The organism is Porphyrobacter sp. LM 6, from assembly GCF_001720465.1.
Classification (GTDB): domain Bacteria; phylum Pseudomonadota; class Alphaproteobacteria; order Sphingomonadales; family Sphingomonadaceae; genus Erythrobacter.
In genome coordinates this window covers 1,580,251-2,030,618 of sequence record NZ_CP017113.1, presented here as the reverse complement: position 1 = coordinate 2,030,618, position 450,368 = coordinate 1,580,251, and the positions used below count along the sequence as shown (strand labels likewise).

The 450,368-nt window shown below is 64.4% G+C and carries 439 protein-coding genes, 14 tRNA genes, 2 other RNA genes and 9 pseudogenes (2 of these 464 only partly in view); 199 read left to right on the top strand and 265 right to left on the bottom strand.

Translation table 11 applies throughout. The annotated features are described in order from the left end of the window. A protein-coding gene (gene gyrA, locus BG023_RS09730; RefSeq protein WP_069310272.1) for a DNA gyrase subunit A crosses the window boundary here: on the bottom strand, positions 1-986 show its start. It extends 1,792 nt beyond the left edge of the window; only the first 986 of its 2,778 coding nucleotides appear in the window; its start codon is at positions 984-986; the stop codon falls past the left edge of the window. Positions 987-1,320: 334 nt separating this feature from the next. On the opposite strand from gyrA, the gene BG023_RS09725 reads away from it, so the two are divergent. From BG023_RS09725 to BG023_RS09715, 3 genes are all read left to right on the top strand, one after another. Next, positions 1,321-2,685 (top strand): hypothetical protein, encoded by a 1,365-nt coding sequence (locus tag BG023_RS09725; protein WP_150122849.1) that lies wholly within the window; start codon positions 1,321-1,323, stop codon positions 2,683-2,685. A gap of 138 nt (positions 2,686-2,823) precedes the next feature. After that, positions 2,824-3,786, top strand: coding sequence for a lipoyl synthase (gene lipA, locus BG023_RS09720; protein WP_069310270.1), 963 nt, complete (start codon positions 2,824-2,826; stop codon positions 3,784-3,786). Then, entirely contained in the window at positions 3,786-4,247 is a 462-nt protein-coding gene (locus BG023_RS09715; RefSeq protein WP_069310269.1) for a type II toxin-antitoxin system RatA family toxin, read from the top strand. Before lipA ends, BG023_RS09715 begins: the two co-directional genes overlap by 1 nt. Here BG023_RS09715 and BG023_RS09710 read toward each other — a convergent pair. From BG023_RS09710 to BG023_RS09700, 3 genes are read right to left on the bottom strand one after another with little or no spacing between them, the layout of a single operon-like run. Then, a complete protein-coding gene (locus BG023_RS09710) occupies positions 4,208-4,720 on the bottom strand; it encodes a CinA family protein (protein WP_069310268.1) in 513 nt (170 codons plus the stop codon). The two genes, BG023_RS09715 and BG023_RS09710, sit on opposite strands and share 40 nt — an antisense overlap. An 8-nt stretch (positions 4,721-4,728) precedes the next feature. Further along, entirely contained in the window at positions 4,729-5,298 is a 570-nt protein-coding gene (locus BG023_RS09705; RefSeq protein ID WP_069310267.1) for a hypothetical protein, read from the bottom strand. An 11-nt stretch (positions 5,299-5,309) separates the two neighbouring features. Continuing rightward, positions 5,310-6,470 carry a bifunctional 2-C-methyl-D-erythritol 4-phosphate cytidylyltransferase/2-C-methyl-D-erythritol 2,4-cyclodiphosphate synthase gene (locus BG023_RS09700; protein WP_069310266.1) on the bottom strand — a complete coding sequence of 387 codons (1,161 nt, stop codon included), beginning with the start codon at positions 6,468-6,470 and terminating at the stop codon, positions 5,310-5,312. A 78-nt stretch (positions 6,471-6,548) separates the two neighbouring features. On the opposite strand from BG023_RS09700, the gene dusB reads away from it, so the two are divergent. The 7 genes from dusB (at position 6,549) to hflX (ending at position 15,927) form a co-directional block, all read left to right on the top strand. Beyond that, a complete protein-coding gene (dusB, locus tag BG023_RS09695; RefSeq protein WP_069310265.1) occupies positions 6,549-7,565 on the top strand; it encodes a tRNA dihydrouridine synthase DusB in 1,017 nt (338 codons plus the stop codon). A 3-nt stretch (positions 7,566-7,568) separates the two neighbouring features. Beyond that, on the top strand, positions 7,569-8,684 hold the full coding sequence (locus BG023_RS09690; RefSeq protein ID WP_083234643.1) for a two-component system sensor histidine kinase NtrB: 1,116 nt from the start codon (positions 7,569-7,571) through the stop codon (positions 8,682-8,684). Between the two features lie 3 nt (positions 8,685-8,687). Continuing rightward, a complete protein-coding gene (locus BG023_RS09685) occupies positions 8,688-10,133 on the top strand; it encodes a sigma 54-interacting transcriptional regulator (RefSeq protein ID WP_069310264.1) in 1,446 nt (481 codons plus the stop codon). Between the two features lie 75 nt (positions 10,134-10,208). Next, the gene (locus tag BG023_RS09680) at positions 10,209-12,434 is read left to right on the top strand and encodes an ATP-binding protein (protein WP_069310263.1); all 2,226 of its coding nucleotides are present in this window, start codon (positions 10,209-10,211) and stop codon (positions 12,432-12,434) included. 46 nt (positions 12,435-12,480) lie between these two features. Then, complete coding sequence (gene ntrX / locus BG023_RS09675; RefSeq protein WP_069310262.1) at positions 12,481-13,863, top strand: nitrogen assimilation response regulator NtrX; 1,383 nt, start codon at positions 12,481-12,483, stop codon at positions 13,861-13,863. A 160-nt stretch (positions 13,864-14,023) separates the two neighbouring features. Then, complete coding sequence (gene hfq / locus BG023_RS09670; RefSeq protein WP_069310261.1) at positions 14,024-14,605, top strand: RNA chaperone Hfq; 582 nt, start codon at positions 14,024-14,026, stop codon at positions 14,603-14,605. 50 nt (positions 14,606-14,655) lie between these two features. Next, entirely contained in the window at positions 14,656-15,927 is a 1,272-nt protein-coding gene (hflX, locus tag BG023_RS09665; RefSeq protein ID WP_233992981.1) for a GTPase HflX, read from the top strand. Between the two features lie 6 nt (positions 15,928-15,933). On the opposite strand, the gene mazG is transcribed toward hflX, so the two are convergent. From mazG to BG023_RS09620, 9 genes are read right to left on the bottom strand one after another with little or no spacing between them, the layout of a single operon-like run. Continuing rightward, the gene (gene mazG, locus BG023_RS09660; protein WP_069310259.1) at positions 15,934-16,701 is read right to left on the bottom strand and encodes a nucleoside triphosphate pyrophosphohydrolase; all 768 of its coding nucleotides are present in this window, start codon (positions 16,699-16,701) and stop codon (positions 15,934-15,936) included. Positions 16,702-16,746: 45 nt separating this feature from the next. Continuing rightward, complete coding sequence (locus tag BG023_RS09655; protein ID WP_069310258.1) at positions 16,747-16,944, bottom strand: hypothetical protein; 198 nt, start codon at positions 16,942-16,944, stop codon at positions 16,747-16,749. Continuing rightward, positions 16,941-17,723, bottom strand: coding sequence for an MBL fold metallo-hydrolase (locus tag BG023_RS09650; protein ID WP_069310257.1), 783 nt, complete (start codon positions 17,721-17,723; stop codon positions 16,941-16,943). The genes BG023_RS09655 and BG023_RS09650 overlap by 4 nt, the downstream gene beginning before the upstream one ends. Then, positions 17,720-18,496, bottom strand: coding sequence for a TatD family hydrolase (locus BG023_RS09645; RefSeq protein ID WP_069310256.1), 777 nt, complete (start codon positions 18,494-18,496; stop codon positions 17,720-17,722). Before BG023_RS09645 ends, BG023_RS09650 begins: the two co-directional genes overlap by 4 nt. After that, on the bottom strand, positions 18,496-20,061 hold the full coding sequence (metG, locus tag BG023_RS09640) for a methionine--tRNA ligase (RefSeq protein WP_069310255.1): 1,566 nt from the start codon (positions 20,059-20,061) through the stop codon (positions 18,496-18,498). Before metG ends, BG023_RS09645 begins: the two co-directional genes overlap by 1 nt. Continuing rightward, positions 20,054-21,010, bottom strand: coding sequence for a DNA polymerase III subunit delta' (locus tag BG023_RS09635; RefSeq protein WP_069310254.1), 957 nt, complete (start codon positions 21,008-21,010; stop codon positions 20,054-20,056). The genes metG and BG023_RS09635 overlap by 8 nt, the downstream gene beginning before the upstream one ends. Beyond that, positions 21,007-21,663: a dTMP kinase gene (gene tmk, locus BG023_RS09630; RefSeq protein ID WP_233992980.1), complete on the bottom strand. Its 657-nt coding sequence runs from the start codon at positions 21,661-21,663 to the stop codon at positions 21,007-21,009. Before tmk ends, BG023_RS09635 begins: the two co-directional genes overlap by 4 nt. Continuing rightward, entirely contained in the window at positions 21,660-22,871 is a 1,212-nt protein-coding gene (locus tag BG023_RS09625; RefSeq protein WP_233992979.1) for a D-alanyl-D-alanine carboxypeptidase family protein, read from the bottom strand. Before BG023_RS09625 ends, tmk begins: the two co-directional genes overlap by 4 nt. A gap of 32 nt (positions 22,872-22,903) precedes the next feature. Then, positions 22,904-23,935, bottom strand: a complete 1,032-nt coding sequence (locus tag BG023_RS09620; protein WP_069310252.1) for a lytic murein transglycosylase — start codon at positions 23,933-23,935, stop codon at positions 22,904-22,906. Positions 23,936-24,081: 146 nt separating this feature from the next. Here BG023_RS09620 and BG023_RS09615 point away from each other — a divergent pair. Continuing rightward, positions 24,082-24,171, top strand: a tRNA-Ser gene (locus BG023_RS09615). Positions 24,172-24,308: 137 nt separating this feature from the next. Here BG023_RS09615 and BG023_RS09610 read toward each other — a convergent pair. The 5 genes from BG023_RS09610 to BG023_RS09590 are packed head-to-tail and all read right to left on the bottom strand — an operon-like array spanning position 24,309 to position 29,060. Next, the gene (locus BG023_RS09610) at positions 24,309-24,920 is read right to left on the bottom strand and encodes a hypothetical protein (protein ID WP_150122848.1); all 612 of its coding nucleotides are present in this window, start codon (positions 24,918-24,920) and stop codon (positions 24,309-24,311) included. A 35-nt stretch (positions 24,921-24,955) separates the two neighbouring features. Continuing rightward, positions 24,956-25,810, bottom strand: coding sequence for a class I SAM-dependent methyltransferase (locus tag BG023_RS09605; protein WP_069310250.1), 855 nt, complete (start codon positions 25,808-25,810; stop codon positions 24,956-24,958). A gap of 10 nt (positions 25,811-25,820) precedes the next feature. Further along, entirely contained in the window at positions 25,821-27,230 is a 1,410-nt protein-coding gene (lpdA, locus tag BG023_RS09600; protein WP_069311247.1) for a dihydrolipoyl dehydrogenase, read from the bottom strand. 26 nt (positions 27,231-27,256) lie between these two features. After that, complete coding sequence (locus tag BG023_RS09595) at positions 27,257-27,631, bottom strand: acyl-CoA thioesterase (RefSeq protein WP_069310249.1); 375 nt, start codon at positions 27,629-27,631, stop codon at positions 27,257-27,259. A gap of 4 nt (positions 27,632-27,635) precedes the next feature. Then, on the bottom strand, positions 27,636-29,060 hold the full coding sequence (locus tag BG023_RS09590) for a 2-oxo acid dehydrogenase subunit E2 (protein WP_069310248.1): 1,425 nt from the start codon (positions 29,058-29,060) through the stop codon (positions 27,636-27,638). Positions 29,061-29,209: 149 nt separating this feature from the next. Between BG023_RS09590 and BG023_RS09585 the strand changes: the two genes are divergently transcribed. Beyond that, the gene (locus BG023_RS09585) at positions 29,210-29,662 is read left to right on the top strand and encodes a universal stress protein (protein WP_069310247.1); all 453 of its coding nucleotides are present in this window, start codon (positions 29,210-29,212) and stop codon (positions 29,660-29,662) included. A 4-nt stretch (positions 29,663-29,666) separates the two neighbouring features. Here the strand turns inward: BG023_RS09585 and rnr are convergent, their stop codons facing one another. The 9 genes from rnr to radA all read right to left on the bottom strand — a co-directional run bounded on the left by rnr (position 29,667) and on the right by radA (position 40,864). Then, positions 29,667-31,976 (bottom strand): ribonuclease R, encoded by a 2,310-nt coding sequence (gene rnr, locus BG023_RS09580; protein ID WP_069310246.1) that lies wholly within the window; start codon positions 31,974-31,976, stop codon positions 29,667-29,669. A gap of 114 nt (positions 31,977-32,090) precedes the next feature. After that, the gene (locus tag BG023_RS09575) at positions 32,091-33,467 is read right to left on the bottom strand and encodes a M20/M25/M40 family metallo-hydrolase (RefSeq protein ID WP_069310245.1); all 1,377 of its coding nucleotides are present in this window, start codon (positions 33,465-33,467) and stop codon (positions 32,091-32,093) included. Positions 33,468-33,504: 37 nt separating this feature from the next. After that, entirely contained in the window at positions 33,505-35,049 is a 1,545-nt protein-coding gene (gene proS / locus BG023_RS09570; protein WP_069310244.1) for a proline--tRNA ligase, read from the bottom strand. Between the two features lie 53 nt (positions 35,050-35,102). Beyond that, positions 35,103-35,681 carry a polyhydroxyalkanoate synthesis repressor PhaR gene (phaR, locus tag BG023_RS09565; RefSeq protein WP_069310243.1) on the bottom strand — a complete coding sequence of 193 codons (579 nt, stop codon included), beginning with the start codon at positions 35,679-35,681 and terminating at the stop codon, positions 35,103-35,105. 83 nt (positions 35,682-35,764) lie between these two features. Next, a complete protein-coding gene (gene alr / locus BG023_RS09560; RefSeq protein WP_069310242.1) occupies positions 35,765-36,805 on the bottom strand; it encodes an alanine racemase in 1,041 nt (346 codons plus the stop codon). Next, complete coding sequence (locus BG023_RS09555; RefSeq protein WP_069310241.1) at positions 36,805-38,433, bottom strand: MFS transporter; 1,629 nt, start codon at positions 38,431-38,433, stop codon at positions 36,805-36,807. The genes alr and BG023_RS09555 overlap by 1 nt, the downstream gene beginning before the upstream one ends. A 59-nt stretch (positions 38,434-38,492) precedes the next feature. Further along, on the bottom strand, positions 38,493-38,933 hold the full coding sequence (locus BG023_RS09550) for an iron-sulfur cluster assembly scaffold protein (protein ID WP_069310240.1): 441 nt from the start codon (positions 38,931-38,933) through the stop codon (positions 38,493-38,495). Positions 38,934-38,939: 6 nt separating this feature from the next. Then, positions 38,940-39,485, bottom strand: a complete 546-nt coding sequence (locus BG023_RS09545; RefSeq protein WP_069310239.1) for a CvpA family protein — start codon at positions 39,483-39,485, stop codon at positions 38,940-38,942. Positions 39,486-39,496: 11 nt separating this feature from the next. Beyond that, positions 39,497-40,864 carry a DNA repair protein RadA gene (gene radA / locus BG023_RS09540; protein WP_069310238.1) on the bottom strand — a complete coding sequence of 456 codons (1,368 nt, stop codon included), beginning with the start codon at positions 40,862-40,864 and terminating at the stop codon, positions 39,497-39,499. Positions 40,865-40,937: 73 nt separating this feature from the next. Between radA and BG023_RS09535 the strand changes: the two genes are divergently transcribed. Further along, positions 40,938-43,253 (top strand): patatin-like protein, encoded by a 2,316-nt coding sequence (locus tag BG023_RS09535; RefSeq protein WP_069310237.1) that lies wholly within the window; start codon positions 40,938-40,940, stop codon positions 43,251-43,253. A gap of 10 nt (positions 43,254-43,263) precedes the next feature. Here BG023_RS09535 and dnaJ read toward each other — a convergent pair whose 3' ends face one another. Together dnaJ and dnaK are read right to left on the bottom strand one after the other, a co-directional pair. Next, positions 43,264-44,418, bottom strand: coding sequence for a molecular chaperone DnaJ (dnaJ, locus tag BG023_RS09530; protein ID WP_069310236.1), 1,155 nt, complete (start codon positions 44,416-44,418; stop codon positions 43,264-43,266). 90 nt (positions 44,419-44,508) lie between these two features. After that, positions 44,509-46,431, bottom strand: coding sequence for a molecular chaperone DnaK (dnaK, locus tag BG023_RS09525; RefSeq protein ID WP_069310235.1), 1,923 nt, complete (start codon positions 46,429-46,431; stop codon positions 44,509-44,511). A 218-nt stretch (positions 46,432-46,649) separates the two neighbouring features. Here dnaK and BG023_RS09520 point away from each other — a divergent pair, with 218 nt between their 5' ends. The 3 genes from BG023_RS09520 to BG023_RS09510 all read left to right on the top strand — a co-directional run bounded on the left by BG023_RS09520 (position 46,650) and on the right by BG023_RS09510 (position 48,195). Further along, the gene (locus BG023_RS09520) at positions 46,650-47,108 is read left to right on the top strand and encodes a copper chaperone PCu(A)C (protein WP_190315749.1); all 459 of its coding nucleotides are present in this window, start codon (positions 46,650-46,652) and stop codon (positions 47,106-47,108) included. 95 nt (positions 47,109-47,203) lie between these two features. Beyond that, positions 47,204-47,626 (top strand): vgr related protein, encoded by a 423-nt coding sequence (locus tag BG023_RS09515; protein WP_233992978.1) that lies wholly within the window; start codon positions 47,204-47,206, stop codon positions 47,624-47,626. Next, positions 47,623-48,195, top strand: a complete 573-nt coding sequence (locus tag BG023_RS09510) for a hypothetical protein (RefSeq protein ID WP_069310232.1) — start codon at positions 47,623-47,625, stop codon at positions 48,193-48,195. The genes BG023_RS09515 and BG023_RS09510 overlap by 4 nt, the downstream gene beginning before the upstream one ends. 4 nt (positions 48,196-48,199) lie before the next feature. On the opposite strand, the gene BG023_RS09505 is transcribed toward BG023_RS09510, so the two are convergent. Together BG023_RS09505 and hrcA are read right to left on the bottom strand one after the other, a co-directional pair. After that, positions 48,200-48,781, bottom strand: a complete 582-nt coding sequence (locus BG023_RS09505; RefSeq protein WP_442956764.1) for a nucleotide exchange factor GrpE — start codon at positions 48,779-48,781, stop codon at positions 48,200-48,202. Then, positions 48,782-49,825: a heat-inducible transcriptional repressor HrcA gene (gene hrcA / locus BG023_RS09500; protein ID WP_069310231.1), complete on the bottom strand. Its 1,044-nt coding sequence runs from the start codon at positions 49,823-49,825 to the stop codon at positions 48,782-48,784. Positions 49,826-49,934: 109 nt separating this feature from the next. Between hrcA and rph the strand changes: the two genes are divergently transcribed. Both rph and rdgB read left to right on the top strand, forming a co-directional pair. Beyond that, positions 49,935-50,648 carry a ribonuclease PH gene (gene rph / locus BG023_RS09495; protein WP_069310230.1) on the top strand — a complete coding sequence of 238 codons (714 nt, stop codon included), beginning with the start codon at positions 49,935-49,937 and terminating at the stop codon, positions 50,646-50,648. Next, positions 50,645-51,271, top strand: a complete 627-nt coding sequence (rdgB, locus tag BG023_RS09490; protein ID WP_069310229.1) for an RdgB/HAM1 family non-canonical purine NTP pyrophosphatase — start codon at positions 50,645-50,647, stop codon at positions 51,269-51,271. The genes rph and rdgB overlap by 4 nt, the downstream gene beginning before the upstream one ends. A 4-nt stretch (positions 51,272-51,275) precedes the next feature. Here rdgB and BG023_RS09485 read toward each other — a convergent pair whose 3' ends face one another. Beyond that, the gene (locus tag BG023_RS09485; protein WP_069310228.1) at positions 51,276-51,836 is read right to left on the bottom strand and encodes a CAP domain-containing protein; all 561 of its coding nucleotides are present in this window, start codon (positions 51,834-51,836) and stop codon (positions 51,276-51,278) included. Positions 51,837-51,883: 47 nt separating this feature from the next. Between BG023_RS09485 and hemW the strand changes: the two genes are divergently transcribed. Together hemW and BG023_RS09475 are read left to right on the top strand one after the other, a co-directional pair. After that, positions 51,884-53,035: a radical SAM family heme chaperone HemW gene (gene hemW, locus BG023_RS09480; protein WP_069310227.1), complete on the top strand. Its 1,152-nt coding sequence runs from the start codon at positions 51,884-51,886 to the stop codon at positions 53,033-53,035. After that, complete coding sequence (locus BG023_RS09475; RefSeq protein ID WP_069310226.1) at positions 53,032-53,922, top strand: tyrosine recombinase XerC; 891 nt, start codon at positions 53,032-53,034, stop codon at positions 53,920-53,922. The genes hemW and BG023_RS09475 overlap by 4 nt, the downstream gene beginning before the upstream one ends. Here BG023_RS09475 and BG023_RS09470 read toward each other — a convergent pair whose 3' ends face one another. Genes BG023_RS09470 through rsmI form a run of 4 tightly spaced genes read right to left on the bottom strand, consistent with a single transcriptional unit; the run spans position 53,923 to position 56,784 of the window. Beyond that, positions 53,923-54,543 (bottom strand): DedA family protein, encoded by a 621-nt coding sequence (locus BG023_RS09470; protein ID WP_069310225.1) that lies wholly within the window; start codon positions 54,541-54,543, stop codon positions 53,923-53,925. A gap of 7 nt (positions 54,544-54,550) precedes the next feature. Then, positions 54,551-55,531 carry a glutathione synthase gene (gene gshB / locus BG023_RS09465; protein ID WP_069310224.1) on the bottom strand — a complete coding sequence of 327 codons (981 nt, stop codon included), beginning with the start codon at positions 55,529-55,531 and terminating at the stop codon, positions 54,551-54,553. Positions 55,532-55,552: 21 nt separating this feature from the next. After that, positions 55,553-55,930, bottom strand: a complete 378-nt coding sequence (locus BG023_RS09460) for a YraN family protein (RefSeq protein ID WP_069310223.1) — start codon at positions 55,928-55,930, stop codon at positions 55,553-55,555. After that, on the bottom strand, positions 55,927-56,784 hold the full coding sequence (rsmI, locus tag BG023_RS09455; RefSeq protein ID WP_069310222.1) for a 16S rRNA (cytidine(1402)-2'-O)-methyltransferase: 858 nt from the start codon (positions 56,782-56,784) through the stop codon (positions 55,927-55,929). Before rsmI ends, BG023_RS09460 begins: the two co-directional genes overlap by 4 nt. 41 nt (positions 56,785-56,825) lie before the next feature. On the opposite strand from rsmI, the gene BG023_RS09450 reads away from it, so the two are divergent. From BG023_RS09450 to BG023_RS09435, 4 genes are all read left to right on the top strand, one after another. Beyond that, the gene (locus BG023_RS09450) at positions 56,826-58,025 is read left to right on the top strand and encodes a penicillin-binding protein activator (RefSeq protein WP_069310221.1); all 1,200 of its coding nucleotides are present in this window, start codon (positions 56,826-56,828) and stop codon (positions 58,023-58,025) included. A gap of 56 nt (positions 58,026-58,081) precedes the next feature. Next, positions 58,082-60,082, top strand: a complete 2,001-nt coding sequence (parE, locus tag BG023_RS09445) for a DNA topoisomerase IV subunit B (RefSeq protein ID WP_069310220.1) — start codon at positions 58,082-58,084, stop codon at positions 60,080-60,082. Between the two features lie 115 nt (positions 60,083-60,197). After that, a complete protein-coding gene (locus BG023_RS09440; protein WP_150122846.1) occupies positions 60,198-61,016 on the top strand; it encodes a hypothetical protein in 819 nt (272 codons plus the stop codon). Positions 61,017-61,132: 116 nt separating this feature from the next. Next, positions 61,133-61,990: an AAA family ATPase gene (locus BG023_RS09435; protein ID WP_069310218.1), complete on the top strand. Its 858-nt coding sequence runs from the start codon at positions 61,133-61,135 to the stop codon at positions 61,988-61,990. Positions 61,991-62,113: 123 nt separating this feature from the next. Here the strand turns inward: BG023_RS09435 and BG023_RS09430 are convergent, their stop codons facing one another. Then, positions 62,114-63,514: a methyl-accepting chemotaxis protein gene (locus BG023_RS09430; RefSeq protein ID WP_069310217.1), complete on the bottom strand. Its 1,401-nt coding sequence runs from the start codon at positions 63,512-63,514 to the stop codon at positions 62,114-62,116. A 133-nt stretch (positions 63,515-63,647) separates the two neighbouring features. Between BG023_RS09430 and BG023_RS09425 the strand changes: the two genes are divergently transcribed. Next, positions 63,648-64,832: a vWA domain-containing protein gene (locus BG023_RS09425; RefSeq protein WP_069310216.1), complete on the top strand. Its 1,185-nt coding sequence runs from the start codon at positions 63,648-63,650 to the stop codon at positions 64,830-64,832. Then, positions 64,833-65,681, top strand: coding sequence for a DUF817 domain-containing protein (locus BG023_RS09420; protein ID WP_069310215.1), 849 nt, complete (start codon positions 64,833-64,835; stop codon positions 65,679-65,681). On the opposite strand, the gene BG023_RS09415 is transcribed toward BG023_RS09420, so the two are convergent. Both BG023_RS09415 and BG023_RS09410 read right to left on the bottom strand, forming a co-directional pair. Next, a complete protein-coding gene (locus BG023_RS09415) occupies positions 65,678-66,970 on the bottom strand; it encodes a spinster family MFS transporter (protein WP_083234639.1) in 1,293 nt (430 codons plus the stop codon). The genes BG023_RS09420 and BG023_RS09415 overlap by 4 nt on opposite strands. 70 nt (positions 66,971-67,040) lie before the next feature. Beyond that, on the bottom strand, positions 67,041-68,240 hold the full coding sequence (locus BG023_RS09410; RefSeq protein WP_069310213.1) for an exo-beta-N-acetylmuramidase NamZ family protein: 1,200 nt from the start codon (positions 68,238-68,240) through the stop codon (positions 67,041-67,043). A 71-nt stretch (positions 68,241-68,311) separates the two neighbouring features. Between BG023_RS09410 and BG023_RS09405 the strand changes: the two genes are divergently transcribed. Next, positions 68,312-68,794, top strand: coding sequence for a TspO/MBR family protein (locus BG023_RS09405; protein ID WP_069310212.1), 483 nt, complete (start codon positions 68,312-68,314; stop codon positions 68,792-68,794). Here the strand turns inward: BG023_RS09405 and BG023_RS09400 are convergent. After that, positions 68,791-69,306 carry a hypothetical protein gene (locus BG023_RS09400; RefSeq protein WP_069310211.1) on the bottom strand — a complete coding sequence of 172 codons (516 nt, stop codon included), beginning with the start codon at positions 69,304-69,306 and terminating at the stop codon, positions 68,791-68,793. The two genes, BG023_RS09405 and BG023_RS09400, sit on opposite strands and share 4 nt — an antisense overlap. Before the next feature lie 77 nt (positions 69,307-69,383). On the opposite strand from BG023_RS09400, the gene tyrS reads away from it, so the two are divergent. The 5 genes from tyrS (at position 69,384) to BG023_RS09375 (ending at position 74,908) form a co-directional block, all read left to right on the top strand. Further along, entirely contained in the window at positions 69,384-70,613 is a 1,230-nt protein-coding gene (gene tyrS, locus BG023_RS09395) for a tyrosine--tRNA ligase (protein WP_069310210.1), read from the top strand. 90 nt (positions 70,614-70,703) lie between these two features. Continuing rightward, positions 70,704-71,042, top strand: a complete 339-nt coding sequence (locus tag BG023_RS09390; protein ID WP_190315840.1) for a PilZ domain-containing protein — start codon at positions 70,704-70,706, stop codon at positions 71,040-71,042. A 79-nt stretch (positions 71,043-71,121) separates the two neighbouring features. Further along, positions 71,122-72,390 (top strand): MFS transporter, encoded by a 1,269-nt coding sequence (locus BG023_RS09385; RefSeq protein WP_069310208.1) that lies wholly within the window; start codon positions 71,122-71,124, stop codon positions 72,388-72,390. After that, positions 72,387-73,307, top strand: a complete 921-nt coding sequence (cysK, locus tag BG023_RS09380) for a cysteine synthase A (RefSeq protein ID WP_069310207.1) — start codon at positions 72,387-72,389, stop codon at positions 73,305-73,307. The genes BG023_RS09385 and cysK overlap by 4 nt, the downstream gene beginning before the upstream one ends. 98 nt (positions 73,308-73,405) lie before the next feature. Then, complete coding sequence (locus BG023_RS09375) at positions 73,406-74,908, top strand: M20/M25/M40 family metallo-hydrolase (protein WP_069311245.1); 1,503 nt, start codon at positions 73,406-73,408, stop codon at positions 74,906-74,908. Positions 74,909-74,911: 3 nt separating this feature from the next. Here the strand turns inward: BG023_RS09375 and BG023_RS09370 are convergent, their stop codons facing one another. The 5 genes from BG023_RS09370 to BG023_RS09350 form a co-directional block, all read right to left on the bottom strand. Next, positions 74,912-75,814 carry an alpha/beta hydrolase gene (locus BG023_RS09370; RefSeq protein ID WP_150122845.1) on the bottom strand — a complete coding sequence of 301 codons (903 nt, stop codon included), beginning with the start codon at positions 75,812-75,814 and terminating at the stop codon, positions 74,912-74,914. 94 nt (positions 75,815-75,908) lie between these two features. Continuing rightward, positions 75,909-77,714: an acyl-CoA dehydrogenase C-terminal domain-containing protein gene (locus BG023_RS09365; protein WP_069310205.1), complete on the bottom strand. Its 1,806-nt coding sequence runs from the start codon at positions 77,712-77,714 to the stop codon at positions 75,909-75,911. 54 nt (positions 77,715-77,768) lie between these two features. After that, entirely contained in the window at positions 77,769-78,230 is a 462-nt protein-coding gene (locus tag BG023_RS09360) for a MerR family transcriptional regulator (protein ID WP_069310204.1), read from the bottom strand. 31 nt (positions 78,231-78,261) lie between these two features. Continuing rightward, entirely contained in the window at positions 78,262-78,660 is a 399-nt protein-coding gene (gene hisI, locus BG023_RS09355) for a phosphoribosyl-AMP cyclohydrolase (protein ID WP_069310203.1), read from the bottom strand. 390 nt (positions 78,661-79,050) lie between these two features. Beyond that, positions 79,051-79,857 carry a ComF family protein gene (locus BG023_RS09350; protein ID WP_233992977.1) on the bottom strand — a complete coding sequence of 269 codons (807 nt, stop codon included), beginning with the start codon at positions 79,855-79,857 and terminating at the stop codon, positions 79,051-79,053. On the opposite strand from BG023_RS09350, the gene BG023_RS09345 reads away from it, so the two are divergent. Further along, positions 79,856-80,578: a methyltransferase domain-containing protein gene (locus BG023_RS09345; RefSeq protein ID WP_233992976.1), complete on the top strand. Its 723-nt coding sequence runs from the start codon at positions 79,856-79,858 to the stop codon at positions 80,576-80,578. The genes BG023_RS09350 and BG023_RS09345 overlap by 2 nt on opposite strands. On the opposite strand, the gene ppdK is transcribed toward BG023_RS09345, so the two are convergent. From ppdK to BG023_RS09330, 3 genes are read right to left on the bottom strand one after another with little or no spacing between them, the layout of a single operon-like run. Further along, on the bottom strand, positions 80,575-83,247 hold the full coding sequence (gene ppdK / locus BG023_RS09340; RefSeq protein ID WP_069310200.1) for a pyruvate, phosphate dikinase: 2,673 nt from the start codon (positions 83,245-83,247) through the stop codon (positions 80,575-80,577). The genes BG023_RS09345 and ppdK overlap by 4 nt on opposite strands. Before the next feature lie 36 nt (positions 83,248-83,283). Further along, complete coding sequence (gene glyS / locus BG023_RS09335) at positions 83,284-85,449, bottom strand: glycine--tRNA ligase subunit beta (RefSeq protein WP_069310199.1); 2,166 nt, start codon at positions 85,447-85,449, stop codon at positions 83,284-83,286. After that, complete coding sequence (locus tag BG023_RS09330) at positions 85,449-86,378, bottom strand: glycine--tRNA ligase subunit alpha (RefSeq protein WP_069310198.1); 930 nt, start codon at positions 86,376-86,378, stop codon at positions 85,449-85,451. Before BG023_RS09330 ends, glyS begins: the two co-directional genes overlap by 1 nt. Positions 86,379-86,547: 169 nt before the next feature. On the opposite strand from BG023_RS09330, the gene BG023_RS09325 reads away from it, so the two are divergent. From BG023_RS09325 to ychF, 11 genes are all read left to right on the top strand, one after another. Then, entirely contained in the window at positions 86,548-86,934 is a 387-nt protein-coding gene (locus BG023_RS09325; protein WP_069310197.1) for a hypothetical protein, read from the top strand. Continuing rightward, entirely contained in the window at positions 86,931-87,131 is a 201-nt protein-coding gene (locus BG023_RS09320) for a helix-turn-helix transcriptional regulator (protein WP_069310196.1), read from the top strand. The genes BG023_RS09325 and BG023_RS09320 overlap by 4 nt, the downstream gene beginning before the upstream one ends. After that, positions 87,128-87,580, top strand: a complete 453-nt coding sequence (locus BG023_RS09315) for a hypothetical protein (protein WP_069310195.1) — start codon at positions 87,128-87,130, stop codon at positions 87,578-87,580. Before BG023_RS09320 ends, BG023_RS09315 begins: the two co-directional genes overlap by 4 nt. A 76-nt stretch (positions 87,581-87,656) precedes the next feature. Then, the gene (locus BG023_RS09310; protein ID WP_069310194.1) at positions 87,657-88,565 is read left to right on the top strand and encodes a TraB/GumN family protein; all 909 of its coding nucleotides are present in this window, start codon (positions 87,657-87,659) and stop codon (positions 88,563-88,565) included. An 89-nt stretch (positions 88,566-88,654) separates the two neighbouring features. Then, positions 88,655-89,506 carry a TraB/GumN family protein gene (locus BG023_RS09305; protein WP_190315748.1) on the top strand — a complete coding sequence of 284 codons (852 nt, stop codon included), beginning with the start codon at positions 88,655-88,657 and terminating at the stop codon, positions 89,504-89,506. A 116-nt stretch (positions 89,507-89,622) separates the two neighbouring features. Further along, entirely contained in the window at positions 89,623-90,225 is a 603-nt protein-coding gene (locus BG023_RS09300; protein ID WP_069310192.1) for a 50S ribosomal protein L25/general stress protein Ctc, read from the top strand. Between the two features lie 93 nt (positions 90,226-90,318). Next, entirely contained in the window at positions 90,319-90,888 is a 570-nt protein-coding gene (gene pth, locus BG023_RS09295; protein WP_069310191.1) for an aminoacyl-tRNA hydrolase, read from the top strand. A gap of 5 nt (positions 90,889-90,893) precedes the next feature. Then, entirely contained in the window at positions 90,894-91,316 is a 423-nt protein-coding gene (locus BG023_RS09290; RefSeq protein ID WP_069310190.1) for a DUF1330 domain-containing protein, read from the top strand. A 6-nt stretch (positions 91,317-91,322) separates the two neighbouring features. After that, the gene (locus BG023_RS09285) at positions 91,323-91,829 is read left to right on the top strand and encodes an AAA family ATPase (RefSeq protein ID WP_069310189.1); all 507 of its coding nucleotides are present in this window, start codon (positions 91,323-91,325) and stop codon (positions 91,827-91,829) included. Between the two features lie 26 nt (positions 91,830-91,855). Next, the gene (locus tag BG023_RS09280) at positions 91,856-92,851 is read left to right on the top strand and encodes an SDR family oxidoreductase (protein ID WP_069310188.1); all 996 of its coding nucleotides are present in this window, start codon (positions 91,856-91,858) and stop codon (positions 92,849-92,851) included. 68 nt (positions 92,852-92,919) lie between these two features. Next, a complete protein-coding gene (gene ychF / locus BG023_RS09275) occupies positions 92,920-94,020 on the top strand; it encodes a redox-regulated ATPase YchF (RefSeq protein ID WP_069310187.1) in 1,101 nt (366 codons plus the stop codon). 660 nt (positions 94,021-94,680) lie between these two features. Here ychF and mutL read toward each other — a convergent pair. Further along, positions 94,681-96,531 carry a DNA mismatch repair endonuclease MutL gene (gene mutL, locus BG023_RS09265; protein WP_069310185.1) on the bottom strand — a complete coding sequence of 617 codons (1,851 nt, stop codon included), beginning with the start codon at positions 96,529-96,531 and terminating at the stop codon, positions 94,681-94,683. A gap of 202 nt (positions 96,532-96,733) precedes the next feature. Here mutL and BG023_RS09260 point away from each other — a divergent pair, with 202 nt between their 5' ends. The 6 genes from BG023_RS09260 (at position 96,734) to BG023_RS09235 (ending at position 102,809) form a co-directional block, all read left to right on the top strand. Then, a complete protein-coding gene (locus BG023_RS09260; RefSeq protein ID WP_069310184.1) occupies positions 96,734-97,777 on the top strand; it encodes a rod shape-determining protein in 1,044 nt (347 codons plus the stop codon). 35 nt (positions 97,778-97,812) lie between these two features. Then, the gene (mreC, locus tag BG023_RS09255) at positions 97,813-98,763 is read left to right on the top strand and encodes a rod shape-determining protein MreC (RefSeq protein ID WP_069310183.1); all 951 of its coding nucleotides are present in this window, start codon (positions 97,813-97,815) and stop codon (positions 98,761-98,763) included. After that, complete coding sequence (locus tag BG023_RS09250) at positions 98,763-99,317, top strand: rod shape-determining protein MreD (protein WP_069310182.1); 555 nt, start codon at positions 98,763-98,765, stop codon at positions 99,315-99,317. The genes mreC and BG023_RS09250 overlap by 1 nt, the downstream gene beginning before the upstream one ends. After that, positions 99,317-101,482 (top strand): penicillin-binding protein 2, encoded by a 2,166-nt coding sequence (gene mrdA, locus BG023_RS09245; protein WP_069310181.1) that lies wholly within the window; start codon positions 99,317-99,319, stop codon positions 101,480-101,482. The genes BG023_RS09250 and mrdA overlap by 1 nt, the downstream gene beginning before the upstream one ends. Positions 101,483-101,538: 56 nt before the next feature. After that, the gene (gene rodA / locus BG023_RS09240; RefSeq protein ID WP_233992975.1) at positions 101,539-102,612 is read left to right on the top strand and encodes a rod shape-determining protein RodA; all 1,074 of its coding nucleotides are present in this window, start codon (positions 101,539-101,541) and stop codon (positions 102,610-102,612) included. Between the two features lie 121 nt (positions 102,613-102,733). Further along, positions 102,734-102,809: transfer RNA gene (locus BG023_RS09235), tRNA-Lys, on the top strand. 16 nt (positions 102,810-102,825) lie between these two features. On the opposite strand, the gene BG023_RS09230 is transcribed toward BG023_RS09235, so the two are convergent. Further along, on the bottom strand, positions 102,826-104,178 hold the full coding sequence (locus BG023_RS09230; RefSeq protein ID WP_069310179.1) for an aromatic ring-hydroxylating oxygenase subunit alpha: 1,353 nt from the start codon (positions 104,176-104,178) through the stop codon (positions 102,826-102,828). A gap of 97 nt (positions 104,179-104,275) precedes the next feature. Continuing rightward, entirely contained in the window at positions 104,276-104,647 is a 372-nt protein-coding gene (locus tag BG023_RS14750) for a hypothetical protein (RefSeq protein WP_150122844.1), read from the bottom strand. Here BG023_RS14750 and BG023_RS14745 point away from each other — a divergent pair. The 5 genes from BG023_RS14745 to BG023_RS09205 all read left to right on the top strand — a co-directional run bounded on the left by BG023_RS14745 (position 104,640) and on the right by BG023_RS09205 (position 107,637). Further along, positions 104,640-104,951 (top strand): hypothetical protein, encoded by a 312-nt coding sequence (locus tag BG023_RS14745; RefSeq protein WP_150122843.1) that lies wholly within the window; start codon positions 104,640-104,642, stop codon positions 104,949-104,951. The two genes, BG023_RS14750 and BG023_RS14745, sit on opposite strands and share 8 nt — an antisense overlap. Beyond that, positions 104,948-106,195, top strand: coding sequence for a 3,4-dihydroxy-2-butanone-4-phosphate synthase (gene ribB / locus BG023_RS09220; RefSeq protein WP_069310177.1), 1,248 nt, complete (start codon positions 104,948-104,950; stop codon positions 106,193-106,195). The genes BG023_RS14745 and ribB overlap by 4 nt, the downstream gene beginning before the upstream one ends. A gap of 5 nt (positions 106,196-106,200) precedes the next feature. Then, complete coding sequence (gene ribH, locus BG023_RS09215; RefSeq protein ID WP_069310176.1) at positions 106,201-106,620, top strand: 6,7-dimethyl-8-ribityllumazine synthase; 420 nt, start codon at positions 106,201-106,203, stop codon at positions 106,618-106,620. 140 nt (positions 106,621-106,760) lie between these two features. Beyond that, a complete protein-coding gene (locus tag BG023_RS09210; RefSeq protein WP_069310175.1) occupies positions 106,761-106,958 on the top strand; it encodes a hypothetical protein in 198 nt (65 codons plus the stop codon). A gap of 148 nt (positions 106,959-107,106) precedes the next feature. Beyond that, positions 107,107-107,637 carry a MarR family winged helix-turn-helix transcriptional regulator gene (locus BG023_RS09205; RefSeq protein ID WP_083234637.1) on the top strand — a complete coding sequence of 177 codons (531 nt, stop codon included), beginning with the start codon at positions 107,107-107,109 and terminating at the stop codon, positions 107,635-107,637. Between the two features lie 12 nt (positions 107,638-107,649). Here the strand turns inward: BG023_RS09205 and eno are convergent, their stop codons facing one another. Continuing rightward, positions 107,650-108,936: a phosphopyruvate hydratase gene (eno, locus tag BG023_RS09200; protein ID WP_069310174.1), complete on the bottom strand. Its 1,287-nt coding sequence runs from the start codon at positions 108,934-108,936 to the stop codon at positions 107,650-107,652. 158 nt (positions 108,937-109,094) lie between these two features. Between eno and BG023_RS09195 the strand changes: the two genes are divergently transcribed. From BG023_RS09195 to BG023_RS15080, 6 genes are all read left to right on the top strand, one after another. After that, complete coding sequence (locus tag BG023_RS09195) at positions 109,095-109,739, top strand: hypothetical protein (protein WP_069310173.1); 645 nt, start codon at positions 109,095-109,097, stop codon at positions 109,737-109,739. 36 nt (positions 109,740-109,775) lie between these two features. After that, a complete protein-coding gene (locus tag BG023_RS09190) occupies positions 109,776-110,219 on the top strand; it encodes a phage holin family protein (protein WP_233992974.1) in 444 nt (147 codons plus the stop codon). Beyond that, the gene (locus BG023_RS09185) at positions 110,216-110,584 is read left to right on the top strand and encodes a hypothetical protein (RefSeq protein ID WP_069310172.1); all 369 of its coding nucleotides are present in this window, start codon (positions 110,216-110,218) and stop codon (positions 110,582-110,584) included. Before BG023_RS09190 ends, BG023_RS09185 begins: the two co-directional genes overlap by 4 nt. Then, entirely contained in the window at positions 110,581-111,105 is a 525-nt protein-coding gene (locus tag BG023_RS09180; protein ID WP_069310171.1) for a hypothetical protein, read from the top strand. The genes BG023_RS09185 and BG023_RS09180 overlap by 4 nt, the downstream gene beginning before the upstream one ends. Before the next feature lie 83 nt (positions 111,106-111,188). Beyond that, on the top strand, positions 111,189-111,419 hold the full coding sequence (locus BG023_RS09175) for a DUF4170 domain-containing protein (protein ID WP_069310170.1): 231 nt from the start codon (positions 111,189-111,191) through the stop codon (positions 111,417-111,419). A 126-nt stretch (positions 111,420-111,545) separates the two neighbouring features. After that, the gene (locus BG023_RS15080; RefSeq protein WP_257784895.1) at positions 111,546-111,908 is read left to right on the top strand and encodes a GNAT family N-acetyltransferase; all 363 of its coding nucleotides are present in this window, start codon (positions 111,546-111,548) and stop codon (positions 111,906-111,908) included. A 100-nt stretch (positions 111,909-112,008) separates the two neighbouring features. On the opposite strand, the gene BG023_RS09165 is transcribed toward BG023_RS15080, so the two are convergent. The 5 genes from BG023_RS09165 to carA all read right to left on the bottom strand — a co-directional run bounded on the left by BG023_RS09165 (position 112,009) and on the right by carA (position 117,783). After that, on the bottom strand, positions 112,009-112,296 hold the full coding sequence (locus BG023_RS09165) for a hypothetical protein (protein ID WP_069310169.1): 288 nt from the start codon (positions 112,294-112,296) through the stop codon (positions 112,009-112,011). Between the two features lie 8 nt (positions 112,297-112,304). Further along, entirely contained in the window at positions 112,305-112,781 is a 477-nt protein-coding gene (greA, locus tag BG023_RS09160; protein WP_069310168.1) for a transcription elongation factor GreA, read from the bottom strand. 113 nt (positions 112,782-112,894) lie between these two features. Then, the gene (gene carB, locus BG023_RS09155; RefSeq protein ID WP_069310167.1) at positions 112,895-116,221 is read right to left on the bottom strand and encodes a carbamoyl-phosphate synthase large subunit; all 3,327 of its coding nucleotides are present in this window, start codon (positions 116,219-116,221) and stop codon (positions 112,895-112,897) included. Next, on the bottom strand, positions 116,222-116,578 hold the full coding sequence (locus BG023_RS09150) for a hypothetical protein (RefSeq protein ID WP_069310166.1): 357 nt from the start codon (positions 116,576-116,578) through the stop codon (positions 116,222-116,224). Further along, on the bottom strand, positions 116,575-117,783 hold the full coding sequence (gene carA / locus BG023_RS09145; RefSeq protein ID WP_069310165.1) for a glutamine-hydrolyzing carbamoyl-phosphate synthase small subunit: 1,209 nt from the start codon (positions 117,781-117,783) through the stop codon (positions 116,575-116,577). Before carA ends, BG023_RS09150 begins: the two co-directional genes overlap by 4 nt. A 140-nt stretch (positions 117,784-117,923) precedes the next feature. Here carA and BG023_RS09140 point away from each other — a divergent pair, with 140 nt between their 5' ends. The 11 genes from BG023_RS09140 to rpsD all read left to right on the top strand — a co-directional run bounded on the left by BG023_RS09140 (position 117,924) and on the right by rpsD (position 127,037). After that, positions 117,924-118,376: a GatB/YqeY domain-containing protein gene (locus BG023_RS09140; RefSeq protein WP_069310164.1), complete on the top strand. Its 453-nt coding sequence runs from the start codon at positions 117,924-117,926 to the stop codon at positions 118,374-118,376. A 173-nt stretch (positions 118,377-118,549) separates the two neighbouring features. Further along, positions 118,550-119,959 carry a DNA primase gene (dnaG, locus tag BG023_RS09135; protein ID WP_335673832.1) on the top strand — a complete coding sequence of 470 codons (1,410 nt, stop codon included), beginning with the start codon at positions 118,550-118,552 and terminating at the stop codon, positions 119,957-119,959. Next, positions 119,953-120,414, top strand: coding sequence for a hypothetical protein (locus BG023_RS15185; protein WP_335673831.1), 462 nt, complete (start codon positions 119,953-119,955; stop codon positions 120,412-120,414). Before dnaG ends, BG023_RS15185 begins: the two co-directional genes overlap by 7 nt. A 76-nt stretch (positions 120,415-120,490) precedes the next feature. Further along, complete coding sequence (gene rpoD, locus BG023_RS09130; protein WP_069310163.1) at positions 120,491-122,527, top strand: RNA polymerase sigma factor RpoD; 2,037 nt, start codon at positions 120,491-120,493, stop codon at positions 122,525-122,527. Between the two features lie 108 nt (positions 122,528-122,635). Further along, entirely contained in the window at positions 122,636-123,115 is a 480-nt protein-coding gene (locus BG023_RS09125; protein WP_069310162.1) for an RpiB/LacA/LacB family sugar-phosphate isomerase, read from the top strand. Further along, complete coding sequence (gene glyA / locus BG023_RS09120) at positions 123,112-124,437, top strand: serine hydroxymethyltransferase (protein WP_069310161.1); 1,326 nt, start codon at positions 123,112-123,114, stop codon at positions 124,435-124,437. Before BG023_RS09125 ends, glyA begins: the two co-directional genes overlap by 4 nt. Before the next feature lie 13 nt (positions 124,438-124,450). Then, positions 124,451-124,672, top strand: coding sequence for a hypothetical protein (locus tag BG023_RS09115; protein WP_069310160.1), 222 nt, complete (start codon positions 124,451-124,453; stop codon positions 124,670-124,672). An 8-nt stretch (positions 124,673-124,680) separates the two neighbouring features. Further along, entirely contained in the window at positions 124,681-125,142 is a 462-nt protein-coding gene (gene nrdR / locus BG023_RS09110) for a transcriptional regulator NrdR (RefSeq protein ID WP_069310159.1), read from the top strand. A gap of 1 nt (position 125,143) precedes the next feature. Further along, positions 125,144-125,893, top strand: coding sequence for an RNA methyltransferase (locus BG023_RS09105; RefSeq protein ID WP_069310158.1), 750 nt, complete (start codon positions 125,144-125,146; stop codon positions 125,891-125,893). A gap of 84 nt (positions 125,894-125,977) precedes the next feature. Next, on the top strand, positions 125,978-126,241 hold the full coding sequence (locus BG023_RS09100) for a hypothetical protein (protein WP_083234636.1): 264 nt from the start codon (positions 125,978-125,980) through the stop codon (positions 126,239-126,241). Positions 126,242-126,422: 181 nt separating this feature from the next. Further along, complete coding sequence (gene rpsD / locus BG023_RS09095) at positions 126,423-127,037, top strand: 30S ribosomal protein S4 (protein ID WP_069310157.1); 615 nt, start codon at positions 126,423-126,425, stop codon at positions 127,035-127,037. Positions 127,038-127,115: 78 nt separating this feature from the next. On the opposite strand, the gene BG023_RS09090 is transcribed toward rpsD, so the two are convergent. The 12 genes from BG023_RS09090 to BG023_RS09035 all read right to left on the bottom strand — a co-directional run bounded on the left by BG023_RS09090 (position 127,116) and on the right by BG023_RS09035 (position 137,254). After that, a complete protein-coding gene (locus tag BG023_RS09090; RefSeq protein WP_069310156.1) occupies positions 127,116-127,427 on the bottom strand; it encodes a chorismate mutase in 312 nt (103 codons plus the stop codon). 41 nt (positions 127,428-127,468) lie between these two features. Beyond that, positions 127,469-129,487 carry an alpha/beta hydrolase family protein gene (locus BG023_RS09085; RefSeq protein WP_069310155.1) on the bottom strand — a complete coding sequence of 673 codons (2,019 nt, stop codon included), beginning with the start codon at positions 129,485-129,487 and terminating at the stop codon, positions 127,469-127,471. A gap of 49 nt (positions 129,488-129,536) precedes the next feature. Then, positions 129,537-130,673, bottom strand: coding sequence for a tRNA guanosine(34) transglycosylase Tgt (gene tgt, locus BG023_RS09080; RefSeq protein ID WP_069310154.1), 1,137 nt, complete (start codon positions 130,671-130,673; stop codon positions 129,537-129,539). A 110-nt stretch (positions 130,674-130,783) separates the two neighbouring features. After that, on the bottom strand, positions 130,784-131,311 hold the full coding sequence (locus BG023_RS09075; protein WP_083234635.1) for an outer membrane beta-barrel protein: 528 nt from the start codon (positions 131,309-131,311) through the stop codon (positions 130,784-130,786). 162 nt (positions 131,312-131,473) lie between these two features. Next, positions 131,474-132,241, bottom strand: a complete 768-nt coding sequence (locus BG023_RS09070) for an ABC transporter permease (protein ID WP_069310152.1) — start codon at positions 132,239-132,241, stop codon at positions 131,474-131,476. Beyond that, on the bottom strand, positions 132,241-133,182 hold the full coding sequence (locus tag BG023_RS09065; RefSeq protein WP_069310151.1) for an ABC transporter ATP-binding protein: 942 nt from the start codon (positions 133,180-133,182) through the stop codon (positions 132,241-132,243). Before BG023_RS09065 ends, BG023_RS09070 begins: the two co-directional genes overlap by 1 nt. Before the next feature lie 9 nt (positions 133,183-133,191). After that, positions 133,192-134,229, bottom strand: a complete 1,038-nt coding sequence (gene queA / locus BG023_RS09060; protein ID WP_069310150.1) for a tRNA preQ1(34) S-adenosylmethionine ribosyltransferase-isomerase QueA — start codon at positions 134,227-134,229, stop codon at positions 133,192-133,194. Between the two features lie 42 nt (positions 134,230-134,271). After that, a complete protein-coding gene (locus BG023_RS09055) occupies positions 134,272-135,003 on the bottom strand; it encodes a peptidylprolyl isomerase (RefSeq protein WP_069310149.1) in 732 nt (243 codons plus the stop codon). 86 nt (positions 135,004-135,089) lie between these two features. Further along, positions 135,090-135,602, bottom strand: coding sequence for a pantetheine-phosphate adenylyltransferase (gene coaD / locus BG023_RS09050; protein ID WP_069310148.1), 513 nt, complete (start codon positions 135,600-135,602; stop codon positions 135,090-135,092). Further along, a complete protein-coding gene (locus BG023_RS09045; protein ID WP_150122841.1) occupies positions 135,599-135,949 on the bottom strand; it encodes a hypothetical protein in 351 nt (116 codons plus the stop codon). Before BG023_RS09045 ends, coaD begins: the two co-directional genes overlap by 4 nt. Positions 135,950-136,068: 119 nt before the next feature. Beyond that, positions 136,069-136,980: a polyprenyl synthetase family protein gene (locus BG023_RS09040; RefSeq protein ID WP_069311240.1), complete on the bottom strand. Its 912-nt coding sequence runs from the start codon at positions 136,978-136,980 to the stop codon at positions 136,069-136,071. A gap of 4 nt (positions 136,981-136,984) precedes the next feature. Next, positions 136,985-137,254, bottom strand: coding sequence for an exodeoxyribonuclease VII small subunit (locus tag BG023_RS09035; protein ID WP_069311241.1), 270 nt, complete (start codon positions 137,252-137,254; stop codon positions 136,985-136,987). A gap of 85 nt (positions 137,255-137,339) precedes the next feature. On the opposite strand from BG023_RS09035, the gene BG023_RS09030 reads away from it, so the two are divergent. The 4 genes from BG023_RS09030 to BG023_RS09015 are packed head-to-tail and all read left to right on the top strand — an operon-like array spanning position 137,340 to position 141,120. Next, the gene (locus tag BG023_RS09030; protein WP_069310146.1) at positions 137,340-137,747 is read left to right on the top strand and encodes a DUF2177 family protein; all 408 of its coding nucleotides are present in this window, start codon (positions 137,340-137,342) and stop codon (positions 137,745-137,747) included. 18 nt (positions 137,748-137,765) lie between these two features. After that, entirely contained in the window at positions 137,766-138,440 is a 675-nt protein-coding gene (locus tag BG023_RS09025; protein WP_069310145.1) for a hypothetical protein, read from the top strand. A 29-nt stretch (positions 138,441-138,469) separates the two neighbouring features. After that, positions 138,470-140,710 carry a phosphoribosylformylglycinamidine synthase subunit PurL gene (purL, locus tag BG023_RS09020; RefSeq protein ID WP_069310144.1) on the top strand — a complete coding sequence of 747 codons (2,241 nt, stop codon included), beginning with the start codon at positions 138,470-138,472 and terminating at the stop codon, positions 140,708-140,710. Positions 140,711-140,712: 2 nt separating this feature from the next. Next, positions 140,713-141,120 carry a DUF3052 family protein gene (locus BG023_RS09015; protein WP_069310143.1) on the top strand — a complete coding sequence of 136 codons (408 nt, stop codon included), beginning with the start codon at positions 140,713-140,715 and terminating at the stop codon, positions 141,118-141,120. Between the two features lie 3 nt (positions 141,121-141,123). Here BG023_RS09015 and BG023_RS09010 read toward each other — a convergent pair whose 3' ends face one another. From BG023_RS09010 to serB, 3 genes are all read right to left on the bottom strand, one after another. After that, positions 141,124-141,927, bottom strand: a complete 804-nt coding sequence (locus BG023_RS09010; protein WP_069310142.1) for a Coq4 family protein — start codon at positions 141,925-141,927, stop codon at positions 141,124-141,126. Between the two features lie 13 nt (positions 141,928-141,940). Beyond that, entirely contained in the window at positions 141,941-142,780 is an 840-nt protein-coding gene (locus tag BG023_RS09005) for a Coq4 family protein (RefSeq protein ID WP_083234634.1), read from the bottom strand. Positions 142,781-142,897: 117 nt separating this feature from the next. After that, positions 142,898-143,779, bottom strand: coding sequence for a phosphoserine phosphatase SerB (gene serB / locus BG023_RS09000; protein WP_069310140.1), 882 nt, complete (start codon positions 143,777-143,779; stop codon positions 142,898-142,900). Between serB and miaA the strand changes: the two genes are divergently transcribed. From miaA to BG023_RS08945, 11 genes are all read left to right on the top strand, one after another. Beyond that, a complete protein-coding gene (gene miaA, locus BG023_RS08995; protein ID WP_069310139.1) occupies positions 143,772-144,728 on the top strand; it encodes a tRNA (adenosine(37)-N6)-dimethylallyltransferase MiaA in 957 nt (318 codons plus the stop codon). The two genes, serB and miaA, sit on opposite strands and share 8 nt — an antisense overlap. A gap of 130 nt (positions 144,729-144,858) precedes the next feature. After that, the gene (gene ilvB, locus BG023_RS08990; protein ID WP_233992971.1) at positions 144,859-146,673 is read left to right on the top strand and encodes a biosynthetic-type acetolactate synthase large subunit; all 1,815 of its coding nucleotides are present in this window, start codon (positions 144,859-144,861) and stop codon (positions 146,671-146,673) included. Between the two features lie 16 nt (positions 146,674-146,689). Continuing rightward, a complete protein-coding gene (ilvN, locus tag BG023_RS08985) occupies positions 146,690-147,205 on the top strand; it encodes an acetolactate synthase small subunit (RefSeq protein WP_069310138.1) in 516 nt (171 codons plus the stop codon). A 38-nt stretch (positions 147,206-147,243) separates the two neighbouring features. Next, positions 147,244-148,263: a ketol-acid reductoisomerase gene (gene ilvC / locus BG023_RS08980; RefSeq protein ID WP_069310137.1), complete on the top strand. Its 1,020-nt coding sequence runs from the start codon at positions 147,244-147,246 to the stop codon at positions 148,261-148,263. A 71-nt stretch (positions 148,264-148,334) separates the two neighbouring features. Beyond that, on the top strand, positions 148,335-148,985 hold the full coding sequence (locus BG023_RS08975; protein WP_069310136.1) for a YceI family protein: 651 nt from the start codon (positions 148,335-148,337) through the stop codon (positions 148,983-148,985). 46 nt (positions 148,986-149,031) lie between these two features. Further along, entirely contained in the window at positions 149,032-150,180 is a 1,149-nt protein-coding gene (locus BG023_RS08970; protein ID WP_069310135.1) for an alpha-hydroxy acid oxidase, read from the top strand. A gap of 102 nt (positions 150,181-150,282) precedes the next feature. Then, positions 150,283-150,741: a hypothetical protein gene (locus tag BG023_RS08965; protein ID WP_069310134.1), complete on the top strand. Its 459-nt coding sequence runs from the start codon at positions 150,283-150,285 to the stop codon at positions 150,739-150,741. 198 nt (positions 150,742-150,939) lie between these two features. Then, positions 150,940-152,619: a 2-isopropylmalate synthase gene (leuA, locus tag BG023_RS08960; RefSeq protein ID WP_069310133.1), complete on the top strand. Its 1,680-nt coding sequence runs from the start codon at positions 150,940-150,942 to the stop codon at positions 152,617-152,619. 86 nt (positions 152,620-152,705) lie between these two features. Next, positions 152,706-153,488: a DUF2189 domain-containing protein gene (locus BG023_RS08955; RefSeq protein ID WP_069310132.1), complete on the top strand. Its 783-nt coding sequence runs from the start codon at positions 152,706-152,708 to the stop codon at positions 153,486-153,488. Between the two features lie 60 nt (positions 153,489-153,548). Next, positions 153,549-154,592 carry an amidohydrolase family protein gene (locus BG023_RS08950; RefSeq protein ID WP_069310131.1) on the top strand — a complete coding sequence of 348 codons (1,044 nt, stop codon included), beginning with the start codon at positions 153,549-153,551 and terminating at the stop codon, positions 154,590-154,592. An 87-nt stretch (positions 154,593-154,679) separates the two neighbouring features. Beyond that, positions 154,680-155,684 carry an NAD(P)H-dependent flavin oxidoreductase gene (locus BG023_RS08945; RefSeq protein WP_069310130.1) on the top strand — a complete coding sequence of 335 codons (1,005 nt, stop codon included), beginning with the start codon at positions 154,680-154,682 and terminating at the stop codon, positions 155,682-155,684. A gap of 3 nt (positions 155,685-155,687) precedes the next feature. Here the strand turns inward: BG023_RS08945 and BG023_RS08940 are convergent, their stop codons facing one another. The 3 genes from BG023_RS08940 to BG023_RS08930 all read right to left on the bottom strand — a co-directional run bounded on the left by BG023_RS08940 (position 155,688) and on the right by BG023_RS08930 (position 157,603). After that, positions 155,688-156,170, bottom strand: coding sequence for an AHH domain-containing protein (locus tag BG023_RS08940; protein ID WP_083234633.1), 483 nt, complete (start codon positions 156,168-156,170; stop codon positions 155,688-155,690). 36 nt (positions 156,171-156,206) lie between these two features. Next, positions 156,207-156,947: a hypothetical protein gene (locus BG023_RS08935; RefSeq protein ID WP_069310129.1), complete on the bottom strand. Its 741-nt coding sequence runs from the start codon at positions 156,945-156,947 to the stop codon at positions 156,207-156,209. 158 nt (positions 156,948-157,105) lie between these two features. Then, the gene (locus BG023_RS08930) at positions 157,106-157,603 is read right to left on the bottom strand and encodes a flavodoxin family protein (protein ID WP_069310128.1); all 498 of its coding nucleotides are present in this window, start codon (positions 157,601-157,603) and stop codon (positions 157,106-157,108) included. Between the two features lie 97 nt (positions 157,604-157,700). Between BG023_RS08930 and recJ the strand changes: the two genes are divergently transcribed. From recJ to phoB, 8 genes are all read left to right on the top strand, one after another. After that, positions 157,701-159,494, top strand: a complete 1,794-nt coding sequence (recJ, locus tag BG023_RS08925) for a single-stranded-DNA-specific exonuclease RecJ (RefSeq protein WP_069310127.1) — start codon at positions 157,701-157,703, stop codon at positions 159,492-159,494. A gap of 92 nt (positions 159,495-159,586) precedes the next feature. Then, positions 159,587-159,661, top strand: a tRNA-Glu gene (locus BG023_RS08920). A 54-nt stretch (positions 159,662-159,715) separates the two neighbouring features. Further along, entirely contained in the window at positions 159,716-161,032 is a 1,317-nt protein-coding gene (locus tag BG023_RS08915; RefSeq protein ID WP_069310126.1) for a sensor histidine kinase, read from the top strand. A 121-nt stretch (positions 161,033-161,153) separates the two neighbouring features. Beyond that, positions 161,154-162,539, top strand: coding sequence for a phosphate ABC transporter permease subunit PstC (gene pstC, locus BG023_RS08910; RefSeq protein ID WP_069310125.1), 1,386 nt, complete (start codon positions 161,154-161,156; stop codon positions 162,537-162,539). Next, entirely contained in the window at positions 162,536-163,807 is a 1,272-nt protein-coding gene (pstA, locus tag BG023_RS08905) for a phosphate ABC transporter permease PstA (protein WP_069310124.1), read from the top strand. Before pstC ends, pstA begins: the two co-directional genes overlap by 4 nt. A 17-nt stretch (positions 163,808-163,824) precedes the next feature. Further along, complete coding sequence (pstB, locus tag BG023_RS08900) at positions 163,825-164,592, top strand: phosphate ABC transporter ATP-binding protein PstB (RefSeq protein WP_069311237.1); 768 nt, start codon at positions 163,825-163,827, stop codon at positions 164,590-164,592. Beyond that, positions 164,592-165,260, top strand: coding sequence for a phosphate signaling complex protein PhoU (gene phoU / locus BG023_RS08895; protein WP_190315746.1), 669 nt, complete (start codon positions 164,592-164,594; stop codon positions 165,258-165,260). The genes pstB and phoU overlap by 1 nt, the downstream gene beginning before the upstream one ends. 272 nt (positions 165,261-165,532) lie before the next feature. Continuing rightward, on the top strand, positions 165,533-166,222 hold the full coding sequence (phoB, locus tag BG023_RS08890) for a phosphate regulon transcriptional regulator PhoB (protein ID WP_069310122.1): 690 nt from the start codon (positions 165,533-165,535) through the stop codon (positions 166,220-166,222). Here the strand turns inward: phoB and BG023_RS08885 are convergent. The 7 genes and pseudogenes from BG023_RS08885 to BG023_RS08860 all read right to left on the bottom strand — a co-directional run bounded on the left by BG023_RS08885 (position 166,219) and on the right by BG023_RS08860 (position 176,879). After that, positions 166,219-169,653: an error-prone DNA polymerase gene (locus tag BG023_RS08885; RefSeq protein WP_069311236.1), complete on the bottom strand. Its 3,435-nt coding sequence runs from the start codon at positions 169,651-169,653 to the stop codon at positions 166,219-166,221. The two genes, phoB and BG023_RS08885, sit on opposite strands and share 4 nt — an antisense overlap. 1 nt (position 169,654) lies before the next feature. Next, positions 169,655-171,114: pseudogene (locus BG023_RS14555) on the bottom strand (UdgX family uracil-DNA binding protein). A 94-nt stretch (positions 171,115-171,208) separates the two neighbouring features. Continuing rightward, positions 171,209-172,447 (bottom strand): putative DNA modification/repair radical SAM protein, encoded by a 1,239-nt coding sequence (locus BG023_RS08880; protein ID WP_069311235.1) that lies wholly within the window; start codon positions 172,445-172,447, stop codon positions 171,209-171,211. A gap of 110 nt (positions 172,448-172,557) precedes the next feature. Next, positions 172,558-172,857 carry a PilZ domain-containing protein gene (locus BG023_RS08875; RefSeq protein WP_233992969.1) on the bottom strand — a complete coding sequence of 100 codons (300 nt, stop codon included), beginning with the start codon at positions 172,855-172,857 and terminating at the stop codon, positions 172,558-172,560. A gap of 56 nt (positions 172,858-172,913) precedes the next feature. After that, positions 172,914-174,548: a DNA polymerase Y family protein gene (locus BG023_RS08870; RefSeq protein WP_233992968.1), complete on the bottom strand. Its 1,635-nt coding sequence runs from the start codon at positions 174,546-174,548 to the stop codon at positions 172,914-172,916. Further along, the gene (locus BG023_RS08865) at positions 174,430-175,200 is read right to left on the bottom strand and encodes a recA-like protein (RefSeq protein ID WP_233992967.1); all 771 of its coding nucleotides are present in this window, start codon (positions 175,198-175,200) and stop codon (positions 174,430-174,432) included. Before BG023_RS08865 ends, BG023_RS08870 begins: the two co-directional genes overlap by 119 nt. A gap of 101 nt (positions 175,201-175,301) precedes the next feature. Further along, positions 175,302-176,879: an amino acid permease gene (locus BG023_RS08860; RefSeq protein WP_069310120.1), complete on the bottom strand. Its 1,578-nt coding sequence runs from the start codon at positions 176,877-176,879 to the stop codon at positions 175,302-175,304. A 193-nt stretch (positions 176,880-177,072) separates the two neighbouring features. Between BG023_RS08860 and panB the strand changes: the two genes are divergently transcribed. Together panB and BG023_RS08850 are read left to right on the top strand one after the other, a co-directional pair. Continuing rightward, entirely contained in the window at positions 177,073-177,948 is an 876-nt protein-coding gene (gene panB, locus BG023_RS08855) for a 3-methyl-2-oxobutanoate hydroxymethyltransferase (RefSeq protein WP_069310119.1), read from the top strand. 40 nt (positions 177,949-177,988) lie between these two features. Further along, positions 177,989-179,056 carry a DUF475 domain-containing protein gene (locus tag BG023_RS08850; RefSeq protein WP_190315745.1) on the top strand — a complete coding sequence of 356 codons (1,068 nt, stop codon included), beginning with the start codon at positions 177,989-177,991 and terminating at the stop codon, positions 179,054-179,056. On the opposite strand, the gene BG023_RS08845 is transcribed toward BG023_RS08850, so the two are convergent. Genes BG023_RS08845 through BG023_RS08825 form a run of 5 tightly spaced genes read right to left on the bottom strand, consistent with a single transcriptional unit; the run spans position 179,034 to position 186,323 of the window. Further along, on the bottom strand, positions 179,034-180,008 hold the full coding sequence (locus BG023_RS08845) for a bile acid:sodium symporter family protein (RefSeq protein ID WP_069310118.1): 975 nt from the start codon (positions 180,006-180,008) through the stop codon (positions 179,034-179,036). The two genes, BG023_RS08850 and BG023_RS08845, sit on opposite strands and share 23 nt — an antisense overlap. Before the next feature lie 43 nt (positions 180,009-180,051). After that, positions 180,052-181,467: a tetratricopeptide repeat protein gene (locus BG023_RS08840; RefSeq protein ID WP_150122839.1), complete on the bottom strand. Its 1,416-nt coding sequence runs from the start codon at positions 181,465-181,467 to the stop codon at positions 180,052-180,054. After that, entirely contained in the window at positions 181,451-182,815 is a 1,365-nt protein-coding gene (prsR, locus tag BG023_RS08835) for a PEP-CTERM-box response regulator transcription factor (RefSeq protein WP_069310116.1), read from the bottom strand. The genes BG023_RS08840 and prsR overlap by 17 nt, the downstream gene beginning before the upstream one ends. Then, the gene (prsK, locus tag BG023_RS08830; protein WP_083234631.1) at positions 182,815-184,959 is read right to left on the bottom strand and encodes an XrtA/PEP-CTERM system histidine kinase PrsK; all 2,145 of its coding nucleotides are present in this window, start codon (positions 184,957-184,959) and stop codon (positions 182,815-182,817) included. Before prsK ends, prsR begins: the two co-directional genes overlap by 1 nt. Next, positions 184,938-186,323: a TIGR03013 family XrtA/PEP-CTERM system glycosyltransferase gene (locus BG023_RS08825; RefSeq protein WP_069311230.1), complete on the bottom strand. Its 1,386-nt coding sequence runs from the start codon at positions 186,321-186,323 to the stop codon at positions 184,938-184,940. The genes prsK and BG023_RS08825 overlap by 22 nt, the downstream gene beginning before the upstream one ends. A gap of 190 nt (positions 186,324-186,513) precedes the next feature. On the opposite strand from BG023_RS08825, the gene BG023_RS08820 reads away from it, so the two are divergent. After that, entirely contained in the window at positions 186,514-187,002 is a 489-nt protein-coding gene (locus BG023_RS08820; protein WP_083234630.1) for a nuclear transport factor 2 family protein, read from the top strand. Between the two features lie 10 nt (positions 187,003-187,012). Here the strand turns inward: BG023_RS08820 and BG023_RS08815 are convergent, their stop codons facing one another. Continuing rightward, the gene (locus BG023_RS08815) at positions 187,013-188,386 is read right to left on the bottom strand and encodes a helix-turn-helix domain-containing protein (protein ID WP_069310115.1); all 1,374 of its coding nucleotides are present in this window, start codon (positions 188,384-188,386) and stop codon (positions 187,013-187,015) included. A gap of 179 nt (positions 188,387-188,565) precedes the next feature. Here BG023_RS08815 and BG023_RS08810 point away from each other — a divergent pair, with 179 nt between their 5' ends. After that, positions 188,566-190,164, top strand: coding sequence for an isocitrate lyase (locus tag BG023_RS08810; protein ID WP_069310114.1), 1,599 nt, complete (start codon positions 188,566-188,568; stop codon positions 190,162-190,164). 155 nt (positions 190,165-190,319) lie between these two features. Continuing rightward, a complete protein-coding gene (locus BG023_RS08805; RefSeq protein WP_069310113.1) occupies positions 190,320-190,505 on the top strand; it encodes a hypothetical protein in 186 nt (61 codons plus the stop codon). Between the two features lie 98 nt (positions 190,506-190,603). Here the strand turns inward: BG023_RS08805 and BG023_RS08800 are convergent. The 3 genes from BG023_RS08800 to efp form a co-directional block, all read right to left on the bottom strand. Then, a tRNA-Leu gene (locus BG023_RS08800) sits at positions 190,604-190,688 on the bottom strand. Positions 190,689-190,849: 161 nt separating this feature from the next. Further along, positions 190,850-191,668: an inositol monophosphatase family protein gene (locus tag BG023_RS08795; RefSeq protein WP_069310112.1), complete on the bottom strand. Its 819-nt coding sequence runs from the start codon at positions 191,666-191,668 to the stop codon at positions 190,850-190,852. Positions 191,669-191,682: 14 nt separating this feature from the next. After that, complete coding sequence (efp, locus tag BG023_RS08790; protein ID WP_069310111.1) at positions 191,683-192,246, bottom strand: elongation factor P; 564 nt, start codon at positions 192,244-192,246, stop codon at positions 191,683-191,685. A gap of 186 nt (positions 192,247-192,432) precedes the next feature. Between efp and BG023_RS08785 the strand changes: the two genes are divergently transcribed. After that, a complete protein-coding gene (locus BG023_RS08785; protein WP_150122838.1) occupies positions 192,433-192,849 on the top strand; it encodes an elongation factor P in 417 nt (138 codons plus the stop codon). A 16-nt stretch (positions 192,850-192,865) separates the two neighbouring features. Then, the gene (locus BG023_RS08780) at positions 192,866-193,591 is read left to right on the top strand and encodes a haloacid dehalogenase type II (protein ID WP_069310109.1); all 726 of its coding nucleotides are present in this window, start codon (positions 192,866-192,868) and stop codon (positions 193,589-193,591) included. An 8-nt stretch (positions 193,592-193,599) separates the two neighbouring features. Here BG023_RS08780 and thiE read toward each other — a convergent pair whose 3' ends face one another. The 7 genes from thiE to tkt all read right to left on the bottom strand — a co-directional run bounded on the left by thiE (position 193,600) and on the right by tkt (position 200,527). Beyond that, complete coding sequence (gene thiE / locus BG023_RS08775) at positions 193,600-194,238, bottom strand: thiamine phosphate synthase (RefSeq protein WP_069310108.1); 639 nt, start codon at positions 194,236-194,238, stop codon at positions 193,600-193,602. Positions 194,239-194,277: 39 nt separating this feature from the next. Next, a complete protein-coding gene (locus BG023_RS08770; RefSeq protein ID WP_069310107.1) occupies positions 194,278-195,162 on the bottom strand; it encodes a fructose bisphosphate aldolase in 885 nt (294 codons plus the stop codon). 142 nt (positions 195,163-195,304) lie between these two features. Then, entirely contained in the window at positions 195,305-195,757 is a 453-nt protein-coding gene (locus BG023_RS08765; protein WP_069310106.1) for a PaaI family thioesterase, read from the bottom strand. Positions 195,758-195,759: 2 nt separating this feature from the next. After that, positions 195,760-196,185, bottom strand: coding sequence for a YybH family protein (locus BG023_RS08760; RefSeq protein ID WP_069310105.1), 426 nt, complete (start codon positions 196,183-196,185; stop codon positions 195,760-195,762). Between the two features lies 1 nt (position 196,186). Further along, positions 196,187-197,392: a phosphoglycerate kinase gene (locus tag BG023_RS08755; protein WP_069310104.1), complete on the bottom strand. Its 1,206-nt coding sequence runs from the start codon at positions 197,390-197,392 to the stop codon at positions 196,187-196,189. A 114-nt stretch (positions 197,393-197,506) separates the two neighbouring features. After that, the gene (gene gap, locus BG023_RS08750) at positions 197,507-198,514 is read right to left on the bottom strand and encodes a type I glyceraldehyde-3-phosphate dehydrogenase (protein ID WP_069310103.1); all 1,008 of its coding nucleotides are present in this window, start codon (positions 198,512-198,514) and stop codon (positions 197,507-197,509) included. Positions 198,515-198,529: 15 nt separating this feature from the next. Next, the gene (tkt, locus tag BG023_RS08745; protein ID WP_069311228.1) at positions 198,530-200,527 is read right to left on the bottom strand and encodes a transketolase; all 1,998 of its coding nucleotides are present in this window, start codon (positions 200,525-200,527) and stop codon (positions 198,530-198,532) included. Positions 200,528-200,786: 259 nt separating this feature from the next. Here tkt and BG023_RS08740 point away from each other — a divergent pair, with 259 nt between their 5' ends. From BG023_RS08740 to BG023_RS08720, 5 genes are all read left to right on the top strand, one after another. Further along, complete coding sequence (locus tag BG023_RS08740; RefSeq protein WP_069310102.1) at positions 200,787-201,002, top strand: hypothetical protein; 216 nt, start codon at positions 200,787-200,789, stop codon at positions 201,000-201,002. A gap of 6 nt (positions 201,003-201,008) precedes the next feature. Further along, positions 201,009-201,467: a cell division protein ZapA gene (locus tag BG023_RS08735; protein ID WP_069310101.1), complete on the top strand. Its 459-nt coding sequence runs from the start codon at positions 201,009-201,011 to the stop codon at positions 201,465-201,467. A gap of 10 nt (positions 201,468-201,477) precedes the next feature. Continuing rightward, a non-coding RNA gene (gene ssrS, locus BG023_RS08730) (6S RNA) lies at positions 201,478-201,651 on the top strand. Positions 201,652-201,849: 198 nt separating this feature from the next. Beyond that, positions 201,850-202,422: a 5-formyltetrahydrofolate cyclo-ligase gene (locus BG023_RS08725; RefSeq protein WP_150122837.1), complete on the top strand. Its 573-nt coding sequence runs from the start codon at positions 201,850-201,852 to the stop codon at positions 202,420-202,422. After that, a complete protein-coding gene (locus BG023_RS08720; RefSeq protein WP_069310099.1) occupies positions 202,422-202,646 on the top strand; it encodes a DUF2842 domain-containing protein in 225 nt (74 codons plus the stop codon). The genes BG023_RS08725 and BG023_RS08720 overlap by 1 nt, the downstream gene beginning before the upstream one ends. Before the next feature lie 66 nt (positions 202,647-202,712). On the opposite strand, the gene BG023_RS08715 is transcribed toward BG023_RS08720, so the two are convergent. From BG023_RS08715 to thyA, 5 genes are all read right to left on the bottom strand, one after another. Continuing rightward, positions 202,713-202,789: transfer RNA gene (locus tag BG023_RS08715), tRNA-Asp, on the bottom strand. A gap of 117 nt (positions 202,790-202,906) precedes the next feature. Beyond that, complete coding sequence (locus BG023_RS08710; RefSeq protein WP_069310098.1) at positions 202,907-204,178, bottom strand: dihydrolipoamide acetyltransferase family protein; 1,272 nt, start codon at positions 204,176-204,178, stop codon at positions 202,907-202,909. Between the two features lie 7 nt (positions 204,179-204,185). Beyond that, positions 204,186-205,241: an alpha-ketoacid dehydrogenase subunit beta gene (locus tag BG023_RS08705; protein ID WP_069310097.1), complete on the bottom strand. Its 1,056-nt coding sequence runs from the start codon at positions 205,239-205,241 to the stop codon at positions 204,186-204,188. Further along, positions 205,238-206,533, bottom strand: a complete 1,296-nt coding sequence (locus BG023_RS08700) for a 3-methyl-2-oxobutanoate dehydrogenase (2-methylpropanoyl-transferring) subunit alpha (RefSeq protein WP_069310096.1) — start codon at positions 206,531-206,533, stop codon at positions 205,238-205,240. The genes BG023_RS08705 and BG023_RS08700 overlap by 4 nt, the downstream gene beginning before the upstream one ends. 113 nt (positions 206,534-206,646) lie before the next feature. After that, positions 206,647-207,627: a thymidylate synthase gene (gene thyA, locus BG023_RS08695; protein ID WP_069310095.1), complete on the bottom strand. Its 981-nt coding sequence runs from the start codon at positions 207,625-207,627 to the stop codon at positions 206,647-206,649. A gap of 111 nt (positions 207,628-207,738) precedes the next feature. Between thyA and BG023_RS08690 the strand changes: the two genes are divergently transcribed. Both BG023_RS08690 and BG023_RS14550 read left to right on the top strand, forming a co-directional pair. Then, a tRNA-Pro gene (locus tag BG023_RS08690) sits at positions 207,739-207,815 on the top strand. 345 nt (positions 207,816-208,160) lie between these two features. Continuing rightward, a complete protein-coding gene (locus tag BG023_RS14550) occupies positions 208,161-208,589 on the top strand; it encodes a helix-turn-helix domain-containing protein (protein ID WP_083234628.1) in 429 nt (142 codons plus the stop codon). 224 nt (positions 208,590-208,813) lie between these two features. Here BG023_RS14550 and BG023_RS08685 read toward each other — a convergent pair whose 3' ends face one another. The 3 genes from BG023_RS08685 to BG023_RS08675 are packed head-to-tail and all read right to left on the bottom strand — an operon-like array spanning position 208,814 to position 212,239. Further along, a complete protein-coding gene (locus BG023_RS08685) occupies positions 208,814-209,773 on the bottom strand; it encodes a plasmid partitioning protein RepB C-terminal domain-containing protein (protein WP_069310094.1) in 960 nt (319 codons plus the stop codon). Continuing rightward, positions 209,766-210,665, bottom strand: coding sequence for a plasmid partitioning protein RepB C-terminal domain-containing protein (locus BG023_RS08680; RefSeq protein ID WP_069310093.1), 900 nt, complete (start codon positions 210,663-210,665; stop codon positions 209,766-209,768). The genes BG023_RS08685 and BG023_RS08680 overlap by 8 nt, the downstream gene beginning before the upstream one ends. Next, a complete protein-coding gene (locus tag BG023_RS08675; RefSeq protein ID WP_083234627.1) occupies positions 210,665-212,239 on the bottom strand; it encodes a recombinase family protein in 1,575 nt (524 codons plus the stop codon). The genes BG023_RS08680 and BG023_RS08675 overlap by 1 nt, the downstream gene beginning before the upstream one ends. A 120-nt stretch (positions 212,240-212,359) precedes the next feature. On the opposite strand from BG023_RS08675, the gene BG023_RS14740 reads away from it, so the two are divergent. From BG023_RS14740 to BG023_RS14540, 3 genes are all read left to right on the top strand, one after another. Further along, the gene (locus BG023_RS14740) at positions 212,360-212,980 is read left to right on the top strand and encodes a hypothetical protein (RefSeq protein ID WP_069310091.1); all 621 of its coding nucleotides are present in this window, start codon (positions 212,360-212,362) and stop codon (positions 212,978-212,980) included. 63 nt (positions 212,981-213,043) lie between these two features. After that, entirely contained in the window at positions 213,044-213,385 is a 342-nt protein-coding gene (locus BG023_RS08665) for a type II toxin-antitoxin system RelE/ParE family toxin (protein WP_069310090.1), read from the top strand. Further along, on the top strand, positions 213,382-213,669 hold the full coding sequence (locus tag BG023_RS14540; protein ID WP_083234626.1) for a helix-turn-helix domain-containing protein: 288 nt from the start codon (positions 213,382-213,384) through the stop codon (positions 213,667-213,669). The genes BG023_RS08665 and BG023_RS14540 overlap by 4 nt, the downstream gene beginning before the upstream one ends. A gap of 444 nt (positions 213,670-214,113) precedes the next feature. Here BG023_RS14540 and BG023_RS08660 read toward each other — a convergent pair whose 3' ends face one another. Next, the gene (locus tag BG023_RS08660; protein WP_083234625.1) at positions 214,114-216,480 is read right to left on the bottom strand and encodes an EAL domain-containing protein; all 2,367 of its coding nucleotides are present in this window, start codon (positions 216,478-216,480) and stop codon (positions 214,114-214,116) included. Positions 216,481-216,596: 116 nt separating this feature from the next. Beyond that, positions 216,597-217,052: a DUF3429 domain-containing protein gene (locus BG023_RS08655; RefSeq protein ID WP_069310088.1), complete on the bottom strand. Its 456-nt coding sequence runs from the start codon at positions 217,050-217,052 to the stop codon at positions 216,597-216,599. Between the two features lie 78 nt (positions 217,053-217,130). Here BG023_RS08655 and BG023_RS08650 point away from each other — a divergent pair, with 78 nt between their 5' ends. From BG023_RS08650 to BG023_RS08640, 3 genes are all read left to right on the top strand, one after another. Next, a complete protein-coding gene (locus tag BG023_RS08650) occupies positions 217,131-217,904 on the top strand; it encodes an SDR family NAD(P)-dependent oxidoreductase (RefSeq protein WP_069310087.1) in 774 nt (257 codons plus the stop codon). Positions 217,905-217,972: 68 nt separating this feature from the next. Further along, positions 217,973-219,358 (top strand): ABC1 kinase family protein, encoded by a 1,386-nt coding sequence (locus BG023_RS08645; RefSeq protein ID WP_233992965.1) that lies wholly within the window; start codon positions 217,973-217,975, stop codon positions 219,356-219,358. Positions 219,359-219,503: 145 nt separating this feature from the next. Further along, on the top strand, positions 219,504-220,004 hold the full coding sequence (locus BG023_RS08640; RefSeq protein ID WP_069310086.1) for a low molecular weight protein-tyrosine-phosphatase: 501 nt from the start codon (positions 219,504-219,506) through the stop codon (positions 220,002-220,004). Here BG023_RS08640 and recG read toward each other — a convergent pair. Beyond that, positions 220,001-222,076, bottom strand: coding sequence for an ATP-dependent DNA helicase RecG (gene recG / locus BG023_RS08635; protein WP_069310085.1), 2,076 nt, complete (start codon positions 222,074-222,076; stop codon positions 220,001-220,003). The genes BG023_RS08640 and recG overlap by 4 nt on opposite strands. 55 nt (positions 222,077-222,131) lie before the next feature. Between recG and BG023_RS08630 the strand changes: the two genes are divergently transcribed. Together BG023_RS08630 and mfd are read left to right on the top strand one after the other, a co-directional pair. Then, positions 222,132-222,410, top strand: a complete 279-nt coding sequence (locus BG023_RS08630; protein ID WP_069311226.1) for an FAD assembly factor SdhE — start codon at positions 222,132-222,134, stop codon at positions 222,408-222,410. A 169-nt stretch (positions 222,411-222,579) separates the two neighbouring features. Next, positions 222,580-226,080 (top strand): transcription-repair coupling factor, encoded by a 3,501-nt coding sequence (gene mfd / locus BG023_RS08625; RefSeq protein WP_069310084.1) that lies wholly within the window; start codon positions 222,580-222,582, stop codon positions 226,078-226,080. A gap of 5 nt (positions 226,081-226,085) precedes the next feature. Here the strand turns inward: mfd and BG023_RS08620 are convergent, their stop codons facing one another. Beyond that, a complete protein-coding gene (locus tag BG023_RS08620; protein ID WP_233992964.1) occupies positions 226,086-226,934 on the bottom strand; it encodes an EAL domain-containing protein in 849 nt (282 codons plus the stop codon). Positions 226,935-227,062: 128 nt separating this feature from the next. Here BG023_RS08620 and BG023_RS08615 point away from each other — a divergent pair, with 128 nt between their 5' ends. Next, a complete protein-coding gene (locus BG023_RS08615) occupies positions 227,063-227,872 on the top strand; it encodes an NAD kinase (RefSeq protein WP_233992963.1) in 810 nt (269 codons plus the stop codon). Positions 227,873-227,963: 91 nt separating this feature from the next. Beyond that, positions 227,964-228,038: transfer RNA gene (locus BG023_RS08610), tRNA-Asn, on the top strand. A 136-nt stretch (positions 228,039-228,174) separates the two neighbouring features. On the opposite strand, the gene BG023_RS14735 is transcribed toward BG023_RS08610, so the two are convergent. The 13 genes from BG023_RS14735 to BG023_RS08545 all read right to left on the bottom strand — a co-directional run bounded on the left by BG023_RS14735 (position 228,175) and on the right by BG023_RS08545 (position 241,615). Next, positions 228,175-228,435 carry a hypothetical protein gene (locus BG023_RS14735; protein ID WP_150122836.1) on the bottom strand — a complete coding sequence of 87 codons (261 nt, stop codon included), beginning with the start codon at positions 228,433-228,435 and terminating at the stop codon, positions 228,175-228,177. Positions 228,436-228,710: 275 nt separating this feature from the next. Next, entirely contained in the window at positions 228,711-229,010 is a 300-nt protein-coding gene (locus BG023_RS08600) for a hypothetical protein (protein ID WP_069310081.1), read from the bottom strand. A gap of 2 nt (positions 229,011-229,012) precedes the next feature. After that, positions 229,013-229,252: a hypothetical protein gene (locus BG023_RS08595; protein WP_069310080.1), complete on the bottom strand. Its 240-nt coding sequence runs from the start codon at positions 229,250-229,252 to the stop codon at positions 229,013-229,015. A gap of 4 nt (positions 229,253-229,256) precedes the next feature. Continuing rightward, a complete protein-coding gene (locus tag BG023_RS08590) occupies positions 229,257-231,422 on the bottom strand; it encodes a hypothetical protein (RefSeq protein WP_069310079.1) in 2,166 nt (721 codons plus the stop codon). Between the two features lie 3 nt (positions 231,423-231,425). Continuing rightward, on the bottom strand, positions 231,426-231,728 hold the full coding sequence (locus BG023_RS08585) for a hypothetical protein (RefSeq protein WP_069310078.1): 303 nt from the start codon (positions 231,726-231,728) through the stop codon (positions 231,426-231,428). Positions 231,729-231,866: 138 nt separating this feature from the next. Next, complete coding sequence (locus BG023_RS08580) at positions 231,867-233,210, bottom strand: phage major capsid protein (protein WP_083234624.1); 1,344 nt, start codon at positions 233,208-233,210, stop codon at positions 231,867-231,869. 739 nt (positions 233,211-233,949) lie between these two features. Next, positions 233,950-235,206, bottom strand: a complete 1,257-nt coding sequence (locus BG023_RS08575) for an AAA family ATPase (RefSeq protein ID WP_190315744.1) — start codon at positions 235,204-235,206, stop codon at positions 233,950-233,952. 335 nt (positions 235,207-235,541) lie between these two features. Next, the gene (locus tag BG023_RS08570) at positions 235,542-235,730 is read right to left on the bottom strand and encodes a helix-turn-helix transcriptional regulator (protein WP_069310075.1); all 189 of its coding nucleotides are present in this window, start codon (positions 235,728-235,730) and stop codon (positions 235,542-235,544) included. Positions 235,731-235,798: 68 nt separating this feature from the next. Next, a complete protein-coding gene (locus BG023_RS08565; RefSeq protein WP_069310074.1) occupies positions 235,799-236,308 on the bottom strand; it encodes a hypothetical protein in 510 nt (169 codons plus the stop codon). After that, on the bottom strand, positions 236,298-237,464 hold the full coding sequence (locus BG023_RS08560) for a tyrosine-type recombinase/integrase (protein WP_069310073.1): 1,167 nt from the start codon (positions 237,462-237,464) through the stop codon (positions 236,298-236,300). Before BG023_RS08560 ends, BG023_RS08565 begins: the two co-directional genes overlap by 11 nt. Before the next feature lie 202 nt (positions 237,465-237,666). Continuing rightward, complete coding sequence (locus BG023_RS08555) at positions 237,667-238,422, bottom strand: sulfite exporter TauE/SafE family protein (protein WP_069311224.1); 756 nt, start codon at positions 238,420-238,422, stop codon at positions 237,667-237,669. Between the two features lie 29 nt (positions 238,423-238,451). Continuing rightward, the gene (secA, locus tag BG023_RS08550) at positions 238,452-241,220 is read right to left on the bottom strand and encodes a preprotein translocase subunit SecA (protein ID WP_069310072.1); all 2,769 of its coding nucleotides are present in this window, start codon (positions 241,218-241,220) and stop codon (positions 238,452-238,454) included. Positions 241,221-241,339: 119 nt separating this feature from the next. After that, on the bottom strand, positions 241,340-241,615 hold the full coding sequence (locus BG023_RS08545; protein ID WP_069310071.1) for a hypothetical protein: 276 nt from the start codon (positions 241,613-241,615) through the stop codon (positions 241,340-241,342). Positions 241,616-241,703: 88 nt separating this feature from the next. Here BG023_RS08545 and argJ point away from each other — a divergent pair, with 88 nt between their 5' ends. Both argJ and BG023_RS08535 read left to right on the top strand, forming a co-directional pair. Next, on the top strand, positions 241,704-242,930 hold the full coding sequence (gene argJ, locus BG023_RS08540) for a bifunctional glutamate N-acetyltransferase/amino-acid acetyltransferase ArgJ (RefSeq protein ID WP_069310070.1): 1,227 nt from the start codon (positions 241,704-241,706) through the stop codon (positions 242,928-242,930). Beyond that, a complete protein-coding gene (locus BG023_RS08535; RefSeq protein WP_233992962.1) occupies positions 242,927-243,721 on the top strand; it encodes an inositol monophosphatase family protein in 795 nt (264 codons plus the stop codon). The genes argJ and BG023_RS08535 overlap by 4 nt, the downstream gene beginning before the upstream one ends. A gap of 3 nt (positions 243,722-243,724) precedes the next feature. On the opposite strand, the gene trxA is transcribed toward BG023_RS08535, so the two are convergent. The 8 genes from trxA to ahcY all read right to left on the bottom strand — a co-directional run bounded on the left by trxA (position 243,725) and on the right by ahcY (position 256,753). Next, on the bottom strand, positions 243,725-244,045 hold the full coding sequence (gene trxA / locus BG023_RS08530; RefSeq protein WP_069311222.1) for a thioredoxin: 321 nt from the start codon (positions 244,043-244,045) through the stop codon (positions 243,725-243,727). Positions 244,046-244,118: 73 nt separating this feature from the next. Next, positions 244,119-247,676 (bottom strand): double-strand break repair helicase AddA, encoded by a 3,558-nt coding sequence (gene addA / locus BG023_RS08525; protein ID WP_069310069.1) that lies wholly within the window; start codon positions 247,674-247,676, stop codon positions 244,119-244,121. After that, on the bottom strand, positions 247,673-250,711 hold the full coding sequence (gene addB / locus BG023_RS08520) for a double-strand break repair protein AddB (RefSeq protein WP_069310068.1): 3,039 nt from the start codon (positions 250,709-250,711) through the stop codon (positions 247,673-247,675). The genes addA and addB overlap by 4 nt, the downstream gene beginning before the upstream one ends. Further along, positions 250,704-251,426 carry a nucleotidyltransferase family protein gene (locus BG023_RS08515; protein ID WP_069310067.1) on the bottom strand — a complete coding sequence of 241 codons (723 nt, stop codon included), beginning with the start codon at positions 251,424-251,426 and terminating at the stop codon, positions 250,704-250,706. The genes addB and BG023_RS08515 overlap by 8 nt, the downstream gene beginning before the upstream one ends. Beyond that, on the bottom strand, positions 251,423-252,409 hold the full coding sequence (locus BG023_RS08510) for an aminoglycoside phosphotransferase family protein (RefSeq protein WP_069310066.1): 987 nt from the start codon (positions 252,407-252,409) through the stop codon (positions 251,423-251,425). The genes BG023_RS08515 and BG023_RS08510 overlap by 4 nt, the downstream gene beginning before the upstream one ends. Then, complete coding sequence (tsaE, locus tag BG023_RS08505) at positions 252,406-252,864, bottom strand: tRNA (adenosine(37)-N6)-threonylcarbamoyltransferase complex ATPase subunit type 1 TsaE (RefSeq protein ID WP_069310065.1); 459 nt, start codon at positions 252,862-252,864, stop codon at positions 252,406-252,408. The genes BG023_RS08510 and tsaE overlap by 4 nt, the downstream gene beginning before the upstream one ends. 2 nt (positions 252,865-252,866) lie before the next feature. Next, a complete protein-coding gene (locus BG023_RS08500) occupies positions 252,867-255,227 on the bottom strand; it encodes a PAS domain-containing sensor histidine kinase (protein ID WP_069310064.1) in 2,361 nt (786 codons plus the stop codon). A 101-nt stretch (positions 255,228-255,328) separates the two neighbouring features. After that, complete coding sequence (gene ahcY / locus BG023_RS08495) at positions 255,329-256,753, bottom strand: adenosylhomocysteinase (protein WP_069310063.1); 1,425 nt, start codon at positions 256,751-256,753, stop codon at positions 255,329-255,331. Positions 256,754-256,930: 177 nt separating this feature from the next. Between ahcY and BG023_RS08490 the strand changes: the two genes are divergently transcribed. Then, positions 256,931-257,410 (top strand): peroxiredoxin, encoded by a 480-nt coding sequence (locus BG023_RS08490; protein ID WP_069310062.1) that lies wholly within the window; start codon positions 256,931-256,933, stop codon positions 257,408-257,410. A gap of 59 nt (positions 257,411-257,469) precedes the next feature. Here the strand turns inward: BG023_RS08490 and BG023_RS08485 are convergent, their stop codons facing one another. From BG023_RS08485 to folE, 4 genes are all read right to left on the bottom strand, one after another. Then, the gene (locus BG023_RS08485) at positions 257,470-258,162 is read right to left on the bottom strand and encodes a cytochrome b/b6 domain-containing protein (protein ID WP_069310061.1); all 693 of its coding nucleotides are present in this window, start codon (positions 258,160-258,162) and stop codon (positions 257,470-257,472) included. Next, on the bottom strand, positions 258,163-258,669 hold the full coding sequence (locus tag BG023_RS08480) for a c-type cytochrome (protein WP_190315743.1): 507 nt from the start codon (positions 258,667-258,669) through the stop codon (positions 258,163-258,165). It abuts the gene before it with no gap. Between the two features lie 135 nt (positions 258,670-258,804). Continuing rightward, a complete protein-coding gene (locus tag BG023_RS08475) occupies positions 258,805-259,254 on the bottom strand; it encodes a hypothetical protein (RefSeq protein WP_083234621.1) in 450 nt (149 codons plus the stop codon). Positions 259,255-259,401: 147 nt separating this feature from the next. Further along, a complete protein-coding gene (gene folE / locus BG023_RS08470; protein WP_069311219.1) occupies positions 259,402-260,028 on the bottom strand; it encodes a GTP cyclohydrolase I FolE in 627 nt (208 codons plus the stop codon). A 195-nt stretch (positions 260,029-260,223) separates the two neighbouring features. On the opposite strand from folE, the gene BG023_RS08465 reads away from it, so the two are divergent. After that, positions 260,224-260,613, top strand: coding sequence for a metallopeptidase family protein (locus BG023_RS08465; protein WP_150122834.1), 390 nt, complete (start codon positions 260,224-260,226; stop codon positions 260,611-260,613). A 53-nt stretch (positions 260,614-260,666) separates the two neighbouring features. Here BG023_RS08465 and BG023_RS08460 read toward each other — a convergent pair. Together BG023_RS08460 and BG023_RS08455 are read right to left on the bottom strand one after the other, a co-directional pair. Beyond that, positions 260,667-260,743, bottom strand: a tRNA-Arg gene (locus tag BG023_RS08460). Between the two features lie 60 nt (positions 260,744-260,803). Further along, the gene (locus tag BG023_RS08455) at positions 260,804-261,199 is read right to left on the bottom strand and encodes a (deoxy)nucleoside triphosphate pyrophosphohydrolase (RefSeq protein ID WP_233992961.1); all 396 of its coding nucleotides are present in this window, start codon (positions 261,197-261,199) and stop codon (positions 260,804-260,806) included. A 114-nt stretch (positions 261,200-261,313) separates the two neighbouring features. On the opposite strand from BG023_RS08455, the gene BG023_RS08450 reads away from it, so the two are divergent. Together BG023_RS08450 and BG023_RS08445 are read left to right on the top strand one after the other, a co-directional pair. Continuing rightward, the gene (locus tag BG023_RS08450) at positions 261,314-261,496 is read left to right on the top strand and encodes a Flp family type IVb pilin (RefSeq protein ID WP_069310058.1); all 183 of its coding nucleotides are present in this window, start codon (positions 261,314-261,316) and stop codon (positions 261,494-261,496) included. 113 nt (positions 261,497-261,609) lie between these two features. Further along, positions 261,610-261,789: a Flp family type IVb pilin gene (locus tag BG023_RS08445; RefSeq protein ID WP_069310057.1), complete on the top strand. Its 180-nt coding sequence runs from the start codon at positions 261,610-261,612 to the stop codon at positions 261,787-261,789. Between the two features lie 82 nt (positions 261,790-261,871). Here the strand turns inward: BG023_RS08445 and BG023_RS08440 are convergent, their stop codons facing one another. From BG023_RS08440 to BG023_RS08420, 5 genes are all read right to left on the bottom strand, one after another. After that, entirely contained in the window at positions 261,872-263,341 is a 1,470-nt protein-coding gene (locus BG023_RS08440; protein ID WP_069310056.1) for a M48 family metalloprotease, read from the bottom strand. 85 nt (positions 263,342-263,426) lie between these two features. Next, entirely contained in the window at positions 263,427-264,371 is a 945-nt protein-coding gene (locus BG023_RS08435) for an acetyl-CoA carboxylase carboxyltransferase subunit alpha (RefSeq protein ID WP_069310055.1), read from the bottom strand. 9 nt (positions 264,372-264,380) lie between these two features. Further along, positions 264,381-265,280 carry a tyrosine recombinase gene (locus BG023_RS08430; protein WP_069310054.1) on the bottom strand — a complete coding sequence of 300 codons (900 nt, stop codon included), beginning with the start codon at positions 265,278-265,280 and terminating at the stop codon, positions 264,381-264,383. Continuing rightward, positions 265,280-267,190 carry a hypothetical protein gene (locus BG023_RS08425; protein ID WP_083234620.1) on the bottom strand — a complete coding sequence of 637 codons (1,911 nt, stop codon included), beginning with the start codon at positions 267,188-267,190 and terminating at the stop codon, positions 265,280-265,282. The genes BG023_RS08430 and BG023_RS08425 overlap by 1 nt, the downstream gene beginning before the upstream one ends. After that, on the bottom strand, positions 267,187-267,381 hold the full coding sequence (locus BG023_RS08420) for a hypothetical protein (protein ID WP_069310053.1): 195 nt from the start codon (positions 267,379-267,381) through the stop codon (positions 267,187-267,189). The genes BG023_RS08425 and BG023_RS08420 overlap by 4 nt, the downstream gene beginning before the upstream one ends. 38 nt (positions 267,382-267,419) lie before the next feature. On the opposite strand from BG023_RS08420, the gene BG023_RS08415 reads away from it, so the two are divergent. From BG023_RS08415 to BG023_RS08400, 4 genes are read left to right on the top strand one after another with little or no spacing between them, the layout of a single operon-like run. Then, positions 267,420-267,986 (top strand): shikimate kinase, encoded by a 567-nt coding sequence (locus tag BG023_RS08415; protein WP_069310052.1) that lies wholly within the window; start codon positions 267,420-267,422, stop codon positions 267,984-267,986. Next, a complete protein-coding gene (gene aroB, locus BG023_RS08410; RefSeq protein WP_069310051.1) occupies positions 267,977-269,095 on the top strand; it encodes a 3-dehydroquinate synthase in 1,119 nt (372 codons plus the stop codon). The genes BG023_RS08415 and aroB overlap by 10 nt, the downstream gene beginning before the upstream one ends. Next, positions 269,092-269,862, top strand: coding sequence for a cyclase family protein (locus BG023_RS08405; RefSeq protein ID WP_069310050.1), 771 nt, complete (start codon positions 269,092-269,094; stop codon positions 269,860-269,862). The genes aroB and BG023_RS08405 overlap by 4 nt, the downstream gene beginning before the upstream one ends. Positions 269,863-269,864: 2 nt before the next feature. Then, entirely contained in the window at positions 269,865-270,323 is a 459-nt protein-coding gene (locus BG023_RS08400) for a GNAT family N-acetyltransferase (RefSeq protein WP_069310049.1), read from the top strand. A 7-nt stretch (positions 270,324-270,330) separates the two neighbouring features. Here the strand turns inward: BG023_RS08400 and BG023_RS08395 are convergent, their stop codons facing one another. The 10 genes from BG023_RS08395 to BG023_RS08350 all read right to left on the bottom strand — a co-directional run bounded on the left by BG023_RS08395 (position 270,331) and on the right by BG023_RS08350 (position 280,447). Then, positions 270,331-270,612 (bottom strand): hypothetical protein, encoded by a 282-nt coding sequence (locus BG023_RS08395; RefSeq protein ID WP_069310048.1) that lies wholly within the window; start codon positions 270,610-270,612, stop codon positions 270,331-270,333. Positions 270,613-270,863: 251 nt separating this feature from the next. Further along, on the bottom strand, positions 270,864-272,918 hold the full coding sequence (locus BG023_RS08390; protein WP_069310047.1) for an acetyl-CoA carboxylase biotin carboxylase subunit: 2,055 nt from the start codon (positions 272,916-272,918) through the stop codon (positions 270,864-270,866). Positions 272,919-273,006: 88 nt separating this feature from the next. After that, on the bottom strand, positions 273,007-273,474 hold the full coding sequence (locus BG023_RS08385; RefSeq protein ID WP_150122833.1) for a hypothetical protein: 468 nt from the start codon (positions 273,472-273,474) through the stop codon (positions 273,007-273,009). Between the two features lie 178 nt (positions 273,475-273,652). Next, positions 273,653-274,096: a hypothetical protein gene (locus BG023_RS08380; RefSeq protein WP_069310045.1), complete on the bottom strand. Its 444-nt coding sequence runs from the start codon at positions 274,094-274,096 to the stop codon at positions 273,653-273,655. Then, positions 274,093-274,947 (bottom strand): alpha/beta hydrolase, encoded by an 855-nt coding sequence (locus BG023_RS08375; RefSeq protein WP_233992960.1) that lies wholly within the window; start codon positions 274,945-274,947, stop codon positions 274,093-274,095. Before BG023_RS08375 ends, BG023_RS08380 begins: the two co-directional genes overlap by 4 nt. Then, complete coding sequence (gene scpA, locus BG023_RS08370) at positions 274,944-277,193, bottom strand: methylmalonyl-CoA mutase (protein ID WP_069310043.1); 2,250 nt, start codon at positions 277,191-277,193, stop codon at positions 274,944-274,946. Before scpA ends, BG023_RS08375 begins: the two co-directional genes overlap by 4 nt. 106 nt (positions 277,194-277,299) lie before the next feature. Next, positions 277,300-278,085 (bottom strand): enoyl-CoA hydratase-related protein, encoded by a 786-nt coding sequence (locus BG023_RS08365; RefSeq protein ID WP_069310042.1) that lies wholly within the window; start codon positions 278,083-278,085, stop codon positions 277,300-277,302. A gap of 112 nt (positions 278,086-278,197) precedes the next feature. After that, a complete protein-coding gene (gene mce, locus BG023_RS08360) occupies positions 278,198-278,650 on the bottom strand; it encodes a methylmalonyl-CoA epimerase (protein WP_069310041.1) in 453 nt (150 codons plus the stop codon). Continuing rightward, complete coding sequence (locus tag BG023_RS08355; protein ID WP_069310040.1) at positions 278,647-278,880, bottom strand: hypothetical protein; 234 nt, start codon at positions 278,878-278,880, stop codon at positions 278,647-278,649. The genes mce and BG023_RS08355 overlap by 4 nt, the downstream gene beginning before the upstream one ends. A gap of 34 nt (positions 278,881-278,914) precedes the next feature. Next, the gene (locus BG023_RS08350; protein WP_069310039.1) at positions 278,915-280,447 is read right to left on the bottom strand and encodes an acyl-CoA carboxylase subunit beta; all 1,533 of its coding nucleotides are present in this window, start codon (positions 280,445-280,447) and stop codon (positions 278,915-278,917) included. 98 nt (positions 280,448-280,545) lie between these two features. Here BG023_RS08350 and BG023_RS08345 point away from each other — a divergent pair, with 98 nt between their 5' ends. Continuing rightward, the gene (locus tag BG023_RS08345) at positions 280,546-281,649 is read left to right on the top strand and encodes an NAD(P)/FAD-dependent oxidoreductase (RefSeq protein ID WP_069311217.1); all 1,104 of its coding nucleotides are present in this window, start codon (positions 280,546-280,548) and stop codon (positions 281,647-281,649) included. Here the strand turns inward: BG023_RS08345 and BG023_RS08340 are convergent. The 4 genes from BG023_RS08340 to pgi form a co-directional block, all read right to left on the bottom strand. Then, positions 281,646-282,368: an SDR family oxidoreductase gene (locus tag BG023_RS08340; RefSeq protein ID WP_069310038.1), complete on the bottom strand. Its 723-nt coding sequence runs from the start codon at positions 282,366-282,368 to the stop codon at positions 281,646-281,648. The two genes, BG023_RS08345 and BG023_RS08340, sit on opposite strands and share 4 nt — an antisense overlap. A gap of 11 nt (positions 282,369-282,379) precedes the next feature. After that, the gene (gene gorA, locus BG023_RS08335; protein WP_069310037.1) at positions 282,380-283,741 is read right to left on the bottom strand and encodes a glutathione-disulfide reductase; all 1,362 of its coding nucleotides are present in this window, start codon (positions 283,739-283,741) and stop codon (positions 282,380-282,382) included. A 115-nt stretch (positions 283,742-283,856) separates the two neighbouring features. Beyond that, positions 283,857-285,428, bottom strand: coding sequence for a DEAD/DEAH box helicase (locus tag BG023_RS08330; protein ID WP_069310036.1), 1,572 nt, complete (start codon positions 285,426-285,428; stop codon positions 283,857-283,859). 223 nt (positions 285,429-285,651) lie between these two features. Continuing rightward, the gene (gene pgi / locus BG023_RS08325) at positions 285,652-287,202 is read right to left on the bottom strand and encodes a glucose-6-phosphate isomerase (RefSeq protein WP_069310035.1); all 1,551 of its coding nucleotides are present in this window, start codon (positions 287,200-287,202) and stop codon (positions 285,652-285,654) included. 49 nt (positions 287,203-287,251) lie between these two features. Between pgi and lepB the strand changes: the two genes are divergently transcribed. The 3 genes from lepB to era all read left to right on the top strand — a co-directional run bounded on the left by lepB (position 287,252) and on the right by era (position 289,835). Then, entirely contained in the window at positions 287,252-288,088 is an 837-nt protein-coding gene (gene lepB, locus BG023_RS08320) for a signal peptidase I (RefSeq protein WP_069310034.1), read from the top strand. Further along, positions 288,085-288,771: a ribonuclease III gene (gene rnc / locus BG023_RS08315; protein ID WP_069310033.1), complete on the top strand. Its 687-nt coding sequence runs from the start codon at positions 288,085-288,087 to the stop codon at positions 288,769-288,771. The genes lepB and rnc overlap by 4 nt, the downstream gene beginning before the upstream one ends. A 146-nt stretch (positions 288,772-288,917) precedes the next feature. Continuing rightward, positions 288,918-289,835, top strand: a complete 918-nt coding sequence (gene era / locus BG023_RS08310; RefSeq protein ID WP_069311216.1) for a GTPase Era — start codon at positions 288,918-288,920, stop codon at positions 289,833-289,835. 15 nt (positions 289,836-289,850) lie between these two features. On the opposite strand, the gene BG023_RS08305 is transcribed toward era, so the two are convergent. Continuing rightward, positions 289,851-290,195: a diacylglycerol kinase gene (locus BG023_RS08305; protein ID WP_069310032.1), complete on the bottom strand. Its 345-nt coding sequence runs from the start codon at positions 290,193-290,195 to the stop codon at positions 289,851-289,853. Further along, the gene (locus BG023_RS08300) at positions 290,192-291,175 is read right to left on the bottom strand and encodes a fatty acid desaturase (RefSeq protein WP_083234618.1); all 984 of its coding nucleotides are present in this window, start codon (positions 291,173-291,175) and stop codon (positions 290,192-290,194) included. The genes BG023_RS08305 and BG023_RS08300 overlap by 4 nt, the downstream gene beginning before the upstream one ends. Positions 291,176-291,305: 130 nt before the next feature. On the opposite strand from BG023_RS08300, the gene BG023_RS08295 reads away from it, so the two are divergent. Both BG023_RS08295 and BG023_RS08290 read left to right on the top strand, forming a co-directional pair. Then, positions 291,306-292,163, top strand: a complete 858-nt coding sequence (locus BG023_RS08295) for a class I SAM-dependent methyltransferase (RefSeq protein WP_069310030.1) — start codon at positions 291,306-291,308, stop codon at positions 292,161-292,163. A 236-nt stretch (positions 292,164-292,399) separates the two neighbouring features. After that, positions 292,400-293,092, top strand: coding sequence for a hypothetical protein (locus tag BG023_RS08290; RefSeq protein WP_069310029.1), 693 nt, complete (start codon positions 292,400-292,402; stop codon positions 293,090-293,092). Positions 293,093-293,128: 36 nt separating this feature from the next. Here the strand turns inward: BG023_RS08290 and BG023_RS15180 are convergent, their stop codons facing one another. From BG023_RS15180 to plsY, 6 genes are all read right to left on the bottom strand, one after another. After that, positions 293,129-293,785 carry a response regulator gene (locus BG023_RS15180; protein WP_335673828.1) on the bottom strand — a complete coding sequence of 219 codons (657 nt, stop codon included), beginning with the start codon at positions 293,783-293,785 and terminating at the stop codon, positions 293,129-293,131. A 2-nt stretch (positions 293,786-293,787) separates the two neighbouring features. Further along, complete coding sequence (locus BG023_RS14890; protein ID WP_233992958.1) at positions 293,788-294,090, bottom strand: hypothetical protein; 303 nt, start codon at positions 294,088-294,090, stop codon at positions 293,788-293,790. A 119-nt stretch (positions 294,091-294,209) separates the two neighbouring features. After that, a complete protein-coding gene (gene topA / locus BG023_RS08275; protein WP_069310028.1) occupies positions 294,210-296,777 on the bottom strand; it encodes a type I DNA topoisomerase in 2,568 nt (855 codons plus the stop codon). Positions 296,778-296,914: 137 nt separating this feature from the next. After that, a complete protein-coding gene (locus BG023_RS08270) occupies positions 296,915-297,595 on the bottom strand; it encodes a hypothetical protein (protein WP_190315740.1) in 681 nt (226 codons plus the stop codon). Between the two features lie 29 nt (positions 297,596-297,624). Then, positions 297,625-298,737: a DNA-processing protein DprA gene (gene dprA, locus BG023_RS08265; protein WP_442956763.1), complete on the bottom strand. Its 1,113-nt coding sequence runs from the start codon at positions 298,735-298,737 to the stop codon at positions 297,625-297,627. 40 nt (positions 298,738-298,777) lie between these two features. Then, a complete protein-coding gene (gene plsY / locus BG023_RS08260; protein ID WP_069310025.1) occupies positions 298,778-299,362 on the bottom strand; it encodes a glycerol-3-phosphate 1-O-acyltransferase PlsY in 585 nt (194 codons plus the stop codon). A gap of 110 nt (positions 299,363-299,472) precedes the next feature. Between plsY and murI the strand changes: the two genes are divergently transcribed. From murI to BG023_RS08235, 5 genes are all read left to right on the top strand, one after another. Continuing rightward, positions 299,473-300,267 (top strand): glutamate racemase, encoded by a 795-nt coding sequence (murI, locus tag BG023_RS08255; RefSeq protein ID WP_069310024.1) that lies wholly within the window; start codon positions 299,473-299,475, stop codon positions 300,265-300,267. 174 nt (positions 300,268-300,441) lie between these two features. Next, on the top strand, positions 300,442-301,662 hold the full coding sequence (gene hemA / locus BG023_RS08250) for a 5-aminolevulinate synthase (protein WP_069310023.1): 1,221 nt from the start codon (positions 300,442-300,444) through the stop codon (positions 301,660-301,662). A gap of 84 nt (positions 301,663-301,746) precedes the next feature. After that, positions 301,747-302,751 carry a hypothetical protein gene (locus tag BG023_RS14885; RefSeq protein WP_190315739.1) on the top strand — a complete coding sequence of 335 codons (1,005 nt, stop codon included), beginning with the start codon at positions 301,747-301,749 and terminating at the stop codon, positions 302,749-302,751. Between the two features lie 59 nt (positions 302,752-302,810). Continuing rightward, on the top strand, positions 302,811-303,503 hold the full coding sequence (locus BG023_RS08240) for a nitroreductase (RefSeq protein ID WP_069310021.1): 693 nt from the start codon (positions 302,811-302,813) through the stop codon (positions 303,501-303,503). A 79-nt stretch (positions 303,504-303,582) separates the two neighbouring features. After that, a complete protein-coding gene (locus BG023_RS08235) occupies positions 303,583-305,364 on the top strand; it encodes a tetratricopeptide repeat protein (RefSeq protein WP_069310020.1) in 1,782 nt (593 codons plus the stop codon). Between the two features lie 42 nt (positions 305,365-305,406). Here BG023_RS08235 and BG023_RS08230 read toward each other — a convergent pair whose 3' ends face one another. The 3 genes from BG023_RS08230 to BG023_RS08220 all read right to left on the bottom strand — a co-directional run bounded on the left by BG023_RS08230 (position 305,407) and on the right by BG023_RS08220 (position 307,770). Then, complete coding sequence (locus BG023_RS08230) at positions 305,407-305,730, bottom strand: YnfA family protein (RefSeq protein WP_069310019.1); 324 nt, start codon at positions 305,728-305,730, stop codon at positions 305,407-305,409. Between the two features lie 55 nt (positions 305,731-305,785). Continuing rightward, the gene (locus BG023_RS08225; protein ID WP_069310018.1) at positions 305,786-306,988 is read right to left on the bottom strand and encodes a type III PLP-dependent enzyme; all 1,203 of its coding nucleotides are present in this window, start codon (positions 306,986-306,988) and stop codon (positions 305,786-305,788) included. Between the two features lie 224 nt (positions 306,989-307,212). Continuing rightward, a complete protein-coding gene (locus BG023_RS08220; protein ID WP_150122832.1) occupies positions 307,213-307,770 on the bottom strand; it encodes a LemA family protein in 558 nt (185 codons plus the stop codon). Between the two features lie 69 nt (positions 307,771-307,839). Between BG023_RS08220 and BG023_RS08215 the strand changes: the two genes are divergently transcribed. After that, entirely contained in the window at positions 307,840-308,823 is a 984-nt protein-coding gene (locus BG023_RS08215) for a DUF3137 domain-containing protein (RefSeq protein WP_069310016.1), read from the top strand. 3 nt (positions 308,824-308,826) lie between these two features. On the opposite strand, the gene BG023_RS08210 is transcribed toward BG023_RS08215, so the two are convergent. Genes BG023_RS08210 through BG023_RS08195 form a run of 4 tightly spaced genes read right to left on the bottom strand, consistent with a single transcriptional unit; the run spans position 308,827 to position 312,751 of the window. Further along, complete coding sequence (locus BG023_RS08210; protein WP_150122831.1) at positions 308,827-309,348, bottom strand: YbjN domain-containing protein; 522 nt, start codon at positions 309,346-309,348, stop codon at positions 308,827-308,829. Positions 309,349-309,377: 29 nt separating this feature from the next. Next, the gene (locus BG023_RS08205) at positions 309,378-310,571 is read right to left on the bottom strand and encodes a carboxynorspermidine decarboxylase (protein WP_069310014.1); all 1,194 of its coding nucleotides are present in this window, start codon (positions 310,569-310,571) and stop codon (positions 309,378-309,380) included. Positions 310,572-310,580: 9 nt separating this feature from the next. Further along, positions 310,581-311,525: a peptidyl-alpha-hydroxyglycine alpha-amidating lyase family protein gene (locus BG023_RS08200; protein WP_069310013.1), complete on the bottom strand. Its 945-nt coding sequence runs from the start codon at positions 311,523-311,525 to the stop codon at positions 310,581-310,583. Then, positions 311,525-312,751, bottom strand: coding sequence for a saccharopine dehydrogenase family protein (locus tag BG023_RS08195; RefSeq protein ID WP_069310012.1), 1,227 nt, complete (start codon positions 312,749-312,751; stop codon positions 311,525-311,527). Before BG023_RS08195 ends, BG023_RS08200 begins: the two co-directional genes overlap by 1 nt. A 143-nt stretch (positions 312,752-312,894) precedes the next feature. Here BG023_RS08195 and BG023_RS08190 point away from each other — a divergent pair, with 143 nt between their 5' ends. The 3 genes from BG023_RS08190 to BG023_RS08180 all read left to right on the top strand — a co-directional run bounded on the left by BG023_RS08190 (position 312,895) and on the right by BG023_RS08180 (position 314,801). Beyond that, entirely contained in the window at positions 312,895-313,833 is a 939-nt protein-coding gene (locus tag BG023_RS08190) for a threonine ammonia-lyase (protein ID WP_442956762.1), read from the top strand. A 68-nt stretch (positions 313,834-313,901) separates the two neighbouring features. Beyond that, positions 313,902-314,357: an MAPEG family protein gene (locus BG023_RS08185; RefSeq protein ID WP_069310011.1), complete on the top strand. Its 456-nt coding sequence runs from the start codon at positions 313,902-313,904 to the stop codon at positions 314,355-314,357. Positions 314,358-314,369: 12 nt separating this feature from the next. After that, the gene (locus BG023_RS08180; RefSeq protein ID WP_069310010.1) at positions 314,370-314,801 is read left to right on the top strand and encodes an MAPEG family protein; all 432 of its coding nucleotides are present in this window, start codon (positions 314,370-314,372) and stop codon (positions 314,799-314,801) included. Positions 314,802-314,822: 21 nt separating this feature from the next. On the opposite strand, the gene trxB is transcribed toward BG023_RS08180, so the two are convergent. Beyond that, positions 314,823-315,794 carry a thioredoxin-disulfide reductase gene (gene trxB, locus BG023_RS08175; RefSeq protein ID WP_069310009.1) on the bottom strand — a complete coding sequence of 324 codons (972 nt, stop codon included), beginning with the start codon at positions 315,792-315,794 and terminating at the stop codon, positions 314,823-314,825. Between the two features lie 56 nt (positions 315,795-315,850). Beyond that, positions 315,851-316,663: a tyrosine-protein phosphatase gene (locus tag BG023_RS08170; protein WP_069310008.1), complete on the bottom strand. Its 813-nt coding sequence runs from the start codon at positions 316,661-316,663 to the stop codon at positions 315,851-315,853. Positions 316,664-316,816: 153 nt separating this feature from the next. On the opposite strand from BG023_RS08170, the gene BG023_RS08165 reads away from it, so the two are divergent. Further along, the gene (locus tag BG023_RS08165) at positions 316,817-317,278 is read left to right on the top strand and encodes a response regulator (protein ID WP_069310007.1); all 462 of its coding nucleotides are present in this window, start codon (positions 316,817-316,819) and stop codon (positions 317,276-317,278) included. On the opposite strand, the gene BG023_RS08160 is transcribed toward BG023_RS08165, so the two are convergent. From BG023_RS08160 to BG023_RS08145, 4 genes are all read right to left on the bottom strand, one after another. Next, a complete protein-coding gene (locus BG023_RS08160; protein WP_069310006.1) occupies positions 317,275-318,933 on the bottom strand; it encodes an acyl-CoA dehydrogenase family protein in 1,659 nt (552 codons plus the stop codon). The genes BG023_RS08165 and BG023_RS08160 overlap by 4 nt on opposite strands. A 12-nt stretch (positions 318,934-318,945) precedes the next feature. After that, on the bottom strand, positions 318,946-320,112 hold the full coding sequence (locus BG023_RS08155) for an acyl-CoA dehydrogenase family protein (protein ID WP_069310005.1): 1,167 nt from the start codon (positions 320,110-320,112) through the stop codon (positions 318,946-318,948). A gap of 102 nt (positions 320,113-320,214) precedes the next feature. Then, positions 320,215-321,345 carry a DUF3500 domain-containing protein gene (locus tag BG023_RS08150; RefSeq protein ID WP_069310004.1) on the bottom strand — a complete coding sequence of 377 codons (1,131 nt, stop codon included), beginning with the start codon at positions 321,343-321,345 and terminating at the stop codon, positions 320,215-320,217. A 348-nt stretch (positions 321,346-321,693) separates the two neighbouring features. Then, positions 321,694-322,410: a glutaredoxin family protein gene (locus BG023_RS08145; protein WP_069311213.1), complete on the bottom strand. Its 717-nt coding sequence runs from the start codon at positions 322,408-322,410 to the stop codon at positions 321,694-321,696. A 109-nt stretch (positions 322,411-322,519) separates the two neighbouring features. Between BG023_RS08145 and BG023_RS08140 the strand changes: the two genes are divergently transcribed. Further along, positions 322,520-322,906 (top strand): MerR family transcriptional regulator, encoded by a 387-nt coding sequence (locus BG023_RS08140; protein WP_069310003.1) that lies wholly within the window; start codon positions 322,520-322,522, stop codon positions 322,904-322,906. A 393-nt stretch (positions 322,907-323,299) separates the two neighbouring features. On the opposite strand, the gene BG023_RS14715 is transcribed toward BG023_RS08140, so the two are convergent. The 9 genes from BG023_RS14715 to BG023_RS08100 form a co-directional block, all read right to left on the bottom strand. Continuing rightward, positions 323,300-323,941: a GNAT family N-acetyltransferase gene (locus BG023_RS14715; protein WP_150122829.1), complete on the bottom strand. Its 642-nt coding sequence runs from the start codon at positions 323,939-323,941 to the stop codon at positions 323,300-323,302. 184 nt (positions 323,942-324,125) lie between these two features. Further along, the gene (locus BG023_RS08135) at positions 324,126-324,593 is read right to left on the bottom strand and encodes a YybH family protein (RefSeq protein WP_069310002.1); all 468 of its coding nucleotides are present in this window, start codon (positions 324,591-324,593) and stop codon (positions 324,126-324,128) included. A 74-nt stretch (positions 324,594-324,667) separates the two neighbouring features. Further along, positions 324,668-325,345 carry a CopD family protein gene (locus BG023_RS08130; protein ID WP_190315738.1) on the bottom strand — a complete coding sequence of 226 codons (678 nt, stop codon included), beginning with the start codon at positions 325,343-325,345 and terminating at the stop codon, positions 324,668-324,670. A 256-nt stretch (positions 325,346-325,601) separates the two neighbouring features. Further along, on the bottom strand, positions 325,602-326,033 hold the full coding sequence (locus tag BG023_RS08125; protein ID WP_233992957.1) for a copper resistance protein CopC: 432 nt from the start codon (positions 326,031-326,033) through the stop codon (positions 325,602-325,604). Continuing rightward, entirely contained in the window at positions 326,008-326,919 is a 912-nt protein-coding gene (locus tag BG023_RS08120; RefSeq protein WP_442956761.1) for a copper resistance protein B, read from the bottom strand. Before BG023_RS08120 ends, BG023_RS08125 begins: the two co-directional genes overlap by 26 nt. A 173-nt stretch (positions 326,920-327,092) precedes the next feature. Then, a complete protein-coding gene (locus BG023_RS08115; RefSeq protein WP_083234614.1) occupies positions 327,093-328,970 on the bottom strand; it encodes a copper resistance system multicopper oxidase in 1,878 nt (625 codons plus the stop codon). A gap of 245 nt (positions 328,971-329,215) precedes the next feature. Further along, positions 329,216-329,782, bottom strand: coding sequence for an RNA polymerase sigma factor (locus BG023_RS14525; RefSeq protein WP_083234613.1), 567 nt, complete (start codon positions 329,780-329,782; stop codon positions 329,216-329,218). Then, positions 329,779-330,219: a periplasmic heavy metal sensor gene (locus tag BG023_RS08105; protein ID WP_069309998.1), complete on the bottom strand. Its 441-nt coding sequence runs from the start codon at positions 330,217-330,219 to the stop codon at positions 329,779-329,781. Before BG023_RS08105 ends, BG023_RS14525 begins: the two co-directional genes overlap by 4 nt. Then, positions 330,216-330,494 carry a hypothetical protein gene (locus tag BG023_RS08100; RefSeq protein ID WP_066530750.1) on the bottom strand — a complete coding sequence of 93 codons (279 nt, stop codon included), beginning with the start codon at positions 330,492-330,494 and terminating at the stop codon, positions 330,216-330,218. Before BG023_RS08100 ends, BG023_RS08105 begins: the two co-directional genes overlap by 4 nt. Before the next feature lie 176 nt (positions 330,495-330,670). Here BG023_RS08100 and BG023_RS08095 point away from each other — a divergent pair, with 176 nt between their 5' ends. The 3 genes from BG023_RS08095 (at position 330,671) to BG023_RS08085 (ending at position 334,253) form a co-directional block, all read left to right on the top strand. Continuing rightward, a complete protein-coding gene (locus BG023_RS08095; protein ID WP_069309997.1) occupies positions 330,671-331,345 on the top strand; it encodes a class I SAM-dependent methyltransferase in 675 nt (224 codons plus the stop codon). Then, positions 331,345-331,776 (top strand): DUF411 domain-containing protein, encoded by a 432-nt coding sequence (locus BG023_RS08090; protein WP_069309996.1) that lies wholly within the window; start codon positions 331,345-331,347, stop codon positions 331,774-331,776. The genes BG023_RS08095 and BG023_RS08090 overlap by 1 nt, the downstream gene beginning before the upstream one ends. 125 nt (positions 331,777-331,901) lie before the next feature. Next, on the top strand, positions 331,902-334,253 hold the full coding sequence (locus BG023_RS08085) for a heavy metal translocating P-type ATPase (protein ID WP_150122828.1): 2,352 nt from the start codon (positions 331,902-331,904) through the stop codon (positions 334,251-334,253). Positions 334,254-334,449: 196 nt separating this feature from the next. On the opposite strand, the pseudogene BG023_RS15075 reads toward BG023_RS08085, so the two are convergent. Then, a pseudogene (locus BG023_RS15075) lies at positions 334,450-334,500 on the bottom strand (hypothetical protein); the annotation flags it as partial. Between the two features lie 24 nt (positions 334,501-334,524). Between BG023_RS15075 and BG023_RS14880 the strand changes: the two are divergent. The 6 genes from BG023_RS14880 to BG023_RS08060 all read left to right on the top strand — a co-directional run bounded on the left by BG023_RS14880 (position 334,525) and on the right by BG023_RS08060 (position 339,130). After that, the gene (locus BG023_RS14880; RefSeq protein WP_190315737.1) at positions 334,525-334,698 is read left to right on the top strand and encodes a hypothetical protein; all 174 of its coding nucleotides are present in this window, start codon (positions 334,525-334,527) and stop codon (positions 334,696-334,698) included. A gap of 401 nt (positions 334,699-335,099) precedes the next feature. Beyond that, positions 335,100-335,450 (top strand): hypothetical protein, encoded by a 351-nt coding sequence (locus tag BG023_RS08080; protein WP_066525641.1) that lies wholly within the window; start codon positions 335,100-335,102, stop codon positions 335,448-335,450. Positions 335,451-335,572: 122 nt separating this feature from the next. Then, complete coding sequence (locus BG023_RS08075) at positions 335,573-336,031, top strand: heavy metal-responsive transcriptional regulator (protein ID WP_069309995.1); 459 nt, start codon at positions 335,573-335,575, stop codon at positions 336,029-336,031. Between the two features lie 86 nt (positions 336,032-336,117). Next, positions 336,118-336,459, top strand: coding sequence for a hypothetical protein (locus BG023_RS14710; protein ID WP_150122827.1), 342 nt, complete (start codon positions 336,118-336,120; stop codon positions 336,457-336,459). Positions 336,460-336,485: 26 nt separating this feature from the next. Further along, positions 336,486-338,402: a 2Fe-2S iron-sulfur cluster-binding protein gene (locus tag BG023_RS08065; RefSeq protein WP_083234611.1), complete on the top strand. Its 1,917-nt coding sequence runs from the start codon at positions 336,486-336,488 to the stop codon at positions 338,400-338,402. Beyond that, complete coding sequence (locus BG023_RS08060) at positions 338,402-339,130, top strand: hypothetical protein (protein ID WP_069309993.1); 729 nt, start codon at positions 338,402-338,404, stop codon at positions 339,128-339,130. Before BG023_RS08065 ends, BG023_RS08060 begins: the two co-directional genes overlap by 1 nt. Here the strand turns inward: BG023_RS08060 and BG023_RS14875 are convergent. Further along, complete coding sequence (locus BG023_RS14875; RefSeq protein ID WP_190315736.1) at positions 339,106-339,669, bottom strand: hypothetical protein; 564 nt, start codon at positions 339,667-339,669, stop codon at positions 339,106-339,108. The two genes, BG023_RS08060 and BG023_RS14875, sit on opposite strands and share 25 nt — an antisense overlap. A gap of 1,034 nt (positions 339,670-340,703) precedes the next feature. Between BG023_RS14875 and BG023_RS14510 the strand changes: the two are divergent. Beyond that, positions 340,704-341,264, top strand: a pseudogene (locus BG023_RS14510) (efflux RND transporter permease subunit); the annotation flags it as partial. Here the strand turns inward: BG023_RS14510 and BG023_RS08045 are convergent. The 4 genes and pseudogenes from BG023_RS08045 to BG023_RS08030 all read right to left on the bottom strand — a co-directional run. After that, a pseudogene (locus tag BG023_RS08045) lies at positions 341,263-343,854 on the bottom strand (Tn3 family transposase); the annotation flags it as partial. The pseudogenes BG023_RS14510 and BG023_RS08045 sit on opposite strands and share 2 nt — an antisense overlap. A 91-nt stretch (positions 343,855-343,945) precedes the next feature. Continuing rightward, entirely contained in the window at positions 343,946-345,322 is a 1,377-nt protein-coding gene (gene merA, locus BG023_RS08040) for a mercury(II) reductase (protein WP_021222959.1), read from the bottom strand. A gap of 79 nt (positions 345,323-345,401) precedes the next feature. After that, positions 345,402-345,707, bottom strand: a complete 306-nt coding sequence (locus BG023_RS14505) for a heavy-metal-associated domain-containing protein (protein ID WP_017503487.1) — start codon at positions 345,705-345,707, stop codon at positions 345,402-345,404. Between the two features lie 36 nt (positions 345,708-345,743). Beyond that, complete coding sequence (locus tag BG023_RS08030; RefSeq protein ID WP_014072602.1) at positions 345,744-346,139, bottom strand: mercuric transporter MerT family protein; 396 nt, start codon at positions 346,137-346,139, stop codon at positions 345,744-345,746. A gap of 76 nt (positions 346,140-346,215) precedes the next feature. Here BG023_RS08030 and BG023_RS08025 point away from each other — a divergent pair, with 76 nt between their 5' ends. From BG023_RS08025 to BG023_RS08015, 3 genes and pseudogenes are all read left to right on the top strand, one after another. Continuing rightward, positions 346,216-346,638, top strand: coding sequence for a MerR family transcriptional regulator (locus BG023_RS08025; RefSeq protein WP_062348314.1), 423 nt, complete (start codon positions 346,216-346,218; stop codon positions 346,636-346,638). Between the two features lie 170 nt (positions 346,639-346,808). After that, on the top strand, positions 346,809-347,369 hold the full coding sequence (locus BG023_RS08020; protein ID WP_004213255.1) for a recombinase family protein: 561 nt from the start codon (positions 346,809-346,811) through the stop codon (positions 347,367-347,369). A 64-nt stretch (positions 347,370-347,433) separates the two neighbouring features. Beyond that, positions 347,434-348,228 (top strand): annotated as a pseudogene (locus BG023_RS08015) (HAD-IC family P-type ATPase); the annotation flags it as partial. Here the strand turns inward: BG023_RS08015 and BG023_RS15070 are convergent. The 7 genes and pseudogenes from BG023_RS15070 to aspS all read right to left on the bottom strand — a co-directional run. Continuing rightward, positions 348,216-348,359: pseudogene (locus BG023_RS15070) on the bottom strand (Arm DNA-binding domain-containing protein); the annotation flags it as partial. The pseudogenes BG023_RS08015 and BG023_RS15070 overlap by 13 nt on opposite strands. A 177-nt stretch (positions 348,360-348,536) precedes the next feature. Next, a tRNA-Met gene (locus BG023_RS08010) sits at positions 348,537-348,613 on the bottom strand. Positions 348,614-348,728: 115 nt separating this feature from the next. Then, entirely contained in the window at positions 348,729-349,259 is a 531-nt protein-coding gene (locus tag BG023_RS08005) for a 2'-5' RNA ligase family protein (RefSeq protein WP_069309989.1), read from the bottom strand. A 6-nt stretch (positions 349,260-349,265) separates the two neighbouring features. Further along, the gene (gene mltG, locus BG023_RS08000; protein WP_069311208.1) at positions 349,266-350,222 is read right to left on the bottom strand and encodes an endolytic transglycosylase MltG; all 957 of its coding nucleotides are present in this window, start codon (positions 350,220-350,222) and stop codon (positions 349,266-349,268) included. 13 nt (positions 350,223-350,235) lie between these two features. Continuing rightward, the gene (gene fabF, locus BG023_RS07995; protein ID WP_069309988.1) at positions 350,236-351,495 is read right to left on the bottom strand and encodes a beta-ketoacyl-ACP synthase II; all 1,260 of its coding nucleotides are present in this window, start codon (positions 351,493-351,495) and stop codon (positions 350,236-350,238) included. A 135-nt stretch (positions 351,496-351,630) separates the two neighbouring features. After that, positions 351,631-351,867, bottom strand: a complete 237-nt coding sequence (locus BG023_RS07990; RefSeq protein WP_017666217.1) for an acyl carrier protein — start codon at positions 351,865-351,867, stop codon at positions 351,631-351,633. Between the two features lie 124 nt (positions 351,868-351,991). After that, entirely contained in the window at positions 351,992-353,788 is a 1,797-nt protein-coding gene (gene aspS, locus BG023_RS07985; protein WP_069309987.1) for an aspartate--tRNA ligase, read from the bottom strand. A gap of 160 nt (positions 353,789-353,948) precedes the next feature. On the opposite strand from aspS, the gene BG023_RS07980 reads away from it, so the two are divergent. The 4 genes from BG023_RS07980 (at position 353,949) to BG023_RS07965 (ending at position 358,300) form a co-directional block, all read left to right on the top strand. Continuing rightward, positions 353,949-354,908, top strand: a complete 960-nt coding sequence (locus tag BG023_RS07980; RefSeq protein WP_069309986.1) for a hypothetical protein — start codon at positions 353,949-353,951, stop codon at positions 354,906-354,908. 204 nt (positions 354,909-355,112) lie between these two features. Next, positions 355,113-356,336, top strand: coding sequence for a ribonuclease D (gene rnd / locus BG023_RS07975; protein ID WP_069309985.1), 1,224 nt, complete (start codon positions 355,113-355,115; stop codon positions 356,334-356,336). A 10-nt stretch (positions 356,337-356,346) separates the two neighbouring features. Continuing rightward, on the top strand, positions 356,347-357,243 hold the full coding sequence (locus tag BG023_RS07970) for a hydrogen peroxide-inducible genes activator (RefSeq protein ID WP_069309984.1): 897 nt from the start codon (positions 356,347-356,349) through the stop codon (positions 357,241-357,243). 40 nt (positions 357,244-357,283) lie between these two features. Then, positions 357,284-358,300 carry an SRPBCC family protein gene (locus BG023_RS07965; protein ID WP_069309983.1) on the top strand — a complete coding sequence of 339 codons (1,017 nt, stop codon included), beginning with the start codon at positions 357,284-357,286 and terminating at the stop codon, positions 358,298-358,300. Positions 358,301-358,441: 141 nt separating this feature from the next. Here BG023_RS07965 and BG023_RS07960 read toward each other — a convergent pair whose 3' ends face one another. Together BG023_RS07960 and pgsA are read right to left on the bottom strand one after the other, a co-directional pair. Then, on the bottom strand, positions 358,442-358,942 hold the full coding sequence (locus BG023_RS07960) for a hypothetical protein (protein WP_150122825.1): 501 nt from the start codon (positions 358,940-358,942) through the stop codon (positions 358,442-358,444). 289 nt (positions 358,943-359,231) lie between these two features. After that, positions 359,232-359,840: a CDP-diacylglycerol--glycerol-3-phosphate 3-phosphatidyltransferase gene (pgsA, locus tag BG023_RS07955; protein ID WP_069311207.1), complete on the bottom strand. Its 609-nt coding sequence runs from the start codon at positions 359,838-359,840 to the stop codon at positions 359,232-359,234. Positions 359,841-359,990: 150 nt separating this feature from the next. Here pgsA and BG023_RS07950 point away from each other — a divergent pair, with 150 nt between their 5' ends. Further along, positions 359,991-361,307, top strand: coding sequence for an MFS transporter (locus tag BG023_RS07950; protein ID WP_069309981.1), 1,317 nt, complete (start codon positions 359,991-359,993; stop codon positions 361,305-361,307). On the opposite strand, the gene BG023_RS07945 is transcribed toward BG023_RS07950, so the two are convergent. After that, positions 361,304-361,495 (bottom strand): hypothetical protein, encoded by a 192-nt coding sequence (locus BG023_RS07945; RefSeq protein WP_069309980.1) that lies wholly within the window; start codon positions 361,493-361,495, stop codon positions 361,304-361,306. The genes BG023_RS07950 and BG023_RS07945 overlap by 4 nt on opposite strands. A gap of 179 nt (positions 361,496-361,674) precedes the next feature. Here BG023_RS07945 and BG023_RS07940 point away from each other — a divergent pair, with 179 nt between their 5' ends. After that, positions 361,675-363,366: a thiamine pyrophosphate-binding protein gene (locus BG023_RS07940; protein WP_069309979.1), complete on the top strand. Its 1,692-nt coding sequence runs from the start codon at positions 361,675-361,677 to the stop codon at positions 363,364-363,366. Positions 363,367-363,471: 105 nt separating this feature from the next. Here BG023_RS07940 and BG023_RS07935 read toward each other — a convergent pair whose 3' ends face one another. Next, on the bottom strand, positions 363,472-363,879 hold the full coding sequence (locus BG023_RS07935) for an EVE domain-containing protein (RefSeq protein WP_069309978.1): 408 nt from the start codon (positions 363,877-363,879) through the stop codon (positions 363,472-363,474). A gap of 151 nt (positions 363,880-364,030) precedes the next feature. On the opposite strand from BG023_RS07935, the gene BG023_RS07930 reads away from it, so the two are divergent. The 5 genes from BG023_RS07930 to BG023_RS07910 all read left to right on the top strand — a co-directional run bounded on the left by BG023_RS07930 (position 364,031) and on the right by BG023_RS07910 (position 369,343). After that, entirely contained in the window at positions 364,031-365,710 is a 1,680-nt protein-coding gene (locus BG023_RS07930; protein ID WP_233992955.1) for a putative bifunctional diguanylate cyclase/phosphodiesterase, read from the top strand. A gap of 90 nt (positions 365,711-365,800) precedes the next feature. Continuing rightward, entirely contained in the window at positions 365,801-366,601 is an 801-nt protein-coding gene (gene dapF / locus BG023_RS07925) for a diaminopimelate epimerase (RefSeq protein WP_069311206.1), read from the top strand. Continuing rightward, positions 366,598-367,773: a MiaB/RimO family radical SAM methylthiotransferase gene (locus BG023_RS07920; protein ID WP_083234609.1), complete on the top strand. Its 1,176-nt coding sequence runs from the start codon at positions 366,598-366,600 to the stop codon at positions 367,771-367,773. The genes dapF and BG023_RS07920 overlap by 4 nt, the downstream gene beginning before the upstream one ends. Continuing rightward, positions 367,770-368,693 (top strand): signal recognition particle-docking protein FtsY, encoded by a 924-nt coding sequence (gene ftsY, locus BG023_RS07915; RefSeq protein WP_069309976.1) that lies wholly within the window; start codon positions 367,770-367,772, stop codon positions 368,691-368,693. The genes BG023_RS07920 and ftsY overlap by 4 nt, the downstream gene beginning before the upstream one ends. Next, the gene (locus BG023_RS07910; protein WP_069309975.1) at positions 368,693-369,343 is read left to right on the top strand and encodes an inner membrane-spanning protein YciB; all 651 of its coding nucleotides are present in this window, start codon (positions 368,693-368,695) and stop codon (positions 369,341-369,343) included. The genes ftsY and BG023_RS07910 overlap by 1 nt, the downstream gene beginning before the upstream one ends. On the opposite strand, the gene BG023_RS07905 is transcribed toward BG023_RS07910, so the two are convergent. The 10 genes from BG023_RS07905 to BG023_RS07865 all read right to left on the bottom strand — a co-directional run bounded on the left by BG023_RS07905 (position 369,340) and on the right by BG023_RS07865 (position 377,701). Next, positions 369,340-371,289, bottom strand: coding sequence for a potassium transporter Kup (locus BG023_RS07905; protein WP_069309974.1), 1,950 nt, complete (start codon positions 371,287-371,289; stop codon positions 369,340-369,342). The genes BG023_RS07910 and BG023_RS07905 overlap by 4 nt on opposite strands. Before the next feature lie 126 nt (positions 371,290-371,415). Beyond that, complete coding sequence (locus BG023_RS07900) at positions 371,416-372,063, bottom strand: tetratricopeptide repeat protein (protein WP_069309973.1); 648 nt, start codon at positions 372,061-372,063, stop codon at positions 371,416-371,418. Next, positions 372,060-372,500, bottom strand: coding sequence for a cytochrome c-type biogenesis protein (locus BG023_RS07895; RefSeq protein WP_069309972.1), 441 nt, complete (start codon positions 372,498-372,500; stop codon positions 372,060-372,062). The genes BG023_RS07900 and BG023_RS07895 overlap by 4 nt, the downstream gene beginning before the upstream one ends. Beyond that, positions 372,497-373,024 (bottom strand): DsbE family thiol:disulfide interchange protein, encoded by a 528-nt coding sequence (locus BG023_RS07890; protein WP_069309971.1) that lies wholly within the window; start codon positions 373,022-373,024, stop codon positions 372,497-372,499. Before BG023_RS07890 ends, BG023_RS07895 begins: the two co-directional genes overlap by 4 nt. 6 nt (positions 373,025-373,030) lie before the next feature. Further along, positions 373,031-375,013 carry a heme lyase CcmF/NrfE family subunit gene (locus BG023_RS07885; protein WP_069309970.1) on the bottom strand — a complete coding sequence of 661 codons (1,983 nt, stop codon included), beginning with the start codon at positions 375,011-375,013 and terminating at the stop codon, positions 373,031-373,033. Continuing rightward, a complete protein-coding gene (gene ccmE / locus BG023_RS07880; protein ID WP_069309969.1) occupies positions 375,010-375,474 on the bottom strand; it encodes a cytochrome c maturation protein CcmE in 465 nt (154 codons plus the stop codon). The genes BG023_RS07885 and ccmE overlap by 4 nt, the downstream gene beginning before the upstream one ends. 14 nt (positions 375,475-375,488) lie before the next feature. Further along, the gene (gene ccmD, locus BG023_RS14705; protein ID WP_150122824.1) at positions 375,489-375,629 is read right to left on the bottom strand and encodes a heme exporter protein CcmD; all 141 of its coding nucleotides are present in this window, start codon (positions 375,627-375,629) and stop codon (positions 375,489-375,491) included. After that, positions 375,629-376,387 (bottom strand): heme ABC transporter permease CcmC, encoded by a 759-nt coding sequence (gene ccmC, locus BG023_RS07875; protein ID WP_069309968.1) that lies wholly within the window; start codon positions 376,385-376,387, stop codon positions 375,629-375,631. Before ccmC ends, ccmD begins: the two co-directional genes overlap by 1 nt. A gap of 98 nt (positions 376,388-376,485) precedes the next feature. Next, a complete protein-coding gene (locus tag BG023_RS07870; protein ID WP_069311205.1) occupies positions 376,486-377,553 on the bottom strand; it encodes a Glu/Leu/Phe/Val family dehydrogenase in 1,068 nt (355 codons plus the stop codon). 71 nt (positions 377,554-377,624) lie between these two features. Continuing rightward, positions 377,625-377,701 (bottom strand) — tRNA-His (locus BG023_RS07865). Between the two features lie 235 nt (positions 377,702-377,936). On the opposite strand from BG023_RS07865, the gene BG023_RS07860 reads away from it, so the two are divergent. Together BG023_RS07860 and BG023_RS07855 are read left to right on the top strand one after the other, a co-directional pair. Then, positions 377,937-378,572: a prolyl hydroxylase family protein gene (locus BG023_RS07860; protein ID WP_069309967.1), complete on the top strand. Its 636-nt coding sequence runs from the start codon at positions 377,937-377,939 to the stop codon at positions 378,570-378,572. Beyond that, complete coding sequence (locus tag BG023_RS07855) at positions 378,572-378,889, top strand: TraR/DksA family transcriptional regulator (RefSeq protein ID WP_069311204.1); 318 nt, start codon at positions 378,572-378,574, stop codon at positions 378,887-378,889. The genes BG023_RS07860 and BG023_RS07855 overlap by 1 nt, the downstream gene beginning before the upstream one ends. Before the next feature lie 79 nt (positions 378,890-378,968). Here the strand turns inward: BG023_RS07855 and rpmE are convergent, their stop codons facing one another. The 11 genes from rpmE to pyrH form a co-directional block, all read right to left on the bottom strand. Then, positions 378,969-379,193 (bottom strand): 50S ribosomal protein L31, encoded by a 225-nt coding sequence (gene rpmE, locus BG023_RS07850; protein ID WP_069309966.1) that lies wholly within the window; start codon positions 379,191-379,193, stop codon positions 378,969-378,971. Positions 379,194-379,298: 105 nt separating this feature from the next. Then, complete coding sequence (locus tag BG023_RS07845; protein WP_069311203.1) at positions 379,299-379,889, bottom strand: hypothetical protein; 591 nt, start codon at positions 379,887-379,889, stop codon at positions 379,299-379,301. An 18-nt stretch (positions 379,890-379,907) separates the two neighbouring features. After that, positions 379,908-380,387 carry a 3-hydroxyacyl-ACP dehydratase FabZ gene (gene fabZ / locus BG023_RS07840; RefSeq protein WP_069309965.1) on the bottom strand — a complete coding sequence of 160 codons (480 nt, stop codon included), beginning with the start codon at positions 380,385-380,387 and terminating at the stop codon, positions 379,908-379,910. Between the two features lie 19 nt (positions 380,388-380,406). After that, on the bottom strand, positions 380,407-381,093 hold the full coding sequence (locus tag BG023_RS07835) for an OmpH family outer membrane protein (protein WP_069309964.1): 687 nt from the start codon (positions 381,091-381,093) through the stop codon (positions 380,407-380,409). Then, a complete protein-coding gene (gene bamA / locus BG023_RS07830) occupies positions 381,093-383,885 on the bottom strand; it encodes an outer membrane protein assembly factor BamA (RefSeq protein WP_083234607.1) in 2,793 nt (930 codons plus the stop codon). The genes BG023_RS07835 and bamA overlap by 1 nt, the downstream gene beginning before the upstream one ends. 233 nt (positions 383,886-384,118) lie before the next feature. After that, the gene (rseP, locus tag BG023_RS07825) at positions 384,119-385,216 is read right to left on the bottom strand and encodes an RIP metalloprotease RseP (protein WP_069309963.1); all 1,098 of its coding nucleotides are present in this window, start codon (positions 385,214-385,216) and stop codon (positions 384,119-384,121) included. Positions 385,217-385,232: 16 nt separating this feature from the next. After that, complete coding sequence (dxr, locus tag BG023_RS07820; RefSeq protein WP_069309962.1) at positions 385,233-386,399, bottom strand: 1-deoxy-D-xylulose-5-phosphate reductoisomerase; 1,167 nt, start codon at positions 386,397-386,399, stop codon at positions 385,233-385,235. 7 nt (positions 386,400-386,406) lie between these two features. Further along, a complete protein-coding gene (locus tag BG023_RS07815; RefSeq protein ID WP_069309961.1) occupies positions 386,407-387,159 on the bottom strand; it encodes a phosphatidate cytidylyltransferase in 753 nt (250 codons plus the stop codon). Further along, on the bottom strand, positions 387,146-387,787 hold the full coding sequence (uppS, locus tag BG023_RS07810) for a polyprenyl diphosphate synthase (protein WP_069309960.1): 642 nt from the start codon (positions 387,785-387,787) through the stop codon (positions 387,146-387,148). The genes BG023_RS07815 and uppS overlap by 14 nt, the downstream gene beginning before the upstream one ends. 65 nt (positions 387,788-387,852) lie before the next feature. Continuing rightward, entirely contained in the window at positions 387,853-388,410 is a 558-nt protein-coding gene (frr, locus tag BG023_RS07805) for a ribosome recycling factor (RefSeq protein WP_069309959.1), read from the bottom strand. 26 nt (positions 388,411-388,436) lie between these two features. After that, the gene (pyrH, locus tag BG023_RS07800) at positions 388,437-389,156 is read right to left on the bottom strand and encodes a UMP kinase (RefSeq protein ID WP_069309958.1); all 720 of its coding nucleotides are present in this window, start codon (positions 389,154-389,156) and stop codon (positions 388,437-388,439) included. Between the two features lie 116 nt (positions 389,157-389,272). Here pyrH and BG023_RS07795 point away from each other — a divergent pair, with 116 nt between their 5' ends. Then, on the top strand, positions 389,273-390,340 hold the full coding sequence (locus BG023_RS07795; RefSeq protein ID WP_069309957.1) for an MBL fold metallo-hydrolase: 1,068 nt from the start codon (positions 389,273-389,275) through the stop codon (positions 390,338-390,340). A gap of 54 nt (positions 390,341-390,394) precedes the next feature. Here BG023_RS07795 and BG023_RS07790 read toward each other — a convergent pair whose 3' ends face one another. The 3 genes from BG023_RS07790 to rpsB all read right to left on the bottom strand — a co-directional run bounded on the left by BG023_RS07790 (position 390,395) and on the right by rpsB (position 393,271). Beyond that, positions 390,395-391,318 (bottom strand): alpha/beta hydrolase, encoded by a 924-nt coding sequence (locus tag BG023_RS07790; protein WP_083234772.1) that lies wholly within the window; start codon positions 391,316-391,318, stop codon positions 390,395-390,397. 113 nt (positions 391,319-391,431) lie between these two features. Further along, positions 391,432-392,358, bottom strand: coding sequence for a translation elongation factor Ts (gene tsf, locus BG023_RS07785; RefSeq protein ID WP_069309956.1), 927 nt, complete (start codon positions 392,356-392,358; stop codon positions 391,432-391,434). A 130-nt stretch (positions 392,359-392,488) separates the two neighbouring features. Beyond that, positions 392,489-393,271, bottom strand: coding sequence for a 30S ribosomal protein S2 (rpsB, locus tag BG023_RS07780; RefSeq protein WP_069309955.1), 783 nt, complete (start codon positions 393,269-393,271; stop codon positions 392,489-392,491). A gap of 294 nt (positions 393,272-393,565) precedes the next feature. Between rpsB and BG023_RS07775 the strand changes: the two genes are divergently transcribed. Then, complete coding sequence (locus BG023_RS07775) at positions 393,566-393,823, top strand: hypothetical protein (RefSeq protein ID WP_069309954.1); 258 nt, start codon at positions 393,566-393,568, stop codon at positions 393,821-393,823. Here BG023_RS07775 and pssA read toward each other — a convergent pair. The 4 genes from pssA to BG023_RS07755 all read right to left on the bottom strand — a co-directional run bounded on the left by pssA (position 393,756) and on the right by BG023_RS07755 (position 397,544). Continuing rightward, a complete protein-coding gene (gene pssA, locus BG023_RS07770; RefSeq protein WP_069311200.1) occupies positions 393,756-394,526 on the bottom strand; it encodes a CDP-diacylglycerol--serine O-phosphatidyltransferase in 771 nt (256 codons plus the stop codon). The genes BG023_RS07775 and pssA overlap by 68 nt on opposite strands. Before the next feature lie 140 nt (positions 394,527-394,666). Further along, complete coding sequence (locus BG023_RS07765) at positions 394,667-395,419, bottom strand: phosphatidylserine decarboxylase (RefSeq protein ID WP_069309953.1); 753 nt, start codon at positions 395,417-395,419, stop codon at positions 394,667-394,669. Positions 395,420-395,467: 48 nt separating this feature from the next. After that, positions 395,468-396,601 carry a beta-ketoacyl-ACP synthase III gene (locus tag BG023_RS07760; RefSeq protein ID WP_069309952.1) on the bottom strand — a complete coding sequence of 378 codons (1,134 nt, stop codon included), beginning with the start codon at positions 396,599-396,601 and terminating at the stop codon, positions 395,468-395,470. A gap of 28 nt (positions 396,602-396,629) precedes the next feature. Continuing rightward, entirely contained in the window at positions 396,630-397,544 is a 915-nt protein-coding gene (locus tag BG023_RS07755; protein WP_069309951.1) for a LysR family transcriptional regulator, read from the bottom strand. Positions 397,545-397,669: 125 nt separating this feature from the next. On the opposite strand from BG023_RS07755, the gene BG023_RS07750 reads away from it, so the two are divergent. The 3 genes from BG023_RS07750 to BG023_RS14700 all read left to right on the top strand — a co-directional run bounded on the left by BG023_RS07750 (position 397,670) and on the right by BG023_RS14700 (position 403,155). After that, positions 397,670-399,229 carry a proton-conducting transporter transmembrane domain-containing protein gene (locus BG023_RS07750; RefSeq protein WP_069309950.1) on the top strand — a complete coding sequence of 520 codons (1,560 nt, stop codon included), beginning with the start codon at positions 397,670-397,672 and terminating at the stop codon, positions 399,227-399,229. A gap of 31 nt (positions 399,230-399,260) precedes the next feature. Then, positions 399,261-401,636, top strand: a complete 2,376-nt coding sequence (locus BG023_RS07745) for a YbcC family protein (RefSeq protein ID WP_069311199.1) — start codon at positions 399,261-399,263, stop codon at positions 401,634-401,636. 1,030 nt (positions 401,637-402,666) lie between these two features. After that, positions 402,667-403,155 (top strand): surface-adhesin E family protein, encoded by a 489-nt coding sequence (locus BG023_RS14700; protein WP_150122823.1) that lies wholly within the window; start codon positions 402,667-402,669, stop codon positions 403,153-403,155. A gap of 20 nt (positions 403,156-403,175) precedes the next feature. Here BG023_RS14700 and BG023_RS07735 read toward each other — a convergent pair whose 3' ends face one another. The 6 genes from BG023_RS07735 to BG023_RS07710 all read right to left on the bottom strand — a co-directional run bounded on the left by BG023_RS07735 (position 403,176) and on the right by BG023_RS07710 (position 407,445). After that, entirely contained in the window at positions 403,176-403,766 is a 591-nt protein-coding gene (locus BG023_RS07735) for a hypothetical protein (RefSeq protein ID WP_069309948.1), read from the bottom strand. 293 nt (positions 403,767-404,059) lie between these two features. Next, the gene (locus BG023_RS07730) at positions 404,060-404,290 is read right to left on the bottom strand and encodes a hypothetical protein (RefSeq protein WP_069309947.1); all 231 of its coding nucleotides are present in this window, start codon (positions 404,288-404,290) and stop codon (positions 404,060-404,062) included. A gap of 533 nt (positions 404,291-404,823) precedes the next feature. Then, the gene (locus BG023_RS07725) at positions 404,824-405,015 is read right to left on the bottom strand and encodes a helix-turn-helix domain-containing protein (RefSeq protein ID WP_069309946.1); all 192 of its coding nucleotides are present in this window, start codon (positions 405,013-405,015) and stop codon (positions 404,824-404,826) included. 123 nt (positions 405,016-405,138) lie between these two features. Beyond that, positions 405,139-405,861 carry a hypothetical protein gene (locus tag BG023_RS14695; RefSeq protein WP_150122822.1) on the bottom strand — a complete coding sequence of 241 codons (723 nt, stop codon included), beginning with the start codon at positions 405,859-405,861 and terminating at the stop codon, positions 405,139-405,141. Between the two features lie 89 nt (positions 405,862-405,950). Then, the gene (locus BG023_RS07715; protein ID WP_069309944.1) at positions 405,951-407,159 is read right to left on the bottom strand and encodes a tyrosine-type recombinase/integrase; all 1,209 of its coding nucleotides are present in this window, start codon (positions 407,157-407,159) and stop codon (positions 405,951-405,953) included. Positions 407,160-407,359: 200 nt separating this feature from the next. Then, positions 407,360-407,445 (bottom strand) — tRNA-Tyr (locus BG023_RS07710). 173 nt (positions 407,446-407,618) lie between these two features. On the opposite strand from BG023_RS07710, the gene rlmB reads away from it, so the two are divergent. Together rlmB and BG023_RS07700 are read left to right on the top strand one after the other, a co-directional pair. After that, positions 407,619-408,410: a 23S rRNA (guanosine(2251)-2'-O)-methyltransferase RlmB gene (gene rlmB / locus BG023_RS07705; protein ID WP_069309943.1), complete on the top strand. Its 792-nt coding sequence runs from the start codon at positions 407,619-407,621 to the stop codon at positions 408,408-408,410. A gap of 25 nt (positions 408,411-408,435) precedes the next feature. Beyond that, positions 408,436-409,347, top strand: coding sequence for a hypothetical protein (locus BG023_RS07700; RefSeq protein ID WP_069309942.1), 912 nt, complete (start codon positions 408,436-408,438; stop codon positions 409,345-409,347). A gap of 97 nt (positions 409,348-409,444) precedes the next feature. Here the strand turns inward: BG023_RS07700 and BG023_RS07695 are convergent, their stop codons facing one another. From BG023_RS07695 to BG023_RS07680, 4 genes are all read right to left on the bottom strand, one after another. Beyond that, on the bottom strand, positions 409,445-409,717 hold the full coding sequence (locus tag BG023_RS07695; RefSeq protein WP_069309941.1) for an HU family DNA-binding protein: 273 nt from the start codon (positions 409,715-409,717) through the stop codon (positions 409,445-409,447). 228 nt (positions 409,718-409,945) lie between these two features. Then, a complete protein-coding gene (gene lon, locus BG023_RS07690) occupies positions 409,946-412,354 on the bottom strand; it encodes an endopeptidase La (protein WP_069309940.1) in 2,409 nt (802 codons plus the stop codon). Between the two features lie 118 nt (positions 412,355-412,472). Beyond that, on the bottom strand, positions 412,473-412,814 hold the full coding sequence (locus BG023_RS07685; RefSeq protein ID WP_069309939.1) for a YbaB/EbfC family nucleoid-associated protein: 342 nt from the start codon (positions 412,812-412,814) through the stop codon (positions 412,473-412,475). Between the two features lie 13 nt (positions 412,815-412,827). After that, entirely contained in the window at positions 412,828-414,606 is a 1,779-nt protein-coding gene (locus tag BG023_RS07680) for a DNA polymerase III subunit gamma/tau (protein WP_069309938.1), read from the bottom strand. A 123-nt stretch (positions 414,607-414,729) separates the two neighbouring features. Between BG023_RS07680 and BG023_RS07675 the strand changes: the two genes are divergently transcribed. Continuing rightward, positions 414,730-415,215 carry a DUF4188 domain-containing protein gene (locus BG023_RS07675; RefSeq protein WP_069309937.1) on the top strand — a complete coding sequence of 162 codons (486 nt, stop codon included), beginning with the start codon at positions 414,730-414,732 and terminating at the stop codon, positions 415,213-415,215. A 1-nt stretch (position 415,216) separates the two neighbouring features. On the opposite strand, the gene ffs is transcribed toward BG023_RS07675, so the two are convergent. The 4 genes from ffs to BG023_RS07655 all read right to left on the bottom strand — a co-directional run bounded on the left by ffs (position 415,217) and on the right by BG023_RS07655 (position 419,107). Beyond that, positions 415,217-415,311: signal recognition particle sRNA small type (gene ffs / locus BG023_RS07670), an RNA gene on the bottom strand. 35 nt (positions 415,312-415,346) lie between these two features. Further along, positions 415,347-415,625 carry an ETC complex I subunit gene (locus BG023_RS07665; RefSeq protein ID WP_069309936.1) on the bottom strand — a complete coding sequence of 93 codons (279 nt, stop codon included), beginning with the start codon at positions 415,623-415,625 and terminating at the stop codon, positions 415,347-415,349. Positions 415,626-415,640: 15 nt separating this feature from the next. After that, positions 415,641-418,076 carry an ATP-dependent helicase HrpB gene (gene hrpB, locus BG023_RS07660; protein ID WP_069309935.1) on the bottom strand — a complete coding sequence of 812 codons (2,436 nt, stop codon included), beginning with the start codon at positions 418,074-418,076 and terminating at the stop codon, positions 415,641-415,643. Positions 418,077-418,096: 20 nt separating this feature from the next. Continuing rightward, the gene (locus BG023_RS07655; RefSeq protein ID WP_069309934.1) at positions 418,097-419,107 is read right to left on the bottom strand and encodes a polyprenyl synthetase family protein; all 1,011 of its coding nucleotides are present in this window, start codon (positions 419,105-419,107) and stop codon (positions 418,097-418,099) included. 68 nt (positions 419,108-419,175) lie between these two features. On the opposite strand from BG023_RS07655, the gene BG023_RS07650 reads away from it, so the two are divergent. Beyond that, positions 419,176-419,484 carry a chorismate mutase gene (locus tag BG023_RS07650; protein ID WP_069309933.1) on the top strand — a complete coding sequence of 103 codons (309 nt, stop codon included), beginning with the start codon at positions 419,176-419,178 and terminating at the stop codon, positions 419,482-419,484. Between the two features lie 74 nt (positions 419,485-419,558). Here BG023_RS07650 and BG023_RS07645 read toward each other — a convergent pair whose 3' ends face one another. The 7 genes from BG023_RS07645 to BG023_RS07615 form a co-directional block, all read right to left on the bottom strand. Further along, a complete protein-coding gene (locus tag BG023_RS07645; protein ID WP_069309932.1) occupies positions 419,559-420,116 on the bottom strand; it encodes a hypothetical protein in 558 nt (185 codons plus the stop codon). A 122-nt stretch (positions 420,117-420,238) separates the two neighbouring features. Then, positions 420,239-421,183, bottom strand: a complete 945-nt coding sequence (locus BG023_RS07640) for a hypothetical protein (protein ID WP_069309931.1) — start codon at positions 421,181-421,183, stop codon at positions 420,239-420,241. After that, on the bottom strand, positions 421,180-421,803 hold the full coding sequence (locus tag BG023_RS07635; protein ID WP_190315735.1) for a sigma-70 family RNA polymerase sigma factor: 624 nt from the start codon (positions 421,801-421,803) through the stop codon (positions 421,180-421,182). Before BG023_RS07635 ends, BG023_RS07640 begins: the two co-directional genes overlap by 4 nt. A gap of 90 nt (positions 421,804-421,893) precedes the next feature. After that, positions 421,894-423,408: a sensor histidine kinase gene (locus BG023_RS07630; protein WP_069309930.1), complete on the bottom strand. Its 1,515-nt coding sequence runs from the start codon at positions 423,406-423,408 to the stop codon at positions 421,894-421,896. After that, a complete protein-coding gene (locus tag BG023_RS07625) occupies positions 423,359-424,036 on the bottom strand; it encodes a response regulator transcription factor (RefSeq protein WP_069309929.1) in 678 nt (225 codons plus the stop codon). The genes BG023_RS07630 and BG023_RS07625 overlap by 50 nt, the downstream gene beginning before the upstream one ends. 122 nt (positions 424,037-424,158) lie before the next feature. After that, positions 424,159-424,416 carry a PepSY domain-containing protein gene (locus BG023_RS07620; protein WP_335673827.1) on the bottom strand — a complete coding sequence of 86 codons (258 nt, stop codon included), beginning with the start codon at positions 424,414-424,416 and terminating at the stop codon, positions 424,159-424,161. 108 nt (positions 424,417-424,524) lie between these two features. Beyond that, entirely contained in the window at positions 424,525-425,262 is a 738-nt protein-coding gene (locus BG023_RS07615; RefSeq protein WP_069309927.1) for an SIMPL domain-containing protein, read from the bottom strand. A 135-nt stretch (positions 425,263-425,397) separates the two neighbouring features. Between BG023_RS07615 and BG023_RS07610 the strand changes: the two are divergent. Next, positions 425,398-426,909: pseudogene (locus BG023_RS07610) on the top strand (ABC-F family ATP-binding cassette domain-containing protein); the annotation flags it as partial. Positions 426,910-427,008: 99 nt separating this feature from the next. Then, a pseudogene (locus tag BG023_RS15210) lies at positions 427,009-427,241 on the top strand (ABC transporter C-terminal domain-containing protein); the annotation flags it as partial. A 21-nt stretch (positions 427,242-427,262) separates the two neighbouring features. On the opposite strand, the gene BG023_RS07605 reads toward BG023_RS15210, so the two are convergent. After that, positions 427,263-427,742, bottom strand: coding sequence for a DUF6456 domain-containing protein (locus BG023_RS07605; protein WP_069309926.1), 480 nt, complete (start codon positions 427,740-427,742; stop codon positions 427,263-427,265). Positions 427,743-427,838: 96 nt separating this feature from the next. Between BG023_RS07605 and BG023_RS07600 the strand changes: the two genes are divergently transcribed. Together BG023_RS07600 and BG023_RS07595 are read left to right on the top strand one after the other, a co-directional pair. Then, positions 427,839-428,417 (top strand): helix-turn-helix domain-containing protein, encoded by a 579-nt coding sequence (locus BG023_RS07600; protein WP_069309925.1) that lies wholly within the window; start codon positions 427,839-427,841, stop codon positions 428,415-428,417. 25 nt (positions 428,418-428,442) lie between these two features. Continuing rightward, positions 428,443-429,624, top strand: coding sequence for a glycosyltransferase (locus BG023_RS07595; RefSeq protein WP_069309924.1), 1,182 nt, complete (start codon positions 428,443-428,445; stop codon positions 429,622-429,624). 11 nt (positions 429,625-429,635) lie between these two features. Here the strand turns inward: BG023_RS07595 and secF are convergent, their stop codons facing one another. The 3 genes from secF to yajC are packed head-to-tail and all read right to left on the bottom strand — an operon-like array spanning position 429,636 to position 432,608. Next, the gene (secF, locus tag BG023_RS07590; protein ID WP_069309923.1) at positions 429,636-430,613 is read right to left on the bottom strand and encodes a protein translocase subunit SecF; all 978 of its coding nucleotides are present in this window, start codon (positions 430,611-430,613) and stop codon (positions 429,636-429,638) included. Between the two features lie 13 nt (positions 430,614-430,626). Further along, positions 430,627-432,225, bottom strand: coding sequence for a protein translocase subunit SecD (gene secD / locus BG023_RS07585; protein ID WP_069309922.1), 1,599 nt, complete (start codon positions 432,223-432,225; stop codon positions 430,627-430,629). 56 nt (positions 432,226-432,281) lie between these two features. Beyond that, positions 432,282-432,608 carry a preprotein translocase subunit YajC gene (yajC, locus tag BG023_RS07580; RefSeq protein WP_069309921.1) on the bottom strand — a complete coding sequence of 109 codons (327 nt, stop codon included), beginning with the start codon at positions 432,606-432,608 and terminating at the stop codon, positions 432,282-432,284. A 198-nt stretch (positions 432,609-432,806) separates the two neighbouring features. On the opposite strand from yajC, the gene BG023_RS07575 reads away from it, so the two are divergent. Both BG023_RS07575 and BG023_RS07570 read left to right on the top strand, forming a co-directional pair. Continuing rightward, a tRNA-Pro gene (locus BG023_RS07575) sits at positions 432,807-432,883 on the top strand. Between the two features lie 99 nt (positions 432,884-432,982). Then, positions 432,983-434,005 (top strand): XdhC family protein, encoded by a 1,023-nt coding sequence (locus BG023_RS07570; protein ID WP_233992954.1) that lies wholly within the window; start codon positions 432,983-432,985, stop codon positions 434,003-434,005. Between the two features lie 26 nt (positions 434,006-434,031). Here BG023_RS07570 and BG023_RS15065 read toward each other — a convergent pair. From BG023_RS15065 to BG023_RS07560, 3 genes and pseudogenes are all read right to left on the bottom strand, one after another. Further along, positions 434,032-434,517: pseudogene (locus BG023_RS15065) on the bottom strand (nucleotidyltransferase family protein); the annotation flags it as partial. Next, a complete protein-coding gene (locus BG023_RS07565) occupies positions 434,514-436,778 on the bottom strand; it encodes a xanthine dehydrogenase family protein molybdopterin-binding subunit (protein WP_083234602.1) in 2,265 nt (754 codons plus the stop codon). The gene BG023_RS07565 and the pseudogene BG023_RS15065, both read right to left, overlap by 4 nt. After that, positions 436,778-437,260, bottom strand: a complete 483-nt coding sequence (locus BG023_RS07560; RefSeq protein ID WP_269465918.1) for a (2Fe-2S)-binding protein — start codon at positions 437,258-437,260, stop codon at positions 436,778-436,780. Before BG023_RS07560 ends, BG023_RS07565 begins: the two co-directional genes overlap by 1 nt. Positions 437,261-437,392: 132 nt before the next feature. Here BG023_RS07560 and BG023_RS07555 point away from each other — a divergent pair, with 132 nt between their 5' ends. Both BG023_RS07555 and BG023_RS07550 read left to right on the top strand, forming a co-directional pair. Then, positions 437,393-438,295, top strand: a complete 903-nt coding sequence (locus BG023_RS07555) for an HpcH/HpaI aldolase/citrate lyase family protein (protein ID WP_069309920.1) — start codon at positions 437,393-437,395, stop codon at positions 438,293-438,295. A gap of 69 nt (positions 438,296-438,364) precedes the next feature. Then, positions 438,365-438,778 (top strand): holin family protein, encoded by a 414-nt coding sequence (locus BG023_RS07550; RefSeq protein WP_069309919.1) that lies wholly within the window; start codon positions 438,365-438,367, stop codon positions 438,776-438,778. A gap of 8 nt (positions 438,779-438,786) precedes the next feature. Here BG023_RS07550 and BG023_RS07545 read toward each other — a convergent pair whose 3' ends face one another. After that, a complete protein-coding gene (locus BG023_RS07545; RefSeq protein WP_069309918.1) occupies positions 438,787-439,140 on the bottom strand; it encodes a hypothetical protein in 354 nt (117 codons plus the stop codon). Between the two features lie 89 nt (positions 439,141-439,229). Here BG023_RS07545 and BG023_RS07540 point away from each other — a divergent pair, with 89 nt between their 5' ends. The 5 genes from BG023_RS07540 (at position 439,230) to BG023_RS07520 (ending at position 443,531) form a co-directional block, all read left to right on the top strand. After that, complete coding sequence (locus BG023_RS07540; RefSeq protein ID WP_069309917.1) at positions 439,230-439,670, top strand: type II 3-dehydroquinate dehydratase; 441 nt, start codon at positions 439,230-439,232, stop codon at positions 439,668-439,670. Between the two features lie 119 nt (positions 439,671-439,789). After that, complete coding sequence (accB, locus tag BG023_RS07535) at positions 439,790-440,302, top strand: acetyl-CoA carboxylase biotin carboxyl carrier protein (protein ID WP_069309916.1); 513 nt, start codon at positions 439,790-439,792, stop codon at positions 440,300-440,302. 4 nt (positions 440,303-440,306) lie between these two features. After that, positions 440,307-441,659, top strand: a complete 1,353-nt coding sequence (gene accC / locus BG023_RS07530; RefSeq protein WP_069309915.1) for an acetyl-CoA carboxylase biotin carboxylase subunit — start codon at positions 440,307-440,309, stop codon at positions 441,657-441,659. A 46-nt stretch (positions 441,660-441,705) separates the two neighbouring features. Further along, the gene (locus tag BG023_RS07525) at positions 441,706-442,029 is read left to right on the top strand and encodes a hypothetical protein (protein WP_150122821.1); all 324 of its coding nucleotides are present in this window, start codon (positions 441,706-441,708) and stop codon (positions 442,027-442,029) included. A gap of 191 nt (positions 442,030-442,220) precedes the next feature. Then, a complete protein-coding gene (locus BG023_RS07520; RefSeq protein WP_069309913.1) occupies positions 442,221-443,531 on the top strand; it encodes an NAD(P)/FAD-dependent oxidoreductase in 1,311 nt (436 codons plus the stop codon). Here the strand turns inward: BG023_RS07520 and BG023_RS07515 are convergent. The 3 genes from BG023_RS07515 to BG023_RS07505 are packed head-to-tail and all read right to left on the bottom strand — an operon-like array spanning position 443,528 to position 444,757. Then, positions 443,528-443,854 carry a hypothetical protein gene (locus BG023_RS07515; protein WP_069309912.1) on the bottom strand — a complete coding sequence of 109 codons (327 nt, stop codon included), beginning with the start codon at positions 443,852-443,854 and terminating at the stop codon, positions 443,528-443,530. The two genes, BG023_RS07520 and BG023_RS07515, sit on opposite strands and share 4 nt — an antisense overlap. Positions 443,855-443,888: 34 nt before the next feature. After that, positions 443,889-444,278 (bottom strand): hypothetical protein, encoded by a 390-nt coding sequence (locus BG023_RS07510; RefSeq protein ID WP_069309911.1) that lies wholly within the window; start codon positions 444,276-444,278, stop codon positions 443,889-443,891. A gap of 17 nt (positions 444,279-444,295) precedes the next feature. After that, positions 444,296-444,757 (bottom strand): Lrp/AsnC family transcriptional regulator, encoded by a 462-nt coding sequence (locus BG023_RS07505; protein ID WP_067405649.1) that lies wholly within the window; start codon positions 444,755-444,757, stop codon positions 444,296-444,298. Positions 444,758-445,029: 272 nt separating this feature from the next. Here BG023_RS07505 and BG023_RS07500 point away from each other — a divergent pair, with 272 nt between their 5' ends. The 5 genes from BG023_RS07500 (at position 445,030) to BG023_RS07480 (ending at position 448,869) form a co-directional block, all read left to right on the top strand. After that, entirely contained in the window at positions 445,030-446,766 is a 1,737-nt protein-coding gene (locus tag BG023_RS07500) for a histidine kinase dimerization/phospho-acceptor domain-containing protein (RefSeq protein ID WP_069309910.1), read from the top strand. After that, entirely contained in the window at positions 446,763-447,791 is a 1,029-nt protein-coding gene (locus BG023_RS07495; protein ID WP_069309909.1) for a polysaccharide deacetylase family protein, read from the top strand. The genes BG023_RS07500 and BG023_RS07495 overlap by 4 nt, the downstream gene beginning before the upstream one ends. Before the next feature lie 40 nt (positions 447,792-447,831). Further along, a tRNA-Ile gene (locus BG023_RS07490) sits at positions 447,832-447,904 on the top strand. A 27-nt stretch (positions 447,905-447,931) separates the two neighbouring features. Continuing rightward, a tRNA-Pro gene (locus tag BG023_RS07485) sits at positions 447,932-448,008 on the top strand. 393 nt (positions 448,009-448,401) lie between these two features. After that, a complete protein-coding gene (locus BG023_RS07480) occupies positions 448,402-448,869 on the top strand; it encodes a PilZ domain-containing protein (protein WP_069309908.1) in 468 nt (155 codons plus the stop codon). Positions 448,870-448,887: 18 nt separating this feature from the next. On the opposite strand, the gene BG023_RS07475 is transcribed toward BG023_RS07480, so the two are convergent. Beyond that, the gene (locus BG023_RS07475) at positions 448,888-449,748 is read right to left on the bottom strand and encodes a sulfotransferase family protein (protein ID WP_069309907.1); all 861 of its coding nucleotides are present in this window, start codon (positions 449,746-449,748) and stop codon (positions 448,888-448,890) included. A gap of 67 nt (positions 449,749-449,815) precedes the next feature. After that, positions 449,816-450,368, bottom strand: partial view of a hypothetical protein gene (locus BG023_RS07470; protein ID WP_150122820.1) — the 3' portion only. Its footprint extends 1,007 nt past the window's final position; the window shows 553 of its 1,560 coding nt (coding positions 1,008-1,560); its start codon lies beyond the right edge, outside the window; its stop codon occupies positions 449,816-449,818.

Below are 450,368 nucleotides of genomic sequence, written 5' to 3'. Positions count from 1 at the left end.
TGGTTGAGCACCACATCGGGTGTGGCATCGCGCTTCAGGTCGATCACCACCCGCACGCCTTCGCGCGAGGATTCGTCGCGGATGTCGGAAATGCCCTCGATCCGCTTTTCCTTGGCAGCCTCGGCGATCTTCTCGACAAGGTTGGATTTGCCGACCTGATAGGGGATCGAGGTGAAGACGATGCTCTGCCGGTCATTGCGGCCAGTCTCGATCTCGTGACGGCACCGCATCAACACGGAACCGCGTCCGGTGGTGTAGGCCGAACGCGCGCCATGCGTGCCGAGAATCAGCGGCGCCGTGGGGAAATCGGGGCCGGGAATGAACTGGATCAGCTCTTCCGAGGTGATGTGCGGATTGTCGATGAAGGCCAGGCAGCCATCGATCACTTCGCCAAGGTTGTGGGGCGGCACGTTGGTCGCCATACCCACCGCGATCCCGCCTGCGCCGTTGACCAGGAGGTTCGGGAAGCGCGCCGGCAGCACCGTCGGCTCCTTGCGGCTGCCGTCGTAGTTTTCGGTGAAATCGACGGTATCCTTGTCGAGATCGTCGAGCAGGCTGTTGGCGACGCGCGCCAGACGCGCTTCGGTGTAGCGCATCGAGGCCGGCGGATCGGGGTCCATCGAGCCGAAGTTGCCCTGACCATCGATCAGCGGCACACGCATCGACCACGGCTGCGTCATGCGCGCCAGTGCGTCATAGATCGCCGCGTCGCCGTGAGGGTGATAGTTACCCATCACGTCACCGACGATCTTGGCGCTCTTGCGGTAGGGCTTGCCGGCGACAAAGCCGCCTTCCTGGCTGGCGAACAGGATGCGGCGGTGCACCGGCTTGAGACCATCGCGCACATCGGGCAGCGCGCGGCTGACGATCACGCTCATCGCATAGTCGAGATAGCTCGACTTCATTTCATCGACGATGTCGATACGGTCAAACCCGCCCATCGGGGCAGGGGCGGGGGAATCGATGATGTCGGTGTCGTCGCTCAAGGCTATGGCCGTTTCTGCTGAAGTTCTTCTGGTATTGCTCGGTCGCCGCCAACGTTGCGGCGGTGGCCCTCGTAAAAAGGGCCAAAGTCCAATCCCTATCTAGGCGCTGGGGGGGCTTTCGCCACCTTCGGGCGCGAACACAGGGCGAACAGCGCACGTTTTTCCACATTTGCCGCATCGCCCGCAGGGGGATCGGGTGTCATTCAATGGCCGTTCAGCCCGTGACCTCTAGCGGGAATTGCAAATCTGCCGCGAGCCGTCCAAAGGCATCGGGAGATATGCGGGCAGGACCACCGCCGGATCGGCGCGATGTTGCCCTAAATTGGAGGATGCATTGATCACTTTGTCTTCGCCCCGCCGCCGTTCCGCCGGTCTTGCCCGTCAGTTCGCGCTCGCCGTAGCGCTCGCCAGCGGCACCGCCGTTCTGGCCGTTCCCGGCTTTGCCGATGCGGCCCACGCCCAGAAGCGCGACAAAAAGAAGAAGGACGAAGAGCAGGCCGCCGCCAAGCCGGTCTATTCGAAGGAATTCGTGACTGCCTATCAGGCTGCCGAAGCCGCATTGAAGGCGCCCGGCGCTGACCCGGCTGCGCTCAAGTCGCAGGTGCTCGCGCTGCTTCCGCTCGCCGTTTCGCCGGACGAGCAGCTGGCGCTGGGCGGCATGCTGTTCAACACCGGGATCAACGCCAAGGACAGCGCGCTGCAGTTCCAGGGCGTCGAAATGATGCTCGCCAGTGGCAAGATCAAGCCGGAGGAACTCGGTCGCTATAACACCGTCGCGTTCCAGCTCGCCGCAAGCGTCAATCAGTACGACAAGGCCCGCAGCTACCTGCAACGGGCGATTGATCTCAATTACAGCACCCCGACGGTCACCACTTCCGACCTTCAGATGAATATGGCCGAGCTGTACTTCAGCGAAAATCGCCATGTCGAAGGGTTGAAGTTCCTCAGTGATGCCATTGCCGCCCGCAAGACACAGGGCTTGCCCATTGATCAGAAGTGGTATCGCCGCGGGGTTTCGGTGGCCTATACCAACGAAGTGGTCCCGCAGGTCTACGACTTCGTCAGCGGTTGGGTGATCGACAATCCGACGCCCGATAACTGGCGCGATGCGGTCAACTTGACCCGCAATCTCAACGACTTCGAACCGCAGCCGCTGCTTGATCTGCTGCGTTTGGGTGACAAGGTCGGGGCGCTGCGCGAGAAGAACGATTACATCTTCTACGTCGAAACCGCCGATGCGCGTCGCCTGCCGCAGGAAGTGAAGAACATCGTCGAAGAAGCCTATGCCAAGGGCATCATCCCCAAGGGCAGTGACAGCTATGTCGATGATCAGCTCCGGATTGCCGCTGGCCGTATCGCCGCAGACCGTGCCGAGCTTCCGAGGCTTGAGAAGGATGCCATGGCACCGACTGCCCTGCTGCGTACCGTGGTCGCTGCCGGCGATGCCTTCCTCAGCTATGGCCAGTATGACAAGGCGGTCGCCTTGTATCAGAAGGGTCTGACTATGGCAGGTGTCGACCGCGACCTTGCGCTTACCCGGTTGGGCATTTCGCAGATCGGCGTTGGCGATTTTGCCGGCGCACGCGAAACGCTGGCGCAAGTCGGCGGTGTGCGCAAGCCGATCGCCATGCTGTGGAGCGCCTATGCGGCCCAGCAGGCAGCCGCCGCGGCTCCTACTCCGGCAGCGCCTGCTGCCTGATTGCAGTCTAGCCTGACGACATGATGCGAGCGCCGGGCGGGTTGCCGTCCGGCGCTCCTTTTTTTGCTATGGGCGATGCCGGAATTGCATGCGCCCGTGCGCTTGCGGGACGGGTGCCATGCGCCTAAATGGCTCCCCATGAACGACCTCGCCAGCACACCGCAGCCGGAACAACCGTCTGCAGAGCGTCCCGCCCGCCAGCGCAAGCCTGACTGGATCCGCGTGCGCGCGCCGGTAAGCGAGGGGTACAACGAAACCCGCCGCCTGATGCGCGAGCTCAACCTCCACACCGTGTGCGAGGAAGCGGCCTGCCCGAACATCGGCGAATGCTGGACCAAGAAGCACGCCACGGTGATGATCCTCGGCGATGTCTGCACGCGGGCCTGCGCCTTCTGCAACGTCAAGACCGGGATGCCCAAGGCGGTTGATCCGTTCGAGCCCGAAAACACCGCCATTGCTGCGGCCAAGATGGGCCTTGAACACATCGTTATCACCTCGGTTGACCGCGACGATCTGCCTGACGGCGGGGCCTCGCAATTCGTGAAGGTGATCGAAGCGCTGCGCCGGACCACGCCGAACACCACCATCGAAATCCTGACTCCCGATTTCCGCGGCAAGATGCGCCGCGCGGTGGAGATGATCTGCGAAGCGGGGCCGGACGTGTACAACCACAATCTCGAAACCGTGCCGCGGCTCTATCCGACGATCCGCCCCGGCGCTCGCTATTACGCCTCGCTGCGGCTGCTGGAAGAAGTGAAGTCGCATAATCCGCTGATCTTCACCAAGTCGGGGATCATGCTGGGGCTTGGCGAGCAGCGGCTCGAGGTGCACCAGGTGATGGACGACATGCGATCCGCCGAAGTCGACTTCATCACCATGGGCCAGTATCTTCAGCCGACGCCCAAGCACGCCACTGTCGAGGAATTCGTGACTCCGAAGGCCTTCGCTGCCTATGGCGCGATTGCGCGGGCCAAGGGCTTCCTGCAAGTTGCATCGAGCCCGCTGACCCGCTCCAGCTATCACGCGGGTGACGATTTCGCGAAGATGCGCGCGGCGCGCGAGGAGAAGCTTGCGCGGGCCGGAGCCAAGGCTCAGGCCTGATGCCCGGCATCCGTGAAACGCGGCGCTTGCCCTACAGCGCCGAGCAGATGTTCGATCTGGTCGCCGATGTCGGACGGTATGGCGAGTTCCTGCCATGGGTGATCGCAACCCGGGTGCGGAGCAATTCCGAGACTGAAATGGTCGCCGACATGGTGGTGGGCTTCAAGGCGATCCGCGAAAGCTTCACGTCACGCGTGAAGAAGGATCGCCCGCGCGAGATCGACGTGCACTATCTCGACGGGCCGCTCAGCGACCTCGATAATGTCTGGACCTTCCGCGCGATCGACGATCACACCTGCGAAATCGATTTCCTCGTCGATTTCACCTTCAAGAACCGTCTGTTCGAGAAGATTGCGGGGCAGTATTTCGACAAGGCCTTCCGCAAGATGGTCGAGGCCTTCGAAGCCCGCGCTGCTCAGCTTTATGGGAGCAGCAACTCGAGCGCGCACAGCGTCGCCTGACGCCGGATTTCGGCGCGACCATCAGGTCTATCGCCGTCGCCGAATACCTTGAGCTCGCCTTCGGGTTCGCCCACGGTGTTGCGCAGGACCCGCGCGAACACCACCGTGCCGACCGGCTTGTTCGGTGTTCCGCCACCGGGGCCGGCCACGCCGCTGATCGCCACGGCAACATCGGCTTTCGAACGATCAAGCGCGCCCTTGGCCATGGCCCATGCACAGGCGATCGACACCGCACCGAAGGCTTCGATTATATCGCCCGGCACACCGAGCATCTCCATCTTGGCCTCGTTCGAATAGGTCACGTAGCCGCGATCAAGCACGGCGGAGGAGCCCGGCACGTCGGTCAGGGCTGCGGATACGAGACCGCCGGTGCAGCTTTCGGCAAGCGCAACCTTGCGCCCGGCGGAAATGTTTTCCGCAATCACCTTTGCCGCCAGCGCGGCGATATCGTCGGGCAGTAGGGAGAGGGGCATGGGAAGGCCTATTTCGCCTTCGGCTTTGGCGCTGACGGACTGCTGCCGCAGATCGGAGGATTCTTCAGATCCGCCAGTTCGGCGACAAAGGCGAACAGCCCGCCAATATTTTCCGCCGGCAGAGGTGCCACCAACTCAAGCCCGCGCTCGATCTTGCCGCAGGAATCGCCCTTGATTTCCTTGGCGATCATCTGGCCGACCAGACCGTCCACAAAGGGGCGCAGCGAATCTTCAGGCAGGGCGGTGATCATCGCCGCCATGGCATCCTCGCCGCCTTCTTCGCCCTTGGCCTTGTCGGCCATGAACACCTTGAGCAGGCGGAACGCGCCCGGCCATGCCTTGTCCTGACCATCGCGGAACTTGGCAATGAATTGATCGCCGCCGGTGGCCATGAAACCATCGCGCGAAAGGCGGTTGGCGCAGGAGGTGCGCGCAGCGTCAAAGGCAATCGGCATGACGTAGACCATGGCGTCGCCGAAATCCGCCGAGTTGACGCAGGCCTGCTGCTGGGCCTGGGCCGTCTGTGCCGTGGCAAGGGCGGCCAGAGCGAGGGCAGGGGCGACATTCCGGTGGTTCATTGAGGTGCTCCTCATACGGTTTGGGTGACAAGTACGATGGCCTGGGCGGCGATGCCTTCGCCGCGACCGGTAAAGCCGAGTCTTTCGGTGGTCGTGGCCTTGATGCTGACTGCGGCTTCGCTGACGCCCATGATCGAGGCCACGGAGGAACGCATCGCAGGGCGGTGCGGGCCGATCTTGGGTGCTTCGCAGATCAACGTCAGATCGACATTGCCGACGGCATAGCCTTCAGCCGCGGCAAGCGCGACCGCGTGCGCGAGAAACTGCGCCGACCGCGCACCGCGCCATTGCGGGTCGCTTGGCGGGAAGTGGGTGCCGATATCCCCTGCGCCGATCGCGCCGAGCACAGCGTCGGTAATGGCGTGGAGCGCCACATCGGCATCGGAATGGCCCGAGAGCCCCTTGTCATGCGGGATCTGCACCCCGCACAGCCACAGTTCCTCGCCAGTTTCGAGCCTGTGCACGTCATATCCTTGGCCGATGCGGAAGGCTGGGGCGGCAGTGCTGTCCACGAAATCCTCCGCAAAGGTGATCTTTTTCAGGCGTTCGTCACCATCCACCAGAGCAACTGAACCGGAGCTTGCCAAGAGCACCTGGGCATCGTCGCCAGCGGTGGTGGGGCCTGCCCAGGCGCGGTGTGCGGCGAGGATCGCGGAGAAGCGAAAGGCCTGCGGGGTCTGCACACGGCGCAGCGCTTCGCGCTCGGCTTTGCCGGTCATCAGCCCGTCAGCGCCCGCGAGCGCGAGGCTATCGACCACCGGCAGGGTAGGGATCGCCCCATCTTGAGCTGTCAGAGCTTCGATCAGCCCGGCGACCACCGCGCGCGGAAGATCGGGCCGGGCGGCATCGTGGATCAACACGCGTGCCGGGGCGGCAGCGACCAGCGCTTCGAGTCCGCACCGCACCGAATCCTGCCGGGTCGCACCGCCGGTGACGAAGGTCACGTCCGCAATCCCCGCCAGCGCCGCTTCGGCATCCGCACGCGCATCGGCGGCGATCACGATGACGAGCGGGTGTGCCCCGGCCGCCTGCAGCGCCTCGACCGAATGGCGGATCAGCGCCTTGCCGCGCCAGGTGCGGAACTGCTTGGGCGTCTCGCCGCCGACGCGAAGGCCCTTGCCTGCGGCAACCACGATGGCAGCAAAGGGGGGAAGGGGAGGCTCGGTCGCCATAACGCTGGCTCGCTTAAGGTCTGGACGGGCTTTCGGCAATCCACTATGCGCCTGCCCAATTATTAGGCACTCCGCAACATGACCACGCTTCCCACCCCGCCGGCAATGAAGCCGATTGCCATCGGCCCTGTCGTGGTAGCCGAGCCTGTGGTGCTGGCGCCCATGACCGGCGTTACCGATATGCCGTTCCGCACGCTGGTGCGCCGCTATGGCTCGGGCCTCAATGTCACCGAGATGGTCGCCAGCGAAGCCGCGATCCGCGAGACCCGCGTCAGCACACAGAAGACCGCATGGGACCGGATCGAGGAGCCGGTGTCGATGCAACTGGTCGGCTGCGATCCTGCGAGCATGGCCGAGGCGGCGAAGATCCAGGAAGGCAACGGCGCGGCGATTATCGACATCAATTTCGGTTGTCCGGTGAGGAAGGTCGTCGGTCAGTTCGCGGGCTCCGCGCTGATGCGCGAAGTGCCGCTCGCTGTGCGCCTGATGGAAGCCACGGTGAAGGCGGTGAAGGTGCCCGTCACCGTCAAGATGCGCATGGGCTGGTGTCACGACAGCCTCAACGCTCCCGAACTCTCCCGCATCGCCGAAGACCTCGGCGTCAAGATGATCACCGTCCACGGCCGTACCCGCAACCAGATGTACAAGGGCAGCGCCGATTGGGCCTTCGTCCGAAAGGTCAAGGAGGCGGTGAACATCCCCGTCATCGTCAACGGCGATATCTGTTCGATCGAAGATGCCGCCATGGCGCTCGAGCAATCGGGCGCGGACGGAGTGATGATCGGGCGCGGGGCCTACGGCAAGCCGTGGCTGCTTGGGCAGGTGATGCACTGGTGGCGAACGGGCGAAGCGCGCCCGACGCCTGGGCTCGGTGAGCAATATGGCCTAGTGGTCGAACACTACCACCGCATGCTCGACCATTATGGTCGCGACACCGGAGTCAAAATGGCGCGCAAGCATCTGGGTTGGTACACCAAGGGCCTCCACGGCTCGGCAGAGTTCCGCAATCAGGTCAACTTTATCGACGATGCCGATCAGGTGCTCGGCGAGATCGAGCGGTTCTACACACCCTTCCTGTTGCAGCAGGCGGCCTGAAGCGTGGCCAGCCAGACCGTTCCGGACGCTGATCCTCAGGCAACGGCGAACGGCGTGCGGCCCGATGCCAAAGCCCAGATAGCGGGACTGATCTTCGCGATGGTGCTGATCGATGCCGAAGGGCGCATCGCTGAAGTCAATCATGCGGCCGAAGATATGCTTGGCACCAGTGCCAACCGCCTGCTTGGCAAGAGGCTGGTGGAGCGTATCGGTCCGCTCGATCCGCGGGTCGAAGCACGGCTTTCGGGCGGCGAAGATGGCCTGGTTGCACGCGATCTGGCGATCGGTGTCGGCGGCGCCGAGATCCGCATCAATCTTACCGCCTCGCCGCTTGGCGGGTTTCCGGGCTGGCGGGTGGTGACGTTGTCGCAGATCGGGCACGATGATTCCGCGAGTCCCTCGGGCGGTGACGCAATGCTGGGAGCGCCCGCCATACTGGCGCACGAAATCAAGAACCCTCTCGCGGCCATTCGCGGTGCAGGGCAGCTTGTCGAACGCAAGCTGCCCCCTGCCGACCGAAAGCTGGCGCGGATGATCACTGACGAGGTTGACCGGATTGCCCGGCTGATTGATCGGATGCAGCAACTCGGCAGCACCCGCACTGGCCCGGTCGACGCCTGCAATCCGCACGAAGCAATTCGCGCCGCCGTAGCGACAATGCGCGCGGTCGATGCCGAGCGGGGCGAGGTTGAAATCCGCGAAGAGTTCGATCCCTCTCTGCCGCCGGTGCTGGCCAACCGCGATGCGCTCGAACAGGTGCTCATCAACCTGATCTCGAACGCGCGGGATGCGGCGTGTCGCGACGGCGCGCGCGGCACGGTCACCGTGCAGACCCGCTTTGCCAGCGGTATGGCATTCAGCGCGATCCGCAACGGGCGCGCGGTGGCTTTGCCGATTGAAATTACGGTCAGCGACAACGGGGCCGGGATCGATCCGGCGCTGCGCGATCATGTGTTCGAACCCTTTGTGTCCTCCAAGCCTTCGGGTCAGGGTCTGGGGCTTCCGCTGGTCCGCAAGCTGGTGCGCGACATGCACGGCAACGTCAGCCATGAACGCGACGCCCGTGCCGGTCTTACCCACTTCCGCCTGCACCTCCCGCAGGCACAGAGCGAAAGCTGATCCATGCCTTTGTCCGCCATCGATCCCGTGCTGCTGGTCGAAGATGACGTCGCGATCGCGACCGTCATCATCGCCGCGCTCGAGGATGAGGGCTTGGCGATCACCCATTGCACGAGCATTGCGGAACGGGATCGCTTGCTCGTTCAAGGCACATTCTCGGTCATGCTGACCGATGTCGTGTTGGAGGATGGCGACGGGCTCGCCTCGCTTGGCGCCGTTCGCGAACAGGCGGCGGCCATGCCGGTGATTGTGCTTTCCGCCCAGAACACGCTCGATACCGCCGTCCGCGCAAGCGAGAGCGATGTTTTCGAATACTTCCCCAAACCCTTCGATCTGGATGAGCTGGTGCAGGCGGTGCGGCAAGCGGCCGGATCGCGGACACCCGCTGAAAATCCCGCCGAGGACACGACGGGCGCAGGCGAGGGAGAGCGGATGCCGCTCGTCGGGCGCAGTCCGGCGATGCAGGGGGTCTACCGCATGATCACGCGCGTGCTGCGCAATGATTTGACGGTTCTGATCACCGGTGAAAGCGGCACCGGCAAGGAACTGGTCGCCGAGGCGATCCACGAGCTCGGCCATCGCCGCACCGGGCCATTCGTGGCGGTCAACACCGCCGCCATTCCCGCAGACCTCGTCGAAAGCGAGCTGTTCGGCCACGAGAAAGGTGCGTTCACCGGCGCCATCGCGCAGGCGATCGGGAAGTTCGAACAGGCCAACGGCGGCACCCTGTTTCTCGATGAAATCGGCGACATGCCGGCCGAGGCACAGACCCGGTTGCTCCGCGCACTTCAGTCCGGCCGCATCCGCCGTGTCGGTGGGCGACAGGAAATCGCGGTGAATGTCCGTATTGTCGCGGCCACCAATCGCGATCTTGCACCGATGATCGCCGCGGGCACGTTCCGCGAGGACCTGTTCTACCGCCTTAATGTGGTGCCGATCATGCTGCCCCCCTTGCGCGAACGACGCGAGGATATTGCCGCACTGGCGCAACACTTCCTGATCCTGGCGGCCGAAGACGGGTTGCCCCGCCGCCAACTTTCGCCGGAGGCGATCGAGCGGCTTGAGGCGCGCAACTGGCGTGGCAATGTTCGCGAACTGCGCAACGTCGTCTACCGCCTCGCGCTGATGGCGCGTGAAGACCGGATCGATGGGGATAGCGTGCTCGATATCATCGGCCCCGATCTTTCAGCTGGGGCTGTTGCGGCGGGGAATGGCGAGGGTGGATTTGCCGCTGCGCTGGCGGGATGGCTCGCAGCCGAAACCCCGCCCTCCGGCGCTGTCTATCACCGGGCGTTGGCGGCGTTTGAAAAGCCACTTATCGAGTATGCTCTTGGGCGCACGGGCGGCAATCAGCTGCGCGCGGCACAACTGCTCGGGATCAACCGCAACACGTTGCGCAAGCGTATCGGTGAGCTGGGCCTTGAGCCTGATCGGTTCAGCCCGCACTGATCCTGTCTCTTTCGGGGCACAGATCATCAGTTAGGTCTTGCAAATCTGCCACACCATTGTTGTAACTTCGCAACGATGGATCGTCTGGATTCAAGCACAATCGGATTGGTGCCGAGGCAACCACCGCGCTGGTGGAGACGATTCCTCTTGGCTGCAAGGCGCGCCAATATCTTCCTCTGGCTCGAGATCGTGGCGGTGGTGACGCTGCTGGGTTCGATAACAGCCACTTACTTTGCCTTCAATCGAACCGACGCTCAGGCTGATCTCCTGCCGACGGGGCAGGTTTCGGTGCTGCTTATGGCAACGCTTGTGCCGGCGATGGCGCTTCTGGTGCTGATTGGTCGCCGCCTTGCGCTGCGCCGTGCGGCGGGCAGTACGGCGCGTCTGCACGTACGGCTCGTGTTTTTCTTCTCGATGGTGGCTGCTCTCCCGACGCTGCTGGTCGCAGGCTTTGCTGCCTTTCTGTTCCAGACCGGGGTGGATTTCTGGTTTTCCGACGATTCCCGCGGTTTGATGGAAAACGCCAATGCGCTGGCGCAGAATTATTACGATGCCAACCAGCGCGATGTGCAGCAGGAAACGCTGGCGATGGCGAGCGACATGCGGTTCATCCTCGAACGGGTTGCGATCACCGATGGGGATTTCCCAGACTTCTATGCCCTGCAAGCGCAGGGACGGAAGATTTCCGAAAGCGCTATCCTTCAGCGGATGCCCGATGGCACGATGCGCACTGCGGCGATCCTCAATCTGACCAAGGACAACTCTCCTCTCGATTTCGCCCGCAAGGCGCTGCCGCAGCTCGAGAAGGGCGAGTTCGTGGTAGTCATCGGCAGTCCCGAGCGGATCGAGGCGCTGGCCCCCATCGATCCGGGCGGCGGCATCTACCTCTATAATGCCCGCACGACCGAAGAGAGGATGTTCAATTCGTGGTCGCGCGCGCAGTCGATCGTGACAGCCTATGGCCGCCTGACGGGCAGCGCGCGCACGCTCCAGTTGCGCTTCAACATCGCGCTTGTGGCGGTCAGCCTGCTGCTGGTGGGGCTTGCGATCTGGTTTGCGCTGCGGTTTGCAGACCGGCAGGTCGAGCCGCTCACCAGCCTGGTCGGCGCGGCGCGCAAGGTGGGGCAGGGGAATTTCGCGTTGCGACTTGAGGGGCGCACAGGGGCTGACGAAATCGGCCTTCTTAACCGCGCTTTCAACCGCATGACCGCGCAGTTGGAAAAGCAGACGCAGGCGCTCGTCAACGCCAACCGCCAGATCGACGATCGCCGCGCTTTTACCGAAGCGGTGCTCGAATCCGTCACCGCCGGGGTCATATCGGTCGATGCGGATACGCGGGTCACGCTCATGAACTCCTCGGCGCAGGCGTTGCTGGCACCCGGCGGGGATGAAAGCATGACCGGCCAATCACTCGAAGTGATTGCGCCCGAACTCTCCAGATTGATTGCCGAAGGCAAGGAGCGCGCAGTTGTCACCCACGCCAAGGGCACCGAATTCCTGACCCTCGCAGTCAAGGTGGCCCCCGGCACAAGTGGGCACGTGATCACCTTTGAAGATATCACACGCCAGCTCCTCGATCAGCGGCAGGCGGCATGGTCGGACGTGGCGCGGCGCATCGCGCACGAAATCAAGAACCCGCTGACCCCGATCCAGCTGGCCACCGAACGCCTGAAGCGGCGGTATCGCACGCAGGTCGAAGATGCCGACCGCGAGCTGTTCGACGAATTGACCAGCACCATCGTGCGACAGGTCGGCGATCTGCGGACGATGGTCGACGAGTTTTCATCTTTTGCGCGACTGCCCAAGCCGGTGTTCCGCGACGAGGACGCGCTCGATCTGGTTCGTCAGGCGGTGTTCCTCCAGGAAGTGGCGCACTCGGGCATCGCGTTCAGCGTATCCTCTGCCGAACTCATCAATCGCGAAGTCCGCTGCGACCGTCATCAATTTGGCCAAGCCATGACCAACGTTCTCAAGAACGCGGTGGAGGCGGTCGAGGCGCGCGCGATTGAAGGCAAGGGCGCCTTTGCGGGCGAGATCGCGGTCGCCATGCGCGATGCCGGTGATGCGATCATCGTCACCATCGAAGATAACGGCATCGGCCTGCCCGCCAACCCTGAGCGCCTGACCCAGCCCTATGTCACGACCCGCGAAAAGGGCACCGGTCTTGGTCTCGCGATCGTGAACAAGATTGTCGACGAACATGGTGGCGACATGAGCTTTGCGAGCACCGCCAGCGGTGGCACCCGCGTGACCTTGCGGTTTGCTCGCGACCCCAAACCGATCGAGGGTGGAGCCGTCTGATGCTTCACCTGTCTACCCTTGGTTTTCAACCCGAAGGACTGTGCTGATGGCGCTGGAAATCCTGATTGTCGATGATGAGCGCGACATTCGCGAACTGGTGGCCGGCGTGCTGGGCGACGAAGGCTATGCCTGTCGCACCGCAGCTGACAGCACCGAGGCGCTGGCCAAAATCGACGAACGCCGGCCGAGCCTCGTGCTGCTCGACGTGTGGCTCCACGGCAGCCAGATGGACGGCCTCGAATTGCTCGATGCGATCAAGGCGCGAGAGCCGAACCTGCCGGTGATCATCTTCTCCGGCCACGGCAACATCGATACGGCCGTGGCTGCGGTCGGACGCGGCGCGATGGACTTCATCGAAAAGCCGTTCGAAGCCGAGCGGCTGCTGCTGCTTGTCGAGCGCGCGACCGAGACCGAGCGACTGCGGCGCGAAAACAGTCGCCTGCGCGAAGGCAGCTGGGGCAGCGCCGAGTTCACCGGTAACTCGCCCGCGATCAATAACGTCCGCGCGACGCTCAAGCGGGTGGCGAGCACTGGTAGCCGCGTGTTGATCTCCGGCCCGCCGGGTGCAGGCAAGGAAGTCGCGGCGCGGTTGCTCCATGCCTGGAGCGCGCGGGCCAATGGTACCTTCGTGCTGGTGAACTCGGCCCGGATTACGCCCGAACGTTTCGAACAGGAGCTATTCGGCGAGGAATCGGGCGGCAAACAGGTTCGGCCCGGTCTGCTGGAAATGGCCGATGGCGGGACGCTGTATCTCGACGAGATCGCCGACATGCCGCTCTCGACGCAGGCGCGCATCCTGCGCGTGCTGACCGACCAGAGCTTCGTCCGCGTTGGCGGCACGCGGCAGATTGGCGTTGATGTCCGCGTGGTATCTTCGACCACCCGCGATCTGACCGTCGAAATGGCCGAAAAACGGTTTCGGGAAGATCTGTTCTACCGGCTCAATGTGGTGCCGGTGACGCTTCCTTCGCTGGCCCAGCGGCGTGAGGATATTCCGGCGCTCGCCGAGCATTTCTTCGCGCGCTATTCGAACGATCAGGGGCTGTCGCCTCCGGACATCTCCAGCGAGGCGATGGCGGCGCTTCAGGCCTACGATTGGCCCGGCAATGTGCGGCAGCTCCGCAACGTGGTCGAACGCACGATCATCATGACCCCGCGGGAGAAGTTGAGCGTGGTCGAGCCCGACATGCTGCCGCCTGAAATCACCGGCGGACAGATCGGTATCGCCGGCGAGAGCCTCTCGGCGATCATGGGTGTGCCGCTGCGTGAGGCGCGTGAAAGCTTCGAGCGGGAGTATCTCGCGATCCAGATCCGCCGTTTCTCCGGCAACATCTCCAAGACGGCGAGCTTTATCGGGATGGAGCGATCAGCGCTCCATCGCAAGCTCAAGCTGCTGGGCATGGCCGACCGCCGCGACGACGAGGCATAATCACGGCCTACATGGCCGTTGGAACAAGGTGCGATTTCAAGCCTTGTCCTCTCGCGGTGCCAGCGCCATTATAGGCACTGCTCGGTTGCGGCGTTGATAAAGCGCTGCATCCGATCAATGCGGACCGCAAGGGCGGCCGCCAAGAACAGGAGCCATAACGATGTCCAACGGCCGAACGCTCTCTCCTCGTCCGGTTTCCCGTCCAGCAGCGCCGAGCGAGCCTCGGGGCGGTGCCAGCGGTGGCGGTGCCACGCGCCAGGCCAATCTTCAGGACGCCTTCCTCAATCTGCTGCGCAAGAACAAGATCCCGGTGACCATGTTCCTGGTCAAGGGCGTTAAGTTGCAGGGGATCGTCACCTGGTTCGACAATTTCTCGATCCTGCTACGGCGCGATGGCCAATCGCAGCTGGTCTACAAGCACGCGATCAGCACGATCATGCCCGCGCAATCGCTCGACCCGACGGTGTTTGGCGTTCCGGGCGGTCGCAAGCAGAAGATGCTCCAGGACGTGTTCCTCAGCCGCGTGGCCGAAGCCGAAGTGCAGGTGACGATGTTCCTCGTGAACGGCGTCATGCTCCAGGGCCGGATCGCCGCCTATGACCTGTTCTGTATGCTGCTCGAGCGCGATGGCGCGGTGCAGCTCGCTTACAAGCACGCCGTCTCGACCATCCAGCCCGCCGGGCCGGTTGATCTCAGCGTCGATGATGACGACGACGGTGATGATGACGGGGCAGACGACTGAGCTTCGATAGCGATCTTCAGGACGAGGTAACCCGCGGTGCGCGGGCGCTGGTGCTGTGCCCGGATATCCGCGTACTGCGCTACGATCTCGATGCCGCCGAGCGCCTCGCCGAAGCCGAAGGCTTGGCATTGGCGATCGGCGTTGTGGTCGCGCATGAAGCGGTCCTTCCGATCCGAAAGATGCAGCCCAACACGCTGTTCGGTTCGGGGCAGGTGCAGAATATCGCCGTGTGGTGCGAGCAATATGAGGCTGAACTCGTCATCGTCGATGGCGCGCTCACCCCGATCCAGCAGCGCAATCTGGAAGACCGGCTCAAGCGCAAGGTGATTGATCGCACCGGGCTGATCCTCGAAATTTTCGGGGAGCGTGCGGCGACGGCTGAGGGTCGCTTGCAGGTCGAACTCGCGCACCTCGATTACCAGCAAAGCCGGCTCGTGCGCAGCTGGACTCACCTCGAACGCCAGCGCGGCGGCTTCGGCTTCCTTGGCGGCCCGGGCGAAACCCAGATCGAGGCTGACCGGCGGATGATCCGCCAGCGCATGGGCCGGCTTCGCAAGGAGCTGGAACAGGTCCGCAAGACCCGCGCGCTGCACCGCGATCGCCGCGGCCGTGCGCCGTGGCCGGTGGTGGCGCTGGTCGGCTATACCAATGCCGGCAAATCGACGCTGTTCAACCGCCTGACCGGCGCACAGGTGATGGCCGAGGATCTGCTGTTCGCCACGCTCGATCCAACGATGCGCGCGATCAGTCTGCCGGGGGTGGAAAAGGCGATCCTGTCGGACACGGTGGGCTTCATTTCCGATCTTCCCACCCAGTTGGTCGCCGCCTTCCGAGCGACGCTTGAAGAGGTCACCGCTGCCGATGTGATCTGTCACGTGCGCGACATGGCGAATCCCAGCCATTCAGCGCAGAAAAAGCAGGTTATTGAAGTCCTTGGCGATCTCGGCGTGGTCGATGCGGATACGGCAACGAGCAGCATTCCTATCCTCGAAGTCTGGAACAAATGCGATCTTCTCGATGATGAACAGCGCAAGGAACTGCATGAGGCTGCCGCAGGGCAGGGGGCTGTCATCCTTTCGGCCGCAACAGGCGAGGGCGTGGATGCGCTCGAGGCCGAGCTGGCGCGGCTGCTGACCGGTGCAGCGCGTGCTGTGACCTTCATCGTTTCGGTGGCCGACGGACGCCGCCTCGCCTGGCTCCATGCGCATGGCGATGTGATGTCCGATGAAGATGGCGGCGAGGGCGAGGACGGCCCGCAGCGGCGATTGACCGTCCGGCTCAACCCCAAAGAGCTGGGCCAGTTCGCCAGCCTGTCGGCCTGAGCGACTCTACTCGGCGCGTTTGACCTGCTGCCAGAGTTCTTCCTGCGCCTCGAGCGAGAGGGTGGGGAAAGCGTCACCGGCCAACTGCTCCATGCCTCGAAAGCGGCGTTCGAATTTGGCATTGGCAGCGCGCAGGGCGTCTTCGGCGCTGATGCCATAGGCGCGCACAAAGTTGACGACGGCAAACAGCAGATCACCCGCTTCTTCGAACCGCGCTTGGTCGGAAGGTGCGGTCTTCAGTTCCGCAATTTCCTCGGCGATCTTGGCTTCGGAGCCTGACGGATCGGGCCAGTCGAAGCCGGTCCGGGCCGCGCGCTTCTGGAGTTTCTGGGCACGCATCAATGCTGGGAGTGCGATGGCGACACCGTCGAGTGCGCTGGTATCACCCTTTGACGCGCGTTCGTCGGCTTTCAGATCCTCCCAGCGCGCTTCATCCATTCCGCCGCCGGCGTCGGTAAAAATGTGCGGATGCCGGGCTTCCATCTTGTCGCTGATGGCGTTGGCAACGTCGCCGAATGCGAACAGTCGGGCTTCTTCGGCCATGCGGGCGTGGAAGACGACCTGGAGCAGCAGATCGCCGAGTTCATCCTTGAGATCAGCCATGTCGCCGCGCGCGATCGCGTCGGCGACTTCGTAGGCTTCCTCGATCGTGTATGGTGCGATCGTGGCGAAATTCTGCGCGAGATCCCACTCGCATCCTGCATCAGGGTCGCGCAGCCGCGCCATGATCGCGAGCAGGCGGTTGAGGGGGGCATCCGGTGGAGTGTCAGGCATGGTGCCGGCTGATCTTTCAGTTTGATAATATATATTATGTAAAATCTACATCAGTGCGCTCGCGGTCCCGCGCGCAACCAGAAACCACTCCACCAGCACGTAGACGCCGCCAAAAATCAAGATCCAGGCGAGCCCCATCGTCACGATCTTCCGCCAACCCAGCCGATAGGAAGCCAGCCCGACGCAAGCGAGCATCAGCCACGCAGCACTTGAAATGACTGGAAGCAGATAATCCGGGTTCATGCGACCAGCTCCAGACCGTCATATCCAACGATCACGAAATCCGGAACCTCGGCGCACAGCGTCCGGTAATCCATGCTCTTGTCGAGATGGCTCAAAACCACACGACCAGCCTTGCAGCGCTCGCCAAGTTCGATCGCCATGGCCAGATGCGCATGGGTCGGATGCGGTTCGCGGCGCAGGCAGTCGCTCACAAGGATATCGACCTTGTAGAACAAGTCGATCATTTCAACAGATATCGCACTGAAATCAGTTGCATAGCCGATGCTTTTGCCATCTGCTTCGAACCGATACGCCGTAGTTTCCCCCGGTCCATGCGCCATCTGGCACCAATCAACCCCGAACCCGGCAATCATCCGCAAGCGATCAAGCGTATCGATCGTGCAGATCGTCGGGTAACCCTCCTGACCGGCGAAGACATAGCCGAACCGCTGCCGCAGCCGCCGCACCGTTTCGGTTGAGGCGAAAGACGGGATTGGCCCCGCGCGGCCATAGCGCAACACCCTGAGATCATCGATACCGTGGCAGTGGTCTGCGTGATCATGCGTCCAGAAAACAGCGTCGATATGAGCGATACGGTTCGCCAGCAACTGCGCACGGCAATCCGACGAAGTATCGACCAGAAGCCGCTTGCCTTCGTCACTCTCGACAAGGATCGAGACCCGTGTGCGGCGGTTGCGCGGCTCGTCGGGGTCGCAATCACCCCAGTCGCCGGTGCCGTCAGGCCCGCCCAGCCGCGGCACCCCGGTCGAGGTACCAGAGCCGAGCATCACCAGCTTCACAGGCGCGCCTTACTGAAAAGATTGAAGAAATTGGCGGTGGTGACCTGCTTCAGATGTTCCACATCCTTTCCGCGCAGCTCCGCGACAAATGATGCCGTGTCAGCAACATAGGCCGGTTCGCACACTCTTCCGCGATGGGGTACCGGCGCGAGAAAGGGACTGTCGGTCTCGACCAGCAGTTTGTCCTCCGGGATGATCTTCGCGACTTCCTGCAAGTCCTTTGCGTTTTTGAAGGTGACGATGCCTGAAAGCGAGATCGTCAGCCCCAACGCCAGCACCTTCTGGGCGAAGTCGGCCGAGGCGGTGAAGCAGTGGATCAGCGCGGGGAAGGCCCCCTTCCCCATTTCGTCGGCGAGGATCGCGTAGGTATCCTCCTCGGCATCGCGGGTGTGAATGATGAGCGGCAACTGCGTCTCGCGTGCGACATCAATATGCATGCGAAACAGCGACTTCTGCGCCTCTCTGTCCGACTTGTCGTAATAGTAGTCGAGCCCGGTTTCGCCGATGGCAACAACCTTTGGATGGCGTGTCGCTTCCAGCAATGCCGCGCGGCCCAGATCCTGATGCGCATCGGCCTCGTGCGGGTGGATGCCGACGCTGGCGAACACATCGGGCTCGCGCGCGGCGGTGCCGACGACCTGATCCCACTCGCTCTGCCGGGTCGAGATATTGAGGAACGCCCCCACCCCCGCCGCCCGCGCGCGCTCCAGCACGCCCTCGCGGTCCTCGACGAGACCTTTGTATTCCAAGTGGCAGTGGCTATCGACCAGCATCAGGATGCAGGCTCCTCAGCAGGAAGCTCAAGGCGCGGGAACAGCGGGGTTGGCGGGACGACGGTAAAACCGCTCGCGACGAGGCGATTGAACCATTCGCGATCATCAAGTGCCGCATAGCCACGTTCAGCCTCGGGAATTCCGAGCTGATCGAGCAGCGAAGCCGCTTTTTCCGGCACCACGGGCTGGACCGCAATAGCGAGATCGCGAAGCGCCATGAACAGCGTCTGGAGCACAGCCTTCATACGCTCAGGGTCAGTCTTCTTGAGCGTCCACGGAGCCTGCTCGTCAACATACTGATTGCAGGCATAGACCGCGCGCATCCAGGCTTCGATCCCGGTCGAGAAGGACAGGGCATTGAATTCGCGCGGGAGTTCCACCGAGCAGGCGAGTTTGACCGTAGCATGGAGCTCGTCATCAGCACTGTTGGCCTCAAACGCCTCCAGCTTCCCGTCCATGTTCTTGGCAATCATCGATAGCGTGCGCTGGGCGAGATTGCCGAAGCTGTTCGCAAGTTCGGCATTTGCTCGCAAAACAATTGCTTCGGGTGAATAGCTGCCATCCTGCCCAAAGGCGACTTCACGCATCAGGAAGTACCGCAGGGCATCGACCCCGAACCGCTCTGCCAGTTCGAGCGGATCGGTGACATTGCCGAGCGACTTCGATTCCTTCTGCCCGCGATTGAGTAGGAAGCCGTGGCCGAAGACGTGCTTGGGCGCGGGCAGACCGGCGCTTTCGAGGAAGGCGGGCCAGTAGACCGTGTGGAAGCGCACGATATCCTTGCCGATCAGGTGCAGGCTGGCGGGCCAGAACTCGCCCATGTCGTCGGGATATCCAAGCCCGGTAAGATAGTTGGTGAGCGCATCGACCCACACATACATGACATGGCCGTCGCTTCCCGGAACCTTCACGCCCCAGTTGAAGCTGGTGCGGCTGACCGACAAATCGCGCAGGCCCTGCTCTACAAAGGCGATCATCTCGTTGCGGCGGCTTGCCGGCTCGAGGAAACCGGGCTTCTTCAGCAGATCAAGCAGATAGTCCTGATACTTTGAAAGCCGGAAGAACCAGCTTTCCTCAATCGTCCATTCGACCGGCGTACCCTGCGGAGAAAGTTTCTCCCCACCCTCGCCTTCAACCAGCTCGCTCTCGTCGTAATAGGCCTCGTCGCGAACCGAGTACCAGCCTTCGTAGCGATCCAGGTAGAGATCGCCAGCAGCCTCCATCGCCTGCCAGATCGCTTGGCTGGCACGGTGGTGATCGGGTTCCGAAGTGCGGATGAAGCGATCATAGGATACGTTAAGCGCATCGCACATATCGCGGAAATAGCCCGACATTTCGTCAGCCAGTTCAGCAGGTGTGCGGCCTTGTTCCTCGGCCTTGCGGGCCATTTTGAGACCATGCTCGTCGGTGCCGGTCTGGAAACGCACCTTGCGGCCGATCAGCCGCTGGAAGCGCGCGATCACGTCGGCCGCGATAGCTTCGTAAGCGTGGCCGATATGCGGCCGCCCGTTAGGGTAGCTGATCGCGGTGGTGATGTAGAACGGAGAGGTATCGGGGTCAGCCATGGGCCGTTTCGCTAGCGGGCGCGGCGGCGACAAGCAAGCCGCCGATCTCGAACGGCAGCAGCCCGGCATCGAAATTGGCGGTCGGGGCTTCCGCTGCAAGACCGACCAGCGCGGCGTGAGTATCGATCAGGCGTTCGCGGTGTGCAGGGTCCGGTGACTGGCGCGCAGCCCGCGCGACCAGCCCTTGCGCGAGATCAAGCACTGCCTGCACCCGCTCGCGGCTTGCGCGCGGCCCGATGAGTCGGGCGAGATCGCCGCGCCGCGCCAATCCGTTGTCGCCGCGGGTGATGAGTGCGGTGATGGCCTCGGCAACAGGGGCAAGCTCTTCCTCGGCAAACCGCAAGGCGACACCGAACGAGCCGTCCGCAGCTGCGATGGCCTGCGGGTCAGGGCGCAGACCGGCGGTTTCGAGCATCGCGGCAAGCTGGCTGTCGCTCAGCACCGGAAAGCGCAAAGTCCGGCAGCGCGACCGGATGGTCGGCAGCAGGCGCGCCGGGCGGTGAGTCACGAGCAGGAAGAAGGTGCCGACGGGCGGCTCCTCAAGGCTCTTGAGCAGGGCGTTGGCGGCGGCCTTCTCCATGTCGTCAGCCGGATCGATGATGATCGCGCGGCGGCTGCCCAGTGTCGGCCGGGTGACAAGACGCTTCTGCATCGCGCGGATCTGCTTGATCCGGATCGAACGCGCGCGCTCGAAGGGCTTTCCCTCGGCAGCGGCGCGTTCGGCCTTGTCGTCCTTGGGCCCGTAGGTGAGGACAATGATGTCAGGGTGCTCGCCCGCGGGCTGCGGCACACCGGGTTCGGCCACCAACTCGCGCGCGGCGGCAAGGGCAAAGTCGCGCTTCCCCAGCCCCGCCTTGCCCGCAAGCAGCCAGCCGTGGTGCATCCGCTCGCCGCCGAGCGCATCACGCCATTGGCGCCACGCCTCGCCGTGGTTGGGCCAGGTGGTCATACCACCCGGCTCGCCAAGAGCGGCTCAAGGGCCGCCAGCACCCGCGCGTGAACCGTTTGCGGGTCGCCCACGGCATCGATCCGGGCGAACCCTTGCGGGTCGCGCGTCGCCAGATCACGGAAGGCTGCGGCAACGGCGCGGTGATATTCCACCGGACGCCCCCCGATGGCATCGCTCGCATCCCCGTCGCGCGCGGCGAGCCGGGCGGCAAGCGTTGCCTCGTCCGCTTCGAGCAGGATCACCAGATCAGGGCGCAGACCAGCGCTGCCGAAGGCGTGAAGCGCGAGGATCGCCGCATCGCCCAAGCCACCGGCGCCGCCCTGATAGGCGCGGCTCGAATCGACGAAGCGGTCGCAGATCACCCAGTCACCACGCTCGAGCGCGGGGCGGATGAGGTGCGCGACATGATCCGCGCGCGAGGCGGCGAACAACAGGGCCTCGGCTTCGGACGTCCAGCCGGTTTCGCCGGGCGGGTCGAGCAGCAAGCGGCGGATTGCCTCTGCGCCGGGGGTGCCGCCGGGTTCGCGGGTGGTGATAACGCCGATACCGCGCGCGCGCAGAGCCTCGGCCAGCAGGCGGCCTTGGGTGGACTTGCCCGTCCCTTCCCCGCCCTCGAAGGCGATGAAGACCCCGCGCCGGGGCAGCCCGCTCACGAGAAAACTCCGGCGATGGCGTTGACGATCCGGTCGATCGGCCCAGCCTCGCCGACCGCTTCTGCAGTGTAGAGCGGGATATGCGCCGTCGTCACACCCGGCCCTGTCACTTCAAGAACAGCGACCTGACGTCCGGCAGGCAAAGGAGCGCGCAAGGGGCCATCGTAGCGCACATTGGCCTTGAGCTTGGCATTGCTCCCGCGCGGCAGATTGATGGTCACCGCGCCGCGGGCAACGAGCGGGACATGGCGCGCATCGCCGTTTTGCACACGCGCCCCGGCAATAACGGTCTCCGGATCGAACAGGCGCCGCCGGTCGAAGGCACCAAAGCCCCACTCGACATAGTCGCGCGCCAGCCGTGCACGCAGCCTTCCGGTGTCGACGCCTGCGAGCACAAGAACCAGCCGCTGACCCTGCCTCTGTGCCGTGCCGAGATAGGAATATCCCGATTCATTGGTGAAGCCGGTCTTGATACCATCCGCCCCCGGCACCACCCCGATCATCGGATCATGGTTCGATTGGATGATGCCTTTGTAATCGAAGCCTTCCCGCCCGATGTAATAGCCGAACCGGTCAGGATGCCGAGCGATCATCGCCTGTGCCAGCTTCACCAGATCGTTGGCGGTGGTGAAGGTGCGGCCTTCATCGGGCCAGCCGTTGGGAGTGCCGAAATAGCTTCCCGTCATGCCAAGACCGCGGGCAGTGCTGTTCATCTTCGCGGTCCATCCGGCGATCGATCCCGCCTGTCCCGCCGCCAGCACTGCGGCGCCATCATTGGCGGAGACATTGGCGATGCCGAGCAGCAGGTCATCGACCCGCACGCGCTCGCCCCGGTCGAGGAACATGGTCGAACCCTTGCGCCGCCAGTCGCGCGCCACTTCGGGAGTCATGACGAAAACTTGTGCGGGATCGAGCTTGCCCTGCTCAATGAGTTCGAAAGCTAGGTAGAGCGACATCACCTTGGTGACCGAGGCGGGCATGAACCGCCGGTCGGGATTGCGCGCGTGGAGCACCTGACCGCTCGACAGGTCGACGAGCAAGGCGACCGGCGCCTCCTCCGGCTTGGGGATGCCTGCCAAGACGAAGCCCGGGGGAAGCGGGCGTGCGGCTCCTGAAACCGAAAACGCCAGCGCCAGCCCTGCCAGCGCCGCTACCAGAAATCGAAATGAGCGAACCACCATCAGCATCACAGCCGCGGCTATAGCCACGTCGCCTTTTCTTGGCGAGGCGCGCACCGGCCTCAGTTCACGATTTCGTCAGCCAGCAGGCCCACGCTCATCGCGTAGTAGCTTGAGCAATTATATTCGAGGATGACGCGGTAATTGCCGGTGAGCAGCCACGCGGGCGTGCCCGGCCCGTCGGGCTGGAACAGCGAGACCATCGTGTCGTCGGGGAGGCCCCGCTGCGCCGCCACCCCTTGCGCGCGCCACTCCGCAACGGTCATCCAGCGGCTCAGCCGTTCGTGTACCCGCGGACAGACCGGCGAGACGAGCTTGGTGCGATAGGCGGTGATGTCAAACGCTGCCGGAACGCTTGCTCTCACACCCCATGGTTCGGCGCTGCGCCATCCGGCATCGCGGAAATAATTGGCGATGGAGGCGAAAGTATCCGCCCGGTTGCCGAAGATATCCGCCCGGCCATCGCCGTCACCATCGCGTGCCAGCCGCAGGTAGACGCTCGGGAGAAATTGCGGATTGCCCATCGCTCCGGCATAGCTCCCGACTAGCTGCGAGCGATCATAGCCCTTGTCAGCAATCTTCATTAGCGCGACGAACTCGCCTGCAAACAGCTCGCGCCGACGGCCTTCCCACGCCAGCGTCGCAAGGCTGCGCGCGAGATCGAAGTCGCCCTTCACCTGGCCGTAGCTGGTTTCGTGCCCGAAGATCGCGACGATGATTGGCCCTGGCACCCCGTATTGGCGTTCGATCCGGGCGAGGATATCGCGGTTGGCGCTGTAGACCGCACGGCCGCCGCCGATCCGCGCGGCATCGACATGGGTGCCGATATAGCCCGACATCGGCGGGTAGCCGCGCGAGGTTGCGGTGCCGGGCTGGTTCTGATCGAGGCGGATGACGCGGTCGTTGGGGGTTAGTCCGGCGGTCATGCGGGCGATGGTATCCTCGCTCACCCCCTCGGCCCGCGCACGTGCCTTGAGCAGTTCGAGATAGGCATCAAAGGGCAGCCCATCGCGGCTCACCGCCTGCGCGCTCGCGGGAACCGGAGTAGGCGGCGCGCCAAGCATGGCAACCGCCGCAAGCAAGAGTACAGCCATGGAGCGAACACGGGGAATCATCAGTGCAGGGATGTCATACCTTGCCTGAATCCCCAACAACCGAACCGCCGTTCTCCCCTTCGCATCGGACAGAACGTGAAGGGTGGTGACAATACCGCCGTTCGGCGCTAGCCGGTGGCGGCATAGGACAGGTGGCCGAGTGGTTTAAGGCAGCGGTCTTGAAAACCGCCGTAGGTGCAAGCCTACCGTGGGTTCGAATCCCACCCTGTCCGCCAGTTTTGCTGGGCTAAAGGCCGGCGAAGATGGCGGAATGCGGTGAGGTGGACGAGCCCTTGTTCGACCCGGAGCCGCGTAGCGGTGGAGGGCGGCCGGAGCGTAGCGCAGGCCAATCCCACCCTGTCCGCCACTTTACCTATGCCCGCTCGGGCCGCTCAACCTTCACCATCGCGCCGACGATGATGCAGCCTGATTCCGGATAGGTTTTTTTCGCCTCGAGCGACGCGTTGGTGATCGTGAAGGTCTCGACATCGACCCGTTCGCCGCAGGTGTCGATGGTGCTGAGTGTGTAGTTCCCCGGCGGCAGATCATAGAAGATGAAGCGCCCGGTGCCCGCTTCGCGGCGCTTGGGCCAGGATCGCCCGTCGGCCGAGACCAGTTCGGCATCGTAATACCAGCCCTTGTAGGCAAACTTGCCGGTGATTTGGTAGCGCGGCGCCGCGCTATCGGGTGTGGTCTGACATGCTGCCGTGGCAAGCGCGAGTGAGGCGCCCGCGACGGCGATCATGCGTCGCGCGGTAGTTTTGCCGGACGACCTGAGCGCGATCGTTCCGTCGCCCGCAATCTGAGCCCTGACACATACCTCATCTTCGCCATCCAGCAGTCGCTCCGCTTCTTCCAAGGTCAGCGCTGAAAGATCATGGATGATCTTGTCGCAAGAGGCGCAGTGCCGGTTGCATCCGCGCGGGGCCATGGCCTCCCATCGCTCGTCGCATGGCTTGGGAAACTCGACTTCCAAATCCAGCATGATCACGCCCCCGAGTGCGGAGGGAGCCTAACAGATCACGTCCGTGCCGTCACCAGCCATGCTTTGCAGGCGAGCATCACGCCTTCCTCGGGGCGATAGTGACGTTTAAACATGGCGAGCAGATCGGTGCGGGCCGCATCGCGAACCTGTGGCCCCTGCTGCTTCAGCACCTGCCCGACGGCCATCGAGGCGAGCACGAAATCGGTTGCCTCCAGCGGGGTTGCGCCTGGTCCGCCCACAGGCGGCACGCCCGCGTAAGGCGCAACCTCCATATCGCAGAAGCCCGCACCAGCCAGAACCTCTTCGAGATAGGTGAGATCCTCGAAGGCAAACGGGCCGGGCGCACGCGGAATGGCGGGCGGGATTTCGACGTGGCGGCGCACCACGCCCATCACTTCCATCATCCAATGATTGTCGCGCGGGTGCGCCCAAACTGCCAGATCAATCCGCGCGCCAGGCTTCAGCATCGCCTTGAGGTTGGCGAAGGCCGGAACCGGTTCGGGAAAGAACATCGATCCGAAGCGCGAAAACAGCCGGTCGAACGGCGCCTCGTCCAGCGTGGCGGTCGCCGCGTCCGCGCAGACGAAGCGCGCGTTGCTGCCCGCCGCTGCTGCACGGGCCTGAGCTCGCGCGATCAGCATTGGCGCAATATCTAGACCAAGCGCCGCACCGTCCGGCCCCACTGCCTCGGCGATCGCCAGTGTCGTCGCGCCGCCGCCGCAGCCCAGATCGAGCACTCGTTCGCCCGGCTGATAGCCCACCCGCTCCAAGAGCGCATTGCCGATCGGGGCAATCATCCCTTCGAACTGGTCAAGACTGGCGAGCCAGCGCTCTCCCATTTCGCCCGCCCAGTCCTCACCCTTCAGCGTTTCAGTCGGGCCTTGCGTCATCGATTGCCCCTCAGAAGTGCAGCGCGCGGCCGTAGGCGGAGAGCACGCTTTCGTGCATCATCTCGCTCAAGGTCGGGTGCGGGAAGACGGTCTGCATCAGCTCGGCCTCGGTGGTCTCGAGCGTCTTGCCGACGGTGTAGCCCTGGATCAGCTCGGTCACTTCCGCGCCGACCATGTGCGCCCCGAGCAGTTCGCCGGTCTTGGCGTCGAACACCGTCTTGATGAATCCTTCCGCCTCGCCCAGCGCGATCGCCTTGCCGTTGCCGATGAAGGGGAAGTTGCCGACCTTGACCGCGTAACCGGCCTGCTTGGCCTTGGCTTCGGTCAAGCCGACGGAGGCGATCTGCGGGTGGCAATAGGTGCAGCCCGGAATGTTGCTGCGGTTCAAGGGGTGCGGGTGAACATCCTTGTTGCCCAGCTCCTTGGCGATGGCTTCGGCGGCAGTAACACCCTCATGGCTCGCCTTGTGCGCCAGCCACGGACCTGGAGTACAGTCGCCGATCGCCCACAGCCCCTTGGACTTGGTGCGGCCATAGGGATCGATCTGGATAAAGCCGCGATCCATATCGGCCAGCCCTTCGAGCCCGATGTTCTCGGTGTTGGGCACGATGCCGATGGCGACGATCACATGGGTGAATTCGCTGCTCGCAGCCTTGCCGCTCTTGTCCTTGATGGTCGCGGTAATGCCCTTGTCGGTCACCTTGATCGCCTCGACCCCGGCGCCGGTCATGATGGTGATGCCCTGCTTCTTGAGCGATTTTTCGAGGAAGGCCGAAACCTCCTCGTCCTCGACCGGCACGATCCGGTCGAGCATTTCGACCACGGTCACTTCGCTGCCGAGGTCATTGTAGAAGCTCGCGAACTCGATGCCGATGGCGCCGGAGCCGATTACCAGCAGCTTGGCCGGGAGTTCCGCCGGGGTCATGGCGTGGCGATAGGTCCACACGCGCTTGCCGTCTGCCGGAGCAAAGGGCAGGTCGCGCGCGCGGGCACCGGTGGCGACGATGATGTGTTTGGCGGTGAGCTGCTCTTCGCCCTTTTCGCCCTTCACGGTCAGACTGGTGGGCCCGGTCAGCGTGCCCTGCCCCATGTGCACCGCGATCTTGTTCTTCTTCATCAGGTGCGTGACGCCCTGGTTGAGCTGCTTGGCCACGCCCCGGCTACGCTTGACGATGGCCGCGAGGTCCGCCTCGATCCCCTTGGCGACGAGGCCGTAATCGCCTGCGTGCTGCATGTAATGGAATATCTCGGCCGAACGCAGCATCGCCTTGGTCGGGATGCAGCCCCAGTTGAGGCAGATGCCACCAAGGTTCTCGCGCTCGACAATCGCGGTCTTGAGCCCGAGCTGCGCGCAGCGGATCGCCGCGACATAGCCGCCGGGGCCGGAGCCGAGCACGATCACGTCATATTCAGTAGCCATCATTTGATCCCGTCATTCGATGTCAGTTACTTGATCCCTTGAACCGCCCGCGGGCGGCCATCCTCGCCGATCAGAACAAATTTGAAGGTGCCGCGTGCCACCGTGATGGTCGCCTCGCCGTTCCGTTCGCGCGCAATCGCTTCGGCCGCGATGGTGAGCGAGGTGGTGCCGGTAGCGATCACGTCACAATAGACGGAAAGCTCGTCCCCCACCGCCATTGCGCCCGGAAAGGCGAAGTCCGTGGCGGAAACGACCACCGCCTTGCTTTGCCCCACGCGGCTCGCAAGGCTGCCCGCGCCAAGCGCCATCTGCGCCATCAGCCACCCGCCGAACACCCCGCCATAGGGGTTGGTATCGGCGGGCATCGCGGTGGCCCTGATCGTCAGTTCGCCCGCGGGCATGGGATTAAACCACCAGCCCCATCGGGTTCTCGACCAGCTGCTGGAACGCCTGCATCAGCTGCGCGCCGTCAGCCCCGTCGATTGCGCGGTGATCGAAGCTGCCGGTGGCGCTCATCACCGTGGCGACCGACAGCGCGCCGTCGACCACATAGGGGCGCTGCTCACCCGCGCCGATCGCGAGGATCATCGCCTGTGGCGGGTTGATCACCGCGTCGAACTGCTTGGTGCCGAACATCCCGAGGTTCGAGAGCGAGGCGGTGCCGCCCTGATATTCGTGCGGCATCAGCTTGCCATCGCGCGCCTTGTTGGCGAGCTCCTTCATTTCGGTGCTGATCTGCGCCAGACCCTTGCGGCCCGCATCGCGGATCACCGGAGTGATCAGGCCCGAAGGTGCTGCCACGGCGACCGAAATATCCTGCCGCGAATACTCGAACAGAGCATCGCCCTGGAAGCTGACATTGCACTTGGGTACGCGCTGGAGCGCGCGGGCCAGCGCCTTGATCAGCAGATCATTGACGGACAGCTTGACCCCGTCCGCCTCGAGACTCTTGTTCAGTTCGCCGCGCAGCTTGAGCAGTGGATCGAGGCGCACGTCGACGGTGAGGTAAATGTGCGGGATAGTCTGTTTGGCTTCGGTCAGGCGGCGGGCAATGACCTTGCGGACGTTGTTGAGCTTCTGCACCTCGTAAGGCGCATCGAGATCGCCGCCGAGGGTCGGCACTGCGACTGGCGCGGGCTGCGCGGCCGGTGCCGGGGCTGCCGGGGCAGCAGCAGCGGGTGCAGCACTTGCCGCCGCACCGGGGGTGAAGCTTTCGACGTCTTCCTTGACGATCCGGCCATTGGGGCCGGTGCCCTTGACCAGAGCGAGATCGATGCCCTTGTCCGCCGCGATCCGTTTGGCGAGCGGCGAGGCAATAATGCGCTCGCCCGACGTCGCCACCGGAGCGGGCGCTGGTGCCGCTGCAGGTGCAGCCGCAGGAGCAGGCGTGGCCGCGCCGCCGCCTGCCGCAATCGCGGCCTCGACGTCTTCCTTGGTGATCTTCCCCTTGGGGCCGGTTCCGGTGATGCTGCCCAGCGCAATCCCGTTCTGTTCGGCGAGCTTGCGCGCGGTCGGGGTCGCAGCGGGGCCATCTTCGGCTGCCGCCGGTGCCGGAGCAGGTGTGGCAGGCGCCGGAGCCGCCTCTTCGCCTTCGATTGCAAGCCGCGCGATCACCGCGCCAACCTTCACGCCCTCGGTCCCGGCTTCGATCAGGATTTCGGCGATCACGCCTTCATCGACCGCCTCGAATTCCATCGTCGCCTTGTCGGTTTCGATTTCAGCCATCACGTCGCCCGAGGATACCGTATCCCCGACTTTCACCAGCCACTTTGCGAGCGTGCCTTCTTCCATGGTGGGCGACAACGCCGGCATCCTGATGTCCAAGGCCATGATCCGCAGAAACTCCCGTGTTCGATCCTCTGGGGGTTCTCTGGCCAATTCCCTAGCGTCGGGCAAGGCCCAGAATGGCGGTTGAGTGCCGGGGCTTGCCAATCCATACGAATGCATTGATATCCTCGCCCCCAACGGGGCTGACACATATGCGCACTTTTCTGGTCATTATCGACGAGAGCGAGGAGGCTACGGCCGCCCTGCGCTATGCTGCGCGGCGCGCAGTTGCAGTGGGCGGTGCGGTGCATCTGCTGGCGCTGGTGCCGCAGCAGAACTTCTCGGCCTTTGGCGCGGTGCAAGCGACCATCGAGGCCGAAGCCCGCGACCGGGCCGAGATGCTCGCGCATGGCGTTGCCGGTAACCTGCTTGCCGAAAGCGGGATCATGCCGACCATCTCGGTCAAGATCGGTCAGGGCCAGAAGATCGTGACCGATTTCCTTGCCGAGCACAGTGAAGTCGCCGCGCTGGTGCTGGGCGCTGCCAAGGGCGGCGCGCCGGGCCCGCTGGTGACCCATTTCTCGGCCGCAGCGGGAACACTCCCCTGCCCGCTCTACGTCATCCCGTTCGATTACGATGAGGCCGCAAGCGACCACCAGGCTTGAGCCGCTACTTCTTGCGTCCCTGATGGCGGATATTGCCCGGACGACCGCGCTTGCCCACCATGAACTTGCCGGCCGTTTTCGGAGGCCCACCCGGCCCCTTGCGCCGTTCTTGCGGCCTTGCGCCGCGTGTTTCGATGCGGCCCATATCCGCATCCGGCAACACGAATTTGAGCGCGCCGGTTAGCGGATTGGCTTCGGCGAGCTTGAGCTTCAGCCTGTCGCCGCTGGCATAGGTCGTCCCGCTGTGCGAACCGACCAGCGCCTGCGCGGCTTCATCATGGCGGAAGTATTCGCCGCCCAGCGTCGAGATCGGCACCAGCCCATCCCCGCCGAGCCCGACGATGGTGGCGAAAAAGCCGAAGGCCTGCACCCCGGTGATGCGGGTATCGAACACCTCGCCCACCCGCGCCGACAGCCATGCCGCGACATAGCGGTCGATGGTATCGCGCTCGGCTTCCATCGCGCGGCGCTCGGTCTGGCTGATCGCGTCTGAGACCTGCTGGAGCGAGGCGCGGTCGCGGTCCGAAAGGCCGCTGGTCGCGGGGATCGAACCCGGTGGGGCGGGCTGCTCCAGCTTGTAGGCATCGACCAGCGCGCGGTGCACCAGAAGATCGGAATAGCGGCGGATCGGCGAGGTGAAGTGCGCGTAAGACCCGAGGCTCAGCCCGAAATGCCCGGCATTGGCAGGCCCGTAATAGGCCTGCGTCTGGCTCCGGAGCACCGCTTCCATCACCAACGCTTTTTCGGCCTCGTCGCTGATGTCCTTGAGCATCCGGTTGAACAGGCCGGGAGTGACGACCTGCCCCAGCGCCAGCTTCTTGCCCATCGTCGCGAGATAATCGCGCAGCGCGATCAGCTTCTCGCGGCTCGGCGGTTCGTGAATGCGATAGACGACCGGCGCAGTCTTGGCTTCTAGTGCCTTGGCCGCAGCGACGTTGGCGGCGATCATGAAATCCTCGACCACGCGGTGGGCATCGAGCCGTTCGCGGATCGCGATCGAGGCGATGCGTCCCTGCTCGTCGAGCACCACGCGGCGCTCGGGGAGTTCAAGCTCGAGCGGATCGCGGGCATGGCGTGCGGCGGCGAGCGCCTTCCACGCGGCCCAAAGGTTGGCGAGAAACGCGGGCGGGTTGCCATCGTCCACGGCCTTCTGCGCATCCTCGTAAGCGATGTTGTGCGCGATCCGAACCAGTGCGCGGGTGAAGCGGAAGCTGGTGACCTTGCCCTCTGCGCTGATGTGCAGGTGACACGCCATCGCCGCGCGGTCCTCGCCTTCCTTCAAAGAGCAGACATCGGCCGAGAGCACCTCGGGCAGCATCGGCACGACGCGGTCAGGGAAATAGACCGAATTGCCGCGTTTCCTCGCCTCGCGGTCGAGCGCCGAGCCGGGGCGGACGTAGAAGGACACATCGGCAATCGCGACCACCGCGTTGAAGCCGCCCTGCCCGTCGGGCTCGGCCCAGATCGCATCGTCATGGTCGCGCGCGTCAGCCGGGTCGATCGCGACAATCGGCAGGTGCCTGAGGTCTTCGCGCGCCTTTTCCGAAAGCTTGAGCTTGGCCGCACGCGGGGCTTCCTCCAGCACCTCTTCGGGGAAGATGTGCGGGATGCCGTGCTTGGCAATCGCGATGAGGCTGAAGCTACGCGGGGCGAGCGGATCGCCCACCACCTCCACCACCTTCACCCCTGCGCGTTCCGAACGGCCCACGCGTTCGGCAATCACCAGCTGGCCTTCTTCGGCCTCGCCGCGATCGGCGATGGGAGTGGACTGGCGCACGCGCTTGTCGACCGGCGCGAGCCAGGCCTTGCCGGTCTTGTCGATCTCGACGATGCCCATCAGCCCTTCGGTTCGCGAGGGCAGTTTCTTCATCACATGGGCGATGAGGCCCCGCTCGGTCTCCTCGGTGCGGGCGAGCACGCGGTCACCGCGCCGCAGCGCCGGCGGGCGCTTGGCAGATTTAGCACCTCTGGGCATTTTCGGCTCGCGGATGACCAGACGGGGTGGCTTGCCGGGGGCTTCGGGATCCCAATTGTCGGGCTCGGCAATCAGATCGCCCTCGTCCACATCGACGATCCTGAGCGTCGTCACCTTCGGCACCCCGCCCATGCGGTGAAAGGCGCTTTTCGAACCGTCGATCAACCCCTCCTCGGCCATGTCTTTGAGCAGGGCCTTGAGCTTGATCTTTTCCTGCCCCTTCAGCCCGAAGGCCTTGGCGATCTCGCGCTTGCCCGCGGGAATGTCGGAGGACTGGATGAAGTCGAGCACCTGCTGGCGCGTCGGCATCCCTTGGGGGAGTTTGGGGGGCTTGGGCATGAGCTATCCCCTACCCGTTCGCCCTGAACTTGTCGAAGGGCTGCACTTCACTTTCTGCCGTCGAAGCAAAGAAAAGGAGCGCTTCGACAGACTCAGCCCGAACGGAGGTGAGGGCTATTCCTTCCCCACCGGCGCAAACGCGCCGCCCGGAACCGCGCTTGAGACCGGCGAGCAATAGTCGCCCGCACAGGCCGTAACGCCGAACATCCAGTCGTCGCCGCGCAGCGGGGCCGCAAGGTCGAAATCGACGCCAGCGGGTGAGGCATTGGGAACGGGGATCGGCTCGAACACGGCTTCGCTGTCGCCCCGGGTAGCCGAACGCCAGAACGTTTCGTCTGTCCGCCGCGCAACGATAAGATAGCTGTCCGCTCCGGGTACCGAACGCCACTTAAGTCCCGTATCGACCCTCACGGCCGCATCGGCGGCAAGCGCCGGCGGCATCGGTGCCCGCGCCAGTGCATCGAGCGCGCGCACATTCAGCTTGGTGACCCCGGCGAGGTAGGCGAAGTCCATCTCGTCGATCGTATCGCCATAGAACACACCATTGTCGGTGCGGATGTCCTGGTGCTGGTGATCGTAATCCTCGACCCCGACGGTGAAGCGGATCGCGGGAAAGCCCTTTTGCAGGAACGGCACCTGATCGCCGCCGCGTCCCATGCGGTCGGTGCGCCAGATCTGGCGAACCTGCATTTCGCCCGGGTGCTTCTCGGCCAGCCCCGCCACCCAGCGCGAAAGGTTTCGCGAAGGCGTATCGTTCTCGCCGCCGAACCGCGTCGCCGCAGCGCGCAGCACCTCTGTCAGGTCAGCACGCGGGCCTTCGGAGAAGACGCGCACCACCTTGGGCTCGCAATAGCCGTCCTTGCCGCAGGAATTGCCGACGATGTCGTTATTGAGCACCGCCTTGACGGTGTAGCCCTGCGCCGCCGCCCAATCGGCAAGGATGCGGCCGCCGTAAAGGCCCTGTTCCTCGCCCGAGAGCAGCGCGTAGATGATCGTGGTGGGATACTTGCTGCCCGACAACACCCGCGCGGCTTCGAGCACCAATGCAGTCCCCGAAGCATCGTCATTCGCGCCCGGCGCATCGCTGGTGAAATCGAGCGGATCGGACACGCGGCTGTCGATGTGGCCCTGAACGATCACGACTTCGTTGGGTCGTTCGCTGCCGCGCTGGATCGCAACGGCGTTGCGGACGAGCGTGGCGGTGGGAATGCGGCGGCCATCGACCGGAATGACCTCTCCCACGGGCAGCACCTCAAGGCACCCGCCGCACTTCGCGCCGATCCGGCGGAACTCGTCCAAGCCCCAGTTTACCGCCGCGCCGATCCCGCGCTTGGGATCATCCTGCGATGACAGCGTGTGCCGCGTGCCGAAGCTGACGAGCTTTTCGACGTCGCCCTTGAGGCGCTTTTCGGAGACCTGTTCGGCCGGGTGGTTCTGGGCAGCGAGCGGAGCAGCCGCGAGTGCGGCAAGGAGAGCGAGGTGTTTGAGCATGTGCCCTGTCTGCCCTCCTCGCCCCTTGCGCGCAAGCCTAGTAAGCGCGGGCGATAAGGATCCGTTCGCTGGCCGGTTCGCCGGTGAAGATGCAGGTGCAGCTCGCCGCATCGCTGCCGCGCGGCACGTTGCGGATGGTGAGCTTCACCGCCTTCAGCTTTTCGACCACGGCTTCGAGTGCACCGCCGGTCGGCTTGGCCCACTCGACCTCGACCCAGCCCGGATACTTGCCGCCCTTCTCGAAGTGGTCGACCACGGCCTGCCAATCGCTCACCCCGCGGGTGATGTTGGCATCACGGCGAGCGCGGGCCTCTTCGTAGAGTGTTGACTGGATCGTTTCGAGCAGCGCGCCCGCTCCGTTCACAAACTCGGCATAGGCCGGATAGCTGAAGGCGGGCTTGCCGTTGGCGGTGTTCCACAGCCGGTCACGGCGAAGGACGGCGATCTTGCCTTCGGCCATATCGCGCGGGCCGACCTCGATGATGACGGGCGCGCCCTTGCGCACCCAGTCCCAGCGCTTAGCCGCGGCCTTGCCGGGCTTGGTATCAAGCAGCACGCGCACCTTTTCACCCAGCGCGATCTGGCTGGCGAGCGCGGCGCGCACGGTATCGCAATAAGCGAGAAGATCTGCATCCTCGGGCGCATCGCGCAGCATCGGGATGATGACGATCTGGTGCGGGGCAATCGCGGGCGGCACGCGCAGTCCGTCGTCATCGCCGTGGGTCATGATCACGCCGCCGATCAGACGCGTTGACACACCCCAGCTGGTCGTGTGGCAATATTGCTGGCCACCTTCGCGGTCCTGATACTGGATGCCCGCCGCATGGGCGAAGTTGGTGCCGAGGTAGTGCGAGGTGCCGGCCTGCAGCGCCTTGCCGTCCTGCATCATCGCCTCGATCGACCAGGTCTCGACCGCACCGGGGAAGCGCTCGTTTTCGGGCTTTTCGCCCGCGATCACGGGCAGCGCCAGGTCATCCTCGGCGCAGGCGCGATACATCTCGAGCGCGCGGTGGGTTTCCGCCAGCGCATCCTCGCGATTTTCGTGCGCGGTATGGCCTTCCTGCCAGAGGAATTCGCTGGTCCGCAGGAACATCCGCGTGCGCATTTCCCAACGCACGACGTTAGCCCACTGGTTGGTGAGCAGCGGCAGATCGCGCCAGCTCTGCACCCAGCGCGCCATGGCATCGCCGATGATCGTTTCCGAGGTCGGGCGCACCACGAGCGGTTCTTCGAGCTTGGCTTCGGGATCGGGGATCAACCCGCCCTTGCCATCCGAAATCAGCCGATGGTGCGTGACGACCGCCATTTCCTTGGCAAAGCCTTCGACGTGCTCCGCCTCACGGGTGAAGTTGGCGAGCGGAATGAACAGCGGAAAGTAGCAGTTCTGCACGCCCGCTGCCTTGATCCGGTCATCCATCAAGCGCTGGATGCGTTCCCAGATGCCATAGCCCCACGGCTTGATCACCATGCAGCCGCGCACGCCCGATTCCTCGGCGAGGTCGGCGGCGCTGATGACTTCCTGGTACCACTTGGCGAAATCGTCTTCGCGCTTCACGTCGAGCGCGTGGCGGATCTGGGACACGGATTAGACTCTCTGGTTCGGGTTACGCGTAGTCGCGGGCCGCGCCCTTCGGGCTATTTGCCGAGTTCGTCCAGCTTCTTTTGCATCGCCGCCATCTGCTCGCGCAGCGCGGCGATTTCATCCTTGCTGTCGGTTGCGGGTGCGGCAGGCTTGCTCTTGGGCTTGGCCATGGCGGGCATGAATGCGCCCGCGGCGGCACGCATCACCGCCATGTTGGTTTCATGGATGGCGGCCAGCGGGGTTGCCGAAATGCCCTTTTCGAACAGTTCGCGGATCTTCGTCTGGTTCTCGCGGAAGTTCGCCATGCTCGCTTCGAGATAGGACGGCATCAACGCCTGCATCGAATTGCCATACATCCCGATCAGCTGGCGAAGGAAGCTGACGGGGAGCATCTGCTGCCCGCCATTGGCTTCTTCGTCCATGATGATCTGGGTCAGGATCGAATGGGTGATATCGTCGCCGGTCTTGGCGTCGAGCACCTGAAACTCGACATTCTCGCGCACCATCTTGGCGAGATCTTCGAGCGTGATGTAGCTTGATGAAGCGGTGTTGTAGAGCCGCCGGTTGGCGTATTTCTTGATAATGATTGCGTCGCCCGGTTCGCCCGATGCTGCTTTTGCTCTACCCGCCATGTTGTGTGTTACCTGTCAGCTGATCCCTGACTTAGCTCTTAGCACCTGCACAAGCTGCAATGCAATATCGCGCCAGCGAAGGCTTAGCTTCGGCGCAGGCGCGGCCCGATGGTGGTGATCATTTCATAAGGTGAAACAGCACTTTGCTGCGCAGCATCGGCAATGTCCCACGGCACGTCGATCCAATCCCCCTCACCCAAATCAGGCGCGGCAGTGAGATCGACGACAATCATGTCCATCGACACCTTGCCGAGGATGGGGAGCGCGCGGCCCTGGTGGCTGAAGGCATTGCCCGGCCCGCGGCAGCGCAGGAAGCCGTCGGCATAGCCCATCGAGACCGTACCAACCTTCATCGGTGCGGGCGCCACGAAGGCAGCATTGTAACCTACGCCGTCACCCGCCGCGAGGGTGCGGGTCTGGATGATCGCGGCAGACACCTTGCCGACCGGTTTGATCACCCCGGCCAGTTCGGCGCGCGGCACGCCGCCATAGAGCGCGAGGCCCGGTCGGGTGAGATCGAGCGCGTACTCCGCCCCGAGCGCAATCCCCGCGCTATTCGCAAGGCTCAAGCGCCGGTGCGCGATCACCGGAGCAACCGCGCGCAAGGCAGCAAGCTGGCGAGGGTTCGTGGGCACATCCTCGTCCGCGCTGGCGAGGTGGCTCATCAGGATATCGATATCGAGGGCAGCAATGCGCGGATCGCCCGCCTCGCTCGCGGCAATGCCGAGCCGGTTGATCCCGGTATCGACCATCAGGTGGCACCGCCCACCGCCGCTCGCCGTCCAGCGGGCCGCCTGTTCAAGCGAATTGATCACCGGAACCGCGCCGCTCGCGCGGGCATAGGCGCAATCGGCATTGGTGATCGGTCCGTGGAGCACAGCAACCTGTTCGGGCGCTACGTGGCGTAAGACCGCCGCAGCTTCGCCCCAATGCGCGACGAAGAAGGTGTCGCAACCCGCATCGCGCAGCACCGGCACACAATTATCGACGCCGAGTCCATAGCAATCGGCCTTCACCGCCGCCGCCGCGCGAGCCTTACCCGACATCGCGTCGAGCGCGCGCCAGTTGGCGGCAAGCGCATCGGCGTCGATGGACAATCGCAGGCTGGCCGGCGGGGCAGACATCAATCGGCAAAGTCCTTGGGCGGACCGCCGGGCAGGCCCCACCACGCGACCACCAAGCCGAAGGCGACAATGCCCCACGTATACCACAGCCCCGCATAGATATCCCCGGTGCGCGCCACGATCACACCGGCGATCAGCGGCAGGAACCCGCCGAGATAGCCCGCGCCGATGTGATAGGGGATCGACATCGAGGAGTAGCGGATACGCGGCGGGAACATCTCGCACAGCAGTGCCGCAACCGAGCCATAGGTCAGCGCGGTCAGAATGCCGAGGCCGAGCAAGGCGGCCACGATTCCGAGCAGGTTCGGCAGCGAGGGGCGCTGCTTGGCGAAATCGAAACCGAACTCGCCGAGTGCTGCGTGGAGGCCGGCCTTGCGCGCCGCCCCATCGGCAAGCCAGGCCGGGTCGATTGCCACCGGCTTGCCCCCTGCCGTCAGGCCCAGTGTTTCGCCAGGGGCGATCGTGTAAGGCACGCCCGATGCGGTGAGCGTTTCGAGCACCTTGCCGCAATCGGTCTGGTCGCGCTTGAACAGCTCGGCAAAGGGGTCAGTGCGGCATTCCTGCCCGCTCACCACGATTGGCGAACGCTCGGCGGCGGCGGCGATGCCGGGGTTGGCGAAGTTGCCCATCACCCAGAATAGCGGAAACAGCAGCACCAACGTCAGCAGCGAGCCGATCATGATTGGCTTCTTGCGCCCGATCCGGTCAGACCATTTGCCGACCATGACATAGAGGCCCATGATGATGATGCCCGACACCAGCAGCACCAGCTCAACGATCTGGTCATCGACATTCATCGGCCCGCGCAGGAAGCTCATCGAAGAGAAGAACGCGGTGTACCAGATCGTCGTGAGGATCCCCGAAATCCCGAACAGCGCGACAAAGATGCGCTTGAGATTGCCGGGATAGGTGAAGCTTTCAACAAACGGATTGCCCGCGGTTTCGCCCGCGGCCTTCATCGCCTGGAACACCGGGCTTTCCGACAGTTTCAGGCGCATCCACAGCGAGATCGCCAGGAGCAGCACCGAAAGCAGGAACGGCACGCGCCAGCCCCACGCCTCGAAGGCATCGGCCGGGATCAGGAAGCGGCAGGCCAGCACAACGAGGATCGACAGCACGAAACCGCCCGCCACGCTCGCCTGGATAAAGCCGGTGTAGAAGCCGCGCTTTTCGGGCGGTGCGTGTTCGGCAACATAGATCGCCGCGCCGCCATACTCGCCGCCGAGTGCCAGCCCCTGGAGCACGCGGAGCAGAATGACGATGATCGGCGCTGCCATGCCGATGGTGTCGACAGTCGGGATCAGACCGACCCCGGCGGTGGCGATCCCCATCAGCGTCACAGTGACAAGGAAGGTGTACTTGCGCCCGAGCTTGTCGCCCAGAAAACCGAACAGCACAGCGCCGATCGGGCGGAAGGCGAAGCCCACCGCGAAGGTCGACCATACCAGCAGCAGGCCCAGCGTTTCGTTATCGGTGGCGTAGAACGCATCCTTGAGGATGTAGGCGAGCGTGCCGTAGATGAAGAAATCGTACCATTCGAAGATCGTGCCCGCGCTTGATGCGCCGATCACCAACCGGATTTCCTTCTCGCTCGGCTCGCGGTCCGCAAGCGCCTGCGCTTCTGCCATGTTGCTCTATCCCCTTGTCGCGCCCGCTTCATCTGGCGAGCGGCGCATCTCTTGTGTCCCTAGCCCGCCTGCACGCCGCTTGAAAGCGCCGAGCATGCCGCAGTCCACGGCAAGAGCAGCGCGCCATGCCGGCCCGGATGCGCGCGCGCCGGAAGCAGTGCGTTTAGCCCCGGCCAGTCGGGCAGATCGCCCTCGCCTTCCAGCCACGCTGCCAGCCCCGCAGCCGTATCGGCAATCCGCCCCGCGTCGCAGCCGATTGCAGCGCGGGCGAGCAAGGCAGCAGAGGCCTGCCCGATCGCGCAGGCGCTCACCTGCATGCCGACCCGTGCGACATTCCCCCGTTCGGAAAGGGCCAGCCCCAAGGCGATGACACTGCCACAGCTGCGCGAACGTGCTTCAGCGGTAAGCGGGAGGTCATCTGCGAGCGGATATTGCGCCAGCTCGGTCGCAAGGCTGAGCAAGGCCGGCGAATAGAGCTTCGCCGAAGAAGCAGCGGGCATGGGCTGTCAGCTCGCCGCCCGTGCGGCGGCAGCCTCCTGCGCTTCGGATTCGGTGCGCAGCTGTTCACGCCGGACCGCGATCATCGGGATCAGCTTGCTCGAAAAGGCATCGGCTGCGGCATAGGTGCGCGCGGTTGTGATCCACTCCGGACGGCCCTTGTAGCCCCACGTATCGTCAAACCCGATGGCCATCAGCGAGAATGCGAAGACCGCAATCAGTGCGCCCTTGATCCCGCCGAAGCCGAAGCCGAGCACACGGTCGATCGGCCCGAGGATCGCGCCATCCGATGCTTCGCTGATATTGCCCGCAATCAGCTTCATTGCCGCATAGGGAACGAGCAGCAGCAACACGAAAGCAAAGGTCGCCGTCACCATGCCGCCGCGATAGACGAAGCCCAGCGCCTCGGTCAGGTTCGGGTGGAGAAAATGCAGCGCGAGCGCCGCCACCACCCATGAAGCCAGCGACAGCACCTCCTGCACGAGACCGCGCATGAAACCGCCGACAGCCGCCACGCCGACGATGATGAGAACGATGATGTCGAGACCAGCCATGGGAGGCAGGATTATGCGCTGCCCATCACCTGGTCAACGAGGTTTGCAAGCGCCTCTAGCCCGCGATACCGCGTGCCCGGTGCCGCCTCGGCCGCCCCTGCCGGGCCATAGCAGCGGTCAAACCCCAGCTTGGCTGCCTCTTTCAAGCGGAGCGGGGCGTGGGCAACGGGGCGGATTTCCCCCGCCAGACTAACCTCGCCAAACCATGCCGCCTTGTCGGGCAGGGGGCGATCGGCGAGCGCCGAAACCAGCGCCGCGGCCACCGCCAGATCGGCCGCCGGATCGGTCAGGCGATATCCCCCGGCAATGTTGAGATAGACTTCGGCCGAGGAGAAATTGAGCCCGCAACGCGATTCGAGCACCGCGAGCAGCATCGCCAAGCGCCCGCTATCCCAACCCACCACCGCACGGCGCGGGGTTGCACCCGATTGCAGCCGCACGATCAGCGCCTGGATCTCGACCAGCACCGGTCGGGTGCCTTCAAGCGCCGGGAACACCGCACTACCGGCCAGCGGCGCCTCGCGGCCCGACAGGAACAAGAGCGAGGGATTGGCGACTTCCGCCAGCCCTTCGGAGGCCATCGCAAACACCCCGATCTCGTCCACCGCACCGAAGCGGTTCTTGAGCGCGCGCAGGATGCGATACTGATGGCTGCGCTCGCCCTCGAAGCTCATCACGACATCGACCATGTGTTCGAGCACACGCGGCCCCGCGATCGTGCCGTCCTTGGTGACATGGCCGACCAGCACCAGCGCGCAGCCGCTTTCCTTGGCGTAACGGATCAGTTCAAGCGCACAGCCGCGCACCTGGCTGACGGTTCCGGGTGCGCCTTCGATCGTGTCGGAATGCATCGTCTGGATCGAATCGATGACCAGCAACGCTGGGGGATCGCCCTGCCCCAACGTCGTCAGGATATCGCGCACCGAGGTTTCGGAGGCGAGCCGGATCGGCGCATCGGCCACCCCCATGCGCGAGGCGCGCAGCCGCACTTGCCCGGCGGCCTCCTCACCGCTGACATAGACCACATCATTACCCCCGCGCGCGATGGTTGCTGCGGTCTGGAGCAGTAAGGTCGATTTGCCGATCCCCGGGTCTCCGCCCAGCAGCACGGCGCTTCCCGGTACCAAGCCGCCGCCCAGTGCACGGTCGAATTCGGCAAGGCCGGTCGACTTCCTTACCGGCAGCTGTGTCGGGGCATTGAGCGGCTCGAACGCGACCGCGCGCCCGCCACTCGAAAGATCATGCTTCTGCGAAAAAACCGTCGCCGGAATATCCTCGATCAGCGTGTTCCACTGCCCGCAATCGGCGCATTGCCCCTGCCAGCGGTACGACACCGACCCGCATTCCTGACACACATAACGCCGCTTTGCTTTTGCCATAGCTGCGTGCCATATCGAGAACAGAAGACGAACGCAATTGCATTGCCGCGGCTTTGCGCCATAGTGGCAACCGATGCGCCAGAAGGAATTGCGCCTTGCACTGGTATGTTACGGCGGGGTCAGCCTTGCGGTCTACATGCACGGCATCACCAAGGAGGTGTGGCACCTGGCGCGGGCCAGTCGTGCGTTCCACCATCCTGCCAGCGTGCCGCTTGACGGGGTGGCGGCCATCTATCGCGATTTCCTTGCGCAGATTGAACGCGATCATGCGCTCCGCCTGCGGGTGCTGCCCGACATTCTAACGGGGGCGAGCGCCGGCGGTATCAACGCGGTGTTTCTGGCGCAGGCCGTCCATTCGGGCCACAGCCTTGAGCCGTTGACGAAGCTCTGGCTCGAAAATGCCGATGTCAGCCGCCTCACCGATCCCGATGCCGAGCCGATGTGGCGCTTTGCCAAGTTCTGGGCGCAGCCGATCGCCGAGTGGTTCCTGCGCCGCCCCGGCAACGCAGTGAGCGCAACCGTCTCGCCCGAAACCCGGGCCGAGGTTCGCAGCAAGGTTTCGCGTTTTGTACGCGGCCGTTGGTTCAGCCCGCCGTTCTCCGGCTCGCGCTTTTCCGAGATGCTGTTCGAGGCACTGGAACAGATGGCCGCCGATGGCGACGGCGCGCCGCTCTTGCCGCCCGGCTACCCGGTCGATCTGGCGGTCACGGCCACCGACTTCTGGGGCCATCCTGAGACCCTGCGGCTCAATTCCCCACCCCAGGTCGCCGAGACCGAACACCGCCTGCCGATCTGCTTCCGCGCCCGCGTGGGAGAGGGCGTTGCCGGCGGACTTGCCGATCCGCTCGAACTGGTGCTGGCAGCGCGTGCCACGGCGAGTTTTCCCGGCGCTTTCCCGCCATTGATGCTGGCGGAGATTGATGGGTTGGCGGCGCGTGCGGGCCACCACTGGGCGACGCGCGGCGCCTTCCTGTCGCGCATCATGCCGGCGCATCTGGAGCGCGGCACACTCGACGAGGTCGCGCTGATCGACGGATCGGTGCTGGTCAACGCGCCCTTCGGTGCTGCGCTCAAGGCGCTCTACGGTCGCCCCGGCCAGCGCGAAGTGGACCGGCGGTTTGTCTATCTCGACCCCCGGCCCGAAAACAGCGGCATGACGCCGGGCGCACGGACCCGGAATGTCGGCTTCTTCGGGGCGATCTTTGGCTCGCTCTCCACGATTCCGCGCGAGCAGCCGATCCGCGACGATCTGGAACGCATCGATCAGCAATCGCGCGATGCCGAAAGGGTGAAGCGGCTGATCCTTGAGCTGCAACCCGACATCGATCGCGCTGTCGGCAAGCTGTTCGGCTACACCTTCCTGCTCGACCGCCCCACGCCGAAACGGCTTGCGGCGTGGCGCGCCAAAGCCCAGCAGGCGGCGGCAGAACGCGCTGGCTATGCCTTCGGAGCCTACGCGCTCACCAAGTTCGAGGCGATCCTCGGCCAGCTTGCCCAATTGACATTGAAGGCGGCAGGGCAAGCACAGGCTGACCCCGCGCCGTTGGCGTCCGCTTTCCGCAGCGAGTTGGAAAGGCGCGGCCTCGACCAGCTTACCGATCTGCACGGCGGAGCGAACATCGGCGCAATCGCGTTCTTCCGCGCCCATGACACAGGCTTTCGCATCCGCCGTCTACAACTGCTCGCCCGCAAGCTGTCACGCGACTGGGAGATCGAGGCCGACGTGTCCGAGGATGCGCTCGATCGTGGACGCGACCGGATCTACACCATCCTCGCGCGCTATTACCGCGCCGACGAGGACGTTCTGCAATCGCCGCAGTTCAAGGAATTGTCGGCACGTGCGCTTCAATCGCCCGGCGCGGTGCTCGATTTCCTTGCCAGCGAACGGCTCCTGCCCGCAACCGATCTGGCGGCGGAAGAAATGCTGATCGATGCGCTGGAGGATATGCCCAAGACGCTCAAGCGGCGGATGCTGCTGACCTATCTCGGCTTTCCGTTCTACGATGTTGCCACCTTCCCGCTCTCGCGGCGCGACGGGCTGGACGAGTTCAACCCCGTCAGGATCGACCGCATCTCGCCCGCCGACGCGCGATCGATCCGTGAAGGTGGGACCGATGCGACATTGCGCGGGATCGAGTTCTACAATTTCGGTGCGTTTTTCAGCCGTGATTACCGCGAGAACGATTACTTGTGGGGACGGCTGCACGGGGCGGAACGGATGATCGACCTTGTGGCCTCGACAGTGCCTGTGGCGGTCGCGCCCGAAACGATCAGGCGGACCAAGCGCGAGGTGTTCCTCGCGGTGCTGGAGGAAGAGGAAATCGCGGGGCGCTGCCAGCGCGGACTGCTCGATACCATTCGCGCCGAAGTGCACGAACGGCTCGGCTAGCCGCGCCTGTTCAGCTGCCGAAAGCGTCCTTCAGCTTGGCAAAGAAGCTGCGGCTTTCGGGGCATTCGTCGCCCGTTTCGGTCGCGCGGAATTCCTCGAGGATTTCGCGCTGCTTCTTGGTCAGCTTGGTCGGGGTTTCGACCGCGATCTCGACAACCAGATCGCCGCGTCCCCGCCCTTGCAGCACCGGCATACCCGCACCACGGATCCGCAGCTGCTTGCCCGACTGGATTCCGGCCGGAATGTCGAGCCGGTTGGTCGACCCGTCGAGATCGGGAATCTCCACGCAGCCGCCGAGCGCTGCCGTGGTGAAGCTCACAGGAACGCGGGTGGCGAGCGTGGTGCCTTCGCGTTCGAACACCGGATGGGCTTCGACATGGAGGAAGATGTAGAGATCGCCCGGCGGAGCGCCGCGCTGGCCAGCCTCGCCCTTGCCCTGGAGGCGGATGCGGGTGCCGGTATCGACGCCTGCGGGAATATCGACCTTGAGCGTCTGCGGACGATCCACCCGCCCTTCGCCGCGGCAGGAACGGCAGGGGTTCTCGATTACGGTCCCGCGCCCGCTACAGGTCGGGCAAGGCCGTTCGATCACGAACAGGCCCTGCTTCGCGCGCACCGAACCCATGCCGTTGCACAGGTTGCAGGTGCGCTCGGAAGTGCCCGGCGTGGCGCCTGAGCCTTCGCAAGTATCGCAGGCCTGGCTGACCTCGATCTCGATCTCTGTCGACTTGCCGTGGAAGGCATCTTCGAGGCTGACCTGCATGTCATAACGCAGATCGGCCCCGCGCCGGGTTTGCTGACGTTGTCCGCCCCCGCCGCCGAACGCGCTGCCGAAGATCGTCTCGAAAATATCGCCGATATCGCCGAAGTCGCCCCGGCCACCGCCAAAGCCGCCGCCGAATGGACCGCCGCCTCCACCGCCGTTCATGCCCTGCGTGAAGGCCTGATGCCCGTAGCGATCATAGGCCGCGCGCTTCTGCGGGTCCTTGAGGCAGTCATAGGCCTCGTTGATCGCCTTGAACTTCGCCTCGCACGTGGCATCGCCCGGATTGCGGTCCGGGTGGAACTTCATCGCGAGCTTGCGATAGGCGCTCTTGAGCGTCGCGCCATCGGCGTCGCGCGCGACTTCGAGGGTCTGGTAGTAATCGATCTGGGTGCTGGACATGGGTGCGACCTATTCCCCGTAACCAGTTGCCGCCGACGCGCCGGACGGTAGGCCCGGGAGCATCGACGGCGAACTGGGTGGCATCGGGGCTTAGCCCTTCTTGTCTTCGTCAACCTCGGAGAATTCGGCATCGACGACGTCTTCGTCGGCCGCAGCTTCACCGGCAGCTTCACCTTCACCCTCGGGGCCGGCGGCCTGCTGGGCTTCGTAGATCTGCTGGCCCATCTTCATTGCCGACTGGGTCAGGGCCTGCGCCTTGGCGTTGATGTCATCGGCATCGCCGCCTTCGAGCGCGGTCTTGACCGCAGCGATGGCTTCCTCGACCTCGGTCTTGGTGGCCGCATCGATCTTGGCGCCGTGCTCTTCGAGCTGCTTTTCGGTCGCGTGGACAAGGCTGTCAGCCTGGTTGCGCGCTTCCGCGGCCGCCCGGCGCTTCTTGTCTTCCTCAGCGAACTTTTCGGCATCCTTGACCATCTGGTCGATGTCGGCATCCGACAGACCGCCCGATGCCTGGATCTTGATCGTCTGCTCCTTGCCGGTGCCCTTGTCCTTGGCCGCGACCGAGACGATGCCGTTGGCGTCGATGTCGAAGGTCACTTCGATCTGCGGCACGCCGCGCGGTGCGGGCGGGATCCCGATCAGGTCGAAATTGCCGAGCAGCTTGTTGTCCGCCGCCATTTCGCGCTCGCCCTGATAGACCTTGATCGTCACCGCGTTCTGGTTGTCCTCGGCGGTCGAGTAAGTCTGGGTCTTCTTGGTCGGAATGGTGGTGTTGCGGTCGATCATGCGGGTGAACACGCCGCCCAGCGTCTCGATACCGAGCGACAGCGGGGTCACGTCGAGCAGCAGCACGTCCTTGACGTCGCCCTGCAGCACGCCCGCCTGAATGGCAGCGCCCATCGCCACGACTTCGTCCGGGTTCACGCCGGTGTGCGGCTTGGCCCCGAAGAACTGCTCCACAACTTCGCGCACGCGCGGCATGCGGGTCATCCCGCCGACGAGGATCACTTCGTCGACCTGATCCTTCGTGATGCCGGCATCAGCCAGCGCCTTCTTGCACGGATCGAGCGTGCGCTGGATCAGACCGTCGACCATCTTTTCGAGGTCGGCGCGGGTGATCGTTTCCACGAGGTGCAGCGGGGTAGTGCTGCCGCCTTCCATACGCGCGGTGATGAAGGGCAGGTTGATTTCGGTCGAGGCCGCGCTCGACAGCTCGATCTTGGCCTTCTCAGCCGCTTCCTTCAGGCGCTGGAGCGCAAGCTTGTCGGTCTTGAGGTCCATCGCTTCCTTCTTCTTGAAGGAATCCGCGAGGAACTCGACAATCGCGTTGTCGAAGTCTTCACCCCCGAGGAATGTATCGCCGTTGGTCGACTTCACTTCGAACACGCCGTCGCCGATTTCGAGGATCGACACGTCGAAGGTGCCGCCGCCAAGGTCATAGACGGCGATGGTCTTGCCATCGTCCTTGTCCATCCCGTAGGCGAGCGCGGCCGCGGTCGGCTCGTTGATGATGCGCAGCACTTCAAGGCCGGCGATTTGCCCTGCATCCTTGGTTGCCTGACGCTGGGCGTCGTTGAAGTAGGCCGGCACGGTGATGACGGCCTGCGTCACGGTTTCACCGAGATAGCTCTCGGCGGTTTCCTTCATCTTCTGAAGGATGAACGCGGAAACCTGCGACGGGCTGTAATCTTCGCCGCCGGCATTGACCCACGCGTCACCGTTCTTGCCCTTGGTGATCTTGTAGGGGACCAGCTCCATGTCCTTCTTGGTCAGCGGATCATCGAAGCGGCGGCCGATCAGGCGCTTGATCGCAAAGAGGGTGTTGTCGGGGTTGGTGACCGCCTGACGCTTGGCCGGCTGGCCGATCAGGCGCTGGCCATCCTTGGTGAAGGCCACGATCGAAGGGGTCGTGCGCGCGCCTTCCGAATTCTCGATCACCTTGGGCTTGCCGCCGTCCATGACAGCAACGCAGGAGTTGGTGGTGCCGAGGTCGATACCGATTACTTTACCCATTGTTTCCCCATCCATAAGGACAATTGTTGGACACCGCTGCCGTCGGCTTCCCGGGACCCGGCAAAGCACTTTGGCGGCTCGTTTACCGGGCGGATATAGGTGCGGTTTTGCTTGGCACAAGGGACGCGCATCCCTAGTTTTCGGGACCATTCCACAAGGAGACAATTTCAGTGCAACTGATAATGCGGGCAACTTCCGGACTTGTAGCCGCCCTTGGCATGGTCGGCCTTGCCGCCTGCGACGCCCCTGCCACCACGCCCGCCCCAAGCCCCAAAGCGGTCGAGGCCGCCCCACCCGCCACCAAAGGCGCGACGATCAGCAACGCGCGGCTTGTACTCGCACCGGTCCGCGGCAACCCGGCCGCGCTCTACTTCGATCTGTCCTACGCAGGATCGCCTGCCGTAACGCTCGACGATGTCGACGTTGAAGGCGCCGGGATGGCGATGATCCACCAGATGATCGACAAGGGCGGCGCAATGTCGATGGGCGATGCCGGCATCATCACTCTCAAGGATGGCGACAGCATCAGCTTTGCGCCGGGCGGACTGCACGTGATGGTAATGGAACCTGCCGAGAGCTGGCAGCCCGGCGGCACGGCCAAGGTGACGCTGATGTTCTCGGGCGGCATGACCGCCGCCGTCGAAGTGCCGGTGCGCGCCGCAGGGGATGAACGCTGACGCAGCCTGTCATCGAAGCCGCAGCACAGGTCGCGACCTGTCCGGTAGGAGCGGCCCGTCCGCTCACGCCGGGAGAGGTCGCGCTGGCACGCTCGGTGTTCGGCGATGCGATCAGCTATACCAAGGTCACGATCCGGCGGCGCAAGTTCTTCCCGCTCCACCCGCGCGGGGTGACGATGGCGCCGATGGGGCACCTGCACTTCCACCCCACCGCACCGCATTACTGCGACGATTTCGCCGCCGCCGAGCTGTCACAGCAGGCGCATTTCATCCATGAAATGACCCACGTGTGGCAGGCCCAGCGCCTCGGGCGCTGGTATCTCGTCCTGCGCCGCCATCCATGGTGCCGCTACGACTACGCGATCAAGCCTGGCTGGACGCTGGAGCAGTACGGCATCGAGCAGCAGGCCGAGATCGTGCGGCACGCGTTTCTGCTGCGGCACGGGGCAAGTGTCCCAGGGGTGGCGAACCGCGCCACCTATGACGCGCTGGTTGATTTTCCGGGAGCCTCGGGGTGAGCGAGTTTGAATTTGTCTTCGTGCTCTACAGCCTTGTGCTGGGACTTTCGCTGGTGGAACTGCTGACCGGATTGGGTCGCACGCTTGAATTCAAGCTCGCGCGCGATGCCGCAGACCGCGCATTCAGGATTGGCTGGCTGACCCCGCTGCTCGCCGTGTTCGTGATTCTCGACCTGCTGAGCTTCTGGATGTTCGCTTGGCTGGTGCGCGATGTGGTCGCGGCCGACCGCTTCACGATCCTCGGCGTGGTGGTCTTCGCGAGCGCCTATTTCCTCGCGAGCCGGCTGGTGTTTCCCTCGGAGCCCGAGAATTTCGTCGATCTCGACACCCATTACCACCGCGTCCACCGCGTGGTCTTTGCGATGCTGATCGTGATGCTGGCGGTGCAATGGCTCTACGTGGCGACAGTGCCGGCCTTGGCGGGCCAGATGACCTCACCGCTCTCGATCGGGATGACGGCGCTGCTGCTGGCGCTGATGATCGGTGCGGCGGTGACGCGCAATCGCAAGGCCGGCATCCTGCTGCTGGCCTTGCTGATTGCGCGCTATCTTGCGATTTATCTCGTCTGACGGATCAATCCGGCGCCTTCGCCACCGCCACCATTGCGGCGCGCAGCAGGCGGTCCTTGATCATCCAGCCCGATTGCATCTCAGAGACGACCGTGCCCGGTTCGTGATCGGCGCTGGGCACTTCGATCATCGCCTGATGCTGGTTGGGATCGAGCGGCAGGCCGACCGCCGCGATGCGGGTGATGCCGTGGCTGGCGAAGACCTTCTCGATCTCGCGCTGGGTGGCTTCGAGGCCGATCACGAGACCCTTCATGCTTTCATCGGCGCGCAAGGCTTCGGGGATCGCCTCGATCGCACGTGAGAGATTGTCGGCCACCGACAGGATATCGCGGGCAAAGCCGGTCGCGGCATAGGCGCGCGCCTCGTCCTTCTCGCGCTCCAGACGACGGCGCACGTTCTGCGTTTCGGCCTGCGCGTAGAGAACTTCCTGCTTGGCGTTTTCCAGATCCTGCCGGAGCGATTCGAGCGCCTCGCTCAGATCATCCTCGCTGCCTTCGCGCAGCTCTTCGGGTACACCCTTCAATTCGTCTTCGGCCGCCTGATCGAGCGGCTTGTCATTCCCAGTCATGTCGTCTTGGCTTTCCATTCAAGCGATAAGCTTGCCCAGCGAACGGGCGGTCAAATCCACCATGGGGACAACCCGCGCGTAATTCAACCGCGTGGGGCCGATCACACCCAGCACGCCGACCACCCTGCCCTCGCGATCGCGATAGGGCGAGGCGATGACGGAGGAGCCGGAGAGCGCAAACAACCGGTTTTCCGAACCGATGAAAATGCGGGTCGCCTCGGCCTCGCGCGCCGAATCGAGCAGGGATGCGACCGATTGCTTGTTCTCCAGATCCTCGAGCAGCATCCGCACCCGCTCGATATCGCCGAGCGCCGCTTCATCGAGCAGGTTCGCCGCCCCGCGCACGATCAGCACCGGACGTGACGCGGCATCCTCGCTCCAGACCGCCAGTCCGCGCTCGACCAGATCGCGCGAGGCATCGTCGAGCTGTGACTTGCCCGTGGAAATCTCCCTCCGCATCGCCTGTGCAGCTTCGGCCAGCGTCCGGCCTGCGAGCCGCGCAGTAATGTAGTTCGATGCGCGGTCGAGCGCGCCGGGATTAAGTGCGCCGCCAATGGTCAGCACGCGGTTCTCGACACCCCCGTCCTCTCCCACCAGAACAGCGAGCGCGCGGCCCTGCCCGAGATCGACGAGGTTGAACTGGGCAAGCCGTTGCTCGCGTGGGGCGACCAGCACCATGCCTGCCGCGCCCGACAGATCGGAAAGGATCGCCGAGGCCTGCTTCAATGCCGCCTCGACCGGCCCGGCCTCGGCCAGACGCGCCTCGATCGCGGCCTGTTCCTGCGCGGTGGGCTCGGCCACGCGCATCATCCCGTCGACGAAAATCCTGAGGCCCGCATCGGTTGGGAGCCGTCCAGCGCTGGTATGCGGCGCAGCGAGAAGGCCTGCGCTTTCCAGATCGGCCAGCACCGAACGGATCGAGGCGGGCGACAGGTTCAGCGTGCCATCCGCCGCCAGCGTCTTGGAGCCGACCGGCTGCCCGCTCTCGATATATTCCTCGACCACCCTGCGAAAAATCTCGCGGGCGCGGGCGGTCAATTCGGTCACGGGGAGCGTGGTCATGGGGACAAGCTAGGAAAACTCGGGCGCAAACTCAATTTCCGTTCGACCTGTGCTTGCCCGAGGGCTGCACTTTCCTTAGCGCCTTTCCCATTGCACAAAGGAAACACCCATGCGCCCTTCAGGACGCGCGCCCGATGAAATGCGCGCCATCACGATCGAGACCGGTTTTACCAAGCATGCCGAAGGCTCGTGCCTGATCGGGTTCGGCGATACCAAGGTGCTGTGCACAGCGAGCGTCGAGAAGGGTGTGCCGCCGTGGCTGCGCGGTAAGGGCGAAGGCTGGGTGACGGGTGAATATTCGATGCTCCCCCGCGCCACCCACACCCGCGGGGCACGCGAGGCCGCCAAGGGCAAGCAATCGGGACGGACGCAGGAAATCCAGCGCCTTATCGGTCGTTCTTTGCGCGCCGTGGTAGATCTCCAGAAGCTCGGCGAGCGGCAGATCACTCTGGATTGTGACGTCATTCAGGCCGATGGCGGCACGCGCACGGCGGCGATTTCCGGCGCTTGGATTGCGTTGCGCCTCGCCGTCAACGGGCTGATGGCATCGGGCGACATCAAGCACGATCCGATTGCCGCGCAGGTCGCCGGCATCTCCTGCGGCATCTTCAAGGGCACGCCGGTTCTCGACCTCGATTATGACGAGGATTCGAATGCCGAGGCCGATGGCAACTTCGTGCTGCTTTCGGGCGGCAAGATCGCCGAGGTGCAGGCCACCGCCGAGGGTGCGACCTATGACGAGGAAGGCCTGCTGCGCCTCCTCCGCCTCGCCCGCATCGGCGCCGACCGCATCTTCGCGGCACAGTTGGACGCGGTGAAATGACCCGTCGGCTCGGCTCGGGATCGCTTGTGATTGCCACGCATAATGCGGGCAAGCTGAAGGAGATTTCCGCGCTGCTCGATCCTTACGGGGTCAAGTGCATCTCGGCCGGATCGCTCGGCCTGCCCGAGCCCGCCGAAACCGGCACGACCTTCGCCCAAAACGCGCTACTCAAGGCGCGGGCGGCGGCGGAGGCTTCGGGCCTTGCGGCGCTGGCCGACGACAGCGGCCTTAGCGTGGCGGCGCTGGATGGCCGACCGGGGGTCTACACCGCCGACTGGGCCGCACGGCAGTGGTTCGAAGGCGCTCCGGGCCGCGATTGGTACATGGCGATGGGCAAGGTCGAAGGGATGCTGGCCGAAAAGGGTGACAGCGTCGACCGGTCAGCCGCGTTCCATTGCGTCCTCGCGCTGGCCTGGCCCGACGGGGAATACGCGATCTACAAAGGCCGCTGCGATGGCGCGCTCACCTGGCCGCCGCGCGGCACGCTCGGGTTCGGCTATGATCCGGTGTTCGTTCCCACGGGTCGCAACCAAACCTTTGCCGAGATCGCGCCAGAGGAAAAACACGCCATCAGCCACCGCGCCGATGCGTTTGCCAAGCTGGTGGCAGAACAGTTCGGCTAAGCGGTCAGCGGCGCGCGACGTGTTCCCGCGGGTCGATCCGCGCACCCCAGATGTTGCCCGCCGGAAAATAGCGACAGACGAGCACCTCGTCATATTCGGTTCGGGCAATCGCGCAGCCAACCTCGCGGGTGGTGGGCCAGATGATCTGGCTGTAATGCCCGACATCGCTCCACTGGCCGGTGCGTGATATATTGGGGAAATCGCCGGGACGGAAATTGCGCTTTTCCTGCACGAAGAACCCGATCATCTCCGCCGGGCTCCAACGATCGCGGCTGCCGCGCCACAGGTTCTCGCCCTGCCCTTTGCGGACATCTGCGGGCGCGTGATCGTAGAGATTGCGGCGTGCAAGGTGGCTCGCCCAGTCGGCGGCATCATCGGCAAGCCGGTCGCTCCAGCGTAGCGGCTCAAGCCCGACATCGGCGCGCGCTGCATTGTGCTCCTCAAGCATGACCCGCGCGGCATCATCGCTGCGCAGGCGCTCTTGCGGCCAAGCGGCGGTGGCTGTCATAAGCAGGATCAGGCCAAGTGGCCCGGCGGAACGGGTCAGGAAACCGGAAATGCGCATTCCCTCAGCCTACGGGCCAACCATTAAGCGGAGCTGAAAATCCCGGCATGGCGCGTGCGCTCTACATCCACTGGCCGTTTTGCGCCAAAAAGTGCCCCTATTGCGACTTCAATTCGCACGTGCGCGAGAGCGTGGATGTGGCGGGCTGGCAGGCGGCGCTTATTGCCGACATGCACGCTGAGGCGGCGGTAGCTGGCGGCGAAGGGCTGACCTCGATCTTCTTCGGAGGCGGCACACCGTCGCTGATGCCGCCCGCGCTGGTTGCGGCGCTGCTGGCAGAGGCCGAGCGCCTGTGGGGCTTTGCGCCCGATATCGAGATCACGCTGGAGGCCAATCCCTCCTCGGTCGAAACTGCGAACTTCGCCGCTCTGGCGGGTGCAGGGGTGAACCGCGTGTCGCTCGGCGTGCAATCGCTCGACGATGCGGAGCTAAGGTTCCTCGGAAGGCTCCACGGCGCGGACGACGCGCTGGCGGCGCTCGAGACGGCGCAAAATCACTTCGCCCGCGTCAGCTTCGACATGATCTACGCCCTGCCCGGCCATACGCCTGAATTGTGGCACGAACGCCTGACCCGCGCGCTCGGCTTCGGCATGGGGCACCTCTCTCTCTACCAGCTCACTATCGAACCGGGGACGCGGTTTGCCAGCGATGTCCGGCGCGGGCGGCTGGTGCCGCTCCATGACGATGCGGCGGCCGAGCTGTTCGATATCACGCAGGCGCTGACCGAGGCGGCGGGCCTTGCCGCCTACGAGACCAGCAACCACGCCCGGGCGGGCGAGCAGAGCCGCCACAACCTCGCCTACTGGCGCTATCAGGACTATTGCGGGATCGGCCCCGGCGCGCATGGCCGCAGGCTGGGTGTGGCGACCGTGCGGCACAAGAAGCCCGAGAACTTCCTCAAGGCGGTCGAAACGCAAGGCAACGGCATCGCCGAAGCGCGCACGCTGGCGGTGGCAGAACAGGCGGCCGAAGCGCTGCTGATGGGCCTGCGCCTGACCGAAGGTATCGATCTGTCGGCGCTGTCGGCGCGGTTCGGCCTGCCGCGCGGCGGGCTGGTGGATGAGGCTGCCCTCGCCCGCCTGACCGCGCTTGGCCTCATCTGGCAGCACGAAGCCCGCATCGGCGTGGCCCCGCCCGGACGCGGGGTGCTCGACGCGCTGCTCGCCGAACTGGTTGCCGATACGCTGGTCGCTGCATGAGCGCGGGCGAGATCATCAGCGGCTGGCGCGTCCATCTGGAAAGCGCGCGCCGCCGCTCGCCGCACACCGTGCGCGCTTATGTCGCTGCCGCGGAGCGGTTGGTGGCGGCGAACGGCCTTGCGGACTGGGCCGAGGTTGCCCGCACCGAAGCGCATCATCTCAGAACCCACCTCGCCGCGCGCCGTGCTGAAGGCTTAGGCAATGCCAGCGCCGCGCGCGAGCTTTCGGCGCTCAAGGCCTTCATCGCCTTTGCCCGCAGCGAAGCCGGCGATCCCGAGGCAAGCGCGCCCCGGCTGCGCGGCCCGCGGATCAAGAAGGGCCTCCCCCGCCCCGTCACCCCCGACGAGGCGGTGAACATTGCGGAGCTGGTGGACGGGCTTGCTGGCGAGGACTGGATCGGGGCGCGCGACCGCGCGGTGCTGCTGCTGCTCTACGGGTCAGGCCTGCGGATTGCCGAGGCGTTGTCGCTGACGGGGCGGGATGTGCCGATGGGAGAGGTGCTGCGCGTCACCGGCAAGGGCGGCAAGCAGCGGGTGGTGCCGGTGCTGCCGATCACCCGCGCGGCGGTGGCGGAATATGTCGCCGTCTGTCCCTGGCCGCTCGCACCGGGCGAGCCGCTATTCCGCGGGGCCAAGGGCGGGCCGCTGGCACAGCGTATGGTGCAGCGCGCGATGGCACAGGCGCGCCGCGCGCTCGGCCTGCCCGACACGGCGACCCCGCACGCGCTGCGGCACTCCTTCGCCACCCACCTGCTGAGCGCGGGCGCTGACCTCAGGAGCTTGCAGGAACTGCTCGGCCACGCCTCGCTGGGGTCGACCCAGATCTACACCCGCGTCGATGCCGCAAGCCTGCTCGACAATTATCGGAAAGCCCACCCGCGCGGGTAATTAGTCGTCTTTGGCCTCGAAGGCGGCGACTGGCTTCCACGTCACCACGCGGTAGATATAGAACAGCACGCCCGCGACAACGAAGGCGACCACGCCGTATCCGGCCAGCTTCTCGAACCGTTCGACCAGCGGGGCGGCTGTCTTGCCGCCGAAGATCAGCACCGCGTTCCAGATCCCCGAACCCAGCAAGGTGAAGAGGCAAAACCGCCACAGCTTCATCTGTGCAAGGCCTGCGGGCAGCGAGACAATCGTGCGCAGCAGCGGCGAGAAGCGCAGCAGGAACACGATCCAGTCGCCATATTTGCGGAAGATATCGCGCGCCTTGGTGAACTCGTCCCACTCGAAGGTCAGCCACCGGCCCCAGCGGTCGATAATGCGCTTGAGCTGGTCCTCGCTCCACACTTTGCCGATCCAGAACCAGAACAGGTTGCCGACCAGCGTGCCGAGAGTGGCGACCACCCACACCGTGCCGAAGGTCATCTCGCCCCTCGCCACCAGCAGTCCCGCCCCGCCCATGATCACTTCGGACGGGATCGGCGGGAAGATGTTCTCGACCGCCATCAGGAAGAAGATGCCGAGGTAGCCGCCCTTGTGGAGCAGCTCGAGGAGGAAGTCGGTCATTGGAGCCCTAGCCGTTAGCGGTTGAAGCGGCGCGGCGTTCAGCCAGACGGCGCTCGATCGCATCCCAGATCCGCGCCGTCGTATCAGTCCCGTTGAAGCGGTCAATCGCGACGATGCCGGTGGGCGAGGTGACGTTGATTTCGGTGAGCCACTTGCCGCCGATCACGTCGATCCCGACAAAGGTGAGTCCGAGGCGCTTCAGATCAGGGCCGAGCGCGTCGCAGATTTCCTGTTCGCGCGGGGACAGTTCGGTCGGCTGCGCGCTGCCGCCCATCGCGAGGTTCGAGCGGAACTCGCCCTCTCCCGGCAGACGGTTGATCGCGCCCGCGACCTCGCCATCGATCAACACGATGCGCTTGTCGCCGGTTGCCACCTCGGGGAGGAAGGGCTGGACCATATGCGGTTCCGGCCAGGTCTGGTTGAACACCTCGAACAGCGCGGAGAGGTTCTCGCCATTCTCGCCGATGCGGAAGATCGCCTTGCCGCCATTGCCATGGATCGGCTTGACCACGATCGCGCCGTGCTTGGCCATGAAACGCCGCACCTCGTCCACCGAGCGCGTCACCAGCGTCGGCGGCATGAAGCGGCGATAGTTCAGCACCATCACCTTTTCGGGGCTGTTGCGGACATTGGCGGGATCATTGACCACCAGAGTTTCATGCCCGATCCGCTCGAGCAGGTGGGTGGCGGTGATATAGCCCATGTGGAACGGCGGGTCCTGCCGCATCAGCACCACATCGATATCCTTGCCGAGATCGAGCCGCACCTGCTCGCCGCGGGTGAAATGCGCGCCTTCGACCCGTTGCACCGTGACCGGAAATCCATGGGCGAACAGGCGGTCATCCTCGTCGAGGGTCAGGCTTTCGACGTGATATTCATAGACCGAATAGCCGCGCGCCTGGGCGGCCAGCATCAGCGCAAACGAGCTGTCGCCCGCGATATTGATCCGGTCGATGGGGTCCATCTGGACGGCGACACGCAAGGTCATGCAATCAACTCCATCGGATGCCTAGCCGAACGGCATCCATGCGTTTTCGATGTGGGTCGGCTTGCGGCCCGGTGCAAGCAGGATCACGTCGATACGGATATCTTCGCCCGCTGACGCATAGTCGGGCGCGACGATTTCCACCGCGCGGGCCACGCGGGCGAGGCGGCGTTCGTCGATAGCATCGGCCAGATCGCTGGAGTGCTTGCGCCACTTGACCTCGACAAAGGCGACAAGGCCCGAACGCTGCGCGATCAGATCGATCTCACCCGCCTTGGTCTTCACCCGCTCGGCAAGGATGCGCCAGCCTTGGCCGACGAGCCACATTGCGGCTTCGGCCTCGCCTTCGCGGCCCCGGCTGTCGGCGTCGCGGCGCTGTTCGGGGCTGCGGGTCTCGCTCATTCGCCCTTCAGTTCCAGCGCGCGGGCATAGAGCGTTCCGCGGTCGAGCCCAGTGGCCTTGGCGACCTGCCCGGCGGCCTTGCCCGGCCCCGCATCGGCCAGCGCGGCGCGCAGCAGCGCATCGGGATCGGCTTCGGGGGTTTCGTCCGCCGCCGGCGGGCCGACAACGAGCACGATCTCGCCCTTGGGCGGGTGCGCTGAATAATGATCGGCGAGCGCAGCAGCGGTGCCGGTGCGGCATTCCTCGTGCAACTTGGTCAGCTCGCGCGCGACCGCCACCTCGCGGATCGGCCACAGATCGGCGATAGCGCGCAGGCTCTTTTCAAGGCGCGGGGCGGTTTCGTAGAACACCAGCGTCGCCTCGACCCCGGCCAGCGCGGCAAGCGTATCGCTGCGGGCCTTGTCCTTCACCGGCAGGAAGCCTGCGAACAGGAAGCGGTCGCTCGGCAAGCCCGCCATCGCCAGCGCAGAGATTGCCGCGCAGGCACCCGGCACGCTCGTCACCGTAACGCCCGCCGCGCGCGCCTCGCGGACCAGACGATAGCCGGGATCGGAAATCACCGGGGTTCCGGCATCGCTCACCAGCGCCACGACCTCATGCCGCGCAGTCTCGATCACCCGCGCGCGGACTTCGGGCGGGGCGTGATCGTCGAGCCGTTGCAGGCGCGCCTTGATGCCGAAATGCTTGAGCAGCTTGCCCGTCACCCGCGTATCCTCGCAGGCCACCACGCCTGCGGCACGCAGCACCGCAATGGCGCGCAAGGTCATGTCGCCAAGATTGCCAATCGGGGTCGCGACGATATACAGCCCGGCTTCGGGTGTCCCTGCGGGGATGGATGGCAGTTCCGTGGTCATGGCTGGGCAAGCCATGGCGCACGGCTGAGGGGTGGGCAAGGATGAAGCGGATTTCGGGATCGAATTGGGGCAGTTGGTGGGCGCGCGCCAAGGCGCAGCTGACCGGCCGCAATCTGGCGGTTGCCGGGGCAGCGATGCTCGCGGCTGCCTGTCAGGTCGTGCCCAAGGTGCCGGTCACCGAAGCCCCGCCGCCTGCGCCGGAGCCGTCTGCCACCGCGCTGCCGTCCGATTCCGGCCGCCACCGGATAGCGCTGCTGGTGCCGCTCAGCGGCGAAACCGCAGCGGTCGGGCAGGCGATTTCGAATGCCACCACGATGGCGCTGCTCGATACCAATGCCGATAATCTGCGGATCACCACCTATGACACCTCGGCCGGCGTTCCTGCGGCTGCCAGGCAGGCGATTGCCGATGGCAACAAGCTGATCCTCGGCCCGCTCAGCCCCGATGAAGTGCCGCCAGTGCAGGCCGCAGCACGCGCCGCTAAGGTGCCGGTCATCGCTTTCGTCAACGATCCCGCCGTCGCCAGCGCCGATGTCTTCGTGATGGGCCACATGCCCGAACAATCGATCCGCCGCACGGTCGCGTTCGCCCGCTCGCGCGGGGCCAACCGCTTTGCCGCCCTGCTTCCCGAAGGCGACTATGGTACCCGCGCGGGTGCGGCGCTGACCTCGGCGCTGGCCGACTTCGGCGGTGCGCTGGCGCGGCAGGAAACTTTCGCACGCGGCAACACCTCGATCGTCAGTGCCGCCGCGCGGCTGCGCGCAGCAGGCGGGTATGATACCGTGTTGATCGCCGACAGCGCGCGCCTTGGTATCGATGCCGCAAACGAGCTCCAGCGCGGCGCCCGCACCCGCGCGCGCATCCTCGGCACCGAATTGTGGAGCGGCGAGGCTACGCTGGCGCGCACCAAATCGCTCGAAGGCGCAATGTTCGCCGCCGTATCGGACCAGCGCTACAAGCGCTTTGCCGATAGCTACGCGACCCGCTTCGGCGCCCAGCCCTATCGCACCGCTACGCTTGGCTATGATGCCGTGCTGCTGACCTTGCGGGTGGCGCGCGACTGGAAGGTCGGCACGCCCTTCCCCCGCGCCGCGCTCTATGATGTAGGCGGTTTCCTCGGGGTCGACGGGCCGTTCCGCTTTGCCCGCAGCGGCGTGGTCGAACGCGCGCTCGAAGTGCGTGAGATCAAGGGCGGCGAAGTCATCGCGGCCGATCCCGCCCCGACCGGCTTCACCCGCTGAGCAAAACCCTGCGCCGCGGCTTGTGACCCCGGCGCAGGGGGGCCTATAGTCACGCCATGTCCGATAACCCTCTCGACGATCTGTTCGCCAATACCCCCACCTCCAGCGGCGATTACAACGCAAGCGCCATCGAGGTACTCGAAGGGCTTGAGCCCGTCCGCCGCCGTCCGGGGATGTATATCGGCGGGACCGATGACCGCGCGTTCCACCATCTCGCCGCCGAGGTGCTCGACAACGCGATGGACGAAGCGGTGGCGGGCCACGCCACGCGGATCGAGATGCGCCTCGACGGAGGCAATCGCCTGTCGATCGCCGATAACGGCCGCGGCATTCCGGTGGACGAGCACCCCAAGTTCCCGGGCAAATCGACACTTGAGGTGATCCTTTCCACGCTCCACTCGGGCGGCAAATTCTCCGGCAAGGCCTATGCCACCAGCGGCGGCCTCCACGGCGTGGGGGTGAGCGTGGTCAACGCGCTGTCCGTCCACACGCGGGTAGAGGTGGCGCGCGACAAGCAGCTTTTCGCGCAGGAGTTCTCGCGCGGGGTGACGCAAGGCGCGATCCAGAACCTCGGCCCCACGCCCAACCGGCGCGGCACCACGGTGACCTTTGTGCCCGATCCCGAAATCTTCGGGGATCGCAACTTCAATCCCAAGCGGCTGTTCAAGCTCGCCCGCTCCAAGGCCTATCTGTTCGCGGGCGTTGAAATCCGCTGGAAGTGCGCGCCCTCGCTCGCGAGCGAAGAGGTGCCGGCAGAGGCGGTTTTCAAGTTCCCCGGCGGGCTTGCCGATCACCTCGCCGAACAGGTCGGCACGCGCGAATGCGTCACCGCCCAGCCCTTCACCGGTAGCCAAGAATTCCCGGTCGTCGACGGCATCGGCCAAGGCCGCGTCGAATGGGCGATCGCCTGGCCGCTCTATTCCGATGGCGCGACGAGCTGGTACTGCAACACCGTGCCGACCCCCGATGGCGGCACGCACGAGCAGGGCCTGCGCACCGCCCTGACCCGCGGCCTCAGAGCTTTCGGCGAGCTGGTCGGCGCGAAGAAGGCCAAGGACATCACCGCCGATGATGTGATGACAGGCGCGGAGGTGATGCTCTCCGTCTTCATCCGCGATCCTCAGTTCCAGTCGCAGACCAAGGACCGCCTCACCTCGCCCGAGGCTGCGCGCCTCGTCGAGAACGCGGTGCGCGACCACTTCGACCACTTCCTCACCGACAATATGGAGCGCGGCAAGGCGCTGCTCGGCGAGGTGATGGAGCGCATGGACGAGCGCCTCAAGCGCAAGCAGGAACGCGAGATCAAGCGCAAGAGCGCCACCAACGCCAAGAAGCTGCGCCTCCCCGGCAAGCTCACCGATTGTTCGGGCGAAGGCGGGCGCGAGACCGAGCTGTTCATCGTCGAAGGCGACAGCGCCGGCGGCAGCGCCAAGCAGGCGCGCGACCGCAAATCGCAGGCAATCCTGCCGATCCGCGGCAAGATCCTCAACGTCGCATCCGCCACCGCCGACAAGATCCGCGCCAACAGCGAAATCGCCGATCTCGCGCTGGCGCTGGGCTGCGGCACCCGCAAGGACTGCAACGCCGACAATCTGCGCTATGACCGCATTATCATCATGACCGACGCTGACGTTGACGGCGCGCATATCGCGACGCTGCTGATGACCTTCTTCTTCCAGGAAATGCCCGATATCGTGCGGCGCGGTCACCTGTTCCTTGCCCAGCCCCCGCTCTATCGCCTGACGTCAGGCAAGGAGAGCCGCTACGCCCGCGACGATGCACACCGCACCGAACTGGAAGCGACGGTGTTCAAGGGCAAGAAGGTCGAAGTCAGCCGCTTCAAGGGCCTGGGTGAAATGAACCCGCAGCAATTGCGCGAAACCACGATGGCGCCCGAAACACGCGGTCTGATTCGCATCACCCTGCCGCAGGAATTCGAAGACCGCGCCGGCGTGGCGCGCCTCGTCGACGAGTTGATGGGCCGCAACCCCGAACACCGCTTCAACTTCATCCAGAACCGCGCCGGCGATGTCGACCGCGACCTCATCGACGCCTAGGAAAAGCGTGTTGAGAGGTCCGCTGGGAATTGCCTTCGGGTCCAGTGCCATCGCAGCGGGCGCATTGTTTGCCCTTACTGCGCCAGTACATGCAGGCGAAGCGCAGCAGATGCCGATGAGCCGCATCTTTCTAATCGACGATGCGTGGGACAAGCTGGGCGAAGAGCGCACCGCGAAAGTCGGTGAACCGGTGCTCATCGCGAAGATTCGCTTCGAGCAGACTGCCAAGATCCAGCAGCCCGGCGCCGTGAGGGTCCATGGGCTTGCCGCGCGGATCGATCCACAGACGCCGCTGCGCCGTTCCTATCCGGCAGCAGAGCCGCACCTCGCCCTGCCCGCAGCGGCCAATGTCTATTGCACAGGACGCTACGAGCTCGACGAAGCGCAGCGCTTCTCCTACCCGCCGGGCGATATCCGGCGCAGCACCAAGTACAAGAAATTCGAACGCGAAATCGCCATTTGTCTCGTCGATGACGAGGGTGACGAAAGCTTCGAGCGCGCCTTCATCAGCGGCGCGGTGTCTCCCGATGCCCTTCCTCCCGTTCCGGTTGCACCGATAGTCTATCGCCGGGCGGACATGGAGGATCCCGAAGGCACGCAAATGGAAGTCCGGCTGGTCAAGGAAAGCAAGAACGGACCGCCGTTTCTTCAGGTCTTCACCAATATCCACCAAGGGCGATTTGCCGGGTCCTATGTGTCCTACCTCGCCGGAACCGGGAAGATGGAGGACATCGACCGGCGGGTGAGGATCGATCCTGCAGCGCTGCCGCGCGCGATCACCTATCAGGATGCCCAGATCACAGTGCTGAGCTATGATCCCGTGGCGGAGACTTTGCGCTACCGGATCGACCGGCCCTTCACCACTGCAATGGTCAAGATCCAGGCAATCTTCTACCCGGGCGCCTACACGGTTGCGAACTACCAGTACGAGTGAGCGGCTCTGCCCCCCGCTGATTTGCCCATCAGAAAAGGGGGGGCTCCCCCCTCTTGCGCGCCGCCGCTGGCCCCCTTATCGCTGCGCGGCGAAATTCAGTCTCACAAGGAAACCCGATGTCCGAGCAGCAGCGTTTTGAAGGCACCAAGTCCTATATCGCGACCGAAGACCTCAAGGTTGCGGTCAACGCCGCTGTTACGCTGCGCCGTCCGCTGCTGGTGAAAGGCGAGCCGGGCACCGGCAAGACGGTGCTGGCGCACGAGATTTCCAAGGCGCTGGGCGCGCCGCTGATCGAGTGGAACATCAAGTCCACCACCAAGGCGCAGCAGGGCCTTTACGAATATGACGCGGTGGCCCGTCTGCGCGACGGCCAGCTGGGCGACGAGCGCGTCCACGACATCAAGAACTATATCAAGAAGGGCAAGCTGTGGGAGGCATTCACCTCGCCCCAGCTTCCGGTGCTGCTGATCGACGAGATTGACAAGGCCGATATCGAGTTCCCGAACGACCTGTTGCAGGAGCTCGATCGGATGAGCTTCGACGTCTATGAAACGCAGGAGCGGATCGAGGCCAAGGAGCGCCCGATCGTCGTCATCACCTCGAACAACGAGAAGGAACTGCCCGACGCGTTCCTGCGCCGCTGCTTCTTCCACTACATCAAGTTCCCCGATCGCGACACGATGCAGGAGATCATCGACGTCCACTTCCCCGGCATCCAGAAGGTGCTGGTGAAGAAGGCGATGGATATCTTCTACGATCTGCGCGAAGTGCCGGGCCTGAAGAAGAAGCCCTCGACCAGCGAGCTGCTTGACTGGCTCAAGCTGCTGCTCAACGAGGATATGCCGCTCGACGTATTGCAGGACAAGAACCCGGCAAGCGCGATCCCGCCGCTGCATGGCGCGCTGCTGAAGAACGAACAGGACATCATGCTGTTCGAACGCCTCGCCTTCATGGCCCGCCGCAATCCGAGTTGAGTGTTTGAGGGGTGCCCAGACTCGGTCTAGACCCCCCTTAGACCCCCTCTAGACCCATCTTAGGCCCGCTTTCGGGTGCTCTTACCCATTGTTCCACGTGGAACACGGGCCGGATCGGCGGGCTCAATCGAAGCTGTAGGCCAGCTCGAAATCCCCCCAGCGGCGTCCGCCGATGATCAGCGGAACATAGACGTTGCGGACCACCACATAGGATTGGCCGTCGGCCTCCTGACGATAGACCGCCATCATATAGGACTGGTGGCTGATCTTAGCCTTGCGGTCGATCGCCTCGAGCATGATGCGGCCATTGCGGCAGAACAGGGTGTCGTGTTCCAGATCGCCCGTGGGCCGGCGCGAACGCTCGCTTATGTGGGTCGGCAGGAAGCCGTTCATATCGGTGCAGGCGGCGGCCAGGACGCGGGAATCGCTCGCCTTTGCGCGGTCGAGGAAGGGGCGCCACTGGGCATCGGCCCAGTCGCTGAGGCGGGTGCGGTAAAGCTGCGGATTGGTGCCGGGAACGGCGACATAATCGGTATCGAACAGTGCGTTCATGGTGATCGCGCCCGAGGCAATCGCGGCCTCGGTATGCGCGGTAAGTTCCTGCATCAGTTGCTGTGCGTGGTCGACCATCACGCTGTCTTCCGGGCTCAATCCGGCGTGGACGATGCGGTCGAACATCTCGCTGGCGAGGATCTCGAGATCCTCCATCTTGCGATGCGCCCCGTGAAGACGATCCTCGTTGGCGCGCGAGGCCGCATCGAACCCGGTCAGCACGCGCTGCACCTTGTCGACATGGCTGGAAATCGTGCCCGTGGACCGGGCAATCACGTCGTTCTGCTTGTCGACTTCCTCGACCAGCGTGCCGACATTGGTGATGGTGCTTTCGATCCGTGCGACCGAGGCGCGCGCCTCGCCGCTGACCTTGGAGCCGGCTTCGATCCGGCCGATCACAACCTCCGCCTCGCCGCCGAGCGCGTCGATGGTCTGGGCGATTTCCTCGGTCGCCTTGCGGGTGTCATTCGCGAGGCTCTTCACCTCGGCGGCGACCACCGCGAAGGTGCGTCCGGCATCGCCCGCCCGCATTGCCTCGATCGTGGCATTGAGCGCGAGGATGTTCGTCGTCTCGGCGATATTGTCGATATCCTGGGCCGAGCGGCGCACCTGCTCCATTGCGGCCGAAAAGCTGGTAACGTGCTGGCCGAGCGTGTCGACCAGTTCGATCAGCGAGGCGATCTGCCCTAGCGAGGCATGGATCAGCGCCGTGCCTTCATTGAGCCGTTCGATCGCACGTTCGGACAGGAGCCGTGCCTCGTCGCTCGCTTCGGCAACCTTGGCCTGATCGGCTTCAAGCGCCCGCACGGTTTCAGCCAGCGCCTCGTGCTCCGAGCGAAGCGACTTGGACGAGGCAATCACCGCCTCGACCACACCGGCAACATCGGTGCAGCCGACCGTGACGGCCCCGCAGCTTTCCGGGATCATCCCCAGCGCATGGGCATTGGCGGTGTCGAAAGCGAGTTGATTCATGTCGGATCGCGGCCCCGTGTTCTTGTGGACGCGACACTAGACACGAGATGGTAAGTTAAGAGTTAAGGATAGGGCCCTTCCTGCCAAGAAAGAGGGCTGGTCAGGCCCGCGCGGGGCGATTAAGCAAACCCCCATGTTCTTCAATTTCGTCGACGAGCTGCGGGCGGCCGGTATCGGGGCCAGCTTCAAGGAGCACCTCACACTGCTGGAGGCGCTCGACAAGGACGTCATCGAGCAGACGCCCGAGGCGTTCTACTACCTCTCCCGCGCGACCTTCGTGAAGGACGAAGGCCTGCTCGACCGGTTCGATCAGGTGTTCCACAAGGTCTTCAAGGGGATCATGACCGATTACGGCCAGAACCCCGTCGATATCCCGGAAGATTGGCTGAAGGCCGTCGCCGAGAAGTTCCTGACCCCCGAGGAAATGGAGAAGATCAAGTCGCTGGGTGACTGGGACGAGATCATGGAGACGCTCAAGAAGCGGCTCGAAGAGCAGGAAAAGCGCCACCAGGGCGGCAACAAGTGGATCGGCACCGGCGGCACATCCCCCTTCGGCAATTCGGGCTACAACCCCGAAGGCGTGCGGATCGGCGGCGAGGCCAAGCACGGCCGCGCGATCAAAGTCTGGGAAAAGCGCGAGTTCAAGAACCTCGACAACACCAAGGAACTCGGCACCCGCAACATCAAGATGGCGCTGCGCCGTCTGCGTCGTTTCGCCCGCGAAGGCGCGCAGGATCAGCTTGATATCGACGCCACGATCAAGGGCACGGCCAAGCAGGGCTGGCTCGACATCCACATGCGCGCCGAGCGCCGCAATGCGGTGAAGCTGCTGCTGTTCCTCGATGTCGGCGGCTCGATGGACCCCTTCATCAAGCTGGTAGAGGAGCTGTTCAGCGCCGCCACCAGCGAGTTCAAGAACATGGAATTCTTCTACTTCCACAACTGCCTCTACGAAGGCGTGTGGAAGGACAACAAACGCCGCTGGCAGGAACGCACCAAGACCTGGGACGTGCTTCACAAATACGGCCACGACTACAAGATCGTATTCGTCGGCGATGCGGCGATGAGCCCTTACGAGATCACCCATCCGGGCGGCTCGGTCGAGCATATGAACGAGGAAGCGGGCGCAGTGTGGCTGAAGCGCGTGGCCGATACCTACCCCGCGACCGTGTGGCTCAACCCGGTGCCGGAAAAGCAATGGGGCTATTCGCAGTCGACCAAGATGATCAAGCAGATCGTCGGCGACCGAATGTATCCGCTGACGCTCGACGGGCTGGATGACGCGATGCGGGAGCTGAGCCGGAAGCACGGGGCGTAATTGACGCTTCCTGACGTTCGCCACACCCGCTTCCAAGCCGTCCGCCTCAGGCTCGAAGCCTTTGATTCCGGCACAGGCTGGCGGCTTTGGTTCTACGAATTCCTGCTGTTCGGATTCAAGCAAGGCTGGGCCTGCCTGTTCGGCGGGCTGTTGCTGGCTTTGCTGCTCGGCACGCACCTGTTCTACCCGGAGACCGCGCCCCTCCACCGCTACGATTTCATGACCATCGCGGCCGTCTCCATTCAGGCGGGGATGCTCGCGCTACGGCTCGAGACATTGCGGGAGGCGCGGGTAATCCTGATCTTCCATGTCGTTGGCACGGTGATGGAGCTGTTCAAGACCTCCGCCGGGTCATGGACTTACCCCGAGGCAAGCATACTCCACATCGGAGCGGTGCCGCTGTTTTCGGGCTTCATGTATGCCGCCGTCGGCAGCTACATCGCGCGGGTGTGGCGAATCTTCGACTTCCGCTTCACCGGATATCCGCCCGCATGGATGACATGGGCCTTGGCGGCGGCGATCTATGTGAACTTCTTCACCCACCATTTCATCATCGACATCCGCTGGGGACTGTTTGCCGTCACTGGGCTGTTGTTCTGGCGCACCCGCGTCCACTTCCGCAACTGGCGCGCCCATCGCTGGATGCCGCTGCTGGTCGGTTTCGGCCTCGTCGCGCTATTCATCTGGTTTGCCGAGAATATCGCCACCTTCGCCAATGCCTGGAACTATCCCGGGCAGGAGCGGGAATGGCAGATGGTCAGTCTCGCCAAATACGGCAGCTGGTATCTGCTGATGCTGATCAGCTTCGTGCTGGTGGCGCTGGTGCAGCCCGTCCGCGCTCCGGATTAGCCCTTCTGATCCAGCTCGCGATTGAGGTGGAGGCTGCACCGCCAGAAGAAAAACGCCGGCACCAGACCCAGAACCGCCGCGCCGTAGAGCACGTAGCGCACACTGTCGGCACCATAGGTCGGCTGGATCCAGTCGGATAACATCCCGAAGAACAATGGACCAAGACCGAGCCCGATGAGGTTCTGGAAGAACAGCAGCGTGGCGGCGGCAATCGCCCTCGCCCTCAGCGGCACCAGGCCCTGAGCTGCGGAATAGGTCGGGCCGTAGTAGAACGAGTTGAACACCGTTGGCACAAACAGCAGCAGCAGCGCCAAAGGCCAGTTCGGCGCATGGTAGGTCGCGATCGCCAGCGGTACGGCCAGCGCCATGTCGATAGCGGGCGCGCTCAGCACATGACGGCGGTTTCTCGCGCCAAAGCGGTCGGCCAAATAGCCGCCGAGCCATGTGCCCAGCATCCCGCCGACCCCCTGCAGCAAGCCGAACCATAACCCCACCTGCCCCGGTGTAAGATCGTGGGTCCGCTGGAAGAATATCGTGGTCCAGGTGGTCTTGCCGTAAGCGAGGAATGACGCCGCAGAGCCCGCCACCAGCAGCAGCACGAAGGCCCTCGAGCGCATGACCTCTGCTACCGCCTGCCCCAGCGGCAGCACCGGCGCTTGGCCCTTCGCCTGAAGCCCCGCAGCGACATCGGAGTGCCGTGGGTCCTTCAGAACAAACCACACCACCAGCGCGAGCGCCACGCCGGGCAATCCCACCACCACGAAGGCCTCGCGCCAGCCCATGTAGTCGGCAAGCGTGCCGCCGATGACCATTCCAAGCAGCGTGCCCACCGGAATACCGAGCGAATAGAAAGCGAGCGCCGAGGCGCGCCTCTCTGGCGGCACCATGTCGCTGATGAGCGAGTGTGCGGGCGGCGTGCACCCTGCCTCGCCCACCCCCACGCCGATGCGCGCGAGCAGGAGTTGCGCGAAGTTCTGCGCCGCCCCGCACATCGCCGTCATCGCCGACCATACTGCCAGTGCCACCGCAATCAGGCGCGGACGATTGGTCGTCGGACGATCGGCAAAGCGGGCAATAGGGATGCCAAGCACGGTGTAGAACAGCGCGAAAGCCAGCCCGGTCAACAGCCCGATCTGGGTGTCGGATAGCTCCAGATCGCGGGCGATGGGCTCGGCAAGGATGTTGACGATCTGCCGGTCGATGAAATTGAAGACGTAAACTGTAAGCAGGAGCCACAAGGTCAACCTGACGGATCGAACATCCGAACCCGTCGCTGCCGCGGTTGCCATTGTTTCCTGCTCTCCCATCGGTGGCGGTTGCTCCGCCTTGCCGGACACTGTGGTGCCCGAGCGAGAGCGATCAGTAAAGCAGATGCCCGCGCACTTCTGCCACCCACGCGGCTTCGTCGAGTGACGTCATGGCGTCCAGATCGTCGGGCATTGCAGCGGGATTGTCGACCCATTCGCGCAAGGAAGGACCGCCGTTGATCACGTCGATCGCGAGCCGGGTGAGCTCGTATTCATAGGGGAAATCACGCCACAAGGGGTAATCGGGATAGAGTCTGCGGATAGCCTTGAACGCCAGCGCCTGAAGCCGCCACGGACGGAAGGCGTGGTGGTCGTAGAACTCGCCTTCCGCGTGAATCATCAGTGCATTGCAGAGCTTTCCCGCGTGTTTGTGGAAAGTCGGCTCAAACCAGCATTCGCGGATCGCGCAGCCTGCCAGCCACTCGGGCGCGAGCTTGTGCATCTCCGCCAGCACCGCACCCGCATCGACATCCGGGGCGCCAAACAGCACTTCGAGCGGACGGGTCGTACCGCGCCCTTCGGACAGCGCCGTGCCCTCAAGCATCACCGTTCCCGCATAGCAGCGCGCCATGTTCACGTTGGCGGCATTGGGCGAGGGATTGATCCACAGGCGTGACGCCGGCCAGCCCCATTCGACCGGCTTGTCCGGCCGCCAGCCCTCCATCGCCACCACCTTGTAAGCCACATCGAGCCCGAAGTGCGCGATGAACCAATGACCCATCTCGCCCATCGTCAACCCGTGCCGCATCGGCATCGGTGCGGCTCCAACGAAGCTTTCCTGCCCCGGAAGTAGCAAGGTGCCCTCGACTGGTCGCCCGGCCGGGTTCGGGCGATCGAGCACCCACACTTCCTTGCCCGCCTTCGCTGCTTCCTCGAGCAGGTAGAGCAGCGTGGTGACAAAGGTGTAGATCCGGCAGCCGAGGTCCTGCAGGTCGAACAGGAACACATCGGCGCTCGACATCATCTGGCCCGTCGGACGCCGCACTTCTCCATAGAGCGAGAAGATCGGGATGCCGTAACGCGGATCCATTTCGTCCGCGGTCTCGACCATATTGTCCTGCTTATCGCCCTTCAGGCCGTGCTGAGGGCCAAAGGCGCTGTTGACCTGCACACCGGCGGCGATCAGCGCGTCGAGGCTGTGGGTCAGATCCTCTGTCACGCTGGCAGGGTGCGCGACGAGCGCGACCCGGCGGCCCTTGAGTTGGCGGAGGAGATCTGGGTCGGCAAGCAGCCGGTCGATACCGTTCTTCATGGCCCGAGGGATTGAAGAAGCTGTGCGGCAAAGGCAATGGCATTTGCGCGCGAGCAGCCTATATCCGTGACATGGACTGGACCAACGCCCTTATCGCCGCCGCATGGGCTATCCTCCTTGGCGGCGCAGGCGGAGCCCTGACCGAGATCGGCATCTGGTATCGCAATCTGAGCAAACCTCGCTGGCAACCGCCCGATTGGCTGTTCGGTCCGGCCTGGACGTTGATCCTCGGGCTGGCAGGCTGGAGCTTTTACATCTCCCTCTCGTCTGCCACCTCGCTTGAAGCACGCCTGATGGTGTGCGCGCTGTTCGGCGCCAACTTCATCCTGCACTTCGCGTGGTCACCGCTCTTCTTCAAGCTGCGGCGGCCCGATTGGGCGCTGGCCGAAAACGTCCTGCTGTGGTGCTCGGCGACATCGCTGATGGTGGCTTTGCCGCGCGTCGTAGGTGACAGCTTCGTCGGCTGGCTCAACGTGCCCTATTTCATTTGGGTGAGCTTCGCCTTCGTGCTCAACGCCGAGATCGTGAAGCTCAACCGACCCTTTGGTCGTTAGCGCTCAATGATGGCCTGACGGCAAGCCTCGGAGTGGAACTCCGCCTTGCCCGGCGGGAATGCCAGCGCCCAGAATTGCAGCGCGCCGCCTGGATGGTCGACGATCGCGTTGAGGGCAACCTGCGCCGGATCGGGCAACTCCGCCGCGATGCTGGCTTTCAGCACCAGACCGTTTTCGTCGTGCGAGCAGCTGATCGCAATCGCTTCAACAGGCGCATCGCGCATCCCTTCGCGGAAGGAGTCGAAATCATACGCAGCCCAGCGGCCCGAAGGCGAGAGGTTGAACTCGCGGTACCAGGTGCCGCTCAGCGGCTGCCAGAAGATCTCGAAGCAGGTCGTCTTCCACAGATTGTCCATCCGTTTCGGCGCAGCAGGCTCGGGCACGATGATCGCTGCCACGTGACCATCGAGCCGGAATTCGGCCTCGCAGCCTTGAGGCGTGGCGGTGATAGTGGCGGTGACAGCACGGATCGGGCCGAGGTCACAGGTCTGGTGGAGCATCAGCGGTTGCATGAATGCTGTCTGCCGCCTTGAATGGGATCGGGCAAGTCTCTTCCCGTTGCACGCCCACACTGATAGGGGCGCTCCCCATGAGCACCTACGAATCTGCCCTCCTGCGCCTACTCGACGAGCGTGGCTACATCCACCAGATGACCGATGCTGCGGGACTCGATGCCCTGGCGGCCAAGCAGATCGTGCCCGGCTATATCGGCTTTGACGCCACCGCGCCTTCGCTCCACATCGGCAGCCTCGTTCAGATCATGATGCTGCGCCGCCTCCAGCAGGCCGGGCACAAGCCAATCGTGCTGATGGGTGGCGGAACGACGCGGATCGGCGATCCCAGCGGACGCGATGAAAGCCGCAAGATGCTAACCGACGAGACGATCGAGGCCAACATCGCCTCGATCCGCACGGTGTTTGCCAAGCTGCTGACGTTTGGTGATGGCCCAACAGATGCGGTGATGGTCAATAACCACGACTGGCTCGGAAAGCTCGGCTATATCGAACTGCTCCAGGAAGTGGGCACGCATTTCACCATCAACCGGATGCTGAGTTTCGATTCGGTGCGGCTGCGTCTTGAACGCGAACAGCCGATGACCTTCCTCGAATTCAACTACATGATCCTGCAGGGCTATGACTTCCGCCACCTCTCGCACGACATGGGCGTGCGCTTGCAGATGGGCGGTAGTGACCAGTGGGGCAATATCGTCAACGGGATCGAACTCGGCCGCCGCATGGACGGGACCGAGCTGTTCGGCCTCACCACCCCGCTGCTCACCACCGCGAGCGGCGCCAAGATGGGCAAGACCGCAGCGGGCGCGGTGTGGCTCAACGAGGATCAGCTTCCGGCTTACGATTTCTGGCAGTACTGGCGCAATGTCGATGACGCTGACGTGGGCCGGTTCCTGCGGCTGTTCACAGACCTGCCGCTGGATGAAATCACCCGGCTCGCGGCGCTGGAAGGTGCGGAAATCAACGCGGCCAAGATCGTGCTGGCGAATGAAGTCACCAAGCTGGTCCGCGGCGAGGATGCAGCGATACGCGCCGAAGCAACTGCGCGCGAGACCTTTGCCGGCAGCGGTGCGGGCGAAGACTTGCCGACTCTGGCGGTCGGTGCCGAAGGGATGCGGATCGTATCGCTGCTGACCGAGATCGGCTTCACCGCTTCGAACGGCGAAGCAAAGCGCAAGCTTGCCGAAGGCGCGGTGAAGCTCGAAGGCGAAACGATCACAGATCCGGCCCACCTGGTTCATCCCGGCGAGGGCGAGACGCTGCGGCTCAGCCTCGGCAAGAAAAAGCACGCGTTGGTCCACCGCTGAAGCACAAGCTTCCCGCGCCATTTACCAAATGTCAGCCTTTGTCGGGCATTCCCTTACGAAAGGGGCCGTACCGATAAGAGGATCGCAATGGTGGCTGGTGGAGCAAACCTCAGTGTAACCGAACTGCGGCGCGCAGCGCGCCATCCGGTCGATTTTCCGGCAATCGTCGAGCACTTCGTGCATGGCGATCTGCACCTTCATGTCTCGAACCTCTCGGCGCACGGCTTCATGGTCGACGACGCCAAGCAGCTTCAGCGTGGCGACCGGATCATCATCCGCCTGCCCGTGGTGGGCCGGATCGAAGCCTACGTCATCTGGACCCGCGATTCGCGCGCCGGTTTCCAGTTCGAGCGGATCATCCGGCTCGACGATTTCGTGGCTATCATCGATCAGCTTCAGCCCAATCCGCGCCTGCGCCGTCCGCGATGAGCGGGCGCGCAATCGCAGCTGACACCCCTAAAAGCTAGACCCGCTTGGCAGGCAGGCATCCGCCTGCCATGGCCCGCGCGTGACTGAACCGACTTCCCCGCTCGCGATCGGCGATTACCGGCGTTACTGGATGGCCCGCTTCTTGGCGGTGTCCGCCACGATGTCGATGGTAGTGCTGCTCGGCTATCAGCTCTACGCCGTCGCCCGCGATGACTATGGCATGAGCGTGCCCGAAGCTTCGTTCCAGCTGGGGCTTCTGGGGCTGGCACAATTCATACCACTGTTTGTGCTCACCCCGGTTGCGGGGCTTGCGGCCGACCGGTTCGACCGTCGCTATGTTGCGGCCTTTGCCAATGGCATCGATGGCGCGGTCGGCGTGCTGCTGGCGGTCCTGACCTACGCCGACGCGCTTAACATACCGATCCTGTTCGCGTTGGCCGCGGCCCACGGTGCCGCCCGCGTGTTCGTGGGGCCGGCGATGAGCGCGATTGCGCCCAACATCGTGCCCCCCGCGCTGCTGCCGCGCGCGATCGCGCTATCGTCGATGGCATGGCAGACCGCCAGCGTTGCCGGACCCGCCGTGGGCGGATTGATCTTTGCCCAGTCCGAATGGCTGCCGCACGCGATCTCGGCAGCAATGCTGCTCGCTGCGAAGGGCCTCATCGTGTCGGTCCGCCCGATCCGCGCCAAGCACGACGGCCCGCGCCTCAAGCCGCTGCGCCAGATTGCCGAGGGCATGGTCTATGTCTGGCGCGAGCGGTTCCTGCTCGGCTGCATCACGCTCGATCTGTTTGCCGTACTACTGGCGGGCGCGACCGCGCTGCTCCCTGTGTTCGCACGTGACATCCTGTTTGTCGGCCCGGAAGGCCTCGGGCTTATGCGCGCGGCTCCTGCGCTGGGCGCGGCGAGTGTGGCGCTGTTCCTCTCGTTCCGCCCGCTTGAGCGTGACGTCGGGCTGAAGATGCTCTGGGCGGTCGCAGTGTTCGGTGCGCTCACCATCGCCTTCGGCTTTTCGCGCAGCTTCCTGCTTTCGCTCGCGATCCTTGCCGCAATGGGTGCGGTGGATATGGTGTCCGTGTTTATCCGAAGCTCGCTGGTGCAGTTGTTCACGCCGGACGACAAGCGGGGCCGGGTTTCGGCAATTTCGGGCCTCGCCATCTCGGCCTCGAACGAGCTGGGCGAAATGCAGTCAGGCCTCGCCGCCGCATTGCTCGGGGCGACGGGCGCGGTTGTATTCGGCGGCGCGGGTGCGATATTCGTGACATTGGCATGGGCGTGGTACTTCCCCGAATTGCGCCGCGCGCGCAGCTTCGAGCCGGACACGCTCAAGAGAGAGGTAACGACATGAAGGCTGACAACATCCTCGCGACAATCGGCGCGACTCCGCATATCCGCCTGGCGCGGATGTTCCCTGACCACGAAGTGTGGGTGAAGTCCGAGCGCAGCAATCCCGGCGGTTCGATCAAAGACCGTATCGCCTTGGCGATGGTCGAGGATGCGGAGGCGCGCGGCGCGCTCAAGCCCGGCGGCACGATTGTCGAACCCACGAGCGGTAACACCGGGATCGGCCTCGCGATGGTCGCAGCAGTCAAGGGTTACCGCCTTGTGCTGGTCATGCCCGAGTCGATGTCGATCGAACGGCGCCGCTTGATGCTCGCCTATGGCGCCAGTTTCGACCTCACCCCCCGCGAAAAAGGTATGCGCGGCGCCATCGAGCGGGCGGCCGAGCTGGTCGCGCAGACGCCGGGCGCATGGATGCCAAGCCAGTTCGACAATGCCGCCAACCCAGCTGTTCACGCGCGTACCACCGCGCAGGAAATCCTCGCCGATTTTGCCGATAGCCCGATCGACGTGATGATCACCGGGGTCGGCACCGGCGGCCACCTCACGGGGTGCGCGGAAGAGCTGAAGAAGCACTGGCCTTCGTTCAAAGCCTATGGCGTCGAACCCGCGCTCTCGCCGGTCATCAACGGCGGTCAGCCCGGCCCTCACCCGATCCAGGGCATCGGCGCGGGCTTCATCCCTGGCAACCTCCATACCAATGCGATCGATGGCGCGATCACGGTTGATGCCGATGATGCCAAGGAAATGGCGCGCCGTGCCGCACGAGAGGAAGGAATGCTGGTGGGCATCTCCAGCGGCGCAACACTCGCCGCCATCGCCAAGAAGCTTGCCGACCTGCCCGCCGGCAGCCGTGTGCTCGGCTTCAACTACGACACTGGTGAGCGCTATCTCTCTGTGCCGGACTTCCTGCCGGTCGAATAGTCGCCAGGCTAGTACGCCGACGCCGCAAAGCCCGTTGCCAAATGGCCGGTCGCTGTTAGCTTTGCCCCAGTCAAGTATGGGGGAACATGGTAATGTTGATGCAACGACGCTTTGGCCTGACTGCGGTTGCGATGGTGGCCTTGATGGCGGGACCACTCTCGGCGGAGACCCCGGATCGCGCGAAAATTGTCGCGCAGGTCGAACAGCAGCATGACACCACGATCAAGGCGCTGCAGGACTGGGTGGCGATCCCGACGATCGCAGCTGAAAAGCGCGGCACGCCTGAGGGCGCGGAGTACATGCGCAAGCTCGCACTCAATGCCGGGTTCCAGCAGGCCAAGATCATCCCGACCGATGGCGTGCCCGCCGTATTCGCGACGTTGGACCAGGGCGCGCCGATAACGCTCGGCATCTACTTCATGTACGATGTGAAGCAGTTTGATCCGGCGGAATGGAATACCCAGCCTCTGGATGCCACGCTCGTCGATCGTCCGGGAGACGGGCTAGCCATCGTCGGACGCGGGGTGGTGAACCAGAAAGGGCCGCAGATGGCCTTCCTCTCCGCGATCAAGGCGATCCAGGCCAGTGGGCGCAAGCTTCCGGTCAACATCGTGCTGGTGGCCGAGGGTGAGGAGGAAGTCGCCTCGACCCATTTCGATCAGGTCGTCGCCGTGCCCGAAGTTCAGGCAGCGCTCGCCAAGACCATCGGTGTCTTCATCCCGTCGGCCAACCAGAACAAGGACGGCAGCGCCGGGATTACCCTAGGTGCCAAAGGCGCAGTCGAGTTCCAGCTGGTCGTCGGCGGCGAGACTTCGGACAAATATCCCAAGACCGATATCCACTCGTCCAACTATGCCCGGATCGAAAGCCCGGCGTGGCGTCTGGTCAAGGCACTCGATACCTTGGTGGCTGATGATGGCCACACGCCCGCGATCGACGGCTGGTTCGAGAACGTCCAGACCCTGACCCCGCGCCAGAAGCAGCTGATCGCCGAAAGCGCCAAGCCCGAGCTTGAAAAGCAGGAAAAGGCGCTATTGGGGGTCGGACGCTGGATCGATAACGAAGACTACGTCACCAGTCTCGAGCGGTTCTATTCCCAGCCCACCGTCAACATTCAGGGGCTCGTCTCGGGCTACACCGGACAAGGTGGCAAGACGGTGCTTCCGGGTCGAGCCGAAGCGAAGCTCGAATTCCGGCTGGTACCGAAGATGACCAAGGACGAAGCCGTCACCAAACTCAAGGCCCACCTTGCCAAGCGAGGGTTTGATGATGTGCAGGTCACCGTGTCAGGCGGTTACGGCCCCAACGAGACCGACGAAGATAGCGTTTTGATCCGCGCGCAGAAGCGTTTGTTCGACGAAACCGGCGTGCCCTACACGATCCGCCCGCGCAACGCAGGAAGCTGGCCGGGCGTGGTGTTCAACGGCGCGCCGCTCAACCTGCCCGCCTCGCAATTCGGCCTTGGGCGCGGCGGCGGCGCGCATGCGCCTAACGAATGGTTCCTGATCGAAAGCACCGACCCGAAGGTCTACGGCCTCGACGAGGCGACAATGGCTTATGTCGATTACCTCTATGTGCTGGCCGAGGAAGCGGAGAAGTAAGCCCTAGCGCTTGGCGATCAGCGCGGCGGCGGCCTCGGCCATGCCAGCGTTGCTGTGGCCGATCCCTGGGACGCGCTCCAACGACCAACCGAAAGGAACACCTGCGCTTTCGGCAGCCCGCTGACCCTGGGCGAAGAAGGCCTGGCCGCGCGCGTAGCGATGGGGTCCTTGGGTGTCCGCTTCAGGAGTCTTGCGCAAATCGGTGTCCGCTCGGTCCGTATCGGCCGTGCCGAGGAGCACGGTGAGCGGCTTGCCGAGTGCTGCTGAGAGACCCGCTTCACCTACAGGAGTCGAGCCGAGGCCATAGGGAAAGGTGACCGTGCGATCAGGCATAGTATACCACCCGGCATTGGCCGCGACGGCTCTATCGATACGCGCTTCGGGCATGAACAGGACATAGCGGTGGACGAACTGAGCACCCGCCGAATGGCCGTAAATGCTGTAACGCCCAACTCGAGTACCGAAGCGCGTGCGCAGGTCTTCGAAAAGCGGCTCGATCGCGGCGAACGACCATTGCGAACGCGGTCGCGGCGTACCATCCTGAGTAGTAAAGTATCCAGTGTTGTAGCCAAGCGAGCCCGGGAAATCAGCGTTACCGAATTGCGGGAACACAGCGATGAAGGCATGCCTGCGAGCGAGATCTGCCCATTCGTCGCGGTAGCGATCGGCATCGCGATTAACGCCGTGCATCACGAAAACCACGGGGGTGTCGGCGGCAAGTCGGTCGGGTAGCTGATAGAAGACCGGCAGGCCGGGGCCGTCCCAACCAGTGAAAAGATACTCGCCTGATTGCGCCCCCGACGCGGCCAAAGGCGTCGTCTGTTCGTGCGCCCGCAACGCACCGCTAACTATCATCAATAGCATCGCTACTGGCACAAATAGCCACCACCGCTGATTGCTCATCATTGCGCCCTCTTTACCGGCTACCAAAAGATAGGGGCCGCCATGCATCAACATGGCGGCCCCTGAATAGTGCCCGAAGAAATCGGCGCCAGAGGTTCTAGGCGGCGGTAGCGAAAGCCTCCGCCGGCAGCTTCATCATGAACTCGCTGCCCGCTTCGAGCTTGCGGCGCAATGCGCCGGCATCGGGAAGGAAGCGTTCGGCGTAGTAATTGGCCGACACCAGCTTGGCTTCGTAGAATGCCTTGTCCTCCGGCGCGCCTGAAAGCTTCGCCGCTGCCACCTTGGCCATCTTGAGCCAGAAGAAGCCCAGCGTCACGATACCCATGATGTGCATGTAGTGATGCGCGCCGGCGCCGAGATGGTTGGGGTTCGCCATCGCGTTCTGCATGAACCACATGGTTGCAGCCTTCTGCTCGCCCAGCGCCTTTTCGAGCTTTTCGGCGACCGGCTTCAGAGCCTCGTCCTGCTTGGCGGCGGCGATTTCCTCGTCGATCATCGCGAAGAACGCCTGAATCGCCTTGCCGCCGTTCATCGCCAGCTTGCGACCGCACAGGTCCATCGCCTGCACGCCGTTGGCGCCTTCGTAGATCATGGCGATGCGGCTATCGCGCACGAACTGCTCCATGCCCCATTCGCGCACATAGCCGTGGCCACCGTAGACCTGCTGCATGTTGTTGGCGATGTCATAGCCCTTGTCGGTGCCGTAACCCTTGATCACCGGAGTCATCAGCCCGATAAGCATATCGGCATATTCACGCTCTTCCGCCGTCTGCGCCTTGTGTGACAGATCGACCTGGAGTGCGCCCCACAGGCAGAGCGCCCGCATGCTCTCGGTGAACACCTTGGCGTCCATCAGCATGCGGCGCACGTCCGGATGCACGAAGATTGGATCGGCCTTCGCCGCCGGATCGGCCGGACCAGTCAGCGCGCGGCCCTGACGGCGATCGAGTGCATAGGTCACCGCGTTCTGATAGGCGACTTCGGCCTGGGCATAGCCCTGGATACCGACGCCGAGGCGCGCCGCATTCATCATGATGAACATCGCGGCGAGACCCTTGTTCTCCTCGCCGACCATCCAGCCCGTCGCCCCGTCGTAGTTTAGCAGGCAGGTGGCATTGCCGTGGATGCCCATCTTCTTTTCGATTGAACCGCAGGTTACGCCATTGCGCGCGCCCGGGTTGCCATTCTCGTCGAGGATGAACTTGGGGACGATGAAGAGCGAGATGCCCTTGGTCGAATCCGGCGCGCCCGGGGTCTTGGCCAGTACCAGATGGATGATGTTGCTGGTGAGGTCATGCTCACCGGCCGAGATGAAGATCTTGGTGCCGGTGATTGCATAGGAACCATCGCCGTTCGGCACGGCCTTGGTGCGGATCATGCCGAGATCGGTGCCGCAGTGCGGCTCGGTCAGGTTCATGGTGCCCGACCATTCGCCCGAGATCATCTTGGGGACATAGGTCGCCTTCTGCTCGTCCGATCCCTTGGCGAGGATCGCCGAGATCGCACCGGCGGTAAGGCCCGGATACATCGCAAAGGCCTGGTTGGCCGTGCCGGTGTACTCTTCCAGCACGAAGCCGAGCACGTGAGGGAGCCCCTGCCCGCCAAATTCCTCCGGCTGGGCAAGCGTGCCCCAACCGCTTTCGACATAGGCCTGATAGGCTTCCTTGAAGCCCGGTGGGGTGGTGACGCTGCCATCCTCGTGACGTGTGCAGCCATGCTCGTCACCCGCCTGATTGACCGGCGCGAGCACCTCGGCGCAGAACTTGCCCGCTTCGTTGATCACCGTGTCGATCATGTCAGGGGTGGCGTTCTCGAAACCCGGCAGGTTGCCGTAGCTGGCAAGATCGAGCACTTCGTTGACGATGAAGCGCGTGTCGCGGGTGGGCGCGGTATAGGTCGGCATCACTTGTTCCCTTGGGTGAGCGGTCGTTTTGAATTCGGTGTCAGGGCTACTGCGTCAGCGCAGGTCGAGCTTTTCGATCTCGGCGACGAATTCGGTCAGTTCCTTGATCGAGGAATCGATGTCGGCGCGCTGTTCCTGCAACTTGGCAATGTGCGCGCGGCACTTCTCGATCGTGACGCGGCGCTGCTCCACGCGGCCATCGTCGAGATCGTAGAGGTCAATCATCTCGCGGATTTCGGTGAGGCTAAAGCCGACGTTCTTGGCGCGCATGATCCATGCGAGGCGGGCGCGGTCACGCTTGGAATAAACGCGGGTCAAGCCGACACGCGCGGGGCTGATCAGCCCTTCATCCTCGTAAAAACGAAGCGCACGCGCGGTGCAGCCGAATTCCGACGTCAGATCGGAGATGGTGAATTGCTCGCGTTCGTGGACGTCCGGCCGGTCAAGGTGCGCGCCGTTGCGACGCGATTCGGCGGGAATGCCAGTGTCAGCGAGCGGAGAAGAAGCGGTAGCCATACCGCCTCCTTACCTTACCTTTACGTGAGCGTCAAGTCTTGACCTTAACGAGAACGTGGCCACCCTCGCCCACATCTACACTGCGGTAGAAGCAGCTGACGGCCCCCGTATGGCAAGTCGGCCCCGCCGGCGTGGCAATGATCAGAAGAGCATCCTGATCACAATCGACCCGCACTTCCTCGACCGCGAGAATGTGGCCCGAACTCTCGCCCTTCATCCACAGCCTGCCGCGCGAGCGCGACCAGAAGTGGACTCGCCCCGTCTCGAGCGTCGCCGCAAGCGCTTCGGCATTCATGTGCGCCACCACCAGAACGGCCTTCGAAACCTTGTCGACAACAACCGCCGTCAACAGGCCCTTGTCGTCGAAACGCGGCGCAAAAACCGCTCCGCCTTCGCGCTCTTCGGTGGTCAACTCAGGCGTTTGGGTCACTTAGGGCTCCGTTGAAACACTGTTGCAGGCATGATGAAGCAACCCGCCAATCCGCTCCCGACTACGCCGCCCATGAGACCATTGTTGCACGTTCACAACAGAGCGTTGCAAAAAATCCGTAACAAGGCGGTTTCGACTTCCGCGTTGTCTAACACAATGGAACAAGAGCGACGGAGCTTCCGCAAGGGGTTCTCCACCGGACTTTGGCGCCGCCCGGCGCCGGTTCAGGGGGTCACGGGAACGCAGCTTGGCAGCGGGGTGCCAGCGCGACCGGTTGAACGATAGGGACAGGATCCCGGCAGCCAATCTAGGGGGTGGCTGCCTCGGCCCGCAAGGGTGGATCCAAACCGTTTCGTCACGTGGCGCCCGGGGCTCACAAGGCCCCGGGCGTTATGTTTTCCGGGACGGTGCGAGGTGATGATCCTCTTCCACCCTCGCAAAGCAGGCAATCGCAACCGAAGCAGGACCGGCCGCTGCAAGCGCCGCGAGGCAGGCGCGGCTCGTTGCCCCGCTGGTCAGCACGTCATCGACAAGCACAACGTCCCGCCCGGCGAGCCGCTCGGCGAACACCGGGTCGAGCCGGATCGCCCCCGCAAGCGCCCGTTCTCGCTCTTCCCGCCCCAGTCCGCCAAGGTTGGGCGTACGTCGATGCCGGACCAATGCGGCGATTTGGGCCTCACCCTTTCCCATCCGTGCCAGTTCCTGCACGAGGAGCGCGGCCTGATTGAAACCGCGCTGCCAAAGGCGCCATCGATGAAGTGGCACGGGTATGAGCAGCGGCGGAAGGTGGTCTGATGGAGGCTCGGGCAAACGGGTAGCGATCAATCGCGCCAAGAGCCGTGAAAGGGCAATCCGCCCACCATGCTTGAAAGCCAGAACAAGCTTGCGCGATGTGGCATTGTAGTAGGTCGCTGCATAAACTGGGACGGCATGACCTTCGGCCCGCTCATCGTCGGGCATTTCAAGCGTGCTCCAGCATTCAAGGCACAGACCCTCCTGCGAGGCGACCGCGGCACCGCAACCGGGGCAGCGCGGCGGGTAGACCAGATCGATCACCGGCCTGAACAATGTGGCAAGGTGTGCGACCACGGCCATGCGATGCTTGTCGCACGGCTTGCGCTTGCGTGGCAAGCACGGCAGGGCGGGCAGGATGAGCACGGCGCCAATTCCCCAGATCTTTTCCGAATCCCGCCGCATGAACCGCGCGTTCCGTTCGGCAACGCGCCGCCAATACCAGTCCGTCCCCGCGACCTTCCTCCTCGAAGAAATGGGCGACGACATGATCGAGCGCCTGTCCTTCGTTCGCCATGAACCGCGCGCTTCGCTAGTCATCGGCACCTGCCCCCGGCCGCTGGCGAACCATCTTCGAAGCGACAACGCCATGCTTATGGTCAGCGCGACCGCGAACCCCGCCGAGCCGCTGCCGGGCGGCCCCTATGATTTCATCGGAGTTATCGGCCAGCTCGATGCTGTGAATGACCTGCCAGGTGCATTGATCCACGTCCGTAATGCTCTCAAGCCCGGCGGGTTGGTGATCGCCAGCTTCCTCGGTGGACAGAGCCTTTCGAGCTTACGCGCTGCGATGCTCGCAGCCGAACCGGAGCGCCCCGCTGCACGTATCCACCCGATGGTCGATGCCCGCGCTGCACCAGCATTGCTCCAGCGCGCCGGATGGAAGGACCCAGTGGTTGATACCCACTCTATGACCGTGCGCTATGCCTCGCTGGACCGGCTGGTGAGCGATTTGCGTGATCAAGGGCTTGGCAATGCACTGGCCAAGCCCGCAGCACCGCTTGGCAAGGCCGCTCTCGGCCGCGCCCGCGCCGCCTTTGCCGCGCGCGCCGATGCCGATGGCAAGACGCCAGAAACCTTTGAGATCGTCACCCTCACCGGGCGGCGATCCCTCGCCGGAACTTAGGCCTTCTTCAACGCTGCCTGAGCCGCCGCAAGCCGAGCGATCGGCACGCGGTAGGGCGAGGCGCTGACGTAATCGAGGCCGACGCTCTCGCAGAAGGCGATGCTTGCCGGGTCCCCGCCATGCTCGCCGCAGATGCCGAGCTTGATGTCGGGCCGGGTCGCCCTGCCCCGCTCCGCCGCGATTTCGACCAACTGGCCGACGCCTTCGATATCGAGGCTGACGAACGGATCGCGCGGGAAGATGCCCTTGTCGACATAGACCGACAGGAACCGCGCCGCATCGTCTCGGCTGACGCCCAGCGTGGTCTGCGTGAGGTCGTTGGTGCCGAAGGAGAAGAACGCGCCCTCTTCGGCGATCTCGCCCGCCATCAGCGCGGCACGCGGCAGTTCGATCATCGTGCCGACGAGATAGTCCACGCGCACGCCGGTTTCGAGGAAGACCGCTTCGGCTTCCTTGTCGACCAGCGCCTTGAGGATCGCGAGCTCGCGCTTGGTGGCAACCAGCGGGATCATGATTTCGGGCAGCGGTGCCTCGCCCGACGCCTGCTTCACCGCGCAAGCCGCCTCGAAGATCGCGCGCGCCTGCATCGCGTAGATATCGGGGAAGGTGATCCCCAGACGGCAACCACGGTGGCCAAGCATCGGGTTGAATTCGTGCAACTCGCCGGCGCGGCGCTTGAGGTGGTCCACCCCGAGCCCCGTCGCGTCCGCCAGCTCGGCGAACTCCTCGTCGGCATGCGGCAGGAATTCGTGCAGCGGCGGATCGAGCAGGCGGATGGTGCACGGCAGGCCCGCCATCACCTCGAAGATCGCGGTGAAATCGGCGCGCTGTTCGGGCAGCAGCTTGTCGAGCGCACGGCGGCGCCCCGCTTCGTCCTCCGCGAGGATCATCTGGCGCACGGCGCTGATGCGGCTTGCCTCGAAGAACATGTGCTCGGTGCGGCATAGCCCAATGCCCTCGGCGCCGAACTGGCGCGCCATACGGCAGTCGTCGGGCGTTTCAGCATTGGTACGCACGCGCATCCGGCGCAACTTGTCGGCCCAGACCATCAGCGTGCCGAAATCGCCCGCCAGCTCCGGCTCGACCGTCGGCACGATGCCGAGCATCACCTGCCCGGTCGCCCCGTCGAGGGTGATGGCATCGCCTTCTTTCAGTTCGGTCGACCCGATGCGAAGGGTGCGCGAGGCGCGGTCGATCGAGACGGCTCCCGCGCCAGAAACACAAGGCCGGCCCATCCCGCGCGCGACCACCGCCGCGTGGCTGGTCATCCCGCCGCGCGCGGTGAGAATGCCTTGCGCGGCGTGCATACCGTGAATGTCTTCGGGCGAGGTTTCGACGCGGACAAGAATCACCTTCTCGCCGCGCCCGGCCCATTGCTCGGCGGTATCGGCATCGAGCACGATCTTGCCCGCGGCAGCCCCCGGCGACGCCGGCAGGCCGGTCGTCAGCACATGCCGCTCGGCCTTGGGATCGAGCGTCGGGTGGAGCAGCTGGTCCAATGCCATCGGATCGACCCGGCGCACGGCCTCGCGCTCGTCGATCAGGCCTTCGCCGACCATATCGACCGCCATCTTGAGCGCAGCCTTGGCGGTACGCTTGCCCGAGCGCGTCTGGAGCATCCACAGCTTGCCGCGTTCGACGGTGAACTCGATGTCCTGCATGTCCTTGTAGTGCAGCTCGAGCAGGTCGAATACGCGGGCGAGCTCGGCGTAAGCCTCAGGCAGCGCCTCTTCCATCGAGAGCGGCTTGGCCCCAGCCGCCTCACGCGCGGCCCGGGTGAGATATTGCGGCGTGCGGATACCCGCGACCACGTCCTCGCCCTGCGCGTTGATCAGATATTCGCCGTAATAGGCGCGTGTGCCGGTGGCCGGATCGCGGGTGAAGGCAACGCCGGTGGCGCTGGTTTCGCCCATATTGCCGAACACCATCGCCTGCACGTTGACTGCCGTGCCCCAGTCGCCCGGAATGTCGTTCAGGCGGCGATAGACCTTGGCGCGGTCCGAATCCCAGCTGTCGAACACCGCACGGATCGCGCCCCACAACTGTTCGTGGACGTCCTGCGGAAACGGGCGGCCGAGTTCCTCCTCGACCAAGCCCTTGTATTCATGAACGAGCGCCTGCCAATCGGCCGCGTTCATCTCTGTATCGTTATAGAAGCCCTTGTCTTCCTTGGCGATCTCGAGCGCTTCCTCGAACAGCCCGTGATCGAGCCCGAGCACCACGTCCGAATACATCTGGATGAAACGGCGGTAGGAATCCCACGCAAACCGCGCATCGCCCGAAGACGTCGCCAGCCCTTCAACCGTCGCATCATTGAGGCCGAGGTTGAGCACGGTGTCCATCATACCCGGCATCGAAACCCGCGCGCCCGAGCGCACCGAGACAAGCAACGGATCGGCGGCATCGCCGAAATTCTTGCCGACGGTGGCCTCGACATGGGCAAGCGCGGTGGCGACTGCACTTCGCAAACCGTCCGAAAAGTCTGCGCCATCCTTCAGATAGGCAATGCATTCCTCGGTGGTGATGGTGAAGCCCGGGGGCACCGGCAGGCCGATGCTCGCCATCTCGGCCAGGTTCGCGCCCTTGCCGCCGACGACGGTCTTGTCCTTCTGGCGCGGGTCGGAGTGGTCGGCTTTCCCTCCGAAAACATAGACCGTCTTCAATGTCATGGCACTTCCCGCGTGAGAGGTAGAGAAGGTGAGGCGCTATCCCTCGATCCGGCTGAAATCGGCGACGCGGTGGACCGCATCGCGGAAAGCCGCAAGCAGAGCAAGACGGCTCGCCCGCTTGTTCGCATCCGCGTCGTTGACGGTCACCTCTTCAAAGAACCTGTCGATCGGCGCGCGCAGGGTAGCGAGCGCGGCCATGGCATCGGCGAAACGCTCGGCCTCGACCGCCTCGGCAGCGCGCGGGGCGGCAGCAGCGAGCGCGTCGATCAGCGCGGCTTCGGCGGGATCGGGAGTATAGGTAAGCGTCTGCGCGCCTTCCCCGCCCTCGAAGGCTTCCTTCTTGAGGATGTTCGCCGCCCGCTTGTAGCCCGCAAGGAGGTTCGCGCCGTCCTCGGTGGTGACGAAGGCCTGAAGCGCATGAACGCGGGCGAGCAGGCGGACGAGATCATCCTCTCCGCCGAGCGCGAACACGGCGTCGATCAGGTTGTGGCGGACGCCGGCTTCGCGCTGCTGGACTTTGAGGCGATCGGCGAAGAAGTCGAGTTCTTGGCCACAAACATTCAGGTCGAAGTGGAAGCGACCCGCCGAGGGATCAACTTCGCTCTGACCGTCATCGTACGCCTTGGTCTCCGAAAGATAGGAGCCAAGACCACCAAATCTACGGTCAATCTCTTGCCGATGATACTCACCGGCGGAAACACGCAAGGCACCAAGAAGGTTCAACCGCAAGCCGCCTTCAATCAAGCGGATCGAGGCGAGTGCCGCTCGTCGCAATGCAAAAGGATCGCGCGAACCGGTCGGCTGTTCCCCGATGCCGAAGAAGCCGACAATTGTATCAAGCTTATCCGCCAGCGATACCGCCACCGTCACCGGCGCCGTGGGCACATCGTCGCCCTGCCCGACCGGCTTGTAGTGATCGCGGATCGCGTCCGAGACTTCGACCGGCAGACCTTCCTTGGCGGCGTAGTATCCACCCATCAGCCCCTGCAATTCGGGGAATTCGCCGACCATTTCGGTGACGAGATCGGCCTTGCACAGCCGCGCGGCCTGTTCGGCCAGCGCAGGGTCGCCTGCAACAACCCCCTCCTCGCACAGCCAGCGCGCCAGTTTGGCCACGCGCTCGACCTTGTCGGCGACGGTGCCCAGCTTCTCGTGGAAGGTGATCCGCGAGAGCTTCTCGGCGTGGACCGCGAGCGGGGTCTTCTGGTCCTGCTCCCAGAAGAACCGCGCATCCGAAAGCCGCGCGGCGAGGACCTTGCGGTTGCCGTCGATCACCACGGCGGGATCGCTCGCTTCGATGTTCGCGGTGCAGATGAAGGCGTTGGCGAGCTTGCCCGCGCTCTCCTCGCACACGAAATACTTCTGGTTCACCCGCGCGGTGAGCTGGATGACCTCGGGCGGCACATCGAGGAAAGCCTCGTCAAAGCGGCCGAGCAGCGGCACCGGCCATTCGGTGAGGCCCGCGTTCTCGATCACCAGCCCTTCGTCGGCCACCAGCATGAGGCCCGCATCAGCAGCAACCTTCGCCGCGCCGTCGCGGATGATCTGCTGACGCTCGTCATGCGAGACGATGACAAAGGCTTCGCGCAGCTTGGCGAAATAGTCGTCAGCGCCGGAAATGCTGATCGTGCCCGAGGAATGGAAGCGGTGGCCAATTGTCTCGCGACCCGAGGCAATCCCATCGACGGCGCAGGGCACCACTTCGCCTTCGAGCAGCGCGATGATCCCCGAGAGCGGGCGCACCCAGCGCAGGCTCTCGGTCGCAATCGAGGCCGCGCCCCAGCGCATCGACTTGGGCCAACTGAAGTCGCGGATGATTGCCGGGATCGCGGCCGCGAGCACATCGGCCATTGCCCGGCCCGGTTGCTCGATCACCGCGAAATAGGTCATGCGGCCCTTAACGTCGCGCAGCTCCAGCTGGTCGCGGGTGACACCAGCCTTCTTGCAGAACCCGTCAATCGCAGCATCGGGCGCGCCTTCGGGCGGCCCCTTGGCTTCCTCGGACACTGCCTCGGTAGCCAGCGGCAACCCACGCGCAATCAGCGCAAGGCGGCGCGGCGTCGACCAGATGGTGAGCGCACCAGCGGCAACGCCCGCAGCCTCCAGCTCGCGCCGGAACAGCTTTTCGAGTTCTGCGCGCGCGCCCGCTTGCATCCGGGCAGGGATTTCCTCGCAGCGCAGTTCGAGCAGGAAGTCGGCCATCAGACGAGACTCCAACCCGGGAACTTCGCTTCCCATTCCGGCGTCATTTTCTGCGCGTAAGCCTCGCACGACGACCGCGCGAGGTCGCGCACGCGGCCCATGTAGCTGGCACGTTCCTGCACGGAGATCACACCGCGCGCCTGGAGCAGGTTGAACACATGGCTGGCCTCGATCGCCTGCTCGTAAGCCGCTATCGGCACGCCTGCGGCGAGCGCATTGCGGCACTCGGCCTCGGCCTTGGCGAAGTGGTCGAACAGCGCTTCGGTGTTAGCGACCTCGAAGTTCCACTTCGACATCTGGCGCTCGTTCTCCAGGAAGACCTCGCCATAGGTCACGCCGCGATCGTTGAACGCAAGGTCATAAACGTTGTCGACGCCCTGGATGTACATCGCCAAACGCTCGAGCCCGTAGGTCAGCTCGCCCGCGACCGGCTTGCAATCAAAGCCGCCCATCTGCTGGAAATAGGTGAACTGGGTAACTTCCATCCCGTCGCACCAGACCTCCCAGCCCAGCCCCCATGCGCCGAGCGTCGGGCTTTCCCAGTCGTCCTCGACAAAGCGGATGTCGTGGGCGAGCGGATCGATTCCGATGGCACTGAGGCTCTTGAGGTAGAGTTCCTGAATGTCAGACGGCGAAGGCTTCAGGATCACCTGATACTGGTAGTAATGCTGGAGCCGGTTGGGGTTCTCGCCATAGCGCCCGTCGGTGGGACGGCGGCACGGCTGGACGAAAGCGGCATTCCACGGTTCCGGCCCGAGCGCGCGCAGCGTTGTCGCGGTGTGAAACGTGCCCGCACCCATCCGCATGTCATAGGGTTGCAGGATCACGCAGCCATTGGCGCTCCAGAAGTCATGGAGCGTCAGGATCATGTCCTGAAACGAACGCGCAGGATCGCGCGGCGCGGGGCTAAAAGAGGGAGCGGCACTCATGGCGGCTCGCCATGGCGGAACACCCCCAAAGCGTCAATGCCGCAGCGCAGCAGACGGCGGGGACAAGCGGGCACAGGTCAGGTCTTGAAGACACAAAGTCAGGTCTGCTTGACATAGTCAGCGAATCGCGACATATAGTCAGGCATACCTGACACAGACTGAGCAACAAATGACCCTCGCCGAACGAACCCGCCTCTATCTCATCATGGCCCATTGCGGCGCTCTTGGTGCTGCGGGTGTGCTGCTGACCTTCGGGCTTGCGCTGCCCGATTTCATCAAGGGCGTGAGCATGGGGGTCATGATCGCCCCGCTCGCCGCGCTGCTGATGCGGCGCCTGCGGGACGAATATCTCGAGGAACTCTGGCGCTCCGGCACGTCACTCGCCTTCGTTGTGGTGGTGCTGGCCTTCCTGGTGATCCCCTTCGCGGAAGGCGTTTATGATGGCTACACCGGCAACGGCAGCGGCCAGGACATTCCGGCGGAAGCCGCGGGTTTGGCAGCGATCATCGCCTTCTATGCCGGCTTCCACATCCGTTGGCTGCGAGACTTGCGATGAAAAACAGACTCAAGGTGCTGCGCGCGGAGCGAGATTGGTCGCAGGCGGAGCTGGCCGGACGGCTCGATGTCTCGCGCCAGGCCGTGAATGCAATCGAGACCGGCAAACATGACCCTTCCCTTCCCCTCGCCTTCCGGATCGCACGTCTGTTTGACATGTCGATCGAGGAGATCTTCGACGATGGAGACCATGCATGACCCATTCTGACAACGCCGGAACCGGAACGGGAGAAGCCCGCGTCCGCCAGCGCAACCGCAAACAGGCGCTATATATCGCTTTCGCCGGGCTTGTCGGCGGGGTGATCGGCGCGATCACCGCCATGTCCGACCGCGGCGACGGCAGCCTGTTCAGCAATGAATGGGACAAGCTCGCGCTCGATCCGCCGGTCGCGATCCTGCTCGCGGTACTGCTGCTGTTCGGGTTCGGGATCCTGCCGCTCTACGGCTTTCGCACTATCGATGAACTGAAGCGCGAATGGAACCTTATTGCCTTTGCCGGTGGCTGCACCGCGGTGCTGGCGGGCTTTCCGATGTGGGCTGTGCTCCACGCCGGTGGCATCGGCGGGCCGCCTACCCCGTTCGGGGTCTGGCTGCTTGGGTTTGGCGGGATGTCGGTCGCCTATGCCTATGCATGGTGGCGCAGTTGAGCAGCCTTAGAGCATTGATTTCTTGACCTTGTAACAACACACTGCACACTTACCCCCTTCACGAAAGGACCATCCGATGAAGCTTGCCTCTTTCTTTGCTCTTGCCGCCTCCCCGATCGCACTGCTTGCGGCCACGCCGGCGATGGCCGATGGTCACGCGGCCCATGCGGCTGCGGCCGCGCCAGCAAAAGGCCCGGCGCTGTGGAAAGTCGCTGACGAAGACACCACGATTTACCTTTTCGGTACCGTCCACGTACTGCCCGAAGGTGTGAACTGGTATGACGACACCATTGCCGGTGCGCTGGCAGGATCGGATACGATCGTCACCGAAATCCCGATGGACAAGGGCAGCGAAGCCCAACTTCAGCAACTCACCATCGCTAAGGGTATGCTTACCCCCGGCACCTCGTTGCGATCGCTGCTTACGACGGAACAGGCCGCTAGCTACGAAGCCGCGCTTGGCAAATTGGGGCTGCCGCCCGCAGCATTCGATGCATTCAAGCCTTGGCTCGCGGGGCTGACGGTGTCGCTGCTGCCGCTCATGCAGCAGGGCTACAATCCCGATAGCGGAGTCGAAAAGGTGCTGCTCAGCAAGGCTGGTGACAAGCCGCAGGGTGCCCTGGAAACGGCCGAATTTCAGCTCGGCATCTTTGATTCGATGTCGCAGGATGCCCAGGTCAGCTTCCTGATGGAGGCGGTCACCAACATGGATCAGACCAAGCCGATGCTTGACCGAATGGTGGTCGAATGGGCCGAAGGCGACGCGGAAGAACTGGCTGCCGTGATGAACGAAGGGATGAGTGACCCCAAGGTCGCCGAAGCCCTGCTCTACAGCCGCAACGCCAATTGGGCCGGCTGGATCGACACCCGCCTCGACACCCCCGGTACCGTGTTCATCGCAGTTGGGGCGGGCCACCTTGCTGGTGCCAAGAGTGTGCAGGATTACCTTGCGCAAAAGGGCATCACTGTCACCCGGGTCAAGTAGCCCGGTCGGTCGGCGCAGCACGTGAAATGGGAGGGGCGATGATTAGGCGACGCTGGACCAATTTGGCCGCGAGCATCATCGCCCCCCTGTTGCTTCTCGCCGGTTGCAACGACGCCCCCGGCGATGCTGCAAAGGACGCGCCTCCGCCCAACCCGCTGCTGTATGAAATCGCATCGGCAGACGGGACGGTGGAGGGCTGGATGCTCGGCACCATTCACGCCCTCCCCGAAGGCATCGATTGGCGCACTCCGGAGATCAGCCAAGTGATCGACACGGCCGATTTTCTCGTAGTGGAGATAGGCGAACCGAAGGGGCGCGATGAATACCCCTCAATCTATTTCAGCCTTGCGCGAAGCGACGGCCTGCCACCGCTCGCTACACGCCTGCCGCCTGAGCTGCGCCCGCAACTTGCCGCCATGCTGGCGCGCGGCGGGATGGAGGCGGAGGATTTCGCGGTGGAGGAAAGCTGGGCGGCAGCGATCACGCTTGCCCGCATCGATGCGACCGGCGACCCGGCAAATGGGGTCGATCGGGCACTTATCGATCAATTTGACGACCGGCAAGTGCACGAACTTGAAGGTCTGCGCGGCCAGCTTTCGATCTTCGACCGCCTGCCCGAAGTTCAGCAGCGCGCCATGCTTGCTGCCGTCGTGCGCGAGAGCGAGACTGCGCGCAAAGACCCCGCACGGCTTCAACAAGCCTGGCTATCCGGTGATGCCGCGACGATCGAGGCCTCCGCCCAGAAAGGCTTCCTGGCCGATCCGGCACTACGCGAGGCGCTGCTCACGAGCCGCAACCGGCGCTGGGTCGATGCGCTCATACCGATGCTCGCAAATAATCCGCGCCCGCTGGTGGCGGTCGGCACCGCCCACCTCGTCGGCCCCGAAGGCCTGGTCGCGCTGATCGAAGCGCGCGGGTATCGCGTCCGCCGCCTCCCCTAAAGCGGTTGCAAATCCTGCGCGCTCCCTCTAAGGGCCCGCGCTTCGGCGCTCCGGTCATCCCTGGAGGCGGTGCGCTGGATAGCTACTATTTAAACACGCATTCGAAAGGCATCCGTATGAGCGAGACTCTTACCCTGCCGGCCGAAGCGCGCGAACGGGCTGGCAAGGGAGCCTCCCGAGCACTTCGCCGCGATGGTCGGACTCCTGCTGTCATTTATGGCGGCAAGGAAGAACCCACTATGATCCACGTCGAGCAGAAGGAACTGGTGCGTCAGCTGAACACCGGTCACTTCATGAACTCGATCGTCAACATCGAGATCGGTGGCAAGACCGTCCGCACCCTGCCCAAGGATGTCGCGTTCCATCCCGTGACCGACCGCCCGACCCACGTCGATTTCCTGCGCCTGACCGGCGACAGCAAGGTCGAAGTGCACGTGCCGGTGGTGTTCGTGAACGAAGACGCCTCGCCGGGCCTCAAGAAGGGTGGCGTGCTCAACATCGTGCGTCACGAACTCGATCTGCTGTGCCCCAACGCTGACATCCCCGAAGAAATTCAGGTCGATGTTACCGGCAAGGACATCGGCGATTCGATCCACATCAGCGACGTGACCCTGCCCAAGGGTGTCACCAGCGTGATCACCGACCGCGATTTCACCATCGCCACGCTCATCGCCCCTTCGGGCCTGAAGAGCAGCGAAGGCGAAGCCGCCTCGGAATAAGCCATCCGCCGCTAACGGCATTCGGAACGCCGGGCTTCTCGAGACGGGAAGTCCGGCGTTTCGTTTTGTGGAGAGCGCAGCTAGGGACACGTCATGCAAATCTGGGTCGGCCTTGGAAATCCCGGACCGCGCTATGCGCTCCACCGGCACAACGTCGGCTTTATGGCTGTGGATGTGATCGCCGAGATGCACGGCTTCGGCCCGGTGCAGAAGAAGTTCCAGGGCTGGGCGCAGGAAGGGCGGATTGGCGCGCAGAAGGTTCTGCTGCTGAAGCCCGCTACCTTCATGAACGAAAGTGGCCGCGCCGTGGGCGAGGCGCTGCGGTTCTATAAGCTCGGCCCCGAAGCGCTGACGGTGTTCCATGACGAACTCGACCTTGCCCCCTTCAAGGTCAAGGTGAAACAGGGCGGCGGGCACGCGGGCCACAATGGCCTCAGGTCTATCGACCAGCATTGTGGGCCCGATTTCCGCCGCATCCGGCTCGGCATCGGCCATCCGGGACACAAGGACCGCGTAACAGGCTATGTGCTCGGCAACTTCGCCAAGGCCGAGGAAGACGATCTCGCCGCGATGTTGGGCGCCATCGGCGCGGAGGCGGAATGGCTCGCTAAGGGCGACGACGTGCGCTTCATGAATGATGTCGCGCTGAGGATGCAGGAGTAAAGGATATGACCGGCGAGCGCGCATTCCTCGACGTCACACCCGAACAGGGGGCGGCGTTCTTCGGCTCGCCCGATAACGGTCCGGTCGTGATGCTCAACCTGCTGCGCTTTCGCGAGACGGCAGATTATTCCCACGCTCTCGACCTTGCGCCCGACACCGCCATCAGCGGCGCGGAAGCATATGCTCGCTACATGCAGGATATGTTGCCCCTTCTCGAGGCAAGCGGCGGTGCAGTGCTGTTTTCGGGAACCAGCAAGTCGTTTCTGATCGGACCGCAAGACGAGCAATGGGACCACGTGCTGCTGGTCCGACAGGCTAGCAAAGCAAGCTTCCTTTCCTTTGCCAGCGATCCCGAGGCTCAGCGGGTTACCGCCCATCGCACCGCCGCGGTGTGCGATTCTCGCCTACTGCCGATCCGCGCCGGCTAAACTGCGATGAAGCGCGTGATCATCATTGGCCCCTGCGGATCGGGCAAGAGCACGCTCGCCCGCGAACTTGCGCCGCGTATGGGCCTGCCGCTCGTCCATATGGACCAGCTTGGCTGGCAGGCAGGCTGGGTAGAAACAGCCAAGGACGAACTCCACGCCCGCCTCGCCGATGCTGTGGCGCAGGAGGAATGGCTGATCGAGGGCAATTACGGCAGCACCCTCGCCCCGCGGCTCGAACGGGCCGACACGGTGATTTACCTCGATTTCCCGATCTGGCTGTGCCTGTGGCGGCTGATCCGGCGGGTAACGACGCTGCGCGGACAATCGCGTCCCGATATGCCCGAGGGCTGCCCCGAGCGGTTCGACCTTGCGTTCTTCTGGTATGTGATGACCTGGAACAGCGGCCCGCGAGTACGCACCGAGCGGGCGATTGCGCCTTGGGCGGACAAGGTGATCCGCCTCACCAGCCCCGCGATGCTTGCAGATTGGCGCAAAGCCAATAACCTTGCCTGACAACGCTCAGCCAAGGACGTGAACCGATGACCCGCCTCGATCGCCGCACGCTGCTCGCCGGCGCTGCTGCCACCGCATCGCTCGCTGCGACCGCGCGCGCTGCCGATCCGGTCTACAGCCCCGATATCAGCCTCAAGGGCAAAAGCGTGCTGATCACGGGCTGCTCGTCGGGCTTTGGACGGCTGGCAGCGGAACTGCTCGCGCGGCAAGGCGCCAAGGTGTTCGCGACCATGCGCGGTGTCCCGCGTCCCGAAGCCGATCAACTGATCGCGCTCGCACAGTCCGAGAAGCTGGACCTCCACGTTATCGGCATCGATGTGACCGAACTTCCGCAAGTCAACGCCGGTGTCAAAGAGGCTGAGCGGATCAATGGCGGCCCAATCGACGTGTTGGTCAACAATGCGGGTATCGGCATCACCTCACCGGTCGAGGTACAGGATATGACCGCCACCCGGCTGATTTTTGACACCAACGTCTTCGGCCCCCACCGCCTTGCTCGCGCGGTTTTGCCAGGCATGCGCAAGGCCAAAAGCGGGTTGATCATCCAGATTTCGAGCCAGCTCGGCCGGGTGATCACGCCTTACTCGGGCCATTACTCCGCTACCAAATTCGCGCTCGAGGCGATGAGCGAACAGCTCGCCTATGAACTGGTGCCGCACGGCATCGACGTGTCGATCATCGAGCCGGGCGGCTATCCGACCAAGGTATGGGTCAACCGCAACGCCTACTCCGCCGCGCTGCGCGAACGCTCTCTGGCGGTGCACTCGGCGGGCTATCCCGCACAGGTCGCGCGCATGGGCGAGGAGGACGGATCGGGCCGCACCAATGATCCGATGGACGTTGCCCGCGCCATTTCTGGCCTGATCGCCCAGCCCCCCGGCACGCGCCCGCTGCGCCTTCCGGTCTCGCCGGGCAACAAACCGCAACTGCCGATCAACACCATGACCGCGCAGGTGCAGACCGATTGGCTCGGCGCCTCGCCGCTGGTCGGCCCGTTGGTTCGCGCGGTGCATCAGCGGTGAAGCTCTAGCCATCGGCGAACGTGGCCGCTAAGGGCCAGCGCTTTCCAGCTAGCCAAGAGATAATCATCATGGGTTTCCGTTGCGGGATCGTCGGCCTGCCGAACGTCGGCAAGTCCACCTTGTTCAATGCACTCACCGAGACCCAGGCGGCGCAGGCGGCGAATTATCCCTTCTGCACGATCGAGCCCAATGTCGGGCAGGTCGCGGTGCCGGACGAGCGGCTGCAAAAAATCGCTGCCATCGCCAAGAGCGCCAAGATCATCGAAACCCAGCTCGGCTTCGTCGACATCGCCGGCCTCGTGAAGGGCGCGAGCAAGGGCGAAGGGCTCGGCAACCAGTTCCTCGGCAATATCCGCGAGGTCGACGCGATCGTCCACGTTCTGCGCTGCTTCGAAGATGACGACATCCAGCATGTAGCCAACAAGGTCGATCCCATTGCGGATGCCGAAGTGGTCGAGACCGAGCTGATGCTCTCGGATCTCGAAAGCCTCGAAAAGCGCGTGCCTGCCGCAGCCAAGCGTGCGACCGGCGGCGACAAGGAAGCCAAAGCAATGGCCAGCGTGCTCGGCCAAGCGTTGGAACTGCTGCGCGACGGCAAGCCTGCACGCCTGACCGTGCCGAACGACGACGAGGAAGCACGCCTGTTCAAGCAGGCCCAACTGCTGACCGCCAAGCCGGTTCTCTACGTCTGCAACGTCGCCGAGGAAGACGCGGCGACCGGCAATGCGCTGTCGGCCAATGTGTTCGAGAAGGCCGCAGCCGAGGGTGCCGAGGCTGTGGTCGTCTCCGCCGCGATCGAAGCCGAACTGGTCGCCATGCCGATGGAAGACCGCGGCGAATTTCTCGAAGCGCTCGGAATCACCGAAAGTGGCCTCGCCCGCGTGATCCGCGCTGGATACAAGCTTTTGGGTCTCAAGACCTTCTTCACCGCAGGCCCCAAGGAAGCGCGCGCCTGGACTTTCCCTGCGGGTGCCAAGGCCCCGCAGGCGGCCGGCGAAATCCACTCCGACTTCGAACGCGGATTCATCCGCGCCGAAACGATTGCCTATGACGATTACATCGCCCTCGGTGGCGAGGCGGGCGCGAAGGAAGCTGGCAAGCTGCGGCAGGAAGGCAAGGAATACGTGGTGCAGGACGGCGACGTGCTGCTGTTCAAGTTCAACGTGTGAGGGGTTGGGATAGCGCCCTTCCTCAACCGTCGCCCCGGACTTGATCCGGGGTTAGGCTTTTTCCTTGAGCGTCACGCTGCGGTCATTAGCGACGGATTGGCTCCCACGGCCTGCTCCGGTCGAAGCCTCTCAAATGTATCCCCTTCGTTTCGTCCGACTCGAACCAGACCTTGCCGTGGTTCATCATGCACCCACGCCAACCGATGGGATCGACCTCGCTTGCCCCCCTTGCGCTGATTTCCTGCCAGTCGCTTAGAGGAATTCGCCCGGGCGTTATCGAGTTGAAATCCTCCAGATCGAAATAGAGGGTCCGCCCACGTTCGTCTGTGATGACAAATCTGGGAGCAACGAATTCATTGAAACGGCTTTTGGGGCCTGTGGCTCTAAGCGCAATCTTGAGCCGGGCGAAATATCGTTCAACTTTGCCCCGCGTTGTCTCTCCCCCGCAGTGAAAGACCTCGTCCCGTGGCTGGGGAGCGCCCGCTGAAGCGGCGAGAGCCAGACACGATGCAAGAGCAGTGGCGGATAGAATTTTCCAAAGCATTTTGTGGACGTAACTCATTCCGAATGCTCGGACCAGTGGCACGACCTCTCGCCTCAGGGAAATAAGCCGAACCCCGGATCAAGTCCGGGGTGACGATTTGAGCGATGGTGCGTCCCTCAATGCCGCCCAAACAGCTTTTCGACTTCCTCCAGACTCAGCTTCACCCAGGTCGGCCGCCCGTGATTACACTGGCCGGAACGCGGCGTCGCTTCCATCTCGCGCAGCAGCGCATTCATCTCCGCGACGCTGAGCATCCGCCCGGCCCGCACCGATCCGTGGCAGGCCATGGTCGCCAGCACCAGTTCGAGCCGCTCGGCCAGTAGCAGCGCGCCGCTTTCTTCCTGCTTGCCGTGCTTGGCGATGTCGTCCGCAAGATCACGCAATAGCGCGGCGCTATCGGCCTTGGGCAATGCGGCTGGGAGTGCGCGGACGAGCATCGCGGAAGGCCCGAAACGCTCGATCACGAGGCCATAGCGGGCAAGCCCCTCGGAGGCATCCTCCAAGCGGTCGCAATCAACTTCGTCCATTTCGACCACATCGGGCACCAGAAGCGCTTGCGAACGACGTGTTGCCTCGTCAGCGCCGGCCGCGCGCAGGCGTTCGAGCACGAGGCGTTCATGCGCGGCGTGCTGATCGACCAGCACCAGCCCATCGGCAGCTTCCGCGACGATATAGGTGTTCGCCACCTGCCCGCGCGCGATGCCGAGCGGATAGGCCTGCGCCTCGGCAGGCACTGGCGCGGCTTCCTCGGCACGCCCCTGCGGCTGTGCAAGCGGCGCGCTCCAGGCAGAACGCGCCTCGCTCACCTGCGGCTGCGGCGCGGTCCAGTCACGACCGGAGAATATGCTCTCCAGCATCGGCGCTACCGGCGCAGGGGACACGGGTTCGGACACCCACCGCGCCATCGCCGCGCGGTCCGGACCCTGCGCGCTGCGTCGGTCACCCGTCGCCAACGCCTGCCGCAGCCCGCTAACGATAAACCCGCGCACTCCGGCGCTGTCGCGGAAGCGCACCTCGGTCTTGGCCGGATGGACGTTCACATCGACATCTTGCGGCGGGAGATCGAGGAACAGCGCCAGCACCGCATGACGATCGCGCGCGAGCATGTCGGCGTAGGCCCCGCGCACCGCACCCACCAGCAGCCGGTCCTTCACCGGGCGGCCATTGACGAAAAGGTATTGGTGATCGGCCACCCCGCGATTGTAGGTCGGCAGGCCCGCAAGCCCGGTCAACCGCATGAGGCCATAGGGTGTCTCGCGCACCAGCTCGATTGGAACCGAGTTGTCCTTGAGTTCATGGGCGACGATCCGCGCGACGCGGGTCGCCAGTTCTTCATCTGCCTGCAGCGAGAGAACCGTCCGCTTGCTCCCCTCGCCCAGAGTTTCGAGCGTAAAGCCAACATCGGGCCGCGCCATGGCAAGCCGGCGCACGACATCGAGACATGCGGCATATTCGCTGCGGGCCGAGCGCAGGAACTTGCGGCGCGCGGGGACCTTGGCGAACAACTCTTCGACCCGCACACGTGTGCCGGGCGGGAGCGCAGCAGGCTCGTCGACCAGCAACCCACCGTGATCGACCACCCGCCGCCAGCCTTCTGACGCACCTGCTTCGCGGCTTTCGATTGTCAGGCGCGCGACGCTCGCGATCGAAGGCAGTGCCTCGCCGCGGAACCCAAGCGTCGTCACCAGTTCGATCGCCCCGTCCGGGCCGATCAACGATTCCGGCAGCTTCGATGTGGCGTGGCGTTCAAGCGCCAGCGCCATCGCATCCGGCCCCATTCCGCAGCCATCGTCGACGACCTCGATCCGTTCAAGTCCGCCTTCAGCCAGCACCACCCCGATTCGCCGCGCACCGGCATCAATCGCGTTTTCGACCAGCTCTTTCAGCGCCGCAGCCGGGCGTTCGACCACCTCACCGGCAGCAATGCGGTTCACCAGAGCGGACGGGAGGCGGCGGATTTCGGGCATTTGTCGCACGCTAGCGGTCAGCGGTCGCAATTTCGAGGGCAGACCCCCAGAAATCACCCGCTTGTTGGACAAATATTTTGGCGTTTTGCGCACGGATTCGCTAGGCGCATCCAGTCATGTCATTACCGGGTCGAAATAACCGCAGCCGTCCCCATATACGGTCTGCGCCCCCCGCCCCGCTACCACTGGAACACCAACACAAATGAGCTTCCTGTCCAATCTCTTCAAGTTCGGTTCGCAGAACATGGCGATCGACCTCGGCACCGCCAACACGCTCGTCTACGTGCAGGATCAGGGGATCGTGCTGAACGAGCCGTCGGTCGTCGCGATCGAGACGATCAACGGCATTCGCCGCGTCAAGGCGGTAGGCGATGATGCCAAGATGATGATGGGCAAGACCCCGGACAGCATTGAGGCAATCCGCCCGCTGCGTGACGGCGTGATCGCCGACATCGAAGTCGCCGAGCAAATGATCAAGCACTTCATCCAGAAGGTGCACGGCAAGAAGAGTATGTTCCGCTATCCGGAAATCGTGATTTGCGTGCCTTCAGGTTCGACATCGGTGGAACGTCGCGCGATCCGCGATGCGGCATCGAATGCGGGCGCATCGGATGTGCACCTGATCCTTGAACCGATGGCGGCCGCGATTGGCGCGGACATGCCGGTGACCGAACCGGTTGGCAGCATGGTCGTCGACATTGGCGGTGGCACCACCGAAGTCGCCGTGCTCTCGCTGCGCGGCCTCGCCTACACCACCTCGGTGCGCACCGGCGGCGACAAGATGGACGAAGCGATCGTCAGCTATGTCCGCCGTCACCACAACCTGTTGATCGGTGACGCCACGGCGGAGCGGATCAAGAAGGATTACGGCATCGCCATGATCCCCGAAGACGGCGTGGGTGAAACCATCACCCTGAAGGGACGCGACCTTGTGAACGGCGTTCCCAAGGAAATCACCATCAACCAGGCGCATGTCGCCGAAGCGCTCAGCGAACCGATCGGTGCCATCGTCGAAGGCGTGCGCATCGCGCTCGAAAACACCGCGCCGGAACTCGCTGCCGACATCGTCGATCAGGGCATCGTGCTCACTGGTGGCGGGGCGCTGATCCGCCGCTTGGACGAGCATCTCCGCGAGGAAACCGGTCTGCCGGTCTCGGTCGCCGAAGATCCGCTGACTTGTGTCGCCATTGGCACCGGTCGGGCCATGGAAGATCCGGTCTATCGCGGCGTTTTGATGACCGCGTGACGGCGCGGCTTGAAACCCAGAAGGGACGATAAGCCATGGCGCCGCCCTCTTCGCGCCGTTCGGGCTTCTCCAAGAAGGCGCAATATTCGCTGTTTACCGGCTATCTGATTGCTGGTGCTGGCGCTGCGCTAGGCTTGGCGTTGCTGATGCTGTCGCTATGGCAGCCCGCCGCTTTCGCGCCGCTGCGGGGCGTGGCGACGGATGCTGTTGCTCCGGTCGGTAGTGTCGGCGCGGTGACGCGGAGCGAAAGCCAAGGATTCTTCGCTGGCATTGCGGGATATTTCAATGCCGGACGCCAGAATGCCGTGCTGCGCAAAGAGATGGAAATCGCGCGGATCCGCTTGGCCGAAGCCGAAGCGGTGAAGGCGGAGAACAGGCGCCTCAAGGGACTGCTCGGCCTGCGTGACGAGCCGGTAAAGCCTGTAGTGGTGGCGCGCCTTGTAGGCTCGACGGCTACCAGCACGCGCCGTCATGCCTTTCTTGCGGCGGGGAGCAACGATGGCGTGAAGCCGGGGATGCCGGTGGTGTCGGAGCGCGGAGTGATCGGGCGCGTGCTCGAAACCGGGCGTGGCTCCTCGCGGGTGTTGCTTTTGACCGATACTGAGAGTGTCTTGCCTGTGCAGCGGGCCAAAGATGGCCTTGTCGCCTTTGCAGAAGGCCGCGGCGATGGCCTGCTGCGGGTCCGGCTGGTCAATCTCGGCATCAATCCGCTCAAGGTCGGCGACGTCATGGTGACCAGCGGCGCTGGCGGATATTACCGGCCCGGTGTCGCAGTCGCAGTGATCGGCGAACTAACCGCTGATGGGGGCATTGCCAGACTTGTTGCAGAACCTTCGGCCGCCATCTTTGTCGCGGTTGAACCCATGCACCAGCCTGCGGCTGTTAAAGCACTTGCCGAAGATTCGCCGGCACGTGTGCCGCCTGCAGGATCGTCTCCTGCCTCGTCGCCGTCGCCGACTCCGACCGAGACACCGGCAGACGAGTGATGGAGCGGCTCGACCCTCGCGCACGGTCGGACATTTACGGGCAACGGATCAACCGTGCGCCTTCGGCTTGGCGCGTGGTTGTCGTGCCCTATCTGTCGATCATGCTCGGATCGATCATTCCGCTGTTTTTGATCGCCGATGTTATGCCGCTTGTGCCGCCACTCGGCTTTCTGATGCTGCTTGCATGGCGCATGGTCCGGCCCGGTCTGATGCCGCTCTGGATCGGTGCCCCGCTCGGCGCGTTTGACGATCTGGTGAGCGGCCAGCCCTTCGGCAGTGCCATGCTGCTATGGTCGATTGCGATGATCGCAATCGAGCTGATCGAAACCCGCTTTCCCTGGCGCGGGTTCTGGCAGGATTGGTTTACCGCCGGCATGATGGCGGCAGGGTACTGGCTGGTCTGCCTGCTGGTTTCCGGCGCACCGGTAACGCCCGAGCTATTCATGGTTGCGTTCCCGCAGGCGGTGCTCGCCGTATTGCTCTATCCAATCATTGCTCGGCTTGTTGCTGGACTTGACCGCTTTCGACTCTCCCGCGCGCGGAGGATCGACTGATGAAGTTCCCGTGGCTGCGGGACGGACCGCAACGCCCTGCGCGAATGGTCAACGCCTCGATCCTGCGGGCGACGTTCGAGCGTCGGGGTATGCTGATCGCCGGTGTACAAGGCGGGATCGGCGTGTTGCTCGCGCTGCGGCTTGGCTATCTCGCTGTAGCCGAAAACGAGAAATACCGCCTCGAGTCCGAAAGCAACCGCGTCAACCTGACGCTGATCCCGCCGCGCCGCGGATGGATCCTCGATCGCAACGGCGCGCCGCTCGCCTCAAACCGTGCCGATTTCCGCGTCGACCTGATCCCCGAGCGCCTGAAAGATGCCGACGGAACGATCGACCGCCTCGGCGAGCTGCTGTCGCTCGATGCAGCGCGCATCGCCGACATTAAGGACAAGGTCAGTCAGGCGCGCGGATTTCAACCAGTCGAAGTCGATAGCGGCCTCAGTTACGACCAGTTCGCCGCACTCAGCGTGCGCCTGCCCGACCTGCCCGGCGTTGTCCCGCAACGTGGCTTTTCGCGGCTCTATCCGACTGCATCCAGCGTCGGCCATTTGATCGGCTATGTCGGCCCCGCTTCGGCAGAGGAGTACGAAAAAGACCCCAACCCGCTGCTGATCACCCCCGGCTACAAGATCGGCAAGGACGGGTTGGAAAAGCAGTTCGAAAAGGAACTGCGCGGCGTTCCGGGTGCGCGCCGGGTGGAAGTGACCGCCAGCGGCCGGATCGTGCGCGATCTCGAGACCCGCGAAGACGTGCAGGGCCAGCCCATCCGCCTCACCATCGATGGGCCTCTACAGGACTATGCTGCGCGCCGCATCGGCCTTGAAAGCGGATCGGTTGTTGTGATGGACTGCCGTTCAGGCGACCTTTTGTGCATGGCCTCGATGCCGAGCTTCGATCCCAACAGCTTTTCCGATGGTATCGGTAGCGTCGAATACGGCATGCTGCGAGACGACGAGCGTGTGCCGCTCCGCAACAAGGTGCTCAAGGGCCTCTACCCACCCGGTTCGACCGTCAAGCCGATGGTTTCGATGGCACTCATGCAAGCGGGTGTCGACCCCAGCGAGACGGTGTTCTGCGGCGGCGGCCTCAGGGTCGGCAACCGCGTCTTCGGGTGCTGGAACCGCCGCGGCCACGGCGCAGTCGATATGGCCAAGGGGATCTACCAGAGCTGCGACGTCTACTTTTACGCCATGGCCCAGCGGGTCGGGATGGATCCGATCGCATCCATGGCGCGCCGCTGCGGCATGGGGCAAGAGTTCCCCCTCCCTGTGACGAGCCAGTTCTATGGCACAGTGCCGGACGCGGCTTGGAAGCTGAAAAAGTGGGGCCGCGAGTGGCAAACCTTCGATACGGTCAACGCGACCATTGGTCAGGGTTATATGCTCTCCAATCCGCTGCAGTTGGCAGTGATGGCTTCACGACTGGCGACCGGGCACCACGTGATGCCAAGGCTGACGCTCGACACCAAGCCCAAGGGTTTCGACAATATCGATTTTCCTTCCGAGCAGGTCGATTACGTCCGCAAGGCAATGAGCGATGTGGTCAACGGCCCCGGAACGGCAGGGCGCGCGCGTTTGCCTATCGAGGGCGTGCAGATGGCAGGCAAGACCGGCACCGCGCAGGTCGTCTCGCTCAGCATCTCGAACGGCAAATCGGGGCCGTGGAAGTACCGCGACCACGGCCTGTTCATTTTCTTCGCACCCTATGACAACCCGCGCTACGCGGGCGCGGTGGTGATCGAGCATGGCGGCGGATCGGGCGCAGCCTACCCGATCGCGCGCGACGTGATGACCTTCCTGTTCGATCCGGCCAAGGGCATGGAAGCCCTCACCGCACTGGAAGCACAATGGGGTGGCACCGCGCAACAGCGGCTCGAGGCGCGCTATGCTGCCTATGCAGCCGCACGGGGCGCCGAGGTCCGCCGCGTGCCGCGCCGCGACGAAGACATCTTCGACCGCGTCGAAGCCGAGGCGCGCGTCGCCGCGACGCAGACTGACGCAATCGCCGACGATGTGATCGCCCCGCGTCCCGAAGCCAATCCCTCGGCCGTTGTCCCCGTCACTGTTGACCAAGCCACCAGCGCAAGTGCCGCACCTGCCACGCCAGCTGCGGCGCCGGGGAGCGCCACGCCCGCGCCCGCTTCGCCGCCGGAGGTGCAACCATGAACACCTTCGCCCCCCGCGGGATTGTGCCCGAACCGATTGCGAGGCAGCCTTGGGAAATGCTAATCCCGTTGGTGCTGCTGACGGCGTTCGGCGGACTCGTGCTCTATTCGGCAGGCGGCGGGTCGATGCAGCCCTTCGCCATGTCGCACTTCATCCGCTTCCTCGTCTTCTCGGTAATGACCGCCATCATAGCCTCAATGCCACGCGAAGCAGTGCGGGTGCTGACCTACCCGGCCTATACGATCGTACTGCTTCTGCTGCTCGCCGTGGAGATTGTCGGCCAGGTTGGCGGCGGAAGCCAGCGCTGGCTGGAAGCGGGGCCGATCCGTATCCAGCCTTCCGAACTAATGAAACCGGCCGTGGTGCTGGCAATGGCGCGCTTCTACGAAACCCTTCCTTCGGGGCTGATCGGCTCCTGGCGTTCGGTCGTGCCGTCGGGCATGTTGATCCTGCTGCCGATCGCACTGGTACTGCTGCAACCCGACCTCGGTACATCGGTGGCGATTGCCTTTGGCGGGGTAGTGGTGATGTTCCTCGCCGGTCTGCCTTTGTGGTGGTTCCTGCTGGCAGGCGGCGCTGGGGTGGCGGCACTACCGCTCATCTATTTCTTCGCCCTCCACGACTACCAGCGCGCGCGTGTGACGACCTTCCTCGATCCCGAGAACGATCCGCTCGGCGCAGGCTATCACATCGCCCAGTCCAAGATCGCAATCGGATCGGGCGGTATCTTCGGCAAAGGGTTCAACAACGGCACCCAGAGCCACCTCAATTACCTGCCCGAACCGCATACCGATTTTGTCTTCGCAACAATGGCCGAGGAATGGGGTCTGGTTGGCGGGCTGTTCGTGCTCGCAATGTACACCATGATCCTGCGCTGGGGCTGGAAGGTCGCCAGCGAATCCCAGGACCGGTTCTGCGCGCTGCTCGCCGCCGGGGCGACGGCGACGATATTCTTCTATATCGCAATCAACCTTCTCATGGTTATGGGGATGGCCCCCGCCAAGGGCATCCCGCTGCCGTGGATGAGCCATGGCGGATCATCCATGATGACCAACATGATCTGCATCGGGCTGTTGCTGATGGTGAACCGCTGGAACCGTCTGGCCCCGCGACGGGGTTTGGCCGCGTAACTGCGATTTCTGCGCGATTAGGGCCTTGCCATCAGGGCGGGACACGCTAAATGCAGCGCCTCACGCGAATCGGGGCGCGGCCTTGGCCCTCCCGCAAGCGTGTTTCCGGCCAGATCGGAATGGACGCATAGCTCAGTTGGTAGAGCAGCTGACTCTTAATCAGCGGGTCCTAGGTTCGAGCCCTAGTGCGTCCACCATCCCCTTAAATCGGCATCAGACTCCCAGGCACGCGTCGAGCGTGTTGTGGTAGTGCTGAACGCGGCATTCCTCGTCGCTCAGCCACACCCGCTCGAACCCGCTTGAGGCCATGCCTTGCTGCACGCGGCCGAGCAGCGAAATGTCCTCGTCGATCGTGACCGTCATGGTCTTGTGCCCGGCGAGGATGTCTTCGTGGGTAAAACTGTCGCGCGATGGCCGGCGGAAATCGGCAGGCCGCGCGCCATTGAGGCGAAAGTGGGTGCCGATACGGGTGACCCCATCCACCTCCTCATTCTGCTCGCCCTGCGAGCCGTGGAAACGCACCAGCGTCAGCATGTCGAAATGGCTGCACCCCGGATTGGTGGAATCCGGGCGCGAACGCATCAACCATGCACTTTCCGGCGTGACCGAGAGTATCACGTTGGGGAATAGGTTGAACTGCCACACATCGGTAAGCTGCGCATCGGTGAAGCCGTCATAGGAAAGGCCCTGCTCCGCCGCGAGAGCACGCTTGGCGCGTTGCAGTGCGGGCCTGATCTGGTCGGTCCGGCCGCGGAATTCCGCCGGATCGAGCCCGAAAGCCTCAAGCTGCAAGGCTTGCATGTCGCTCGGCACCTCTGCCGAAGGAAAGCCTGAATCCGTCACCCCGCCCTCGACGAACACGGCCGTGTGGCCATGCGCGTAGAGCCCGATTGGCGCGGTCGCACATTCGAACATCCGGCGGTGGATCGGATGCAGGAAGGGGACGTGGTAGAGTTCGGCGAAATTGTCGATAATCGCCTTCCAGTTGCACAGGTGCGAGACGGACTGGTCATTCGTCACATCCATCAAATCGAGCCGGTAGGTGCCGATCGCCTCGGCCAGCGGGGCGAGAAAATCAGCCAGCGACAGATCCCCCGGGGTCAGGCGAACGAAGACCATGCCGAGCGATTCCTCCACCTCGACCGGTTTCAGAGCCAGATCGGCCTTGGGAACGCCGTTCGAAAAGCGCCCCTCCCCCGGCACGCTCTCCAAGCTGCCGTCGAGGCCGTAGATCCAGGCGTGGTACGGGCAGACAAACTTCTTCAACAGCCCGTGCGGTTCGGTGACGAGCCGGGTACCGCGATGCGTGCAGGCATTGTGCATGGCGCGCAGCATTCCGTCGCTGCCCCGCGCAACAATGATACTTTCGGCGCCGATGTCGAATGTAATGAACTGCCCCGGCTCGCGCAGGTCAGCGCTCACGCCAGCGACAAGCCAAGTCGTTGCCCACAGGCGCGTGCGTTCCCGTTCCATCCACTCAGCCGAAACATAACGCTGCTTGTCGAAGTTGCTGATTGCGATCGGCGAACGATCGGGCGCGTGGGCGTGCGAGAATGCGGTTGCCATTCGAACCTCCCCTCTCAGAGGCCGGGACAGTAGAGTTTGCACCGCTCATGATGAACTGGCGAATATCATATGGCTTGCGGCATCACGCCACAGACCTTCATGGCAGGTCGCAGCGTGGCTCCTCGCCAAGAATGTTCATGGTAAGCAGCACGACGGCTGCTCCGAACATCGCCAGCAAGGTGATGTCACGCTCCTCTTGTGTAAAAGGAGGGCCAATCAATCTGTCACGAAAGAGAAACTGGTCCCATCCTGCCGCGGTAAAAAAATCGGCACCAAAAGCCGCATATGCTAACGCCATTGGCAATGCTCCGCCGACGCCAAACAGCGCAAGCTTGAGCTTGGAGAGGTCAGTCCGGCCTAGAAGTGTTCGCAGTGAACACCACGCCGCTCCGACTAAGGCGCCAATCAGTACACCTCGTATGACTAGCGCGGCCGCGTTGGGATCAGGAGACCGGAGCAGGATGATCAATGCCAGCAAGACAAATTCAGGGACAAACTCTGTCCACCTCATGACCGCCCCCCAAAGTGTTGTTCGGATACACCGCCTATTTGACAGACGTTATGCTTCGGCGCTGGCGCGGATCAAGTTGATTGCTGAAGGCTGTTTCACGATTTTGAACAGAAAGCATTCGTCCGCCAATGACTTGAACGAAAACTGCGCCTCGGCGCCAACCATCAGCACCCGTTGCCATTCAATGATGGCTCGCAATTCTCATGTCAGCCTCGACCTGGCGCTTGCGATCACACTGCCATGTGATAATGCACCCACATGAACACATCACTCATCACACGCATTCGCGATCTCGTCACATCAGGCACCATGACGCGCGCTGGCCTTGCTCGCGCTGCCGGTCTTCACGCCAACACCCTGCGTGATTGCACCGAGGATGGCTGGAACCCCACTGCCGAGACACTCACCAAGCTCGAAACCTTCCTTGAAGCCAATGCCGACCGGCCGGTGCTCGCCACGATCGAAGAGATCATCGACGAGGCGCGCAATGGTCGCATGTACATCCTTGTCGATGACGAAGACCGCGAGAACGAGGGTGATCTCATCATCCCCGCACAGATGGCGACGCCGCAGGCGATCAACTTCATGGCGATGTATGGCCGCGGGCTGATCTGCCTCGCGCTCACCAAGGAGCGGGTCGACCACCTCGGCCTGAGCCCGATGAGTCGCAACAATCAGGAATCGATGCAGACAGCCTTCACGATCTCGATCGAGGCAAAGGAGGGCGTCACCACGGGCATCTCGGCGGCGGACCGCGCACGCACGATCTCGGTCGCGATCGATGCGGCAAAGGGCGCGGACGATCTTGTCACTCCGGGACACGTCTTTCCGCTGATGGCGCGCGATGGCGGCACGCTGGTCCGCGCAGGACATACTGAAGCCGCAGTCGATATCTCGCGGCTGGCCGGTCTCAACCCCTCTGGCGTGATCTGCGAGATCATGAACGAGGACGGGACGATGGCCCGGCTCGATGATCTGGTGAAGTTCGCGCGCAAGCACGACCTCAAGATCGGCACGATCCGCGATCTGATCGCCTACCGGATGCGTAACGACCATCTGGTCGAGCGCCTGTCGGAACGCGCATTCACGTCCGATTACGGCGGGCAGTGGCGCATGATCACCTATCGTGACCGCGTTGCAGGCAGCGAGGCGTATGTGCTCCAGAAGGGCCACGTCATTCCCGGCGAGCCCACCCTCGCCCGCGTCCACCCGATTTCGGTGTTCGACGACGTGCTGGGTGCACCCGGCCCGCGCAAGCGCACGCTCCAGCGGGCGATGCAGGCGATTGGCGATCACGGCTCGGGCGTGATCGTGATCCTCACCGGGCGGGTCGGCACCGGCGAATGGAGCCGCGACGAAGAGCTGCGGAGCATCGGGATCGGCTCGCAGATCCTAGTCGATCTCGGCGTATCGGACATGGTGCTGCTGTCGAACAGCCGCCCCGATCTCGTCGCGCTCGAAGGCTACGGCCTCACCATCACCGACTTCCACCCCATTCCGGAGTAAGCACCATGGCCCGTATCCTGATCGTCGAAGCGCGCTTCTACGCCCACCTCAATGACATGCTGATCGCCGGTGCGCGTGCCGCGCTGGAAGCGGTCGGGCATCAGGTGGAAGTCCTGACCGTTCCGGGCGCACTCGAAATCCCGGGCGCAATCGCGCTCGCCTCAGAGAGCGATCTCTACGACGGCTTCGTCGCCATTGGCGTGGTTATCCGTGGCGAGACCTATCACTTCGAGATCGTCGCCGGGGAAAGCGCGCGCGCAATCATGGCGCTGACGATGGATGGAATCGCGATCGGCAATGGCATCCTGACGGTCGAGAACGAAGCCCAGGCGCTGGTCCGCGCCGATCCGAAGCAGAAAGACAAGGGCGGTGAAGCTGCCAAGGCAGCACTCGCTCTGATGGCTTTACAGGCGCGTTTCGGCTGATTTCCCGCAAACGTTTGCCGTGCAGGTGTTCCATTTCGGCGCACCGCGCCCCACTACGTATTTTCCCTCTGTAGCTTTCCCTAAGGTATTAACGCGATACCGGGGGCGGGATTGCAGGTTCCCGCTGGTCGCGCGGGGGTATGGGTCTGTCACAGAACATAAGGGATCTGACCTTGGAATATCAAAACGGGGCGACGCCGCACGGCCATGGCGTGCCGGCTATTCTGGCGGCACTTGAAGAACAGTTGGCCGCGCTGGATCAATCGGGCGCGTGGATTGCTGCGGCTCACCTTGATTGCGCGATCCAGCAATTGAGGCTTGATCAGGTGCGCCGCTGAGCGCGATCCCGCCCTCAGGGATTTTACGCAAGAAAAAGAGCGACCTGCGTAGTAACCCTTAAAGCCAGCACCCGTCCCTATACCTATATTTTCCGGGAAAGAACCTCACTGGCCTGACAGGGCCGGGCTAACCCCGGAGACAGTTGGGATGGGCGATATCTCTGGCGACGGGCTGTGCCCAAGCGATGCGGACGCAATGGCGGATCCGGCGGCGCTGCTACATCCTCTCGCCGATGAACTGCTGACCATTGCGGCACGTCTGCGCGGCGCCGCCGTAACGCCGGACGCTGCCGATGATGCCACCCGGCGGGCGCGGACGCGGCGTGCCGGAAGCGGGAGCGCTCACCTTGCGCTGGCCCGCAAGACCTACGCTCTCCGGCGCAAGCGCGCTGCGATTTTCGGCAATCCCGACCTGTTCGGCGAGCCAGCGTGGGATATCCTGATCGATCTCTACATCGCCCATGCCGAGGGAAAGCCGGTCTCGGTGTCGAGCGCGTGCATCGGATCCGCGGCTCCCGCCACTACCGGTCTACGCTGGCTCGGCATTCTGGCGGACGAAGGCCTGCTGGTGCGCGAGAACGATGCCGACGACAACCGCCGCGTGCTCGTGCGCCTTACGCCAACGGGTCTCGCGGCGATGGAGCGGTTCTTCGATGCCGCGCAGGATGCCGTCAGCTAGGCTCTCGCCGGATCAGCAACGCCCGCCGAAGCAGCCGCGTCCGGCGTAAACCGCGCTGTCACCCAGCTCTTCCTCGATGCGGATCAGCTGGTTGTACTTGGCAAGCCGGTCCGACCGCGCGAGCGAGCCGGTCTTGATCTGGCCGCAGTTGGTGGCAACCGCGAGATCGGCGATGGTCGCATCCTCGGTTTCGCCCGAACGGTGGCTCATGACGCAGGTGTAACGCGCGCGGTGCGCCATATCGACGGCGGCGAGCGTTTCGGTGAGCGTGCCGATCTGGTTGACCTTTACCAGCAGCGAGTTGGCAAGTCCGCGCGCGATCCCGTCCTTGAGCCGCGCCGGATTGGTGACGAAAAGGTCATCGCCCACCAGCTGGACCTTGTCGCCGATCTTGGCGGTCAGCGCCGCCCAACCCGCGAAGTCATCCTCGCTCATGCCGTCTTCGATCGAGCGGATCGGGTAGTCGACGGTGAGCTTTGCGAGGTAATCGGCCATCTCGTCCGGCGACAGGCTCAGGCCTTCACCCGAGATCTCGTAGCGGCCATTCTTGAAGAATTCGGTCGCGGCGCAATCGAGCGCCAGCACGATGTCCTCGCCCGGCGTGAAGCCGGCCTTGGTGACCGATTCCATGATGAAGTCGAGCGCAGCGCGGGTGCTAGCGAGATCGGGGGCAAAGCCGCCTTCATCACCGACACTGGTGGCAAGCCCCTTCTGATGCAGGCCCTTCTTGAGCGTGTGGAACACCTCTGCGCCCCAGCGCACAGCCTCGGCGATGCTGTCCGCACCCACCGGCATGATCATGAATTCCTGGATGTCGATCGGATTGTCGGCATGCTCGCCGCCGTTGATGATGTTCATCATCGGCACCGGCAGCACGTGCGCTGAAACTCCGCCGAGATAGGAATAGAGCGGCAAGCCCCGCGCATTCGCCGCAGCCTTGGCCACGGCAAGGCTGGTGCCGAGCAGCGCATTGGCGCCGAGCCGCGACTTGTTGGGCGTATCGTCGAGCGCGATCAGCGCAAGGTCGATATCGCGCTGGTCCTCGGCATCGAAGTTCTCGATCAGCAGGTCGCGGATCTCAGTGTTGACCGCTTCGACCGCCTTCAGAACGCCCTTACCGAGATAGCGCGCCGCATCGCCGTCACGCAGCTCCACTGCCTCGTGGGCGCCGGTCGATGCGCCCGAAGGCACCGCCGCGCGGCCGAAGCTGCCGTCGTCAAGCAGCACATCGACTTCGACCGTGGGGTTGCCGCGGCTGTCGAGAATCTCGCGTCCGTGGATGTCGATGATCGCGGTCATGTTTGGCTCCGGCTGGAATGTGTTGTAGGATGCTAAGACACTATGCACGGCGTGATTCTGGGTGTGCCGCGTTCTCTATCGCCGTATGCTCTGGAACATTGGCGTGCAAGCGCACTTCAACCCCTGCATACGAACACATAGTCAACGAGAGCATCATCATGGCAGACGAAACCACCCCGCCCGCCGCCAAGCCCAAGGCCCGCAAGACCCCCGCAGCCCCCGCTAAGGGCGCTGTCGCCAAGCCGAAGGCCAAGGCGAAGGCTCCGGCCAAGGCCGCCCCGCGCAAAACCGGGGCGACCGCCAAAAGCGCGGCCCCTGCCCCTGCACCGGTGAAGGAGGCCAAGAGCCGCTTCAACGCCGCGCTCGAAGAAGCCAAGGCTGGCGCCGCCGCCCTGCGCGCTGAAGCCGGCAACCGCCTCACCACGGTCAGCGATCAGGCCAAGGGCAAGAGCACCGATCTCGTCGCCGAGGCCAAGGTCTATGGCGAACAGGCGCTGAACAAGGCCGGTGAACTCGCCGTCGAAGGCAAGAAGACCGCCAGCGATGCCATCGCCTCGATCGGCAAGGTCGTGGGCGACAGCGCCGCACAGATCGATGAAAAGCTGGGCGAGCAATATGGCGATTATGCCCGCAAGGCCTCGCGCACGCTGCAGGAAACCTCGGCGAAGCTTGAAGCAAAGAGCGTCGAGGAACTGGGCGAGGATGCCCGCGAGATGGTTCGCAAGAGCCCGGGCGTTGCGGTCGGGATTGCGGCGGTGGTCGGCTTCTTCCTCGCGCGGCTGTTCCGCGGCAAGCGGGACTGATCGCTCGGCACGCCCTTGCGGTTGCAGGAAGACCTCATGCACGACAGCAATCCCGGCTCTCAGCCGATCCCTGACACCGCCAGTGACAGCCCCGAAGCTGACCTGGCGGACGGGGCTTCTGCGGAAGCCGCGGCCGGCAACAGCTTCACCGAACTGCGTGACGATCTGACCGCGCTGGTCGAAGACGCGCGCACTTATGCCGAGGCGGAAATCGCCTTCCAGAAGACCCGCGCAGGGCTCGCCGGAAAGGCGGCCGGACGCGCGCTGGGTTTGCTGGTGCTGGCACTGGTGCTGCTCCACATCGCGCTGATTGCGCTGGCAGTGGGCGCGGTGATCGCGCTCGCCCCGCTGGTGAGCATCTGGGGCGCCATCGCCATTGTCGTGGGCGTGATGCTCGCTGGCGTCGGCGCGCTGGTCTATCTGGCGGTGGGAGATGGCAAGATGCTCTCGGCGATGTTCGATTCGGACGGAACGAAATGACCCGCCTCTCGCAGCGCTTCATCGAGGACCGGGACCTGCGCGATGCCGCCCGCGCTGTGCTGACCGATGACATTGATCGCCTGCGCGCAACGCTCGGCGAACAGGGCATCGCGAGCCGGGTATCCTCGGGCGTGACCACCACCGTAACCGACCGGATGCGGGCCGGTGCGCGCGATGTGCTCGCCCAGGCCCGTGCGCAGGCGAGCGACCAGAAGGGCGTATTGGCGCTGTTGCTCGGCGCGTTGATCTTGTTCTTTGCCCGCGGGCCGATTCTCGATTGGCTCGAGGAATATGACCTGCCCGAGGACGAGGATGCACCCGATGCGGCGCCCGCGCTCGAACCCGGCGAAGGAGATGTTGCATGACCACCGGTTCCCGCCTTCCCGCCACCACCCAGCGTGACAGCCTGCGCGCCCGGATCGAGGCGGCAGAACGGCGCAATGCCGAACGCTCGCTGGGCGATACCGCGCGCGAGGCGGCCAAGGCCGCAGTTGATTACACCCGCGCCAATCCCCTCACAGTCATTGGCGGGGCGCTGGCGGTGGGACTGGCGATCGGCCTCCTCACCCGTCCGGGTCGCCGTGCGGTTCTGCGCGCGGCCAATGGCACCGGCGAGGCGGTGAGCGGTGTGGCGGCGAGCGCGGCCTCGGGCGTCAAACAACTCGCCTCGAAGGGCGGATCGAAGCTCGGCACGATGCTCGGCGAGGCGGCGGTGGCCTATGCCATGACGCTGATCGACGATGCGCTGGATGCTGCCCGCGAGGGCCAGGGCCGCGCGGCCGAACTGGGCGAGGCCGCCAGCACCAAGGCGCGCGGAATCGCGGGCAAATCGCGCGACACCGCCGGGCGCGTGGTGGCCGAAATCAAGCGCAAGACCAAGGGTTAAGCGAACACACTTCGCGCAAGACTTGCCCTTGGCGCGAGAGGCGCTAAGGGGGCGCGCACACCTCCTCCCCAAGGACAAACATCATGGCAGAAACCACCCCTACCCAGCGGCTCCACCTTGTCATGGGCGGCCGCGTGAAGGACCCGCGCGGGATCGAATTCCAGGATCCGGAAAGCATCCACGTTGTCGGCGTCTACAGCTCGTATGACGCCGCGGTCGATGCATGGCGCGCGCAGGCGCAGCGCACGGTTGACGATGCCGAGATGAAGTATGTGGTGGTCCACATCCACAAGCTGCTGACGCCAGAGGACTGATCGCGCATGGCGGCAATCCGCCCCTATCGGCCCGGTGATGCCGAGGCGATTGCCGCGCTGACCCTTGCCGCTATCCGCCAGACCGCCCTGCGCGCCTATTCGTCCGAGCAGGTGGAAGCGTGATCGGTGCGGTATTCCGTTCAGCGTCTGTTGGATGGAGCGGCAAAGGGCGACGTCATCCTTGTCGTGAGCGATGCCGGTGATCGGCCCCTGGCCTACACCGTGCTCGAGGACGGCGAGCATCTCGACATGCTCTATTGCCACCCCGACCATACCGGGCGGGGACTGGGCCTTGCGCTGCTCGGCGCAGCGGAGGACGCTGCACGCAAGCTTGGATCGACGCGGATCTTCACCGAGGCGAGCGAGTTGGCCCGCCCCATCTTCGCCCGCGCGGGCTATACCCTGCTCGCACGCCGAAACTTCACCATTCCCCATTCGGGCAGCGAAATCGCGATCCACAATTACGCGATGGAAAAGCGGCTCAGATGATCCGTCGAGCCCGATGTTCCACGTGGAACAAAGGGCAAAAGGCACCCTAAAGGGGGTCTAGAGGGGGTCTAAGAGGGGTCTAGCGGGGGTCTAACCCGCCTCAACGCAGCGCGGCGAAGGCCCCGGCGGCAGCCACTGCCAGCATCGCCAACACCACGCGGGTGCGGCGATCCGAGCGGCGGCCTTCCCAGCGATCTTCGTCGAGCCACCACTTGCCCTGCCCGTCGGTCCTGAGCACGTCTGCGCCCTTCAGCCGCTCGAAGGCGCGCTGGCGACCGGGGCGTGCGGGCGTATAGGCAATCGCGTCGGCCATGCTCACCGCACCCGCATCGCGGAAATGCTGCGCGATCTTGCGCTCGGCAATCGGTCTGACGGGCGGAACTGCCACGGCCGAGCTCAGATGAACTCGATCTTCTCGACGAGGTAGAACTTCTCGCCCGAGGGCACGGTGACCTCGATCTCGTCACCCACCTGCTTGCCGATCAGCGCGCGCGCGAGCGGCGAGTTGTAGCTGATCCGGCCCCTGTTGGCGTCTGCCTCGGTCTGGCCGACGATCTGGTAACGCACCGGCTTGTCGTGCTCGTCGAGCATGGTGACGGTCGCGCCGAAAATGATCTTGTCACCCGACAGCGAGGCCGGATCGATGATCTGCGCGCGGCTGACCTTGTCTTCCAGATCGGCAATCTGCGCTTCGACCTGGCCCTGACGTTCCTTGGCGGCGTGATATTCGGCGTTTTCCGAAAGGTCGCCGTGGGCGCGCGCTTCCTCGATCGCCTCGACGATCTTGGGGCGTTCCTCGCGCAGCACCTTGAGGTCGGCCGTCAGCCGCTCATACCCCTCGGCCAGCATCGGCACCTTTTCCATCGTCGCCATCTTCCTGTTTATCCGTTCGTTTTTACCAACCGCCCACCCGACATCAGGGAAAGCGCACCCCGCCGTCCGATCCGCACGGCTTCAGGCACTTTCAATGTCGGGGGAGGTCTCAGTCAGGTTGCATAATAGTCTTGCAACGAGCGGACTTCAAGCTGGTCCGGCCGGATCACCGAAATCGCTGCCGCCACAGCCACCGATGCGGCCGCCGTAGTGTAGTACGGAACCTTGCCCGCAAGCGCCGCTTGACGGATCGATTTGCTGTCGAGCAGCGATTGCCAGCCTTCGGTGGTGTTGAAGATCAGCGCGATATCGCCGTCGATAATCTTGTCGACGATATGCGGCTGGCCCTCGGCCACCTTGTTGACCCGTTCGACCGCAAGCCCCTGCTCTGCAAGGTAGCTCTGCGTCCCGCCGGTGGCGATCACGCGGAAGCCGTGATCGAGCAGGCGCTTCACCGCCGGGACAATCACCGCCTTGTCGGTGTTCTTGACCGAAACGAACACGGTGCCCGATTGCGGCGGCACCATGCCAGCGCCCAGCTGCGACTTGAGGAAGGCGGCTTCGAACCCGCTATCGATCCCCATCACTTCGCCGGTGGACTTCATTTCCGGCGATAGCACCGGATCGGCGCCGGGGAAGCGCGCAAACGGGAACACCGCTTCCTTCACCGCCATGTAAGGCAGATCGCGCTTGAACGGCGGGAAGGTGGCCAGCTTCTCGCCCGCCATCACCCGCGCGGCGATCTTGGCGACCGGCTGGCCGATCGCCTTCGCCACGAAGGGCACCGTGCGGCTGGCGCGCGGGTTGACCTCGATGAGGTAGACCACGCCGTCCTTCACCGCGAACTGGATGTTCATCAGCCCCTTCACGCCCAGCGCGAAGGCGAGCGCTTCGGCCTGCCGTTCCATCTCGGCGATGATTTCGGGGGCAAGCGAATAGGGCGGCAGGGTGCAGGCGCTATCGCCGGAATGCACACCCGCTTCCTCGATATGCTGCATCACGCCCGCGATCCGCACCTCGGTGCCATCGCACAGCGCATCGACATCACATTCAATCGCATCGCGCAGATACTGGTCGATCAGCACCGGGCTATCGCCCGACACGTTCACGGCGGTGGCGATGTAGCTGTCGAGCTGGGCTTCGCTGTCGACGATTTCCATCGCGCGCCCGCCAAGCACATAGGACGGACGCAGCAGCACCGGATAACCGATGCGCGCGGCCACAGCGGCGGCTTCATCGCGGCTGCGGGCGATGCCGTTGTCGGGCTGCTTGAGCTTCAGCTTGCTCACCAGCTTGGCGAAACGCTCGCGGTCTTCGGCAAGGTCAATCGCGTCCGGCGAGGTGCCAAGGATCGGGATGCCCGCATCCTCCAGCGCCTGCGCGAGCTTGAGCGGGGTCTGCCCGCCGAACTGGACGATCACGCCGACCAGCGTGCCGTTCTGCTGTTCGACCCGCAGGATTTCCAGCACGTCCTCTGCGGTCAGCGGCTCGAAATAGAGGCGGTCTGAGGTGTCGTAATCGGTCGAAACGGTCTCGGGGTTGCAGTTGACCATGATCGTCTCGAAGCCCTGCTCGGCCAGCGAAAAGCAGGCGTGGACGCAGCAGTAATCGAACTCGATCCCCTGCCCGATCCGGTTCGGCCCACCGCCAAGGATGACGATCTTCTTGCGGTCGCTGGGCGCGGCTTCGCATTCGGGCGCACCGAAGCTCGGGGCTTCATAGGTCGAATACATATAGGGCGTGATCGCCTCGAACTCGGCGGCGCAGCTGTCGATCCGCTTGAACACGGGCAAAACGCCAAGCTTGCGGCGCAGCGCGCGCACCTCTTCCTCGCTGGTCGCTCCGGCCATCGCGACGAGCGCATCGTGGAGCAGGCCGGATCGCTTGGCCTGGGTTTCGCCCAAGCCGCCCGCAACGCCGACCGAACGTACGGCGAGGGTGGCAAGCCGCTTGTCGGAAAAGCCCATCGCTTTCAGGCGGCGCAGGCCGGCTGCGTCAATCGGCAGGCCGTCCTTCTGGATCTCGCGCTCGGCGGCGATGATGCCTTCGATCTGGCGCAGGAACCACGGGTCGTAGAAGGTCACGGCGGCGATTTCCTCGACGCTCATGCCTTCGCGGAAGGCCTGGCCGACCTTGAGCAGCCGGTCGGGCGTGCGGCGCGAGAGCGCGGCGGTGATCACATCGCGCGGCTGGCCTTCCAGCTCGGGCACGCGGTTGAACCCGTCGAGCCCGGTTTCAAGGCCGCGCAGCGCCTTCTGCACGCTTTCCTGGAAATTGCGGCCGATCGCCATGACTTCGCCGACGCTCTTCATCGCGGTCGAGAGGTCATTGGCCGCGCCCTTGAACTTTTCGAAGGCGAAGCGCGGGATCTTGGTGACGACGTAATCGATGGTCGGCTCGAAGCTCGCCGGGGTCGCGCCGGTGATTTCGTTGGTCAGCTCGTCGAGCGTGTAGCCGACCGCCAGCTTGGCCGCGACGCGGGCGATGGGGAAGCCCGTCGCCTTCGATGCCAGCGCCGAGGAGCGGCTGACGCGCGGGTTCATCTCGATCACGATCAGGCGGCCATCCTTGGGATTGACCGCGAACTGAACGTTGGAACCGCCCGTCTCCACCCCGATCTCGCGCAGAACCGCGATGCTGGCGGAGCGCATGATCTGGTATTCCTTGTCGGTCAGCGTCAGCGCCGGGGCGACGGTGATGGAATCGCCGGTGTGCACGCCCATCGGATCGACGTTTTCGATCGAGCAGATGATGATCGCGTTGTCCTTGCGGTCGCGCACCACCTCCATTTCGAACTCCTTCCACCCGAGGAGCGATTCCTCGATCAGGACTTCGGTGGTGGGCGAGGCATCGAGGCCTTCGCGCACGATCTGGTCGAATTCGGCCTTGTTATAGGCAATCCCGCCGCCGGTGCCGCCGAGGGTAAAGCTGGGCCGGATGATCGAGGGTAGACCCGTGCGCTCAAGCACGGCGCGCGCCTGTTCGAGCGTGTTGGCCACGCCCGAGCGCGCGCTTTCCAGCCCGATCGCATCCATCGCCTCGCGGAAGCGCTGGCGGTTTTCGGCCTTGTCGATCGCGTCGGCCTTGGCCCCGATCATCTCGACGCCGTATTCCGCGAGCACGCCCATCTCGTCGAGCTTCAGCGCGCAGTTGAGCGCGGTCTGCCCGCCCATCGTGGGGAGCAGCGCATCGGGCCGTTCCTTGGCGATGATCTTGGCGACGATCTCAGGGGTAATCGGCTCGACATAGGTCGCATCGGCGAACTCGGGATCGGTCATGATCGTCGCCGGGTTCGAGTTGACGAGGATGACGCGGTAGCCCTCCTCCTTCAACGCCTTGATCGCCTGCGTGCCGGAGTAATCGAACTCGCACGCCTGGCCGATGATGATCGGGCCAGCGCCAATGACGAGGATCGAGGAGATGTCGGTTCTTTTGGGCATTTAGGCGGCTTTCGAGTTTGTGTCATCGAAGCGGAACGAATGCCCGCACTTCGAGCAAGCCTCCGGCTGTTTCCAAAGCTGTTTGGAATACAGAGGGGCTAGAAATTGATCCTTGGCACGATCGACGTCGGCAGTGCCGAATTGGCGGTAAACCATCCAACCGCAACGCTCGCAGCGCAGGTTGAACAGCCAGGCAGCAAGCATGGCGACAAACACCAGGACGAAAGCGATGAACGGTTGCCCGATAACCCACACGAGCACCATTGCGGCAATCACACCAAACATAGTGAACCGCGCGATAGCCTCCCATCGCCGCGCCAGCATGAGCCTGCTGTGAGTAGCCGTTTCGAGGCTCACCCCAGCCCCCCGACAAACTTCTCGAACAGATAAAAACTATCCTGCGGCCCCGGTGACGCCTCGGGGTGATACTGCACCGCGAAGGCCTTCTTGCCCTTGATCGCAATCCCGCAATTCGTCCCGTCGAACAGCGACACATGGGTCTGCTCGATATTCTCCGGCAGGCTGTCGACATCGACCGTGAAGCCGTGGTTCATCGAGGTGATCTCGACGAGGCCGGTGGTCTCGCCCCAGCCCTCACCCACGCGCTGCACCGGATGGTTCGCGCCGCGGTGGCCCTGGTGCATCTTGATCGTCTTCGCGCCTGCCGCAATCGCAAGCATCTGGTGGCCGAGGCAGATGCCGAACAGCGGCACATCGGCATCCAGCAACGCCTTGATCACCGGCACCGCATATTCGCCGGTCGCCGCCGGATCGCCCGGGCCGTTGGAGAGGAACACGCCATCGGGCTTCAGGGCCATGATTTCGTCAAACGAGGTCTTGGCCGGCACCACCGTCACCCGTGCGCCCGCCTTCACGAGGTTGCGGAAGATATTGTCCTTCGCGCCGTAATCGATGCCGACCACGTGCGGCTTGGCATCGAAGGCCGCGCGGCCATAGCCGTGGCCGAGGCGCCAATAGCCGCCTTCCCAGCGTTCCTCGCCTTCGCGGGTGACGCGGATGGCGAGGTCCATACCTTCAAGCCCCGGCCACTCCTGCGCGCGCCGGATCAGCGCGGGGATATCGAACTTGCCGTCAGGCGCATGGGCGATCACCGCATTGGGCGCGCCGCTCAGGCGGATGCGGCGGGTGAGCGCGCGGGTATCGACACCCGAAAGCCCGATCTTGCCATTGCGCGCCATCCAGTCGGCAAAGCGCTCGATCGAACGGAAGCTCGACGGTTCGGTCACATCCTCGCGCACCACGCAGCCGACCGCGCCTTCGACGCGGCTTTCGATATCTTCCGGATTGGCGCCGACATTGCCGATATGCGGGAAGGTGAAGGTGACGATCTGCGCGGCGTAGGAAGGATCGGTCATCACCTCCTGATAGCCGGTCATGGCGGTGTTGAAGCACACCTCGCCCACCGCGCTGCCCACCGCGCCAAAGCCCCGACCCCATACCACCGTTCCGTCAGCCAGAACGAGGACTCCCGTCGCGCCAGAGGCGCGCCCGCCTTGAAACGCCCCTGTAGGTTGCGCGCGAGTGGATGCGGGGTCGGCCATGAGGCGCTCCGTTCAGTTGGTTTCCGGCGATGGTGCTAAGTTTTGCCCGCTAGGCCCATGCACCCCCCGCGTCAACCTAGGCTTGGGACGATATTTGCGTTAGGGGCGCGACCAATTCATCCATCCACAGGAAATGACCCATGATCCGTGACGATATCAAGGCCGCCACCATCGCAGCGATGAAAGCGGGCGAGAAGGACCGCACCGCCGCGCTCCGCCAGATCAGCGCCAAGATCAAGGACCGCGACATCGAGGAACGCACCGCCTCCAAGCCCACGCCCGATGACGAGTTGGTGGTGAGCGTGCTCCAGAAGATGGCCAAGCAGCGCCGCGAATCGATCGAGATGTATGACGCCGGCGGCCGCGCGGAACTCGCCGCGGTGGAGCGCGCGGAACTCGCGGTGATCGAGGAATTCCTCCCCGCCATGATGGACGAGGCGGCGACCAAGGCCGCGATCGAGGCGATCAAGGCGGAAACCGGTGCATCCAGTATGAAGGACATGGGCACCGTCATGGCCGAACTGAAGGCCCGCCACGGCGCTGTGCTTGACGGGAAGCTGGCGAGCACGCTGGTCAAGGCGGCGCTGAGCTAGAGAATTCGTCGCCCCGGACTTGATCCGGGGCTTGGCTTTCTTTGGCCAACGACCGAAGCAGATCAGCCCAGCCCCGTGTCAGGCACGGGGCGACGATGTAGTTTCCACACGGGGTGCACAACCCCCTTCGCTTGCGCCTCGACACGAACGAAGATGAGAGGCACTAAAGCCCCATGTCGATCACCCCGCAATGGAAGGACGAGCTGCGTGCGCGGATCACGCTGTCGTCGCTTGTCCAGCGGTCGGTCAAACTGACGCGGGCGGGACGGGAGTGGAAGGGGTGCTGCCCGTTCCATGACGAGAAGACCCCGAGCTTCTACGTCAACGACCAAAAGCAGTTCTACCACTGCTTTGGCTGCGGGGCGCATGGCGATGCGATCAACTGGATGGTCGAGCAGCAGGGCCTCCAGTTCATGGACGCGATCAAGGAACTCGCGGGCATGGCCGGGATGGAAGTCCCTGCCCCCGATCCCGTCATGGCCAAGCGCGCCGAACAGCGCGCCAGCCTGATTGACGTGACGGAAGGCGCGCAGCGGTTCTTTGTCGAAAGCCTTGCCGGGCCGGGCGGCGGCGCGGCGCGCGAATATCTCGAGCGGCGCGGCTTCTCGCCCCAAGTGATGCGCGAATTCGGCTTCGGATGGGCGCCGGATGAACGGCAGGCGCTACCCAAGGCGCTTAGCGGATTCGGCGAGGATATGCTTGAAGCCGCAGGCATGCGTGCCGCCAATGAACAGGGCGAACGCTACGATCGCTTCCGTGGCCGGGTGATGCTCCCGATCCAGGACGCGCGCGGGCGTGTGATCGCCTTCGGGGGGCGGATACTCGACAAGCGCGAGGGCGTGGCGAAGTATCTCAATTCGCCCGACACCGAGCTCTTCGACAAGGGGCGCACGCTCTACAACCTCCACCGCGCCGCCCCCGCTGCCCGCCAGACGGGGCGCGTGGTGGTGGTTGAAGGCTATATGGATGTGATCGCGCTCGCCAATGCAGGGGTGGCCGATGTCGTCGCCCCGCTCGGCACGGCGCTTACCGAGATGCAGCTCGAACTGCTGTGGCGCATGGTCGAGGTGCCGGTGCTGTGCTTCGATGGCGATGCGGCGGGCCAGCGTGCGGCGATGCGGGCGATTGCGCGCGCGCTCCCGATGCTTGCGCCGATGCGCTCGCTCGGGATCGTGCGGCTGCCCGCGGGGCTCGATCCCGATGATCTGATCAAGGCGCAGGGCAAGGCCGCGATGGAGCGGCTGCTGGCCGAGCCTGCCAGCCTCATCGAGACGCTGTGGACCTTCGAGCGCGATGCCCAGCCTCTCACCACGCCCGAAGCCAAGGCCGGATTGAAGGCGCGGCTGATGGCCCATGTCGAAACCATCGCCGATCCCGAGATCAAGGCGCTTTACCGCCGCGAGCTCAGCGACCGCTTTTCCGATTTCGCCTATCCCCCCGCGCGCCCCGCGCCGCGCCTGCGCCGATGCAGCGCGGCCAACGCGGCGGTTGGAAGGGAACTACTGCGCCGCAGGGTCTCTCGGACGAGGCGCGCGCGCGGCTTGCCGGGATCATCGGTGGCGGTCAGCGGCAGGGGTTGCTGACAGCGGTGATCGCGGGCCTCACGCGCTTTCCGCAGGAGATAACCCGCCATGCCGAGGCCCTCTCGCGCCTCGCCCGGCACGACCGCGAGGCCGCGCCGCTGATCGAATCGCTGTTCGAACTTGCAGAAACGCTTGATTCGCGCGCCGCACACGCCATATGCACCGGGCAAGGCCAACCTGCCCCGCCGGCAGATATCCGTTACGCCTTTCTCGATGAAGGCAATGATCCCGGCGCTGCGTGTGAGGAACTGGCTGAAGCTGTGTCGCTGCTGGTCGAACGGCCGGCGCTGGAGGCTGCGCTTGCGGCCACCATTGCCCGTTTCGACAGCGATCCGGAAGGATCGTTTGTCGAGCAGACCCGTTTGCGCGCGCAGCTCAATGCCGTCGAAGAACGCCTCAAGGCCTTTGGACGCCGCAAGGCGTCGCAAGCGGCCGCCACGGACGACTCCGCCTGAGCGGAGAACATGGGATCAACACGCGCCGCCCGTGCGTTATTCGGGCGGTCCGCAGGTTACGGATTGAAAAGATAGTATGGCCGAGAAGGAAGACGCCCCGCTGATCGACCTCAATGAGGCTTCGATCAAGAAGCTCATCAGCAAGGCGAGAAAGCGCGGCTATGTCACCTATGACGAGCTCAACGAGGCGCTGCCCTCGGGCGAGATGAGCCCTGACCAGATCGAGGACATCCAGACCGCGCTGTCGGAAATGGGCGTGCAGATCGTCGAAACCGATGAAGACGCCGAGGCGGAAGCCGAGGGCGAGGACGGCGAGGCCGAAGACATCGTCGCCGCCGATGACGACGATGATGATGACGATGACGGCGAGCGCAAGGGCCCGGCCAAGGACGCGCGCGCGGGCAACAAGAAGCTCGCGACCGGCGAACGCACCGACGATCCGGTGCGGATGTACCTGCGCGAAATGGGCGCGGTCGAACTCCTCAGCCGCGAAGGCGAAATCGCTATCGCCAAGCGCATCGAGGCCGGCCGCGACATGATGATCATGGGCCTGTGCGAAAGCCCGATCACCTTCCACGCGATCATCCAGTGGTCCGAAGCGCTCAACAACGGCGACATGCAGCTGCGCGAGATCCTCGATCTCGACGCGATGCTCTCCAAGGAACCCCCGGCCGAGAAGATGGCCGAAGGCGCCGAGGATGACGACGACGACGAAATCTCGGAAGCCACCGCCGGCCCAACCATCCGCGAGGACGACGAGGTCGAGGACGAGCCCGAGGCGGACGCCGACGAGGACGAGGACGGCGAGCCCCGCCAGAAGCGCGAAGAGGAAGAGGAAGAAGACAACACCCTCTCTCTCGCCCAGATGGAAGCCGCGCTGAAGCCCGAGGCGCTGGAGCGTTTCGCGCGCATCACCACGCTGTTCAACGCCTTCGAAAAGCTCCAGGCCGAACGCGTCGATACGCTCGCGGCGGGCAACGCCTTCCCGGCAGCCAAGGAAGGCAAGTACGAACAGCTGCGCGAAGACCTCACCGCCGAGGTCGAAAGCGTGCAGTTCCACGCGACCAAGATCGAATTCTTGGTCGACAACCTCTACGCCTTCAACCGCCGCCTGACCACGCTGGGCGGGCAGATGCTGCGCCTTGCCGAGCGTCACAAGATCAAGCGCATGGACTTCCTCAATGCCTATGTCGGCAACGAGATGGACGATGCCTGGATCAAGGAACGCGCCAAGAAGGACAAGAAGTGGGCCGCCTTCGCCGAGCGCGAAGAAGACGCGATCGAGCGCATCCGCTCGGAAATCGCCGATATCGCGGCGCAGACCGGCATGAGCCTCGGCGAGTTCCGCCGCATCGTGAACATGGTCCAGAAGGGCGAGCGCGAGGCGCGTATCGCCAAGAAGGAAATGGTCGAGGCGAACCTGCGTCTGGTGATTTCCATCGCCAAGAAGTACACCAACCGCGGCCTGCAATTCCTTGATCTCATTCAGGAAGGCAACATCGGCCTTATGAAGGCGGTCGACAAGTTCGAATACCGCCGCGGCTACAAATTCAGCACCTATGCAACCTGGTGGATCCGTCAGGCGATCACCCGCTCGATCGCCGATCAGGCGCGCACCATCCGTATTCCGGTGCACATGATCGAAACGATCAACAAGCTGGTCCGCACGAGCCGCCAGTTCCTCCACGAGGAAGGCCGCGAGCCGACGCCGGAAGAAATGGCGCAGCGCCTCTCCATGCCGCTGGAGAAGGTCCGCAAGGTGATGAAGATCGCCAAGGAGCCGATCTCCCTCGAAACCCCGATCGGGGACGAGGAAGACTCGCACCTGGGCGATTTCATCGAGGACAAGAACGCAATCATCCCCGTGGATGCCGCGATCCAGGCGAACCTCAAGGAAACCGTCACCCGCGTGCTCGCCTCGCTCACCCCGCGCGAAGAACGCGTGCTGCGGATGCGCTTCGGTATCGGGATGAACACCGATCACACGCTGGAAGAAGTCGGCCAGCAGTTCAGCGTGACCCGCGAACGTATCCGCCAGATCGAAGCCAAGGCGCTGAGGAAGCTCAAGCACCCGAGCCGGTCGCGGAAGATGCGGTCGTTCCTCGATCAGTAAACGTCGAAAGGCCCCGCTTCGGCGGGGTTTTTCATGTCTTGCTTCCGCCCGTCGAAAAGCGCGTGCCGAGGGGTGGAGAATCCCCCCCGCCTCGCCTATAGGCCCACCATGCGCATCGCCATCGCCTCAGACCACGCCGCCGTTGAACTCAAGACGGACCTTGCCGAATGGCTTATCGAGGAAGGACACGAGGTCGCCGACCTCGGCCCAGAACCGGGCCAGAGCGTCGATTATCCCGATTACGGCTATCGCCTTGCCGAGATCATCGCCGAAGGCTCGGTCGAATTCGGCATCGCGCTGTGCGGCAGCGGCATCGGCATCTCGATCAGCGTCAATCGCCACCCGCAGGTGCGCTGTGCGCTGGTCTCGGAACCGCTCTCGGCGGCCCTCGCCCGCGAACATAATGATGCCAATTGCATCGCAATGGGCGCGCGGCTCGTAGGGATCGAAATGGCCAAGTCCTGCGTTGCGACTTTTCTTGATACCGAATTCGCCGACGCCGGCGATCCCGCCGGTCGCCACCAGCGCCGCGTGGGCAAGCTTGGCCAGCCCCCGTTCTTCCCCGACCACATCGAGACCCACCAATGAGCACCGCCCCCGCCGATTTCGCCGCCCGTCATGCTGCCCAGTCGATGGACGGCTTCTGGCACAATGATCTTGCCACCGCCGATCCGGAAATCGCGGCGGCCATCGGCAAGGAGCTCGCCCGCCAGCGCGACAAGATCGAACTGATCGCGTCCGAGAACATCGCGAGCCGCGCGGTGCTCGAAGCGGCCGGATCGGTGTTCACCAACAAGTATGCCGAGGGCTATCCCGGCAAGCGTTACTACGGCGGCTGCGACTACGCCGACGTGGTCGAAACCCTCGCCATCGAGCGTGCCAAGCAGCTGTTCGGCTGCAATTTTGCGAATGTGCAGCCCAACAGCGGCTCGCAGATGAACCAGGCGGTGTTCCTCGCCCTGCTCAATCCGGGCGACACCTTCATGGGGCTGGACCTCAATTCGGGCGGCCACCTCACCCACGGCTCACCGGTCAACATGAGCGGCAAGTGGTTCAATGTCGTCTCCTATGGCGTGAGCCGCGAGACCGAGACGATCGACATGGACGAGGTTGCGGCCAAGGCGCGCGCAAACAAGCCCAAGATCATCATCTGCGGCGGCACTGCCTATTCGCGCACGTGGGATTTCCCCGCCTTCCGTGCCATCGCCGATGAAGTGGGCGCGGTGCTGCTGTGCGACATGAGCCACATCTCCGGCCTCGTGGCAGGCGGCGCGCATCCCTCGCCCTTCCCGCATTGCGATATCGTCACCTCGACCACCCACAAGTCCCTGCGCGGTCCCCGCTCGGGCATCATCCTGTGGAATGACGAGAAGTACACCAAGCCGCTGAACATGGCGGTGTTCCCCGGCCTTCAGGGCGGCCCGCTGATGCACATCGTGGCCGCCAAGGCAGTCGCCTTCAAGGAAGCGCTCGACCCGTCATTCAAGACCTACGCCCACCGCATCGTCGAAAACGCCCGCGCGCTGGCTGCCAGCCTCGAGGAAAACGGCCTGCGGATCGTCAGCGGCGGGACGGACAACCACTCGATGCTGGTTGACCTGACCGCCAAGGACGTGACCGGCAAGGATGCTGAAAAGGGCCTCGATCGCGCCTTCCTCACCTGCAACAAGAACGGCATTCCCTACGACACCCGCTCGCCCTTCGTCACCAGCGGGATCCGTCTTGGCACGCCGGCGGGCACCACCCGCGGCTTTGGCCCGGAAGAGTTCCGCACCGTCGGCAAGCTGATCGCCGAAGTGGTCGAAGGCCTTGCCAAGAACGGCCCCGAGGGCGATGCTCAGATCGAGGAAAGCGTGCGCGCCCGGGTCAGCACCCTGTGCGCCGCCTTCCCCGTCTATCCGGGAATGTGAGGAGGGTCTCGCCATGAACGATCAGGAACCGCGCTCTGGCCAAGATTGGGTCGAGGATGCCAAGACCGAGATCATCGGCATGGGCAAGGAAGGGATGCACCACCCGTCGACCAAGCCGGTGCTGACCGGCGCTGCGATCGGGGCAGCCGCGGGCGCCTTGCTTCCGGTGATTTCGTGGCCGATTGGCCTGGCGATTGGCGCAGGGTTTGCGTTCTATCAGAGGATCAGGAAGTAACCTTCTGAATGCGCTGCCCCTTTTGCGCCCATGATGATACCCAGGTAAAAGACAGCCGCCCGACCGAGGATAACGCCTCGATCCGGCGACGTCGCCAGTGTTCGTCCTGCGGGGCGCGCTTCACCACCTTCGAACGGGTGCAGCTGCGCGAAGTGGTAGTGGTCAAGTCGGGCGACCGCCGCGAGCCGTTCGAACGCTCCAAGCTGGAACAATCGGTCGCGCTGGCCTCGCGCAAACGCGGGATCGATCAGGAACGGCTCGATCAGCTGATTTCCGGTATCCAGCGCCAAGTCGAAACTTCGGGCGAGGCCGAGGTGCCCTCCTCGCACATCGGCGAACTGGTGATGGAAGGCCTGCGCCAGATCGATTCGGTCGCCTATATCCGCTTCGCTTCGGTCTATCGCGATTTCTCCGAAGCGCGCGATTTCGAGGAATTCGCAAGCGCCGTGCAAGACGCAGCGCGCGACTGACATGGCTGACCAGCTCAACCGTCCGGTGATCGTGCTCGTGCGCCCGCAACTGGGCGAGAACATCGGCAAGGCTGCGCGCGCGATGCTCAATTTCGGGCTGACCGAGCTGCGCCTCGTCGCCCCGCGCGATGGCTGGCCCAATCCCTCGGCCGGCCCGGCGGCAGCGGGCGCGGACATCGTGCTCGAACAGGCCAAGGTCTATGCCACCACCGCCGAAGCGGTCGCCGATTGTGCCCATGTCCACGCCACCACGGTTCGCAAGCGCGGCGTGACCAAGCCTGTGATCGGAGCGGACGAGGCCGGGCGGCAGGTTCACACCCTGCCCGGTCGCCACGCGATCATCTTCGGGCCCGAGCGTTCGGGGCTGGAGACCGAGGACGTCGCCCTCGCCCGCAACATCCTCACTATTCCGATCAATCCCGAATTCGCCTCATTGAACCTCGCTCAGGCGGTCATTCTGGTGGCCTATGAATGGTCGCGGATCGGGCGCGAGATCGCCGATGCCGGCGAAGCTCTGGTGCAGCCCACGCTCGAAGACACCCTGCCCCCCGCCCCGCAGGAAGAGCTCGACGCGATGATCGCCCATTTCGAGGCGCTGCTCGTGCCGCGCGGCTATTTCCGCCCCGAAGCCCGCGCAGAAGCCACCCGCCGCACCTTGCGCGGGTTACTGACCAAGCCCGGCTGGAACCACCTCGAAGTGCGCACCCTTCGCGGCATCCTGAGCTATCTCGAGAAAGACAAGCGGGATTGAAGACGTTCGTCGATTGGCGTTGGACACCGCGCCGCTGACGGATATCCCGACCATCCCTCCTCTCCCAATCATGTGAGATTGCTGATGATTCCGATGCGACTGCGTGCGCTGGCCGTGGCCTGCGGCGTGCTTCTGACCCCGCTGACAATTGCCGCTGCCAACCCCGAAACGCCGGGCAATCCCGAAACCCCCGCCGCCGACAAGGCCGAGGCGGAACCGGCCGCCGCCGAGGCCACAGGCGAAGACAAGCGCATCTGCCGCTATGTGAAGCTTGAGACGGCAAGCCGCCGCAAGACCAAAGTCTGCCGCACCACCGAGGAATGGCGCGAGTTCAACAATATCCGCTGAACGCCTGCAACGGGCGCTTGAAGCTTGACGCAGGCACTGTTCCTGCTATGCGCGCGCCTTCGCAAATGGGCCCTGCACCCCGGTGAAGCAGTGGCCGCGTCGGAACGATCGGTTCCGGCGGAGCGATGCCGGGTTGAATGGTCACCACAGGGGTGATCCAGCACATTGAAGGATACGACGTATGTCGAAGCGCAAGAGCGCCAAGTACAAGCTTGACCGCCGGATGGGCGAAAACATCTGGGGTCGTCCGAATTCCCCGGTGAACAAGCGTTCCTACGGCCCCGGTCAGCACGGTCAGCGCCGCAAGGGCAAGATGAGCGACTACGGTCTGCAGCTGCGCGCCAAGCAGAAGCTCAAGGGCTACTACGGCGACGTCACCGAAAAGCAGTTCAAGCGCACCTATGCCGAAGCTTCGCGCATGAAGGGCGACACCAGCCAGAACCTGATCGGCCTGCTCGAACAGCGTCTGGACATGGTCGTCTACCGCGCCAAGTTCGCGCCGACGATCTTCGCTGCGCGTCAGCTGGTCAGCCACGGCCACATCTCCGTGAACGGCCAGAAGTGCAACATCGCTTCGCGTCGCGTGGTGGTGGGTGACGTGATCAGCCTCGGCAGCAAGGCCAAGGAAATGGCACTGGTGATCGAAGCGCAGGGCCTCGCCGAGCGTGACATCCCCGACTACGTAATGCCCGACGGCAACGACAAGGTGACCTTCACCCGCGTGCCGAAGCTCGACGAAGTGCCCTACCCGGTGACGATGGAACCGAACCTGGTGGTCGAATTCTACTCGCGCTGATCCGCAAGTTTCAGCGATCCGATACAAAAAGGGCGGCCTTTCGGGGCCGCCCTTTTTCGTTGGTGCTGCCTGAAGCGATCAGACGCGGATCCGGTCCCACTCGGTAAATTCGAAGGCGATCGAGCCTTCGACGAGCCGTTCCCAGATATCCGCCACCACGTCAGCGGGGATGCCATGCGCTTCGGCTTCGGCCACCGCGGCGGCGATGACGCTGGCCTTGCGCGCCTCGTCCCGCACCGCATCGCGGCTGTCCTTGATGCGGGCGGCAGCGCGCATATAGCCGAACCGCTTCGCCAGCAGCGCCACGAGGTCACGATCGAGAGCATCAACCCCGGCGCGCACCTCGATCATGGTGGTGCAGTCTGCGGGATTCAGAGGATTGTCATTCATGCCAGCGCCCTAGGCGTTCGAGGCGTGACTTGTCGAGTGCCTCAGTTACGCCCGAGCGACTGATCGAGAAACCGGCCGATATCCGTCAGCATATCGACCCGTACCTTGCTGTCGCCCAGATCGTGCTGGAGATCGGGATATTCGCGGTAGAGCACCTGCTTGCCCGCCCCTCTCAACGCGCTCTCCATGCCGCGCGAATGGCGCACTTCGACATTGATATCGAGCGTGCCGTGGAACAGCACGACGGGCGCTGCGAACTTGTCCGCATGGCGGCGCGGGCTGCCGGCTTCGACGTGCGGGCCTTGACCGATATACTCCCGCACGACCCGCGCGTTCGTGTAATCGCGCGCATCCTCGACGATGTAGCCCAGATCGGTCACCGGCGCGATGGCGACAACCGCCTTGTAGAGCGCGGGATCGAGCACCTGCGATTGCAGCGCGGCATAGCCCCCATAAGACCACCCTGCGATGGCGAGTTGATCGGGCTTGGCAATGCCCTGGCTCACCAGCCAGCGCCCGGCATCATTGACATCGCCAATCGCCACATCCCACGCCTTGAACCCGTTGCGGCCATACCAGGCCTCGCCATAGCCGGATGAGCCGCGGTAATTGGGCTGGAGCACGGCAAACCCCCGCGCCGTGAGGAACTGCACCAGCCAGTCAAAACCCCATTCGTCGCGCGCGGCCGGGCCGCCGTGCGGCAGCACCACCGCAGGCAGGCCCTTGCCCTCGGAGCCGGGCGGCAGGGTCAGATAGCCCGGGATCATCGTGCCATCGCGCGCGGGAAAGCTCACCGGGCTCATCTTGCCCATCGGGCGGTCCGCCAGCGGCGCACGCACTGGCATCAGCGGTTCGAGCTGGCGGTTGGTCTTGTTGAACAGATAGGTCATGCCCGGCTGGGTATCGCTCGATGCGATCATCAGCAGGCGGCTCTCGTCGCCGCTTGCTCCGACGATGTTGATGAGCGGTTGATCGGGCAGCGCCTTGGCCAGTGCTTTGGCGAGCTTGGACAGATCGGCGTCGAAATAGGCGATCTCGCGCTTTTCGGTGGCATAGCTTGCGCCCACGACGCGGCGCTTGCGCCCGATCCGGATCAGCGCATCCACATCGACATCGCCGCGCGCCATCAAGATCTTTCCGGTGCCGCTGCCATCGAGCGCGAATTCGGCAATCGCGTCATAGCCGCTTTGCGTGATGAAGCCGTAAGCCACGTTGCGGCTGCTATCGACGGCGACGGGCGAGAAGCCCGGCACAGCGGCGCCGTCGATTGTCAGGTTTTCGAACTTGAGCCAGTCGTTGCTGCCGGGAGCGCGGTAGAAATAGGCATAATTGCCGGTGAGACGGTTGTTGCCATCGCGCAGCGCCCGAACCTTGACGCGGACCCATCCGCTTTCATCCGCGACATAGTGGACAGCCAACTCATCGGCACCTTCGCGGCTCTGTCGCTTGGCGGTGGTCACATCGACCAGATCGACGCCAAACCCGCTCTTGTCGCTGTAGAGCCGGGTCGCGGGGTTGGATTCGGGCACATATTGCCGGGTCATCAGGATCTGACCCTGCGCCCCGCCAGCATCGAGGGCGATCACGTCCCCGCCGAACTGGAGCGCCTGCACCGCGTTGGCGGACTGGCGTGTGCTCAACTCCCTGACATTGCTGCCGTCATCATTGACCGCGAGCAGACGATCGAACGGCAGCAGGACGCCGGTAGACCCTCGCGCCATGCCTGAAACCTGACACACGAGCCGACTGTCGGTCGCCCATTCGCACCAGTCGAGATCAACTTCCTTCTCGCGATTGGCGATAATCATGCGGGGCGAAGCATCGCCTTCAAGATCGATGATGTTCACGACCTCGATGTGATCGGGTCCGGCCGAAATATAGGCCAGCTTGCTCCCCGAAGGCGAAAGACTGATGTCGAGCACGGATGCACGCACACCGAACACGCGGGCGGTGGTTGCCAGGTCTTCCTTGGCAGGCGCGTCTTGCGCTGAAAGGGGCGCCGTGACGGCGATTGCGAGGATCGTGCCGGCAAAGCACCGGCCCAAATTGTGAATTCGCATGATCCCCCCGCCACTTAACCCGGGCAGGATATCCGATCACAGGGTTCGATCAATCCCCCTTGCGAAGGTAATCGCGCCGGAAGTCGCTGGCAAAGCTGGCGAATGCGCCTGCCGCAATGGCATCACGCATCCCCTGCATCAGCGCCTGATAGAAGCTGAGGTTGTGCTCGGTCACCAGCATGGCGCCCAGCATCTCGCCCGATTTCACGAGGTGGTGGATATAGGCGCGGCTGTAGGTGGTACAGACCGGGCAGGTGCAGCGATCATCGAGCGGCCCGGTATCCTCGGCAAAGCGCGCGTTGCGCAGGTTGAGCGGGCCGTTCCAGGTGAACGCCTGCCCGTTGCGGCCCGAGCGGGTCGGCAGCACGCAGTCGAACATGTCGATCCCGCGTTCGACCGCACCGACAAGGTCGTCAGGCTTGCCCACGCCCATCAGGTAGCGCGGCCGGTCAGCGGGGAGCATATCGGGCGCGTAATCGAGGACGCCGAACATCGCCTCCTGCCCCTCGCCCACCGCGAGCCCGCCGACGGCATAGCCATCGAAGCCCACATCGGTGAGCATGTCGGCACTGATCCGGCGCAGGTCTTCGTGGAGCGCGCCCTGCTGGATGCCGAACAGCGCGGCGCGCGCGGCATGTTCCTCGCCAGCGTTGAACCCCTCCCGGCTGCGCTTGGCCCAGCGCATCGAGAGTTCCATCGAAGCGGCGATCTCGTCGCGCGGGCGGTCGGCTCGCGGGCATTCGTCGAAGGCCATGACGATGTCCGAACCGAGCAGCCGCTGGATTTCCATGCTGCGTTCGGGGGTGAGCATGTGCTTGCTGCCATCGAGATGGCTGCGGAATTCGACACCCTGTTCGGTGAGCTTCCTGAGCTCGGAAAGGCTCATCACCTGATAGCCGCCGGAGTCGGTGAGGATCGGGCGCGGCCAGTTCATGAACTTGTGCAAGCCTCCAAGGCGCGCGACCCGCTCGGCGCCGGGGCGCAGCATCAGGTGGTAGGTGTTGCCGAGGATGATGTCGGCCCCCGTCTGGCGCACCGCCTCGGGCTTCATCGCCTTGACGGTGGCGGCCGTGCCAACCGGCATGAAGGCGGGGGTGCGGATATCGCCGCGCTGCATCCGGATCGTGCCGGTGCGCGCCTTGCCGCTGGTCGCGTGCAGTTCGAAGGAGAAGCGGGGAGCCGTCATTGCGGGGCCGCCCCTAGCGACCTCGCAGCCCGCTGTCACGCACATGCAAAAGGGGCAGGGAAACGTGCCTCGTATTCCCTGCCCCTCGAAGGTGAATCTGACGGTGTGACTTAGAAGGCGTAGAGCACGCCCACGGTCGCACGGGTCGAATCGAACGCGATGGTGTCGATCCCGGCGCGCAGCTTGATCGGGCCGTCGCCCACGCCGAATTCGACACCGGCGCCGACGAGGTAGTCGCCGTCGGTGTCATCGAGGCCGACAACTGCCGGGGTCACGAAGTTGCCGAGGTCGAAATCGACTTCCTGGAAGCCGCCACGGACGAACAGCTTGGCGCTATCACCAACGCGCACACCGGCGCGGGCGGCGATGCCGTATTCGCTGTCGATCGCGCCGTCGCCAATGTTGTAGTTGCCTTCAGCACCCACGAAGAAGGTGTCGCCAACCGGCACGTCAACGCCGGCAACAATGCCGTAGATGCCGCCATCGTCGTTCGGCAGGCCGATGCCGAGGTCATGGATACCAGCGGTGGCACCGACATAGGTTTCGACTTCGGGGGTGTCGTTCGACTGGGCCTGAGCGGCAGCCGGGAGAGCCATGGCGCCGAGAGCTGCGAGCGAGGTGAATGCGATTTTACGCATGATTCTTGTCCTTGTGTTGTTCCTGCCGCAGGGGGTGCGGCTGGTGTCAAACACCTAGGAATCCTCACATTTCCGCGCAATGAACGAACGGACAAGTTGCCGTTCATGTCCGTTCATCGGTGCATTCTGTCCGACGAACGCCGCTCGCAGACCGCTGCAGGATTACTCGCGCAGCCGCCATCCAGTGCGGAAAATGACTGCAATCACCGCCACGCACAGCGCCAGAAAACCGAGTGTCAAACCGAGCGAGAGCGCAATCGGCACATCGGAAATCCCGTAGAAACTGTAACGCAGCCCGCTCACCAGAAAGGCGATTGGATTGGCGAGCGCAATCGCGTCCCAAGGGGCCGGAAGGTCGCGGATCGAATAGAAAGTGCCGCCCAGAAAGGTCAGCGGGGTCAGGATCAGCATCGGGATAATGCCGAGCTTCTCGAAGCTGTCGGCCCAGATGCCGAGGATGAAACCGAACAGCGCGAAGCTCGCCGACACCAGCATGATGTAGACGGCCGCAAACAGCGGATAGCGGATCTCGTAATCGACAAAGAAGGTCGCGGTCACGAGGATGATCGCGGCAAGGATCAGTCCCTTCGTCGCCGCAGCGCCGACAAAGCCGACCAGTGTCTCGGCCACCCCAACCGGTGCGGAGAGCAGCTCGTAGATCGTGCCGGTGAAGCGCGGCATATAGATGCCGAAGCTCGCATTGCTGGTGGTCTCGCCCAGCAGGGTGAGCATCAGCAGGCCGGGGATGATGAAGGCGCCGTAAGGCACGCCCGCCACCGGCTCCATCCGCGCCCCGATCACCGATCCGAACACCACGAAATAGAGCGAGGTGGTCAGCACCGGCGAGAGGATCGACTGAAATGCGGTGCGGAAGGCGCGAGCCATTTCGCGGCGATAGATGGCGTAGGCGCTGCGCAGGTTGAAATGCATCACGCGGCCTCCTTCTCGCCAAGCAGGCCGACGAAGATATCCTCGAGCGAACTGTCGTGAATGTCGAGGCTGGTATAGCCGATCCCCGCGCGGGTCAGCGCCTGGGTGAGCTGCGCGACCTCGGCAGCGCCCCCGCCCTCGCCCGTCCCGCCGCGATAGACGAGCCGGGTGCCGCCCTCGGTCAGCTCGACCGGGAAGGCGGCGATTTCTGGCGGCAACGCTTCTTGCGGCGCGGCCAGCGCGATGACCGCTTCGGTGGTGCCGAGCCGCTCCATCATGGCGTACTTGTCATCGACCATCAGGATGCGCCCGCCCTGGATAATGCCGACGCGGTCGGCCATTTCCTCGGCTTCCTGGATGTAGTGGGTGGTGAGGATGATCGTCACCCCGCGCTCCTTAAGCGCTGCGATCTGCTCCCACATGCCCTTGCGCAGTTCCACGTCGACACCGGCGGTGGGCTCGTCGAGGAACAGCAGTTCCGGTTCATGCGCCAGCGCCTTGGCGATCAGCACGCGGCGTTTCATCCCGCCCGATAGCGCGCGGATCTGGGAATCGCGCTTGTCCCACAGCGACAAGCTCTTGAGGATTTCCTCGATCCGCGCCGGATTGTGCGGCTTGCCAAACAGGCCTTGCGAATAGGCCACAGCGCGCTGCACTGTCTCGAACATGTCGGTCGCCAGCTCCTGCGGCACGAGGCCGATCCGCGCGCGGGCAGAGCGCCAGTCGCGCGACAGATCGTGCCCGAAGGCAGTGATCGTGCCGCCGGTGGGCCGCACCAGCCCGCACACCGCGCCGATCAGCGTCGTCTTGCCCGCCCCGTTCGGCCCGAGCAGCGCGAAAATCTCCCCCTTGCGGATATCGAGATCGACCGAATCGAGCGCGCGGGTGCCGCCCTTGTAGGTCTTTGTGAGGCCGCGGATCGACAGGATGGGTTCGCTCATTGCTACCGATTACGGGAGCAGCAGCGAGGAGTCACCATAGGAATAGAAGCGGTATTCGTTGGCGATAGCATGCTGGTAGGCCGCCATCATCCGGTCGCGCCCCATCAGCGCGCTGACCAGCATCATCAGCGTCGATTTGGGCAGGTGGAAGTTGGTCATCAGCCCGTCGACCGCCTTGAGCTTGTATCCCGGCGTGATGAAGATCGCAGTGTCCCCGGCGAAAGGCTGGATGACGCCGTTTTCGTCCACCGCGCTTTCGAGCAGGCGCAGGACTGTGGTGCCGACCGCGATGATCCGACCGCCAGCAGCGCGTGCGGCGTTCAGGCGGTCGGCGGTTTCCTGCGAGATGCGGCCGAACTCGGCGTGCATCTGGTGGTCGTCGGTATCCTCGGCCTTTACCGGCAGGAACGTCCCCGCGCCGACATGCAGGGTCAGCATCGCCCGTCCGATCCCCGCAGCATCGATCGCATCGACAAGGCGCTGGGTAAAGTGCAGCGAGGCGGTGGGCGCGGCCACCGCGCCTTCCTCGCGCGCGAACATCGTCTGGTAGTCTTCCAGATCCTGCGCATCGACCCCGCGCCGCGAAGCGATGTAGGGCGGCAGCGGCATGGTGCCCGCGCGGTCGAGCAGCACTTCAACCGGCTCCTCGCCTTCGAAGAACAGTGTGAGCGAGCCGTCGGCATGGCGTTCCTCGGCGATCGCAGTAACGCCGCCGCCGAACACCAGCTGGTCGCCGATCTTCACGCGCTTGGCGTTCTTGAGGAAGGCCTGCCAGCGCCGCAGATCAATCCGCTTGTGCAACGTCGCGCCGATCTTCGCCTCGCCATCGGCACGGCGGCCTTCAAGCTGGGCGGGGATCACGCGGGTATCGTTGAACACCAGCACATCGCCGGGACCCAGCAGACGCGGCAGATCGCGCACGCCCGCATCCTCGAACGGCGCATCACCGCCGCGCACCACCAGCATCCGCGCCGCATCGCGTGGGCGCACCGGGCGCAGGGCAATGCGCTCGGGCGGCAAATCGAAATCGAACAGGTCTACTTTCATGGCCGCGCCGCCTAGCGGCAAGGCGGGCCTTGCGAAAGCCCCTTAGGGGATCGGCGCGCTCAACATATCGACCGAAATCGGCTCGTCCTGCGCGGGAGCGGGCGGCGGCGGCACCGGCTTGTTGTCGCTCGCGATAGAGGCCTGGACGATATAGGTCGGGTTCGCGGGCGGTTCGCCGCGGTTGATCGCATCGACCGCTTCCATGTTCTCGATCACGCGGCCGAAGTTGGTGTACTTCTTGTCGAGGCTGAAGCGCGGGTAGAACACCAGGAAGAACTGGCTGTTGGCGCTGTCCTCTTCCGAAGCGCGCGCCATCGAAAGGGTGCCGCGCACGTGGGGCATCGGGTTGAATTCGGCCTTGAGATCGGGAAGCTCGCTGCCGCCCTGTCCGGTGCCGGTCGGATCGCCGCCCTGCGCCATGAAACCTTCGATCACGCGGTGGAAGACCACGCCATCATAGAACCCCCGGCGGGTCAGTTCCTTGATCCGTTCGACATGGGCAGGCGCCCAGTCAGGCATCAACCGCACCTTGATCCGCTGCCCGTTCGACAGATCGAGCACCCAGATGTTCTCCGGATCGGCGTTCACGTCGTAATTGATCGAGGCGTAGACGCGCGGACCGGCCGGTGCCGCCTCATCGTCATCCGCTTTCTTGGCGTTTTCCCCGAAGGCGACCGGCGGAGTATCGTCCTTCTGCTTCTGGGCAAAGGCGGGCGAGGCTGCGCCGAACAGCAGGAACGCACCGAAGGCAGACGTAAGCGTGGCTTTGATCATGGTTTCATCCGTGTGAGACGCGCCGTTTAGCCACGCCGGCCTGACACTTCAATGAATGAAGCTGCGGCTTGTGGACAGCAGCAGGTCTAATAGTCGCCCTTGGTGCCGGTTTCGCGCACCCGCGCGATCACTTCTTCGCACACCGGCGGGCTGACGAACTTGGCGATATCGCCGCCATAGACCGCGATTTCCTTGACCAGCTTGGAAGCGATCGGCTGGAGCGAGACATCGGCCATCAGGAACACGGTCTCGATATTGTGATCGAGCTGCTGGTTCATGCCAGCCATCTGATATTCGTACTCGAAGTCCGCAACCGCGCGCAGACCGCGGATGATCACGCTCGCGCCCTGCTTCTGAGCGAACTTCACCAGCAGCGCGTTGAAGCCCACCACCTCGACATTGGTGAGACCCAGGTTCGCCACCTCGCGCTCGACCATGCGGAAGCGCTCTTCGGTAGTGAACATCGGGTTCTTGGACGGGTTGGTGGTCACCCCGATGATCAGGTGGTCGACCAGCTTGGACCCGCGCCGGATGATGTCGGCGTGACCGAGAGTGATCGGATCGAAGGTTCCCGGGTAAATCCCGACGCGGCGGCTCATGGTTTTATCCTCTCCCAAACGATGCCCGATTTGTCATCGCCCTGCCCTGTCCATTCGGGGCCGATAGTGAAATCGAGCGCCTCGCGAAAGCCATTTTCGCCGAACGGGGCGAAGGCCATGAACGGGTCGCCGTCAAAGCCGCGTTTGCGGGCCGCGGCGCGCAGGGCCATGTGGCACTCGGCATCGGCCCACAATGCCGTGATGATGCGGAGCTTGGCATCGGGGGCATCCTTGGCGATGGTTGCGGCCAGCACCTCCGCGTCGTCGCAGGCATCAGTGCCAAAGGTCGTGGAAAGACAGGCAAGTGCGCCGGAAACGCCCGTCGCACAGGTTTCCGCCGCGATCATGGCAAGGTCTTCAGCCGAACCCTTGGCGACCGGCTGGCTGCGCGAAGTCTGGTCCGGGGCGCAAGCCGAAGCGAACATCAACAGTGCTGGGACCGCATACAGACCGGCCCTGCCCGGTGTCACCGATCGCGCTCGACGATGTAGCGGGCGAGCGCGCGCAGGATGTCAGCTTCCGCGCCGTAGGAGGCGAGCCGCAGCACCGCCTGATCGACCAGCGCGCGCGCCTGTTCGCGGGCCTTGTCGACCCCCATCAGGGTGACGAAGGTCTGCTTGCCCTGTTCGTCGTCCTTGCGCAGCGCCTTTCCGGCCTTCTCGACATCACCTTCGACATCGAGCAGATCGTCGGCGATCTGGAACGCAAGGCCGATATCACGGGCATAGGCTCTGAGGTGCGCGCGGCCCTGCGGTGCGACCTTGCCGAGGATCGCGCCCATTTCGACAGCCGCCGCCAGCAGTGCACCGGTCTTGAGCTGTTGCAACCGGGTGATGGCGGGAAGATCGTAGGTCACGCCCTCTTCATCGGCGACCATGTCCATCATCTGGCCGCCCGCCATCCCGCTCATGCCGCTCGCCTGACCGAGGGTCAGGATCAGCTCGCTGCGGGTAAAGGGATCTTCGCTGGTGGCATCATCGGCGAGGATTTCGAAAGCGAGCGCGTGGAGCGCATCGCCCGCGAGCACGGCGGTTGCCTCGTCATAGACCTTGTGCAGCGTCGGCTTGCCGTGGCGCAGGTCGTCATTGTCCATGCACGGCAAATCATCGTGGACCAGCGAATAGACGTGGATCGCCTCGATCGCCGCTCCTGCCCGCAGCGCCGCATCGCGCGACACGCCGAACAGGCTCGCGGTGCTGCACACCAGCAAGGGGCGCACCCGCTTGCCGCCGCCGATCGCGGCATAGCGCATCGCCTCGACCAGGCGGGCGCTGGTATCGTCAGGCACCGGCAGCAGCGCGTCAAACAGCGAATCGATGTCGGCCTGAACCTGCTTGATCGCGTCGCCGAGCAGCGTGCTTCCGCTTTCCACCAGCATCATCTCAGCCTTCCGTGTCGAACGGGCGGGTGCCGCTTACGCGGCCATCCGCGCCGGTGACGATGGATTCGATCCGCGCCTGCGCCGCATCGAGCCGCTGCTGGCACGCCGCACGCAGCGCCTCGCCGCGTTCGTAAAGGCTGATCGACTGATCCAGCGGCACATCGCCGCGTTCAAGCTGCTGCACGATCGCCTCGAGCGCGGCGAGCGCCTCCTCGAAGCTCATCTGCGCGATATCCTGCCCTGCGGCAGCCGGTGCTGTGCCCTCGTCCATGTCGCGGAGCATTGACGGGGCGCGCGGGCGCGGTCAAGGCTGGCGGTAACGCGCAGATGCGCCAAACACAGGAATTGCACGGCTTATGTTGAAGTGGATCATCGCCTACGGAGCCGCAGCCGTGGCGTTCGGCGCAATGGATGCGGTGTGGCTGCGCTGGGCATCAGGCAACCTCTACAAGCCGGTGATCGGCGAGCTGATGGCCAAGAACTTCAATGTCGGTGCGGCGGCCGCCTTCTACCTGATCTACATTGCCGGGATGACGTGGTTTGCGATCAAGCCGGGGATCGACAGCGGCACGGTGCAGGCCGCGATGCTCAATGGCATCCTGCTTGGCGGTCTGTGCTATGCCACCTTCGATCTCACCAGCCAGGCGGTGTTCAAGGTCTGGGCGACCCATGTCAGCGTGCTAGACATCTTGTGGGGCGCCTTTGCCACCGGCGCGGCGAGCGCAATCGCGGCGTGGGTTGTGCTGCGGTTCGCTCCGGCCTGATCCGGCCGGGACCGCACAATGTTCATCGGCCACTTCGCCCCCGCCTTTGTCGCGGCCGCAGTCAGCCCGCGCAGCCCGCGGCTGGGCACGCTGTTCGTCGCCGCGCAACTGGTCGACTGGGGGTTCTTCACCCTCGCGATGTTCGGAGCCGAACGGATGCGGATTGCGCCGGGCGCGAGCGTGATGGTGCCATTCGATCTCTACCATATGCCCTACACGCACAGCCTGATCGGTGCCGGGATCTGGGCGCTCGCCTTCTTCGCCATCGTCGCGATCCTTCAGCGCAACCTGTTCGCGGGGGTTATGGCGGGCCTCGTCGTGCTGTCGCACTGGGCGCTCGACTGGCTGGTGCACGTGCCCGATCTGACGATTGACGGACAACCGCCAAAACTCGGGCTCGGCCTGTGGAATTACCCGTGGATCGCGGTGCCGCTGGAACTCGGACTGACGATCGCGGCCTTCGCCTTCTACCTGCGCCGCACGCGCGGCCCCGTGGGCCCGCCGATGGTGCTGCTGGCGGTGATGCTGCTGTTCCAGGCGATCAACTGGCTCGCCCCGGTGCCTGCGTCCGCAGGGCCGCTGCTCTACCTTCAGGCGCTGATTGCCTTTGCGCTGATGACCGCTTTGGCCGTCTGGGTCGGGGAGAATCGCTGGTTCCAGAAACGCGGCGGCTTGGCCTTGTCGGTCGAGTGATCTAGGGGGCCTCCGCAAGGAGTCCCCGCATGACCACGATCACCCCTGAAATCGTCGAACAGCACGGCCTTTCGCCCGAGGAATACGAGCGCGTGCTCCATGCGCTGGGCCGCGAGCCAAACCTTGTGGAACTCGGCATCTTCTCGGTGATGTGGTCGGAGCATTGCAGCTACAAATCCTCGCGCCTGCACCTGAAGAAGCTGCCGACCGAAGCGCCGTGGGTGATCTGCGGCCCGGGCGAGAACGCGGGCGTGATCGATATCGGCGATGGTCAGGCGGCGATCTTCAAGATGGAGAGCCACAACCACCCCTCCTACATCGAGCCCTATCAGGGCGCGGCCACGGGGGTCGGCGGGATACTGCGCGACGTCTTCACCATGGGCGCGCGGCCGATGGCCAATGCCAACGCGTTGCGCTTTGGTCGGCCCGATCACCCCAAGATGAAGCATCTGGTGCAGGGCGTGGTCGCCGGCATTGGCGGCTACGGCAATTGCGTCGGCGTGCCGACGGTCGCGGGCGAGACCAACTTCCATCCCGCCTATGACGGTAACATCCTCGTCAACGCGATGACCGTGGGCGTCGCCGATCAGGACAAGATTTTCTATTCGGCGGCGACCGGGATCGGGAACCCCATCGTCTATGTCGGCAGCAAGACGGGCCGCGACGGGATCCACGGCGCAACCATGGCGAGCGCGGACTTCGGCGAGGATGCCGAGGCCAAGCGCCCCACTGTGCAGGTCGGCGATCCCTTCACCGAGAAGCTGCTGATCGAAGCCTGCCTCGAACTGATGGCAACCGATGCGATTGTCGCGATCCAGGACATGGGCGCGGCCGGCCTGACCTCATCCTCGGTCGAGATGGCCTCGAAGGGCGGCGCGGGCATCCGGCTCGACATGAACAAGGTGCCCTGCCGCGAAACCGGCATGACGCCTTACGAAATGATGCTCTCGGAAAGCCAGGAGCGGATGCTCATGGTGCTCAAGCCCGGCAAGGAAGCCATGGCCGAGGCGATCTTCAGGAAGTGGGGGCTCGATTTCGCGGTGATCGGCGAAGTCACCGATACCGGCCACATGGTGCTCGAATTCAACGGCGAGGTGGTCTGTGACATTCCGCTCGCCCCGCTGGCCGACGAAGCGCCGCTGTATGACCGCCCCTACCTCTCGAAGGAAGAATACAAGGGCTGGGCAGGCGTGAAGCCGCTGGCCGAACTTCCCGCGACCGATGATGTGGCGGCCGATCTGCTGACGATGATGGGCTCGCCCGAATTCGCCTCGCGCCGCTGGATTGCCGAACAATACGATTCGCAGGTCGGCGCCGATACGCTCCAGACCGGCGGCGATGCCGGCGTGGTTCGCGTCCACGGCACCGGCAAGGCGCTCGCCATCACCACCGATTGCACCCCGCGCTATGTGTTTGCCGACCCCTACGAAGGCGGCAAGCAGGCCATCGCCGAAGCCTATCGCAACCTGTGCGCTGTCGGCGCGCGGCCGCTGGCGGTGACCAACTGCCTCAACTTCGCCAACCCGCAGCGTCCCGAGATCATGGCGCAGATCGTCCATGCGCTCGAAGGCATGGGCGATGCCTGTCGCACGCTCGATTTCCCGATCGTGAGCGGCAACGTCAGCCTCTATAATGAATCGAAGGCGACCGGCGGCGGTTCGGCCATCCTGCCCACCCCCGCGATCGGCGGCGTCGGCATCATCAACGATCTGTCGAAGATGATGACGATGCACTTCAAACAGGCGGGCGATGCGATCTACCTCGTCGGGCCGGAGCACTGGGCCAAGCCCGATCCGACCCGTTCGCACCTCGGCCAGTCGCTGTGGCTCAAGATCATCAAGGGCCGCGAGGAAGGCCGCACCCCGCCGACCGATCTGGTGGTCGAGCGGACCGCGGGCGAAATCATCCACGAACTGATCGCCGACGGGCTCGTCAACGCCGTGCACGATCTGAGCGACGGCGGCCTTGCCGTTGCGCTTGCCGAAATGGCGCTAGCGGGCGGCATCGGGGCCGAGGCCGACCTTGCCGGCAACCCCGATTACACCCCCGCCCAGTGGTGGTTCGGCGAAGACCAGAGCCGCTATCTCGTCACCGTGCCCGATGTCGCCGCGCTCAACGCAGCGCTGGCCAAGGGCACCCGCGATGCCGAAACCGCGCAGATCGGGTTCCAGCGCATCGGCACCGTAGGCGGAGACTCTGTGCTGGGTGTGCCGCTCGCAGAACTGCGCGCGGCCAACCAGCGCTTCTTCACGGAGTGGATGGAGGGCTGAGCATGGCCTCGGGCTATTCCGGCACGCCGCTCGCCAAGAAGCTGTCCTTGCGCGACGGGATGCGGGTATGGTTCGATGCCATGCCTGAGCATGTGATCGACGAGATCGACGAATATGCGCTTGAGCTGTTCTTCGTTGCCGATCCGGCGCAGGGGATCGATGCTGCACATATCTTCGTGACCGATCGGGCAACGCTCGAAGAGCGCCTCGCTTCGCTACGTCACCAGATCGCGCCCGATGGCCAGATCTGGGTGAGCTGGCCGAAAAAGGCCGCCAAGGTGCCGACCGACATTACCGAGGACACGATCCGCGAAATCTGCCTGCCGCTCGGGCTGGTCGACACCAAGGTGTGCGCCATCGACGAGACCTGGTCGGGTCTCAAGCTGGTGATCCGCAAGGAATTGCGCTGAGGCTCAGGCGGCCTGGGGTTGCGGGGTGCTGCTCCCCAGGGTCAGGTCTTCGCTGAGGATGCCCTCACCCGCGAGGATCGCGAGGCACTGGCGATAGACTTCCGGCTTGCCGATGTTCAGCCGAGCACGCGCCTCGGTGATATCCTCGCGCATCAGCGCGGCGATATCCTGATGCGCAATCTTGGCGGCGGCGCGGCCGAGCCGGCGGCCTTCCTTGATCGCGGCGAAAAGCGGCGCCTTGGTGCCGCTGACCTTCCTGATCTGCCGCGCACCCGCATAGGCGATGAACAGGATGCCGCCATTGTGGTTCTGCTCGTAGGAAAAGCCGAGCAGGCTCGCCTCGCCCAGTGCGTCGCGGCCATAGCCGGTCAGCACGTGGAACAGATCATGCGTGTCGCGCAGGCGATCGAAATACCACTGGGTCTGGTCCTTGGGCAGGCTTTCAGGCGGCGCCCACTTGTGGCTTTCCGCAACCAGGCCCGCCGCCGAAAGGCCTTCGCGCTTCATGAAGGCGATGTAATGGGCGGCAACGCTGTTCGGCCCGCAATCGGCCCAGCGCGCGTGATCATCGAGCATCGCGGGAATGTCCACGCCCTCGCGCATGAACCGCTGGCCTTCGTCCGAGCGGATGAAGGCATGGGCCTGGGCATGACTGCGCCGGCCCTTGGTCGCCTCGATAATGTGGAACACCTGCTCGGTGTCTTCTTTGTCCTCGACCAGCTTGCCGAAGTGGTGCAGCACCTTGAGCGGACGGAAGCCCGACATCTTGCGGTCGGGCGCAACCAACGGAAGATCGGTGACGGCCATCGGGCTTGCTCCTTTACGCGGCGAGCAGTTCGGGCTCGGCCGGTTGGCTGGCGAGCAGATCATAGGGATTGATGCCCTCGGCCTGCCAGATGCGGTGGCATTCGCGGTAGGCCTTGGGCTCGGGAATACGCAGCGCGGCGCGGACATCATCGAGCGGGCGCTCGAGCAGCTGGCGGATCGGCTGCGCCATCAGTTGCGGCGCGCCCTTGCCGGTGCGATGCGCCTCGCGCACGGCGCCGAACACCGGAGCCTCGCTACCCCTGACCATCTTCTTGATGTTCGCCGCCCCGGCATAGCCGATCAGCAGGTGGCCCTGACTGGGTGACTGGCCGTGCGTGAACAGCAGGACGCACTGCTCGCCCAGCGCGTCGCGGCCATAGCCGGTGAGCACATGGAACAGATCATGCGTGTCGCGCGAGCGGTTGATGAACCACTCGACCAGATCGGGATATTTCGGCCGGCCCACCCGGTCGAATTCGGCAACCAGCCCGGCGGCCGAGAGGCCTTCGGCTTCCATGAAGTCGCAATAGGCATGCGCAAGGCTGCCCTTGGGGGTGCGGCGCAAGGCGGCGTGGTCATCGAGGATTTCGGGGAGCGACGGCTCGCTCTGGCGCAGGTACTCGCCGCGCTCGGAGAGCGCCAGTTCGCGCACCCGCTCCATGAAGTTTGCCGAAGGCAGCGATTCGAAGATCTTGAAGACCAGCGCGGTGTCTTCCTTGTCCTTCATCAGCTTCTGGAAATTGTGCACGGCACGCAGCGGGCGATAGCGCGCTGCCGGACGATCGGGGTGCAGCAGCACGGTGCCATCATTGGCATGCATCTCGGTATAGGCGTCACGGGCTGAACGGGTCATGCAATAAAGTCCTTCAAGATGGGCGATCTCTAACCCCGCTTGCTTACATGAGTGTTAATAGCCGATTCGGTACGCCAATCAAAACCCTTTTTGCGACAATCTGTGGCAAGGCTGCGATCAAACCTCGCGCCATTCCTCGCGCGGAATGCCGAGCAAGGTCAGAACCCCCGTCAGATCGCCCTGATCGATCCGCCCATTAGCTGCTGCCCGCGCCTTGGGCTTGGCGCGATAGGCAAAGCCATAGGTCGCCGCTTCGATCATCGGAATGTCGTTCGCCCCGTCGCCGGTGGCGAGGCTGTGCGCCCCCTCGCCCAGCTTGGCTTCCTCCTCGCGCAGCACCGCAGCCTTGACCGCGCTATCGGTGATCGGGCCGATCAGGCCGCCGGTTAGCTTGCCGCCTTCCACCGCGAGCCGGTTGCCGACCACGCGGTGAAAGCCCAGTCCTTCGGCGACAGGATCGGCGAAGTGGTGGAACCCGCCAGTGACCAGCACAGTGCGCGTGCCGAGCGCGGCGAGCGTCGCCACCAGCGTTGCTGCACCCGGCGTCGGGGCAATGCGTTCGGCGAGACAATCGGCGATTGCGCTTTCATCGAGCCCCGCCAGCAACCCTACCCGTTCGCGCAGCGCCGCCTCGAAATCCAGCTCACCCTGCATCGCGCGTTCGGTGATGTCGGCAATCTGCGCCTTCAATCCGGCGTAATCGGCCAGCTCGTCGATGCATTCCTGCCCGATCATGGTCGAATCCATGTCCGAAACGAACAGCCCCGGCACCGCAATCGGCCCGCGCGCAACCAGCATATCGGCATCGGGGAAATGGCTATCGAGCGCGCGCGCGAAGGCCGCAATGTCATCCCCTTCGGCCTCGAACTGCTGGAAACCCGCGAAGGACCGCAGGTTCAAATCACGCAAGGCGGCGCCCATCGACGCGATGTCGTGAGCAACTGCATCACAGGCATTATGCGCCGCGTCGGGGTCTGCTATCAGCCGCGCAATGAGCATTCAGTCGTCTCCATCAGTTCCGGTCGCGCTCATCGCAGGGCCGACCGCCAGCGGCAAGAGCGCGGTTGCGCTTCGCCTCGCCCAGCGCCTCGCCCAAGATGGGCGTCGCGGCGTGATCATCAATGCCGATAGCGCGCAGGTCTATGCCGATCTGAACATTTTGTCGGCCCGCCCCTCAGCCGAAGAGATGGGCGATATCGAACACCGCCTGTTCGGCGCGTGGGACGGGGCCGAGGCCTGTTCGGCCGCCAGTTGGGCCGCCCACGCGAAAGACGAGATCGCGGCCTGCCACGCCGATGGCGCGGTGCCGATCCTCGTCGGCGGCACGGGGCTTTATCTCAAGGTCCTGCTCGAAGGCATCGCGCCGATCCCGCCGATCGATCCCGATGTGCGCGCGATGGTGCGCGCGCTGCCCGACGATGGCGCATACAAGCTGCTCAAGGTCGAAGATCCGCTCCGCGCCGCCGAACTCGATCCGGGGGACCGCCAGCGGATTGCCCGCGCGCTGGAAGTGAAACGATCGACCGGCGTGACGCTGGCCGACTGGCAGCTCGCCAAGGCGGGCGGGATCGGTGACGAGATCGACCTTCATCCGCTGATCCTCAATCCCGACCGCGCATGGCTCTATGCCCGCTGCGATGCACGGTTCGAGGCGATGCTCGCCGCCGGTGCCATCGCCGAGGTCGCCGAATTGCTGGCGCGGGAACTTGACCCCGACCTGCCGGTGATGCGCGCGATCGGGGTGCCGGAAATAGCCACCTTCCTGCGCGGCGAAACGACCCGCGAGGCGATGATCGCCGCGGGCCAGCAGGCGACCCGTAACTATGCCAAGCGCCAGTTCACCTGGTTCCGGCGCCAGCCACCCGAGGAGTGGCCGCGCGTTGCCGTCCGAAGCGAGTCTGAAAATGTCGATATTGATGCTTGTTTTGCATCTTTATTACGCAATTAGGGCTTGACCTATCAGATTATAACCTCTAGCGGCCCTGTCACGCGGTCCGATGCACTTAACCCTGCATCGGGCCGGTTTTATTGTTATCGTCCCGCCGCCCGCGCACGGGCCACGCCAAGACGCGAGAAGAATGGAGTTTCCTGTGCCCGGCAAGCCGAGCCCTGACCGAAGCGCAACCGCATCGGACCAAGCCCCCGCCCGCAGCGGTGCGGCGATCCTCGTGGACTGCCTGATCGAGCAGGGCGTCGAGTTCGTGTTCGGCTATCCCGGCGGCGCAGTGCTGCCGATCTATGACGAACTGTTCGGCGATGAACGCATCCGCCACATTCTCGTCCGTCACGAAGCGGGCGCGGCCCACGCTGCCGAAGGCTACGCCCGCGCCACCGGCAAGCCGGGCGTTGTGCTCGTCACCTCCGGCCCCGGCGCGACCAATGCCATTACCGGCATTGCCGATGCCTGGATGGATTCGATCCCGCTGGTGGTCATCACCGGTCAGGTGCCCACCGCCCTGATCGGCACCGACGCGTTCCAGGAAGCCGACACCATCGGCATTACGCGGCACTGCACCAAGCACAATTACCTCGTGAAGGATCCGGCCGATCTTGCCGCGACCATTCGCGAAGCCTTCCGCATTGCCACCACCGGCCGGCCCGGCCCGGTCGTGATCGACATTCCCAAGAACGTGCAGATCGCCGTTCCGTCCGAGCGTCGCACCCTGGTTCGCGCCGGATCGCATCGCTACGCGCCGCAGATGGTCGCTCCGGCCGAGCAGATCATCGAAGCGGTCGAAATGATCGCCAAGGCCGAACGCCCGATCTTCTACACCGGCGGCGGGGTGATCAATTCCGGCCCCGAGGCAAGCCGCCTGCTGCGCCAGTTCCAGGATATCACCGGCGCGCCGGTCACCTCGACCCTGATGGGCCTCGGCGCATTCCCCTCGACGCACCCCGATTGGCTCGGGATGCTGGGGATGCACGGCACTTACGAAGCCAACATGGCGATGAACCAGGCCGACGTGATGGTCTGCATCGGCGCACGTTTCGATGACCGGGTGACCGGAAGGCTCGACGCCTTTTCGCCGAATTCGAAGAAGATCCACATCGATATCGATCGCTCCTCGATCAACAAGACCGTGCCCGTCGATCTCGGCATCGTCGGCGATTGCGGGACGGTGCTATCGCAGATGATCGAGGCATGGGGTTCGCGGCAGGCGCGTATCCTTGGCGAATGGAAGGCGCGGATCGCCGGATGGCGTGCGCGCGAATGCCTCGCCTATCCCGAACGCTCGGCCAAGAACCCGAACATGATCATGCCGCAGAAGGCGGTCGAGCGGCTTTATGCCCTCACCCACAAGCGTAGCCCCATCATCACCACCGAAGTCGGCCAGCACCAGATGTGGGCGGCGCAGTATTTCGGGTTTCAGGAACCGAACAAGTGGCTCACCTCGGGCGGGCTCGGCACGATGGGCTATGGCCTTCCGGCGGCCATCGGCGCGCAGCTTGGCCATCCTGATGCGCTGGTGATCGATATCGCGGGCGAAGCCTCGATCCAGATGAACATCCAGGAACTCGGCACCGCGAGCCAGTATCGCCTGCCGGTCAAGGTGTTCATCCTCAACAACGAATATATGGGCATGGTCCGCCAGTGGCAGGAACTTACCTACGAGAGCCGCTATTCGAACTCCTATTCGGACAGTCTGCCCGATTTCGTGAAGCTCGCCGAGGCCTATGGCTGGAAGGGTATCCGCATCCACGAGGAAAAGGATCTCGACGACGGGATCATGCGGATGCTTGATCATCCGGGCCCGGTGATCGTCGATTGCCTCGTCGCACAGGATGCCAACTGCCTCCCGATGATCCCGAGCGGTGCCGCGCACACCGACATGCTGCTTTATGGCGACGTGGTCGACGGCACGATGGACGATGAAGCCAAGGCGCTGGTCTAGGACAAACACAATGCCAATGAAGATCGCCGAAGCCGCATCCGAGCGCCACGTGCTCGCCGTCACCGTCGACAACGAGCCAGGGATCCTCGCCAAGATCACTGGCCTGTTCACCGCGCGCGGTTACAACATCGACAGCCTGACCGTGGCCGACATTACCGAAGACCACGCGGTCAGCCGCATTACTATCGTCACCAAGGGGCCGCCCTCGGTGATCGACCAGATCGAGGCGCAGCTCGAGCGTCTGGTGCCGGTGCACAAGGTCACCGATCTCACCACCGCCGGCCCGCATGTCGAGCGCGAGCTGGCGCTGATCAAGGTTACAGGCACGGGCGAGAAGCGGGTCGAGGCGCTGCGCCTCGCCGATATCTTCCGCGCGCGACCCGTGGATACCACCACCGAAAGCTTCATCTTCGAGATCACCGGCCCGCCCGACAAGGTCGACAGCTTCATCGCGCTGATGCGCGAGCTGGGGCTGGTCGAAGTCGGCCGCACCGGGATTGTCGGCATGATGCGCGGGGCGCATGGCGCCTAACCAAATTGAACGAATACAATCCATAAGAGAGAACACCGATGAAAGTTTATTACGACGCTGACGCCGATCTGAACCTGATCAAGCCGAAGAAGATCGCCATTGTCGGCTATGGCTCGCAGGGCCACGCCCATGCCCAGAACCTGCGCGATTCCGGCGTGGCCGAAGTCGCCATCGCCCTTCGCGAAGGCTCGGCCACAGCGAAGAAAGCCGAAGCCGCCGGGTTCAAGGTGCTCTCCAACACGGCGGCGGCGCAGTGGGCCGACGTCATCATGATCCTCGCGCCAGACGAGCATCAGGCCGCGATCTGGGAGAATGATCTCAAGGGCCACATGAAGCCGGGCGCCGCGCTCGCCTTCGCGCACGGGCTCAACATCCACTTCGGCCTGATCGAAGCGCCATCGGATATCGACGTCATCATGATCGCCCCCAAGGGCCCGGGCCACACCGTCCGCTCCGAATATGTGAAGGGCGGCGGCGTGCCGTGCCTGATCGCGATCCATCAGGATGCGACCGGCGCGGCGCATGATGTCGCGCTCGCCTACGCCTCTGCCGTTGGCGGCGGGCGTTCGGGGATCATCGAGACCAACTTCCGCGAGGAATGCGAGACCGATCTGTTCGGCGAGCAGGCGGTGCTTTGCGGCGGGATCACCCACCTCATCCAGGCCGGGTTCGAAACGCTGGTCGAGGCCGGCTACGCGCCCGAAATGGCCTATTTCGAATGCCTCCACGAAACCAAGCTGATCGTCGACCTGCTCTATGAAGGCGGCATCGCCAACATGCGCTATTCGATCTCCAATACCGCGGAATATGGCGACATCACCACCGGTCCGCGGATCATCACCGCCGAGACCAAGGCCGAAATGAAGCGCGTGCTGGCCGACATCCAGTCGGGCCGCTTCGTGAAGAACTTCGTGCTCGATAACCGCGCCGGTCAGCCCGAACTGAAGGCCGCCCGCAAGCAGGCTGCGGCGCACCCGATCGAACAGACCGGCGAAAAGCTGCGCGCTATGATGCCGTGGATTGCCGCAAACAAGCTGGTCGACAAGGCCAAGAACTGATCCGGTCATCACCGGAACCATTGCCCTTCATCGGGGATTGAACGCCTGAACCCACAGGAGATCAATTCCCGATGAAGCGCCTTGCTCTTGCTGCCGCTGCCGCTCTCATGACCGGCACTATCGCCCTTGCCCCGACACTTGAAGCGCAAGGCGCACCGCAAGCGCCCGGCGCGCAAGACCCCGCACGCGTTGCCGCCGGAACCTATACGCTCGATCCGCTGCACACGCTGGTCGACTGGCAGGTGAGCCACTTTGGCTTCAACGATTACATTGGCCTGTTCGGCAACATCTCGGGCACGATGACGCTCGACCCGGCCAACATTAATGCCAGCAAGTTCGATATCGCGATCCCCATCGCCGATGTGACCGTCGCCAGTACCGCGCTCAAGAGCCACCTGCTGCGCCCCGGCAAGGATGGCGGTGCGCCCGATTTCTTCGGTGCAGAACCCGGCATGACGACCTTCACCTCCACCAGCGTGACCCGCACCGGGCAAACCACCGCCAATGTCTCGGGCATGCTCACCATCAACGGCAAGTCCGCACCGGTAACCCTCGCCGCCGAGTTCGTTGGCGCTGGCACCAACCCCTACAACAAGAAGGCGACTGTCGGTTTCCACGCCCGTGCCGTGATCGACCGCACCCAGTGGGGGATCAATTACGGCGTGCCGTTTGTCGGCAAGGACGTCACGCTGACGATCAGCGCCGCTTTCGAAAAGCAGTAATCCCCCTCTCGACACTCTTCCGGCAATCGGGCAGGCCAGTACAGTGATGCGCCTGTCCGATTGCCACAACATCGATGATTTCCGCGCGCTGGCGAAGGCGCGTCTGCCCTTTCCCGTGTTCGATTATATCGACGGGGCGGCTGATGATGAGCTGACCAAGGCCCGCAACACCGCCGCCTATGCTGCGGTTGACCTCGTGCCGGATGTACTCGCCGGGGTCGAGACGATCGACACCTCCTGCACCATCCTCGGGCGCCAGTCGGCGCTGCCGCTGATGCTTTCTCCCACCGCCGTCCAGCGCGCCTTTCACTGGCAGGGCGAGACCGCCGTGGCGAAGGCAGCGGAGAAGTTCGGGCTGTGGTTCGGCATATCGAGCCTCGCGACCCGCAGCATCGAGGAGATCGCAGCGCTCACCACCGGCCCCAAGCTGTTCCAGCTCTATGTCCACAAGGACAAGGGGCTGAACGCGAGCATGATCGAGCGCTGTCAGGCAGCGAAGTTCGATGCGCTCGCGCTGACAGTCGACACCATCGTTTCGGGCAAGCGCGAGCGCTGCCTGCGATCGGGTTTCACCACCCCGCCGCGCTTCACCCCGGCGAGCCTCTGGAGCTACGCCACGCGACCGCGCTGGACACTCGATTACGTGCTGCGCGAGAAGTTCCGCCTGCCCAACCTCGATACCCATGTCAGCGAAGGCACCGGCAAGGCGGTGAGCATCGCCGAATATTTCAACACCATGCTCGACACCGCGATGGACTGGGACACCGCCGCGCGCATCCGGCAGGATTGGGGCGGCAAATTCGTCTTGAAGGGCGTGATGAGCGCGGGCGACGCGCGGCGGGCGGTGGAGATCGGCGCCGATGCGATCATGATCTCCAACCACGGCGGGCGGCAACTGGATGGCAGCCGCGCGCCTTTCGACCAGCTGCCCGAGATTGTCGATGCGGTCGGCGGGCAGATCGAGATCATCTGCGATGGCGGTGTGCGGCGCGGCACCCATGTGCTGAAGGCGCTGTGTAGCGGGGCGACGGCAGCGTCGGGCGGACGGCTCTACCTCTACGCGCTGGCAGCCGCCGGTCAGGACGGGGTCGAGCGCGCGCTGGGCATCCTCAAGGACGAGATCGAGCGGGGCATGCGGTTGATGGGCGTGACGCGGATTGACCAGCTGACGCCTGACCGTTTGCGCCGTCGTTGACCGCCCTCAAGCAGCAAAGCGTTAGGTCAAACGGGGATGTCATAATAGGGTAACGCAAGGCGCGCTTGAGACGCTGCATCACCGGTTCCGGAACAATGCCCCATGACTAGCCTGCTTCGCACCATCACCGTTCTGCCAATCGCAACGGCCCTGCTCGCGCTTACCGCTTGCGGCAGCGAGACCAAAGCGCCCGACAATGATGCCGACAGCTTTGCCGAGCGGATCGGTGCCGACAAGACGGCACCAACGCCGAACCCTGCGGCCACCGCAACGCCGCAAATTGCCGAGCCGCTGCCCGGCGCTGCGCCCGGCCCCTTTGCCCGCGGCACCCTCACCGATCCCGCCGCCAGCACTTGCGGCGCACCGCTGATGGGACCGTTTATCGGCAAGCTCGCCGATCAACCCACCCGCGCTGAAATCGCCAAGGTGCTCGGCCGCACCGACAATCTCCGCTTCGTCGCCTATGGCAGTACGGGCAACGTGAACCCCGATCCCACCAATCCGCGCCTTTCGCTGATGCTCGATGCCCAGAACATCATCCGCGACGCGCGTTGCGGATAGAAGCGCGGGCAATCCCCGCTTGCACCGCCGAGGATAATCGGCAAAGACTGCGGCCCATGACGCAGAACGGACTCCTGCTGCTTCGACTTATGCGCCCTTGGGCGTAGGCTGCCGCGCGCACGAGACAGCGCGGCACCGCTCCCAAGGGATACCCGCCGCAGCCTTTGTTCAAGTTTCTAGCGCGAAAAGCCTCACTCCATGCCCATGCTCAAGGATCCTTCCGTCAAGTACCGCCCGTTCGGCCAGATCAACCTGCCCGACCGGCAATGGCCCAGCCGTCTGATCGAAAAGGCCCCGCGCTGGCTTTCGACTGACCTGCGCGACGGCAACCAGTCGATCATCGATCCGATGGACGCGGTGAAGAAGCGCCGCTTCTTTGATCTGCTGGTCGAAATCGGCCTCAAGGAAATCGAGATCGGCTTTCCCAGCGCGGGCGCTACCGAGTTCGATTTCATCTCCGGCCTCGTCCACTCGGGCGCGATCCCCGAAGATGTGACCGTGCAGGTGCTCACGCAAAGCCGCGAGGACCTGATCCGAACCAGCTTTGCGAGCCTCGAAGGCGCGCACCGCGCCATCGTCCACCTCTACAACGCGGTCAGCCCCGCTTGGCGCGACATCGTGTTCCGGATGAGCAAGGACGAGGTCAAGGCCATCGCTGTCGCGGGGGCCAAGGTGATGCGTGATGAAGCCGCGCGCTATCCGGGCACCGACTGGCATTTCCAGTACAGCCCCGAAACCTTCTCGACCGCCGAGCTGGACTTCAGCATCGAGGTCTGCGCGGCGGTGATGGAGGTGCTTGCCCCCACCCCCGATCATCCGATCATCCTCAACCTGCCCGCGACGGTCGAGGCGGCCACGCCCAATATCTACGCCGACCAGATCGAATATTTCGGCCGCCACCTGCCCAATCGCGAAAGCGCGATCCTGTCTCTGCACACGCATAATGACCGTGGCACGGGCGTTGCGGCGGCGGAGCTCGGGCTCATGGCTGGCGCAGACCGGGTTGAAGGCTGCCTGTTCGGCAATGGCGAGCGCACCGGCAATTGCTGCCTCGTGACCATGGCGCTCAACCTCTACACGCAAGGGGTCGATCCGGAGCTCGATTTCTCCGATATCGACCGGGTGATCGAGACCGTGACCTATTGCAACGATCTGCCCGTCCACCAGCGCCACCCCTATGGCGGCGAGTTGGTCTACACCGCCTTTTCGGGTAGCCATCAAGACGCGATCAAGAAGGGCTTCGAAGCCCGCGAAACGCAGAATGACGAGCAGTGGCGCGTTCCCTATCTGCCGATCGATCCGGCCGATCTGGGCCGCGATTACGAAGCGGTGATCCGCGTCAATTCGCAGTCCGGCAAGGGCGGCTTTGCCTGGGTGCTGGAAAAGGACCAGGGCCTCAAGCTGCCCAAGAAGATGCAGGCCGATTTCTCCAGGCACGTCCAGCGCATGGCGGACGAGCTTGGGCGCGAACTCAACGCCGCCGACATCTGGGATGCCTTCCGCAAGGCCTACCACGTCAAGACCCATCCCAAGCACTTCCAGCTGGTGCGCTACGAGGAAAGCCGCGCGTCCGATGGCACGCGCATCTTCGCCGGCACCATCGCAGTGGACGGGGTTGAACAGAGCGTCTCGGGGCGCGGCAACGGCCTTATCTCGAGCGTGATGGGCACCCTGCGCGAAGCCTTCGGGGTCGAGCTCGAGGTGGTCGATTACACCGAACACGCGCTCGGCGCAGGCACCGATGCGCGTGCGGCGGCCTATCTCGAATGCCGCTCGCCCGATGGCGCGACAGTCTGGGGCTGCGGAATCGACGAAGACATCGCCACCGCCTCCGTGCGCGCGGTGCTGTCTGCAGCCAATGTCGCCGTAGCCCGGTAAGCAACAGGGCCCCACGCCACTTGCTTGCATGAAGCCCGAGATGCGCGCAATCTGCCCACCGTTGCGACGAGGGAGGATGCGCGCGCATGAACGTGCTCGACCAAGGTGGCGCTGCTCCGCCGCTGGCTGCACAGCAGGTATCGGCTGAGTTGAATTTCGGCGATCTTCGCGGCGCGCTTGCGGCGGGTTGGCGCGACTTTCTTGCCCTCCCGCAGTTCGGAATGTTTTTCGGCGGCGTTTACGTGGTGGCGGGCCTGCTGGTCGGCTGGGCCGCGATTACCGGCGGCGAGCCCACATGGCTGATCCCTACCATGGCCGGTTTCCCGCTCGTGGCGCCCTTCGTTGCAGTCGGACTCTACGAAGCAAGCCGGCGGCACGAGGCAGGCGAAGCCGTATCATGGCGCGCAGTCCTCGGGGCGCTCAAAGGGCATGGGGACGACCAGATCCTGTCGATGGGGGTGATCGTGTTTGTCGCCTTCTCGTTCTGGATGATTGTCGCCCACGCGATCTTCGCGATCTTCATGGCCGAAAGCGGAATGGGTGGGGAATCGCTGGCCGCGCTCCTTTCGCCCACCGGACTGATTATGCTGGCAGTCGGCAGCGCATTCGGAGCCGTAATGGCCTTTGCCTTCTATGCCATGACGGTGATCAGCCTACCCCTGCTGGTTGAACGCAAGGTCGATTTCCTCACCGCGATCATCACCAGCATCAAGGTGGTGCGGCGCAATCCGGTGGTAATGATCGGTTGGGCGGCGATTATTGCGGTGCTGCTGTTTGCAGCGATGCTGCCGGGGTTTCTCGGCCTGTTTGTCGCCCTGCCCGTGCTCGGCCATGCGACCTGGCACCTCTATCGCCGGGCCGTAGGCTGACGCTTTTGCGCTTGGCGGCCCGCCGCTGGCCTGCCTAGAACAAGGCCAAGGGAGAGCCGCATGACCGAAGCCATTATCGAACCCGATCTGCCGATCATCGATCCGCATCACCACCTGTGGGACCTGCGCCCCTTGATCCCGATGTTTCCCGAACCGCGGCACCGTTTCATCGAGGCGCTGGTTCCGGCGGCCTATTTCACCTTCGATCACCTGCACCAGGATGTGACCAGCGGGCATAACATCATCGCCACGGTCTTCATGGAGTGCGGCGCCTTCTACAATGGGGCCTATGGCGATGCGATGAAGCCGGTGGGCGAGGTGGAATATGTGAACGGCGTCGCGGCGCAATCGGCGAGCGGGCTTTACGGGCGCTTTCGTGCCTGTGCCGGGATCGTCGGCCATGCCAACCTGATGCTCGGCAGCGGCGCGGGCGCGGTGCTGGACCGCCTGCTCGCCGCAGCGCCGGATCGCTTCAAGGGGATCCGCCATCAGGGCGCGTGGGATGCTGATCCCGATGTGCTCGGCCCGCCGTTCCATGCCCCGCCCGGCCTCTACCGCGACACCACCTTCCGCGAAGGCTTTGCCGAACTCGGCAAGCGCGGGATGAGCTTCGATGCCTGGATTCTCGAACCGCAAATCGGCGACGTGATCGATCTGGCGCGGGCCTTCCCCGATACGCCGATCTGTCTCGATCACTGCGGCACCCCGCTCGGCAGCGCGAGCTATACCGGAAAGCTTGCAGAACGCTTCCCGATCTGGCGCGCGGCGATCCTCGAACTGGGCAAGTGCGAGAATGTGGTCGTCAAACTCGGCGGGCTGGCGATGCACAATTGCGCCATGCCGGAGGAAGGCCCTGCGGCGGGTGTCGGTTCGGAGGAACTCGCGCGGCTGTGGCGGCCCTATATCGAAACCTGCATCGAAGCCTTCGGGCCGAGCCGCGCGATGTTCGAGAGCAATTATCCGGTCGACCGCTGGGGCGCGACCTATCCGGTGCTGTGGAACGCCTTCAAGCGGATCACAGCAGGGGCCAGCGCGGACGAGAAAGCCGCGCTCTATGCCGGAACGGCGGCGCGCTTCTACCGGATCGAGCACCTGCTCGGCTGACGCTGCGGCACTCGCAAAATCACGCTTGGCACATCCGGAACCGGCGCTAGAGACGCGGGTTAAGAATACAGTTTTGAGGAGAAACCCATGCCGCTTCCCGCCCCGTTCGATCGTCTGCGCCTGCCACTGATCGGCTCGCCGCTGTTCATCGTCTCCGGCCCGGAGCTGGTGATCGCACAGTGCAAGGCGGGGATCATCGGCAGCTTCCCGGCATTGAACGCGCGTCCGCAGTCTCAGCTGGACGAGTGGCTCCACCAGATCACCGAGGAACTGGCCGCGCACAACCGCGCCCATCCCGATCGTCCGGCGGCGCCCTTTGCGGTCAACCAGATCGTCCACAAGACCAACGACCGCGTCGATGCCGACATGGCGACCTGCGAGAAGTGGCAGGTGCCGATGATCATCACCTCGCTGGGCGCACGCGAGGATATCTACACCGCCGTGCGCAACTGGGGCGGCGTGACTATGCACGACGTGATCAACAACCGCTTCGCCCATAAGGCGATCGAAAAGGGCGCGACGGGCCTGATCCCGGTCGCCGCTGGCGCGGGTGGCCATGCCGGCGCGCTCTCGCCCTTCGCGCTGATGCAGGAAATCCGCGAATGGTTCGACGGGCTTGTCGCGCTCTCGGGCTCGGTCGGGCACGGGGCGACGATCCTTGCAGCGCAGGCCCTGCGCGCAGACTTCGCCTATGCTGGCAGCGCCTTCATCGCGACCAAGGAAGCCAACGCCGCCGATGGTTACAAGCAGGGGATCGTCGAAGGATCGTCCGAAGGGATCGTCTACACCAACCTGTTCACCGGCGTGCACGGCAACTACCTGCGCTCCTCGATCGAAGCGGCGGGGATGGACCCGGACAATCTGCCCGAAAGCGATCCCAGCAAGATGAACTTCGGCAGCGGCGGCAACACCAAGGCCAAGGCGTGGAAGGATATCTGGGGTTCGGGCCAGGGTATCGGCACGATCAAGGAAGTCGGCACGGTTGAAGACCTCGTCGCCCGGTTCGAGCGCGAATATCACGAAGCCAAGGCGCGCCTTGCCGCCAATACCGGCTATTCCTCGTGGGCCGCACTTGCCGAAGCGGCGGAGTAAGCGTTACTCAGCCGCCCACAGGGCTTCGGCCATCGCGTCGAGCTCGGTGAAGTCGAAACCGTTGCCGAGCGGGTCGTTGCGATTGAGCAGCACCCGCCGGCGCTCGGCCAGCAATTGGCGCCGAAGCGCGCTCTGCAGCAGTTCGAGGCGCATCAGGGCTTCGGCCAGTGAATCCTCGGGCGCGCGGGCGCGAGCGACGGCCCAACTCTCCTCGATCCGGCCGACGCGGGCGATCACCACCTCGTTGTAGCGCCGGTGCGGTCCGCGATGGAGCGGCAGTCCGGTGCTGATCGTGGTCTGCTCGTTGGCGGGCAGCAGCAGCCCGTTCGCGCGAAAGTCATCGAAGCCCACCCGCCCGCGCCCGAGCGAATCGAACAAGGGGCCGAAGCAGTGGCGTGACAGTAGTTGGCGGGGGAGCAGGTGGTGCCGCTGCAATCCGGCCTGATAACCGGCAGTCCCCGGCTGGTTGACCGAGCCGAAAGCGATGACAGTCCGGCAATCCCTGCGGTCCCGCGATGCCGGCTAGTCCCGCCGCACCTGGATCGTCGAGCCATCGCCGGAGGGGCGCAGCATCAGGCGCGTGCCATCCGGCGCGACGATCCGTTCATCGCCCGACAGGCCGCCCGCCAGAACCAACTGGTTGACGAGCCTCACCCCGAGCCGGGTGGCCGCAACCCTGTCGGCGCACAGCGCGGGTTCGATTGCCAGCTCCTGTCCGATCCAGAAGTCGAGGCCGATGCTTCCCAGCGCGCCATCCGGCCCGGCGGCAAAGGCTGTCAGACCGAGCGCGGGGAACGGTCCGCCATCGATCCACGCGCTCACCACCGATTCGAAATAGCGTCGCCCGATCGCGCTGCGCGACGGCCCCCAGCACACGGCCGCAAGGTGGGGGAACTGGCGCACCAGCTCGCAGGCGAGCGCCAAGGTCCCGCGCACAACGGGCAGCGAGCGCCGGCCCGAAGCAAGGTGCGGGCCAGGCCCGACCGCAATCGCCTCAAATCCCGCGGCATCGGGCAGATCCGTCAGATCAAACCGGTGCTCGATGACCGGGAAGGTGGTGGGCGGCCCCGGGGAAAGCCCGCCGATATCGAAGGTCAGGCCTTCGCGCAGCACCTCGACCCATTGCGGCTGCGCGCCATCATGCACCGAGGGCTGCACTGCGCCTTCCGGCAACCCCTCATGACTAAGCATGACCGTGCGCTGGCGCATCGCAAACGCGGCAATCGCGTCACGATCTGGCCGCTTGCCCGAAGCAAACAGCACATGCAGCTCAGAGGCATCGGCGCGCTGAGTCAGTGAAATTGTCCAGGCCCCCCTCATATCGCGCCCGAATGCGCCAAACGCGCAGTCGGAACATTGGCGTGTTTGCAGCCTATCGTCGAGTCCCCAATGGGTTATCGCGTGGCGTTACGAAACAAACCCTAGAAAACCCCGAGCCGCAATCCTTCCGCCAGCCCTGCGCCCAGCGCTTCACACTGGGCCAGAATGTCCGGGGCAACCTGCTTGGGCGCAGCGATCGCCTCGGGGGTCTGGGCGCCGAAATTGGCGATCAGCGGCTCGGTCACACGGCGCAGGCGCCACCCGGTGACGATCCGGTCAATCTGGCGCTGGGCACCCTCCCCGTCCGAACCGGCGGCGATGAGCGTCGCATAGGGACGCCCTTCCACCTGACCGAGCACGGGGTAATAGGTGCGGTCGAACATCTCTTTCATCTGGCCGCTCATGCTGCCGAGGTTCTCGGGGCAGCAGAACAGATACCCGCCCGCGGCGAGCAGCATCTCGGGCACGACATCCTCTGCCGCGATCATCAGCACAGCGCTTCCCGCCCCCTGGGCTGCGGCGCGCGCCATCGCCTCGCTCGCGCCGGTTCGGCTGTGCCAGATGATCAACAGGAGCGGGGCAGACGGTGCGGACGACATGGCGCGACGCTTCCGCCCGCGCCTGTCGATTGTCAATCGCGCCCGCCTGTCCGTGCACCGCGCTTTGCGCTAGAACCCCGCCATGCCCTCCCCCGCAATGACCCCGCTGACATTTGCGCCCGTGCTTGGTGTCACCACCTCGCTGTCGGGCAAGGCGTGGCGCTGGCGTGGCGGCAATATGGAGCTGGGCGAGGAACAGGCGGGTGATCCGCGCGGGCTTGACCGAACGATCCTCGATCAACTGCTGCTGACCCGCGGCGTGGCCGAGGACGATCTCGAACGCCACGCCCGTCCCACCCTGCGCGCCTTCCTGCCCGATCCGTCGGTGTTCCGTGACATGGATGCCGCCGCCGAACGCCTCGCGGACAGCGTAACGAACGGCGAGCGGGTGACAGTCTACGGCGACTATGACGTCGACGGCGCGACCAGTGCCGCGCTGCTGGTGGAGCTGCTGCGCCAGCTCGGCAATGATGCGGGCTATTACATCCCCGACCGCCTGCTCGAAGGCTATGGCCCGAGCGGCGAGGCGCTGGTGAAGCTGGCGGAGAGCGGATCGCAGCTGATCGTCACCGTCGATTGCGGCGCGATGGCGCACGAGGCGCTGGGCATGGCGCGCGACGTTGGCGTCGATGTGATCGTGGTCGATCACCACAAATGCTCGCCCGAACTTCCCCCGGCCCGCGCACTGGTCAATCCCAACCGCCTCGATGAAAGCGATCTGGGTGCCGCGCATGGACACCTTGCGGCGGTGGGCGTCGCCTTCCTACTCGGCATCGCGCTGGTGCGGACATTGCGGGCAAGAGGCTGGTTTGCGGGTCGGCCCGAGCCCGATCTGATGGGGCTGCTCGATCTTGTCGCGCTCGGCACCGTGGCCGATGTCGCCGCGCTGCACGGATTGAACCGCGCTTTCGTGGCGCAGGGGCTCAAGATCCTCGCCCGGCGTGAGCGAATCGGCATGGCCGCGCTGATGGATGCCTCGCGGCTCAACCGCGCCCCGCAGGCGAGCGATCTCGGCTTTGCGCTCGGGCCCCGCATCAATGCGGGCGGGCGGATCGGCGAATCGACGCTCGGCGTACGCCTGCTCACCACCACCGACCCTGAAGAAGCGCGCGCGATTGCCGCGCAGCTTTCGCAGCTGAACGAGGAACGCCGCGCCATCGAAGCCGCCGTGCAGGAAGCCGCCGAGGCGCAGCTTGCCGGGCAGCACAACATGGCCGTGCAGGTGCTTTCGGGCCACGGATGGCACCCAGGCGTGATCGGGATCGTCGCGGGCCGGATCAAGGAGAAGACCGGCAAGCCCGCAGTGGTGATCGCCCTCGACGAAGCGCAGGGCAAGGGCTCCGGCCGCTCGATCAGCGGGGTCGATCTCGGCGCGGCCATCATCGCCGCGCGCGAAGCCGGACTGCTGGTGGCAGGCGGCGGACACGCGATGGCGGCGGGTCTGACGATCGAACCGGCGCGGCTGGCCGACTTCGCCGGCTTCCTTGATGAACGCCTCGCCCGCGATGTTGACCGCGCGCGCGCCGGGGCGGCGATGCTGCTCGATCTCGCGCTGGCACCTGGCGGGCTGACCCCCGATCTGGTCGAAACACTGGAGGCCGCTGGGCCTTACGGGGTCGGCTGGCCCGCCCCGCGCGTCGCCGTCGGCCCGGTGCGGATCATCAAGGCCGATATCGTCGGCAAGGATCACCTGCGGCTGATCGCCAGCGGCAATGACGGAAAGAGCTTCAAGGCGATCGCCTTCCGCGCCGCCGAGAGCGAGATGGCGCAGACCCTGCTCCATCGCAGCAACGGCCGCCGCTTCCACCTCGCCGGGCGGGTCAAGCTCGACGATTGGGGCAGCCGTCCTGCCGCCGAATTGCAGCTTGAGGATGCCGCTTTCGCCGATTGACGCGGGGGCAGGCGATTTTTGCCGCAGCCCGCGCAAACGGGGCTTGACCGATGCGATTCACGCCCCTAGTTGCGCGCTCTCGCAATCGCGACGGCCCCTTCGTCTAGCGGTTAGGACGCGGCCCTTTCACGGCTGAAACACGGGTTCGATTCCCGTAGGGGTCACCACTTCACGGTGGCGAACGAAAAAGGCGGCAGGCTTCGGCCTTGCCGCCTTTTTTCTTGGCTGAAACCCGTGAAGCAGCCGCTCGGCCCGCTTCCCACCCTGCCGAACAGGCTGTAAAGGCCTCGCCCATGGGCAACGGCCAGAACATCCCGATCGCCGGCATCTCGCTTGCGGTGGTGACCTTTTTGGCGATGCTCGCGCTGGGCGTTGATGCTGTCATCGCGCTTGCCGTGGTGGTGGTGTGGATCGGCTCGCTGCTGGTCGCCTCGGGTCGGCCGCCCGAACCGCCCAAGTCCCGTATCAAGCCGCCGGTTTCGCTCGATTCGATTCGTGATCTGGTCGAAAATTCGACCATGCCGCTGCTGATTACAGAGCGCGGCGCCATCGCGATTGCCAATGCCGCCGCGCGGCGGATGCTGGGGCCGCACGTTGTCGGCCAGGATGCGCGTGTCGCGCTGCGCCAGCCCGAGGCGATTGCCCTGCTCAACGACGACGGCCAGACCGAGGCGATCGTGCGCGGCCTCGTGCGGCGCGGCGATATCTGGCAGATCAACCGCCAGATGATCGACGAGCGGCTGGCGATGCTCGAATTCATCAATCAGACCGCCGAGGCCGATATCAGCCGCGCGCATACCGATTTCGTCGCCAATGCCAGCCACGAACTGCGCACCCCGCTGGCGGCGATCCTCGGCTATGTCGAAACGCTCAACGAAGGCGACGGCACGCTCGACACGCCGACTGCGCGCAAGTTCCTCGGCATCATCGAACGCGAGGCGCAGCGGCTGCACGCGCTGGTGAGCGACCTGATGAGCCTGTCGCGGGTCGAGGCGGAAAAGCACGATCTGCCAACCGAAGTGATCGATCTGGGCAATCTGGTCGAGCGTGCTGCGCGCGATGCGGCGGGGCCGGAGCGGACCGAACGGCTCGATCTCCAGCTCGCCGAGCGCCCCCATGTGACGGGCGATGCCCAGCAGCTCGAACAGGTGGTGCGCAACCTGGTCGATAACGCGCTCAAATATGGCGCTGCCGATACGCCGGTCACGGTGACGCTTGATCTGGCGCAGGCTGATATGGCGCGGATTGCCGTGTCCGATCAGGGCGAAGGCATCGCGCAGGAGCACCTTCCGCACCTCACCCGGCGCTTCTACCGCACCGATCCCGGCCGCAGCCGTGCCTCTGGCGGCACCGGCCTCGGCCTCGCAATCGTCAAGCATATCGTGGAACGCCATCGCGGACGGCTCGACATTGCCAGCGAGTTGGGCAAAGGCACGCGCGTGACGGTGCGGATTCCGCTTGCGGAACGCGAGAGCGAGGTCAAAAGCGCCGCCGGGCAGATCGACGGGGAAACTGGCCGCAAGCAGGAAACACAATAGCTGTCACAATAGTGTCTTATTTCTTCAACATGCGCCCTGCATGGCATAGGGGCCGGGGCGCAGGGGCTGATCCAGGTCATCCGGGGCTAAACACTCCCTGCAGGAACAACAGGTCTACGTCATGTCGCCGATCACGCTGATTTTGATTGCGATGGGTCTCGGCCTTGCGGGCTGGCTCGCCGGTCGCGCCAAAGCCTGGAGCTTCCAGTCGACCGCGGATGCCCCGCGCCCGGTTGCGCGCCCGGTCTATCATGCCTGGTATGTCGCGCTGTGGGCGGTGATCCCCGTTCTTGCCTTCGTGCTGCTGTGGACGGTGATCGCGCCGCAACTGGTGATGCAATCGGTGCTGTCCTCGCCTGCCGCTGCCAACCTGCCCGCCTTCGGGTTCGAGCGCGATGCCTTCCTCAATGAAGCGCGCGCGGTGGCGCTCGGACAGGCGACGGGCGTGTTCAACAGCGATGCCGAGGGGCTGGTCGGCCCGTTCCGGGACGCCATCACCCGCTACAATATCATCGGCATCGCAGTGACGGTTCTGGTCGCGCTGGTTGGCGGCGGTCTCGCTTTCCTGCGCCTGCGTCCCGATTTCCACGCCCGCACCCGAGTCGAACGCACGGTGATGACGATCCTGCTCGCCGCCTCGATGGTGGCGATCCTGACGACGCTGGGCATCTTCGTGAGCCTGGTGTTCGAAACCGTCCGCTTCTTCGGCATCGTCTCGCCGGTCGATTTCCTGTTCGGCACGGTCTGGGGGCCGGACACGATGGTCAGCCCCGAGGCGACCGACCCGTCGCGCTACGGCGCGGTGCCGCTGTTCTGGGGCACGCTGTTCATCGGTGCGATCATCGCGATGATTGTCGCGATTCCGCTCGGCCTGATGAGCGCGATCTACCTCACCCAATATGCCGATCCGCGCGTGCGCACCTGGATCAAGCCGCTGCTCGAAATCCTCGCGGGCGTGCCGACCGTGGTCTACGGCTATTTCGCCGCGCTGACCCTGGCCCCGATGATACGTGATGCGGCCGTCGCGGTGGGCATCACCAGCGCCACCACCGAAAGCGCGCTCGCTGCGGGCGTGGTGATGGGCGTGATGATCATCCCCTTCGTCTCCTCGATGGCCGACGATTCCATGGCCGCCGTTCCCGGCGCAATGCGTGACGGCAGCCTGGCGATGGGCGCGACCAAGTCCGAAACCATCCGCCGCGTGCTGTTCCCCGCCGCCCTGCCCGGCATTGTCGCAGGGATCATGCTCGCGGTCAGCCGTGCGATCGGCGAGACCATGATCGTGGTGATGGCCGCCTCGCCCGCCGCCAATCTCACGATCAATCCGCTTGAGCCGATGTCGACCGTCACGGTGCAGATCGTCAAGCTGCTGACCGGCGAGCAGAGCACCGATCACCCCGCCACGCTGAGCGCCTTCGCGCTCGGCTTCGTGCTGTTCATGGTGACGCTGGCGCTGAACTTCATCGCCCTGCGCGTCGTCAAGCGTTTCCGCGAGGCCTACGAATGAGCGCCGCAACCCCTCCCGCCGCGCAGCAGGTGCGCCCGACCCGCACGCCCGAATTCGAGGCGCGGCTCGCCAAGCGTTACCGCGGCGAGCGCAATTTCCGCCTGCTGGGCCTCAGTGCCGTCGCCTTCTCCGTGGCGGTGCTCGTCTTCTTGCTCGGCAATATGCTGATCAACGGCATCGGCGGCTTCCAGCGCGCCGAGCTGGCGGTGACCATCGATTTCCGCGAGAGCGGGCTCAGCGGCGATGCTGTCTCGCTCACCGCTCCGGGTGCGGCGCAGAAACTCGAAATGCAGGGCCTGCCCGAAATTGTCGCCTTCGCGGCCGAACAGCAGTTGGGCGCCGAAGCCGCCGCGCAGGTATCGGACGAAGGCTGGCGCGATGTTGCTGCCGCCCTCGCCAGCGATCCCGCGCTGATTTCGCACAGCGCAACCTTCGATCTGCCTGCCTCATCCGATCTGGCCGCTGCGCTCGAGGGCGTAGACGATCCGGCGCTGATCGCGCTCGCCAACCGGCTTTCGAGCGAGGGCAAGCTCAATCGCAACTGGGACTGGGGCTTCCTTACCCGATCAGATGCCACCAACCCGCAGGCCGTGGGCATCTGGGGGGCGCTCAAGGGCTCGATGCTGACCATGCTGGTCACGCTGGTTCTGGCCTTCCCCATCGGCGTGCTCTCGGCGCTTTACCTTGAGGAATATGCCCCGCGGAACCGCTGGACCGATCTGATCGAGGTTTCGATCAGCAATTTGGCCGCGGTGCCTTCGATCATCTTCGGTCTGCTAGGCCTTGCGGTGTTCCTCGCGATCTTCCCCGACCTGCGATCCGCTCCGCTGATCGGGGGCATGACGCTCGCTCTGATGACCATGCCGGTGATCGTGATTTCGGGCCGCAATGCGATCAAGGCGGTGCCGCCTTCGATCCGCGACGGGGCGCTCGCCATCGGTGCCTCGCCGGTGCAGGTGGTGTTCCACCACGTGCTGCCGCTCGCCATGCCGGGGATGCTGACCGGCACGATCATCGGGATGGCGCGCGCGCTGGGTGAAACCGCGCCGCTGCTGCTGATCGGGATGCGCGCCTTCGTCGCCACCCCGCCCGACGGCTTTACTTCGCCGGCCACCGTGCTCCCGATGCAGATTTTCCTGTGGTCGGACGAAATCGATCGCGGCTTTGTGGAACGCACCAGCGCGGCTATTATCGTGCTGCTGGTGTTCCTGCTCGCCATGAACGGCCTTGCCATCTACCTCCGCAACAAGTTCGAGAAACGCTGGTGACTGTCATCCATCCCAATATGCAGGACGAAACCGCGAAGATTCGCGCGCGCGACGTCTCGGTCTTCTACGGCGACAAGAAGGCGATCGACGATGTGTCGATCGACATCTCGCCCAATTACGTTACGGCCTTCATCGGCCCTTCGGGCTGCGGCAAGTCGACCTTCCTGCGCTGCTTCAACCGCATGAACGACACGATCGGCACCGCCAAGGTGACCGGCCTGATCGAGCTTGATGGCGAAGACATCCATTCCGACCGGATGGACGTCGTGCAGCTGCGCGCGCGCGTGGGCATGGTGTTCCAGAAGCCCAATCCCTTCCCCAAGTCGATCTACGAAAACATCGCCTATGGCCCGCGCATTCACGGTTTTGCCGAGAAAAAGGCCGATCTCGATGTGATCGTCGAACGCTCGCTGACCCGCGCGGGGCTGTGGGACGAGGTCAAGGACCGGCTCGAGGATTCGGGCACGGCGCTTTCGGGCGGCCAGCAGCAACGCTTGTGCATTGCCCGCGCCATCGCGGTTGACCCTGAGGTGATCCTCATGGATGAACCGGCAAGCGCGCTCGATCCGATCGCGACCGCCAAGATCGAGGAGTTGATCGATGAGCTTTCGGGGCGTTACGCCATCGTGATCGTCACCCACTCGATGCAGCAGGCCGCCCGCGTCAGCCAGCGCACCGCCTTTTTCCACCTCGGCAAGATGGTGGAATATGGCCCGACGTCCGAGATCTTCACCAATCCGATCGAGGAACGCACCAAGGATTACATCACCGGAAGGTACGGCTGATGGCTGAACATACCGTCAAGGCATTCGATGAGGACATCACCCGGCTGCGCGGCCTGATCGCAGAGATGGGCGGCCTCGCAGAAGTCGCGATTTCGGAATCGCTCGATGCACTGGTGCGCGGCGACGAAGCTCTGGCCGAGCAGGTGGTCGCGCGGGACAAACGCATCGATGCGCTGGAGACAGAGGTCGACAAGCTCGCTGTGCGGATCATCGCGTTGCGTGCGCCGATGGCGGACGATCTTCGCGAAGTGATCGCCGCGCTGAAGATCGCCGGCGTGCTCGAGCGGATCGGCGATTATTCGAAGAACATCGCCAAACGGGTCGGGATGATCGAAGGCCGTGCGCGCTTCGAACCGCTGACACTGCTGCCGACGATGGGCGAGTTGGCGGGCGAGATGGTTCACGACGTGCTCACCGCCTACGCCGCACGCGACCCTGATCTGGCGCGCGAAGTGATTGCCACCGACGCCAAGGTCGATGGCTTCTACAACAGCATCTTCCGCAATCTCGTCAGCTACATGGTTGAAAATCCTTCGACCATTTCGAGCGCGGCGCAGCTGCTGTTCGTGGCCCGCAACATCGAACGCATCGGCGACCATGCTACCAACGTAGCGGAAATGGTGCACTTCGCTGCGACCGGCGTTTATCCGCCGGAAGGTGATCGCTGAAGCATCGCGCGGAAAAGTGGGAACCGGTTTTCCGCCTGAAGCGATGCGGACACAAAAAATCGGGAGCGACCGGGTCGCCCGGTCGCGCCAGACCCCTGTTAGACCCCGTCTAGACCCCGGTTAGCCTCCATTTGCGGCCATGTTCCACGTGGAACATGGCCGCTTTGCCATCGCGTGCTTGAAATCGGGGCGGGTTTCATCAAACTGTCGTGTAAGTGACACATAGCCGGGGTCAGTGCCCGCACCGGCGGGCTTGAGGAGGCATCTTTCGCATGTCCGCTGCCAAACTGCTGCTGGTTGAAGACGACCCCGCACTGTCCGAACTGCTCGAATATCGCTTTCAGAACGAAGGCTATTCCGTCCGCTGCACCGGCGACGGCGACGAAGCGCTGATCCTCGCCAGCGAGGAAGTGCCTGATCTCATCATCCTCGACTGGATGATCGAAGGCACGAGCGGGATCGAAGTCTGCCGCCGCCTGCGCCGTGACAAGGAAACGGCGCACGTCCCCATCATCATGCTCACCGCCCGCGAAGCCGAGGACGACCGCGTGCGCGGGCTCGAAACCGGGGCGGATGATTACCTCACAAAACCCTTTTCTCCCCGCGAGTTACTCGCCCGCGTGGCGGCCGTGATGCGCCGTATCCGACCGGTTCTGGCGGGCGAGACGATCGAGGTCGGCGATCTCAAGCTCGATCCGGTCGCACACAAGGTCCAGCGCCGCGGCCGCGCGCTGCAACTGGGGCCGACCGAGTACAGGCTGCTGAAATTCTTCATGGAAAGCCCGGGCCGCGTGTTCAGCCGCGGCCAGTTGCTCGACGGAGTGTGGGGCACCAGTTCGGACATCGAATTGCGCACTGTCGATGTGCACATCCGCCGCCTGCGCAAAGCCATCGAGGTGGAAGGCGCGAAAGATCCGATCCGCACCGTGCGCTCGGCCGGCTACGCGCTCGAACCGGCCTAATGAAAGTCGCGTGATTTCGGGATCACCCTGACATCGCGCGGATGCCCGCCCGGTCCGCGTTCGGGCATCGGGCGGTTGACCTCGTCGGCGCGCGCGAGCGGAGCATCCAGCAGATCGTCCGACAGCGCGTGCAGCCGGTGGGTGGCATCGGTCATGTGGGCGGCGATCACGTGGATCACCTCGTCGTCATACTCGACACGCCCGCGCACCTCCATCAACCGCGCACCCATCACCACCTTGCGCTGCTTCTCCTTCAAATCGGGCCAGACCACGAGATTGATGACACCGCTCTCGTCCTCGAGCGTGATGAAGGTCACGCCCTTGGCAGAACCCGGCCGCTGGCGGATCAGCACCACGCCTGCGACCTGCACCATCGCGCGGAACTTGCGCGCGCGCAGATCGCTCGCCCGGACAAAGCCGCGCGCGGCCAGATCGGCGCGCAGGAAGGCCATGGGATGCGCCTTCAGGCTGAGACGGGTGGTCTGGTAATCGGCTACCACTTCCTCGGACAGCGGCATGGCGGGCAGATGCAGGTGAGCGCGCTCTGCCCCCTCCTCGCGCACCCCGGCGGCGCGGAACAGCGGGAGATCGGGCGCGGCGACAAGGCTCCGCGCATCCCACAGCGCCTGCCGCCGCGCGAGGCCGAGCGAAGTGAAAGCATCCGCGCTGGCGAGCCGCTCGATATGCGAGGGTGAAAGCCCTCCCCGCACCCGCAAATCCGCTACATCACGGTAAGCACCGCCTCCTTCCCGCGCGCTCACCAGCGCGGCGGCGACGTGTTCGGGCAGGCCGTCGATCTGTCTGAGGCCAAGGCGCAGGGCGCGCCCCTCGCCCTCCAGCGTGCAATCCCAAGCCGAGTGATTCACATCGACCGGCAGCACCGCCACCCCGTGCTCCCTCGCATCGCGCACGATCTGCGCGGGGGCATAAAACCCCATCGGCTGCGAATTGAGCAGCGCGCAGGCGAAGGCCGCCGGGTAGTGGCACTTGAGCCAGCTCGACACGTAGACCAGTTGCGCAAAACTCGCCGCATGGCTCTCGGGGAAGCCATATTCGCCGAAGCCCCTGATCTGGTTGAAGCAGCGCTGCGCGAAGTCGCGATCATAACCGCGCGCGACCATGCGTTCGACCATCATGTCCTGCAGTTCATCGACCATTCCGCGGCTGCGGAAGGTCGCCATCGCCTTCCTCAAGCGGTTGGCCTCCAGACTTGAGAACTTCGCCGCATCGAGCGCGATCTTCATTGCCTGCTCCTGAAAGATCGGCACGCCCAGCGTGCGCCCGAGGATGCTGGTGAGCTCGTCAGGCGGGCCGTGTTCGGGCGCTGGTGCAGGGATCTGCACAGGCTCGGCACCCCGGCGGCGCTTGAGATAGGGATGCACCATGTCGCCCTGGATTGGCCCGGGGCGCACGATCGCGACCTGAATGACGAGATCGTAGAACTCCCTCGGGCGCAGGCGCGGCAACATGTTCATCTGCGCCCGGCTTTCGACCTGAAACACGCCGAGCGAATCCCCCTTGCGCAGCATCGCATAGGTCTCCGGGTCCTCGCGCGGGACTGTCGCGAGGGTAAGCGGGCGGCCATGATGCGCGGTCAGCAGGTCGAGGCATTTGCGGATGCAGGTCAGCATCCCCAGCGCCAGCACATCGACCTTGAGGATGCCCAGCGCGTCGATATCGTCCTTGTCCCACTCGATGAAGGAGCGCTCGGGCATCGCGCCGTTGCCGATTGGCACGGTCTCGCTGAGCGCGCCTTCGGTGAGGATGAAACCGCCGACGTGCTGGCCGAGATGGCGGGGCATCCCGATCATCTGCTCGGTCAGCTTGAGCACCCGCTTAAGGTGCGGATCGGTGATATCGAGCCCGGTTTCCGCTGCGTGCTTTTCGGAAATCTCGCGCCCCCACCCACCCCACACGGTACGGGCCAGCGCGCCGGTCACATCCTCCGACAGGCCCATCGCCTTGCCCACCTCGCGGATCGCCATGCGTGGGCGGTAGTGGATCACCGTGGCGCACAGCCCGGCGCGGTGGCGGCCATATTTGCGATAGATGTACTGGATCACCTCCTCGCGCCGCTCATGCTCGAAATCGACGTCGATATCGGGCGGTTCTTTCCGCTCTTCCGAGATGAAGCGGTCGAACAGGAGCTGGTGCTTGGCCGGATCGACGCTGGTGATGCCGAGGACGTAGCAGACCGCGGAATTGGCGGCTGACCCGCGCCCTTGGCACAGGATCGGCGGATCGCACCCCCGTGCGAAATCGACGATGTCCTTGATGGTGAGAAAATAGCGCGCAAGATCGAGCTTCGCGATCAGCGCCAGCTCGCGCTCCAGCGTCGCGCGCACGGTTTCCGGCAGGCTGTCCGGATAGCGCCGCGCCGCTCCAGCCCAGACCTCGCTTTCGAGATGCGCCTGCGGGGTCTGGCCGTCGGGGTAGATCTCCTCGGGATATTCGTAACGCAATTCGTCGAGACTGAACTGGCACTTGTCCGCCACTGCACGGGCTGCGGCAATCGCGTGCGGCCAGCGCGCGAACAGGCGCTGCATCGCTTCGGGGCTCTTGAGGTGCCGCTCGGCATTGGGATGGAGCAGGTGGCCGGCCTTGGCGACGGTAGTCTTGTGCCGGATCGCGGTCATCACGTCCTGCAACGCGCGGCGTTCGGGCGCGTGGTAATGGACATCATTGGTGGCGAGCAGGCCGAGGCCGTGGGTGCTGGCGAGCGCATCCAACCGCTCGATCCGCGCGATATCGTCGCCGCGGTAGAGGTAGCTGGCCGCGATATGGCCGAGGCTCGGCAGCTGGCTCACGAGGTGGGGCACAAGATCGGGGAAGGACAGCTCTCTCACCTCATCCCGGCGCAGGTCGGGATCGCTGTCGTCAGGCGGCCCCGTATCAAGTCCGGGACGACGGAAGGGAATGACGTTGCTCTCGACCGCAATCGTGAAGCGCGCTTCCAGATCATCGGGCGGGAGCAGGATCAGCTGCACCCCTTCGGAATGCTCCGCGAGCATCGCCAGCGTAATCTGGCACACCCCCTTGTCCTGCCATTCGCCATCGGGGGTCTGCATCCGTCCTGCGCTGATCAGGCGAGTGAGACGGCCATAGGCAGCGCGGTCTTCAGGATAGGCGAGGAAGGCCAGCCCCTCGACCGTCTCGATCCGGCAACCGATCACCGGTCGCAGCTTGAGCGTCTTCGTCTCGGTGTGGATGCGCACCACCCCGGCCATCGAATTGACATCGGCAATCCCGATCGCGTCATAGCCCGCCGCGTGGGCGGCAAGCACCAGATCGACCGCGTCCGACGCACCGCGCAGGAAGCTGAAGCAGCTCACCAGCCCCAGCTCGACGAATGCGCTGCGCGGTGGGGGCGCTACGCCATCGGGATCGATATCGAGCGTGCGCTTGTCATGGGTGAGCGGGGCGTCGGGCATCTCACCCTGCCACCGCCGCGAGCCGCGCGCGCACCATCGCCAGATCGCCTGCGAACAGCGCCGCCTGCGCCGCGCGCGCATCGCCGTCGAGCCGCAGCAGATAGGACGGGTGGACGGTGACCCACAGCTCCGTGCCATCCTCGAGCAGGATCGCCCGCCCCCGCTCGCGCGCCACGCTGACCGTGCGGCCGAGCAGCCCGCGCGCCGCACTCGCCCCAGCGCCAGCACGATGCGCGGGCGGATGATCGCGCGCTCGGCTTCGAGCCACCAGCGGCAGGTGTCGATCTCCTTTGCGGTGGGGGACTGGTGCAGGCGGTGCTTGCCCTTCCACGCGAACTTGAAGTGCTTGACCGCGTTGGTGACGTAAGCCTGCACGCGGTCGATCCCGGCGCGGGCGAGGTGATCGTCGAGCAATTGCCCCGCCGGCCCCACGAAGGGGCGACCCGCGATATCCTCCTGATCGCCGGGCTGTTCGCCGACGATCATCAGCGCGGCTTGCGGCGGCCCCTCCCCCGCCACGGCGCGGGTGCCGCAATCGGCAATCGGACAATCGCGGCAGGCGGCAATCCCCTGCGCGACCTCGGCCAGCGACGCAGGTCGCGCCCGCTCGGCCCGCGCGCCCGCCGCAACCATCGCCGCCTCGCGCGCCTGTGCGCCTGCGATCAGCTGCGGGATCAGCTCGGCCTCGGGCAGGTTCTTCCAGTATTTCTTCGGCATTTCCGACAGCATTGCACCGACCTTCAGGCGCGCGGGGTTGAAGATCGACGCGTAGTAGGAACGCCACAGCGCCTCGACCGGATCGCCGCTAGGGGCATCCTCCCGGCGCGCGGGCGGGCCTTCGCGCATCACCTCGCCATCCCAATGGATGCTCCCGCGCGGGGTGAGGATCGACCAGCGCATGTTGGCGAAGCGGCGCATGAAGAACCCGGCCTCGGCGCGCAGGATGTGGTGATCGGGCTCGAACCAGGCGACGAAGTGGGGGCGGTCGTCCGGGTGTCCTTCTTCTGGCTCGACTTCGCGGAAGCGGACGAAGGCGTGCATCTTGTGCGCATCGCGTCGCACCGACTTGGCGAGTTCCTCAAGGCGGCGCACCTCCGGATCGGCCTTGTCCTCCATCAGGCGCGGATGGCGCTGGAGCCGCCACAGCACGCGGTAGAGCAAGCCGAAGCGTGCCGCATCGGAATGCAGCGCGGCGCTGCAGGCAAGCGTCAGAAACCGCTGGCTGGCACGCACCGGAGGGGCGTCGACGGGCGGCGCAGGCAGACGCTTCTCGCTACGGGCCGGGCCTTCGGCGGCGAAGAGGTCACCCGTCCCGCCCGGTTCGATCCACGAAATCCGGTCGGGTGGCACATCGCACTGGATGAGCCCCCGCGCCCGATCGCGCCAGAAGGCGAAATCATCGGGCGCAGGCAGATGCACGGCATAGTGGGAGCCGAGCGAGACGTGCTGCATCGCGGTCATGCCCACCTCCGTTCGCCTCGAGCGAAGTCGAGAGGCAGTCGCGCGGAGTGTCTCGACTTCGCTCGACACGAACGGATGAAAGCCAACTCCAGCATCAGAACAGTTCCAGCTGCTGCACCTTCGGCGCGATCAGGTGGCGCAGGTTGGCGCGGTCGGTCAGCAAGGTCGGGCGCCAGTCGGTGGTGCAGATGAAGGGACGCACCTTGGTAATCGAGGCTGTCAGCCGCGCGACATCATCAAGCCGCAGCGTGCGGTGCCGCCGCGCGGCAAGGATGCGCGCTACCGCCGTCGTCCCCAGTCCCGGCACGCGGAGCAGCATCTCCCTGGGCGCGCGGTTCACATCGACCGGGAAGCTTGCGCGAAACTTCAGCGCCCAGGCGAGCTTGGGATCGATATCGAGCGGCAGGTTGCCGTCCGCCTCTGCCGCGTCGGCCACCTCCTGCGGCGCGAAACCATAGAAGCGCATCAGCCAGTCCGACTGGTAGAGCCGGTGTTCGCGCATCAGCGGCGGGCGCTTCAACGGCAGCACGGCGCTCGCATCGGGGATCGGCGAGAAGGCGCTGTAATAGACCCGCCTCAGACCGAAGGTGCCATAGAGCCGGCTCGCCTTGCCGATGATGGCGCTATCCGAGGCATCATCCGCTCCGACGATCATCTGGGTCGACTGGCCCGCAGGCGCAAAGCGCGGTGCGTGGCGGAAACGCTTCCTTTCATCTTTCGCCTCGATGATGCGCGTCTTAGTGCGCGCAAGCGCGCCTTCGATCTGGCCTGCGTTCTTGTCGGGCGCGAGCCGCGTCAGGCCTGCATCGGTGGGCAGCTCGACATTGATCGACACGCGGTCGGCATAGCGCCCGGCCTGATGGATGATCTCGGTATCAGCCTCGGGAATGGTCTTGAGGTGGATGTAGCCGCGAAAGTCATGTTCCTCGCGCAATATCCGCGCGACCTCGACCAGTTGCTCCATCGTGTGATTGGCGCTCCTCACGATGCCGGATGAGAGGAACAGGCCTTCGATGTAATTGCGGCGATAGAAATTGAGCGTGAGGTCGACCACCTCCTGCGGCGTGAACCGTGCGCGGGCGACGTTCGAGCTCTTGCGGTTGATGCAGTAGTGGCAATCGAAGATGCAGTGATTGGTCAGCAGGATCTTGAGCAGCGAGATGCAGCGCCCGTCTGGCGCATAGGCGTGGCAGATGCCCATCCCCTCGGTCGAACCCACGCCTTTCCCGCCCAGCGAGTTCTTCTTGGCCGTGCCGGACGAGGCGCACGAAGCATCATACTTCGCCGCATCTGCGAGGATTTCGAGCTTCTGGCGGAGAGTTTGCTGGACCATCGGAACCTTCAGGAACACCTTCTGTGTTCCTTATATGTTCCGTTTCCTCCTCTGCAAAATGCAAAGCTTGCAAGAGGGTCAGTCTCGGAGAGAGGATCGGGTCTGGAGGGTCAGGCGCTGCGCTGCGCGCACAGGTGATCGATCACCGCGGGGTGCATGGTGCCTTCGAAGGCGACACCGGCATACTGCCCGTCAACCCAGGCAATGCTGCCAAGCGGAGTATTGACCTCGCCCACCTTCATCGTCACGCGATCCCCGACATTGGCAAACCCGGCCTTGCCGCGGATTTTGCAGCCGCCTTCGGACAGATCGACCAGATCGACGAACACCGCGCGCGCGCGCACGCGGCTCTTGATCATGAGGCTAAGGTCACGGCGTTCGGACGAACGCGGAATCGAGTGCATGTTCATGCGGTCTAACTCGCACAAATCCGTAAAGAAAAGCTAAGCAGCCAGGTAAAGACGCGTTAGGCATAAAGCCCGTGCAGGAACCAGTCGGGTACGCCGCCGCGCCCGTCGCCGGCGATTCCCTGCCGGTAAATCCAATAGCGCCGCCCCGCCGCATCCTCGATCCGGTAATAATCGCGCAGCCGCGCGGTGGAGCGTTCGCGCCACCATTCGGGCGCGATCCGCTCCGGCCCCTCGACCCGCACCACCTCGCGCACCTCGCCGCGCCAGCGAAAACGCTGCGGATAGCCATCGGGCGAGGCATAGAGCACCGCGATTGGCTCCGCCCGATCGAGCAATTTCAGCGGACGAGAGTGAAACGCGAGCATGCCCTGAACCACCGGCACAGGCTCAAGCGGCGGCTGCCAGGCCTGCGCGCGTTCGGGGATATGGCTGGCGCGGGCGACCGGACGAGTCACGGCTCCGGGGCCAAGGCGCACGCTCAGCCGATCGATACAGGCCGCCAGCGCGGTGCCGTGCTGCTCAGCGGCGGCGTCGAGATCGGTCTGCGCAAAGGCGAGCGGCTCGCACCAGCTCGCGCGCAGCTGCACCATCTCGATCCCGAACCCCGCTGCGACATCGTCAAGCCGTGCGGCGAACAGGCGGGTGATGTGCGATGCCTCGCGGGTGGCGGCGGCGAGTTCAATGCGACGCCACAGAACCTCGCCATCAACCCGCCACAACGCCAGCTCGAGCCGCCGCGCGCCCTCCCCCCGTGCTGCCAGCACGCGGACCATGTCCTCGGCCAGATCGGTCACCACCCTATCGAGCGGAGCACGGTGGCGCAGTGGTTCGAGCAGGCGGCGCTGCACCAGCGGCATCGGCCGTTCGATGACCGGCAGCAGCGGCTCGGGCATCCGGCCGAGCAACTGATCCAGACGCAGCAGCGGATTGGCCGATGGCGCGCGGTGGTTGCGGAAGCGGCGGCGCAACGCGTCGCGGGCGGCGGCTTCCTGTGCGGGGTCCTCCGCTCCCGCCCCGCTGACACCGGCAAGCTGCCCGAGCCGCTTGATCCCGAGCCGCCGCAACACCGTCAGCACATCGGCATCAAGCCGAAGCGCAGCAACCGGCAGATCGCCCATCAGGCGCAGCGGATCATCATCGGGCGCAAGGATCGCCGCGGGCGGTCCGTAATGCGCCAGCGCCCAAGCAGCCCCCGCCGTGGGCGCCAGTGCGGCACGTGCCGCGAGCCCCTGTGCGGCAAAGGCGGAGGCAACATCGGCGAGCAGCCGCGCCTCGTCACCGAACAGGTGGGCGACGCCGGTCACATCAACCAGCACGCCATCGGGCGGATCCATCGCGCTCCACGGCCCCCAGCGCTGCGCCCACAGGGCGAGCTTCTCGATCGCCGCCAGATCGCCCGCCGGATCACCCGGGACCGTGACAAGTTCAGGGCACAGCGCGCGCGCATCGGCCAGCAGCATTCCGGCACGTGCGCCGGCCGCCAGCCCGGCATCATTGGCAGCGGCGATCCGCGGCCCATGCGCGGTTTCGAGGATCAGCGCAGTGGGGGCGGCATCGGCAGCCGCGCGGCCCTCAGGCGCGAGCGCGCGCCGCCAGCGATCGACCGAAAGTCGGGCGAGCCAGATGGACAAAATCCGGCGCGGCACAATCGGCTTCATGATCGCGGCGGATGCACAGGGTTCCGGTGTCATCGCTCAGCATCCATGCGCCCGGCGCGTGAGCACGGGCGCGGAACAGTTCGGCGCGCCAGGTGGCGGGGCCGGGGGAGGAAGGGTGCCAGCGCGGCGCTGGCGACGGCGCGGCGCGGGCCCGCCAACGCATCCGCGCCGAGGAAAGATCGGGCTCGGCATCCAGTCGCACCAACCACAGCCGCAGGCCGTGGCGCTCCGCCGTGAGGCTGAGGCGGCGCGAGGCGGTGAAAGTCAGTGCGCGAGGATTACCTGCAATCTCGCCGATCACACAGGCAAGATCGCGGCATTTCAGGCCTTCTTCCAGCGCGAAGAGCGCGTCTTCAGGGGTGCTCGCTGCGACATGGATCAGCCGGTGGCGCAGGTCAGACGGCAGGCCCGCGACACAGGGCCGCCCGCCAAGCTGCATCGCCTTCCTGTCCTGCACCCACAGTACATGGCGGGCATCCTCGCCCTGCCGAGCAGCAGCAAGCGCATCGCGCGCCAAGGCCAGCGCCAGCCCCGCCCCGCTCGCTTCGGTTGCGGGAGCGAAGATTTCCGAATGGAACGGATGCGCGGCAAGCCCCGGCCGCCAGCGCGCTTCGGGAAGCGCAGCCGACAAGACCCGCGCGGGCGAGGCTTTGGAGAGCGTGAAGGGCATGGGCGAACGACTCATTTGTTCGCATTATGTTCCAACATCGATCCAAGCGCAATGCAAAGGGCGCGGGAAGCGATATCCGCTCCCCGCGCCCTTCAAAAGCCTTCCCGAAGATCAGGTCAGTCGTCGACGACCGGCCCTGGGAACTCGCCCATATCGGGCGCGTCATCCTGCGGATCGCCGTGCTGCAGATTGGAGTTGCGGATGCCGTAGACGAAATACAGCACCACACCGCCAACCATGTAATACACGAAGAACATCAGCACGTTCGGCGGCACCGTGTAGATCAGGTAGGCGCATGACAGAATGCCCAGCACCGGCACCACCGGGTAGAGCGGCACCTTGAACCCACGCGGCAACTCCGGCGCGACGCGGCGGAGATAGATCACCGAAAGGCACACGATCGCAAAGGCAGCAAGCGTACCGACAGAGGTCATGTCACCCAACACATTGATGTCGAAGAAGCCCGCCGCAATCGCCGTAACCAGGCCGACCACGACAGTGTTCACCGCAGGGGTGTGGAAGCGCTTGTTGACGCGGCTGAACACCTTGGGCAGCAGGCCGTCGCGCGCCATCGTGTAGAAAATGCGGGTCTGGGCATACATCAGCACCAGCACGACCGAGGTCAGGCCGATGATCGCACCGATCTTGATGACCTTTGCGAGCCAGCCCCAGGTCGGGCCGAAATTGTCGACCACCACCGCGACCGGATCGGGCACGTTGAGCGTCCCATAAGGCACCAACAACGTCATGATCGCGGCGACCAGCATGTAGATCACCGTGCACACAACCAGCGAACCGATGATGCCGAAGGGCATGTCCTTGGCCGGATCCTTGGCTTCCTGCCCTGCGGTCGAGACTGCCTCGAAGCCGATATAGGCGAAGAACACGATCGAGGCGGCGCGCATGATCCCGTCAACACCGAAAGCGCCCTCGCCATTATTGGCAGCAGGATCATACTCAGGAATGAAGGGAACCCAGTTGGTGGACATCAACTCGGGAAGCTTGCTGAGCACAATCCCCCCGCCGACCAGAATGAACGCGGCCAGCACGCTCACCTTGATGGCGACGATGACGTTATTGACCTTGGCGCTTTCCGAAACGCCCACCACCAGCAGCCCGGCAAGCGCCATGCAGATAAGGAAGGCGGGCAGGTTGAAGAGCGTCGTCACGGTCTGGCCATCGACCAGAACGGGAACACCGTCGCGCATCAGGGTGTAGCCGGCAGGGCCTGTAAATTGTGGCGGAATCTGCAAACCGAAGTCGGCGAGCAGGCTGACCACATAGCCGCCCCAGCCTACCGCCACCACAGATGCGGCCAGACCGTATTCGAGCAGCAGCAAGGCGCCCATGATCCACGCAACGAATTCACCCAGCGTGGTGTAGCCATAGGTGTAGGCCGAGCCTGAAACCGGCAGAGTGGAGGACAGCTCGGCGTAGCACAGGCCGGCAAAGGCGCAGACGATCCCGGCGACGACGAAGCTCAGCAGCACAGCCGGCCCCGCATGGAGCGCTGCAGCGCTGCCGGTGCGGACGAAGATCCCCGCCCCGATGATGCAGCCCACACCGAGCAGCAGCAGGTTCCACTTGCCAAGCGAGCGCTTGAGCTCGCTTGCCTGAGTTTCACGTTGGACTTGGGCAATCGATTTGCGCGCGAACATACGCTGGAGAACGGAACGGTTCGGTTGGCTCGCCATTAGCAGTTCCCCCTGCACGCCTGCGCGGCGCGCGGCTTGATCCTGTCAAGAAACATCTGGATAGGTCTCCCACTGATCGCGGGCAGATCCCCCGCGCGATCGTCAGGGGTGCAACGCTAGCGCAACAGCCACGCAACACAAGCCGTAAAGCACGCTCTTTCCCCCGACGCGCACAGCCGCTAGAGCCTTCGCCATGTCCACGACCTTCCAGCTCGACACCAGCACCAGCCGCGCGAACCCGACCCCGCAGCCGATGCGGCGACTGACTGTGCCGGGCGTGCGCGCCCGCAAGCAGGACGGCGTCACAGCCGAACCGCTGGTGATGCTGACCGCCTACACCGCCCGCCAGGCCCAGCTGCTTGATGCCCATTGCGACCTGTTGCTGGTGGGTGATTCCCTCGGCCAGGTGATCTACGGCTTGCCTTCGACGATCCCGGTGACGCTCGAGATGATGGCGAACCACGGCGCAGCGGTGGTGCGTGGCTCTTATCATTCGGTGGTGGTGGTCGATATGCCCTTCGGCTCCTACGAAGCCTCACCCGAACAGGCGTTCGAGAGCGCGGCGTTTCTGCTGAAGCAGACAGGTGCGGCGGCAGTAAAGCTTGAAGGCGGCGCAGCGATGGCGCCGACGGTCGAGTTCCTCAACAGCCGCGGTATTCCGGTGATGGGCCATGTCGGGCTCACTCCGCAGGCGGTCAACGTGCTCGGCGGCTATGGCGCGCGCGGACGTTCCGATGCGGAAGCCGAAAAGATCGTCTCCGATGCTATCGCGCTCGATAAGGCCGGAGCATTCGCCATCGTCGTCGAAGGCGTGGTCGAACCGATCGCCATTGCCGCGACCAAGGCGGTGTCCTGCCCGACCATCGGCATCGGCGCCTCCGCACAATGCGACGGGCAGGTGCTGGTGACCGAGGACATGCTTGGCATGTTCGAACGAGTTCCGCGCTTCGTGAAGCGATATGAAGATATCGCCGGTGTTATAGATCGCACCGTCGCGCGCTATGCCGAGGAGGTGCGTTCCCGCACCTTCCCCGGCGAAGAACAGACCTACCAGCCCAAGAAGGGCTGAACTCACCCTTCCCCTCATCACAAGGTTTCAGGCCCCTGCCATGCAGACGCTGCTTCGTTATTACACCTTCTCGCTGATCTTCACCGTCATCTGCCTTGGCCTCGCCGGATGGTATGGGCTCGTTAGTTCTGGCACGCTGATCGGCATGGCGCAGGTGCTATGGATCGTTGTGATCCTGTCGGTGTTGGAGGTTTCGCTCAGCTTCGACAACGCCGTGGTCAACGCCTCGGTGCTCAAGGAAATGGACGAAGTCTGGCAAAAGCGCTTCCTGACCTGGGGGATCGCTTTTGCGGTGTTCGGGATGCGGATCGTCTTCCCGCTTGCGATCGTCGCGATTGCCGCCGGGATCGGACCGATGGAAGCGCTCAATCTGTCGCTCAACAATCCGCAGGAATACGAACGGCTGGTCAGTTCGGCGCATATCGGCATTGCCGGTTTCGGCGGCGCGTTCCTCGCGATGGTGGGGATGAAGTTCTTCTTCGACGCCGACAAGGAGGTCCACTGGATCGGCAGCATCGAACGGGCGCTGTCAAAGGTGTCGAACCTCCCGGCAATCGAAATCGCCCTGCTCCTGCTGGGCATGTGGGGCATTTCCACACTGCTCCCGGTCGAGGAGGCGCACACTTTCCTCGTTGCCGGGATGCTGGGCCTTGTCACCTTCATCGCCGTGGAAGCGGTGAGCCATTGGCTCGAAATGCGTGAGGAAGCCGCACGCATGGCTGGCGCGGTGGTGCGCAGCGGGTTTGGCGGGTTCCTTTACCTCAACATCCTCGATGCAAGCTTCAGCTTCGACGGCGTGATCGGCGCCTTCGCACTATCAAACAACATGATCGTCATTGCGCTCGGCCTTTCGATCGGGGCGATGTTCGTGCGTTCGATGACGGTGCACCTCGTCAAGCAGGGGACGCTGGCAGAATACCGCTATCTCGAACACGGGGCCTTCTGGGCAATCGTGGTGCTGGGTGCGATCATGCTGGTCTCGGCCGTGTTCCACATCCCCGAGACGATCACCGGCCTGATCGGCGCGATCCTGATCGGTCTTTCGTTCTGGTGGTCGGTCCGCCACCAGCGCGCCGAACGCGCGGCTAACCCCGCGCCAGACGCATAGCCAAAGGCGCGGCCAGCACCAGCTGGGCGAGATGATAGAGCAGCAGCGGGGCGATCACGAACCCTGCGGCTGACGGCGCGAACAGGATCGCGGCGAGCGGAGCCCCCACCGCCACGCTCTTCTGCGATCCGGCAAACAGAAATGCGATCCGGTCTGCGCGCGGCAGGCCGAGCGTGCCGCTGACCGCCCATGCGGAACCTAGCGCCAGTCCCAACATGGCGAGCACGAGGCCGGTCAAGACGGCCCAATCAGCGGGGGTGAACATGGTCCCCAGCCCTTGCTCGACCGCGCCGGAAAAGGCGACATAGACCGCGATCCCGATCACCGAGCGATCAAGCCACGCGATGCGTTCGCGGTGGGACTGCACACGCTCGATGAAGCGGTCCTGCACGGCCTGTCCGATGAGGAACGGCAGCACCAGGATCAACCCGATGCGAATGATCGCCTCGCTGCCGATCTCCCCCGCTCCGCCCCCGCCCAAAAGCGCGAACAACGGCGCGCTGACGAACACGCCCGCGATATTGATCAGCGCCGCGCCGACCACCGACAGCGCGACATTGCCATGGGCAAGGCTGGTGTAGGAGGTCGCCGACTGCACAGTCGAAGGCAGGCAACCTAGATAGACGAACCCGATCGCCACCAGCGGCGGCAGAAGCGGGTCAGCGAGGCGGGCAAACCCCATCCCCATCGCCGCCATGCCGACGAACACAAACAGCATCAGCGGCCCGAAATAGCGCCAGTTGGCCAGACCGCGCGCGATCTCGCTGCGCCTGATACGCATCCCGTTGACGAGGAAAAGCACGAAGATCCCGGCATTCGACACCGTGGTCGCAATCGCGCGGTGCGGGCCGGTTGCCGGGAGCGCCAAAGCCAGCAGCGTCGAAACCACCAGCACCGCGATCATCGGATCGCGCAGAAACGGGAGACGGGCAAGGAGGTTCGGCTTGGACATGTTGCGCGCCGCCCTGCCCCGCCTGATAGCGCTTGTCGAGCCGCTATGGCGTCAGGCGTGGCGGGCGCAGCATTGCTTCAAGTCGGGCAAAGCTTTCTGCTTCCCCTGCCCGGCCCAATGCTTTCGCGGCATCACGACGCAGCGCCAGCACCCGCAGATCATGCCCGCTGCCGAGTGCGATGGCGTGATCAAGCAATTGCTCCGTCCGGCTCCATTCCCCCCGCGCTGCCTGACGCTCGGCCAAGGCAATGACGGCGCTCGCAGCGTTCGGCTCGCCCGTCACATGGCGCGCCAGCAGTGTGTCGGCGGCCTCCGCATCCCCCACGCGGCGATAGGCAAACACCGCTCGGCGCGTGAGCGGCCAGGGACGCTTGACCTTCGCAGCGCGCGCATAGGCTGCCAGCGCCTCTTGCGGCTGTCCTGACGCCAGTGAGGCATCACCCGCGAGGCTTGCGGCATCGGCGGAAAGCGGGAAGCGGCGTTGCAGGGACCCAGCGGCGGACAGCGCGGAGGCAGAGGCTCCCCCGTCCAGCATTCGGCGCATGTCGCGGGTCGGCGGCGGCAGGCCGTCAGAGGCGGCCAGAACGACCGCGCCGTCCGGTGCCCGGCCATAAGCACGCGCCAGCAGCGGCGCTGCACGCGCGCGGTCTCCCGACTGCTCGTGAGCCCGTGCCACCATCATCATCAGATAGGGCGAGGCATCGCTGCGTTCGGCATCGGCCCCGAAGCGGGCGACAACATCAGCCGCGCGTCCGCCGGTGAGCAACGCCCGCGCCTGCAGCTCGCGCACGCGAACATTGCCCGGTTGGCGCGCCGCCAGTGCCTCAAGCGTGGCCGCTGCGCTATCGGAATTGCCTTCCTCCAGCGCGATCACGGCGTCGAGCAGCATCGCCGCCGGGACACCGCGCGTTGCCATGCCGCTGCGCGCGAGCAGACTGCGCGACAGCGCCCAGTCCCGACCGCGCGCCGCCAAGACCGCCTGCAAATAGAATACCCGCGGTTCATCGGGCGCGATTTCGGCCAAGTCGCGCACCGCTGCAAGCATCGCCCCCGCTTGCCCGGCATCTCCCAGCGCGGCGGCATACTCGGCGCGGGCATCGGCGTTGGCGGGATCGGCCTTGATCGCCGCTTCGAACCACGGAAAGGATGCCGCAAAGCCATGAGCATCGCGCACAATCAGCGCACGCAGTAGCAGTGCCGGGCCATAGTCCGCCCCACGCGCCAGAGCCTGATCGGCAGCCTCCAGCGCGGCGAGGTGCTCGCCGGCACGGTAACGATCCCTAGCGAGCACCACCCAATAGGACGGTCCATCGGGATCCTGACTGTTTGCCGGATCGCCTGAAGTCGAAGCCGTTGGCGCAGGCGCTGCCGTCGCATCGCCGCAGGCCGACAGGCACAGCAAGACAGCAGCAATCAGCAACGCCAGCAGCGATGCCCGAGAGTCAGGTTTGCAGATCATACTGCTTGAGCAGGTCATACAGGGTCGGACGGCTGATCCCGAGCAGCTTGGCCGTGCTCGAAATATTGCCCTCGCTCCGCGCGAGTGCGTGGCGGATCACGCGGCGATCCGCCGCCTCGCGTGCAGCCTTGAGGTTGAGCACATCGGCGCTTTCTTCCTCGTCCTTGCCGAAATCGAGATCATCGGCGCTGACCAGCTTGCCATCGGCCATGATCACCGCGCGCTTCACCCGGTTTTCCAGCTCGCGGACATTGCCCGGCCAGTCGTGCGCGTCGATCGCGGCGAGCGCATCGGGCGCAAAGCCGGTAACCGAAGGGTTCATCTCCGCCGCGAACCGCTTGAGGAAGGCCTTGGCGAGCAGCACCGGATCGCCGTGCCGTTCGGCAAGACCCGGAATGCGCACGACGATTTCCGCAAGGCGGTAGAACAGGTCTTCGCGGAACGCGCCCTGGCGGATCATGCTTTCAAGGTCCTGATGGGTGGCACACACGATGCGGGTATTGACCGCAATCGCCTTGCGCCCGCCGACGCGCTCGATGGTGCGTTCCTGCAGGAAGCGCAGCAGTTTGACCTGCAAGGGCAGCGGAATGTCGCCCACCTCGTCGAGGAACAGGGTGCCGCCGTTGGCGCTTTCGATCTTGCCTTCGGTGGTCTTGATCGCCCCTGTGAAGGCCCCCTTTTCGTGGCCGAACAGCTCGCTTTCGAGGAGGTTTTCGGGGATCGCGGCGCAGTTGATGGCGACAAACGGTCCGTCCGCCCGGTCGCTTGCGTCGTGGAGGCCCTGCGCCAGCAGTTCCTTGCCCGTACCGCTCGCGCCGAGCAGCATCACCGATACGCTGGTGCGGGCAACACGTTCGATGGTGCGCGCAACCTTGACCATCTCCGGCGCGCCGGTGACGAGGCGGCCCAACACCGTCTTGTCGGCGCTGGCGCTGGCCACCAGACGGCGGTTTTCCTCCTCGATGGCACGCAGGTTGAAGGCGCGCCGCACGATCAACCCTAGTGCCTCGATATCGATCGGCTTCTGGTAGAAGTCATAGGCCCCGCGCGCGATCGCTTCGAGCGCGCTTTCGCGGGCGCCGTGGCCGCTGGCGACGATCACCTTGGTGTCGGGTTTAAGCGCCATGATCGCATCGAGCACGGCAAAGCCTTCGCGGGTGCCATCGGGATCGGGCGGCAGACCGAGATCAAGCGTGACCACGTCGGGCGCTTCAGCGCGCAGCGCGGTCAACGCGCTGTCACGGTCGCCGGCAATCACGACCTCGAAATCATCGTAAGCCCACTTGAGCTGCGCTTGCAGACCCGGATCGTCCTCGATCACGAGCAGCACGGGTTTCTTGTCAGCCATCAGGCGACCTCCTGCGAGGGGGATTGGGGTGTGGGGGCACCGCCGAGCAGCCGGGCCGCTTCGGCCAGCGGCAGAACCACGGAGAAACGGGTGCCGAGTCCTTCGCGCGATTCGACCGTCACGCGGCCGCCCATCGCCCGGATCAGTTCGCGCGCCTCGAACGCACCGATGCCGAACCCGCCCTGCTTGGACGAGACGAACGGCTTGAACAGGCCCGTGCGGACAAATTCGGGGCTCATGCCGCAGCCGCTGTCGACCACTTCGATGGTGCCGTGGAGATCAAAGCCGGTCACATCGAGGAAGACCGGTGTTCCTGCGGGACTTGCGTCGATCGCGTTCTGAACGAGGTGGATCAGAGCTTGCTCAAGCGCCTCGCGATTACCCATCACCAGCACCGGTTCCTCGCGGGTCAGCGCGACGGGGTGCGAAGCCCGCAAACGATCGGCGATCGAGCGGGCGAGCTCTGAAAGGTCAAAGGCATCGCGCTCGTTCACGTGTCCGGCACCATATCGTCCGAGCCGCGCAAGGAGCGCCGAAAGCTTGTCTGCCGAATTGCGCAGCGTCACCAGCATATCAGCGCGGAAGGCCGGGTTATCGGCATGCTTCTCGGCATTGGCGGCAAGCAGCGAGAGCTGACTGACGAGGTTCTTGATGTCGTGCATCACGAACGCCATGCGCCGGTTGAATTCATCGAACCGGCTGGCATCCATCAGCGCCTGCTGACCCGCCTGTTCGGCGAGGTAGCTGGCAAGCTGTTGGCCTGCGACGCGCAGGAGATCGAAATCCTCCCAATCGAGCTGGCGTTCAATCCGCGGACGGGCGAGCACGATCGCGCCGACCAGCCGGTCGAAGTGGAGCAGCGGGACCAAAGCCCAGGCATCCTCGGCTTCGATCAGCCAATCAGGCACTTGCGCAGCCTCGCCGTGATGGTCGATCCCGCGGCGCACCTCTTCAAAGGCCAGCACGAGGTTGTGCTGCTCGATAAGGCCCGACAGGGCGTATTCCGCCGCTACCGCCGGGACCGCGATTGTAGGCCAGTTCCAACGCGCGGTCAGTTCAAGCTGTGCTTCCTCGTTGGGCATCAGCAGCAGCCCGGCGGGGCTGTCGGTGATATCCGCCAGCGCCTTGACCGCGCGTTCGTGCAGGCTTGCACTGCTCGGCCCGCTATGGCCGATGGTGCGGGTGAACCGCAGCCATTCCTCGCGGTAGTCATAGCGGTGCTGGAACAGGTGCTTGGTCGCTGTCACCCGCAGCCATCCCCGAAGACGCGGCGAAGGCAAGGCGAAGGCCGCCCCGCCCAACGCCAGCAACACGAACATGATCTGACTGGTGCGGGCAATATCCCCGCCGATCAGCGCGAGCGCCTTGGTGACCAGCACCATCGCGGCCAGATAGCCGCCGATCAGCAGCAGCGAGAGCGTTCGGAAGGTTACGGCGCGCGAAGGGTTGAACTGTACGCGCGGGCCTGCGGCATTCATGCCGAGCGCGAACAGCACCGCCATGATCCCGGCGAAGAGGCCGCGCGCATCACCAATCATCTCCGGCAGGATGCCGCCGAGGTATGCGATCGTTGCGAGGTTGAGATCATAGGCAAAAATCCCGGCCAGACCGATGCCGGTCCAGCGCAGCAGTGGACGCACGCCGCTCGCTGCACCCGCATAGAGATTGTGCAGCAGCATCAGCGCGCCGATCGACACCAGCATGTCGATCACCATCCGCACTTCAAACACCGCTCCTGACAGCGCCGAAGGATCTGCGGCGTTGAGGTTGATCAACCCAAGCACAGGCTGAAGCAGTTGCACCAGCACCAGTGCGATGATCACCGGACGGATGGGCTTGAGGCTGGCGTTGCGGCCATCGGCGGCGAACAGCGCATAGATCGCCGCGATCAGTGCGAGATTACGCGCACTCGATGCGGCGATGCTCAACACATGGTCCGGGCCCACCATCGCTGACAGCAGGCACCACATGGCACTGCTGGCAGCGGCGGTCATCAGGCCGCGCCGGTCAGGGCGGGAACGCTCGCCGTTGCGCCAGATCCAAAGCGCTGCGACCGTCCCCAGCACCGCGCCTGCAATCCAGGCCAGGCACGCGCCAAGCGGCATCAGAAGTTCGCCGCCGATCACCGTGCGCCCTCCGGCCATAGGATCACGCGCAGGGTCTGCAACAGGATCACCAGATCGAGAAACGGCGTGTAGTTTTTGGCGTAGTAGAGATCATACTCCAGCTTGCTGCGACTATCCTCGACCGACGCGCCATAGGGGTAGTTGATCTGCGCCCAGCCCGTAATGCCGGGCTTCACCATGTGCCGTTCGCCGTAAAACGGGATCACCTCTTCGAGACTGTCGACGAAGGCTGGCACTTCGGGGCGCGGGCCGACAAAGCTCATCTGGCCTTTGAGCACGCTCCAGGTCTGCGGCAACTCGTCGATCCGCAGCTTGCGGATGATCCGGCCGACGCGGGTGATGCGCGGATCGTTTTCCTCGGCCCACTTGGCACCGTCCTTCTCGGCATCGGTCCGCATCGAGCGCAGCTTGATCAGCGTGAAGGCCTCGCCGTACAGGCCCACCCGCTGCTGGCGGAAGAATGCCGGCCCCTTGCTGTCGATCTTCACCAGCGCGGCAAACAGCGCGATCACGGGCAAGGTCAGCACCAGCAGGATGAGGCTCGCGGTGATATCGAAGATACGCTTGACCGCGCTCGAGAACATCCGCCCGCTCGAAAAGCCGTCGGAGAAGATCAGCCAGCTGGGATTGACGGTGTCGAGATCGACCCGCCCCGTCTCGCGCTCGATGAAGCTGGAGAAATCGTTGACGTGGACACCCTTGGTCTTGATCCGCAGCAGGTCCTTTAGCGGCAGCGCATTGCGGCGTTCCTGCAAGGCAAGCACCACTTCACTGACACCGAGATTTTCAACGAAACGGCCCAGATCATGGATCGCCGCGCGCGGGATCGCTTCTTCGACCAGGCGCTTGTCCTCGCTCATGGCGACATAGGCGACGACGGCAAAGCCGGTTTCGGGGCGCTCGCTCAATTCGCGCAGCCGCATGGCCCGCCCACCAGCGCCCAGCACCATGATCCGCCGCCGGAACGCCGACGAGCCGAGGAAGGAGTTGAGCAGCAGGCGGTCTGCCACCAGCACGACAATCGCCAACACCATCGTGTACAGAAGCGTCGAGCGCCAGAAGAGGTCGCTTGGAAGAATGAAGTCGATCAGTGCCAGCGCAAGAATGGCAAGGCTGATCGCCACAAGCAGCCGCGCCCCGGCAAAGCGCAGGGACCGCAAGGCATAGGGACCATAGACCCCGACCGAAATCATCGCGAGCCAGATCACCAGCGAAGTGCCCATCAGGGCCACTCCGCGACCGCCAACCTCGCCCACGTCCATCCCGATCTGATGGGCTCGCCATTGCCACGCGATCTCGCTGGCCATGATCAGCAAGACAAGATCCAGCAGGCCGAGCAGCAGCACGGCATGCGGAATGTAATGCTTGAACAGGCGGATCATCTCGCGGGGGGCCTTTGGTTCCTGGCTGGCCGCCATCCTACCCGCGAGACATTAAGTGTCGGTAAACTTTACAACGTCCGCCCAGCGCCAAGATTTGCGGGGGTTTCGAGGGTTAACATCGCGAAAACTTGGTCTTGTTCGGGATTTACGCCAATAGGGTTTCGCAGCACCTGACTTGGGGGACAAAGTGATGGCAATGCACAGCAACAGACGGGAGACCTTGGGGATCGGCCTTGCGCTCACCGTGACTCCTGCGATCGCCGTCGCCCAGAATGCCGAGAGCTCGGCGGAAGCGGCGCTGATGGCTTTCCTGCGAAGTTTCGCGGATTGCGATCTTCCGGCAATGGAGGCTGCATTCGCGCCCGACGCGACAAGTTTTGATGCCGTTTCGGCGGGTGCGTCGGCGCCCTTGTCCAGCCGCGAGGCCCTGAAACGGGCATCGGGCATGCCGGCGAGGATGCGTCAGATCGCCCAAACCTTGCCAACAGAGCGACCGGGGCCGCCCTATCATCGCCCCGACCTGATCCAGGATCTGCTCGTTCAGGTCACAGGTGACGTCGCGCTGTGCACCTTCCACTTCGATAATCCCGACCGGCTTGGTCGCCGCACAATCGTCTTGGTGCGCCGCAGCGGGGAGTGGCGAATTCTGCACATTCATGCCTCGAATCAGCAGTTCTGAGCCAATCCTCTTAACGCTCGGCGCCTGAGCGTGGGCGGGGCAGCGTGCTGGCAAGCCGCGCCGGTGCCGGGGTCAGACATTCCACCCGTCCGCACCGCAGGCAGGGCGTGCCCAGCGGCACCGCATCGGCCCGGTCGAGCGAAACGCCGCGGGCGTGGGCCAGGTCTCCCGCAAAGCGCGCCTCGATCCCCAGCACGACCGCACGCCGGCCAGCGCACATCACCCCGTCCCCGTCGACTGTGCGAGTGATCATGAACCAGTGCCGCGCCGCCGCCTCGCCCTCGCCGAAAGTCACCGCTTGGGTGAGCACCGTGCCGGGCCGCTCGAACGCCGCGTAAGGAACCCAGGCAGGCCAGCGCGCGCCATCGAGCGGGTAATGCGCGGCGCTTCCCCCGGTGGTGAATTCGGTCATGCGGCCCGCCCGGTCGATCGTGGCCATGAAGAACGGCAAACCGCGCTCACCGACCCGTCCAAGGGTTGTGAGCCGATGGGCAACCTGATCGAAGCTAACGGCAAAACGGCGCTGCAGCACCGCCAGATCATACCCCGTCGCCTCGCACGCGCGCAGAAAGCGGCGGTAGGGCAGCAGCAGCGCACCTGCGAGATAATTGGCGATATGTTCGCGCAAGGCCTCGCGCGCCTCTGGAGTGGCGAGATTGGCCCCTGCGACCAGCAGTTCGATCCCCTCCCGCATTTCGAGCATCCCGACCTGCCGGGCGATCTGGAACCGCCGCGCTGCCCCCGGCAGCATCTCGGAAAGCTGCAACTGGCGCGCGTGCAGATCAAGCCGGTGCACCTGACCCGGCATGACTTCCGCGGGCAGGATGCGGACGGAGAGCTGGTGCCGCTCACGCAGCCGGTCGCCCAGCGCGGCGCTGATCTCGCCGCGCGAAAGACGCAGCTCATCGGCGAGGTCTTCGGCGGCGTGATCAAGATCGGAAAAGTGGTTCTGCCAGCGTTCGATGGCGCGGCGTGCTGCGGCGGCGGCATCCTCGCCATCCGCCCGCACCACGCCCGCTCCGGCGGTGCCGCCCTGATCGTAAAGCCGGGCAAAAGCGGCAGCGATCTGGGGCGCAGCGGAAAGGAACTCCTGCACCTCCTCGCGGTCGATCCCGAGGTCGGCGAACCGCTTGTCCGCCATCCGGCGCACCATCCCGTCGAATCCGCCGATCGCGTCATCTTCGCGCAGGGAGCGCGGGTCGAAATCGAACCGCTCGATCACCCGCACCAGCACCTTGGCAGAGAGCGGACGCTGGTTGCGTTCGATGAGGTTGAGATAGGACGGCGAAATCCCGAGCGCGCTCGCCATTGTCGCCTGGGTCAGCCCTTCGCGCTTGCGCAAACGGCGCAAGGCAGGTCCGGCGAGGAGATTGGTGTCAGCCATGCCGCGCTTGTAAATATATTTACTGTTTTACACAAGATCGCAGGCAAAAGTGGCGATAGCGACACGAATTTTTGTAAGTTTCCCTGTCATGCTGCGGCGCAACACGCCAGATCATGCCCATCCAGCGGCGCGAGTCTTCCACGGCACGCTCCACTCCCCAGGATGGACAGGAGACGCACATGACCTACCAGAACACCATCTCGCGGATGCGCGACATCGTTGCGGCCAACGGCCCGAGCTGGGCCGCGATCGATCCCGAGAGCGCCGCGCGCATGGCGATCCAGAACCGCTTCGCCACGGGCCTCGACATTGCCAAGTACACCGCGAAGATCATGCGCGCCGACATGGCCGCCTATGACGCGGACACCGCCCAGTACACCCAGTCGCTTGGCTGCTGGCACGGTTTCATCGCGCAGCAGAAGCTGATCGCGATCAAGAAGCACTTCGGCACCACCAAGCGCCGTTACCTCTACCTGTCGGGCTGGATGGTCGCCGCGCTGCGCAGCGAGTTCGGCCCGCTGCCCGACCAGTCGATGCACGAGAAGACCTCGGTGCCCGCGCTGATCGAGGAGCTCTATACCTTCCTCAAGCAGGCCGATGCCCGCGAGCTCGGCATGATGTTCCGCGCGCTCGACAATGCCCGCAAGGCCGGTGATGCGGTCGAAGCCAAGCGGCTCGAGAACGCGATCGACAACTACGAAACCCACGTCGTTCCGATCATCGCCGATATCGACGCAGGCTTCGGCAATGCGGAAGCGACCTACCTCCTCGCCAAAAAGATGATCGAGGCGGGTGCCTGCGCGCTCCAGATCGAGAACCAGGTCTCGGACGAAAAGCAGTGCGGCCACCAGGACGGCAAGGTCACCGTGCCGCATGAGGACTTCCTCCAGAAGATCCGCGCCTGCCGCCATGCCTTCCTCGAAATGGGCGTGGAAGACGGCATCATCGTCGCCCGCACCGACTCGCTCGGCGCCGGCCTGACCAAGCAGATCGCCTTCTCGAAGGAGCCGGGCGATCTGGGCGACCAGTACAACAGCTTCCTCGATGCCGACGAAGTCGATCCGGCCAACATTACCAACGGCCAGGTCTTCATCAGCCGCGACGGCAAGCTGCTGGCGCCCAAGCGCCTGCCTTCGAACCTCTACCAGTTCCGCCCCGGAACGGGCGAGGACCGCGTCGTGCTCGATTGCATCACCTCGCTCCAGAACGGGGCGGACCTGCTGTGGATCGAGACCGAAAAGCCGCACGTGGAACAGATCGCCGGCATGGTCGATCGCATCCGCGAAGTCGTGCCGAACGCCAAGCTGGTCTACAACAACTCGCCCAGCTTCAACTGGACGCTGAACTTCCGCCAGCAGGTGTTCGATGCGTGGGAAGCCGCGGGCAAGGACGTGTCGGCCTATGATCGCAGCCGCCTGATGAGCGTCGATTACGACGGCACCGAGCTGTCGGACGAGGCAGACGAGAAGATCCGCACCTTCCAGCGCGATGCCGCTGCACGGGCGGGGATTTTCCACCACCTCATCACGCTGCCGACCTACCACACGGCCGCGCTCAGCACCGACAATCTCGCCCGCGAGTACTTCGGCGAGGCGGGTATGCTGGGCTACGTCAAGGGCGTGCAGCGCGAGGAAATCCGCCAGGGTATCGCCTGTGTGAAGCACCAGAACATGTCGGGCTCCGACATTGGTGACGACCACAAGGAATACTTCGCCGGTGAAGCCGCGCTGAAGGCCGGCGGTGTGCACAACACCATGAACCAGTTCGAGGCGGCCTGACGCGTTTCGCAGGTGGGACGCTGCATGATCACGCATGATGATCAGCAGCATGAGGATGCCCGCTCGCAACCAACCGGAAACTGCGCTTGCAGCCTTCCGGTTGGTTGCTGAAACGCCTAAGGACCTGCGGGTGACATCACCCAGCGGAGAGTGACATGACCGATACCGATACCCCGAAGACCGAGCCTGCGCGCGCCCGCGCCCTGCTCTCCACCGCCGACATGAAGCTGCTGCGCCGTGCGCTGGAAAGCCACGCCCGCGCCACCGAAGACCGCGAGGAGCTGGCGAAGATCAACGCGCTGCACCACCGCCTCGGGACCTACGTGCCCGCTTCGGAATAACCCCGTTTCACAGTTCTCCTGGGGAGGAGAAACGGCCGCCGGAATGCGCCCCTAGGGACCGCGCTCCGGCGGCCGCCTTTTTTGATCTCGGGAAAATGTGGTGCCCCTGGCCAGACTCGAACTGGCACTTCTTTCGAAAACCGATTTTGAGTCGGTCGCGTCTACCAATTCCACCACAGGGGCACTGCGCGGATGGGCGGCTGTTAGCGAGCGCCATCCCCGCTGGCAAGCAATGGGGCCACTGTTCCACGTGGAACATCACGCAAACAGGGGTCTAGACCGACCTGGAGGGGGTCTAGAGGGGGTCTAGGAGGGGTCTGGACGCACCAAACCCCGCCCGAATTTCAGCGCAGCGCGCCAGCCAGCAGCTTGTGCAGCTTGGAATGGAGCACGTCGTTCCCTGCCAGCACCTGCTCGGAATGGATCGCTTCCGACCGGCCGCGGAAGTCGGAGACGAAGCCGCCCGCCTCGCGCACCAGCAGACAGCCAGCCGCCGTGTCCCAATCGCTGAGGCCGCTTTCCCAGAACCCGTCAAACCGGCCCTGCGCCACATAAGCGAGATCGAGCGAAGCCGCGCCAAAGCGGCGGATGCCCGCCACTTCCGGGCCGATCGCGCCGAAGATGCGGGTCCATTCGCCGATATCGCCGCGCCCGAAGAACGGGATCCCGGTCGCCACCAGCGCATCGGACAGGCGCGAGCGCGCCGAGACGCGCAGCCGCGCATCGTGGAGCCATGCCCCGCGCGATTTCTCGGCCCAGAAGGTCTGATCGGTAATCGGCTGATAGACCACGCCCGCAACGACATCGCCCCAGCCCTTGCCGTCGGCGCGCGGCTCCTGCGCGGCGATGGAAATGGCGAAGTGCGGGATGCCGTGGAGGAAGTTGCTGGTGCCGTCCAAAGGATCGACAATCCAGCGCGGCATACCCGGATCGCCCTCGATTACGCCGGCTTCTTCCATCACGAAGCCCCAGCCCGGACGGGCCGCGAGCAGCTCGTCATAGAGCGTGCGTTCCGACCGCATATCGGCCTTGCTGACGAAATCAGCCGGGCCCTTGCGGGATACCTGCAAGTGCTCGACTTCGCCGAAATCGCGGCGCAGACGCCCGCCCGCCTTGCGCGCGGCGCGTTCCATGACGCGGATGAGGCCGGAAATAGCTGCCATGTTCTGTCAGTCCCTCAGCCGGCCTTGCCGACGTAGGCCTGCTCGTAGACATCGACGATGATGCGCGTGCCGCTGCCGATGTGCGGCGGCACCATGATGCGCACACCGTTATCGAGGATCGCGGGCTTGTAGCTCGACGAGGCGGTCTGCCCCTTCACCACGGCATCGGCCTCGACGATGGTCGCTTCGACCTGCGCTGGCAGTTCGACGCTGATGGGCTTTTCGTCCCACAGCTCGAGCGCGACCTGCATCCCGTCCTGAAGGAAGGGACGCGCATCGCCCAGCAGATCGCCGGGAAGCTGGATCTGCTCGTAGGTGTCGTTGTCCATGAACACGAGGTCATCGCCCTCGGCATAGAGGAACTGGAAGTCCTTCGTATCAAGGCGCACGCGCTCGACCGTGTCGGCGCTGCGGAAGCGCACGTTGGTCTTGCGGCCATCCTGCAGGTTCTTCATTTCGACCTGCATGTAAGCCCCGCCCTTGCCGGGTTGGGTGTGCTGGATCTTGGCGACCTTCCAGATGCCGCCTTCATATTCCAGGATGTTGCCGGGGCGAATATCGACGCCGCTGATCTTCATGGGGCTGTGGGCCTTTATACGAGGTGGAAAGAACGAGAGAGCGCACGGCCACAAAAGGCCTGCACCCGCAAATGATGCGCGCCCATAGCCGAGCCGGCGGGTCCGGGCAAGCGCGCGAGAAACAGGGCGGAACAGCGGCAAAATCCTTGGCCTGGGGCGAGTGGTGCTGGTAGTGGCGGACACGCCATGACAATTCGCCCTAGCCTTCTCCTGACACTCGGTGCCGCAGCGGCGGCGGTTTGCCTGCCCGGCGGTGCCTTGGCGCAGGATGACAGCTCTCTTCGCAGAGCCTCACGCCCGCAGGCCAGCGGCGTGCTCAACATTCTGCGTCACGGCGTGTGGCAATGCGCCCTGCCCGGCGATGCCGGCGGCGCGGCCTTTGTCGATGTGCCGGAGGAGGGTTTCCGCATCGGCACCGCCTCAAGCTACATCAACGCGGCGGGTGGCGGCATCTACCTGATGCGCGGCACCGAGGTCGTCTTCACCCGCGGGCCGAAGAAGGACCAGCGCTTCAGGCAGCTTGGCGAGAACACCCTGCAGAAGCTGAACCCCGACGGGTCCCCGAGCAAGCTGATCTGCACGCGCGTCGGCAACGGGAACTGAGCGGGACTGTGTGAGGATGACCGCCGCTGCCCTGCCCAAGGCGCTCGCCTTCGACGTATTCGGCACGGTGGTGGACTGGCGCACCAGCGTAACCCGCGAATCTGCCGCTTTTCTCGCGAAGATCGGCAAGGATGCTGGCGATGCTGCCGCTTTCGCCGATGATTGGCGCGGGCAGTATATCGCTGCGATGGTCGGGATGCGGAAATCGGGGCGTGCCTTCGTCCCGCTCGATGTGCTCCACCGCGAAATGCTCGAAGCCGCCTTGCGCGGGCGCGGGATCGACCCGACCGGCCTTGACGAGGCGCTGCTGGCCGAGTGGAACCGCGCGTGGCACCGGCTCGATCCGTGGCCCGATGTGGTCGAGGGGCTGACACGGTTGAAGGCGCGGTTTCCGATCGTCACCTGCTCGAACGGCAATATCGCGCTGATATTGAACATGGCCCGCCGCGCCGGCTTGCCGTGGGATGCCATTCTGGGAGCAGAGGTGAGCGGCGCCTACAAGCCCGACCCCAAGGCCTATCTCCACCCTGCCGAGGTGCTGGGCATTGCGCCGGGCGAACTATGCCTCGTCGCCGCGCATCATGGCGATCTGGCGGGCGCGCGGGCGGCGGGGCTGCTGTGCGCCTATGTCGACCGCCCCGACGAATATGGCGGCGCGCCCGCGCCCGATGCGCATTACGAGCAGGCATGGGAATGGTCGGCCACCAGCTTCACCGATCTGGCCGATCAACTGGGCTGCTGAGGCAGGGCCTAGCCCCGCATCACTTTCGCAAAGGCCTCGATTGCGGCAACCTCGTCCCCGCCCCAGACGGCGTGGCTCACCGCGAGAAAATCCGCGCCAGCTTCGACCAGCGGCTTGCAGTTGTCGGGCGTGATCCCACCAATCGCGACGCAGGGGATTTCGAACAGCTGGCTCCACCAAGTCAGGAGTTCGGGCTCGGGGCGCTCGGCGTCACCCTTGTCCTTGGTCGAGGAGGGGTAGAAGGCCCCGAAGGCGACATAATCCGCCCCAGCCTCGCCCGCTTCCATCGCCATGTGGCGGCTGGCGTGGCAGGTGACCCCGATCTGCGCCTCGCGGCCCAGTTCGGCCCGCGCATCCTTGGGCGAGCCGTCGCCTTGCCCCAGATGCACCCCGTCAGCCTTGATGCGCTTGGCGAGCGCGACCGAATCGTTGACGATGAAGGCGACATCATGCGCGGCGCAGATCGCCTGAAGCGGCGCAGCGAGGCGCGCGGCCTCGTGCTGGTCGACGTTCTTCACGCGGAACTGAAAGGCGGTGACAAGATCCCCGTGCCGCCGCGCACCCGCCGCCAGCGCGCGTTCGAGCCGGGCCGGAAAGTCCCCGCCCACATCGAGCGGCGAGATAAGATAGAGCTGTGTATCGGTCATGACCGCGCGCTAATCGCTCGCGCGTCGCATGTCACCTGTTCACACGCTCGCGCTGGCGATCTGGTCGATTGCCTTGCCGAGGACGGTGTTGAACTCCTCGTCGCTCTGCTGCTTGCGCAGGTCCTGCAAGAGACCGCGGCTGAAGCTGGCGATCATGCCGGGGTTCTGCGCGAGGCGCGAGCAGGCGTCGTCGGTCGAGAACCCGCCCGACAGCGCCACGACGCGCAGCACCTTCGGATGGCTCACCAGCGGGGTGTAGAGCCCGGCCGTGGCGGGGATCGAAAGCTTGAGCATCACCTGCTGGCCTTCGGGCAGCGCATCGAGGTGCTTGATGATTTCAGCGAGGAGAATGTCCTCGCCCGCCACGCGGTCGGCGGCGGTGATGTCGTATTCAGGCTCGATAATCGGCATCAGCCCTGCGGCGATGATCTGCGCGCCCACTTCGAACTGCTGGGCAACCACAGCGGCGATCCCGCCCGGATTGGCCGCCTTGATGACCGAGCGCATCTTGGTGCCGAACATTCCGGCCGCGACCGACTTGTCGAGCAGGCCGGCGAGCTTCACCATCGGCTTCATCAGCTGCACGCCGTCGGCTTCGTCGGCGAGGCCTTCGTCGACCTTGATGAAGGGGACGATCCCGCGGTCCTTGAGCGCTTCAGCGGTGGGCTTGCCATCGACCAGCCCGTCCATCGTCTTTTCGAACAGGATCGCGCCGATCACCTTGCCGCTGCCGAAGCACGGCGAAGTAATCACCCGCGCGCGCATCGCGTGGATCTGCGCGAACATCGCGTCATCACCCGACCATTCGCTGTCATCGACCCCGTAACCGCGCAGCGCCTTGGGGGTCGAGCCGCCCGACTGGTCAAGCGCGGCGATGAACCCCTGTCCGGTGGCGATGCGGGTCGTCATGTCGGCGGTGTTCATGGCTCGTGTCTCCAAGCGAATGGGCGATGTCTGGTCGGGTTATGCATACCTATGCATAACCCCTCGATCGCGCCCTTAGCGATGCCTTTGGCTCGCTGCAACAGTCCGTGCTGCACATGCACAGAAGTGACCGATCAGGCGTTCAACGCCGGGACAGGCGGCGGATGATTCCGGTGAAGCTGAGCGCCGGTTGCCCGTCACCTGTAATCAGCCCGCGCACGAAGATCGTTTTGCCCCCGCCGCGCGTCACCTCGCCGCGCGCCTCGACCAGCGCGCCCTGCTGCACCGAACCGAGGAAATCGCCCGACAGGTTGAGCGTCACCGCGTGATCGCCATTGAGCACATCGGTGGCGATGGCGAACAGCGCGAAGTCCGCGAAGGTCATCATGCACCCGCCATGCATGAACCCGCCGCCGTTCATGTGGCGGGCCTCGGCGCGGAAGGCGCTGGTGTAGGAGCCATCATCCTCGCGGCGGTAGTAGAACGGGCCGGAGCGCGTTTCGAACGGATCGCCGTTCCAGTAACGCCATCCGGCGAACTCGCCGTCCTCCATCACGCTCAACAGCCCGTAGCTGGTTTCGACCGCTTCGCTCATCGCTACTTCCACAATTGCAGCTTGCTGACCGACGCCGCCAGCGCATCGCCGGGTTCGAGCCGCGCAAGGCTGCGTTCCGCGAGCTTCCATCCGCCAAACGCGCCCTTGCGCCACAGTGCGGTGACAAGGAAAGCGCCCGACCAGCTCTTGAGTCCCACGCCCATATCGAGCTCGGCCCCGGCGACAAACCACGCAGCCTTGCCGTGCTGGCGCACAAAGACTTCGCGGTAATTGAACTTGTTGCAGGCGAACCCGCGCTCGGCCGCAGCGAGGAAGCTGGGGCGATCGAGCAATTGCGGCGGCGTGGTGCCGGCCATCAGCATGAAATCGCGCGCAAGGAGCTTCTTCAGCTCCTTGGCATCGCCCGCCACCCAGGCGCGCATGAAGCGCAATTCGAGCGCCTCGATCTCGGTTTCACTCGACGCCATTTCAGCCCTCGAGCGCGGCGACGCCGGGCAGAACGCGGCCTTCCATCCATTCGAGGAACGCGCCGCCAGCGGTTGAAATATAGGTGAAATCGTCCTCGACACCCGCCGCTGCCAGCGCCGCCACGGTATCGCCGCCACCCGCCACGCTGATAAGCGAGCCTTCGAGGGTCAGCGCCGCAGCGGTGCGCGCCAGCGCCACGGTGGCGGCATCGAAGGGCTCGGTCTCGAAGGCACCCAGCGGGCCGTTCCACACCAGCGTGCGGCAGGTCTTGAGCACATCAGCCAGCGCTTCCACTGCCTGCGGACCGACATCAAGGATCATCTCGTCCGCCGCCACTTCGTGCAAGTTGCAGACCCGCATGCTCGGCGGGTTGGCGGCGAATTCCTTGGCCACCACGACATCGTAAGGCAGGTGGACGGTGCAGCCCTTGGCGTCCGCTTCGTCCATGATCCGGGTGACGGTGGGCGCAAGATCGTGTTCGCACAGGCTCTTGCCGACATCCACGCCGCGCGCGGCAAGGAAGGTGTTGGCCATGCCGCCACCGATGATGAGGTGCTGCACCTTGCCGACGAGGTTTTCGAGCACGGCGAGCTTGGTCGAAACCTTGGCCCCGCCCACCACGGCAACAACCGGCTGTTCGGGCGTGCCGAGCGCAGCATCGAGTGCCTTCAATTCCGCTTCCATCGAACGGCCCGCATAGGCCGGCAGGATATGCGCGAGGCCTTCGGTGGTCGCGTGGGCGCGGTGCGCGGCGCTGAAGGCATCGTTGACGTAGAGCGTGCCGTGCGCGGCAATCGCCTTGGCGAGCGCGGGATCGTTCTTTTCCTCGCCCGGCCAGAAGCGGGTGTTATCGAGCAGACCGATGTCACCGGGGCGCAGGATGCTCTCCACCGCCTGCGCCACCACCGGCCCGGCGATTTCGGGGATGAACATGATCTCCTTGCCGATCACCTGCTCGACATCGCCGATCACCATGCTGGTCGAGAGCATCGAGGAACGCTGCCCACCCGGACGGCCGAAATGCGCCAGCAGCAGCACCTTGGCCCCGCGCCCTGCGAGTTCGAGGATCGTCGGCTTCACCGCCTCGACCCGCGTGACGTCGGTGGCCGAGCCATCCTTCATCGGCAGATTGAGATCGACGCGCACCAGCGCGATCTCGCCGGTCAAGTCGGCGGGCAGATCATCGAGGGTCTTGAAAGAACTCACGCCAATTCTCCGTTCGCCCTGAGCCTGTCGAAGGGCTGCACTTTCTTCCGAACCGTCGCTCAAGAAGAAGAGCGGTGCTTCGACAAGCTCAGCACGAACGGTATTCTGCCCGTATCAGAGGAACTTCGCCACCACGCCCGCCGTGTCGATCATGCGGTTCGAGAAGCCCCATTCGTTATCGTACCAGCTGACGACGCGGGCAAGCTTGCCTTCCATCACGCTGGTTTCGAGGCTGTCGACCGTCGAGGACGCCGGATAGTGGTTGAAGTCCGAGCTGACGAGCGGCTGGTCGGTGTAATCGAGCACACCCTTCATCGGGCCTTCGGCAGCGGCCTTCAATGCGGCGTTGATTTCTTCCGCCGTGGTGTCGCGGCTCGGCACGAAGACGAGGTCGACCATCGAGACGTTCGGGGTCGGCACGCGCACCGACGAGCCATCAAGCTTGCCCTTCAGTTCGGGCAGAACGAGGCCCACCGCGCGCGCAGCGCCGGTGGTGGTCGGGATCATGTTCTGCGCGCCGGCGCGGGCACGGCGCAGATCGGGGTGGATCTGGTCGAGCATGCGCTGGTCGTTGGTGTAGGAGTGGATCGTGGTCATGAAGCCGCGCTCGATCCCGATCACATCGTTCAGCACCTTGGCCACCGGCGCGAGGCAGTTGGTGGTGCAGGACGCGTTGGAGATGATCACGTCATCGGCGGTCAGCGTCTTGTGGTTCACGCCGTAGACGATGGTCTTGGAAACGCCGGTCGCGGGCGCGGAGATGATCACGCGCTTGGCGCCTGCGGCGAGGTGCGGGCGCGAAGCTTCGTCCGACTGGAAGAAGCCGGTGCATTCGAGCACGATATCGATGCCCATCGCCGCGTGCGGCAGGTTGCCGGGATCGCGCTCCTTGGTCACCGCGATGCGCTTGCCGTTGACGATGATCGCATCGCCATCGGCGGTCACATCGCCCTTGAAGCGGCCGTGGATCGAATCATGCGCGAACAGCAGCGCGTTGGCCTTGGCGTCGGCCAGATCGTTGATCGCGACGAGATCGAGATCGTGATCGGTGCGTTCAAGGATCGCACGTGCAACCAGACGGCCGATGCGGCCGAAACCGTTGATGGCAACCTTCGTGGCCATAGTCCAAACTCCTGCTTAAGCGTTCAACTTGTTCATGATTTGCGGGACGATTGCCGCCGCGGTGAGGCCGAAATGGGCGAACAGATCGCCCGCCGGTGCCGAAGCCCCGAAGCTGTCGATGCCGATGTTGAGCCCGCCTTCGCCGGTGTAGCGTTCCCAGCCCTGGGTCACCCCGGCTTCGATCGACACCTTGAGCGCATCGGCAGGCAGCAGATCGGCGCGGTAGGCCGCGGGCCGCTTGGCGAAGAGGTCCATGCACGGCATCGAGACAACATCGGCGCCGATGCCGGCCGTTTCAAGCTCGGCAGCGACGGCGCAGGCGAGTTCGACTTCCGATCCGGTGGCGATCAGCACCACCTTGCGCGCGGCGGTGGCAGCGCGCAGGCGATAGGCCCCGGCAGCGCAGCGGTTGGTGGCAGCGGTCCACGCCTCGTCCCCCGCCCCGCGCAGCGGCGCAAGGTTCTGGCGGGTGAGCGCCAGCACCGAAGGCGTTTCCGGCGTTTGCAGCGCCAGCGCCCAGCATTCGGCGGTCTCGATCGCATCGGCGGGGCGATAGACGTTGAGGTTGGGGATCAGGCGCAGGCTCATCACCTGTTCGATCGGCTGGTGGGTCGGCCCGTCCTCGCCCAGCCCGATGCTGTCATGCGTCAGCACATAGACCGCGCCGACGTGCTGGAGCGCCGAGAGGCGGATCGCGTTGCGGCAATAGTCGCTGAAGATCAGGAAGGTGCCGCCATAGGGCACAACCCCGCCATGCAGCATCATCCCGTTCATCGCCGCCGCCATGCCGAATTCACGGATGCCGTAATAGACATAGCGGCCCGCATAATCCTCGGGCGAGAACGGCGTGGTCGACGGGGTCTTGGTGTTGTTCGATCCGGTCAGGTCAGCCGAACCGCCGATCAGCTGCGGCAGCTTTTCGGTGAGCGGCCCGAGCGCCATTTCCGATGCCTTGCGGGTCGCGACCTTGGGCGGATTGGCGGCAAGACCGCGGATGTAATCCTCCAGCGCAGGCCCGGCGAGATCGGCGATGCTCGCCATCTGGCGCTCGAACGCGGCCTTGCGGGGCGAGGCTTCGAAGTGGCCCGCCCAGGTGCCATGCGCGCGGCGACCGGGTTCGCCTGCCGTGCGCCAATCGGCGAGGATATCCGAGGGAACCTCGAAGGGCGCACTGGTCCAGCCGAGATAGTCGCGCGCGGCGGCGATCTCGTCCCCGCCCAGCGGCGCGCCGTGGACCGAATGGCCGCCCTGCTTGTTGGGCGCGCCCTTGCCGATCACGGTGCGGCAGGCGACCAGCGAGGGGCGCGGATCGGCCTTGGCTTCGGCTAGCGCGCGGGCGATGTCGGCAAAGTCATGCCCGTCGCACTCAGCAACGTGCCAACCGGTCGCGACATAGCGCGCCTTGATGTCTTCCGAGGTCGACAGGTCGGTGTCGCCATCGATGGTGATGCGGTTGTCGTCCCACAGCACATTGAGGCGGCCAAGCTTGAGGTGACCGGCAAGGCCGATCGCTTCATGGTTGATGCCTTCCATCAGGCAGCCATCGCCCGCTATCACCCAGGTGCGGTGATCGACCAGCTCATCGCCGTAGACCGCATTGAGGTGCCGCTCGGCCATCGCCATGCCGACCGCCATCGCCAGACCTTGCCCCAGCGGACCGGTCGTGCATTCCACCCCGTCGAGCAGGAAGTTTTCCGGGTGGCCGGCGCAAGGGGAACCGAGCTGGCGGAAGTTGCGGATGTCGTCGATCGTCGGGCTGGCATAGCCCGAGAGATAGAGCAGGCTGTAGATCAGCATCGAGCCGTGACCGGCCGACAGCACAAAGCGGTCGCGATCGGCCCAATGCGGCGCGGCGGGATCGAACTTGAGGAACTGCGTCCACAGCACAGTGGCGACATCGGCCATGCCCATCGGCATCCCGGGGTGGCCGGAATTGGCGGCCTCCACCGCGTCCATCGAAAGCGCGCGGATGGCGTTGGCCATCGGTTGAAGGCGGTCGGGTGCGAACGTCATGGGCGCGCGTGTCTCCTGATGCTGCCCGGCGCATGCCTGTTCCGGGCCAAAACCGGCCGGGCCATGCGCGTATTCCATGGCGGCGGACGGGCGATTCGATCCCTCGATTGCGGGCTGTGCCATTGCCGAGCAACAGGGGCAGGTCAACCTCGAGCGGACGGGAGGCGCGGCACTGTCCGCAGCCGCATCTGCGCCGACTTATCAACAGACCCCGCCAAGCCTTTGCGTGGCGAGGCCTATCTTGATATTTCTGCACGCCATGAACGCCGACCGTATCGAGCGCGCGATGCAGCGGATCGAGGCCGCGATGGAGCGGATCGGACGCGTGCGCGACAGCCTGCCGGGCACCCCTTCCGGGGCGGATGCCGGCGCGCCTCGGGTCGCCGAACTGGTCAACAAGCATGAAAAGCTGCGTGAGCAGGTCGCTGAAAGCCTTCGCGAACTTGATGAACTGCTGGCCAGGTTGGAGGATTGACACGCGATGAGCACTGTCACCCTCACCATCGGCCCCAAGAGCTACGCGATCGCCTGTGCCGACGGGGAAGAAGCCCATGTCGAGGCGCTGGGCGCGATGATCGCGGAAAAATACGCGCAGCTTGGGAGCGCGCGCGCACCGCTGGAAGCGCAGAATCTGCTGTTTGCCGCGCTGTTCCTCGCCGACGAACTCGCCGAGGCGCGCAAGGGCAAGCCCGCCAAGCCCGCCCCGGCAAGCGACAGCGGCGAAACCGATGCGCTCAAGGCGACCATCTCCCGGCTCGAAGGCGAACTGGCCGCCGCGCGCGCCGCTCCGCCGCCTGCCCCGGCTCCGGCCGCCATTCCGCAGGGCGATCTGTTCGGCGGTGCTCCGGTGCCTGATCATATCGCCGAGCAACTCGAAGCGCTCGCCGCCCGCGCCGAAGCCACTGCCGCCGCGCTTGAAGCTGCCGCCGCCAGCGCCTAGATAGGTTTTGGCGGGACTGCCCGGCACGAGCCGATTGAATATCCCTGAGGCTATAAGTAATCCAAATGGGAGCTGTCCCTGCCCTTGCGTGCCGGTTCGTCCGGAACTCTCGGGTATACGGCGCCCACCTGACGTACCACGCGTCAGAGGATTTCTAGCGCAAACGACCCATGGTGGTTCCGCCACTTCCTTGTTGCCCTACCGGTTCAGCTTTCAGCTGTGCTTCGCATCCGCTGCTTGAGGGCGGTTATTGTTGTCCGCACGCCCCCCGGCGTGCAAAATCCTCGCTCACACGCCCTTCGGGCGCGTCGCTGCGGGCGGCCGTTCGGCCTTGCGGCCCTTCGGGCCGTTTCGCCTCTTTTCGTTGAGGTATTTAAGGCACGTGCCCTCCAAATCCGACCTCCGCCAAACCCTACGCGCCGCGCGCAAGGCGCATGTGGAGAGCTTGCCCGATTCGATCCGCGGGTTGCTGTTCCACCGCCCCCCTGCCCCGCTGCTCGCCCGCATTCCGCATGAGGCGGTGATCGGGGTCTATCATGCCGGGCCGTGGGAAGCCCCCGCAGGCGCCTATGCGCGGTTCTTCCGCGAGGCGGGACACACCCTCGCCCTGCCCTTCTTCGCTGACCGCGCCGCGCCGATGGACTTCCGCCACCACACCGATCCCTTTGCGCAGGACGATCTGACCGTCGGCCCGTTCGGGATGCTGCAACCCGAACCCGATGCCGAGCCGCTGATCCCCGATGTGCTGATCGTCCCGCTGGTCGGCTTCACCGCCGACCTCGCGCGGCTCGGACAGGGCGGCGGGCATTATGATCGCTGGCTGGCGGAACATCCGCCGGTGCTTGCCGTTGGCCTCGCATGGGATGCGCAATTGTGCGAGACCCTGCCGACCGAACCCCATGACCGGCCGCTCGATGCGGTCGTCACCCCGACCCGGATCTACGGAAGCCTCTGATGCGTGAAACCCCGACCTGGCGAATCCCCTTCGGTATCATTAGCCTGTTCGTGCTGCTGATCGTCTACGGCGTGGTGATCGCGCGCTATGCGCCGGAGATCATCGGTGGCTGGTCGGGGGGCGCGCAGACCATTGTCTATCTGGTGCTGGGCCTTGTCTGGCTGCTGCCCTTGAAGCGCTTCCTGATCTGGATGGAAACCGGCCGCTGGAGCGCACCCGAATAACCAAAAAGAAAAGGCGGACCGAAGCCCGCCTTGTCCGTGCCCTGTGGGCGTTTCCTGAAGAACAAGTGGCGCGAGTGACGGGGCTCGAACCCGCGACCTCCGGCGTGACAGGCCGGCGCTCTAACCGACTGAGCTACACCCGCGCATCTTGTCCTTTCGAGCGTTCCGGCGATGCCGTCCCGCTCGTGGAGCAGCGCCATTAGGACCGCGCTGGCGGGCTGTCAACGCCCTGTGCACGGCCTCTGGCGCAATATTTTCGCCTAATCGACCAGCAGCAGCGCCGGGGTTTCGATCAGACGCTTCACGCCCTGAATGAAGCTCGCCGCGTCGTGCCCGTCGACCACCCGGTGGTCGCAGGAAATCGAGATGTTCATCAGCTTGCGCTTGGCGATTCGCTCGCCGCCCATGCCGTCGGGGACGAACATCGGGCGCTCTACAATGCGGTTGGGGCCGATGATTGCGACTTCGGGGCGGTTGATGACCGGTGTGGTCGCCACCCCGCCGAGCGGCCCGAGCGACGTGACGGTCAGCGTCGAGCCCGAAAGCTCGTCCGAGCTCGCCTTGCCGGTGCGCGCGGCTTCGGCCAGACGGCCGATCTCGCGGGCAAGCTGCCACAGGTTGCGGCTCTGCGCGTCGCGAATCACCGGAACCATCAACCCGCTGTCGGTCTGCGCCGCCATGCCGAGATGCACGGAGCCATAGCGCGTCACCACGCCCGCCTCGTCATCATAGCGCGCGTTGATCATCGGGAATTGCGGGATCACCTTGCAGATCGCGGTGATCAGCAGCGGCAGCATGGTGAGCTTCGGCCGGTCACCACGGCCCTCGTTCAACTGGGCGCGCAGGGTTTCCAGATCGGTGACATCGCACTCTTCGACATAGGTGAAGTGCGGGATGTGGCGCTTGGCGGCGGCCATGTTCTGCGCGATGCGCTTGCGCAGACCGATGACCTTGATCGCCTCGTCAGCGCGCGGCTTGCCTGAGGGGGCAAACCCGCTGCCGGCGTTGTAAGCGAGGAAGGCGTCGAGATCGCCGTGGCGCACACGGCCATCTTCGGCGGGCTTTACCTGAGCCAGATCGATCCCGAGATCGCGCGCGCGCTGGCGCACGGCGGGGCTGGCGAGGACCTTATGCGCGGTGGCCACCGGAGCGGGCACCGCCGGGGCCGGTGCTGCGGCAGGTTCGTCTTGGACGGGTTCGGGAGCGGGTGCCACATCCGCCTCGTCCGCGTCCGACATGTCATGCTCGATCTGCTCAGCCGCAGCCTCGGCCTGCGCCTCGGACACTTCGCCGTCTGCCTCGATCACCAGCAGCATCGCGCCGATGGCGATGGTGTCACCCACCTCGCCCGCCAGCTGCGTGACCACGCCGGCCACCGGGCTTTCGATGTCGATCGTCGCCTTGTCGGTCATCACGTCGACGAGGTGCTGGTCTTCCTCGACCCGATCACCGACCTTGACGTGCCATTCGACGATTTCCGCCTCGGCCACGCCTTCGCCCACGTCGGGCATGTTGAATGTGAACTTCGCCATGGTGCGATCAGTCCTTCAGAAGCTTGTCGATGGCCTCGCCGATGCGGACAGGGCCGGGGAAATAGGCCCATTCGAGGCTGTGGGGATAGGGCGTGTCGAAGCCGGTGACGCGTTCGACCGGGGCTTCGAGGTGGTAGAAGCAGCGTTCGGTAACCAGCGCCGAAAGCTCGGCGCCGAAGCCGCTGGTGCGGGTCGCCTCGTGGACGATCAGGCAGCGGCCGGTCTTTTCGACCGAAGCTTCGATCGCCTTGATGTCGAGCGGCACCAGCGTGCGCAGATCGAGGATTTCTGCGTCCACGCCCTTGGCGGTGCAGACCGCCTCGGCGACGTGCACCATCGTGCCATAGGCCAGCACCGTCAGCTGCTCGCCCTCGCGCACGGTGCGCGCCTTGCCGAGCGGGATCTTGTAGTAGCCTTCGGGTACCACAGAATCCGGGTGCTTCTTCCACGGCTCGACCGGCCTGTCATAGAAGCCGGTGAAGGGGCCGTTGTAGATGCGCTTGGGCTCGAAGAAGATCACCGGATCATTGTCTTCGATCGCGGCGATCAGCAGGCCCTTGGCATCGTGCGGGGTGGCCGGGATCACAGTCTTGAGGCCCGCAACGTGGGTGAACAGCGCCTCGGGGCTCTGGCTGTGGGTCTGGCCGCCGAAAATGCCGCCGCCGAAGGGCGAGCGCACCGTCATCGGCGCGATGTAGTCCCCCGCCGAACGATAGCGCAGGCGCGCGGCTTCCGAGATCAGCTGGTCAAGGCCGGGGTAGATGTAATCGGCGAACTGGATTTCCGGCACCGGACGCAGGCCATAGGCCCCCATCCCCACCGCCACGCCGATGATCCCACATTCGGAAATCGGGGTGTCGAACACGCGGGTCTTGCCATGCTTGGCCTGAAGCCCGGCGGTCGCGCGGAAAACGCCGCCGAAATAGCCGACATCCTCGCCCATGATGATCACGTCGGGATCACGTTCGAGCATGATGTCGAGCGCCTCGTTGATCGCCTCGATCATGTTGAGGCGGCGCTCTTCGATCACGTTTTCGTCCAAGGTCGCAGGGTGCTCGCTCATCCGAAGGGCCTTTCCGTGCCGAACTTGGCAATGCGTTCGCGGATCGCCTGTTCGGCCTGTTCCTCGAGGTGCCAGGGCAGCTCTTCGTAGACATCCTCGAACATGGTGTGGAACGGGTGATGGAGGCCGTGGCCGAGGATGCCGTTCTTTTCGGCCTCCTTGGTGGTGGCCTTCACGCGTTCGGCGCATTCGAGGTCCATCGCCGCCTGCCGGTCCTCGTCCCATTCGCCGATGGCGATCAGGTGGTTCTTGAGCCGATTGATCGGATCGCCGAGCGGCCATTCCTCGCGCTCTTGCGCCGAGCGGTAGCCCGAGGGGTCATCCGAGGTGGAGTGACCTTCAGCGCGGTAGGTGAAGTATTCGATCAGCGTCGGGCCGTGGTTGCCGCGGGCGCGGTTGGCGGCCCACTCGGCGGCGGCATAGCAGGCGAGCGCGTCATTGCCGTCGACCCGCAGGGCCGCGATGCCATAGCCCAGCCCGCGCGCGGCAAAGGTAGTGCGCTCGGCCCCGGCAAAGCCAGAAAAGCTCGAAATCGCCCACTGGTTGTTGATCACGTTGAGGATCACCGGTGCGTTGTAGACGGCGGCAAAGGTGCATGCCGAATGGAAGTCGCCCTCCGCAGTCGAGCCCTCGCCCACCCAGCTCGCGGCAATCCTGCTGTCGCCCTTCACCGCGCTCGCCATCGCCCATCCCACTGCCTGCGGGCACTGCGTCGCAAGGTTGCCGGAAATCGAGAAGAAGCTGTGCTCGCGGCTCGAATACATGATCGGCAGCTGGCGGCCCTTCAGCTTGTCGGCCTTGTTCGAATAGATCTGGTTGATCATCTCGATCAGCGGATAGCCGCGCGCGATCAGGATGCCCTGCTGGCGATAGGAGGGGAAGACCATGTCATCGCTCGCCAGCGCCATCGAGGCCGCAACCGAAGTCGCCTCCTCGCCGGTGCACTTCATGTAGAAGCTGGTCTTGCCCTGCCGTTGGCCGCGGAACATGCGTTCGTCGAAGGCGCGCACCAGCGCCATGTGGCCGAGCATGGTGCGCAGGGTTTCCGGATCGAGCCGCGGATTCCAGGGGCCGTGCGCCTGATTATCCTCGCCCAGCACCCGCACCAGACCATAGGCCAGATCGGCCATCTGCGAAGGGTGGATGCCTTCGTCAGGACGCGGCGATGCGCCGGCCTTGCCGATGTCGATATGCGAGAAATCGGCCGGATCGCCGGGACGATATTTGGGCTCGGGCACATGCAGCGCGAGCGCCGGGCGGTTGCTGTCCTGCGGTTTCGCTGGATCGGCCATGTATCGCGCTCTCCCCGTGCTGGCCCCCGCGCGAAAGCGGGTGCGATCATTGCTTGAATACGTATTTTTATTTCAACGCCCGAGAGCGGTCAAGCACGGTGACGGGTTGGCGATCACACCGCAACAGGTGCGCTGATCGGGGGGAGCGGCGCGTAATCATGCACCACGAAATCGGCGATATCGTAGTCGAAAATTGTTTCGGGCTTGCGCGTGATCTCCAGCCGGGGGTGACCCTGTGGCTGGCGGGAGAGCTGCTCCTCGATCAGATGCGCGTGGTTGAGATAGAGGTGCACATCGCCCCCCATCCACACCAGCTCGCCCGGCTCCATCGCCACCTGCTGCGCGATCATCGCTGTCAGAAGCGCGGCCGACCACAGGTTGAACGGCAGGCCGAGCGCGACATCGCAGCTGCGCTGGTAGAGCACGCAATTGAGGCGGGCCTGATCGCCCTCCCCCGCGACATGGAACTGGTAGGTCTTGTGGCACGGCGGCAGCGCCATGCGGTCAAGCTCGGCGACGTTCCAGCCTTCGATGATGTGGCGGCGGCTACCGGGGCTGGTGCGCAGCGATTCGATCACCTGGGCAATCTGGTTGATGCCCTCGCCCTTCTCATAGAGCCCGTCGGGCCGGTAGCGGTAGGTCGGCCAATCGACCCACTGCTTGCCATAGACCGGGCCGAGATCGCCCCAGCGTGTAGCAAAAGCCTCGTCCTCGGCGATTCGCGCGACGAAATCATCGAGGCTGATCGCATCGCCGGTTTCGCGGACATAATTGGCGTGGGGCCACTCATTCCAGATCTTCACGCCTTGCAGCACCAGCGGGCGGATGTTGGTTTCGCCGGTCAGGAACCACAGCAGCTCGCGCGTGGCGGTCTTCCAGTAGACCCGCTTGGTGGTGAGCAGCGGCATCGCCCCGCCGGCCAGATCGAATCGCAGCATCGCCCCGCAGACCGAACGCGTGCCGATTCCGGTGCGATCGATCCGCTCGCTCCCGCCCTCCCAGATCTGTCGCATCAGATCGAGATATTGCTGTTCGGGGTGCGGTTTCGCCCCGCCGGATTGAGGGTCAGAAAGGGGAATCGCTGCGCTCGCCATGCTTGTGACTATAGAGCGCAATTGCCCGCTTGCCACTCACCTCATCCACACCTATAGGGCGCGCCTTGCCTCGACCCGCGTGGCGATTTCGTCATGCGGGACCGACACGGTCGGGGAGTAGCTCAGCCTGGTAGAGCACTGTCTTCGGGAGGCAGGGGCCGGAGGTTCGAATCCTCTCTCCCCGACCATTCAATACGCGCGAATTCAAAACTGCCCCAAGGGGGCCGAAAAACGGCAGAATTCTGGGGTTTTTCAGAACGGAGAAATTTGGAGATTTTCCAATTTCACCCCCAAAACAGCCAATATTTTTTCCACAACCTCTGGACCGGAGATGGGCTAGGTCACAGAATTCTGCTGTTTCTAGAGCCCGGAACGGGCAATCACAGTTTCCAAAACGCGACGGCTTAGCCCAGACTTCAGACTGCTATTGCCTCCCGTCAGCTAGCGGGGAAAAGTGCTGGAATTACAGTGGCGGGCACAGGCAATGTTACTACGCCATTGACGTAGTTTGGGACGCAAAATAGCAATCGGGAATGAGGCAAAAGCGCAAACCATGGAAAGCCGTGAAGGTCTCTGTAAGCGTCGCATCACCTGACGATCTGATAACCCGCCCGCCTCGTGCCCACGTGCCAGTTGTCAACGTATCCGCGATTAGGGCCAAGGCCGGAATGTCACAAAGCGCTTTCGCGGCAAGCATCGGGGTGCCTCTGGGCACCTTGGTAAACTGGGAACAAGGCCGCCGACAGCCGACAGGAGCCGCCAAGGTTTTGCTCGCATTGCTTGCAAAGAAGCCCTCTCTTGTGGGTGATCTGTATCCAGCGCCCCGCCCAAAGACGCTTCATTGGCCCCCCGGCAGCCCAGACCCCAACGAAATGACCGCCAAGGAGAGGCTGGCTGAGGTCGGTGAAATATTGGCCAAGGGCGTTGCTAGAATGCTGAAAAAGTCAGCGGAGCATTCTTGATCATATTAGCGCGATCTCTTGGGGCGTGCCGGCTCGCCACATAACCGGCACGCCCGTTCATACATCATGCGCGGCAACACCGCGCATGCGGCCGGTCCTTATGACGGCCGGCCTAGTGGGCTCCGAGCGGGTTCGCCGCCATCCCCACACCCATGCTCGATCCGCCCCACAGTGCGGCTTCTCCCATGGTCCCCGCGCTTATCGGGTCCGGGTCCCCATCACACTCAATCTTGAATTGGCAGCGTGGCTGATGCCGGCGCGATCGACTCCATTTCCGCGATCCGCTGGAACTCGCTGAGATATTCCTGGTGATGCTGAGAAAGCCACCGAACGATGAGGGCATTACTTAGGAGCTTGACTATGTATCCGCGCGCTACGGTAAGGTGCAGGTTGTCGATGCCGTAGCTGTCTTCGACCGATTTCACCTGCGTCTGCAGGGCTGCAAGCTCCCGCTCCATTCGAGCGATCTGCTGGGCCGTCGGGCCATTCGCATCGGCCTTCTTATCTTTCTTCGGTTGCTTCGCGAGCTGATCGTCCGGCGTTGCGGCCAGAAGAGCTTTTGCGAACATCAGGCTAAAATTGTTCTGACCGACCATCAGATCTGCCGCTTCGATTTGCCGCGTGGGTGACATGCGGCGCAAAATGTCGAAAGCGTTCATCGGACAGATGGTGTCTTTCAGTATCTCCGCGGCCTCGGGGCAGATTCCATCCAGTAAGCGAAATTTGCGGTGTATCGACGCGACATCCAGCCCTAAAGCCTCGGCTATCACGGTCGGCGCCACCCCTCGCTCTACTGCTCGCGCGATCATGCGATGTTCCTGAAGAGGCGGCAGGCGATTTACACGCTTGTTGTAGGTGTAAGTCTCATCGTCGGTCGCCACGAGACAATCGACCGTTTCGGTGCCGAGCTCTTTGAGTGCCTCGATGCGCAAGTGCCCATCGAGCAGAAAGTACCGCCCAGAATGCTGCGTGTCAGCGATGATGACTGGCGCTTCAACCAACCCGATCGCTTTGATCGAATTTACAATTTGGGCATATTTCTTGCTCTCGCGAATACCTTCGCGGAGCGACTTCAACGGCACAATGACAGAAATCGGGACTGAAACGGTCTGGCGTTCAAAAGCCAGATGAACGTCTGGATCGTCAGAAGCTTCGATAACGTGCTGAGGGAGCCAGTCAGCCATCCAGGCCTCCCGCAATCTTGATAGCAAGCGCCCGTGGCATGGTTTCCAGACCCTCAGCCCTTAGTAAGGTGGTAAACCCCTCGTCGCTCAGGAGATCTTTGATAGCCTCGACAACGAAAAGAAGGCGGGTCTGGGTGAAGTCAGATTTCTTCACGAGCAGGCGCTGTTTCTCGGCTTCGCGTTGATAGACCTGCAGCAGGTCGTTTGCCGTTATGCGGCGGTTGCCACCGCGCGAACCCGACCGGCCTGAATGAATTCCTTTATTCTTGCTCCGCAGGCGCCGATCAAGCAGGCGACGGACAGATGCGAGCTTTTTGCCTTTCAGTTTCCCCGATTCATAGGCTTCGAGCAGAAGGTTTTGAGCCTCTTCTGTTTCAGCCTTTGCCACCTCCATGGCCATCGTTATCGGTATGAGACCAGTTTCAACTGCCGACAAAAGTCGATCCTCGCCGCGCTCGAGCAGCGATACTACCATGCTGACCCAAGAGTTATGGACACCGATCTTCCGGGCGATATCAGCCTCGCTGTAGCCCCGTTTCCTGAGTTCGCCGATTTCCTTCATCACATCGATCGGGCGCTGAACCCGGCGCGCGATATTCTCGACCAAGCTCATGACGAGGCATTCATTCTCAGCCGCCTCGATCACGACGGCCGGGATTTCCTCCTGTCCCAGCATCTGAAACGCCTCAAGGCGCCCTTGCCCGCAGACCAAGTCATATCTTGGCCCACCCGGCCCCTGCCGCAAGCTGACTGTGATCGGCCGTTTCAAGCCGATTGCCTCGATATTGTTCACGATTTCACGGTGCTGCCGCTTGTTGCGGGAACGGGGGTTGAGCACGTTAATCCGTGAAATCGGAATCATCTCGATCTGTTGCGAGCCCATTTCGGTCATCAGGCAGCCTCCGCAATGCTGACTGGGGCGGCAATTTCATAGAGGTAGTCCAGGGTGTCGAAACGATAGGCGTCGAGGCTCAGGCCATTGTCTTCGGCCATCCTTAGCCGCTCGGAGGTTACGTCGATCCGCGGGAACAGGTAGAAATCGAGCGGCGCCCTATTGTCTATGTCCATGCGCACCACGATCGTGATGTCTGACATGGCTGATGTGTCGAAGCGCATCTTCCAGCGCAGCAGGCCCGTTGGCGTGACTAGGCATCGGACTATGACGATCGACAGGCTGAACTCGCCATTGACGATGACGCTGTCGGAAGTGAGATCCTGCCAGGCATCGCTGCCCTGCCCACGCAGCCCGTCCAGTACCTGCCTGAGAACATCGGGATGCATCTGGCGCAGGGTTCGATTGATCGCGACGTACCGGTAGTCCCGGTCTGGAGTGAACCCCACCAGGCTATAGGCTCTCAGCAGGCTGCCGAAACGGGAGCTATAGGCACTGCTTGAGGGCAAACCATCGCACTCGTCGATGACGATCCCCGAGAGCAGGCCTTTGCTGGCATAGAGCCCGCGCAAGGCTTCCAGCATTTCATCATCTGACAGTCGGAACGAACGCGCCGCAATGATCGAATGGGCAGCTTCAAACAGATCCCGCTCTACGATGCCCTCGAACGCACCCTGAGACCGAATCCACATCTCGGGCGCATTCTGTACGCGCTTCTTCTTCAGTTTGAACGAACGGCGGTTCCAAACGTTGTCGCCGACATATTTCTCATTGATCAGTAGCTGGTGAACGGTGCCGCGGGTCCATGGGCGGTCGAGGTCGGTCAGGATCCCCCTGGCGTTGAGGTCTTCCGCGATCTCGCGCTCACTGCGGCCTCCATGCACGAAGGCGTGATAGATCTGACGAACAGTATCTGTTTCCTCTTCTGGGCCCGGCGTCAAAATAACCCGGTCGGTTTGGATGCTCTTGTGCTCGCCGCGCCCCAAAACGCCTTTGATTGCTCCACTCTCGTCGATCAGGGTTCGGCGAAGTCCAAAGCCCGCAGGGCCACCCTGGCGGTAGCCTTTCTCGATCAGCCTGCCCTGCCCAGCGAACACCTTGGTTGAGAGCTCTCGGCTATATTCCCCTGCCATGGCGCGTTTGACGCCTTTGACGATAGTCGAAACTGGACTGCCATCGTTCTCGAATTGCTCCGCGCAGTACTGGACTGCAATCCCAGCGCGCTTGCAGATGTACTCGTAGTAGGCGCTTTCATCCGCGTCCTGGAAACGCCCCCAGCGACTAATGTCGTAAACGAGAATCATGGTGTAGTCGGCTAAGCCAGACTGAACATCATCGATGAGTTGCTTAAGGGCGTCGCGCCCTTCGATCTTCAGGCCGCTCTTACCCGCATCCGCATAGGTACGAACAATGTCGATACCCCGCGCAGTGGCGTAGTGGCGGATCGCATCTGCCTGGTTCTCGGTCGAGTATTTCTGGTGGTCCGTGGACATACGGACATATTCAGCCGCCCTTACATTGCGCCCTGTTTGTTCAGGGCGCTTCCCCCCGTCCTCGTAGTGCCAGTTGCTCAACTCACGCCCTTTCAAATTAAGCCGCCGCAGCAGTCCAGGGCGTCCACCAGCTGCAGTCCGATCAGCGCCTCTGCCTACCGTTCCGCACACACGCGAATGTAACGGGGGAAAGGACGGAGGATGTTGCCGAAAAAGGGCAAGATGTTGCACCTGTGGGTGGGGCTGGCGAAGTCGCCAAAGGACTATGCCGAGTTGATCGCGGACGCTTTGAAAGAGGAGCATGGCGACACGCATCGATCAGTCAAAACGATCATGGGCTGGACCAACGCAAGTGAGCGCAGCGTCAAGAATTGGCTGAGCGGCGAATCCGGGCCAAGCGGGTATTTCTTGATGAGACTTTTCGCAAAATCGGCGGCCGTCCAGGCACTGGTTTTGGAGCTGATTTCCGATGCGAGCGCCCAGCCGCCAACGCCGCAAGTGACCGCTAGGATTGATCTTGGAACCGATGATCGACCGGGCACAGAGGTCGAAACCGGCACTGATTATGGTGACATTATTGGTGACATTTATGGTGACATCGATGTCACCATAAATTGTGCCGAGTTTTCCGGACTTAACCCGAGACAAGAATGGTTTCTGGAGCGAGTCGCACGAAATGAGAAATGCACCGCCGAGGACATCGCCAACCATTGGCAGGTCACGCTGAGAACCGCGAAACGTGACATAGGGGTGTTGCGGGACAACGGTAGAATCATCTTTGTCGGATCGCGTCGCCTGGGACGGTATGTAATGCTGGAATGAGGTGACAGCGCGCCCAGCCATACGTCATTGACCTATGGGTCATTGACGTATAAATAAGGCTTCATGACCACTTTACAGACCGTCGTGGAGCTGCCCGAGTTCCTTCGACGGGCGAAGGCCATCATGACCGAGGCCGAACGCCTCGGTCTTGTGAACTATATCGCGGCAAACCCGGATGCGGGAGTGTCTTTGGGCGGTGGCCTACGCAAGGTAAGGATCCCCCGCGAAGGCGGTGGCAAGAGCGGCGGATACCGGACCATCTACGTTTTTGGCGGCACGCACATGCCCATATTTCTGGTCACAGTGTTCGCCAAAAATGAGAAAGACAATTTGACCAAGGCCGAACAGGCAGCAGCGATCCAGCTAAGCAAGATCCTGGTCGATACCTATGGAGGCAGCCAATGAACGCACATGACAGCATTATGCAGGGTCTTAATGAGGCTCTTGCCTTTACCCAAGGCCAGCATGTCGGCTCGAATGTCCATCACGTCGAGGTGCCTGCCGTCGATGTCGCCGCCATCAGAGCGAGAACAGGGCTGTCGCAAGGCGCATTCGCCCGAAGCATTGGTGTAGCCAAGGGCACATTGCTCAATTGGGAGCATGGCCGACGTCGCCCGACTGGTCCGGCCCAGGTGCTGCTAGCCATGATTGAGAAGAAACCATCGTTGGTAGCAGAACTACTGCGTTAGGGCCGGCCAGTCAGGGCAACAGAACCTTCTCACTGCCTGCACTAACACGGGCATGCCTATTTCTTGGCTACAATCCAGACGGTTAATTTTATTACACCACTGTTATTATTGAATTTTTTACTGGAGACAGTTCGCTATCGGGCTGCTATCCACGACCAATTTCGCCCGCGCCGAGCGGGCTGCGCTTTAACCATGATTCGCAACGATTCTGGCCAGCAGCCATGCCGCGCCTATTGGCGGCATTCGGCTGCCCCAGCGCATCAGGCGCATTAGCCCTAAAACAAAAAAGCCTCGGAAATTCCGAGGCTTTTTGTGTGAATTTTACGGCTCTATCTTACTTCGACGAACCGAAGAGCTTCGAAGCCCAGCCCCAGATATCCCACATAAAAAGTCTCCTACATGCGACCAAATGTCGGAGACCTTTTAACACATTATTAACCTTAATCAACTGTTAACTACGATTCTCCCGCCGCCCATCAGGCGCAAAAGTTCGCGCATGGGAATCGCCCGCGAGAACAAGTAGCCCTGCCCTTGGTCGCAACCCATCGCGCGCAGCGCGGCCGCCACGCTCTGGTCCTCGACCCCTTCAGCGACGACCACCTTGCCCAGCGAGTGCGCAATCTCGATCGTGGCGCGCACCACTGCGCGGCTTTCTTCCGAGGTTGCCATGTGCTGGACGAAGCGCTTGTCGATCTTGAGCTCGGTGCTGGGAAGCTTCTCGATATATTCGAGGTTCGATTGACCGGTGCCGAAATCGTCGATCGACAGGCCGATCCCGCGGGCTTTGAGCGCGGCAAGCTGCGGTGCGATTCGCTTGTCTTCGAGCTTGGCCGTTTCAGTCAGTTCCAGCGTCAGGTTTTCCGGCGGGAAGCCGTGGCGGCCGAGCATCGTCATCAGCTCGAACAGCAGATGAGTGTCGCTCAGGCTCTTGGCCGACATATTCACGGCGAGCTTGAACCCGGGATCGAGCGCGATCGCCTGCTTGGCATCATGGAGCGCGGCCTCCATCACTACCAGAGTCAGCTCGTTGATGAGGTCACCCGCCTCGGCGGCCAGCACCAGTTCCTGCGGATTGACCAGATCGCCGCCGTCGGGGCGCCAGCGGATCAGCGTTTCCGCCCCCACGATGCGTCCGGTCGCAAGGTCGACCTTGGGCTGATAGGCGACCGCGATGCTGCGTTCGCGCAGGCCCTTCTCCAGCACCCGCAGCAGCCCGATCCGCAGATTGCGCGCCTCGAGCTGGGCGGCGTCGTTGATGATGAAGCGCGCCCCGCGCGATGCGGCCTCTTCGGCGGTCTGCATCGCCTTGCGGATGCGCTGGTCGAGCGGCAGTTCGTGGTTGGTGTCGATCCCCAGCGCCGGTGCGCTGCTGGCCGACTGCCAATCGTGGCTGATCGCGGTCTTGAGCATCAGGGCGAGACCATCGGCGTGCCGTTCGAGACTGGCGCTAGCAAGTCGCGGCGCCATCCACACCAGCATATCCCGCTCGAATGCCACATCGCCCACTTCGCCCGGTCCCTTGACGTAAGTGATCAGGGCGTTGACGAATTCGCCGATCTCGCGCTCCGACCAGCCTTCGGACATTTCGGCAAGGTTTGCGATTTTGAGCGCGTAGACATCATGCTCTTCGCTCGGCTTGTCCGAACTGATCGCCGCAGTGGTCATCGCGTCGACCTCGGTGCTGTAATACTTGCGGTTGATCCGGGCGAAGCCGATCCCTGCCACAAGCAAAGCCAGCAGCGCGGACATGACGTCCATGTTGACCCCGAACTCGTCGAGGACGAACGGCGCGGCGAGCAACGCGACAGCGACGAAGCCGAGCGTGCGGACCGACCGCGTCCGTCCCATGATGTAGGCCGCCATCACAAGCGCCGCGGCCAGCAACGCGGGTACGAACATCGAGTCGACGGGTATGCCTCGCTTCAAGGTATGGGCAGCCACGATATGCATGTAGGCCCCCGGGACGCGGCCATCGCGCAGAGGCATTCGGAAGTAATCCGGTGACTCAAGAAATGCGTCACCAACCACAACGGACTTACCTGCAAGCCGCTGTACCGACACGCGACCTTGGATCACATCAATGTAGCTGAAGGTCGGAACGGTACTCGGATCGAAGGCCAAATCGGGACGGAAATTGCGCTCTGGCCCTCGAAAATCTGCCAGAACCGCAGACAGTGATGGCTTGCTAACGCCATTCAGTTCAACGCGAGTAGGCACAAGGACCGCGAGGTCAAACGCGCTGGTTTGGGCCGTCATAGCCGCAAGGGGCGCATGGCGGCGGAAGGCCGGAAGCGGCAAAATTTCATCATAGGCCTGCATGCCGCGCTGATAGCGGGGCGCAAAGCCGAGCCAAATCTTGCCCGAGTGCCGCGCCAGCGTCGATGCGAAGAGCGCATCTGCTTCTGCAGTTTGTGGGGCGCCGTGGGCGCGATCAAAGATGATCCTCTTGACGCCAGAGGCGACCAATTTGTCGAGCAGGCGGCTATCCTCGAAACGCGTCGGGTATGTTCGCTGGAGGGCATTCATTGTCTTGTCGTCGATCGCGATCATCGCGATGTCCTGCGGCGCGGGACGCGAGCGGATTTCGGCGCGTAGGGCGCGGTAGAAGTCCTCCGCCGGTCCGGGCAGGTTGATCGCGGCCGCGATGAACCCGAAGATCACCGCGAACACCGCCACCTTGGTGCGCTTGCGCCGCAGCAGCGCCGCGCCCGATTGCCCGTTCAGTTCGCCCCTGAGCAGTGCCGCGTCCACAGCAACGGGGCCGGGCGCGCGGCGCAGGCGTGCTGTCAGAGATTGCAAAAGGCGGGACATCAAACGCGCATTTCCAATGGTTAACCACGGGTAGCCCTAGGCCACCTTTGGTTAATTCATCGCAAACGACGTGCCCTCAAGCAGCGAAGCGGTAGGGCTGCAAAACGTAAGTGCCCTCAGATCACCTGCGGCGCCACCATTCCGAGCGCAATCGTCAGCCCGCCCAGCCCGATCGAGAGATGCCAGCGCAGCCGCAGGAAATCGGGCGTCGCAAAGCCCAGCGCGCGGTCGATCAGCGGCGAGCCGAGGATCAGCGCGCCGAGATAGAGCAGCGCGGGGCCAGGCCATTCCCAACCGAAGGTCCAGGGCAGGAACAGCGCCACCACGAGCAGGCTCGGCATCACCGCCAACACATAGGCCCCTGTTGTAGCGCGCCCGCTGGCAAGCGCCTGCCCCCACCACACCCCGCCAAGGAAGCTGAAAATCGCGGCCGCATAGGCAAATCCGCCCGCCAGCGCGGAATAGCGCCATTCATGGCCCATCAGCACCATCGCAAGGCAGATAACCTGAGGGGCAAGCCCGGCGTATCCCAGCACGCGGGCGGCGGGAGTGAGTGAAGATTGTCCGTCCATGGCGGCTCAAAGCCTGTCGCGCGCAGCGGTTCCCGGCGGTCTTGCACCGGCCCCGCGATTGCGCCACCACTTGCCCCCATGAACCTGTTCGATCTGACCGGCCACGTGGCCATTATCACCGGCGGCAATGGCGGCCTTGGCCTGGCAATGGCGCGCGGGCTCGCCAAGGCGGGCGCCCATGTCGCAATCCTCGCCCGCAATCCCGCCAAGAACGCTGCCGCGCTCGAGGAGTTGCGCGCTCTTGGCGATGGCGATGTGCTGGCGCTGACCTGCGACGTTGCCGATGATGCCGCGATCGAGGCGGCGATCGGCAACGTCATCGGCAACTTCGGGCGGATCGATGCGTGCTTTGCCAATGCCGGGATTTCGGGCGCAGGCACCGCGATCCCCGATATCACCGCCGAAGGCTGGGATCACACGATGGCGGTCAACACCCGCGGCGCGGCGCTGGTCTACAAGCATGTCAGCCGCCACATGATCGCCCGCGCCAAGGATGGCGATGCGGGCGGCAAGCTGATCGCGACCTCCTCCGGCCAGTCGATCATGGGGGTCAACCGCTCGTCGGACTATGCCGCATCCAAGGCGGCGCTCAACGGCCTCACCCGCGCCGCCGCCTTTGAACTGGCGCGCTACCAGATCACCGCCAACGCGCTGCTTTTCGGCTATTACGAAACCGACATCACCGCCAAGGCCGACCCGAAATTCGCCGAATGGATGAGCCGCCGCATCCCGCTGCGCCGCCCCGGCGATCACGCGGGGCTGGAAGGGCTGGCGGTGTTCCTTGCCTCGCCCCATTCGGATTACATCACCGGCCAATGCCTGCCGGTTGATGGGGGATTGTGCATCTCCTGAGGAGGGGAACACCGCCCCGCCCCGACCGTTAGCAATCAAAGCCTCCCTGCAACCGGAACCCTCTCCCCGTGTCCGACGACGACAAGATTCCCGATTTCGACAAGCTGCCCGATGATCGCAGCCGCCAGCGCGCGGTGCCGGCGGGCCGCGTGGCGCGGCTCGGCACCTTCGGGCGGCTGGTGGGCGGGGTGGCGAGCGGCATGGTGGCGGAAGGCGCGCGGCGGCTCGCCAGCGGCGAGAGCATTTCCCCGCGCGACCTGATCCTCACCCCCGGCAATGTCCAGCGCCTGACCGATCGCCTTTCCCACCTGCGCGGTGCGGCGATGAAGATGGGTCAGATGATCAGCCTCGATGCGGGCGATTTCCTGCCCGAGGAGCTTTCCAAGATCCTCGCGACCTTGCGCGATCAGGCCAATTTCATGCCCACTCGCCAGCTTGATCAGGTGCTCAAGAGCGAATGGGGGCCGGACTGGCGCAAGAACTTCCGCTGGTTCAATCCGCGCCCCATCGCCGCCGCCTCTATCGGACAGGTGCACAAGGCGCTGACCCGCGATGGCGAGGAACTGGCGATCAAGGTGCAGTATCCCGGCGTCGCCAAATCGATCGACAGCGATGTCGATAATGTCGTGACGCTGCTCAAGATCGCCGGCTTTGCCCCGCCCGAGCTGGAGATGGACAAGCTGATGGCGGCGGCCAAGCAGCAGCTTCACGAAGAGGCCGATTACGAACGCGAAGGCGCACAGATGGCGCTCTATCGCGAGCAGCTGGCGGGCACGCCGGGCTTTGTCGTCCCGCGCCTGCACGAAGGACTGACGCGGGGCTCGATCCTCGCGATGAGTTTTGAAGAGGGCGTGAGCATCGAGGAACTGGGACAGGAAAGCCCCGAGCGCCGCGACGAGGTGTTCGCCCGCCTGATCCGGCTGGTGACAAGCGAGTTGTTCGATTTCGGCGTGATGCAGACCGATCCGAACTTCGCCAATTTCCGCTACCGCCGCGAAACGGGCGAGATCGTGCTGCTCGATTTCGGTGCGTGCCGTCCGGTCGATCCGGTAGTGGCGAACGGCTATCGCAAGATGCTCGATGCGGGCCTGCGGGGCAATGCACAGGAAGTGCTCGCTGCAACCATCGAAGCCGGGTTCATGATGCCGATTGTCGCCGAAAAGCACCCTGATCGGGTGAACCGGATGATCGATATCGTCATCAACGAAATGCGCGCCGATGCGCCGTTCGATTTCGGCGACCGCGCCTTCATCCCGCTGCTGCGCGAGGAAGGCTGGGCGATCGCACAGGACAAGGACACCTGGGCCTTTCCGCCGATCGAGACGCTGTTCGTGCAGAGGAAGGTTTCCGGCACGGCGCTGCTGGGCGCGCGGCTGAAGGCGAAGGTCAATATCCGGCGGATCGTCGAGGAGGTCCTGGCGAGCACCTCGCCGCGTCCCGCTGCGGCTGCGTGAACGCCGCCAGCCTGCGCCAGACCCCTGCTAGACCCCCCTTAGACCCCCTCTAGACCCCCTTTTGGCCCTATTTTCACAATGTTCCACGTAGAACATTGACCACTTTGTGATGGACAAGGCCGTCTGCCTGCCATAGGGCCGCGCGATGCCTGGGGGGGTTGATCAGAACATATCGGTGCTGTTCGTGTGTCTCGGCAATATCTGCCGGTCACCGATGGCCGAAGGTGCGTTCCGCGCGGCTGCGCAGCGGCACGGGCTGGTGTGCACAGTCGATTCCGCCGGCACAGCCTCCTACCACATCGGCAACCCGCCCGATCCCCGCGCCATCGCGACCGCCGCTGCCAACGGGATTGATATCGCAGGACAATCCGCGCGGCAGGTGGAGCCGGACGATTTCTATCGCTTCACCCACATCATCGCGCTCGACAGCGCGAACCTCGGCGGATTGCGCGCCCGCGCCCCGCGCGAAGACACGGCGCGGGTGGCGATGCTGATGGACGCGATCGAGGACCGCCGCGGCGAACCGGTGCCCGATCCCTACTACGGCGATATCGCCGATTTCGAGGCGACCTGGGCGATCATCAGCGAAGGCGTCGAAGCCCTCGTTGCCCAACTCGCCAGGGATGCGGCGCAGCTGAAGGTCTAACCCCCGCGCAAAAGCTGCACGCCCCAGTCGCGCTCGAACAGATACAGCAGCAGCCGCGCCGCCTCGCCGCGGGGCGAGGTCAGCCCGCCATCGCGTTCGATCAGCAGCCGTGCATCGGCATGGGCCATCGGCAGAAGCTTCTGCATTTGTTCGAGATTCGCGATGTGGAACGCCGCCTCGCCCGATTGCCGCGTGCCGAGCAATTCGCCCCCGCCGCGCAGGGCAAGGTCTTCTTCGGCGATCCGGAACCCGTCCTGCGTCTCGCGCATCAGCGCCAGCCGCGCGCGCCCGGTTTCGGACAACTGTGCCGAGCGGAGCAGCAGGCAGGTGGACTTCTCCGCCCCCCGTCCCACCCGCCCACGCAGCTGGTGGAGCTGGGCCAGACCAAAGCGTTCGGCCTGCTCGATCACCATCAGCGTCGCCGCAGGCACATCGACCCCGACCTCGATCACCGTGGTCGCCACCAGCAGCCGCGCCTGTCCGGTCGCAAAGCGCTCCATGGCGGCATCTTTCACCTCGGGGCGGAGCTGGCCGTGCACGAGCACCACCGCCTCGCCGAACCGCTCTTTCAGGGCCGCAAAACGCGCCTCGGCGGCAGCGATGTCGGCAAGGTCAGGCACGCCGTCGAGCTCGCGCACCATCGGGCACACCCAGTAGGCCTGCTGACCGCCCGCAAGGTGCCGCTCAACCCCGGCGACCACCTCGTCGAGCCGCTCCATCGGCACCACGCGGGTATCGATCGCTTGCCGACCGGGCGGCAGTTCGTCGAGGCGGCTCACGTCCATTTCGCCATATTGCGCCAGTGTCAGCGAGCGCGGGATCGGGGTTGCGGTCATCGCCAGCGTGTGCGGCGCGCGCCGGCCTTTCGCCGCGAGAGCAAGGCGCTGCGCCACCCCGAAGCGGTGCTGTTCATCGATCACCACAAGGCCCAGATCGCGATAACTGACCGTGTCCTGAAAGATCGCATGGGTGCCGACGAGGAGCTGGATCGAACCATCGAGCAGCCCCATCAGGATACTCTCGCGCTCGCGCCCCTTGGCCCGGCCAGTGAGGAGCGCGATCTCCACCCCCGTCGGGGCCAGCATGGCGCGCAGGGTTTCAAAATGCTGGCGCGCAAGGATTTCGGTGGGCGCAAGGAGTGCGGCCTGCTTGCCCGCCTCGACCGCGATCAGCATCGCGTTCAATGCCACCACCGTCTTGCCCGCGCCGACATCGCCTTGCAGCAGGCGGAGCATCGGGGCTTCCTGCGCCATGTCGCCTTCGATCTCGGCAATCGAGCGCTTCTGTGCGCCGGTCAGGCCGAAGGGCAGTTGCAGCCGCGCACGCAAGGCCCCGTCGCCCGCCAGCGCCTGCCCGCGCCGACGCCGCCCGTCCGCCTTGACCAGCAGCAGCGCGAGGCTGTTCGCCAGCAATTCGTCATAGGCCAGCCGGTCGCGCGCCTTGGGATCGGTGCCCTCGTGCGCCAGCCGCAGCGCCTCGCGCCAAGCTGGCCAGCCACTCTGGGCGAGCTGGCCCGGCTCGATCCACTCGGGCAGCTCTGGAAGCCGCGCCAGCGCCTGCCCGGTAAAGTCGGCAATGCGCGGCTGGATGAGCCCTTCTGACAGGCGGTAGACCGGCTCGCTCAGCCGCTCCATCTGCGCCGCGCTCTCGACCTCGATGTGATCGGGATGGACGATCTGGAGCATGTCGCCATAGCGATCGAGCCGCCCCGCAATCCAGCGCCGCTCGCCCACAGGCAGCAACTTCTTGGCGGTATAGGCGGCCTTTCCGAACCACGTCAGCGCGCAGATATTCCCCGCCGCGTCCTGCGCCAGCACGCGATACGGCCCGCGGCTACCCGCGCGCGGCGCGCGGTGTTCAACCGGGGTGAGCGCGATGATCACCTGCTCACCCTCGCCCCCCTGATCCAAATCGGCGATCGCATGGCGGCTGACGAAGCGTTCGGGCAGGTGGTAGGCGAGATCCTTGACGCGGCGCAGGCCGAGCTTTTCGAGCGGCTTCATCAGCTTTGCGCCGACGCCGTCGAGCGTTTCGACTTCAGCGAACAGCGGATTGAGAGCCTCGGGGCGCATGATGCCATGCTATACCCGCTTGCGCGCGCGGAGCGAGTATCTTACCGCGCCGCCCATGCCGGATATGCCCACTTTCGAACAACGTCTCGCCCGTGCGAAGTTCCGCAGCTGGCATCGCGGCACGCGCGAAGCCGATTACATGATCGGCGGTTTCTTCGATCGCTATCACGTCGGATGGGGCGAGGCTGACCTCGCCTGGTTCGAGGCGCTGCTCGACGAGGATGACGTCGATGTCATGGCCTGGGCGCTCGGCTCGCAGGTGCCGCCGACGCACCTTGGCGGTGCGCTGATGGCGCTGATGCAGAAGCTCGATTACGTCGATATCCCGCGCTGAACGCCGCGGCGTTCGACAAGGCTTGCGCCCGCCGCTAAGGGCCGGAACCAATCGCCCGCGCCGCACTTGTCCAAGGACGCGCGGATGTTGCGCTGATACCCGTTGCACCCCCTCCTCGATCGAGCAGGGGGCGCTTCTGCTTTGTCTCTGACCTGTGTGAAGTGACCCGATGCCTGATCTCAACCGCATCCTCGCGGCCCGCGACCCGCTGACCCTGTCCTCGCTTCCGCGCGGGGGCCTGCCGTTGGTGCTGGCGGACCTGGCACGGGCAGCAAAACGCCGCGCTGTCTATATCGCGCCCGATGATGCCGCGATGCGCGCCGCCGCTGATGCCGCGCGCTTCTTCGCGCCCGAGATCGAGGTCATTGCCTTCCCCGCGTGGGACTGCCTGCCCTATGACCGCGCCAGCCCTGCGCTGTCGATCAGTGCCGAACGGCTCGCCGCGCTCCACCGCCTCCAGCAGCCCGGCAGCGCGCAGCAATTGCTGGTCACCACCGTCAACGCGGTGCTCCAGCGGGTACTCACGCCGTTCCGGGTGCGGGAGAGCGTGCGCGAGTTCCGGGTGGGTACGCAGATCGGACACGAAAGCCTCGCCGCGCTGCTCACCCGGCAGGGCTACAGCCGTACCGACACGGTGATCGACCACGGCGAATTCGCGGTGCGCGGTTCGATCGTCGACATCTTCCCGTCCAGCCTCGATGCCGGCCTGCGGCTCGATTTCTTCGGCGACGAGCTTGAAAGCCTGCGCCTGTTCGATCCCGCCACCCAGCGCACGGTGGAGCGGATCGACAGCCACCTGCTCCTGCCCGCGTCCGAAGCACTGCTTGATGATGAGAGCATCAAGCGCTTCCGCAGCCGCTACCGCGAGCTGTTCGGCGCAAATGCCACGCAGGATCCGCTCTACGAGGCGATCTCGGACGGGCGGCGACTGGCCGGGATGGAACACTGGCTCCCGCTGTTCGAGGAGCGACTGGCAACGCTGTTCGATCACCTGGCCAAGGATGATGTCGTCATCATCGATCAGTCGGCACTCGGCGCGGCCGAGGAACGCCTGACCGACATTGCCGACTATCACGAGCAGCGCGGGCGGATCGCGGGCGATAAGAAGGGCAGCTATCGCCCGCTAGGCCCCGATGCGCTCTATCTGGCCCGCGCCGAATTCGACGCCGCGCTGGCCGCAGCACCCGCACACCGCGCCAACGCCTTTGCCGGTGAGGGAAGCGCCAATGTGCTCGATTTCGGCCTCAGATCAGGGCGTGACTTCACCCCGGAACGCGGGCGCGGCGAGAATGTCTACGAAGCTGCCGCAGCCCACTTCAAGGCCGTCTCCAAGGCGGGGCGCAAGCCGCTGCTCGCCGCCTATTCGACAGGCAGTGCGCGCCGCATCGCCGCAATCATCGACGAAGCGGGCGCGCCCGCTGTGGTGGCAGAAAACTGGCAACAGGCGCTCGGGATAGCGGCAAAGAGCACGGTTGCCGTGGTGGTGCTCCCGCTCGAAACGGGCTTTTCGAGCGACACGCTGGAGCTCGTCACAGAACAGGATGTGCTCGGCGACCGGCTGGTGCGGCGCAAGAAGAAGCGCAAGGATTCCGATGCCTTCCTTGCCGAACTTCAGGCACTCTCGCGCGGCGATCTGGTGGTTCACGTCGAACACGGCATCGGTCGCTATCTCGGCCTCGAACCGATCCCGGTCGGCAAGAGCCAGCACGATTGCGTCGCGCTGGAATATGCCGGCGGCGACAAGCTGTTCATCCCGGTCGAGAACATCGACGTCCTCACCCGTTACGGCTCGTCCGAACAGGCGGTCGCGCTTGACCGGTTGGGCGGCGAGGCGTGGCAGCGCCGCCGCGCGAAGCTCAAGGAACGGATCACCGCAATCGCCGGCGAGTTGATGCAGGTCGCCGCCGCCCGCGCGCTCAGGCAGGCGCCCGCGCTGATGACCGATCCGGCAACGCTCGGCCAGTTTACTGACCGCTTTCCGTGGTCGGAGACCGAAGATCAGGAACGCGCCATCGCCGACGTGCTGTCCGATCTCGAAAGCGGTCGCCCGATGGACCGCCTCGTCTGCGGCGATGTCGGCTTCGGCAAGACCGAGGTCGCGCTGCGCGCCGCTTTCGTCGCGGCGATGGCCGGACAACAGGTAGCGGTGGTTGCCCCCACCACCCTGCTCGCTCGGCAGCACTACCAGAACTTCGCCGAGCGGTTTGCGGGCTTCCCGCTCAAGGTCGGTCGCCTGTCCCGCCTCGTTTCGTCGAAGGAAGCGACCGAGACCCGCGAGGGGCTGGAGAGCGGCCAGATCGACCTCGTGATCGGCACCCACGCGATCCTGTCGAAGTCTACCAAGTTCAAGAACCTCGGCCTCGTGATCGTGGACGAGGAACAGCGCTTCGGCGTCACCCACAAGGAAAAACTCAAGCAGCTGCGCGCCGACGTCCACGTGCTGACCCTCACCGCAACCCCGATCCCGCGCACGCTGCAAATGGCAATGAGCGGCCTACGCGAACTCTCCACCATCCAGACCCCGCCGGTCGACCGCCTCGCGGTGCGTACTTACGTGATGGAATGGGACGACATGGTGATGCGCGAGGCGCTGCTTCGCGAACATCACCGCGGCGGGCAAAGCTTCATCGTCGTGCCGCGCATTTCCGACATGGCCGATGTCGAGGAATGGCTGCGCGAACACGTGCCCGAGATCAAATCGGTCTCCGCCCACGGCCAGATGAGCCCTGGCGAGGTCGAGGAGCGGATGGGCGCCTTCTATGACCGAAAGTATGACGTGCTGCTATCGACCACCATCGTCGAAAGCGGGCTCGATATCCCGTCAGCCAACACCATCATCATCCACCGCGCCGACCGCTTCGGCCTCGCCCAGCTCTACCAGCTGCGCGGGCGCGTGGGCCGTGCGAAGCTGCGCGCCTATGCTTACCTGACACATCCGGCGGGCGTGGCCCTGTCGGAAGTCGCGCAGAAGCGGCTGAAGGTGCTCGGCGATCTCGACAGCCTTGGTGCAGGCTTCCAGCTTGCCAGCCACGATCTCGATATTCGCGGTGCGGGCAACCTCTTGGGCGACGAGCAATCGGGCCACATCCGCGAAGTCGGCTTCGAGCTCTATCAGGCAATGCTGGAAGAGGCGATTCTGGCCGCCAAGGCGGGCGAGATGGGCCTCGAACGGCCGCGCGACAAGCTGACACCGCAGATCACGGTCGATGCCCCGATCATGATCCCCGAGGACTACGTCCCCGACCTTGCCGTCCGCATGGCGCTCTATCGCCGCCTCAATCAGGCCGAAGACCAGCGCGAGATCGAGGGCCTTGCCGCCGAGATGATCGACCGCTTTGGCGATCTGCCGCAACCGACCAAGAACCTTATCCGCCTGATCGAGATCAAGCATCAGGCGATCACCGCCAACATCGCCAAGATCGATGTCGGCGCGCGCGGTACGCTGGTGGCTTTTCACAAGGATGATTTCCCCGATCCGGCTGGCCTGATCGCCTATGTCGCACGGCTCAATGAAGGCGGGAAGGACACCGCCAAGTTGCGGCCCGATATGAAGCTGGTCATCAATCGCGCCTGGGGCGACCCGCTGAGCCGCCTCAACGGGCTGTTCCAGCTGACCAAGGGGCTATCGGGTATCGTCAGGAAGGCGGCGAAGGCGACTAAGGCGGCGTAACGCCCCTAGCCGTGGCCCATGCCGCGTGCCGTGCGTGCGAGCGCGACCACGCCGTCGCTCGGCATCGGTTGCGCGCGCAAGAAGCCCTGCCAGTAATCGCAGCCTTCGGCAGTAATCGCGGCGCGCTGGATTTCGTCCTCGATCCCCTCGGCATAGACCGCGAGGCCAAGTGCCTTGGCGAGTTGCACCATCGCGCGCAGCACCGCGAGCGCCGTGGCATCGCCCGGCACACCCTCGACCATCACCTTGTCGAGCTTCAACGCATCGAGCGGCAATTCGCGCAGGTATCGGAAGTTGCAGAACCCGGCGCCGAAATCGTCGAGCGCGGTGCGGAAACCCAGTCCGCGCAATGCCTTCAGCGCGCCGGATGCCTGTGCGAGATTGCGCAGCAGCAGGTCCTCGGTAATCTCCAGCACCAGCCGCGCCGGCGCAATCGGCGAGCGGCTGATCAGCGCCGCGAAATCGGCCGCAAAGCGCGGATCGCCCAGTTCCTCGGGCGTGATGTTGAGCGACAAAGTGAGATTGGCCGGCCAGGTCGCGGCATCTTCGAGCGCCCGGGCGACCACATGGCGCGACAGCGGTGCGACCAGCGCGGCGCGCTCGGCAATCGCGAACAGATCGCGCGCGCCGATTTCTCCCAGCGTCGGATGCCGCCAGCGGGCCAGCGCTTCGCCACCCACGACTGCACCCGTCACACAGGAAAACTGCGGCTGGAACAGCACTTCGATCTCGCAGCGCTCGAACGCGCGAAGCAGGTCGGCCTCAAGCGCGCTCGGGCTGACCGCGGGAAAACGCCCGCGGGTGCTTGTGCGCAAAGATGTCAGCCGCTGTTCCATGTCTCCCCCAAGCATCATTCATAGTCATTGAAAACGGGTCATGCGCGGCTCAATTGCAATCCGCCCGAATCTGGCACATCAGGGCAAACGCCAATTGGCCCGCCGGGGATAAGCGGTCTGGCGCGGGTTTATCCCTGGGAGGGAGAATGATGTCCGGCAATGGATCAAGCAACGGTGCAACCTATCAGCGGCTGGCGCTGCTCGCGTCGGACACTGATCGTGCGCAGGAAGCCCGCGACGCTCTGCTGAGCCAGGGCGACTGGGTGCCACTTGCCGAGGCTGATGCCGCCGTGGTGCTGGGCGGCGATGGCTTCATGCTGCAAACGCTCCACGCCATGCTCGATGCCGGGCGCGTGATCCCCGCCTACGGCATGAACCTTGGCACGGTCGGATTCCTGATGAACCGTTATGACAAGCGGGCCGCGATTTCAGCCCGGGTCAACAAGGCGCGCCACTGGACGATTGCGCCGTTGCTGGTCGAAGCGGTGACGCAGGATGGCGAGGTGCACCAGATCCGCGCGATCAACGAAATCTCGCTGCTGCGCGAAACCCGCCAGACCGCCAAGATCGAAGTCACGGTGGGTGACCGGGTGCGGATCAAGGAACTGGTCTGCGACGGGGTACTGGTGGCAACGCCCGCAGGGTCGACCGCTTACAACCTTTCGGCCCACGGACCGATCCTGCCGCTCGACAGCCGGCTGCTGGCGCTCACCCCGATCAGCCCATTTCGCCCGCGACGCTGGCGCGGCGCGATCCTGCCCGATCGGATGAAGATCATCCTGAGGGTGCTCGATCCGGTTAAGCGCCCGGTCGCAGCCGTGGCCGACCAGAAAGAACTGCGCGACATCGCCGAGGTGCGCCTCCAGATTGCCAGCGATGCCGATCTGACCCTGCTGTTCGACCCCGGCCAGAGCCTCGAGGAACGGATCGTGGCGGAGCAGTTCATTACCGCCTGAGGATCATCCACAGGACGGTAATACCCTCTTGCAATCCGCCAATCCCCCCCATATAGGCGCGCCTCTGCCAGCGGACTTGTCTGCCGGTTGCTCCCCGATAGCTCAGCGGTAGAGCATTCGACTGTTAATCGAATGGCCGTAGGTTCGAATCCTACTCGGGGAGCCACACAACTCATTAGTATGCTGATTTTGAACGATTTTCTGAAATCGGAAATTCCAGCCCCACGTTCCTCCCCACATTCGGCCGAACGAAAAAGGGCGCGGAATCGCGCCCTTCCCACCCCAAAAGTTTTCCCCAACCGTCACCCCTCGGCCATATCCTCGAAGGCATCCGCACCCCAAAGCTCGGCCTTGGCAATGCGGCCCGCATCGGCCTCGATCACCTCGGCGACCGTCATTCCGCATGGCAAATCGTAGAGGATTGACCCCCAATCCCCTTCGCGCACCGCTTCCAGCTTCATCGCCAGCGCCGCACCGGTGCGGACACCGGTCGAGAGCATCGCATCGCGCAGATCAGTCGCACGATCGAATAGCACCCGCGCGTGCTCGCATTCATCAGTCATGTGAGGCCACGCCTCGAAAGCGGTCTCAGCCTTGCGCCAGGCCGCGTGCGCAGACCAGAACGCTGCATCGCGCGCTTTCAGGGCATCAACGCCGGTCGGAATCTTGAAGGGAAGCGGTCGCCCGCCTAGAGCCTCAGCAGCCATGTCGCACTCCTTTGCGATTGTGGTCAGGCTCGGCCCGGTGTTGGCGCACCTGGTCGAGCCGCACTCTTTATGCCTTTTTTCACCGGGCTAGGGAAGAAAGGAAATATCCGCCGAAGTGCCGGATCTCTCCGTCACGCGCGCTGGGGCTGGCGGCGCGCTGCGATCGGCACGATCTCGGCCACTCCCGAACGCCCCGCCACCAGCGCCGCGCATTCATCAGGGGAGAGCGTGCCGGTGCGATCGGTCAGTGTATAACCCAGCCCCGCCGCCGCGTTGCAGGCGAGAGCAAGCGCCTCCTGGAAAGCGTCACGCCCGGTGAAGCGCCGGTCGATCCCGCCGATCGCCGGGAAAGTCGTCACGCGCAGCACATCGGCAGAGGCGAACTCGATCGTCACCACCCGCGCCAGCGCCAGCTCGTCAGCTAAGGACATGACTAGCTATCCAGCTGCACAGACATTGCGACCAGCTGGGCGCAATCTGCATCGGAACACCCCCCAGTCTGGTCGCGAAGCGGAATGCCAAGTGTGCGGGCAAGGCCGACTGCATAACCGAGCGCCTTCGAATAACGGCGGGCGCGGAAGCGTTTGGCGAAGGCCCGTTCGCCCCCCTCGACCTTGACCAGGATCATCCCGATCGCCCATTTCCTGACGATCACAATCGGCTGCTGCGCCATCACATCACCGCCCGTTCAATGCATGGCGCAGGCGCGTGGCGGCCTGCCCCGCCGCCTCGCGCCCGACGCGCTCGTTCGGCGCGTGGATCGTGATGTTGATCGGCGAGCCTGCGCCCGCGCCCATCATCCGGCGGGTGTCGTTGTTGTTGAACACGCGCTCGCCGCCGCGGAAGTTGACCAGCTCCGGCCCGCGCTCGCCCACCAGCGCCAGCCCGCGCGGGGCCGACAGGGTGCCGGTGGCGAAGCCGGGGATGCCGAGCGAGGTGCCGAGCGCCTTCCACGCCATGCTGAACGCCATGTCGGCGAGCTGCTGGAGCAGGTTCGACAGCGCATCACCCAGCGACTGCGCGCCGCGCAGCACGCCCGAAAGCTGGAAGCCGAGTTCGCCGAAAGCCTCGCCGCCGATGCGCTTGAGATCGGCGAACTTGTCGATGCCGCCTTGCAGGCCCGCCGCGATTTCCTCGCCCATCACGCGCGCCGCCTCGGCCACGCGGTCGATCACCTCGACCACCGGGCCGCCCTCGGTCAGCCAGTCGCTGACCGTAGCAGGGCCAAGGCTGGCGGCAGGGCCAAGATTGAAGCGCGCCCGCGCTTCCTCATCCGGCGTGATCCGGCCCCGGTTCATCGCATCCTCGAGCAAGGCCCGATCCGCGTTTAACTCGCGCAGGCGGGCAATTTGCGGAAAGGCCCGGTCGAGGACGGCCTGCAACTTGTCGGCCGAAGCGCCGGCGGCACTTCCCATCGCGTTCAGCGAATCCGCAGCGTCTCGCGCTGTACCGCCGAGCCCCGCCACAGCAATCGATGCATTGCCAGTCGGGACCACCATTCTTTGCATGGCCTGCGCGGAAGCTTTCGCAGCTCGATCGGCTTGGTCTACCCCCTTTTCCAGATCAGCAATCTCAGCGCGCAATGTCGCGATTTTCGGGCCAAGGGCTTGTGCGGCGTAACCTCTGCCAACCCCCCTCTGATTGCTGAGCTGCTTTTCCAATTTAGCTAGCTCAGATTGCTTCGTCAGCAACGAGACCACCGCCTCGTTACGCTTGGCGATGAAATCAGCGCCGCGAGCGCCAGCCAAAGCTTTGAGCGATCCGATCAGGTTATTCGTTTCTGCCCGAGCTTCGGCCTGCGCATTGCGCATCCCGACAAAAGCAGCGGTGAGCGCCCCAACGCCTACCGCAACTGCGGTGAAAGGATTTGCAATAAGGGCCGCATTTAATGCGAGAGTGGCGAACCTCGCACTACCCGCAGCCGCAGCGAAAGCGGTCATACCGACCGTGTACGCGCCTTGGGCCACCGCCGCTGCGAGGAGCGCCGCCCGATACGCTACAAACCCGGCGACAAGTGGCGAGAGAAAGCGCGCTGCCCTCACCAGCCCCGCGCCGAATTCGACCAAGCTGCGAGCAGCGTTAACGATCGCGCCTTGATTGCTTATCAGCCAATTCTGCAATTCGATCAGGCGCGGGAGCATTTCTCCCGCCAAACGCGCGGCGACAGCCGAGAACACCCCTTGCAGTCGCGTGAGGTTGTCATTGAACAACTCGGCCTTCCGTCCGGTCTCGGCATCAATGACCACCCCAAACTTCGCTGCCTCGGATGTAAGCTCTTTCAGGCCATCCCGACCGCCGTTGAGCATCGGGATCAAACTTGCCCCTGCCTTCCCGAACACCTGCATGGAAAGCGCAGTCTTGGCCGCGCCGTCATCCATCACCGAAAAGCGGTCGGCAACGTCGCCCATCACCTCGGTGACGCTGCGCAGCTGACCATCAGACCCGACCACCGAAACGCCAAGCGCGGTGAACGCGCGGCCCGCAGCCCCGAGACCCTGCGAAGCGTCATACATATTACGGGAAAGGCGGCCCGCAGCCGTCTGGAACGCCTCGAAGCTCACCCCGCTGAGGTCAGCTGCGTAGCGCAGACGCGAAAGCTCCTCGATCGCGATCCCGGTCGAGGCGGCCGCCTTGCTCAATTCGTCCGCCGTGTCGATCGTCCGCCTAGTGAACTCGGCGAGCGTAGCACCCACACCAGCAAAAGCCCCGGCCATCGCCAGCCCGAATTTCTGGAACATCGCGCTGGTCTGCTTAAGGTCCTTTTGCGACCTGCTGAGGCCTTTGCGGAACTCGGCCGACTCCAGACCAAGCGAGATAACGAGACCGCCGATTTTCACAGCCATCGCTTAGCCCTCCCCACCGGCACGGCGACCAGCAAGACGCCGCTCAATCTCAGCCTCGATCAGATCGAACCAGCAGGCGACCTGCGCGCCGATCCCATCCGCACCGGCGAGAAAGTCGGCGCTGAGACCGGCCGTGCTGGCGGCACCTTCCTGCATCCGCTGGCAAGCCTCGCGGGTGCGATCGAGCCGCCCCGCCAGCACCACTAGCTGCGCAAACGAAAGCCCGTGAAGGCTCGCACCGAAATTGACCGTCTGATCGACCAGATGCGCGGGAAGGTCGAGCGCGGGAACATTGCTTTTCTGCATCGGGGAACCTTTCGAAAGAGAGGTGCTCGCCGCCCCACTGGAGAAGAGGGCGGCGAGCTGGTGAGTGTTTTGCGGCACCGCTCACTGGCCGGGGCGCTTCGGGACCATGTCAAGCCAGGGCGCGCCCTGCCCATCCGGTTAGCCCGCGAGCACCCCGTCCAGCTTCACGAACGACTTCGGGCGAGGGAACCCGACGTCCGCGCGCAAGTGCGCCCAGAAGCCCACCTGACCGTTATCGGCGAAGGTCTGGTCGAGGCGCTGGATCGTGAGCTCCTCGCGCATTCCCACGATCGCGTCGTCGAAATTGCCCATCACGATCGTCGAGGCGACACCGTTGGCCGTCCCCTGGGTGAGATTGATCGGAACCGACGTCGTCGCGAGCTTCGGAATCGAAGGGATCGGATCAGGCGCAAGTAGCGGCTGATTGGTCGTATCCTTGCGCTTGCGCAGATCGCGGCCGGTGCGCGGGTGCCAGATGATCGCGGTCGGCGCGGCTGCATTCGCGAGCTCAAGCTCATACACCATGTCGACCAGCGGATCATAATTGGAGATTTGCGCGCCATTGGTCCCCATCGACAGCGCACCGATCCCGGGAGTGTTGTAGAGGCCCACAGGCCGATGAGCCGTGCCTTGGCCGAAGAGGCAAGCGCGATCCAGCTCAAGCGACAACGAGGCCAGCAGAGCGTTCATGAGGATCTGCTCGACATTCACCGAGTCCGCCAGAAGCTCATAAGGGACCTTGACCAATGCGGAGAGCGACTTGGGATTCAGCTCGACCGCGCCGACTTCGATTTCCGTGTCGCCGATCGACTGGTTCTCACCGCGCCAGACTGCCTCAGGATCCCTGGTGAGCTGGATCATGCGCGTCGGTCCCGACAGAGGCACCGTATTGGCCCCCGCCTGGATGAATACCGACTTCGCGCGCATCAGATCCCAGAACTCGCGCGCGATCTCCATCGGAACCGTGAAACCGCCGGCCGTACCGATCCCGCTCTCCAACGCGGCTTTCACTTCGGCGTTGCGCGGACCGATCAACATACCCTCAAGCAGCGCGCCGAGAGAAACGTCGCTTCCGCCGCGCTCGGCGGCGATGCGCTCGCTCGGCTTGTAGACGCGGATCGGCTCCTTGGTCTTGGCGTCGATCCAGCCCGAATTCGGTGCGGCGATTGCGGCCGGACGCTTTCCATCCGCACCAGGCTTGCCCGAAAAAGCCATGAGGTCGATGTTCGCATTGCAGTATTCGACAATGGCCTCGCAATGATCGAATGCCGCCTGGTGCTTCTGCGTCCAGGGCGAAGCCTCAGCCAGCGCATTCAACTTATCGAGCGCCGAAGAGCGCAGCCGGTGCCAATCGGCAGGATGCGCCTGCGTTGCATCCAGCTTCTCGCGGGTTGCATGTGCCTTGGCAAAGAATTCGGAGTCGAAGGCGAGGGCCGCGCCATGGGTGCGCGCCATCTTTTCACGTGCTGCTTGGATAGACATTTGCGTTTCCTTTCAGAGGGTCGGCCGCACAGTCCACGGCCGACACGAATTGACCCGCGCTCAGCGGGAACGTGCCGACGCTTGGACTCGGGCAAAGGCCTCGAGAGGACGCGTCATCGCGCAGGGACGGAAAGCCGTTTGCGCGCCAGTAGAACGAAACATGAATCAAAATCCCTTCTTTGTCAATTTGACGATCCACAGCCCGCGCGCCGTCGCCAGACGGTCGACCTCGAGCCAAGCTCGATTGGATAGTTCAACCGCAAGGTTGGACCCGATATGCCCAGCGCCCGGGCGATCTCCGGCTGTAACGCGCCGCGCTCGCGCAGCTCGATCACCTGGGCGCGAGTTGCCGCCGTTGGCAGGTGCAAGGGCCGACCTCGTCGCGCCCGCTTCGGATCGATCGGCTGTCCGAAAAGGTCGGCGGCGAGGCCATCTTCGACCGGCCTAAATTTATTCACAGCCTCGGCCGGTCCACGCTGAGACCTTGCACCCCCTAGCCCTAAGGCCTCAGGGTCGGCCTCAGGCGCGCAGCCTGCATGCGATCGAGCGCCAGACCTTTCCGCGCGACCCTCGCAATCGCGCGCAATCCTCGCGCCCCTGCGAGGCGTTGACGGCGAGGAGCCTGCGGCACCCGTCCCGAAATTCCGAGAACCCATTAAAAAATCTCCGAATGAGAGGGGCGGCGGTCTGGAGGGGGTGGGCCTTTTAGACTTTCGACCACCCCCGGCCTGAGATGAGATCAATCATCGCCAGGTATCCAATCACGGCCGCGCCGCACCGATCCCACTCGGGGGATAGAGGGGGGACCAGAGTCCCCCTCTATCTCCCCCGAAGGGGGAGGGGTTGAGCGTGCACCAGCTTTGTGCACCTGAGCCGAGGGGTTTTGTGCATCCTGAGCAACCTCTTGTGCAGGGCCTTGTGCAGGGCTTTGTGCAGGGCTTTGTGCAAGCTCGGCGACCTGCTTAAGACCTCGGCGCGCGGTGCGGTTTGCATACTTGCCCACCTCTTGATCGGCGAGGATCACGCCGAGGTGCAGCAGCCGCTCCATTGCAGCCTCGAGGTCGTCCTGGTCGAACCCCTTGGCCTCCGGCATCTTGGCGAATACGCGCGGCGCATAGTTAGCCCCGCGCGAATGCGAGACCGCTCGACCCTGCCCGTCAACCATCGAAAGGCAGCGCAGGAACGCGGCATTCGCCGAGGTCGCGCGCGAGGTCGCCGCCAGCGTTGCCGCAATATCGGCGGGCAAATCTTCCGGCCGGATCAGATAATGATCGTGCCACCGGAACCGCGTCACCTCACCCGGCTTGACGTAGTTACCCTTGGATACCTTGAGCACCCGCACCTCGGGATCGCCACCTTCCTCGCGCTCGATCGACAGGCTCGACCGAACCGCATTCTGCATGGCAGTTGATCCGCTGTATTCCTCGCCCTTCTTGTTAGTGTGGGCGAGCAGCAGGATTGCGCATTCGGTATCGCTCGCCAGCTTGTTGAGCGCCGCGAAAAAGCGGGTGACTTGCCCTCGGTCGTTCTCGTTGCCGAGGAACAGGTGCGCGAGGTTGTCGAGCACCAGCAGCCGCGCGCCGGTCGCCGCGATCGTGCTGCGCAGCTGGTGATAAAGCAGCCCCGGCTCGAACTCGCCCGCCCCGTTGAAGTGCCCCAACCCGTTAACGATCTCTTGCCGCAGCGACACCAGGTGCAGCCTGCCGACCAGCTCGAATATCTGCACCCCGAGCGCCGCGCAGACATGGTGCAACATCCAGTGCAGCCGGCCCTCCGAATCCTCTAGGCCCACATAGATCGCAGGCGCAGGCTCGATCACGAGGCCAAGGCAGGTCGCGAGCCGCGCCGCCATGGCGACCACCAGCATCAGAGCCAGCGTTGTCTTGTTACCACCGCCCGGCGCGATCAGGGTCGTGACCTCGTTCTCGGGAACCGCCCCGCCGATCACGAATGCGACCGCCCTCGGCGACACGCCGGAAAGCAGCGAGAGGTCCATAGCGCGAAGCGGCTCGACCCCCATGACCGGCCCGCGCGGCGCATCAGGCGCGGGCGCGCCATCCTGCCCCAGCCATTGGCCCCGATCCTGATCGAAAGTGTAAATCTCGCCCGCCATCAGCGCAGCCACCACGGCTTGAACTGGTGCATGGCGAGCGCGCGCGCCATGGCGGGGTTAGAGCTGAGCACGGCGCGAACCGGCTTAGGCCTCACGCGCGGCGCAGGCGCGAGTTGAGCAGGGCGCACCGGCCTGCGATCGACCCGCGCGAACCGATCATCCGGCGCGCCGAGGCTAAGCCAATTCCAGCCCCTTGCGGGCGATATGGCGAGCACAGGTTAAGCCGCCGCGCGCTGGTTCTTGCGTTCAGCGATCCACGCGTTGACCTCAGCCTCGGACCAGCGCGAAGCCGTGCCGATCTTGACCGGCTGCGGGAAATCGCCGCTCCCGATCATGGCATAGATCTTCGTGCGCTTAAGACCGATCGCAGCCATCACGGCCTCGATGGTGAGCAGGTTGTCGGACATGAAAGCCTCCGTTCGTTAGAGGCGTTCATATCTAGCCGCGCGAACACGCACGGAAACAAGGGATATGGTCAAAAATCGAGGTCGAATTTTTGACCGGAATACATCTGCGTGTGAATTTCGTAGTAGTCGAGGCCCCGCTCATCGCAGAATTCCCGCAACGCCTGCCACCATTGCCAGGCACCATCCCAAGGATCGCCCCCTTCCGATTGCGCTTTCTCCTGCGCGCCCCGAAAAGCGAGATGACATCGCTTAGCTGTGCCCTCTGACACGCGAAATTTAGTCCGCGCCGCGCGGAGGATTCGCGCATAGCTGGCGCGCTTTGTCATGAAATTACGAACTGCCACCCAAGCCCCGATCTCGAGGTCTCTCTCCGCTCGCGCAGCCTTGCGAATGCGCTTTTCGCCTGAGGGATCCTCAATGAAACCGAACTCCCCGCCCTCAATCAAATCGGCAAGCGTTTCGCGGAATTCCTCAGAAAGCGGCTCGCCAGAGCGCAGAAAGGCAACCACTGCGGCGAGCCCCTCCTGCTCATATAGATCCCCGAACGCCTCATCCTCGAGGGTTGGTTTATACACCATCCTGCACCCCCAATTCCGGCGCGATGAATGCACCCCACCCGTCGACCAGCTCGAAGCGCAGCGCGCGCAGATCGCTGCGCAAGTAAGCCTTCTCGGTTGCGTTGCCGACGCTATGCGCGATCGCCATCTCGGCGACCATCGCGGGGACAGTCGGCCTCTCCTCGGCCGCCCAATCGCGAAAGCTCGACCGGAACCCGTGCACGGTCTCGGCCCTTCCAGCGAGCCGCATCAGCTTAGAAAGCGCCATATCGGAGAGCGGTCGCCCCTCGCGCGCCGAGGGGAACACATAGCCTGCGAAGCCCCATTTCTCCCCAGCCATGCGCAGCACCGCCACCGCCGCCGGTGACAGCGTGACCGTGTGCGCCACTTTGGATTTCATGATTTGCGCCGGACGCGCCCACAGCCGCCGATCGAGGTCGAGCTGCTCCCATCGGGCAAGGCGCACCTCTTGCGAGCGCGCGGCGGTCGCGATCGCGAACAGCAGGGCGAGGCGCGCGGCGGTCGCATCCTTGGCGAGCTGCGCGGCGAAGAATGCCGGAACCTCGGCATAGGGCATGGCCTTGAAGCCCTCGCCGAGGTCTTGCCGCGCGAGACCTTGCCGCACCTCGTGCGGCTCTGGCACCGGTTCGGAGCGCCAGCCCCGCGCCTTGGCGAATTGGAGCACCTGCACAATCCGGCGGCGAATCTTGCGCGCCTGATGCGGCTTGTCGGTCCAAATCGGTTGAAGCACCTCGATCAGGTCGGCCGCGCCGATCCGGTCGACCTTGCGCCGGCCGATCACTGGTGCGGCATGGGCGAGCAGCGAGGCCTTGAACGCCTCGCCGGTCTTTTCCTCCCAGCCCTTCGCCAGCTCGGCATGGGCAAGCTCGATCGCCTGCGCAAAGGTCGGCACCTGCCGCTTGTGGCGGTCGCGCTCGGCAATCGGATCGAGGCCTTGGCGCGCGAGCTTGCGCAGGTGCGCCGCTTTCTCGCGCGCCTCGGCGAGCGTCAGGTCGGCATCAGATCCGAGACCGATATCGCGGCGCTGCCCGTCGACCTGGACGCGCAAGATCCACGATCGCGCGCCCGTCTCGCGAACCCTCAAGAGCAACCCCAGCCCGTCGACATGAGTGCCCGGCTTTGCGCTCTTAACCTGCTTGACTGTGAGCTTTCCCAAGGTGGAGCCATCCCCTGCGTTCCAACATTCGTTCCCACATTTGGACGCGGTTAGGCACGAATGTCAATGAACAGGGGCGCACAACAGGCGGGCATATCTGCTTGCGTTGCAACGGTATTGCGAACAGCCACGCATTCGCAGCCGTTCACCGGAAAGCCTACTCGGGGAGCCACTTCCTTTCAGCGGCGATCTTTGGCGGGGCTCAGACCCCGATCAGCAGCCGCACGCCCACCACCAACACCAAGAGCGCGGTGAGCCAGCGGATCCACTTGGGCGGCAAAAGGCGTGCGGCGAGCAGGCTGCCGATCTGACCGCCGATCACCACCGCGATCAGCAGGGGCAACGCCGCGCCGAGCGCCTGTCCGAACAGGTTGGGGCCATTCTTGAGCATCTGGCCTGCGAGGCCAAACAGCGAATTGACGAGGATGAACAGGCTGGCGGTCGCCGCAATTGCACGCGGCGCATTCCACCGCGCAAGGTGAAGCAGCGGCGCGAGGAATATCCCGCCTCCGATCCCCACAAGCCCGGCAAAATAGCCGAGTGGCGCGGCCGCCAGCGGCATCCAGCGGGCAGCGCGGGTAGGCGTGCCATCCTCGCTTTCGCGCACCGGAATCAGCATCGTCAGACTGGTGAGCACCAGACTTCCGCCAAGCAGGGCCAGAAAGGTCGATTCCTTGATCGGGGTCAGCCCGCCAAGGAAACTCGCCGGCGCACCCAGCCCGACGATTACGAGAGCCCTCTTCCACGGGGTCAAACCGGCACGGGCGAAGCGGATGCTGCCGCCCGATACCACCACGATATTGCAGGCGAGCGAGATCAGCGGCAGCAGCCGGTAATCGAGCCCCGATATCGCCAGCAGCGCCGAATAGGTCGATCCACCCCCGAACCCGACGCTGGCATAGAGCAGCGCGGTCACGAGGAAGGCGAGCGCCAGCAGTGCCGGAACCGCCCCGATCATCATACCGCCCTGCCCCGCGCGCTATTCGGTCAGGCCAATGCGCGCGGCGACAGCGCGCCGTGGCAATGCTTGTACTTCTTCCCGCTGCCGCACGGACACATCGCGTTGCGGCTGAGATTGAGATTGGCGAAGGGATCGGTCCCGCCCGCCGCACCGCCATCGCCGAATTCCGCCGCCGGCGCCCCGGCGAGCGATCCGAACAGCTCCGGACGCTGCTCCGACCCGTCTCCATCGGCCGAATCGTCGAGCCCGGTGAGCGGATCGATATGTCCGGTAAGGAAGTCGGGCAGTTCCGGCAGCGCCTGCATCTGCGCCTGCGGCTGCTCGAAGGCGAGCTCGGCGCGGAACAGGATCTTGGTCACTTCCTCGCGCAAAGTGTCGAGCATCGTCTCGAACAGGCCGAAGGCTTCCTGCTTGTATTCGTTGATCGGCTGCTTCTGCGCGATCCCGCGCATCCAGATAACCTGCCGCAGCGCATCGAGCGTGGCGAGGTGTTCCTTCCAGTGGAAATCGAGCTGGCGCAGCAGCACGTCCTTTTCGACGATCCGCCAGATCGCCGGATCGGCACTGGTCTTCGCCTCCATCTTCTCGTCGGTGAGCAGGCGCAGCTTTTCCTCGAGCAGTTCGGGCTCGACCTGCTCCTCGGCCAACCAGTCATCGAACGGAGGCTGGATGCCGAAAATTTCCTCGACCTTGGCCTTGAGGCCGGCGATGTCCCACTGCTCGGGATAAGATCCTGGAGGGCACGCGCTGCCGACGATGGTGTTGATGGTGTCGTGGCGCATGTCGATCACCACGTCATCGACCGCCTCGCTGTCCATGATTTCGGCGCGCTGCTCGTAGACCACCTTGCGCTGGTCGTTCATGACGTCGTCGTACTGAACCACCTGCTTGCGGGTGTCGTAGTTGCGTGCCTCGACCTTCTTCTGCGCGGTCTCGATCGCCTTGGAGAGCCACTTCGAACCAATCGCCTCGCCATCGGCAAGGTTGGAGTTCATCATCTTGGCGAACAGCGTGTCGGGGCCGAAGATGCGCAGCAGATCATCCTCGAGGCAGAGGTAGAAGCGCGACAGGCCCGGGTCGCCCTGACGGCCCGAGCGGCCGCGCAGCTGGTTGTCGATGCGGCGCGATTCGTGGCGTTCGGTGCCGAGCACGAACAGGCCGCCCGCTGCCTTCACGCGCTCCTTTTCCTCGGCCACTTCGGCGCGGATCCGGGCGATGGCGGCATCGCGTTCCGCCCCTTCGGGCAGATCGGCCAGCTCGTCACGGATGCGGTATTCGATATTGCCGCCCAGCTGGATGTCGGTGCCGCGGCCGGCCATGTTGGTGGCGATGGTCACAGCGCCATAGCGGCCGGCCTGCGCCACGATATAGGCTTCCTGTTCGTGGAAGCGGGCGTTGAGCACCGAGTGCTTGACCCCTTCCTTGTCGAGGTACTGGCTCAGTAGTTCCGACTTCTCGATCGAGACCGTACCAACCAGCACCGGCTGACCGATCTGCTGCTTTTCCTTGATCGCCTTGGCGATCGCGCCGAACTTGTCGGCGGTATTCTTGTAGAACTCGTCCTCCTCGTCGATGCGCGCGACGGGCAGATTGGTCGGGATTTCGACCACGCCGACCTTGTAGATGTCCCAGAATTCCGCCGCTTCGGTGGCGGCGGTGCCGGTCATGCCCGAAAGCTTGGGATACATGCGGAAGTAGTTCTGGAAGGTGATCGAAGCCATCGTCTGGTTTTCGGGCTCGATCCGCACGCCTTCCTTGGCTTCAACCGCCTGGTGCAAGCCGTTCGACCAACGGCGGCCGTCCATCATGCGTCCGGTGAACTCGTCGATGATGACGACCTTGCCATCCTTGACGATGTAATCGGTGTCGCGCTTGCGGGTGAAGTTTGCGGCCAGTGCCTGATCAAGGTGGTGGACGACCTGGGTGTTCTCGACGTCGTAGAGGTTTGTCGTCGCCAGCAGGCCCTTCTCGAGCAGTATCTTCTCGACCTCTTCCAGCCCGTCCTCGGTCAGCTGGACGCGCTTCACCTTCTCGTCAATGTCGAGCCATTCCACCGGAATTTCCCGCGCGACCTGATCGAGCGCGACGTAAAGCTCCGACTTGTCTTCGGTCGGACCGGAAATGATCAGCGGGGTGCGCGCTTCGTCGATCAGGATCGAGTCCACTTCATCGACGATCGCGAAGTTGAACGGACGCTGCGCCATCTGGCTGCGTTCGTGCTTCATGTTGTCGCGCAGGTAATCAAAGCCGAATTCGTTGTTGGTGCCGTAGGTGATGTCGGCACCATAGGCGTCGCGCTTCGTTTCCTCGGGCATGCCGGGGACGATCACACCGACGCTGAGACCAAGCCAGTTGTAGAGGCGACCCATCTCCGCCGCGTCGCGCCGCGCGAGGTAATCGTTCACAGTGACGACGTGGACGCCCTTGCCCTCGATCGCGTTTAGGTAAACCGCGAGCGTCGCCATCAGGGTCTTGCCCTCGCCGGTGCGCATTTCGGCGATCTCGCCGCGGTGGAGCACAAGGCCGCCGATCAGCTGCACATCGAAGTGCCGCATTCCGAACACCCGCACCGATGCCTCGCGCACCGTGGCAAAGGCTTCGGGAAGAATATCATCGAGGCTCGCACCATTATCGACAAGGCCGCGCAGCTTGGCGGTTTGCCCCTGCAATTCTTCGTCGCTCAGCGCCTGCATCTGCGGCTCGAGCGCGTTGATCTGCGCGACAATCTTGCGCAGCGACTTGATGGTGCGGTCGTTGGCCGAACCGAAAACGGATTTGACGATGGTATTGAACATGATGATGCGGACCTTTGATCGGACGCACCCCGCAAGGCGGGCGTGAAACGGGTTCTGTAGAAAAGGCGCACCGGCTGTCTGCACGGCGCGAAGTGGTCTCGTGATGTCGCGGGCAGCGCCTATTCGTAGGCGCGCTCGATGCCCATCAGCACCGGCAGACGCAGCGAAGCGGGCGCAGCCGGACGGCTTTCAGGCGCTTCGACCGCACGGGTCTGCTTGAGCGTGGCCGGTGCAGGTTGCACCGCTGCACTTTCGCCGCCCGATACTTCTTCTCCGGCTGCAGCAGCAATGCTGGAATCGCACGCCAGAGCCTCTGCCAGCGACGCCTGCGCCGGGCTGCCGAGTGCAGCAAGACCGGTAAGCAAAGCAAGAAAGGCGAGAATGTGCCGGGTCATGACGGGGCATAGATAGGCAAACACGCACCTTTCGTCCACCAGCTTTGCTGATTTACTGCGCCCCGTCGGCAACCTAGAGGGCTTTTTCATGCAGATCGACCGCTCCCCCCTCGCCCGCCCCTTCCCCGAATTGCCTGCCATCGCAGGTGTTACGCTGCGCATTGCCCGCGCACAGTACAAGGCTTGGGATCGTTGCGATCTGACCTTTGCCGAACTCGCCGAAGGCACCAGCGCGGCGGGCGTCTTCACCAAAAGCGCCTGCGCCTCGTCCGAGGTCGAACTCGGGCGCGAGGCGGTGAAAGGCGGGCGCGCGCGGGCGCTAATCGTCAACGCGGGCAATTCGAACGCCTTCACCGGCTATCGCGGACGCGAAGCGGTCGAAGCGATCCGGTCGCAGGTCAGCGATGCGCTCGGTTGCGGGGTGGACGAGGTGTTCGTCTCCTCGACCGGCGTGATCGGCGTGCCGCTGCCCATCGACAAGGCCCGCGCCGGGATCACAGCGGCGCTCGTCGCCGAGCCCTGCGGTTGGGAGGATGCCACCAACGCGATCGGCACCACCGATACCTTCCCCAAGGGTGCAGGCGCATCGGCGATGATCGGCGACACGCGGATCGAACTGGCCGGGATCATCAAGGGCAGCGGCATGATCGCGCCCGACATGGCGACGATGCTCGGCTACATCTTCACCGATGCCAATGTCGCGCCGGCATTCCTGAAGGAGGCGCTGGAACGCGCCAATGCGGCGACTTTCAGCTGCATCACGGTCGATGGCGATACCTCGACCAGCGACACCGTGATGGTGTTTGCCACCGGAAAGGCGGGCAATGCGCGGATTGAGGGTTGGGACAGCCCGGGCGCCGATGCATTTGGCGCCGCCCTTGCCGATGTGTGCCGCGAGCTTGCCCATCTGGTTGTGCGTGACGGTGAAGGCGCGCAGAAGTTCATCACCATCCGCGTGTCAGGCGCGATGAGTGACGAAAGCGCGCGCCGCATCGGCCTTGCCATCGCCAACTCGCCGCTGGTGAAGACCGCGATTGCAGGCGAGGATGCCAACTGGGGCCGCGTCGTCATGGCCGTCGGCAAGGCGGGCGAGCCGGCCGACCGGGACAGGCTCTCGATTGCGTTCGGCGGTATCTGGACAGCGCGCAACGGCGTCCCGGTCGAAGGCTATGACGAAGCGCCCGTCGCAGCGCACCTCAAGGGCGAGGAAATCGACATCGCGGTCGACCTCGGTCTCGGTGATGGCCGCGCGAGCGTGTGGACCTGCGATCTCACCCACGGCTACATCGCGATCAACGCGGACTACCGCTCGTGAGCGCTCTGGATGACGAAATCCGCGATCTGATGCGCTTCGCGGCGCAGCGTTCGATGCTGCCGCGCTTTCGCCAGCTGGCCGACCACGAAGTCGAGATGAAGGGCGAAGACGACCCCGTCACCGTGGTCGACCGCGAGGTCGAGGCATTCCTGACCGAGGCGCTCACCAAACTCGCCCCCGGCGTCGCCGTGGTCGGCGAGGAAGCCGCACACGCCGACACTGCGGTGCTGGAACATCTCTCCGGCCAATGCTGGATCATCGACCCGCTCGATGGCACCGCCAACTTTGCCCAAGGCAATGAGCCGTTCGGGATCATCATCGCGCTCGCTGACGCGGGCGAGGCTGTGGCGGGGTGGATCTATGATCCGGTCAAGGACCGCTTCTGCCACACCCGGCGCGGCGAAGGGGCGTTCGTCAATGGCGAGCGGATCAAGGCGCGCACCACCGGGCAGGCGATGCCGGTGACCGCCGTCAGCCGCATATTCCTGACGCCCGAACAATCCGCGATGGTCGATGCCAAGCTCGCCCCGCATTACACGCTGGTCGACATTCCACGCTGCGCTGCCGAACAGTATCCGCGCCTCGCGCTGGGCGAAAACGACGTCTCAAGCTTCAAGCGCACCTACGCCTGGGATCATGCCGCAGGCGTGCTGTGGCTCAACGAAGCCGGCGGCAAGGCCGCACGGCTCGATGGCACCGCCTACCGCGTCGACGAGCAGGACAAGCCCGGTCTCGTCGGTGCGGCAAGTCCGGCAATATGGGACGAATTCGTCAGCCGCGTGCTGGCTTGAAGCTTACAGCTCGCTTTCGAGCCACGCCTTGAGCTGGCTCTTGGGCGCTGCGCCCAGCTTGCGTGCGACGGCTTCACCGTTCTTGAACAGCACCATCAGCGGGATCGACTGCACGCCCATCTGCGCGGCGATATCGGTGTTTTCCATGATGTCGATCTTGGCGATCTTGACCTGCCCGGCGAGTTCATCGCTGATCTCTTCGAGCGCGGGCGCGATCATCTTGCACGGGCCGCACCAGTCAGCCCAGAAATCAACCAGAACGGGGGTGTCGCTGTTCAGCACATCGGCCTGAAAGCTGGCATCGGTGACGTTGACGGTGGCCATTATTGCAATCTCCTGTTTGCCAGCGAGCATAGGGGCTCTGGCGGGATGAATGCAATCTAGTGCGCGTGGGTTTTCACTCAATAGCGAGCGGCCAATAGCTTTGCTGCTCGCTGTCCAACTGCTGCTTGTGCGGAGCCAGAACATCGGGCCCGAGTTCCAACAGCACCGGCGCGTGGGTGTAGAGCACTGCTGCCCGGACTGCTCGATCAGGATAGATCGCTTCCAGCGCGGCGACATAGGCCGCCATCTGGCGCAACGTCGCCGCCGGAATGTCGCCCGCATTTGCAGGGGGTCGGCGGGTCGTCTTGAAGTCGACCACCACCACCCGCGTTTCCTCGACCAGCAAGCGGTCGGCCGTACCCGCCACCACGACCCCGCCAACCGTCGCGGCGAGCGGCACTTCGGCCAGTGCTGCCGGCGAAAACAGCGCAGCAAAATCGGGATGTTCCAGCACCGCCAAGGCCGCCGCGAGCATATCTTCGCGCACCGGCTCGTCGAGATCGCCTGCCTGTCGCGCGAGCCACGCCCGCGCCTCATCGCCGCGTTCGGATGGCGATACATCAGGAAGCCGCTCAAGGAGCCGGTGGATCAGGCTCCCGCGCCGCGCGGCGATGCGTACCGCCTCGGGCGGAAGCGGCGGTTCGGCGCCCGCTTCCTCGCCAACGCTTGAGGGAGCAAGCGGACGCGGCGGGCGCGGCTCGGGGCCGATCGGGGTCGACACCCAGCGAGGCAATTCGGGCAGCGCGGTCGGCGGGGCAGCGGTGTCGCTCTCCGGAACCAGTGGCTCGGCGCGGTGGCCCCACTCCTTGCGCCACAACCACACAGGATCATCTACCGCCTCGCCCTCGAACAGCGGCGCGAGCCGGGCGTACCAGCTCTCCTCGTGCGGAACCCCGACCTTGGCCTCTTTGCGGTTGAGCGCCCCCCCGATGAACAGCGCCTCTTCTGCGCGGGTCATGGCGACATAAAGCAGGCGCCAGTGCTCCTGCCGTGCGGCAAGGTTGGCTGCATTGGCCGCATCGGCGATCCTGCCCAGCCGTTCGTGCTTGGACAGGGGCGGCAGCGGCACTTCCCGGAGCCGATCGAGATCGCTCTCCAGATCGAAGGGATTATCCTCGAGCGACAAGGCACCTGCATCGCCGGGCGCGCCAGTGGCGTCGGCGAGGATCACGATCGGGGCCTGCAATCCCTTGGAGCCGTGCACCGTCATGACCCGCACCTGCCCGCTGGAACTGTCGGCATCGCGCTTGAGATCGCCCGTACCCGCATCGAACCACTGGAGAAAGCCGACGAGGCTCGGCCAATGCTCGGCCTCGAACGCGAAGGCGGCATTGACCAGTTCATCAAGCGGATCGTTGGCTTCGTTACCAAGCCGCTCGATCAGCCGCGCACGCGCATGCCACGGACCGTTGAGAAGCCAGCTGATCAGAGCTTGCGGCGTCTGATAGTCGGCGAGCCGCAGCAGTTCACGTAGCTTGTCGGCAACCTGCTGGACCGCTGCGGGCGCATCCTCGCGGCGCAGGTGATCCCACAGGCGCACCCGCTCGGGGCGCGGCACATAGGCGAGGATATCATCCTGCGACCACCCGATCAGCGGCGATGCAAGAAGGTTGGCCAGGCTGAGATCGTCGAGCGGCTGAGCGGCAAAGCGCAGCGCCGCAAGCAAATCCTTCACCGCCAGCGGCGCGCCTAGTCGCAGCCGGTCAACCCCCGCAACAGGCACACCGCGGGCATGGAGCCGTGCAACGATCTGGGCCGCGAGCTCCTTGCGCTGACGCACCAGCACCATGATATCGCCCGCTTGAGCATGGCGGCGGTTGCCCTTTTCGAGCACGAAGGGCTCGCCTTCAGGGCTCAGCCAGTGCTGCACCTGTTGCGCGATCTTGTCGGCAAGCACGGTGTCGTGGCGCGGCAACCAATCCCGGCCGCTGTCTTCGGCGGGATCGTCGTCTTTGCCTTCGTCGGCCTCGTCCATGTCCCTCTCACCGGCTGCAACGATCACCGGCGGCCATAGAGTCACGAGTCCGGGGCGCTCGGCGCCTTCATGAAGGGCCGGCGCGGTCGGCAGCCCGAACGCCTCGAAGCCCAGCAACGCGATAGCGCGGTTGACGAAATCGAGGACGACATTCGCGGTGCGGAAGGATTGGCCAAGGTCGAGATCCTGCCAGCCTGGTTCACGCCGGTTGATCCGCGCGGCACGAATACCTTCACGCGCCTGCATGATACGCGCTTCGACCTTGAGCTTGGCGCGGGCAAAATTTTCCGGACTGGTGCCCTGGAAGCCGAAGATCGCCTGCTTGTAATCGCCCACCGTAAAGATCGTGCGCAGCTTGTCACCGCGCGCACCCTCGCCGCTGAAGAAATCATCGATCAGGGCGAATATGATGTCCCACTGGCTGCGGTTGGTGTCCTGCGCCTCGTCGATCAGGATATGGTCGAAATGCCGGTCGAGCTTGTAGCGGATCCAGTCAGCCGCTTCAGAATTGTCGAGCAGGCTGGCCGCCTTGCGGATGAGATCTCCGAAGTCGACCAGCCCCTCGCGGGCTTTGCGCTCGTCCCACCGGATCGCGAAGGCCCGTCCGATTTCGAGCGCGGAGGCGATGACCTCCGCGCAGGTCAACAGCCCAAGACGGATACCGTGCAAGCGCAGGGTCTCGGCGATCTCTTCCTGCCGTCCCCGGAAGCCCGGATCCACCTTCTCAGGCGTCTGCATCAGTCGCGGTTCGCCATCGGCTTTGAGCAAGGTCTTCCGGAAAAGAGCAACGATATTCCGCCGAACAGTAAGATCACTCGCCAGCCACTGCCGGATGAAGGCGGCAGACTCTTCGCCCGTCTTGGCCTTCCACGCATCGAGCACCGGTAGCATCACAGCGAGAAGGTGATCGGGGAATACATCCGGACCGAGCACGTCGTTAGCCCACGCCTCGTCGGCATCCGCAGGTATCCCGAGCATTTGCCGCACCCGCGCGTCCATCGGCGATTGCCATGCATCGCGGCCGTGCCACAGTTCGGGGCTCTCCGCGGCGCGCATAAGCCACGTTTGCAAGGCGGACGGATCCTTGCGCCTGACAAAGGCGGCAATCGCCTCCAGCAGCCGCCTGTCATTCGCCGCTTCGGCGCTGGTGATCAGATCGGACAATACCTCGCGCGCCAGCAGATCCCGGCTGCGATCATCCATCACCCGAATGCCAGGCGCGAGCCCCGCTTCTTCGGGGAAGTTGCTGATCAGGAACTGCGCGAAGGCATGGATTGTGTCGATCCTGAGCCCCCCGCCAGGGCAATCGAGGACGCGTGCGAACAGGCTACGTGCGCGTTCGATCGTGTCGGGAGCGAAATCCGCTCCGAGATGGCCCAGCTCCTTCGCCAACGCGCCCTCGGGTAGCCGCACCCAGCTTGCCAGCACCGCGTTGATGCGATTGGCCATTTCCGCGGCGCCCGCCTTGGTAAAGGTGAGGCACAGGATCTGCGAGGGATCGACCTCGGGGCGGAGCAGCAGGCGCAGCACGCGCGCGGAAAGGACCTGGGTCTTCCCTGTCCCCGCCGAGGCCGACAGCCAGACATTATCCTCTGGGTCAGCGGCGAGCAGCTGATTGCCCTGAAGCGGATAGACGAGGCCGCTGCCGCCGCTCATGATGCCTCACCCACGGCCATGACCGAAGCCAACCACTCCTCGAGCCGCATCAGCTGATCATATTCGTTGAACCCCTGATAATCGGGGTTCTCTCGCGCGGTGAAAGGGGTGCGGCCCTTGATGTAGTTGCGGATCGCCTCCGCCAGCATTTCGGCGTGGTGCGGAAGGAAGTCTTCAGGGAGCACGCCGGTTTTCGCTCTGTCCTTCTTGATCGGCCGGTCCCGCTTACCGAAGCCGCCATCTTCCTTGCCGAAGGACCAATACTCGAAGTCGGTCGCCTCGCCCGTTACCACCTCGCCAGTGCGCGCATTTTCGAACCGCCCATGCTCCGCAATCAGACCAAGCAAACCAAGCTGGAGCGCGAAGCCCGCCTCGACCTGATTCTTGCTCGGCACCCGGCCAGTTTTGTAATCGACAATTCCTAGCGTCCCATCCGCCAGCCGGTCGATCCGGTCCGCGCGGCCAATCACCTTGACCCCGTCAAACGTCATCTCGCCGGAAATCTCGCTTGCGAGCACGCTGCGACCCTCCTTGGCATCAGCCTCGATCCACTGCTCAAACCGCTCGAGAGCGGCGATCAGGCGTGGTTGCCACAACGCGCGAAACAAGGGGTGGACCTGTTCGGCAGCGAAATAGTCCCGCGCGAACGGTCCGATTGCCAGCCCCGTATCGCTGCGACGCGCCCGGTGCCACTTGTCGAGGATGGCGTGGACAAGCGTTCCGCGTAGCGCCGGATCGCTGAACGGATCAGCAGCGAGCGGTGCCATCTGCTTGAGCCCCAGAATTGCCTGCGCGTAGAACTGGTAGGGATCACCCAGAAGTCGATCCAGCGCAGTCACCTTGATGGTCACATCGCGCAAGTCGGAGCCGGGATCAGGTGCCGGGCGCGGATAGGGCTCGGTACGGGGACGCGCACGATCAAGATGGGGCAACAGCGCCGGAATTGCTGCCTCGCGATGCTCGCCAAGTAGGTCCTTGCCCAGCAACGCTTCGACCCGAAGTACAAAGCGTGATGGCAAAGTCGGCCCTGCGGCATCGCGCAAGGCGCGGCTGAGCACCACTTCGGGGGCGCCGAGCGCTCCGGCAAGGTCATGGGCGGCCAGCCCGATCCGGAACTCCGCCCCCGGCACGCCCAGCGCGCGCAGCACGGCGGGCGCGAGCAGGGGATCGGCGGCCGGCGGCTGCGGCCAGCTGCCTTCGTTCAGGCCTGCGCAGATAATCAGATCAGCCCGCGCCATCCGCGCCTCGAGCAGGCCATAGATCGACACGCGCGGATGCCCGCCATAGCCCGGACGCACCGCCACCGCGTCCATTGCATCGCGCAGGATTGCGGCGATATCGGCGCTCTCGACGACCGTGCCGAGCGCTTGCGACTGCCCGCGCAGCTCCTCGATCATGCTGCCCAGCGCGCGGCCATCTTCGCGCTCCCATGCCGCGCTTCCCGCGAGACGTTCGGCGCAATCGGCAAGGATCGTAAGCGCTTCAGCCAACGCGATTTGCTTGGGCCAATCCGACAGCGGGGCGATCAGAGCCGCTGCTTCGGCCCACCAATCCGCCTGCTTTGCCTCGGCCGCCGCCTTGCCCAGCGGCCCGAGTCCGGGGGCAAGAGCTGGTCCGCGCAGCTCCCGGTCAAAGGCTCTGAGACCCGTGAGCCAGGCCTGGCGCGTCTCGGCATCGACCGAGCGAACCAATGGATGCCCGAATGTCGCCACGACAATGTCGGCCGCAGGCCCCCGGGCAGCGATCTCCGCCAGCAGGCCAAACAGCCTGCCCGCCGGGGTCAGAGCCAGCGGCCGCCCTGCCGAATCGTCGGCGACCACATTCCAGCGCGCAAGATGCTGAACGATCCGGCGCGCGAGGCCCCGATCAGCGGTTACAACGGCTACGCGTCGTTCGGGCTGCTCGATCGCCTCGCGGACCAACATGGCGACCGCCTGTGCCTCGACCTCCAGCGTCGGACTGGTCATCAGCCGCACTCCGCTAAGCCGCCGGTCAGAGGCCTCGAGCTTTGCCCACGACCGACTGGCCTCGGGCGGCAAAAACAGTGCGGATATTGCCCGGCTGCGCGCCGGATCCGCAGCAGTGGGGCCACGGCGGTGCCACGGTCGCACTTCCTCGCGGTTCACGCCCATGCGGTTCAACAGCAGCTTCAGATGATACTGCGGATGGGTGAGCGCGTCCGAAGTGCCGAACACTGTGCCGCCCGCTTGATCGGCAAGGCCTGCGCGCCCCAGTTCGTCCCATGCGGCATCATCCATCGCAAGGTCGAGATCGGGGAGTACCACCGCGCCATCGGGAAGTTCCGCAATCACACGCAGCAGCCGTGCGAGCGCTGGGGCAGCACTGGTCACGCCGGCGGCGACAATCGGATGCTGCGGCGGGGTATCCTTCCAGCGCCGCGCCGCCCGGTCGAACAGCAGGTTGCGGCGCGTTGCGGCGTCAACTTCACCGCGCTCGGCAAGTTCGACCTGCCAGCGCGCATTGACGCGGGCGAACAGGCGGATCGAATGCTTCCAGTGCTCGGCCACCCCAGCAAGGCTATCGAGCACAGCGTCACCCAGCAGATCTTCGGGGCGCTTTTCCTCGACCAGTAGACGGTCGATCGCGCGGGCGATGTCGCGCGCAAGGTTGAGCCGCACCCGGCCCGGGAGCGGGTCCATTCCCTCGGCTGCGCGTTCCTCGGCGATCAGCCGGTCGAGCGTCAGCCAGCGCCGCACCGGATCGCAGGCCGGGGGTATGTCCGAAGTCCCCAGAGGGTCGAGCGCTGCGCCAAGTTGTTCATCGAGGTCGAGATCGCCGACCATCACCATGCGCGGCATCAGCAGCCCGTTCGTGCCATTGGCCCCGGCGTGGCGAATGAAGGCCTCGGAAAGGGTGCGCGCGGCGCGGCTCGACGGGACCAGCAGCGTCAGGCGTGCGAGCCCGAAGCCCGGCGCGGCATAGCGTGGCACCAGTCCGGCAACCAGCGCGTCGGCAAACCCGCGATGCGCGGCGATCGAATAGATCAGAGGGCCGGCGCCGCGCGGTTCAGCCAAGCTGGAGCGCCTCCTCGGTCGGGCGGATCGCCTCGGGCGTGCCGACTTCGAACCATTGGCCGGTGAAGGACAGGCCATAAAGCCGCCCCTCCTCCATCGCGCGGTTCCACAAGATGTTGGTCGAGAACGGACCGTCGGGCGCATCGCGCAGCAGGCGATGTGAAACCAGTTGGATGCCGGTGTAGATAAACGGCGCGATCCGGCCATCGCGGCGGCGCGAGAGCAGGCCGTGCGGGTCCATATGAAAATCGCCCGGCCCGTTGAAGTTGGCCGCGCGCGCGTGCGGCACCACCAGCAGTAACGCGTCCATGCTCTCGGGATCCCAGCGGCGCGACAGGTCGTGGAACGCGGTCTTGGGGCCGTCGAGCCAGATGTTGTCGGCGTTCAGCGCGAAGAAGGGATCGGGCAGATGCGGCAGGGCCTTGATCATCCCGCCCCCCGTTTCGAGCAGCAAGGCGCGCTCGTCAGAGACGGTCACCTGCGGCGCCTTGCGTGCGGAGACATGGGCTTCGAGCGCATCGGCGAGATAATGGACGTTGACCACCGCCTTTTCGAACCCGGCTTCGACCAGCCGGTCGAGCGCATAGTCGATCAGTGGTTTGCCCGCGACACGCACGAGCGGCTTGGGCTGGCTCGCGGTAAGCGGACGCATCCGCTTGCCCAGCCCTGCGGCGAGGATCATCGCAGTATCGGAGGCGAGCTGCGGTGTGGTCATGCCGCAAAAGCCCCGTTGGCCGCACGCAAGGATTCGGGGATATTCGCATCGAACCAGCGGGCAACCGGCGCAAGCGCTGGATGCGCCAGATCGCGTTCGAGCGCCGCCCACACCCGCGGAATCATGGCGAGATATTTGGGCTTGCCATCGCGCCGGTCGAGCCGAGTGAAGATGCCGACGATCTTGGCGTTACGCTGCGCGCCGAGCCGCGCGTAATCGGCGAGGAAAGCGTCATCCTCGATTGCCGCAGCTTTACAGTAATGCGCGAGCATCGCCGCTTCGAGCGCCTCGGACACATCGCGGCGCGCATCCTGAAGCAGCGAGACAAGATCATAAGCCGGATGGCCGACCAGCGCGTCCTGGAAATCGATCAGGCCCTGCGGCGCATCAGGCTTGCCGCCGAGCAGCATGATGTTCTCGGCATGATAATCGCGCAGCACGGTCACACCGGGCTGCTGCCGCGCCAGAAGCGGGGCGAGCACTTCGTCCCATGCATCGGCATAACTTGCGGCATCGACCTCCAGTCCCTGCGCCGGGCAATACCATTCGGTCAGCAACGCCGCCTCGCGCTGGTAGACCGCCAGGTCATATGGCGCAAACGGCCCCGGCGGCAGACGGTGCAGATCGGCCATTGCGTCGACGGCTGCGGTGTAAGCGGCAAGCTCGTCAGCCGGGTGATCATCCAGCCAGTCGCGCATCCGGTCATTGCCGAAATCCTCGGTCAGCACCCAGCCTTGCGCGGAATCCTGAGCCAGTATCGCAGGGCCGCGCATACCGTGGCCATTGAGCCAGTGCGCGACATGGAGAAAGGGCGCCGGGTCTTCGTGCGGCGGAGGCGCGTGCATCAGCATCGCCGTTTCGCCGGCACGGGTCAGGCGAAAGTAGCGCCGGAACGAAGCGTCGCCCGGCAGCGGTGCAATCGCGGCATCCGCCCATCCGGCGTGGGCGATAAATTCGGTAAGACCTTGGGGCAGCGCACTCATGGCATCCGCCCTACCCAATCCGCGCCGCCGACCGCAATCGCAATCCTTCCGTCAGCACCGCTTTCCCCCACCATTTCAAGCGTGACCGACAGACATCCAGGCTCGGTGTCGAAACCGCCCGCATGATCGGGCCACTCTGCCAGCAGCACCGCGCCCTCGCGATATTCGTCGAGCCCGATTTCGGCACATTCGGCCGGATCTTCGAGCCGGTAGAAATCGGCGTGCACCACCGGTAGCCTGAGCGGCGGGGCATCGTATGTTTCGATGATGGTGAAGGTCGGCGATGGTACCTCACCCGCATGGCCTAGCGCCGCGATGATGGCGCGCGCCAGTGTCGTCTTGCCCGCGCCCAGCCCGCCCGTCAGCGCCACCACGTCACCCGCCCGAAGCCGCCCGGCAATCGCCGCACCATAGGCGGTCATCGCCGCCAGATCGGGCAATTCGGTGCGGTTCATGGTCACGGCAGGCAGATCGTAGCCGTGGTGCCCACGCCCTTGCGGCTGACGATCTCGAGCGTTCCGTCATGGGCCTCGATCAGCTGGCGCGCGAGCGGGATGCCGAGGCCGGTGCGGCGTTCGGGCGCGCCGTCCTTGACCGGCTTGAGCCCGCCCTGCGCGCGAGCGAGTTCCTGCGACGTCATGCCCCGGCCATTATCGGCAATGACGATCTCGACCGCCGTGCTGGAGCCCTCAGCCGCGCGGCGCAGCTCGATCAGGATGCGCCCGCCATCCGGCGTTCCGCCGATCGCATTGTCGAGCAGGTTGCCCACGGCCCGGCCAAGCTGGCGCGGATCAGCCTCGACAATCCGGCCCCGCCGTCCCTTGAGGTCAAGGCTAAGCCCGGCAGCAATGATTGCGGCCTCACGCTCGCGCACCAGTGCGGTGAGGAAATCGAGCAGATCGATGCGTTCCTTGCGGATCGGCAGCAGCCCCGCCTCGCTCTGCGACAGGTCAAGCACGTTTTCGACCTGCTCGGTCAGCCGCTCCACCGCCGAAAGGATCGCATCGACATATTCGCCCGCCTGTTCGGGGTCACTCGCCGCGCCGCTTTTGAGCAGCTCGGCATAGCCCCCGATCGTGGTGAGCGGGGTGCGGAATTCGTAGGACATATTGGCAAGGAACCGCGCCTTGACCGCGTCGGCCTCTTCCAAGGCCTCCGCCCGTTCGCGCAGCGCCTGCTCGGCTTTCTGCGAGGCGGTAATGTCGAGCACGGTGAGGAGCCCGTTACCATCGGGCAGCGGAATTCCAGCAAAGCGCAGCGTCCGCCCGTCGGCAAGCTCCACTTGCCCCCCCTTCTCGCGCCGGTCGAGCGTTGCCGCGCGCACTGTAGCGCCGATCAGCGCGGCTTCCTCGGGCCGGACAAGGTTGCGCCCGATCGCGCTCAGCAATTCATCGGCGCTTGGGTGCCGGTCGAGCAGTTCCGGGGTCAGGCCCCAAGTGCCGGCGAAGCTGCGGTTCCAGAGCTGTACCGAGCCATCCGGTGCGAAGATCGCCAGCGCCTCGAACAGGCTGTCGAGCGTCGCGGTCCGGGTGCGCAGCAGCGTGTCGCGCACGGCCGAAAGCGCGAGGCTTTCGGTGCGATCCTCGGTGACCAGCACCAGCCCACCATCGGGCATCGGCTGGGCGATGACGCGCAGATGCGTGCCGCCTGGAAGCGGCCAAGCCTCTTCCTGGGTCTCGCTCGATCCGAACCACGCCCGGCGCTCGCGCCGCCATTCGGGGAAATCGCGCACTTCCGGCGTGCGCCCGCGTTCGCGCGCCTCGGCTAGGAAGCGGTCAAACGGGGTCTCGGCCTCGATCGCATCGTCGGTTAGCGAGAACAGGCGGCGGAAAGGCACATTGGCGAAGGTCAGGCGCTCATCAGGATCGAACTGGGCAACGCCGACCGAAAGCTGATCGAGCATCGCGCGCTGGGCATCGCGGAAGGCGCGAAACTCGCGCGCGACCTGCTGCTGTTCCTCGATGTCGATGGCATAGCCCGCCACGCCCTCCTGCCCGAGCGGCAGATCGGACACCCGCAGGGTGCGCCGCGCGCCGTGGATCGTGGCAGCGACGATACGCTCGAGCTTGTCCTGGTTCTTAAGCGAATCGCGTGCGATTTCAGCCGGCGAACGGCCGTCTTCGGGCTCCAGCAGCTCGATCTGGTTTTCGACCACCTCGGCCGCGCTCGAGGCGCCGACTGCCTCGACGTAGGCCTGATTGACCAGCTGCAGGGTGAGATCGCTGCTGCGGAACCACAGCGGCATGGGAGCTGCTTCGATCAGGCCAACCAGTGCGGCAAAGTCCCCTGTCGCCCGCGTCGCGGCCGAGCGCAGGCGGGCCATCTCGGCGTGGCTCTCGGTAAAGTCGAACACCCAAACCAGCGCCGCGCCGCCGGGCGAGACCTGCGGATCAGCAAGCGTGCCGTAGAGCGCAAGGCTGCGCTGCGAACCCGGCAGGTTGATCGCCATGCGGAAAGCGGCCGCGCTTTTCTGGGTGGCCTGCACCCGCGCCCACAACTGATCGACCTGTTGCCGCGACAAGCCGCCCGCATTGGGGCCGCCGCTCGCAGGGGCCAGCTCGCTGAGATATTTGGGCATCGCCGCGAGGCCGAGCAGGCGCGCAAGTTTTTCGGGTGCCTCGATCCGTCCGTCGACCCGCACCAACAGCGGCAGAGCCGGAGCGACATCGAGCAGCGCCTGCATCCGCTTGAGGCTGATCTTGAGCGCCTTGGCCCGCTTCATCCCGCGGTTGGCGCGCAGAATGACCAGCACTGCGCCAGCCGCCCAGGCGGCAAGCACTAGCGCGATCAGAACAAGGGAAAGCGGCGAAACGTCCATCGCCTACCAGCTATGCGCGCAGGCGCGGCAGTGCAACGGGGATACGCCCGCCCGCCCCCAGTGTCGTGATAAAACGACCGGGGGCGGACGACGCGTCGCGATCAATAACGGTAATGATCGGGCTTGAACGGGCCGGCCTGCGGCACGCCGATGTAGCTCGCCTGCTTCTGGCTGAGCTGGGTCAGCTTCACGCCCAGCTTTTCGAGGTGAAGCGCGGCGACCTTCTCGTCGAGGTGCTTGGGCAGAACGTAGACGTCGTTGTCGTATTCGTCGGCCTTGGTGAACAGCTCGATCTGCGCGAGGGTCTGGTTGGTGAAGCTCGCGCTCATCACAAAACTGGGGTGGCCGGTGGCGCAGCCGAGGTTGACCAGGCGGCCCTTGGCGAGGACGATGATCGACTTGCCATCGGGGAAAGTGACGAGATCGGTCCCTTCCTTGACCTCGCGCCATTCGTAGTTCGAGAGGGCCGAAATCTGGATCTCGCTATCGAAGTGGCCGATGTTGCAGACAATCGCCATCGGCTTCATGTTCATCATGTGCTCGGCGGTTATGACGTCTTCGTTGCCTGTGGCGGTCACGAAGATGTCGGCGCGCTTGACCGCGTCTTCCATGGTGACGACTTCAAAGCCGTCCATCGCTGCCTGAAGCGCGCAGATCGGATCGATCTCGGTCACCATCACGCGCGCGCCGCCGTCACGCAGCGAAGCAGCCGAACCCTTGCCGACATCGCCGTAACCCGCGACGCAGGCGACCTTGCCGGCCAGCATCACGTCGGTCGCGCGGCGGATCGCGTCGACAAGCGATTCCTTGCAGCCGTAGAGGTTGTCGAACTTCGACTTGGTGACGCTGTCGTTGACGTTGATGGCCGGGAACGGGAGCTTGCCCGCCTTGGCGATCTGGTAGAGGCGCATCACGCCGGTGGTGGTCTCTTCCGAGACACCCTTGATGCTCTTGACCGTCTTGGTGAGGTAGCCCGGCTTGGCAGCGACGAAGGCCTTGAGCGCGCGCTGGAACTCGATCTCCTCGGCATTGCCGGGCGCGGGTAGCTCTTCACCCGCTTCGATGCGGGCGCCCCACAGCGCGAACATGGTGGCATCGCCGCCGTCATCGAGGATCATGTTGGCGGTGAGGTCGGGATCAGCTTCGCTCGACCAGTCGAAGATGCGACCGACATAGTCCCAGTATTCGCCCAGCGTCTCGCCCTTGATCGCGAACACCGGAATACCACGCTCGGCAATTGCGGCGGCGGCGTGATCCTGGGTCGAGAAGATGTTGCAGGTCGCCCAACGCACTTCGGCGCCCAGTGCGACGAGCGTTTCGATCAGCACGGCGGTCTGGATAGTCATGTGGAGCGAACCGGTGATCCGCGCGCCCTTGAGCGGTTGCGCGGCACCATATTCGGCGCGCAGGGCCATCAGGCCGGGCATTTCGGTTTCCGCGATCTGGATCTCGTCGCGGCCGAAGCGGGCGAGAGCGATGTCCTTGATGACATACTCGTGGGTCGGTGTGGCAGCGAGAGTGGCCATTGTGTCTTTTCTCCTGCGCGAGAGCGCGCGTGGCGGGGGCTAATTGATGAAATACGCCCGTAGCGGCGTGTGTCGCCAGAGGCAAATATAAACTTATCTTTATATGTCTATTTGTTGCCCGCCCCGCCAGCAGCGCTATAGAAGCCCCTCGCTTTCCCACCCGCAAAGGACACGAACATGACGATTTCCGTTGGCGACAAGATCCCCGAAGTCACCCTGGTCAAGGCCACCGCCGAAGGGCCGCAGGCGATCACCTCGACCGAATACTTCGCCGGCAAGCGCGTCGCGCTGTTCTCGGTCCCGGGCGCCTTTACCCCGACCTGCTCGGCCAAGCACCTGCCCGGCTTCGTCGAAAAGGCCGCCGATCTCAAGGCCAAGGGCGTCGACGAGATCGTCGGCACCGCCGTCAACGACGCCTTCGTGATGGGCGCCTGGAACAAGGCCGCCGGCAGCGACGACATCACCATGCTCGCTGACGGCAATGCCGATTTCGTCAAGGCGATCGGCCTCACCATGGACGGCTCGGGCTTCGGCATGGGCACGCGCGGCCAGCGCTTCTCGATGGTGATCAACGACGGCGTGGTCGAACAGCTCAACGTCGAGGAACCGGGCGACTTCAAGGTGTCGAGCGCCGACCACATGCTCGGCCAGCTCTGATCACGTCGAGCGGTTGAAAGATAAAGGGGCGCATCCCGGCTGCGGGGTGCGCCCCTTTTCTATTCCGTCAGCGGCGGCGCACCGTAAGCCACCCATAGCGCGAGCGCGGCAGCGAGAGCGCAGGCGATCAGCCCCCTTGCCCACGGTATCGGCCCGATCCCGGCCACGCCGACGCGCGGCGGAATTTTACCGCCCACCATCGGGCTCAAAAGATCATCGCCCTTCGCGGCGTAGAAACAGATCGCAGCAAGATGCAGCCCCGCCAGCCCGACGATCACCCAGAAGAATGTTTCGTGCAGTTCGGTAATGGCGTCGGCCAGACTGACCCCGACCAGCGCATTGAGCGGGCCGGTTGTGCCGTCGAAGGGATCACCCGCAAACAGCCCGAGGCTGACCTGCGCCAGCATCGCGCCCAGCAGCACCAGCGTGCTCCACCCGCCCAGCGGCGAGTGCCCGATCACCTTGGCCCCCGCACCATCGCGCAAGTAGGCGAGCACCGCGCGCGGGCCCTTCACGAACTGGCTGAAGCGCGCGGTTTCCGGCCCGAGGAAACCCCAGAGCACGCGAAACACCAGGAGGCCCAGCAGTACGAGGCCAAGCCGCTTGTGGAGCGCCCACTTGTCATTCTCCGCGGTCCACCAGAGTACCGGGATCAGCAGCGGGAAACTCCAGTGGACCAGCCGCAGCAGCGGGTCCCACACGCGTACGTCAGAAGGAAGCGCCGCACGCGGCGGCGAGGAGTCTTGCGTCATTCAGTTCGTCTCGGCGCGGAACTGGTCGTGGCAGCCCTTGCAGGCCCCGCCCATCTTGATCGCCTGCGCGGCAACCGCTTGCTTGTCGCGCTTGCCAGCAAGGCTCGCCAGCTTGGCGCTTTCGTCGACGAGGCGCTTGGCCGCCGCCTTGAACCCGGCGGGTTTGCTCCAGATCGCTGGCAGCGCAGCCGTCTTGAACCCGTCGGCATTGCTGGTGCTAGCAGGGAACAGGCCGGTGATCTTGCGCGCGCGCTTGTTGATATCGCCAGCCTTGGCCGCGATCAGCGCAAAATCGGGGCTATCCTTTTCTAGCTCGCCGCGCACCGCCTTGAAGGCACCGCCGATGGCCTTGAAGCCATCCTGCCGCGCGGTGATCGTGGCCTGCGACCGGCCGGCAGCAGCGGGAGCCGATGCGGCCGCATGGTCTGCGCCACCAAAGGACACGCCGCACAGCAATGCGGCGGTGGCGGCGGCAAGCAACAGGCGCGGAGCGGACAGACGCGGCATCGGCATTCTCCTTCGGTAAGGGCGATAAAAGTAGATATCGAAAGCTATGCCGCTTTGCCGCTGATCGCAAACGCGAAAACGGGGCACCCCTTGTAACAGGGGCGCCCCGTTTTTCGTGTGGCCATGGCCGGGCGATCAGCCTTCGCGGTTGCCGCTGCGCGCGCTATCCGCCTCGGCGACAATCACGCTGCGATCCTGTTCGACCAGCGCCATCATCGCGGTGCGGAAGGTATCCTTGCGCGCATCGACCAGCTTGTCGATCGCCTTGGTGCTGGTTTCGCACCAGCCGGGCTTGGAGCCCTTGGCCACGCCATCGCGGCTCATCGAGCGCTGCGAGCGCAGGCTTTCGCCGACCATGGCCACCCGCTCGACATTGAGCGAAGCGGTCCATTCGCACCGCAGCGTGCTGGGACGACCAGCCGCACCGGCCGCGCCGACCTGCCGGGTCTCGACGGAAACCGATCCACGATAATCAGCAGCAATCGGCCCTGCATCGTGATCAATCACGACTTCGTGTTCCAGTGCGAGTGCGGGGCTTGCGAGGCAGGCGCCAAGCCCCATGCCCATCAGGACAACCATCTTCATTGTGTTTTCTCCTGCGTTATTCCGGCCTTTTGGCCGTGAATGGCAGAAGATTAACAGCGCGCGGGGCGCAACGGAACGGGCGCGTGTTGCATTTTTCGCACGCGCCCGTGACCATTATCCATCTGCTTAGCTTACGCTATTTGAAGATTAGTAGCCCATCAAGCTCATCACTTCCTTGCGGCTGCGATGATCTTCAAGGAAACACCCGAGAATTCGGCTGGTTACCATCTCGACGCCGTGAGTCTTCACACCGCGCCCGGTCATGCAACCGTGCTGGGCTTCGATCACCACGGCCACGCCATGGGGTTCGAGATTATCCCAGATGCACTGCGCGACTTCGGCCGTCAGGCGCTCCTGGATCTGCAAGCGGTGGGCATAGCCATGCAGCACGCGGGCGAGCTTGGAGATGCCGACAACCTTGTTCTTCGGCAAATAGGCGATCGCCGCCTTGCCGATGATCGGCGCCATATGGTGTTCGCAATGCGACTGGAAGGGAATGTCCTTCAGCAGCACGATCTCGTCATAGCCGCCCACCTCGGTGAACTGGCGTGTGAGATGCACCGCCGGGTCTTCCTTGTAGCCTTCGCAATATTCGAGCCACGCCCGACCCACCCGCTTGGGCGTGTCGAGCAGGCCTTCGCGCGACGGATCATCGCCCGACCATTCGATCAGCGTGCGGATCGCGTCCTGCACGTGTTCCGGCACCTCGGGCTTGCCGAGCGGGTTCTCGGGATCGAAATCATGATCGTGATCATGGGCAGAGATGTAATTCATCGGCTGTCGTCTTTCTTCACTCATCGGCTCTGTCGGAGCCCCCCTCGCCTGTCGATCCCGCGATATGTCAACCCGCTGACGCGTGAGGCGTTCCATAGACACAAACACATTGCGCGCGGTCTGTGGCGTCACCACCTGACAATGTAGGAAGAATTGCGCGCAATTCACCCCCCAGACTGCAAAAAGGAACGCTTGGTGTCCGAGCCCAGTATCGCCGATTTCCATGCCGCCGCGCGGGCCGTGCTTGACCGGCTGCCGCGGGCGTTCCGCGATCAGCTGGCCGATGTGGTTGTGCGGGTAGAAGAATTCGCCAGTGCCGAGCAGCTCGCTTCGGTCGGGCTGGAAGATCGCTGGGATCTGACCGGGCTTTATGAAGGCGTCGCCCTGCCCGATCGTTCGCAATGGGATTACGAGGTGATGCCGCCGGTGATTACCCTGTTCCGCCAGCCATTGCTCGAAGAGATGGAAGAGACCGGGGTCAGCTTTGCGGCCCTGGTGCGCCACGTGGTGATTCACGAAGCGGGCCACCACTTCGGCCTCTCGGACGAGGATATGCACGCGCTTGAGGGTTCGGTGGCAGACTGATTCGAGGGCCAGAACCAACAACGCCCGCCCCTCTTACGAGGAGCGGGCGTTGTTGGCGCACCCGAAAGGATTCGAACCTCTGACCCCCAGATTCGTAGTCTGGTGCTCTATCCAGCTGAGCTACGGGTGCGCGCTAGGGGGCGGCCTTTAGGGGGGTCGTATCGGCTTGGCAAGGCCTGTTTGAAGCCGGTCAGCAATTTTGGAGCAGCCGCGCGGCCAGCTCCACATCGAGCGGCGGCTTGGGCAAGGCACGCATCTCATCAGGGGTAAACCAGTCGACCGCACCGCCCTCGAGCGCCTGCGGCTCACCTTCCCACGCGCTCACGTTGTAAAGCAGGATGACAATCGCTCCCGCGGCCCCCGCAGCGCCGCTTTCAGCGAAGGCAATTGGGGTGCAATCATCCATCCGGCAGATGATCCCAAGCTCCTCGTGCAGCTCCCGAATCAGAGATTCTGGCGGGATTTCATCATCCTCCACCTTGCCGCCCGGGAACTCCCACAGGCCGCCATGGTGCTTGTCGTCAGGCCGGCGGTGCATGAGCCAGAGCCCGTCGGCACGCCTTAGCGCGCCCGCCACCACGATCATCGCGCGCCTTGTCATGTCGGCTTTTTTTCCAACTGCGACGCGCTCCTCAACCTTTTCTTAACCCGCCTCAGCGATTCTCTCTTCATCAGGACGCAATCGATAGGTGGTTTTGCGATGTTGAACACATTTCTGCGCGACATTGCTGACGACACCACTGGTGCGACAGCGATCGAATACGGCCTGATTGTCAGCCTGATTGTGATCGCAATGATCGCCGCTCTGAACGGCTTTGCCGGCTCGGCGATCGGCATGTGGAACAACGTCAGCACTCAGGTGAACAGCGTAACCGGCAGTTAAATCGGAAAATCTTCCAATTAAGACATTCTCAATAACTGCCGGATAAATTGAATTTGTCAGATCGCCAAGGGGGCGGTTGGCAAGGGTACCGAAGACCAAACCAGGAGACTACCATGACCTTCTTCAAGAACCTCGTCCGCGACGAACAGGGCGCCACCGCCATCGAATACGGCCTGATCGCTGCTCTGATCGCCGTTGCTGCCATCACCGCGATGACCGCGCTGGGCAACAGCCTCGAAGGCACCTTCACCACCGTTTCGACCGAACTCAACACCGCCAACGCGGCTGCTTAAGTTCAGCACGAACAAAAAAGGCGGCGGGGAGAAATCCCCGCCGTTTTTTATGTCTGGCGCAGACGCGCCGAATGATCGGGGTTTAACGCCCGCGCACCACGATCTTGACCTTCTGGCCCGCTGTCAGCGTATCAGTGCTGAGCAGGCCGTTGAGGACGCGGAAGCGTTCCTCCTGCGCGCTCGGATAGGCCATGCGCTGCGCCAGCGAGGCTACCGTGTCCCCGCGCGCCACCGTCACCACCTGAAGCCGCTTGGGCACCACTGCGCTGGCCTCGGTCTGGGTGATGCGCCGCATCGACTGGAACATCGGATTGAACACCGCTGATTGCCCGGCCGGGGTAATCGCCGCGAAGTGATAAGCGCGGTCGCGCGCGAATTCATAGGCAAACACCACCAGATCGACCTGCGATCCGCCATTGTTGACCCGCGCCGTGCCATAAACGGCAGGCAGACCGTTCACCGTGGTGCGCTGGATCTGCTGCGGCGCGAGCGTGCTCTTCTCCCCGCCCAGCGCGGTGAATTGCTGGCGCACATAGGCTTCGAGATCGCCGCTATAGGCCGCAAGCGTCATCTGCGCCTGCCCGCCCTGCCCCTGGATGCTGACAGCGCGGGTGCCGTTGACCATGTAGAAGCCCTGCGGCGCGGTAAAGGCGAGCAGCAGCTCTGGGTGAATGAAGCTGCTGCCTTCGATCATGCCCTGCGCCGGATCATCGCCGTAACGCAGTCCGTCGATCCGGGCGAGGAAGGTGTCGCGGTTGGTCACCCCGCCGCTGCCTGCAGCACTCGCCTTGGTCAGCGCACTTTGCACCCGGCTTGCGGGATCGGGGTGGGTCGAGGCCCATTCGGGCACGCTCGCATTGCGCCCTGCCAGCCGTGCCTCGAGCGCGTTCTGCGCCGCGAGGCTGGCGAGCACGGTGCTCATCGCCCGGCGATCATAACCCGCCTTGCCCAGATACTGGATGCCGAGATCATCCGCCTGCAGCTCCTGCTTGCGCGAGAACCGCAGCGTCAGCAGCTGCGAGCCTTGCAGGAACCCCTTGGAGATCGTGTCACCGAGCCCCGAATTGCCGAGCAGCAGCGAAGAACCGATCGCGCCCAGCACGCCGAGGATCGAATTGCGCTGCGCCGCCTTCTGCCGCCGCTGCGAATGGCGCGCGGCGACATGGCCGACTTCGTGGCCCAGCACCGCGGCCAGCTCCGCCTCGTTGTTCATCAGCGTGACCAGCTGGCGCGTGGTGTAGATATAGCCGCCCGGCACCGCGAAGGCGTTGTGCACCGGCGAATTGAGCAGGCTCACCGTAAACGTCTCGCGCGCATTGCCGAGGCCCGATTGCACCGCGATATTCTTGCCCACCTGTTCGACATAGGTGGCCTGGGCGCCGGTCATCGCGCCGCCGAATTCCTGCAGGAACTGGGGGTGATACTGCGCCCCCATCTGTGCTTCCTTGGGAGTGATCGGTTCGGACGCAGCCGGGATCTGCGCGCCCGCAACGCCAACGCATCCGGCCAGCGCCACCGGAGCAACCCCGAACGCCAGAACCTTGCGAAACATCTGTGACATGGCTTTCTCCCGCAATCGTTTCGCTTCCCACACTATCGGGAAAGCCGACTGCGGCAAAGCCTTGGCAAATGAAAGATTAACCGCCGATGGCGAGGAAGCGTTGCTCGCGTGCGGCGATCAGTGCCGCCCCGCTTTGGCCCGCCAGCAAATCGAGCTCCTCGGCAAGCGCCTGCCCAAGCATCTGCGCCGCGCCTTTCGGATCGCGATGCGCCCCGCCGAGCGGTTCCTTGACGATCCGGTCGATCACATTGTCGCGCTTCAGGTGCTGCGCGGTGATCTTCATCGCCTGCGCGGCATCAGCCGCCTTCTCCGACGTGCGCCACAGAATCGAGGCGCAACCTTCGGGCGAGATCACCGAATAGACCGCGTGTTCCATCATCAGCACCCGGTTGGCCGAGGCGAGCGCCACCGCGCCGCCCGATCCGCCCTCGCCCACGATCACCGCGACCATCGGCACCGGCAGGGCCAGACAGGCTTCGGTCGAACGGGCGATGGCTTCGGCCTGCCCGCGTTCTTCCGCCTCGATCCCCGGAAACGCGCCCGAGGTATCCACCAGCGTCACCACCGGCAGACCGAATCGGCCCGCCAGTTCCATCAGGCGGATCGCCTTGCGATAGCCTTCGGGCTTGCCCATGCCGAAATTGTGGCGGATGCGACTTTGCGTATCGTGGCCCTTTTCATGGCCGATTAGCATCACCCGGCGCCCGCAAAGCCGCGCAAAGCCGCCCATGATCGCGAGGTCATCGGCATAAAGCCGGTCCCCGCCCAGCGGCACGAAGTCGCTGAAAGCATGGGCGAGAAAATCGCGGAAATGGGGCCGCTGCGGATGCCGCGCGACCTGCGTCTTCTGCCAAGGCGTAAGCGAGGCATAGGTGCTGGCGAGCAGTTCGCCGCTCTTGGCTTCAAGCCGGCCGATCTCGCTCTGGACATCGACATCATGCAGCGCGTTCACGCTGCGCAATTGCGCGATGCGTTCTTCAAGCTGGGCAACCGGCTTCTCGAAATCGAGGTAGGAAATCATGGCTCCGCGCTAGTCCGATGTGGCCCGCGTGGCAAGCGGGTGGCAGGAATTGACGAGGGCAACCAGCCGCGCGCTATCCACATGGGTGTAGATCTGGGTGGTGGCGATATCGGCGTGGCCAAGCAGCGTTTGCAGCACGCGCAGGTCTGCCCCGCCCTCGAGCAGGTGAGTGGCAAAGGCGTGGCGCAGCACGTGCGGGCTGATCTGCGCCGGATCGATTCCGGCGCGCCCCGCCAACGCCTTGAGCAACTGGAACAGCCGGACGCGGGTGAGATGCTGCCCCCCCGTACCCTTGGTGCCCGAAGGGAACAGATAGCGCGAAGCCGGCAAGGCAGGCCGCAGCGCCAGCCAGCGCGCCAGAGCCGCCAGCGCGCGCGCACCCACCGGCACCAGCCGGGTCGTCCCGCCCTTGCCGGTAATGGTCAGGAACGGCGCATCGCGCGGCACCGCCACCAGCGGCAATTCGACCAGCTCGCTCGCGCGCAGGCCCGATCCGTAGAGCAGTTCGATCAGCGCCAGCAGGCGCACTGCGCGCGGATCATCGCCTGCCGCCTCCTCCTCGGCGCGGGCGAAGAGCGCGGCGATCTGGTCATGGCCCAGCACCTTGGGCAGCGGGCGGCGGGTGCGTAAGGTCGGCAGCGCGCCGGAGGGATCATCGCGCCGCCAGCCCTCGTCGATCGCAAAGCCGAAGAACTGCCGCAGCACCGAAGCCTTGCGCGCGACACTGGCGGGCGCAAGGCCTGCCCATTCTCCCGCGAGGCTGGCGACTGCATCGCGGTCGACAATGGCGAGGTCGCCGATCGCTTCCTCGGCCTGCGCAAGATCGCGGCGGTAGGCGGCGAGCGTGTTGCGCGCCGCGCCGCGCTCTGCTGCCAGCATTGCGAGGAACGCCTCGGTGCTGGCAGACATTACCCGCGCGCCACCGCCTCGGCGGCGATCATCCGGGCTTCGGCTGAAAGCCCCGCGCGGTTCAATGCCGACACGATGTGATAGAGATGGCGCGGGGTCATCTGCTCCCAGCTCGCGCCCTGCATCCCGAGCCCTGCGAGCAGCGCCACGAGGGTCGGATTGCCAAGTTCGGCCGCGCGCGAAATGGCACGGCTCCAGCGGGTCTGGCGTGCGAGATCGATGCCGAGATCATCGGCAAAGGCGCTGGCATCATCGGCATCGAGCCGCCCGAGCCCCGCCAGCCCTGCGACAAGGAACGCCGATTTGCGCGATCCGGCGCTGGTATCGTCGTCGATGAAGGTTTCGACCGCACCGGTCGCCACACCATTGCTGCGCGGCGCGGAGAGCACGATCAAAGCCCAGGCGAGCGATCCGTCCTCGATCACGTTGCGCCAGGCAAGCGCATCGCGGTCGAGACCCGCGGCGAGCATTGCGGTGATGAGATCGCCCGCGCGGTCGGCATGAGCAGGATCGGCGGGAATGCGCGCGGCGGCATAGGCGGTCAGCACCCGCGCGCCATAGCCATCGCCTCCGCCCAGCGATCCGCCCGCAGCCCACAGCGTCTGCATCGCGGCGATGCGGGCGGCGGGGTCTTCGGCAATATAGGCATCGCGCAGCGCGCGGGCGTGATCGGTCACCTCGCCGCTCGCCGCCGGGTCGGCATAGGCCTCGCTGTACAGATCGACCATCGCATCGGCGGACAGAATGCCCTCGCGCGCGGCGCGTCCGGCAAAGCGCACCCGCTGGGTGGCGGGCAGCATCGGCAGCAGCGAGGCCGATCGGGCATAATAGGCCCCGCCCCGCGCGGTCAGAGCGCCATCAAGGATGTTGTCGGGCACCGGCTCGCCCAGCGAAGTGGCCAGCGCAAACCGCCACGGGTTGAGATCATCGACCCCGTCCCATTCGATCTCGACTGCGCGCTGCCCGCGTCCCGCCGCCCCGGCGAACCGGCGCGCCAGCAACACATCGATGCGCGGCGCGATCCCGCGATAAAGCGCCCGGTCAAGCTGCGAGGCGGCCAGCGCGCTCTCGCCCGCATAGGCATTGCAGATCGCCTGGAGCAGCTGCCACTGCCCATCCTCGCGCGACGAACCCTGGAGGCGCACCACCGGGCACGCGCCTGTGACATCGCCGGTCGCAAGATAAGCGGTCAGCGCCTCGCCGGTGAGGCCAGGCGACCACTTGGCGCTGTCGACGTCCTGCACGAGGGCGCGGGCCAGCGCATATTCGCCCATGCGGTTGAGCACGCGGGCGCGCAGCGCGGTGAATTCGATCGGGTCCATGCCGAGCGGCGCGGCAAGGCGGCTCGCCAGCGCGCGGCGCAGCAGGATATGGCCCCAGCGCGACACCAGCGGGCCCTTGGACCCCGCGAGCGTCGCGCGCACCAGCGATGCGGGCTGGGCCAGCAGCCCGACGGGCGGCAACCCGCCCTCGTCCGCCGCCAGCACCCCGACGCGGGTCAGTGCGCGCTGCGCTCCGGCGGGAATATCCGACTTGGGCTTGAGGCCGAGCAGCGCGTCGAGCTCCTCGGTCGACATGCTCTCGAGCTCTTCGAGGCTCGGCAGCCGGGCCAGTTCATCGCGGGTGAGCGATGGAAGAGCGGGCGCGTTCGCCGGGTCGAGCGGCGGCACAGGCATCCCCGGCGCAATCGCAGGCGCTCCCGGCGATGCGGGGCGGGCGGGCGCGGATGACGGCGCGGGCGCAGGGCGCGGCAGCGGGGCGGGATCATCGAACCCCGGCGGCAGGATCGATTCGGGCTTCTGCTGCGCGGCGGCGAATCCGGCGAGACCGGCACCGCCCAGCGCGCCGGCCAGACCCAACGCCAGCACGCTCGCCGCCGCCCAGCGGCTCCGTCCGCGTGGCGCGTTCATCGAATCGCTCCCGGCAGCGCCACCGGCTCTTCGATGGGGCGCAGATCGCGCTCACCGCCCTCGAACCACGCGAGTACGAGCAGCACCACCAGCACCGCGCCCGCGATCAGCCAGCGCCGACGCAGCGGGAGCGCGGAGCGGGCACCGGACGAGGCCTGAAGCGGAGCAAGCGGACGCGAAGGGTTTGCCATATTGCGCGTGCCCTAGCCCATCTATAGGCCATGCGGCAATGTCCGCCACAACGCCTCTGCCCGAACACGATCCTGCCGCGATCGCCGCGCGCATCACGCAGCCCGTGGTGCTGGTGGGGCTGATGGGCGTGGGCAAGTCCACTGTCGGGCGCAAGCTGGCGGCGATGCTGCGGCGCGATTTCGTCGATGCCGACGAGGCCATCGTCGAGGCCGCCCAGCGTTCAATCCCAGAAATCTTCGCGACCTTTGGCGAGGCGCATTTCCGCGATGGCGAGCGGCGCGTGATCGCCCGCCTGATCGAGGAACGCCACGGCGTGATCGCCACCGGCGGCGGGGCCTTTGTCGATCCGTCGACCCGCGCGCTCATCCTCGAACGCGCCATTGCGGTGTGGATCGATTGCGATGTCGACACGCTGGTCGAACGCACCGCGCGGCGCAACACGCGGCCCCTCCTCCAGAACGGCGACCCCAAGGAAATCCTCACCCGGCTGGCGGCCGAGCGCGCGCCCTTCTATGCCGAAGCCCCCATCCGCGTGACGAGCGTGAATGGCCCCCATGCCGACACCGCGCGCGCGATACTCGAGGCGATTGACCAATGGCTGTAATTCCCGTCGCGCTGGCCGGGCGCGCCTATGAGGTGGTGATCGAGGAAGGCCTGCTGGCCCGCCTGACCGAGGCGGCCGCGCCTTTCTTCAAACCCTATGCGGGCGGCCGCGCGGTGCCCTTTGTGGCCGATGCCAACACCCACCGGCTGTTTGGCGAGCGTGTCAACGCGCACCTCGCCGCAGCCGGCTTTGCAGCCGAATGGTTCGTGGTCGAGCCAGGCGAGGATGCCAAGAGCTGGGCCGTGCTCGAACAGCTGACGGACTGGTTGCTGGCACAAGGCGTGACCCGCAAGGACCATGTCTTTGCGCTAGGCGGCGGGGTGGTTGGCGATCTGGTCGGCTTTGCCTGCGCGGTGACCAAGCGCGGCTGTGGTTTCGTACAATTGCCCACCACGCTGCTCGCACAGGTCGACAGCTCGGTCGGCGGGAAGACTGCGATCAACACTCGGGCAGGCAAGAACCTGATCGGCGCGTTCCACCAGCCCTCGCTGGTGCTGATCGACCCGATGGTGCTCGCCACCCTGCCCCCCCGCGAAATGCGCGCAGGTTTTGCCGAGGTGCTGAAATATGGCCTACTCGGCGACGCGGCGTTCTTCGCGTGGCTCGAAGCGAACGTCGAAAAGGTGCTGGCGCGCGATCCGGCCGCGCTCGAACACGCCATCGCTACGAGCATCGCCATGAAGGCCAGAATTGTCGCCGAGGACGAGCGGGAGACCGAAGATCGCCGCGCGCTGCTGAACCTCGGGCACACCTTCGGCCATGCGCTCGAGGCCGAGACCGGCTTTTCCGACCGCCTGCTGCACGGCGAGGCGGTGGCGATGGGCATGGTGCTGGCCGCAAAATATTCGGCACACCGGGGCGAGATTTCAGCCGCCGATGCGGATCGGGCCGAGACAGCGATTGCCGCGGCAGGCCTACCCGCCAGCCTCGCCGCACTCGGCCTGACCTGCGTCGGCGCGGCGCTCGTCGATCACATGCGCCATGACAAGAAGGCCGAAGGCACCACCCTGCCCTTCCTGCTGCTGCGGCGACTGGGCGAGGCTTACGTCGCGCGCGATGTCGATCTGACCGATATCGCCGCCTTCCTTGATGGAGAACTGGCCGCATGACCCGCTTCGTCGACCTCTCGATCCCGATCACCAACGCCGTGATCTCCGATCCCGAGGTGATGCGGCCCAAGGTCACCTACATGACCCACGAGAGCACGTGGGAGCAAATCGCGATGTTTTTCCCCGGTCTGACCCGCGAAGACCTGCCCGATGGCGAAGGCTGGGCGGTCGAATTCGTCGAGCTATCGACCCACAACGGCACCCACATGGATGCGCCGTGGCACTTCCATTCGACCACGGATAGCGGCGCAAGCCCCGCCCCGAGTATCGACGAAGCGCCGCTTGATCGCTTCTTCCGTCCGGGCGTGAAGCTCGACTTCTCGCACCTCCCCCACGGCCATGTGGTGAGCGCCGCCGAAGTCGAGGCGGAGCTGACGCGGATCGGCCATACCCTCCAGCCGCTCGATATCGTGCTGGTGCAGTCCGGCGCGGTATATGGCACCGACAATTTCACCGATCAGGGCGTGGGCCTCGGCGCGGAGGCGACCTTATGGCTCACCGAACGCGGCGTCGAGGTCGTCGGCACCGATGCCTGGAGTTGGGACGCGCCCTTCAGCCACACCGCCAAGCGCTGGGCCGAAACCCGCGATCCTGCGATCATCTGGGAAGGCCACAAGGCCGGGCGCATCCGGCCCTATTACCAGATCGAAAAGCTGGCGAACCTCGACAGCCTGCCGCCGCACGGCTTCATGGTGAGCTGCTTTCCCGTGAAGATCGAGCGCGCCAGCGCCGGCTGGATCCGCGCGGTGGCGATGGTGGACGAATAGGCGTGCGCATCGCCCTCGCCGATCTCGCCGACCCCCGCGTTCGGGATCTCGTCGCCTTCCACCAGCGCGCGATGATCGCAGGATCACCGCCGGGGCTGAGCTTTGCGCTCGATCTCAGCGGCTTGCAGGCAGACGGGGTGAAGGTATGGGCGGTGGAGATCGACGGGCAGGTAGCCGCGATCGGCGCTCTCAAGCGGCTCGATGCCGCGCGCGGCGAAGTGAAGTCGATGCGCACCCATCCCGATTTCCTGCGGCGCGGGCTGGCAGCAGCCTTGCTGGAGACGATTATTGCTGATGCGCAAGCACAGGGCCTGTCAGTGCTGAGCCTCGAGACGGGGAGTGGTCCCGCGTTCGAACCGGTGCTGGCGCTCTACCGGCGGCGCGGGTTCGTGAATGGCGAGGCGTTTGCCGACTACGTGCTGACCGACTTCAACCAGTGCCTCCATCTGAGGCTGGATTAGCGCGCGCTCAGGCCGCCGGACGGCCCGGCAGTTTGGCGACGTTGTCGGGGGTTTCAGCTTCACGCGCGGCCTTTTGCGCGGCCTCTTCGGCCAGCATCGCGTCATGCTCGGCGAAAAGGCGCTCGATATCGGCGCGGCGCTCCATCAGCATATAGGCGATGCCCGGAGCGAGGCTTTCGCCCTCGCCGATCTGGCCCAGCAGCCCGGCGATATCGCTCACCGTCGCCTCGCGCGCGGTTTTGAAGAAATTGCCCTTCCGGTCGAAGAACCCGGTTCCGGTATGTGCCATGATCAAATCCTCCCACTGAGATTCAATCGGCGAGCGCGGAGGATACCGCGACTCGGCATGGCAAGTGTCTCCTACCTTGGGGGGCGTAGGATAGTAGGAAGATGCACATCGTGCCGGAAAGCGCCAGATTGCCGCAAAATTACAACTGGTTTGGCAATATCCTTGCCCTGACCCGTAGCAACATTCCGAGTTGACGCATGGATGTGTGACCGCAGACTGCGGTCAACACAATTCCATGCTGGCATAGGCCACTATTCGAGTTCGAGAATCACCGCATCAACGGCAAGGCTCTCGCCCTCGGCCGCGTTGATCTTGGCGATCACGCCTTCCTTTTCGGCGCGCAGGATGTTCTCCATCTTCATCGCCTCGACGGTGGCGAGCGGCTGGCCCGGCTGCACGGTCTCACCCTCGGCAACGTGCAGCTTCACCAGCATCCCCGGCATCGGGCAAATCAGGAAGCGCGAGAGATCGGGCGGGATCTTTTCGAGCATCAGCGATTCGTGCCGTGCAAGCCGCAGCGGCAGCGCCAGCGCGGTGTGCGCTGCGCCGTGCGTGGTGACCTTCCACTGGTTGCCAACCCGCTCGACGATCAGGCCGAGGCGGTGCTCCGGCCCGTCGCCGATCTTGCCCGTCGCTTCGGCCTGCACCATGCCCGGGAGCCAGTTGCAGGTGCCTTCGACCCGCACGCCGTTGACCAGCGCGTGGCCTTCGCCCAGCGTCACTTCGAAACGTTCGTCGCCGATCTTCACCAGCCATTCGCTTGTCACCGGCTGCGGTTCATCGAGCTGCCCGGTGATCCGCCGCGCGCGCGACTGGAGCGAGAACTCGTTGCCCGCGCAGACAGCCGCGAGAATGCGCTTCACCTCGTCCGAGGTCGCCGCGCCGTGGAAGCCTTCGGGATACTCCTCGGCGATAAAGCCGGTGGTCAGCTCGCCCGAACGGAAGCGCGGGTGCTGCATGATTGCGCTGAGGAAATCGACGTTGTGGCCAAGCCCCTTGATCCGGAACTTGTCGAGCGCCTCGATCTGCAAGTCCGCCGCCGCGTCGCGGGTCGGGGCCCAGGTGATCAGCTTGGCGATCATCGGGTCGTAGAAGCGCGAGACTTCGCCGCCTTCGTAGACCCCGTCATCGACCCGCACCGAGCCTGCGCCATGCGCGACACCGCGGCGCGCCTTGCCGGCAACGGTTTCGTCCTCGCTCCAGCCGGAGATCGGCGGGGCATAATGCACCAGCCGCCCGGTCGATGGCAGGAAGCCGCGATAGGGGTCTTCGGCGTAAACGCGGTTTTCGATCGCCCAGCCGTCGATCCCGATATCGTCCTGCGTCATCGCAAGCTTCTCGCCCGCCGCCACGCGGATCATCTGCTCGACGAGGTCGATGCCGGTGATCGCTTCGGTGACGGGGTGTTCGACCTGAAGCCGGGTGTTCATTTCGAGGAAGTAGAAGCTCTCCCCCGTCGGGTCTGCGCCGCTGACGATCAGCTCGACCGTGCCCGCCGAGTAATACCCCACTGCGCGCGCCAGAGCGACGCATTGCTCGCCCATCGCCTTCCTCATCTTGGGCGTGACGAAGGGCGACGGCGCTTCCTCGACCACCTTCTGGTGGCGGCGCTGGATCGAGCATTCACGCTCGTTGAGGTACAGGATGTTGCCGTGCTGGTCGCCGAGGATCTGGATTTCGATGTGGCGCGGGTTGAGGATGAACTTCTCGATGAAGACGCGGTCATCGCCAAAGCTGTTGAGGCCTTCGCGCTTCACGCTTTCAAAGCCCTCGCGCACGTCGGCCTCGTTGTAGGCAAGGCGCATCCCCTTGCCCCCGCCGCCGGCGCTGGCCTTCATCATCACCGGGTAGCCGATCTCGTTCGAGATGCGCACCGCGTGTTCGGTATCCTCGATCTCGCCAACAAAGCCGGGGACCACGTTGACGCCCGCTTCCTTGGCGAGCTTCTTGGATTCGATCTTGTCGCCCATCGCGGCAATCGCACCGACCGGCGGGCCGATGAAAGCGATGCCTTCCTTCGCCAGCGCCTCGGCGAAGCTCGTGCGCTCTGAGAGGAAACCGTAGCCCGGGTGCACGGCCTCTGCCCCGGTCTGCTTGCAGGCGGCGATGATCTTGTCGGCGATCAGGTAGCTCTCGGCCGCAGGCGAGGGGCCAATATGCACCGACTCGTCAGCCATCGCGACGAAGGGCGCGCGGGCATCGGCATCGGAATAGACCGCGACAGTCTTGATCCCCATCTTGCGGGCCGTTGTGATGACCCGGCAGGCGATCTCGCCGCGGTTGGCAATCAGGATTTTCGAGAACAAGCTGAACCTCCGAGGGCATTACAGGCCTTACCCGCCTATGCCGCCCCCGGAGCCATGTATCAACCTGACAGATTTGTGGCTGTGCGCATCAATGGTCGCTGTGCGCGTGGCCGACTTCGGTGATCTGCTGGGCCACCAGCGTATCGAACTCGGCGATGATCTTTTCGGCGGCTTCCTTGCTGCCGGCGAGCTTGACCATCTGCTCCATCCACTTGGCGCCTTCGGGCGAATTGCGCTCGGCCATCTCGCCCGGCCCGCCCTTCATCGGGAAGACGTAGATCATGTCCCATGCGCCGGTGTCGAGGTGGATCCCGTGGATGCCCGAACCCGTGCCTGCCATGGCATCGGCCTTAGCAAAGTAGTCCTTGATGATCTCGATACCACGGTCACGCTTGCCGACATGGAAGCGCGTCATCACGACCCGCGCCCACGTCACCTCTTCGGCCGGCTTCGCAGCGGCGCTATCTTGCGCCTGCGCTGCGACCGGTGCGAGAACCACACCCAGACCAAGAGCCCCGGCAGCCGCCAGCGCTTTACCCATTGCAGTGATTTTCATGTTGCATTCCCCCCATTGATTCATTGCGGAAATGCGACCCGTGGGCGGTGACCTAATCGTCAAAAGTGGCGGAGGTAAGGCATGGCCCCGCTAACGAGACTCGGCGCTGCCTTGTCCAGCTTGGCCTTATTGGTCGGGGTGAGACGCCAGAGCGGTTCGACTTGGGAAAAACCCAGGCTTACGGCGCTGGGGTCGGTGTGTCGGCCTGTTCCTGTTCGCGCCGGTAGCGTGCCAGTGCTTCGGCGGTGTATTCGCCTTCCCACAGCCGTATCTCGTAACGCCCATCGACCTTGGTCCGGGCGATCCAGAATGTGCCGGTCGCATCGATCGTCGGCGCAAAGAAGTAGACGCAGTCGATCATGAATTGGTCGTAGTCGACCCATACGTCCCAGTGCGTGCCGCGCCCGGTTTCGATCCGGCCGCGGATAATCCCCCGCCCACCATACTCGCTTGGCGCGATCAGCGTTTCGGTGACGACGAAGTGCCCCTTGACCCGGCGGTTGCGGGCGTCGTTCTTGAATTGCTCGGCGCGGATTTCGGGCGAAGGAGAAACACTGCATGCGATGGCGGAGGATGGCGCTGCGATGGCCGTCACCAACAGCAACGCGGCGAGACCCTTCACCGCGCCCCGCCCCGCTGTTCGCAGCGCAGCACCATGCCGTATTCCTCTAGCCAATCCGCCTTGGTGGGCAGGAGATATTGCAGCGCTTCGGGCAGCAGGCCGTGGAGGGCGGTGGCGTGGTGCAGTTCGGTGCGGCGGTCGGAGAAGCAATAGGGCTGGCTCGGCGACAGCGCCCCGAGTAGGCGCATCATGCCCGTTTCGGTCGCCCCGCCCTCGTCGGCGAGGCTGAGGTAGAGCGGCGGACGTTGACCCTCGCCAAAGGCGCGGCGGCTCAGAGCCTCGAAATCCCATTGAAGGCTGGGCGAAATCGCGGCGTAGCCGGTGAAGAGACGCGGCATCTCGGCCCAGGTTTCGACCACGAAATACCCCGCCGCGCTCTCACCCACAAGGAACGCGCGGCCATCGGTGCGGTAGCGGGCCTCGACCATCGGCTTGACCGTCCCGGCCAGCCACGCGCGGAAGGCTGTGCTTTCGCCTGCGGTGGGATAGCGCTTTTGCTCCGCCGCATCGCCGGTCGGCGGAAGCAGTTCGCGCTGGCGGTCCTTCGTTTCGATCCCGACGACAATCGCATCCGCACTGCGCCCCCAAAGCGCGCCCCAGCGCATCAGGCCAGCGCCCATCATCAGGTCTTGGCCGAGAGCGCCATCGAGCTGGTAGACCACCGGCCAGCGCTTGTCGGGGTCATTGGCGTAGTCGGGCGGAAGCACGATGTTGACCGCGCGGCTCTGTCCAAGGGCTTCGAGGGTGACGGTCTCGCCGATGGTCAGCGGCTGGGGTGCGGGCGATTGCGCCGAGACGGGGCCGGTCAGCGCCATCGCCAGACAGGCAAAGGCAAGACCGGCGCGGCTCACTCCGCCGCCTCGTCCAGCCCCGCACCCAGCGGCGGCATGTTGTGGCCGAGCAGCACGAGGATATCCGCCGCGCATTCCACCACGTTGGAGCCGGGGCCGTAGATGCCCTGCACCCCTGCCTCGCGCAGGAAGTCGTAGTCCTGCGGCGGGATCACGCCGCCGGCGGTGACCTTGATGTCGCCGCGACCGGCTTCGCGCAGCAAGCGGATCAGTTCGGGGATCAGGGTCTTGTGGCCTGCCGCGAGGGAGGATGCGCCGACGACGTCGACATCATGCGCCAGCGCCATCGCGCACGCTTCTGAGGGCGTCTGGAACAGCGGCCCGGAGATCACCTCGAAGCCCATGTCGTTGAAGGCGCTCGCGATCACATTCGCGCCGCGGTCGTGGCCGTCCTGGCCCATCTTGGCGACCATGATGCGGGGCTTGCGGCCTAGACGGCGGCCGACGGATTCGACCCCGTCCACCACCTGCGCCCAGCGGCGGTCGAATTCATAGGCGCTGGCATAGACGCCCTTGACCGGCGCAGGCGTGGCATCGTGGCGGCCGAAGACCTCCTCCATCGCGGCGGAAATCTCGCCCAGCGTCGCATCGGCGCGCGCACATTCGATCGCCTTGGCCAGCAGGTTCACATCGGCGAGCTTTTCCAGCTCGGCGATCTTCGACGGAGGCAGCGGGATGCCGCGTTCGTCGCGCCCGGTGACGATGGCCTCGCGGTGGGTCATCGGGTTGGCCCGCGCCGCTTCAGTCAGCGCTGCCAACGCCGCACGGCACTTGGCCTCGTCGCGGCCCGCGCGCACCTTTTCGATGCGGGCGATCTGCCCGGCGCGCACCTTCTGGTTATCGACCTCGAGCGTTTCGAGCGCGTCTTCCTGTTCCTTGCGGTACTTGTTGACGCCGACGATGACGGTTTCGCCCTTGTCGACCTTGGTCTGCTTTTCCGCCGCCGCACGCTCGATCGCGGCCTTGGGCGCGCCGGTGGCGACGAAGGCGGTCATCCCGCCTGCCGCGTCGACTTCCTCGATCAGCTTCCACGCCTCGTCCACCAGCGTCTTGGTCAGTGCCTCGATATAATGCGAGCCACCGAGCGGATCGACCACAGAGGTGATCCCGCTTTCCTCTTGCAGCACCAGCTGCGTGTTGCGCGCGATACGGGCGCTGAAATCGGTGGGAAGCGCAATCGCTTCATCGAGTGCGTTGGTGTGGAGCGACTGGGTGCCGCCCAGCACCGCAGCCATCGCCTCAACCGTGGTGCGGATGACGTTGTTGTAGGGGTCCTGCTCTTGCAGCGAGACGCCGCTGGTCTGGCAGTGGGTCCGCAGCATCTTGGAGCGTTCGTCCTTCGCCCCCAGCCCGTCCATCACGCGGTGCCACAGCGTGCGCGCGGCGCGCAGCTTGGCGATCTCCATGAAGAAGTTCATGCCAATGCCGAAGAAGAACGACAGGCGGCCTGCGAAAGCATCGATGTCGAGCCCCGCCGCCATGGCGCGCTGGGCATATTCCTTGCCATCGGCGATGGTGAAGGCGAGTTCCTGCACCGCCGTCGCTCCGGCCTCGTGCATGTGGTAGCCGGAAATCGAAATGCTGTTGAACTTCGGCATGTTGGCCGAGGTATATGCGATGATGTCGGAGATGATCCGCATCGAAGGCTCGGGCGGGTAGATATAGGTGTTGCGGACCATGAACTCCTTGAGGATGTCGTTCTGGATGGTCCCGTCGAGCTTGTCCTGCGACACGCCCTGACGTTCGGCGGCGACGATGAAGAAGGCCAGCACCGGGATCACCGCGCCGTTCATCGTCATCGACACGCTCATGCTATCGAGCGGAATCTGGTCGAACAGGATTTCCATGTCCGCGACCGTGTCGATCGCCACGCCCGCCTTGCCGACATCGCCGACGACGCGCGGGTGATCGCTGTCATAGCCGCGGTGGGTGGCGAGGTCGAAAGCGACCGAAAGCCCCTTCTGCCCCATCGCCAGATTGCGGCGGTAGAAGGCGTTGCTCTCCTCGGCGGTCGAGAAGCCCGCATATTGCCGGATCGTCCACGGACGCCCCGCATACATCGAAGCCTTCACCCCGCGCGTGAAAGGCGCAAAGCCCGGCAGGCCCGGATCGAAGCCCGCGTGATCTTCCGCCGTGTAGAGCGGCTTGATGTCGAAGCCTTCGGGCGTGTGCCAGGTCAGGTCGCGGCCCTTCACCTCCTTGGCGGCGAGGGCGTTCCAGTCTTCGAGGGTGGGTTTGTTGGTCATGTCTCGGCCTCTAACCGTTCGTGTCGAGCGAAGTCGAGACACCGCGGGAGGGGCATCTCGACTGCGCGCTTTGCGCTCCGCTCGATACGAACGGAGATGGGAGCGTTTAGTGCCCCTTGAATTCGGCTTTCCGCTTCTGGAGGAAGGCCATGCCGCCCTCCATCGCGTCCTTGGTGCCGCCGGCCACACGCTGCGCTTCCGCCTCGGCGAGCAGCACCATCTGGAGGTTGTTGTCCATCGCGAGCGCAATGTTGCGCTTCATCTGGGCGTAGGCGATGGTCGGGCCGTTCGCGAGCTTCTCGGCCAAAGCGCGCGCTTCGGTCATCAGGTCGGCATCATCGACGCACTTGTAGACGAGGCCCCATTCCTCGGCCTGCGTGCCGCTGATCTTCTCGCCCAGCATCATCATCCGCGTGGCGCGCGCGCGGCCGATGGCGCGCGCGAGCAGCCAGGTCGATCCGCCATCGGGCACGAGGCCGATATTGACGAAGGCCTGGAGGAAATAGGCGCTCTTGGCGGCGATGGTGAAGTCCGCCGCCAGCGCAAGGCTGCATCCCACACCCGCCGCCGGGCCATTGACCGCGCAGATCACCGGGACATTCGCGCGGATCAGCTGGCTGATCGCGGGGTTATAGTGATTGATCAGCGCCTCGTGGCTACCGCCCTTGCCGCCCAGCGCCGAGCCGGAGCCGCGCGCCGAAAGGTCCGCGCCCGAGCAGAAGCCCTTGCCCTCACCCGTAATCAGCACCGCGCGCGCATCGCCGAGGTCGTAGAACGCCTGCCCCAGCTCGTCCGCCATCTGCGGCGGCATGGCGTTGAGCCGCTCGGGCCGGTTCAAGGTGATGGTGAGCAGCGGGCCGTCACGTTCGACGCGGATGGTTTCGTAGGACATTTGTTCAACCTCTCGTTTCCGTCACCCCGGCCCCCGAGCCGGGGCCCCGCTTTCTTCTGCTTGGCTAAGGAAGAAGCGGGGCCCCGGATCAAGTCCGGGGAGGCGGTTGTTCTCAATTCGACCAATGCGTGCCCTCTTTGGGCGTCTCCATGATCTCGGTAAGCATGCCGCCCATGTCCTTGGGATGGACGAAAAAGATAGGGGTGCCGTGCGCGCCGATGCGCGTTGGGCCGAGGATGCGCTTGCCGAGGCTCTCGAACTCGGCGCGGGCTTCGGCGATATCGGGCACTTCGAAGCACAGGTGATGCTGCCCGCCCAAGGGGTTCTTGGCGAGGAAGCCCGCGAGCGTGGAGTTTTCCCCCAGCGGCTCGATCAGCTCGATCTGCGTGCCGTTCATCGCCCCCTCCGCACCGGGGGTGTCGACGAAGCAGACCTTCACGCCCTGCTCCTCAAGATCGAAGGGCGTGTGGATCTTGGTCGCGCCCATGACGTCGCGCCAATAGACGATCGCATCAGCGATGGAGGGCGTGGCGACCCCGATGTGGTTCAAGCGGCCGAGTTTCATGTTTTGCTCCACATTTCACCGGGTGCGGTCAGGCGATTTCGCCAGTCGTTCAATTCAGTTTCGCACTTCGTCAAAACGGCGCGCAGCTCGTTCAACTCGAACTCAGCTTGATGCCCGTCTTCGTCGAACAAAACCGTGATCTTGCCATCTTCGTCCATCGACACATCGAGCAGCACGTTGCCGTCCAGTGCGACTTCTACGCCGATCGTATCCGGCTCGCTCGACGACACGAAGGCATAAGTCAGCCTCGTTGTGTCAACGAAGTTAGAGCGGAATATTGTCATGCTTCTTCCACGGGTTCTCCAAGCTCTTCGTCCGCAGCTTGCGTAGCCCCAGCGCAATCCGCCGCCGCGTCGAGTGCGGGTAGATCACCTCGTCGATATATCCGCGCTGCGCTGCCACGAAGGGGTTGGCGAAGCGGTCTTCGTATTCCTTGGTGCGCTCGGCGATCTTGGCGGGGTCGTTCTTTTCCTGACGGAAGATGATCTCCACCGCGCCCTTTGCGCCCATCACCGCGATTTCCGCGGTGGGCCAGGCGTAGTTCAAATCGCCGCGCAAGTGCTTGGAGGCCATCACGTCATATGCCCCGCCATAGGCCTTGCGGGTGATGACGGTGATCTTGGGCACGGTCGCCTCGGCATAGGCGAAGAGCAGCTTCGCGCCGTGCTTGATGATCCCGCCCAGCTCCTGCGCGGTGCCGGGGAGGAAGCCGGGAACGTCGACGAAGGTTACAATCGGAATCTCGAAGGCATCGCAGAAGCGCACGAAGCGCGCGGCTTTCTTCGAGGAATTGATGTCGAGCACGCCCGCGAGCACCATCGGCTGGTTCGCCACCACGCCCACGGTGCGGCCTTCGATGCGGCCAAAACCGCAGATGATGTTGGCAGCGTGGGCGGGCTGGATTTCGAAGAAATCGCCCTCGTCCAGCACCTTGGCGATCACCTCATGCATGTCATAGGGCTGGTTGGCGTTGTCGGGGATCAGCGTGTCGAGGCTGTTGTCGATCCGGTCCCACGCATCGCCGGTGGGGAGCACAGGGGCTTCGTCGCGATTGGACAGCGGCAGGAAGTCGAAGAAGCGGCGGGTGGCCAGCAGGGCTTCCACATCGTTCTCGTAGGCGAGATCGGCCACGGAAGTCTTGGTCGTGTGGGTAATCGCCCCGCCCAGCTCTTCCTGCGTCACGACCTCGTTGGTGACGGTCTTCACCACCTCGGGGCCGGTGACGAACATGTAGCTTGAATCCTTCACCATGAAGATGAAGTCGGTCATCGCAGGGCTGTAGACCGCCCCGCCCGCGCACGGCCCCATGATGAGGCTGATCTGCGGCACCACGCCCGATGCCAGCACGTTGCGCTGGAACACCTCGGCATAGCCGCCGAGGCTCGCGACGCCCTCCTGAATGCGCGCGCCGCCCGAATCGTTCAGGCCGATGACCGGCGCACCGACCTTCATCGCGGTGTCCATCACCTTGCAGATCTTCTCGGCATGGCGCTTGGACAGCGAGCCGCCGAATACGGTGAAGTCCTGGCTGAAGACATAGACCAGCCGGCCGTTGATCGTGCCGCTGCCGGTCACCACGCCGTCACCCGGGATCTTCTGGCTCTCCATCCCGAAATCGACGCAGTCATGCTCGACATAGGTATCAAGCTCTTCGAAGCTGCCTTCGTCGAGCAGCACGTCAAGGCGTTCGCGCGCGGTCAGCTTGCCCTTGGCGTGCTGGGCTTCGATGCGCTTGGCTCCGCCGCCCATGCGGGCAGCTTGGCGGCGGCGTTCCATTTCGGCGATATTGGCGGACAAGGGTCATCCTCTCTCGTCAGGTCTCTTGCTGCAACGCGTTGCCTTAGGCACGCCCAAGCGTCAACGTGGCAAAAGTGGCGGTAGTAACGAGGATGGTGATGCAGGCGGCAGATGTGCTGGTGGTGGGCGGCGGGATCGCGGGGCTATCCGTGGCAGCGCGGCTGGCGGCCCACGCGCAGGTGGTGGTGCTCGAGGCCGAGAGCGCTTGCGGTTACCATTCCTCGGGCCGCTCGGTCGCCTTTGCCCACTACGGCCTCGGCAACCCGCCGGTGCGTGACCTTACCGCGCTGAGCATGGCGGAGCTGGCCGCGCATGGCGCGATCCACCCCGCGCTGCATATCGCCGAGGCAGGCGAGATCGCCGAACTCGATGCGCTGGAGGCGGTGCACCGGCAATATGGCTGCGACTACACGCGGATCGGGGCGGACGAGGCGCGGGCGATCCTGCCGATCCTCAAGCTCGAGGCCTGCGCGGCGGCGCTGGTCGATCACGGATCGCTCAAGCTCGATACCGATGCGATGCTGCAAGCCCATGTGGCGAGCCTGCGGGCTGCGGGCGGGCGACTGGTGACGGGCGCGCGAGTCAGCGCGGTGGCGCGTGACGGCGCGGGCTGGCGGGTCGAAGCGGGCGGGGAAAGCTACACCGCCCCAATCCTCGTCAACGCCGCCGGTGCCTGGGCGGACGAACTCGCGCAGCTGGCCGGCGTCGCCCCCATCGGCATCGAACCGCGCCGCCGCACGGTGATCTCCTTCGCCGCGCCAGAGGGCGAGGATGTGCGCGCGTGGCCCTTCACCAAGACCATCGGCGAAGGCTTCTACCTGCTGCCCGAAGGCCGCGGGCAATTGCTCGCCTCTTCGATGGACCAGACCCCGACCGACCCCTGCGATGCTGCGCCCGAGGAGCTCGATATTGCCATCGCGGCCGATCGGGTCGAGCAGGCGACCAGCCTCGCGATCCGCCGGATCAGCCATAGCTGGGCGGGCCTGAGAAGCTTTGCGCCTGACGAACTGCCGGTGATCGGCCACGCGGCAGGCGCAAAGGGGTTCGTGTGGTGTGCGGGGCAAGGCGGCGCGGGGTTCCAGACCGCCCCTGCCCTCTCGCGTATCGCAGCAGCGGCGGCGCTCGGCCTGCCCTTCCCCGAGGACTGCGCGGCGGCGGGTCTCAGCTTCGAGACTTTCGCCCCCGCCCGGCTCGGTGCCTAGAACCGCCGCATTACGCTGCGGGCCAGCGCGGGCGAGAGCGAATAGACCGCGCGCAGCAGCTTCACCATGCCGACATTGGCTTCGGGCCGGTCGCCTTCGATCGCGGCGATGATCTGACGCGCGCACTCTTCCGGCGGCATCTTGCTCGTCGCGCGGTCGGCGGTCATCTGGGTGTCGACCACCGGAGGCAGCGCCTCGACCACAAGGATTGGCTCGCCCGCCAGCTGCGCGCGCAGCGCCATGGTGTAGCTCCTGAGGCCCGCCTTGCTGGCGCAATAGACCGAGCTTGCGGTGTTGGGCGCAATCGCGAGGCCGCTGGTGACATTGACGATCGCGGCCCGAGGCCGCGCGCGCAGGCGCGGCAGCAGCGCGGTGATCAGCCGGATCGGTGCGGAGAGGTTGGCATAGAGGCACCCGTCCGCCGCATCAGGATCGGGCGCAAGATTGCGCACATCATGCGGCACGCCGAGCCCGGCATTGTTGATGAGGATATCGATCTGGCGGTCCCCCACCGCCGCAACCAGTGCATCGACACCCGCCGCGCTCGACAGGTCGGCGGCCATCGTCTCGAAACCCTCGGCCCCCATGGCTTCGAGGCGCGCAGGATCGCGGCCTGTGAGGACGACCTTCGCGCCCTTGGCCTTGAGCTGGCGCGCAATCTCGCGTCCGATGCCGGCGCTGCCGCCGGTCAGCAGCACTGTCTTTCCGTTAACGTCCATCAAATTGCCCCCTATTTGAACAGCACCAGTTCCTCGGCCATGGTCGGGTGGATCGCGACTGTCGCGTCGAAATCAGCCTTGGTCAGCTTGGCCTTCACCGCAATCGCGGCGGCCTGCATGATCTCGGGCGCTTCGGGGCCGATCATGTGGATGCCGACGATCCGGTCGTTCGCGGCATCGACGATCATCTTGTAGAGGCAGCGCTCGTTGCGCCCGGCGACAACGTGCTTCATCGGGCGGAAATCAGCCTGATAGACCTTGATGTTGCCGAGCTGGTTGCGCGCCTCGCTCTCGGTCAAGCCGACGGCCGCGATCGGCGGGTGGCTGAACACCGCGCTCGGCACGCAGGAGCGATCGACCGCATAGGGTTCGCCCGGGCCGAAGACGCTATCGGCAAAGGCCTGCCCCTCGCGGATCGCAACGGGGGTAAGCTGCACGCGGTCGGTCACATCGCCCACGGCATAGACATGGTCGAGGTTGGTCTTGCTGAAGGCATCGACCACGATCTCGCCGTTGCGGCCGGTTGCGACCCCGATGGTTTCCAGCCCGAGGCCTTGCGTATTGGGCACACGACCGGTCGCCACCATCACCGCGTCGTATTCGGCAGGCTCCTGGCCGGTCAGCTTGACCAGCAGCGAGCCGTCGGCCTGCTTTTCGATATGCTCGAACTCGGCGTGGAACAGGAAGCTGATGCCCTTCACCATCGAAATCTGGAGCAGCCGGTCGCGCAGGGCCGCGTCATAGGAACGCAGGATCGTGTCCGAGCGGTTGGCGATCGTCACCTTGCAGCCGAATTCGTTGAAGATGCCGGCGAACTCGTTGGCGATGTAGCCCCCGCCCGCAATCAGCACGCGGCGCGGCAAGGCATCGAGATGGAACGCCTCGTTCGAGGTGATGACGTGCTCGCTGCCCGGAAACTCCGGCACGTGCGGGCGCGCGCCGGTGGCGATCAGGATGTACTTCGCCGTCACCACCTGTCCGCTGGCAAGCGTGATTTCATGCGCGCCGGTGATCGTCGCGCGCTCGCGGTAGATCGTGACGTTGTGATTGCTGAGCGTCTGGCCGTAGAGCCCTTCGAGACGGGTGACATCGTTCAGCACGTGATCGCGCAGGCGCACCCAATCGAAGCTTTTGCCTTCGATATTCCAGCCGAACTGCTTGGCGTCTTCGAGGTCTTCGGCGAAGTGCGCGCCGTAGACGAGCATCTTCTTGGGCACACAGCCACGGATGACGCAGGTGCCGCCGACCCGGTATTCCTCGGCCACCGCGACCCGCGCGCCGTGCGCTGCGGCGACACGGCTGGCGCGCACCCCACCAGAGCCCGCGCCGATGGTGAAGAGGTCATAGTCGTAACTGTCGGCCACGGCGCACATCCTTTTGTCGATGGGTGCGCGATATGGCGCATGACCGCACGGATTCCAATGGCAAGGCGCAGCCTCGCAAGCGCGAGTTCGCTGCTGCCTGCCATCGGGTTACGCTGGTTTTGGGTCAGCCCTGCGCGGCGCGCGGGCGACCGCCGCCGCCACCGGGACGACCGCGTCCGCGTCCGCGGCCACCATTGCCGCCGCCGCCATTGCCTTGCGGACGACCGCCGCCAGCATGACGCTGGCCGCCGCCGGGACGACCCTGGCCGGACTTTTCGCCCTGCGGCTTGCGATCACCCTGCGGACGACGCTCGCCCTGCGGACGGCGATCGCCTTCTGCGCGTCGCTGTTCACCCTGCGGCGAACGGCGATCCCCTTGCGGGCGACGCTCGCCTTCAGCGCGGCGCTGTTCGCCCTGCTGCGGGCGACGCTCGCCCTCGGGCCGGCGGTCGCCTTGCGGCTTGCGCTGGCCGAGGGGGCGCGCCTGCACGCGCTTCATCGGCTGGCGCGGGGCAGGCTTGGTCGGGCCTTCGCCTTCCACCACGGCGCGGAAATTGTCCGGCAGCGGCAGACGCTCAAGCTCGGCGCCGGTGGTCTTGCGAATATCCTTGAGATAGGCGCGCTCGTCCTCGGCACAGAATGCAATCGCCACCCCGTCGCGGCCCGCACGCGCGGTGCGGCCGATGCGGTGGACATATTGTTCGGGCACGTTGGGCAGCTCGTAATTGATGACGTGGGAAACGCCCGGAATATCAATCCCGCGCGCGGCCACATCGGTTGCAATCAGGATCGGCACACGCGCCTTGCGGAACTCGTCGAGCGCGCGCTGGCGCTGCGGCTGCGACTTGTTGCCGTGGATCGCGTTGCTCTCGATGCCCGCCTGCTGCAACTTCTTCACCACGCGGTCCGCGCCGTGCTTGGTGCGGGTGAAGATGAGGATGCGCTCGAACTCGCCCGGCACCTGATGGCGGCGCTTGAGGATCATTTCGAGCAGCGCGGTCTTTTCGTCCTGCTGCACCATGAAGAGATACTGGTCGATGCGCTCGGCAGTCGTGCTTTCCGGCGTAACCGAGACCTGCACCGGATTGTGGCAATAACCGCTCACCAGTTCCTTGATCGCCTTGGGCATGGTTGCGCTGAAGAACAGCGTCTGGCGATCCTTGGGCGCGAGCTCGCGGATCTTGCGCAGCGCGTGGATGAAGCCGAGATCGAGCATCTGGTCAGCCTCGTCGAGCACCAGCACTTCGATGCCGTTGAGGTTCAGTGCCTTCTGGTCGATCAGATCGAGCAGGCGGCCGGGCGTGGCGACCAGAATGTCGGTGCCGCGGTGCAGCTTGTTGCGATCCTTGCCCACGCTGGTGCCGCCGACGATGCACTGCACCTTGAGGCCGGCAAGCGCGCCGTAATCCTTGGCGCTGTCGGCAATCTGCACCGCCAGCTCGCGGGTCGGGGCCAGCACCAGCATGCGGCAGGACTTGAACGGGATCGGCTTGTCGGCCTCGCGCAGCCGATCGATGCTGGGGAGCATGAAAGCGGCGGTCTTGCCGGTGCCGGTCTGGGCGATACCCAGCAGGTCGCGGCCCTTGAGAACCGGCGGGATCGCCTGTTCCTGGATCGGGGTGGGAATGGTGTAGCCCTTCATGTCGAGGGCCTGAAGCACGGGCTGCGACAGCCCGAGTTCAGCGAAAGTTGTCATGTGTAACTCGCAAATAATGTGCGGCGCGCTTCCGCCAATCCCAAACGGATTGCGGGCGCGGCGCGGGGGTTGAAACCGCCCGCGTGAAAAGGGAAGTCTTGGGATAGAACCGAGGCGCGGCCGGGGCGGATGATGTCAGATAACCGCCGCTTCACGCATGGCTAACGCGCTTCGATGGGGGACAGATGGGCGCAATCGGTCAGAAAGTCAATCTTTTCCCGGCTTATGCCAGCCCCGCCATCGCCATCAGTGCCTTGGTCGAAGGGTCGAAGTCGCCTTCCCCCTTCTCGATCTGCTTGGCGATCGCCTTCCCGAGTTCCACCCCGAACTGGTCGAAGGGGTTGATCCCCATCAGCACGGCGTTGGCAAAGGTGCGCTGTTCATGGAACGCGATCAGCGCGCCCAATGCCGCGGCATCGCAATCGTCGAGCAGGAATGTGGTCGAGGGCCGGTCGCCCGGATAGGCGCGCGCCGGATCGTCCGAGGCCTTGCCCGCCATCAGCGCCGCGCCTTGCGCAAGGCAGTTCATCAGCAGGATGCGGTGGTGCGCGGGATCGAGATCATCGCCCGGCGCGATCGAGACGATGAAATCGACCGGGATCAGATGCGTGCCCTGATGGAGCAACTGGAACACCGCGTGCTGCGCGTCGGTGCCCACCCCGCCCCAGGTCACCGCTGCGGTCGGCCCGTCAACCGGATCGCCGCTGACCGTCACGCTCTTGCCGTTCGATTCCATTTCAAGCTGCTGAAGATAGTCAGGCAGCAGCGCGAGCCGCTCGTCATAGGCGAACACCGCGCGGGTCTGGCAACCGCGCAACCGGGTGTAATACTGGTCGGCAAAGGCGGCGAGCAGCGGCGCATTGGCGCGGCCTTCGGTGGTGCGGAAGTGATCGTCCACCGCCTTGGCGCCCGCAAGCAACTGGCGGAATTCCTCCATCCCGATCGCCAGCGCAATCGGGAAGCCGATCGAGGAGAACAGCGAATAGCGCCCGCCGACGCTTTCGGGGAACGGCAGGATGCGAGTCTCGTCCACGCCCCATTCGACCGCCTTCTCGGGCGCGGCGGTGAGCGCGACGACCTGCCCGCCCGGATCCTCGACGCCATTGTCGGCCAGCCACTTCAGCGCGCTGGCCGCATTGGTCATGGTCTCGATAGTGGTGAAGGTCTTGGAGGCGACCGCGATCAGCGTGGTCTGCGGGTCACAGGCGGCGAACGCCTGTTCGAGCGCGAGACCATCGATGTTCGAGACCACGTGGACATCGACCAGCGCCAGATCGCGGGTCAGCGCATCGATGGCAAGCGCCGGGCCGAGCGCCGATCCGCCGATGCCGATCGCAATGCAGTGCTTGACCTCGCCCAGCGCGCCTTGGTGGATCGCCTCGACCAGCATGCCCATGCGCGCGAGCAGGGCTTCGGCCTCTTCGACCTGTGCGTCCGTCCCGCTGCCGCGCAGCGCGCCGTGGGTGGCGGCGCGGCCTTCGGTCACATTGACGATCCCGCCGCCGAACAGCGCCTCGCGCGCCGCAGCAAAGCCCGCCGCATCGGCCAGCGCCTCGAACGCGGCGAGTTCGGCCTCGCCCAAGTGGGTCTTGGCAAAGTCGATGGTCATGCCGGTCTGCTCGGCGCTGCCCGGCGCAACCGGCCAGGAGATCCGGCGGGTCATGGCCGCAACCCGCGCAGGATCGCCAGTGAACAGCCCTGCCAGCCGCTGCGGCTCCAGCCCGTGCAGCTGCGCCCATGCCGCTGCAACCTGTCCCTGCTCGCCCGTCGCCATCACCGTTCCCCTTTGCGCAAAACTGCCGCTGCGCCTAAGGGCAGAGGCAATGGATGTTAAGACCCAATCCTTCGGCTCAATGCCGCCTGCCGCCCAAGCCGCGCGCAAGGACGAGGGCCGAAGCGGGTTTGTGTGGTTTATCATCAAGCTGTTGCTGGTGGTGCTGATTTTCCGGGTATTCGTATTCTCGCCCTTCTCGATTCCGTCGGAAAGCATGCTGCCGCGGCTGATGAACGGGGATTATCTGCTGGCGAGCAAGTGGCCTTACGGCTTTTCGCGCCATTCCTTCCCTGTCGAACTGCCGCTGCCCGAGGGGCGCATCCTGCCCGGCTCACCGCAGCGCGGCGATATCGTGATCTTTAAGCATCCGGTCGACGGGCGCGATTACATCAAGCGGGTCATCGGCCTGCCGGGCGACAGTGTCGGCATGGTCGGCGGCCAGCTTGTCCTCAACGGGCGCCTGGTGCCCAAGCAGCGGATCGATGATGCGCTGGTCCCGCAATCGGTCAACACCGGTTGCGTCTGGGGCGGAACGCTGGTGCGGACGGGTTCAGGCAGCGAGGCCTGCCGCTACACCCGTTTCCGCGAGACCCTGCCCGGCGGCACGAGCTACGACGTACTCGATTTCGGCCTCACGCAGGGCGATGGCTATGCCCCCCGCACCGTGCCCGAGGGCATGATGTTCGTGATGGGCGACAACCGCGACAATTCGCGCGACAGCCGCTGGCCGGCCGCGGCGGGCGATGCGGTCGGCCTGGTGCCGCAAGACCTGCTGGTTGGCCGCGCCGCCTTCATCGTCTGGTCGACCGATGGCAGCGCCGAATGGGTCAAGCCGTGGACTTGGTTTTCCGCCGCGCGCTGGGACCGGATCGGAGATGCGCTGTGAGCGGGCTCGATCCCGTCACCGGCGAATGGCTCGAAGCCCAGGGCTTCGCGATCCACAATCCCACCGTCTGGCTCGAGGCGCTGACCCACGGCAGCTTCAACGGCGCCGGCCCGGGCGGGGCGAGCGATTACCAGCGGCTCGAATTCCTCGGTGACCGCGTGCTCGGCCTCGCGGTTGCCAGCTGGCTGTTCCGCGCGGGCGACGGGCCGGAAGGCAAGCTCTCCCAGCGCCTCAACGCGCTCGTCAGCGGCTCGACTTGCGCGCGCATTGCCCGCGTGATCGGCCTTCCCGAGCACATCCGCCTCGGCAAGCAGGCGCGTGATGATGGCGGGGCGGATAGCGACAATATCCTCGGCGATGTGATGGAGGCGCTGATCGGCGCGTGCTTCATCGAACAGGGGTTCGATGCGGCGCAGGCGATCATCTACCGCCTGTGGGCGCAGGAGCTTGAGGGCGATGTCGGCAAGGCCAAGCATCCCAAGAGCGCGCTGCAGGAATGGGCTGCGGGCAACCGCCGTGCAGGGCCGGTCTACGAGGTCGTGGACCGCAGCGGGCCGGACCATGCGGCGCGCTTCACCGTGCGGGTATCGATCCGCAATGTCGGATCGGCAGAGGCCACCGCGACCAGCAAGAGCGAGGCCGAAAAGCTCGCCGCCAAGGCTTTCCTCGAACGCTTCGGCTGAGGGACAATGTTCCACGTGGAACATCCCCGCTCTGGGGGCCTAAAGGGGGTCTAGAGGGGGTCTAGCAGGGGTCTAAGGGGGTCTGGCCGCCCCGAAACCCGCGCTGGCCTTCGACAAGCGGGTGCCAAGCGGCTATGGCCCCGCTCATGACTGAAACCACCCCTACCCGTTGCGGCGTCGTTGCCGTGCTCGGCGCGCCCAATGCGGGCAAATCGACCCTTGTGAACAGCCTCGTCGGCCAGAAGGTCGCGATCACCAGCGCCAAGGCGCAGACCACCCGCGCGCGGATGCTCGGCATTGCCCTGCACGAGCTGGACGGCGCGCCCACGCAGATGATCCTCGTTGACACCCCCGGCATCTTCGCCCCCCGCCGCCGTCTTGACCGCGCGATGGTGAGCGCCGCGTGGGAAGGTGCCGAGGCGGCCGATGCCGTGCTGCTGCTGGTCGATCCGATCAAGCAGCGCCGCCACGAGCTTGAGCCGCTGCTCGAAACCCTCAGCCAACGCCCGGAACGCAAGATCCTCGTCCTCAACAAGGTCGACCGCGCCAAGAAGGAACCGCTCCTCGCGCTGGCACAGGAGCTTTCGGGCAAGGTCGATTTCGCCGAGATCTTCTTCGTCTCGGCCCTCACCGGCGAAGGCGTGCCGGAACTGAAAGACAACCTCGCCAGGCTGATGCCCGAAGGCGAATGGATGTATCCCGAAGATCAGGTCTCCGATGCTTCCGAACGCCTGCTCGCCGCCGAGATCACCCGCGAACAGCTCTACCAGCAGCTCCACGAGGAACTGCCCTATGACAGCGCGGTGCGCCCCGAGAAATACGAAGTGCGCCCCGATGGCAGCGTGGAAATCCACCAGCAGATCGTGGTGACCCGCGACAACCAGCGCGCGATCGTGCTCGGCAAGGGCGGATCAAAGATCAAGGCCATCGGCGCCGCCGCCCGCGCGGAACTGGCCGAGGTGCTGGGGGTGAAGGTGCACCTCTACCTGCACGTGAAGGTGCTCGAGAACTGGGCCGAGGACAAGGAACTGTTCGAGGAAATCGGGCTCGATTGGGTGCGGTGACGAGTCCCGCCAATATCAGCGGAAAAGCATCAACAGCACGATTATTCCGCAGCAAGAATTGAGCACAAAGGCTGCCGCCGAGGCCATGTCCTTTGCCTGACCGATCTGCGGGTGCGGCTCGGGATGCAGGCGATCCGCCAAGGCCTCTATCGCGGCATTGATCAGTTCCATCGCACTGGCAATGGCGAGCGCCAGCGCAATCGCAATCCACCAGACGGGCGGCGGCTGTTCCCAGGCAAGGACGGCAACCACGACGACCGAGAACATGACCTGCGTGCGAAAGCTGCGTTCATGGCTCCAGGCGTGCCGCAGTCCCGCCAGACTGAACTTCGCCCGGGACAGGATATTGCCGTTCTTCACTGGTCGGCCGCCTCCACGATCATTCGTCGGTCAAGCTTGATCCGGCGATCGCTCAGGAAGCGAAGCAACAGTCGCGTCCACGATTGATAGTGGGCCAGATCGGCATAATACTCGGGTGCGATACGCCGAATGCTCGGAAGGCGCACCCAGGCGACGCGCATTAGGTCATGGTGCTCCACATGGTAGCCCGCATTGAACACGAGGCGGTTCGTCGGGCCATAGTAGGAATAGGTGTCCTGCCCGGGTGTGAGCTCGAAATGCTCCTGCACCCATCGTGCACCAAGCGGATGAAGCCCCAGCGCGAAGATGTTCGCCAGCAGACAATAGACCAGCGCCTGCCATCCTCCCAGCATCACCACAGCGATGTTGAAGACCGTCTGCACCGCGAAATTCATAACGAACCAGCGGTCGACGATCGTGACATCCTTCATTCGAAGCGGGCGCAAGGCCTGCATCAGCGCCCCGCACGCCAGCCACACCGCCTTCTTGATCGGGCATTTGCCGACCAGTCGCATTTCCCATGCCGACGGAATGTCACCATCAAGCACGGCGTCACCCTGATGACGGTGGTGCAGCAGGTGGCAAGTGCGAAATCCGGTTGTAGCCGGAATGATCAAAGGCAAGCCTGCGATAATACCCATCCACCGGTTCGCAACACTGGTGCGGAACACCAGATCATGGGTGCATTCGTGAACCAGCGTCCAGATCCCGAGCGCGATAACCGCCCCGACGAAATAGGCGCACACGATGACCAGCCACCATGGCTGGTCCTTTAAAGCAAAAGCGATGGCCAATTGCAGGGTTGCGATTGCCGCGATGAAGGCGCTCGTTGCCGGATAATGTCCGGTGAGCGCGCGCAGTTCTGGATGGTCTTTCAAAAGACTTCGCGAACGGTTCCGATGACTAAGTCGGTGCGTGGCCGCGATATCGTGGGCATCGGCGGTAGGCATGCCCGCCAGTTTACCTTCGGAAGGTCGCATGTCCCCCACCCCTTCGTCATGCCAGCGACCCTGCGGGAAGACTTCGTCAGACTAGGACACAACCTTCCGCTACGGAAACATAGCTCACCTGGCGTATCTTTGCTAGGCAGTCGCGGGGAGGATCGGGCCGATGATCAAACTGATTGCGGCGTTTGTCGCCATCGCGCTTGTTGGTTGGCTGATAGTCGGCGAGGTCCGCCGACGCTTTTTCGCAGATCTGAAATCCCCCGAGCGGCGCGCCCAGCTTTGGGAACGACTTTACGGGTGGGACTGGCAGGACCATTCCGCCAACAATTACGGCTACGCCCCGTCCGCGCTGGACCATCCCGAAAAGTTCCAGCTTGAACTTTATCGCGCATTGTTCGCGATGAGCGACGGCCTGCTCGCTCCAGGCGCGCGCATGCTCGAGGTGAGTTGCGGACGCGGCGGGGGTCTGGCGTATCTGGCGCAGGAACGTGGCAAGGCGATTGTCGCTACCGGCCTCGACCTGTCCGCCCACGCGATCAACGCCGCGCAGCGAATGCACCCCGACATACCAAACCTGACATTCGTGCGCGGTTCGGCAATCGCCCTGCCTTTCGATGCCGAAACGTTCGATGTGGTGCTCAATGTCGAGGCATCGCACGAATACCCCGATTTCGACGCGTTTCTTGCCGAGGTGCGCCGCGTTCTCAGGCCCGGAGGCCTGCTCCTGCACTGCAACGCCCGCACTGCCGCGCAATCGCCGGGTATTCTCGAATCGTTCGAAAAGGCGGGTTTCAAAGGTGAGATCCGCGACATCACCGCCCATGTTGCCGAGGCGTGTCGTCTTGATTCCGCACGGCGTGCCGCGCTTCTGCGCCGTGCGGTGCCTCGCTTCGAACGCGCCCTGATCGGTCGCTGGCTCGGAAACTACGCGGCGCTGGAAGGCAGCCGCAAGTTCGAGCAATTCCAGTCCGGCTCACGCGGTTACTTCATGTCCTGCCTGCGGATGACTGACCCGGCGTGACGGGATAAGGCGCTGAGGAACCACGAGCGTGGTGGTTCACCCCCGCCCCAGCTTCTCCAGCTTGGCGCGCAGGGCCGCTTCGTCGAAGGGTTTCACCATGCACTCGTCGGCCCCTGCAATGCTTCGCTACGAAGAGCATTCATTCTGCTCGTTTTCGTGCTGACCTGAACAACCGCTCTTGTAAGTGCCCGTAATGCTAGGCAAGTCAGGGGACCTGTTGATGGGGGGAATTATCCATGCGCCTTGCTTTTGCCTTTGCCGGTCTCGCTCTTGCTTTCGCCGCTCCCTCGCTGGCCCAGTCTGCGGATGAAGGCCCCAAACCGGTCGCGACCTTCGAGAACCGCGATATGGAACCAAGCGAGCTGAGCGAGCAGTTGAGCGCCGGGGGCCTCGTCATCCTGATGCGGCACGAGCGCACCAATGTGCCCTCGCGCGGGGACGATTATTCGCGTCCGGCCAATGATTGCAACGCGCAGCGCAACCTCTCGCCCGCGGGCGTTGCAGGGGCAGCCGAAACGGGCGTCGCCATCCGCGCGCTCGGCTGGCCGATCGGCCGCGTGCTCTCAAGCGAGATGTGCCGCGCGACCGAGACCGCGCGGTTCATGTTCGGCCGCTACGAGATCGAGCCGCGCCTGATGCACCACGACAACACCGAAGAACGCACCGTAATCGTTTCCGGCAAGGAGCTGAATGCCCTGCTCGCTGATCTCCCGAAGGACAGCAAGGACAACACTGTGCTGGTCAGCCACATCGGCAATATCTACTTCGCGACAGGCATCACCCTGAGCGAGGGCGAGTTCGCCGTGCTGAAACGGCAGGAAGATGGCTCCTACATCGCCCTCGGCACCTTCGATCCCGGCTTCATCGGCGCCGGGGCCCGCTATGCCCAATACCTGGCTGAGCAGGCCGCGAAGGAAGCGGCGAAGTAATACGCAGCGGAGGCTGGCTGGCGAAAAGGCGGGAGGTCACCCCCGCCCCAGCTTCTCCAGCTTGGCGCGCAGGGCGGCTTCGTCGAAGGGTTTGACGATGTAGTCGTCGGCACCTGCGCCGATGCCTTCGTGGATATCGCGCGCCTCGCCGTTCGAGGTGCAGAACACAACCACCGGCTCCTTGGGCGTGGGGATCGCGCGCAGTTTCTGGACGAATTCGATCCCGTCCATCTCGGGCATGTTCCAGTCGGTCAGCACCAGATCGGGCATTGCCCGCTTGCATCGTGCGAGGGCTTCTTCGCCGTTCTCGGCCTCGATCGCGACATAGCCGAGGCTGATAGCGATCTTGGAGGAGACCTTGCGGATCACCCGGCTGTCATCGACGATCAGGCAGGTGCGCGCGACTGCGGCCGGCGCGGCTTGCCCGGCATAGCGGTCCCGCATTGCCTTGGCGGCCGCGACAATCGCGGCGGTATCGGACGGATCGGCGGGCGCAGCGGGCGCGGGGCGCGGCGGCAGCGGTTGGGCCGCCTCGGCGCGGGTCGCCTCGACCGGCTCCACCGCCGGCGCCTGCGCGGCGCGGTAAGCGGCTTCGTGCGCGGCCTCGTTCATCGCCAGCTTTTCCGCCAGCGTCTTGCCCTCCAGCGCGGAACGACGCGCGGGGCCGGAATGGCGCTTGATCAGATTCTGCACGACTAGCGCTCCCCTCTCAGCGAGGCGAAACGATCCTCGTAATCGCTGCCGGTAAATTCATCGGGCCAGACTTCGTCCGTAGCCGTGTTGCCCAAGGCCTCGCCCGGGGTGATGCGGACATGGAGATAGGGCATCCAGACATCGCCGAATTCGGCCTTCTGGTACCACACGTCGATTACGTCATAGCTCGCCCACATCCCGTCGGGTTCGCGCAGGCGCAGGCCTTCGCCGATGCGCGGAACTGCGGCAAAGCGCACGCGGTTCTGGGTCTGGTGGGTCTCGTTCTGGACTTCGATCTCAATCACGGTGCGGCCCCTGGTCCTGGGACTCAAGGGATAGGCGCCAATGATTGACGATTTACCAACATCGCGAGGCAAAACGGGGCGGACGACCCGCGCCCGCCTCGCCCTGACGCATGGGCGGCTTACTTGGCCGCCGGCGCTTTCTTTTTGGCCGGTGCTTTCTTCTTGGCTGCAGCCTTCTTGGGCGCGGCCTTTTTCTTGGCCCCACCCTTCTTGGCACCCTTGACCGGACCCTTGGCAACACGCGCATCAATGAGCGCGATGGCTGCCTCGATCGTCACATCTTCCGGCTTCACATCGCGCGGGATCGTGGCGTTGGTGGTGCCGTCGGTCACATAGGGGCCATAGCGGCCCGGCATGACCTTGATCTCGCCCCCGCTGACAGGGTGCGCGCCGAGCGTGGCGATCGCCTCGGCCTTGCCGCGCCCTGCCCCGCCCGCACCGCGATTGGCGGCCTGCGCGAGGATATCGACCGCACGGTTCATCCCCACCTCGAACACCTCGCGGGTGCTGGTGAGTTTACCATACTTGCCGTCATGCCGCAGGTACGGCCCGTAACGCCCTATATTGGCTTCGATTTCCAGTCCCGTATCGGGGTGTGCGCCGATGATGCGCGGTAACCCAAGCAGCTTGACCGCCCAGTCGAGATCGAAGTCGTCGAGGTCCTTGGGGATCGACGCGCGCTTGGCATCCTTGCCATCGCCCATCTGGACATAGGCGCCGAAACGTCCGGTCTTGCGGTGGATATCCTCGCCCGTTTCGGGGTGCTGGCCGAGCACGCCGTCATCCGCCCCACCCTCGCCGCCCGGCTGGGCAAAGCGGCGGGTGAACTTGCATTCGGGATAGTTGGCGCAGGCGACAAACGCGCCGAAACGGCCGCCGCGCAGGGACAGGCGACCATTGGCGCGACCCTCGCTCGCACACAGCGGGCAGGCACGCGGATCGCTGCCATCCTCGCGCGGGGGGAAGAGGAAATCGGACAGATATTCATCCAGCGCCTCGGTCACTTCCGAGGGCATCTTCTCCATCACCTCGTCGGCCTTGGGCTTGAAGTCCTTCCAGAAGCGCGCGAGCAGCGCCTTGTAATCCTCGCGCCCGTCGGAAACGACGTCGAGCTCGTCCTCCATCCCGGCGGTGAAATCATAGGCGACGTAATTGGGGAAGAAGCGTTCGAGGAACGCGGTCAGAAGCCGCCCGCTCTCCTCGGCGAAGAAGCGGTTCTTCTCCATCCGCACATAGGCGCGGTTGCGCAGGGTCTGGATGGTGGAGGCATAGGTCGAAGGCCGCCCGATGCCGAGCTCCTCCAGCCGCTTGACGAGGCTGGCTTCCGAAAAACGTGGCGGCGGCTGGGTGAAGTGCTGGGTCGCCTCGACCGCACGCTTGGCCGGCGCATCGCCCGCTTTCATCACTGGCAGCAGGCCGCCGTCTTCATCCTCGCTGTCGTCGAGACCCTCCTGATAGACCGCGAGGAAGCCGGGGAAGCGGATCACCTGGCCGGTGGCGCGCAGCTCGTGGCTCCCGGTCGCGTCGCGCAGCGTAACGGTGGTGCGTTCAAGCTGGGCGGCCGCCATCTGGCTCGCCATCGCGCGCTTGAAGATAAGGTCGTAAAGCTTGGCCTCGTCGCCCGTGCCGGCCCGTTCGCGGGTGAAATCGGTCGGCCGGATCGCTTCGTGGGCTTCCTGCGCGTTCTTGGCCTTGGTGCTGTAGAAGCGCGGCTTTTCGGGGCGGTAATCCTCGCTGAAACGCGCCGTGATGGCATCGCGCGCAGCGTGAATGGCGCTCATGTCCATCTGCACGCCGTCGGTCCGCATATAGGTGATCGCGCCCGCCTCGTAGAGCGTCTGCGCCAGCCGCATGGTGTGCTGCGCCGAATAGCCGAGCTTGCGCGCGGCTTCCTGCTGCAAGGTCGAGGTGGTGAACGGCGGCGCAGGGTTGCGCTTCAGCGGCTTGGTCTCGACACCTTCGACAGTGAAACGCCCGGCCTCGACCGCCGCCTTGGCCTCCATCGCGATGCCTTGCGCGCCGAGGCTCAGGCGTTCGAGCTTCACGCCCTTGAACTTCACCAGCCGCGCATCGAATTCGGTGCCGTCGTGCTGCATCCGCGCGACGACGCTCCAGTACTCATCCGCGCGGAAAGCCTCGATCTCGCGCTCGCGCTCGACGATCAGACGCAGCGCGACCGATTGCACGCGGCCCGCGCTCTTGGCGCCGGGCAGCTTGCGCCACAGCACCGGAGACAATGTGAAGCCGAACAGGTAATCGAGCGCGCGGCGGGCGAGATAGGCATCGATCAGCGGCTGATCGAGTTCGCGCGGGCGTGCCATCGCCTCGGTCACGGCCTGCTTGGTGATCGCGTTGAAGGTGACGCGCTCGACCAGCTTGGGCAGCGCCTTCCTTTTGGCCAGCAGCTCCTGCACGTGCCAGCTGATCGCCTCGCCTTCGCGGTCAGGGTCGGTGGCGAGCACAAGGCGCGAGGCCCCCTTGGCGGCATCCGCGATTTCCTTGAAGCGGCTCTGCTTGTCGCGGTAGAGTTCCCACTCCATCGCGAACCCCGCCTCCGGATCGACGCTGCCATCCCTCTCGGGCAGATCGCGGACATGGCCATAGGAAGCGAGGACCTTGAAGTCCTTGCCGAGATACTTCTCGATGGTTTTCGCCTTGGCGGGGGATTCGACGATGACAAGCTGCATGGCGCTGGAAGAGGTGTCCCTTACGTGTACGTACGCGCGAGGGTGGGGTGGCGCGGCGGGAAGCGTCAAGGGGGTTGTGCGGACATCCCTGCGTCTGACGGCATGCCGGAAGTGTCAGCGCTCCCAAGGGAGGGGAGTCAAACGCTGGCGGGAAGCGCCTCGCCAGTGTCGGCCGTCTGGTCACAGACAAGCTTGAAGGCCGCCACGCCGTAGACCGTAAGCCACACAAACCCGATCGACATCACACCATTCGTAAAAATCGACCACAGAGCGAACTCGGTGTCATCGACATATTCGACAAAATTCGAATAGATGGCCGGGACCGCTAACGAGGCGCCAAGGCAAAGGACCGGAAACAGCATTCCGACGCTCAAGGGGCGCTGCCAAGGCTCGGTCTGCGCCCAACTCCACCGCATCGAATTGCCAACGCCGTCGTAGGAAATCAGCGCTCTTGAATAGGCTGGCAGCCATCGCATTAGCAGGTAGAGTCCGGGAATGATGAAGGCCACCAACGCCAATGCGACAAGAATGTTGATAGCAATCCCCAAGGCAAAGTAAGTCCCGATGCCGGTGCGCGTTCCTTCAGGGGTCAGGCCGCCGTTCTGCATCAATCCAAGGAACAAGACGTAACCCAAACCCCAGTTGAGAAAGCTCGCCAAGGCATAAAGACCGCCTTCCTCGTAAGCATAGACATCAAGCAGGACGAAGACGGTGGTTGTGATTAGAATGTAGGACGCAACAAAACCCGGAGCGCTGCGCACCAAAGTCTTCTGTACAGCCATCAAATTGCCGAAAAATTGGCTCTTTTTCTCGTTCAATGATCTACCCACCCTAAATGAGATCGAGGCTACCCCGCCCTCCGCACTGCGCCGTCCGCCTCGCGCACCAGCTCCCCCGACAGTTCCAGCTCCAGCAAGGCCATGTGCACCTCCGCCGCGCTAGCGCCGGATTGGCGGATCAGTTCGTCGATGGCGACGGGAGCGTTGGTTAGCAGGTGCGCGATATCGCCGGAAAGGTCGGCGCGCGCCTCGCCCCATTCGAGCTTGGCGAGTTCGGCATAGTCGAACAGATCGGCGCCCTCGTTCACCCGGAAGCGCGAACGCGGCGCGCCGGTGAAGCTCTGGAGCAGTTCCACGACCTCGTCGGGCGTCTGCACCAGTACCGCGCCTTCGCGGATCAGCTGATTGCACCCCAGCGCGCGCGCATCGAGCGGGGAGCCGGGGATCGCCATCACCTCGCGCCCCGCCTCGCCCGCGAGCCGTGCGGTGATGAGGCTGCCCGATTGCGGCGCGGCCTCGACCACCAGGGTGCCCAGCGCAAGCCCGGCGATAATGCGGTTGCGCGAGGGGAAGTGCCGTCCGCGCGGCTCGGTGCCGGGGGGTTGTTCGGCGATCAGCAGGCCTTCGGCGGCGATGCGTTCCTGCAATTCGGCGTGCTGCGGCGGGTAGGCGATGTCGATCCCGCTGGCGATGACGCCGATGGTCTGCGGGAAGGCCCCTTCGTGCGCCGCCCCGTCGATCCCGCGCGCTAGCCCTGAGACGACGGTGAACCCCGCCTCGGCCAGCGCAGCGGCGAAATCGCGCGCCAGCTTGACGGCAGCGGCGCTCGCATTCCTTGCCCCTACCAGCGCCACGCAAGGCTCGCTCGCCAGCGCGAGGTTGCCCCGGCAGGTCACGATTGGCGGCGCGCTGTCCAGTTCGGCAAGCAGCGCGGGGTAATCGGGCTGATCGTGGAACAGATAGCGCGCGCCCGCACGGCGGACGGCGGCAACCTCGCGCTCGATGCTCTCGGTCGTGGCGGGGCGGTATGGCCCTCGTCCCCGGCTGGCGAGATCAGGCAAGGCATCGAGCGCCGCCGCCGCACTGCCGAAGCGGGCGATGAGCTGGCGATAGCTCACCGGCCCGATATTAGGCGAGCGCAGCAGGCGGATCCGCGCGAAGGCTTCGTTTTGCGAGAGCATTGGCTGCGACCCCTGGCTCTCCATCAGATGCAGGCTCGCATTACGGCTTGCCCGAGCCGATCTTCGGCTCCTCTCCGCGCATCAGCCGCCCGATATTGGCGCGGTGCTGGACGATGACGATCGCGGCAATCGCGATCAGCGGCGCAATCACCTGGCCGAAGCCCATGCCCCACGCCACCAGCGGTGCGGCTATCACGCTCACCAGCGAGGAAACGGAGGAAATCCGGCTGAGCGACAGGGTCGCCACCCAGATCATCGCGCAGACGAAAAACGCCGGGAAGGCGAGCGTGGCGAGCGCTCCGGCGGCGCTCGCAAAGCCCTTGCCGCCCTTGAAGGCGAGCCAGGGGGTGAAGCAATGCCCTGCCACCGCAGCGACCGCCGCGATCCCCTCTGCGCCCGGCCAGAACGCCTTGGCGACAAGGATCGGGATCACTGCCTTGGCCGCATCGAGCAGCACGGTGGCCGCCGCCAGCCCCTTGTTGCCGGTGCGCAGCACATTGGTCGCCCCGATCGATCCGCTGCCGATCTGGCGCACATCGCCCAATCCGGCCGCGCGGGTGAGGATCAGGCCGAAGGGGATCGAGCCGAGAGCAAAGCCGAGCACGGCGGCAAAAACAGCGTCCAAAACACATCTCCGTTCGGGGTGAGCTTGTCGAACCCCTGCACTTCTTCTAGCGCAAACTCAGTAGCGAAAGACAGCCCCTCGACAAGCTCGGGGCGAACGGAAGTTGTTCGGTGAACTCAGATTCCCCCATCCTGCTGTTCGATTCCGGCGTGGGCGGGCTGACCGTCTATGACGCGCTGCGCGATGTGCTTCCGCAAGCGCCGGTGATCTACGCCGCCGATCTTGCCGGCCTGCCCTATGGCACCAAGACCGAGGCGCAGATCGCCGCGCGGGTGGCAGGGTTGCTGGGGCGCATGGCGGAGCGTTACCAGCCGCGCCTCGCCTGCATCGCCTGCAACACCGCCTCCACCATCGCGCTCGGCATGGTGCGCGATGTGCTGGAGATTCCGGTGGTCGGCACCGTCCCCGCGATCAAGCCCGCCGCCGCGCTGACGCAGACCGGCACCATCGGCCTCGTCGGCACCGAGGCGACCATCCGCCAGCGGTATGTCGATGATCTCGAGGCCCAGTTTGCGGCTGGCAAGCGCTTGCTGCGCGTGGCCGCACCGGAGCTGGTGCAGGCGGCGGAAGCCAAACTGCGCGGCCAGCCGGTCGATCCGGCGCTGATCGCCGATGTCCACACGCGCCTTGCCGCGATGGAAGGCGGCGCGCAGATCGACACGCTGGTGCTCGCCTGCACCCACTTCCCGCTGCTGTCCGATGAACTTGCTGCCGCCTTCGGCGCCCATGTGCAGCAGGTCGACGGTGCTGCGGGTATCGCGCGGCGGATCGCGCATCTTCTCGAAGGGCAGAGCTTCGCCGCCACCGCCCCCAACCGCTTCGTCGTCACCGGCCCGCTCTCCGGCGCCGATGGCCTCGAAGCAGCACTCGCCGCGCGCGGGTTCGGGGAAGCCGAAGCGTTCTGATCCTTGCACCACCGCTTGTGAAACACTCGCAAAGATCGCTGTGGCAAAACATCGCCCCCGCCCCTAAATACCCGCGAAACTTTCCGCCGCCTCGGCAGTTGTCGGCGGTAGAATGAACGCAGGACATGAGGCAGCCCCGGTCAAACGGCGCGCCGTTGTGAAGAGACGCAGGCATTGAACTACGATCAGATCTTCGATCAGGCGATTGACCGGCTGCACGAGGAAGGCCGCTACCGCGTCTTCATCGACATCATGCGCAACAAGGGCGCCTATCCCAACGCGCGCTGTTTCCACGGCCACAACGGCCCCAAGCCGATCACGGTGTGGTGCTCGAACGACTATCTGTGCATGGGCCAGCACGACAAGGTCATCGGCGCGATGGAGGCCGCGCTGCACGATGTGGGCGCAGGCAGCGGCGGCACGCGCAACATCGGCGGCAACACGCACTTCCATCTCGAACTCGAAGCGGAACTCGCCGACCTGCACGGCAAGGACGCGGCGCTGCTGTTCACTTCGGGCTATGTCTCAAACGATGCGACGCTTTCCACGCTCGCCAAGCTGCTGCCCGGCTGCGTGATCTTCTCGGACGAATTGAACCACGCCAGCATGATCGCGGGCATCCGCAATTCGGGCTGCGAGAAGAAGGTCTTCCGCCACAATGACGTGGCGCATCTGGAAGAGCTGCTCGCCAGCGTTGATCTCGACACGCCCAAGCTGATCGCCTTCGAAAGCGTCTATTCGATGGACGGCGATGTCGCCCCGATCCACGCGATCTGCGACCTGGCCGAGAAGTACAACGCGCTGACCTATATCGACGAAGTCCACGCGGTCGGCATGTACGGCGCACGCGGCGGCGGCATTTCGGAGCGCGACAACGCCGCGCACCGGATCGATATCATCGAAGGCACGCTGGGCAAGGCGTTCGGCGTGATGGGCGGCTATATCGCGGCGAGCCACAAGGTGGTGGACTGCATCCGCTCCTATGCGCCGGGCTTCATCTTCACGACCTCGCTGTCGCCGGTGCTGGTCGCGGGTGTGCTCGCCTCGGTGCGGCACCTGAAAGAATCGAGCGTCGAGCGCAACGCCCAGCAGCGCGCCGCTGCGATGCTGAAGCTGAAGTTCGCCGAGGCCGGCCTGCCGGTAATGGACTCGGTCACCCATATCGTCCCGCTGATGGTCGGCGATCCGGTGCGCGCCAAGAAGATCAGCGACATCCTGCTCGCCGAATACGGCGTCTATGTGCAGCCGATCAACTTCCCCACCGTGCCGCGCGGCACCGAACGCCTGCGCTTCACCCCCGGCCCGCACCACACCGACGCGATGATGGACGAGCTGACCGAAGCGCTGGTGGAAATCTGGGACCGGCTCGAACTGGGGCTGGCCGAAGCGGCTTAAGACCTGCTGCGTCCAACAGTTTTTGCTTGCGCTCTGGTGGGTGGCAGATATCTGCCATTCCGACGATATTTCTGGGGTGCATCAATGAAAAGACGACTGTTGGCGAGTGCCGCTCTGATCCTTGTGCTGGCATCGTGCGGCGGCGATGGCGGAACCCCGACGCCAACTCCCACGCCGACGCCGACGCCGACACCCACCCCGACGCCCAGCCCCACCCCGACCTATCCGCTGTTTTCCGGACTGACGGGCAATCAGCAATTCTCCAGCGCCTGCGCCGGCACCACCGACACGGGCGGGCAGATCGGCATCCTGCCGGATGTCGGCTTCATCCGGTCGACAACTTCGCCTTCCGCGATCGATCACGATTTTCTCTCGGCAACCAGCAGCTGGCGCGTAGCGAGCCGCGCGCCCGACGGCACGAATAACACCTATACCTTCGGCCCGGACGATGTTGTCACCACGACCCAGCCCAACACGCTCGCCTATCGGCAGGTTGGCGCCAACGGCTTTGGCAACCGCTTTTCGATCACACAGCCGGTATTCGGCCCGAGCACCGCTCTGGTTAATGCCCAATATGTGAGAGCAACCCGCGTTCTGGTGCGACCGGCAAACCTCACCTCCGATGCCTTCTGCGTCATCGGCGTGCCCACGCTGCTGACCGACCGGCCGACGACCGCAATCACCTACACCCAGTTCGTCTTCAACGGTACGGCCTACATCACGGATCGGACGACAGCCGCGCGCCGCCAGTTCGCCATCAGCACGAGCACCGCGCAGGTCACCGCCAACGCAACCACCGGCGCCGTCAATGTCACGCTGACAATCGTGGGCCGTGAATTCCTTGCCGACGGCAGTCTGTCCACGACTGATACGCCGCTCGGCACCTATGCCGGGCAATCGGTCATCGACGGAACCCAGACGACCTTCGGCGCGCCGCTCAACCGCCAGCCGGATGGCTCGGTCGGCGGCGGCTTCTCGGGCTGGTTCTTTGGCCCGCAAGGCCGCGAGGCGGGTCTCGCCTTCAGCTTTCGGATCATCGACGGGAATGATGATCTGGTCTTGGGCGGCTCGCTCACCGCACGCCGCTGACCTCTTGCATTCCTCTCCCCTTGCGCTAGCCGACGAGGCCAGTTGCAAGGGAGAGAGCAATGGGCGGCACGCCTGACCAGACTTATGCCGAGGTGGTGCTCGGACGGCGTTCTATTCGCGGGTATCTCGACAAGCCCGTCCCGCGCGCGCTGATCGAGGAAATCCTCACGCTGGCGATGCGTTCGCCCTCGTCGATGAACACCCAGCCCTACCACTTCCATGTGATCACCGGCGAGCCGCTCGACCGCATCCGCAAGGGCAATACCGAGCGCATTCTGGCGGGCGAGCCCGACAGCCGCGAGTTCCGCCGAGGGGAGCCCTTTGCCGGCGTCCACCGCGACCGTCAGGTCGGCTGCGCGATCCAGCTGTTCGAAGCGATGGGCATTGCCCGCGATGACAAGGAAGCCCGGCAGGACTGGGTGCTGCGCGGCTTCCGCCAGTTCGATGCACCGGTCTGCGTCATCATCACCTATGACCGCGAGCTTTCCGGCAGCGACGATACGCCCTTTGATTGCGGCGCGGTAACCACCGCGCTGGTCAATGCGGCGTGGAGCAAGGGGCTTGGCTGCGTGATCAACTCGCAGGGCATCATGCAGTCACCCGTGGTGCGCGAACACGCCGGCATCCCGGATGATCAGGTGATCATGAAGGCGGTTGCGATGGGCTGGCCCGATCCGGACTTTCCGGCGAACCCGGTCAAGATCACCCGCCGCGACGTGAGCGAGGCGGCGCGCTTCGTGGGGTTCGACTGAGGTCGATTCCGCCTGTTCCTTTCGCTTCCCGCAGCGTATCCTCTCCCCGGTCGCGCCACTTTGGGGGAAGGAGCGCAAGATGGGCAATGTCACCGGTTTTTCCGCCGCCGTTCTGGTTGCGCTCGCGTGCACCGGGGCCACCGCCTCCTCGCCAAGTGTGGAACTGTCGGACGCGGCGTTTGCGGCGCTTGATCCGACGCGGCCCGGGCGCGCTGCTTGCCGGGGCAACCGTGCCTTCGACGCGGTCTTTGCCGATCGCCTGAAACTTGCTGCCGCCGTCGCCAGCGAGCATGGTTATGGCGCCAGCCCGATCGGCCTGTTTCCGGGCATCGCCAACTCCGACCTCCCGCTGGGCGACCTGAAGCCCGAAGCGCGCCGCTATTTCGATCAGGGTCTCGCCTTTGCCTATGGCTTCAACCACCGCGCCGCGATTGCCTCCTTCACCCGCGCGCGCGAAATCGATCCCTCCTGCGCCGAATGCTGGTGGGGCGAGGCGCTCGCGCGCGGGCCGAACATCAATGCGGCGATGGAAGCCTCGCAGAACGCATCAGCCTTGCACGCGCTGGAGCAGGCGCGAGACCTTTCATCGCAATCCGGCCCCGTCACCAAGGCGCTGATCGCCGCGCAGGCCTTGCGCTATTCGGCGGACCCGGGCGCGGACCGTGGCAAGCTTGACCGCGATTACGCACAGGCCATGCTCGCCCTTGCCCGGCAGTATCCCGAAAGCGACGATATCGCCGTGCTCGCGGCCGAAGCGGCAATGAACACCAGCCCGTGGAATTACTGGTCGGTCGATGGCGCACCGGGGCCGTTCATCGCGGAGGCGGTCGGGCTGATCGAGAAGGTGATCGCCCGCACGCCTGACCACCCGCAGGCCTCGCACCTCTACATCCACCTGCTCGAACTGCCCGATCCGGCCAAGGCCGAAGCCGCTGCCGACCGGCTCGACAAGACCGGGCCGGCAGCGCTCGGCCATCTGGTCCATATGCCTTCGCACATCTATTACCGGCTGGGCCGCTACCGGGACTCGATCGAGGCCAACAAGCGCGCCGTCGAGGCGGATGAAGCCTATCTGGCAAAAGCCGGCGACGACGGGCTGGTGCGGTTCGGTTATTACCCGCACAACGTGCATTTCCTGCTGACCTCGGCGCAGGCGATGGGCGACGTTCCGACGGTCATCTCCCAGACCGAAAAGCTCGAAAGCGTCATCGACACCAGGATCGGCCGGGACCTTTACTGGGTGCAGGCGATCTACGCCGCGCCCTATTTTGCTCACGCGCAGTATTCATCGCCCGAGGCAATCATCGCCTTGACCGCAGAGCCGCACCCGCTCGAATATGTCGAGGCGATGCGCCGCTATGCCCGCGCCGTGGCCATCGCGCTCAATCCGAAGCTGGGTGATTTCGCCGCCGAGATTTCGGCGATGGAGCGCCTTGCGATCAGCGATGCGGCCAAGACGATGGATGCGAACGGCTTTCCCGCGCCGCTGATCATCACGCTCGCCACCGAAGTCGCCAAGGGCAGGCGCGCGATGGCTGGCAAGCGGCATGGCGATGCCATCACGCATTTCGCGCGCGCCGTGGAGTTGCAGAAAGCCATCCCCTACAATGAGCCGCCGTTTTGGTACTATCCGGTCAACCAGTCGCTGGGTGCCGCCTATTTCGAGGCCGGAAGGCTGGAAGATGCCAAGCAAGCATTCCGCGCGGCACTGTTCGAAGCGCCCAATAGCGCGCTTGCCCTGTTCGGCCTTGCACGGACCGAAGCACGGCTTGGCAACCGGCCTGAGCGGCTTGCATCCGAACGCGCTTTCGAAGCCATTTGGCGCGGCGAACGGGGCTGGCTGGTCATGAACCGGATTTAGGTTGCGGTCGCTCTCCGCCGCAATCGCAGCGCGGCTGTGCCCCTAGCCCCCGCGTGGTCCCCACAGAATGATCGCAGCGCCCAACAGGCACACCGCGCCGCCGATCACATCCCAGCGATCAGGCCGTGTGCCTTCGACTGCCCACAGCCAGCCAAGGCTCGCAGCGATGTAGACCCCGCCATAGGCCGCGAAGGCGCGGCCCGCGAAGGCGGTGTCGATGCGGGTCAGCAGGAACGCGAACAGGCACAGGCTGGCGATGCCGGGGATCAGCCACAGCGGCGACTTGTCCGCCCGCGCCCACGCCCAGAAGGCAAAGCAGCCGCCGATTTCAGCGAGCGCAGCAAGGGCATAGAGCGCGAGGGTCATCGCACGAGAGGTGGAGGCAAACGGCGCATGCCGCAAGCCTCCACGCATTCTCGTATCAGCGCAAGCTGACCACGTTGTCGGTCGCCTCGCGCTTGCGGGTGCCGTTGAACAGGCTCATCATCGGCTCGTCCGCAACAGTGACGACCTGCGCGTTGCCATAGCCGTTGAAGCCGGTCTTCATCGCCGCGCCGTAAGCGCCGAGCATCCCGATTTCGATGAAGTCACCGGCCTGGATATCGGCCGGAAGCCGGAACGGGCCCTTCATGTAATCGGCATCGTCGCAAGTCGGCCCGTAGAAGGCGAAATCCGCGTCTTCTTCGATCAGGTCATCTTCCAGCGCGCGCGCGGGGAAGCGCCACGCGACGTGCGCCGCATCGTAGAGCGCGCCGTAAGCGCCATCGTTGATGTAGAGCTCTTCGCCGCGGCGCTTGTTCACCTGCACGATCATCGAGCTGTATTCGGCCGACAGCGCGCGGCCGGGTTCGCACCACAGCTCGGCGTTGTAGGCGATCGGCAGAGCTTCGAAGTGCTTGGCGATGATCGCGAAGTAATCTTCCATCGGCGGCGGTTCGAGGCCCGGGTAGGCGCTCGGGAAGCCCCCGCCCACGTCGATCATGTCGATCACGACCGAAGCCTCGGCAATCGCGGCACGGGTACGATCGAGCGCCTGCACGAAGGCAAACGGGGTCATCGCCTGGCTGCCGACGTGGAAGCACACGCCCAGCCAGTCGCAATGCTGGCGGGCCTGCTGGAGCAGCAGCGGCGCTTCGACGAGATCGCAGCCGAACTTCGAGGCCAGGCTCAGCTCCGAATATTCGCTCGACACGCGCAGGCGCACGCACAGGCGCAGGTCGCGCGGCGCTTCGCCATCAGGGGCGCGGCAGGCGTCGATGATCTTTTCGAGCTCTTCGAGCGAATCGAGGCTGAAGGTCCGCACGCCATGTTCGAAATAGGCTTCGCTGATCGCCGCCGGCGTCTTGACCGGGTGCATGAAGCACAGCACCGCATCCGGCAGGATGCCGCGCACCAGCCGCACTTCGGCAATCGAGGCGACGTCAAAATGGGTTACGCCCGAATCCCACAGCACCTGAATGAGGTCAGGCGCGGGGTTGGCCTTCACCGCATAGAGCACCTTGCCCGGAAACTTCTCGACGAAGAAGCGGGCGGCGCGCCGCGCGGCGTGCGGGCGGTTGAGGATGACGGGTTCGTCCGGACGAAGGTCGCGGACTACAGCCAGTGCGTCAGGATAGATGTGCAACTCAAGGGACCCCCAAAACGGTTCTGTTGAACCATAAAACGACAAGCTGCCTTGCGGTTTGGAAGTCCCCTTGGGGCAGCGGAAGGGCGCAATTAGGGCTTGGGGGGGGAAATGCAAACGAAAAATGCGCCCCGCCGCGCCGGAATGCGACTTTTTGAAGACAGCATCCCAAGCGCGACCGGAATGTGACTGAAATCGCCTGATTTCAGGCGATCCGCGCCAGATCAGAACTTGATCGACGGCACCTGGTCGACAGTCCCCTTTTCGCTGTCGTCGAGCCGGTGGAAGTCGGCTTCGGCGAATCCGAGCATGTTGGCAAACAGCACCGCAGGGAAGGATTCGCGCGCAGCGTTGAAACGGGCCACCGCCGCATTGAGCGCACGCCGCGCCGCAGCCAGCTTGTCCTCGACATCGCCGAGCTCGTTCTGAAGCGCCTGGAAGTTGGCCGACGCCTTGAGATCGGGATAGGCCTCGCCAAGGGCGAGCAGGTTGTCGAGCGCGCCGCGCAGCTGCGCCTCGCTGCCCGAAGACGGCGCGCCGCTGACCGCCGCATTGCGCGCGGCGATCACCGCCTGCAGCGTCTCGCTCTCGTGGCCGACATAACCCTTCACCGTTTCGACCAGATTGGGTATCAGATCATGGCGCTGGCGCAGCTGCGCGTCGATATCGGCCACCCCCTGCCGCACGCCCTGTCGCAGGCCCACAAGGCGATTGTAGATCGCGATGATCACCACCAACAGGATCAGCGTCGGCAGGATCAGCAGCCAGAAAATCGGTCCCATATTCAACCCTCTTTACGTTTCGCCCGAAATTGTGCTGCACATAGGTTAAAGATTCGCGCGGGAGAGGCAATGCGCAGCGACGTTGATGGCCTGATGCAAGGTGCATTGGGTAACTGGTTGGCCGGACAGGCCGAGATGCGCGATGGCGCAAAGGCGAAAGCCTATTCACGCTGGACGTGGGGCGCCGTGGTGCTCCTGCCGGTGCTGGCGTTCCTGTGGTTCGGCCCTGCGCTGTCAGGGCAGCTCAAGATGATCGTATCGCTCGGCGGGATCGGGCTCGCCGGCTATTGGGGTTACCGCCCGATTGCCGAGGCGACACGCGCGATCAAGATCGGGATCAATTCGGCGATCGCCCAGAGCTTCGGCGTCTCCTATGAACATGATGTCGAACCGGGCGCCGAATTTGCGGCGAGCAAGACCTATGGCCTCGTGCCTTCCTATGATCGGTCGAACTTCGAGGATCGCTGGTTCGGCACGCTCGAAGGGCATGCCTTCAACCTCTACGAAGCCCATCTCGAGGAACAGCGCGGCTCGGGCAAGAACCGCCGCTGGGTGACGGTGTTCCGCGGCGTGATTATCCAAATGGGCTTTGGCCGCAGGTTCCAGTCGACCACTCTGCTCCAGCGCGCCGGCGCGCATCGCAAGTGGCTCGGGCTCGGCGGGGTCAAGGACAGCGTCAATTTCGATGGTCACCGGCTCGATCGCGTGGATCAGGTGCACCCCGCCTTCGAGGAGGTATTCAGCCTCTACAGTGACGACCAGGTCGAAGCCCGTGTGCTGGTGCATCCGGTCTATGTCGAACACCTGTTGCGGCTGGAGCGGGCGTTTGGCGGCAAGGAGCTGCGCGCGCTGTTTGCGGGCGGCGAGGTGATCCTTGCGGTCGAGGGGCGCGACATGTTCGAGAGCGGCTCGATCGATGCCAGTTCGGACCGCGTGCGCGTGGCCGAGGCGTCGGAGCAATTTGCTGCACTTGCCGACCTTGCACTCGCGATCAACCAGAACGAGCGCGGGCGGGTTACGAACGCCGCCCCCCTGCCCGATCACTCCAGCTGAAGCTTACTGCGCCTCCGCCGCGCTGGGTTCACCCGAGGCCATCGCATAGGCATCGGGCACCAGCGCCAGCAGCACGTTCAGGTTCTCGCGGATATTGGCCATCGTCACGCCGTCATCGAGCACCTGATAGCGGGTGAAACCCAGGGTCTTGTCCTCGAAATCGGCCCAGGTGTTGAGCGCGGCCTGATCCATATTGGTCTTCGCCAGCGTCTCGAAGGTCGTGCCGGGCGGCAGATCGTAACGCACCTGCATCATGATCCCCTGGCATCCCGGAACATCGCTCAGGTCGCAAGCGGTGCCGAACATGAAGTAGTTCGTCTGATCCGGATCCTGCGCGACAACATAGACATCGCCTTCAGTGCCCTGTTCGAGAACCTGATGCCCGAGCGAGCCAACCACCGCGAGCAGATCGTCCTGCGTGACCGATTTCACCAGCCGTTCGGCAACGAAATCCTGCGCGACAGCAGGTGCGGCCGCCGCGGTCAGAAAGCCCGCCGCAGCAAGCGCCGAAAATGCCCGTATCATGGCCGATCCCCCCATCATCGCTGCACCCATCAGCTCAGCCGGTCCCTGAAATCCTCGTAATCGAAGCGCTTGATGCAGTCGAGCGCATCGGTCTCGGAGTCCCACATCCAGATCGACGGCAGTGCGACCCCGTTGAAGGTGTTGGTCTTGACCATCGAATAATGCGCCTGATCGAGGAACGCGAAGCGCGCGCCCGGTTCGGCGGCAACGGGTAGTCGGTAGTCGCCGATCACATCTCCCGCGAGGCACGACGGCCCGCCGAGGCGGATCGGGATCATGCTTTCGTCGGTCAGCTCGCCCAGCATCGCCGGGCGATAGGGTGCCTCCAGCACATCGGGCATGTGGCAGGTCGCCGAGATATCGGTGATGCCGACGGGCATCTCGTTGAAATGGGTGTCGAGCAGCGTGCCGACCAGGATGCCCGCATCCAGCGCCACGGCCTCGCCGGGTTCGAGGATGATCTGGCAGCCGGTATCGCTCGCGGCATCCTTGAGGAATTCGACCAGTTCGTCGCGCTGGTAATCGGCGCGGGTGATGTGGTGGCCTCCGCCCATGTTGATCCACTTGAGCTGGTCGAAGAACGGCTCGATCGCATCGAACACGCGGTCCCATGTGGCTTTGAGCGGCTCGAAATCCTGTTCGCACAGGTTGTGGAAGTGGATGCCCTCTACGCCTTCCATGTGCTCCTCGGTGAGCTGGTCGAGCGGGAAGCCGAGCCGCGAGCCGGGGGCGCTGGGATCGTACTTGGCAACCTCGCCCGTCGGCACCTGCGGGTTGATGCGCAGCCCGACGCTCACCGGCGCGCCGTTCGCGGCAGCATTGTCGAGGATCAGCCGCGCGCGTTGCAGCTGGTAGGGCGAATTGAAGATCACATGATCGGAAAGGCGGCAGATTTCTTCCAGCTCTTCGGGCTTGAAGGCGGCCGAATAGGTCGCGATCTCGCCGTCGTAGAACTCGCTCGCCAGCCGCGCTTCCCACAGGCCGGAGGTGGAAACCCCGTCGAGATATTCACCGATGATCGGCGCTGCCGACCACATCGAGAACGCCTTGAGCGCGGCGAACACCTTGATGTCCGCCCCGTCCGCCGCAGCCGCATCGCGCACCGCGGCGAGCACGCGGCAATTCTCCCGCAGCTTCGCGGCATCGACCACGAAGGCGGGGCTATCGACACGCGAAAGATCGAAATGGGCAAAGGCGCCCGGATCACCGGCTTTGGTCTGCATGGGTCCTGCTTATTTGGCGGGAAGAGAAAAGCGCACGACGCGCCCGCCGGGCACGTCGGTCAGGTAGATATGCCCGTCCGGCCCGATCGCAAGATCATGGCCGAGGCTCGCATCCTCGCCCGGCAGGCCGACATCATAGGAACGTTCGATTGTACCATCGGCGGCATAGATGCGGATGATCGCGCCCTTGCGATCAGCCCCGTCGCGGCCCTCGACTGCGAGCAGCCGCCCGCCGCCCAACGGCTTGAGGCTGTAGGTGTGGTTGCCCGCCGGAGAGACCCAGCTGGCGGCGAGCTTGCCCGCGTGGTCGAACACCTGAATGCGCGCATTCTCGCGGTCGGCGACATAGATGCGCTGGTCATCGACAGCGACCGCGTGCGCGACCTTGAAATCGCCCCAGTCGCGGATGAATTTGCCTTGCGGAGAGAACTCGGCAACGCGGGTGTTCACATAGCCATCGGCGATCAGCACGCGGTGCCCGAGAAAGGCAACGTCCGCCGGACGGCCGAAATGGCCCGCGTCCTGCTTGCTCACGCCCTTTTCGCCGAGCGTCAGTTCCAGCTCGCCTTCGGGCGAGAAGCGCAGCACCTGCTCAAGCCCGGTGTCGGTGATCCACACCTTCCCCGCCGCATCGATCGAAATGCCGTGCGGCATGATGAACAGCCCAGCGCCCCACTGGGCGAGCAATTTGCCGTCGGGCGAGAACTTGAACACGGTGGGATCGGCGATGGGATCGGCCGGAAACGGCTCTTCCCACACGCGGCCCGCGCGGTGGAGCACCCAGACATTGCCTTGCGGGTCGACATCGACCGCACTGACCTCGCCGAACTTCGCGCCCTGCGGGATGGTGGGCCAGCCGGTGTCGACGGCGATCGGCGGCACCTCCTCGCGCGGCGTCAATGCATCGCAGGCGGCGAGCGCCAGCACCGCAGCCACCGCGAGCGCGCGGCGCATCAGAATGCCACCGGCCCGCTCAATTCCTCGACCGTCCACGGCAGGCCGTGTTCGTTGAGCATTGCCATGAAGGGATCGGGATCGAGCTGTTCGATGTTGAACACACCCTCGCCCTGCCATTCGCCCTTCACCATCATCGCCGCACCGATCATCGCGGGCACGCCGGTGGTGTAGCTGACCGCCTGATTGCCGGTTTCCTCATAGGCGGCTTCGTGGCTGCAGATATTCTTGATGTAGAACGTCTTCTCGCCGCTGCCGTCGAGCGCTTCGCCGGTCGCGATCACGCCTATATTGGTGTTGCCCTTGGTGGTCTCACCCAGCGTTTCAGGCTTCGGCAGCACGGCGGCGAGGAATTGCAGCGGGATGATGTCCTTGCCCTGATACCGCACCGGCTCGATCGAGGTCATGCCGACGTTCTGGAGCACGGTCAGGTGGGTGATGTACTGGTCGCCAAAGGTCATCCAGAAGCGCGCGCGCTCAAGCTCGGGGACGAACTTAGCGAGGCTTTCCAGCTCCTCGTGATACATCAGATACATGTTCTTGGGGCCGACCGCTTCGAAGTCGAAGGCGACCTTGTTCGACATCGCGGGGGTTTCCACCCACTCGCCGTTTTCCCAGTGCCGCGCAGGCGCGGTCACTTCGCGGATGTTGATTTCCGGGTTGAAGTTGGTGGCGAAGTGCTGGCCGTGATCGCCGCCGTTGCAATCGAGAATGTCGAGCTGGCGAATGGTCTTCAATTTGTGCTTCTTGAGCCACATGGTGAAGACCGAGGTCACGCCCGGATCGAAGCCCGAACCCAGCAGCGCCATCAGGCCAGCGTCCTTGTAACGCTCCTGATAGGCCCACTGCCACTTATACTCGAACTTGGCCTCGTCCTTGGGCTCGTAATTGGCGGTGTCGAGGTAATCGACACCCGCTTCAAGGCAGGCGTCCATGATCGGCAGATCCTGATAGGGCAGCGCGAGGTTGACCACGAGGCCCGCGCCGGTCTTGCGGATCAGGTTGACCATCGCCGGCACTTCCTCGGCATCGATCTCGTAGGTGGCGATATCACGCCCGCAGCGCTCCTTCACGCTCGCGGCGATGGCATCGCACTTTGACTTGGTGCGGCTGGCGAGGTGGATTTCGGGGAAGATGTCGGGATTGAACGCCATCTTGTGGACGCACACCGAACTGACCCCGCCCGCACCGATAACGAGAACCGTGCTGGACTTTGCTGCCGACATGTTAGGAACCTTTCGTTATGCGAATCTTGCGTGCGCCTTAAAGCATTGCTCCGAAAAGTGGGAACCGGTTTTCGGATCAACCAATGCGGCACCGGATTAGTCGAATGCATGAGGCGGGACAAATGATCCAAGACAATGTGAGAATGCCGACCACAGATGGTGTGCGCGCTGCGGCGGAAGCCGTGGCCGCAATCCTGCCCCCTACCCCGCTGCTGCCGGTCAACATCAACGGGGTGCAGGCCTGGGTGAAGGCCGAGGTGCTGCAACCCATCGGCGCGTTCAAGATCCGGGGTGCGTGGTGGCGGTTGGTCAGCATGACGCCGGAAGAACGCGCGGGCGGCGTGGTCGCGGTGTCTTCGGGCAATCACGCGCAGGGCGTGGCCTGGGCCGGGCAGCGCCTCGGCATCCGCGCAACCATCGTCATGCCGCATGATGCGCCGGAAGTGAAACTTGCCAACACCAAGGCACTGGGGGCCGAAGTCGTGCTCTACCAGCGCCCGGGCGAGGATCGCGATGCGGTCGCCGCCAATCTGATTGCGGAACGCGGCGGGACGCTGGTCCATGCCTTTGGCGATCCGTGGGTGATTGAGGGGCAGGGCTCGGCGGCCATCGAGATCGCCGCGCAGCTCGGCCGCGCGCCCTCACGCATTGTCGCCTGCTGCGGCGGCGGCGGACTGGCGGCGGGCCTCGCGCTGGGCGCACCGACGGCGAATATCCACCCCGTCGAGCCGGTGGGCTGGGACATGGTCGGACAGGCACTGGCGGCGGGCGAACTTGTCCATGCCGCGCCGGACGCGCCCAAGACCATTTGCGATGCGCTCCAGCCCAATGTCACCAAACAGCTCAACCTCGGCCTCTTGCAGGGCCGCGCCGAACCCGGCGTGACCGTGACCGACGACGAGGTTCGCACCGCGCAGCGCTTCGCCTTCAACACACTGCGCCTCGTGGTCGAACCCGGCGGCGCGGCGGCGCTGGCGGCGGCGCTGGCAGGCAAGGTTCCGGTCGATGAGGGCACGGTGATCATGCTCACCGGCGGCAATGCCGACCCCGCCGCCTATGCCGCGACAATCGCCAGCCATTAGGTTGCATTTGACAATCATTCCTCGCTCTCGCAGGTAGTGCCGACAGGCGTTCGAGAGGGGATCAATCGATGCAAGCGCAAATTCTCGCGCCCGCCGCCGTGCTGGTGGTGTGGACGCTTATCGTGTTGTTGTGGATCATTCCGTCACGCTTCGGCGCAGTGGCGAAGCTGCAAGATAAATCGGTGCTGCCCAGCAAGACGGGCGTGCGCGGCAATGATCTGGAAGGCGTGATCCCCGACAAGGCCAACTGGCCCGCGCACAACCACACCCACCTGCACGAACAGCCCACCCTGTTCTACGCCACGGTGCTGATCCTGGCGCTGATGGGCCCGGCGGCGCTCGATGTGACACTGGCGTGGGTCTATGTCGCGCTGAGGATCGTGCACTCACTGTGGCAGAACCTCGTCAACACCATCCCGGTGCGCTTCTCGCTGTTTATCGCGAGCACGGGCGTGCTGATTGCGCTCGCCATCCGCGCGGTGATGGCCACGGCATTCGCCGATCCCTCGGCGCTTCCGGCTTAAGGAGAAAAAGACATGATCGGGATGGATATCTTGCAACCGGTCGTCGCGCTGCTGGCGTGGACGATGGTGATGTGGGTGTGGATGTATGCCACCCGCATTCCTGCGATGAACAAGGCCGGGATCGATGCCAAGAACCTCGTCGGCGGCGAAGGCTCGAGCCTACGGGGGCTGCTGCCCGACACGGTCAGCTGGAAGGCCGACAACTACAACCACCTCCACGAAGCGCCGACGCTGTTCTATGCGGTGGCGATCGTGCTGGCGATCATCAGTGAGGGCGACGGGCTGAATACGACCATCGCCTGGGCCTATGTGGGCCTGCGTGTTGCCCACTCGATCGTGCAGGCGACGATCAACCGCGTGGTGATCCGCTTTGCCCTGTTCGCGCTGTCATCGCTGGCGCTGATGGCGCTGATCCTGCACGCCGCGATCGCGGTATTCCACTAAGACGGATGGCGGCGGGGTTGATTACTCCGCCGCCTCGACTTCCTTGGCTGCGTGCGCGCGCGCGGCGATGAAACGCTCGCCGTCGAGCGCGGCCATGCAGCCCATGCCTGCCGCCGTCACCGCCTGACGATAGACGTGATCGGTCACGTCCCCTGCGGCAAACACGCCCGGGATCGCGGTCTTGGGCGTACCAGGTTCGGTCAACAGGTAGCCGCTTTCATCGAGCGGCAACTTGCCCTTGAACAGCTCGGTCGCGGGCGCGTGTCCGATGGCGACGAAGGCCCCGTCAACCGCGATGGTCGAAGCCTCGCCCGTCACCGTGTCCTTGAGCGCGAGGTGATCGAGCATGCCCGTTGCCCCTGCCTCGAAGCTTTCGACCGCCTTGTTCCACAGCACCGTAATCTTGGGGTTCGCGAACAGGCGTTCCTGCAGGATCTTCTCGGCGCGCAAGGAATCGCGGCGGTGGATCAGGGTCACGTCGTCGGAATGGTTGGTGAGGTAGAGCGCTTCCTCGACCGCGGTATTGCCGCCGCCGATCACCGCGACCTTCTTGCCGCGATAGAAGAACCCGTCGCAGGTTGCGCAGGCGGACACGCCCTTGCCGCCCAGTTCCATCTCGCCCGGAGCGCCGAGCCACTTCGCCTGTGCACCGGTGGCGATAACCAGCGTTTCGCCGATATATTCATCGCCGCTGTCGCCGATCGCGCGGAACGGCGGGCCGTTTTCCAGATCGACCGAGACGATCGTGTCCCACATCATGCGCGTGCCGACGTGCTCGGCCTGCGCCTTCATCTCTTCCATCAGCCACGGGCCCTGCACCACGTCGCGGAAGCCGGGATAGTTCTCGACATCGGTGGTGATGGTCAGCTGGCCGCCGGGCTGGAGGCCCTGCACCACGATCGGTTCCAGCATCGCGCGCGCGGCATAGATCGCCGCGGAATAGCCCGCCGGGCCGGAGCCGATGATGAGCATCTTGGTGTGATGGGTCGCCATGATGGGTGCCTCTTGTGAATCTCAGCCCAGCGATATGGGAGCGCGCGCGGCGATTGTCACGCCACCAGCCGCGCCCGAAGGCGAGCTTTCCTTGCCTCGTCCACACCTAATCTTGCCGCCAGATAGGCATCGACCGAACCGTGATCGCGCGCCACCTCGGCGAAGTAGGTATCGATATATTCGGGCAGCACGCCCATCAGGTTGTGGAGCGCTTCAGGCTCGATCGTCCCGTAATGCGCTTCCATGCGGGGCAGCGACTGGCGTTCGAGGATATGGCGCGTGGGCGCATCATTGGTCATCAGGAATTCTCCAACGATATCATCGTGATGCACACCCAGCACATGGAGCAGCAGCGCCACCGCGATCCCCGTTCGGTCCTTGCCGGCGAAGCAATGCACCAATGAGCCACCGTCATTGGCATCCAGCGCGTCGAAATAGCGGCTGAACATCGCGATCATCGCAGGGTTGACCGGCATCCGCGTATAGACCGCCAGCATCCGTTCGCGCGCCTTCTGCGGTGTCATCTCCACCTGCCCGCCGCCGCCTTCGTGGGGCGGAGAGTTGCTGGTTTCGCCATCATGGGCAATCACTTGCGCGGCAAAGTTCGGATGGCGCCTGCATGGAAAACCCTCGCGCTCGCTCACCCCGCGCAGGTCGATCACGGTGCGGATGTCGAGCGCATCGATCAGCGCGAGATCGGTTTCGCTCGCTTCCATGTGCTGTCCCGAGCGGAACAGCAGCCCGGTCCGAACCCGCCCCCCGTCCGCCGCATAGCCACCATAATCACGCAGATTATGAATGCCTTGGGTAAGATAGAACGATCCGACACGCGGGGTGTCGGCAAGCGGGTCATGGGTGTCGCGAATCATCGCGGCGGACACTGGCAGGGTGCCGGGACAGGGGCAAGCAGGGGTCAGACGGGGGCCTAGGGAACTCTACGGGGGGGCGCGGCAGGCGCACCGGAACCCAAGTTAGTTAATACCGCAGGAACCAAGACAACCCTTCGCGCAAGACCTCACCCTATGGCCCATATCCTGATCGCAGATGACGACGAACTGATCGCCGAACTCGCCAGCGAAGTGCTGATCGATGCCGGGCACGCCTGCGGCTGGGTTACCAGTGCCGAGGCCGCGTGGCGCTGCGTTCAGGCCAAGCGGCCCGATGTGCTGCTGCTCGATCATGCGATGCCGGGCGAATCTGGCCTCAGCCTGCTGCGCCGCCTGCGCTGTTCGCCGCTGCTCTATGATCTGCCGGTCATCATGTTCACCGGCATGCGCGGCACCGAAGACGAGGCGCAGGCGATCTATGCCGGAGCCAACGATTTTCTCAGCAAGCCGTTCGATCCGTTCATGCTGACCGCGCGTGTCCGGCGGATCCTTGAACAGCGCGCCGCGCGACCGCGCCATGTCGATCTGGCGACCGCGCTGGCGGTGCGTCAGCCTGCCGCCCCTGCTCTCGCCCTGCCCGCGCGGCGGATGATCTAGCCCGCAGCCCCTGCGCGCTGCCCGCCGAGCAATCCGCGCCCGATCACCTGCGCCTGGATCTCGGCTGCGCCCTCGAAGATGTTGAGAATGCGCGCATCGCACAGCACCCGACTGATCGGGTATTCGAGCGCATAGCCGTTGCCGCCGTGGATCTGCACCGCATTGTCCGCCGCGCTCCACGCGACGCGGGCGGCGAGCAGCTTGGCCATCCCCGCCTCAATATCGCAGCGCGCGCCGCGATCCTTGGCGCGGGCGGCGTAATAGGTAAGCTCGCGCGCCATCACGGTCTCCACCGCCATCAGCGCCAGCTTGTCAGCCACGCGCGGAAAGGCGGTCAGCGCCTTGCCGAACTGCCTGCGTCCTTCTGCGTAAGCGAGCGCCAGGTCAAAGGCGTTCCATGCCACGCCAACCGCGCGCGCGGCGGTCTGGATGCGGGCGCCTTCGAAGGTCTGCATCAGCTGCTTGAAGCCCTGCCCTTCCGCTCCGCCGAGCAACCCATCGGCGGCGACCGCAAAGCCATCGAGCCCGAGCGCATATTCCTTCATGCCGCGATAGCCGAGCACTTCGATCTCGCTGCCCTCGATCCCGGCATCGGGGAACGGCGCGGCCTCGCTGCCGCGTGTCTTGGCGGCGAGCAGCATGGATAGGCCCGCATAGCCCGGCTTCGCGGTATCGGTTCGCACCAGCATGGTCATCAGATCGGCGCGCGCGGCGTGGGTGATCCAGGTCTTCGCGCCGGTCACCCGCCAGCTGCCGTCGGCTTGCCGTGCGGCCCGCGTGCGCACCGAAGCAAGATCGCTGCCGGTGTCGGGTTCGGTGAACACCGCTGTCGGCAGGCACGATCCATCCGCAATGCGCGGTAGCCAATGCGCCTTCTGCTCAGGGGTGCCGTTGGCCGCGATCAGCTCGCCCGCGATTTCGGAGCGCGTGCCGAGGCTGCCAGCGCAAATCCACCCGCGCGACAATTCTTCCGAGACCACCGCCATTGCCAGCTTGCCGAGTCCGAGCCCGCCGTGCTCCTCGGGGATGCAGATACCGAACACGCCGAGCTGCGCCATCTCGGCGATCACCGCATCGGGGATCAGATCATCGGCAAGGTGCCACTGGTGCGCCTGGGGTGCGATCCGGTCAGCGGTGAAGCTGCGGAACTGCGCGCGAATGAGATCGAGCGTATCGTCCCCCAGCGCTTCACAGGGGCGCTGGCAGTCCGCCAGCAGCGCCGCAAACTGCGCGCGGGTGGCCGCATTGTTGCCCTCGGCGAGCAACCGCGCGACCGCAGGGTCGGCGGCAAACGCCCGCGCCGCTTCCTCGCAGCCAAAGGCCGATGGGCGCACGATTTCGTTCGCGCTCATCGGCAGGCCGGAAGCGATTTGGGCGAGGTATTCGCCGAACCCAATCCTGAGCGTCAGTTCCTCGGCCGCGCCGAACCGTCCCGCCGCCTCTGCCCGCACCGCCCAATCGAGCGTCGCCTCCAGCGCGGCGATTGTCGCGGCGATCCAGCCGAAGCCATGCACCGCGTGCTGGGCTTGCTCCATCAGCGCGGGATCGGGCGTCCCGGCGGGGGCCACCTCGGCAGCAACCTTCCCGCGCGCCGTTTCGGCATAGGCCCGTGCAGCTCCAAGAGCATCGCGCGCCAGAGTGATCCACGAGTTCATGCCGGCGGCTGCTTACTCGCTGGTGCCGAGCAGGCTGCGGGCGACCACCCAGTTGTGGATCTCGCTCGGGCCGTCGTAAATCCGCATCGTGCGCAGCTTGTTGCTCATCAGGTATAGCGGCAGCTCGCGGGTCATGCCCATGCCGCCGAACAGCTGCATTGCATGGTCGACGATCTTGTAGGCTTCCTCGGTGCAGAAGCTCTTGATCATCGAAATCTCGGCGCGGGTATCGCGGCCTTCGTCGATCTTCCACGCGCAGTCATAGGTCATCAGCCGCATCGCGTGGATCTTGATCGCGGCGTCCGAAATCCAGTTCTGCACTGTCTGCCGCGCCGAGAGCGCCTTGCCGAAGGTGGTGCGCTGGGGCGCATATTCGATCATCATGTCCAGCGCACGCTGCGCCATGCCGATCGACCACGAGGCCATCTCGATCCGCCGCGTGCCGAGCCGCACCTGCATCGGCGCAAAGCCCTGCCCGCGCTTGCCGAGCAGCTTCCAGCCCGGCACCCGGCAATCGTCAAGCGCGATTTCATAGGTCGACGTGCCGTCGATCATCGGGATCTTGCGCAGCACGTTGAAGCCGGGCGTATCGCGGTCGACGAGGAAGGCGGACATGCCGTTGCGGCCATTGGGGTTCTTGTCGGTCACCGCCATGAGGATGGTGAAATCGGCCTCGGCGCCCTTGGTGATCCAGATCTTGCGGCCGTTGATCACCCAGTCATCGCCGTCCTGCACCGCGCTCGTCCGCATCCCCTGCGGGTCCGCACCCGCGCCGGGTTCGGAAATGCCGATCGCCGACACGGTCTCGCCGCGGACATAGGGTTCAAGATAGGCTTCGCGCTGACGCTCGTCGGCGGCGACCATCAGCATCCGCAGGTTGGGCGAATCGGGCGGCAGGTAATAGGGCACGACCGTCTTGCCGAGCTCCTCGCTCACCCCGACCATCGCCACCATCGGCAGGTTCATCCCGCCCACTTCCTCGGGCGCATCAAGACCCCACAGCCCCATCTCGCGCGAGGCGGCATCAACGAGGCGCGTCTCTTCCGCGTTGAGATAGGTGCCCTGCCCCGCGTTTTCGCGCGCCATCACCGTGGCCTCGTAGGGCATCAGGTGGTCGCGCACGAAGTTGGCGACCAGGTCCTTGAGCATGGTGTATTCGTGAGGAAGCTCGAAATTCATCGCGCGTGGTTCTCCAGGCAGGATCAGGCGTATCGGTGGCCCTGACACCACACAATACGCCTCGTGTCACCCGCCCGAATGCGCCCATGCGGCAATTTTTTGCTAGGGCTGGTGTGCCTCGGCATAGTGCTGGCCGAGCCATTCGGCGCCGTAATCGTTCGACGGATCGCGCACGATCGAATGGACGTGGTTGTATTCGCCCTCGCCCGAAGGTTCGCGCACATAGTCGATGATGATCGACGGCCCTTCGACCCTGAACATGAAGCGTGCCTTGGGATCCCCAGTCGGCCCCCACCAGGCGAAATGGAGCTTGTCCAGCCCGTCTGCCGCGATGGCCGCGCGCTGCTGAGCGCCTGCCTCGTCCGACGCATCGCCGATATACTCGTCGATCAGCGCCAGCAGCAGGCGGCGCTGGACCTCGTCGAGGCGCGAGGCCTGAATTCCGCGCGGGGTGCGCGCACCGGCGACAGGCTGCTGTCCCTTGCCCGCGAACACCGCGGTATCAACCGCATCGGCGATCACCGCCGCCTTGCGCTGTTCGGGGGTGAGCGCCCCTACCAGCGCCAGCGCACGGTCGGCCTCGTGCTGGAGAATGCGCCATCCGGCATAGCGCCCGGCCGGCACCACCTGCGGATTGGCACCGAGGAACAGCGGCGTGAAGGCGATCTTCCCGCCCGAGACGGTGAAGTTGGCGGCATAGTGGTGGCCGGTCAGCATCCAGCCCCAATCCTTGCCGGTGGGATCGCCGAAAACGGTGACGAAGAACTTCTCGCTGTCGAAGTTGGGCAGGAAGGCGAGCATCCGCTGCTTGTTCGGATCGCTGTCGGGCGCTTTGTTCAGGGTCTCGGCGGTCAGCGCGTTGAGCACATCTTCGTGCCACATGATCGTGGTGGTTTTGAGATAGCCCTGACTGGAGAACGCCGCCGCGAGCATCGCATGGAGCGCCTTGCGCTGATCGGCGGTCATCTCGGCGACAGTCAGCCCCTGACGCGGCGCGAGGTTTGCCGGCAGGTTCGACCATGCGGTGCGCCGCGCGTTGTCCGTCAGGCTGGCCTGCACCTTGGCGCGCCCGGCATCATCAAGGCTGGCAAGGAAGACCTGCGTCGCCTCACGCATCGCATCAACCCGCGCCGCCTCAAGCGCATGATCGGGCGAATCGTGCGCGGCCAGCCCTCCAGCAGGCACCCCTACCGCCAGCACCGCAGCAGCAAACGCAATTGTCACGGATTTCATCGATAGTCCCCCCAAAGCCCAAGTGCGGCCTACAGCAAGGCGCAGCCGCTGACAAATCGAGGGAGATGAGGAATGGTAGCGGAGGAGGGATCTTTCGGTAGGTCATAACATATTGCTGAACAGTCATTTTTGTCGCCCGCCCCGTGAAGCTACCCCCAGTGGTACCCCCAAGATGGGACCTTTGCGACGAGCCGCCCGAGCTATGCGGCAAGACCAGTTCAATCTGTTGTTGTCGGCATTGTCGGCGAATTCCGTCGTGAACGAAATGGGCTTGTCATGCATCTGTACGATCGCAGGCACGCTGACCGCCTCGCCGGATAGGCAACATACATTATGTTAAATAATGATCTATCCCACGATCATCTCGCCTGCCATCCAAAGCGCCATTGCGATCATCATCAGGTTCTCGGTCAACGACACGAAACCAAGCGGTACGTTGCTCGATCCTCCGACGCATGCGCACTTGAGCTCGCGCTGGTCGATGTAGACCGCCTTGAACACGGAAACCGCGCCGATCGTGCCGATGAACAGGGCCACCGGGATCGAGACCCAATGTAGCACACCTGCCACCATCAGGACGCCGGCGAGACCCTCAGCGAAGGGGTAGATGCGCGCATAGGGGACCCAGCGCTGCGCCAGCAGGTCATAATTGAGGAACATGGTCGCAAATTTCTCGACATCTTGCAGCTTGAGCAGCGCCAGCACACACATCGAGAAGGCGATGAACCATTCTGCCACGCTGATGCTGACCGCTTGGCCGTCAGTCGCAATTCCGGTTGCGACTGCCATCAACGCCGTCATCGCGAATAGTGCAACAACCGGGCGATAGGTGGTGGCATTTGGGTCAGCGACTCTGAGGTTGAAAAAGCGGCGGAGGTCATCGTGGCCACCGATCCGCTGCCCATCAATGAAGGTTTGAGGGGTGGTAGCTACATCATGCTTGGCTTTGAAAGCATCGGTCTCTTCCCGCGTTGTCAGGTGATGGTCCTCCACCTGATACCCGCGCGAGGTGAGCAGATGCTTGGCCTTCAGGCCATATGGGCAGGTGTGGCCGGGCATGACCATGCGATAGAGCACTGCGGATTTTGCTGATTGCGGCACTGCGATTTCCTTTGATTGGCTGGCAATGCCGTCGCTATAAGCTCCGTACCATAATACGGAATCAAGTGGATTTATGAAAATCGGCGACTTCGCCCGTGCGGGCGGCGTAAACGTTGAAACGATCCGTTATTATCAGCGGCGCGGACTCCTTATGGAACCGCCGCGCAAACAGGGGCCGCGGCGTTACGGGAGCAATGACCTTGATCGCTTGCGGTCAATTCGCGCGGCGCAGATGGCCGGGTTCACCCTCGATGAGATTTCCACCCTGTTGGAACTCGACACGTCTGATCGATCGGCAGCGCAGGCGCTCGCCAACAGTCGGATCGCGGCGCTCGATGAAAAAATCGCGACGTTACAAACTATGCGCGCGGCCTTGGTCCGTCTGGCCGGTGCTTGTGCTGCAGAAGAAGCCGGCCCTTGCCCGATCATCGCCGCTTTCAATCCGGCGGCCAATACCTGACGCGAGGTTTACTTACTCTCGCTACCCATCCAAATCCCAGTCCTCGGGCACCACAGTCGGCGAAAACTTTCCTGACAAGTGCAGTCGCGGGTGCTGAATGTCAGCGCATATCCGTTACTCCGTGGTTATCCGGCCGACCTGCCCAATTGCAAGGTGCAGTTGGGCAGTCTGGAGGTCTCCAAGGCGTGGCAGCATCGGACGTGAGGAGCAAAATTCGCTGATGAAGAAGCAGCTGGCTGGATCGATGCTCGACATCGCCGTACGTCCCGAAGGACTGTAAAGCCAGCGAGCTGACATCGAGAATGGTTACGTACAGTGTCTAGCCGAAAGGCCACACCTGACCATCACGGGCACGCAAGCCTTGTGTTCGAACGCCCTTCCACAAGCGCGCTTCTAACTGCGAACCTTCCAAGGAAGGTGTACTGAATACCAGCGTCCCTTGTGCCGTGATATCTCGATCGAAATGCCGACCCGCTGCCAACCTGCATTTCTGAATGCGCGCAGTGATGCGTGGTGGTTCCACCAGATATGGGCAAGAGCGCGCCGATAGCGACTGGGAACCAGCGAGCTCGTTGCTTGCGCAATCAAGAGGGATGCGTAGCGCCGCGATCGATGCTCGGGTAAAGTTGTGACGTTGACCAAAGCGACTTCGTTGTTCGCAAGCGGCCAGGTCGAGACACTTTCATAGCGCGATCTATCGGCGAAATGGATGCAGGCTGCCGGCTCGGCATCGGCCAGAAGTACAAAGCCGATACATCCCGCGCGCTCGAAACTCATTGCACTTCGGACACGCGCGTCAGGATGATGTGCAAAGGCGGCAAGATGCTGCTCATCGAAAACAGTAATTTCGATAGAGGGCGGCAGGGCGGGCGCTTCAACAGCTGTGTTCTGCGCGAAAATCCAGTTGATACGGTAATCCACAATCCTGGACAAAGCTCGCTTAAGGAGATCCTTGATGCGTGCCCTCAGCGAGGCGTCTCTACGCTTCACTCCTTCGGCTTCCAAGATCGAAGCGACTCTGTGTTGGCGGGCCATCGGCAGGGCTTCCTCAGACGCTCCATTGTGCCCCGTTTTGTGTCCACGAAAGACAGGGTCGTCATGCAGTGCGGACGGGCGGCAAGGAGACCTCATGTGCCGACGTACCGATCCAGGCTGGAAAGCAGATTTCTCCAGCTGGATGCCCGACCGGACATTGGCTGGCGCTGGTCGAGGACCTTCGTCAACGCTGGTCCGCAGACGACCAATGGATATGAAATATCTGCCAGCTTCCGTTTACGCGCCGAAGCAGCATCGTTTCGACAGACCGGCTCTTGATCTGCCGATCGCGGTACGTTCCCTCGACATTCTCGACGCTCATCACCCAGGCTGTATCGCCTTGCTCACCATGGGTTCTGCTGATGAGCATGCGAGGAACTGCGGCGCTGAAAGCGGCATCTGATTTGAAATGATGACTGGCATATTCAGCTCGGCTGTTCTCCGTCCCACCGGATTCGAAAATGAGCACATCTTCGGCCAGAAGCGAAAGTGCAGCGGCAGTATCGCCCTTCGCTAGCGCCGCATGAAAGTCCGCCACCGCTTCAACGGGACCATCCAAGGCCGTAGCCACTGTAGTCCCTTCTTCAGCGTCCTTCCCCTTCGCGGTGGTACTGGGGTGCGCCAATACTGGGCTTTGTATCAGCAAGATCACGCCCGCCAGTACTCCCGCAATTTTGCATGCTCGATATCGAACCATTGAAACCCCCTTTTTCATGAACTTTCGATCTACAGCATTCCTGGCGACGCGAGGCCCAGAACAGCTACGAGGCCCAGAACGCCGACGGCAAGACAAAGCTCACCTCCCAGACTGAGGCGCAACCGCGCTAGCACGTCGTGCACCGAATTTTCCGATGGTTCACCAGACGTTGCGAAACGGCGTCCAATCGCCGCGTTGTTGGCTCCGAACGCAACCATGCCGCCGACGAGGATCAGTTTGGCAGCCAGCATCAACCCATAAGGCGTACTCAGAACGACCAAGCTGTTTTGAATACCGAATATCAGCTGGGAATTTATGAGGCCCGTGATGGCCACCACTGCCACCAAGCCCACGCCGAGCGGCGCGAACGCATGGATCTGCGAAAGCAATGCGAGAGCCTGCTCCCGATCCGGCCGCCGATGCAACTTCACAGTGAGGTCAACAAAGCAAATGATGGCGCCAAGCCACAAACCTGCGGCAATCAGGTGTGCGCCATTGTTGAGCCGATGCAGGAGCCCGATGCCTCCCTCGCCAGCAGCGGCGTGACCGCTCCATCCGAGCGAGAGAAGTGCCGCTGCGAAACAGGCGGCGACGGCTACCTGGCTGAGTTTCGTGGCCCTGACGGCGACAAGAAAGCATAATGCGAGAAACAGCAGGATGATGCGAACGGCAAATGCAATACCGATATCCGTGCCGAACGCCATCATGGAGATCGTCGGCCAGTCAAGGTCGGATAGGGGCATGCCCATCATTGCCGCCACCGAGACGAGCATAAGAACGACGGAGAGAACGAATGCAGCCGCAGCCCCCCCGATCAGGCCTAGCGACGTCCGATTACCGACAGAGAGAAAGTGGGCGCTCCGAAGCGCGATTAATCGAAACGCGGTGCTCCCGAACATCCCCAGGAGCACCGCGTAATTCAGAAAACGCAAACCAGGTTCGATCGCCCACCCCATAGCGCGATCAGCTGACGGTAAACTTGACAGTGCCGTTCATGCGGTGACCATCAGCACCTGCGGCTTGCCAGCGCACCTCATAGCTGCCCTTCGCCAAAGGTTTGGTAAGCGTGAGGGTCATGGTCTTGTTCCCGTTCGACCAGGCAGTGGTGAAATTGCGGATCGCCATCGGACTGTGATTTGCCATCCCCGGCATCGCCGTCATTACGATGCTGGCAGCAGCAGTGGGGGGCAACAGCGCTTCATTGAAAGTCAGCGTGACTGTGCGCGTGCCAGCAACGGTTGCGCCCTCTGCCGGAGTAGAGGCGACAACGCGAGTGTGAGCAGAAGCCATCGATGGGAGTGCCAAAGGCGACGCAACCACTGCAAGAGCGGCGAAAATCGAAGCAAATTTCATTGGATTGTCCTTCATTTCAAAACCAAAACCGGATGCCGACAAGATAGTTGGTGGCACTCGGATCCTCGCCGCGGGCGCGGGCGAAGTCCGCGCCGTTGCCAATGCGCCACGTCTGTTCGATCCCGATGTAAGGCGCAAACTCGCGGATAATCTCGTAACGCAAACGCAAGCCAGCCTCGACCTTGTCGATGCCCGCTCCGACGCCAAGGATCGGAATGTCCTGGGCAGCCATGTTGATCTCAACACGAGGCTGGAAGATCAGGCGCTGGGTAATACGCTGGTCGAGCTCTGCCTCGATCCTTGCCGTAACGTCACCGCGTTGTGAGACGAAAGCCGCCGCATCAACCTGAAAGAGATAGGGCGCAACGCCTTGGATGCCCAGAACGGCATAGGTCGTATCGGGTCCTGCGAGGTCCTGGCGCACACCGGCCTGGAGATCCCAGAATGGCCTGATCGCACGTGAATAGAGGGCTTGAAACTCAGCGCTTTCGGGCTTGTCGCCGAAGGCTCCCTCACCTTCAGTTTTGAACCAGAACCGGCTCGTTGGACCGCCGTAATACCCCTGAAAATCCCAGATGTAGTCTTCTGCACCCTCGCGGGCATGGATTTCCAAACGATCACCCTGAAACCAGAAAACCGGGAAATCACCGCTTTCGCGCCTGAGATCGTCTCGCGAGGCCCGCATTGCATCGGCGCCCCAGATGGCGTCGGCGGCGCGCGGAGGACCGCTCCCCGCCTCTGGCGGCGGGGGGGTTTCCATCTCGGGCCCGGGCGAGGCAGGCATGGCGCCATCCATGGCGCTGTGATCCATGGTTTCCTGCTTCATGTCGGCCATGGCATCGGGAGCCGGCATTGATCCTTCGGGCATGGTATGGCCTGCGTGCGGATCGACCGTTTCCTCTTCGGATGCGGCAGGACGATCGGGCATCACATGCCCGGCGTGGGGATCTGGCTGCTGCGGTGCGGGAGCCGGACTCGGGGCCGGCGCCGGCGCCGGTGGCGGCATCGGCATTGGCATGTCATGCCCCTGATGCTGGGCCATCGCCGGTGCTGCGCTCAGGGACGCTCCCGCAAGGAAGAGTGAGACGAGGGGCCGGACGTTCATGCTGCACCGCCCGGGCCGACCACGGTCACGGTCTGCATCATGCCGCCGTGCATGTGGTAAAGCAGGTGGCAGTGGAACGCCCAGTCACCCGGCTCGTTGGCAGTGAGGTCGAACTGAGCGCTGGCGCCCGGTTGCACGATCACGATGTTCTTTCGAGGCTGATGGGCTGGCTCGGCACCATTGACCAGCTCGAAGAACATGCCGTGAAGATGGATCGGGTGCGCCATCATGGTATTGTTGATGAGCTTCACCCGGACCCGCTCGTTCCAGGCGAAGCGGATTGGAACATCACTGACAGAAGAGTACATTCTTCCGTCAAAAGACCACATGTAGCGGTCCATATTGCCCGTGAGATGCAGCTCGAGGAGCCGCGAAGGTTCGCGCGTGTCTTGGTTCGGCTCAAGCGCCGTCAGCATGCGATAGTTGAGCACGCGGTGATCCACGTCGCGCAGGCCAAGACCGGGATCTCCCATCTTGTCCACCGGAGACATCGAAACCATGTCGACGCCCGGGCCGACCTTGACATCGGGAGGCAGCAGTGTTGTGTCGCGCATCTTCATGCCGGCCATGCTCATGCCGCCCATTGCCATTCCGGCCATAGTGTCATCCGAAGCGCCCATTGATGCATCTGGTGTGGCATGACCCATCGCCGCATGGTCCATGGGGCCCACACTACCCATTGCTTCCTTGGCACCGGTATCGGCAGAAGGCGCGCTATGGTCCATGCCGCCCGAGCCGTGATCCATGCCCATGTCGCCCATCGTCAGCAGCGGTGGATCGCGCAGAGCGGGTACATCCGCCCGCGCTCCGGGACGGCTCGCCAGCATGGCCAGCGCCATTCCCGACCGATCCATCGACTCACCGACTATGGCATAGGCCTCGGCATTGCCCGGCGTGACAATCACGTCATAGGTTTCTGCCGTGCCGATCTGAAATTCATCGACTTCAACCGGCCGGACGTTCTGGCCATCTGCGGCGATGATGGTCATTGCCAAGCCGGGAATGCGGACGTTGAAGAAGCTCTGCGCCGAGCCGTTGATGACCCGCAACCTCACGCGCTCACCGGCACGAAACAGGTATTCAAGCCCCTCGGTCGGCCCTCGCCCATTGGCAAGGAAGGTGTAGGTCGGAGAGCCGATATCCATGATATCGGTGGGCATCATCCGCATTTGGGCCCACATGCGTCGCTCTTGCGCAGACAGCGGATAGTCGTCGGTCCAGGTGCTCTGCTGGCGATTGAAATAGCCTTCACCGGTGCGCAAACGGCTCATGATGAAATGCGGGTCGAGCACCGTGAAATCGCTGAGAAGCAGAATGTAGTCCCGGTCAAATTCGACAGGCTCCGGACCAGACGGATCGATAACCAGAGGGCCATAATGCCCCGACTGTTCCTGCAGGCCTGAATGGCTGTGATACCAATAGGTCCCCGCCTGCCGGATCGGAAATTCGTAGCTGAATGTCTGGCCGGGATGAATGCCAGGGAAACTCACGCCGGGAACACCATCCATATGAAATGGAACGAGCAGGCCGTGCCAATGGATTGACGTGTCCGAACCCAGTTTGTTCGTGACATTGAGACGGACGTTCTGCCCTTCGCGCAAGCGGATCAAGGGACCCGGTACGCTCCCGTTGACCGCGACACCGGGACCACGCCGTCCTTCGACGATGCGATGACCGCTGGCCACGGTCAGATCGATCACTTCGCCGGAAAGCTCACCGAACCCAGCAGGAATGAGCGGGCCACCCCGACCGTGACCGCCTCCCTGATCGCGGTGAATGTTGTGACCCTGCGCCCAGGCAGGCACTGTGGCAAAGGCTGACGCGGCACCGAGGCCTGCAATCAGGTGGCGGCGGGTAAGGATCGGAGTGTTCATACAAGCATATACGCGCCTGATCCGGACACCCCTCAAATTTTTTTCGCGTCTCTCGACTTTTGCAGTGGTGAACTATGCTAGCAGGGCGGAATCGGCTGCTGCGCAGGATAGGCGTCAGCTCGGGGCGATCAGCGCACTTGCTTGCGATGGCCGCTTTGCATGACGATGACCAGCTTTATCGGCGAGACGCACTGGCTCACTCGGGATCAGCCATAGTCCCCGCGCCTAAATTCGGCGGCCGGTGGTCATTTGCTTTCGAGATTTGCTTTCAATCGGGCTCGCGCGCGATGCAGACGCGTCTCGACCGCCTTTTCGCTTACCCCCAGGACAGCAGCCGCTTCTGACTGACTTAGCCCATCGATCGTGCGAAGCACGAGCGCTTCCCTGAGCCGTGACGGAAGGCGCGAGATAGCGGCTGAAACCCGCTTCAGTTCAGCCCGGCTCTCTGCCTGCACATCGGCGGATATGGCGTCATCAGCGACTTCAAATGCCAGCTCGAGCGGTTCCGCCCGAACGAAAAATGCCCGGGCTTTTCGTCTTCGCGACCAATCGCGACACTTGTTGAGCGCGATACGCTTCAGCCAGAACAGGAATGGTCGGTCATGATCATATTTTCCAAGTGCAGCGAATGCTGCAACGAACGTCTCCTGCGTGAGGTCTACTGCTTCTTGGGAATCTCCAACCGACGCAGCCACGAACCGGAAGATTTTCTCACGGTAGCGTGCCAGCAGTTCCCGGTAAGCATCCTGACGACCAGCAAGTGCGAGAACCGCAAGTTCGCTGTCGCTCCCCTGGCTGAGCGGGAAAGTCACTGCACTTCTGGTGTCAGCGCTTTTGTTACGGTACGGTCAAACCGTGCTGCCTGGTCGGGCGTAAGCACCGCGCGCATGGCGAAAAGATGCTCCAGCGTTTCTTTTTGCAGTTCGCCCATCACCTGATGCGTGTGATCGACCGCAGCCGAAACCTCCGGCCCGTAGCCGTGTTCGGCCTCCATCGCTTCGGCAAGATGGGCATTGGCGGCGCGCATCTCGAGCTCGAGTGCTTTCCGGCGGGTTGAAAAACGGCGTTCAATCAACTCGATTTTTGCCGCCTGCTGCGCGTCAAGGTCAAGCTCGCTGTGCAGGAGCGCATGCAACTCCGTCTCGTCCTCGCCTGTGCTCGCAAGCAGCTCACGGCCAAGATACGTGCCCCCAAGAGCTGCCCCAAATGCAACAAGCCCAATTACGAGCAGGCGCTTTGTCCAGGTCATGCATGAACGTCCAGCAGCGTGGAGGGCGCCAGGGGATTGTCAGGCGAAAAAGGCGAAAGTGGCTGGGCTATCGCGGGGCTGGCATCCGCCAATGTACCGGAGATGACGCCGAGCACTAATGCAAACGCGCCGGCCAGGCCCATCAGCCGGGATCCGGCACCAACTTCGCGCCGATGTGCCTCCAGACCTGCGAACACGGCCTCGTCGATCATAGCGAGATGCGCGGGAATGGGCTGTGCAGCAAGGGCCCGCAGCGAATGGTCAAGGTCATACATTTACAATCTCCCGGACGTTCATTTCACATACGCATCTTATGATAAGATCCCTCAAAAAATTTTTGCCCAACCATCGTGAGGGATAATGCGGCGACATGCGTATCAGTGTGTGTGTGGACAACGGGATCGATCGCAAAGTCGGCGACTTGCCGTGATTGACAGTACGAGGATGCAGCATGAGCGAAACCCCAACTTTCACTCCGGCTGCAGGCCGATTTGCGTCGACAAAATTGTATGACCGCGGCGTGGCACTGCTGACGCGCGAACGTCGCTGGCGCAGTGCCTTGCTGGATCTGCTTGACCCCAAGGCTGGGGAAACGATCCTCGATGTGGGGTGCGGGACCGGATCGCTTGCGATCCTCATGAAGCAGCGCGAACCCCAAGCCACCATCATTGGCCTTGACCCTGACGGGCAAGCCTTGGCGATCGCAAGAGAGAAAGCCGCAGTCGCAGGCGTTTCCATCGAATGGAAGAAGGGTTTCGCGCAGGATGCGGTAGCCTGCGGCCCGGCCAACAAGGTCGTGTCGAGCCTCGTATTCCATCAGGTGCCACTCGAGGGAAAGCGGACGGGGCTCGCCGCGATGTTCGCCGCTGCTGCCCCCGGCGGCAAAGTGTTCGTTGCCGATTACGCCCGGCCTACCAATTGGATCATGCGACAAGCCTTTCGGATTATCCAGTTGATAGACGGACAGACCGACACCCAGCCCCATGTCGAAGGTTTCCTTGAGGCGGAGCTCGGAAAGCTTGGTGGCCGCACCATCTCGGCAGGCTATCGATTGGATACACCGACAGGGACGATTTCGATCTTTGTTGTGCCAAGCAGTGAAGACATCATGAAAGGATTGCACTAATGGTCAAGAAGTTCGCGATTTTGCTCGCTCTGATGTCGTCATCCGCCTTGGCGGCTAACGACATCGTCATGCACCGTGATCCGGGCTGCGGATGTTGCGAAAAGTGGGCCGCACAGGTGCGCTCAGCGTTCGGTCGCAAAGTCCAGGTCATCGATGACCGGCAACGATCAAGCTTGCAGCGCAAGATTGGTCTGCCCGCAGACCTGGTGTCGTGCCATACCGCGCTGATCGACGGCATGGCCTTTGAAGGTCACGTTCCCATTGCCGACATGAAGCGCGTTCTTGCCACCAAGCCAAAGGGCGTGAAGGGCTTGGCAGTGGCTGGCATGCCGCTCGGTTCGCCGGGAATGGAAGCACCGGGCCGCCCAAGAGACAGATACCATGTCTTTGCTTTTGGCACAGCCAGGCCGACAATCTTCAAGAGCTACTAGGAGCGAGTCTTGATGGCAGAGCATTGAGAGACAAGGCCAGGCGTCAATGATGCTGGATTGGCGACGAATCTCTCGGCTGCTGGGCCGAGATCGTGTCGCAACATGCAACAGACTAGCCAAGGGACATGATTATGACCGAGACACCGCGTCACCATGGTGAGGATGCTGATCCTCACTCCACAGCAGAAAAGATGGCGACGGATCCGGTCTGCGGGATGAGGGTCAATCCTGAAACCACAAAGCATGTCGTGACCCAAGCTGGAGCCCATCACTTTTTTTGCAGCGCGGGCTGTCTTACTAAGTTCACTGCCGATCCTGGCCGGTACATAAGCGGTTCACCGCGACTGGACAGTCCTGTTCCTGAAGACGCAATCTGGACCTGTCCGATGCATCCGGAGATCCAGCAGTCCGGCCCAGGAAGCTGTCCGATCTGCGGCATGGCGCTTGAGCCAATGACCCCGACCCTCAGCGATGGGCCATCGGACGAATACAAGGATATGAAGCGCCGCTTCGCGATCGGCCTCTTGCTCGCCTTGCCGGTGGTCGCGCTCGAAATGGGTGGGCACATGACAGGCCTGCGTCATGTTCTGGACGGAAAACTTGCAAACCTGATCCAGATGGTGCTGGCAACACCTGTGGTTTTGTGGGCGGGCTGGCCATTTTTTGAGCGCGGTTGGGCATCGATCAAAAGTCGCAGTCTCAACATGTTTACGCTGATTGCCATGGGGACCGGGGTCGCCTGGATCTACAGCATGGCCGCCTCTCTGGTGCCGGGAATATTTCCGGCAGCGTTTCGCTCCGATGACGGTTCGGTTGCTGTCTATTTCGAAGCCGCAGCGGTTATCACGGTGCTCGTCCTGCTTGGCCAGCTGCTTGAATTGCGGGCCCGGGAGACGACCAGCGGCGCGATTCGTGCATTGCTCGATCTCTCCCCCAAGCTCGCTCGCCGTGTTCGCGATGATGGCAGCGATGAAGAGATTGCGCTGGACCAGGTCCTGGTCGGCGACACGTTGCGCGTGCGTCCGGGAGAAAAAGTGCCCGTCGATGGCGCGGTCGTCGAGGGCCGCAGCACGATCGACGAATCCATGGTCACCGGGGAATCGATGCCGGTGAGCAAGGAAGCTGGTTCCAAACTGGTTGGCGGTACAATCAATCAGACCGGGGGTCTGATCATGCGTGCGGAACGAGTCGGGCGCGATACCATGCTCGCGCGCATTGTCCAGATGGTTGCCGATGCCCAGCGCAGCCGGGCACCGATCCAGCGGCTTGCCGATACCGTTTCTGGCTGGTTTGTGCCAATAGTCATCGCTGTCGCTGCCATAGCCTTCGTCTCCTGGTCACTGGTCGGACCGTCACCGGCTATGGGTTATGGCCTGATCGCAGCCGTGGCCGTCTTGATCATCGCGTGCCCCTGCGCGCTTGGTCTGGCCACGCCGATGTCAATCATGGTGGGCGTCGGACGCGGCGCGCAGGCCGGCATCCTGATCAAGAACGCTGAAGCCCTCGAGCGTATGGAGAAGATCGACACGCTGGTGGTCGACAAGACCGGAACACTGACGGAAGGCAAGCCGGCTGTCGTCGCCATCGAAACCGCTCGCGGCTTCGATGAGGACGATCTTCTTCGCCTTGCCGCCAGTCTTGAACGCAGTAGTGAACATCCGCTGGCGTTGGCGATTGTACGCGAAGCCGAAATCAGAGGCCTCGCGATCAGCGAGCCGACCAATGTCGATCAACCCGTCGGCAAGGGCATCATCGGCCAGGTCGATGGCCGCAGCCTCGTTGCGGGCAATGCTCGTTTTCTTGGCGAACAGGGCATCCAGCTGGGCGCCCTTGCGGAGCGCGCAGATGACCTGCGCAGTGAGGGCGCAACAGCCATTTTTCTTGGCATCGACGGCCAGGCTGCCGGCGCCATCGGCATCGCCGATCCGGTCAAGCAGACGACGCCCGCAGCGCTCCTTGCCCTGGCTCAAGCAGGCATTCATGTCATCATGCTGACAGGTGACAATCGCGTCACCGCCGAAGCAATCGCCCGGCGTCTCGGCATTGCGGATGTTGAAGCCGATGTGCTACCGGATCAGAAAAGCGCGATCGTGAAACGGCTGCGGGATGAAGGACGCATCGTCGCCATGGCCGGCGATGGAGTAAACGATGCACCGGCACTGGCGGCCGCAGATGTGGGTATCGCGATGGGTTCGGGGACCGATGTCGCGATCGAGAGCGCCGGCGTAACCTTGCTGAGAGGTGATCTGACCGGGATTGTGCGCGCTCGCCGCCTCAGCCATGCTACCATGAAAAACATCCGCCAAAACCTGTTCTTTGCCTTTGCCTACAATGTCGCAGGCATTCCGGTGGCAGCGGGAATACTCTATCCCGTATTCGGGATCATGCTGTCACCCATCATTGCTGCTGCGGCCATGGCGCTGTCTTCGGTGAGCGTGATCGGCAATTCGTTGCGGCTTCGACAGATTTCTCTGTGACTTCTACGAGGACAGATTTCTGAATTCCAGGATTTTTGCACTTCTGCCGGAGCAGGATGTAAACATCTCTGGCCTCGAGAACCAGAAGAAGTCAGACTGCGCGACCGCTTGTCGCGCCGCTTCGGTGCCCATCGATGTAGTTGGTGAATGAGGTCGCCGTTGTCCGGGTAACCGAGCGACGGCGACCTCGGCTGGATCAGGAAGCTGCGATCATTTTGCGGCATTCGTCGGCACATATGCGGCATGCAGCTGCACAAGCCTGGCAGTGATCATGAGCATGTTGTCCGCATTCAGCGGCGCAGCTTTCGCATACCTCCGCACAGAGCGCACAAAGCTGCTTGGCGAAGCTGCTTTTGCGCGCGACGAAACTAGCCGCGAGACGACAAAGGGCTGCGCAATCGAGCGTGAGCTCGATGCATCGCGTCATGGCCTCAACATGATCTGACCTGAGACATGAGACGGTGCAAGTATCGCAGGCATCTGCGCAGGCGTTGCATGCGGCAAGGCAATCGAGATGGTTGTTCGACATCATCTTTCTCCAAACGAGTTGAGACCTTTGTCAGGTCGTTTGGCGTTCTACCCTCCGGACTACGGTCCCGGGTCAATGTTCGATTTTTGGGATTTTTTCTGATCGCATTTTGACGAAGATCAATGATCCAGATTTCCCTTGACCTATGACCATGGTCGAAGGTGCATAAGCCCGTTCGGTGCTGCGATCAGACATGGACCATGCGCCTTCTCGCCCCGACGTATGTCTGCCCAAAGTGCTGATTATGCGTGCATGATTAACGGTTTAATCGCTGGCTGCGACAGCGGCGGCGGCCTTTTTCGAAGGAGCAACGTGACATGAAGAAAATTTTCGCATCCCTGCTGATCGGCGCCGCGCTGATCAGCGCTTCACCGTCGATCGCCCAGGGCATGGGGCACAGCTTTTTCATGCGCGGACACGTCGTCGCGATGGAGGATACGGGCCCGGTGATCTGCATCGGCAAGGCCGACGGCGCGCAGACCGGTCAGGTTCTGGATGTTTACCGGGTTGAGTACCGGCACGCGCACCGACCCGAGCAGACGAGTTACAAGCGGGTGAAGGTTGGCGAGGTCAAGATCACCGAGATCATCGATGATCATTTTGCTCGCACGCAGGTGACCGACGGCAAGCTCAAGGAGCACGACATCGTCGAGCTCAGCCGCAAATGAGCAGTGAGCGGGGCAGCGCAGGCCGGCGGCTGCCCCGCTCCAGCCCAAGATGGATGCATGGCCCCAAAGAGACGATGCCAACGGGTCTGGGAACAAGCGAACCCATCTGAAAGGAGCCGCAAATGCAAGGTTACACCATCGGGGCGCTGGCTTCAGCATGTGGCGTGCGGCGCGATACCATTCGCTATTATGAGCGCTCTGGTCTTTTGCCCGAACCCGACCGGACGGCCTCCGGCTATCGCATCTATGGGCGCGACGATGTCGAACGGGTCAACTTCATCAAGACCGCGCAGCTGCTCGGGTTTACCCTGAGCGAGATCGTGCTGCTGTTATCGTTGCGGCACTCTCAGGCCAAGTCTGCTGCCGAGGTTGTCGAACTGACAGAAAAGAAGATCCGCAGCCTGTCAGACAAGCTGTCGCAGCTCCGAACAATCAAAAGAGCTCTTGCTCAGCTTGTTGCGGATTGTCCTGTGGATGTGCCTGTCAGTGACTGCCCGATCCTCGGGTATATCGCCCATCCGCAATCCCGTCGCCAGCTCAGGCAGCGGTCTGAAAACCCCCATCAGCAGGTTGCTGGCTAACCTAGCCGCAAGGCGTCTCCCGCGCACGGCCTTGGTCAGCCAGCGCTGCTTAACGGCGAAATCCCATTCAGAAGAAAGGAACGATCATGACTTTGCTAAGCCACAAATGGACCCCGATTGTATCGGCGCTCGTGAACGCCGCAGCGCTCGGTGCCTGTAGCCCGGCGTCAGAGGCCGACAATGTCGCTGCCACCAGTACCGATACCAGCATTCCGGAAGACAATGCGTCAGAAGTTGCCCGCGAAATGCACGATCAGATGAACGAGGGTCAGGCCATGCACGATTCCATGCAGGACGGGGCGATGCCCACTGACCAGATGGGGCCGGACGGCGCCCACGGCCACGCGATGAAGGGCATGGGGAACAAGCCCGCTCCCGAGCCTGCGCCCAAGGACAAGGCGGATCCGATGCCAATGAGCGACATGTAGGCAATTGGGCCGGCAATTGGCGTGACATGAACTTCGTCTTCGCAGAACGCCCGGCGCGGATACTCTTCATCGCGGCTGCGGCCGTCATCGGCCAGGCGGCAGCCGCACAATCTGTCGCCAATCACACCGCGCACCATCCCGGTGGCAAAGCCGCGTCGGCGAGCGCGGAGAGGCCAGTGGCCCAGTCTGACGTTCCGGCGCAATCCAGCATGAGCCGCGCCAGCCCCATGAGCGAAATGATGGAACAGATGACAGGCGGCGAGAGTCAGCTGAGCCAGCAGTTCAGCAGCTATTCCGCTTTTCTGGCACTGCCCGAACTCGATGAGGCTGCGCGAAAGGATGCCGCGGCGCAAGCGAATGCGCGACTTCACCGCGGCTTGAGCATTGCCAGCGAGATCACAAGCAAAGCCCATGGTCCGGAACAGCCTGACGGGATTGAGATGGCCAACCAGCTTCGCGAGGCAGCGACGCTGATTGAAAGCGGATCGGCCATGATCGCCGTACTAGCAGGCCAAAAAAACAGCGACAGCGCGGCGAATGACTGGTTTCGCAAGGAGACCGGGCTCACACCCCGCGATGCGAGCACTTCGAACACCGGACGGCTGTGGGGCCTTGCGCCGGGACACTGGCTGTTCATGGCAGCCACCCTGCTCGCATTGGGAGCGCTGTTAGCTCTGCAGATGCTGCGGCTACGGCGAGTAAGGGCACTTGTCGTCCCGGTTCCGCACGCGGGCCCGGTAGCCGACTTGACGAGCCCGGCACCGGTCGCCCCAGGCCAGGATGCCGCCAGCCAGCGCATCTCGAGCCCTGCAGTCTGGCCGACACGCCAACCGGATTTGTCTGGTCTTGCCCCCACGGGCAAACCTCGCCCCTGGAGCGGCGAGCTGCGCGTCGCCCAGATCTTCAACGAAACGCCGACAGTCAAGACCTTCCGCTTGGTGCTCCCAGGCTCCGATCGGCTTCCTTTCGACTTCCTGCCCGGCCAGTTCCTGCAAATCGAAGTATTGAAGGAGGACGGCACCAAAGCCAAGCGGTCATACACGATCGCCTCTTCACCGACGCAGCGCGCCTATGTTGAATTGACCATCAAGCGCGAGACGCAGGGCGCTGTCTCACGCCATCTGCACGATAGCGTCACGACCGGCGACCTGGTTCAAATTGCAGGACCATTCGGCCGTTTCACCTTCACCGGGAGCGATGCTGAGAGCATCGTTCTGATTGCCGGCGGCGTCGGCATCACGCCGATGATGTCAGTACTGCGCTTCCTGACCGATACGGCCTGGCCCGGCGAGATTTTCTTCGTCTTCGCAGCCCGCTCGACCGACGAATTTGTCTTCCGGGAGGAGATCGAACAGCTCGAGCGCCGCCACCCCAATCTCAGTGTCTTTGCATCGATGGAACGATCGCCGGGAACGGTCTGGCATGGACCCAAAGGACACATCACCCGCGAGTTGCTTGAAAGCGCGGTTCCCGAAATCGTCGGACGGCGCGTCCATCTGTGCGGGCCACCGCCAATGATGGCCGCCATGCGCGAAATCCTGATGCAGATCGGGGTGCCCGAGGCGCAGATATTCAGCGAGGCGTTCGGACCCGCTTCGCTGCCGATCGATGAACCTGGCGAGCAGAGTGCCGCGCAGGCGGCCCCCCCGCCCGCTGCGTCGGCCCGTGCACGGTTGGCGGCAACTACGGTAACCTTCTCGGTAGCCGGCGTTTCGGCGCCACTCCACACCGACGAGACGATCCTCGAGGCTGCCGAAACAGCCGGTGTTGAGATCCCCTATTCGTGCCGGGTCGGCGAATGCGGGGTTTGCGTTACCCGCCTGCTAGCAGGGGAAATCGCGATGGAGACCGAGACCGGTCTCGACCCCGACGACAGGGCACAAGGCTATGTGCTCGCCTGTCAGGCACGTTGCACCCGAGGCCCTTTGGTGGTGGAAGCCTGATGCGCGAGCGCGGCGACATCTTGATGACCTTGGCGGCAGCCTTCGTGCTTCTCTTTCCACTCGGTTTCGTGGTTCACGCGTCGCCGCGCTTTCCCGGCAGTCTGGCGGGAAGCTTGATCGGGATCGCGGCTGCGGTACTGATGCTCCTTCCTCTCGTCCATGTCGCAGCTCGGCGTATTGGGCGTTTTGGACGATGGCTCGATCATAGGATCGAGAAGCGGACTTTGCTGGCGATACACATCTATGCGGGTGTGGCGGGGCCAATCCTCGCACTTGTCCACGCGGCACACAAGTTCGAGAGCCCGCTCGGCATCGCACTGACCGGCACTGTCATACTGGTCGTCTGGAGCGGGTTTGTCGGTCGTTATTTCCTGGTCCAGATCACAAGAGCCGTCCGCGCCCGCACATCCGAACTTGCAGCGCTCCGCTTGGGACTCGACGCGGATCTTGCAAGTGCCGTGCCCATTGCAGGCGAAGGTCGAGCGAAAAGCAAAGGTTGGCGGTTCTTGTTCGCCCCGGCCGACGAATTCGAGCTCACCGATATCGCTGATGCCAGACGACGTGCCGAGGCTCTTGCCGATGCCGAATACGCCGTGCGCGCCGAACGCGCGGCTGCCGGCCTGTTTGGGGGATGGCGAGCGATCCATGTCGTCACCAGCACACTTCTCTATGCGCTGCTGCTGCTCCACATCTGGGCTGGCTATTATTTCGGGTTTCGGTGGCTGTGAATGGCGCGCGCCTCCTCTACGGCATATATGCCCTCGTACTGGCGATGCTCGTCGTCATCGTCCCGCTGACGACCCATTCCGCTGGAAGCCGCGCGATTGCAGGTTGGACCGCGCTGATTGAACCTGGACCTTTGTCGCCCGCTCACGCCTCGCTTCGGCGCAATTGCGAAACCTGCCACACACCGCACCAAGGCGTTGAGGCGCAGAAATGCATCACCTGCCACATCCAAACCGATTTCGGGACCAAGGCGTCGACCCGTTTTCATGCCAAAGCGAAAGACTGCACAAGCTGTCATGTTGAACATGACGGGGGCGCGAGCCTTGCTCGCATGGATCATGAGGCCTTGCTCGATCCAGACCTTTGGCGCGGTCCGCTTCGGCCCCGAGATGCACGCATCTCGAAAACACATCCAGAGACCACGGACGCGCTCAATTGCGTAAGCTGCCATGCGGCGCGCGATCGGCATCAAGGTTCGTTCGGCAAGGACTGCCAGAATTGCCATGCTGTGGTCGACTGGAAGATCGACGCCTTCAGGCACCCATCTGTCAACTCACGCCAGTGCGCCGGGTGCCACAAGGCACCGCCCAGTCACTTCATGATGCACTTCGAGATGGTCTCTCAGCGCGTTGCGAGGGAACGCGCTCCGGTCAATCAATGTGTTGCATGCCACACCACCGACAGTTGGAACAACATCCGTAATCGTGGGCTGTACGACCATCATTGAGCAGATGGTGCTGATCGCAGGGCCTCCCGCCGGCCAAAGCAGAGGTGAGCAGCCCGGAGAAGGATGTGCGGCTTTAACTCGTAAACTGAGAGAAGAGATCGAATAGATTTGACACGTTTCGCATCCACGCCGATTATAAACGTGTGAGGCGGCTTTTCTCCTTGATAATGCTTGTCGGAGCGTTGGTGGGTCTCCTGGGCCAGGAAACCGCGTTCGCGAACAGCATGCCCCTGACCTGGGCTAATCAAAACACTGATGCTGGCGCGATGGATCCTGTTTGCGCCGAGATGATGGGGGTCGCTCAACCGGATAAGCCCGAAAAGCCCTGTGAAGGCATGACGCCCGAATGCGTTGCGAAGATGGGCTGCGCTGTGCCGGTGGCTCTGGTTCCTTTGCTGCCGATCACAGAGCCGATGTTGTTTCACGCCTGGATTCCAGCGCGAAGGCCTGTCGCCACGTTAATAGGTCGCATTATCGGTCCTGAGCCCGAGCCGCCTACAAATCTTGCCTGAGCCGAGGTGTAGCGCTGCGGGCCCGTCTGCTTGCCTGCGCGCGGTCAAATCGTTCAAGCAAGGAAATACTCATGAAGACAAGACTTTTGCTCGCCGCTGCGATAGGGCTTCTAGTCCCCGTCTCTGCCGCTTCCGCCCATGCGCCTGAAGGCGGCCATTGGGAATGGCGCTCCCGCTCTCAACTAGGGCCCAGACCAACAACGCCGGCGCTTGTCCGCGTATGGATCAGCGATGACGTGGCGAACGCCGCCGCGTGCAAATGCTCCGCGATGAAGGCTGATACATCGGGATGCACGATGGACATGTCCGGCAAGGCCCGGGTTCCCTCAATCGGTTATCACCAACAACCAGGTGCAGATCAACGTCCGAGCGCCCGCGCTGTCACCCGAACTGGTCGAGAAGCAGGTCTCTTTCCCGATCGAAACGGCGCTCGCCGGGACCCCGGGTCTTGAATACACAAGATCCCTGAGCCGCAATGGCTTTGCCCAGATCACGGCCGTATTTTCCGACTCCACGGACATCTACTTCGCACGCCAGCAGGTGGGTGAGCGGTTGCAGGGGGTGCAGGAAAACCTCCCCGATGGTGTAAACCCCGAAATGGGCCCGATCGCGACCGGCTTGGGCGAAGTGTACATGTACACGGTCCGGCTAGACCACCGCGATGACGACAAGCACAAGCCGGGCGAACCGGGCCAGCAGCCGGACGGTAGCTATATCACGCCCGAGGGTGAGCGGCTGACGACCGAAGTCGACAAGGCGACCTATTTGCGAACGGCACAGGACTGGATTGTCACCCCTCTGCTCAAGGGCACCCCAGGCCTTGCCGGCGTCGATTCGATCGGCGGCTATGCCAAGCAGTTTCTTGTAGTGCCCGATGTGCAGAAGCTGGCCTCGCTTGTTCAAGCCAATCGAGCGTGAACAAAGTGCGCTCGATACGGCCCAGTTCAGCCAATGCAAAATCCAGCCTGTTCTGGCGTTTGTAGGCGGCAAGTTTTCGCAAGATTACTGACGGCGCCACCGTGCCATCCTTGATTGAGGCGACAATCCTGACGATGTCATCCCAATCGGCCTCGATCGCTGCCGTTTTGATGGTGCGGCCCATCAGATTTTCGATGCCCTTGTATGTCGATGGCGCAGCGATCGAACCCAGCTTGCGGTCGCCAATATCGCGCAGCCGGGGCGCGAAGCGGAACCCGAGTAGGTGGCAGAGTGCGAAAACATGATCGGTGGCGCCGCCGGTATCGGTATAGTGCTCATGCAACGGAAGGTTGCCGGCGCCCAGGACAAGCCCGTCGAGCACGTAAGGCGCTTCACCTGCCGTCGCGGACATGATCCGTGATCCGAATGATGCGAAGTGATCGGAAAGGTGAGAATAGATTTTCACGCCAGGTTCGGCGCCATATTTGGCATTGACGTCCGCCGCCCCTGAACGGCTCCGCCCCGACCGGAAGAACTGGCCATCGGACGACGAACTGGTGCCAGCGCCCCAATGCCGCGCGAAGGGTAATTCGTGATGGGCTGAGATGATCATGGCCAGCGCGGCCTGATAGTTCTCGGGTGAAAGATACCAGTTGTGGGTCCATGCGAGTTGGGCATAGCTGACGCCTTCGCTGGCATTGGCCATCCGCTCCAGCCCGAGGTTGGTGCCATCAGCCAGAATTGCGGCGAGTACCGTGCTGGGGTTGTCGTGCTCCTTGCCTGAGCGCAGGTCACGGAATGCGTTCAAAAAACCAGTGCGTTCGGCGACTTCAAGCAGCAGCTCGGTGATGCGCACGCGGGGAAGCAGGGTATCGAGCTTGCGATCGAGGGCTTCAGCTTCCGGTGGGGTGACAGGCGGCATTTGCTGAAGCTTGAGCCGGTCTCGTTCGAGCGACACTCCCTCAAGCTTGTTTGTTTTCAACTGCTTGGCAAATCGGCGCAGCCGCCAGTCAAGATTTCGTGCCCGGTCAGCGAGGTAGGATGCAGCATTTGAATCGAACGGAAGCACATCCGCCACTTTGGCGGCGTCGCGCCGACCCAGCAAATAGGCATCGAAGCGCTGATAGTTGCGGGTTCCCTCGATCCATACATCACCGGCGCGCAAACGATCACGCAAGGTTGCCATGATCGCAATTTCATAACGTCGGCGGTCGATACGGCCGCTTTCGGTGATGAGACGCTTCCACTGCCGATTGGGGAATGGCAGTGGAACGCCATCGGGAAGGTCGCGCGACTTTCGTGTGTTCGCATCGCGAATGACATCGATGGCTTTGATCAGTGCCGTCCCTGTTCCAGACGCCTTGAAGGTGAAGGCGTCCAGAAATGCCGGGCTGAAACGCCGTAGCGTGGCGTAACGCTCGGTTGCCGTTACCAGTGCGTCCTCGCCGGCAAGATCAGCAAGGGCATCTACTTGGGCCTTTGCCGCAACAAGCCGGTGCCAGCCCACCGCTTCGTCAATCAATTCGAGCGGATCGCCGCCATTCTGGACAGCCTCATCAAGTGCTGTAATCGTGGCGCCAAACAGCCGCATGAGTTGCCCCACCGACTGAATACTATCTTGGTAGCGACGCTCGCGCCCACGCCGCGCGCGCGTGAACATGCCGCCGATAAGTCGGTCAAACATTTGGATCGCGCCATCGGCAAGTCTGGCCTCAAGGTCGATCACTGCGGCCGTCAACGTCGCCCGCCTGCGATTGACGCTGTAATCCGAAAGCAGGAATGCCGGTGCCACGCCGCCCTCGCGGACAAATTGGGCAAAGCGGAATTCCGGAATGGCGCCCCCAACTACCGGGTGGATACCTATGCCGCGAACATAGCGCAGGCGCTCAAGCAAGCCATTGATATTGGCCGCAGTCGGGGCTTCTTCGAAATTACGCAACCACGCCAGCGGTGTCATGCCGAAATCCGGGTTGTTGATTACGAGTTCGTCTAGCCGTGTCAGTTCAGCAGAGCTGAGGCCTTCGACGATTGCGGCTGCGGCAGCTTTGCGTGCGCGTGCCCGGCCAGCAAGACCGGCGCGTTCCAGTGTGTCGCCTGACGGAAGAATGAACCGCTCACCCTTCAGGCCAACCATGAGGGCGCGAACAATCGGTTCACCTCTGTCTGTATACTCGGCGGCTTGCGCGGCAAGATTCAGGGCAAGTGCCAGGTCGCCGCGTCGAAACGGGCGTATGCCAAGATAACGCGCCACGAGATCGGCATGATCGGTACGGGTTTGCGCGCGCTGACCATATGCAGAGAAGGAGGAAGGATCGACGAATAACTGTGCCGCGAGGTACTGAAGAATGACGTCGGGAAGCCCGATCTCGGGTTGCAGACCAAAGCCGGGATGTCGCATCAAAGCGATTTGTGCAGCCAGACCGAGGCGATTTGCTGGACCATAGCGGCGCCCAACCAATTCAACATCTTCCGCAGAAAGGGTATAATGCCCAATGATCGCGGTTTCTTGGACAGGAGGATCGAACAGGCGCCGGCGCTCGTCTCCGGTCAGAAGTCGGCGTCGTGCCATTTCGCTCTCCCGCTGAGGCGAATAACAAAATTGACACCAAAGCGGCTTGCACTGGAGGGAGGCCATTCGTTGCCGGTTGATCCCCGAGCAATCACCCGGCGCAGCAAGACAGTTTGGCGACATCCTTATCAAACGTTTGGGCCGCCAGTTTGAGGCCTTCCACAGTGGTCAGGTAAGGAAATATCGTTGCACCCAATTCCAGGGTGGTCATGCCGTGTTTGATCGCCAGCACCAGTGTCTGGATCGAATCCGCGCCTTCGGGTGCCATGATCTGGCCGCCCAGCAAACGGTCGTTCGCCTTGTCGGCAATCAGTTTGATGAGACCCCGCGTATCGCGTGCTGCCAGTGCCCTTGGCACAGCATCGAGCGGGAGCAGCGAAACCTTGATGTCCAGGCCTTGCGCCCGTGCTGTCGTTTCAGTGAGGCCGGCGCTGGCGACTTGCGGGTCGGTGAAGACGACGGATGGCATGGAGGAATTGTCGTAGCGGTATTGGTTGCCCGTCACCGCGTTGCGCGCGGCCAGTTTTGCGCCATAGGCGGCCATGTAGACGAACTGGTCCCGTCCCGTTACATCGCCCGCCGCGTAAATGCCTGGAACCGACGTTTCGAGGTGGTCATCGACGACGATTCCACCATTACGGGCAAGCACTATGCCGCGCTCCTCCAGCCCAAGCCCGTCGCTATTGGGTCGGCGTCCGGTGGCGATGAGCACCTGTTCCGCCGCGACGGTGTCACAATGCCCCTCGCAGGTCAATTCGACCCCGCTCTGTGTTTGGGCGATACGCTGATAGCCGACACCTGCGCAAACCCGCACGCCCTCGGCTTCCAAATAGTTTTTCAGCGCGGCACTCACTTCCGGGTCCATTTCGGGGAGCAGGCGGCTTCGGCAGCAGATGGTGACATCAACGCCCAGACGCGAAAACATCTGTCCCAGTTCTACCCCGATCACCCCGCCACCGATCACCAGCAGCGATTTGGGCAAGCGATCCAGCGCCAGCGCCGATGTGCTGGTTAGGTAGGGCACGCTGTCCATCCCCGGAATCGGCGGCACGGCGGCGTGCGCACCCATCGCCAATATGACCTTGCCGACCTTCATGGGCGCATCGCCGACAATCAGCGCACCATCGGCAAAGCGTGCCTTGCCCTCGATATAGCTCACACCGTCATAGGCGGGCAGCAGATCGACATATTTTTTTTGGCGCAGCGTCGTGACAAGATCGTCCTTCGACGCCGCCAATACGGACCAGTCATCCATCTGGACAGCGCCCCCAAGGCCGGGAAAGCGCGCGGCGGCAAGCCCACCATGCACCGCTTCGGCGGCGCGGATCAGCGTCTTGGAAGGAACGCAGCCAACATTGACACAGGTGCCGCCAATCGTGCCGTGACCGACGAGCGCCACTTTCGCGCCCAGATCGGCAGCGGCGATCGCGGCGGAGAACCCGGCAGAACCCGCGCCGATGACGGCCACGTCAAATCCTTCCTGCCCGGGGCGGTTGCAACAGTCGTTCATTGCTTATCGCTTTCTTGAGGCGCTGGCGGCGCCCCGCTCAGTTTTGAATAGCGCGCGCCGGATAACCCGCGTTGGTTGATGCAGCGGCAATCGCAGCAGCATTGGTGCGGCGCGGGTTATAGGTTGCGCGCGCGGTCTTGGCTGCGAAATCGACCGTGACCGCCGTTACCCCGGCGACGCCTTCCATCGCCTTCTTCACGGTGATCGGGCAGGTGGCGCAGGTCATGTTCTCTATGGCAAAGGTGGTTTGCTTCTGAGCGGTTGCGGTAGCCGCGGGGCGATCTTGCGCCGTGCCACTAACTGCATAGGCGACCCCGCCGCCAGCCATAGCCAGCACGGCCATAGCGATACATACTGTCTTTTTCATGGGTATTTCCTTTCAATAGAACCAGGGTGCCCACCAGTCGATGGTGAGCGCCAGGATGGCGACGGCAAGGCCCAGCCACAGCACCGCCTTGGTGGTCCAAGCCGATTGTGGACGAGCGCAGTAGGAACCGTCTTCACAGGGCGGTTTCGGCTTGAAATAGACATGCCAGAAGCCGTAGCCGAGCAGCGCGAGCGTTACGCCTGCGACATAGGGCTTGTAAGGTTCGAGCGCCGTCAGGTTGGCGATCCACGCGCCGGAAATTCCGAGCATAACCAACAGTAGCGGGACGACGCAGCAAGCCGAGGCGAGCCCCGCGCCGATCAATGCGCCCGCCGCAACCCAGTTTGCCTGCTTCGGCTCGTGGTTTTCGGTGAGGGCTGGCTGTCCCGCTTCCGGCGTTGAGACCATGGCTTGAATCCCTTGTTCCAACTGAGTGATTCGCAGTGTAGGCTCTGTAGCCACTACAGACTCAAGAGGTATTTTCATGGAGCAACAGGTCGGCATCTTGCGTGCCCAGCTTGCCCGGAAAACAGGCTGCAATCTCGAAACCATCCGCTATTACGAGAAGGTGGGATTGCTGCCGGGGCCGCCTCGCAGTTCCAACGGCTACCGCGTCTATTCGCCGGAACTGGTGCAAAGGTTGCAGTTCATCCTGCGCGCGCGCGACCTTGGCTATGCAATGGATGAGATACGGTCATTGTTGTCGCTCACCGATACCGGTGCACAAACCTGCGCGGAGGTTATGGCGAGAACCGAACTCCACCTTGAAGATGTCCGCCGCCGCATTGCAGATTTGCAGAAGATAGCGGTGACGCTGGCGACCACGTTAGCCAGATGCACTGGAGATGACGTTGCCGAATGTCCCATCCTGGAAGCACTCCAGTTTTTACCCCATCAAGGCAATTGACGCCATCTTTGAGGGATTTGATTTTGTGATGTCAGCTTGGAGTATAGCCTAACCGGACGTCAGGGCGCTACCGCGGTTTCTGTCAGATTAGGGTACTAAACGGAATTTGTTGACGAATGTCGTTGCGTATCATAGATTTCAACCTGACATTTTGATGGAGAGAGTGCGCAGTGAAGGGGCAACGGATCGGCTATGTCCGGGTCAGCACGTTCGATCAGAATGTGGATCGCCAATTGGAAGGTCAGTCGCTCGATCGGACCTTCACCGACAAGGCATCGGGCAAGGACGTCAACCGCCCCCAGCTTGAGGCTCTGCTCACTTTCGCCCGCGAAGGCGATACCGTCGTCGTCCACAGCATGGATCGGTTGGCCCGCAATCTGGATGACCTGCGCAAGCTGGTCCAGGGCCTCACCAAGCGAGGTATCCGGATCGAGTTTGAGAAGGAAAGCCTGTCCTTCTCGGGGGAGGACTCCCCGATGGCCAATCTGATGCTCTCGGTCATGGGTGCGTTTGCTGAGTTCGAGCGCGCCCTGATCCGCGAACGGCAACGCGAAGGCATTGCGATCGCTCGGCAGCGCGGCGCCTATCGGGGGCGGAAACGGTCGCTCTCGGATGAGATGATTGCCGATCTGCACCGCCGCGTTGCCGCCGGTGAACGCAAGGCGACCATCGCGCGCGACATGGGCATCAGCCGCGAAACCCTCTACCAGTACCTTCGCGCCGCTGCCTGACACCAATGTTCACATTATGTCCGGAAAATCGTTGTTCAGCGTACAAAGCTTGAGGTGACGCCGTGATGGTCACGATCACAGCCACGCTGATTTTCTGGGCCACAACACTGAACTGATCTTTGCCCTCGCCTGCGGCGCGCTGCTGGGAATCGGCTTCGCAATTGAGAAGCTGATAGCCGGTGCGCCCGCTTGGCTCCCGACCGCCTGCTATATGGCAGCCTATTTTTTCGGTGGTTTCTTCACGCTGCGCGAGGCGATTGACAACCTTCGGTTGAAGAAGTTCGAGATCGACACCCTGATGCTGGTCGCCGCCGCCGGGGCAGCCGCCTTGGGGGCGTGGGCCGAAGGCGCACTACTCCTGTTCCTGTTCAGTCTCGGACACGCACTGGAGCATTATGCCATGGGCCGTGCCAAGAAGGCAATTGAAGCCCTGGCGAAGCTCGCCCCTGAGACCGCAACGGTGCGCCGCGATGGGGCGACCAGCGAAATCGACGTCGAACAATTGGTGGTCGGCGACATCGTCATCGTGCGTCCGAACGAGCGCTTGCCCGCCGACGGCTTCGTTCTGAAGGGATCGAGCGCGATCAACCAGGCGCCCGTTACCGGCGAAAGCATCCCGGTCGACAAGATACCGGTAGCCGACGTGGTCGCCGCACGCGCCAAGCCCGATATGGTTGATCCGCAAAGCCGGGTATTTGCCGGTACGATCAATGGCAGCGGCGCGATCGAGATTGAGGTGACGCGCCGCTCCAGTGAAAGCGCGCTCGCGAAAGTTGTGAAGATGGTGAGCGAAGCGGAGACGCAAAAATCCCCGACGCAGCGCTTTACCGACCGTTTCGAACGGGTCTCCTTGCCTGCAAAGCGGTACTTCATCCGCCAAAGTTTCGCGCCGTTCGGCTGGACGAGCAGAAACAGACCTTCGCTGTCGGCTAGCTTGTAAGCGCGCTCCAGCGGCTTGGCATTCTTCGCTTGGTTCTCTGTGAGAGGCATGGGGGTATCGCTCCTTTCCGATACTCCGCGAAAATACCCCCAAAATACCCCCACACCAAATCTGGCTGCATGTGGAAGGCCATGGACGCATGCGGACGCGAATCACCCGCAACCCTCTGCTTTCTGTTGGATTATTGGAAAAATGCGGAAGCATTCGGAAGCTTCCGGAAAGGCCTATGGTAGCGGAGGAGGGACTCGAACCCCCGACACGCGGATTATGATTCCGCTGCTCTAACCGGCTGAGCTACTCCGCCCCATGGGCATCCGGCGGGCACAAGCAGCCGGATTCGGCTCCGGGTGTCGGCCCGGGCGAGGCGGGCAATTAGGGCGGGCGGCGGGCGGGGTCAAGCCCTCGTTGCGCCGGTTCTGTCAGAGCCGTTCGTGCCCGCGGAAAGCGCAGGTCTTGACCCGCTCCCACGGCCCGCCGCGATAGCGCCACAGCTCCAGCGCGGGGAAGGTGAACCACCCCTTGGCGATCCACGGCGCGAGCACCGGATGCAGGCTCGCCTGGAGCGCGCGCGCTTCGTCCTTCGGGACCTTGTTCTGGATGGTGATGTGCGGGCGCGGTTCGTGCAGGTCTTGCGCGGTCAGGCTGCCGTGGAAATGCTCGGCGATCCCGGCTCGCAGGGCGAGCAGCTGCGGCGCCTCAAGCGCGATGGCGGTGCCCTTCCCCAGATCCATCACCCCTTTCACAGCGCCTTGGGGGGCGGCGAATTCGGCGGCGATGCGGGGGATGAAATCGCTGAGCTCGTCCAGCAGCGAAGGCGCGAACGAATGGAACAGCGTGACGTGGGCGTGGAGGTGGTTGCGCTCGGGCGGATAATGGGCGCGGCGCAGGCCTTCGGCAAAGCCCGCGAGGTCGGGCGGCAAGGCTGCGGTGAGGATGAAGGGGTCGGCCACCGGGCCTTACATTTCCCCACGCTCTCTACGGATCGCATACCACTTCGCCACATTGGCGTTGTGTTCGGCCAGCGTGCTGGCGAACCAGTGCCCGCCGGTGCCGTCGGCCACCATGTAGAGCGCGCTGGTCGCCTCGGGGTTGAGCACGGCGGCAATGCTGTCGCGCCCCGGATTGGTGATCGGGCCTTCCGGCAGGCCAACCTTGGTATAGGTGTTGTAGCCGTTGACCGCAGCGATTTCCGACTGGCGGATGCGGCGGCCCAGCGGCTTGCCCTTGGTGATCGGGTAGATGATCGTCGGGTCCGCCTGCAACTTCATGCCGATCCTGACCCGGTTGGAATAGAGCCCGGCCACCATCCGGCGTTCTTCGGGCTTGCCGGTTTCCTTCTCGACCACCGAGGCGAGGATCAGCGCATCGCGCATCGTGTCGACCGCGATGCCGGAGCGGCGCTTGGCCCATTCCTCGGCCAGCGCCTTGTCCATCGCCGCCTGCATCTGTTCGACAAGGCTCTTGCGCGACTGGCCGCGTTCAAAGGCGTAGGTATCGGGCAGGATCGAGCCTTCGGGCGGCACGTCGACCTCGCCGGTCAGCAGCGGCTCGGCCATCAGCCGTTCCCACACGAGGATCGAGGGCATGCCTTCGGGCACGGTGACGAAGCGGCGGATAACGTCGCCCGACTGGAAAGCGTCGAGGATATCGCCCTGGCTCATATCGGGCGTGAGCATGAACTCGCCCGCCTGGATCGGCGCATCCGAGCCGAAGATGCGCGCTTGCAGGACGAAGCCCGAGGCCGAGGAAATCAGCCCCTCAGCCTCCAGCTTGCCCGCCACCGAGGAGACCGAAGCCCCCGCCGGAATGGTGAAGTTCGTATCCTTGGTAATGGTCGCCGAACCCATGAAGGTCGACGCCAGCACAAGCCCCGCAACCACGAGGCCGAGCACAATCAGCGCGAGATTGCGCACGGCCTTCACGGTGTCAGTCGACCTTCTGCATGATGATCGAGGCGTTGGTGCCGCCGAAGCCGAAGCTGTTGTTCAGCACCGCGCGCACCTGCCGCTTCTTCGCCTTGAGCGGCACAAGGTCGATGCCTTCGGTGCCATCGTCGGGATCGTGGAGGTTGAGCGTCGGCGGGACGATCTGGTCGCGCATCGCGAGGATGCAGAAGATCGCTTCCACCGCGCCGGCGCCGCCCAGCAGGTGGCCGATGGCCGACTTGGTGGAGGACATCGACGCCCCGCTCAGCCCTTCGCCCAGCACCCGCTTGATCGCGGCGAGTTCGATGGTGTCGGCCATGGTCGAAGTGCCGTGGGCGTTGATGTAATCGATATCGCCCGGGCCGAGGCCAGCCTTCTTCAGCGCCATCCGCATCGCCAGTTCCGCGCCCTTGCCTTCGGGGTGCGGGGCGGTGACGTGATAGGCATCGCCCGACAGACCATAGCCGGTGACTTCGGCGTAGATCTTCGCGCCGCGCGCCTTGGCGCGCTCGTATTCCTCGAGCACGACCACGCCCGCGCCTTCGCCCATGACGAAGCCGTCACGGTTGCGGTCATAGGGGCGGCTGGCTTCGGTCGGGCGGTCGTTCATGCTCATGTTGAGCGCGCGCGCCTGGGCAAAACCGGCAATGCCGAGCGGGTTGATGGTGCTTTCCGCCCCGCCCGCCAGCATGATGTCGGCATCGTCCATCGCGATCATCCGTGCAGCGTCACCGATCGAGTGCGCGCCGGTAGAGCACGCCGTCACGACCGCATGGTTCGGGCCCATGAAGCCGTACTTGATCTGCACCTGTCCGGTGATGAGGTTGATCAGACGCCCGTGCACGAAGTGCGGCGAAACCCGGCCGGGACCGCGTTCGTGGAGGTTGACGCTCTCGATCTCGATGCCCGGCAGCCCGCCGATGCCCGAACCGATCGAGCAGCCGGTGCGCTCCTTCTCGGCCTGGGTCATGTCGGTCAGACCGGCGTCTTCGAGCGCCTGCCCTGCGGCATCGATGCCATAGACGATGAAGGGATCGACCTGGCGCTGGATCTTGTGATCGACGCGCTTGTCAGCGTCGAAGCCCCAGGGGTGATCCTTGGGCTTCACTTCGCAGGCGATGGTGCACTTCTGATCGGAGGTGTCGAAACGGGTGATCTGCCCCGCCCCGCTCTCGCCCGCGATCAGGTTGGCCCACGTCGTTTCGACATCGCCCCCCAGCGGGGTGACAAGGCCAAGCCCGGTTACAACCACACGGCGCATTCATGATCTCCCAAACGCAGACAGGCTCAACCCATGCGGGCTGAGCCTGTCGAAGCCCCGTATTCGTTTCCCTGCCGGCACGTACCGGAGAGACGGCCCTTCGACATACTCAGGGCGAACGGGATAGATGAGCTATTAGCCCTTGTGTTCCTCGATGTACTTGGTCGCGTCACCAACGGTGGTGATCTTTTCGGCCGCATCGTCGGGGATTTCGACGCCGAATTCCTCTTCGAACGCCATCACCAGTTCGACGATGTCGAGGCTGTCAGCGCCCAGATCGTCGATGAAGCTCGCATCCTGGGTCACCTTGTCAGCTTCGACGCCGAGATGCTCGACGACAATCTTGGCCACCCGGTCGGCAGTATCGCTCATGATAATCCCTCTTGAATTGGGGTTGGGTAATTTCGCCCCCGCCCTAAAGAACGGCGCGGGCAAGTGCAAGTGGGCTTGAGGCGCGCCCCACAGCGGCGACGCGCAATCAGGCCCGGTGAAAGGTTCAGGCCCCCGCGCCGCCGGTCTTCGGCGGCTCGACGACACGCAGCGAAAGTTCGCGCAGCTGGCGCGGTTCGGCCGGGCTCGGCGCTCCCATCAGCAGGTCTTCTGCGCGCTGGTTCATCGGGAACAGCGAGATTTCGCGCAGGTTCTTCACGCCGCACAGCAGCATCACGATACGGTCCACGCCCGCGGCCATCCCGCCATGCGGCGGCGCGCCGTACTGGAATGCGCGGTACATGCCCCCGAAGCGCTCTTCCACATCGGCCTGGGTAAGACCGGTGATTTCGAACGCCTTCACCATCGTTTCGGGCTTGTGGTTACGGATCGAGCCCGAGGCGATTTCATAGCCGTTGCAGACGAGATCGTACTGATAGGCCTTGATCGTCAGCGGGTCCTGCCCGTTCAGCGCATCGATCCCGCCCTGCGGCATCGAGAAGGGGTTGTGGCTGAAATCGACCTTCTTTTCGTCCTCGTTCCATTCGTAGAACGGGAAATCGACGATCCAGCACAGCGCGAAGGCGTTTTCGTCGATCAGGCCGAGTTCCTCGCCCACGCGGATGCGTGCAGCACCCGCCAGCTTGGCGGCGTCGGCTTCCTTGCCCGCGGCGAAGAACAGGCCGTCGTTCTCGCCCAGGCCAAGCTCGGCATAGAGCGCAGCCATGCCTTCGGTGCCGTGGTTCTTGGCGATCGGCCCGCCGAACTCGCCGCCCTTGCGGGTCACGTAGCCGAGGCCGGCATAGCCTTCCTTGCGCGCCCAGTCGTTCATGTCGTCGAAGAACTTGCGGCTCTTCTCGTAGGTGGCAGGCGCGGGGATCGCGCGGACGACACCGCCTCCGCCGACGATCTTTTCGAACAGGCCGAAGCCGCTCGTGGTGAAGTGCTGCGAGACATCGCTGATGATCAGCGGGTTGCGCAGATCGGGCTTGTCGCTGCCGTACTTCAGCATAGCCTCGTCATAGGGGATGCGCGGGAATTCACCGGCGGGGGTGACCTTCTTGTCGCCCGCGAAGGCCGCGAAGGTGCCCTGAATGACGGGCTCCATCGTCTCCCACACTTCTTCCTGCGTGACGAAGCTCATTTCGAGATCGAGCTGGTAGAATTCGCCCGGCAGGCGGTCAGCGCGCGGGTCTTCGTCGCGGAAGCACGGCGCGATCTGGAAATAGCGGTCGAAGCCGGCGACCATCAGCAGCTGCTTGTACTGCTGCGGCGCCTGCGGGAGCGCGTAGAACTTGCCGGTGTGGATGCGGCTCGGCACGAGGAAGTCGCGCGCGCCTTCCGGGCTGGAAGCCGTAAGGATCGGGGTCGAAAACTCGTTGAAGCCGACCGCGTTCATCCGCTGACGCATGTCGGCGATCACCGCCACGCGGGTCATGATGTTCCGATGCAGCGTCTCGCGGCGCAGATCGAGGAAGCGGTACTTGAGGCGGATATCCTCGGGGTACGGCTGCTCATCGGCAACCGGCATCGGCAGCTCTTCGGCCGCGCTCTGCACCGTAACGCCGCGCGCAAAGACCTCGATCGCGCCGGTGGCAAGGTTGGCGTTGACCGTCTCGGCCACGCGCGCCTTCACTTCGCCTTCGATGGTCACGACGCTTTCGACACGCAGGCCTTCGAGCACGGGCAGCGCCGGACTGTCGCTATCCGCGACAATCTGGGTGATGCCGTAATGGTCGCGCAGATCGATGAACAGCACGCCGCCGTGGTCGCGCTTGCGATGGATCCAGCCCGACAGGCGGACGGTTTCGCCAACGTGATCCGAAGAAAGCTGTGCACAGGTGTGCGTGCGATAGGGGTGCATAGGTGGTAAGATTCCGAAACTGCAGGAAAGTGTTGGCGCGCCTCTAGGCGAGAGGGGCACACAAATCCAGTGGGGGTGTGCACGCAAGCGGCGGGATGATCGTAACCCTATGGAAAGCCGCAGGCTCTATGGCATGCGATGACCAACGGAGACCCTCAGGATGCAACGGGCTTTTGCAGACCGCAACGAACAGCGTGCCTTCAGTGACAAACTCGAGACCATGCTGCGCCGGGGCGAGCCCGATGCGGCACTGGCGCAGGTGCGACGCGCGCTCGAGCCGTTCGCGGCCGCCGGTTCGCGCCTCGCTAGCCTCGCGCTAACGCTCGACCCCGGGCAGGTCCGACTGCACGGCTGGGACAGGCTGGCCGGCGTGTCAGACTTCGAGGGAGACATCACGGCCATCGGGATAGACTTCAGCTGGCCCGGTCACTTCGGCCACGAGCCCGACGCCAACGGCCATCTCGATCCGGTGCTGGAGACCAACTACTACGAGGACATGGACATCGTCCATTTCTCGACCGCCTCGCGCGAGCAGATTCTGGCTGGATATTCCGGCTCATACTCGGAATGGCAGGGTGGCTTCACCCACATCGATAATGCGATCGCAGTCAGCGGCATGGGGCAGCTTTACGGCGCGATACGATTGGCGTGCATTCCGGGCGACAGCGACGATGCGGCAGGCGATATCTATGTGCTTGCTGCCTGCGCCTCGGCGATCATCCTGCATCTGGCGGTGCGCGATACCATCCGCACAAAGGGTCTCCCCGCGCCGTTCGCCGTGCTGGTCGGCAGCAACGAGGACTTCCCGTTCTTCGATGCGCCGGTGATGTCGGCCGACGAAGCGCGTCCCTTTGTCCGCCAGAGCCAACGGCCTGGGGGTCACCCGAACCAGTCCGCCGATACGGGCGCAGGGAACGGCGACACCGCAAGTTCGACAAGGCGCGCGCACCGCGAGCGTCCTTCGATTGACGATCTTCTGAAGGAACACCCCGAATTCAGCGACTTCGCCCGGCTGGCGGAGCAGAGCCTGCGCGACGTGCGCAAGCCGAAGGATGTCCTGCCCGCGCTCGGCAACCTCGCGGCCAGTGCTCTGGCCGATTATCTGCGCAAACGGCGCTAGCGAAACTGTGCGAAAGCGCTCCGACGGCGCTTATGCGGTTTCCATTTTCGGCCTATGGCGCTAGGGCGCGCATCACGCGGCTGGCCGGGTTCACCCCGCCGCCCCGCGCGCCAACAGGGCAAGCCCGATGCCGGACCAAACGGCACGGGCGCAACTGGGAGCAATCCCGAGGGCGGCACTCCGCCTGCGACATGCGAAGTAGACATGAAAATACACGAACTGATCACCACCACCGAGGCTCTCTCCGACCTCTGCGACCGCCTTGCGAAGTCCGAATTCGTCACGGTCGACACCGAATTCATGCGCGAGAACACCTATTGGCCCGAACTCTGCCTGGTGCAGATCGCCAATAGCGAGGAAGCCGCCGCGATCGATCCGATGGCGGAAGGCATCGACCTCACCCCGCTGCTCGATCTGATGTGCAACAACGAAGACGTGCTCAAGGTCTTCCACGCCGGCGGGCAGGACGTCGAAATCATCGTCAACCTGACCGGCAAGACTCCGCACCCGATCTTCGACACCCAGATCGCGATGATGGCGATCAGCCAGTCCGAACAGATCGGCTATGCCAACCTGGTCGAAACCTGGATGGGTCTCACCATCGACAAGGGCGCGCGCTTTACCGACTGGAGCCGCCGTCCGCTGACCGACCGCCAGATCGAATATGCGATCGGCGATGTCACCCACCTCGCCACGATCTTCCCGCGCATCCTGAAAAAGCTGATCAAGACCGGGCGCGGCGTGTGGCTCAATGCCGAGATGGAAAAGCTCGCCGATCCGTCGAACTACCTCACCGATCCGGGCGTGGCGTGGAAGCGCATCCGCCAGCCGGGCCGCAATCCGCAGGTGCTCGGCCGGATGAAGGCGCTCGCCGCATGGCGCGAGAGCGAGGCGCAGCACAAGAACATCCCGCGCGGCCGCATCATGCGCGACGAGACTCTGGCCGATATCGCCAGCCACCCGCCCAAGACGCAGGCCGATCTCGCAAAGGTGCGCGGGCTTTCGCCGGCGTGGAAGGACAATGACATTGGCAAGCGCCTGATGAAGGTGCTGGCCGAGGCCGAACCCCTGCCCAAGGACGAAATGCCGGACAAGGCGGAGCGCGGCGCGCCGCTGGGCAAGGAAGGCGCGCTGGTTGCCGATCTGCTCAAGCTGCTGCTCAAGATCCGAGCGCGCGAAATCGACGTCGCCCCGCGCCTGCTGACCCGCGCCGAGGAAATGGAAGCGCTGGCCGCCGGGGTCCGCAACCTTCCGGTGCTTGATGGCTGGCGGTTCGAGGTGTTCGGCAAGGACGCGCTCGATCTGGTCGAAGGCAAGCTCGCCTTCGCGGTCGAGAAGGGGCGGCTCAAAATGACTCACATCGACGATGTGCTGCCCCCGGCTGAACCGGAAGAACCGGAACAGCCCGACAAGCTGGCGGCTGAATGAGCGTTTCGGGGTGAGCACCTACCTCCCCACCATCAAGCAGCTGCAATATCTCGTTGCGCTCCACGAGCACGGGCATTTCGGCAAGGCCGCCGATGCCAGCTTCGTGTCGCAATCGACACTGTCGGCGGGCATCCGCGAGCTCGAATCGCTGCTCGGCGTGACGCTGGTCGAACGGTCGCGCCGCGTGGTGCGCTTTACTGCGCTGGGCGAGCAGGTTGTGGCCAAGGCCAACCGCCTGCTGCGCGAGGCAGAGGAATTGGCCGATCTGGTGCAGGCCTCGGGCAAGCCGCTCTCGGGCGAACTGCGGATGAGCGTGATCCCTACCATCGCGCCCTTCCTGCTGCCGCGCATCCTGCCGCGCCTCAAGCGCGAGCGGCCCGAACTGAAGCTGATGCTGCGCGAGGAAACCAGCCACGACGCGCTCGAATCGCTCCACCACGGGCGGGTCGATTGCGTGCTGCTGGCCTTGCCCTTCGACACCGGCGATGCCGCGATCGCGCATATTTCCGACGACCGGCTGTTCATCGCTTTCCCCAAGGACGACCCGCGCGATCCTCCGGCGAGCATCAAGCCCGAGATGATCGATCAGGGACGGCTGCTGCTGCTCGAAGATGGCCATTGCCTGCGCGATCACGCGCTGGCGGCCTGTTCGCGCAGCGAGCTGCGGGCCAGCGCGGCGATGATCGGCACCTCGCTGCATACGCTGGTGCAATTGGTCGACAACGACCTCGGCCTCACCATGCTGCCCGAAATGGCGCTGAAGGCGGGAATCCTCGCCGGCACCGATGTGGTCGCGCGGCCCGTGGACAGCCCCACCGCCAAGCGCGAAATCGTGCTCGCATGGCGCAAGAACTCCCCGCGCGAACCGGATTTCGCGCTGCTGGCAGAGGAACTGCGGGCGGGGTGAAGCTGTTGTTCGGACAGGCGAAGCGGGATAAGTCCCGGACGTGACCGAGCCCGATCAGGAGCCCCTTCCCTATCGCTTTGACGGCCGTCCGTCCGAGCGCGCCGGCGGCGGCTTCCTGCTCGCCATGCTCGCCCTGCTGCTGGGCGGCCTCGTGCTGCTCAATACCGGCGCGCTCGAGACATCCTATTCGGGCATCGCCTTCATGGTGATTTTCCCCTTCGCGATCGGGGCGCTGATCACGGGCGCGGGGATGCAGGTCTATTCGCATTACGGCTGCATCTTTGCCCCGCTGCTGATCTTCGCCGTGCTGTTCCCGCTGATGCATTTTGCGGGCGCCGAAGGGCTGGTCTGCATCATCATGGTGCTGCCGTTCTGGCTCGCGGCAGGGCTCGGCGGGGGGCTGGCCACATGGATGATCCGCCGCCACCAGCAACGCCGCGGCGACGAGGACAGCACGACGCGGGTGCAGGTCATCGGCCTGCTCGCCCTGCCCTTCGCGCTGCTTTATGCCGAGGAAGCCAGCCCGCCCGAATGGCAGACCCGCACCGTGGTGCGATCAGTCGAGATCGCCGCCGCACCGCAAGATGTCTGGCCTTTGCTGCTGTCGATTCCAGCCGTGCGCGCGGATGAGGGCCTTGCCACCTTCACCCACAATGTCGCCGGCATCCCGCGCCCTGCCGAAGCCCGGCTGGAGCGGCGCGATGGCGCGCTGGTGCGGGTGGGCCGCTGGGGCGAGGATATCCGCTTCGAAGAGCGCGTCACCACGCTGGTTCCCGGCAAGGCGATCGGCTGGCACTTCGCCTTCCCCGATACCTCGGTGCAGGACTACACCGACCACCACATTTCGCCCGATGGCCCGATGCTGAAGATTTCGCATGGTGGCTACACGCTGACGCCGCTGGCGGGCGGCGGTGTGCGGGTGAGCCTTGCCACCACCTACCGCATGCGCAGCCGCCTGGGTTGGTATGCGGGGCTATGGGGGGAACAGATGCTCGGCGATGTGCACGATAACGTGCTTGCCATCATCAAGGCCCGCGCCGAGGCGAGCGGACGGTAAGCGCGATCATCCGGCCTTGCGGTAGATGCCGCGCCCGCCCGCCCAGTGCTCCAGCGTCGCATCGCCGCATCTCCGCAGCAACGGCAACACGGCACTGGAGCCTTTCGTCTGTCGGGGCAGACGAAACCGGGCAGCGGTGGGTCAGTAACCCAGAGCGATGTAAGTGCTGCGCTCGTCCTTTGCGGCCACCCGCGCGCTTTCCATCGTCAGCAAGCGACCACGCAGCTTGTTGAGGCTGCGATAGTCCTCGGCGAAGATCAGGTTCGCGATAAAGCGCACCTCACCCGCCCGCTTGACCGGCACCTCATCGAGATTGTCGAGGCTCATCACCGCCTGCTTGGCGATCCGGCGTTCGATCCAGCTTCCCTCACCGTTGTAGAACTGCGGATTGGCGGGCTTGCCGTCGGGGCCGCGGGTGAAGGTGATCTGGACGATCGAATTGCCGGTATCGGTGCGCAGGGGGTCGCCCCGGCGCATCGCCCGGTCGAGACGGGCCGTGGTGGCCTGTTGCCACTTGTCCATCGCGGACGTGGAGCTGACGACGATATCGTCGCCATCATCCGCCGAAGCGGGAGCCAGAGGCGCTGCCACAAACACAGTGGCGCCCAACAACAGGGTAGCGATTTTTCCTTTGGTAGTCATGCCATCATCCTTTCGAGTTTCGACGGGATGATCGGCCAAAAAGACCTTCGCAGTTTTCAGGCGACCATTATCGGCTTCGTGCGACCGTTATGCGCGAGGAGATTAAGGTCGATCGTTCCAGCAAGCCTGCGGAACTTGCTGTGGCGGGAATATGCCGCCCAAATCGTGGCAATTTTAGGGCAGCGCCGTGCAGGCGCCTCGTGCGTCCGATCAAGCGCTTGATGTGGCGCAGCTTCGCGGGCGGCAGGAAAAGCGCCGCAATGGCGCGGGGAGGCCTTCGACTCGGCGTTCAGTCCATGTGCTTCAGGCCGACGCGCAGGTAATCCCAGCCGGTCACGCATGTCAGCACCGCCGCTGCCCACAGCGATACGAGGCCGACCAGATGCACCCAGCTCTGGGCGAGCGTGCCGCAAGCCTCGCCCACCGCCTGGCACGGCGCACCATGCACCGCGCCGCCGAGGATCAGCGCGCCGAGCGATACAAGCTGGAAAGTCGTCTTCCACTTCGCGAGCTTGGAAACCGGAACCGAGACCTGGATCCCGCCCAGAAACTCGCGCAGGCCCGACACCGCGATCTCGCGCACCAGGATCACCAATCCGGCAATCACGTGGATATCGCCCACATAAGGCCCGCGCAGATAGCCCTGCGCGGTCAGCACCAGAATGACCGCGGCAACCATGATCTTGTCGGCAATCGGATCGAGGAACACGCCGAGCTTCGACACCGTCCCGTGCGAGCGGGCGAGATAGCCGTCGAAGAAATCGGTGATGGCGATCACGCAGTAGAGCACGAAACCGATCAGGTATCCCAGCCGCCATTCGGGCCACCACAGGAAGAAGGCCAGCAGCGGCACCGCGAAGATGCGCGACAGCGTGAGGATGTTCGGCAGGCTCGACATGGTGAACCCGTCTAGCGCGCCCGGACGCGGCGCAAAACCCCTCGCGCCAATCATCCCCGACGCAATGCTATCGATTGCACGCACTTGTGCATGAGCCGCCCTTCGCTATGTCCGTCACACCGACAACGGGAAGCACTGGCACATCACCGCATGACCACATCGACCAACCTCATGCGCCAGCGGCGTTTTCTGCCGCTGTTCCTGACCCAGTTGCTCAATGCGTTTAACGACAATCTCTACAAGAACGCGATGGTCCTGTTCGTGGTCTATCAGGTCTACGATTCGCCCGAGACCGAGACCATGATCAGCGGCCTTGCGACGGCGCTGTTCGTGCTGCCCTTCGTGCTCTTTTCCGCGACCTCGGGCCAGCTTGCCGACATGCGCGACAAGACCAAGATCATCCGCTGGATCAAGTTTGCCGAGATCATCATCATGTGCGTCGGCGCGGCCGGGCTGGTGCTTGCCGCGCGGGGCATGGCGATCGAGACAATCGCCATGCCGCTTATGTTCGTCGCGCTGTTCGCGATGGGCGTGCATTCGACCTTCTTCGGCCCGATCAAATACGCGATCCTGCCCCAGCATCTCGAGAAAGACGAAGTGCTGGCGGGCACCGGACTGGTCGAGGCGGGAACTTACGTGGCGATCCTCGCGGGCATGATCCTGGGCGGGGTGATGCCGATCATGTGGAGCATCGTCGGGGTCATTCTGGTGGCAGTGGTGGGCTACATGGTGTGCCGCTGGGTGCCGCCTGCTCCCGCCCAAAGCGAAGAGAACAAGGTCGACTGGAACCCGATCCGCGCGTCGAAATCGCTCATCACCTTCACCATGAGCAATCCCGAGCTGCGCTATTCGGTGCTGGCGATCAGCTATTTCTGGACGATTGCGGCGATCCTTTCGGTGCAGTTCATCCCGCTCGCCAAGAACGTGCTGCTGGCCGACAAGCAGGTCGCCGCCGTGCTGCTGGTGGCCTTTTCGGCCGGCATCGCAATCGGATCGGTATCGATCAACGCGCTGCTCAAGGGCGATATCTCGGCGCGCTATTCGGCGCGTTCGGTGATCGTGATGGCCGTCCTGCTGATCAGCTTCTATGCGCTGTGCAAGATGTGGGATCTCACCCCTGCGGGCGAGCTGTTCACGGTCTGGGAATTCCTCGCCCAGCCGCTCGCGCTGGCGATCACCGCCAACCTGCTGCTGATCGCGGTTGCCGGCGGCATGTTTGTGGTGCCGCTCTACGCCTTCCTCACCACCCGCGTCGACAAGAGCGAAGCCTCGCGCTCGGTCGCGGCGAACAACTTCGTCTCGTCGATCTACATGGTGGTGGGCGCAGGAGCGGCAGGTGCGCTGGGCTATCTCGGCATTCCGCTCGAGGAACAGGTGCTTGTCAGCCTGATCCTGTGCGCGCTCTCGGCGCGGCTTTCGCGCAAGCTCCACGCCACCGAGGCGCTGCGCGACCCGGAAAACGCCTAGACGATAAAGACGAGAATCGCGGCGGTGGCGGCGACATAGACGCTGGCAAAGCCGCGCACGTCCGACAGCGTCAGGCGCCAAAGGTCTTCGGCAGGGATCGACAGAAGATCGCGCTTCACATGCGGCGGCAGCATCGCCCGGAACCAGTGGCGGGCGCTCTCGTCAGTGAGAACCAGATTGCGACGCATCGGACGACTCTCCTTATCTTGTTAAGAGCCGTTTTAAGACTTTCTTAACTGTTTGGAACAGCCGCCGCCGGACGTGTCGCAGCATGGGACAAACCCGGTGGTGCTTAACCATCAGCACGGGTTTGCGCCGTCTCGCGCACGGCTGTAGAGGCCGCTGTCAGACGACGGGAGAATGAGACGTGCCTGATTCAACGCGTAGCGCTGCCGCGCTGCTGGTCGATTGCCTTGCCGAACAAGGCTGCGAGCGGATCTTCACCGTCCCAGGCGAAAGCTTCCTCGCCGTGCTCGATGCCCTGCCCGACCGGCCGGAGATCGACGTAGTGGTGTGCCGTCAGGAAGGCGGCGCTGCGTTCATGGCCTGTGCCGATGGCGCGATGCAGGCGGCAGGAACCGGCCGTCCGGGCGTGGCCTTTGTCACCCGCGGCCCCGGCGCGACCAACGCCAGTATCGGCGTCCATGTCGCACATCAGGATTCGCAGCCGATGATCCTGTTCGTCGGCGATGTGGCGCGCGACATGCAGGGGCGCGAGGGCTTTCAGGAAGTCGATTTCGCCGCGTTCTTCGGCCCCATCTGCAAGTGGGCGGCGCGGATCGATGATCCGGCGCGCATCCCCGAATATATCGCCCGCGCCTATGCCGTGGCGATCAATGGGCGGCCCGGCCCGGTGGTGATTGCGCTGCCCGAAGACATGCTGGTCGAGCAGGTGCCCGCCGCGCTCGCCCCCCGCCCCTTCGTCGCCCGTCCGGCGCAGGCTGCCTGCCCCGATGCGATGCAGGCGCTGTTCGATCTGATTGCCGACGCCGCCAGCCCGGTTGCGATTATCGGCGGCGCGGGCTGGAACGCCAAGGCGCGCACCTATTTCCAGCAATTTGCGGAACGGATCGGCCTGCCGGTCGCCACCGCCTTCCGCCGACAGGACGCGATTGCGCCCGATAGCCCGGTCTATGCCGGAAACCTCGGCTATGGCCCCAACCCCAAGCTGGTCGAGCGGATCAAGAACGCCGATCTCGTCATCGCAGTGGGCGCGCGGCTGGGGGAAGCGACGACCGACGGCTATACCGTCCCCAGCCTCGAACATCCCGGGCAGCTGCTGGTCCACATTCACCCCGATCCCGAAGAGCTGGGGCGCGTCTATCGCACCGATCTGGCGCTGTGCTGCGGGGTGGACGAATTTGCCGAATGCGCCGCGCTGTGGGAAGATGACGGGGTGATCGCCTTCGATGCCGGGGGCGAGGCGCACCGCGAATGGCTCGAATGGGCGACCCCTGCAGCCTCGGATGCGACCATCGATCTCGGCACCTGTGTTGCGGCGATGCGCGCGAGCCTGCCTGCCGATACGATGATCTGCAACGGCGCGGGCAACTTCGCCGGCTGGTGGCACCGCTACTGGCGCTATGCGGCCTATCCGGGCCAGCTCGCGCCGACCTGCGGGGCGATGGGTTACGGTGTGCCGGCGGCGGTTGCTGCGGCGCTGCGCTTCCCGGATCGCACCGTGGTCGCCGTGGCGGGGGACGGCGATTTCATGATGAACGGGCAGGAGCTCGCCACCGCCGCACAATATGGTGCGAACATGATCGTGGTGGTAATCGATAACGGCGCCTACGGCACGATCCGGATGCATCAGGAGCGCGAATATCCCGGCCGCGTTTCGGCCACCACGCTGGTGAACCCCGATTTCGCGCAGCTCGGCAAGGCCTATGGCGCATGGAGCACGCGGGTCGAAACCACCGCAGAATTCATCGCCGCGCTGGACGAGGCCAAGGGCCGCACCGGCCTCAGGATGATCCACGCCATGACCGATCTCGAACGGATCGCGGCGAGCGGGGCGACGATCAGCGGGCTGCGGGCGCGGGCGAAAGCGGTAGGCTGAGGCTTCGGGGCGCGTTCCAGACCCCCCTTAGGTCCCTGCTAGACCCCCTCTAGACCCCCCTTAGGCCCCCAAAGCGTGGATGTTCCACGTGGAACATCGGGGGGGTCAGCCCTGCGCCATCTCGCAGATCACTTGCCACTCGGCGGGGGTCACCGCGCACACCGAAAGCCGCGACAGGCGGATCAGCTGCATCTCTGCCAGCCGCGGCTCGGCCTTGATCGCAGCCAGCGTAACCGGGTGCGCGAACTTGCGCTTGGCCTTCAGCTTCACCGCCGCCCACTTGCCGGTTTCATCCGTAGGATCGCCGATCCCGGTAACGGTAATCTCGGCAATGCCGACGATCTCCAGCCCCTCGCGCGAGTGGTAGAAAAAGGCCTCGTCCCCGACCTGCATCGCCATCAGGTTGTTGCGCGCAAGGTAGTTGCGCACTCCGTCCCACGTGCCCTCGCCCTCGGCGACGAGATCGTCCCAGCTGTATTTGAACGGTTCGGATTTCATCAGCCAATAGGCCATGACGCAGCGGGCTCCCTGTTGATCGCGCGCCCGCGTTAGCCGCTCACGCGCGCGCCCGCCAAGCCCTCAATTCGGGACAGGGCCGTTGCTAACCGAATTAACCCGAAATTTAGGTTGGTCTGCAAGAAAGCCCTTAGGTTGCAGGGGGGCAATGCCCGTCGGCACTGTTCGCATGGGGCACTCGATTTTGACCGATCACGAGCCAAACAACCCGCTGGAAGCTGCAGAGCACGACATCATCGCGATGGGGATTGCGGCTGCCGCAATCATTCTGCTGGTTGGCACCGGCGGTACAGTGCTGCCCAGAGCGGTCGAGATGATGCTGGGCAATGGCAGCAAGCCCGATGTGCTGCTGGTCAATGCCCTGCTGCTCAATGTCGCGCTGATCATATTCGGCTGGCGGCGCTACCGCGAACTGACCCGCGAAATCGCCGAGCGCCGCCGCGCCGAGGAACGCGCCCGCACGCTGGCCGCTACCGATCCGCTGACCGGCTGCCTCAACCGCCGCAGCATGATCGACACCACCCAGAGCCTGCGCGCCCGCGCCACCGAACGCGGCGAGGCGCTGCTTTACTGCATGATCGATGTCGATCGCTTCAAGCAGATCAACGACATGCACGGCCACAGCACCGGGGATGCAGTGCTGGTAATGCTGAGCGAACGCATCTGCTCGCTGCTGCCGCGCGGCACCCGTCTGGCGCGCCTCGGGGGCGATGAATTCGCCTTCGTCATGGCCTATCCGCCGACACAGCGCGAGCGCATCGATGATCTGGTGATCCGCCTGTTCGAGCAATTGTCGACCCCGTTCGAGCTACCCAACGCGACGATCGAGATGACGGCATCGATTGGCCTTGCTGCCGATCATGACGCCAACGGTCGGATCGGCGGCGAAGTCGATGCCGATACACTGATGCATCAGGCCGATATGGCGCTCTATCAGGCCAAGAAGGAAGGGCGGAACCGCTACTTCTGGTTCGAGGCGAGCATGGAGCACGAGCTGAGGTTCCGCAACGAACTGGAAACCGGGATCCGGCGCGGCATCCCGCTGGGCGAATTCGTGCCCTATTACGAACAGCAGATCGACGTCGAAACCGGTGCGCTGGTCGGGTTCGAGATGCTGGCACGCTGGCGCTCTCCGCATCTGGGGCTGATCGGGCCGGATATCTTCGTGCCCATCGCCGAGGACATCGGCGTGATCAACGCCCTGTCCGAATCGCTGATGGAACAGGCCTTCCGCGATGCCCGCGAATGGGACGACAGCCTGACCCTGTCGGTCAACATCTCGCCCGTGCAGCTGCGCGACCCGTGGTTTGCCCAGCGCCTGCTCAAGCTGCTGGTCGAAACCAACTTCCCGCCCAAGCGGCTGGAGATCGAGATCACCGAAAGCTGCCTCCATGAAAACATGGGGCTGGTGCGCACGATGATCACCAGCTTGCGCAACCAGGGTGTGCAGATCAGCCTCGATGATTTCGGCACCGGCTACTCGAGCCTCGAACAGCTGCGCCAGCTGCCGTTCGACCGGATCAAGATCGACCGCAGCTTCATCAGCGAATTGCGCAACCCCACCCGCCAATCGAACATCGTCGAGGCGATCGTTTCGATGTGCCGCGGGCTCGAAATGCCGCTCACCGCCGAAGGGGTCGAGGACGAGGAAATCCTCAAGGCTCTAAAGACGATGGGCCGCCTGAAAGCGCAGGGCTATCTCTACGGGCAGCCCGAAGATGCCGACGGGGTGCGGGCACGTTTGCAGACTGCTGCGACCGCAAACCCTGCTCCCGCCGAGGCTGTCACCGGCGAAGTCGGCGCGCCGCACCGCCTGCGCCGCAGCTGACCCGCAACTTCCGTTCGCCCGCAGGGCTGGACGAGCGGGCCTGCCGTGCATAGATGCGCAGCCGTGGCGAAGCGTATTCCCTTCATCAAGATGCACGGGCTCGGCAATGATTTCGTCGTGCTCGATGCGCGCACGTCGGCCCTGCCGACGATGACGCAGGGCGTGGCACGCGCCCTGGCCGACCGCCGCACCGGGATCGGCTGCGACCAGCTGATCCTGCTCGAACCCGACGATACCCACGCCTTCCGGATGCGGATCTTCAATGCCGATGGCGGCGAGGTAGAAGCCTGCGGCAATGCCAGCCGCGCGGTTGCGCTGCTGCACGGCGCGCCGGTCACCATCGCCACCGGGGGCGGGCCGATCACGCTCGAACCGACCGCTGGCGGCGCACGGGTGGACATGGGTGCCCCCCGGTTTGAATGGGACGCGATCCCGCTCGCCTACCCGATGGATACCTTCTCGATGCCAGTGGGCTGGCCAATGGACAATGGCGCGCTGGAAAGCCCGATGGCGGTGAACGTCGGCAATCCGCACGTGATCTTCTTAGTCGATGATGCCGACGCCGTGCCACTCGACGCGCTCGGGCCGGTGATCGAGCATGACCCGCTGTTTCCCGAGCGGGTGAACGTAAATGTCGCAAGCCTCGTCGCCCCCGATCACCTGCGCCTGCGCGTATGGGAGCGCGGGGCGGGCCTGACGCGTGCCTGCGGAACGGGCGCCTGCGCCACCGCCGTCGCGGCGATCCGGCGCGGACTGGTGCAAAGCCCGGTGCGCGTGACGCTGCCCGGCGGCGACCTCGACATCGCCTGGGCGCCCGGCGGCACGATCATGATGAGCGGCCCGGCAGCGGAAAGCTTCCGCGGCACCTTCGACTGGGACGAATACGCTTGAACGCACCCGCCGTCATTTCGCTCGGCTGCCGCATGAACATCGCGGAAAGCGAGCGGATGCGCGCGATGCTGGCGGGCGAGCAGAACCTCGTCGTCGTCAATTCCTGCGCGGTGACGGGCGAGGCGCTGCGCCAGACGCGGCAGGCGATCCGCCGCGCCCGCGCCGCGCATCCCACCGCCCGCCTCGTGGTGACCGGCTGCGCGGCGGAGATCGACCGCGAGGCGATTGGCGCGATGGACGAGGTGGATGGCCTTGTCGCCAACGCCGCCAAGCTCGATCCCCGCGCATGGAACGTGGCAGGCGATGCCCCGCCCCATGCCCCGGCGCGCACCCGTGCCTTCATCGCGGTGCAGAACGGCTGCGATCACGCCTGCACCTTCTGCGTGATCCCTCAGGGACGCGGCACGAGCCGCTCGCTCACCGTCGCCGAGGTGCTGCGCGAGACCGAAGTGCATCTGGCGGCGGGGGTCAAGGAAGTCGTTCTCACCGGGGTCGATCTGACCAGCTGGGGCCATGATCTGCCAAGCGCACCGCGCCTCGGCGCGCTGGTGGCGGCGATCCTCGAGGCCTTCCCCGCCCTTCCCCGCCTGCGCCTGTCCTCGGTCGACGGGATCGAGATCGACGCCGCGCTGTTCGACCTGCTGGCGCACGAGCCGCGCGTGATGCCGCACCTGCACCTCTCGCTCCAGCACGGCGCGGATCTCATCCTCAAGCGGATGAAACGCCGCCACAGCCGCGCTGATGCGGTCGATCTTGTCGCGCGGCTCAAGGCGCTGCGCCCGGATATCGCAATCGGTGCCGATCTGATTGCGGGCTTCCCGACCGAGGACGAGGCGCACCACGCGGCCAATCTCGCGATCATCGACGAGCTTGATATCGTCCACGCCCACATCTTCCCCTTCTCGCCCCGCCCGGGCACGCCCGCCGCACGAATGCCGCAACTGCCGCGCGATGTGGTCAAGGCCCGCGCCGCCGATCTGCGTGCCCGCGCCGCCCGCCGCCGCGCCGCTTGGCTCGCAGGGCTTGTGGGCGAAACGCTCCCCGTCCTCGCCGAACGCGACGGCACGGGCTATGCGCCGAACTACGCCCGCGTCGCGTTGCCCGAAGGCACCGCTGCGGGAAGCATCGTTGACGTGAAAGTGCGCGAGGCCAGGGAGGGCCTGCTTGGATGAGTGAAACCAGCTGGACCCAGCGCCTGTTCGGCGGGTTCGCCAAGACCTCCGAGCGGCTGACGACCAATCTTGCCGGGGTCGGCGGGACGGCCAAGCTCGACAATGCGACACTCGACGAGATCGAGGACGCGCTGATCATGTCCGACCTTGGCCCCGCCGCAGCGGGCCGCATCCGCGCGCGGCTGGCGGAAAAGCGCTTCGGGCTCGAAGTCACCACCCGCGAGCTGAAGGAGGCCGTGGCCGAGGAAATCGCCGCGATCCTGCGCCCCGTTGCCAAGCCGCTCGAAATCACCGCCTTCCCACGCCCGCAGGTGATCCTCGTGATCGGGGTCAACGGCTCAGGCAAGACCACCACCATCGCCAAGCTGGCGCATCTGTTCCAGGAAGACGATTACGGCGTGCTGCTGGCGGCGGGCGATACCTTTCGCGCGGCGGCAATCGGCCAGCTGGCCACTTGGGCAGGCCGCATCGGGGTCGATCTGGTGCGCGGGCCTGAAGGCGGCGATCCGGCGGCGATCGTATTCGATGCGGTCAAGCAGGCCACCGACACCGGGATCGACGCGCTGATCGTCGACACCGCAGGCCGCCTCCAGAACAAGAAAGAGCTGATGGAGGAACTCGCCAAGATCCGCCGCGTGCTCGGCCGGATCAACCCCGAAGCCCCGCATGACGTGGTGCTGGTGCTCGACGCCACCAACGGCCAGAACGCGCTGTCGCAGATCGACGTGTTCAAGGAAGTGGCGGGCGTCACCGGCCTCATCATGACCAAGCTTGATGGCACCGCGCGCGGCGGGGTGCTGGTCGCGGCGGCAGAGCAATATGGCCTCCCCATCCACGCCATCGGCGTAGGCGAGAAGCTGGAAGACCTGAGGCCCTTCGATCCCGATCTGGTCGCCCGCGTGATTGCCGGGGTGGCGTGATGAGCGAGAGCGAAGGCAAGAAGGCCGCTTCGAGCTGGCTCAACGTCGCGGTCGATTACGGGCCGCTGCTGGTGTTCCTCGGCGTCTATCGCTGGCAGGCGCCCGCCGATCCCAATCCGGTCGGCGAACTGGCCGCGATCATCGCGGGTACGATCGCCTTCATGATCGCCGCTGTGGTCGCGCTGGCAATATCGAAGTGGCGGCTAGGCAAGGTTTCGCCGATGCTGTGGTTTTCGACCGCGCTGATCGTCGGCTTCGGCAGCCTGACGATCTTCTTCGGCGATCCGACCTTCGTGCAATTGAAGCCCACGATCATCTACGCAACCTTCGGCGTCGCGCTGCTCGGCGGGTTCTTTGCCGGCAAGGCACTGCTCAAGATCCTGCTCGAAGCCGCGTTCGAAGGCCTGTCGGACGAAGGCTGGCTCAAGCTGTCGCGCAACTGGGGGGTGTTTTTCCTCGCGCTGGCAGGCCTCAACGAAGTGCTGCGCGCACAGATGAGCTTTGAAGGCTGGCTGTGGGCCAAGATCTGGGTGTTCCTGCCGCTAACCTTCCTCTTCACCTTCAGCCAGCTGCCGATGCTGCTCAAGCACGGGCTGAGCTTCGAGGACAAGGCCGAGGCGTTCAAGGACGAACCGCCGACGGGCGGTTAGATCTCCACCTGACTGCCCAGCTCGACCACGCGGTTGGTCGGCAGGTTGAAGAACTCCATCGCGCTCGCCGCGTTACGCAGCATCCACGCGAACAGCTTCTCACGCCAGATCGCCATGCCCGGCTTGTCCGAAGCGAGCAGCGTCTGGCGAGAAAGGAAGAAGCTCGTCTGCATCATGTCGAACCCGCCATCGCACAGGGTCAGGTTGTCGAGCAGCTTGGGCACGTCGGTCTCTTCGAGGAAGCCGCAATAGATCGTTACGCGGTAGAACCCGTTGCCGAGGTTCTTGCACTCGTAACGTTCGGCATCGTCGACATAGGGCATACCGCGCACCTTCACGGTCAGGATCAGGATGCGTTCGTGCAGCACCTTGTTGTGCTTGATGTTGTGCAGCAGCGCTGAAGGCACGCCAAGATTGCTCGACGCCATGAACACCGAAGTCCCGGGCACGCGGGTCGAACTGCCGTGCGCGCTCTTGGCGAAGATCTCGATCGGCAATGAACCTTCGGCCATGCTCGCGCGCATCAGCTCACGCCCGCGCGACCACGTGGTCAGCAGCGTGAAGATGACGAAGCCGATCAGCAGCGGCACCCAGCCACCGCTCGGCACCTTGATGAGGTTCGCGCCGAAATAGGCGATGTCGAAAATCAGGAACACCGTGACCAGCGGCAGCGCCTTCCACAGTGGCCAGCGCCACAGGCTGAACAGCACGGCGGCAAGCAGCAGCGTGTCGATGAACATCGCACCCGTCACCGCGATACCATAGGCGGCCGCAAGCGCGCTCGATGACTGGAAGAACAGCACCAGCAGGATGACCATGATCATCAGACCCCAATTGATCACCGGGATATAGATCTGGCCCGCCGCAGCCGCGCTGGTGTGGCGGATTTCCATGCGCGGGATGAAGCCCAGCTGGATGGCCTGCTGGGTCAGGCTGAAGGCACCCGAAATCACCGCCTGGCTGGCGATGATCGTGGCGAGCAGCGCAAGGATCACCACCGGCACGCGCACGATATCCGGGATCATCAGGAAGAACGGATCCTTGATCAGCGCCGCGGTCGCTTCCGGCGAGGTCTGCGACAGGATCAGCGCGCCCTGACCCATGTAGTTGAGCATCAGCGCGGGAAACACGAAGGTCAGCCACGACAGGCCGATCGGCTTGCGTCCGAAATGCCCCATATCGGCATAGAGCGCCTCGGCCCCCGTTACCGCCAGCACCACGCTGCCGAGCGCGACGAAGGCCACGAACCCGTCAAGCATGAAGAACCGCAGCGCGTTGAGCGGATTGATGGTTTCAAGAATGATCGCCGGATTGGCGCTGAGATGCATCACCCCCAGCGTCGCCAGCATCCCGAAATAGGTCAGCATGATCGGCCCGAACAGCTTGCCGACCCGTTCCGTCCCGCGCGACTGGATCGCGAACAGGCCGAACAGGATCGCCACCGCCGTCGGCACGATCCACGGTTTGAAGCCTGGAACGATGTATTGCAGACCCTCGGTCGCGGACAGAACCGAGATCGCCGGGGTGATCATGCTGTCGCCATAGAACAGCGCGGTGGCAAACACGCCCAGCAGGATCAACGGCGCGGTCCACCCGGCCTTCGACGAGGTGCGCTTGATCAGCGCCAGCAGTGCGAGGCTGCCGCCCTCCCCGCCATTATCTGCGCGCATGATGGTGAGGACGTATTTGACCGTCACGACCATCATCATCGACCAGAACACGAGGCTCAGCACCCCGTGGATATGCGCCGCATCGGGCGAGATGCCCGGTGCACCGTGGTGCGAGGCGAAAGTTTCGCGGAAAGCGTAGAGCGGGCTGGTGCCGATATCGCCGAACACCACACCGACGGCGCCAAGCGCGAGGGTCAGGGCTGACCCTGAAGGCCCGTGATGATGCTCCGTCTCATGCGCTGCGGCATGATCGGCGGCGGAAGCTTCGGTGGTCATGTCAATCGGATGTCCCGTCCCGTGGGCACTGTCCTAACGGTCTGACGACTCAGGCCGTAGAGGGCGGGCGCCTAGCACCGCGCCCTTACACCTGCAACAGCGTGCGGGTTAGTGGCAAAACAACGACTAGCGGCCCTGGAGCATCGGCGCGCGGGCGATCATGTCGTCAAGTCGCGCAACTTCGGCGCTCAACCCCTCGACCCATGGGGCCTCAGGCGGCGAACGCTCGAGCAGACCGGCCCAGACATTGCGCGCAGCGCGGATTTCCCCGCTCTGGAGATAGGCGTAGCCAAGGAAGTATTCCGCACCCGGATGGGCGGGATCGATCGCCTGCGCCCGGCCGAAGGCCTCGACCGCCGCCGGGGTCACGATGCCATCGGCATGGCCGACCAGCGCCAGCCCGAGCGCCAGCCAGCCCTGCTGGTCTTGCGGATTATCGCGCAGGCCTTTCTGCAAGATCGCTGCTGCATCGGCAAACCGCCCGCGCCGGGCAAAGGCATCGGAGGTCAATTGGTAGGCAGATGGCGGCTGGGTGCCAGCGAACAGCGCCGCGCGCCCCTCGACCATCGCCTCGCCCTGATTGTCCGCAATCGCGGTCTCGGACTTGGGTGCAGAAGGCTGTCCGGGCGATCCCTGCCAGGCATAGCCCGCAAGACCGAACACCAGGGCCGCACCGAAGATGCCGAAGCCTTCGCGGGGCAGGCGCAGCACCAGCACGGCAGCGGCAAAGGCCGCCAGCGCCAAAGCGGCAATGGCCATCCAGCCGCTGATCATGCCGCCTCTCCTTCATCATCCGGTGTTGCCGCGCCGCGCCGCCCCAATCGCCGCAGCAACACCGCTGCGACAATGAGGATCAGCAGCACCGGCACCGCGAACAGCGGCCAGGTGGAGGCACTGACTTCGGGCTCGTAGCTGACATAGTCGCCATAGCGCGCGATCAGCCACGCACGGATTGCCTCGGGGCTTTCGCCTGCGAGAATGCGGCTGCGGACCTGATGGCGCATATCGCCCGCCATCGGCGCATCGCTGTCGGCAATCGACTGCGACTGGCACTTGAGGCAGCGCAGGGTGTGCATCAGCGCTGTCGCCTCGGCTTCGAGCCGGGGGTCGTCGAGCTGGTTATAGGCATAGGGCGCGGGCGGCAGCGAATCCTGCGCCGCAAGCGGGAGCGCGAACAGCGCCAGCAGCAGCGTCAAAGCGGCGCGGATCATTTCGCCTTCTCCAGCTCGGCCAGCAGCAGCTTGACGTGTTCGGGGCGGATATCTCCGATGTGCTGGTAACGGATCACGCCCTTGGCATCGATCACAAAGGTTTCCGGCACGCCTGACGAACCGATCGCCAGCTGCACTTCGGAGATATCGTCCGCGCCGATACGGACATAGGGATTGCCGTGGCGGGCGAGGAAATTGGCGACATCCTCGGGCCGGTCACGAATGGCGATGCCGACAATCTCGACCCCTTGCGCCTTCAGGGCTTCAAGCTGCGGGGCTTCGGCGATGCACGGCAGGCACCAGCTGGCCCAGATGTTGAGCAGGCGCGGCTTGCCGGTGAAGTCCGCCTTGGCCGCACCGGGCAGTCCGGCAAAGGCGGGCTTGAGCGCGAAATCGGGGAGTGGCTGACCGATCATCGTGCTTTCGACGAACTGGTCCTTCTCCTGCGTGAGCATATAGCCCGCGAGGTCTGCGATGAAGGCGAACAGGGCAAGCGGCACCCAGAGAAGCAGGCGGTTGTTCATCGCGCGCTACTCCGCCGGTACCGGCTCTGCGCCAAGCGCGGCCAGACCGGCACGGCGTTCATCGCCGATGGCGCTGGCACGGCGGCGCTTCGCTTCAACCTGCACCCGCCCGATTATCGCCAGGATCCCGCCCAGCGCGATCAGCAAGCCGCCATACCAGATGAAGGTCACGAACGGCTTCCACCACATCCGGATCTGCCAGCGCCCATCAGCCGCCTGATTGCCGATCACCGCGTAAAGCTGGCCGTCCCAACGGGTCAGCAGCGCGCTTTCGCTTGTCGATTGCGGCGGCGACCAGAAGCTGCGCGCCTGCGGGGTGAGGATCACCGGCTCGCCTCCGTCCTCGCTCACAGCAAGGCGGGCTTCCAGCGCGGTCCAGTTGGGGCCGGCCACCGGCGTAACGCTCTGCAAGGTCGCCGAGAAACCGCCGACCTGCTCGGTCCCGCCAACTGCGACTGCGGCGAGGCGCTCTTCGGTGAAGGCCCCTTCGCAGGCCATGCCGAACAGCGAGACCGCCACGCCGAAATGCGCCAGCACCATGCCCCAGGTCGCCAGCGGCACGCGCGCCAGCGCGCGGCCCCGCAGCGGCAGGAACGCCGCCACCGCCAGCGCCGCCGCCAGCCCGAGGCCAAGCAGCGGAAGGAAGGGGAACTGCCCGAAGAAACTCACCAATGCGATTGCGCCGATCAGCAGCGCGGCGATGACCATTGCCTCGATCTTGAGGCGTTTGGGGCTGTCATCCTTCCAGCGCAGCAGCGGGCCGACCGCCATCACGAGGAACATCGGCACCGCGAACATCGCACTCGCCGGATTGAAATAGGGCGGGCCGACCGACACGCGCACGTCGAACGCCTCGGTCACCAGCGGATAAAGCGTGCCGAGCAGCACGATCGCGAGGATCGCAGAGAGCATCACATTGTTGAACACCAGTGCGCCTTCGCGGCTTATAGCGGCAAAACGCTTGCCCTCGGCGACCGCACCGGCGCGCAGGGCGAAAATGGTGAAGGCCCCGCCGATATAGAGGCCGAGCAGCCCGAGGATGAAGGCACCGCGTTCCGGATCAACCGCGAAGGCGTGGACGCTGGTCAGCACGCCCGACCGCACGAGGAAGGTACCGAGCATCGACATCGAGAAGGCGAGCACGCCCAGCATGATTGTCCACGTCCGCAGCGCATCACGCGCCGCAAGCACGCTCACCGAGTGCATCAGCGCGGTCGCCGCCAACCACGGCATCAGCGAGGCGTTCTCGACCGGATCCCAGAACCACCAGCCGCCCCAGCCAAGCTCGTAATAGGCCCAGTAAGAGCCAGCGGTGATCCCCAGCGTCAGCAGCACCCACGCACCCAGCACCCAGCGGCGCATCACCCGGGCAAAGGCGGGGTTGACCTCGCGCGTCAGCAGCGCGCCCATCGCAAGGCTGAAGGCGACCGACAGGCCGACATAACCTGCGTAAAGCGTCGGCGGATGGATCGCGAGGCCGATGTCCTGGAGCAGCGGGTTGAGTCCGACCCCTTCGATCGCCGGCACCGGCAGGCGTTCGAACGGGTTGGAGGAAAGCAGCAGGAAGGCATAGAAGCCCAGCGCCACAAAGCCCTGCACCGCCAGCGTCGCGCTGATGGTGCGTTCCGGCAGGCGGCGCTCGAACGCGGCCAGCAGCCCGCCGGACAGCGCCAGTACGCCGACCCACAGCAGCATCGAGCCCTCGTGGTTCCCCCAAGTGCCGGTGATCTTGTAGATCAGCGGCTTCATCGAATGCGAATTGGTCGCCACCAGCTTGATCGAAAGGTCGGTGGTCGCAAAGGCCCACAACAACATCGCGAAGGCAAGCACCGCAAGGCCGGCCTGCACCACAGCGGCCGGGCGCGCATAGATGGCGAGCGGGTTGACCTCGCCCTCGCCCGCCTTGAGCGCAAAGGCGCCCGAAATCATCTGGAGCACCGCAAGCGCTGCGGCGAGCCACAGGGCGGCAAGACCGATTTCGGCGATCACGGCTTCAATCCGACCGTGGTTTCCGAGGCCATCTTGGCGGCTTCATCGGTGCCCATGCCTTCCAGCTCCTTGGGCACGTAGTTCTCGTCGTGCTTGGCAAGCAGGTTGGTCGCCACAAACACGCCGCGCTCGTCGAGGCTGCCCTCGGCCACCACGCCCGATCCTTCGACAAACAGATCGGGCAGGATGCCACTGTAACGCACCGGGATCGCATCCTCGGTGTTACCGGTCACCTTGAAGTTCACCGTCACGCCGTCCGCTTCGGTGACGAGCGAACCGGCCTGCACCATCCCGCCTAAGCGCACCGCCTGCCCCACTTCGGGCGGGGTCGCGACCATCTGTTCGGGTAGGTAGAAATAGTTCGCCTGATTGCGCAGGCTCCACGCGGCAAGCAGGCCCGCGCCGACAATCGCGACCAGCGCGATGATGACGAGGATCAGTCGTTGATGCTTGGCCTTCATCGCGTGTCCCTTGTTCAGCGCCGCTTGGCCGCGTCGCGGCGGGCCTCGTGATGCCGCATCGCGCGCCATGACCAGATAATCAGCGCTGCCAGCGCCGCGATACCGACGGCATAGGCGAGGATCACGAAATCCCACTGGTTCAATTGTTCGCGCATCACGCGTGCTCCATCGCCGCCGACGGAGCAACCGCCGCATCATCATCGAGCGCGCGGCGCCGCAGTCGTGCTTCGACCTGCTGTGCGGCGATCAGCGCGCGCATCCGCATCAGCACGATGCCGCCGAACAGCAGCGAGAAACCGAGCACGGCAACCAGCAGCGGAACGAGGAAGGTTGCCTCGATCGCGCTCTTGCCCGCGGTGATGCTCGGCGGCTGGTGGAGCGAGTTCCACCACACCACAGAACGGTTGATGATCGGCACGTTGATCGCGCCGACCATGCCGAAAATCGCGGCAATCTTGCTCGAAGACCCTTCGCGCTCGGCCGCTTCGGTCAGCGCGATATACCCAGCGTAGAGGAACAGCAGCACCAGCATCGAGGTCAGCCGCCCGTCCCATTCCCACCAGGTGCCCCAGGTCGGGCGGCCCCAGATCGAGCCGGTAGCCAGGCAGATCGCGCAGAACACCATCCCCGGCACCGCGATCGCCCGCGCCGAAATCGCCGCGAGCGGGTGCTTCCAGATCAGCAGCATGGCGCTGGAAATCGCAATTCCGGCCCAGCCGCCCATGCCGAGCCAAGCGGCGGGAACATGGATGAACAGGATGCGCACCGTCTCGCCCATCAGCCGGTCGGGCGGGACCATGAACAGGCCCCAGGCGACCGCGCCCAAGGACAGCACGAGCCCGCTCCAGAACAGAAGCGGCGTCAGCCATTTGGCCAACGACAGAAAGCGGGTGGGATTGGCGTAAATGTGCATGGGTGTTCGCGTCAGGGCGGGCTTTTAGCCTTACACCCGCTCCCGACAAGAGCGCAAATGGCGGGCCGGCGGAATAGTTCCCGCTTCCCGCCCCGCCATCAGCCGCGTCCGATCAGCTTTTGCGCCATCCGGTCGGCGACAACATCGGCCGAAACGCCGCTCGCCTCGCTCTCGCGCCAGATCGCGGTCAGCCGTCCCGGGATCTGGCCGACCAGCGCATCGACCTCGGCGATATCGCCGATCCGGCCTTCGCGGCGGGCGAGATATTCGGTCGCCACCGAGATGATGCCACCGGCGTTGATGACGTAGTCGGGCGCGTAGAGAATGCCGCGTGCGGCCAGCTGCGTGCCGTGCTCGGGCCGGGCGAGCTGGTTGTTGGCGCCGCCTGCGACAATCGCGCAATCGAGCCCGGCGATGCCTGCATCATCGAGGATCGCGCCAAGCGCATTGGGGCTGAAGACATCACAGGGCGTGCTCATGATCGTATCGGAGGCGACCGCCACGCCGCCCAGTTCGTCCGCCAGTGCTGCCGCGCGAGCGGCGTTGATATCGGCGAGCGTCAGCACTGCGCCGTCCTTCGCCAGCAGACGTGCCACGCCGCCGCCGACAGAGCCCGTGCCCTGCACCGCAACGCGGACACCCGCGAGGCTATCGGTGCCGAGCTTGTGCGCGACGGCCGCCTTGATGCCGAGATAGATACCGAAGGCCGTGAACGGGCCGGGATCGCCGCCCGCGCGGCCCTCGCCCTCGACCGGCAGGCCGGAGACATGGGCGGTGCGCTGCGAAACAGCGACCATGTCCGCCTCGGTAATCCCGACGTCCTCTGCCGTGACATAACGCCCGCCCAGCGCCTCGACCGCATCGCCGAAAGCGGCGAGCATTTCGGGGGTCTTGATCCGCTGTTCATCGGCAAGGATCACAGCCTTGCCCCCGCCCATCGGCAGGCCCGCCATCGCGTTCTTGTAGCTCATCCCGCGCGACAGGCGCAGCGCATCGCGCATCGCGCCAGCGGGGTCGTTGTAATGCCAGAAGCGGGTGCCGCCGGCCGAGGGGCCAAGATGGGTCGAATGGATCGCGATGATCGCCGTAAGCCCGCTCGCGCGGTCATGCACCAGCTGCACGCATTCGTGCGCATCGAAATCGGGTTCGGCCCAGAAAGCGGTCATCATCGGTCCCCTGTCGGCGCGGAACAGGGCGACGGGACGCGAATACGAATAGAGATGGGGCGGGGAGAAGATGGGGCGACCAACGGGGTTCGAACCCGTGACCTCCGGTACCACAAACCGGCGCTCTAACCAACTGAGCTATGATCGCCACACGCCCCGGCCCGCATACCACCGTTCCGGTCGTTGCCAAGCCCACGCGAAGAGCGCGCGGTTTACGCAAGGCACACGCGCGGTCAAGTGGCCTGACGGCGGGGCTCGCGCCTCTTGCACAAAGGCCTGCCCAAGGGAAGCGAAAACTGTTTTGCGGTCGCGTTGACGCAAGATTGTTACGCGAGGCCTGAAACCATTGCCAAGCATGGTGGTGGATTTATCCTCGCGTCACCATGATCCCAACCAGCGACTCCATCGCCAGCCGGCTTGCGGCACAGGGCGGAATGCAGCGGGTGCCTAGCCCGAAGGCCGAAGTGTTCCAATCGCGGCGATTCGCGAGCGCAGAGCTGTGCGCCGATCTGATCGCGCTGATCGAGCGGGATCGTCGCCCCTCGACCATCGCCGACGACAATGGCGATGCCTATTTCCGCACCAGCGAGACCTGCGACCTCGCCGCCGATCTGCCCGCCGTGCAGACGATTGAAGCGATGCTCACGGCGCTGTCGGGCATCGATCCGGCGTTCGGCGAACCGCTTCAGGGCCAGCGCTACGATGTCGGGCAGGAGTTCAAGGCGCACACCGATTACTTCACCCCGGGCGGGCGCGACTATCACACCTATTGCGCGCATTCAGGCAATCGCACCTGGACCTTCATGATCTATCTCAATGACGTCGCGGCCGGGGGCGCTACGCGTTTCAAGGTGCTCGACAAGACCTTCCAACCCGAAGCGGGCAAATTGCTGTGCTGGAACAACCGCCTGCACGATGGCGGGGTGAACCCGGCGACGCTTCACCACGGGATGAAGGTCAGAAAGGGCGTCAAATACGTGATCACCAAATGGTATCGCGAACGCGAATGGAGGGGATGATGGGAGACTACAGCAATATCGCGGCGACGCTGCGCGGGCGACTGGCCGAGCTGGCCGCACGTTCGCGCGGGATCGAGGATGACCTGCGCCAGCCGCTCGATGCCGATTTTGCCGAACAGGCGGTCGACCTTGCCGATGACGAGGCGCTGGAAGGGGTCGATGACGTGCTGCTTGCCGAGGCCCGGCAGATTCGCGCCGCGCTCGCCCGGATCGACAACGGCACCTATGGCAGCTGCGCCAATTGCGGGGCGGAGATTGCGCCCGAACGGCTCGAAGCCCAGCCCATGGCTACCCGCTGCATCAAGTGCGCGGAGTGAGGCGCTGAAACGAAAAAGGCGAGCCCGTCGGCCCGCCTCCCTCGTTGCGGGCCGAAGCCCGCGCAGCTTGAAACGCTGGTTACTTCTTGAGGCTGAGCCCGCCGAAGCGCTTGTTGAACTGCGCCACGCGGCCACCTTCGGCAACCTGCTGCTTGCCACCGGTCCATGCAGGGTGGCTCAGCGGATCGATATCGAGCGCGAGCACATCGCCTTCCTTGCCCCAGGTCGAGCGGGTCTGGAATTCGGTGCCATCGGTCATCTTGACCGTGATCATGTGGTAATCGGGGTGACCTTCGGTCTTCATGACGTAGTTCCTTCGAGCTTTCGCCGGTGCCGACCGGCGGTGCTATGAAATGGGAAGCGGCGCGCCTAGCGACAAACGCGGCCCATTGCAACCACTCTCGCGCGGTCAATTACCCGGGCTGGCCGCAGCGGGAGGAACCAGCTTTGCGTATTCCTCGAGCTGCCGGGCCTGCGCGGCGAGATCGCCTGCCCCGGTCGCACGGCGCTGCGCATCGGAAAGCAGCGTACGGTCGTAAGGCTCCATCGAGACACCGCCCCCGTCCGGAAAGCGATACTGGGTGCCGAAGGCCTGCGGCTGGCCAATCGCATGAAGGTAGCGGTCGAGCGTGGCCGCCGCGATCCACTCGGCATCCTTGCGGCCAAGCGCCAGCGCGCGCATCGCCAGCGCATGGGCCAGCAGATAGTCGCGCGGCTCGTTGCCATGCTGGAAGATGAAAGCCGCACCGAAATAGTCGTTGGCCGTCCTAAGCGCCCCGGCATCGTAAAGCGCGCGAGTGCGGGCGCGGCGCTCCGTATCGGCCTTGAAGCCGGCCTCGGGATCCTGATTATCGCCGGTGCGCTGGCCCTGATCGGCCGCGAACATCGCAGCCACTTCGGCATTGTCCGCGACCGGCTCCTGCGCGGCGGCAGGCATCGCCAGCACCAGCGCCAGCGCGGCCAAAACTGGACCAGCGATTGGCAAACCCTTGCGTCCCATCTTCACCACCGCAACTGATCAGGCAGAGGGCGGATCCGTCATCATCGCGGTGAATTCGACTTCGCAGGTGGTCTTCCCCTCGACGCTCGCCACACCTTTGAACTTGTAGACGCGGCTGCGCTTCTGGGTGAATTCCACGTGCAGGTCGAGCAGGCAGCCCGGGGTCACAGGGGCGCGGAACTTGGCGTTCTCGATCCCCATGAAGATCACCAGCTTGCCGGTGCCGGCCAGCTCCATCGTCTCGATCCCGAGGATGCCGGCGGCCTGCGCCAGCGCCTCGATCTGGAGCACGCCGGGCATGATCGGCGCTCCGGGGAAATGCCCCTGGAAGAACTGCTCGTTCATGCTCACGGCCTTGACCGCGTGGATCCGCTCGCCGAGCGCGATCGACCGCACGCGATCGACCAGCAACAGCGGATAGCGATGCGGCAAGGCCTTGAGGATCTTGACGATATCGTAATCCAGCACCTCGGCCGGTGCGCTATCCGTGTCGCTCATTCTGACGGCTCCGTTACGATCAGCGACCGACCGGCGCGGCCGGATTGGCCTGCTGCGCCTGTGCGGCCTGCGCCGCCTGGATCTGCGCGGCGACGGCAAGACGCTGCTGGATATCCTGATACAGCTGCACGCCTTCGCGGGTCGGCTGCCAGCCAGCAGGCGGCACAACGCCCACCGCCGGCACCTTGGTGTTGAGCGCGGTCACCACCTGCTGGGTGATGTCGGCTTCCGGCGGCGCGTAGATCAGCGAGCTCGGATCGATCACGATCTTGATCTGCTGCTTGGTGATCACGTCCTGCATCGCGGCGTTGTACTGGCCGATGATCTGCTCGATCGCGAAGATGCGCGCACCGTCGATCTGGTTGCTGAGCGCCTGGATTTCCTGCTCGAGCGTCTGCAGCTTCGGGTAATCCGGCGACTTCTGCATCGCCTGCAATTCCGCGTCATCGACCTGCTTGTCGCCGTTCTTGTCGAACTTGGCGAGCAGGGTCTGGCGCTCCTGTGCCTTGGTGCGGCGCAGCTCGTTCTGCGTGGTGTAGGTGGTGTTGACCTGCTCGTAGGCGGTCTGGAAGGCGGTCGTGCCGATGATCGTGCGGGTGATATCGACGGTCGCCATGCGGCCATCGACCTGCGCTTGGGCAGGCAGCGCGACCAGCGCGGTAAGCGCAAGGCCAGCCGGGGCGAGAAGCTTGGCAAAATTAGTCATCAGAATTGCGTTCCTACGTTGAAGGTGAAGCGCCGCTCGTCATCGCCTTCGACCTTGCGAATGGTCTGGGCGAAGTCGATGCGGAAAGGTCCGAAGGGCGAGTTCCAGTTGACCCCGATCCCGGCGGTGACGCGCGGGCTCGGCGAGTTTCCGAGGAAGAATTCGCTGGTATTGGTGCCGGCCACAATTTCGCGCCGGTTAGGATCGCCGTTCACGTCGAACGCCGAAGGCGTCGCCACGCGCGTGATATTTCCGTTCGCGTCACGGATCGGCTGGCCATCAGGCCCGATGGACGTCGAGTACACCGGCAGGCCCGTGGTTGCATCAACCAGCTGCGTACCCGCCGGATTGACGGTCAGCACCGGCGTCTCCACGCCCCAAAGCGCACCGACGTCAGCCCAGATCGAGGGCCTGAGCCCCAGCTCGCGCGCACCGCTCCCGAGCGGGATTTCGAGCTCCGCCCGACCAAGGTAGTAGTTGCGCCCGCCGATCGCGTCATCGCGCACGCGGTTGCGCTCGGTAATGTAGGTGGGATTGCCGTTGGCATCCAGCACCGGGGTATTTGTGAGGTCGTTGAGGATCGACTGCTGCGTCAGGATGCGCGGGCCGACGCCGCGGATGGCAAAGCCGCGGAACTGCGGTTCGCCAAGGAAGAAGCGGTCGTTGAGGAACACATCGTCCACACCAGCGCCGGGACGGTCGCGTAGCGGGATGATCGTGCCGCCTTCGGCCAGCAGCGAGAAGATGAAGCCCGAATTGCCGACGTTCCAGAACTGCTGCGCGCGGCCGCGGAAGCGGACATAGCGCACATCCCCGCCCAGACCTGCAAATTCGCCACTGAGCGCAATGGTCTTACCCCGCGAGGGGCGCACGCGCGAGTTGAGCGAGTTGTAGTTGAGGCTGAGGCCGACGATCGAGGACAGTCGCGTACCGATCGTGTCGCACAGGAAGCGCCCGGCCAGCCGCGAGTCGCATTCTCGCGTCCCGTCGCCGTCGATGTCCGAGAAGAACAGGTTCTCGTCCAGCGTCACGTCGTCATAGTTGAGCGTGTAGCTGCCGATCAGCGACATGTACTCGGTCAGCGGCACACCGGCGCGGGCGGAGAAGCCCGTGGTGGCCTGCTTGAAGGTCGTGTTGCGATCGTTGTTGGTGAAGTTGAAGCTGTTGAAATCGCGGCGGTAGAGATCGATCCCGCCGGAGATGTTGCGATCGAAGATATAAGGATCGCTGAAACTCACCTGCGCCGAGCGCGAGAACTGCGAATAGTTGACCGAAAGCCCGATCGTCTGCCCGCGCCCGCGGAAGTTGCGCTGGCGGATGGAGCCGGCGAGAATGAACTGCTCGATCGACGAGAAGCCGGCCGAGAACTGCAGTTCGCCGGTCGGGCGTTCTTCGACGTTCGCTTCCAGGATGATGCGGTCAGGCGCGCTGCCCTCGCTCTGGCTGACTTCGAAGTTTTCCTGGAAGTAGGCGAGCGAGTTGATGCGCGCGGTGGTGCGCTGCACGGCGAGGCTGTTGAACGCATCGCCTTCCGCGATACGGAACTCGCGGCGCACGACCTTGTCCTGGGTGAGCGTGTTGCCGTTGATGTCGACCCGCTCGACATAGACGCGCGGCGCTTCGCGCAGAACGAAGGTCACGTTCATCTTGAGGTTGGCCGGATCGCGGTTGAAGCGCGGCTGCACGTCGGCGAAGGCATAGCCATAACGGCCCGCCAGTTCGGTCAGCTGCTCGACCGTGTCTTCGACGGTCTTGGCGTTGTAGACATCGCCATCCTTCATCGGCAGCTGCGTGCTCATCACGTCGCTGTCGAAGTCGCGCAGCTGGCTGTCGACCTTCACCTCGCCGAAATTGTACTGCTGCCCTTCCTCGACCACGTAGGTGATGATGAAGTCGCGCTGGTCGGGAGTCAGTTCCGCCACGGCCGAAACCACGCGGAAATCGGCATAGCCCTGCGTCAGGTAGAACTGGCGCAGCTTCTGCTGGTCGAAAGCCAGACGATCCGGGTCATAGCTGGTGTTCGAGCTGAAGAAGCTGGTCAGACGCGCCTGCTTGGTCACCATCTCGCCGCGCAGCTCGCCATCGGAGAACTTCTCGTTGCCGAGAATGTTGATCTGGCGGACCTTGGACTTCGGGCCTTCGGTGATCTCGAAGACGATATCGACGCGGTTCTGCGGCAGCTGCACCATCTTCGGCTCGACCTGTGCGGCGAACCGGCCCTGGCGCTTGTAGAGCTCGATGATGCGGGCCACGTCCGCGCGCACCTTGGAACGGGTGAAGATCTGGCGCGGGGACAGCTTGATTTCGGGCAGGATCTTGTCGGGCTTCAGCCGCTCGTTGCCCTCCAACACGATGCGGTTGATCACCGGGTTCTCGGTCACGGTGATGACGACATTGCCGTTATCGTTGCGGATCGAGAAATTGGCGAAAAGCTCGGTCGCACCGAGATCCTTGAGCGCTTCGTCCGCCGCGGTCGAGGTGTATTCCTGACCGACCCGCAGGCGGATGTAGCTGAGGATCGTGGTCGGCTCGAGACGTTCGGCGCCGGTTACGGTGATGGTGCGGATGGTGTTGGCGCGCGGCGCCTGTGCAGGCGCCGGTGCAGGTTGGGCGGCAGGCTGTGCAGCACCGGCCTGCTGCTGCGCAAAGGCTGCGCCGGGCACGCCTGCCAGCATCGAGCCGCAGCACAGCAGAACCGCCATGCGGCCACGGCCCGCGCGGGGCGCGCGCGATGCCTTTGCGACAGACGTGCTCTGGAGAGGCGCTGCGCCTGTCTCGCTGATTGCGTTCATTCCGGCAAAATCCCGTTCCATCCGTCCGTATCGCGCCGCGCTGAAGCGACCCGGATTACCACTGCTCAAGTGACCTCATGCGCCTGTCATGGCGCGCTCCCGCCGCTCCGGCCCCGCCTCTGCCCGATGTGCCCGTCGCGGGTCAAGCCGCATGGGCGCGGATTGCGCCCTGCCCGTCCCGCTTTTGCACGGCCATGCGGCCATGCGCCCCCGCCGCGCTCCGCTCTGCTGGATCAACGACCGAACAAGGGAAGCGTGAAGAGGTCATTCACCGTCACCACCACCATCAGCATCAACACCAGCGCGATGCCGGTGCGATAGGCCCATTCGGTCGCCTGCGGTCCCACCGGCTTCCGGCGGATCGCCTCGGCCGCGTAGAACATCAGATGCCCGCCATCGAGCGCGGGGATTGGCAAGAAGTTGATGAATGCCAAATTAAGCGAGATCAGCGCGGCGAAATTGATAAAGGCGACGATCCCGAGACTCATCTGCTCGCCCGAGTACTTGGCGATCTTGAGCGGGCCGCCCAGTTCGTTGAACGAACGTTCTCCGGTGATGATCTGGCCGATGCCGGTGACCATCATACCCATCAAGTCCCAGCTCTGCTGCACCGCCAGCGGGATCGCTTCGATCACGCCAACATCTTCAAGGACATACTGCCCACCCGACGCTGCGACGCCGATGTGGCCGATTGCGCTTTCATTGCCGAAGCTGTCGACCTCGACCTTGCGGGCGGTGGTGAGCGCAATGTCGCGCTTTTCGCCATCGCGCTCGACGGTCAGCACCATGCGGGTGGCCGGATGCAGTGCCACCTGCGTGCGCAAATCGCTGAAATCGACGATCGGGCGGCCATCGATGGCGACGATCGTGTCGCCGATCTCCAGCCCCGCAGCCTCGGCCACACTCCCTTGCGCAAACCCTCCGACGACACGAGAATCCTCGGTGCCGGTGATCACCGGCTTGCCGAGAACGGCGAAGAAAGCAGCGAAGATCGCAATCGTGACGAGCAGGTTGGTCACCGGCCCGGCGGCGACGATCAGCGCCCGCTTCCACAGGGCGGCATGCTGGAAGCTGCCTTCCTCGGCCGGCGCATCGGGATCGGGAACGGAGGCCGGGTTCATGTCGCCCTTGAACTGGACATAACCGCCCAGCGGCAGCGCCGAGAGCTTCCAGCGCGTGCCGCGTTTATCGGTGTATCCGGCAATCTCCTTGCCGAAACCGACCGAGAAAGCTTCCGCCTTCACGCCGAACCAGCGGCCGACCAGATAGTGGCCAAGTTCATGCAGGGTGACGAGCGGCCCCAGCAGCAGCAGGAAGCCGACAATGTACATCCAGAAAGGTGGGCTATCAAACAAGGGCGGAGTTCTCCAGCAGGCTGGACGCGTGCCTGCGCGCGGATTGATCGAGGCTGAGGACTTCCTCAAGGCTGGCCGGACGCGGCGCATCATTGCTGCGCGCCAACGTCTCTTCCACCAATGCCGCAATACGGGTGAATGAAATCTGACCGGCGAGGAAAGCGGCGACCGCGACCTCGTTTGCGGCGTTGAGGATCGCGGGGGCTGAACCGCCTGCCGCAATCGCCTCGCGTGCCAGACGGGTGGCGGGGAAGCGCACTTCATCGGGCGGGAAGAAGGTCAGCTCGCCAATCGCCGCCAAATCGAGCGGTGCCAGTGGCGTTTCCATGCGCTGCGGCCAGGCCAGGCACGAGGCAATCGGCACACGCATGTCCGAGGGGCCAAGCTGCGCCAGTGTCGAGCGGTCGCGAAATTCGACCATCGAATGGATCACGCTCTGCGGGTGGACGACGATCCCGAGCTTATCCAGCCCGACCGGGAAGAGGTGATAAGCCTCGATGTACTCGAGCCCCTTGTTCATCATCGTCGCGGAATCGACGCTGATCTTGGCACCCATCGACCAGTTGGGGTGCGCGACGGCCTGCGCGGGGGTGGCGGCATCAAGCTGCGCCTGCGTCCACGTCCGCAAGGGGCCGCCGCTGGCGGTGAGCGTGATCTTCGCCACATCCTCGATGCGGTTGCCGTTGAGGCACTGGAAGATCGCGTTGTGTTCGGAATCCGTCGGCAGCAGCGTTGCGCCGTGGCGCGCGACCGCCTGCATCAGCACTTCCCCCGCAGAGACCAGCGCTTCCTTGTTGGCGAGCGCGATGGTGCCGCCCCGCTCGACCGCCGCCATGACCGGCACCAGACCCGCGCAGCCGACGATAGCCGCCACGGTCATATCCACCGGCCGCGCCGCAGCCTCGACCAGCGCCTGTTTTCCGCCCGCCGCTGTGATCCCGCTATTGCCCAGCGCCGCGCGCAGTTCGGGGAGGCACGCCTCATCGCCCACCACCGCCAGCTTCGCGCCGAATTCGATGGCGAGCGCAGCCAGTTCCTTGGCGCTGCATTGCGCGGTCAGCGCCTCGACCTGCCATTCATCGCGGTTGCGGCGCACCAGATCGAGCGTCGATGCGCCGATCGAGCCGGTGGCGCCAAGCAGGGTGATCGTCCGCGTCATCGCAGCATCATCCCAGCAAAGGGGGGATGGTGGCAATCACAAACAGCACGAAGAACACTGCAAGGAAGCCGTCGAGCCGGTCGAACAATCCGCCGTGCCCCGGAATGAGATGACCGGAATCCTTCACCCCCGCGCGCCGCTTCATCCAGCTTTCGAAGAAATCGCCGCTCTGCGCGAGCACCGCGATCAGCACGCCGGAGAACGCCGCCATGCCGAGGCTGAGCGCGGTATAGCCGGGCATCGCCGCAGGGCCGAAATCGGTCAGCTCGACCATCACGCCCACCAGTGCCGCGCCGAGCGCCCCGCCGCCCAGCCCTGCCCAGGTCTTGGACGGACTGATCGTGGGAGCGATCTTCGGCCCGCCGATTGCGCGTCCCGCGAAATAGGCGCCAACATCGACCGCGACCACCGGAAGGATGAAGGCGACCAGCACCTCGACCGGGCCATAACCGCTCAGTTGCGGATCAAGCGGCAGGATCTGGCGGCCATTGCGCACCGCCATCATGGCGAGCGCGGCGCCGCCGATATAGACCACGCCTGCAAAGAACCACACGGTCTCGGCCACGCCCGACTTGGCAAACCCGCTGACCAGACGGTTCCATTCCCACAGCACACCGAGCGCGAGCAGCGCGACGAAGGCGCTCCACACCCAACCGCCGAACCACAGCGCGCCGCCCGAAACCACCAGCATCACGATCGCCGAGGCCAGCCGCACCGGCAGATCGGAGGCACCGGGCCGGCGTAATTCAGCGCCCGCCATAACGCCGCTCCCTTCGCGCAAAGTCATCGAGCGCCTGCGCCAGATGGGCAGGCTCGAAATCGGGCCACAAGGTATCTACGAACAGCATCTCGGCATAGGCCGATTGCCACAGCAGGAAGTTCGACAGGCGAACCTCGCCGCTGGTACGGATCAGCAGATCGAGCGGCGGCAGATCGGCGGTATCGAGGTTGGCGGCGATCGTCTCGATGGTGACATCGCCGCTCGCTGCCGCCTTCGCTGCCGCGCGCGCGATTTCGTGCTGCCCGCCGTAATTGAGCGCCACGGCGAGCGTCTGCTTGCCATTGGCAGTCTGCGCCAGCGCATCTTCGAGCATCGCGACGATATCGGGCGCCAATGACTGCCAGTCGCCGATGATCTTGAGCTTCACATTGTTGGCGACGAATTCGGGCAGATCGGATTTGATGAACCGGCGCATCAGGTTCATCAGATCATCGACCTCGTCCTCCGACCGCTTCCAGTTTTCCGACGAGAATGCGTAGAGCGTCAGGCATTCCAGCCCGGTCGGCTCGAGACTGCGGACCAGCCGCCGCACCGCATCGACCCCGCGCTGATGGCCGACAGCGCGCGGCAACCCGCGCTTCTTGGCCCAGCGGCCATTGCCATCCATGATGATGGCGACATGTCTGGCGCGCGACTGGTCCAATCCTGTTCCCACGATCCGAAATCCTGACCTTACTGTGTCAGGATTTCCTGTTCCTTCTTGGCTGCCGCCTCGTCCGTTTCCTTGACGTATTGGTCGGTCAGCTTCTGCACTTGCTCTTCGGAACGCTTGCGATCGTCCTCGGAGATTTCCTTCTTCTTCTCGTCGGTCTTGAGGCTTTCCATCGCATCGCGGCGGACGTTGCGGATCGCAATCTTGGCCTTTTCGGCATATTGGCCCGCGAGCTTGGCCAGCTCCTTGCGGCGCTCCTGCGTCAGATCAGGGATCGGCAGACGCAAAGTCTGCCCGTCGATGATCGGATTGAGACCAAGGTTGGCATAGGCAATCGCCTTTTCCACCGCATGGAGGTTCGACTTGTCCCACACCTGCACGCTCAGCATCCGCGGCTCGGGCGCGGACACCGTGGCGACCTGCTGGAGCGGCATCATCGAGCCATAGACTTCCACCTGCACCGGATCGAGCAGGGTGGTGTTGGCGCGTCCCGTGCGCAGACCCTGAAGGTCGCTCTTGAGAGCCTCGACAGCGCCCTTCATCCGGCGCTCGACATCGGCCTTGTCATATTGCGGCATGGCTGAAGTTTCCTTTGTTATCGAAATCAGTTGTCTTGGACGATGGTCTGGACACCCTCGCCCGCCAGAACGCGGGCCAGATTGCCCTTCTCGCGGATCGAGAAGACCACAATCGGGATCTTGTTATCGCGGCACAGTGCCACAGCGGAGGCGTCCATCACCTTGAGGTTATCTGCCAACACCCGGTCGTAACTCACGGTATCGAAACGGGTAGCATTGGGGTTCTGCTTAGGATCGCTATCATAGACCCCGTCAACGCTGGTGCCCTTGAGCAGCGCGTCGCACTTCATTTCCGCAGCCCTTAGTGCCGCACCGCTATCGGTAGTGAAATAGGGTGCGCCGACACCTGCTGCGAAGATCACCACGCGGCCCTTTTCCAGATGGCGTTCGGCGCGGCGGCGGATCACCGGCTCGCACACCTTGTCCATCTCGATCGCGGACTGCACGCGGGTCTGCACGCCGAGCTGTTCGAGCGCGTTCTGCATCGCCAGCGCGTTCATAACGGTTGCCAGCATGCCCATGTAATCGGCCTGCGCACGGTCCATCCCCTTGGCCGCGCCCGCCATGCCGCGGAAGATATTGCCGCCGCCGATGACGAGGCAGACTTCCAGCCCGGTTTCCTTGGCCGCCTTCACTTCCTTGGCCAGCTCGGCGACGAATTCAGGGTCGATCCCGAACTGCTGGTTGCCCATCAGCACTTCGCCCGAAAGTTTCAGGAGGACGCGCTTGATCGGAGGAAGAGACATGGGTGGCCAGAATCCATTTCAAATGTAGAATGGCGGTTCCCTTAGCGAGCAAGCCACACGCGCGCAAAGGGAAAGGCCTTGCATGGCGGTGCAGGGATTGGGGGGAGAACGAAGCGATGACACGCAAGTTGTTGTTCGCAGGACTGGCGCTGGCGGTAATTCTGGTGGCAGCGGTGATGCTGTTCCAGCGGCAGGCGGGAGAACGCCTGTTCGCGCGGGGCGTAACCGAGCGCATAGCGGAGGGCCGCCTGCAATTGGGCGACGGGCTGCACCTGATCCTGTGCGGCACCGGCTCACCCCTCCCCAATCCCGCCCGCGCTGGCCCCTGCCAGGTGGTGGTCGCGGGCGATCAGGCCTTCGTGGTCGATATCGGCGAAGGCGGGGCGCGCAACCTCAACCTGATGGGCTTCGATATCGCCGGGCTCGACGGCGTGCTGCTGACCCATTTCCACTCCGATCATATCGACGGCATGGGGCCGCTGGCGCTGTTCTACTGGACGCAGGGCACTGCCAGCGCGCCGCTTCCGCTTTATGGGCCGCAGGGGGTGGAAGCAGTCGCGCAAGGGTTCAACGCTGCCTACCGGCTCGATCACGGCTACCGCGTGGCGCACCACGGGCCCAAGATCGTGCCCCCGACCGGCGGCGGCGTCGCAGCGCGGCCCTTTACGATCGGCAAGGAACCGCTGGTCGTGTTCGAACGCGACGGGCTGAAAGTCACCGCCTTCCCGGTCGATCACTCACCGGTGCGGCCAGCGGTGGGCTACCGCTTCGATTACAAGGGTCGTTCGCTGGTGATCACCGGCGATACCGCGCGCACCGCCTCGGTCGAGCAAGCCGCGAAAGGCGCGGATATTCTCGTCCACGATGCGCTCCAGCCGGAACTGGTGTTCTCAATGACCGATGCGCTCGACGCGGCCGGTCAGGAGAACACCGCGACCATCACTCGCGATATCCTCGATTACCACGCTTCGCCCGAGGATGCGGCCCAGAGCGCGCAGGTCGCCGGGGTGCAGCAGCTGGTGCTGACGCACCTCGTCCCGCCAATCCCCAATGCCTTCTTCTACCCGGCCTTCCTCGGCGATGCCGGTGACTATTTCGACGGCACGATCATCGTCGGTGAGGACGGAATGATCTTCTCGCTCCTGCCCGGATCAGACCGGATCGAGCGCGACAAGCGGCTCTAGCCCGGCAGCAATGGCCCAAGCGGCCGCCACGCTCTTCGTAGAGGACAGATGGGGCTAGTCCCCAGGCTCTATGACAAGCGTGTGCAGCAGCCCCCTGGTGAACCCACGCGGTGCGACAGAGAGGTGATCCTCGTCTGCCAGCACTTCGTCCGTCAACCGCAACCCGGCCAACCCGCGCGCGCGCAGCAGCGTGGTAAAGGTGCGATTGTCGGCCACCATGTCGACCTCTTGCTGGAAGCGCCGGTCACCGACGCGCCGGGCTTCGTATTCGCCGACATAGAGATAGACATCGGCATCGACCTTCGTCAGTCGGTCGAGCAGCCCCGGTGCCTGCCGCAGCAGATACTTCTTGTCGAACCAGAACGAAGGGCTGCCCAGCACATAGCCGCTGAACATGGCAGGCTCGGTCATCAGGATCTGCGCGCCGAGTAGCCCGCCATAGGAATGGCCGACATAGATCCGCCGCTCCGGCATGGTGCGAAAGCGGCTTTCCACGAACGGTAGCACCGTATCGCGCAGGTAATCACGATACCGCTGGGATTGCCCGTGAAGCGCGCCTTCGGGTGCATCGGACGCCCCTCTTGCGCTCGGGGTATAATCGCGCCGACGGCTCGCCATCGGATCCTCGCCCTTGCCGTAGGACAGGCCGACGAGGATGAACTCCTCGATCCGGGGGCCCGCCCCGTTCAACCGCCGCCCGATCGCGCGCAGCACCGGAAAGCCGTAATCCGCGTCGGTCACATAGACCACCGGATAGCTGCGTTCGGGGCTTGCTGCATAGCTCGGCGGCAAGGCGACAAAGACCTGATAGTCGATGCCGCTAGCGGGATCGGCCACGTCGTGGACTTGCGATCCCAGCAATTCGTAGGCCTGGCCCTCCCCACGCTGGGCGGGAACGGCGGCGACTTCGGATGCGGGCGCCGCAGAACACGCCGACAGCATGACCGCGCCGATGAAGGCGCTCTTGGCGATGTGCATGAAATATCCCTGCCCGTTGTCAGGCCGCAGGTGACCGGTGGGCCGCACAAATGCAACGGGCCGGATGGTCGATACCACCCGGCCCGTGCCGATTTTCCGATGACCGGGAAGGATCAGCCCTTGACGGCTGCGGCCACTTCCGCGGCGAAATCGACTTCTTCCTTCTCGATGCCTTCACCGAGCTGGAAGCGGACGTAATCGACCAGCTTGATCGACTTGCCGGCGTCCTTGGCAGCCTTGGCGATGTATTCTTCGACAGTTGCCTTGCCGTCCTTGACGAAGATCTGGCTGAGGAGCGCGTTTTCCTTGGCGAATTTCTTCACCGCGCCTTCGACCATCTTGGCCTGCACGTCAGCCGGCTTGCCGCTTTCGGCAGCCTTTTCGGCAGCGATCTTGCGCTCGCGCTCGATCACTTCGGCATCGAGGCCGTCAGCGTCCAGCGCCTGCGGGAACATCGCAGCAGCGTGCTGGGCGATGTCCTTGCCAAGCGCGTTGAGCGTGTCGGCATCGGCATCCGATTCCAGCGCGACGAGCACGCCGATCTTGCCGAGGCCTTCGGCGGCCGCGTTGTGGATGTAGGGGACGATCGCGCCCTGCGTGACCGACACCGACTTGATGCGGCGGATCTGCTGGTTTTCACCGATGGTCGCAACGTTGTCGGTCAGCTTTTCGCCGACAGTGCCGCCATCGGGGTAGGCAGCAGCCTTGAGCGCTTCGACATCGTCCGAACCCTGCGCCAGCGCGACAGCGGTCGCCTTGGTCACGAAGTCCTGGAACTTGTCGTTCTTGGCGACGAAGTCGGTTTCCGAGTTGATTTCGACGGCAACGCCCTTGGTGCCCTGAACGAGCACGCCGACGAGGCCTTCAGCCGCAGTGCGGCTCGACTTCTTCTGGGCGGTGGCGAGGCCCTTGGCGCGCAGCGCGTCAACCGCGGCTTCGATGTCGCCATTGGCTTCGGTCAGCGCCTTCTTGGCGTCCATCATGCCAGCGCCGGTGCGCTCGCGCAGCTTCTTCACATCGGCGACAGAAATATCGGCCATGAGAGTGTCCTTCTTGTGTGTTGTCAGGCGCCCGGCCCTGCCGTTCCCGTGGAGGGGGGGCAATGCCGGGCGCGCTAGAGGGGGAATGTGACGGGAACGCGACGGAAAACCCGCCGCATCCCCGCGAAAATCAGGCTTCGGTTTCTTCGGCAGCCGGTTCTTCGGCAACCACAGCTTCCGCCGGGGGTTCAGCCATCGCGCCGAAATCGGCGGCGGTGTCGGCCTGGAACTTGCCCTTGCCGGCCAGCGCCGCTTCACCGATCGCCTGGCAGTACAGACGCACCGCGCGGCTCGCATCGTCGTTGCCCGGAACCGGGAAGGCGATGTTCGAGGGATCGACGTTGCTGTCGAGGATCGCGATCACCGGAATGCCGAGCACGGCCGCTTCCTTGATGGCGAGGTCTTCCTTGTTGGCGTCGATCACGAACATCACGTCCGGGATGCCGCCCATGTCGCGGATGCCGCCGAGCGACAGCTCGAGCTTCTCGCGCTCACGGGTGAGCTGGAGCACTTCCTTCTTGGTGAAGCCGCTGGTGTCGCCCGAGAGCATTTCTTCCAGGCTCTTGAGGCGGCGGATCGAACCCGAAATGGTCTTCCAGTTGGTGAGCATGCCGCCCAGCCAGCGGTGGTTGACGAAGTGCTGGCCCGACATGCGTGCAGCTTCAGCGATCGGCTCCTGCGCCTGACGCTTGGTGCCGACGAACAGCACCTTGCCGCCCGAACGCACGGTCGATTCGACGAAATCGAGCGCACGCGCGAACAGCGGCACGGTCTGCGACAGGTCGATGATGTGGACACCGTTACGCGCGCCGAAGATGTACGGCTTCATGCGCGGGTTCCAGCGGTGGGTCTGGTGGCCGAAGTGAGCGCCGGCCTCGATCAATTGCTGCATCGTGACGACAGGTGCCGCCATAGGTAATTCCTTTCCGGTTGTTCCTCTGGAAGGCTGGAACCGCGAGTGCGGAGTGTCCCGCAAACGGCACCGGTATGTGCGCCTTCCATGTGACGTTAACGCCGGATGGAGCCTCAGCCCTGCTCCGACGCGAGCGGGCCCTTAGCTGCGGGCGGACACAAAATCCAGCCCCGAATCCCTCTCGCGCAAAAAATCCGCGCTGCGCCCTGCGAAAAGGCGCTTGACACGCCGGAACATATAGGGAACAAGACGTAAGAACAAACGACGAACGAAAAGACCGAAGGGGATCTCGCCATGTTCGCACTTGCACTCACCCTGCTGCTCACCGTCACCGGCATTGTCGCGGTGCTGACCATCATCGACAGCGCCATCAAGGGGCGCAACGCCTATGAACGGCTGCTGCGCGAAGCGGCCCTGATGGAAGCGGGTTTCGTGATGCAGGTCGAAGCGCAGGAGCTGCGGGCGCGCCGCGCCCCGGCCCGGTTCACGCCGGATCGCCGCTCGCCGGTGCTGCTGCGGACGCGGCCTGTTCCTGCCTGCGCCGCCGCTTGATCCGCCCGTATTTGACGAGGCCGTAAGGCACCAGCGCCAGATAGACGACACTGATCGCCGAGAGCGTCCACCACGGCTCGAGCAGCAGCGCGGCAAAGGCAAGGCCAACAAAGGCGATCAGCCCCAGCCGGATCGACCGGCGCGGCCGCAACGAGGCCCAGCTAAGCGTCGCCATGTTCGAGATCATCAGCACCGCAATCAGCGCCAGCCAGGCTGCGGTCACCACCGGATGGCGGAAGAACTCCAGCCCGGTTTCAGTCCACAGATAGAACGGCGTGAACGCGAGCCCCGCCCCCGCCGGCGCGGGCACACCGGTCAGGAACCCGGCGGACTTGTGCGGCTGATCATCAGTATCGATCCGCGCATTGAACCGCGCGAGGCGCAGCGCGCAACAGATCGCGAAGGCCAGCGCGGCAAACCAGCCGAAGCGCGGCCAGTCATGCAGCGACCAGAGGAACAGGATCAGCGCCGGGGCCACCCCGAAGGACAGCGAATCCGCGAGACTATCGAGCTCGGCGCCGAAGCGCGACTGGGCGTTGAGCAGGCGCGCGATGCGTCCGTCGATTCCGTCAAGCACGCCGGCGAGTACCACCAGCCCGATCGCCAGCGCCCATTGACCGTCAATCGCAAAGCGGATGCCGGTCAGGCCCGAACACAGCGCCGCAGCGGTAATCGCGTTGGGCAGCATCGCGCGCAGCGGCAGGCCGACAGCGCGCGGATCGCGGACAGTGGCGAGGTCATCCTCGTCCTCGGCGGCCTTGGGGCCGAGCCGCGCGGCAAGGAACCGCGCACCCGGAAGATTGCGCGCCCCCTTGCGGACAGGTTTGCGGGCGGGCGGGCGGCTCACTGCGCAATCCCTTCGATGAGGCCGCGCTGGCCGATTTCGGCAATCACGGTTTCACCCGCAATCGTCGTCTGGCCGATCATCACCTTGGGATCAGTGCCAGCCGGCAGATAGATATCGACCCGGCTGCCGAACCGGATCAGCCCGGCGCGCTGGCCTTTGCCGACGATATCGCCCGGCTTCACGAACGGCACGATCCGCCGCGCCACCAGTCCGGCAATCTGGGTAAAGCCGATCTTCAGCCCGTCCCCGCGCTCGATCAGGATATGCTGGCGCTCGTTTTCCTCGCTCGCCTTGTCGAGATCGGCATTGATGTTGCGGCCCGGGATATAGACCACGCGGCGCACCGTGCCGCCCACCGGCGTGCGGTTGATGTGGACATCGAACACGCTCATGAAAATCGAGACGCGGGTGACCGGCCCGGCGGGCAGGCCGGCAAGCCCGGTGCCATCATCGATCCGCAGTTCGAACGGCGGCTCCACCTCGATGATCTGGGTGACCTTGCCATCAGCGGGCGCAACGATCGTACCATCGCCCTGCGGCACCACGCGTTCGGGATCGCGGAAGAAGGCGAAGATCCCGGCTGACAGCAGCAGGCTCGACCAGCCGACCAGTTCCCAATCGAACAGCAGCAGGAACACGAGGCTGACAGAAGTCGCCGCGAGCCCGAACTTGCGCCCTTCCGGGTGAATGTCGGGCCAGTGCCAGCCCGCCTCGCCCCGGCCTTTGTTATCGACGATTTCGCCTGCCATCGTTCAGCTTCTAGGGTGTGGTCGGCCTGCCCGCAAGCAGGACAGGCCCTAGCCGACCTTGCGGACGAACACCGTCCCGGCCGAATAGCCCGCACCGAACGAGCAGATCAGGCCATTGTCGCCCGCCGCCAGATCATCGCTGTGCTGGTGGAAGGCGATGATCGAACCCGCGCTCGAAGTGTTGCCATAGGTGTCGAGCACGGTCGGGCTTTCATCCTCGTTCGCTTCGTGTCCGAGAACCTTGTGCGCGATCAAGCGGTTCATGCCGGCATTGGCCTGGTGCAGCCACAGGCGCCGCAGCGCGGCAGCGTCGATCCCCAGCCGCTCGGCTTCATCAAGGATCATCTGCGCCACCATCGGCACCACTTCCTTGAAGACCTTGCGCCCTTCCTGGACGAACAGCTTGTCAGCCTTGCCCTCGCCTTCGGGCGCGGCGCGGTTGAGGAAGCCGAAATTGTTGCGAATGTTGTTGGAGAACACCGTTTTCAGCTTGGTGCCGAGGATTTCCCAATGTTGCGCCGGGGCAATCGCGGCGTCTTCCACCAGCACGGCCGTTGCCACATCGCCGAAGATGAAGTGGCTGTCGCGGTCGCGCCAGTTGAGGTGGCCCGAGGTGATTTCGGGGCTGACCACAAGCACGCTTTTCGCGTTGCCCGCGCGGATGTAGTCGGCGGCGGTCTGGATCCCGAAGGTCGCCGAGGAGCAGGCGACGTTCATGTCGAAGCCGAAGCCATCGATGCCGAGCGCCTGCTGGATCTCGATCGCCATCGCGGGGTAGGCGCGCTGCATGTTCGATGCCGCGCACAGCACAGCGTCGACATCTTCCGGGCGGCGCCCGGCCCGCTCCAGCGCCTGCTTGGCTGCGGCCACGCCGATTTCGGCCATTACCGAAAGCTCGTCATTGGCGCGTTCAGGCAGGCGCGGGCACATCGTCGCCGGATCGAGGATCGCCGCCTTGCTCATCACGTGGCGTGCCTTGATGCCGCTCGCCTTCTCGATGAACTCGACCGAGGAATAGGCCAGCGGTTCAGCGTCCGGGTGCGCGGCGTTATGCGCGTCGACATAGGCGTTGAAGCTCGCCACCAGCTCTTCGTTGGTGATCGATTCGGGCGGGGTGAACAGGCCGGTGGCCGAAATCACGGGGCGGCCGGTGAGTGCGGCGCTGGCTTGCGTTTCCTGCATGGATCCCTCTTGCGTGAAGGGCGCGGCCTTACTGCCGGCCCTCGCCGCCCGCAACCCCTGCCGCCCCGGCTTCACCACCGAGCACGTCTTTGAGGAGCGGATTGGGAAAGGTGCGCGCGATGGTAACCGCCCAGAACTGCTCGGTAATTTCGGGCAGCTTGGCCAGCTCGTAAAGCGTGCCCGCGGCAAGCTCGTCCTGCACCACGATCGGCGGGATCACCGCGACGCCCGCATCCGAACGGGCGAGCAGGCGGAGCATCGCCATGTCGTCGGCCTCGGCGGCGATGCGCGGGACGATGCCCATGCGCTCGATCATCGCATCGAACCCGGCCCGCAGGGCGGTTTCGGGCGTGGGCAGGATCAGCGGCGCTTCGGCCAGCAGCGTGGGCAGGCCACGCGCTGCGATGATCAGCCGCGAGCGCGCGCCGATCAGACTGACAGGCTGCTCGTCGATCCGCCGCACCAGATAGGGGCTGGCCGCATCACGCGCGGGCACCTGGTTGGTGAGCAGCACGTCGATCGTCATCGCCTCGAGCGCGCGCAGCAGCGAGCCCTGCGTGCCCGAGCGCAGCACCACCTCCACATCGTCGCGCCCGATCAGCGGTTCGAGGAACTTCATCTGAAAGTTGCGCGACAGGGTGGCGAGCGCGCCGATCCGCAGCACCTTCCGCTGTCCGCCCACCGCGCGGAAGGTGGCGGTGAGCTGTTCGGAGGCGCGGAAGATCTGCTCGGCATAATCGAGCGCGATCCGCCCCGCCTCGGTCAGCACTAGATTGCGTCCGCGCCGTTCGAACAGATCATGCCCGAGGTCCAGTTCCAGCGCCTTGATCTGGGTCGAGACCGCGCTCTGCGAGATGTTGAGCGCCTTTGCAGCCGCCGTCAGCGTGCCTTCACGGGCGACGGCGCGGAACAGGCGCAGGTGGTGGAGATTGAGACTGGCCATCGCGCGCTCCGGCTAATCATTCCAATATTGCGAATGATTTTGGGCAAAATATGTATTTTCCTTAAAATTGTCCACCCTCTATCCGGCACGGCACGCATTAACCCTCCCCTCGCCGGAGTTTCGCCATGCCACTTGCCCTGACTATCCTTGCTCCGCTTGCTCTTGTTCCGGTGATCCTGCTCGCGCTGGCCCGTCCCGGCAAGCGCCCCGGCAGCCTGCCGCGCCTGTCCGAAGCCTCGGCCTTTGCCGCCTTCGCGCTGGCGCTGGGCGGGCTTGTCCAGACCGCGCTCAAGGCCGCGCCTGAGCTGACCACGCTCGTCAGCGGCCCCATCGGCCTTGCTCTTCGCAGCGACCTCGTCAGCGCCAGCATCGCTACGCTGGTCGGTTTCATCGGCTGGATCGTGATGCGCTACAGCCGCACCTATCTCGACGGAGAGGCGCGCGAGGGTGCGTTCCATGGGTTGATGCTGACCACCCTCGCGGCGGTCATGCTGTTCGTTCAGGCGGGCACCCTGCCGGTGCTGATCATCGCCACCTTCGCGGTCGGCCTGACGCTGCGCCAGCTGCTGCTGTTCTACCCCGACCGCGCCGAAGCCCGCCGCGCCGCGACCAAGTTCGCGCTCGTCTGGCACGGCGGCGACGCGCTGCTGGCGATTGCTGCCGCCCTGCTCTTCGCCCGCTTCGGCACGCTCGAACTCGCCGGTCTGACCGCCGCTGCCACCACCACCGGACTGGGCCTCGCGGGCACCTTCGCGGTCGCGGCGATCGTCGCTGCCGCCGCGCTCAAGACCGCCGCCTTCCCGCTCCACGGCTGGCTGACCGAGGTGATGGAGGCCCCCACCCCAGTCTCCGCGCTGCTCCACGCCGGGATCATCAACTCGGGCGGCGTGCTGCTCATCACCGCCGCGCCGCTGGTGCAGGCGAGCACCGGCGCGATGGCCGCGCTGGTGATGATCGGCGGCTTCACCGCGCTGTTCGGCGCAGCTGTCATGCTCACTCAGAGCGCGGTCAAGACGGCGCTCGCCTGGTCGACCATCTCGCAGATGGGCTTCATGCTGCTGCAATGCGGCCTTGGCCTTTGGACGCTGGCGCTGCTGCACATCATCGCCCACTCGCTCTACAAGGCGCACGCCTTCCTTTCCTCGGGCGGTGCGGTGGCCGATGTCGCCAGCATCCGCCGCCCCGGCCCGGTCGCCGTGCCGAGCGTTGCTGCGGTGCTCAAGAGCTTCGCCCTCGCGCTGGTCATCTTCGCCGCGATTGCCGGCAGCTTCACCTACGCCTTCGGCCCCAAGACGCCGCAAGCCCTGGCGCTCGGCGCGATCCTGATTTTCGGGGTGGCCTACCTCGTCGCACAGGGCCTGGCCGACCGCGCACCGGTTGCGCTCACCAAGCGTACCGCCGCCTCGGCGCTCGCCGCCGCCATCGGCTACTTCAGCTTCCAGACCATCGCCCAGATGATCTGGGGGCCGCTGCTGCCCGCCGCACCGATGCCGGGCGAGCTTGAATGGGCGATGATCGTGATCGCGGTCGCCAGCTTCGGTCTTGTCGCCTTTGCCCAGGCTCTGTTCCCGCTGTGGGCGCACCACCCGGCCACCGCAGGCCTGCGCGTCCATCTCGCCAACGGCCTCTACCTCAACGCCCTGCTCGATCGCGCGATCGGCGGCTTCCGCACCACCAACCGCTAACCCGCCGCGCACACGGAGATACGCCATGCTGATGAACCACGCAGACATCGCCCCCGCCCGCTTCTCGGCAGTGCTCGAAGCCGCCGAAGGTGCCGCCCGCGCGATCCCGCCGGCCTTCCCGCTCGATGCGACGGTCGCGGTCAATCCCTTCCTCGGCCAGACCGGCGAGGATCTCGCCACCACCGCCGCGCGGCTGGCCCGCGTCGCAGGGGTCCGCGTGACCCGCACGGGCGCCGAATATGCCGCTGCAATTGCCGAAGGCCAGATTACCGACGAAGACCTCGCCGATGCGCTGGCTGCGAACGCCTCGCCGCTCAAGCCGACCGACGTTGCCAGCCTGCGCGCCCTTGCCGAGCGGCTGGGCGATGGCCCCGCCCCGCGCGCGCTGCCGACCGTCGCCGATCTCGCGGCGGAAGCGACCGGCATCGATTGGCCCGCGCTGATCGACAAGTGCATCGGCCTGTGGGCTGCCGGCCAGTTTGACCGCGGGCAGGCGCTGTGGTCGCCCGCGCCGGGCAGTGAGGCCTTCACCGCATGGCGCGCCTGGGCGCTGCATGACCTCACCCCCGAAATCGCGGGACTCGAAGGTTTCTGCGCCCACGTGGCCTGCGCCCCGGACACCACCGAGCGTGCGATCCTTTCCGCCGCCGAGACGCTCGGCATTGCCGATGCCGCCGCGCCGACCGCGTTCCACCGCCTCTACATGAGCCTCGGCGGCTGGGCGCAGCACGCGCGCTGGCTGCTGTGGCAGGCCGAACTGGTGGGCGACACCGATCGCACGCTGCTCGATCTGCTCGCGATCCGCCTTATCTGGGACGAGGCGCTGCTGGTGCAGACCCCGCAGATTGCCGAACGCTGGGCCGCCACGGTTGCCGCGCACGCCGCGCCTGTCACCGCCACCGCCGAAGACGTCGCGCTTGCCATTCTTCAGGATGCGGCCGATCGCGGCCACCAGCGCCGCCTCACCGCCGCGCTCGATGGTGCGACCGATGTGGTGGAGCGGCCCTTCCTTCAGGCCGCCTTCTGCATCGACGTGCGTTCGGAAGTGTTCCGCCGCGCGCTCGAAAGCGTCGATCACTCCATCTCCACCATCGGCTTTGCCGGGTTCTTCGGCCTGCCGCTCGCACACCACGCGCATGGTTCGGACATTCTCGAAGCGCGCCTGCCGGTGCTGCTCAACCCTGCGGTCAACACCACCAGCGCGGGCGATCCGGCCAAGGATCATGCGACACGCATCGCCGCGCGCGGTCGACGCGCCTGGGGCCGCTTCCGTCAGGCGGCGGTCTCCTCCTTCGCCTTCGTGGAGGCGATGGGCCCGGTCTATGCGGTCAAGCTGGTCAAGTCGGCGCTGGGCTTCACTCCCGCCGCCAAGCCCGAACCCGCCCCCGAAGTGATCGGCGGAATGAGCGCCGAGGCCAAGGCCGATACCGGCGCGGCGGTGCTCAAGGCGATGAGCCTGACCAAGGGCCACGGTGAGATCGTGCTGCTGCTCGGCCACGGCGGCAACGTCACCAACAACCCGCATGAGAGCGCCTATCATTGCGGCGCCTGCGGCGGCTACACGGGCGAGGTTTCGGCCCGTCTGCTGGCGATCCTGCTCAACGATCCCGAAACCCGCGCCGGCCTTGCCGCACGCGGGGTCGAGGTGGCCGACGACACGCTGTTCGTCGCGGGTCTGCACGACACCACCACGGATGCGATCACCATCTACGAAGATGGCCTGCCCGCCTCCCGCAACGGCGATCTCGCCAAGGTGCGCGGCTGGCTGGCGCAGGCGGCGAAGATCGCCCGCGCCGAACGCGCACTGCGGATGCCCGGCGTGCGCGGCGAAAGCATCCCGGCACGCGCCCAGAACTGGGCCGAAATCCGCCCCGAATGGGGTCTGGCCGGATGCGCCGCCTTCATCGCCGCCCCGCGCGAGGCGACGCAGGGCCGCGACCTTGGCGGGCGCGCGTTCCTCCACTCCTATGATTGGCAGGCGGACGCGGGCTTCGGCACGCTCGAGTTGATCATCACCGCACCCGTCGTCGTGGCGAGCTGGATCTCGCTCCAGTACTACGGCTCCAGCGTCGCGCCGGAAATGTTCGGCGGCGGCAACAAGCTGATCCACAACGTCGTCGGCGGGATCGGGGTGATCGAGGGCAATGGCGGGAAGCTGCGTCCCGGCCTGCCGTGGCAGGCAGTGCACGATGGCGACGCGCTCGCGCATGAACCGCTGCGCCTCTCGGTGATGATCGAGGCCCCGCGCGAGGAAATCCTCAAGGTGCTCGAAAAGCACCCTGCGGTGCGCGCGCTGTTCGACAACGGCTGGCTGCACCTCTTCACGCTCAATGGCGGCAAGGTGGACGCGCGCTACCAGCCGGGCCTCACCTGGACCAACGCTGCTCCGGCTTCGCTGGCTGCCTGACGGGTCGTATCGTCAGAAGATCGCCCGTTCGCCCCGCCGCACAAGTGGCCGGGCGGGCGGGCGATGGCCGTTCAGGGCAGGATTGGCCGGTTTAGCCCCCCCTTAGACCCCCTCTAGACCCCTGTTAGGCCCGATTTGCGGGGTGTTCCACGTGGAACATGGGAACGTTTGAGGAAGTGGTGGCAGGGCTTGAATAGAACTAAGCCATTAGAAATTTGATTTTATTTAATTACTTTTCATAGTCGGGAAATACCCCCACACTCCCCCCCACATTTGAGTAACAGTGGTCGACCATGACGGCTATTTTCGCCTACTTTAGAAACCCCTCGCGCGCGGGAGAAAAACTGGTTTTGCGACATACAGCTTGAGTGGCACCGCTCTGCCCGATCGCCGCCCCAAAAAATTTGCTCACCCCGTCCCGGTGCTCCTCGCCGTTATCGCCGCTTAAAGTAGTTCTCAGCGGTGCAGGGTATCGGACGCGTTATGACCCCGCCGGTTGGAAGGCTCTGCACCTCAGTCCCGCACTCCCCGCGAGCCGTTGCCCCTCTTAGAATGTCATCACTGAGAATTTCAGCATTGTCATCTACGACCCTCGCAACGGCGGAGACGGCGGCTCTGTTTCCGGCCAACTCCCGCTCTAGATTTTGGACGCGGGCTTCCAATTCATCAATGCGCGTGGCCTGTCGGGACGCGGCTGCATCGGCATAGTCCGCAGCAATGTCCTCAGCCTCTGAGCGGAGGATCAAGCCGTCATTGTTGCACCCCCCAAGAGCCAACAGCAATCCAATGGCAATCAGTCGCAACGCCGCCTCCCCTAGCTGCACTAGCTTCAAGATACGCGCACCCGCGCGGAATGGTGAAAAAACTCGCCCGCACCCATTAGCTACGCGCACGCGCGTATTGCTCCGCAGTTGTCTTGCGCTTTGTGGTAAGCGCATTGTTTCATCCAAGAAAGGTCTAGATACCAACACAATGGCGCAGCATCGCCTCTCGTGCTAGGTTTCATGGGCTATATCGAGGGGGATGCTCAATGAGCCTGATGTTTATGTTGTTCGCTCTCGCACAAGTATCAACGCAATCCGGCGAGACAGAGTGGCAATCAGCCCCAGAAATAAAGGCGGAGCAAAGTGCCTGCCCTGATGGAAGAGCGAGTTGCGATCCTTGGGAAAAGTATCGTGCGAAAGAGAGCCAGCCGCAGCCGTGGGGAAACGAAACCCCGGACTATGGTTGGGAAAGCGAGGAAACCACCTATTGGATATACAAATCCGACATCAGTCGGGAAGGCAAAAATGTTACCATATGGCTCAATTGGAAACTGAAAAATCCGCGCCCACTTGGAGCATCTAAAATGCTTACACGTCTAACCTTCGATTGTGCTGGACGCTTTCGTAGGTCTGCTGAGACGGCCCTCACGGAAGACGGCTCACTCTATGATCAAGTCGATAAGCTGGAAGACTGGACGTATATCAGACCCCGCTCCCCTTATGCCGTCATTGCCAATTCTCTTTGCTCAGGCTGAGGCTTTCTTTCGACCGTTATTCAACAGCGAGACAGATTCCGGCTCATCCCGCACCGCTTGCCGATAACGCGTCCGCCGAATTTGTGCTCAATCCCGATTTCCGCAGCCGCGTCCGGCTCCGCGCCCTTCAGCACGTAGGCTAAGGCAACACCAAGGTTTTCGACATAGAGCGCGCCTTCCGGCTGGTTCGAACCCGCGATTTTCTCGCTTAAAATAGCGCCGCGCCGATACGGCTCGCCCGTGATGCTCTCAACCCAACGCATTGAACGCCTGCCATTGATCTCACGGCCTTCCGGCAAATGGGCCAGGACGTGCAAATGCGAGCCTTTCCCGTCGCCGTTTTCGCGCGTCCAGATGTAGGCCGTTTCCCCGCGTAGCCATTCTCGCCAGTATTTTAGTGCGGCGGTTGTCGCTTTCATCGCTTCGGCATCTGACAGACCAGCCGCCTCCCAATGCACCGTAATGAGATGGGTGAACGGCTTGCCGATCGCGCTGGCCCGCCGGGTTGCCGCAATAAGCCTTTGCGCCTTGTCGAGCGATATTCCCTCGCTTGTCCTGTCAGCGCGATTACGAGCGCCGCCGTGAGCAAACAGGGACGGCACGGGAGCCAATGGCCCGCACCCTAGCGTTATAGGTATATTGGCAAGGCCCGTGCCAAGCGCCAAGTCAGCAGCGCAAACCGCTGGCTTAGCGGGCTTTTTTACGGTGCCGGAAAATTCGGGACGGGGCTTAGCCCCACGGCCAGCCGCTTGCCAGATTCTTACCGTGTTTTCGGGACTTTGCTCGCCTTGGCCGTCCGGCATCTGCAAACCCTGTCTTGTTTTTCAAGTGAACGTGGGCGGAAGGGATGCGGGGACGGCTCGCAATGTCCGCCCCCGCCCTGTGTTGCGCCCGATTGCCGGGATTATCCGGCGCGGTCGTTGCCTTGCTCGATCGCCTGCAAAGCCGTCACCAGCTCGCCTAGCCGCTCAATTGGAATGGCAAAGCCGCCGCCAAAGCGGGCCGCGCACGGGCGAAGATCGCCGCCGTCCTTAGACCAGAACCACGGCCACACTTGGAGCCGCGCCTCGCCATTCCAGACAGTCGCTTCCAGCCGCCAGACGTGCTTTCCGTGCTCTTGCTCAAAGATCACCATCCGGCACCGCCTTTCGGGACTGCCACAGGGCCGCTTGCGAGCGCCTTGAGGGCGAATTGGGACAATCCCCCTCCCTCGCTTGCCCGATCGCCACAGGACGGCCTCACGCTATCCTGTAGGCCGCTCGAATGATCTTTCCGTAGCAGGGCGAGCGCCGCCTCCAACGGAAGCGCCTGCCAGCCTTGCGGGAGCGCCCCGGCATCACGGCTGGCGAGCCAATCGGGCGCGCTTTTCGAGACGGGACGGACAGGCCACAGGGCGCAATCCGTAACGGGACAACAGGACACGTGCTCGCGCCAATTGGCCCCCGCGTCACAGGCTCCGCAATCCCGGCACTTGCCGTCGATCGCCGCGCGAAGGGAATGGGCGCTCATGGCGCACCCCCTTCCCGTCCGGCTGGCATCAGCGCGGGAATTGATTGCCCTGCTTGCGCGCAAGGGTTAGGTGAGGGTGTCAGGCCGCTAGCATTGACACCAATCGAGCCGGGAATGGTTGCCGCCGTCCCGGCTCGCATTGTTTGGGCCGCCCGCATCTCAGGCCGCCTCATCCATCTGCGCTTTCTCCACCAGTCGCCGGATGCTTTCGACTGTCACCAGCCGCCGCGTTCCGATCGTCACGGTGTCGAGCAAGCCTTCTGAAATCAATTCATAGGTCTTGGTCTTGCCAATACCCAAAGCGAGCGCCGCCTGAGCGACACTGCAAAGGACGGGTTCGAAGTAAGTCATGCCTATGGTTTCCCTAGTTGGCCGTTCCTGCTCGCACGATTGCGAGAGGTGCCGCCGGGATACGCAAGGGTTCAGATCGAGTCGGCCAGTATGGCGAAATAACCGGAAAAAACCCAAGTTATTTCAGTCTTTAACTGCCTGTATTTCTTCAAATAACATCTTCGCGTAGGGCTTCACTGCCGCGTTGGCAGGCTCTTGCCCATTTTTCGAAAACCACTCCAGAAGCCGTTCCGCCACATCTGCTGGTTTAGTCGGCTCCCAGTTAGTGTTCCCCCAACTCAAAGCGACGGCGGCAACGGCCCGCTCCCACTCGTAGACACGGGGACGGCCTCCGGTATTCTTACTTCCGGAATTTGAAGTGGTGGCCACTTCAGGCCTCTGGATCTCAATTTCCGACGCGTAGAAATAATCTTCCTCATATTCGAGTGCGGTGAAATGAAGACCTTCAGAAACCGTGGCATAGGTGACATGATCTCTTTGCCAGTCCCAAACGAAGGGTTGTTCGCCTTCGAAATCAAGAATGACAAAGGAAACTTTGAGAAAGCGATATTTCGATTGCTGAATTTGTCGGATTTTCTGCCATCGGCTTTGCGGGATCACGCCCGAACCTTCCCCACTGAAATGTTCCAAACGGGCAGATTCCCAATGATACAGACCTACGGCGCGAAGCTGGCCGTCAGCCAGCAAGTCGAGCACCGCTTTTGATGGGTTGGCAAAGCCTTCAAAAGCTAGCTGATTGATGACTTCCGAGAGAGATCGCCGCACTTCGAATGTGCTGCCATCAGGTGCCGCTTTCTCCCATTCCAACTGCTGAATCAATTTGAGTGCAGATTGATGGTCAGTCATCGCCCGCTTCCCTTGCGGCTCCCACAAAAGGAAGGGGAAGCGCGTGGGAAGCGCGCTTGTCGGCTGGCCTGCCTATCCCCTGTAATAGCTTAGCCCGCGTTTACCGCATTTGGGAAGTCGATCACCTTTCCGCCCGTGCGGCTGGCACAATATGCGCCCCAAGCCTCCATAAGCTTCGTGCGCTTCTCCAAATGGGTTGTCCGGCGATAGGCCGCTTCAGTCGCATCCGGTGTCTTGTGCGCCTTCGCAGCATCAACCACGGCATTGGGGAAGGTGGTTTTGTCCGCCGCCCAATCGGTAAATGTCGATCGAAAGCCATGCACGTGGAACGGCTCGCCCGCATCCCGCAGGACTTTCAGCAATGTCATGTCCGACATTGGCCCGCCGCTCATGCCGGGAAAGATCAGATTGGAGCCTGCCAGCTTCAGCGCCGCCGCCTTTCGCAACACCGCCAGCGCCGCCTCGCTTAGCGGGACAATATGCGTCTTGCCGCGCTTCATGTGTTCGCCAGGACACGTCCAAAGCTTCGCCTCTAGGTCGATCTCTTCCCAAGTCGCCAGCCGCGCCTCTTGGCTCCGCGCCGAAGTGAGCACGGCAAATTCCAGCGCCAGCCGCCCGAATGACGGCTTCGCCCGCAATTGCTCCAGAAATTCCGGCACGGCCTTGTAGGGCATAGCCTTACGGTGCTGGCGCTCGCCCGTCTGCTTGGGCAGGCCGTTTCCTGCTTTCAGGGAGCCATTGCTCGAAGGGGCTTCATGTGTGCGCCAGCCGCGCGCGTGGGCGAAATTCAGCACGGTGCAGATACGGTGCCGCACCCGCCGCCCTGTTTCGGGATATGCCTGCCAGATGGGCGAGAGCGCCGCGATTATGTCGCTCGCCACAATGTCATTTGCGGGCCGATCGCCAAAGCGGGGAAAGACGTGCCGCTCCAAACTGGCGAGCCATTGCTCCGAATAGCCCTCGCTTTTCCAGCCGCCCTTATTCTCGCTGTGATACTGCACCGCCGCTTGGCGGAATGTCACCGCCTCTGCCTTATCCTTGCGGCGCTCCGCGATAATGTCCCGCCCTTCGATCTTGATTGCCTTGCGGGCGAGCACGGCCATTCCCCGCGCCTCTGCCAGCGAAATAAGCTTAGCGGTGCCAAGGGAAACGTCCCTCCGCTTTCCTCCGCTCTGCACCCGCACATACCATGAGGCTCCGCCGCGCTTATCGACTTTCAGAAAAAGGCCGTCGCCGTCCTGATACGACCCCGGCACCTTCAGCGCGTCTTTAACTTGCTTGGCAGTCAGCTTCCCCATGTCGATCTCCAGCCGATCGAAAGTGTGGGGGGAAAGGATGGAAATTTACCCCTTCCTTACCGCTCCCCCACATTTCTCACCCACACTTTACCGCGCTTCGGGACGGCTGGCAATGAACGGGGACGGGCAATGGCGAGCACTTTTTCCTTTGGAAACCGCGCTCTCCGGCGGTGCCGGGAGAATGTCAGCAAAAGGGAAAGTGGTGGACAGGGCTGGATTCGAACCAGCGTACGCTTGCACGGGCAGATTTACAGTCTGCTGCCTTTAACCACTCGGCCACCTGTCCACACAGTCCCCTTCGGATCAAGGGGGGCGTTCCTGAGCGATATCCGCCCTGAAAAAGCACGAGCCCGTAACCGACCTCGCCGCCGAGAGGCGCCCCTTTGGCGAAGCACTGCTTGCCTGTCAATGGCCCTGCTGGCAGGGGACGCTTTTGGATAGCCTCAGGCGGGAAACAACATGAGCAAAGGTGAGAAAAAGCGCGCGCTGCGCGGCCGTGCAGGACGCATGAAGGGCGGACGCGGTTCGGGTCGGGCCAGTAGCGGGCAGGTGCGCCTGTGGGGCCGCCACGCAGTCGAGGCCGCGCTCAAGAACCCCGAGCGCCAGCACCGCAAGCTGTGGGCCACGCCCGAGGGGCTGGAAAGCCTCGACGGCGAGCTTCCGGCCGATTTCCCGATCGAGCACGCGCAAGCCGCAGACCTCGCCCGGCTCGTCGCGAAAGATGCACCGCATCAAGGGCTTGTGCTGGAATGCGCGCCGCTGGAAGATGTGTTCCTCGATGAAGTCGCGCTGGGAGAAGCTGACCGCCCGATCGTGGTGCTCGACCAGGTCACCGATCCGCACAATGTCGGCGCAATCATGCGCTCGGCCGCGGCCTTCAACGCCGCCGCGATCATCACGCAAGACCGCCACGCCCCGCCCGAAGGCGGCGTGCTCGCCAAGTCCGCCTCGGGCGCGCTCGAGACGGTGCCATGGGTGCGCGTGGTCAATCTCGCCCGCGCGCTCGAGGAACTGGCCGAGGCGGGATACTGGCGCATCGGCCTTGCCGGCGAGGCCGAGGCGACCTTTGCCGAAGTCATGCCCACCGGCCCGCTCGCGATCGTGCTCGGCGCCGAGGGTGAAGGCATGCGCCACAACATCGCCGCGCATTGTGATGTGCTCGCCCGCCTGCCGATCACCTCGGCGATCGAGAGCCTCAACGTCTCGAACGCGGCAGCGATTGCGCTTTATGCCGTGGCCACGCGCGGGTAAAACCGGGCCGAGGGAGGGAGTTGCCATGACCATGTTTTCCACGATCCGCCTGCGCGCCGCAGCCGTGCTGGCCGGCTTCGCACTGGCGCTGTCGGGCTGTTTCATGTCGCCGGGCAAGTTCACATCCGAGCTCGCGATCACCGGGCCGGACAGCTTCCGCTTCAGCTACGAAGGCGAGATCTTCTTCCTTGGCCTGTCCAAACTCGCACTCATGGGCGCGACGACGGACGAGCCGTTTGCGGCCAATTGCTACGACGAGGAAACCTTCGAGACCCGCGATTGCACCCCCGAAGAAGAGGCCACCCAGCGTGAGGAATGGGAAGCGGGTGCCGCCGAACGCGCTGAAAAGGCCAAGAAGGATGCCGAGATGATCAAGGCGATCATGGGCGGCATCGACCCTTCCGACCCCAAGGCGACCGAGGAAATGGTGCGGCTGCTCGAACGCCAGAAGGGCTGGAACCGCGTCGTCCACAAGGGCGATGGGCTGTTCGAGGTAAGCTATTCGGCCAGCGGCTCGCTGAGCCATGACTTCATGTTCCCGACCATCGAAGGCTTTCCGCCGACCAATCCCTTCGTCCAGATGATCCTGCGCGATGGCGGCCAGGTGCGGATCAATGCGCCGGCCTTCGTCGTCCAGAACGGCGACAATCCGATGGCGGCGATGATGGGCGGCATGGGTTCGCTTGCTGGGTTGGCGGCGATGGGCGCGGCGCGCGAAGGCGACGTAGCCGAGGGCGAGGCTGCCCCCGAAATCCCGGGCGTGCCGATGCTCGATGGCACCTTCACCATCAGCGCGGCACCGGGAATGCGGATCCTCGCCAACAACACCGACGAAGGTCCGCAGGCGATGACCGCCGGCGGCGAAGCGCTGGTCTGGAAGATCACGCCGCGCAGCACCCAGTCACCGACAGCGCTGATCGCGACGACCCCGCGCTGAGCGCGTTTGCATGAGGCAAAGAGAAACCCCGCCGGCCGCGAGGCTGGCGGGGTTTTCTTTTGCCCCTGTGTGAAACGTTGCCGGATCCGGCGCGGACTTAGTTGACCGCGTCCTTCAGACCCTTGCCCGCCTTGAACTTCGGCTGGATCGACGCCTTGATCTTCATCGGCTCTCCCGTGCGCGGGTTACGGCCGGTCGAAGCCTTGCGCTTGGCCACCGAGAAGGTGCCGAACCCGACCAGACGCACTTCGTCGCCGCCCGAAAGGGCCTTGGTAATCGTGTCGAACACGCTTTCAACCGCGCTCGCGGCATCGCTCTTGGACAGACCGCTGGTATCGGCGACGGCGCTGATCAGGTCGTTCTTGTTCATGTGGGATCCCCCTCACTTGAGATGTACGTTGGAATGTCGTGAATCGCGCTTGCGAAAGGCGGCAGATTGAGCCGTTTTTCCGGAGACTGTCAAAGGCAAATAGGGCCCGCACAGCGGCTTCGCTCCGAGACGTCCCGAATTGGGCAGCCTAGGGCGCGCGCCTGCAAAAAAACGGCAGACACGTCAGGCGCGGCAGCGGGTCGACGCATCGCCCCGCCGCAGCGCTCATCAATGTGCGGTCGGGTTCTCCCCCGCGACCGGAGCGGCAGCCGCCGGAGCGCCGCCCGGCTGGCTCGCCAGATCATCGGCCTCGGTCCATTCGATCGGCTCAAGGGGCTGGGTCAGCGCGCGCGCCAGCACCTCGTCGACATGCGCGACAGGGATGATCTCCAGCCCTTCCTTCGCGTTGGCGGGGATTTCGGCCAGATCCTTGACGTTGTCCTCGGGGATGAGAACCGTCTTGATCCCACCCCGCAGCGCCGCGAGCAGCTTTTCCTTCAACCCGCCGATAGCCAGCACCCGGCCGCGCAGCGTGACTTCACCGGTCATCGCCACTTCGGGCCGCACGGGAATACCGCTCAGGGTCGAGACGATCGAAGTGACCATCCCGATGCCGGCACTCGGCCCGTCCTTGGGCACCGCACCTTCGGGCAGGTGGATGTGGATGTTCTTGCGATTGAAGACGCTCGGCTTGATGCCATAGGCGGGCGCGCGCGCCTTCACAAAGCTGAAGGCCGCCTGGACGCTCTCATTCATGACCTGGCCGAGCTTGCCGGTGGTCTTGATCTCGCCCTTGCCCGGGGTGGTTACGCTTTCGATGGTGAGCAACTCGCCGCCAACCGACGTCCACGCCAGCCCCGTCACCGCGCCGACCTGCGGCTCGGCTTCGGACACGCCATGCTTGAACTTGCGCACGCCCGAGAACTCGCCGAGGTTTTCCGGCGTGATCGTGACGCTGTCGGACTTCTTCTCGAGGATCCGGCGCAGGGACTTGCGGCACAGCTTGGCGATCTCGCGCTCGAGCGTGCGGACACCGGCCTCGCGTGTGTAATAGCGGATGAGATCGCGCAGAGCCTCTTCTTTGAGGGTGAATTCACCCTTCTTGAGGCCGTGCGCCTTCACTTGCTTTTCCACGAGGTGGCGCTGGGCAATCTCGACCTTCTCGTCCTCAGTGTAGCCTTCGAGCCGGATGATCTCCATCCGGTCGAGCAGCGGCTGCGGCAGGTTGAGACTGTTCGCGGTGCAAACGAACATGATGTCCGAAAGGTCGAGGTCCAGCTCCAGATAGTGGTCCTGGAACTTCGCGTTCTGTTCCGGGTCGAGCACTTCGAGCAGCGCCGAAGCCGGATCGCCGCGGAAATCCTGTCCGAGCTTGTCGATCTCGTCGAGCAGGAACAGCGGATTGCTGGTCCCCGCCTTCTTGAGGTTGGCAACGATCTTGCCCGGCATCGAGCCGATATAGGTGCGGCGGTGGCCGCGGATTTCCGCCTCGTCACGCACGCCGCCCAGCGACTGCCGCACGAATTCGCGGCCCGTCGACTTGGCGATCGACTTGCCGAGCGAGGTCTTGCCCACGCCCGGCGGGCCGACGAGGCACAGGATCGGCCCCTTCAGCTTATTGGTGCGTGCCTGCACCGCGAGATACTCGACAATGCGGTCCTTGACCTTCTCGAGCGCATAGTGATCGGCATCGAGGATCGCCTGTGCGCGACCGATGTCCTTCTTCAGCTTCGACTTCTTGCCCCACGGCAGGCCGAGCAGCACGTCGAGATAGTTGCGGATCACGGTTGCCTCAGCGCTCATCGGCTGCATCGAACGCAGCTTCTTGAGCTCGGCATTGGCCTTTGCGCGGGCTTCCTTGGAAAGCTTGGTCTTCTCGATCTTCTCGGTGAGTTCGGCGATCTCGTTACCCTCGCCGTCGTCGCCGCCGCCCAGTTCGGACTGGATCGCCTTCAACTGCTCGTTGAGGTAATATTCGCGCTGGGTCTTCTCCATCTGGCGCTTCACGCGCCCGCGGATGCGGCGTTCGACCTGGAGCACCGACAGCTCGCCTTCCATGAAGGACATCACCAGTTCGAGCCGCTTCAGGGGATTGGTCTCGGTCAGCAGGCCCTGCTTGTCCGACACCTTGGCGCTAATCGCAGCCGCGATGGTATCGGCCAGCTGCCCGGCATCATCGACCTCGGAAAGGTCGACCCCGGCATCTTCTCCAAGCTTCTTGTTGAGCTTCACATATTCGCCGAACTGCTCGACCACCTGGCGCATCAGCGCGGTGACTTCGCTGCCGGCAACGGTCTCGGGCGTGACCGCCTCGACCTCGGCCAGCAAGTGGGTGCCGACGTCCTCGAGCGCAGCGAGGCGGGCGCGGGACTTGCCTTCGACCAGCACGCGCACCGTGCCATCGGGCAGCTTCAGCAGCTGCAGCACCTGCGCCACCACGCCGACATCGTAGAGATCATCGCCATCCGGATCATCGCAGCCCGGATCGAGCTGGGCGAGCAGGACGATATCCTTGGAGGCTTCCATCGCGGCTTCCAGCGCCGCCACGGATTTGTCGCGCCCGACAAACAGCGGGACGACCATGCCGGGGAACACGACGATGTCGCGCAGCGGGAGGAGAGGGTAGGTCTGGGTCATATTTTCGTGTCCACGGCGGCCATGTGGGCCTGCCTTTGATCGGAATATGGGTAGCGCTCAGGCGCGCCGCAATGGGGCGCGCAAGCTAAGCTGTGGACGCGGTCGACCTTGAAAACGCTTACCCCAGCCCGGGCAGATTGAACCCCGGCGGCAGGCCCATCGAGCCTTGCATCTCCTTCATCTGCTCGTTCGACACGCGGTCGGCGCGGTCGCGGGCATCGTTGAAGGCGGCAGCGACGAGATCTTCGAGGATTTGCTTGTCATCAGGGGTCATCAAGCTGTCGTCGATGCTGACACCAAGGATGCGGCCCTTGGCGCTGGCGCGGACCTTCACCAGACCGCCGCCCGCGGTGCCCTCGACCTCAATCGAGTCGAGCTTCACCTGCATCTCGTTCATCTGCTTCTGGATGGTCTCGGCCGCCGCCTGGGCTGCCTTCATCATCTCTTCCATCGACTTCATCAGGGGGTACTCCTCAATTCCACGGGGGGCTTCCCGCGCCGGCTGCGGCTTTGACGGGGGCGTCGATCAGCTCGGCTTCGGGAAAGGCTTCGAATGCGGCCTTGACCAGCGGGTCGGACCGGATGCGCTCGTTTTCGGCAACGGCTTCGGCCTCGGCGACTTCGCGCAGGGAAGGCTGGGCAGCGCCCGTGCCACGCTCCACTAGCCAGCGCTTGCCGGTAACCTTGAACAGCGCCTCGCGGATATCGGGCGCAGGGTCATCGGGGAAGTTGTCCGCCTGCTGGTAGACGAGCCGTTCAGAACCGAGTTCGATCACCCGCACCCGGTCGCGCATCATCTGGGCAACGCGCAACTGGCCTGCGGCATCGACCGCATCGACCAGCGCTGCCCAGTCTTGCGCAGGGGTGGCCGCCACCGGCGCCGGGGCGGCGGCGGGAGCGCCCTCGCCCGTAGGCGCGGCCACCATGCCGCTTGCCGCCAGTTCCTCGATCCGCCGGGCGAGCTTGCCCGGATCGGGCATCTGCGCCGCGTGGAGAATCCGCAGCAAGGCCATCTGCAACGAAACCAGCGGATCGGGGCCGGTGCGAACTTCGTCGTGTCCCTTGAGCAACAATTGCCACAAGCGATGCAGCTCCGCCGCGCCCAGCCGCGCGGCGAAATCGGCGAGCGCTGCGCGTTCTTCCTCGGCAGGCGCGTCGGGCTCGCCGCCGGAGACCTGCGCTAGAGTAATGCGGTGGGTGAGGTCCATCAGCGCGCGCATCAGCGCCAGCGGCTCGACGCCAAGCGCATATTGCTCGTCCACCGCCGCCAGCAGCGCCTGCGCGTCGCCTTCGAGCACATGGCCCAGCAGGCGCCGCTGCGCGCTCTTGTCAGCGAGGCCCAGCATATCGCGCACGCGCGTCGCCGAGACCTTGCCTTCGCCATCGAGGTCCGCATGTGCAATGGCCTGATCAAGGATCGAAAGCCCGTCGCGCACCGATCCTTCGGCGGCATTGGCGATGATCGCCAGCGCCTCGCCTTCGGCCTCGACGCCCTCGAGACTGCACACCTTGGCAAAGTGTTCGGCGAGCAGTGCGGCAGGGATACGGCGCAGGTCGAACCGCTGGGTCCGGCTCAGAACCGTAACGGGAAGCTTGTCGACCTCGGTGGTAGCAAACAGGAACTTCACATGCGGCGGCGGCTCTTCCAGCGTCTTGAGCAGCGCGTTGAAGGCGTTGCGCGACAGCATGTGAACTTCGTCGATGATGTAGATCTTGTAGCGCGCCGAAACCGCCGCGTAGCGCACCTGTTCGATAATCTCGCGAACATCGTCGACCCCGGTGTTCGAGGCCGCGTCCATTTCGATCACGTCGATATGGCGCCCTTCCGCGATGGCGGTGCAAGGCTCGCATTGTCCGCAAGGGTCGATCGTCGGACCGCCCTGCCCGTCCGGCCCGACGCAGTTCAAGGCCTTGGCGATGAGCCGCGCGGTCGACGTCTTGCCGACCCCGCGCACCCCGGTCATCAGAAAGGCATGGGCCAGACGGTCGCGCGCGATGGCATTGGCGAGGGTTCGCACCATCGCCTCCTGCCCGATCAGCTCGGAGAAGGTCTGCGGCCGATACTTGCGCGCCAGCACGCGATAGGGCTGGTTGGTAGTTGCCACTGGCGTGGGCGCGGGTGCCTCAACCTTGGCGGGCGGCGGGGCGGTAGGCGCGGGATCGCCGAACAAGGCGCTTTGCCCGGCAGCCTCCAGCTCTTCAGCGGTCGGGCCAGTATCGTCTTCGGGCAGTTCGGGATCGGAATCGCTCATCGTGGGCCACTGTAGGCAAGCTGCGGGTGAATGTCGAAGCCCTCACACCCAGTCATCGACATTCCATACGCCTTGACAGGCCAGCGGCTTGTTTCGATCACCTTGCCAAAGGAGAAGCGCAGCATGTCCATCATTCCGGGGCGTATGACCGACAGGCATGAAGGCCCGTTGGTAGTGTTCATGATCGGCATGCGGATCAACCACTTCCACAAGATCGGCAAATGGCTGCCGGTGTTCCGGGCGATGGGGCCGATGATCCGCGAACTCAGCATGAACCCGGAAAGCGGCTTTATCGGCACCGAATATGCGTTGTGCAGCCTGCGGCAGATATTGCTGATCCAGTACTGGCGGGATTTCGACAGCCTCGAGGCCTATGCCCGTGATCGAGACGCCAACCATTGGCCCGCATGGACCGAATTCAACCGTCGGATCGGAAATGACGGCACGGTGGGTATCTACCACGAAACCTATGCTGAGCCCGGCGGAGCCCACGAGACGGTCTATGGCAACATGCCGCCTTTCGGCCTTGCGCGCTTTACCGGGATCGTCCCCGCAACCGGATCGCGCAACGCCGCCCGCGAGCGGATGCGCATCAGTTCCGGAAAGTGAGGAAAAAGGAGCCGAGCGACCCGCCGCAATCCACCTGAGCTGCTTCCTTCCGGACCTGACTCGGTGAGCGGACGCAAACGTCCACCCGACTCCCGGGCGGGCATATGGCGTGGCTCGACGAGAAAATCAACTCAGCGAAAATTATCCGCGTAGGCCTGGAGCTTGAGCCGCTTGGCCGGCGTGGCGTGAACGCGCGCCGTGATGCCGTATTTCTCGGCATAGGCCTTGGCCGCGTCCTTGCTGGGGAAAGTCAGCCGCACCTGCGACTGCGTATCGCCCGTCCCTGTCCAGCCCATCAGCGGATCGGCAAAGCGCGCCGCCGACTGTTCAAACTCGAGCACCCAATCATCGGTGCGGGCCTTGCCCGATTGCATCGCGTGCTTGGGCTGCTGGTAGATCCTTGCCGTCATGGCTGCACCCTTAAATCACGAATCGCTGCGGTTGAAGGCGTTTTTCGTCTTCAGGCTCGGCTTTTCCAGCCATGGCTGATCGGGCCAGCGGTGTTTAGGATAGCGGCCCTTCATGTCTTTCACCACATCGCGCCAGCTGCCGCGCCAGAAGCCGGGCAGATCGCGGGTCGACTGGATCGGCCTTCCCGCGGGGCTGGTCAGCTTGAGCAGCAGCGGGGTCTCGCCGATCATCGGCTGACTATCCAGCCCGAACAGAGCCTGCACCCGCACCTCGACGCTCGGCGCATCGTCGCCCGCATAATCGATCGCATGGCGGGTATCGGCGGGTGTGCCGAAGTGAGAAGGAGCCGCGCGCTCGAACGCCTGCCGGACGTTCCAGTCGATCGCACCCAGCGCCGCCTCGGCGAAACGATGCGGCGGCAGATCGAGATCGCGCCGCCCGGCCAGCAGCGGGACAAGCCATTGATCGGCGCTGGCCCGCAAGTGATCCTCCGACAGCTCTGCCACCCCGGCGAACCGCGCGCGCGCCAGGAAACCATCGGGGAACTGCCGTTCAAGCCGGGCGAGTGCCTGCCTGACGAGCATCGCAGTCACCGCTGCCGGATCGGGCGCAGGTTCGGGAACGCTGGCCAGCACGATTGCGCCCAAGCGCCGCTCTCGCCGCGCCTCGACCCGTTCTTTTTCGTCATTCCAGCGCGCTGTAACGCGCTCCTCAAGTTCCCTCGCGAACAGCGAGGCGATGCGTTCAGACGCGATTTCGCATCCGGCGGTAATGCGCGCGCCCTTGGCCTGGCCTTGCGCGTCGCCGATCACGATCCATTCCGCCCGCGCGAGCGGCGAGGCAGGATCGAGCACGTAACCGCGCCCTCCTACACTCAACCACTGCTCGCCCGATTGGTCGCGCCGCCGTGCGACGAAGGCCGGGCGGGCCAGCGCCAGCGCCTCTGCAGCATCGGTTGCAGGACTCTTGCCGATCACGCTGGCCAAATTGGCCGCCTGCCCTGCCCAGCCTTGCGCGATCCGAGCAGCGGAGACCGAGCGCGGCGCACGATCCCCGCGCCAACGGCTCATGCGCTGCAACAGGTCCTCGCCGCGCCCGCCCAGCCCGCGTTCCTGCAACAGCATGACAAGTCGCGCCGCCTCGTCACCCACCCCGGCGGCTGCGCCATGGAGGACCGTGGCGGCCTGATCGGGCGACATCGGCAGACTGGCGATCGCTTCGCCAAACGGCGTGATGCGACCGGCTGCATCAAGCGCGCCGAGAGCTTCAAGCGCAGTTCGCGCGGCGGCAACCGATGCCTCGGGCGGCGGGTCGAGCCATGGCAAACCCGCCGGATCGCTGGTCCCCCACTTGGCGAGCCGCAACAGCAGAGGGGCGAGATCGGCCTGAACAATCTCTGGCGGCGCGAATTCGGGGCGGCCGGCGTGGCCCGCTTCTTCCCACAGCCGATAGGCGACCCCTGGCCCCTGCCGTGCGGCACGACCGGCACGCTGCGCGGCCGAGGCCTGAGAGGCGCTGCGGGTGACGAGATGCGTGGTGCCTGCCGTGCGGTCAAACTCGGCGAGACGTGCAAGACCGCTGTCAACCACGACACTCACCCCGTCGAGCGTAAGCGAGGTTTCGGCAATTGCAGTGGCGAGCACAATCCGGCGCCGACCTTGCGGATCGCGCCGGATGGCGGCGCGCTGCGCTGCCGGTTCGATCTGGCCGTGGAGCGGGTGGATCGGCGGGTCGGCGAGGCGCGATTCCAGCCGCTCGCGCACCCGCTCGATCTCGCGCACGCCGGGAAGGAAGGCGAGGATGTCGCCGTCCGTTTCGCGCCACGCTGTGATCACAGCGCTCGCCATACGATCTTCGATCGCGAGCGAGGCATCTCCGCCAAGCCACTTGATTTCCAGCGGAAAACTTCGACCCTCGCTTTCGATGACTGGCGCATCTTCGCCCAGCAACCGGCCAAAGCGTGTGCCATCAATCGTGGCCGACATCACAAGCACACGCAGGTCCTCGCGCAACACGGCGCGGGTCTCAAGCGCCAGCGCCAGCGCGAGATCACTATCGAGCGCGCGTTCGTGCGCCTCGTCGAACAGCAGCGCCGAAACACCGGGAAGCTCGGGGTTCTCGACCAGCCGGTTGACCAGAATCGCCTCGGTGACGACGAGGATGCGGGTTCTGTTAGAGACCTTGCTGTCGAGCCGCGTCATGTAACCCACGGTCTCGCCCGGCGCTTCGCCCAGGATCTCCGCCATACGCTCCGCCGCAGCGCGCGCAGCCACGCGGCGCGGCGAGGTGATGATGATCTGCCCGGTGCACCATGCCTGCCCAAGCAGATCGGGTGCCACCGCCGTGGTCTTGCCCGCCCCCGGCGGCGCGATCAGCACGCCTGCGCCGTAATCGGCCAACGCATCACGGATGCGCGGCAGGACAGCGTTTATGGGAAGGTCGGGGATCATCGCCCCGGCCGATAGCCCGATCAATGCCCGCGCGCGACCGCGAACTGCGCGGCTTCGGCCATCGCCGCACGCGCCTTGCCATCGGGGAAGATCGAGATCGCGTCGATCGCCCGGTGCGCGAAGTGACGGGCGCGTTCACGGGTATCTTCAAGCGCGTTGTGCTTGCTGATCAGTTCGATCGCATGGGCAAGATCCGCATCCGAAGTGCGATGACCGATGATCGCATCCTTCCAGAACTTGCGCTCTTCCTCATTGCCGCGGGCATAGGCGAGGATCACCGGCAAGGTCATCTTACCTTCGCGGAAGTCGTCGCCCTGTTCCTTGCCCATCTGGGCTGCATCCGAATCATAGTCGATCGCATCGTCGACCAGCTGGAAGGCAACGCCGAGATTGCGGCCATAGGCTTCGAGTGCGTGCTCCTGCTCTTCCGAACATTCAGCCACCACCGCACTGATCTGGCTGGCGGCGGCGAACAGCGCCGCTGTCTTGGCGCCGATGATGTGGAGATATTGCTCTTCGCTGGTGTTGATCTGGCGCTGGGCTGAAAGCTGCGAGACTTCGCCCTCCGCGATCACCGCGCTGGCGCGGCTGAGGATCGAGAGGACGCGCAGGGATCCATCCTCGGTCATCAGTTCGAAGGCGCGGCTGAACAGGAAGTCACCGACAAGCACGGTTGCCGGATTGCCGAAGATGATGTTGGCTGCCGCCTTGCCGCGCCGCAACTCGCTGCCGTCAACCACGTCATCGTGCAGCAGCGTTGCGGTGTGAATGAACTCCACCGCTGCGGCGAGCTTGTGGTGGCGCGTGCCCTTGTAGCCGACCAGTTCAGCCCCCGCGAGCGTCAGCATCGGCCGCAACCGCTTGCCACCGCCCGAGATCAGGTGCCCTGCAAGGCGCGGGATTAGCGGGATCTCGCTCTGCATCCGTTCAAGGATCACAGCGTTGACCGAATTCATTCCCGGCGCTGTCAGGGACAGCATCGGATCGAGTGTCGGTGCCTTGCGCGGCAGGGGAATGACGTCGGCGCTCATGCTGGTCCGGCTCTAGGGCGGCCCCAGCGTGCTTGGCAAGCGCAGAATTGCTGCTAGTTTCGCCCCCTATGCCGCAAGATCCGCAACATTCACCCGAGCCCGATCCGGTGCTCGCCGGCTTTCGCAAGAGCATCGACAACATCGATGCAGCTCTGATCCATATTCTCGCGGAGCGGTTCCGGATCACCCAGGCCGTGGGCGAATACAAGGCGAAGGCGACCCTCCCCCCGGCCGACCCAGAGCGTGAGGCGCGCCAAATCGCACGGCTGCGCAAGCTCTCGGAAGAGGCGGATCTCGATCCGGAATTCTCCGAGAAGTTCCTGCGCTTCATCATCGACGAGGTGATCCGCCACCACGAACGCGCGGCAGCAGGCTAACCGCAATTGAAAAGGGCCCGGTAGCGGATTGACCGCCCCGGACCCCGTTCCGTCATGCGATAAAGAGCGAGCAATCAGCCACGCGGGCGCCGCGCGCGGGGCGGACGGCTGACGCCGGGCGCCTTGCTGCGCGAGACCGAGCGGTTCACCTGACCATCGCTGCGCGTGGTCGCACGGCTGCGCGAGGCGAGCGTTTCACCGGCGCTATTGGTCACCGTCTGGCTCGCCTGCGAATTGCCCTGCCCGTCGCGGCTGCGGCTTCCGGCAAGACCATAGGTCTCGCCGCCACGACCGGTGGCAGTGCCGGTGAAGGTCGAACCGTTCTCGGTGCGGACGCGCTCGCCTTCAAGACTGCGCGAATTGCCTTGCGGGCCGGTCTGCACGACGCTGACGGTCGAGCCAGTCTCCGTGCGCTGGCGCACCGCGCTGCTGGTTGCGGTGTTGCCGGTATTGAGATTGGTCACTTCGCGGTCGCGGGTGGCCGTGCCGGTGTCGGGGTTGACCGTCGTGGTCTGGGCGGCGCTGACATTGGGGCCTTCGTAGGTCTGGGTTCGGGTCCGCTCCTGCGCGGCGGCGGGCACGGCCAGCGCAATGGCGGACAGCGAGGCGAGCATCAGGCGAGTATTCAGCATGGCAATTTCCTCCTCAATTCGGTTCTGCGGGGTCGGACCGGCGACATCGGGGTTTGTTGCCGGGGACATCACGGAAACGTGGGAGGATCGCCAAACCCTTCGCGGGCCTCGAAATTTTTTGCTTATCGCCCCTGCGGTTGTGTGACCGTCGCTTCGGCAGCCGGTTCGGACGGGGCCGGAACCGCGATGCTGCCTGCTGCTTCTTCGCTCGCAGCCGGAGCAGCCCCGGCGCGGCGCACGCGATATTCCTCAACCAGCGCACGACGCTGTTCCGGTGGGAGACGGCGAAACGCTTCGCGGCGTTGCTCCGGGGTCATCTGGCGCAATTGCTCCAGCCGCTCGCGTCGTTCCAGCGCCCGCTGGTCCTCGCGAAGCGGACGCACGATATCGTCGCGGGTCAGCGCCTCGCCATTGGCGACCTTGCCTTCAAGCTCCGTGCGCCGCGCCTCGATACGCTCGGTGACGATTTGCTCGCGCCGCGCCTGCGCCGCATCGATGCGTTGCCGCAGCCGCGCCTCTTCCTCGGGCGTCGGTAAAGGCAGGCCAGCGGCCCTGCGCCGCTCGATTTCCCGCGCGATCCGCTGGTCGATCAGCTTGCGCCGGGCTTCGTTGCGGCCTGCGCGGACTTCATCGATGCGGCGGAAGGCCTCGCCCAACTCCTCGGGCGTGTCGATCGGCCCTTCAATGGTCACCGGCCCACCAGCGACCGCCATTTCAGGTTCAGACGGACGCGGGTCGACCGGCGCTGCCACTGCGCGGCTTTCCCCGCCGGTCAAGCTCGCCCAGACCTTCTCCGCCGAGGGTACCGGCAAGCCGACGCGTTCGAGCACGCCAGTCGCAGCCGCCGCTGTCGCCAGCGCGCCGAAACAGGCCGCGCCGATCGCAAACCGTTGGCCGATCCGCCACACCCGTCCGTGCGGCCTGCGACGGAGCGGCGGCAGGGAAGGCGCGCGCACCTCGGCCGCCGCCACAACGCGGTCGGCAAAATCGGCGCTCATGCCGGGCACCGGAAAGTCATCGAGTGCGCGGGCCAGCGGACTGCCTGGCCGGATATCCTCGCCGCTCATACTCCACCTCCTTGCGCGCTGGCCGCATAGGCCTTCCTGAGCGCGGCGCGCGCGCGCAGGAGCAGCGATTCAAACGCCTTGATGTTCATCTCGAGCGCCTCGGCTGCATCGGCATTGGACAATTCCTCGTAATAGGTCAGCACGATCGCGGCGCGCTGGCGGTCAGGCAGCGCCGCGACAAGGGCGCGCGCGGAGCCGTCCCGCTGCTCTGTTTCAATCACTTCATCGGCCAGCGGACTGTCATCCTCGCGATCAGGCACTTCGCCATCCGAGAAACGTCTCGCCCGCCGCAGCCGGTCGATCGCCAGGTTGGTCACCACGCGGCTGAGCCAGCCGCCCAGCCGCAATGTGCCTGCCGCCTGACTGCCTACCGGATGACGCGCTGAAATCGTCGGCGCCTGATCCCACAACCGCAGCAACGCTTCCTGCACAATGTCCTCGGCTTCGTGAGCATCGCCGATCATGCGATAGGCAATCCGGTGAAGCATGCCGCCATGCTGCGCGATAACCTCGCGCAAAGCCGCACTGTCACGGGCTGCCAGCCGTGCCGCAAGCACAGCATCGCCAGCCGGCGCAGCGCCGGGCATGGTTGCGGTGGAAGGTGCACTGGTGGCATTCATGGCATTGCAGCAGCGGTTCCGCTTGGCAGTTCGTCCTGTCGACCGGACAGGCATACAACGCCGGACTTGCCAAAACCCTTCGCGGAAAAATCAATCGGCGCGCGGAAGGCGGAGTTCGACCAAGAGCCCACCCAGATCCTCGCTGGTGCCGAGCGTCACGCTGCCGCCGTAGATTTCGGCAACATCGCGCACGATCGCGAGGCCAAGGCCGGTGCCGGGCTTTTCGGTATCGAGCCTTACCCCGCGATCGAAGATGCGGGTGCGCTCGGCCTCGGGAATGCCGGGACCATCATCCTCAACCCAGATAAGACATTGCGCCGGATCGTGAGGTGTATCGCTCTCGTGGGGATCGATCGTCACGAACACGCTGCCGCCGCCATATTTGGCGGCGTTCTCGATGAGATTGCCGAGCAGTTCATCAAGGTCCTGCCGCTCGATCGCCACATTGGCATCGCGGCTGCCGGCAATGTCGAACCGCCCTTCGGGATAGAGCCGCGCGACCGCGCGCCGCACCGCCTCGGCACTGTCGCGCACATTGGTGCGGGCAAGGCCGACCGCGCGCCGCCCGACTGCGCGCGCACGTGCCAGATGGTGATCGACATGGCGCTGCATCGTCCGCGTCTCGCGCATCACCGCCTCACCCAGATCGGGTGCCTGGGCGGTGGCGGCATTGGTAAGCACGGTCAGCGGGGTCTTGAGTGCATGGGCAAGGTTGCCCGCATGACGCCGCGCTTCCTCGGCCTGCCGCTCGGAATGTTCGAGCAGCCCGTTCAATTCCTCGACCAACGGTTGCACTTCGAGCGGTAGCGGCTCGGTAATCCGCCCCGCACCCGTGGTTCGCAGGTTCTGGATCGCGGCGCGCACCCGACGGAGCGGAGAAAGGCCATAGCGCACCTGAAGCAGCGCCATGATCAAGAGGCCCAGGCCCAGCACCAGAAAGCTCCAGAACAGGATCAGCCGCACGCGGCCAACCTGCGCGTCCATCTGCTCGGTCGCGCTGGCAACGGCGAAGGTCCAGCGCGTCTCGCTGCCGGGCAGGATGACCGTGCGTTCGGCAATCCGCAGCGGCTCGCCAGCGAATTGGCTGGAGTTGTAGAAATGCACTTCGCTGTCGAAATGATCGCCAGCGACATGACTACCCTCGAGCTTGAGCGTGCGGTCCCACAGACTGCGCGAAGCAATGGGTTCGTAATCGCCCCCGCTGATCTGCCAGTAAAGCCCGCTGCCCGGTTCCAGAAAGCGCTGGTCGCCGAGCGTGCGGTAGAACCACACCTCGCCAAACGGATCGATTTCGGCCGAAGCGATCATCGCGGTGAGGATGTAGTCGAGCTGATCGTCGAAATTGGCTTCGACCTGGCGGGTGAAGGTGCGTTCAAGCGCGATCCCGCCGCCCAGCAGCAGTACGAAGATCCAGCCTGCCGCGATCAGCACCATGCGCCGCGCTAGGCTGGCGCGCGGCGGTGCCGGCGCGGCAACCGGTTCGGCCGCTACAGGCGCGCTGCCAGCCGCCGTGGCCGGTGCAACGGAGTTTGCGTCGCCGCCCTGCTCCTGCGCCTCAGGCGCGCGGGGCGTCGGCGGGGTCGTCGAGGCTGTAACCGAGGCCACGGATGGTCGTAATCACGTCTGCGCCAAGCTTCTTGCGGATGCGGGTGACGAACACTTCGATGGTGTTCGAATCCCGGTCGAAATCCTGATCGTAGATATGCTCGATCAACTCGGTTCGGCTGACGACCTTGCCCTTGTGGTGCATCAGGTACGACAGCAGCTTGTATTCCTGCGCGGTCAGTTTGACCGGCTCCCCGCCCAGCGTCACGCGGCCCGAGCGCGTGTCCAGCCGAACGTCGCCTGCGGTCAGTTCGGACGAGGTGTTGCCCGAGGCACGGCGGATCAAGGCGCGTAGGCGGGCAATCAGTTCCTCGGTCTGGAACGGCTTGGCGAGATAATCGTCGGCGCCTGCATCAAGCCCTGCGACCTTGTCCGACCAGCTGTCACGCGCGGTCAGCACCAGCACCGGGAAGCTGCGCCCTTCACGCCGCCACATGCCAAGCACGGTCAGCCCGTCGATCTCCGGCAGGCCGAGATCGAGCACGACCGCGTCGTAATCCTCGGTCGAGCCCATGAAATGCCCGTCCTCGCCATCGACCGAAAGGTCGACCGCATAGCCCTGCCCTTCCAGCGTCGACTTGAGCTGCGCGCCGAGGGTCGGTTCATCTTCGACGATCAGTATGCGCATAGTTCACAAGCTTCCTGTATTAACGTCGCCCAATTCGTGCGCTTTCCGGACGGTTGCGTCAAGCAACGGCCCGGCAGCGGCGGCGATGGTTTCCCCGATATTGGCTTTGTCTTCGCACCCGTTCAGCGCGAACGTCCGATGATCCGTCCGGTCCGCGCATCGACATCGACATAGCTGACGCGGCCATCGCGAATGAACTTCAACCGATAGGCCCGCGCCGTCGAATCATAGGCCGGGCCAAGGTATTCGCTACCCTGCATCTGCGGCAGAATCCGGCGTTCGATCTCGCGCAACGAAAGCTGGGTGCCGGCCAGCGCCTCGCGCCGCGCCTCACCCTGATCGCCGCGCTCCTGATCCTGCTGCGCCGCAGACGGCGACACCGCGCCGATCAGTGCAAACGCAACAAGTGCAGAGCGAAAAGTGGAACCTATCCGTTTCATGACGAGGTAATGCCTAGCGTCGACCCATTGAACAAGCCGTGAATGAATTTACTTCGGCGCGGCCGCGGCCTTGCCGACCAGTTCGTAAGTGATCGTCACGTTCACCCCGGTCGAGACCTGTCCCGGCTGGACGGGAGAGACAGCGGCCGCAGCGATGTCCAGCGCCATGCCTTTTGTGGCCATCAACATCGGGCTGCCGAATTCGATGCTTTCCGAAACGGACAGCACCTTGGCCCCATCATAGCCGAGCATCGCGGCATAGGCTTTGGCCTGCGCGGCACCGCGCGCGACCGCGCGGCTACGCGCCAGCTCCTTGGCGGCGGTATCGTCGGCGATGCTGAACTCGGGGCCGGACAGATCGGTCGCCCCGGCCTCGACCAGCGCATCGAGCACGCGTCCGGTATCCTCGATCTTGCGCAGGATCACGCTGACGCGGTTGGCAGCCTGATAGCCACGGAACTTCGGGCCGTTGTCCAGATAGTCATATTGCGGCGCGACACCGATCCCGGTGGTCTGGATATCCTTTTCCGCGATGCCAAGCGCCTTGATCCGCGCGATCACCTTGGTCATCTCCGCCGCGTTCTGGCGCATCGCCTCGGTCGCGGAGGGGGCATTGGTGGTGACACCGGCGCCAATCGTGACCTGATCGGGCGCCGCCTCGACGCTCTCGTAAATGCTGAGCTCGACCACGGGGCCACTTGCCGCAATCCCGACCTCGGCAGCGGCAGCGCCGCTCAGTGGCAGCGCAGCAGCCGAAGCGGCGAGCAGGACGAGAACATTGCGCATGATGGGTATTCCTCCACTATTCGCCGCGCCTCTGCACCGGTTCAGCTTTCCCAGCACTGAACCACGCGTCGCCCTGTAGCAAGGTTCGCCGGCCCACTTGTCGCACAAGCGCGCAGCCCCTAGGTGGCGCATCTCATGGCACAGCCCCCCATCTTCTCGCTCGAAGGCCTCGCGCTCCAGCAAGGCGGCCGATGGCTGTTCGGCGGACCGACGCCGACCACCGGCGCGGCGCCGATCGACCTGCACGTGCTGCCGGGCGACCGGCTGGCGTTGATCGGCCGCAATGGCGCGGGCAAGACCACGCTCCTGAGGCTCATCACCGGCAAGATCGAAGCCGATCGGGGCCAGCGCAGAGTAAAGCCAGGGACGAAGATCGTCTTTCTTGAGCAGGAACCCGATTTTTCGCCCTATCCCACCCTGATGGACTTCGCGCTCGGCGGCGAAGATGCGCCTGCCGCGCACGAGGTCGAAGCGATCGCCGGCCAGCTCGGGATCGATATGAGCCGGCCCGCCAACACCGCCAGCGGCGGCGAGAAGCGCCGTGCCGCGATTGCCCGCGCGCTGGCACAGGAGCCCGATCTTCTGCTGCTCGACGAGCCGACCAACCACCTCGATCTTGGCGCGATCGACTGGCTGGAGGACTGGCTCTCGCGTTACCGCGGGGCGTTCATCACCATTTCCCACGACAGGACCTTCCTCACCCGCCTGACCCGGGCGACGCTGTGGCTCGACCGCGGTACGCTAAGGCGCAAGGAAGTCGGCTTCGGCGGCTACGAGGCGTGGGAAGAACAGGTCTACGCCGAAGAGGCGCGCGCGGCGGAACGGATGGACGCCAAGCTCAAGATCGAGGCGCACTGGCTCGAACGCGGGGTCACCGCGCGGCGGAAGCGCAATCAGGGTCGCCTCGAAAAGCTCTATCAGATGCGCGCGGCCAGGGCGGCGATGATCTCGGGTGCGGGGACGGCCAAGCTCAAGCTGGCAAGCGACGAGGACTTCAAGTCCAAGTCGGTGATCGTCGCGGAAGGCATTTCCAAGACGTTCGGCGAGCGCCCGATCATCAAGCCGTTTTCCTTGCGGATCCAGAACGGCGACCGCATCGGGATCGTCGGCGCGAATGGTGCCGGCAAGACCACCCTGCTGAAATTGCTCACGAAAGAACTCGAACCCGACACCGGAAGCGTCACCCACGCGCGCACGCTTTCGGGCGTGATGATCGACCAGCAGCGCAAGATCCTCGAACCGGGGGCCACGGTGCGGCAGATTCTTGCGCAGGGGGGTGACTGGATCGATGTGCGGGGGGTGCGCAAGCACGTGCAGGCCTATCTCAAGGACTTCCTGTTCGATCCCGGTCTGGTCGATACCAAGGTCGGCATTCTGTCGGGCGGGGAGCGGTCGCGCCTGCTGCTCGCCCGCGAGTTTGCGCGCACCGCAAACCTGTTGGTGCTGGACGAGCCAACCAACGATCTCGACCTTGAAACGCTTGATCTTCTTCAGGAAGTTATCGCCGATTTCGATGGCACCGTGTTGATCGTCAGCCACGACCGCGACTTCCTCGACCGCACTGTCACCATCACTCTGGGCCTCGACGGGTCGGGCAAGGTGGACATTGTGGCCGGCGGATATGCCGATTGGGAAGCGAAGCGCAAGGCGCCACCTGCGGCCACCAAGGCGGGGTCAAACCCGCAGCAAACCCGGTCTAACCCGGGTCAAGACGAGGCTAGCGGGGGTCAAGCCAAAAAGCCCCTTTCGGGCACCAAGCTGTCCTACAAGGACCAGCGCGATTACGAGATCCTGCCCGCCCGGATCGAGGAACTCGAAGCCGCCATCGCCAAGGGGAAGCGCTGCTGAGCGACCCCCAGCTCTACACCAAGGACCCCAAGCGGTTTGCCACCATCAGCGCAGGCATCGCCAACGCCCGCGCGGAGAAGGACGCGGCCGAGGAACGCTGGCTGATGCTGGCCGAAATGGTCGAGGGGTGAGCGCTCGCCCTGCCCGCCCGATCAGACGATCCGGTAAAACTCCGCCACCCGTTCCAGCGCGATCCTGAGCACCAGCTTGCCGCTGCGTGCGGGCCAGCCGAGCGTCTTTTCCGCTTCGGGCAGCGCCTCGCCTGCGCACACCACGCGCCACAGGATGTCTTCGAGCCCCCTGCCCGCCGCGCCGATTGCGCCGTCGAACCGCTGGCGCGCGGCAATCTGACGTTCACTGGGCGAGAGACCACGCTCACCGGTCGATTTCACCCGCACCGGATCCCAGCGCATCGTGATGCTGGGCGGCAGCTGCGCGCGCTCATAATCGCCGCGCAGTTTTTCCCCCGCATCGAACAGCCGATCATCGAGATGCCCGCGCGCGTGCAGCCAGCTGAGCGGGGATTCGGCGAGATTGACCGTCACCGTGCGGGTAACCCGTCCGCCCGCCTGCATCCGGCTGCGGCGCGGCCCTTCGGTGGTGAGTTCCCGTTCGACCAGTTCGCGCTTCATCGCTTGTCCTCCACTTCGTGATGAACAGCGGACTTGCCAACACGGCGCATATGTAGGAAAGAACAAACCGATCCGGTTAATTTTCAGGCTGAACCCATGACCAATCGCATTCGCGACATCCGCAAGGCCAAAGGGCTGACGCTGGCCGATCTGGCCGCAGCCTGCGATCCGCCCACCACCGCGCAGACCATCGGGCGGCTGGAAACCGGAATGCGGAGCCTGTCGCTCACCTGGATGAACCGCATCGGCACGGCGCTCGAGGTCGATCCGGCGAGCCTTATGCGGGCAGAAGACAGCGAACGCGCCCGGATCGTCGCGGAACTCGCCGCGACCGGCCCCGAAGCGCTCACCACCCCGCGCGAGGCGGTGTTGCCGAGCGAGCTTGCGGCAGCCGATGGCCCTGCCCCGCTGGTTCTCGCTGTCAGCGCGAGCGTCGGCGAATACCGGCCCGGCGATCTTGTCTGGCTGCGCCAGCTCGCGCCCGAAGAAGCACAGAGCGCGATCAACCGCGATTGTCTGCTGCCTCGCCCCGGCGGGCGCTTCGCCTTCGGACGGCTGATCGACCGGCGCGGCACGCTGGTCGGGTTGCTGCCGCCAGGCGCCGGGCAGAAACAGGTGGTAGTCGACAATCCGGCATGGATCGCGGTTGCGATGATGCTGGTCAGGCCGCTTTAACCCGTGCCCGCCTAGGCTCTGCGCTGTGAAACACGTCCTCAGCCTTGCGACGCTCTATCCCAACGCGGTCAATCCGCAGTTCGGGATCTTCGTCGCGCGTTCGATGGAGGCGCTGGCCCGCCGCGATGACTGGCGGGTGACGGTGGTAAACCCCATCGGTCTGCCCCCGCTTGCCCTTGGCCGTTACCGCCCGCTCGCCGATCTGCCCGAGGTCTCCGCCGAAGGCGGGGTGACGGTGGTGCGCCCGCATTTCACCCTGTTCCCGCGCATCGGCGCGCGCCGCAACGCCGAGGCGATTGCGCGTGCGGTGCTCCCCCTCGCCCGCAGCATCCACGCCTCCATTCCGATCGACGTGATCGACGCGCAGTTCTTCTTTCCCGATGGCCCTGCCGCCGCGATCATTGCCGAGGCGCTGGGCCTGCCGCTGTCGATCAAGGCGCGCGGGAGCGACATCACCTATTGGGGCGAGCAAGGTTTCGCGCGCAAGCAGATGCTGGCGGCGGCGCAGCGGGCCACCGGATTGCTCGCGGTGAGCCGTGATCTCGCCGGCAAGATGGCCGCGATGGGCATGGATGCGCGCAAGATCACCGTGCATTACACCGGCCTTGATCGGGACCGCTTCCGGTCGCTCGAGCACACCCAGCTGCGCGTTCAGCTCACCCGCGAATTTGCCTTTGCCTTTCTCGACAATGCGCCGCTGCTGGTCTGTGTCGGCGCGCTGATCGAGCGCAAGGGGCAGGCCATCGCGATCAAGGCGCTGCGCGACATTCCCGGCGCGCGGCTGGCGCTGATCGGTCATGGCGAGGCCGAGGCCCGGCTTCGCGCATTGGTGGCGAGCGAAGGTGTGGCGGACCGGGTCTTCTTCCTGAAGTCGGCCGATCACGATCTGATCCCGCTGTTCCTGTCGGCGGCGGACGTAATGGTATTGCCGACTTCGAACGAGGGCCTCGCCAATGCATGGGTCGAGGCGCTCGCCTGCGGGACGCCGGTGGTGACCTGCGATGTCGGCGGCGCGCGCGAGCTGATCTCCAGCGACACCGCCGGGCGGCTGGTCGAGCGCACACCGGAAGCGGTGGCCGCCGGGGTCAACGCGGTGCTCAACGCGCCGCCCCCGCGCGAGGCGGTGGCGGCGCTGGTTGAAGGTTTCAGCTGGACCGCGAATGCGGCCGCGTTGGCAGCGCATTACGAGTCATTACTGACCGTCTGACGGCGGGCAGATCAAGCTTCCCCGCGCGCTATCTTTTCCTGCCGGTCGGTCGCGCTTTCCTGCGGCACGAAGCTGTCCGAGGTCACACCCATCCAGATCAGCAGCGGGCCGGCCATGTAGATGGACGAATAGGTGCCGATGAACAGGCCCACAGTGATCGCCGCGACCATCCCGAACAGGCTCGGCGGGCCGAAGAACAGCAACGGGATCAGCGCCACGAACAGCGTCAGCGAGGTCATCACGGTGCGCGCCAGCGTCTCGTTGACCGATAGGTCAAGCAGTTCGGCGAGCGGCATCTTGCGGAACTTTTTCAGGTTCTCGCGGATGCGGTCATAGACGACGATGGTGTCGTTCAATGAATAGCCGATGATCGCAAGGATCGCGGCGACGATCTGGAGGCTGAATTCCATCTGGGTGAGTGCGAACAGGCCCACCGTCACCGAGACGTCGTGCACCAGCGCGAACATCGCGCCGACGCCGAACTGCCATTCGAAGCGCACCCAGATGTAGAAGGACACCGCCGCCATCGCTGCCAGCAGCGCAAGGATTGCCTGGTTGCGGAATTCGCCCGCGACCTTGCCCGAGACGGTATCGTTACCGTCGGTGCGGACGTCGGGGTATTCCTTGGCAACAGCTGCGATCACTTTCGCACCGATCGCGGTGGCGGCGCCCGGTGTGTCCTCGGCGCCTTCCGGTAGAGCAACGCGGATCGACACCTGGTTGGGTGCGCCGAATTCCTGCACCACGGGTTCGCCATAGCCGAGCCCGCCGACGAGCTCGCGCAAGGACGGGATCGGTGCCTGCTCGCGCTCCTTGAAAGTCATGCGAACTTCCTGGCCGCCGGCAAAGTCGACCCCGAAGTTGAGGCCGTTGACCGCCACCGCAGCCCAGCTTCCGAAGATCAGCACGAGACTGATGACGAAGAACGGAACGCGCAGCTTGAGGAACTTGATATTGGTGTTGTCGGGGACGAGCTTCAGGAGTTTCATCGTCTCGTGCTCCTTAAATCGTGATGTCGTTGGGGCGCGCCTTGCGCAGCCATCCGGCGACGAGCATGCGGGTGAGCGTCACCCCGGTGAAGACCGAGGTGATGATGCCGATCACCAGCACGACGGCGAAGCCCTTGACCGGCCCAGAGCCGAAGGCGAACAGCGCGATCCCGGAGATCACGTTGGTCGCGTTCGCATCGGCGATCGCGCGGCTGGCTTCCTTGTATCCGGTTTCGACCGCCGCGACGACACGCCGCCCGCGCGCGCGCTCCTCGCGGATGCGCTCGTTGATCAGCACGTTGGCATCGACAGCCGCGCCGATGGTGATCACGAAGCCCGCGATCCCCGGCAGCGTCAGCGTGAAGCCGCCAAGCGCCATCAGCCCGAGCAGCATCAGCACGTTGAAGACCAGCGCGACAGTCGCATAGATGCCGAAGCGGCCGTAAGTGGAGATCATCAGCACGATCACCGCAAGGCTGCCGATCGCCATCGCCAACAGACCCTTGCGGATCGAGTCCGCACCAAGGTCCGGTCCGACCGAACGCTCCTCGACCACCGCCAGCGGCACCGGCAGCGCGCCCGAACGCAGCGCAATCGCCAGTTGGTTGGCGGTTTCGGGGGTGAAGCTCCCCGCGATCTGCGCCCGTCCACCGATGATCGGTTCATTGATATTCGGGGCCGAAAGCACCTTGCCATCGAGAATGATCGCGAAGGGCTTGCCGACGTTATCGGTCGTCAGCTTGGCGAACTTCGCCCCGCCCTGTGCGTCGAAGGTGATGTTGACGACATTCTGATTGGTGTTCGGATCAACCCCGGCCTGCGCGCCGGTCAGACTGTCGCCGCGAATACCGCCGAGCCGGCGCACGGCTTCGAACATGCCTTCCTGCGGGGTGCCGGGCGCATAGGGGAAGATCTGGCTACCCGCGGGCGCGATGCCCGCCTGCACGTTTTCCGGCAGGGCGTTGAGATCGACCAGCTTAAATTCAAGCTGCGCGGTCTGGCCGAGCAAGCTCTTCAGCGCCTCGGGATCTTCCAGACCCGGCACCTGCACCACAATACGGGTATCGCCCTGACGGATGATGGTCGGCTCGCGCGTGCCGAGCTCGTCGATGCGGCGACGGACGACTTCTGTGGCACTGTCCATCGCATCGTCGATCGCCTGTTCGACCCCGGCATCGGTCTGGGTCAGCACCATGCGCTGCCCGTCGACCACCTGGAGTTCCCACTCGCGCACCGTGGTCTGGCCCTGCATCACGGGCTCGATCAGCCCGCGCGCACGGTCGATATCGGTTGCGTTTTCGAGCATGAAAGACAGCTTGCCATCGACCGTCGACACGTCGCCGATGCGGATCCGCGGGCTGGCGTTACGCATCAGCTGGCGAACAGTTTCTTCCATATTCTCAAGCCGCTGTGCGCGCACATCGGCGGACTTGGCTTCGAGCAGCAAGTGCGAGCCGCCGGCAAGGTCAAGGCCGAGATTAACCTGCGGGTTGGGCAGCGCGGAGGGCCAGTCCAGCCCCGCGACATTGAACAGCGAAGGCAGCGCCAGCACCGATGCGGCGAGCGTCAGGCCCCAGAGCCAGAGCTTCTTCCAGAGGGGAAATTCGAGCATGTGCGTTAGTGTCCCACGCGCAAAGGGTCAGTGGCAGCGGCCTTGCGGCGACCGGCTCAGTCGTTGGCGGGGGTGCCACCGGGCAGGATGATATCGCCGATGGTCGCCTTGATCGCCTTCACCCGGACATTGGGGCCGAGGTCGAGTTCGACATAGACGTCATCGACCTTCACCACCTTGCCAACGAGTCCGCCGGCGGTGACCACCTGATCGCCCTTCTTCATCTGAGCGACCTTCTCGCGATGCTCCTTCTGCTGGCGCATCTGCGGACGGATGATCAGGAACCAGAAGATCGCGATCATGCCGATGATCGGCAGGAAGCTGATCCACGCAGGCGGAGCAGCAGCAGCGCCAGCGGCGGCGGCGAGAAGGTCGAGTGTCATAGGTTAAAAGCCCGTCAGGATCCCAAGATTGATGCACAGGGCGAGCGCCCCTAGCGTCCAAGTGGGCGCGCCTAGCAGCATTGCAAGTCAGCCGCAATCGCGGGTGGGAGAGCGATGCAGCCGTGCAACACCGCAATCACCTTCAAACCCGCTTGCCAGCCCCAGACGCGCGCCCTATAGGCGCCGCTCCACTGGTCACGGGACGTAGCGCAGCCTGGTAGCGCATCACACTGGGGGTGTGGGGGTCGGAGGTTCGAATCCTCTCGTCCCGACCAGTGGTTTCCCCCCTCCCATTCCCTGACACAGCACCCGCAAGCGGCTCCGGCGCGATTGCGCGCGCGATGCTGCGGGGCTAGGCTTGCCGCTCGCCCAAGATGAAGGCCCGCCTCTCGATGTCCAACTGGCGCAACGCCGCCCCGATTGACGATATCCGCGAACCGCTCTGTTCGGCGTGCGATGCGTCCGGACCGATCGCGATTGCCACGCTCGTTGCAGTCGATGGCTCGGCGCCGCGCGATGTGGGCGCGCAGATGCTGATCACGGCAGAGGAATATTGGGGCTTCCTGTCAGGCGGCTGTATCGAGGCCGACGTTGCCCGCCACGCCCGCGAAGCGATGGCCGAAGGCGCTCCACGGATGCTGCGCTATGGCGAGGGCAGTCCATGGTTCGATATCAAGCTGGCTTGCGGGTCGGGGATCAACGTGCTGGTGGAGCCGCTGTCGCCTGACGAGGACGCGGTCGCGCAACTCATCGCCAGCTACACCCGCCGCGCGCCGCTGCTGTGGTCGAGCGACGGGACCGAGCGCAACGCGATTTGGAGCGATACAGCGCCCACTAATGGCTGGGATGGCAGCCGCTATACCCTCCTGTTCGAGCCGCGCTTGCGGTTGGTGCTAATCGGCGAAGACGGCGCCACCCTTGCCAGTGCCGCCCTCGCGATGGAAATGGGATGGGATGTGGTGCTGATCACCCCTGGAGGGCCCGAGGCTTCGCCCTTGTCCGGCATCACCTACTGCCGTAGCGCCCCGTCCGCCGCGATTGAGGCGTTTGGTATCGACCGCTGGACGGCGATCGCGGTGCTCTCGCACGACCGCGAGGATGACGAGCGCGGGCTTGCCGCTGCGCTGAAGACCGAGGCGTTCTATGTGGGCGCTATCGGCGCGCGTGCGCGGCTCGGCGGACGGATCGCCAAGCTCCACGCTCACGGGGTCGAAGAGAGCGAACTGGCGCGCCTCCACGCACCCATCGGGCTTCACGGGTTCGGCAAGGCCCCGCGCGAGGTCGCGCTGTCGCTGGTGGCCGAGGTGGCGCAGGCCTTCCAGGCGCGCTCTACGACGGCGAGATCCTCCGACGTGTCGATATCGAGCAGCGCGCCGGCATCAGTCGTTTCGCAGTAGGCGACCTCGCCGGGACGCTTCTTGAGCAACGCTGTCGCGCCCTGATCGCCTTCGAGCGTCAAGAGATCGGCAAAGGCCGCACGGGTAAAGGCAACCGGATGTCCGGGCTTGCCTTCAAAGCGTGAGCGTGCGGCATAGCCCGCCTCGCTCGCCGCCTGGATCAGCGTCGGACACAGGCTTACGGGGACCAGCGGCATATCGCCGAGGAACACGCAGGCACCGGCCGCTTCGGGTGGGACGGCCGCAATGCCGGTGCGAAGCGTTGCGGCCATGCCCTCTTCCCAGTCATCGGCATGGATGATCCGGCAGCCGAGCCCGGCCAACGCCGCCCGGATCGCCGCACCACCGGCGCCGGTCACCACCAGCGTCTCGGCAAAGCCGGCAGCAGCGATCCGCTCGGCGGTGCGCCGGATCAGCGGCTCACCGCCAAACCACGCCAGCAGTTTGCCACCACCAAAGCGCCGCCCCGCCCCACCGGCGAGGATCAGCGCAGACCAGTCTGGCAGGCTCAAGCCTTGGCTTGGGTCAACAGCGGCAGGGTGCGGATGCGCTTGCCGCTGACCGCCGCGAGCGCGTTCGCCAGCGCCGGCGTGGCTGGCGGCACGCCCGGTTCGCCGATCCCGCCGGTCTTGGCGCCGCTCTCGATGAAGTGGACATCGATCTGCGGCGGCGCATCGGCCAGCTTGAGGATCGGGTAATCGCCGAAATTGCTCTCGACCACCGCGCCCTGATCGAGCGTGATCTGCTCGCCGATGGCTGCCGACAGGCTCATGATCAGGCCGCCCGCAATCTGTGCTTCGGCGTTCAGGGGGTTGATGGTGGTGCCGCAATCAACCACCGCCCAGGCCTTGAGCACCTTGGGGCTACCATCGTCCTTGACGCTCGCCTCGATCACCTCGGCGACGATCGTACCGAAGCTTTCGACGATCGCGATCCCGCGCCCGACGCCTTCGGGCAGCGGCGTGCCCCAGCCCGAACGCTTGGCCACCTCGTCCAGCACCGCAAGATGCCGCGAACCGGCGGGCAGATGCTTGCGCCGGAACTGGTAGGGATCTTCGCCCGCTGCGGCCGCCAGCTCGTCCATGAAGCTTTCGGTGTAGAACCCGAGCTGGGTCGAATTCACCGAGCGCCACGGCCCGTCGATCTGGTTCGACTGATAAGCGAAATGCCGCCGCGAGGTTGCCGGAATGGCGTAGATGAAGGGCACTTCGCCCTCGGCATTGCCGCTCTGCGCATAATCGATCCGCATCGCGGAGATTTTGCCGTCCTTCAGCGAGGCCGAGAGCTTCGAGGACGACTGCGGGCGGTAGGTGCCGTGACGCACTTCCTCCTCGCGGCTCCACACAAGCTTCACCGGATAGGGCACCTGCTTGGCGAGAATGGCGACCTGATCGATGATCTCCACCACGTCGGGGAACCGCCGTCCAAAACCGCCGCCCATGATCATCGGGTTGAACACCACCTGCTCGACATCGAGCCCGGCCGCCTTGGCAGCGCGGGCGCGGGTGCTGAGCGGGTCCTGCAAGCCGCCCCAGATCGTCAGTGTGCCGTCGTTGAAATGGCCCGTCAGCGCGAAGGGCTCCATCATCGCATGGTGAAGGAAGGGCACGCGGTATTCGGCTTCGATAACCTTGGCACCGGCAGCCTTGAAGGCGCCGTCGACATCGCCCTCGCCCGCCTCATTGTCGGGCTTGCCGCCCGCCATCAGCTTGGCCTGCGCGGCATAGATGGCGGGGGTCGATACCGCCGCATGGCCGCCGTCGGAGAACTTCGGGCTGAGCGCCTGAAGCCCCTTGAGCGCGGGCCAGTATCCCTTGCCGACGACGATCACCGCGTCATCAAGCTTTACTACCTTTTCGACGCCGTTGACCGCGAGGGCGGGTGCCTCGTCGACCGATTCAAGCTTGCCGCCGCGAACCGGGGCGGCTGCAATCGTCGCCACACGCATTTCGGGCAAGGTGAAGTCGATCCCGTAGACCGCGCTGCCATCGACCTTGGCGGGAATATCGCGCCGCGCGATAGGCTGGCCGATCAGCTTCCACTGGTCGCGGGTCTTGAGCACCGGATCATTCGAAAGCGAACGCTCGGCGGCGCCGGCCGCCAGCTCGCCATATCGCAGCGACTTGCCCGACTTGGCGTGGGTCACCTTGCTGTCCGCCGTCGTCAACTCGCCCGCTGGAACACCCAGCCGGTCGGCTGCTTCCGCGATCAGCGCCATCCGCACAGCTGCGCCGGTCTTGCGCATCCCGACTTCACCGGTGAAGCGGACGGCCGAGGAGCCGCCGGTAATCTGGATCGGCATTGTGCGCGCCATCATGCCGATAACGGCATCGGGCAACAGCCCAGCCACCGTCTCGCCCGCCATTTCGGGCAGGAAGCCCTTGGCCAGCGCGGCATTGGCGAAGGCGAAATCGGCGGGGGCCTGCTCGATCTTCACCTTGTCCCACGCCGCATCGAGTTCGTCGGCGAGCATCTGGCCAAGCGCGGTGTGCGAGCCCTGGCCGAAATCGATATGCGGCGAATAGACCGTGACGGTATCGTCCTCGGCGATCTTCATCCAGGTGAGGAAGCCATGCTCGCCTTCGCCAACGGCGAGCGCGGTAGCCTTGTCCTTGGCCGCCTTGTCACTCCACCACACGCCGAAGATGCCGCCGCCGACCACCAGGGCCGAACCGGCGAGGAAGATGCGGCGCTTGATACCTTTCTTCTTGGGCTTGGCCTCGGGCGCAGCGGTTTCCGGCAGGTCGAGATCGGGATTGGGATTGTCAGCCATCACGCGTCTCCCTGCTGAGCGGCAGCGGCCGCGCCGGTCGCCGCGAGGATCGCCTTGCGGATGCGCGGATAGGTGCCGCAGCGGCAGATATTGGTCATCGCTTCGTCAATCTGCGCGTCGGACGGGGTGCCGACCTTCTCGATCAGCGCCACGGCGGCCATGATCTGGCCCGACTGGCAGTACCCGCATTGCGGCACCTGCGCGTCGATCCACGCGGCCTGCACCTTGTGGAGCGTTCCGTCGGCAGCCTTGAGCCCTTCGATCGTGGTGATTTCGGCGCCTTCGATCTCACTCAGCGGGACGCTGCACGAGCGGGTGAGGTTGCCATCGACGTGGACCGAACAGGCGCCGCAGGCGGCAATGCCGCAGCCGAACTTCGTCCCGGTCATGCCGAGATCGTCGCGCAAGACCCACAGCAGCGGCGTATCGGCGTCAGCCTCCACCTCGACCTGCTTGCCATTGACAGAAAATGCGATTGCCACAGGCGGCTCCCCCGCTGGTTGAGATTTCGGTCTCTCATAGCAACCCGATGGCCTCCGCGCCAATCACAAAGACGCATGGGCTTGCAGGCGGCGGACGCGCTTCGTAAGCGGGCGGCAGGAGAGGATCGTTTCATGACCCATATCGCCCCCACCCCGCCCCGTATGCGCTCTTGGCTGTTCGCGCCGGGCGACAGCGAGAAGAAGATGGGCAAGGCGATCGCGGGCTCGGCCGACATCGCTTTGCTGGACCTCGAGGACTCGGTCTCGCCCGAAAACAAGGCCGCCGCGCGGGCGATGGTGGCGGAGGTAATCGCCACCGCAGACAATCGCGCGCGGCTGTGGGTGCGGATCAATCCGGTTTCGAGTGCGGACTGCATCGCCGATCTGGCTGCGATACTGCCTTCGCGGCCGGGCGGCGTGTTCCTGCCCAAGGCGGAAGGCGCAGCAGACATCACCCGGCTGCACCACTATCTGACCGCGCTGGAGGCCGCCAATGGCATCCCGCAGGGCCATACCCTGATTGCCGCTTTGGTAACCGAAACGGCAGCGGCGATGTTCAAGACCGGCGACTATGCCGGCGACTATCCCGGCCGGGAGCGGCTCGTCGCAATGAGCTGGGGGGCGGAAGACCTGTCCTCGGCGCTTGGTGCGCGCGAGCAACGCGGGTCGGACGGAGAGTATTCCCACACCTACGAAATGGCGCGCAGCCTGTGCCTGATCGGCGCCTCGGCGGCAGGCGTGGCGGCGATCGAGACCGTGCAGCCCGAATTCCGCGATCTGGACGCCCTGGCGGAACGCGCGCGGCGGGTGCGGGCGCAGGGCTTCCGCGGAATGCTGGCAATCCATCCGGCGCAGGTCGATCCGATCAACGCCGCCTTCACTCCGAGCGCCGAGGAACTCGCACATGCGAGGGCCGTAGTGCAGGCCTTTGCCGAGCATCCCGGCGCGGGTGTGGTGGCGCTCGACGGGGCGATGCTCGACCGGCCCCATCTGGCGCTGGCGCAGCGGTTACTGGCCGAGGCGGGCGAGAAATAGGTTAAATCATTTTCCTACTTTAACCGATTTGGTCATTTTGACGCGACTCATACGCAAGGAGTGCGCGCAATGGCCCTACTCGACGTCCTTATCGGCCCCATCGCCTCGATCATCGACAAGATCATCCCCGACAAGGAGGCGCAGGCCAAGGCCAAGATCGAGCTGCTGACGCTCCAGGGCAGCCAGGAAATGCAGATGCTCGAAACCCAGCTTCAGGCCATCGTCGCCGAGGCGAACTCGAAGGACCCCTGGACCAGCCGCGCGCGTCCGAGCTTCCTCTACGTGATGTATGTGCTGCTGCTGGCGTCCTTGCCGATGGGGGTGCTCAGCGCCTTCAACCCCGCCGCCGCGCAGCAGATCGCAGCAGGCATGAACGCCTATCTGGCAGGCCTGCCCGAGCCGCTCTACGCGCTCTTCGGCACCGGCTACCTCGGCTACACGGCGGCGCGCCAGTGGGGGAAGGTCAAGGGCGTGGACCGGTAGGGGGCAACTTACGCGCTGATCTCGTGGCAGATCTCATCCTCCCCTTCCTCCGCGAGCGCAGTTGCTAAGAAAGGCTCGAACTTTGGATCATGCGCGCCGGGGCGCCACTCCACCAGAAAATCGCCCTTCAGATCCGAGAATGATCCGATTCCATCAAGCATCCGAGCAGCCGCATCCGGCCCCAAGCGTTGCTCGACTGCAATCACGGCTGAGGTAAGAACCGCGGTCATTCTTTCGAACCGCCATTTCTCTGGTCTGTGCGCGATCAGATCAGGCAGGCGTAGACGGCCCACTGGACCTGGCCGCACAATGCCTGAAAAGCCCTCTTCAAGAACCTCTATCGGCTTGTGATCGATCTTCATGTCATCCGATTAGCATTGCGAGTGTTATGCGCAAACATCCGGCAATCTTGCCGCTTTGACCTGTCGGGCCAGATCGCTAGAATCCCTCCATGACCAACCTCGTCTACGTCCTCAACGGCCCCAACCTCAATCTCCTCGGCACGCGCGAGCCGGAGATTTATGGCACCACCACGCTCGATGATATTGCGGGGATGCTGGAAGACCGCGCCCGCGAACTCAGGCTTGAGATCGAGATGCGCCAGACCAATCACGAAGGGATGCTGGTCGACTGGCTGCACGAGGCCCAGGCTGAAGGCGCGCGCGCCGTTCTGCTCAATGCGGCAGCCTATACCCACACCTCCATCGCGCTGCTCGACGCGATCAAGGCGATCAGAACGCCGGTGATCGAAGTGCACCTGTCCGATCCCAAGACCCGCGAGAGCTTCCGCCATCTTTCCTATGTCGGCATGGCCGCGGCTCTGACGGTCGAGGGCCACGGGGCTAACTCCTACCTGATTGCGCTCGAAGCCGTAGCGGCAGGCAAGGTATAAATCGTCACCGATCTTTCACATTTTGCACCCTTGCCACTTGCCAGCCGCAATTCGCGGCAATAGTCCCCGCCGCACAACAGGCGCAGCATGACGCGCTCAGGTTTTCATAAGGGGCATACATGGCAAACGACGCTGGCCAAGGCAGCAAGGCGAACGGGCGCAAGTCGGGCATGAACATCGACACCGCACTGGTGCGCGAGCTGGCCGAACTGCTCAACGAGACCGGCCTGACCGAAATCGAGGTCGAGGATGACGATCGCAAGATCCGCGTTTCGCGCGGCGGCGGTGTGCCGATGGCCGCTCCGGTCTATGCGCCTGCACCTGCTCCGGCCGCTGCGGCCCCAGCTGCTGCCGCGCCTGCTCCGGCCGAAGCGGCAGCGCCCGCCGGCCCTGACCTCAAGAACGCCGTCAAATCGCCGATGGTCGGCACGGCCTATCTCACCCCCGAACCGGGGGCCGCGCCCTTCATCGCGGTCGGCAAGGCCGTGAAGGAAGGCGATACGCTGCTGATCGTCGAAGCGATGAAGGTGATGAACCCGATCACCGCTCCGCGTTCGGGCACCGTCACCGCTATCCTGATCGACAGCGCCCAGCCGGTCGAATTCGACCAGCCGCTGGTGGTGATCTCCTAAGATCATGGGCATCAAACGTATCCTGATCGCCAATCGCGGCGAGATCGCCCTGCGTATCCACCGCGCGGCGCACGAGATGGGGATCGAGACGGTCGCGGTGCACTCCACCGCCGATGCCGACGCGATGCACGTCCGCCTCGCCGATCACGCGGTGTGCATCGGCCCGCCGCCTGCGGGCGAGAGCTATCTCAACATCGCCAACATCATCTCCGCGGCTGAAGTCGCCCAGTGCGATGCGATCCACCCGGGCTACGGCTTCCTGTCGGAGAACGCCAAGTTCGCCGACATCGTCGAAGCGCATGACATCATCTGGATCGGCCCCAAGCCCGAACACATCCGCACGATGGGCGACAAGGTCGAAGCCAAGCGCACCGCAGGCGCACTCGGCCTGCCGCTGGTGCCCGGTTCGGACGGCGCGGTCAGCGATTTCGACGAAGCGCGCAAGATCGCCAAGGAAATCGGTTATCCCGTGATCATCAAGGCCGCTTCGGGCGGCGGCGGTCGCGGCATGAAGGTGTGCGATAGCGAGGACAAGCTCGAAACCCTGATGCAGCAGGCCGGCAGCGAGGCGAAGGCCGCGTTCGGCGATGCCACGGTCTATATCGAGAAATATCTCGGCAATCCGCGCCACATCGAATTCCAGGTGTTCGGTGACGGACAGGGCGGCGCGATCCATCTGGGCGAGCGCGACTGTTCGCTCCAGCGCCGCCACCAGAAGGTGCTGGAAGAAGCGCCCTCGCCCGTGATCTCGACCGAAGAGCGTATGCGGATGGGCGAGGTCTGCTCCAAGGCGATGCGCGACATGGGCTATCGCGGCGCGGGCACGATCGAGTTCCTGTGGGAAAACGGCGAGTTCTACTTCATCGAGATGAACACCCGCCTGCAGGTCGAACACCCGGTGACCGAGGCGATCACGGGCGTTGATCTGGTGCGCGAACAGATCCGCATCGCCGAAGGCCGCCCGCTCTCGGTGAAGCAGGAGGAACTCGAGTTCCACGGCCATGCGATCGAATGCCGCATCAACGCCGAAGACCCGTTCACCTTCGCGCCCTCGCCCGGCCTCGTGACCTATTACCACGCGGCAGGCGGCATGCATGTGCGCGTCGATTCAGGGCTTTACGCGGGCTACAAGATCCCGCCCTACTACGACAGCATGATCGCCAAGCTGATCGTCTACGGCCGCACCCGCGAAGGCTGCATCATGCGCCTGCGCCGCGCGCTGGAAGAAATGGTGGTCGAGGGCGTGAAGACCAACATCCCGCTTCACCAGGAACTGCTCCGCCAGACCGACGTGCTTAACGGCGACTACTCGATCAAGTGGCTGGAAAACTGGCTGGAAGAGCGGGCCGCGGACTAGGTCCGGCAGATTGACCGAAGCCGACCCCGCTCCCCCGCGACTTGCCATGCCAATGGCCGTCGGCTTCGCCCTCGGCCTCGTGGTCGAGGTGGTGGCGCTGTTCCTGGCAATCCTGTCAAGCGGTGCGGGCCATGGCGATTACGCCGCGGCCCGCGCGCTCTTTCCTGTTCCGATGCTGACCACGCTGCTGGAAGGCGACACCATCGGGCTGCTGTCGATGACCCTGGCGCTGGTCCAGTTCCCGCTGCTGGGCGCCCTCACAGGCTACTGCCTCGCCATCACGCGCTGGACGCCGCTGATTGCGGTCGGCATCGTGCATCTGCTCGCTGTTCTGGCGGCGTTTTCGGGTGTCATCCCGAATTTTTCCTGAGCAAGCCAGAGTGCAAACCCCACATTGCCGCAACGCCGCAGGAACCCTGCGTGGCCTCGCGCGCTGTGGCATTCATGTTGCTGTGCAGCACGCGTTGCACGTCGCTACGTTGATTTGGCGCGCAATTGTCCGCTTCACCCGCTAACATGGCCGCGGGATTGCGTTGCACAGCTGTGCCAAGGAGTGCCTGAATGAACCGCAAGACCCAGATTGTCGTCGTCGGCGGGGGCGCGGGCGGGCTTGAACTGGTGCGGCGGCTGGGCGCAAAATACGGGCGCAAGCACCACGACATTATCCTGGTCGACAAGAACCTCAGCCACATCTGGAAGCCGCTGCTGCACGAGGTTGCCGCCGGTTCGCTCGATGCCAACTTGGACGAGGTCGGCTATCGCGGGCACTGCCACCGCTGGGGCTACCGCTTCTTCCAGGGCAGCCTCGAAAGCGTCGACCGGCAGGCCAAGACCATCAGCTTAGCGCCGGTGAAGGACGAGGACGGCAGCGAACTGATCGCGGGCCACACCATCCGCTACGATATCCTCGCACTGGCGCTGGGGTCGGTCTCCAACGATTTCGGCGTGCCGGGGGTCAAGGAGCACTGCCTCTACCTCGACAGCCGCGAACAGGCCGACCGGTTCCGCACCCGGCTGCTTAACCATTGTCTGCGCGTCAGCCGAGCGATGATGAAGGACCCGGGCGCGAACGAGCAGGTGCGCGTCGCCATCGTCGGCGGCGGGGCGACCGGCGTGGAACTGGCGGCGGAACTCTACAACGCGGCCGGAGCGCTAAGGCACTACGGGCTCGAGGTCTTCGACGAGAGCCGGATGCACGTGACCCTGCTCGAAGCCGGCCCGCGAATCCTCCCCGCCCTGCCCGACAAGCTGGCGGCGGCGGCGACCTACGAGCTTGAACAGCTTGGCGTGCAGGTGCGTCCTGCGGTGCAGGTGGTCGAAGCACGCCCGCGCCAGCTCATCACCAAGACGGGCGAGGTCATCGAGGCCGATCTCATCGTCTGGGCGGCGGGGGTGAAGGGCGCGGACTTCCTGTCAGGCCTTGGGCTTGAAACCAATGGCCGCAACCAGATCCTCGTCACCGATACGCTCCAGACCACGGTCGACCCCGCTATCTATGCGCTCGGCGACTGTGCGAGCTACACGCCGCCGGGCGAGGATCGCCCGATCCCGCCGCGCGCACAGGCCGCGCACCAGATGGCGGCCATCGTGTTCGACAATATATGCCGGATGCAGAAGGGCCGCACGCTCAAGCACTTCACCTATCACGACAAGGGATCGCTGGTATCGCTCAGCCGCTTCTCGACCGTGGGGAGCCTGATGGGCAACCTGATCGGCGGCAGCATGGCGATCGAGGGGCGGCTGGCGCGGTTCATCTACACCTCGCTCTACCGCCTGCACCTGATCGGTATTCACGGCTGGATCAAGGCGACCTTCCTGATGCTGATCGGCCGCGTGAACCGCATCGTGCGACCGCGACTGAAGCTGCACTAACGAAGCTTCGGGCCGCCCGTCCGCACCCAATGGAGCTGCCGCAGCACATTGATCGGATAGCCCAGACCAATGATGCCCAGCACCAAGGCAAACATGAGCGCGACCTCCCTATCCGATCGCGGGCCGCCCTCGATGTCCTGCAATATCGCAACCCCGAGCATGAGCACTGCGGCGAACGCGACAAGGCACGGCACGTAGTAAAGCGCCACCCGCCGCGAATGCATCGACGTTCCGCGCATAAACACGGGCAGGCGCTTCCACTTCTTGGGAAGGGTCAGATCGAGATAACGCGCATGGCCGAACATCGGGGCCAGCAGCATCATGGCAAGGCCAAGAAAAGTCAGGGATGCCATGGCGCTAGAAGTCGATCTTCACCAGCACCTCGGCCCCATCGGAATCGATACCGCCGACACCCTGCTTGATGAGGTTGGCCTCGGCGCTGGCGGTGTCGGACAGTTTGATGCGCGCGCGCGGGATGGCACTGCCGAAGCCGTCGTCCACTGGCCCGACCTTCGGCCCCAATCGTTGCGTGGGACCGGTCGTTTTGCAGACCACGATCTCGGGGTTGAGGGGATCGGCGGGTTCGTCGGCGCATTCCTCTGCGAGCGGCGGGGGTACGAACTGCGTGAGATCGATCACCAGAGTTCCATCGGGCCGAACCTTTGCCGGGAGGCCGGCGATGCCTTCATCCACGGCTGCCGGTGCAGCTATCGCGTCCGGCGGCAGCGGCGGCGTATCGCTCTGCATGCCGCCCCGGCCCCGCTCTAGAGCGGGACGCCGGGCTCCTGCTTGGCGGTGCGGATCGTCAGCGAGGTCTTGACGCTTTCGACGTTCGGCGCGGGCGTCAGCTTGCCGGTCAGGAACTCCTGGAAGCTCTGTAGGTCCTTGCTCACGATCTTGAGAATGAAGTCGATTTCGCCGTTGAGCATGTGGCACTCGCGCACTTCGGGCAGCGCGCGCATGTGTTCCTCGAACTCGCGCAAGGAGGCTTCGGCCTGGCTCTTGAGGCTGACCATCGCGAACACGGTGATCGCAAAGCCGAGCTTCGAGGGATCGAGGTCAGCGTGATAGCCGCGGATCACCCCGTCTTCCTCCAGCCCCCGCACGCGGCGCAGGCACGGCGGCGCGGTCAGCCCCACCCGCTGCGCCAATTCGACGTTGGTCACCCGGCCCTCCGCCTGCAATTCGGCCAGCAGGCGGCGGTCGATATCATCCAGATTGGCCACTCGGCTTGTGCTCCTTCAACCCCGCAGCATCGCCCCCTGGCAACCCTGCGTGTGTATTCGATCCCAAAGAAACAAGAAGCGCGCCGAATGGCTCGCTTGGCTAATATTATTAGGTCTGCCAGCAATTGTCCCGCTTTGCAACGCGCCTTGCACAGCTGACTGTGACTATTGCCCCATCCTGATAGGACACATCGGCACGCGCGCGGTATCGGTGGTGATCACCGGTCTGCGCGATTGCGATTCGGCTCGCCGAGCCTCCTTGGGAGAACCCGTTGTTCTTTGACGACCGCCTTGCCACTGTGCTGCGCCAGCGCGCCACCGGCGAGGCGGGTTTGCGCACGCAGTATCGCCAGCTGATCGATCTGCTGGGCCGCGATGGCGTGCGGCATGAATATCAACCGGATCAGAGCCTTGTCGCCGCCGCTTGGCTGCGGCTGGAGGCCTTGGTCGAAGCAATTCCGGCGGCCGATCGCGCGCGGATGATCCGCGAACCGGGCTGGCGCCTGCGCAATCCCGATCTGGCCGCGCATCTCGCCGAACACGAGCCCGATGTCGCCTCTGCTGCGCTCCACCGGGCTGAATTGTCGAGCGAGGACTGGACCGCGCTGATCCCGCGCCTGCCGATCCGTGCGCGCGGGCTGCTGCGCAACCGGCGCGATCTGCCGCTCGATGTCGAGGAATTGCTCGCCCGGCTGGGGGTGCATGATCGCGGCCTGCCCGCGCCCGAGCCGTCCGAGAAGGAGGAACTGGCTGAACCTGCCGCGCGCCCGACTGTGACGCCGCTACGTGCGGTCCCCACGGCCCCTGCTCCGCGTGATCGCGAAGAGACGGGGCGTACCGAGATTTCGGCCCTCGTCGAACGGATCGCCCAGTTCCGACGCGAACGCACCGAAACGGGGTTCGATCAGGAACATTCACCGCGCCTACCGCTCGGTGAACTGCCCGAGCGTGCGCGCGGCATGCTTACCAGCTTCGGCTTTGCTGCCGATGCCACGGGCCGTATCGCCTGGGCCACAAACGAGGCCGCCCCGATGGTGATCGGCACCCGTATGTTCGCGGCGCAGCGGCTGGATGACGCAGACCCTGATGAGGCCGGGTTGGAGCGCGCCTTCGCCCGCCGCCAGCCGATCACGCGCGCTGCCATTACGCTGACGGGAGCGCCTGCCATCGCCGGGGACTGGCTGATCGATGCCGAGCCGCGCTTCAGCGAAGAAGGCCATTTCTCCGGCTATTTCGGGCGTTTGCGCCGTGTGCCGGATGCCGCCGGACAGCCCAGCGCCGCCGAGGCGCGCGAGGCCGATCGCATCCGCCAGCTGCTCCACGAACTGCGCACCCCGGTGACTGCGGTGCAGGGCTATGCCGAGGTGATCCAGCAGCAGCTGTTCGGCCCCGCCCCGCACGAATACCGCGCGCTCGCCGCCGCGATCGCCGCCGATGCCGCGCGCATCCTAGCCGGGTTCGAGGAGCTGGATCGGCTCGCCCGGCTAGAAAGCGGAGCGATGGGGATCGAGCCGGGCGTAACCGATCTCGCCGCCATGATCCGCCGCACCGCCGCGCAGCTCGCCCCGGTGCTCGAACCGCGCGGCGCACAAATTGCGCTCGAATTTCCCGAGACGACGTCCTTGCTGGTAGCGATCGACAGCGAGGATGCCGAAGCGCTCCTGTGGCGTGTTCTCGCCAGCCTTGCGGCGGCCTGCGGCGGCGGTGAGCGGATGGCGCTGCGGCTTGATCCGGTGATCGGGGCCGGCGGCGCGATGGCACGGCTGGTATGCACCCTTCCCGCGCGGCTTGCGGGCGAGGCGAACCTGTTCGCCGCCACCGCCCGGCCGGTCGAAAGCGCGATCAACGCCGGGCTGTTCGGCGCCGGTTTCGCGCTGCGTCTGGCCCGCGCCGAGGCCCGTGCGGCAGGCGGGCGACTGGAGCGTGAGGACGACCGGCTGGCGATGGCCTTGCCGCTCCTGACCGACAGCCCTGCCGACACAGCCGACGCCGCACCTGCGGCACGATGACAGCCGGCTCGCTCCTCCTCCCGCCCGCACCGGAAAGCCGCGCGCGCTTTGATCCCGGCTTTGGCCAGCGCGTGCTGTTGACGGTCGATACCGAGGAGGAATTCGACTGGAATGCCCCGTTCCGGCGCGATGGCTACGGCCTCAGCCATGTCGCGGCGATCCCGCGGTTCCAGAGCTTCTGCGAGGGGATCGGCGCCCATCCGGTCTATCTCGTCGACTGGCCGATCGCGACCGATCCGCAGGCAGTCGAGATCATCGGCGATGCGGTACGGCGCGGGACGGCGGAGGTCGGCGTGCAGCTGCACCCCTGGGTCAACCCGCCGTTCGACGAGGCGGTGACCACCTATAACTCCTTCGCCGGAAACCTGCCGCCCGCGCTCGAAGCAGACAAGTTCATGCGCCTGCGCGACACGATCGAGGCCGCCTTTGGCACCGCCCCGCTGATCTACCGCGCGGGTCGATACGGGCTGGGGCCGGACACCGCCGATCTGCTGATCCGCGCGGGGATCAGGGTCGACACCTCGGTGCGATCGCTGTTCGATTACAGCGCGCAAGGAGGGCCGGATTACAGCCGCCATCCGCTGACGCCGTACTGGGCGGACGCGGGAGAGCGCCTGCTCGAACTGCCCGTCACCAGCGTCCACTGGGGCCTGCTGCGCGAGCTGGGCCGTCCGCTCCAGCGCCTTGGCGAGCGGGTGCCGCGCCTGCTCGGCGGGCTCGCGCGCCTAAGCCTGCTCGAACGCATTGCCCTGACGCCCGAGGGGGTTTCGATCGAGGAAGCGATGCGCGGGATCGACATTGCGCTGGACAGCGGGCTGCCGGTGTTGGTGCTCTCGTTCCACAGCCCAACATTGGCGCCCGGACTCACGCCCTATGCGCGCGATGCTGCGGCAGTCGAACAGGTCTACGAATGGCTCGCGGCGATCTATGCCGAGCTTGCGCGGCGCGGCGTGCAATCGGCGACGGTGGGCGATATCATCGCGGCGAGCACCACGCCGCTTGTGTCCTCACGGCGGGCGGGTTAGGGGCGTCGTCTCGCCTCGCTTTGCGGTACCGTGTTCCCACGGGCCTGTAGCTCAGCGGTTAGAGCTGGCCGCTCATAACGGCTAGGTCGCGGGTTCGAATCCTGCCGGGCCCACCGGGGGCGGGCGAAACGAAAGAGTGTCGGGGAGTAGCGCAGTCCGGTAGCGCGCCTGCTTTGGGAGCAGGATGTCGCAGGTTCGAATCCTGTCTCCCCGACCACTTTCCACGCCCCACCATTTGCCGCCACCACCCGCCAATGTTCCACGTGGAACATCCCCCGAAAGGACACACATATCGGGCCTGGAGGGGGTCTAGAGGGGGTCTAAGGGGGTCTAAGGGGGTCTAGACGGGGCTGGATCGGCGCAGCGGCGCCCCCAAAGGCGGCAGCATGTGCAATTCGGCGGGCGAATGCCGCGCCACCGGCAATCCACCGGATTGCGCTTTGTCATTTTCGCACGATATTCGCAGGACGGTCGCAGCGTGCTGAAGGTCTGAAGCGCGCGTTGACGAATTCTTCGCCCGAATGCGCTACAATGATCTTGTGGCGCGATGATCGGGATCACCTCCTCATCGCCCCGATTGCGGACGTTGCGGGGGGGTAACGGAAAGTCGATGCAGAAACAGCCTGCCATTCCGGTCAGTACCAGCCCTGATGGGCGGCGCAGCGCGCCGCGCTATGCGCTGCGGCTGACGGCCAGCGGTGCTGCGGCCGACAATGCCTTTTCGGTCTGCATTCGCTCGATCTCGACCACGGGTCTCGCCTTCGAGGCCGATCCTCCGCTCGCACGCGATGTCCGCGCCGAAATCGATCTTCCCGGGCTCGGAGCCACTGCGGTGACGGTGGTCTGGCAAAACGGCAACCTGTCGGGCTGCGCCTTCGATGCGCCGATCCCCGCCAGCGTCGTCAGCGCCACGCGGCTCAAGGGCTATCCGGAATCCGGCGAATTCGCGGTCAGCGCGCCGATGATCCTTACCGCCGAGCGCCGCCGCTGGCGCGGCACGGTGCGGCTGGCGATCGCGATCGGCGCAGGCCTTGGCGCCTGGGCGCTGGCCATCGGCGGGGTTGCCGCGCTGATCTGAGCTTTCGCCGGAGCGATTTCAGCCGCCCGCCGTCCCATCCTTGGGATAGTTCCACAAGCTGCCAAAATTGGTGCCGGCCACACGGTCGAGCCGCTGGATTTCCGGCGTGAACATCGCACGCAGCTGCGCGCTCTGGGCCGGGCTGATCTTCGGCTTTTCCGCATCCTTGAAGGGCCGGTAGAGCAGGTGGCGCACGAGCCGCGACTTCTTGATCGAACCGCGCAGCTTCGACAATCCGATCGCATTGGCGAACTTGGCCACCTTCTTGGCCGCCATCGCCACGCTGCGGATGCGCGGGGTCGCCGCCGGCATCACCTTCTTGCGCAGTTCGGGCGGCAACGGCAGCGGATCGACGCCAAGGAAGGCGAACATCTTGGCCGCAAAGGCATCGGGATCGGCGTTCAGCTCGTCAAAGCTGGCGATGTGGATCTGCTCGCGCGGAAAACGCTCAAGATACATTTCCAGATGCGAGCCATAGCGGTTGCGATCGGTCAGCGATTTGCTGCGCTCGATCTCTTCCTCCAGCGTGCCGCTCATCTTGCCGTTCTTCAGGCCGTCGAGATATTGCGAGAAGGTGCGGTCCACCGGTTCGCGCAGGCACACCATCAGCTTGGCGTTCGGCAGGTGGGCATGAATACGCTCGCACGCTTCGGGCGAGGCGAGATAGCCGTGCGAAACCTCGCCCACGACCGGCCGGCCATCGGGATTGTCGAACTGGCTCACATACCAGTCCCAGCCCTTGGCATAGTCATGCGTGAAGAAGTTGAGATCCTTGCCGCCGTACATGGCGATCTGCGGGTGCCATGACAGCACCTTGAAGATCCAGGTGGACCCTGACTTGCTGGTCCCGATGTAGAGGAAGTTGGGTTCGGACATCATGCTGCTCTTGTGGTGGCCGGAGAGGAGAGTGCGGCGCCCGAAGGATGGGCTTCGCGCTGACGTGATGTCATGTCGCGAATTCCGGGGCAATTGAAGCGAAGGCACGAAGCGCGTCCCCGATTGAAACGCAGGCAGCCCAGAACATGAATTGCCGGGCCTGCCGCGCCGCACCGCTGAGCTGTTGCCGGCTCTGAAGCTGATGAATGCCCAGTCGCACCCAGTAGACGATGTCCGCGGTCACGGCGGTCCGGTCCTGCCGCGCGTCAACGATCTTCACATGCGGGTCGAGCGCGCGCATCTCCTCCATCAGTGCCAGCCGCACGGCAAAGCCTTCGGCTGTGATGTCGCCCGGCTTGCGCGCATTCGAGGTTGCGAAATCGCAATCGAGGTGGATGGTCACGTCGGGCTTGTGGCGCGCCATCCGCGCGTAGAGGCGGCTCTCGATCGTCCACAGCAGGCTCGGCAGACGCATATGCGCTAGCGGCTGGTTGGAAGGGCCGTCCATATACCCGGTGTGCAGGTTCTGCGGCCAGCGGTCACAAATCACCACCACGCCGCGCCGCGCCAGCCGGCGGCAACGCCGCATGGCGGCAAGACGCTGCACGCCGACAACCAGTCGC

What these genes read in the sequence shown, in the direction of transcription:
- lipA (WP_069310270.1), top strand. Translation starts at nt 2,824, where the DNA reads ATGAACGACCTCGCCAGCACACCGCAGCCGGAACAACCGTCTGCAGAG.
- BG023_RS09715 (WP_069310269.1), top strand. Translation starts at nt 3,786, where the DNA reads ATGCCCGGCATCCGTGAAACGCGGCGCTTGCCCTACAGCGCCGAGCAG.
- BG023_RS09710 (WP_069310268.1), bottom strand. Translation starts at nt 4,720, where the DNA reads ATGCCCCTCTCCCTACTGCCCGACGATATCGCCGCGCTGGCGGCAAAG.
- BG023_RS09705 (WP_069310267.1), bottom strand. Translation starts at nt 5,298, where the DNA reads ATGAACCACCGGAATGTCGCCCCTGCCCTCGCTCTGGCCGCCCTTGCC.
- BG023_RS09700 (WP_069310266.1), bottom strand. Translation starts at nt 6,470, where the DNA reads ATGGCGACCGAGCCTCCCCTTCCCCCCTTTGCTGCCATCGTGGTTGCC.
- dusB (WP_069310265.1), top strand. Translation starts at nt 6,549, where the DNA reads ATGACCACGCTTCCCACCCCGCCGGCAATGAAGCCGATTGCCATCGGC.
- BG023_RS09685 (WP_069310264.1), top strand. Translation starts at nt 8,688, where the DNA reads ATGCCTTTGTCCGCCATCGATCCCGTGCTGCTGGTCGAAGATGACGTC.
- BG023_RS09680 (WP_069310263.1), top strand. Translation starts at nt 10,209, where the DNA reads ATGGATCGTCTGGATTCAAGCACAATCGGATTGGTGCCGAGGCAACCA.
- ntrX (WP_069310262.1), top strand. Translation starts at nt 12,481, where the DNA reads ATGGCGCTGGAAATCCTGATTGTCGATGATGAGCGCGACATTCGCGAA.
- hfq (WP_069310261.1), top strand. Translation starts at nt 14,024, where the DNA reads ATGTCCAACGGCCGAACGCTCTCTCCTCGTCCGGTTTCCCGTCCAGCA.
- mazG (WP_069310259.1), bottom strand. Translation starts at nt 16,701, where the DNA reads ATGCCTGACACTCCACCGGATGCCCCCCTCAACCGCCTGCTCGCGATC.
- BG023_RS09655 (WP_069310258.1), bottom strand. Translation starts at nt 16,944, where the DNA reads ATGAACCCGGATTATCTGCTTCCAGTCATTTCAAGTGCTGCGTGGCTG.
- BG023_RS09645 (WP_069310256.1), bottom strand. Translation starts at nt 18,496, where the DNA reads ATGCTGGTCGATAGCCACTGCCACTTGGAATACAAAGGTCTCGTCGAG.
- metG (WP_069310255.1), bottom strand. Translation starts at nt 20,061, where the DNA reads ATGGCTGACCCCGATACCTCTCCGTTCTACATCACCACCGCGATCAGC.
- BG023_RS09635 (WP_069310254.1), bottom strand. Translation starts at nt 21,010, where the DNA reads ATGACCACCTGGCCCAACCACGGCGAGGCGTGGCGCCAATGGCGTGAT.
- BG023_RS09620 (WP_069310252.1), bottom strand. Translation starts at nt 23,935, where the DNA reads ATGGCTGTACTCTTGCTTGCGGCGGTTGCCATGCTTGGCGCGCCGCCT.
- BG023_RS09610 (WP_150122848.1), bottom strand. Translation starts at nt 24,920, where the DNA reads ATGCTGGATTTGGAAGTCGAGTTTCCCAAGCCATGCGACGAGCGATGG.
- BG023_RS09605 (WP_069310250.1), bottom strand. Translation starts at nt 25,810, where the DNA reads ATGACGCAAGGCCCGACTGAAACGCTGAAGGGTGAGGACTGGGCGGGC.
- lpdA (WP_069311247.1), bottom strand. Translation starts at nt 27,230, where the DNA reads ATGGCTACTGAATATGACGTGATCGTGCTCGGCTCCGGCCCCGGCGGC.
- BG023_RS09595 (WP_069310249.1), bottom strand. Translation starts at nt 27,631, where the DNA reads ATGCCCGCGGGCGAACTGACGATCAGGGCCACCGCGATGCCCGCCGAT.
- BG023_RS09590 (WP_069310248.1), bottom strand. Translation starts at nt 29,060, where the DNA reads ATGGCCTTGGACATCAGGATGCCGGCGTTGTCGCCCACCATGGAAGAA.
- BG023_RS09585 (WP_069310247.1), top strand. Translation starts at nt 29,210, where the DNA reads ATGCGCACTTTTCTGGTCATTATCGACGAGAGCGAGGAGGCTACGGCC.
- rnr (WP_069310246.1), bottom strand. Translation starts at nt 31,976, where the DNA reads ATGCCCAAGCCCCCCAAACTCCCCCAAGGGATGCCGACGCGCCAGCAG.
- BG023_RS09575 (WP_069310245.1), bottom strand. Translation starts at nt 33,467, where the DNA reads ATGCTCAAACACCTCGCTCTCCTTGCCGCACTCGCGGCTGCTCCGCTC.
- phaR (WP_069310243.1), bottom strand. Translation starts at nt 35,681, where the DNA reads ATGGCGGGTAGAGCAAAAGCAGCATCGGGCGAACCGGGCGACGCAATC.
- alr (WP_069310242.1), bottom strand. Translation starts at nt 36,805, where the DNA reads ATGTCTGCCCCGCCGGCCAGCCTGCGATTGTCCATCGACGCCGATGCG.
- BG023_RS09555 (WP_069310241.1), bottom strand. Translation starts at nt 38,433, where the DNA reads ATGGCAGAAGCGCAGGCGCTTGCGGACCGCGAGCCGAGCGAGAAGGAA.
- BG023_RS09550 (WP_069310240.1), bottom strand. Translation starts at nt 38,933, where the DNA reads ATGCCCGCTGCTTCTTCGGCGAAGCTCTATTCGCCGGCCTTGCTCAGC.
- BG023_RS09545 (WP_069310239.1), bottom strand. Translation starts at nt 39,485, where the DNA reads ATGGCTGGTCTCGACATCATCGTTCTCATCATCGTCGGCGTGGCGGCT.
- radA (WP_069310238.1), bottom strand. Translation starts at nt 40,864, where the DNA reads ATGGCAAAAGCAAAGCGGCGTTATGTGTGTCAGGAATGCGGGTCGGTG.
- BG023_RS09535 (WP_069310237.1), top strand. Translation starts at nt 40,938, where the DNA reads ATGCGCCAGAAGGAATTGCGCCTTGCACTGGTATGTTACGGCGGGGTC.
- dnaJ (WP_069310236.1), bottom strand. Translation starts at nt 44,418, where the DNA reads ATGTCCAGCACCCAGATCGATTACTACCAGACCCTCGAAGTCGCGCGC.
- dnaK (WP_069310235.1), bottom strand. Translation starts at nt 46,431, where the DNA reads ATGGGTAAAGTAATCGGTATCGACCTCGGCACCACCAACTCCTGCGTT.
- BG023_RS09520 (WP_190315749.1), top strand. Translation starts at nt 46,650, where the DNA reads ATGGTCGGCCTTGCCGCCTGCGACGCCCCTGCCACCACGCCCGCCCCA.
- BG023_RS09505 (WP_442956764.1), bottom strand. Translation starts at nt 48,781, where the DNA reads ATGGAAAGCCAAGACGACATGACTGGGAATGACAAGCCGCTCGATCAG.
- hrcA (WP_069310231.1), bottom strand. Translation starts at nt 49,825, where the DNA reads ATGACCACGCTCCCCGTGACCGAATTGACCGCCCGCGCCCGCGAGATT.
- rph (WP_069310230.1), top strand. Translation starts at nt 49,935, where the DNA reads ATGCGCCCTTCAGGACGCGCGCCCGATGAAATGCGCGCCATCACGATC.
- rdgB (WP_069310229.1), top strand. Translation starts at nt 50,645, where the DNA reads ATGACCCGTCGGCTCGGCTCGGGATCGCTTGTGATTGCCACGCATAAT.
- BG023_RS09485 (WP_069310228.1), bottom strand. Translation starts at nt 51,836, where the DNA reads ATGCGCATTTCCGGTTTCCTGACCCGTTCCGCCGGGCCACTTGGCCTG.
- hemW (WP_069310227.1), top strand. Translation starts at nt 51,884, where the DNA reads ATGGCGCGTGCGCTCTACATCCACTGGCCGTTTTGCGCCAAAAAGTGC.
- BG023_RS09475 (WP_069310226.1), top strand. Translation starts at nt 53,032, where the DNA reads ATGAGCGCGGGCGAGATCATCAGCGGCTGGCGCGTCCATCTGGAAAGC.
- BG023_RS09470 (WP_069310225.1), bottom strand. Translation starts at nt 54,543, where the DNA reads ATGACCGACTTCCTCCTCGAGCTGCTCCACAAGGGCGGCTACCTCGGC.
- gshB (WP_069310224.1), bottom strand. Translation starts at nt 55,531, where the DNA reads ATGACCTTGCGTGTCGCCGTCCAGATGGACCCCATCGACCGGATCAAT.
- BG023_RS09460 (WP_069310223.1), bottom strand. Translation starts at nt 55,930, where the DNA reads ATGAGCGAGACCCGCAGCCCCGAACAGCGCCGCGACGCCGACAGCCGG.
- rsmI (WP_069310222.1), bottom strand. Translation starts at nt 56,784, where the DNA reads ATGACCACGGAACTGCCATCCATCCCCGCAGGGACACCCGAAGCCGGG.
- BG023_RS09450 (WP_069310221.1), top strand. Translation starts at nt 56,826, where the DNA reads ATGAAGCGGATTTCGGGATCGAATTGGGGCAGTTGGTGGGCGCGCGCC.
- parE (WP_069310220.1), top strand. Translation starts at nt 58,082, where the DNA reads ATGTCCGATAACCCTCTCGACGATCTGTTCGCCAATACCCCCACCTCC.
- BG023_RS09440 (WP_150122846.1), top strand. Translation starts at nt 60,198, where the DNA reads ATGAGCCGCATCTTTCTAATCGACGATGCGTGGGACAAGCTGGGCGAA.
- BG023_RS09435 (WP_069310218.1), top strand. Translation starts at nt 61,133, where the DNA reads ATGTCCGAGCAGCAGCGTTTTGAAGGCACCAAGTCCTATATCGCGACC.
- BG023_RS09430 (WP_069310217.1), bottom strand. Translation starts at nt 63,514, where the DNA reads ATGAATCAACTCGCTTTCGACACCGCCAATGCCCATGCGCTGGGGATG.
- BG023_RS09425 (WP_069310216.1), top strand. Translation starts at nt 63,648, where the DNA reads ATGTTCTTCAATTTCGTCGACGAGCTGCGGGCGGCCGGTATCGGGGCC.
- BG023_RS09415 (WP_083234639.1), bottom strand. Translation starts at nt 66,970, where the DNA reads ATGGCAACCGCGGCAGCGACGGGTTCGGATGTTCGATCCGTCAGGTTG.
- BG023_RS09410 (WP_069310213.1), bottom strand. Translation starts at nt 68,240, where the DNA reads ATGAAGAACGGTATCGACCGGCTGCTTGCCGACCCAGATCTCCTCCGC.
- BG023_RS09405 (WP_069310212.1), top strand. Translation starts at nt 68,312, where the DNA reads ATGGACTGGACCAACGCCCTTATCGCCGCCGCATGGGCTATCCTCCTT.
- BG023_RS09400 (WP_069310211.1), bottom strand. Translation starts at nt 69,306, where the DNA reads ATGCAACCGCTGATGCTCCACCAGACCTGTGACCTCGGCCCGATCCGT.
- tyrS (WP_069310210.1), top strand. Translation starts at nt 69,384, where the DNA reads ATGAGCACCTACGAATCTGCCCTCCTGCGCCTACTCGACGAGCGTGGC.
- cysK (WP_069310207.1), top strand. Translation starts at nt 72,387, where the DNA reads ATGAAGGCTGACAACATCCTCGCGACAATCGGCGCGACTCCGCATATC.
- BG023_RS09375 (WP_069311245.1), top strand. Translation starts at nt 73,406, where the DNA reads ATGCAACGACGCTTTGGCCTGACTGCGGTTGCGATGGTGGCCTTGATG.
- BG023_RS09370 (WP_150122845.1), bottom strand. Translation starts at nt 75,814, where the DNA reads ATGATGAGCAATCAGCGGTGGTGGCTATTTGTGCCAGTAGCGATGCTA.
- BG023_RS09365 (WP_069310205.1), bottom strand. Translation starts at nt 77,714, where the DNA reads ATGCCGACCTATACCGCGCCCACCCGCGACACGCGCTTCATCGTCAAC.
- BG023_RS09360 (WP_069310204.1), bottom strand. Translation starts at nt 78,230, where the DNA reads ATGGCTACCGCTTCTTCTCCGCTCGCTGACACTGGCATTCCCGCCGAA.
- BG023_RS09345 (WP_233992976.1), top strand. Translation starts at nt 79,856, where the DNA reads ATGAACCGCGCGTTCCGTTCGGCAACGCGCCGCCAATACCAGTCCGTC.
- BG023_RS09350 (WP_233992977.1), bottom strand. Translation starts at nt 79,857, where the DNA reads ATGCGGCGGGATTCGGAAAAGATCTGGGGAATTGGCGCCGTGCTCATC.
- ppdK (WP_069310200.1), bottom strand. Translation starts at nt 83,247, where the DNA reads ATGACATTGAAGACGGTCTATGTTTTCGGAGGGAAAGCCGACCACTCC.
- glyS (WP_069310199.1), bottom strand. Translation starts at nt 85,449, where the DNA reads ATGGCCGACTTCCTGCTCGAACTGCGCTGCGAGGAAATCCCTGCCCGG.
- BG023_RS09330 (WP_069310198.1), bottom strand. Translation starts at nt 86,378, where the DNA reads ATGAGTGCCGCTCCCTCTTTTAGCCCCGCGCCGCGCGATCCTGCGCGT.
- BG023_RS09325 (WP_069310197.1), top strand. Translation starts at nt 86,548, where the DNA reads ATGACCCTCGCCGAACGAACCCGCCTCTATCTCATCATGGCCCATTGC.
- BG023_RS09320 (WP_069310196.1), top strand. Translation starts at nt 86,931, where the DNA reads ATGAAAAACAGACTCAAGGTGCTGCGCGCGGAGCGAGATTGGTCGCAG.
- BG023_RS09315 (WP_069310195.1), top strand. Translation starts at nt 87,128, where the DNA reads ATGACCCATTCTGACAACGCCGGAACCGGAACGGGAGAAGCCCGCGTC.
- BG023_RS09310 (WP_069310194.1), top strand. Translation starts at nt 87,657, where the DNA reads ATGAAGCTTGCCTCTTTCTTTGCTCTTGCCGCCTCCCCGATCGCACTG.
- BG023_RS09300 (WP_069310192.1), top strand. Translation starts at nt 89,623, where the DNA reads ATGAGCGAGACTCTTACCCTGCCGGCCGAAGCGCGCGAACGGGCTGGC.
- pth (WP_069310191.1), top strand. Translation starts at nt 90,319, where the DNA reads ATGCAAATCTGGGTCGGCCTTGGAAATCCCGGACCGCGCTATGCGCTC.
- BG023_RS09290 (WP_069310190.1), top strand. Translation starts at nt 90,894, where the DNA reads ATGACCGGCGAGCGCGCATTCCTCGACGTCACACCCGAACAGGGGGCG.
- BG023_RS09285 (WP_069310189.1), top strand. Translation starts at nt 91,323, where the DNA reads ATGAAGCGCGTGATCATCATTGGCCCCTGCGGATCGGGCAAGAGCACG.
- BG023_RS09280 (WP_069310188.1), top strand. Translation starts at nt 91,856, where the DNA reads ATGACCCGCCTCGATCGCCGCACGCTGCTCGCCGGCGCTGCTGCCACC.
- ychF (WP_069310187.1), top strand. Translation starts at nt 92,920, where the DNA reads ATGGGTTTCCGTTGCGGGATCGTCGGCCTGCCGAACGTCGGCAAGTCC.
- mutL (WP_069310185.1), bottom strand. Translation starts at nt 96,531, where the DNA reads ATGCCCGAAATCCGCCGCCTCCCGTCCGCTCTGGTGAACCGCATTGCT.
- BG023_RS09260 (WP_069310184.1), top strand. Translation starts at nt 96,734, where the DNA reads ATGAGCTTCCTGTCCAATCTCTTCAAGTTCGGTTCGCAGAACATGGCG.
- mreC (WP_069310183.1), top strand. Translation starts at nt 97,813, where the DNA reads ATGGCGCCGCCCTCTTCGCGCCGTTCGGGCTTCTCCAAGAAGGCGCAA.
- BG023_RS09250 (WP_069310182.1), top strand. Translation starts at nt 98,763, where the DNA reads ATGGAGCGGCTCGACCCTCGCGCACGGTCGGACATTTACGGGCAACGG.
- mrdA (WP_069310181.1), top strand. Translation starts at nt 99,317, where the DNA reads ATGAAGTTCCCGTGGCTGCGGGACGGACCGCAACGCCCTGCGCGAATG.
- rodA (WP_233992975.1), top strand. Translation starts at nt 101,539, where the DNA reads ATGCTAATCCCGTTGGTGCTGCTGACGGCGTTCGGCGGACTCGTGCTC.
- BG023_RS09230 (WP_069310179.1), bottom strand. Translation starts at nt 104,178, where the DNA reads ATGGCAACCGCATTCTCGCACGCCCACGCGCCCGATCGTTCGCCGATC.
- BG023_RS14745 (WP_150122843.1), top strand. Translation starts at nt 104,640, where the DNA reads ATGATCAATGCCAGCAAGACAAATTCAGGGACAAACTCTGTCCACCTC.
- ribB (WP_069310177.1), top strand. Translation starts at nt 104,948, where the DNA reads ATGAACACATCACTCATCACACGCATTCGCGATCTCGTCACATCAGGC.
- ribH (WP_069310176.1), top strand. Translation starts at nt 106,201, where the DNA reads ATGGCCCGTATCCTGATCGTCGAAGCGCGCTTCTACGCCCACCTCAAT.
- BG023_RS09210 (WP_069310175.1), top strand. Translation starts at nt 106,761, where the DNA reads ATGGGTCTGTCACAGAACATAAGGGATCTGACCTTGGAATATCAAAAC.
- BG023_RS09205 (WP_083234637.1), top strand. Translation starts at nt 107,107, where the DNA reads ATGGGCGATATCTCTGGCGACGGGCTGTGCCCAAGCGATGCGGACGCA.
- eno (WP_069310174.1), bottom strand. Translation starts at nt 108,936, where the DNA reads ATGACCGCGATCATCGACATCCACGGACGCGAGATTCTCGACAGCCGC.
- BG023_RS09195 (WP_069310173.1), top strand. Translation starts at nt 109,095, where the DNA reads ATGGCAGACGAAACCACCCCGCCCGCCGCCAAGCCCAAGGCCCGCAAG.
- BG023_RS09190 (WP_233992974.1), top strand. Translation starts at nt 109,776, where the DNA reads ATGCACGACAGCAATCCCGGCTCTCAGCCGATCCCTGACACCGCCAGT.
- BG023_RS09185 (WP_069310172.1), top strand. Translation starts at nt 110,216, where the DNA reads ATGACCCGCCTCTCGCAGCGCTTCATCGAGGACCGGGACCTGCGCGAT.
- BG023_RS09180 (WP_069310171.1), top strand. Translation starts at nt 110,581, where the DNA reads ATGACCACCGGTTCCCGCCTTCCCGCCACCACCCAGCGTGACAGCCTG.
- BG023_RS09175 (WP_069310170.1), top strand. Translation starts at nt 111,189, where the DNA reads ATGGCAGAAACCACCCCTACCCAGCGGCTCCACCTTGTCATGGGCGGC.
- greA (WP_069310168.1), bottom strand. Translation starts at nt 112,781, where the DNA reads ATGGCGACGATGGAAAAGGTGCCGATGCTGGCCGAGGGGTATGAGCGG.
- carB (WP_069310167.1), bottom strand. Translation starts at nt 116,221, where the DNA reads ATGCCCAAAAGAACCGACATCTCCTCGATCCTCGTCATTGGCGCTGGC.
- carA (WP_069310165.1), bottom strand. Translation starts at nt 117,783, where the DNA reads ATGGCCGACCCCGCATCCACTCGCGCGCAACCTACAGGGGCGTTTCAA.
- BG023_RS09140 (WP_069310164.1), top strand. Translation starts at nt 117,924, where the DNA reads ATGATCCGTGACGATATCAAGGCCGCCACCATCGCAGCGATGAAAGCG.
- dnaG (WP_335673832.1), top strand. Translation starts at nt 118,550, where the DNA reads ATGTCGATCACCCCGCAATGGAAGGACGAGCTGCGTGCGCGGATCACG.
- rpoD (WP_069310163.1), top strand. Translation starts at nt 120,491, where the DNA reads ATGGCCGAGAAGGAAGACGCCCCGCTGATCGACCTCAATGAGGCTTCG.
- BG023_RS09125 (WP_069310162.1), top strand. Translation starts at nt 122,636, where the DNA reads ATGCGCATCGCCATCGCCTCAGACCACGCCGCCGTTGAACTCAAGACG.
- glyA (WP_069310161.1), top strand. Translation starts at nt 123,112, where the DNA reads ATGAGCACCGCCCCCGCCGATTTCGCCGCCCGTCATGCTGCCCAGTCG.
- BG023_RS09115 (WP_069310160.1), top strand. Translation starts at nt 124,451, where the DNA reads ATGAACGATCAGGAACCGCGCTCTGGCCAAGATTGGGTCGAGGATGCC.
- nrdR (WP_069310159.1), top strand. Translation starts at nt 124,681, where the DNA reads ATGCGCTGCCCCTTTTGCGCCCATGATGATACCCAGGTAAAAGACAGC.
- BG023_RS09105 (WP_069310158.1), top strand. Translation starts at nt 125,144, where the DNA reads ATGGCTGACCAGCTCAACCGTCCGGTGATCGTGCTCGTGCGCCCGCAA.
- BG023_RS09100 (WP_083234636.1), top strand. Translation starts at nt 125,978, where the DNA reads ATGATTCCGATGCGACTGCGTGCGCTGGCCGTGGCCTGCGGCGTGCTT.
- rpsD (WP_069310157.1), top strand. Translation starts at nt 126,423, where the DNA reads ATGTCGAAGCGCAAGAGCGCCAAGTACAAGCTTGACCGCCGGATGGGC.
- BG023_RS09090 (WP_069310156.1), bottom strand. Translation starts at nt 127,427, where the DNA reads ATGAATGACAATCCTCTGAATCCCGCAGACTGCACCACCATGATCGAG.
- BG023_RS09085 (WP_069310155.1), bottom strand. Translation starts at nt 129,487, where the DNA reads ATGCGAATTCACAATTTGGGCCGGTGCTTTGCCGGCACGATCCTCGCA.
- tgt (WP_069310154.1), bottom strand. Translation starts at nt 130,673, where the DNA reads ATGACGGCTCCCCGCTTCTCCTTCGAACTGCACGCGACCAGCGGCAAG.
- BG023_RS09075 (WP_083234635.1), bottom strand. Translation starts at nt 131,311, where the DNA reads ATGCGTAAAATCGCATTCACCTCGCTCGCAGCTCTCGGCGCCATGGCT.
- BG023_RS09070 (WP_069310152.1), bottom strand. Translation starts at nt 132,241, where the DNA reads ATGCATTTCAACCTGCGCAGCGCCTACGCCATCTATCGCCGCGAAATG.
- BG023_RS09065 (WP_069310151.1), bottom strand. Translation starts at nt 133,182, where the DNA reads ATGAGCGAACCCATCCTGTCGATCCGCGGCCTCACAAAGACCTACAAG.
- queA (WP_069310150.1), bottom strand. Translation starts at nt 134,229, where the DNA reads ATGAAAGTAGACCTGTTCGATTTCGATTTGCCGCCCGAGCGCATTGCC.
- BG023_RS09055 (WP_069310149.1), bottom strand. Translation starts at nt 135,003, where the DNA reads ATGATCAAAGCCACGCTTACGTCTGCCTTCGGTGCGTTCCTGCTGTTC.
- coaD (WP_069310148.1), bottom strand. Translation starts at nt 135,602, where the DNA reads ATGAGCCGCCGCGTCGGGATTTACCCGGGAACCTTCGATCCGATCACT.
- BG023_RS09045 (WP_150122841.1), bottom strand. Translation starts at nt 135,949, where the DNA reads ATGATCGCGGCGGAAACCTGTGCGACGGGCGTTTCCGGCGCACTTGCC.
- BG023_RS09040 (WP_069311240.1), bottom strand. Translation starts at nt 136,980, where the DNA reads ATGCTGGTGGAAAGCGGAAGCACGCTGCTCGGCGACGCGATCAAGCAG.
- BG023_RS09035 (WP_069311241.1), bottom strand. Translation starts at nt 137,254, where the DNA reads ATGGACGAGGGCACAGCACCGGCTGCCGCAGGGCAGGATATCGCGCAG.
- BG023_RS09030 (WP_069310146.1), top strand. Translation starts at nt 137,340, where the DNA reads ATGTTGAAGTGGATCATCGCCTACGGAGCCGCAGCCGTGGCGTTCGGC.
- BG023_RS09025 (WP_069310145.1), top strand. Translation starts at nt 137,766, where the DNA reads ATGTTCATCGGCCACTTCGCCCCCGCCTTTGTCGCGGCCGCAGTCAGC.
- purL (WP_069310144.1), top strand. Translation starts at nt 138,470, where the DNA reads ATGACCACGATCACCCCTGAAATCGTCGAACAGCACGGCCTTTCGCCC.
- BG023_RS09015 (WP_069310143.1), top strand. Translation starts at nt 140,713, where the DNA reads ATGGCCTCGGGCTATTCCGGCACGCCGCTCGCCAAGAAGCTGTCCTTG.
- BG023_RS09010 (WP_069310142.1), bottom strand. Translation starts at nt 141,927, where the DNA reads ATGGCCGTCACCGATCTTCCGTTGGTTGCGCCCGACCGCAAGATGTCG.
- BG023_RS09005 (WP_083234634.1), bottom strand. Translation starts at nt 142,780, where the DNA reads ATGACCCGTTCAGCCCGTGACGCCTATACCGAGATGCATGCCAATGAT.
- miaA (WP_069310139.1), top strand. Translation starts at nt 143,772, where the DNA reads ATGAGCATTCAGTCGTCTCCATCAGTTCCGGTCGCGCTCATCGCAGGG.
- serB (WP_069310140.1), bottom strand. Translation starts at nt 143,779, where the DNA reads ATGCTCATTGCGCGGCTGATAGCAGACCCCGACGCGGCGCATAATGCC.
- ilvB (WP_233992971.1), top strand. Translation starts at nt 144,859, where the DNA reads ATGGAGTTTCCTGTGCCCGGCAAGCCGAGCCCTGACCGAAGCGCAACC.
- ilvN (WP_069310138.1), top strand. Translation starts at nt 146,690, where the DNA reads ATGAAGATCGCCGAAGCCGCATCCGAGCGCCACGTGCTCGCCGTCACC.
- ilvC (WP_069310137.1), top strand. Translation starts at nt 147,244, where the DNA reads ATGAAAGTTTATTACGACGCTGACGCCGATCTGAACCTGATCAAGCCG.
- BG023_RS08975 (WP_069310136.1), top strand. Translation starts at nt 148,335, where the DNA reads ATGAAGCGCCTTGCTCTTGCTGCCGCTGCCGCTCTCATGACCGGCACT.
- BG023_RS08970 (WP_069310135.1), top strand. Translation starts at nt 149,032, where the DNA reads ATGCGCCTGTCCGATTGCCACAACATCGATGATTTCCGCGCGCTGGCG.
- BG023_RS08965 (WP_069310134.1), top strand. Translation starts at nt 150,283, where the DNA reads ATGACTAGCCTGCTTCGCACCATCACCGTTCTGCCAATCGCAACGGCC.
- leuA (WP_069310133.1), top strand. Translation starts at nt 150,940, where the DNA reads ATGCCCATGCTCAAGGATCCTTCCGTCAAGTACCGCCCGTTCGGCCAG.
- BG023_RS08955 (WP_069310132.1), top strand. Translation starts at nt 152,706, where the DNA reads ATGAACGTGCTCGACCAAGGTGGCGCTGCTCCGCCGCTGGCTGCACAG.
- BG023_RS08950 (WP_069310131.1), top strand. Translation starts at nt 153,549, where the DNA reads ATGACCGAAGCCATTATCGAACCCGATCTGCCGATCATCGATCCGCAT.
- BG023_RS08945 (WP_069310130.1), top strand. Translation starts at nt 154,680, where the DNA reads ATGCCGCTTCCCGCCCCGTTCGATCGTCTGCGCCTGCCACTGATCGGC.
- BG023_RS08930 (WP_069310128.1), bottom strand. Translation starts at nt 157,603, where the DNA reads ATGTCGTCCGCACCGTCTGCCCCGCTCCTGTTGATCATCTGGCACAGC.
- recJ (WP_069310127.1), top strand. Translation starts at nt 157,701, where the DNA reads ATGACCCCGCTGACATTTGCGCCCGTGCTTGGTGTCACCACCTCGCTG.
- pstC (WP_069310125.1), top strand. Translation starts at nt 161,154, where the DNA reads ATGTCGCCGATCACGCTGATTTTGATTGCGATGGGTCTCGGCCTTGCG.
- pstA (WP_069310124.1), top strand. Translation starts at nt 162,536, where the DNA reads ATGAGCGCCGCAACCCCTCCCGCCGCGCAGCAGGTGCGCCCGACCCGC.
- pstB (WP_069311237.1), top strand. Translation starts at nt 163,825, where the DNA reads ATGCAGGACGAAACCGCGAAGATTCGCGCGCGCGACGTCTCGGTCTTC.
- phoU (WP_190315746.1), top strand. Translation starts at nt 164,592, where the DNA reads ATGGCTGAACATACCGTCAAGGCATTCGATGAGGACATCACCCGGCTG.
- phoB (WP_069310122.1), top strand. Translation starts at nt 165,533, where the DNA reads ATGTCCGCTGCCAAACTGCTGCTGGTTGAAGACGACCCCGCACTGTCC.
- BG023_RS08885 (WP_069311236.1), bottom strand. Translation starts at nt 169,653, where the DNA reads ATGCCCGACGCCCCGCTCACCCATGACAAGCGCACGCTCGATATCGAT.
- BG023_RS08880 (WP_069311235.1), bottom strand. Translation starts at nt 172,447, where the DNA reads ATGGTCCAGCAAACTCTCCGCCAGAAGCTCGAAATCCTCGCAGATGCG.
- BG023_RS08875 (WP_233992969.1), bottom strand. Translation starts at nt 172,857, where the DNA reads ATGAACATGCACTCGATTCCGCGTTCGTCCGAACGCCGTGACCTTAGC.
- BG023_RS08870 (WP_233992968.1), bottom strand. Translation starts at nt 174,548, where the DNA reads ATGACACCGGAACCCTGTGCATCCGCCGCGATCATGAAGCCGATTGTG.
- BG023_RS08865 (WP_233992967.1), bottom strand. Translation starts at nt 175,200, where the DNA reads ATGAGTCGTTCGCCCATGCCCTTCACGCTCTCCAAAGCCTCGCCCGCG.
- BG023_RS08860 (WP_069310120.1), bottom strand. Translation starts at nt 176,879, where the DNA reads ATGGCGAGCCAACCGAACCGTTCCGTTCTCCAGCGTATGTTCGCGCGC.
- panB (WP_069310119.1), top strand. Translation starts at nt 177,073, where the DNA reads ATGTCCACGACCTTCCAGCTCGACACCAGCACCAGCCGCGCGAACCCG.
- BG023_RS08850 (WP_190315745.1), top strand. Translation starts at nt 177,989, where the DNA reads ATGCAGACGCTGCTTCGTTATTACACCTTCTCGCTGATCTTCACCGTC.
- BG023_RS08845 (WP_069310118.1), bottom strand. Translation starts at nt 180,008, where the DNA reads ATGTCCAAGCCGAACCTCCTTGCCCGTCTCCCGTTTCTGCGCGATCCG.
- BG023_RS08840 (WP_150122839.1), bottom strand. Translation starts at nt 181,467, where the DNA reads ATGATCTGCAAACCTGACTCTCGGGCATCGCTGCTGGCGTTGCTGATT.
- prsR (WP_069310116.1), bottom strand. Translation starts at nt 182,815, where the DNA reads ATGGCTGACAAGAAACCCGTGCTGCTCGTGATCGAGGACGATCCGGGT.
- prsK (WP_083234631.1), bottom strand. Translation starts at nt 184,959, where the DNA reads ATGGCCGGAGGGCGCACGGTGATCGGCGGCGAACTTCTGATGCCGCTT.
- BG023_RS08825 (WP_069311230.1), bottom strand. Translation starts at nt 186,323, where the DNA reads ATGATCCGCCTGTTCAAGCATTACATTCCGCATGCCGTGCTGCTGCTC.
- BG023_RS08820 (WP_083234630.1), top strand. Translation starts at nt 186,514, where the DNA reads ATGGCAATGCACAGCAACAGACGGGAGACCTTGGGGATCGGCCTTGCG.
- BG023_RS08815 (WP_069310115.1), bottom strand. Translation starts at nt 188,386, where the DNA reads ATGGCTGACACCAATCTCCTCGCCGGACCTGCCTTGCGCCGTTTGCGC.
- BG023_RS08810 (WP_069310114.1), top strand. Translation starts at nt 188,566, where the DNA reads ATGACCTACCAGAACACCATCTCGCGGATGCGCGACATCGTTGCGGCC.
- BG023_RS08805 (WP_069310113.1), top strand. Translation starts at nt 190,320, where the DNA reads ATGACCGATACCGATACCCCGAAGACCGAGCCTGCGCGCGCCCGCGCC.
- BG023_RS08795 (WP_069310112.1), bottom strand. Translation starts at nt 191,668, where the DNA reads ATGGCAGCTATTTCCGGCCTCATCCGCGTCATGGAACGCGCCGCGCGC.
- efp (WP_069310111.1), bottom strand. Translation starts at nt 192,246, where the DNA reads ATGAAGATCAGCGGCGTCGATATTCGCCCCGGCAACATCCTGGAATAT.
- BG023_RS08785 (WP_150122838.1), top strand. Translation starts at nt 192,433, where the DNA reads ATGACAATTCGCCCTAGCCTTCTCCTGACACTCGGTGCCGCAGCGGCG.
- BG023_RS08780 (WP_069310109.1), top strand. Translation starts at nt 192,866, where the DNA reads ATGACCGCCGCTGCCCTGCCCAAGGCGCTCGCCTTCGACGTATTCGGC.
- thiE (WP_069310108.1), bottom strand. Translation starts at nt 194,238, where the DNA reads ATGACCGATACACAGCTCTATCTTATCTCGCCGCTCGATGTGGGCGGG.
- BG023_RS08770 (WP_069310107.1), bottom strand. Translation starts at nt 195,162, where the DNA reads ATGAACACCGCCGACATGACGACCCGCATCGCCACCGGACAGGGGTTC.
- BG023_RS08765 (WP_069310106.1), bottom strand. Translation starts at nt 195,757, where the DNA reads ATGAGCGAAGCGGTCGAAACCAGCTACGGGCTGTTGAGCGTGATGGAG.
- BG023_RS08760 (WP_069310105.1), bottom strand. Translation starts at nt 196,185, where the DNA reads ATGGCGTCGAGTGAAACCGAGATCGAGGCGCTCGAATTGCGCTTCATG.
- gap (WP_069310103.1), bottom strand. Translation starts at nt 198,514, where the DNA reads ATGGCCACGAAGGTTGCCATCAACGGTTTCGGCCGCATCGGCCGTCTG.
- tkt (WP_069311228.1), bottom strand. Translation starts at nt 200,527, where the DNA reads ATGACGTTCGCACCCGACCGCCTTCAACCGATGGCCAACGCCATCCGC.
- BG023_RS08740 (WP_069310102.1), top strand. Translation starts at nt 200,787, where the DNA reads ATGAACGCCGACCGTATCGAGCGCGCGATGCAGCGGATCGAGGCCGCG.
- BG023_RS08735 (WP_069310101.1), top strand. Translation starts at nt 201,009, where the DNA reads ATGAGCACTGTCACCCTCACCATCGGCCCCAAGAGCTACGCGATCGCC.
- BG023_RS08720 (WP_069310099.1), top strand. Translation starts at nt 202,422, where the DNA reads ATGCGTGAAACCCCGACCTGGCGAATCCCCTTCGGTATCATTAGCCTG.
- BG023_RS08710 (WP_069310098.1), bottom strand. Translation starts at nt 204,178, where the DNA reads ATGGCGAAGTTCACATTCAACATGCCCGACGTGGGCGAAGGCGTGGCC.
- BG023_RS08705 (WP_069310097.1), bottom strand. Translation starts at nt 205,241, where the DNA reads ATGAGCGAGCACCCTGCGACCTTGGACGAAAACGTGATCGAAGAGCGC.
- BG023_RS08700 (WP_069310096.1), bottom strand. Translation starts at nt 206,533, where the DNA reads ATGGCCGATCCAGCGAAACCGCAGGACAGCAACCGCCCGGCGCTCGCG.
- thyA (WP_069310095.1), bottom strand. Translation starts at nt 207,627, where the DNA reads ATGGCGAGCGCAGCGATTCCCCTTTCTGACCCTCAATCCGGCGGGGCG.
- BG023_RS14550 (WP_083234628.1), top strand. Translation starts at nt 208,161, where the DNA reads ATGAGGCAAAAGCGCAAACCATGGAAAGCCGTGAAGGTCTCTGTAAGC.
- BG023_RS08685 (WP_069310094.1), bottom strand. Translation starts at nt 209,773, where the DNA reads ATGGCTGACTGGCTCCCTCAGCACGTTATCGAAGCTTCTGACGATCCA.
- BG023_RS08680 (WP_069310093.1), bottom strand. Translation starts at nt 210,665, where the DNA reads ATGACCGAAATGGGCTCGCAACAGATCGAGATGATTCCGATTTCACGG.
- BG023_RS14740 (WP_069310091.1), top strand. Translation starts at nt 212,360, where the DNA reads ATGTTGCCGAAAAAGGGCAAGATGTTGCACCTGTGGGTGGGGCTGGCG.
- BG023_RS08665 (WP_069310090.1), top strand. Translation starts at nt 213,044, where the DNA reads ATGACCACTTTACAGACCGTCGTGGAGCTGCCCGAGTTCCTTCGACGG.
- BG023_RS14540 (WP_083234626.1), top strand. Translation starts at nt 213,382, where the DNA reads ATGAACGCACATGACAGCATTATGCAGGGTCTTAATGAGGCTCTTGCC.
- BG023_RS08660 (WP_083234625.1), bottom strand. Translation starts at nt 216,480, where the DNA reads ATGTCCCGCCTTTTGCAATCTCTGACAGCACGCCTGCGCCGCGCGCCC.
- BG023_RS08655 (WP_069310088.1), bottom strand. Translation starts at nt 217,052, where the DNA reads ATGGACGGACAATCTTCACTCACTCCCGCCGCCCGCGTGCTGGGATAC.
- BG023_RS08650 (WP_069310087.1), top strand. Translation starts at nt 217,131, where the DNA reads ATGAACCTGTTCGATCTGACCGGCCACGTGGCCATTATCACCGGCGGC.
- BG023_RS08640 (WP_069310086.1), top strand. Translation starts at nt 219,504, where the DNA reads ATGCCTGGGGGGGTTGATCAGAACATATCGGTGCTGTTCGTGTGTCTC.
- recG (WP_069310085.1), bottom strand. Translation starts at nt 222,076, where the DNA reads ATGCGCCCCGAGGCTCTCAATCCGCTGTTCGCTGAAGTCGAAACGCTC.
- BG023_RS08630 (WP_069311226.1), top strand. Translation starts at nt 222,132, where the DNA reads ATGCCGGATATGCCCACTTTCGAACAACGTCTCGCCCGTGCGAAGTTC.
- mfd (WP_069310084.1), top strand. Translation starts at nt 222,580, where the DNA reads ATGCCTGATCTCAACCGCATCCTCGCGGCCCGCGACCCGCTGACCCTG.
- BG023_RS08620 (WP_233992964.1), bottom strand. Translation starts at nt 226,934, where the DNA reads ATGATGCTTGGGGGAGACATGGAACAGCGGCTGACATCTTTGCGCACA.
- BG023_RS08615 (WP_233992963.1), top strand. Translation starts at nt 227,063, where the DNA reads ATGATGTCCGGCAATGGATCAAGCAACGGTGCAACCTATCAGCGGCTG.
- BG023_RS14735 (WP_150122836.1), bottom strand. Translation starts at nt 228,435, where the DNA reads ATGACTGATGAATGCGAGCACGCGCGGGTGCTATTCGATCGTGCGACT.
- BG023_RS08600 (WP_069310081.1), bottom strand. Translation starts at nt 229,010, where the DNA reads ATGTCCTTAGCTGACGAGCTGGCGCTGGCGCGGGTGGTGACGATCGAG.
- BG023_RS08595 (WP_069310080.1), bottom strand. Translation starts at nt 229,252, where the DNA reads ATGGCGCAGCAGCCGATTGTGATCGTCAGGAAATGGGCGATCGGGATG.
- BG023_RS08590 (WP_069310079.1), bottom strand. Translation starts at nt 231,422, where the DNA reads ATGGCTGTGAAAATCGGCGGTCTCGTTATCTCGCTTGGTCTGGAGTCG.
- BG023_RS08585 (WP_069310078.1), bottom strand. Translation starts at nt 231,728, where the DNA reads ATGCAGAAAAGCAATGTTCCCGCGCTCGACCTTCCCGCGCATCTGGTC.
- BG023_RS08580 (WP_083234624.1), bottom strand. Translation starts at nt 233,210, where the DNA reads ATGTCTATCCAAGCAGCACGTGAAAAGATGGCGCGCACCCATGGCGCG.
- BG023_RS08575 (WP_190315744.1), bottom strand. Translation starts at nt 235,206, where the DNA reads ATGGACCTCTCGCTGCTTTCCGGCGTGTCGCCGAGGGCGGTCGCATTC.
- BG023_RS08570 (WP_069310075.1), bottom strand. Translation starts at nt 235,730, where the DNA reads ATGTCCGACAACCTGCTCACCATCGAGGCCGTGATGGCTGCGATCGGT.
- BG023_RS08565 (WP_069310074.1), bottom strand. Translation starts at nt 236,308, where the DNA reads ATGGTGTATAAACCAACCCTCGAGGATGAGGCGTTCGGGGATCTATAT.
- BG023_RS08555 (WP_069311224.1), bottom strand. Translation starts at nt 238,422, where the DNA reads ATGATCGGGGCGGTTCCGGCACTGCTGGCGCTCGCCTTCCTCGTGACC.
- secA (WP_069310072.1), bottom strand. Translation starts at nt 241,220, where the DNA reads ATGTTCAATACCATCGTCAAATCCGTTTTCGGTTCGGCCAACGACCGC.
- BG023_RS08545 (WP_069310071.1), bottom strand. Translation starts at nt 241,615, where the DNA reads ATGACCCGGCACATTCTCGCCTTTCTTGCTTTGCTTACCGGTCTTGCT.
- argJ (WP_069310070.1), top strand. Translation starts at nt 241,704, where the DNA reads ATGCAGATCGACCGCTCCCCCCTCGCCCGCCCCTTCCCCGAATTGCCT.
- trxA (WP_069311222.1), bottom strand. Translation starts at nt 244,045, where the DNA reads ATGGCCACCGTCAACGTCACCGATGCCAGCTTTCAGGCCGATGTGCTG.
- addA (WP_069310069.1), bottom strand. Translation starts at nt 247,676, where the DNA reads ATGAGCGGCGGCAGCGGCCTCGTCTATCCGCTTCAGGGCAATCAGCTG.
- BG023_RS08515 (WP_069310067.1), bottom strand. Translation starts at nt 251,426, where the DNA reads ATGACCACACCGCAGCTCGCCTCCGATACTGCGATGATCCTCGCCGCA.
- BG023_RS08510 (WP_069310066.1), bottom strand. Translation starts at nt 252,409, where the DNA reads ATGAGTGCGCTGCCCCAAGGTCTTACCGAATTTATCGCCCACGCCGGA.
- tsaE (WP_069310065.1), bottom strand. Translation starts at nt 252,864, where the DNA reads ATGAACCGCACCGAATTGCCCGATCTGGCGGCGATGACCGCCTATGGT.
- BG023_RS08500 (WP_069310064.1), bottom strand. Translation starts at nt 255,227, where the DNA reads ATGGACGTTTCGCCGCTTTCCCTTGTTCTGATCGCGCTAGTGCTTGCC.
- ahcY (WP_069310063.1), bottom strand. Translation starts at nt 256,753, where the DNA reads ATGGCCACTCTCGCTGCCACACCGACCCACGAGTATGTCATCAAGGAC.
- BG023_RS08490 (WP_069310062.1), top strand. Translation starts at nt 256,931, where the DNA reads ATGACGATTTCCGTTGGCGACAAGATCCCCGAAGTCACCCTGGTCAAG.
- BG023_RS08485 (WP_069310061.1), bottom strand. Translation starts at nt 258,162, where the DNA reads ATGACGCAAGACTCCTCGCCGCCGCGTGCGGCGCTTCCTTCTGACGTA.
- BG023_RS08480 (WP_190315743.1), bottom strand. Translation starts at nt 258,669, where the DNA reads ATGCCGCGTCTGTCCGCTCCGCGCCTGTTGCTTGCCGCCGCCACCGCC.
- BG023_RS08475 (WP_083234621.1), bottom strand. Translation starts at nt 259,254, where the DNA reads ATGAAGATGGTTGTCCTGATGGGCATGGGGCTTGGCGCCTGCCTCGCA.
- folE (WP_069311219.1), bottom strand. Translation starts at nt 260,028, where the DNA reads ATGAATTACATCTCTGCCCATGATCACGATCATGATTTCGATCCCGAG.
- BG023_RS08455 (WP_233992961.1), bottom strand. Translation starts at nt 261,199, where the DNA reads ATGATCGTGGTGGCGGGCGCGCTAAGGCGTGCCGACGGGCTCTGGCTC.
- BG023_RS08450 (WP_069310058.1), top strand. Translation starts at nt 261,314, where the DNA reads ATGTTGAACACATTTCTGCGCGACATTGCTGACGACACCACTGGTGCG.
- BG023_RS08445 (WP_069310057.1), top strand. Translation starts at nt 261,610, where the DNA reads ATGACCTTCTTCAAGAACCTCGTCCGCGACGAACAGGGCGCCACCGCC.
- BG023_RS08440 (WP_069310056.1), bottom strand. Translation starts at nt 263,341, where the DNA reads ATGTTTCGCAAGGTTCTGGCGTTCGGGGTTGCTCCGGTGGCGCTGGCC.
- BG023_RS08435 (WP_069310055.1), bottom strand. Translation starts at nt 264,371, where the DNA reads ATGATTTCCTACCTCGATTTCGAGAAGCCGGTTGCCCAGCTTGAAGAA.
- BG023_RS08430 (WP_069310054.1), bottom strand. Translation starts at nt 265,280, where the DNA reads ATGTCTGCCAGCACCGAGGCGTTCCTCGCAATGCTGGCAGCAGAGCGC.
- BG023_RS08425 (WP_083234620.1), bottom strand. Translation starts at nt 267,190, where the DNA reads ATGAACGCGCCACGCGGACGGAGCCGCTGGGCGGCGGCGAGCGTGCTG.
- BG023_RS08420 (WP_069310053.1), bottom strand. Translation starts at nt 267,381, where the DNA reads ATGGCAAACCCTTCGCGTCCGCTTGCTCCGCTTCAGGCCTCGTCCGGT.
- BG023_RS08415 (WP_069310052.1), top strand. Translation starts at nt 267,420, where the DNA reads ATGTCCGCCACAACGCCTCTGCCCGAACACGATCCTGCCGCGATCGCC.
- aroB (WP_069310051.1), top strand. Translation starts at nt 267,977, where the DNA reads ATGGCTGTAATTCCCGTCGCGCTGGCCGGGCGCGCCTATGAGGTGGTG.
- BG023_RS08405 (WP_069310050.1), top strand. Translation starts at nt 269,092, where the DNA reads ATGACCCGCTTCGTCGACCTCTCGATCCCGATCACCAACGCCGTGATC.
- BG023_RS08395 (WP_069310048.1), bottom strand. Translation starts at nt 270,612, where the DNA reads ATGGCACATACCGGAACCGGGTTCTTCGACCGGAAGGGCAATTTCTTC.
- BG023_RS08385 (WP_150122833.1), bottom strand. Translation starts at nt 273,474, where the DNA reads ATGAAAATCACTGCAATGGGTAAAGCGCTGGCGGCTGCCGGGGCTCTT.
- scpA (WP_069310043.1), bottom strand. Translation starts at nt 277,193, where the DNA reads ATGACCAACAAACCCACCCTCGAAGACTGGAACGCCCTCGCCGCCAAG.
- BG023_RS08365 (WP_069310042.1), bottom strand. Translation starts at nt 278,085, where the DNA reads ATGTCCTACGAAACCATCCGCGTCGAACGTGACGGCCCGCTGCTCACC.
- mce (WP_069310041.1), bottom strand. Translation starts at nt 278,650, where the DNA reads ATGAAACTCGGCCGCTTGAACCACATCGGGGTCGCCACGCCCTCCATC.
- BG023_RS08345 (WP_069311217.1), top strand. Translation starts at nt 280,546, where the DNA reads ATGCAGGCGGCAGATGTGCTGGTGGTGGGCGGCGGGATCGCGGGGCTA.
- BG023_RS08340 (WP_069310038.1), bottom strand. Translation starts at nt 282,368, where the DNA reads ATGGACGTTAACGGAAAGACAGTGCTGCTGACCGGCGGCAGCGCCGGC.
- gorA (WP_069310037.1), bottom strand. Translation starts at nt 283,741, where the DNA reads ATGTGCGCCGTGGCCGACAGTTACGACTATGACCTCTTCACCATCGGC.
- BG023_RS08330 (WP_069310036.1), bottom strand. Translation starts at nt 285,428, where the DNA reads ATGACAACTTTCGCTGAACTCGGGCTGTCGCAGCCCGTGCTTCAGGCC.
- pgi (WP_069310035.1), bottom strand. Translation starts at nt 287,202, where the DNA reads ATGGCGACGGGCGAGCAGGGACAGGTTGCAGCGGCATGGGCGCAGCTG.
- lepB (WP_069310034.1), top strand. Translation starts at nt 287,252, where the DNA reads ATGGATGTTAAGACCCAATCCTTCGGCTCAATGCCGCCTGCCGCCCAA.
- era (WP_069311216.1), top strand. Translation starts at nt 288,918, where the DNA reads ATGACTGAAACCACCCCTACCCGTTGCGGCGTCGTTGCCGTGCTCGGC.
- BG023_RS08300 (WP_083234618.1), bottom strand. Translation starts at nt 291,175, where the DNA reads ATGCGACCTTCCGAAGGTAAACTGGCGGGCATGCCTACCGCCGATGCC.
- BG023_RS08295 (WP_069310030.1), top strand. Translation starts at nt 291,306, where the DNA reads ATGATCAAACTGATTGCGGCGTTTGTCGCCATCGCGCTTGTTGGTTGG.
- BG023_RS08290 (WP_069310029.1), top strand. Translation starts at nt 292,400, where the DNA reads ATGCGCCTTGCTTTTGCCTTTGCCGGTCTCGCTCTTGCTTTCGCCGCT.
- topA (WP_069310028.1), bottom strand. Translation starts at nt 296,777, where the DNA reads ATGCAGCTTGTCATCGTCGAATCCCCCGCCAAGGCGAAAACCATCGAG.
- dprA (WP_442956763.1), bottom strand. Translation starts at nt 298,737, where the DNA reads ATGCTCTCGCAAAACGAAGCCTTCGCGCGGATCCGCCTGCTGCGCTCG.
- BG023_RS14885 (WP_190315739.1), top strand. Translation starts at nt 301,747, where the DNA reads ATGAAAAGACGACTGTTGGCGAGTGCCGCTCTGATCCTTGTGCTGGCA.
- BG023_RS08240 (WP_069310021.1), top strand. Translation starts at nt 302,811, where the DNA reads ATGGGCGGCACGCCTGACCAGACTTATGCCGAGGTGGTGCTCGGACGG.
- BG023_RS08235 (WP_069310020.1), top strand. Translation starts at nt 303,583, where the DNA reads ATGGGCAATGTCACCGGTTTTTCCGCCGCCGTTCTGGTTGCGCTCGCG.
- BG023_RS08230 (WP_069310019.1), bottom strand. Translation starts at nt 305,730, where the DNA reads ATGACCCTCGCGCTCTATGCCCTTGCTGCGCTCGCTGAAATCGGCGGC.
- BG023_RS08220 (WP_150122832.1), bottom strand. Translation starts at nt 307,770, where the DNA reads ATGGGACCGATTTTCTGGCTGCTGATCCTGCCGACGCTGATCCTGTTG.
- BG023_RS08215 (WP_069310016.1), top strand. Translation starts at nt 307,840, where the DNA reads ATGCGCAGCGACGTTGATGGCCTGATGCAAGGTGCATTGGGTAACTGG.
- BG023_RS08210 (WP_150122831.1), bottom strand. Translation starts at nt 309,348, where the DNA reads ATGATACGGGCATTTTCGGCGCTTGCTGCGGCGGGCTTTCTGACCGCG.
- BG023_RS08205 (WP_069310014.1), bottom strand. Translation starts at nt 310,571, where the DNA reads ATGCAGACCAAAGCCGGTGATCCGGGCGCCTTTGCCCATTTCGATCTT.
- BG023_RS08200 (WP_069310013.1), bottom strand. Translation starts at nt 311,525, where the DNA reads ATGCGCCGCGCGCTCGCGGTGGCTGCGGTGCTGGCGCTCGCCGCCTGC.
- BG023_RS08195 (WP_069310012.1), bottom strand. Translation starts at nt 312,751, where the DNA reads ATGTCGGCAGCAAAGTCCAGCACGGTTCTCGTTATCGGTGCGGGCGGG.
- BG023_RS08190 (WP_442956762.1), top strand. Translation starts at nt 312,895, where the DNA reads ATGCCGACCACAGATGGTGTGCGCGCTGCGGCGGAAGCCGTGGCCGCA.
- BG023_RS08185 (WP_069310011.1), top strand. Translation starts at nt 313,902, where the DNA reads ATGCAAGCGCAAATTCTCGCGCCCGCCGCCGTGCTGGTGGTGTGGACG.
- BG023_RS08180 (WP_069310010.1), top strand. Translation starts at nt 314,370, where the DNA reads ATGATCGGGATGGATATCTTGCAACCGGTCGTCGCGCTGCTGGCGTGG.
- trxB (WP_069310009.1), bottom strand. Translation starts at nt 315,794, where the DNA reads ATGGCGACCCATCACACCAAGATGCTCATCATCGGCTCCGGCCCGGCG.
- BG023_RS08170 (WP_069310008.1), bottom strand. Translation starts at nt 316,663, where the DNA reads ATGATTCGCGACACCCATGACCCGCTTGCCGACACCCCGCGTGTCGGA.
- BG023_RS08165 (WP_069310007.1), top strand. Translation starts at nt 316,817, where the DNA reads ATGGCCCATATCCTGATCGCAGATGACGACGAACTGATCGCCGAACTC.
- BG023_RS08160 (WP_069310006.1), bottom strand. Translation starts at nt 318,933, where the DNA reads ATGAACTCGTGGATCACTCTGGCGCGCGATGCTCTTGGAGCTGCACGG.
- BG023_RS08155 (WP_069310005.1), bottom strand. Translation starts at nt 320,112, where the DNA reads ATGAATTTCGAGCTTCCTCACGAATACACCATGCTCAAGGACCTGGTC.
- BG023_RS08150 (WP_069310004.1), bottom strand. Translation starts at nt 321,345, where the DNA reads ATGAAATCCGTGACAATTGCGTTTGCTGCTGCGGTGCTGGCGGTAGGG.
- BG023_RS08145 (WP_069311213.1), bottom strand. Translation starts at nt 322,410, where the DNA reads ATGGTCATGCCCGGCCACACCTGCCCATATGGCCTGAAGGCCAAGCAT.
- BG023_RS08140 (WP_069310003.1), top strand. Translation starts at nt 322,520, where the DNA reads ATGAAAATCGGCGACTTCGCCCGTGCGGGCGGCGTAAACGTTGAAACG.
- BG023_RS14715 (WP_150122829.1), bottom strand. Translation starts at nt 323,941, where the DNA reads ATGGCCCGCCAACACAGAGTCGCTTCGATCTTGGAAGCCGAAGGAGTG.
- BG023_RS08130 (WP_190315738.1), bottom strand. Translation starts at nt 325,345, where the DNA reads ATGATGGCGTTCGGCACGGATATCGGTATTGCATTTGCCGTTCGCATC.
- BG023_RS08120 (WP_442956761.1), bottom strand. Translation starts at nt 326,919, where the DNA reads ATGCCCGATCGTCCTGCCGCATCCGAAGAGGAAACGGTCGATCCGCAC.
- BG023_RS08115 (WP_083234614.1), bottom strand. Translation starts at nt 328,970, where the DNA reads ATGAACACTCCGATCCTTACCCGCCGCCACCTGATTGCAGGCCTCGGT.
- BG023_RS08105 (WP_069309998.1), bottom strand. Translation starts at nt 330,219, where the DNA reads ATGACCTGGACAAAGCGCCTGCTCGTAATTGGGCTTGTTGCATTTGGG.
- BG023_RS08100 (WP_066530750.1), bottom strand. Translation starts at nt 330,494, where the DNA reads ATGTATGACCTTGACCATTCGCTGCGGGCCCTTGCTGCACAGCCCATT.
- BG023_RS08095 (WP_069309997.1), top strand. Translation starts at nt 330,671, where the DNA reads ATGAGCGAAACCCCAACTTTCACTCCGGCTGCAGGCCGATTTGCGTCG.
- BG023_RS08090 (WP_069309996.1), top strand. Translation starts at nt 331,345, where the DNA reads ATGGTCAAGAAGTTCGCGATTTTGCTCGCTCTGATGTCGTCATCCGCC.
- BG023_RS08085 (WP_150122828.1), top strand. Translation starts at nt 331,902, where the DNA reads ATGATTATGACCGAGACACCGCGTCACCATGGTGAGGATGCTGATCCT.
- BG023_RS14880 (WP_190315737.1), top strand. Translation starts at nt 334,525, where the DNA reads ATGAGCATGTTGTCCGCATTCAGCGGCGCAGCTTTCGCATACCTCCGC.
- BG023_RS08080 (WP_066525641.1), top strand. Translation starts at nt 335,100, where the DNA reads ATGAAGAAAATTTTCGCATCCCTGCTGATCGGCGCCGCGCTGATCAGC.
- BG023_RS08075 (WP_069309995.1), top strand. Translation starts at nt 335,573, where the DNA reads ATGCAAGGTTACACCATCGGGGCGCTGGCTTCAGCATGTGGCGTGCGG.
- BG023_RS14710 (WP_150122827.1), top strand. Translation starts at nt 336,118, where the DNA reads ATGACTTTGCTAAGCCACAAATGGACCCCGATTGTATCGGCGCTCGTG.
- BG023_RS08065 (WP_083234611.1), top strand. Translation starts at nt 336,486, where the DNA reads ATGAACTTCGTCTTCGCAGAACGCCCGGCGCGGATACTCTTCATCGCG.
- BG023_RS08060 (WP_069309993.1), top strand. Translation starts at nt 338,402, where the DNA reads ATGCGCGAGCGCGGCGACATCTTGATGACCTTGGCGGCAGCCTTCGTG.
- BG023_RS14505 (WP_017503487.1), bottom strand. Translation starts at nt 345,707, where the DNA reads ATGGCCGTGCTGGCTATGGCTGGCGGCGGGGTCGCCTATGCAGTTAGT.
- BG023_RS08030 (WP_014072602.1), bottom strand. Translation starts at nt 346,139, where the DNA reads ATGGTCTCAACGCCGGAAGCGGGACAGCCAGCCCTCACCGAAAACCAC.
- BG023_RS08025 (WP_062348314.1), top strand. Translation starts at nt 346,216, where the DNA reads ATGGAGCAACAGGTCGGCATCTTGCGTGCCCAGCTTGCCCGGAAAACA.
- fabF (WP_069309988.1), bottom strand. Translation starts at nt 351,495, where the DNA reads ATGCGCCGTGTGGTTGTAACCGGGCTTGGCCTTGTCACCCCGCTGGGG.
- BG023_RS07990 (WP_017666217.1), bottom strand. Translation starts at nt 351,867, where the DNA reads ATGAGCGATACTGCCGACCGGGTGGCCAAGATTGTCGTCGAGCATCTC.
- aspS (WP_069309987.1), bottom strand. Translation starts at nt 353,788, where the DNA reads ATGCACCCCTATCGCACGCACACCTGTGCACAGCTTTCTTCGGATCAC.
- BG023_RS07980 (WP_069309986.1), top strand. Translation starts at nt 353,949, where the DNA reads ATGCAACGGGCTTTTGCAGACCGCAACGAACAGCGTGCCTTCAGTGAC.
- rnd (WP_069309985.1), top strand. Translation starts at nt 355,113, where the DNA reads ATGAAAATACACGAACTGATCACCACCACCGAGGCTCTCTCCGACCTC.
- BG023_RS07960 (WP_150122825.1), bottom strand. Translation starts at nt 358,942, where the DNA reads ATGACTACCAAAGGAAAAATCGCTACCCTGTTGTTGGGCGCCACTGTG.
- pgsA (WP_069311207.1), bottom strand. Translation starts at nt 359,840, where the DNA reads ATGTCGAGCCTGCCGAACATCCTCACGCTGTCGCGCATCTTCGCGGTG.
- BG023_RS07950 (WP_069309981.1), top strand. Translation starts at nt 359,991, where the DNA reads ATGACCACATCGACCAACCTCATGCGCCAGCGGCGTTTTCTGCCGCTG.
- BG023_RS07945 (WP_069309980.1), bottom strand. Translation starts at nt 361,495, where the DNA reads ATGCGTCGCAATCTGGTTCTCACTGACGAGAGCGCCCGCCACTGGTTC.
- BG023_RS07935 (WP_069309978.1), bottom strand. Translation starts at nt 363,879, where the DNA reads ATGGCCTATTGGCTGATGAAATCCGAACCGTTCAAATACAGCTGGGAC.
- BG023_RS07930 (WP_233992955.1), top strand. Translation starts at nt 364,031, where the DNA reads ATGCCCGTCGGCACTGTTCGCATGGGGCACTCGATTTTGACCGATCAC.
- dapF (WP_069311206.1), top strand. Translation starts at nt 365,801, where the DNA reads ATGCACGGGCTCGGCAATGATTTCGTCGTGCTCGATGCGCGCACGTCG.
- ftsY (WP_069309976.1), top strand. Translation starts at nt 367,770, where the DNA reads ATGAGTGAAACCAGCTGGACCCAGCGCCTGTTCGGCGGGTTCGCCAAG.
- BG023_RS07910 (WP_069309975.1), top strand. Translation starts at nt 368,693, where the DNA reads ATGAGCGAGAGCGAAGGCAAGAAGGCCGCTTCGAGCTGGCTCAACGTC.
- BG023_RS07905 (WP_069309974.1), bottom strand. Translation starts at nt 371,289, where the DNA reads ATGACCACCGAAGCTTCCGCCGCCGATCATGCCGCAGCGCATGAGACG.
- BG023_RS07900 (WP_069309973.1), bottom strand. Translation starts at nt 372,063, where the DNA reads ATGATCAGCGGCTGGATGGCCATTGCCGCTTTGGCGCTGGCGGCCTTT.
- BG023_RS07895 (WP_069309972.1), bottom strand. Translation starts at nt 372,500, where the DNA reads ATGATCCGCGCCGCTTTGACGCTGCTGCTGGCGCTGTTCGCGCTCCCG.
- BG023_RS07890 (WP_069309971.1), bottom strand. Translation starts at nt 373,024, where the DNA reads ATGAACAACCGCCTGCTTCTCTGGGTGCCGCTTGCCCTGTTCGCCTTC.
- ccmE (WP_069309969.1), bottom strand. Translation starts at nt 375,474, where the DNA reads ATGAAGGCCAAGCATCAACGACTGATCCTCGTCATCATCGCGCTGGTC.
- ccmD (WP_150122824.1), bottom strand. Translation starts at nt 375,629, where the DNA reads ATGCGCGAACAATTGAACCAGTGGGATTTCGTGATCCTCGCCTATGCC.
- ccmC (WP_069309968.1), bottom strand. Translation starts at nt 376,387, where the DNA reads ATGCACATTTACGCCAATCCCACCCGCTTTCTGTCGTTGGCCAAATGG.
- BG023_RS07870 (WP_069311205.1), bottom strand. Translation starts at nt 377,553, where the DNA reads ATGACCGCTTTCTGGGCCGAACCCGATTTCGATGCGCACGAATGCGTG.
- BG023_RS07860 (WP_069309967.1), top strand. Translation starts at nt 377,937, where the DNA reads ATGATCCCAACCAGCGACTCCATCGCCAGCCGGCTTGCGGCACAGGGC.
- BG023_RS07855 (WP_069311204.1), top strand. Translation starts at nt 378,572, where the DNA reads ATGGGAGACTACAGCAATATCGCGGCGACGCTGCGCGGGCGACTGGCC.
- rpmE (WP_069309966.1), bottom strand. Translation starts at nt 379,193, where the DNA reads ATGAAGACCGAAGGTCACCCCGATTACCACATGATCACGGTCAAGATG.
- BG023_RS07845 (WP_069311203.1), bottom strand. Translation starts at nt 379,889, where the DNA reads ATGGGACGCAAGGGTTTGCCAATCGCTGGTCCAGTTTTGGCCGCGCTG.
- fabZ (WP_069309965.1), bottom strand. Translation starts at nt 380,387, where the DNA reads ATGAGCGACACGGATAGCGCACCGGCCGAGGTGCTGGATTACGATATC.
- BG023_RS07835 (WP_069309964.1), bottom strand. Translation starts at nt 381,093, where the DNA reads ATGACTAATTTTGCCAAGCTTCTCGCCCCGGCTGGCCTTGCGCTTACC.
- bamA (WP_083234607.1), bottom strand. Translation starts at nt 383,885, where the DNA reads ATGAACGCAATCAGCGAGACAGGCGCAGCGCCTCTCCAGAGCACGTCT.
- rseP (WP_069309963.1), bottom strand. Translation starts at nt 385,216, where the DNA reads ATGTACATTGTCGGCTTCCTGCTGCTGCTGGGGCCGCTCGTCACCCTG.
- dxr (WP_069309962.1), bottom strand. Translation starts at nt 386,399, where the DNA reads ATGACGCGGACGATCACCCTGCTTGGCGCCACCGGCTCGATCGGCGCA.
- BG023_RS07815 (WP_069309961.1), bottom strand. Translation starts at nt 387,159, where the DNA reads ATGGCGGGCGCTGAATTACGCCGGCCCGGTGCCTCCGATCTGCCGGTG.
- uppS (WP_069309960.1), bottom strand. Translation starts at nt 387,787, where the DNA reads ATGGATGGCAATGGCCGCTGGGCCAAGAAGCGCGGGTTGCCGCGCGCT.
- frr (WP_069309959.1), bottom strand. Translation starts at nt 388,410, where the DNA reads ATGCCGCAATATGACAAGGCCGATGTCGAGCGCCGGATGAAGGGCGCT.
- pyrH (WP_069309958.1), bottom strand. Translation starts at nt 389,156, where the DNA reads ATGTCTCTTCCTCCGATCAAGCGCGTCCTCCTGAAACTTTCGGGCGAA.
- BG023_RS07795 (WP_069309957.1), top strand. Translation starts at nt 389,273, where the DNA reads ATGACACGCAAGTTGTTGTTCGCAGGACTGGCGCTGGCGGTAATTCTG.
- BG023_RS07790 (WP_083234772.1), bottom strand. Translation starts at nt 391,318, where the DNA reads ATGCACATCGCCAAGAGCGCCTTCATCGGCGCGGTCATGCTGTCGGCG.
- tsf (WP_069309956.1), bottom strand. Translation starts at nt 392,358, where the DNA reads ATGGCCGATATTTCTGTCGCCGATGTGAAGAAGCTGCGCGAGCGCACC.
- rpsB (WP_069309955.1), bottom strand. Translation starts at nt 393,271, where the DNA reads ATGGCGGCACCTGTCGTCACGATGCAGCAATTGATCGAGGCCGGCGCT.
- BG023_RS07775 (WP_069309954.1), top strand. Translation starts at nt 393,566, where the DNA reads ATGTTCGCACTTGCACTCACCCTGCTGCTCACCGTCACCGGCATTGTC.
- BG023_RS07765 (WP_069309953.1), bottom strand. Translation starts at nt 395,419, where the DNA reads ATGGCAGGCGAAATCGTCGATAACAAAGGCCGGGGCGAGGCGGGCTGG.
- BG023_RS07760 (WP_069309952.1), bottom strand. Translation starts at nt 396,601, where the DNA reads ATGCAGGAAACGCAAGCCAGCGCCGCACTCACCGGCCGCCCCGTGATT.
- BG023_RS07755 (WP_069309951.1), bottom strand. Translation starts at nt 397,544, where the DNA reads ATGGCCAGTCTCAATCTCCACCACCTGCGCCTGTTCCGCGCCGTCGCC.
- BG023_RS07750 (WP_069309950.1), top strand. Translation starts at nt 397,670, where the DNA reads ATGCCACTTGCCCTGACTATCCTTGCTCCGCTTGCTCTTGTTCCGGTG.
- BG023_RS07745 (WP_069311199.1), top strand. Translation starts at nt 399,261, where the DNA reads ATGAACCACGCAGACATCGCCCCCGCCCGCTTCTCGGCAGTGCTCGAA.
- BG023_RS14700 (WP_150122823.1), top strand. Translation starts at nt 402,667, where the DNA reads ATGAGCCTGATGTTTATGTTGTTCGCTCTCGCACAAGTATCAACGCAA.
- BG023_RS07730 (WP_069309947.1), bottom strand. Translation starts at nt 404,290, where the DNA reads ATGGTGATCTTTGAGCAAGAGCACGGAAAGCACGTCTGGCGGCTGGAA.
- BG023_RS07725 (WP_069309946.1), bottom strand. Translation starts at nt 405,015, where the DNA reads ATGACTTACTTCGAACCCGTCCTTTGCAGTGTCGCTCAGGCGGCGCTC.
- BG023_RS14695 (WP_150122822.1), bottom strand. Translation starts at nt 405,861, where the DNA reads ATGACTGACCATCAATCTGCACTCAAATTGATTCAGCAGTTGGAATGG.
- BG023_RS07715 (WP_069309944.1), bottom strand. Translation starts at nt 407,159, where the DNA reads ATGGGGAAGCTGACTGCCAAGCAAGTTAAAGACGCGCTGAAGGTGCCG.
- rlmB (WP_069309943.1), top strand. Translation starts at nt 407,619, where the DNA reads ATGAGCAAAGGTGAGAAAAAGCGCGCGCTGCGCGGCCGTGCAGGACGC.
- BG023_RS07700 (WP_069309942.1), top strand. Translation starts at nt 408,436, where the DNA reads ATGACCATGTTTTCCACGATCCGCCTGCGCGCCGCAGCCGTGCTGGCC.
- BG023_RS07695 (WP_069309941.1), bottom strand. Translation starts at nt 409,717, where the DNA reads ATGAACAAGAACGACCTGATCAGCGCCGTCGCCGATACCAGCGGTCTG.
- lon (WP_069309940.1), bottom strand. Translation starts at nt 412,354, where the DNA reads ATGACCCAGACCTACCCTCTCCTCCCGCTGCGCGACATCGTCGTGTTC.
- BG023_RS07685 (WP_069309939.1), bottom strand. Translation starts at nt 412,814, where the DNA reads ATGAAGTCGATGGAAGAGATGATGAAGGCAGCCCAGGCGGCGGCCGAG.
- BG023_RS07680 (WP_069309938.1), bottom strand. Translation starts at nt 414,606, where the DNA reads ATGAGCGATTCCGATCCCGAACTGCCCGAAGACGATACTGGCCCGACC.
- BG023_RS07675 (WP_069309937.1), top strand. Translation starts at nt 414,730, where the DNA reads ATGTCCATCATTCCGGGGCGTATGACCGACAGGCATGAAGGCCCGTTG.
- BG023_RS07665 (WP_069309936.1), bottom strand. Translation starts at nt 415,625, where the DNA reads ATGACGGCAAGGATCTACCAGCAGCCCAAGCACGCGATGCAATCGGGC.
- hrpB (WP_069309935.1), bottom strand. Translation starts at nt 418,076, where the DNA reads ATGATCCCCGACCTTCCCATAAACGCTGTCCTGCCGCGCATCCGTGAT.
- BG023_RS07655 (WP_069309934.1), bottom strand. Translation starts at nt 419,107, where the DNA reads ATGAGCGCCGACGTCATTCCCCTGCCGCGCAAGGCACCGACACTCGAT.
- BG023_RS07650 (WP_069309933.1), top strand. Translation starts at nt 419,176, where the DNA reads ATGCCGCAAGATCCGCAACATTCACCCGAGCCCGATCCGGTGCTCGCC.
- BG023_RS07645 (WP_069309932.1), bottom strand. Translation starts at nt 420,116, where the DNA reads ATGCTGAATACTCGCCTGATGCTCGCCTCGCTGTCCGCCATTGCGCTG.
- BG023_RS07640 (WP_069309931.1), bottom strand. Translation starts at nt 421,183, where the DNA reads ATGAGCGGCGAGGATATCCGGCCAGGCAGTCCGCTGGCCCGCGCACTC.
- BG023_RS07635 (WP_190315735.1), bottom strand. Translation starts at nt 421,803, where the DNA reads ATGAATGCCACCAGTGCACCTTCCACCGCAACCATGCCCGGCGCTGCG.
- BG023_RS07625 (WP_069309929.1), bottom strand. Translation starts at nt 424,036, where the DNA reads ATGCGCATACTGATCGTCGAAGATGAACCGACCCTCGGCGCGCAGCTC.
- BG023_RS07615 (WP_069309927.1), bottom strand. Translation starts at nt 425,262, where the DNA reads ATGCGCAATGTTCTCGTCCTGCTCGCCGCTTCGGCTGCTGCGCTGCCA.
- BG023_RS07605 (WP_069309926.1), bottom strand. Translation starts at nt 427,742, where the DNA reads ATGAAGCGCGAACTGGTCGAACGGGAACTCACCACCGAAGGGCCGCGC.
- BG023_RS07600 (WP_069309925.1), top strand. Translation starts at nt 427,839, where the DNA reads ATGACCAATCGCATTCGCGACATCCGCAAGGCCAAAGGGCTGACGCTG.
- secF (WP_069309923.1), bottom strand. Translation starts at nt 430,613, where the DNA reads ATGAAACTCCTGAAGCTCGTCCCCGACAACACCAATATCAAGTTCCTC.
- secD (WP_069309922.1), bottom strand. Translation starts at nt 432,225, where the DNA reads ATGCTCGAATTTCCCCTCTGGAAGAAGCTCTGGCTCTGGGGCCTGACG.
- yajC (WP_069309921.1), bottom strand. Translation starts at nt 432,608, where the DNA reads ATGACACTCGACCTTCTCGCCGCCGCCGCTGGCGCTGCTGCTGCTCCG.
- BG023_RS07570 (WP_233992954.1), top strand. Translation starts at nt 432,983, where the DNA reads ATGAAGGCCCGCCTCTCGATGTCCAACTGGCGCAACGCCGCCCCGATT.
- BG023_RS07565 (WP_083234602.1), bottom strand. Translation starts at nt 436,778, where the DNA reads ATGGCTGACAATCCCAATCCCGATCTCGACCTGCCGGAAACCGCTGCG.
- BG023_RS07555 (WP_069309920.1), top strand. Translation starts at nt 437,393, where the DNA reads ATGACCCATATCGCCCCCACCCCGCCCCGTATGCGCTCTTGGCTGTTC.
- BG023_RS07550 (WP_069309919.1), top strand. Translation starts at nt 438,365, where the DNA reads ATGGCCCTACTCGACGTCCTTATCGGCCCCATCGCCTCGATCATCGAC.
- BG023_RS07545 (WP_069309918.1), bottom strand. Translation starts at nt 439,140, where the DNA reads ATGAAGATCGATCACAAGCCGATAGAGGTTCTTGAAGAGGGCTTTTCA.
- BG023_RS07540 (WP_069309917.1), top strand. Translation starts at nt 439,230, where the DNA reads ATGACCAACCTCGTCTACGTCCTCAACGGCCCCAACCTCAATCTCCTC.
- accB (WP_069309916.1), top strand. Translation starts at nt 439,790, where the DNA reads ATGGCAAACGACGCTGGCCAAGGCAGCAAGGCGAACGGGCGCAAGTCG.
- accC (WP_069309915.1), top strand. Translation starts at nt 440,307, where the DNA reads ATGGGCATCAAACGTATCCTGATCGCCAATCGCGGCGAGATCGCCCTG.
- BG023_RS07525 (WP_150122821.1), top strand. Translation starts at nt 441,706, where the DNA reads ATGCCAATGGCCGTCGGCTTCGCCCTCGGCCTCGTGGTCGAGGTGGTG.
- BG023_RS07520 (WP_069309913.1), top strand. Translation starts at nt 442,221, where the DNA reads ATGAACCGCAAGACCCAGATTGTCGTCGTCGGCGGGGGCGCGGGCGGG.
- BG023_RS07515 (WP_069309912.1), bottom strand. Translation starts at nt 443,854, where the DNA reads ATGATGCTGCTGGCCCCGATGTTCGGCCATGCGCGTTATCTCGATCTG.
- BG023_RS07510 (WP_069309911.1), bottom strand. Translation starts at nt 444,278, where the DNA reads ATGCAGAGCGATACGCCGCCGCTGCCGCCGGACGCGATAGCTGCACCG.
- BG023_RS07495 (WP_069309909.1), top strand. Translation starts at nt 446,763, where the DNA reads ATGACAGCCGGCTCGCTCCTCCTCCCGCCCGCACCGGAAAGCCGCGCG.
- BG023_RS07480 (WP_069309908.1), top strand. Translation starts at nt 448,402, where the DNA reads ATGCAGAAACAGCCTGCCATTCCGGTCAGTACCAGCCCTGATGGGCGG.
- BG023_RS07475 (WP_069309907.1), bottom strand. Translation starts at nt 449,748, where the DNA reads ATGATGTCCGAACCCAACTTCCTCTACATCGGGACCAGCAAGTCAGGG.